Origin of the sequence: Stenotrophomonas forensis, assembly GCF_028752115.1 — a bacterium.
GTDB classification, from domain to species: Bacteria; Pseudomonadota; Gammaproteobacteria; order Xanthomonadales; family Xanthomonadaceae; genus Stenotrophomonas; species Stenotrophomonas forensis.
In genome coordinates this window covers 4,425,237-4,760,000 of the sequence record NZ_CP082270.1, presented here as the reverse complement: position 1 = coordinate 4,760,000, position 334,764 = coordinate 4,425,237, and the positions used below count along the sequence as shown (strand labels likewise).

The window sequence follows — 334,764 nt, the reverse complement described above, 5'->3', positions numbered from 1 at the left end:
CAGCCAGGAGGTTGGCTTAGAAGCAGCCACCCTTTAAAGAAAGCGTAATAGCTCACTGGTCGAGTCGGTCTGCGGGGAAGATTTAACGGGGCTAAGCAGTGAACCGAAGCTTGGGGTGCATACTTTGTATGCGCGGTAGAGGAGCGTTCCGTAAGCCGTTGAAGGTGGATTGAGAAGTCTGCTGGAGGTATCGGAAGTGCGAATGCTGACATGAGTAACGATAATGCGGGTGAAAAACCCGCACGCCGAAAGCCCAAGGTTTCCTTGCGCAACGTTAATCGGCGCAGGGTGAGTCGGCCCCTAAGGCGAGGACGAAAGTCGTAGTCGATGGGAAGCAGGTTAATATTCCTGCACCTCGCGTAAGTGCGATGGAGGGACGGAGAAGGTTAGGTGTACCAGGCGTTGGTTGTCCTGGGGAAAGGCGGTAGGTTTGGATCTTTGGCAAATCCGGGATCCTTTAAGACCGAGCACCGAGACGAGCCTTTAAGGCGAAGTCACTGATACCACGCTTCCAGGAAAAGCTCCTAAGCTTCAGCTTACGCAGACCGTACCGTAAACCGACACAGGTGGGTAGGATGAGAATTCTCAGGCGCTTGAGAGAACTCGGGTGAAGGAACTAGGCAACATGGCACCGTAACTTCGGGAGAAGGTGCACCCTTTTTGGTGGCTCGTGCGAGCTATAGCTGAAGAGGGTCGCAGTAACCAGGCCGCTGCGACTGTTTATCAAAAACACAGCACTCTGCAAACACGAAAGTGGACGTATAGGGTGTGACGCCTGCCCGGTGCTGGAAGGTTAATTGATGGGGTCAGCCGCAAGGCGAAGCTCTTGATCGAAGCCCCAGTAAACGGCGGCCGTAACTATAACGGTCCTAAGGTAGCGAAATTCCTTGTCGGGTAAGTTCCGACCTGCACGAATGGCGTAACGACAGCGGCGCTGTCTCCACCCGAGACTCAGTGAAATTGAAATCGCTGTGAAGATGCAGCGTTCCCGTGGCAAGACGGAAAGACCCCGTGAACCTTTACTATAGCTTTACACTGAACGTTGAGTTCGTCTGTGTAGGATAGGTGGGAGGCTATGAAACTGTGGCGCTAGCTGCAGCGGAGCCATCCTTGAAATACCACCCTGTCGTGCTTGACGTTCTAACCTGGGCCCATTATCTGGGTCGGGGACCGTGTATGGTGGGTAGTTTGACTGGGGCGGTCTCCTCCTAAAGAGTAACGGAGGAGCTCGAAGGTACGCTCAGCGCGGTCGGACATCGCGCACTGTGTGCAAAGGCATAAGCGTGCTTGACTGCAAGATCGACGGATCAAGCAGGTAGGAAACTAGGACTTAGTGATCCGGTGGTTCTGTATGGAAGGGCCATCGCTCAACGGATAAAAGGTACTCCGGGGATAACAGGCTGATACCGCCCAAGAGTTCATATCGACGGCGGTGTTTGGCACCTCGATGTCGGCTCATCACATCCTGGGGCTGTAGTCGGTCCCAAGGGTATGGCTGTTCGCCATTTAAAGTGGTACGCGAGCTGGGTTCAGAACGTCGTGAGACAGTTCGGTCCCTATCTGCCATGGGCGTTGGAGATTTGAGAGGGGCTGCTCCTAGTACGAGAGGACCGGAGTGGACGAACCTCTGGTGTTCCGGTTGTCACGCCAGTGGCATTGCCGGGTAGCTATGTTCGGAAGCGATAACCGCTGAAAGCATCTAAGCGGGAAGCGCGCCTCAAGATGAGATCTCCCGGGGCACAAGCCCCCTGAAGGAACCATGTAGACTACGTGGTTGATAGGTCAGGTGTGTAAGTACAGCAATGTATTGAGCTAACTGATACTAATGATCCGTGCGGCTTGACCATATAACCTCAAGTTGCCTTGGCTTTACGACAACGTCGTAAGAGCATCCAAGTGCACGCTACGTCACAAGAACTATGCGAGGCTGGCGCCTTGTCCCTAAGGGACGAGTGCGACTCTCCAAAAGCCTCCCTGGTGAAATTAGCGCTGTGGAACCACCCGATCCCATCCCGAACTCGGAAGTGAAACGCAGCTGCGCCGATGGTAGTGTGGCTCAAGCCATGCGAGAGTAGGTCATCGCCAGGGTTTACACCCGAAAACCCCGCTGCTTGCGCAGCGGGGTTTTCCTTTTTTTGCAGGCACCCGGTTTCGACCTGGACTTGCCGCAACAACTTCACGAAGAGCTTCAAGTTCATTCAACAAGTTGTTGACAAAGCTGAAAGGCCTGCCATAATAGGCGGCTCGCAACGACGAAAGACCTTCGGGTCCAACGACGAAGCAGCATCGGCAACAACGTCCACTCCGGTGAGACGGCCTTGAAAAAAGGTGTTGACGAAGCGGAAAAGCCGGCTATAATGGGCGGCTCGCTACGAAGGAAACTTCGCAGCACACGGGAGCGGCGCTGAGGCCACTTCCCAAGATCTTTGAAAGTATGCGCAGGTATCTTGTGAAGGCGCCTGCAGGAAGGATGATTGTCCATCTTGCAGACGTTTGATCAAGCAACTATTAATTGTTTTAAAGCAAGCGATACGTTGCCAGCATCAATCATCTGCAGCTTTAAATTTTGATCTTCGGATCATGTAGTTTTAAGTGAAGAGTTTGATCCTGGCTCAGAGTGAACGCTGGCGGTAGGCCTAACACATGCAAGTCGAACGGCAGCACAGAGGAGCTTGCTCCTTGGGTGGCGAGTGGCGGACGGGTGAGGAATACATCGGAATCTACTTTTTCGTGGGGGATAACGTAGGGAAACTTACGCTAATACCGCATACGACCTACGGGTGAAAGCAGGGGATCTTCGGACCTTGCGCGATTGAATGAGCCGATGTCGGATTAGCTAGTTGGCGGGGTAAAGGCCCACCAAGGCGACGATCCGTAGCTGGTCTGAGAGGATGATCAGCCACACTGGAACTGAGACACGGTCCAGACTCCTACGGGAGGCAGCAGTGGGGAATATTGGACAATGGGCGCAAGCCTGATCCAGCCATACCGCGTGGGTGAAGAAGGCCTTCGGGTTGTAAAGCCCTTTTGTTGGGAAAGAAATCCAGCCGGCTAATACCTGGTTGGGATGACGGTACCCAAAGAATAAGCACCGGCTAACTTCGTGCCAGCAGCCGCGGTAATACGAAGGGTGCAAGCGTTACTCGGAATTACTGGGCGTAAAGCGTGCGTAGGTGGTTATTTAAGTCCGTTGTGAAAGCCCTGGGCTCAACCTGGGAACTGCAGTGGATACTGGATGACTAGAATGTGGTAGAGGGTAGCGGAATTCCTGGTGTAGCAGTGAAATGCGTAGAGATCAGGAGGAACATCCATGGCGAAGGCAGCTACCTGGACCAACATTGACACTGAGGCACGAAAGCGTGGGGAGCAAACAGGATTAGATACCCTGGTAGTCCACGCCCTAAACGATGCGAACTGGATGTTGGGTGCAATTTGGCACGCAGTATCGAAGCTAACGCGTTAAGTTCGCCGCCTGGGGAGTACGGTCGCAAGACTGAAACTCAAAGGAATTGACGGGGGCCCGCACAAGCGGTGGAGTATGTGGTTTAATTCGATGCAACGCGAAGAACCTTACCTGGCCTTGACATGTCGAGAACTTTCCAGAGATGGATTGGTGCCTTCGGGAACTCGAACACAGGTGCTGCATGGCTGTCGTCAAGCTCGTGTCGTGAGATGTTGGGTTAAGTCCCGCAACGAGCGCAACCCTTGTCCTTAGTTGCCAGCACGTAATGGTGGGAACTCTAAGGAGACCGCCGGTGACAAACCGGAGGAAGGTGGGGATGACGTCAAGTCATCATGGCCCTTACGGCCAGGGCTACACACGTACTACAATGGTAGGGACAGAGGGCTGCAAGCCGGCGACGGTAAGCCAATCCCAGAAACCCTATCTCAGTCCGGATTGGAGTCTGCAACTCGACTCCATGAAGTCGGAATCGCTAGTAATCGCAGATCAGCATTGCTGCGGTGAATACGTTCCCGGGCCTTGTACACACCGCCCGTCACACCATGGGAGTTTGTTGCACCAGAAGCAGGTAGCTTAACCTTCGGGAGGGCGCTTGCCACGGTGTGGCCGATGACTGGGGTGAAGTCGTAACAAGGTAGCCGTATCGGAAGGTGCGGCTGGATCACCTCCTTTTGAGCAAAGACAGCATCGTCCTGTCGGGCGTCTTCACAAAGTACCTGCATTCAGAGAATCACGTCGGCCAGGCCGATGTGAGAGTCCCTTTTGGGGCCTTAGCTCAGCTGGGAGAGCACCTGCTTTGCAAGCAGGGGGTCGTCGGTTCGATCCCGACAGGCTCCACCATGTTCGAGTTTGTTCCGGAGTAACTTCCGGGTCTGTAGCTCAGGTGGTTAGAGCGCACCCCTGATAAGGGTGAGGTCGGTAGTTCGAGTCTACCCAGACCCACCATTCTCTGAATGACGCATACGTTCGATCTTATATACGCATCAGCACTGTGGCTGGTACGTGTTCTTTTAAAACTTGTGACGTAGCGAGCGTTTGAGATGTTCTATCAGACGTGTCGTGAGGCTAAGGCGAGAGACGGAAGTCTCTTTATTGATTGAGTCGTTATATTCGTATCCGGGCTTTGTACCCCCGGGTCACATATATAACCCAAGGCAACTTGCGGTTATATGGTCAAGCGAATAAGCGCACACGGTGGATGCCTTGGCGGTCAGAGGCGATGAAGGACGTGGCAGCCTGCGAAAAGTATCGGGGAGCTGGCAACAAGCTTTGATCCGGTAATGTCCGAATGGGGAAACCCACCCGCTTGCGGGTATCCTGCAGTGAATACATAGCTGCTGGAAGCGAACCTGGTGAACTGAAATATCTAAGTAACCAGAGGAAAAGAAATCAACCGAGATTCCGTAAGTAGCGACGAGCGAACGCGGACTAGCCCTTAAGCTGATTTGGTTCTAGGAAAACACTCTGGAAAGAGTGGTATAGAAGGTGATAGCCCTGTATCTGAAAGGGCCATTTCAGTGAAGACGAGTAGGGCGGGGCACGTGAAACCCTGTCTGAACATGGGGGGACCATCCTCCAAGGCTAAATACTACTGACCGACCGATAGTGAACCAGTACCGTGAGGGAAAGGCGAAAAGAACCCCGGAGAGGGGAGTGAAATAGAACCTGAAACCGTGTGCGTACAAGCAGTAGGAGCTCCGCAAGGAGTGACTGCGTACCTTTTGTATAATGGGTCAGCGACTTACTGTTCGTGGCAAGCTTAACCGTATAGGGGAGGCGAAGGGAAACCGAGTCTGATAAGGGCGCATAGTCGCGGGCAGTAGACCCGAAACCGGGTGATCTAGTCATGCCCAGGGTGAAGGTGCGGTAACACGCACTGGAGGCCCGAACCCACTCCCGTTGCAAAGGTAGGGGATGAGGTGTGATTAGGAGTGAAAAGCTAATCGAACCCGGAGATAGCTGGTTCTCCTCGAAAGCTATTTAGGTAGCGCCTCATATGTATCCTCTCGGGGGTAGAGCACTGTTATGGCTAGGGGGTCATCGCGACTTACCAAACCATTGCAAACTCCGAATACCGAGACGGACTGTATGGGAGACACACGGCGGGTGCTAACGTCCGTCGTGAAAAGGGAAACAACCCAGACCCACAGCTAAGGTCCCAAATTCACTGCTAAGTGGAAAACCATGTGGAAAGGCACAGACAGCCAGGAGGTTGGCTTAGAAGCAGCCACCCTTTAAAGAAAGCGTAATAGCTCACTGGTCGAGTCGGTCTGCGGGGAAGATTTAACGGGGCTAAGCAGTGAACCGAAGCTTGGGGTGCATACTTTGTATGCGCGGTAGAGGAGCGTTCCGTAAGCCGTTGAAGGTGGATTGAGAAGTCTGCTGGAGGTATCGGAAGTGCGAATGCTGACATGAGTAACGATAATGCGGGTGAAAAACCCGCACGCCGAAAGCCCAAGGTTTCCTTGCGCAACGTTAATCGGCGCAGGGTGAGTCGGCCCCTAAGGCGAGGACGAAAGTCGTAGTCGATGGGAAGCAGGTTAATATTCCTGCACCTCGCGTAAGTGCGATGGAGGGACGGAGAAGGTTAGGTGTACCAGGCGTTGGTTGTCCTGGGGAAAGGCGGTAGGTTTGGATCTTTGGCAAATCCGGGATCCTTTAAGACCGACACCGAGACGAGCCTTTAAGGCGAAGTCACTGATACCACGCTTCCAGGAAAAGCTCCTAAGCTTCAGCTTACGCAGACCGTACCGTAAACCGACACAGGTGGGTAGGATGAGAATTCTCAGGCGCTTGAGAGAACTCGGGTGAAGGAACTAGGCAACATGGCACCGTAACTTCGGGAGAAGGTGCACCCTTTTTGGTGGCTCGTGCGAGCTATAGCTGAAGAGGGTCGCAGTAACCAGGCCGCTGCGACTGTTTATCAAAAACACAGCACTCTGCAAACACGAAAGTGGACGTATAGGGTGTGACGCCTGCCCGGTGCTGGAAGGTTAATTGATGGGGTCAGCCGCAAGGCGAAGCTCTTGATCGAAGCCCCAGTAAACGGCGGCCGTAACTATAACGGTCCTAAGGTAGCGAAATTCCTTGTCGGGTAAGTTCCGACCTGCACGAATGGCGTAACGACAGCGGCGCTGTCTCCACCCGAGACTCAGTGAAATTGAAATCGCTGTGAAGATGCAGCGTTCCCGTGGCAAGACGGAAAGACCCCGTGAACCTTTACTATAGCTTTACACTGAACGTTGAGTTCGTCTGTGTAGGATAGGTGGGAGGCTATGAAACTGTGGCGCTAGCTGCAGCGGAGCCATCCTTGAAATACCACCCTGTCGTGCTTGACGTTCTAACCTGGGCCCATTATCTGGGTCGGGGACCGTGTATGGTGGGTAGTTTGACTGGGGCGGTCTCCTCCTAAAGAGTAACGGAGGAGCTCGAAGGTACGCTCAGCGCGGTCGGACATCGCGCACTGTGTGCAAAGGCATAAGCGTGCTTGACTGCAAGATCGACGGATCAAGCAGGTAGGAAACTAGGACTTAGTGATCCGGTGGTTCTGTATGGAAGGGCCATCGCTCAACGGATAAAAGGTACTCCGGGGATAACAGGCTGATACCGCCCAAGAGTTCATATCGACGGCGGTGTTTGGCACCTCGATGTCGGCTCATCACATCCTGGGGCTGTAGTCGGTCCCAAGGGTATGGCTGTTCGCCATTTAAAGTGGTACGCGAGCTGGGTTCAGAACGTCGTGAGACAGTTCGGTCCCTATCTGCCATGGGCGTTGGAGATTTGAGAGGGGCTGCTCCTAGTACGAGAGGACCGGAGTGGACGAACCTCTGGTGTTCCGGTTGTCACGCCAGTGGCATTGCCGGGTAGCTATGTTCGGAAGCGATAACCGCTGAAAGCATCTAAGCGGGAAGCGCGCCTCAAGATGAGATCTCCCGGGGCACAAGCCCCCTGAAGGAACCATGTAGACTACGTGGTTGATAGGTCAGGTGTGTAAGTACAGCAATGTATTGAGCTAACTGATACTAATGATCCGTGCGGCTTGACCATATAACCTCAAGTTGCCTTGGCTTTACGACAACGTCGTAAGAGCATCCAAGTGCACGCTACGTCACAAGAACTATGCGAGGCTGGCGCCTTGTCCCTAAGGGACGAGTGCGACTCTCCAAAAGCCTCCCTGGTGAAATTAGCGCTGTGGAACCACCCGATCCCATCCCGAACTCGGAAGTGAAACGCAGCTGCGCCGATGGTAGTGTGGCTCAAGCCATGCGAGAGTAGGTCATCGCCAGGGTTTACACCCAAAACCCCGCTGCTCACGCAGCGGGGTTTTTCTTTGTGCGCAGGAAAATGCATTGGCCGGAATGCACCGGTAGATCCACGCCACATGTGGAGTGCTGCCGACCATGGTTGGCGGCTACCGATGAGATGGTCCGTGCGGGGTACCTCGTGGTGGCTGTCGGTAGACCCACGCCATGCGTGGCTGTGTGACGTGGGCCTGCGCAATGCGCATGCCGTGGTTGCCGGCCAGCGGCCGGTACTACCGATGGATCGATGCCGTCCTGCGACGCCCATCGAACGGGCCCTTCCCGTGATCCGTCACGCAGAGCACTTAAAAAAAAGACGGCGCCCTGCGGGCGCCGTCTCCAATCGATCCGGTTGCACGTTCCTATCAGGCGACCAGAGCGACCTCGCGCGCTTCCTGCTGGCGGAACACCGAGACCGCCTCAGTCAGCGTTCCCGCCTGTGACTGCAGTTCACGCGCGGCAGCAGTGGCTTCCTCCACCAGTGCCGCGTTCTGCTGCGTGGCCTGGTCCATCTGCACCACGGTCTGGTTGATCTGCTCGATGCCGATCGACTGTTCCTGCGAAGCGGCTGATATCTCCCGCATCAGGTGGCTGACGTTCTCCACGCCACCGACGATGCCCTGCATGTGCTCGCCAGCATCGGCCACCAGCTGTGCACCTTCACCCACCTGGCGGCCGGCTTCGTCGATCAGCTTCTTGATCTCCTGCGCAGCTGCGGCGGAACGCTGGGCCAGCACGCGCACCTCGCTGGCCACCACCGCGAATCCGCGGCCCTGCTCGCCGGCCCGCGCAGCTTCCACCGCTGCGTTCAATGCCAGGATGTTGGTCTGGAACGCGATGCCATCGATGACGCCGGTGATATCGCCGATCCGCTTCGACGCGCCCTCGATCGCCTGCATGGTGTCGACCACCCGCTGCATGGCGGTGTTGCCGTCACTGGCGGCATTCTGCGTGGAGGCGGCCAGCTCACTGGCCTGGCGGGCATGGGCCGCGTTCTGGCGAACGGTGGCAGTCAGTTCCTCCATGGATGCTGCAGTTTCCTGCAGGTGCGCGGCCTGGCGCTCACTGCGTTCGGACAGCGCGCCATTGCCGGCGGCGATCTCGCTGGCGGCGGTACTGATCGAGATGGAGCACTGCTGGATGCGGCCGACCATGCGCGCCAGTTGCCCGGCGGTGGCGTTGGCATCACGCTGGATCGCGGCGAAGGCGCCTTGGTATTCGCCGTGCATGCGCCGGTCCAGATCGCCATTGGCCAGCGCAGAAAGCATCTGTCGCACTTCGTCGACGGTGCTGCCCAACGTATCGAGCAGCTGGTTGATGCCGCCGGTCAGACCCTCCAGGAAGCTGGCACCTTCGCCCGCTTGCAGACGCTGGTCGAGATCGCCTGCTGCGGCCGCGGCAACAATGCCGGCGACTGCGTTCTCAAGCGACAGTTCGTGCGTACGGTCATGCCACTCCACGGCGAAACCGAGGCGCACGCCCTGTGCATCGAACACCGGCGTGACCACCTGGGCGAAATGCACCGGGCCGATCTGCACCTTGCCGTTGTGCGTGACCTGCAGGCCATTGAGGATCGCGCGGATGCGGTCCGGATTGGCGTGGAAACGATGGATGCTGCTACCAACGAGGCGTTCGGCGTCGAAGTCAGGGAAGGCCTGGCGCAGCGTCGCCTGCTGGTTGCGCAGCAGGGCCACCACCGAACGGTTCACGTAGCGGATCACGTGGTCGTTGTCGGCAATCATCATCGCGGTGCGCGAGGCGTCCAGGGCCTGGCGGATCTGTGCGTTCTCGGCATGCGCTTCAGCCTCGCGCCCACGCTGGGCCTGCACGTGGCGCGCGGTATCGGCCAGCGCGTGGGCCAGCGAACCGGATGCATAGGCCGTGGTATCCGCATGCGCGCCAAGATCGGCACCGGTGGCGATGTCGCGGGCCAATGCTGCGAGGCGGCGTGGGCCGTGGCCGAGCGCCTCGGTCTGCTGGCGCAGGCGCAACGCGACCTGGCCGAGGAACAGGGTCAGGCCGGCAAACAGCGTTGCCTGCAGCAGCGTTGGCCCGGCCGCGGCACCTTCCAGCAGCGGCTGCAACAGCGCGAGCGTGCCAACGCCACCGGCCAGCCATACCGGCAGGCGATCACGGTGGCTGAGCAGCACGCCCAGCAGTACCGCGATCGGCAATGCCGGCGACAGGCCGACCATCGCGCACAGCAATGCCAGTTGCAGCGACAACAGCAACGCCAGGCCATTGCGCGCGAGGCTGTGACCCGCCTGTGGGCCGGCCAGCCAGATGGCCGGCAGCACGGCGGCCGCAGCCAACGCGGCACCCGGCACGTGGGGCCCACGCAGGGCCAGAACCAGGCCAGCCACGGCCAGCGCTGCGCTGCCGATCAGCAGTCGGCGATCAGCACGGCGGGCGAGCTGCTGCAGATGCGGCAGGCGGGCGGTATCGGGGGGGCGGGAGGATGCAGCGGACATCGGCGACTCCTGGATCAACAGACGGCAGCGGCCCCGCCGCGACGCACGCATGAGCGCGTGGCCTGGGCGTGGACCGGGAATTCGGGGAATGCGACGTCATCAACGCCGCGGAGACAGCGCGCCGTGACCCCATCCTGTGGGTGACGGTGCAGTAGAGCGGGCATGCGGACTTCCTTGCAGAACCAGACACACGCCGCAGGCCCGACCGGGCCCGCGTGCTGCGGACGCAGGGGCCCGCAACTGATGTATCGGCCGCAAACGCGCGGAGTGAAGCGCGCGGAGGCGCGGACTCAGTCGGCGTTGTCGTTGCTGAAGAAGTGCAGGATCACGTCGGCAACCTGTGCCGGGTCTTCCATGTGCAGGTGATGGTTGCCGGGAAACACTGCCAGCCGTCCATCGCGCAGGTGCCGCAGGCGATCGCTGCGCATGGGCTCGGGGTAATAGGACTGCGCTGGCGTGGCGTAGATCACCTGCGTGGGGCAGGCGATGGCCTGCAGCAGATTGTCGATCTGGCCTTCGCTGAGGCGGATCGCGGTGGGCAGCATCAGCCGTGGATCGCTGCACCAGCGATAGCCGCCTTCGACTGGTTCCACGCCACGTTCGACCAGCAGTCGTGCGCAGCGTTCGCTGAGCTGGTTGGTCATCATCCGTGCGCGGATCGGCGCAGCCAGGTCGGGGAACACGCGTAGCTGCTTGCGTGCGAGCGCACGCGTGGCATTCACATGCTCGCGCAGGCGATGCGCGGTTTCTTCCTCCGGCCCGCGCAGGCCGCCGAGTGCTTCGATCGCCACCAGCCGTTCGATGCGGTCGCTGACCGAGGCGGTGAGGCTGGCGATGCCGGCGCCCATCGAATGGCCGAGCAGGCTGAAACGGTCCCAGCCCAGTGCATCGGCCACATCAAGCACGTGGCAGATCGCGGCGGGCGTGGTGTAGCTGGCGCCGGCCGGCAGATGCGCGCTGTGGCCATGGCCGGGCAGATCGATGGCGACCAGCTGCAGCGAGGACAGGTGCGGGGCGAGTGGCACGAAGCTGGCGGCGTTGTCGAGCCAGCCGTGCAGGGCCAGCACGCGCGGACCCTCGCCGTGGTTGCGCAGGCCGGCGACGCGTGCGCCACCGACCTCGAGTTCAAACGGATGCAGGCTCATGCCAGTGAGGCCACGGCCAGCCGCGCCAGGGCGCGTGCGTGTTCCGGTTCGGCGTTGAGGCAGGGGATGTAGCGCATCGTCGCGCCGCGTTCGGCCAGCGTTTCGGTAAAGCCCATTGCCACTTCCTCCAGCGTTTCCAGGCAGTCGGTGGCGAAGCCGGGGCAGACCACGTCGATCTGCCTGACGCCGGATTCGGCCAGCGCCCACAGGCTGGGCTCGGCGTACGGCTGCAGCCAGCGCTCGCGGCCGAAGCGCGATTGATAGCCCATCTGCCATTCGTCCCTGCCCAGGCCCAGCGCGTTGGCAATGGCCTGCGCGCTGGCCTCGCACCGCTGCGGATACGGATCGCCGCCATCGGCCAGGCGTTGCGGGATGCCGTGGAAGGAGAACATCAGCTTCTGGCCACGGCCGTGCTGTTCCCAGTAACGCTGGATGGAACCGGCAACGGCCTCGACCCAGCCCGGGTCGACCGAATAGTCGCGCACCAGGCTGACCGTCACGCCGGGGTTGCGGCGCTGCCAGGCATCGACGCGGTCTTCGACCGAGGCGGTGGTGGTGGTCGAATACTGCGGATACAGCGGCAGCACCACGATGCGACGTGCGCCTTCGGCGGCCAGGCGGTCGAGCTCGCCAGCCAGCGCCGGTTCACCGTAGCGCATCGCATGGCGAACCCTGAGCGTCGGCAGCAGTGCCTGCATGGCCTGCGCCAGTTGGCGCGTATGCACCATCAACGGAGATCCGTCGGGCAGCCAGACCTGGGCGTACTTGGCCGCCGAACGGCTGCTGCGCAGTGGCAGGATCAGCCCGCGCAGCAGTGGCTGCCACAGCAGTGCCGGAATCGAGACCACGCGGGGGTCGGACAGGAATTCAGCCAGGTAACGGCGTACGGCGGGGGCCGTCGGCGTCTCGGGCGTGCCTAGGTTGACCGCCAGCACGGCGGTATCGGGTGCGTCGAGCATGGGATGTATTGTCGCCGATCCGGTGCCGCGCCGGCATGCAGGGTTCGGATCGCGGGCATAGCGGGCATCTATATGAGCAGGCAACGCTCATTGGCGATTCATGGCAACACTACTAATTTCAGTCACTTGCTATATCTTTCTATGGACTGACTTCTGGAGCCCGCCATGCGTCGCCCGATCCAAGCCCTGCTGATCGCCGCCAGTCTGCTGTCCAGCCAGGCCATGGCCGGACCGCAGGAAGACCAGCGCGCCCGCAACGCCGTGCGTGTGCTGGCCGAAATCCAGGGAATCCCTGAACAGGGCATTCCGGACAAATTGCTCGACGAAGGCCGCGCGGTCATCGTCATTCCCGACACGATCAAGGCCGGCCTGGTCATCGGTGGTCGTCGCGGCCATGGCCTGATGTCGGTGCGCATGGCCAATGGCGCCTGGTCCAACCCGGTGTTCGTCAAGCTCACCGGTGGCAGCATCGGCTTCCAGGCCGGTGTGCAGTCCTCGGACGTGGTGCTGGTGTTCCGCAACGACCGCAGCCTGGACAACCTGGTCAACGGCAAGTTCACGCTCGGCGCCGATGCCGGCGTTGCCGCCGGCCCGGTCGGTCGCAATGCCGCCGCCGCCACCGATGGCCAGCTGAAGGCCGAGATCTGGTCGTGGTCGCGTGCCCGTGGCCTGTTCGCCGGCGTCGCCCTGGACGGTGCGGTGCTGCAGATCGACGATGCCGCCAATCTGGACGCCTACGGCAGCAACACCACGCCGCGCATGATCTTCGAAGGTCGCGCCGGTGGTTCGCCGTCGATGGATGTGGTCGCGTTCCGTGATCGCCTGGAAGAGGCCACCTACGCCGCGCGCAACAACCGCAACGGCAACGGCGGCAATGCGCCGCGTCCGGCAGCCGCCCCGGCGGTCGCCCCGGCGCCTGTTCAGGCAGCGCCGGCCCCGGCAGAGGCCACCACTGCGCCGCTGCAGAACGTGCCGCAGACCCCGCCGCCGCAGCAGCAGGGCTTCCAGCCGGTCAACGACGGCGAGATCCGCACAGAAACGCTGGGCGGAAACTGACTTTCGTCACGCGCGCCGGCTAACAGCCGGTGCGCTATGCTCGACAGCCTGATCACTAACGTAACGAGCGTCTTTATGGGCAGTTTCAGCATCTGGCATTGGTTGGTCGTGCTGGCCATCGTCCTGCTGGTGTTCGGCACCAAGCGCCTGACCAGTGGCGCCAAGGACCTCGGTTCGGCGGTCAAGGAATTCAAGAAGGGCATGCGCGACGAGGACAAGCCGAACGCGCAGCTGGGCGACGAGTCGCGCAGCCAGGACGCCTCGCGCACCGCGCAGGACGAGCACGACCGTAACGCTCGCTGATCCGGAGCGGTTGCGGTGTTTGATATCGGCTTCAGCGAACTGCTGGTGATTGCGGTGGTCGCCCTGGTGGTGCTCGGTCCCGAGCGCCTGCCCAAGGCGGCCCGCTTCGCCGGCCTGTGGGTGCGTCGTGCCCGCAATCAGTGGGATTCGGTGAAACAGGAGCTGGAGCGCGAACTGCAGGCCGAGGAGATCAAGCGGCAGATGCAGGACGTGCGCCAGGGCATGCAGGACACCGAGAACCAGCTGCGTGCCAGCGGCGAAGCGATCCGTCGCGAAGCCCAGCAGGCGCAGCAGCAGGGCGACGATCTGGCGCAGGAAGTCCGCGCGCCGGCACCGGCCGACCTGCCGCCGCACCTGGGCCAGCCGGTTGCCGCGGACCAGGCACCGGCACAGGACGTCGCTGCGGTAGCGCCCAGCGCCGCCACGGCCACTGAAACCACTGCGACGCCGCCGGCGCAGAACACGGAGCGCCCCTCATGAGCGAGCAGGATTTCGGCGAAAGCTCGCTGGTTGAACATCTGGTGGAACTGCGCGGCCGCCTGGTGCGCGCATTGCTGGGCCTGGGCGTGGCGCTGCTGGCGTTGCTGCCATTCACCCAGAAGCTGTACAACGCGCTGGCCGAGCCGCTGGTCTCGCAGCTGCCCAACGGGCAGACGATGATTGCGACCAACCCGGCCGGTGCCTTCTTCGCGCCGTTGAAGCTGACCTTTTTCGTCGCCCTGTTCGTGGCGGTGCCGTGGCTGCTGTACCAGCTGTGGGCGTTCGTTGCGCCGGGCCTGTACGCGCGCGAAAAGCGCCTGGCGGTACCGCTGCTGGTGTCGTCGGTGGTGCTGTTCTACACCGGCTGTGCCTTCGCCTACTTCCTGGTGCTGCCGGCGGTGTTCCACTTCCTCACCACCTTCAGCCCGGACGTGATTGCGATCACCCCGGATGCGAACGCCTACCTGGACTTCGTGCTGGCGATCTTCTTTGCCTTCGGCGGCAGTTTCGAACTGCCGGTGGCGATGGTGATCCTGGTGCTGCTGGGCTGGGTGACGCCGCAGCAGTTCAAGGAAGGCCGCGGTTACGCGATCGTCGGCATCTTCGTGGTGGCCGCCGTGTTGACCCCGCCGGACGTGGTCTCGCAGCTGATGCTGGCCATCCCGATGTGCCTGCTCTACGAGCTGGGCATCCACGCCGCACGCTGGCTGGTGCCGTCGTCGGTAGTGAAGAAACCCGCCGCCTGAAAGAAAAAAGGGGACGGAGGGGATTAAGTCGTTAAAGGCACAAACGACTTAATCCCCTCCGTCCCCTTTTTCCGTCAGGCGTGGAAGATGTCGCTGGAGGTCGGGGTGGTCGGGATCGGCGGTGCGGCGCGGCTGCCGCGGTGCACGAACATCTGCTTCCACGCGGCATAGACCGCGCCGACGTACAGCGGCATCAGTACCGTGGTCAGTACCAGCTGGGCGATGAAGGCCGCGGCCAGCGGGCCGCCGATCAGCATCGCGATCTGGATCACGATCACGAACAGGATGTACATGCAGAACGCGGCGATCAGGCCGAGCACGGCGAACACGATCATCGCGCCGATGTTCTCGATGCAGCCCTGCAGGCTCAGGCGCAGCGCGTGCATGCCGCTCTGCTTGTCGAACACCACCAGCGCCGGCTGGGTGAACATCGCCAGTGACAGCGCGACCGCACTCAGGAACACCAGCAGCATCCACAGCGCGATGCGCTTGGCCGGCAGGTTGGCGACCAGTGCGGCGGCATCGTCCGGCTTGATCTGCTGGCCGCTGCGGCTGATTTCTTCCATCTTGGTCATGACTTCGCTGAAGGCGGTGAAGCCTTCGCGGCCGATCATCATGAACAGCAGCGCTCCCAGCAGCAGCACCGCCAGCACCTGGATCGCCAGCGGCACCAGCAGGTGGCTGACGCGGTGGTCGCGGATCGGCTGCAGCAGGTGCGAGGCCAGGCCCGGGCGGCCTTCGTCGATCTCGCCCACGGCATACAGCATGCCGCCGAACATGATCGGCGAAATGGCCAGGGTCATCAGCTGCACGGCCATGCCGGCAGCGCCGGGAATCAGCGTCGACAGCAGGGTCACCACCCAGCTCACCAGCAGCCAGGTCAGGCCGATCCGGGCCAGCTGCAGCGGCGCACGCCGGTACAGGGAGAACGTATCCAGCAACCACTGGGCGCCCGCCGAAGCCGGCAGCTTGCGAATCTCTTTCATGGACATCCGGGAAGGGACAGGAGGGGCCGGGCGGCTGCCCGTGGCGCCGATTATCCCTGTTTTGCCACCGGCTGGGCTGAAGACAGCCGCGCCTGGCGGACGAAGCGGCGCAACAGCTGGCGGGCCAGCGGTGCGGCGCTGACCGCGCGCTCGATGCTGCGGGCACAGCCGCCGTGGCGGCCGATGCAGTCGGCGCGGGCACGCACGTAGCCACGCATGTGGTGGGTGGCGAATTCCGGATGGAACTGCACGCCCCATGCCTGGCGCCCCCAGCGGAAGGCGTGGCAGCCATCCAGCGGCGAACGCGCCAGCACTTCGGCACCGTCCGGTGCGCGCAGCACGGTCTGCAGGTGGGTGGCGTGGGCGGCGAAATGCTGTGGCAACCCCTGGAACAGCGGGTCCTGCGCGGCCTGTGGCTGCAGTTCCAGCTCGATCGTGCCGGACTCGCGGCCCGCTGGGTTGTAGGCCACCTCGCCCCCGAGCGCGTGCGCCAGCAGCTGATGGCCGTAGCAGATGCCGAACACCGGCAGGTCGTCGTGGGCGGTCTGGCGCAGCCACGCCGCGCTGCGCTCGCTCCACTCGGCGTGGTCGGTGACGAAGGCGGCCGAGCCGGTCACCAGCACGCCGGCGAAGCCGTGCGGATCGGGCAGGGCGCCACCGTGTTCGACATCGACCACCACTGTCTCGTGTTCTTCCAGCCCGGCGGCAACACGGATCCAGTGCGGGAAGCGCCCGTAGCGGCGCAGCGACGGCACCGGGCGGCCGGTTTCAAGGATCAGGAACGGAGCTGGGTTCATCCGGGGGCGGCAGCACTGACAGGACTTCCTCGATTGTAGTCAGCCCCTGCGCCACCTTTTCAAGCCCGGCCTGGCGCAGGGTTCGCAGCCCTTCAGCCCGCGCGGCGCGGGTGAAACCGGCCAGGTCCATGTCGGCGCGGATCTGCCCGCGCAGCCGCGAGCCCAATGGCAGCAGCTCATACAGGCCGATGCGGCCGAGAAATCCGGTGCGCCGGCACTCCAGGCAACCGACCGGCCGACAGGGCGTGGCGGCATCTGGATATGCAGCATGGCTATCAGCCAGCACCGCCCAGTCGGCGGCGCCAAGGCTGTGCGGCTGCTTGCAGTGCGGGCACAGGGTGCGCACCAGGCGTTGGGCGAGGATGCCATTGAGGGTGCTGGCCAGCAGGTAATGCGGCACGCCCAGGTCGAGCAGGCGGGTGACTGCCGAGGGCGCATCGTTGGTGTGCAGGGTGGACAGCACCAGGTGGCCGGTCAGCGAGGCCTGCACCGCCATCTGCGCGGTTTCCAGGTCGCGGATCTCGCCGATCATGATGATGTCCGGGTCCTGCCGCAGCAGGGTGCGCACGCCACTGGCGAAGTCCAGGTCGATGTTGGTCTGCACCTGCATCTGGTTGAACTCGGGCGCGATCATCTCGATCGGGTCTTCCACCGTGCACACGTTCACGTCCGGTGTGGCCAGCCGCTTCAGCGTGGAATACAGGGTGGTGGTCTTGCCCGAGCCGGTCGGGCCGGTGACCAGCACGATGCCGTGCGGGCGCTCGACCAGTGCATTCCAGCCGGCGGCCTCCTGCGGGCTGAAACCGAGCTGGTCGATGCTCTTGAACGCGGCATCCGGGTCGAAGATGCGCATCACGCACTTCTCGCCGAAGGCGGTGGGCATGGTCGACAGGCGCATCTCGACCTCGCGGCCGCCCGGCGAGCGGGTCTTGATGCGACCATCCTGCGGGCGCCGGCGCTCGGCCAGGTCCATGCGGCCCAGCACCTTGATGCGGCTGACCACGGCGGTCATCACCGCCGGCGGCACCTCGAACACCTTGTGCAGCACGCCGTCGATGCGGAAGCGCATGCGTCCCATCTCGCGGCGCGGCTCCAGGTGGATGTCCGAGGCGCGCTGCTCGTAGGCGTACTGCAGCAGCCAGTCGACGATGTGCACGATGTGCTGGTCGTCGGCGTTGACGTCGCCGGCACGGCCCAGCTCGACCAGCTGTTCGAAGCTGGGCAGGGTGGTGCTGGCTTCGCCGCGCGCATCGCTGCGGGCGCCACGCACCGAACGGGTTACCCCGTAGAACTCCATGGTGTAGCGATGCAGGTCCAGCGGGTTGACCACCGCCAGCTCGATGCGGCGCCGGGTCAGGTGCTGCAGGTCGCGGCGCCATTCCTGCACCAGCGGCTCGCTGGTGGCCACCAGCACGCGCTCGGCATCCACCGCCAGCGGCAGGAAGCGGTGGCGGCGGGCATAGGCATGCGACACCAGGGCCGTGACCGCGGCGACGTCGACCCGGGTCGGGTCGATGCGCAGGTAGCGGCAGCCGGTACGCTGCGCCAGCCATTCGCTGAGGCGTTCCAGGGTCAGTTCGCCGCCGCCGGTGGCCGCCAGCTTGAGGTTGGACAGCAGCACCAGCGGATGCACTTCGCTGGCGTTGCGCGCCCCCTGCGCGGAGAACCGCATGCGCTCGCGGTCCTGCTCGGCCACCAGGCCATCGGCGATCAGCGCCGCGGCGATCTGCTCGAAATGCAGGCGGCCCCAGGGCAGCGGAACGCCGCCCGACTCGCCGGGCGTGCCCACCGGCAGCCGATGTTCCATCTGCCTGCTCCTCCCGGGTACGGAATGCCCCGCAGGTCGGCCGTTATACTAGCGCACCCCCCTTGCCGGCCAAGAATCGTCCGCATGTCCGCGACCCCGACCGTTCCGATCACCTTCCAGGGCCTGATCCAGACCCTGAACCAGTTCTGGGCCCAGCAGGGCTGCGTGCTCATCCAGCCGCTCGACCTGGAGGTGGGCGCCGGTACCTTCCACCCGGCCACCTTCCTGCGTGCGATCGGTCCGGAAGGCTGGAACGCGGCCTACGTGCAGCCCTCGCGCCGCCCGACCGACGGCCGCTACGGCGAGAACCCGAACCGCCTGCAGCGCTACTACCAGTACCAGGTGGCGATGAAGCCGGCACCGGACAACATCCAGCAGCTGTACCTGGATTCGCTGAAGGCGCTGGGCATCGATCCGCTGGTGCACGACCTGCGCTTCGTCGAGGACAACTGGGAATCGCCGACGCTGGGTGCCTGGGGCCTGGGCTGGGAAGTCTGGCTCAACGGCATGGAAGTGACCCAGTTCACCTACTTCCAGCAGGCCGGTGGCCTGGAATGCCGCCCGGTGCTGGGCGAGATCACCTATGGTCTCGAGCGCCTGTGCATGTACCTGCAGAACTGCGACAACGTCTACGACCTGGTCTGGACCTACGGCCCGGACGGCCAGCCGGTGACCTACGGTGACGTCTACCACCAGAACGAGGTGGAGCAGAGCACCTACAACTTCGAATATGCCGACGTGGACGAACTGTTCCACCGCTTCGATGCCTGCGAGCGCGAAGCGCAGAAGCTGGTGGAAGTGAACCTGCCGCTGCCGGCCTACGAGCAGGTGATGAAGGCCAGCCACACCTTCAACCTGCTCGATGCGCGCCGCGCGATCAGCGTGACCGAGCGCCAGCGCTACATCCTGCGCGTGCGCGCGCTGGCCCAGGCGGTGGCCAAGGCCTACTACGAGCAGCGCGAGAAGCTGGGCTTCCCGGGCGCCAAGAAGGCCTGACCGCCGCTCTCCCCCTTACTCCGGGGCGCCGGACGCGTCGCGCGCTGCGCCCCCACCACAGGATTGAAACGATGAGCCAACTGTCCCCCCTGCTGATCGAACTGGGCACCGAGGAGCTGCCGGTCAAGGCGCTGCCGGGCCTGGCCCAGGCCTTCTTCGATGGCGTTGTCGACGGCCTGCGCAAGCGCGGCGTCGCGCTGGAGCTGGGCGATGCACGCCCGTTGTCGACCCCGCGCCGGTTGGCCGTGCTGCTGCCGGGCGTTGGCCTGGAACAGCCGGAACAGCACAGCGAAGTGCTGGGCCCGTACCTGAACATCGCGCTGGACGCCGAAGGCCAGCCGACCAAGGCCCTGCAGGGCTTCGCCGCCAAGGCCGGGATCGACTGGACCGCGCTGGAGAAGACCACCGACAACAAGGGTGAGCGCTTCGTGCACCGTGCGGTGACGCCGGGCGCGAGCACCGCCAGCCTGCTGCCGGAGATCCTGCGCGAGGCGATCGCGGCGATGCCGATTCCCAAGCCGATGCGCTGGGGCGACCACGCCTGGGGCTTTGCGCGCCCGGCGCATTGGCTGGTGCTGCTGCACGGTGGCAACGTGGTGGAGGCCGAACTGTTCGGCCTGCAGGCCGGCCGTGTCAGCCGTGGCCATCGTTTCCACCACGACCAGGCCGTGTCGCTGGCACAGCCGCAGGATTACGTGGAAGCCCTGCGCGCCGCGTTCGTGCTGGTCGACCCGAGCGAGCGCCGCGCGCGCATCGTCGCCGAGGTCGAAGCCGCTGCGGCCAAGGCCGGCGGCAGCGCCCGCATCACCGAGGACAACCTGGAGCAGGTGGTGAACCTGGTCGAGTGGCCGTCGGCGGTGCTGTGCAGCTTCGAGCCGGCGTTCCTGGCGGTGCCGCAGGAAGCGCTGATCGAGACGATGGAGATCAACCAGAAGTTCTTCCCGGTGCTGGATGACAGCGGCACGCTGACCGAGAAGTTCATCGGCATCGCCAACATCGAATCGAAGGACGTGGCCGAAGTGGCCAGGGGCTACGAGCGCGTGATCCGCCCGCGCTTCGCCGATGCCAAGTTCTTCTTCGACGAAGACCTGAAGCAGGGCCTGGTGTCGATGGGCGAGGGCCTGAAGACGGTGACCTACCAGGCCAAGCTGGGCAGCGTGGCCGACAAGGTCGCCCGCGTGGCCGCCCTGGCCGAGGTGATCGCGCCGCAGGTTGGCGCCGACGCTGCGCAGGCACGGCGTGCCGCCGAACTGGCGAAGAACGACCTGCAATCGCGCATGGTCAACGAATTCCCGGAACTGCAGGGCATCGCCGGCCGCCACTACGCCGTGGCCGGTGGCGAATCGGCCGAGGTCGCGCTGGCCATCGACGAGGCCTACCAGCCGCGCTTCGGTGGCGACGACATCGCGTTGTCGGCGCTGGGCAAGGTGCTGGCGATTGCTGAACGCGTGGACACGCTGGCCGGTGGTTTCGCCGCGGGCCTGAAGCCGACCGGCAACAAGGACCCGTTTGCCCTGCGCCGCAACGCGCTGGGCCTGGCCCGCACGATCATTGAAAGCGGCTTCGAGCTGGACCTGCGCGCGCTGCTGGCCAGCGCCAACGCCGGCCTGGCCGCGCGCAACGTGCAGGCCGACGTCGGCGAGCTGTACGACTTCATCCTCGACCGCCTGAAGGGCTACTACGCCGACACGGGCGTGCCGGCCACGCACTTCAATGCGGTGGCCGAGCTGAAGCCGGCCTCGTTGTATGACTTCGACCGGCGCCTGGATGCGATCGGCACCTTCGCCGCGCTGCCGGAAGCCGAGGCACTGGCTGCGGCCAACAAGCGCATCCGCAACATCCTGCGCAAGGCCGAGGGCGACATTCCGGCCCAGATCGACCCGGCGCTGCTGCAGGAAGACGCCGAGCGCGCGCTGGCTGAAGCCGTCACCGCGGCCATCGACGACACCGGCGCCAGCCTGCAGCACAAGGACTACGTGGCCGTGCTGGCCCGCCTGGCCCGGCTGCGCCCGCAGGTCGATGCCTTCTTCGATGGCGTGATGGTCAATGCCGAGGATCCGGCGCTGCGTGGCAACCGCCTGGCGCTGCTGACGATGCTGGGTGAGCGCCTGGGCAAGGTCGCGGCGATCGAGCATCTGTCGAGCTGATGCCCGTATCGGTAGTGCCGGCCGCTGGCCGGCATTGCCCCCGCGCATCGGATCGATCTGTGGGTTGCCGGCCAGCGGCCGGCACTACCGGATCACCGCCGGCGGATGTCCATCGGGGTCATTGCCGGCATCGCGGACGATGCCGGCTTCCTCATCGGCATTCACGATGATCGCCACAAAGGCGCGTATTTTGACCGCCACTTAACAACCGATCCCGAATGACGTGATGCATTTCGCATCGTCACCTCCGGTCGGTATGCTGTGCCGCATGCAGCCAAAGAAATACGCCCTGCCGCTGATGGTCCTGTCGTTGGCCGCCACTTCCGTGGCCCACGCGCGCGGCACCATCGACAAGGTGGACATCAAGGGATTGGACAAGGGCGACGACGCCGCAATCATCGAGAACATCCAGGAATCGCTGTCGCTGTACGACACGATCGGCAAGGAGCAGGGCGAGTCGCGCCTGGAGTACCTGTTGTCGCAGGCCGAGCGGCAGACCCGCCAGGCACTGGAACCGTTCGGGTACTACAACCCGGTGATCAAGGTCGAGGCGCCGCGCGTGGACGAGCACGTGCGCGTGCTGATCCATGTCGACAAGGGTGCGCCGGTCACCGTGCGCCGCGAGCACATCGACATCACCGGCCCGGCGATCTACGACCAGTACCTGCAGGACGACCTGGCTGCGTTCAAGCCGCGCAAGGGCCAGCGCTTCGTGCATACCCAGTACGAAGCCAGCAAGATCACCATCACCCGCCGCCTGGCCGAACGTGGCTACTTCGACGCCGACTACACCCAGCGCCAGGTGCAGATCACCCGCGCCGACAATGCTGCAGACATCGACCTGACCTGGGACAGTGGCCGCCGCTACAACATGGGCCCGGTGCGTTTCGAACAGGACTACTTCGTCGACAAGCTGTTCGACCCGCTGGTGTACTGGGACCAGGGCAGCTACTACCACGAGGGCAAGCTGGATCGCCTGCGGCAGTCGTTGACCAAGCTGGACTATTTCAGCGTGATCGACATCCAGCCGCGTCCGGACCAGGCCGACGCGAACGGCGACGTGCCGGTGGACGTGAAGCTGACCCGCGCCAAGCGCACCATCTACACCGCCGGCCTGAGCTACGGCAGCGAGAGTGGCCCGGGTGTGCGCGGTGGCATCGAGCGGCGGTTCCTGAACAACCGCGGCCACAAGATGAACACGCAGCTGGACTATGCGCAGAAGCGCAAGAGCCTGGTCACCAGCTACCGCATCCCGGCGTTCAACTGGCTCGACGGCTGGTACACCTTCGCCGCCAGCGCGTATGACGAACAGACCGATTACATCGACCTGCGCAACTTCAAGCTGATCGCCAGCCGCAGCGGCGAGATCAACGAGCACTGGACCGCGATCGCCTCGGTCAACGCGCTGCGCGAGCGCTGGCGCTACGCCTCCGGCACCGAATTCACCGATGCGGTCTACAACACCTCGACGCTGGTGTACCCGCAGATGGTGGCCGACTACGTCAACGTCGACGACCAGATGTTCCCGCGCAAGGGCATCAGCGGCACCGCGACGCTACGGACCGGCATCGAGGGCGTCGGTTCGGATACCAGCTTCGTGCAGGCCAATGCCGTGCTGCGCTGGTACATCCCGGTGGGCGAAAGCAACCGCCTGATCCTGCGCGGCGAGGGCGGCACCACCTGGACCAGCGACCTGGTGGCGATGCCACCGAGCCTGCGCTACTTCGCCGGCGGCGACCGCAGCATCCGCGGCTACGCCTACCGCGAGGTCGGCCCGCGTACGCCGGCGCCGGACAAGTACGCACTGGGCGCCAAGAACCTGGTGATCGGCTCGGCCGAGTACGAGCACTACTTCAATGGTGGCCCATGGGGCGCGGCGGTGTTCGTCGATACCGGCAGCGCCTTCGACAACACCATCGATCTGCACACTGGCGTCGGCTTCGGCGTGCGCTGGAAATCGCCGGTCGGCCCGGTACGCATCGACGTGGCGCACGGCCTGAACAACCCGGATTCGCAGTTCCAGCTGTACCTGAACATCGGAGCGGACCTGTGAGCACGCCCACACCCACGCCGACCCCGAACACGCCGCCGCGCGTGCGCTTCTACCGCCGGCGCCGCTTCTGGGCATGGTCCGGCGCCGGCGTGATCGGCCTGGTGCTGCTGGCCCTGCTGGCGGTGTACTGGCTGCTGCAGACCGTGGCCGGCCGCGATGTGCTGCTGGCGCAGGTGGTGGCACGGCTGCCGGTCGGCGCCAGCTTCACCTGGGACAAGGTGGACGGCCCGGTGGCCGGTCCGCTGACCCTGTACAACGTCGACTTCCGCTATGACGACATCCATTTCCACGCCGAGCGCGCGCACCTGGAGCCGGACCTGCGCCCGTTGCTGGGCCGCAAGCTGCTGCTGGACAAGCTGGAACTGACCAACGCGACGTTGAACCTGGCCAAGAGTGACGAGCCGTTCAAGCTGCCGTCGTGGCCGGATTCGCTGCCGCAGATCGAGATGCCGCTGGCGATCCAGGCCGACGCCATTGCCATCGATGGCTTCCGCATCAGCCAGGCCAACGAGCCGGTGATCGACATCAGCCGCGTGCGCGGTGGCATCGAAATCGCCAACGGCGAATTCCAGGCGCACAAGCTGGTCGTGGACAGCGACATGGGCAATTTCACCGCCCAGGGCCGCTACATCCCGGCCAAGGACTACGACACCGACGTGACGGTCACGGCGGTGCTGCCGGCCCCGCGTGGGCGCACTGCGGCGACGGTGGGGCTGGTGGCACGCGGCGACCTTGCGCACATGGAGGTGGCGGTGGCCGGGCGTGCACCGAAGCCGCTGCACGCGATGCTGGTGTTCGACGGGCGGACCGATCCGAGCTGGAATGCCAGCATCCGCAGTGACGAACTGGATCTGGCGCTGTTGTCGCCGGCATTGGCCAGCTCGGCGATCGCGCCGCTGGCACTGGACTTCACTGCCGCCGGCAAGGGCGGCAACGCCAACCTGCGCGGCAAGGTGAAGCAGGGCGACCAGGAACTGGAACTGGCACCGTCGGTGGTGTCGCTGCAGGACCAGGTGCTGAAGGTCTCGCCGCTGCTGGTGAAGGGCCTGGGGGGCGAAGCCCGGCTGGAGGGCACCGCCGATTTCAGCCAGGAAGACCAGCAGAAGCTCAATTTCTCGGTGGTCGCGCGGAACCTGACCTATGTGCCGGCCGCGGACCCGAACACCGCCGGCAGCGCGCCGGTACCGGTGACGCTGAAGGAAGCGCGCTTCGGCCTGGCCGGCACGCTGAAGGCGTGGGCGGCGATTGGCCGCGCCGAGGTCGAACGCGAAAAGCAGAAGGCGCAGCTGCGCTTCGACGTGCGTGGCAATGACCAGGCCGCGTCGATCCACCAGCTGCAGGCGCAGACCCCGGGTGGCCAGCTGCAGGTGGAAGGCCAGGTCGCTTGGGCGCCACAGCTGGACTGGGACGCCAAGGCCACGCTGAAGGACTTCGACCCCGGCTATTTCGTGCCGGGCTGGAATGGCCGCCTGTCCGGCAACCTGGCCTCCAAGGGCCACCAGCTGCCGCCGCCGGCCAATGCCGCACCGGGCACGGCCGGCACGCTGGAAGCCACGGTGGATCTGCCGTCGCTGAAGGGCATCCTGCGCCAGCGCAACCTCGACGCACAGGGCAAGTTCGCGCTGCAGGGCGAGCAGGGCCAGGGCGATCTGAAGCTGGCGCTGGGCAGCAGCCGGGTCACCGCTTCGGGCAAGGTCGGTGATCGTCTCGACATCGATGCACGCTTCGAACCTTTGCAGCTGAGCGATCTGCTGCCGGGCGCCGATGGTGGCCTGCGTGGCCAGGTGCAGGTGAAGGGACCGCGCGATGCGCCGGACATCACCGCCGACCTGATCGGCAACAACCTCAACTGGGATGGCTACGGCGCCGAGAGCGTAAGCATCAAGGGCCACCTGCCGTGGCGCGGCGACAGCGGCACGCTGGCGGTGCAGGGCCAACAGGTCAACGCCGGCATGCTGCTGGAACGGCTGAACATCGACGCGCAGGGCAGTGTGTCCAATCTGCGGCTGGCCGCGCAGACCCGCAACGACATGGGCGCGATCGAGCTGCAGGGCAGCGTGCGCCAGCAGGGCGCGCAGTGGCGTGGTGAGCTGGCATCGCTGCGCATCGCACCGGTGAAGGGCGATGCCTGGTCGCTGCGTGCACCGGCCGCGTTCGCGATCAACGGCAGCACCTACACCCTGTCTGAAGCCTGCCTGGCCGCCGCCAGCAGTGGCGCGTTGTGCGCGCAGGTGAACTGGCCGCGCGAGGGCCTGGTGGTGCGCAGTGATGCGCTGCCGCTGGCGCTGGTGCAGCCATGGCTGCCGCCGCAGTCCGGCCGTCGCATCTACCTGCGCGGCGATGTCAGCCTGGACGCGCAGATCCGCCCGCGCGGCAATGCCTGGGAAGGCCATGTGGAAGTGCGCTCGAAGGAAGGCGGTGTGCGCCTGGGCGAGAACCGCACCACGGTGGGCGATGCCTCCCGTGGCGAGCTGGTGCGCTATGACCAGTTCTCGCTGAAACTGGACATGACCCCGGCCAGCATCAAGGGCTACCTGGGCATGGGCTTCCAGGGCAACGGCTTCGTCGATGCCAAGATGCAGACCGGCTGGGAAGCCAGTGCGCCGTTGAACGGCGAGCTCTACCTCAACATGTCGCGGCTGTACTGGCTGGAGCTGTTCTCGCCGGACATCGTGCGCCCGACCGGCCTGATCGAAGGCCACGTCAGCCTGCGCGGCACCCGTGGCCAGCCATCGCTGGGCGGTGACGCGCAGCTGAGCAACTTCAAGGGTGAATTCCCGGCGCTGGGCCTGACCTTCGACCAGGGCAAGGGCAGCTTCGTGGCCCAGCCTGATGGCTCGGCCAGGATCACCGCGCAGGCCAATTCCGGCCAGGGCACGCTGTACGTGGATGGCGGCCTGTCGTGGTTCGGTGATGCACAGCCGCTGCAGCTGAAGATCCACGGTGACAACGTGCTGCTGTCCAACACCAGCGAACTGCGCATCGTCGCCAATCCCAACCTCGATTTCACCCTGGCCAAGGCGGCAATGGAGCTGCGTGGCACCGTGCATGTGCCCGAGGCCGATATCGACCTCGAACGCCTGGACCGCGGCACCTCGGTGTCCGAAGACGTGGTGGTGCTCGATCCGGTCGATCCGGAAGAGTCGCGCACCTCGCCACTGGACATGGACCTGACGGTCAGCCTCGGCGACAAGGTGAAGATGACCGGCTTCGGCCTGAAGGGCGCGCTGACCGGCAAGATGCAGGTCTGGGCCAAGCCCGGCCGCGAGATGACCGCCAACGGTGGCCTGGAAGTGAGCGGGCGCTACAAGGCATATGGGCAGGACCTGACCATCACCCGCGGCAACCTGACCTGGAACTACAACGCGGTCTCCGATCCGCGCATCAACATCCGTGCCGAGCGCCGGGTCGGTGATGTCACGGCCGGCATCGACGTCACCGGGCGTGCGCAGCAACCGCGTGCGGACGTGTGGTCCGAGCCGGCGATGTCGCAGTCCGAGGCGCTGGCCTACCTGGTGCTGGGCCGCAGCCTGACCGGCGCCAGCAGCGACCAGACCCAGCAGGTCAACGCGGCCTCGGCGGCACTCTCTGCAGGCAGTGGCCTGCTGGCCTCGCAGCTGGGCGCCAAGCTGGGCCTGGACGATGCCGGCGTGAGCCAGTCGCGCGCGCTGGGTGGCTCGGTGATCGGCGTCGGCAAGTACATCTCGCCCAAGCTGTACGTCGGCTACGGCGTGTCGCTGGTCGGTGCCGGTTCGGTGATCACGCTGAAGTACCTGCTGCGCCGCGGTTTCGACGTGGAAGTGGAATCGAGCACGGTGGAAAACCGTGGGTCGATCAACTGGCGCAGGGAAAAGTAAGGATGCGGTAGTGCCGGCCGCTGGCCGGCAGCTGCACCGTAGCTCCCGGGTTGCGAGGGTTGCCGGCCAGCGGCCGGCACGACCGTGCACGTCGACCCAACCATCGGCCGTTGCCCCGGCCGCCCCCAGCGGCTATGGTCCCGGGCTGTTCTGTCGTACCGGATTGCCTCATGTCACCACGCAAAGCCCTTCCCACCGCCCTGGCCCTGGGCCTGACCCTCGCCGCCGGCGCCCACGCCGATGAAGGCATGTGGATGCCGACCCAGCTGCCGGAACTGGCCAAGCCGCTGCAGGCCGCAGGCTTCAAGGGCAATCCGGCCGACCTGGCCAACGTCACCGCGCCGCCGCTGAGCGCCGTCGTGCGTGCCGGTGGCGGCACCGGCTCGTTCGTGTCCGCCGACGGCCTGCTGCTGACCAACCACCACGTGGCGATGGGCGTAATCCAGTACAACAGCTCGCCCGAGCACAACCTGATCGACAACGGCTTCATCGCCAACGGCCGCGCCGATGAGCGCCCGGCCAACCCGGACTTTCGCGTGCTGGTCACCGTCGGCTTCGACAAGGTGACCGACCAGGTGCTGGCGCAGGCGCGCGGCAAGACCGGCCGTGCCTACTTCGATGCGGTGGATGCGGCCAGCAAGCAGATCGTGGCCGAGTGCGAGAAGGACGGCAGCGTGCGTTGCTCGGTGGCCAACATGTACTACGGCACCGACTTCTACCGCATCGCCCAGCTGGAACTGAGCGACGTGCGATTGGTCTACGCGCCGCCGCGTGCGATCGGCAACTACGGCGACGAGATCGACAACTTCATGTGGCCGCGCCACACCGGCGACTTCACCCTGCTGCGTGCCTACGTCGGCAAGGACGGCAAGCCGGCCGCCTACAGCAAGGACAACGTGCCCTACCAGGCACCGGCACACCTGCAGATGTCGGTGGAAGGCCCGAAGGAAGGCGACTACGCGATGCTGGCCGGTTACCCGGGCATCACCTACCGCCACCGCACCGCCGCCGAATTCGCCGGCCAGATCGATGCCGTGCTGCCGCGCCGCGTGTCGGTGTTCCAGCAGATGATCGACACCATCGAAGCCGCCAGCGCCAAGGATGCACAGGCGCGTACCCGCTACGCCTCGCAGCTGCAGTCGCTGAAGAACAACCGCAAGCGCGCCGCCGGTGAACTGGAAGGCCTGCTGCGCAGCGATGCCAAGGCCCAGCGTGCCGCCGACGAAAGCGCGATGCTGGCCGCCACCGACCGCAGGTACCAGGGTGATATCAAGGCGCTGCTGGCCAACCTGTCGCAGGGTGCGGCGGTGGGCGAGCGTGACCTGCTGCTGGACCAGATGGCGATGCAGAGCCAGCTGCTGCGCTCGGCATTGCTGCTGGAGCGCCTGCGCATTGAGTCGGCCAAGCCCGACGCGCAGCGCGAGAGCGGCTACCAGCAGCGCGACCAGGCGATGATCGAAGGCGTGCTCAAGCAGGTGCAGCGCCGCTATGCGCCGGAGGTCGAGAAGGCGCTGCTGACCACCCTGCTGACCCGCTACCAGCAGCTGCCGGATGCGCAGCGCGTGGCCGAGTTCGACGCCGCCTTCGGTCGTACCCCGCAGCAGCTGGCCAAGGCATTGGACACCCTGTACGCCGGCACCCAGCTGGGCGACGAGGCGCAGCGCCTGTCGCGCTTTGCTGCCGCCCGCGAAGGCAAGGCGCTGGCCGCCGATCCACTGATCGCCGTGGCCGGCCCGCTGGTGGCCGCGCAGCTGCGCATCGAGAACGAGAGCAAGACCCGCGAAGGCGAGCAGCTGCGCCTGCGCCCGGCCTACATGCAGGCGCTGTTCGCGTGGCGTGCCAAGCAGGGCCGTGCGGTGTACCCGGATGCCAACCGCACCCTGCGGATCAGCTACGGCAAGGTGGAAGCATTGCATCCGCGCGATGGCGTGACCTACTCGCCGGTGACCACCGTGGCCGGCATCGTCGAGAAGAACACCAACGCCTATCCGTTCGATGCACCCAAGCCGTTGCTGGCGGCGATCGCCAAGGGTGACTTCGGCAGCACCGCCGATCCGGCGCTGAAGACCCAGACGGTCAACTTCCTGACCAACCTGGACACCACCGGTGGCAATTCCGGCTCGCCGGTGCTCAACGCCAAGGGTGAACTGATCGGCCTGAACTTCGACAGCAACTGGGAGTCGGTCAGCGCCAGCTGGTGGTTCGACCCGCGCTACAAGCGTGCCGTGCACGTGGACATGCGCTACCTGCGCTGGCTGCTGGCCAAGGTCTACCCGGCGCCCGAGCTGCTGAAGGAAATGGGCGTGCCGGCCCAGTAAGAAGCCGGCCACGACCAACGGTCGTGGCCCGCACCGCGTAGGCCCCCACCTTGGTGGGGGTGGTTGTCCCCAACGAGCCCGTGCACCCGGCCATGCCTGGCCTACACTGCGGGTTCCTCCGACGGAAACACGCGCGTGGTCTCCAGCTGGATCCTGCTGCTGGTCTCGGTTGCCTATGCCGCGCTGCTGTTCGGCGTGGCGTGGTGGGGTGACCGCCGGCCGATGTATCCCGACCGGCCATGGCTGCGGCCGGTGGTCTACAGCCTGGCGCTGGCGGTGTACTGCTCGTCGTGGACCTTCTACGGCGCGGTGGGCACCGCCGTGCGCAATGGCGTGGGCTACCTGCCGATCTATATCGGCCCCTTGCTGCTGCTACTGTTCGGCTGGCGCATCATCGAGCGCCTGGCGCTGATCGCGCGCAGCCAGAACGTGGTCTCCATCGCCGATTTCATCTCTTCGCGTTTCGGCCGCTCGCGGCGGCTGGCAGCGCTGGTGGCGATCATCGCGCTGATCGGCATCATTCCGTACCTGGCCCTGCAGTACAAAGCGGTGGCGATGAGCCTGCAGGTGCTGACCGGCAACACCGGCCCGACCGGCTTCTTCAGCGACCCGGCGTTGTACGTGGCCCTGTTGATGGCGCTGTTCGCCACCCTGTTCGGTACCCGCCAGGTCGATGCCACCGAGCATCACCACGGCATGATGCTGGCCATTGCGCTGGAGTCCGTGATCAAGCTGGTGGCGATGGTGGCGGTGGGCGTGTTCGCCTACGTCTGGCTTAGCGACCGCAACGAAGCGGTGGTGGAGTCGGTGCATACGCTGTTCACCGGGCTGCCTCCGGTGGGCTTCCTGTCGCAGACGCTGCTCAGCTTCCTTGCCATCATCTGCCTGCCGCGCCAGTTCCACGTGGCGGTGGTCGAGTGCGGGGATGTACGCGATGTACGCCGTGCGCGCTGGATGTTCGGCGGCTACCTGGTGCTCATCTCGGCGATGGTGCTGCCGATCGCCACCGCCGGTGTCAGCCTGTTCGGTACCGGCAGTGGCGTGGCCGATGACTCGATGGTGCTGGCCCTGCCGCTGGCGGAAGGGCGCAACACACTGGCGTTGATTGCTTACATCGGGGGCTTCTCCGCGGCGACCGGCATGGTGATCGTGTCCTCGATCGCGCTGGCCACCATGGTCAGCAACGATCTGGTGATGCCGGTACTGCTGCGCCGAAGTGGTGATCACCAGGAAGCCGCCGACGTCGCCTCGCGCGTTCTGTGGATCCGCCGGCTGGCGATCCTGCTGCTGGCGTTGATGGCCTACAGCTACTACCGCAGCAGCAGCAATGACAGCACCCTGGCCAGCTACGGCCTGATGGCGTTCGCTGCCGTGGCGCAGTTCGCACCGGGGCTGATCGGCGGCCTGTACTGGCGTGGCGCCAGCCGCCGCGGCGTCGAGGCGGGCATGCTGCTGGGCTTCGGCACGTGGTTGTACACGCTGCTGCTGCCGGCGATGACGATGGCCGGCTGGATGGACGCCGGCTGGGTGCAGAATGGCCCGTTCGGCATCACCTGGTTGCGCCCGCAGCAGTTGTTCGGCATGACCGGTTGGGACCCGCTGACCCATGGCACGTTCTGGTCACTGCTGGTCAATGCGGCGACGATGATGCTGGTGTCCGCGCGCTGGCGACCGGGCGTGGACGAGCGGCTGCGCGCCGCGCCATTCCTCGATCCGTATGCCGAGCGCCCCTCGGTGGCCGGTGGCTGGCCCGGTCATGTGCACGTGGGCGACCTGCTGGCACTGGCCTCGCGTGTGGTCGGTGAACGCCACGCGCGGCGCGCATTCTTCGAGCAGGCGCAGTCGCTGGGGCGCGAGCTGCAGTCCTCGGCACCGGCCGACCGGCCCTGGGTGCAGTTCACCGAGCGCCTGCTGGCCGCATCGATCGGCGCGGCGTCCGCGCGCCTGCTGCTGACCAGCCTGCTGCGCGGCTCGGGCATGGACCTGGGCGAAGTGGTGGCGGTGCTGGATGAAGCCGGGCAGGAGCTGCGCTTCAATCGCGAGATCCTGTCGACCACGCTGGAGAACATCAGCGCCGGGGTCAGCGTGGTCGATCCGGACATGCGCCTGACCGCCTGGAACCGTCGTTACCAGGACATGTTCGGTTACCCCGACGGCATGCTTTACGTGGGGCGCCCGGTGGCGGACCTGATCCGCTACAACGCCGAGCGTGGCGAGCTTGGCGAGGGCGACATCGAGATCCAGATCAACCGCCGCATCGGCTACATGCGCGCCGGTTCACCACACGTGTTCGAGCGTACCCGCAGCGACGGCAAGGTGATCGAGATGCGTGGCCAGGCGCTGCCCGGTGGCGGCTACGTCACCAGCTACAACGACATCACCGATTACAAGCACGCGGAAAAAGCCCTGCTGGAAGCCAACGAGACGCTGGAACAGCGCGTGGCCGAGCGCTCGCACGAGGCCGAGGTCGCGCAGCAGTCGAAGACCCGCTTCCTGGCGGCGATCAGCCACGACGTGCTGCAACCGCTGAATGCCGCGCGCCTGTTTGCTTCCGCGCTGCGTGACAGTGACCACGTCAGTGACGAGCAGAAGCATCTGGCCGAACGCGTGGATGCCTCGCTGCGTGCCGCCGAGGAACTGCTCGATGGTCTGCTGGATGTATCGCGGCTGGATGCTGGCGGCCTGCACCCGGTGATCGGCGAGTTCGACGTGAGCGCGCTGATGCGCGAACTGGCTGCGCAATACACCCCGGTCGCCGCTGGCCGTGGCCTGCGCCTGGACCTGTTCGCGCGCCCGGCGTGGGTACGCAGCGACCGCCGCCTGTTGCGCCGCGTGCTGCAGAACTTCCTGGCCAACGCGCTGCGCTATACCCGCCAGGGCCGCATCGTGCTGGCAGTACGCCACCGTGGTGACGAAGTGGAGTTGCAGGTGTGGGATACCGGCCCCGGCATTCCCGAGCACCACATGCGGCAGATCTTCGACGAATTCCACCGCTACCAGCAGCCGTTCGACTGGGGCGAGCAGGGCCTCGGCCTGGGCCTGTCGATCTGCCAGCGCATCTCGCGCCTGCTCGACCATCGGTTGAACGCACGCAGCCGGGTCGGCAAGGGCTCGATGTTCTCGATCATCCTGCCGCGGGTGGCGCCACTGCCCGGATACACCGAGTTGGCCACGCCGGCACAGGCCGTGGCCGCACCGGTACGCAGCGATTCGCTGGCCGGGCTGCGCGTGCTGTGCGTGGACAACGACGAGGAAATCCTCGACGGCATGCGCGCGTTGCTTGGCCGCTGGCAGGTGCAGGTGATCACCGCCGCGACCGTCGACCAGGCGCTGGAGAAGATCGCCGAGCGTCCGCAGGTGATGCTGGTGGACTATCACCTGCACGACCGCATGGACGGCCTGGATGCACTGGTGGCCCTGCGCGATGCGGCGGGCTACCCACTGCCCGGTGCGCTGCTGACCGCCGACGGCCGCGATGAACTGAAGCGCATGGCGCGCGAGCGCGGCTACCGCGTGCTGACCAAACCGATCAAGCCGGCCTCGCTGCGCGCCTTCCTGGGCGCGCTGCGCGATGCGCAGTAGTGCCGGCCGCCCGGCAGTAGATCCACGCCATGCGTGGATGTGACGTCTGGTAGTGCCGGCCGCTGGCCGGCAACCACGCAATCGCGGGCGCGTTACCCCACGCCATGCAGGTGTTCGTACAGGATCGTCGCACCGATGATCACCAGGATCACGCCGCCGATGATCTCGGCGCGCTTGCCGACCATGCTGCCCAGCACGCGGCCGAGCATGATGCCGGCAGTGACCATGGTCAGCGTGCACAGGCCGATCACCGCAGCCATCACGCCGATATGCACGTCCATGAAGGCCAGGCCGATGCCCACTGCCATCGCGTCGATGCTGGTGGCAAAGCCGGTCAGCGCAAGCTTCCAGAAGCCGTGGTGCTGCGAAGGATCTTCTTCTTCCTCGGCACTGTCCGGGCGCAGGCCGTTGTAGATCATGTGGATGCCCAGCGCGCCGAGCAGACCGAAGGCGATCCAGTGGTCGAAGGCTTCGACGTACTGCAGGGCGGCACGGCCGAGCAGCCAGCCGATGATGGGCGTGATCGCTTCGATGACGCCGAAGATGATGCCGGCGCGCAGCGCATCGCGGAACACCGGCTTGCGCATGGCGGCACCCTTGCCGATCGCCGCAGCGAAGGCATCGGTGGACATGGCGAAGCCGATCAGGAGGATCGAAACAGGAGACATGGCGGCAGCGGAAGGTCGGGCTAGGACGGACGCACGGCCTGCGCTCGCGCCCAACCTGGTGTTGCGCGCGCGGGCCGCTGGTCTCGCCAACCATCATGGTTGTCCACGCCACGGCGCACTGGCCGAGTATGTTGACGTGGACGATTCCTGCGAAGGAATCCGGCTACTCCCCAAGGGGACGCGAAGCTTAGCACCGCGATCCGCGCGTGGCGCGTTTCCAACGAAACGCGCAGGCAGGGCTGGTTTGTATAGCGATGGCTATACCGCGAGCACAGCGGTGCCTGGTAGTGCCGGCCGCTGGCCGGCAGGTGCAACGTCAAAAGCGTGCCAAGCAAGCTTGGCACCTACCGGAGCGGTTTCATGCGTCTCGCGCGTTTCAGGGAATTGCCGGCCAGCGGCCGGCACGACCGTCAATCCTCTTCCGGCGGCAGCACGATGGCGTCGTCGTCGATCGCCAGCTTGCCGGCCATCAGCACCGCCTGGGTGCGGTTGGTCACGCCCAGCTTGCGCAGGATCGCAGTGACGTGCGCCTTGATCGTTGCTTCGGAGACGTTGAGGTCGTACGCGATCTGCTTGTTCAAGCGGCCGGCGCCGAGCATCTGCAGCACGCGGAACTGCTGCGGGGTCAGCTCGCGCAGGCGCTGGCCCACCTCGCGTTCCTCGCTGCCGGTGGGCGGCACGTTGTGCGCTTCCGGCGGTGCCCAGGTCTCGCCATCGAGAATGGTGCCCAGTGCATGGCCGATGGTGTCCGAGTCGGCCGACTTTGGAATGAAGCCGAGCGCGCCGTGGTCGAGCGCGCGGCGCATCACCGTGGCTTCCTCGCGCGCGGACACCACCACCACCGGCAGGTGCGGGTGCAGCGAGCGCATGTGCACCAGCGCGTTGAAACCCTGCGCACCGGGCATGTTGAGATCCATCAGGACCAGGTCGGCGTCGTTGTGCTGGTCGGCCAGCGCGTACAGCGCTTCCACGCTGTCGGCTTCGAACAACTGCACGCCCGGGATGACCCGCTGCACCGCCCCACGCAGGGCTTCGCGGAACAGCGGGTGGTCATCGGCAATCAGGAGGGTGGTCATGGGTCGAGCTTATCGATCAGGAAAGGGAGCGACGTGATGGCAGGTGCAGGACGGGTCGGACACGGCCGGGTCCCTCCTCCCGGCCACGTCCCTGGCGCGTCCTGCGCCTGCAGTCACGCCATCAGCGCACCTTGCGCTCGTCCACCAGCGACGCCACCACCGACGGATCGGCCAGGGTCGAGGTGTCACCGAGCTGGTCCGGCGCGTTCTCGGCGATCTTGCGCAGGATGCGGCGCATGATCTTGCCCGAGCGAGTCTTCGGCAGGCCCGGCGCCCACTGCAGGTGGTCCGGCGTGGCGATCGGTCCGATCTCCTTGCGCACCCAGGCGACCAGTTCCTTCTGCAGTTCGTCGCTCGGTGCCTCTTCGGCCACCAGGGTCACGTAGGCGTAGATGCCCTGGCCCTTCACGTCGTGCGGGAAACCGACCACGGCCGCTTCGGCCACCTTCGGGTGCGAGACCAGCGCGCTTTCCACTTCGGCGGTGCCGATGCGGTGGCCGGACACGTTGATCACATCGTCGACGCGGCCGGTGATCCAGTAGTAGCCGTCCTCGTCGCGGCGGCAACCGTCACCGGTGAAATAGCTGCCGGGGTAGGTGCGGAAATAGGTGTCGATGAAACGCTGGTGGTCGCCGTACACCGTGCGCATCTGGCCCGGCCAGGAATCACGGATGATCAGGTTGCCCTCGGTCGGGCCGTCCTGGATCTCGCCATCGGCATTGACCAGCGCCGGCTGCACGCCGAAGAAGGGCAGGGTGGCCGAGCCCGGCTTGAGGTCCATCGCACCGGCCAGCGGCGAGATCAGGATGCCGCCGGTTTCGGTCTGCCACCAGGTATCGACGATCGGGCAGCGGCTGTCGCCGACCACCTCGTAGTACCAGCGCCAGGCTTCCGGATTGATCGGCTCGCCGACGCTGCCGAGCAGGCGCAGCGAGGCGCGCGACGTCTTCTTCACCGGCTCCTCGCCCTCGCGCATCAGCGCACGGATGGCGGTCGGAGCGGTGTAGAAGATGCTCACCTTGTGCTTGTCGATCACGTTCCAGAAGCGCGAGGTATCCGGATAGTTCGGCACGCCTTCGAACATCAGCGAGGTCGCGCCGTTGGCCAGCGGCCCGTACACGATGTAGCTGTGCCCGGTGACCCAGCCGACGTCGGCGGTGCACCAGTAGATGTCGTCCTCGCGCAGGTCGAACACCGCTTCATGGGTGTAGGCCGCGTACAGCAGGTAGCCGCCGGTGGTGTGCAGCACGCCCTTCGGCTTGCCGGTGGAACCGGAGGTGTAGAGGATGAACAGCGGGTCTTCCGCGTTCATGCGCTCGGGTTCGCAGGTGGCCGGCTGGCTGTCCACCACGTCGTGGAACCAGCGGTCGCGCGGCGCCTGCATGTCCACCGCGCCGCCGGTGTGGCGCACCACCAGCACGGTTTCCACGGTATTGGTGCCGGGCAGCTTCAGCGCGGCATCGACGTTGGCCTTCAGCGGAATCTTCCGGCCGCCGCGCAGGCCTTCGTCGGCGGTGATGATCAGCTTGCTCTGGCAGTCGCTGACGCGGTCGGCGATCGAGTTCGGCGCGAAGCCACCGAACACCACCGAGTGGATCGCGCCGATGCGCGCGCAGGCCAGCATGGCCACTGCAGCGTCGACGATCATCGGCAGGTAGATGGTGACCCGGTCGCCCTTCTTGACGCCCAGGTTGCGCAGCGCGTTGCCGAGGCGGCAGGTGCGCTCGTACAGCTCGCGATAGGTCACGTGCTGGGCCGGCGCGTCGGGACCATCCGGTTCGAACAGCAGCGCGGTCTTGTTGCCGCGCGTGTCCAGCTGGCGGTCCAGGCAGTTCACGCTGGCATTGAGCTCGCCATCCTCGAACCACTTGATGTGGAAATCGGACAGGTCGTAGCTGACGTTCTTGATCTTCGTCGGCTTGCGCATCCATTGCAGGCGCTCGGCGGCCTTGCCCCAGAAACCATCCGGGTCGGTCACCGAAGCCTGGTACTGCTGTTCGTACGACGTCTTGTCGATGCGTGCCTTGGCGGCGAACTGCGGATCGACGGGGTAGATATCAGCCATGGCACCCTCACTTGCACGTTGACTTTGTATGTGCGGTCGCAGCATCGCGGCGACCGATTCCCCTCAGTTTGCCCCATCCACCCCCGGCCGCGTCACCACCCTGGTTAGACCATGGTCGAAAGTGAGCGCCCAGCAGGGCCGGGTTCGACCAATGGCGAATAGCCGCTGTGCGCGAACGCCCCGCAGTCTCGGCTCGACCGTGCCCCACGCGCGGCATCACCTTGCCACTTGGGAGAGAGGGCAACATGAGCCACCGTACGTTGAAAGCCGTGCGCACACCTTTGGCGGCCTGCCTGTTGGTCGCCCTGGTCGCACCGGGCATGGCGTTCGCAGAGACCGCCAAAGAGAAGGCACTGGAAGCACGCGTTGCCGAACTGGAACGCCAGGTCCAGCTGCTGCTGTCTTCGCAGCAACAACAACAGACCCAGATCAGCCAGACCCAGCAGGCGGTGACCGAAGTCCGCACGGTGCAGGCCGGGCAGAAGCCGGTCGCACAGGTGCCGGCCGGCAAGCAGCCGATCCAGGTCACCACCATCACCCCGGGCGCGGCGCCGGGCACTACGGTCAAGATCGGCGGCTTCATCAAGGCCGACTTCCTGGCCACCCAGACCAGCGATGGCCAGCTGGCCGACGATGCCACCGGCCGCTCGCTGTACCTGCCGGGCCAGACCCCGGTGGAAGGCGCTGGCGGCAGCGGCAAGCGTTCGGGCACCGACTTCAATGCTCATGCCAAGTTCTCGCGCTTCAACCTGGGCATCGACAACGTGAGCGAATCGGGCAACAAGGCCGGTGCGTTCTTCGAGATGGACTTCTTCGGCAACTCGCTGGGCAACCAGACCGCCACCAACACCTATGGCGTGACCCTGCGCCACGCCTACATGTACTGGAACAACTGGCTGGCCGGCCAGACCTGGTCCAACTTCATGGACGCGGCCGCGCTGCCGGAAGCGGTCGACTTCGTCGGCCCCACCGACGGCGTGATCTTCGTGCGCCAGGCCCAGGTGCGCTACACCCAGGGCGGCTTCAGCGTCGCGCTGGAAAACCCGGAGACCACCACCCTCACCGGTACCCGCAACCCGGTCACCGGCGCCTGGACCAACACCAGTGCCAACTCCGATCGCGGCAGCCTGCCTGATCTGACCCTGCGTTATGGCTGGAAGGGCGACTGGGGCACCTTCGGTGTCGGTGGCATCGTCCGCCAGCTGAAGGTCGACAACCAGGCCACCGGCGCCAAGGCCGACAAGGTGGCCGGTGGCCTGACCATGGGCGGCAAGTGGGTGATGGGTGACAGCGATTCGCTGCACTACCAGCTGACCGGCGGCGAAGGTATCGCCCGCTACATCGGCCTGGGCATCACTGCCGACAGCGCCTACGACGTGGCCCGCGACGAGCTCAACCCGACCGGCGTGCTTGCCGGTTATGTGGGCTGGCGGCATGCGTTCTCGCCGAAGCTGCGTACCAACCTGATCTACGCGCGCAGCGACTACGACAACGACAGCGTGCTGGGCCCGCTGGTGACCAAGAGCGTGCAGAGCGTGCGCGGCAACATCTTCTACTCGCCGCTGCCCAAGGTCGATATCGGCGCCGAGCTGATGTACGGCCGCCGCGAGATCGAGAACGGCAACAAGGGTGACATCACCCGATTGCAGTTCACCACCAAGTACAGCTTCTAAGAGCGTGCCGGCCAGCGGCCGGCACCTACCGAGATGGGGTGCCGGTCATGGCCGGCACCTACCGAGATTGAGTGCCGACCAAGGTCGGCACCCACCGAGATTGAATGCCGGCCAAGGCCGGCACCCACCGAGATTGAATGCCGGCCAAGGCCGGCATCTACAGAGGGAAAACGTCCCATGTCCAGCACTGCATCAAGCCCGCACAATCCAGCGGGTACCCTGACCCAGGGCCACAAGAAGGTCATCTTCGCATCGAGCCTCGGCACGGTGTTCGAGTGGTACGACTTCTTCCTGTACGGCTCGCTCGCCGCCATCATCGCCAAGCAGTTCTTCAGTGGCGTCAATGAAACCACGGGCATGATCTTCGCCCTGCTGGCGTTCGCTGCCGGCTTCTTCGTGCGTCCGTTCGGCGCGGCCTTCTTCGGCAGCCTCGGCGACCGCATCGGCCGCAAGTACACCTTCCTGGTCACCATCCTGATCATGGGCATCTCGACCTTCCTGGTCGGCGTGCTGCCCAACTACGCCACGATCGGCTTTGCTGCCCCGGTCATCCTGATCGTGCTGCGCCTGGCCCAGGGCCTGGCGATGGGCGGTGAGTACGGCGGTGCTGCCACCTACGTGGCCGAGCACGCGCCGGACGACAAGCGTGGCCTGTACACCAGCTTCATCCAGTGCACCGCCACGCTCGGCCTGTTCATGTCGCTGCTGATCATCCTGGCCTGCCGCTATTTCCTCGGCAATGAAGCCTTTGAGGCCTGGGGCTGGCGCATCCCGTTCCTGGTCTCGATCCTGCTGCTGGGCATTTCGGTGTGGATCCGCCTGCAGCTGAGCGAGTCGCCGCTGTTCCAGCAGATGAAGGCAGAGGGCAAGGGCTCCAAGACGCCGTTCCGCGACAGCCTGAAGGGCGGCAACCTGAAGCTGATGCTGCTGGTCCTGCTCGGCGCTGCTGCCGGCCAGGCCGTGGTCTGGTACGGCGGCCAGTTCTACGCGCTGTTCTTCCTCAGCAGCATGCTGAAGGTCGATGCCACCACCTCCTACCTGCTGATCGCTGCCGCGCTGGCGCTGGGCGTGCCGTTCTTCATCTTCTTCGGCTGGCTGTCCGATCGTATCGGCCGCAAGAAGATCATCCTGGCCGGCTGCCTGCTGGCTGCCGTCACCTACATCCCGATCTTCAAGGGCCTGACCCACTTCGCCAACCCGGCCATCGAAGAAGCCCGGACCAACTCGCCGGCACTGGTCATTGCCGATCCGAATACCTGTTCCTTCCAGTTCGACCCGGTCGCCGTACGCAAGTTCACCAGCTCCTGTGACATCGCCACCGCCGCGCTGACCAAGGCCGGCGTGCCGTACGACGTGCAGCCTGCCGCTGCCGGCTCGCTGGCGATGGTGAGCGTGGGCAGCAGCCAGGTCACCTCGTATGAAGGCGCTGGCCTGAGCAAGGAAGACGGCAAGGCAAAGGCCGATGCGTTTGGTGCGGAGCTGAAGACCGCCCTGACCACGGCGGGTTACCCGGCCAAGGCCGATGGTGCACGCATCAACATCGCCGGCACGATCTTCATGCTGTGGCTGCTGGTGCTGTACGTGACCATGGTCTACGGCCCGATCGCCGCCTACCTGGTCGAACTGTTCCCGACCCGCATCCGTTACACCTCGATGTCGCTGCCGTACCACATCGGCAACGGCTGGTTCGGTGGCTTCCTGCCGGCGATCTCGTTCGCGCTGGTGGCCGGTACCGGCAACCTGTACTACGGCCTGTGGTACCCGATCGGCATCGCGCTGATGTCGGTGGTGGTGGGTGGCCTGTTCCTGCGTGAGACCAAGAACGTGGACATCACCAAGTAGGAATGATGGTCATCGGATGAAGGAGAGGCCGTGGTGCAGACCGCGGCCTTTCTGTTTATGTGCCGGCGATCGGGGTCGGATCCCTTTCGCATGCGAAAGGGCTCTGACCCAACCGCAGGACGCGCTACTCCGGGCATCCATGGCTGGGCTCAAACTGCCGCATTGAAAACGCTTCGATGCAGAACCGACGCTGCGCGCTCTCATCGCCTGCCTGGCGGATCTGCCTGCGCAACTGGTCGGCTCCCGGGCAACGCGCAGCGCGGACGACAACGAGGTTGCACACAGGAACAAACGGGAAGTGCACCTCATTGCGAGGGATGTTCAGCCTCTCGTTCCAGGCTTCGAACGGAAAGAGCAAGTACAACAGCCCGTCCACCGCTTCATCCTCGCACTACACCCTGCTCTTCAGCGCGTCAGACGCATACATTGGTGGACCTGGAGCCGCTCGGCCATGAAATATGTACGAATTTGCACATCTTCCCATCGCTCTGGAACGAGATGACGTGATTGGCGAGGAGTGGGAGGGCGTTCCTGGTCGAATTCGACAATCTGTGGCGCGTATGGCCCGAATCCGGGCAATGCGTCCACGCGCCAACTAGCATGAAGAAGCCATCCAACCAGAGCAGATCATGTTCGGCCTTCTTCTAGTTGCAGTGTCCGTCGTGGCGGCGTCATCACCGGCGACGCCCGCGAAGCGTGCAGCAGCCGACAAGGTTACTGGTGTGCGAGAAGGCATGGAGTACACACAGGTACGCAGGCTGCTGCTTGACGCAGGGTGGGTCCCGCTGGACGCAGAGTACCTGCGGCCTTGGCCGGCTTATCCGGACTATCCGGAGGTCAATTGTGGCACCGGGTGGCAAGCAACCTGCTCCGCATTCTTCTTTCGCGGTGACTATTACTTCGGGGTGGGGCTGAACCCCAAGGAGTCCCGACGCCATCTGCCCGTGGAGTGGACGTGGAGGTCGCGTGATCCGGCAGGGTTGGCACGCGACCACCGTGTTGTGAAAGCGGTCATCAGCGCGACGCGCCAGGGCAACGTGCAGATCGAGGAAAGGTCACCTGTGATCAAAGCGGCGTGCGGAACGAACAAGGTCTGGCTGTCCTGGAACAACGCAGTACCAAACGCAACATTGGTGACCTGCGACTACGGCGGTACGGCGCATGACAATTGGGGTTGGCTGGTCGAGACCGGATTGGAAGACGATGAGACGCGGGTGCGCCGTTTCTCTCTGGGCAAGGTGACCAGCGTCGCGGAGTTCAAGCGGTTTGGCGCACAGGTGCGGGATGCTTTCAGCTCGCATCCCTGGTGCTCAGGCGCCAAGCCGAAGGTGCCGCTGAATGCGGTCTTTGCAACGTTGGTGAAGACGCCCAGCCAGAGTGGAGATGTGCCGTACTGTTTCATGCCTCACTTCTTCACAGGGAACACTGGCACTCCTTTGCGGAGCATTCCGGCGGTGGACGATGTATCGCCGGACGTTCCGTGGGCAGAGGCCGGCCTGCTCGCGAGGGAGGTCGAGATCCTGCGTGACTGGAGGCGGGAGTTTGCGCCTGAGTAGCGAATCGACGCCCTCGGACACGATATTTGGGCTACACATTCTGGGGTTTCAGTGATGTTTGTTCTGAAGCGCGTGGTGCTGGCATTTCTTGTTGGCCCACCTCTGCTCTCATCTGCTGACGCTGTGGATGCCAGTGCGATCTACGGCGTCAACCACACCCACTGGGCGATCAACCGTTTCAGTGTCGATGGTCGTTCGGCCGTTGACATCATTGGCCCGTATCAAGGCGGGGCTGGAGCCTGCTGCTACGGCGCACCAGAACACTGGTATCCGGGGCTGACGGTGCGGGTTGACTGGGAAACGGGTGCCGGAAGTGCAATGGATTTTCCTGGGACAGAGGATTGGTCAAAAGTTCTGGCTTGGAGAGAAAAAATCCTGGCGCAGAAGCGCAGTCACAGCAAAGTCGTCCCCGTCCCGGATTACACCGGCCAGGAAGTCTGCGGCATCACCGTGCATTTCCTGCCCTGTGATGAGATTCAGGCCACTACCTCCTGTTACGCCTACGGCAGCCCCGAGTACCCGATCAAGATTCCGCTTGAGTTGCCAGAACCGCAGTCATGCCCGGCGGAACGTACCGACCGGCAGAAGGCCCAGTGATGGGCGCGTTCATTGGGAAGGGTGCACGCATGCACGTTGGTGCCGAGGTTCCCGAATGAGGCCATGCGCCACCGCGTGAAGGTTGGCATGCGAGCCAAGCACGGCTCGACCCTACAATCGGCCCATGACCACCCTTACTCCGGCCGATCTCCCCGCCATCATGCACACCCTGCGCAGCGCATGGCAGGCGCAGCGCCCCACGCTCGACCAGCGCGAGAATGACCTGCGCCGCCTGCGCGAGGCGCTGAAGCTGCGCCTGGACGAGATGACGCAGGCCATCGCCGAGGACTTCGGCCACCGCGCCCATGTTGAATCGAAACTGGCCGACGGCATGAGCGTGCTGTCGGCCATCGACCATCTGCGCCGCCACCTGCGGCGCTGGTCGAAGCCGCAGCGGGTCGGTGCCGGTTGGCGACTGTGGCCGGCGCGCGCGCAGCTGCGGCCGACGCCGCTGGGCGTGGTCGGGGTGATCTCGCCCTGGAACTACCCGGTCACGCTGGCACTGGTGCCGCTGGCCACCGCCATCGCCGCCGGCAACCACGTGCTGCTGAAGCCTTCGGAACACACCCCGCGCACCAGTGCATTCCTGGCCGATCTGCTGGCCAGCGTGTTCCCGCCCGATCGGGTGGCGGTGGTGCAGGGTGGGGCGGACGTGGCCGCGGCGGTGTCCTCGCTGCCGCTGGACCATCTGCTGTTCACCGGCTCGACGGCGGTGGGCCGCAAGGTGATGGCTGCTGCCGCCGAGCATCTGGTACCGGTCACGCTGGAGCTGGGCGGCAAATCCCCGGCCATCGTCTGCCGCGATTTCCCTCTGGATAAGGCTGCTGCGCGGCTGGCCACCGGCAAGTGGTTCAACGCCGGCCAGACCTGCATCGCGCCGGACTACGTGCTGATCGACACCGCACGCCAGCGCGAGTTCGTGCAGGCGCTGCAGCAGCAGGTACGCGAGCGCTACGGCGACTTCAGCGATGCCGACGATTACACACGCATCATCAACGAAGGACAGTACCGGCGCCTGCAGGGTTATCTGGCGCAGGCGCGCGAACGCGGCGTGCCGGTCATTCCGCTGGCGCAGGTGGATGAGGCGCGCGCCGACCGCGAGCGCCTGCTGGTGCCGACCGTGGTGCTGGACCCGCCGGACGACCTGGAGCTGATGCGCGAGGAGATCTTTGGCCCGATCCTGCCGGTACGGGCCTACCCGGATCTGGATGCCGCGTTGACCGACGTGCTGTCCCGCGATCGGCCGCTGGCGCTGTATCCCTTCAGCCATGACAAAGCGACGGTGGAGCGCATCCTCGGCCAGGTGGTGGCCGGTGGGGTGACGGTCAACGACACGCTGCTGCATTTCGCGGCCGATGGCCTGCCGTTCGGCGGGGTAGGGGCAAGCGGCATGGGCGCGTACCACGGCCGGGCCGGGTTCGATGCGATGAGCAAGCGGCTGCCGGTGCTGTGGCAGTCGCGCTGGGCGGCCAGCGATCGGTTGCGGCCGCCGTACTCGAAGATTGCCGGGTTGTTGAAGTTCCTCGTGCGGTAGTGCCGGCGGGGGTCATGGGGTTGCCGGCCAGCGGCCGGCACTACCGGTAGGTGCCAACCCGCGCGGCCCCTTCCGGTAGGTGCCAACCTTGGTTGGCACGCGTGAACCCCAAGCGCCAACCAGGGTTGGCGTCTACCAAACCCGGGCCGGGTAGAATGCCCACATGAAGATCGCCTCGTGGAACGTCAATTCGCTCAATGTCCGCCTGCCGCACCTGGAGCAGTGGCTCAAGGCGTTCGGCCCGGACATCGTCGGTATCCAGGAAACCAAGCTGGAGGACCACAAGTTCCCCGATTCGGCGCTGATCGCCGCCGGCTACCGCAGCGTGTTCGCCGGCCAGAAGACCTACAACGGCGTGGCGCTGCTGTCGCGTGAGCCGGCGCAGGACGTGCAGATCGGCATTCCCGGCTTCGAGGACGAGCAGAAGCGTGTCATCGCCGGCACCTTCGGCGACCTGCGGGTGATCAACCTGTACGTGGTCAACGGCCAGGACATCGGTACCGACAAGTACGAGTACAAGCTGCGCTGGCTGGAGGCGGTGCATGCCTGGATCGCCGAAGAACTGCAGCGGCACCCGAAGCTGATCGTGATGGGCGACTTCAACATCGCCCCGGACGCGCGCGACGTGCACGACCCGGAGGTGTGGAACGAAAACCACATCCTGACCTCCACCGCCGAGCGCGGCGCGCTGAACAAGCTGCTGCAGCTGGGCCTGCACGATGGCTTCCGCCTGCACAACGACGAGGCGGGCACCTTCAGCTGGTGGGACTACCGTGCCGCCGGCTTCCGCCGCAACCTCGGCCTGCGCATCGACCTGACCCTGGTCTCCGACGCGCTGAAGCGCAGTGCGGTGGCCTCGGGCATCGACCGCGAGCCGCGTACCTGGGAACGCCCGAGCGACCATGCGCCGGCATGGGTGGAAGTAGCGTCGAGCTTGCTCGACTGATCTCCCATGCAGTCGAGCAAGCTCGACTCCACAGAACGGGGGCCCGACGATTGCCGGGCCCCTTGTGATGCGTCTGCCGGCCAGCGACCGGCACGACCGCCGCGTCAGCGTATGCTCTTGCGGGTGAACAGGTTGACGATCGCCAGCAGGATCACCGCACCGATCAGCGAGAACAGGAAGGTGCGGATGGTGATCGCTTCGTTGATGCCGCCGCCGAACAGCCAGCCGGAAATCAGCGCGCCGACGATGCCGACCACGATGTTGAGGATGATGCCCTGCTGGGCGTCGCGCTTCATGATGATGCTGGCCAGCCAGCCTACGATGCCGCCGACGATCAGCCAGATGATGATGCCCATGATCGAACCTCCGGTGGGAAACTGTGACCAGTTGACGCGCATGGCTGTGAACCCGTCGTGCAATTGCGTGATGGGCGCGTGCGGATGAGCCTGCCAGCCACCCTCGACGGCCCGTGGCGCTTCGGCCCGGTGACGGTCTGGCGGCGCACCCACGTGCCCGGCCACCGCGGTGAACCGCAGGCGCGGCAGGTGCTGGCGCAGGCGCTGGGGGCCGAACCGGAGGCGCTGCCGCTGGTGCGCGACGGCAAGGGGCGGCCTGAACTGACCGGCGCACTGGCCCATTACGGCACCGGCTGGAGCCACAGCGGCGAGGTGCTGCTGGTGGCGCTGGGCGAGGGCGTGCGGCTGGGCGTGGACCTTGAGCTGCTGCGGCCGCGACCACGCCTGCTGGAGATCGTGCGGCGCTTCTTCCATCCCGAGGAAGTGGCCTGGCTGGAACACCTGGACGAGGCCGGGCGCGAGCACTGGTTCTTCCGCGTGTGGTGCGCCAAGGAAGCGATGCTGAAAGCCCACGGCCAAGGCATCTCGTTCGGCCTGCACCGGCTGCAGCTGGCCCCCGGCAATGACGGCGCCCTGCACCTGCGTTGGTGCGACCCGGAACTGGGCGAGGCCGCGCGCTGGCACCTGCACGAATGGCAGGCCAGCGGGCAGTTTCGCGCGGCATTGGCCTGGTATCCGCACTGAAGCGGCGAATCAGCGCGCAAAACCGGCGATAATGCCGGCATGAGCGAACACCCACTTCCCGCCAGCGTGACTGCCACGCTGGAACAGGGCCTGGCCAGCATGGGCCTGGATGCCGCGCTGGCACCGCCGCTGCTGCGCTACCTGGCCCTGCTGCACCGCTGGAACGGCACCTACAACCTCACCGCCATCCGCGACCCGCAGGAGATGGTCACCCGCCACCTGCTCGACTCGCTGGCGATGCAGCCGTTCGTGGCTGATGGCAGCCTGGCCGACCTCGGCACCGGCCCCGGGCTGCCCGGCATCCCGCTGGCCATCGCCTGCCCGGGCCTGCAGGTGACCCTGGTCGAGAGCAACGGCAAGAAGGCGCGCTTCATGCGCGAGGCGGTGCGCCAGCTCGGCCTGGGCAACGCCCGCGTGGCCGAATCGCGCGCCGAGGCACTGGACGAGGCCGGCCGTTACGACCAGCTGACCGCGCGCGCGATGGACACCCTGGCCGGCATCGTCCGCGTTGGCGGCCACCTGCTGCGCCCCGGTGGCGTGTTGCTGGCCATGAAGGGCGTCTATCCCCATGAAGAGATCGCGGACCTGCCGGAAGGCTGGCAGGTGCGTGAGGTGACCCCGCTGAGCGTTCCCGGCCTGGCCGGCGAACGCCACCTGGTCACGGTTACAGGCCCCTGATTACCGCCGCCTGCCCCTTGTGGAACAACGGGTTGGCGATTCACGATTTCCGCAAGGGGCCGGTTGTACGCATAATGACCGGTCCCAGCACACGTCGACGAGGCACACCCGCATGGCCCGCATCATCGCCATCGCCAACCAGAAGGGTGGCGTCGGCAAGACCACGACCGCCGTCAACCTGGCCGCTTCCCTGGCCAACGCACCCAAGCGCGTGCTGTTGGTCGACCTGGATTCGCAGGGCAACGCGACCATGGGCAGTGGCGTGGACAAGCGCGAGCTGGCTGCCTCCACCTGCGATCTGCTGCTTGGCGAGAACAGTGCTGCCGACGTGCGCGTGCAGGCCGCCGAGGGCTATGACCTGCTGCCCGGCAACATCGACCTGACCGCTGCCGAGATCCAGCTGATGGGTGAGAGCGAGCGCGAGCAGCGCCTGAAGCGCGCGCTGGCGCCGATCCGCGACGAGTACGACTACATCCTGATCGACTGCCCGCCGGCGCTGTCGCTGCTGACGCTCAACGCGCTGGCCGCCGCCGATTCGGTGATCGTGCCGATGCAGTGCGAGTACTACGCGCTGGAAGGCCTGAGCGCGCTGGTGGAAACCATCGAAGCGCTGCGCACCAGCCTGAACCCGGCGCTGGAGATCGAAGGCGTGCTGCGCACCATGTTCGATGTGCGCAACAACCTGGCCAACGCGGTCTCGGCCGAGCTCACCGAGCACTTCGGCGACCGCGTGTTCCGCACCATCGTGCCGCGCAACGTGCGCCTGGCCGAGGCGCCCAGCCATGGCCAGAGCATCGTCGGCTACGACCGCGCCTCGCGCGGTGGCGTGGCCTACCTGGGCCTGGCCGGCGAGATCATCCGCCGCAACAACGAACGCAACAAGGCCGCCAAGGCCGTGGAGACCGTCTGATGACCAGCAGCAAGCCGGCAGCCAAGAAGCGAGGCCTCGGCCGTGGCCTGGATGCGCTGCTCGGTCCCAAGGGCGCGGTCAGCCAGGTGCAGGCCACCACCGCGGTGATCGAGCCGCTGCCGGGCGAAGTGCTGCGCAAGCTGGCCGTCGGCCAGCTGCAGCCGGGCAAGTACCAGCCGCGCCGCGAGATGGACGAGGGCAAGCTGTCCGAGCTGGCCGATTCGATCAAGTCGCAGGGCGTGATCCAGCCGATCCTGGTGCGCCAGCTGCCGGCGGGCAACTACGAAATCGTTGCCGGTGAACGCCGCTGGCGCGCCTCGCAGCTGGCCGGGCTGGACGAAGTGCCGGTGGTGGTGCGCGAGCTGGAAGACCGCACCGTCATCGCGATGGCGCTGATCGAGAACATCCAGCGTGAAGACCTCAATCCGCTGGAAGAAGCCGAAGCGCTGCAACGCCTCATCAGCGAATTCACCCTGACCCATGCCGAGGCCGCCGAGGCCGTCGGCCGCTCGCGCGCGGCGGTGTCCAACCTGCTGCGCCTGCTGGAGCTGCCGGTGGCAATCCGCCTGCTGCTGGAAACCCGCCGCCTGGAAATGGGCCATGCCCGCGCGCTGCTGACCCTGGCCCCCGAGCTGGCCGGCAAGCTGGCGCAGGAAGCGGCCGACGAAGGCTGGTCGGTGCGCGAGGTCGAGCGCCGTGCGCAGGCCTTCGCCGCTGGCAAGGTGCCGAGCAACCGCCCGGTGGCCACGCCGAAGGTGCAGCAGGCCGACATCGCCTCGCTGGAAACCGAGCTGTCCGAAGCGCTGGGTGCCAAGGTGGCGATCAACCACGGCCGCGGCGGCAAGGGCAAGCTGATCATCCATTACACCGATCTGGACACGCTCGACGGCGTGCTGGAAAAGCTGCGTACGCGCCAGGGCTGAGCCCGGTGCAGCAACGGGGGACGCGGCCCGTTCCTGCCGTGTCCCGCGAATGACAGGGAACGTACCGCCGCGCGCGCCGTGGGATGTACTGCCTTCCGGCCCGTGGCCTCATCCAGGGAGCAGGACATGAGCAACGCATTCGACGACGTCAGCCCGGGCGGCAGCCCGATCATGGTGCACAGTCGCCAGAAGGACTTCACGCCGGCGCAGGGCGAAGAGCACATCGAGGCCATCGGCGCGCACATCGAGCGCCATCTCGGCCCAGTGTCCGGCGTCTTCCACGAGATCATCTCCGACCTGGTGCACATCGACGTGCACGTGGTGCCGGCCAATGAGCAGTTCCCGTACCTGCGGCTGGTGACCTCCGGCATGAGCGACCTGCCGATGACCGTGCCCGCCGAGGTGGATGCGGACGTGCCGCGCTACATGGAGCTGATGGTGACCCTGCCGGCCGACTGGCCGATCTCGCAGGACGCCTTCGAGGATGAACGCAATTACTGGCCGGTGCGTCTGCTGAAGGGCATGGCGCGGCTGCCGCACGAGTACGACACCTGGCTGGGCTTCGGCCACACCATCCCCAACGGCCACCCCAGCGAGCCCTATGCGCCGGGCGTGGGTTTCGACGGTGCCATCGTGCTGCCGCCGGTGACCACCCCGGAAGACTTCGCCGAACTGGTGCTCGAGGACGGCAAGACCATCGCCTTCATGGCCCTCATGCCGCTGTACCCGGAAGAGATGGACCTGAAGCTGAAAAAGGGCGCCGAAGCACTGCTCGACCGCTTCGATGCGAAGAACATCCAGGACGTGATCGAACCCGGCCGCAGCAATGTGGCCAAGAAGCGTTTCGGGCTGTTCTGAGCCCGCAGCGTATCCTCTGCATCTGTACTCATTGATTTCCAGGCAACTGCAATGACCCTCCTGCTCACCGGCGCTGCCGGCTTCATCGGTGCCTACACCGCCCGCGCGCTGCTGGAGGCTGGCCAGCCGGTGGTCGGCCTGGACAACTTCAACGACTACTACGACCCGCAGATCAAGCGCGACCGCGTGGCCGCGCTGTGCCCGACGCTGGACCTGCGCACGCTGGACCTGACCGACCGCGATGGCCTGGCCGCGCTGTTCGACGAGGTGCAGCCGACCGCGGTGATCCACCTGGCCGCGCAGGCCGGCGTGCGCTATTCGCTGGAAAACCCGCACGCCTACGTAGACAGCAACCTGGTCGGCTTCGTCAACATGCTCGAACTGTGCCGCCACCGTGGCGTGCAGCACCTGGTGTATGCGTCGAGCAGCTCGGTCTATGGCGACTCGGCCACGCCGCCGTTCTCCGAAGACCAGCGCGTGGACCAGCCACGCTCGCTGTACGCGGCGACCAAGGCCGCCAACGAGCTGATGGCCTACACCTACGCTCAGCTGTACGGCCTGCATGCCACCGGCCTGCGCTTCTTCACCGTGTATGGCCCGTGGGGCCGGCCGGACATGGCGCCGCTGCTGTTCTCGCGCGCAGTGCTGGCCGGTCGGTCGATCGATGTGTTCAACGAAGGCCGCATGCAGCGCGATTTCACACATGTCTCCGACATCGTGTCCGGTATCCTTGGCGCCCTCGCGCATCCGGCCGACGGTCCGGTGCCGCACCGGGTGTTCAACCTCGGCAACCATACGCCGGTCGAGCTGGAGCGCTTCATCGGCGTGATCGAGCAGGCTGCCGGCCGCCCCGCGCAGAAGGTCTACAAGCCCATGCAGCCCGGCGACATGGTGCGCACGATGGCCGATACCCGGCGCGCCCATGATGCCTTCGGCTTCGACGCGGTGACCCCGATCGAAGTGGGATTGCCACCCGTCGTGGAATGGTGCCGCGAGTACTTTGGTGATCGCGCCTGAGGACGGATCCTCACGCCGCCGGGTTCATCTTCGGATAACCTCGGTTTCGGAGAATGCGCGGTCTTTGTCCCCCTTTGGCCGAGTGCCTTATGAGCCAACCCGAGCTTTCCGTTGTCGTCCCCGTGTTCAACGAGCGCGACAATGTCACCCCGCTGGTCACCGAAATCACCGCGGCGCTGCGTGGCCGGGTACCGTTCGAGATCGTCTACATCGATGACCACTCGCGCGATGACACCCTGGCCGTCCTGCAGGGCCTGAAGGCGACCACGCCGGAACTGCGGGTGCTGCACCACGTGAACCAGAGCGGGCAGAGCACCGCCGTGCGCACCGGCGTCAAGCATGCGCGGGCGCCGTGGATCGCCACCCTGGATGGCGATGGCCAGAACGATCCGGCCGACATTCCCAAGCTGCTGGCCGCGCGCGATGCGGCCGAGGCGCAGGTGAAGCTGTTTGCCGGCTGGCGCGTCAACCGCCAGGACAGCGGCAGCAAGCGCTGGGCCAGCCGCTGGGCCAATGCGATCCGCGCGCGCATGCTGCGCGATGACACGCCCGACACCGGCTGCGGCATCAAGCTGTTCGAGCGCAGCGCCTTCCTCGACCTGCCGTACTTCGACCACATGCACCGCTACCTGCCGGCGCTGATGCAGCGTGCTGGCTGGAAGACCACCAGCGTGCCGGTCAACCACCGCCACCGTACCGCCGGCGTGTCCAAGTACAACAACCTGGGCCGCGCGCTGGTCGGCATCCGCGACCTTCGCGGCGTGGCCTGGCTGATCACCCGCAGCAAGCGCACCGCGGTGGAAGAGCGGTGATGGGCCTGGCACTGCACTGGCTCGACCAGCCGCTGACCTGGCTGTACTGGACCGGCCTGCACGTGACCGGCTGGAAGCTGATCGGCTATACCGGCGCGCTGATGTTCGGCGGCCGCTGGCTGGTCCAGTTCATCGCCTCCAAGCGCGCCGGCAAGCCGGTCATCCCGCGCCTGTTCTGGTACATGAGCGTGGTCGGCAGCCTGATGACGCTGAGCTACTTCCTGTTCTCGGCCAAGCAGGACTCGGTGGGCGTGCTGCAGAACCTGTTCCCGGCGTTCACCGCGCTGTACAGCCTGCAGCTGGACATCAAGCACCGGGGCTGGAAGCGGGACAGGGCCAGCCACTGAGGCCCCCGGGGCCCCCATCCGGCAGGTGCCGACCCTGGTCGGCACATGTGCATCCGGGCCCGGCGCATCCACGCATGGCGTGGATCTACCACATGCCCGGCAGCCTTGCCGGGTAGCTGCCAACCTTGGTTGGCACACGGGGAAAGCCAGCGCCGACCAAGGTCGGCAGCTACCAGGCACGGCCCAGGCAGGACCTTCGTCCCATGCCACGGGCGGTGGGCGGTGCCATGATCGGGGTCTGCCTTCCCGGGAACCTGTGCTCGTGAAAACCCGTCTTGCCGTTGCCCTGCTGATTGCCCTGTCCGCCCCCGCCGTGGCCCTGGCCGCGCCGCCCGCCACCGCTGCACCTGCCAGCGTGGCCACCGAATCGCCCGCCGACGCCGCCTTCCGTGCGGTGTACGAGAAGGAATGGAAGTGGCGCCAGGACGGCGGCGGTGAGGCCAGTGAGGACGAAGATGCCCCGGCCAATGCCACCCGCATGCCCGACGTCGGCCCGGCCGCGCAGCAGGCACGCCTGAAGGTGTGGGACGAGACCCTGGCCGCGCTGAAGAAGATCGACCCGAAGACCCTGTCGGCCGACAACCAGGTCAACTACGCGATCTACCGCGACCAGGTGTTCAACCTGGCCGAAGAGGTGCGCCTGCGCGGCTACGAGATGCCGTTCAACGCCGACTCCTCGTTCTGGTCGAACCTGTCCTTCATGGCCCGGCGCGAGATGAAGACCGTGCAGGACTACCAGAACTACATCGCACGCCTGAATGACGTGCCGCGCTACTTCGGCCAGCAGACCGAGAACATGCGCGTCGGCCTGAAGCGAGGTTTCAGCGTGCCGCGTGCCGTGCTCGATGGTCGCGAGGTGTCCATCGCCACCGTTGCCGAACTGAAGGACCCGACCGAATCGCCGCTGTACGCGCCGTTCAAGAAGCTGCCCAACGGCATTCCGGCCGCCGAGCAGGCCAGGCTGCAGGCGCAGGCGCGCGAAGCGATCAGTGCCAAGGTAGTGCCGGCGTTCCAGCAGCTGCGCACCTTCTTCGTCAGCGAGTACGTGCCGCAGGCGCGCACCACCCTGGCCGCCGAAGCGATGCCGGACGGCAAGGCGTACTACAAGCAGCAGATCCACGAATACACCACGCTGGACCTGTCGCCGGACGAGATCCACCGCATCGGCCTGGGTGAAGTCGAGCGCATCCAGGGCGAGATGAACGACATCATCAAGCAGGTGAAGTTCAAGGGCAGCTTCGCCGAGTTCCTGACCTTCCTGCGTACCGATCCGCAGTTCTATGCGAAGACGCCGGAAGAGCTGCTGTCGCGCGCGGCGTGGATCTCCAAGCGGGCAGACGGCCAGCTGGGCAAGTACATGACGCTGCCGCGCGCGCGCTTCACCATCGTGCCGGTGCCGCCGGACATCGCACCGTTCTGGACCGCCGGGCGTGGTGGCATGGGCACCTACTGGCTCAACACCTACAACCTGCCATCGCGCCCGCTGTACAACCTGCCGGCGCTGACCCTGCATGAATCCGATCCGGGCCACGCGCTGCAGGGCGCCATCGCCGCCGAGCAGAAGAACCTGCCCGAGTTCCGCCGCAACGCCTACATCTCCGCCTATGGCGAAGGCTGGGCGCTGTACTGCGAGAAGCTGGGCGTGGAGATGGGCATCTACGAATCCCCGTACGAGGATTTTGGCCGCCTGACCTACGAAATGTGGCGCGCCGCGCGCCTGGTGATCGACACCGGCGTGCACAGCAAGGGCTGGACCCGCGAGCAGGCACTGGCCTACCTGCGTGACCACACCGCGCTGAGCGAGCATGAAGTGACCACCGAAGTGGACCGCTACATCTCCTGGCCGGGCCAGGCGCTGAGCTACAAGCTGGGCGAGATCGCCATCGTGCGCCTGCGCGCGCAGGCCGAGAAGGAACTGGGCGACAAGTTCGACATCAAGGGCTTCCACGACACCCTGCTCAAGCAGGGCTCGGTGCCGCTGCCGGTGCTGGAACAGCAGATCCAGGCCTACATCGCCGAACGCAAGAAGGCCTGACCGCTCCAAGGTAGTGCCGGCCGCTGGCCGGCAACCTGCACGCACTGCAATCGTTCGACATTGCCGGCCAGCGGCCGGCACTACCGCGGATCGGAGAACGGGGTCGGATCGCAGGATCCGACCCCGTCATGTTTCACCCCACCGCCCTTGGCTTGGCCACCCGTGCCGCGAAGGTCGGCAGCACCAGCAGGGTCAGCACGGTGGCGGTGATCAGGCCACCGATCACCACCGTCGCCAGCGGCTTCTGCACCTCGGCACCCGAACCACTGGCGATCGCCATCGGAATGAAGCCGACGATCGCCACCAGCGCCGTGGTCAGCACCGCACGGATACGGCTCGATGCACCGTTGATCGCCGCCTGCAGCGGCAGGTCGCCGGCATCCAGGCGCTCGCGGATCGCCTGCATCAGCACCAGACCGTTCAAGGTGGCCACGCCGGAGACGGCGATGAAGCCGACCGCCGCCGACACCGAGAACGGCATGCCACGCAGCAGCAGCGCGAGAATGCCGCCGACCAGCGCCAACGGCACGCAGCTGAATACCAGAATGGCTTCCTTGCCGCTGCGCAGGGCCATGAACAGCAGGCTGCCGATCAGCAGGAACACCACCGGCACCACCGTTGCCAGCCGCTTTTCCGCGCGCTGCAGGTTCTCGAACTGGCCACCCCAGGTCAGGTAGGCGCCCGGCGGCAGTGCCACGTCGGCCACCGCCGCCTGTGCTTCACCCACGAATCCGCCCAGGTCACGCCCGCGCACGTTGGCCTGCACCACCACGCGGCGGCTGCCGTTGTTGCGGCTGATCTGGTTCGGCCCTTCGCTCACCGTGATGCGCGCGACCGACGACAGCGGAATCACCAGTCCCGACGGCGTAGCGATCGGCAACGAAGCCAGCTGGTCCGGATCGTTGCGCGAGGCATCGTCCAGGCGCACCACCACGTTGAAGCGGCGATCACCTTCGAAGATCTTGCCGGCTGCCGTACCGCCAATGCCGGTGGATAGCGCATCACTCACATCCGCCGCGGTCAGCCCGTACTGCGCCGCCGCCACGTGGTCGATGGCCACGTTGAGCGTGGGCAGGCCGGAGATCTGCTCCACCCGCACGTCAGCCGCGCCCTCCACCGCACGCAGCTTCAGTGCCACCTGGTCGGCCACCTTCTGCAGCTGGCTGAAGTCATCGCCGAAGATCATCACCGCCAGGTCGGTACGCACGCCGGAAATCAGCTCGTTGAAGCGCAGCTCGATCGGCTGGCTGAACTCGAAGCTGTTGCCCAGCTGCTGCCCGGCCAGCGTTTCGAAGCGTGCCACCAGCGCGTCCTTGCCCAGCTTCGGATCCGGCCAGTCCTTGCGTGGCTTCAGCACGATCACGCTGTCGGAGATGTTGGTCGGCATCGGGTCGATCGCCGCCTCGGCGGTACCGGTGCGCGAGAACACGGTTTCTACTTCCGGCTGCTTGGCAATCGCCTTTTCCAGTGCCAGCTGCATCGCCAGCGACTGCTCCAGCGAGGTCGACGGCACGCGCAGGGCCTGCATCGCCACGTTGCCTTCGTCCAGCGTCGGCATGAACTCGCGGCCCAGCAGCGAGAACGAACCGATGCCCACCACCACCATCATCACCGCACCGGCCAGCACCGTGCGCGGATGCGCCACGGCCTTGCGCACCACCGGCTCGATGCGTGCGCGCAGCACGCGGATCAGCTTGGTCTCGTGCTCGCCATCATCGGCATGCGCATCGCCGTCCTTCACCTTCGGCTCGCGCACCAGCAGCGCGGCCATCGCCGGCACGAAGGTGAAGGAGAAGATGAAGGCACCGACCAGGGCCAGCATGAAGGTGGCCGCCATCGGGTGGAAGGTCTTGCCCTCCACGCCTTCCAGGGTGAGGATCGGCGCGAACACCAGCAGGATGATCAACTGGCCGAAGGCCGCAGGGCGCGCCATCTTCATGGCCGAATCGGCGGCCACGCGCAGCCGTTCCATCGCGGTCAGCGCACGGCCCAGTTCGGCGCGGCGCTGGCCCAGCATCAGCAGGGTCGACTCGACCACGATGACCGCACCGTCCACCAGGATGCCGAAGTCCAGTGCGCCCAGGCTCATCAGGTTGCCGCTGATGCCGAAGCGGTTCATGCCGATCACCGCGAACAGGAACGACAGCGGAATCACCAGCGCGGTGATCGTCGCCGCACGCAGGTTGCCCAGCAGCAGGAACAGCACCACCACCACCAGCAGCGCGCCCTCGGTGAGGTTCTTGGCCACGGTCTTGATGGTGGAATTGACCAGCACGCTGCGGTCCAGCACCGGTGCCGCCACGATGTCGGCCGGCAGCGATGTGTTCACCTGTTCAAGGCGTGCGGCAGCGGCCTGCGCCACGGTGCGGCTGTTGCCGCCGGCAATCATCAGCGCGGTACCCAGCACGGCTTCATGGCCATTGCGGCTGGCTGCGCCCAGGCGTGGTGCGCGGCTCAGTTCGACTTCGGCCACATCGGCCACGCGCACCACCACGCCATTGCGGGTGGCCACCGGGGCCTGTGCCAGGTCCTCGGTGGTCAGCGCCAGGCCATCGGCACGCACCACCAGGCCTTCGCCGGCACGCTGCACGAAACCGGCACCGGCCTGCACGTTGGAACGCTGCAGCGCGGTGACCAGGTCGGCCAGGCCGAGGCCATGTGCGGCCAGCCGCGCGCTGTCCGGATGCACGCCGTACTCCTTGACGTAGCCGCCGACCGTATCGACGCCGGCCAGCCCCGGGCTGGAACGCATCTGCGGCGCGATGATCCAGTCCTGCACGGTGCGCAGGTAGGTGGCACGTTCTTCCGGCGTGCGCAACAGGTTGCCTTCCGGCGTGCGGTAGACCTCACCGGCCTGCCAGCCGGCTTCACCGGGCTTGGCCAGCCTGGCTGGATCGAACGTGGTGAAGTCCACCGTCCACATCAGCACTTCGCCGAGGCCGGTGGTGACCGGCGACAGCATCGGCGACGCGCCATCGGGCAGGTCTTCCGAAGCCTCGCGCATGCGCTCGGCCACCTGCTGGCGGGCGAAGTAGATGTCGGTGGCATCGGTGAAGATCGCGGTGACCTGCGAGAAGCCATTGCGCGACAGCGAGCGCGTGGTGGTCAGGCCGGGAATGCCGGCCAGCGCGGTTTCCAGCGGGTAGGTCACCTGCCGTTCGATCTGTTCCGGTGTCAGCGCCGGTGCCACCGTGTTGATCTGCACCTGGCGGTTGGTGATGTCCGGCACCGCGTCGATCGGCAGCTTGCCCAGCTGGAACAGGCCCACGGCAGCGATCAGCGCCGCCATGAACACCACCAGCCAGCGGTGGCGCACCGCTGTTTCAATGATCAGCTTGAACATGGTCGCCTCCTCAGTGGCCGTGCTCGGCTTCGCCCTTGGCCAGTTCGGCCTTGAGCAGGAAGGCATTGGCGCCGACGATGCGCTCGCTGCCGGTCAGCCCGCCGAGGATCTCGATGCGGTCGCCAGCACGGCGCCCGGCCAGCACCGGCTGCGCCTTGAAGCCGCCGTCGACGGCGACGAACACCGCGCTGCTGCCATCAACGTTCTGCACCGCATCGGCGGGCACGCTGAGCGAACCGTCCTGGCCCTCGGTAACCACCACCGCCGAGACCGGCGAACCAGCCGGCGGCAGCGCGGCATTCACCGGCGTGGCACGGATCACCGCCACACCGCCCTGCTGGCGCACATCGGCGGCCGAACCGGTGACGGTGGCGGTGAAGCTGCCGCCCGGCACGCTCACTTCCAGCGTCATGCCCGGCGTGACCTGTGCGGCCAGCGCCGGCGGCGCGGTGAACACCAGCTCGTTCATCGCCGGATCGGCGACGTCGGCCACTGCGCTGCCGGCGGCGACCACGCCACCCGGGGTGACCTGCACGTTGCCGACGATGCCGGCCACCGGGCTGGTGATGCGCACGCGGCCACTGGCATCGGGCGCACCGTTGGCGGCGGCCTGGGCCTGCGCGGCGGCGGCCTGGGCCTGTGCTGCCAGCGAGCGGGCGCGCGAGGCTTCCAGCTCCTGGCGGGCGACCACGCCCTGGTCGACCAGTGCCTTGTCGCGGCCATAGGCCAGGCGCGCGGCCTCGGCTTCGGCCGACGCAGCCAGCGCATTGGCGCGGAACACCGCAGCTTCGCCACTGACCACGATGGCCAGCGCCTGGTTCTGCTTCACCGCCGTGCCCGGCGCGACCAGCACGCGTTCGACGCGGCCGGTCACCGTGGAGGCGACCGAGGCACGTGCGCCTACCGACGGTTCGACCCGGCCGGACAGGCGGGTCGAACCGCCACCGCCGCGGCCGACGGCGACCACTTCAATACCGGACGCCTTGATCTGTTCCGGGGTCAGCTGCACCACGCCTTCATCGGCGTCGGCGGGGGCCTTGGCGCTTTCCGCCTTGGCCTCCTTGCTGTCGGCGGCATGGCCGTGGCCATCGTCGGTACCGGCCTTGGCGGCGGTGGCGTCGGCCGCTTCGGGCGTCTGCGCATTGCCGGCGCAGCCGGCCAGGAACACGGTCAGCAGGAGGCCGCCGATCAGGGGGAAGGAACGGGAGAGAGTCATGGGGCCTCCACAAAGGGTGCGCGCCCTTCCAGGCGGGCAAGATCGATTTCGGCGCCGACGCGCGACAGGCGCGCGTCCACGGCGGTGCCGCGGGCGGCGATGAGAGCGCTGCGCGTGCTGCGCAGTTCCAGCTGCGAGATGCGTCCGGCGTCGAAGCCGACGCGTGCGAGGCGATACGCCTCTTCGGCGGCGACCACGCTTTCATCGGCGGCGCGGGTACGGCTGCCGGCCGCCTTCAGCCCGGCCACGGCGGACAGGCGTTCGGCCTCGCTGTCGCGGCGCTGCTGGTCCAGGCGTGCCTCGGCCGCGCGCTGGTCGGCATTGGCGGCGCGGATGCCACCGCGGTTGCGGTCGAACAGCGGGATGCTGAGGCTGACCCCGAGGTTGTAGGCACGCTCGCCACCTTCGCGGAAGCGGGTCTGCGCTGCAGTGACGCTGAGGTCGGGCAGGGCGCGCTTGCGCTCCACCTCGACCAGCTTGCCGGCTGCATCGGCTTCCGCTTCTGCGATACGCACCGCCAGTGCGGCGTCGGTGGCACCGCGCGGCAGCGGCGGGGCACGGTCGAGCAGGCTGTTGTCGATCGACTGCACCGGCGTATCCAGCAACGCGGCACCGGCCAGCCGCGCCAGCGCGGCGTCGCGGAACGCCTGTGCTTCATCCAGCGACGCCGTGGCATTGGCCACTTCGCTCTGCGCCTGCACCGCGCGCAGCTGCGGTTCGCGGCCCTGCTTGACCATCGCGTTGACGGCGGCCGCATCATCGCGGGTCAGGGCGAGCGCTTCGCTGGCGAGGGTGTAACGACGCAATGCACTTTCCGCCTGTGCGTAGACCACCGCCAGTTGACTGGCGACATCACTGCGGCTCTGCGAACCACGCAGGGCAGCGGCTTGTGCCTCGGCCCGGGCGGCACGGACGCGCGCGCCACGCTGGCCCCAGACCTCCAGCGGCTGGGACAGGGTGAGCACGGTGTCGGCCTTGCCCATGCCACGGTAGGTGCCAGAGCCCCAGGCGTTTTCGGCCGAGTAGGAAAGGGAGGGGTTGGGTAGCGCACGGGCCTGGTCGGCGCGCGCATCGGCGGCCTCGGCCAGTGCCGTGCCCACACGGGTGCCGGGCAGCTGGTCCAGGCGTTCAAGCAGGGTGTCGTAGGAGGGGGCGGCTTGCGCCATCACCGATGCGGCCGGGGCCAGGCCCAGCAGCACAGCGACGACCAGCCCGGCCGCGCGCGGCGACCGAGGTGTCAGGATCGACATAGGGGGATTCCGGTTGTGAGTGAAACGGGAGCCCGCAATCGCGGGACGCGCTCAACTCACGCCCGGGGAGGACGCGTCAATTCATCCTGGGCGACCGCATAGGTCGCCGCATCGCCTGCATTCATCCAGCGCGCCGGCAGTGGCGCGCCGAAGGCGGCAAGCGTGTGTGCCGGCAGGCTCAGGTTGGAGTGGTGGCAGTGGTTGTGGCCACAGGCACCGACATGCTTGCCATCGGAATCGCCATCGGCATCCGGCGCGGATTCCACGTGCACCGTGCTGGCGTGCGGTTCCACCGTGCACGCCAGCGCGTCGGCCACCGGCACGACCACGAACGCCGCCATCAGCAGCATCAGCAGGTACGAGCGAAGGTGGCGGGAGATCCGGCGCATGAAGGGGAGGCTAGCAAGCGGTTTTCGCCGGATACAATATCAATGGCCGCTTCGGGAATTCGTCGGAATCTCCCGTTCAGGTGGGCGGCAGGGGGGCCTCCTGCCCTGGTGGGTGCCGACCTCCTGCCCCGGTGGGTGTCGACTTCCTGCCCTGGTGGGTGTCGACCTTGGTCGACACGCCTTTCGATGCTGCCGGCCAGCGGCCGGCACTACCGGTCTGCAGGCAGCTTCGCGATCACCTTGATCTCGAACTGGAACCCGTACAGCCAGGTCACGCCGATGCCGGTCAGGGTCGGGTGTGGCGCCTCGCCCCAGTACTCGGGCACGATCGCCCACGCCTTCTCGAAGTTCTTCTCGGGGTCGACCAGGAACACGGTCACGTCGATCACGTCATCGAACGTGCAGCCCGCGGCAGCCAACACCGCGTTGAGATTCTCGAAGGCGCGGCGCACCTGCGCTTCGAAGTCCGGCTCGGGCGAGCCGTCCTCGCGGCTGCCGACCTGGCCGGAGACGAACAGGAAGCCATTGGAACGGATCGCCGGCGAGTAGCGGTTGCGCTCGTACAGGGCCTGGCGGCCGGTGGGGAAAACGACATCACGCTGTGACATGGGAAGGAATCGGTTGGGAAGAACGCCATCGTCCGCCCCTTCGCTGTCTGGATAAACCGCGATGATCGGCCTAGATTGGTTGCCAATCCCAAACAATAACGGCCTGTCATGGACCGCTTCGAGGCGATGCGGGCGTTTGCCCGGGTGGTGGAGACCGGCAGCTTCACCCGTGCCGCGCTCACGCTTCAGGTCAGCCGCACCACGGTCACCCAGCTGGTACAGCAGCTGGAGGCGCACCTGCGGCTGCGCCTGCTTAACCGCACCACGCGCCGGGTCAGTGTCACCGCCGACGGGGCGGCCTATTACCCGCGCATCGCCCGCCTGCTGGCCGAGCTGGAAGAGGTGGAGGGCGGGCTGGGCGATGCGGCCACCCAGCCGCGTGGGCGCCTGCGCGTGGACGTGCCCGGGCCTTACGCGCGGTTGCGGCTGGTGCCGGCGCTGCCGGATTTCCAGGCGCGCTACCCGGAGATTCAGCTGGATATCGGCGTGAGTGATCGCGAAGTGGATGTCATCGCCGACAACGTGGATTGCGTGATCCGTGGCGGCACCCCGGCCGACCCGGCGCTGGTGGCGCGGCCGCTCGGCGCGCTGCCGATCGGCTTCCACGCCAGCCCGGGCTATGTGCAGCGCTTTGGCCTGCCGGCCGACCCGCGCGCGCTGGAAGGGCCCGATCACCACATGGTCGGCTTCCTCAGCCCGCGCAGTGGCCGGGCGAGAGTGTTCAGCGCGCAGCGCGGCGATGAGCGCGTCGAAGTGCAGGGCCGCTACACGGTCGGCTTCGACGACGGCAACGCCTATCTGGCGGCTGCGTTGGCGGGCCTGGGCGTGGTGGCGCTGCCCAGCTACATGGCCGCGCCGCACGTGGCGCATGGCGAGCTGCTGCCGGTGCTGCAGGACTGGCAGCTGCCACCGATGCCGATGCATGTGATGTTCCCGCCGAACCGGCACATGAGCCAGCGGCTGCGGGTGTTCATTGATTGGGTGGTGGAGGTGCTGGGGTGAGCATCTGCAACGTTTCCGAATCCACTCACGCTGCGGCACGTGCGAAAATCGCCACGGCACGCAACAGGAAACTTCATCACGCATGAGCCGCATCGTCGCACTGGATACCGAAACCACCGGCATCTCCCATCGGCTCGGCCATCGCGTGATCGAAATCGGTGCCGTTGAACTGATCGATGGCCAGCTCACCGGCCGCCAGTTCCACACCTACCTGCAGCCGCAGCGCAAGGTCGACTGGGGCGCACAGCGTGTGCATGGCATCAGCGATGCGATGCTGGTGGGCAAGCCGCTGTTCTCCAGCAAGGCCGCCGAACTGCTGGCGTTCCTGCGCGGCAGCGAAATGGTCGCGCACAACGCCACCTTCGACGTGGGTTTCCTGGACAACGAGCTGCGCCTGTCCGGCATTCCCGGCACGCTGGCCCAGCACTGCCGCATCACCTGCAGCCTGAAGCTGGCGCGCGGGCGCTGGCCCGGCCAGGGCAACAAGCTGGACGATGTACTGCAGCGCCTGCGCATTCCGGGCAACCGCGGCCTGCATGGCGCGTTGAAGGATGCCCATCTGCTGGCGCAGGTGATTCCGCACCTGCGTTGAGGCCCCGCCGGGCGTGTTCAGCTGCGGCCTGTGGGTAACTTGCGCAAGTGCTTGAACCCGTGCATAATGCGCGGCTCGCTGTGTCCGGTTTTCTACCGGGCGGCGCCCCCGGGAGCATGTCCCCGGCCGCCCAACGCCAGCGTAACCCTTTGATTCTCTTGACGTGTGGTGGGCAACCACCGAGGCCGCCGTCTCCCGGGCTACGGGCTGACACAACTTACTATCGAGGTGCGCCATGTCCCGCGTATGCCAGGTTTCCGGCAAGCGAGTGCAGACCGGTAACAACGTCTCGCACGCCAACAACAAGACCCGTCGTCGTTTCCTGCCCAACCTGCACGAGCGCCGCTTCTGGGTTGCCAGCGAGAACCGCTGGGTGAAGCTTCGTGTTTCCGCGCATGCACTGCGCACCATCGACAAGAACGGCATTGATTCCGTTCTGGCTGAGCTGCGTGCGCGCGGCGAAAAGGTCTGAGGAGTAGACGATCATGGCAGGCAAGCGCGATAAGGTCCGTATGATTTCGACCGCCGGTACCGGTCACTTCTACACGACTGACAAGAACAAGAAGAACACCCCGGGGAAGATGGAATTCTCCAAGTACGATCCGGTCGTGCGCAAGCACGTCCCGTACAAGGAAGGCAAGATCAAGTAATCCGCAAGGATTGCTGGTCCCCGCGAAGAAACCCGCCCTTGTGGCGGGTTTTTTCATGCCTGGCATCCAGGTGGTGGGTACTTCCTGCATTGCCGTGGTGGGTGCCGACCTTGGTCGGCACGCTGTCCCCACACCCGGTAGGTGTCGACCTTGGTCGGCACACTGTCCCCCACACCCGGTAGGTGTCGACCTTGGTCGGCACGCTGGTTCAAAGCAGTCGAGCAAGCTCGACTCTACACACCCTGCTGGGCAGAATGGCCCATCACCTCCCGACGGGCGACGCGATGCTGTTCGAGTGGTTGCTGGGTTCGTACCTGCTGCTGATCGACTGGCTGATCCGGCTGGTCGCGCTGTGCTGGATCCCCACCCGCACCACACCGGGGGCGGCGCGCAGCTGGCTGCTGCTGGTCGGCTTCGTGCCGCTGCTGGGCCTGCCGCTGTACCTGCTGTTCGGCCACCCGTGGCTGTCGCGCGAGCGCATCCGCCGCCAGGCCGAGGCCTCGCAGGTGATCCGCGAGGAGCAGGCGCTGCAGCACCGCCTGCGCTGGACCCCGCAACCGGACACCGCCTGCGCCGAGATCGTGCCGCTGGTGCAGCGCCAGGGCGATTTCATGCCGGTGCACGGCAACGCGGTGGACCTGCTGACCGACTACGACGAATCGTTGCACACGCTGATCGCCGACATCGACCAGGCCGAAGATCGCGTGCACCTGCTGTACTACCTGATGTTCGACGACGCGGTGGGCGAGGCGGTGGTCGAGGCGCTGCAGCGTGCGGCCGCGCGCGGCGTGCAGTGCCGCGTGCTGCTCGATGCGGTGGGCGCCAAGCGCGGCCTGCGCGCCTACCGCAAGCGCCTGCAAGCGCGCGACATCGAAGTGCGCGCGATGCTGCCCGGTGGCCTGCGCTGGCGGCGCAGCGGGCGCATGGACCTGCGCAACCACCGCAAGATCGCAGTGATCGACAACGAGGTGGCCTACGTTGGTTCGCAGAACCTGGCCGGCCCCGGGTTCGTGCCCGGCCACCCGAACCGCGAGCTGGTGGCGCGCGTGCGTGGCCCGGCGGTGGCGCACCTGGAAGCGGTGTTCGCCAGCGACTGGTACATGGAAACCGGCCAGCGCCTGGATGTGATCGCCGATGTGCCCGAGTGCAGCGATGACATCGCCACCCAGCTGCTGCCCAGCGGCCCGGCCTATCCGTACAGCAACGCGCGCGATGCGGTGGCAGCACTGATCCACCTGGCGCGGCGCCGGCTGGTGATGGTCACCCCGTACTTCGTGCCCGACGAAGCCACGCTGAGCGCGCTGCGCATCGCGGCGTTGTCCGGCGTGCAGGTGCAGCTGATCCTGTCGGCCAGCAACAACCAGCGGCTGACCTCGTGGGCGCAGGAGGCGTACTACGACGAGCTGCTGCGCTGTGGCGTGCGCATCGCCCTGTACGAACCGCAGTTCCTGCACGCCAAGCACATGAGCGTGGACGAGGACATCGCCGTGCTTGGCTCGATCAACATGGATATCCGCTCGTTCGCGCTGAATGCCGAAATCGGCCTGATCTGCTACGACCGCGCGCTGGTCCAGCAGCTGTGCGCGATCGAGGACGGCTACCTGCGGGAGTCGCGGCAGCTGGACCTGCAGCAGTGGCGCAGCCGCCCGACGTGGCGGCGCAGCCGCGAAGGCATCGCACGCCTGGCCGATGCGTTGATGTGAGGCCGCAGTAACCGCCCGCTTCGGCACGCCGGCCTGTCATCGCCGATGGCCTACAATCGGCCCATGACTGATTCACCGCGTAATGGCGAACTGGACCTGGCGATCATCGGTGGTGGTGCGGCCGGGGTGCTGGTGGCGATCCAGGTATTGCGCCAGGCCCGTGCGCCGCTGGCGCTGGCCATCTTCGAGCCGGCCTCGCAGCTGGCGCAAGGCATCGCCTATGCCACGCCGTGGCCGGAGCATCTGCTGAACGTGCCGGCGGCGAAGATGAGCGCGTTTGCCGACGCGCCCGGCGATTTCCTCGACTACCTGATGGCCGCCAACGCCTACCCGGGCGAGGCGCGCGAGGTGCTGGGCGAGCGCTACGTGTGCCGCCACTACTTCGCCGCCTACCTGCAGCAGCGCCTGCAGGATGCCGCCGCGGCAAGCCCGGCGCAGCTGCAGGTGATCGCGCAGCCGGTGCTGGGCCTGCAGCCGGATGACCATGGTTACCAACTGCAGCTGGGCGATGGCCAGACGCTGCACGCCGCACAGGCGGTGCTGGCCACCGGTAACAGCATGCGCCCGATGCCGGTGACCGGCGCCGATGCGCTGCCTGCCGATGACGTGATCGAGGCCTGGGACTACGACGGCGTACGCACCCTGGCCGGCGAGCAGGCCGTGGCTATTGTCGGGTCTGGCCTGAGCATGGCCGACACCGTGCTGGCGCTGGTCGCCGCTGGCCACAGCGGACCGCTGCACGTGATCTCGCGCCATGGCCTGCTGCCGTTGCCGCACGCGCACGGCGGCATGCCGAGCTTCGACCCGGCCACGCTGCTGCCGATGAACCTGCGCCAGCGCCTGCGTGCGTTGCGCCAGTTTGCCGGGCAGGCACAGGCCGAAGGCATGCCGTGGCAGGGCGTGATGGACCGCATCCGTCCGCACGGGCAGGCACTGTGGTGCAGCCTCGATGAGGCCGACCAGCGCCGCTTCCTGCGCCATGTGGTGCGCTATTGGGACGTGCATCGCCATCGCATCGCCGAAGAAGTGGATTCGCAGTTGCAGGCGCTGCAGGACAGCGGCCAGCTGCGCATTCACCGCAGCCGCCTGCAACGCGTCTGGCGCGAGGGCGGCGCGGTGCAGCTGTCCGGCCGCGATGCCTCGGGCAATGAACAGCAGTGGACGATCGGCGGGGTGATCAACGCCACCGGCGTGGAAACCCGTGCCAGCGCGCTGCGCAATCCGTTGCTGCAGCAGCTGCAGGCCGATGGGCTGGCCCGCCCTGGCCCGCACGGGCTGGGCCTGGACAGCACGGTGCCGGGTGATCGCCTGTGTGCCACCGGCGGCCAGCCACAGGCACGATTGGGCGTGCTCGGCAGCCTGCGCATCGGCAGCTTGTGGGAAAGCCTGGCCGTGCCTGAACTGCGTCAGCAGGCGCACGCACTGGCCACCCAGGTGGTCGCAGGAGCCGCGACGGCGATGCCGTAAAATGGGGGCATGGATGTCTCCCACCTGCTTGATGGCCTGAACCCGGCCCAGCGCGAAGCCGTCTCCGCTCCCCCCGGCCACCACCTGGTGCTGGCCGGTGCCGGTTCCGGCAAGACCCGCGTACTCACCCACCGCATCGCCTGGCTGCATGAAGTCGATGGCGTGCCGACCCACGGCATTTTCGCGGTGACCTTCACCAACAAGGCGGCCGGCGAAATGCGCCACCGCATCGACGCGCAGCTGCCCAACGGCAGCCGCGGCATGTGGATCGGCACCTTCCACGGCCTGGCCAACCGCCTGCTGCGCCTGCACTGGCAGGACGCGAAGCTGCCCGAAGGCTTCCAGGTGATGGATTCGGACGACCAGCTGCGGCTGGTCAAGCGCGTGGTGCAGGCGCTGGAACTGGACGACGGCAAGTATCCGGCCAAGCAGATCGCGTGGTGGATCAACGCGCAGAAGGACGAAGGCCGCCGCCCGCAGCACATCCAGCCCGAACCGAACGACGCGTGGCTGGAAACCATGCGCCAGGCATATATCGAGTACCAGGCACGCTGCGACCGCGCCGGCCTGGTCGACTTCGCCGAGCTGCTGCTGCGCGCGCATGAGCTGCTGCGCGACAACCCGGCGTTGCTGTCGCATTACCGTGCCCGCTTCCGCGAGATCCTGGTGGACGAGTTCCAGGACACCAACGCCATCCAGTACGCCTTCGTGCGCGTGCTGGCCGGTGATTCCGGCCACGTGTTCGTGGTCGGTGACGACGACCAGGCCATCTATGGCTGGCGCGGTGCCAAGGTGGAGAACGTGCAGGGCTTCCTGCGTGACTTCCCGGGCGCGCAGACCATCCGCCTGGAACAGAACTACCGCTCCACCGCCAACATCCTCGGCGCCGCCAACGCGGTGATCGCGCACAACCCCGACCGCATCGGCAAGCAGCTGTGGACCGACAGCGGCGACGGCGAGCCGATCGACCTGTATGCCGCGTACAACGAGATGGACGAAGCGCGCTATATCGTCGAGCGCGCGCGCCAGTGGGTGCGCGACGGTGGCAGCTATACCGAAGTGGCCGTGCTCTACCGCAGCAACGCGCAGTCGCGCGCGCTGGAAGAAGCGCTGCTGAGCGAACAGGTGCCGTACCGCGTGTACGGCGGCATGCGCTTCTTCGAGCGTGCCGAAATCAAGGACGCACTGGCCTACCTGCGCCTGCTGTCCAACCGCAACGATGACGCGGCGTTCGAGCGCGCGGTCAACACGCCCACCCGTGGCATCGGCGACCGCACGCTGGACGAAGTGCGCCGCGAGGCGCGCGCGCAGGGTATCTCGCTGTGGGAAGCGACCATGCTGGTCACCCAGGGCAGCGCGCTGGCCGCACGTGCGCGCAATGCGCTGGCCGGCTTCCTGGTGCTGGTCAACGAGCTACAGGCGCAGACCCTGCACATGACCCTGGCCGAGCGCGTGGACCACGTGCTGGCCCGCTCGCAGCTGCGCGAGCACTGGAGCAAGGAAAGCCGCAACGCGCTGGATTCGGAATCGCGCACCGACAACCTCGACGAACTGGTCTCGGTGGCCTCGCGCTTCGTGCGCCGCGCCGACGACATCGAGGAAGTGGGCGAGGACATGGACGAGCTGGTCGCGTTCCTGGCCTATGCCGCGCTGGAGGCCGGTGAGGGCCAGGCGCAGGCGGGCGAGGACGGCGTGCAGCTGATGACCCTGCACTCGGCCAAGGGCCTGGAATTCCCGCTGGTGTTCCTGGCCGGCCTGGAAGAAGGCCTGTTCCCCAGTGCACGCTCGCTGGAGGAAAGCGGTCGGCTGGAAGAAGAGCGCCGCCTGGCCTACGTGGGCATCACCCGTGCGCGCCAGAAGCTGGTGCTGAGCTACGCCGAATCGCGCCGCATCCACGGCCAGGACAACTACAGCCTGCCCTCGCGCTTCCTGCGCGAGATCCCACGCGAGCTGCTGCACGAAGTCCGCCCGAAGGTGCAGGTCTCGCGGCCGGCCTCGTTGGGCAGCAGCCGGGTGATGGGCCATGCTTCGATCGAGGCACCGCCGCTCAAGCTCGGCGCACTGGTCACCCATCCCAAGTTCGGCGAAGGCATGGTGACCGACTACGAAGGCAGCGGCGCCCACGCGCGCGTTCAGGTCGAATTCGCCGACGCCGGCAGCAAGTGGCTGGTGATGGCGTATGCCAACCTGACGGTGATCTGATCACCGTCAGGGGGCGGGAAGCCTGTAGAGCCGAGCCATGCTCGGCTGCTTCTGGCGGGAAGGCAGTCGAGCAAGCTATGCCGGTCGTCCTGACCGGCACCCTTCGGGCCGTCGCAAGCGACGTTGGCAGCGGCTCCTGCCGCTACCTTGGACTCTACAATGGGGCCTGACATCTTCCAGGAACGCCCCCATGACCGAACCCACGCTGCACGTCACCGTGAAGTTGAACGCCCGGCTGCAGCCGGAGCACCGCCATGAACTGTTCGAGGATCCGCTCGATGCGCTGCTGCAGGCGGCCCAGGTGGGCGAGCTGACCGGCGGCGGGACCGCGATGTCCGACCTGGGTGAGGTCGAGTACGGCGATATCGAAGTGGCGCTGGTCGATGCAGCCGGTGTACCGAAGCTGATCGATCTGCTGGAGCAGCTGGGTGCACCGAAGGGTTCGCAGCTGCAGGGCGCAGGCGAGGCTGACCGCAGCTTCGGCGTGACCGAAGGCCTGGGCATCTACCTGGACGGGCTGACCCTGCCGGACGAAGTCTACGAGCAGTGCGATTCCAACCACGTGTTCGAACAGCTGTCGGAGAGCATCGACGGCCTGGGCGAGATCTGCAGCTGGTGGCAGGGCCCGACCGAGACCGCGCTGTACATGTATGGCGAATCGTTCGAGGCAATGCGTGACGCGATCGCTGGATTCGTGGCCAGCTACCCGCTGTGCCAGAACGCACGCGTGGTGCAGATCGCCTGAACAAAGCAACGGTAGAGTCGAGCTTGCTCGACTGCTTCTACCCGCAAAGAAAGCAGTCGAGCAAGCTCGACTCTACGGCAGCCCGTTAGCGGCCGGCCGCCTGCCGCGCGTTGTCGCGCAGCGCCATGTCCTTGCCGATCTGGTAGCCGCCGAACAGCACCGCCAAGGCGATGATCGCGGCGACCAGGATGGACTTCTGGGAACTCCAGGCGGGCGGTTTGTTGTCCTGCATGTCGGTCGTCCTTGAGCGCGGCAGTGCGCCGCCCGCCGAGCATGCGCCGCACTGACCGGCGCGTGCAAGCGGGCGATGCGCACACGCCGCTGCGCGGCGCCGGATTGATCCTGCTCAAGGCGCGGCCTGCACATCCGGTGTGCAATGGTGTCGTTCCCATCTGGCAGATCGCTACGGAGCCCCACCATGTACAAGCGCATCCTGATTGCCACCGACGGGTCCGAGCTGGCCGACAAGGGCCTGGCCAAGGGCCTGGAGCTGGCCAAGGACCTCAATGCCGAGGTCGATATCGTGACCGTTTCCGAGCCGTGGGCCGTCGGCATGTACGACGCCATGGGCTGGAGCGTGGGCTATATGAACAGCCCCGAGTACAAGGCCGACCGCGAGGAAGGCGCACAGAAGGTGCTGCAGCCGGCGCTGGCCAAGGCGGCCGAGCAGGGCATCACCGCCAACCCGGTGCACGTATTGGACCGCTACGCCGCCGACGGCATCATCGAGACGGCGGGCGAGCGCAACAGCGACCTGATCGTGATGACCTCGCATGGCCGCCGTGGCGTCACCCGCGTGCTGCTGGGCAGCCAGACCGCCGAAGTGCTGGCACGCAGCACGCTGCCGGTGCTGGTCATCCGCTGATCCACACACGCTGATTCAAGCGTTCCCGGGGAGGGGACCCGACGCCGGCCGCAGGATGCGCGCCGGCGTCATCTTTTGTGGGCCCTGAGTGGCGCACGAGCATTCAGATCGATCCATGTGCCGTCGACATCGGCCCTGCAGGGGCGTGTCCGACGAACGGTTACGAACGGCACGCGTCGCCGTTCATTCTTTGTGGCATCCTCCGCGCGGGGTTGTTGAGGTGCATGCATGTCTGGGCCGTGGGCGGATCGCCTGCTGGCTGCCAGCGCGTTCTGCTGCGCCTGTCTTTTTCATGCACTCCGCCCGGGGACTGGCGGAGCGTTGTCCGTTGCCTTGGACATCTGCCGTCATTGGAGGACATCTTGATGCCGTTGAAGCGTTCGTCGTTCGCGTTGCTGCTGTCTGCAGCATTGCCTGTTGCGGCGGCGGCCCCGCCGGCCGACGGGCCAGCGGACACCCGGTTGCCCGACATGGCCGCGCGTACCGGCAGCCAGACTCTGCAGGTGCGCGGTTTCCGCGCCAGCGACGTCGGTGAGCATCCACAACGAGGCATCACGCCCGCCCACGTCCAGGCTGTGCTGGATGCGTACTTCGCGCGTATTGCGCAGGGCGCCGACGTGGCGGTGCTGGACTTCGCCCAGTTGCAGGGGGCGGCGGACGCGGTGACGGCGGCCTATCGCAAGGCGGGTTTCCTGGTCAGCGTCGCTTACCTGCCGCCGCAGAAGCTCGATGCCGAAGGCCGCATCGAAGTGCGCGTGCTGGAAGGCCGCATCGGCAAGGTGGTGGTGCAGGGCAACCAGCGTTACCGCAGCCATACGCTCAGCAACGTGGCCGAACGCCTGCGTGGGCAGCCGTTGCGCCAGGCCGACATCGACAGCGCGTTGCTGTACGCGCGTGACCTGCCGGGGGTTTCCGTTTCCTCGGTGCTGCAACCTGGCGAGAACGTCGGTGAAACCGACCTGGTGCTGGTCGCGCGTGAAAGCGGCCGGCCCTACGAGATCAGCACCAGCGTGGACAACCATGGCACCGCGTTGACCGGGCGCGGCCGTGCCCAGCTGGGTGTGACCTGGAACAGCCCACTGGGCCTGGGCGATGTGTTCGCCGCCAGTGGCACGTATGCATTCGATCCACAGGCCAGCCGTGCCGGCGCACTGTCCTACAGCGTGCCATTGCAGGCGGTGCAGGGACTGTCGGTGCTGGTCGGTGCCAACCGCAGCGAGCTGGAGGTGGACGACGGCATCCTGCGCGGCTTCAAGCTCAAGGGACCGGCGTCGCAGGCCTATGCAGGTGCCGACTGGAAGTTCATCAACCGGCCCGATCTGCAGGTGACCAGCTCGGCGCGCTACATCCGCGAAAGCTCGCGCTTTGAAGCGCTGGGGCTGGTTCTTTCCAAGCAGAAATACGATGTGGCCGAGGTGGGGGCCAGCGTGCGCCACAACGATGCACGCTGGCATGGCATCAACCTGGCGCAGTTGAGCGTGCGCCAGTCGCTGCGCGATCGCTCGGCCGACTTCGATGCGATCAACCCGACCCGTGACAGCCGGTTCAACGTGGTGCGTCTGGGCCTGCTGCGGCTGCAGTACCTCAGCCGCAGCCAGCGCCTGCTGTTCAAGTTCAATGGCCAGTACAGCAACAACTCGTTGCCGGCACTGGAGCAGTTCCAGGTCGGTGGCAACGACAGCGTGCGGGGATACGCGCAGGGCGAGACCCTGGGCGATCGTGGCTGGTACGGGGCGCTGGAGTACCACGTCGACGCGCCGGGATTCGGCGATGTGGCCTCGCCGTTCCGCGGCGTGCCATGGCGCGAAGTGCTGGAGCTGGATGTGTTCGCCGACCAGGCACGGGTGTTCGATGTTGATGGGCTGGAGGCACCGGCCGACCTGGCATCGGTGGGAATGGGCGCGACCTTCCGCCTGCGCCAGTGGAAGAACCTGGAACTGCGCGTGGCGGCGGCCAAGCCGACCAGCGCCCTGCGACCGGGTGACGGCCGCGATGTCCGCGTGTATGCGCGGCTTGGCCTGACCTTCTGAGGAGCGACCATGAACCGTATCTACCGACTCGTCTTCAATCCTTCGCTGGGCCAGGTGCAGGTCGCTGCGGAGCTCGCGCGCGGGCCACGTCGTTGCGTCCCGGAGCGATCACGCACTCCCCTTTGGCTGGCACCGTTGACCGCGGCGCTGCTGCTGACCGGCAGCCTGCAGGCCACCGCGCAGACGCTGCCGCAGAATGGCAGCATCGTCGCGGGCTCGGGAACGATCAACGTCAATGGCAGCACCATGACGGTCACCCAGTTCACACAGTCTGCGCTGTTCCAGTGGAGCAGCTTCAACATCGGCTCAAGCAACACGGTCAGGTTCGATCAGGCGGCGGGCTCGAGGTCGACGGCCATCAACCTGGTGACCGGCTCGTCGGCGAGCATCATCAGCGGCCAGCTGCTGTCCAACGGGCAGGTATTCCTGCTCAATCCGGCGGGCATCACCTTCACCGGCACTGCCAGCGTCAACGTGGGCGGGTTGCTGGCCAGCACTCTGACGCCCGGCGCACAGGGGATTCCGCTGGATGGTGGTGGGTTGCCGCCCAGTTTCGAATTGGGCGGCGCAGGGGCCGGTGCCGCGGTCAGCAACCTGGGAGGTACGCTGACGGCTACGGCCGGCGGGATCAGCCTGGTCGGTGGCTCGGTGTTCAACAACGGTTACATCGCCGCACCGCTGGGCAACATCGATCTGGTGGCGGCCGGTGCGGTGACCGCGGTGACCGGTGTGTCATCGGCCGGCATGCCAAGCCTGGCGTTCGTCACCACCGCAGCGAGTGGCATCGCAGGAACCGGCATCAGCAACGTCGGCACCCTCAGTGCACGCAACATCAGCATGACGGCATTGATGGGACCGGGTCTGTCCGCTACCGGCATCAACGCGGGCGGCACGATCATCGCCAACGCCATCGATGCCAGCGACGGCAGCCTGACCATCCGCAGTTCTGCACCGGTGGCGATCAACAACGCCATCGTTACGGCCACGGCGATGTCCACGGTGGGATCGGCTGTCATGGGGGGGCCGGTCGCCGTCCAGATGACCGGCGGCAGCATCGACGCCACGACCGTGAACTTGAATGGCGGCATCAACGGCGACGTGGTGCTGTCAGGCTCGATCAAGGCAGACTCGATCGGAATCGACGCGAACAACATCACCCAGACCGCGGGTTCGCTGGAGGGCGCGCTGCAACTGGATACGCAGGGCCGAGTGACCCTGGGACAGGCGAGCAATGCCATCAGCCGCGTTGGTGGCCATGTCGGTACCGACCTGACCCTGGCCACCTCGACCAGCCTGGCGAACAGCGGGGCGCTGTCGGTAGGTGGCAATACCACGCTCGACGCAGCTACGGGCAATATCACCCTGACCCATGCCGGCAACAGTTTCGGCAACCGGGTCAGCGCGAAAGGAGCCGATGTCAGTCTGGTCGGCATCGGTGCACTGAACCTGGGCGATATCGACGCGCGCAGCCTGGATGCGCAGGGCGGCAGCCTTGGCCTGAGCGGTACGATCACCACGTCCGGTGACCAGGCCTATCGGTCGGCGGTGACACTGCAGGGCAACGCGACGCTGCAGGGCGGGACGATCCTGTTCGACGGCACCGTCGATGGCAGCTACCAGCTGGGCGTCGACGCCAGCGGAATGGCCACGTTCTCCGGTGCCATTGGTGGCAGCACCGCGCTGCAGGGTCTCAATGTCAGCGCCGGTAGCGGTGCGCGCCTGTTCGGCGATGTCAGCACGCTGGGCACGCTCGGGTTCTCTGGCCCGGTGCGCGTGTACGGTGAGCGCAGCCTGACCTCGCTCATCGGGAGCCTCACACTCGGCGGAACGGTCGACGGTGACGGTGGCGGTCTGAATCTGAGTGCACGCCAGCTCACGATCGGCGGCGAGGTGGGAGGAGCCGGGGTGGTGGGTCGCCTGCACGGTCGCGCCGATACCATCGTGCTGGGCAGCCGCCTCACCAGCACCGGCGATATCCTGCTGCAGGGCAACGTGGTGCTGGACGGCAACACGCAGCTGATCAGCACTGGCGGCGGCGCCCTCACCACCGACGGCATCTCCAGCAACACCGCCGGTGGTTACAACCTGGCACTGACTACTGGCGGCCAGATCCAGGTCAACGGCAACATCAATGCCGCCGATGTCAGCATCACCGGGCTTCTGTTCAACGGTCGAGGCATCGTCAGCAAGCGCAACCTCAGCATCGACTCCGCGATCAGCCTGGTCCAGGCCGGCAGCTACCAGGTCGATGGCCGGGCCTGGTTCCGGAGTGCGGGGAACATCAATCTGATCGATGCAGGCAATCGCTTCGGTGGCGAGGTCGCCCTGGCGGGCAGAAGTGCCCAACTACGCGCGGGCGATCTGCTGTTGGGCAACAGCACGCTGACGGAGAACCTGCGGCTGGATCTCACCGGCGGGCTGCAGCAGGCCGCGGGCAGCATGCTGGACGTCGGCGGCACCACCCATATCGATGCCGGCGGCGCCGTCAACCTCGACAGGACCGACGGCATGGGCCGGCCGGTGAACCGGTTTGGCGACACGGTGTCACTGAAGGGCCGCGGCAGCTACATCTCTGCTGCCGGCACGCTGGCGTTCTCCGATTTCGATGTGGACAGCCTGATTGCGACGGCTGATGTCGTGCAGCTTCCCGCCAGCGGCAGGAGCATCGGCCTGCAGTACTTCCAGGGCGATGTGGCGCTGACCCGCGACAGCGTGCTGGACAGCCAGCTTGGCCAGATCAGTTTTCGGGGGCGCATCGATGGTGGATACGCACTGACGCTCACAAGCGGGCTCAACGTAGTGTTTGCCGGTGACGTGGGCGGCAATCAGGCGCTCGCCAGCCTCGACAGCCGTGGTGCGGGTCCGCTCCAGCTCGGCGGCAACATCACCGCCGACGGCGCGATCCGCCTGGGCAACGTCAACCTGGTGGCGAACACCCCCCGGGTGTTCAGCATCCGCAGCAACAACGGCAACCTGTTGGCCGGTCGTATCGACGGCAGCAGCGATGGCCGCAGCAGCCTGGCGCTCAATGCGCACGGCGCGCTTGAACTGCAGTCCGGTGCGGGTACCACGCCCGGCGCGGGGCTGGCCAATCTCGAACTCAAGGGGTCAAGCGTGATCGCGCAGGCGCTCCGCACCAGTGGCCGGCTTGGCGTCAGCAGCGGCACCGGGTTCACCCAGGGCGGTACGCTCACCGTCGGTGGCGATGCCAGCTTCAGCGCCGGCAGCGGTGGCGACCTGATGCTGGATACAACGGCCAACACCTTTGCCGGTAAGGTCGCGTTGAGCGGCAACCAGGTGCGGATCCGCGCGCAGCCGGGCCTGGCACTGGATGGCGTGACGGCCGCCGCGCTGGATGCCAGCAGCACGGGCGCGCTGTCGTTGGCCAATGCCAATGTTGCGGGCGCTGCGATCGTTGACGGTACGTCCCTGCTGTTCGACCAGGTGAGCATCGGCGGCGCGCTGCTGGCTACCGCGAGTGCCGGCGACATCCGCCAGGGAAGTGGCAGCGTGGCGATCGGCAACAACAGCCAGCTGACCGCCAGCACCGATATCGGGCTGGGCGGAACCGGCAATCAACTGGGCAGCGCACTGCAGGTGCAGGGCCGCGACATCACCCTGTCCAGCAGCACGGCCCTGGACCTGCAGAACCTGCAGGCCACGCGTGACGTGCTGCTCAGCGGCAACGGCGTGCGGTTCGGTGCAACCTCGGTGCAGGGAACACTGCAGGTGAACAGCGCCGCTGCGATCACCCAGTCCGACGCGCTGCAGGTGACGGGCAACAGCCGCTTCCAGGCCGGTTCGGACATCAGCCTTGACCAGGCCGGCAATCGCTTCGATGGCAGCGTCGCCCTGCAGGGCGGCAACATTGCCATCACCGCCCGTGACGGCCTGCTGCTCGACAGCGTGTCCGCCCGCGGCAACCTGGATGCGCGCGCGGGCCTGGGCGGTGTCTCCCAGCAGGCGGCGCTCGAAGTCGGCGGACGCAGCGACGTGCGCACGCAGGGCGCCATTGCACTGGACCGTGCCGACAACCGTTTCACGGGTGCGGTCGGGCTGGACGGCAACGGTGTCGATCTACGCACAGCGGGCGATCTGCAGGTCGACCGCCTCAACAACGGCGGCCCGTCTGATGTGCGCCTGCACGCCGGGGGAGGCCTGCAGCTGCCGGCCATCGATGCCGGTGCCGGCAACCTGACCCTGCTCGCCGATGGCGGTGCGTTGCAGGCCAATGCGCTGCTGGCCGGCAACAACGTGAGCGTGTTCGGCCGCGATGGCGTGCGCCTGGGGGCCGATCTGCGCAGCAGCGGTTCGCTGACCCTGGCCAGCAGCAACGCGGACATCGTGCAGGTCGCCGTGCCCAATGGCGTGGGTGGCAGCGTGCAGTCGGTCGGCGCAGTGCAGGTTGATGCAGGCAGCGGGCGCATCGCGCTGGGCAATGCCGGCAACCGTTTCGGCGGCGCGCTCAACCTGTCCGGCGGTGACATCAACGTAACTGGCGATACGCTGCTGCTGGGCAATGTGGCCGCGAGCGGCCAGCTGTCGCTGGCCAGTGCCGGCGACATCCGCCAGCAGGGTGCTGCGCAGGTAGGAGGCACGACCCGGCTGAGCGCTGGCGGTGACATCGACCTGCAGGCCGCGGGCAACCGTTTCGGTGATGCCGTGGCCGTGCAGGGCCGGCAGGTGGCATTGGCCAGCACCGACCCCCTTCAGCTGCACGGGGTGACGGCGGACAGCCTGATCGCGCGTAGCGGTGGCCACTTGAGCCTGGGTGCCGCCGGCATCGCGGGCAATGCCACGATCGAAGGGGCCTCCCTGCTGCTGGATGGAGCCAGCATCGGCGGCACGCTGTTGGCGACCGCACACGCGGGTGCGATCCGCCAGGGAAGTGGGAGCCTGGCGATCGGCAACAACAGCCAGCTGACGGCCAGCACCGATATCGTGCTGGGCGGAACCGGCAATCAACTGGGCAGCGCACTGCAGGTACAGGGCCGTGACATCACCCTGTCCAGCAGCACGGCACTGGATATCCAGCAGCTGCAGGCTGCGCGCGATGCCGTGCTGGTCGGTAACGGCGTGCGGCTCGGGGCCACCTCCGTGCAGGGAACACTGCAGGTCAACAGCGCCGCTGCGATCACCCAGTCCGACGCGCTGCAGGTGACGGGCAACAGCCGCTTCCAGGCCGGTTCGGACATCAGCCTGGATCAGGCCGGCAATCGTTTCGATGGCAGCGTCGCCCTGCAGGGCGGCAACATTGCCATCACCACCGGTGATGGCCTGCTGCTCGACAGCGTGTCCGCCAGCGGCAACCTGGATGCACGCGCGGGCCTGGGCGGTGTTTCCCAGCAGGCGGCGCTCCAGGTCGGCGGCCGCAGCGACGTGCGCACGCAGGGCGCCATTGCACTGGACCGTGCCGACAACCGTTTCACGGGTGCGGTCGGGCTGGACGGCAACGGTGTCGATCTACGCACAGCGGGCGATCTGCAGGTCGACCGCCTCAACAACGGCGGCCCGTCCGATGTGCGCCTGCACGCCGGGGGAGGCCTGCAGCTGCCGGCCATCGATGCCGGCGCCGGCAACCTGACCCTGCTCGCCGATGGCGGTGCGTTGCAGGCCAATGCGCTGCTGGCCGGCAACAACGTGAGCGTGTTCGGCCGCGATGGCGTGCGCCTGGGGGCCGATCTGCGCAGCAGCGGTTCGCTGACCCTGGCCAGCAGCAACGCGGACATCGTGCAGGTCGCCGTGCCCAATGGCGTGGGTGGCAGCGTGCAGTCGGTCGGCGCAGTGCAGGTTGATGCAGGCAGCGGGCGCATCGCGCTGGGCAATGCCGGCAACCGTTTCGGCGGCGCGCTCAACCTGTCCGGCGGTGACATCAACGTAACCGGCGATACGCTGCTGCTGGGCAATGTGGCCGCGAGCGGCCAGCTGTCGCTGGCCAGTGCCGGCGACATCCGCCAGCAGGGTGCTGCGCAGGTAGGAGGCACGACCCGGCTGAGCGCTGGCGGTGACATCGACCTGCAGGCCGGTGGCAACCGCTTCGGAGATGCTTTGGAAGTGCAGGGCCGGCAGGTGGCACTGGCCAGCGATGGCCCGCTGCACCTGCAGGGCGTGACGGCGAACAGCCTGGTTACACGCAGTGCGCAACGCCTGACCCTGTCGGCGGCCGATGTCACCGGCAATGTGGTACTGCAGAGCCAGCAGCTGCACTTCGGCACGACCCGCGTGGGCGGTAACCTGCAGGCGGTGGGCAGCAACGGCATCGATCAGGACGGCACGCTGCGCGTGGATGGCAGCACCGACCTGCGCAGCAATGCATCGATTGCACTGGGATTGGCTGGCAACGATCTGCGCGGTGCGGTGTCGCTGGCGGGCGCGGGCATCGATCTGACCAGTGCGGGCGACCTGCGCATCGGTTCGCTCGACAGCCACAGCGCAGCGGTTCGCCTGCAGGCCGGGGGCGCACTGGATCTGCCCAGCGGCACAATCGATACCGGCAACGGTGACCTGCAGCTGCAGGCCGGCGGCGCATTGCGGTTGCCGGCGGCGCTGCGCGGCAACAACATCACTCTGCGCAGCGGCCAGGACCTGCAGCTCGGCCAGGATGTACTGGCTGCGGGGGTACTGCAGCTCGCAAGTGGTGGCACGCTGACCCAGACCGGGGGTGTGCTGGCCGCACAACGCCTGCAGGGCAGTGCCGGCGGCAAGGCCAGCCTGCGCGGCGACAACCGTATCGCCACGCTCGGTGACTTCGGCAGCCAGGGCCTGGAGTTGAAAACCATGCAGGGGCTGCAGGTGACCGGCAACGTGCAGGCCGGCGCACAGGGCCTGCTCGACGTGCGCGGTGGTGATCTGCTGCTCGATGGCAGTGTGCAGGCGGGCGGGCTGCGGCTGCAGTCGTCCGGTGCGATCCGCGCCGGTGCCGGTGGCCGCCTGCTGGCTGACCAGCTCAGTGGACGCGCGGCCGGCCCGACGATGCTGGGCGATGCCTCACTGTTCGTGGCCAATGCCATCGGCACCCTCGGTGATTTCCAGTCGCCGGCAGGCTTCAGCCTGACCAACGCCGGTACCCTGACCCTCGCCTCGCTCAACGGCAGCGCATTCAGCGTCGATGCCGGCAACAACGGGTTCCACCTGAAGGTGCAGGGCGGTGACATCCGCCAGCTGGGTACCGCGCCGGTGCTGGCCGGTGCCAGCCATTGGTGGTCCAGCGGTGGCATCGGCACCCAGCCCCTGCCGATCTATCTGACCAGCGCCGGTAGAACGCACACCATCGATTTCATCGGACGCCCGCCGGCCTATTTCCATGCCGTAGGCACGGATGGCCGCCCTCTCGTGGTGGGCGATGGACCTGATCCCGAAGCGATGCGTCCTGGAGTGCTCGCACAGGGCGCGGTGCTGCCGCGGGCCGTCTATGTCGATGCGGCGGCGGCAGCCGTTGAGCAGCGTGCGATCGGCATCACGTACCCTGGAATCCGGCTGCCGGCGGGGACGGCGCGGGCCTGCGACGGTGACGCGGCGGGTTGCGTGCAGTAACCCGTTGAACATGGGCGGAGTGCTGCCACTCCGCCCGGTTCGATGCCGGTCACATCACCAGCTGTACAGCTTCCAGTACACCGGCGACACGCCGTCCTTGTCGTTGTCGAAACGGCCGTCGCCATTCTTGTCGTACATGTAGTACGGCGCGCCGCGCGACGGGGTCACCTTGACCATGCGCAGCTGGCCGGACACGCGGTATTCCTCGATGGTGTCACCGTTGTCCATGGTGCGCTTGGAGACATCGGCGCCCTTGACGTCCACCGGGGGAGCACCTGCGCCACCCATGCTGGCGCAACCAGCGAGCAGGAGCACGGAAGCCAGCATCAGGGTTTTCATCGGCGGGGGCCTTTGCCTGGATAGAGCCCTGATTATGCCCCATCGCCGGGTGCGTGCCGTGTCGTCGCGGTGCAGGCACGGGCGCGTAGAATCGGCGCATGAGCAGATTAGTCCTGATCGACGGGTCCAGTTACCTGTACCGCGCGTTCCACGCGCTGCCGCCCCTGTCCAATGCACAGGGTGAACCCACCGGCGCGCTGTTCGGCGTGGTCAACATGCTGCGCTCGACGCTGAAGGAACGCCCGGCCTACGTTGCGTTCGTGGTCGATGCGCCCGGCAAGACCTTCCGTGACGACCTGTACGACCAGTACAAGGCCAACCGGCCGCCGATGCCCGACGAGCTGCGCAGCCAGGTCGAACCGATGTGCCGCATCGTCGAGGCGCTGGGCATCAGCATCCTGCGCATCCCTGGCGTGGAAGCCGACGATGTGATCGGCACGCTGGCCCTGCAGGGCCTGGCACAGGACCTGAAAGTGACCATCTCCACCGGCGACAAGGACTTCGCCCAGCTGGTGCGTCCGGGCATCGAGCTGGTCAACACCATGACCGGCAGCCGCATGGATTCGGACGCGGCGGTGATGGACAAGTTCGGCGTGCGTGCCGACCAGATCATCGACCTGCTGGCGCTGATGGGTGACACCGTCGACAACGTGCCGGGCGTGGAGAAGTGCGGGCCGAAGACCGCTGCCAAGTGGCTGGCCGAGTACCAGCACCTGGACGGGGTGATGGCGGCAGCGCCGACCATGAAGGGCAAGATCGGCGAGAACCTGCGCGCCGCACTGGAGCGGCTGCCGCTGAACCGCGAGCTGGTGACCATCCGCACCGATGTGGCACTGGACGCCAGCCCGACCACGCTGGCCCTGCGCGAGCAGGACGTGCCGGAGCTGACCGAGCTGTATACGCGCTACGGCTTCACCCAGGCGCTGAAGGAACTGGGAGCACCGCTGCCGGCGCCCACCGCTGCCAGTGAGGCCACCCCGAGCCTGCGCGGTACCGCCGCCGGCTTCGCCCGTGGCAGCGCCGAAGCGCCGGCCGCCGGTACGCTGGACCCGGCGCTGGCCGCGCCCGGTGAATACGAGACGGTGCTGACCAGCGAACAGCTGCAGGCCTGGGTCGAGCGCCTGCAGCAGGCCGACCTGATCAGTTTCGATACCGAGACCGATGCGCTGGACGCGATGCGTGCGCGCCTGGTCGGCGTCAGCCTGGCCGTCGAGCCGGGCAGGGCCGCCTACATTCCGGTCGGCCACGACTACCCGGGTGCGCCGGCCCAGCTGCCGATGCAGCAGGTGCTGGACGCGCTGCGCCCGGTGCTGCAGGACCCGGCGAAGAAGAAGCTGGGCCAGCACGGCAAGTACGACCTGCATGTGCTGCGCCGCCACGGCGTGGACGTGCAGGGCTACCACGACGACACCATGCTCGAGAGCTTCGTGCTCAACTCCACCGCCACCCGCCACGACATGGACTCGCTGGCCCTGCGCTACCTGGGCTACAGCACCATCAAGTTCGAGGACGTGGCCGGCAAGGGCGCCAAGCAGATTCCGTTCTCGCAGGTGGGCATCGACGAAGCCAGCCGCTATGCGGCCGAGGACGCCGACATCACCCTGCGCCTGCACCACGCGCTGCAGCCGCAGCTGCTGGCCGAGCCGGCGCTGGACAGCGTGTACCGCGACATCGAGATGCCGCTGGTGCCGGTGCTGGCCAGCATCGAAGCCAATGGCGTGCGGATCGACACCGACGAACTGCGCCGGCAGAGCCAGGACCTGTCCTCGCGCATGCTGGCCGCGCAGCAGAAGGCCACCGAGCTGGCCGGGCGCAGCTTCAACCTGGATTCGCCCAAGCAGTTGCAGGCGGTGCTGTTCGATGAGCTGAAGCTGCCGGCGGTGGTGAAGACCCCCAAGGGCCAGCCCAGCACCAATGAAGAGGCGCTGGAGGCGATTGCCGAGCAGCACGAGCTGCCGCGGGTGATCCTGGAGTACCGCGGCCTGGCCAAGCTGCGCAGCACCTACACCGACAAGCTGCCGGAGATGGTCAACCCGGACACCGGCCGCGTGCACACCAGCTACCACCAGTCCGGTGCCGCCACCGGCCGCCTGTCCTCATCGGACCCGAACCTGCAGAACATCCCGATCCGCACCGAGGACGGCCGCCGCATCCGCCGCGCGTTCGTGGCGCCGGAGGGCTGCCAGCTGCTGGCGGCCGACTATTCGCAGATCGAGCTGCGGATCATGGCCCACCTGTCCGAGGACCCGGGCCTGGTGCGCGCCTTCGAACAGGGCGCCGACGTGCACCGTGCCACCGCTGCCGAGGTGTTCGGGCGCACGCTGGAGGAGGTGACCCCGAACGAGCGCCGTGCCGCCAAGGCCATCAACTTCGGCCTGATGTACGGCATGAGCGCGTTCGGCCTGGCCCGCAACCTGGGCATCGACCGTGGCCAGGCGCAGGACTACGTGGCGCTGTACTTCAGCCGCTACCCGGGCGTGCGCGACTTCATGGAGCGGATGCGCCAGCAGGCCCGCGACCAGGGCTACGTGGAAACCCTGTTCGGCCGCCGCCTGTACCTGAACGACATTCATGCCCGCAACCAGGGCCTGCGCGCGGGGGCTGAACGCGCGGCGATCAACGCGCCGATGCAGGGCACCGCCGCCGACATCATCAAGCGCGCGATGGTGGACGTGGACCAGTGGCTGCGTGACAGCGGCGCACCGGCACGGATGATCCTGCAGGTGCACGATGAACTGGTGTTCGAAACCGAAAGCAGTTTCGTTGAAGACTTGCGTTTGCAGGTGGTGGAACGCATGTCGCAAGCGGCCAAACTGCGGGTGCCGCTGGTGGTCGATACCGGTATCGGCAGCAACTGGGACGAGGCGCACTGACGGCGTTTCAGGCCGAAAACGACGTGAATTTGTTCATCAGTCGGAGGTTTCTGACTCGATCATGAATGTTCCCCCGATTGAAGTTCATTAAATTGGGCCCCTTCACGAACCGTTAGTGTTCGGAGTGCTTCTATAACTCTCGACAGGCGCAATGCCTGTTGTGGATCTCTCCCATCCCCTGGAGCAGATCTCGGAACGGGGACTCCTCCCCAAGTGCCCGTTCCCCGGCCCCGTTGACCTCCCCCTGGTCAGCGGGGCTTTTTATTTGTGCCGTTGCCAGACGCAATCGTCTGCGCCACGCTGGGCCACCGCTCCGCAGGGAAAGACGATGCCCGATCTGTTCGCGCTGGCAATGCCGTGGTGGGAGTTCATCCTGCGCGCGGTGGTGGTTTACGTCGTGGTGCTGGGCATGGTCCGGCTCAGCGGCAAGCGCGCGCTGGGGCAGATCACCCCGTTCGACGTGCTGCTGATCGTGCTGCTGGGCAATGCCGTACAGAACGCCCTGCTGGGCACCGACACCTCGCTGGGCGGCGGCCTGCTGCTGGCGGCGACCCTGATCCTGCTCAACTACGGGGTGGGCTGGGTCAGTACCCGCAACCGGCGGATCGAGCGCCTGGTGGAGGGAGAGCCGGTGGTGATCGCGCGCGATGGCCGCCTGTTCGACACCGTGCTGCGTCGCGAGCAGGTCACCCGCGCTGATTTCGAGGCTGCCATGCGCCAGCAGGGCTGCCTGGGCGTGGAGGATGTCGAGCTGGCCCTGCTGGAGATCAACGGGCACATCACCATCATCCCCAGGAAGAGCCCCTGACCTGGTAGCGCCGAGCCTGGGCCCGGGTGCACGGTGCATCAGCCGGGCGGGGGACCGCAGCCCCGGTCAAGGCGTGCAGCGGTCGTTGCCCGCCGCAGGCTTGCGCTCGTAGTAGGCGAAGTGGTTGCCACCGTCGATACCAACCAGGTTGCCGTTCTGCAGCAGCTGCAGCACGAAGTCGCTGCCGAGTTCGCGATGGATGAGGATGCGGCCGTCGCGCAGGCTGGCGCGCAGTGGCTGCTCGCGGCCACCGGCTTCGACCACGCCGCCCTGCAGGAAGCGCAGCTGCGACAGCACGCTGCGTTCGGCTTCAAAGCTGCCGCAGGGCAGCGCGCTGGCCGTGACCGGTGCCAGCGCCGTGCCGGGAGCGCTGGCCAGCACGCCGAGGTCCTTGGCCGTACCGCAGGCCGGGGCATCCGCGCGCTGCGCACACGACAGCTGCAGCGCCTCGCGGGCCTGCTGCAGGCGGCCACTGCTCCACAAGGTCTCGGCGGTGTCGGCGCAGAACGTTTCGCCCTGCTGCACGCGGCACAGGGCGATCAGTTCATCCAGCTGTGCCGGCGGCAGCGGCGCATCCACCGAATGCTGCAGGCCGAGCAGGGCCTTGCCCATCATTTCCGACGCGACCTGCCTGGCCACCGCCGTGCAGCCCTCGGCGTCGAACGACGGTGACTCCTCCTTGCAGATCTCGGGCATCGGCGGCTCCGCTGTGCTCGGCGAAGCGTCCTTGGCCTGCTGCTGGTAGGTTTCCAGCAGGCGCATGCAGGCGGCGCCCACGCCCTCGGCGCACCAGGCATGCAGCTTCTGCGGCTCGGCTTCCGGCAAGGCCTCCAGGCACTCGGAGGTGTTCATCACGCAACCGTCTTCGATGGGCTCCGGCATCACCTTGCATGCGGCGGAGCGCTCACGGGTGAACTCGCGGTAGGGCGTGCTGAGGGTGCGGTCGTTGTCGGAGAAGTACCAGTTCTCCAGGCGGCCCGTGGACAGGTTGCCGGTGCCGAGCACGTCGTCCTGGCGGGCGATGCGCAGTTCCTCGGTGGCCTGGTACGGGCCGGACAGGAAGCCGTGGCCCTCGCTTTCAAGGGTCAGCGTGGTGCTGCCGCTGCTGTCCTTGTAGGTGCCACAGGCCATCGATTGCGCGGCGGCCGGCAGGCTGGCCGAGGCCAGCACGAGCAGCAGGGAGCGCCAACCCGCAGCGCGGGGACGAAGGGAAACAGACGCGGGCATGACATCATCCTTGAAGAAAAAAGATGACCTGTCCGGTGCACGACGCACCGCAGGCGTGGTGCCGGAAGATCAGAGCCAGTCGCGCGGCACCAGGTAGTCGGCCAGGCGTGCCTCGGCACTGCCGGCGTCCGGGTTGAAGCCGTATTCCCAGCGCACCCGCGGCGGCAGGCTCATCAGGATGCTTTCGCTGCGGCCACCGCTTTGCAGGCCGAACAGCGTACCGCGGTCGTAGACCAGGTTGAATTCCACGTAGCGGCCACGGCGGTACAGCTGGAACTCGCGTTCGCGCTCGCCATGGGGCGTGTCCTTGCGCTGCTGCACGATCGGCAGGTACGCCTCCAGGAAGCCATCGCCGACCGCGCGCAGATAGTCGAAATCGCGCTCGAAATCGCCATGCAGGTCATCGAAGAACAGGCCGCCGACGCCGCGTGTTTCGTTGCGGTGGCGCAGGAAGAAGTACTCATCGCACCAACGCTTGTGCGCGGCGTAGCGTTCCTCGCCGAAGGGTGTGCACAGGTCGCGCGCGACCCGGTGCCAGTGCTGCACGTCCTCGTCGAACGGATAGAACGGGGTCAGGTCGAAGCCGCCGCCGAACCAGCTGGCCACCACTTCGCCGTCGCGCTGCGCCTGGAAGAAGCGCACGTTGGCGTGGGTGGTCGGCACGTAGGGATTGAGCGGGTGGAACACCAGCGACACGCCGGTGGCGCGCCAGGAGGCGCCAGCCAGTTCCGGGCGGTTGGCCGAGGCCGACGGCGGCAGGCGGCTGCCAGCCACGTCGGAGAAGCCGATGCCGGCCTGTTCGAACACCGCACCATCGCGCAGCACGCGGGTACGCCCACCGCCGCCCTCGGTCCGCTGCCACAGGTCTTCCTGGAAGCGGGCCTGGCCATCGACGGCCTCGATCGCCGCGCAGATGCGGTCCTGCAGGTCGGTGAGGTAGGCGCGCACGCGCTCGAAGTCGTTCATGGCGCGTACTTTACCGCAGGGCCCGGCCGGGCCGTGCGATGCAGGGCGGTCAGCGCCGTGGTGGGCGGCACCGGCCCGCGTCGGTCACTGGCCGGTAACGCTCGTAGGCGGTCTGAATGTCCATGCCGAGCAGGTCGCCATTGCCCAGCTGGCGCAGCACGAACGTTTCGCCGTTCTGCTGCAGCTGGACGGCACCTTCGTGCAGCCGGGCCTGCCTGCCATCACCGAAGTCGAAACTGTCGAACTGGCCACCGTCGGCCTGGTAGCGGCCACACGGCACCCGCTGCAGCGGCACCAGGCGCAGATCGGTACCGAGTTCACGCAGCGGCGCGGTACGTTCGCAGGCACTGACGCGGCCGCCATCGCAGGTGACCTGCAGGGCCTGCACCGCCAATGCGGGCTCCAGCGCGATCAGCTGCTGCGCGGCTACTTCGACGCAGAAGCGGCCACCCCGGTGCTGCAGGCACAACTGCTGCAGGCGATCGCGTGCAGCGGCTGGAAGCGGCGAATCCAGCGTGTCTTCGTCTTCCTGTGCCAGCCGTTGATCCACCCGCCGCATGGCGGTGGCCAGTGCATCGTCGGTCATGGCTTCGCAGGCCTGCCGATCGTGCCCGCCGGTGTGTTCACGGCACGGCGGCGGGCGCTCGAAAACGGCCGGGGCTGCATCATCGGCTGCATTCGCCGCACCACCCTCACGCATCAGCCGCAGCAGCGTCGAGCAGCCCGCACCCACGCCCTCGTCGCAGGCGCGCCGGGCCTGGCCGGGCGAGGCCGTTGGCAGCTGCACCATGCAGTAGCTGCCAGCAGCGCGGCAGCTGCCGGCCACCGCGCTGGGTTCGGCGGTGCAGGCCCGGGACTGGCGCAGGGTGTAGATCACCGTCACGCTGTCCTCGATGCGCTGCCCATCGGCGCTGATCCGGATCGGTTCCGCCACGCCATCATCGAGCATGACCAGGCGGGTCTGTTCCGCACTGCGATCGACCCACAGCGGCTCCGGCTCACCGATGCCGTTGTGGCGGTAGCCGCTGCTGGGGCTGGTGAACACCAGTGCCATGCCGTCATCGAGGCTGCGATACTCGCCGCAGCGCAGGGCATCGGCGCTGGCAGGCAGCGCGGCGAGCAGCAGCAGGGCAGGGAAAAGAGCCAGCAAGCGCATGCGACGGTCCTTGTCGTGCGAGAAGGGGGTGGGGCTCAGCGGAAGCGCGAGCGGATATCGGGCCGCAACAAACGCCAGGCCAGCCAACCCTGCGCAACGAGTATGGCCACGGCACCTCCGAACAAGGTCAGTGATGCCAGGATTCGTTGGACCTGGGCTTCGCGCAGCGTCTGTGGATCGACGATATGCGTCATGAGGTCAGCGAAGATGCTGTCCAGCCACCAGACGACCGCGAAATTCGCCACGGCAGACAACCACAGCAATGCCACATAGCTCCAGAGGCCCCAGCGACGCTGCCGGTAGAAGCCCCAGCTTGAAAGCACGGCAGGTATGCCGGGTAGCGCCAGCCATAATGTGGCGGCGACCGGGCCCTTCAATATCCACTGCACGCTCTGTGGAAACCCCTGCTCAGTGGCCGTCATGATCATCCTCTGCCAGAGCGGACTGTCAGCCAGCTGCGAAAGCAACACCGCTTGAAGTGCAATGAGTACGACGAACCCTGCGCAGACCAGCAGGGAAGCCAAGCCCAGCGGTCGGATGAAATCCTGGGCGGCGACTGCGCTGGGAGGACGGCCTTGGGGCGATTGAAGCGACATCCGATGTCCTGGGCAGCAGTAGGGTAATCAGCGGGCCGTCACCCGGGTGGCGACGGCCGGCAGGATATGGTGTTCGCTCAGCGGTGCCAAGGGCAGGCCGTGTGGCGGCTGCAGCGGCACCCAGGCCAGTTCGGCAATCTCGGCGCGCGCCTGCGGTGTACCGTCCACCTGCACCCACCACGCCTGCGCCCGCACGCGATGGCCGGGCTCGTTCACCGCCCAGTCTTCGAAGGCGCCCAGCGCGAGGGTGGCGTCGGCGCGCAGCTGCACGCCCAGTTCCTCGTCCAGTTCGCGGGCCAGCGCCTGCAGTGGCACTTCGCCGGGTTCGGGCTTGCCGCCCGGCTGGATGAAGCGGTGGGCGCCGTGCTTGCGCACCACCAGCGCCCGGCCACGGTCATCCAGGATGACCGCGGCCACGATCTCTATCGCGGCCGCGGCAGTGCTCACTTCAGGTTCTGCTCGAACAGCTTGAGGATGCGCTTGTACTGGTCCAGCCAGGAATCGGCGCGGACATAGCCGTGGCGCTCCAGCGGGTACGGCGCGATCGACCAGTTGTCCTTGTGCAGTTCGATCAGGCGCTGGGTGAGGTTCACCGAGTCCTGGAAGAACACGTTGTCATCCATCATGCCGTGGGCGATCAGCAGGTTGTCCTGCAGGTTCTGCGCGTACTCGATGGGCGAGGACACGCGGTACGCCTCCGGATCGATGTCCGGGGTGTTGAGGATGTTGCTGGTGTAGCCGTGGTTGTACTGGTGCCAGTCGACCACCGGACGCAGCGCGGCGCCGGCCTTGAAGGTGCCCGGCGAGCGGAACAGCGCCATGAAGGTCATGAAGCCGCCGTAGGAACCGCCGTAGATGCCGGCGTGGTCGCGGTCACCCTGCTGGGTGTCGACCAGCCAGTCCAGGCCGTCCTTGTAGTCTTCCAGTTCCGGGTGGCCCATGTTGCGGTAGATCGCCGTACGCCAGTCGCGGCCGTAGCCCTCGCTGCCGCGGTAATCCATGTCCAGCACGATGTAGCCCTTCTGCACCAGCAGGTTGTGGAACATCTGCTCGCGGAAGTAGGCCGGGTAGCGCTGGTGCACGTTCTGCAGGTAGCCGGCGCCGTGCACGAACATCACGATCGGGTACTTGCGGCCCGGCTCCTTGTTTTCCGGTTCGTAGTACTTGGCCCAGACCACGCCGGCGCCATGCTTGGATGGCACTGCCACCAGCTTCGGCTGGATCCATTGGCGCGCCTTGTAGTCGGCGGTGCGGGTGTCGGTCAGCACGCGTGCCTGGCCACCGGCACTGGGCAGCACCGCCAGCTGCGGCGGCAGGTAGGCGCCGGAGTAGCGCACCAGCAGCTGCTGGCCATCCGGCGACAGCGAGAAGTCTTCCACGCCGTTGAGGCTGGTCAGCTCGCGCACCTGGCGGCTGCCGGTGTCGACCGCGCAGACTTCGTAGTCATGCGGGGCCTGCTGGTTGCACAGGAAGTAGAAGCCCTTGCCATCGGCCGACGGCACCGGCGCCGAGGTTTCCCACTTGCCGCTGGTCAGCGCCTGCGGCTTGGCGGTGCCGGCCTGGGTGTACAGGTGCGAGAAGCCCGATTCCTCGGACAGCAGCCACAGCGTGCGGCCGTCGGCCATCCAGCCGAAATCGTTGAAGCCCCAGTTGATCCAGGCGTTGTCGGTCAGCCGGTGGCGGTTCTGCACGCGGCCGTCGGCGGCGTTGACGCTGATGATCCAGCGGTCCTTGTTGTCGTTGGCACGCAGCATTACTGCAGCCTGCTGGCCGTCGGCGCTCCAGCGGATGCCACCGCCCATGAAATCGCTCATCACCTGCAGGCTGCGCTCGCCCTTCAGTGCGTCCTTGCCGGCCTTGCGGCGCAGTTCGGCCAGCGGATCGGTGCCGATGCCCGGCAGGCCCGACAGCGAGAGCTTCTCGGCCTTGCCGGTGCGCACGTCGACGTACCACAGGGTGTGCGGCTCGAAGCCGTTGCGGCCAACGCGGGTGCGGGTGTCCTCGGTTTCCTCGTAGCCTGATTCGGTCACGTACAGCGGCATCTTGCCGCCGCGACCGTCATCGAAGTCCTTCGGCTTGGTCACCACGATCAGGTGGCCCAGGTCCGGCGACAGCACGCTGTCGGCAATCTCCACATCGGTGCCCAGGTACACCGGGCCGGGCGCGCGGGTCGGGTCGGCCTGGCGCCAGCGCTGGTCCTGGTCCTTCAGCGCCTCGCGCTGGTCGCGGTCGCGGCGCAGTGTTTCCAGCGTACGCAGCTGCTGGTCGCGCAGCACGTCGGCCTTCGGCGGCGTACGCGGGTCCTTCTCGGCCTTCAGGCTGGCCACCTGCTGCACGCCGCTGGCGGCAGTCCAGTGGAACCAGCTCTGGCCGACGCGCCAGATCACACCGTTGTCGGCCGCGAAGTCCACGTTGCCCGCGCGCTCGTTGCTGCGGGTCAGCTGGGTCAGCGCGCCGCTGCGCAGGTCGCGCACGAACACGTCGCCATTGCGGACGAACGCACTGCGGCTGCGGCTGCGGTCGTAGACCGGCTCGGCCACGTCCAGGGTGCCGCGCTGGTCATCGGCCACCTGCGCGGCCACGCCACCGGCCACCGGCTGGCGGAAGGTGTCGCGCACCGGGCTGCCGTTGCGCTTGAGCTGGTACTCCACCTGCTGGCTGTTCCACGACCACCAGGCCTTTTCGACCGGCGGCCCGATCCAGTCCGGGTCGGCCATGGCCTGTTCGATGGTGATCGGCGTCGGCGCGGCATGCGCGGCCGGTGCGGCCAGCACGGCCGACAGCAGGAGGGACAGGGGCAGCACTCGGGACATGGGCGGACGGCACCGGAAGAGGAAACCGGGCAAGGGTAGCAGCCGCCCCGGCCGCGGGCAGGGGCCACAGGTCATGGCAGCGGAATCGGCAAACTGCTGCAACCGGTTGCCGGGCTCGCGCATCCATTGTCCTGAACCCGCATCATCCACCGAACAGGAGCCCGACCATGCAGGAACTGATCCCGATCACCCTCTTCATCTGCATCGCCTATGCGATCCATGCCATTGCCGATGCCCGCGCCCGCAGCAAGCTGGTGGCCCCACACGTGCCGGAGGAAGTGATCCGCTCGCTGGCCGTGCTGGAAGAGGAGCGCCGCCGCCAGGGCGCGCTGCGCTGGGGCATCAGCCTGGTCTGCCTGTCGCTGGCAATGGCTCTGCTGGAAGTCATCGGCGCCCGTGACCTGACCTTCGGTGCCGCCGCCGCGCTGGTTGGCAGCGCCGGCCTGGGCCAGCTGCTGGCCTGGCACTTCACCCGCCCCGCCGCACGCAAGGGCTGAGCCGCCGCATGCCACGGGCACAGGGGGCGCCCCGCAGATGAGCCTGCTCGGCGAAGCATTGTCGGCACTGCGGGGCCGTCGCCGCCACGATGCAGCGGCGACGGTGACGGCGGCACCGGCACCGGCACCGGCACCGGCTGCACCGCTGGATACGGACCAGGCCCTGGTACGGGCCATCATCGACGGCTCGCAGGCGGCGTTTTCGCAGTTGGTCGAGACCCATCAACGCACCTGCGCGCATGTGATCGGGCGCATGGTGGGCGACCGCGACCAGGTGGCCGACCTGCTGCAGGAGACCTTCCTGGCGGTGTTCCGCCAGCTGCACCGGTTCCGCTTTGAATCCTCGCTACGCACCTGGGTTTCGCGGGTGGCCTACACCACTGCGTTGCAGCACCTGCGTCGGCGGCGGCTGGAGGCGCAATGGATGGTGGCGGTGGAGGTGCCCGAGGAGCTGGGCATCGGCGATGAAGGCCCCGGGCCGGCTGAATTCAGCGAATCGCTGCAGGCTGGTCGCCAGCTGGGCGCGGCACTGGAGCGATTGAGTGCGCCGCAGCGATTGATTGTGGGCCTGCACTATCTGGAGGACTTCGATCTGGCCGAGATCGAGCAGGTCACCGGGCTGGCGCGCGGTACCATCAAGAGCCACCTGTACCGCGCGCGGCAGATCCTGAAGCAGGAGCTGACGCGGCACGCCACCGCCGGAGAACTGCTGTGAGCCAATCGACCGACCCTCGCGATGCGGACGAGCGCGCGCTGGCACAGGCGTTGCGTGAACAGGCGCAGCAGGAACAGACGCCGGATGTGAGCGAGGCACTGCAGAAGCGCATCGGAGCCGAATCGCGCGATAGCGGTGTGCTTTACGTGGTGGTGCAGGTGCTGTTGTTTGGCGCGCTGCTGGCTGCCGCGGCCTGGTATTTCTGGCACTGAGGCGCCCTCCGGGCGGTGGGCCTGGTAGATGCCGACTTTGGTCGGCGTTTGGGCGTGTGTGCCAACCAAGGTTGGCAGCTACCAGAGCGGTTGACCCCTGCGACAAAGTGAAGCAGCGCGTCACCCGGTCGCATCCCGGCTTAACCAAATCCTCCTAAAGTGGTCCGGTATCCCACCGGTCGCAGGCAGGAGGCGTCCCTTGGACGCGTTGTTGTTGTCCCGGATCCAGTTCGGATTCGTCATCAGTTTCCACGTGCTGTTCCCGGCCTTCACCATCGGCACGGCCAGCTGGCTGGCCTTCATTGAATGGCGCTGGCTGCGCACGAAACTGCCCGTGTGGCGCGAGCTGTATTTCTTCTGGCAGAAGATCTTCGCCGTGTCATTCGGCATGGGCGTGGTCAGCGGCATCGTCATGGCCTTCCAGTTCGGTACCAACTGGCCGCGGCTGAGCGAGGTGGCCGGCACGGTCATCGGCCCGCTGCTGACCTATGAAGTGCTGACCGCCTTCTTCCTGGAAGCCAGCTTCCTCGGCGTGATGATGTTCGGCTGGGGCCGGGTCTCGCCGCGCCTGCATTTCTTGTCCACCTGCATGGTGGCGCTGGGCACGCTGTTTTCCACGTTCTGGATCCTGTCGTCCAACAGCTGGCTGCACACGCCGGCCGGCTACGAGATGGTCAATGGCATCGTGCACCCGGTGGACTGGTGGCAGGTGGTGTTCAACCCCTCGTTCCCGTACCGACTGGCGCACATGGCGCTGGGTTCGTTCATCACCACCTGTTTCGTGATCGGTGGCGTCGGCGCGTGGTACCTGCGCAAGGGCACGCACGTGGAAGCCGGCCGGCGCATGCTGGTCGCGGCAGTAGCGTTCGCGGCGCTGACGGTGCCGGTGCAGATCTTCGTCGGCGACATGCATGGCCTGAACACGCTCAAGCACCAGCCGATGAAGATCGCGGCGATGGAAGCGCACTGGCATGAAACCAAGGAAGGCGAGGGCGTGCCGCTGGTGGTGTTCGCGCTGCCCAACGAAAAGGAAGAGCGCAACGATTTCGAAGTGGCGATCCCGAAGCTGGGCAGCGTGATCCTCACCCATTCGCTGGACGGCAGCTTCGATCCGCTCACGTCGGTACCGGCCAGCGAACGGCCGCCGGTGACGCCGGTGTTCTTCGCCTTCCGCATCATGGTCGGGCTGGGCACGCTGATGCTGCTGCTGGCCTGGGTCTCGGCATTCCAGCTGTGGCGCCGGAAGCTGCTGGATTCGCCGTGGCTGCTGCGCGGCTGGAACTGGATGTTGCCGAGTGGCTTCATCGCACTGCTGTCCGGCTGGTTCGTCACCGAAATGGGGCGCCAGCCGTGGGTGGTGTATGGCGTGCTGCGCACCGCCGATGCGGTCGGCCCACAGAGCGCGTGGATGACCGCGCTGTCGCTGGGTGTCTACGTGGTCGGTTATGCCTTCGTGTTCGGCTGGGGCATCTGGTACCTGGTGAAGATCCTGCGCCATGGGCCGCAGCCGTATGCCGAGGGGCCGTCGCTGGACCACGGCAGCCATACCCCGGCGCGCCCGCTGTCGGCAGCCGACGAACCGCTGGAGGATCGCTGACATGGACCTGATGACCTGGCTGCCGGTGGCGTGGTTCGCGGTGATCGGTTTCGGTGTGCTGATGTACGTGGTGCTGGATGGCTTCGTGCTCGGCATCGGCATCCTCGCGCCGTTCGCCGAAGACGAGGAACAGCTGGACCTGATGATGAACACCGCCGCGCCGATCTGGGACGGCAACGAAACCTGGCTGGTGCTGGGTGGCGCCGGCCTGCTGGCGGCGTTCCCGAAGGCGTACGCGGTGCTGCTGTCGGCGCTGTACCTGCCGGTGCTGCTGCTGGTGGTGGCGCTGGTGTTCCGTGGCGTGGCCTTCGAGTTCCGCTTCAAGGCGCACCGCTCACGCCGGTTGTGGAGCGTGGCTTTCGCGCTGGGCTCGCTGCTGGCCACCTTCGCCCAGGGCGTGATCCTGGGCACGCTGGTGCAGGGCCTGCCCCTGCAGGACGGCGTCTATCACGGTGGCCCGTTCGCTTGGTTCAGTCCGTTCGCGATGTTGACCGGCGCCGCGCTGGTGGCCGGCTACGCGCTGCTGGGCAGTACCTGGCTGATCCTGAAGACCGAAGGCCGGGTGCAGGCGCTGGCGCGGCAGATGACCCGGCCGCTGGTGGTGGCGGTGATCGCGGCGATGGGCCTGGTCAGCAGCTGGCTGCCGTTCCTGCAGTCGCGCCTGATGGACCGCTGGTTCAGCGATGGCAACTTCTGGTGGCTGTCGCCGGTACCGCTGCTGACCCTGGCGGTGGCGGCCGCGTTGTGGCGCAGCGCCACCCATCCGCGCCGTGACCTGCCGCCGTTCCTGCTCAGCCTTGCCCTGTTCGTGCTCGGCTTCCTCGGCCTGGTGCTGGGCATGTGGCCGTACCTGCTGCCGCCATCGATGACCCTGTGGCAGGCCGCTGCGCCGGCATCATCGCTGGGCTTCACCCTGGTCGGGCTGGTGATCCTTCTGCCGGTCATCCTCGGCTACACGGCGTGGTCCTACCGGGTGTTCCGCGGCAAGGTGCACGCCGACGCCGGCTATCACTGAGCATCGGGCCAAGGCTGAACGCCGTCGCCACATTGCTGAACCTCGTCGGGGAAACACCGTCGATCACGCCGCCATCGTCGGCTGACGGCTTTCCCCGGTGTCGGCTTTCCGACACAATCATGGCTCTTCCCGGGTTATTGTCCCGCGGACATGCACGCCTACGTCTATAAAAGCCAACTCAAGCCGGACACCTACGTCTACGTTCCCCGACGCGAAGATTTCAGCGCGCTGCCTGCGCCGCTGCTCAAATCGCTGGGGACGCTCACTTTCGTGCTGGACGTTGCCCTGGATGCCCAGCGCCGCCTGGCGCAGGCCGACCCGGACAAGGTCCGCAGCGAAATGAGCGAACGCGGCTTCTACCTGCAGGTGCCGCCTTCGGTGGCCAGCCTGATGCCGCGGCACTATGACTGATCCCTCCCGTCCGCGCGCGCTGTCGATCGCCTTCACTGTTGGCGCCGTGCTGGCGCTGGGCGCTGCCGTGGGCGGCGTCCCGGGCGCCCTGCTTGCCGCACTGGCGCAGCCTGCGTTCGCGCTGGGCGTGTCGTGGTGGCGGCGCAGCCGCGCGCTGCTGCCGTTGAAGGTGGTTGCGCGCCAGGATTTGCCCGCGCTGCTGGCGCTGTGGGCGGCCGCACCGGTCCTGCTGGCGCTGCTGCTGGCCTGGCCGCTGGCGGCGCTGCGCGATAGCGGCAGCCTGGCCGCGGTGCTGGGCCTGAGCGTGCTGGTCAGTGCCGGCCTGCTGGCGGCCTGGCGCACCTGGCCGTTGTGGAACGATGTCGAACGCCTGGATGGCAGCCTGGCCCAACACTGGCAGGCGCTGGCCGGGCGCGACCTGACCGCCTGGCGCGGCCTCGGTGTGGCCGCGCTGGTGATCGCGCTGGCGGCACTGGTGGTGCTGCCGGCCTGGCCCGACCTGCTGCCTGAAAGTGCACGATGGCCGGCCGCGCTGGCGGTGGTGGTGCTGTCGCCGCTGCTGCACCTGCTGCTGCAGCGGGTGGCGCCCGCACCGCTGGCGTCGTTGCGTACTGGCGCGTTGAACGCGACCAGCCACGAACACGAACCGATGTTCGCCGCCGCGGCCGAGACCGCGCCGCTGGAGGCGATGGCGCCGCAGGAACTGACCCCGGCCCTGTACGAAGCCGCCCGCCATGGCCGCATCGACCGCGGCCTGCAGCTGCTGCAGGCCGGTGCCGATCCCTATGCATTGCCGGACCCGAACTGGCGCGACCAGCGCAGCCTGGCGGTACTGGCCGCGGTGCTGCCGGACCTGCGCCTGCTACGTGAGCTGATCGCCCGCGGCGTCGACGTGAACGCGCCGCACCGCGGCATGACCCCGCTGCTGGCGGCGACCCGTGACAGCTGGCATGGCCGCCCCGAAGCGGTGATGACCCTGCTCGCCAACGGCGCCGATTCGCGCGCCACCGACAGCGACGGCAACACGCCGCTGCACCATGCTGCGCGCAGTTCCGACCCGGGCGTGGCGGCGCTGCTGCGCGATGCCGCGGCCGAAGTCGATGCGCTGAACAGTGATGGCTGGTCGCCGCTGGCAGTGGCCTGCCAGGTCGGCAACTGGCGCCTGGCGCGTTTCCTGCTCGAACGCGGTGCCCGCAGCGAGCCGGCCGAAGGCACTCCGGTGCTGCTGGCTGCCGCCGCCACCGAAGACGACGATCCGGCCGGCGTGCAGCTGCTGCTCAAGCACAAGGCACGCGCCGACGCGCGTGATCGCCAACGCCGCAGTGCGCTGCACGAGGCGGCATTGGCCGGCCACGTGGAGATCATCGGCGTGCTGCTCGGTGCCGGCGCCAACCTGGAAGCGCGCGATGCGCTGGGCCGTACGCCGTGGCTGGAAGCGGCCCGTGCCGGTCGCGCTGCGGTGATCGAGCACCTGCTGCCACACAAGCCGGACCTGGTCGCCGTGGACGGCGAAGGCCGCAACGCGGTGCAGCTGGCGGTGATGGCCGAGGATGTCTCGCCGCTGCTGATCAAGCGCCTGGTTGAGCTGGGCATCGCCGCCGATGCCGCCGATCCGGTCGGCCGCCGCGCGGTGGACTACGCCGCCGAAGCGGGCCGCTGGGCGATCGTGGCCCTGCTGGACCCGTCCTATCCGTTGCCGGCCGCCGTCAGTGATGGGCTGGCCGAGCGCGGCGAAGCGGCCATGGCCAGCGGCCTGCTGCCGGACCGTCCGCCGCTGACCCTGCTGCGTGAAGCGTTGGGCTTCGGCAACACCGAAGGCATGGCCGCGCTGGCCAGGCTGTGCCAGCCGGAAGAACTGGGTGGCCTGCTGCTCGATCCGGAGCTGGCGCTGGAACCACGTGCGGTCGACTGGCTGCTGGGCCACGGCGCCGATCCCTATGTGCGTGACGCCTGCGCCGACACGCCGATGTTCGCTTTGCTGTCGCGCGGCATTGATGCGGTGCCTGCACTGCAGGTGATGCTGCAGCGTGGCCTGTCGCCGGCCGGACGCGGTGGCCTCGCGCGCTTCCTCGCCGCCTGCGCCCAGCACGACCAGGCCGCCCGAGGGCTGGAACAGCTGGCGCTGGAATTGCTGGAACGTGGCGCCGATCCGTTTGCGGCCTCGCCGGCCGGTGATCCGCCGCTGTCGCTGGCGGTACGCCTGGGTTGGCTGCGCCTGCAGCAGGCCCTGTTGAAGGCTGGCGTCGATCGCGAAGCGCGCGACAGCCACGGCATGACCGCCCTGCATCTGGCCACCGCGCTGGCCCGAGAGGGTGCACTGAAGCTGCTGGTGCAGCACGGTGCCTCGCCAGAGGCACGCGCCGCCGATGGCCAGACACCGCTGGGTGTGGCGCTGTCGATTGGTCGCCGTGACCTGGCCGACTGGCTGGACTGGCGGGTGTGGCCGTTGCCACGGCGCACCCTGCGCGAGGCCGATCTGCCGGCCGCCGCGATGGCCGGTGACGTCGATGCAGTGCGCCGCCTGATCGATCTGGGATTCGCCGTCGACGCCGTCGATGCACAGGGCTGCACCGCGCTGCTGCGTGCGGCCGGTGGCGGCCATCTGGCAGTGACCGACCTGCTGCTGGCGCGTGGCGCCGATCCGCAGCACGCGGCGGCCAGTGGTGCCACGCCGTTGTCGGCGGCGGTCAGCATGCGCCAGGTGGACATCGTCTCGGCCCTGCTCGATGCCGGTGCCAAGCTGGAACATCGCCTGCCGGGCGGAGTGACGGTGCTGATGCTGGCCTCGGCGCTGGGCCTGCCGGACATCGTCGCGCGCCTGCTCACCGCCGGTGCCGACGTGCACGCCGGTGACGCGCAGCAGCTGGGTCCGCTGCACTGTGCCGCGCTGTATGGCTTCAGTGCCCGCGACCGCTCGCGCCTGCTGGCCCTGCTCGACACCCTGCTGCTGGCCGGTGCGGAACCGGACCAGGCTGCTGCCGGTTCGGTTACGCCGTTGCTGCTGCTGCTGGGCGCACGCGCCGAGCCGGGTACCGCCTGCGACGAGCAGGTGGTGATGGCCGCGGTGGAGCGCCTGCTGGACGAGGACGTGAGCCTGGACGTGCGTGACCCGCGCGGTTTCGGCCCGCTGCACCTGGCCGCCCTGCACGGTTTGCCGCTGCTGGTGCAGCGCCTGCTGCGTGCCGGTGCCGATCCGGAAGTGCGCGACAGCCTCAACCGCAGCCCACGCGAGATCGCGGTGATGCGCGGCTTCATCGACGTGGCCGGTGAGTTCGAGCCGCGCGTGCCGGGTGTTTCCTCGATGGCCCGGTTCCTGCGCGACAACGGCTGATCCCAGCGGCCGGCACGACCGGGTTCGCGAACCATCGGGTGGGTGCCGACCTTGGTCGGCACGCCTACGTGTCGTCGCTTTCCGCGTCGGCCTCGAACAGGTGCATCAGGTCGTTGCGCGCATCGCGCGAGGTCTGGATCACCGCGGCCTCGTCGTCGTAGACCAGGTATTGGTCGCGCAGCAACTGCTCGTCGTGTTCGCGGAAGCGCTGCACATGGCGTTCGGCCACGTTCGGGGCCACGCCCAGCGCGGTCAGCACGCGCCCGCTCATTTCCAGGCTGGTGCCGAACACTTCGCGGAACGGCTCGGCCGACATGTCCATCAGCCGCCACGCATGCTGGCGGTTGCGCGCTCGCGCCAGCACCATCGCATCCGGGTACAGCCGGCGCACCATGCGCACCGCGCGCAGGTTGGTCTCCGGGTCATCCACGGTGATCACGAACACATCGATGTGCTCGCCACCGGCCGCGCGCAGCATTTCGGGCCGGGTCGGGTCGCCGTAGTACAGCTGGTTGCCGAAGCGGCGCAGGTCGGCCACGGTGTCCGGGTTCGCCTCCAGCGCCACGAACGGCACCTTCTGCGCGGTCAGCAGGCGCGCGATCACCTGGCCGAAGCGGCCCATGCCGGCGATCAGCACCTTCGGCCGGTTGTCCGGTGCCACCTTGTCAGCCTCGGCGGCCTGGCGCGGTGCGGCCTTTTCCTGGCCGAGCAGCCTGAGCAGCGCGATCATCAGCAGCGGCGTGATCGCCATCGACAGGCCGACGATGGCCACCAGCCGGTCATGGTTGGCGTTGCCCAGCAGGTGCGCGCGCTGCGCTTCGTTGAACACCACGAAGGCGAATTCACCGCCCAGCCACAGCACGCTGCCCAGCAGCAGCGACTGTCGCGAACTGAGCCTTGCAATACGCCCGATCACGTACAGCAGGCCGAACTTGACCACCAGCAGGATGCCGACGCCGGCGGCGATCAGCCACGGCTCGGACGCGATGCGGTCGAGGTCGATGCCCATGCCCACCGCAATGAAGAACAGGCCCAGCAGCAGCCCCTTGAACGGCTCGATCTGTGCTTCCAGTTCGTGCCGGAATTCCGAGTCGGACAACAGCACGCCGGCCAGGAATGCACCCAGGCTGGGGCTGAGGCCGGCTTCCTGCATGAACCAGGCGGTGCCCAGCACCACCAGCAGGGCGGTGGCGGTGAACACTTCCGGGCTGCGGGTGCGCGCGATGATGCTGAACACCTTGCGCAGCACCGGTCGCCCGCACAGGATCACCACCGCCAGCGCGCCCAGCGCCACGGCGGCATCCTCCCAGCGCAGCGTCTCGTTCTTGACCCCGCCCAGCAGCGGAATGGCCGCCAGCAACGGGATCGCGATCAGATCCTGGAACAGCAGGATCGCAAAGCCCAGCCGGCCATGGTCGCTGTTGATCGCCTTGTGCTCGGACAGCAGCTGCAGGCCCACCGCGGTGGACGACAGCGCCAGCGCCACACCCACCACCAGCGCGCTTTTCCACTGGAAATGGTCGAGCAGCAACAGGCCGCCCAGCACCAGCCCGGACAGCGCCACCTGCGCCGCACCGGCACCGAACACCGAGCGCCGCATCACCTTCAGGCGTGCCGGCGACAGTTCCAGGCCGATCACGAACAGCAGCATCACCACACCGATCTCGGCGGCGCCGAGGATGCGGTCGGCGTCCTGCACGAAGCCCAGCCCGTCCGGGCCCAGCACCACGCCGGCCGCCAGGTAGCCCAGCACCGCGCCGAAGCCGAACTTCTTGAACACCGGCACGGCGATGACCGCCGCCAGCAGCAGTACCAGCGCCAGTTCCAGACCGCCGCTATGCATGGGAATACCTGGTCATCGGGGAAACCGGCCGCGCGTCCGTTCGGAGGAGGAAAGACATGGCGAACGCCACCGCGACATTATGCGCGCCGGTGCGTGTACGCACGAGGACACGCGTGCGGGCAACGCTGTCGGCTGGCCCTGGGTTGACCTGCATGCCCGGCAGGTCCAGACTCCCCGCCGCTGGCGGCGCGTCCGCCGGCACACGCATCCCGGAGTCCCCAACCCATGTCCAGCGACAGTAGAAGTCGACCTCGTTCGACGCCAGCGATGGCCACCGCCTGACATCGGGACGGTTTGCCTGCGTTGGCGTTGCGCGAGGTCGCACCCCCACAAGGCAGAACCGATGAACCAGAAGCAATTGCTGCGCGCAGGGGCCGATGCTGCTGCCCTGGCCGCACCCCTGGCGAACTACAACACCGCCGACGCGGTGGAGTTCCTCAATACGCTGGAGCTGACGCGCGCCGCGGACACGCTGGCGGCGCTGCCGTTGCCGCGTGCAGTGAAGATGCTCGAAGCGCCGGAGCTGCACCGCAGCGGTGAGCTGGTGGCCGCGTTGCCGCCGGCGCGCGCCGCCGCCCTGCTCGGGCTGATGGCCGATGACCGCGCCACCGACATCGTGCACGAGCTGGACGAGGACGAGCGCGCGCGGTTGATCCCGCTGCTGGGCACCGATGCCCGCCAGGCCATCCAGAAGCTGCTGAGCTACCCGCCCAACACCGCCGGCGCGCTGATGACCACCGAGTACGTGGCGGTGCCCGCCAGCTGGACCGTGGCGCAGACCCTGCAGCACATCCGCCAGGTCGAGCGCACCCGCGAAACGGTGTACGCGATCTACGTGCTGGACCCGGCCAGCCAGCACCTCCAGCAGGTGGTGACCATGCGCCGGCTGATCACCGGGTTGCCGGAGGAATCGATCCTGGACGTGGCCCAGGTCAACCCGCCGGTGACCGTTGACGCGCTGATGGACCAGGAGGAAGTGGCGCGGCTGATCCGCCGCCACGACCTGCTGGCGATCCCGGTGGTCGATGCGCAGCAGCAGATGCTTGGCATCGTCACCGTCGATGACGTGCTGGATGCGCTGATCGAGGAATCCACCGAGGATGCGCACAAGTTCGGCGGCATGGAAGCGCTGGACAAGCCGTACATGCAGATCGGCTTCCTTGAGATGCTGCGCAAGCGTGCTGGCTGGCTGAGCGTGCTGTTTCTGGGCGAGATGCTGACCGCCAGCGCCATGCAGCACTACGAGGACGAACTGGCGCGCGCGGTGGTGCTGACCCTGTTCATTCCACTGATCATGAGTTCGGGTGGCAACTCCGGCTCGCAGGCCACCTCGCTGCTGATCCGCAGCCTGGCGCTGCGCGAACTGCGCCTGCGCGACTGGTGGAAGGTGGCCCTGCGCGAGATCCCGACCGGCATGGTGCTCGGCGCCATCCTCGGTTGCCTGGCCATCGTGCGCATCGTGATCTGGCAGCTGGGCGGCCTGCACGACTACGGCGAGCACTGGATCCTGCTGGCGATCACCATCGGTGCGGCGCTGGTCGGCATCGTCACCTTCGGCTCGCTGTCCGGCTCGATGTTGCCGTTCATCCTGAAGCGCCTCGGCTTCGACCCGGCCAGCGCCTCGGCCCCGTTCGTGGCCACGCTGGTGGATGTCACCGGCCTGGTGATCTATTTCAGCATCGCCGCGATGATCCTGCACGGCACGCTGCTGTAAGCCGGAACCCCGCGCTGCGGTAGGTGCCGACCTTGGTCGGCACGCAGAACAAAAAGGGGACGGAGGGGATTAAGTCGTTTGTGCCACAAACGACTTAATCCCCTCCGTCCCCTTTTTGGGTACCGTAGGCGCATGAGTACCTACCATCTGCAGTCTGTGTTCCGTCCGCAGTCGGTCGCGGTGATCGGTGGCAGCCCGCGCGAGCGCTCGGCCGGCCGTGCGGTGATGCGCAACCTGCGTGGTACCGGCTTTCCCGGCAAGGTGGCCTGGATCAACCCGCGGCATGCCGAGATCGATGGCATCCGCACGGTCAAACGGCTGAAGGACCTGGACTGGGTGCCTGACCTGGTGGTGATCACCGCGCCGGCGACGATCGTGCCGCAGGTGGTGCGCACCGCGGCCGAACGTGGCGTGCAGGCGGCGATCATCCTCACCGCGCACCTGGGCGAAGGCCCCGGCTCGCTGTCGGCGCAGGTGGAGGCGGTGGCGCGCACGCATGGCCTGCGCATCCTTGGCCCGCACTGCCTGGGCGTGATCGCGCCGCATGCACGGCTCAACGCCAGCATCGCCGCGCATTTCCCGCAGGCCGGCGACCTCGCGCTGATCTCCGAATCCTCGGCCATTGCCGCCGCACTGGTGGAATGGGGCGTGGCGCGCTCGGTCGGATTCTCTGCCGTGGTCTCGCTGGGCGACACGATGGATGTCGACTTCGGCGATCTGCTCGATTACTTCGCCACCGACTACCGCACTCGCGCCATCCTGCTCTATGTCGAGCAGATCAAGGACGCGCGCAAGTTCATGTCGGCCGCGCGTGCTGCCGCGCGTGCCAAGCCGGTGGTGGTGGTGAAGTCGGGCCGCGCCGAACGCGTGCAGCCGGGCAGCCGCGATACCCACGTGCAGGCACTTGCGCGCGCCGACGATGTCTACGGCGCGGCGTTCAACCGCGCCGGCCTGCTGCGCGTCGGTGCGCTGGACGAACTGTTCACCGCCGCCGAGTCGCTGGGCCGGCTGGGCACCTTCCCCGGCCGCCGCCTGGCCATCCTCAGCAACGGCGGCGGTGTCGGCCGCCTCGCGGTGGACCAGCTGATCGCACTGCGGGGCACGCTGGCCAACCTGTCCGACAGCACCATCGAAAAGCTCGACGCGGTGCTGCCGCAGGGCTGGTCGCGCAGCAATCCGGTCGACATCGTGGTCGATGCCGACGGTGACCGCTACGCCTCGGCGATCGAAGCGCTGCTGGCCGACAACGAGAACGACGCGGTGATGGTGGTCAACGTGCCGACCGCGTTCACCTCGTCCGCCGATGCGGCACAGGCGCTGACCCGCACGCTCGGCCTGCGCCCGCGCCATCACCGCGACAAGCCGGTATTCGCGGTGTGGCTGGGCAACGATGACCAGGCCACCGCCACGCTCAACGCGGCGCGGGTGCCGACCTATCCGACCGAGGCCGAAGCCGTGCGTGGCTTCCAGCATCTGGTGCGTTACCGCGAAGCGCAGAACGCGCTGATGGAAACGCCGCCCAGCCTGCCACAGGATTTCAATGTCGATGCGGCGGCTGCGCGCGCGCTGGTCGATGCCGCGCTGGCCAACGGCCAGCAGTGGCTGGACCCGCTGGCCACCCACGAACTGCTCAAGGCCTATGGCATTCCGTCCGCGCCGGTGATGCACGCGCGCGATGCGCATGAGGCGATGGACCTGGCGCAACCGCTGCTGGAGCGCGGCGCCAGCGTGGCGTTGAAGATCCTGTCGCCGGACATTCCGCACAAGTCGGAAGTGGATGGCGTGCGCCTCAACCTGGGCACGCTGCCGGCGGTGCAGAGCGCGGCCAATGCGATCCTGTCGCGGGCCCGCCAGCTGCGGCCGGACGCACGCATCGATGGCCTGCTGGTACAGCCGACCATCGTCCGCCCGAAAGCGCGCGAGCTGATCGTCGGCATCGCCGACGATGCCACGTTCGGCCCGGTGATCGTGGTCGGCCGTGGCGGTACTGCGGTGGAAGTGATCAACGACAAGGCACTGGCACTGCCGCCGCTGGACCTGCGCCTGGCCCACGAACTGATCGGCCAGACCCGTGCCTCGCGCATCCTCAAGGCCTACGGTGACGTGCCGGCCGCCGACGAGCGTGCACTGGCGCTGGCATTGGTGAAGCTGGCCCAGCTGGCCGCCGACATTCCCGAAGTGCGCACGCTGGACATCAATCCACTGCTGGTCGATGGCAAGGGCATCCTCGCCCTGGATGCGCGCGTCGCCATTGCGCCCTCGCGCATCCTGCACAAGGGCCGCGGCCATCCGCGCTTCTCGGTGTTCCCGTACCCGAAGGAGTGGGAGCGCACCATCGAACTGTCCGACGGCGGCCGTGCCTTCGTGCGGCCGGTGCGGCCGGAAGACGACGCGCTGTTCCGCGCGTTCTTCGCCCGGGTCAGCGACGAGGACCTGCGCCTGCGCTTCTTCCAGTCGGTGAAGCACTTCAGCCACGAATTCATCGCGCGCCTGACCCAGCTCGACTACGCGCGCTCGATCGCACTGGTGGCGATTGAACCGCGCAGCGGCGAAATGCTCGGCGCGGTGCGCCTGCACGCCGACGCCGATTACCACCGTGGCGAGTACGGCATCCTGATCCGGTCGGACCTGAAGGGCCACGGCATCGGCTGGCGGTTGATGGCGATCATGATCGAGTACGCCAAGTGGCTGGGCCTGGACGTGGTCGAGGGCCAGGTGCTGCGCGAGAACAGCACCATGCTGGCGATGTGCCAGAGCCTGGGCTTCAAGACGAAGCTGGACCCGGACGACCCGACGGTGATGATGGTGACCCTGCCGGTGCAGCAGGTCGAGGTGCCGGAGGTGCCCCCGGTGGCGTGAATCACGCCCGGCGGCACACCGGCCTCAGCGCAGGGGTTCCACCACCACCGCCGTGCCGTAGCACAGCACCTCGGTCAGCCCGGTCATCACGTCGGTGGCGTCGTAGCGCATGCCGATGATCGCGTTGGCGCCCAGTTGCCGCGCGTGCTTGACCATGTCGCGGTAGGTTTCCTCGCGGGCCTGTTCGCACAGTTCGGTGTAGATGGTGATGTTGCCGCCGAACAGGGTCTGGATGCCGCCCAGGAAGTTGCCGACGATCGAGCGCGAGCGCACGGTGATGCCACGCACCACGCCCAGGTTGCGCGCCACGCGGTGGCCGGGCAGCTCGAAGGCGGTGGTGACCAGCGAATCGTCGAAGCGCAGCGCCGGAGGGGAGGGGATGCCGCTGTTGTAGGGGTCTGCCATGGTCGCGTCCGTGTCGTAGAGTCGAGCTTGCTCGACTGCCAGCCAGACAGTCGAGCAAGCTCGACTCTACGGCGGGAAGCAGTCGAGCAAGCTCGACTCTACAACCCAATGACCCGATGCGGCATGGCTCCGTCACCGTACTGGCGCGACAATACCGCCATGACCGACCGCATTCCCTTGCTGCTGCTACCCGGCCTGCTCAACGATGCCGAGCTGTGGCGCGCCCAGCTGGCCGACCTGGCCGATATCGCCGACTGCACGGTGGGCGACCAGACCCGTGGCGAAACCCTGCAGGCGGTTGCCGAAGACGTGCTGGCGCAGGCACCGGAGCGGTTTGCGCTGGCCGGCTTCTCACTGGGTGGTTTCGTCGCCCAGCAGATCCTGCGTATCGCTCCGGAGCGGGTACTGCAGCTGGCATTGATCGACACCTCGATCCATGCCGATTCGCCCGAGCGCGCCGAACAGCGCCGCAGCCAACGTGCCAGCGTGCGCCTACCGGGGAAATTCCATGGCTTCGGTGACGTACTGATGCGCAGCTATATCGATGCCTCCCGGCTGGACGACTATGTGCTGGTTCAGCGCGTGCGCGACATGACCGCACGGCTGGGCGCCGAAGTGTTCCTGCGCCAGAGCGCGCTGGAGCGCCGCGATGGGCATGACGTGCTGGCGGGTTATCGCGACCCGCTGCTGATCGTGTGCGGTGCCAACGACCGCATCACGCCGCTGGCAGTGAGCGAGGAAATGCACGCGCTGGTGCCGCACTCGCAGCTGGTGGTGGTGCCCGATTGCGGGCACCTGGCGCCGATGGAAAAGCCGGATGAAGTGAGCGCCGCCATGCGTGGCTGGTTGCTGCAGGACGAGGAATAACCCCTGCACTTGGTAGGTGCCGACCTTGGTCGGCACGCTGTGTCATCGACCGATCAGAGGCCAGCGCCGACCAGGGGCGGCCTCTGCCGGATCCGCGCCATGCGTGGCTGGTTGCTGCAGGACGAGGAATAACCCCTGCACTTGGTAGGTGCCGACCTTGGTCGGCACGCTGTGTCATCGACCGATCAGAGCCCAGCGCCGACCAGGGGCGGCCTCTGCCGGATCCGCGCCATGCGTGGCTGGTTGCTGCAGGACGAGGAATAACCCCTGCACTTGGTAGGTGCCGACCTTGGTCGGCACGCTGTGTCATCGACCGATCAGAGCCCAGCGCCGACCAAGGTCGGCCTCTACCAAAGCAACTCCGCGCCCGCCGCTGGGATCAATCCCAGGCCGGGGCGATGCCTTCCGGGTTGGCCAGGCGATGGCCGCGGTCGAGCTTGGCGATCTGCGCCATGTCTTCGTCGGTCAGGCGCACGGCCGCCGCTTCAAGGTTGGCCGCCAGGTTGTCGCGCTTGGTCGACGACGGAATGACCGAGAAGCCCTGCTGCAGCGCCCAGGCCAGCGCAACCTGCGCCGGGGTGGCCTGGTGGCGGCCGGCAATGGCCTGGATCACCGGGTCCTTCAGCACTTCGCCATAGGCCAGGCTCATGTAGGCGGTGATGTGGATGCCATTGTCCTGCAGGAACTTCACCAGCAGGCGGTTCTGCAGGTACGGATGGATCTCGACCTGGTTGGTGGCGATCGCCTCGGCACCGAGGATCTCGATCGCCTTGCGGGTCTGCGCGATGGTGAAGTTGGAGATGCCGATCTCCCGGGCCAGTCCCTGCGCCCTGGCTTCGGCCAGTGCCGGCAGGTATTCCTCCATCGGCACGTCGACCTTGTCGTTCGGCGACGGCCAGTGGATCAGCGCCAGGTCGACGCGGTCGGTGCGCAGTTTTTCCAGGCTGGTGCGCAGGCTGGCCAGCAACGCATCGTGCTTGAACTCGGTGATCCACACCTTGGTGGTCAGGTACAGATCGTCGCGCGGCACACCGGATTCGGCGATGGCCTGGCCGACTTCGGCTTCATTGCCGTAGATCTGCGCGGTATCAACGGCGCGGTAGCCGACCTCCAGCGCGTTGCGCACCGAGTCGATCACGGTCTGGTCTTTGAGGCGGAAGGTGCCGAGGCCAAAAGCGGGGACAGTCATGGAAAGCTCCAAGGGGGGGAGGGACCAGCAGAGGAAAGAGGGTAGGCCACGTGCCGTATGCATGCCGGCAACGGTGCATTGCATGGATCAATGCGCGGTGGCGGCAATGCCGTCGGCGCGCGGGTCGATACCATCGTGACGGTCCAGGCGACCACTGAGCGCGGTCAGCGCGTAGGCGCCAACCACCACCAGCGCACCCATCCACGGCGTATGCATCAGGCCGATGTGCTCCACCACCAGGCCACCCAGCGAGGCGCCCAGGGCGATGCCGATGTTGAATGCGGCGATGTTCAGGCCCGAGGCCACATCGGTGGCCTGCGGCGCATAGCGCTGCGCCTGCTTGACCACGTAGACCTGCAGGCCCGGCACGTTGCCGAAGGCCACGGCCCCCAGCGCCAGCACCGTCAGCAGCATCAGCACGCTGTTGGAGGCGGTGAAGGTGAGCACGAACAGCACGATGGCCAGCAGCGCGAAGATGCGCTTCAACGCCGGCACCGGGCCCAGGCGGTCGGCCAGTCGACCGCCCCACAGGTTGCCGATTGCCACCGACACGCCGTACACCAGCAACACCAGGCTGACCGCATTGGCCGAGAAGCCGGTGACGTCCTGCAGGATCGGCGCCAGATAGGTGAAGGCCAGGAAGGTGCCGCCGTAACCCAGTGCGGTCATTGCATAGACCAGCAACAGGCGCGGCTGGCCCAGCACCGCCAACTGCTGGCGGAAGCTGGCCGGTGCGCTCTGCGGCAGGTTGCGCGGAACGAACAGCAGTGCGCCCAGCAGGGCGATCACGCCGAGGCCGGCCACGGCCAGGAAGGTGGCGCGCCAACCCAGATGCTGTCCGATGAAGGTACCCAGCGGCACACCGGTCACCAGCGCCACGGTGAGCCCGGTGAACATGATGGCGATGGCACTGGCGGCCTTCTCCTTCGGCACCACCGCGGTGGCGATGATCGCGCCGATCGAGAAGAACACGCCATGCGCCAGGCCGGTGAGGATGCGTGCGGCGATCAGTGAGCTGTAGCCCGGCGCCATGAAGGCGATGACGTTGCCGAGGGTGAACAGCACCATCAGCGCCACCAGCAGGGTCTTGCGCGGCACGCGGCCGGTCAGCGCGGTCAGCACCGGCGCACCGATGGCCACGCCCAGTGCATACAGGGAAACCAGCAGGCCGGCCGAGGGCAGGCTGACCTGCAGGTCGGCGGCAATGGTCGGGATCAGGCCGACAATGACGAATTCGGTGGTGCCGATGGCGAACGCGCCGAGGGTCAACGCCAGCAGGGCGAGGGGAATGCCACGGATCATGACAGGGTCCAGCAGGGGAAGAGGCTGCGCAGTCTGCGCCGCCATCTCTGGCCGAAAAACCGGTCTTCACGCCAATCACTCTTGCCGTGCAGTCAATAATGGCGGCATGAAGACGACGCTTGATGAAATGCAGGCCTTCCTGGCGGTGATCGACAGCGGTTCGATCAGCGCCGCCGCCGAGCAGCTGGGGCAGACGCCGTCGGGCGTGAGCCGCGCGCTGGGGCGGCTGGAGGACAAGCTGGGCACCACGCTGCTGACCCGCACCACCCGCCGCCTGCACCTGACCGCCGAGGGCGAGGCGTACCGGCGCCATGCGCGCGCGATCATCGACGCGGTGGAATCGGCCGAGGAACAGATGGCGGCGCGCCGCGAGCGCCCGGCCGGGCGCCTGCGCGTGGACGCGGCAATGCCGTTCGTGCTGCACGTGATCGCGCCACTGGTGGCCGGCTATCGGGAGCGCTACCCGGACGTGCAGCTGGAGTTGAACAGTTCCGACCGCTACATCGACCTGCTGGAGAGACGCACCGACCTGGCGATCCGGATCGGGCCGCTGGCCGACTCCACACTGCATGCACGGCCGCTGGGCCGCTGCAGGCTGCGGCTGGTGGCCAGCCCGGCCTATCTGGACAGGCTGGGCGAGCCGAGAACGGTCGCCGCGCTGGGCCAGCACACCCTGCTTGGTTTCAACGAGCCGGAATCGCTGAACCGCTGGCCGCTGCCCGGGGAGTCGGAGGGATTGCTGCTGGTGCGACCGGACATCGCCGTGTCCAGTGGCGAGACGCTGCGCCGGCTGGCGGTGGAAGGGGTGGGGATCACCTGCCTGTCCGACTTCGTCACCGATCGCGACCGCGCCGCCGGCACGCTGGTGCCGGTGCTGGCCGCGCAGACGCTGGAGGTGTACCAGCCGATCCATGCGGTGTACTACCGCAACACGGCGGTGTCTGCGCGGATCAGCTCGTTCCTGGATTATCTGGCCGCGGCGATGACGCAGAGCGATTACCTGCGCTGAGCGTTGCCGCCGGGTTGCCGGCCAGCGGCCGGCGCTACCGCAGGCTCCGGTGGGTGCGGACCGTGGGTCCGCACCGATCCTGCCGTCGCCCGACCCACGGTCGGCCGACACCCATGTCCGCGTTCCACGGTAGTGCCGGCCGCTGGCCGGCAGCCGGATCAATCAGGCCGCGCGTTGCAGCGCATCCTTCGCCGCCGCCGTGGTCGACAGGTCAAATACATCCACAGCGTCGATCAGGCGGTTCGCCTGCTGCTCCAGGCTGCGTGCAGCGGCGCTGGCCTCTTCCACCAGCGCAGCGTTCTGCTGGGTGGTGCCATCCATCTGGATCACGGTCTGGCTGACCTGCTCGATGCCAGCGCTCTGCTCCTGCGACGCGGCGGAGATCTCGGCCATGATGTCGGTCACGCGCTGCACCGAGGCCACGATCTCGGCCATGGTGTCGCCGGCCTCGCGCACGCGCTGCGCACCGTGCCCGACCTGTTCCACCGAGGCCTCGATCAATGACTTGATCTCCTTCGCCGCAGCGGCCGAACGCTGTGCCAGCGTGCGCACCTCGCTGGCGACCACGGCGAAGCCACGGCCCTGTTCGCCGGCACGCGCGGCTTCCACCGCAGCGTTCAACGCCAGGATGTTGGTCTGGAACGCGATGCCATCGATCACGCTGATGATCTCGGCGATCTGCCGCGACGAGGTCTCGATCGCGCCCATCGTCGCCACCACCTGGCCGACCACGCTGCCGCCCTGCGAGGCGACGCTGTGCGCGCCGATCGCCAGCTGGTTGGCCTGGCGCGCGTGCTCGGCATTCTGCCGAACGGTGGAGGTCAGTTCCTCCATCGACGCGGCGGTCTCTTCCAGGTTGGCGGCCTGCTGCTCGGTACGACGCGACAGGTCGTTGTTGCCGGCGGCAATCTCCGCCGCAGCCGTGTGGATGTTGCCGGAAGCGTGCTTGATGTCGGTGACGATGGTCGCCAACTGCGCGGCGGTGGTGTTGACGTCGCCGGCGATGCGGGCGAACACGCCCTGGAAATCGCCGTGCATGCGTGCGCCGAGGCGGCCATCGGCAATCGCGCGCAGCATGCCGGAGACCTCACCGAGGTTCAGTTCGGTGGCCTGCATCAGGCGGTTCAGGCCGTCGACCATCGCGCGGAAGTCATGTTCGAAGCGCGCGCTGTCGCCGCGCTGGCTGAAGTCGCCGGCGGCGGCGGCTTCGGCCAGGCGGCGGATCTCGCCATTGATGGTGCCCAGATTGGCCTTGGCGGTATCCAGCGCTTCGGTGATCACCGCCTTCTCGCCGGGCAGGCGTTCCATGTCCTGGCTGAGGTCGCCGATGGCATAGCGGCCCATGATCGCGATCGCGCGCATCTTCACCTGGATGTGCGCATCCACCAGTGCATTGCTGTCGGCCACCATTTCGCCGAACGCGCCGGGGAAGGCGCTGGCATCCATGCGATGGCTGATGGTGCCGGCTTCGTGCGCCTGCGCCATCGCGCCCTGTGCATCCAGTACACCGCGCAGCGTCGATTGCACCGCCTGCATCGCCTGCGCGAGGCGGCCGATCTCATCGCGGCTGCTCACCCGCACCACGTGCTGCAGGTCGCCGGCGGCGACCGCGCGTGCGGCAGTTTCCACCGCCAGCACCGGCTGCACCACGGCACGCCGCAACCACCAGGCCAGGCCCATCAGCAGCAGCACCGCAGCCAGCACGGTCAGTGCGGCGCACAGCAGCAGGGTCTGCCGCGCCTGCTGCGAACGCGCCGCCAGTGCCGCTTCGGCCACCTGCGTGGCCTGCGTGCTCAGCGCATCCAGTGCGGTGGCCACCGGACGATCCTTGCCACGCACCAGGGTGTCGCCAGCGGCGGGATCGTAGCCGGCGGCGGCGAAGGCCTGCAGCGCGGCGTGATAGTCCTTCTGCAGCTGCGCATGCAGTCCGATGAAGGCCTGCGCCTGCTCGCGCGTGCGCGCATCCGGGCTGCTGGCGAGGCCCTTGGCCAGTTGTTCGACCAGACGGCCTTCGCTGTCGAAGGCCTCCAGGTGATGCTGACGCAGCGCGTCGTCATGCCCGCGCAGCAGTACGTTCTTCCATTCCTGCACCTGGCCGCGGAACTCGCGCTGCAGGCGCTCGGCATCGCGGCTGTGCGCGACTTCGGGCGGGACATCGGTGGACAGCTTCAACCAGGCGGAAGCAAGACCTGCCAAGGCGCACAACAGGACTACGGCCAGGCCAACGGAAACCGCGCCCAGCAGCTTGGACTGCAGGCGGGGTGCACGGACAGACGCATTCATCGGAAGGGGCTCTCGGGAAGGGGCGATGCGGTATCGACCGGTTTCGATCACCTCTGAAGTGCGACGTTGATCACATTCGCGTTTCGTTTAGCGAAGTGAAGGAAACATTTCATAGGACAAATGTGTCCATATGGAACGAAAGCAGACCCTGGACAGGGGATTTAAATGTAACTATTGTTGTTACATGAAATCCGCGAACCCACTTTCCGATGCCCTGCACGTGATGGCGCACCTGGTCGGCCAGAGCGCACCGCGCACCTCCGAACAGCTGGCGTCGTGCCTGCCGACCCATCCGGTGGTGATCCGGCGCCTGCTGGCGCAGCTGCACAAGGCCGGCCTGGTGCACACCGCACGCGGCCACGGCGGCGGCAGCCAGCTGGCCCGCGACGCCGCCACCATCACCCTGCACGACATCTATCTGGCCGTAGGCGCGCCGCCGCTGGTACAGGTCGGTGCCCGCGATTCCGGCGGCGGTTGCCCGATCCAGCACCTGGTCAACAGCGCCCTGCTGGAGGGCGCGCGCGAGGCCCAGCGGCTGCTCGAACAGCGCCTGCAGGCAGCCACGCTGGACCAGCTCGGTGCCGAATTCGCCCGCCATCTCGCCCATCACCGCTCCCTGGAAGGTCACCATGAATCCTGATGTGCTCATCGTCGGCGGCAGCTATGCCGGCATCGCCGCCGGCCTGATCCTGGCCCGCGCCCGTCGCCCGGTCACCGTCATCGACGCCGGTTCGCCGCGCAACCGCTTCGCCAGCCATTCGCATGGCGTGCTGGGGCTGGATGGTGTCAGCGGCGCCGAGCTGCTCAAGACCGCCCGCCAGCAGCTGCTGGACTATCCCAGCGTGCGCTGGGTGCATGCCGATGCGGTGCATGCCCGCAGCACCCGCGATGGGGTTGAAGTGGAGACCGCCGACGGCCAGGTGCTGGCCGCGCGCAAGCTGCTGTTGGCCAGCGGCATCGCCGACCAGCTGCCGGAGCTGCCGGGCCTGGCCGAGCGCTGGGGCAGCACCGTGCTGCACTGCCCCTACTGCCATGGTTATGAAGTCGGTGGCGGTGCGATCGGCCTGCTCGGCGGCCACCCGATGTCGGCCGCCAAGGCGCCGCTGTTCGCCGACTGGGGCAATGTCACCTTCTTCAGCCAGGGCCTGCCGATCACCGATGACGAACGCGCCGCCATGCAGCAGCGCGGCGTGCAGATCGAGACCTCGCCGGTACTGGGCGTGCAGGGCGACCAGCCGAGCTGGCTGGAAGTGGAACTGGCCGACGGCCGTCGCGTCGCGCAGCGTGCGCTGTTCGTGCCGGCCACCCAGGCGATGGCCACGCCGCTGGTGCAGCGGCTGGGCTGCACGCTGGCCGAGAGCCCGCTGGGCGTGTTGATCGAGGTCGATGCGATGAAGCAGACCTCGGTGCCGAACGTGTATGCCGCAGGCGATGCGACCACGGTCGGCAACATCACCCTGGCCACCGCCGAAGGGGTGCGCGCGGGCATCGGCATGCATCATGCGCTGGTGAGCGAAGACAGCGTGCCGCGCTGATCGGGCTTGTTCTGTAGAGGCCGACCCTGGTCGGCGCCGCTGCATCCACGCATGGCGTGGATCTACTGCAGGGTGGTCGGGCACCATTGAGGCACGGTGGGTGCCGGCCTTGGCCGGCACCGTTCCCTCATCCCTTCACGCACAGCACCTGGCGCAGGGTGTGCACCACGTCGACAAGGTCCAGCTGTGCCGCCATCACGTCATCGATCGACTTGTACGCCGCCGGTGACTCGTCCAGCACGCCACTGTCCTTGCGGCATTCCACGTGCGCGGTGGCCTCGCGGTGCTGGGCCAGGGTGATCTGCTGGCGTGCGCTGCCACGGCTCATCACCCGGCCGGCGCCGTGGCTGCAGCTGTGGAAGCTGTCCGCGTTGCCCTTGCCACGCACGATGTAGCTGCGCGTGCCCATGCTGCCGGGAATGATGCCCAGCTCGCCTTCGCGGGCACTGACCGCGCCCTTGCGCGTCACCAGCAGCTCCTGCCCGTTGTGCGTCTCCTTCTGCACGTAGTTGTGGTGGCAGTTCACCGCCATCGCCGCCAGCTGGAACTTCGGCAGCCGGTGGCGCATCTCGGCCAGCACCCGCGACATCATCGCCTCGCGGTTCTGCCGGGCGTAGTCCTGCGCCCACGACACCGCCTCGACGTAGTCGTCGAACAGCGGCTCGCCTTCCATGAAGAACGCCAGGTCCTTGTCCGGCAGGTGGAAGCCGAGCACGCGCCGGGCCAGCTCCTCGCGCGCCTTCTCGATGAAGTAGGTACCGATCAGGTTGCCGGTGCCACGCGAGCCGCTGTGCAGCATCACCCACACCGTGTCCGTCTCGTCCAGGCACAGTTCGATGAAGTGATTGCCGCCACCCAGCGTACCCAACTGGCGGTCAAGCTTGTCGGTGCGGATCCGGCGGTGCTTGTCCTTGATCTTCTCCAGGCCGGCGGCCAGCCCGGACTGCAGCAGCCGGGTGTGGATGCTGTCGGGCATGCGCTGGTGCTCGCCACCGCGGCCGTTGCCGACCGGGATGCTGCGCTCGATGCTGTTGCGCAGCTGCCGCAGGTCATCGGGCAGGTCGTTGGCGCGCAGCGTGGTACGCACGGCGGCCATGCCGCAGCCGATGTCGACGCCGACCGCGGCCGGGATGATCGCACCACGGGTCGGGATCACCGAGCCCACGGTCGCGCCCTTGCCCAGGTGCACGTCCGGCATCACCGCCACCCACGGCCCGACGAACGGGATCGCGGCGATGTTGCGCAGCTGCTCATGCGCCTGCGCTTCCAGCGGCACCCCGTTGACCCAGCCCTTGATCGGCGTGGTGCCCTCGGCGTGCAGCCATTGATAGTTGTGTTGAGTGTCCATGTCTTCGTGTATGTCCTTGATGGGCCGGTGGCGCGTCCTTGCGCCACCGCTACCCCCTACCTGATCGTCACCAGCTGCTTCAGCACGCCGTCCAGGCCGCCGAACACGGTGAGCGTGTCGATCTTCTCGGTGACCTTCTCCAGCGCCTCCAGCTCCTTCAAGCGCATCAGCACCGGGTTGTCCTCGATCAGCTTTGCGGTATTGAGCTGCGAACGCGTGGCATTGGCCTCCTCGCGGCGACGGATCACGCTGGCCTGGGCCTGCTTCTCGGCCAGCACCACGCCATTGAGGATCTCCTTCATCTCGCCCGGCAGGATCACGTCCTTGATGCCGACGCCGAGCAACCGCACGCCGTGGCCCTCGATCGCCGCCTGCACATGCGCGGCGATCTCGCCGTCCAGTGCCGCCTTGTCGCCCAGCAGCTCGTCCAGGCTGCGCGCGGCGATCGCCTGGCGCAGGCCGAACTGCAGTTGCCGGTAGACGAACTCGTCGGCATTGCTGAGCGTGCGGTGTGCGCGCACCGGGTCAACCACCTGCACGGTCGCGGCCAGGTTCACCCGCAGGGTCACCTTGTCGCGGCTCAGCAGTTCCTGGCCGGACACGTCCAGCGAACGCGCACGCAGCTCCACGCGCTCCACCGACACATTGCCGTTGAAGTTCCAGAACGCGTGCAGGCCGGCGTCCAGCGTCTGCCGCAGCGTGCCATCGATGAACAGCAGGCCGACCGACTCGCTCGGCACGGTACTGATCACCGCTACACGCGGCAGCACGCCCAGCTGGCCCAGGCGCTGCTGCACGTCCGCCGCAATGCGCGGCTCGTCACCCAGCGCCATCACCCGCACCTGGGTGTCGACCGAACCCCGCCAGTACAGGCGGCGGCTGCCCGGCGGCAGGACTTCATCGATGCGGCCATTGCGCAGCAACAGGCCGACCTCGGCAGCACCGACGTTGGCCAGCACGAAGTGCGTGTCCAGCCGTGCGCCCAGTGCCTCGATCAGGCTGTCCTGGTCGCTGCCGGTGTAGGCCGCGCCCTTCGATGCGGTGTGGATGTCCACCTGCGGGCGGCCGCCGAAGGGCGACAGGCGGTGCACGCCCGGCAGCAGGATCTGCTGGAAACGACGGTTGCGATACACCAGGCCGCGCTCGCCGTCGCCGATCACGACCTTGATGGTCCAGAACATGGGAGTCTCTCCTTGTATGGCTCTGGTGGTTCGACCCGATGGGATGAAACGCCATGACCCGGGCCGATCAGGTCGTGGCGTGGCCGGCTGCACAGCGTGTGCAGCCCGCGGAAGAGGGCGGCCATCGCCGGACGGTCCGCACGCGGAGCCTGCGGCGCGTCATCACCCGTGCCATCGTCGTTGCCGGCAGGCAGCACCGGTGCGGAGCGGGGCAATGGGTGGCGACGGGCCAGGGCCCGGCGTGTGGTCCGTTGCCTTCCTGGCCGCGCCCGAAGGCGGTGGCAGGGAAGGCGGCGATGGCCGCTGGGGCTTGCGCCCCGGGTGTTGCTTCAAGTCATGACGTGACAGGTCATGTGGTTGGAGTGGGAATCGAACCCACGACAGACGGAATCAGGATCCGTTGCTCTGACCAAGCTGAGCTATCCAGTTGGGAACCGCGCGGAATCGAACCGCGTACCGGCGAACCGGTGCCTGCGTCCAGCAGGCGATCCAGGCGATGGCCTGTCCGCGACCTCCGGCATACGCCACGGCAACGCCGCGCGCACCAGCCCGTGGTTGAAACGGGACCGTTGGAGAATCGGGGGTGCAGGCCACCGACATTATCGACGAGCGATAATGTTTTGATGCGATGCAGATAATGTCCAGGCGTCGCCGTTCGCGCGAAGTAAATCCTTCGGCGGGGCGGAAAAACCTGGGTCAGTGAGCGGCGGGTTGCCGCGCGGGGTGCAGTTCTGGCATCGCGGGTCCTTGTGCCGACGCAAACGAAAACGCCCCCGGGCCTTGCGTTCCGAGGGCGTCGTCAGGCCTCGGAGATCGGGGTGGCCGATCTCCGCAGGGCGGGTATCAGGCCGTTGTCAGCTGGACTTCCTTGCCGAACGCGCGCGCCAGCACGTCCATGCGCAGGCATGGCAGCAGTTTGGCGGTGGCGACGGAATGCGCGTTCAAGGGAAGTTTCCAGTGGTTGTTGAAACGAGGTGCGCACGATAAACCACGATTTAGTCGTGCGCAACCATTTTGTTCAATTATTTTCTTCGCTGTTGTGCGATGCCGGCCAGCGGCCGGCACTACACCTCAGCCCTCTTTGCTGGCGGCATCGAGTTGCGCGACATCCTGCACGCTCAGTGACACGTTGGCCGCCGCCAGCAGGTCGTGCAGCTGCTCGACGCTGGTGGCGCTGACGATCGGTGCGGTGATCGACGGCCGCGCGATCTGCCAGGCCAGCGCGATCTGCGCGGCGCTGGCGTTGTGCTTGCTGGCCACGTCATCCAGCGCTTCCAGGATGCGCAGGCCGCGCGGGTTGAGGTAACGCTTCACCACGTTCTCGCCCCGCGCCGGGCTCTTGGCCGCGTCGGCCGCGGTGCGGTACTTGCCGCTGAGGAAGCCACTGGCCAGCGCGTAGTAACCGATCACGCCGATCTGCTCGCGCTGCACCAACGGTTCCAGCTCCTTCTCGTAGCCGGCGCGGTCGTACAGGTTGTACTCCGGCTGCAGGGTTTCGTAGCGCGGCAGCTTGTAGTCGGTGGACACCTTCAGCGCATCGGCCAGGCGCGTGGCGCTGTAGTTGGAGGCACCGATGGCGCGCACCTTGCCGGCTTCGATCAGGCGGCCGAACGCGGCCAGCGTGGCTTCCAGCGGCGTCGACTCGTCATCCTCGTGGGCCTGGTACAGATCGATCACGTCGGTCTGCAGGCGGCGCAGCGAATCCTCGACGGCGGCATTGATGTTGTCCGGGGTCAGGCCGGGGCGCTCGGCCCACTTGGCCACCTTGGTCGCCAGCACCACCTTGTCGCGCTTGCCGCTACGGGCAAACCATTTGCCGATCAGCGTTTCCGATTCGCCGCCGGCATTGCCCGGCACCCACGCCGAGTACACGTCGGCGGTGTCGACCAGGTTGAAGCCGGCGTCGACGAAGGCATCGAGCAGGGCGAAGCTGGCCTTCTCATCGGCGCTCCAGCCGAACACGTTGCCACCGAAGGCGAGCGGACGTACATGCAGGCCGGAACGGCCCAGTTCGCGGGTTGCCGTCATGGGCACGGACTCCTTGGGGAAGTGCTCCAGAATAGAACGCGTTGTGTGACCGCGCTGCGGCGGCGACCACAAAACAGTGTTCCGCCGCGCGCCTCCGGCTAACGTTTTGTGAACACCTGGGACGCCGCGACTGCTAGTCTCGCCGCATCTTCCGCTGGAGTCGCCCCGATGATGCCTGCTTCGTCCCTGCGTGGTTGCCGCCTGCTGCTTGCCTGGGCCCTGCTCGCCGCTGTTCCCGCATTTGCCGCACCGGCCACGGTGGCACCGGCGAAGATCCAGGTCTCGCCGGCCATCGATGCGGCGGTGAAGGCGCCCACCCGCGATGCCAACAACGTCAAGCGCGACACCTATCGCCACCCGGCGCAGACGCTGTCGTTCTTCAAGGTCGCGCCTGAAAAGACCGTCATCGAGATCACCCCCGGCAATGGCTGGTACTCGGAAATCCTGGCGCCGCTGCTGCATGGCAAGGGCCACTACGTCGCCGCCGTGGTCGATCCGATGGCGGTGCCCGAAGGCCGTGGCCGGGATTACCAGCAGCGCAGCCGCGACAGCCTGGAAAAGAAGTACGCCGCTGCACCGGCACAGTTCGGCAAGACCGCCGTGGTCGCCTACGATCCGGCCAAGCCGGTGTTCGGTCCGGCCGGTTCAGCCGACGTGGTGCTGACCTTCCGCAACGTGCACAACTGGCGCAAGGCCGGCCAGGCGCAGGGCATGTTCCAGGGCTTCTTCAACGTGCTCAAGCCGGGTGGCGTGCTGGGCGTGGTCGAGCATCGCGCCAAGGCCGATGTGGCCGACGACGATGACACCGGCTACGTCGGCCAGCAGCAGGTGATTGCGATGGCCGAGGCGGCCGGCTTCAAGCTGGATGCACGCAGCGAGGTCAACGCCAACCCGCGCGACACCAAGGACCACCCGAACGGCGTATGGACGCTGCCGCCGACCAACCAGCATGACAAGGCCGACGACGCGAAGTACCAGGCGATCGGCGAAAGCGACCGCATGACCCTGCGCTTCATCAAGCCGTAAGGCGGCACGCCGCATTGCCCGCGCGGAGTGCCCACCATGGAGCCGGGCCCATGCCCGGCTCACCGCGCGCGCCGGGGTTCAATCGTATTCAAGGACATGGACTGTTGAAGAAGATCCTTTACATCGCCGTCGCGGTACTGGTGCTGACGCGGCTGATCGATTTCGTGTTCTACGGCGGCCACGCCCACGACCTGGTCGGGGCCGCTGGTTTCGGAGTGCTGTTCGCCGGCGTCCTGCTGGAGGATCGTGCACGCAGCGCCCGCCCGCCCTCCGCACGCCTGCGGCGCCGCGCCAATATCATCGCGGCGTGCGGCATCGCGCTGGTGCTGGGATCGTTCCTGCTGGAATGGAAGGTGTTCGGCTGAGCCGGCGATGATCGCGGCGGCGGCGCGGGAATGGGACAATGCCGTACCCACCGCCTGCCGCATCCGCGATGCTGATTGCCTTCAACAAGCCCTTCAACGTGCTCTGCCAGTTCACCGACCGCAGCGTGCCGCCGCGGCCGACCCTGGCGGGATTCGGCCTGCCGCCGCGGGTGTACGCCGCCGGCCGCCTGGACCACGACAGCGAAGGCCTGCTGCTGCTGACCGACAACGGCACGCTGGCACACAAACTCACCGACCCGAAGCACAAGGCCGACAAGACCTACTGGGTGCAGGTGGAGGGAACGCCCAGCGACGAGCAGCTGCAGCAGCTGCGCGACGGCGTGCTGCTCAATGACGGGCCGACCCTTCCGGCGAAGATCGAACGCCTCGATCCAGCACCTTCGCTGTGGACACGTGATCCGCCCGTGCGCTTCCGCAAGACCGTGCCCGATGCGTGGCTGGCGATCACGATCCGCGAGGGCCGCAATCGCCAGGTGCGGCGGATGACCGCGGCGGTGAACCTGCCGACACTACGGCTGGTGCGGATGGCGATGGGGCCGTACCGGCTGGACGACCTGCAACCGGGGCAGTGGCGGCAGATCGGCTGAACACACCCGCAGAAACGGAAAGGGCCGGAGCGCCTCCCGTGGAAGCGGTCCGGCCCTGGCAACGCGCAATGCCTCAGGCGTCGCTGCCGATGTCGCTATGCTCGTCAACCACGGTGGCATTGCGGCGGTCACGTGCGCTGATGCGTTGCGCCTGCCCATTCACCACGTGGCCATTGGCGGCCTTCTTCTTCTGCTGCTTGCGGTACAGCGCATAGCCCAGCAGGCCGACACCCACCGCGGCTGCGGCCACGGCCACCGCCGGGTTGCGGCGCACGAACTTGGTGGCGGCCTTGCCGCCAGTCTTCACTGCGCCGATGGCGGCACCGGTCTTGATCCAGTCCGCATTGCGCAGGCTGCCACCGGCGCTCTTCAGGCCATCGCCGGCGGTGTGGGCCAGCTCCAGGGCGCGCTCCAGGGCGCGGTCGGTGATTACAGTCAGCTTGCTCATGCGGGGGTCCTTTGCCTCGGGTCGAAGTCCAGTGTCGCGTGTTGTCCGTAAACGGTATGTCAGGCGGGGCCGTGCGTGGCGTGACCCCAGCGCAGCCATTCAGGATCAGGCAGGGTCTGCAGCCGGCACGACCAGTCAGGTCCCGCGCGGCTTGGCGCGGTGCGTCGCGGTGGCCGTCCATGGATCATCCGGCCACGGATGGCGCGGGTAACGGCCCTTCATTTCCTTCTTCACCTCGGCGTAGGTGTTTTCCCAGAAATTGCGCAGGTCCTGGGTGACCTGCAGTGGGCGGCCGCCAGGCGAGAGCAGGTGCAGGGTCAACGGCACGCGGCCATCGGCGATGCGTGGGGTGTCGGCCAGGCCGAACAGTTCCTGCAGTTTCACCGCCAGCACCGGCGGCAAAGGTTCGCCGCTCTCGCTGTCCAATGCGTAGGTGATCGGCCGCTCCAGTCCGGACGGCACGGTGATGCGGGTCGGCGCATGGCGCTCCACCAGCTGCCGCTGCGACCACTCCAGCGGCGACTTCAGCGCTTCGCCGAAGCTGGCTTCGTCCAGCGCATCCAGGCGGGTCTTGCCGGCAAATGCCGGCTGCAGCCACTGCGCGCGCGTGGCCAGCAGCGCATCATCGCTGCAGTCGGGCAGGCCGAGCTCGGGCATCCAGCGGCGCAGTGATTCCACCCGGGCCTGCCACTGGCGCAGGCCCTCCGTCCACGGCAGCGCGGACAGGCCCAGCTCGGCCACCGCATCGGTCAACGCCTGCGCGGCCTGCTGCGGATCGACCCGGCCGGCCGAGCGGCTGTCCAGCACGATGCGATCAAAGCGGGTTTCGCGCAGGGCCATCAGGGCGCGGCGTTCGCTGTCCCAGCGCACGGCGTCTTCGGTCACGAAGCGCTCCGGCCACGCCTTGCGCAGGCCATTCTCATCCACCGGCGCAGCGCGCAGCAGCAGCGCGTCGCGTGCCTCGAAGCGCAGTTCGCTGGCCACCAGCCAGGGTTCGCCGCGCAGATCGCTCAGTTCGTGCAGGCGCGCGCTGCGGCCATTGGCCAGCAGGTAGCGCAGCGGGTCGCTGGGGTGCTGGAAGGCGATGCGGTCGGGGAAGGCGTGCGCCAGCAGGTCGCCCAGCTCATGCGCCTCGATGCTGGCCGGTGGCGTGGAATCACAGCGCAGGCGTCGGCGCCATTGCCTGGCAGCCGCATCGATGGCGGCCAGGCCGCTGCGGTTGGCATCGGACGGTGCGCGGCCATTGCGGAAGGCGGCCAGCGCACGCCAACGCGCCGCCAGTGCATCGCCGCCCTGGCGCAGCGGATCGCGTGCCTCCAGCAGCGCGGCCAGATCGGCGGCCAGCGCCTGCGCGCGTGCATCGGGTGCGGCCAGCAGCATCGCCGCCATGCGCGGGTGGGTGCCCAGCGCCAGCACGCGACGGCCCAGCGCGGTGATTGCGCCGGTGTCCGACAGCGCGCCCAGCCGCTGCAGCAGCTCGCGTGCGGCAGCCATCGGGCCGGAGGGCGGCGGGTCGAGGAAACGCAGATCACTGCTGCCCCATGCGGCCAGTTCCAGCGCCAGCCCGGCCAGTTCCACCTGGTCGATCTCGGCGCGGCGCTGTGGCTCCAGCCGCTGCGACTGCGGCCACAGCCGCCACGCTACGCCCTCGGCCACGCGACCGGCGCGTCCAGCGCGCTGGTCGGCCGACGCCTGCGCGATGGCCACCACGTCCAGCCGGGTGAAGCCACTGTTGGGATCGTAGCGCGGCTCGCGCGCCTGGCCGCTGTCGATCACCACGCGCACGCCGGGTAACGTCACCGAAGATTCGGCCACGTTGGTGGCCAGCACCACGCGGCGGCGGCCATCGCTGGCGGCCTGCAGCACGCGTGCCTGCTGTTCCACCGGCAGCTCGCCGTGCAGGGCGAGTACTTCGACACCGCCATCGAGCGATTCCTGCAGGCCCGCCTGCACCCGCGCGATCTCGCGCTGGCCGGGCAGGAACACCAGCAGGTCGCCGGGATGGTCGGCCAGGGCCTGCTGCACGGCACGGCGCACCTGCAGTTCCAGTGCTTCATCGCGGCGTGCCGGGAAGTGGCTGATCGCCACCGGGTAACTGCGCCCTTCGCTGCTGAGGCGCGGCGCATCGAGGAAACGCGCCAGCCGCTCGCCATCCAGCGTGGCCGACATCACCACCAGGCGCAGGTCGTCGCGCAGCTGCGCCTGCACGTCCAGCGCCAGGGCCAAGCCAAGGTCGCCGCTGAGATGGCGCTCGTGGAATTCATCGAACAGGATCGCGCCGACCGTTTCCAGCATCGGGTCGTCCTGCAGCATGCGGGTCAGGATGCCCTCGGTGACGACTTCAATCCGCGTGCGCGCCGAGACCTTGTTCTCGAAGCGGATGCGGTAACCGACGGTGCCGCCCACGTCCTCGCCCAGCTGCCGCGCCATGAACAGCGCGGCACTGCGCGCGGCCACCCGGCGCGGTTCCAGCAGGATGATCTTCCGGTCCTGCAGCCACGGTGCATCGAGCAGGGCCAGTGGCACCTGGGTGGTCTTGCCGGCACCGGGCGGTGCTTCCAGCACCAGGCGCGGCTGCGCGGCCAGGTGCTGCTGGATCTGCGGCAGCAGCGGGGAAATCGGGAAGAGCGGGGCGTTCATGTGCAAAGGATAAGGGGCCACGGCGGGCGCAGGTACAATGCGCGGGCACTTTTCCCCCGCGATGACCATGCACCTGATCGATATCGGCGCCAACCTGACCCACGATTCCTTCGACCGCGATCGCGATGCCGTACTGGACCGCGCGCGCCAGGCCGGCGTGGTGCAAATGGTGATCACCGGCGCCAGCCGCGAGCACTCGCCGCTGGCCCTGCAGCTGGCGCAGCAGCATCCGGGTTTTATGTATGCCACCGCCGGCGTGCACCCGCATCATGCGGTGGAGTACACCGAAGAGTGCGACGCCGAGATGCGCGCGCTGCATGCCCACCCGGAAGTAGTGGCGGTGGGCGAGTGCGGGCTGGACTACTTCCGTGATTTCTCGCCGCGCCCGGCCCAGCACCGCGCGTTCGAACGCCAGCTGCAGCTGGCCGCAGACAATGGCAAGCCGCTGTTCCTGCACCAGCGCGACGCGCACGCGGATTTCATGGCGCAGATGAAGAACTTCGAGGGGCGCATCGGCCCCGCGGTGGTGCATTGCTTCACTGGCGAACGCGATGAACTGTTCGATTACCTGGACCAGGACTGGTACATCGGCATCACCGGCTGGTTGTGCGATGAGCGCCGGGGCGCGCACCTGCGCGAGCTGGTGAAGAACATCCCGGCCAACCGCCTGATGATCGAAACCGATGCACCATACCTGCTGCCGCGCACGCTGAAGCCGCTGCCCAAGGACCGCCGCAACGAACCGATGTTCCTCTCGCACATCGTGGAAGAACTGGCACGCGACCGAGGCGAAGACGTGGTGGTGACCGCCGCAAATGCCACCGCCGCCACGCGGGCTTTCTTCCGCCTGCCCGACGCCGGTTGATCGGGTGGTGCCGGCCGCTGGCCGGCAGCAGCATGAACGCCGCAAACATCGCGCGATTGCCGGCCAGCGGCCGGCACTACCGGAGCAGGTCGCGCAGGCCCTCACGGTAGCTGGGGAAGCGCGGCTCCCAGCCCAGCGCTTCGCGCGTGCGACGGCTGTCGATGCGCTTGTTGCTTTCATAGAAGCGCCGCAAGGTCGGGCTCAGCGCTGGGTCGTCCCACGCCACGGCAGGCGGCATCGCAAACCCGCCCAGCTGCGCGGCGAAGGCCAGCACGTCCTGCGGCGGTGCCGGCTCATCATCGGCCGGCAGGTACACCGCATGAGGTGTGGGCCACCGCATCGCAGCGATGACCACCGCCGCCAGGTCCTGCACGTGCAGCCGGTTGAACACCAGGCCAGGCCGCACCACATGGCGGGCACGCCCTTGCGCCAGCTGCAGCAGCGCATTGCGACCGGGCCCATACAGGCCGGGCAGGCGCATCACCGCCGAGGCGATGCCGCGTTCCTCCGCAAGTGCACGCCATTGCGCTTCGGCCTGCCTGCGTTGCAGGCCGGCGACTTCGGTGGCGTCCGCCACGCTGGTTTCGTCGATCCAGCCGCCGGCCCGGTCGGCATACACCGAGGTCGACGACAGATAGCCGACCCAGCGCAGCGCAGGGCTGGCCTGCAGTGCAGGCAGCAACAGGCGCAGTGCAGGATCGCCTTCAGTGTCGGGTGGCACGCTGCACAGCACGGCGTCGGCCTGCGCTACATCGTCGAGCAGAGCCGGTGACAGTGTCGCGTCTGTGCGCAGTTGATGGCGCCGCACGCCGTCGTGCGGCGCCGACGCCGGATCGCGCACCGTGCCGGCCACGTGCACGCCCCGCGCCTGCAGCTGCGCGGCCAGCACGCGCCCGCTCCAGCCCAGCCCGAGGATCAGCACCCTGGTGGGCAAGGCACCCGCAGGCGAGGCGAGGCTCACGCGCTGCGCAGCGCCTGGTAGGCCTGCAGGCTGCTGTAGGCGACCTGCAGCAGCAGGGCTTCCTGGTCGGCCTTGCGCGCGCGCGCCAGCATGTCGCCGACGATCTGTTCGGCCTCCACCTGCTGGCCGGCTTCCAGGTCGCGCAGCATCGATGCCTTCAGCGCTGAACCGGCCTGGGTCAAGGTGCCGCGCGCTGTCTCCTGCGCAGCATCGGGAACCGGCTCACCGGCCGCTTCGGCCACCGCCAGGCATTCGTCGTACAGGCCACGCACGATGGCCTGCCCATCATCGGTGGCGACGATGCTGCCGATATCCGCGCGCAGCAGGCAGGTGGCCGCGGCCAACGCGGTCAGGAAGGTGTACTTGATCCACTGCTCCTGGCCGATGTGCTCGCTGGCCAGATGCTCGAGGCTGGCCTGCGCACAGGCGGCGGCGAAGGCCTGCACGCGCGCGGAGATTGCGCCGCCATCACGCTCGCCAAAGGTGAGCTTGGCCGGCTTGCCCAGGTGCAGCACCGCGCCATCGGGCGCCTTGGTCGCGCTGATGAAGCACAGGCCACCGAGCACGGCGTCGCGGCCGAAGCGCGCGTCCAGCACGTTGTAGTGATGCAGCCCGTTCAGGATCGGCAGCACGGTGGTGTCTGCGCCCACCGCAGGGGCGATGGCGTCAATCGAGCTGTCCAGGTCGTAGGCTTTGCAGCTGAGGATGACCAGGTCGAACGGCTTCTCCGCAGCCAGTGCGGGCAGGGCGTCGGCAGTGACATGCTGCACCGGGAAGCTGGCATCGCCCAGCGGGCTGCGGATGACCAGACCGTCGCGGTCCAGCTGGGCGGCGCGTGCAGGGCGGACCAGGAAGGTGACGTCCACGCCGGCCTGGGCCAGCCGACCGCCGAAGTAACCGCCGGTACCACCGGCGCCGAGAATCAGGATGCGCATTGCACGTTCACCGTTTCTGGGGGAATCAGGCCCGCGATTGTGCCGGAGATTGCAGGCAAAAAAGAGCCGAGCATGGGCTCGGCTCTACGCGCACTACCTTAACCACGCCTGGCGTGGATCCATCGTGTCGACCAAGGTCGACACCCACCAAGAGCGGATCATGCCATCCAGACAGGTTGCGGAGTCATGCCATCCAGACAGATCGCAGAGAACTGTTGAAGGCGGGGTGGGTCCGGTTGCGGGGGTGTCCGCGGCATGGATGCCGCGGCCGGCCCCCATGGATGGGTTTACGGCGTCCCCCGTAACCGGACCCACCCTGCCATCCCGCGGAATGCATGCTGTTGCTTTTGCCGTTGCCGTTGAAGTTGAAGTTGATTCGGCGGGTGCAGGGCCGCAGGCCCTGCGCGCAGAACTCAACTACGCATGCCCACGCCACGGCGCAGCAGCCACAGCGCCAGCGCCGTCAGCACCACCACGAAACCGATCATCAGCCCGTAGGCCATCGGCAGAGGAACGTCGCTGCTGCCCAGCAGGCCATAGCGGAACGCATTGACCATGTAGAAGATCGGGTTCGCGTGCGTGGCCGCCTCGGCCCAGCCCGGCAGCAGTTTCACCGAATAGAACACGCCGCCCAGATAGGTCAGCGGGGTCAGGATGAAGGTCGGCACGATCGCCACGTCATCGAACTTCTTCGCGTATACCGCGTTGATGAAGCCGGCCAGCGAGAAGATCGTCGCGCCCAGGATCACCGTGGTCAGCATCACGATCGGGTGCGGGATGCGCACCGGGGTGAAGAACATCGCGATGATCAGCACGATCACGCCCACCATCAGGCCACGCAGCACGGCACCGGCCACGTAACCCCACAGGATCACCCAGTTCGGCATCGGGCTGACCAGCAGTTCCTCCACGTGGCGGCCGAACTTGGCGCCGAAGAACGAGGAGCTGATGTTGCCGTAGCTGTTCTGGATCACGCTCATCATCACCAGGCCCGGCACGATGAACTGCATGTAGGTGTAGCCGCCCATGTCACCCACGCGCGACCCGATCAGGTTGCCGAAGATCAGGAAGTACAGGGTCATGGTGATCGCCGGCGGCACCAGGGTCTGGCCCCAGATGCGCATGATGCGGGCGACTTCGCGGCGCACGATGGTCATCAGCGCGACGCGGTTGCGCTGGCCGTCGGTCAGCTCGGTGGTGCTCATGCGGAGGTCTCCAGGTTGCCGGTGAGGCGCACGAACAGCTCCTCCAGGCGATTGCTCTTGGTACGCATCGAACGCACGCGGATGCCGGCCTCGTTGAGCGTGGCGAACACGCGGTTGAGATCCATCGCGCGCGGCATGTCGATGTCCAGCGTATGCGGGTCCGGTGCGGTCAGGATGGCACCCTCGATCACCGGCAGCTGCGCGGGCAGCTCACCGTCGATGTCCAGCAGGAAGCCTTCCACGTCCAGCTTGGCCAGCAGGGCGCGCATCGGGCCCTGCTCGACGATCTGGCCGTGGTTGATGATCGCCAGGTGGCGGCACAGGTACTCGGCTTCTTCCAGGTAATGCGTGGTGAGGATGATCGTGGTGCCGGCCGCGTTGATCTCCTTGAGCACGCGCCACATGTCGCGGCGGATCTCGATGTCCACGCCGGCGGTCGGCTCGTCCAGGATCAGCAGGCGCGGGCGGGTCATCATCGCGCGCGCGATCATCAGCCGGCGCTTCATGCCGCCGGACAGCGTGCGGCTCATCACCTGGGCCTTCTCCCACAGGTGCGCCCGCTTCAGTTCCTCTTCGGCGCGCTGCTCCGCTTCCTCGCGCGGCACGCCGTAGAAGCCGGCGTAGTTCACCAGGATGTCGAAGGGCTTCTCGAACAGGTTGAAGTTGATTTCCTGCGGTACCAGCCCGATCAGGCGCATGGTGGCGCTGCGGTTGCGCACCAGGTCGCTGCCGAACACCTCCACCTGGCCCTCGCTGAGGTTGACCAGGGAGCTGATGATGCCGATCAGGGTCGACTTGCCGGCGCCGTTGGGGCCGAGCAGGGCGAAGAAGTCGCCCGGGGCCACTTCCAGGGAAACCCCCTTCAGGGCCTGGGTGCCGTTGTCGTAGGTCTTGCGCAGGTCGCGCACGCGCAGGGCGGGCGCCATATCGTTCTGGGATGCCAAGCTCGAAGCCTTCGCGCCCATGGGCTGGCGCTGGAGAGGGGGCGGGGAGGGGCTATTATAGAAGACCCCGAGGGCTTGCCCCGGCTACACACTGTCCCGAAAAGTCGTGCCTGTTCAATTCCCCCTCAAGCTGGTCGGCCGCCGCATGCTGGCCCCGACCGTCGGCCACTACCAGTTCGTGCGTGATGACGGACAGCCGCTGGATTTTCAGCCCGGCCAGTTCATCCAGGTCCATTTCAGCTACGCCGACGGCACCGAGACCAAGCGCAGTTATTCGCTGGCGACCATCCACGACCACGCGTTGGGCCCGGGCGAGGCGGTGGATATCGCGGTCAGCTTCGTGCCCGGCGGCGCCGCCACGGCCCTGTTCGAGGCACTGGAGCACGGTGGCCAGGTCAGCGCGTCCGGCCCCTACGGCCGCTTCTGCCTGAATCCCGGTGACCACAACGGCCGCTACCTGCTGATCGCCACCGGCACCGGCGTCACCCCGTACCGCTCGATGCTGCCGCTGCTGGAAACGGCCATGGCCGAGCGCGGCGTGCAGATCGTGCTGCTGCAGGGCGCGCGCAGCCCCGGCGAACTGCTGTACAGCGAAGATTTCTACAGCTTCGCCGAAAAGCACCCGAACTTCCGTTATGTTCCGTGCCTGTCGCGCGAACTGCCGGCCGATCCGCATCCGGACGTGCAGCACGGTTACGTGCAGCAGGCGCTGGCTGGCTTCACCCCGGACCCGGCCACCGACATCGCCTACCTGTGCGGCAACCCGGACATGGTCGATGCCTGTGCCGAGCTGCTCAAGGCCGCCGGCCTGGGCAACCCGCAGATCCGCCGCGAGAAGTACGTCAGCAGCAAGTAAGCCAGGTAATGCCGGCCGCTGGCCGGCAACCTCATGGCGCCTTGAAATGCCCACCGGAGGCGGCATCACGCCGCCCCCGGTGCCGTGACTCAGTACTCGATCCAGGCATCACGCCAGGCAGAGCCGGTGCCCGGGCGGTAGGCCTCTGCATTGACGTTGCACCAGGCGCCTTCCGGGAACGGGCGGCAGGCGTACAGCTTGCCGTCGGTGCCCTTCACCACGGTCTGGCCGGGGATGTAGCTGCCAATGCCCGCCGGGTACACGAAGTCGTAGTCGCCCGGCGGCGGATCGACCGGATCGACCGGACCCGGCACCTGGGTCTCGAGCTGGAAGCGGTTGCCCGGCTTCAGGTAGACGCGGTTGTCGCTGGCCGAAGCGACCGGGGTGATCACACCGTTCTTCATCACGCCGACGCGGGCGTGCTGCGCGCTGGCATTGACCTTGCGGGCCAGGGCCAGCGGCCACTGCGTCGCGCCGGTCTGGCCGGCAGCCAGGGTGATTTCCGGGCGTTCGAGGTCGTTGCCGTTGCCATTGAACACGCGCAGGGTCAGGGTGGTGCCCACTTCCAGCGCGCCACGGGCGGTGACCGGGCCGGCGTCCTGCCACTGCGGGGGCGGGGTGACGCCGCCACCGTCTTCAAAGCGCACATCCATGCAGGTGTAGAACGCTTCGGTCGAATCCGAGCGCTGCCAGGTGTTGTAGATCACGTGCTGGCCGCTGCGCTTGGGCAGCGGGCAGTCCAGCTTGTAGACGTCGCCGGAAAGCGGCACGTTGCCCAGCGTGCAGAACTCCTGCAGGTCGGCCCAGCGCAGCGGGCTGCCCGGTTGCCAGCCTTCGCGGGTGACGTAGAACTTCCAGTCGCGGGTGGCGTGGGGGGCCGGCGCCTTGAATTCGAAGGTGTAGCGACCGCGTGCGTCGGCACGGATCGGTGAGGTCTGCCAGTCAGTGCGGTTCAGATCCAGCCCGCGGTACTTGCTGTTGCCACCACTGCACAGCTCGCCATCGGGCACCACGGCCTGGTGGTTGCCGTTGGCGTTGGCCTGGTTGATGCCGGCCCAGTCGTAGAACGGCTGCGCACCCCCGATGGCCTTGGCCGCCGCACAGGCCGGATTGGTCGGGTTTTCGGGGTTGCCCTGGTAACAGGAATAGACGCGGCTGGAGGGTTTGGACATGGTGCCGTGGGCGACCGCGCTGCCTGAAGCGGCTACGCCGGCGATCACGGACAGCGCGAGGACGGCCCGGTGGGACAGATGCATGGAGATCTCCTGTGGGTGGTGGAACCCGCTGAAGTCTCGGTATGCCGACTGCCTGTATCCATCGGATTACTTTGAAAAAAAAACTTCGTGATCTCGAGTGGGAACGACTTCACGCTTGCAAGCCAGTGCATTTCACGATTTGCAGGGAACGGTGCGTCGCCACCGTTCCCTGCATCCGGTCTCAGTATGCGATCCAGGCATCGCGCCAGGCCGCGCCCACGCCCGGCCGGTACGCGTCGGCATTGACGTTGCACCAGGCGCCTTCCGGGAACGGGCGGCAGGCATACAGCTTGCCGTCGCTGCCCTTCACCACGGTCTGGCCGGGCACGTAGCTGCCGATGCCGGCGGGGTACACGTGATCGAAATCGCCGCCCGGCGAGGGCGTGCCCGGGTCCGGTAGCTGGGTGTCGAGCTGGAAGCGGTTGCCGTTCTTCAGGTACACCCGGTTGCCGGTGGCCGAGGCGGCGGGTGTGATCACACCGTTGCTGAGCACGCCCACGCGCGCATGCTGCGCGCTGGCATTGACCTTGCGCGCCAGCGCCAATGGCCATTGCGCGGGCGCGGTCTGGCCACTGGCCAGCGTCGCCTCCACGCGCTCCACATCGTTGCCGTTGGCGTTGAACACCCGCAGGGCCAGGGTGGTTCCGACCGGCAGTTCGCCACGTGCGGTCACCGGGCCGGCATCCTGCCATTGCGGCACCGGCGTGGTGCCGCCGCCGTTGCCTTCAAAGCGCACGTCCATGCAGGTGTAGAACGCTTCGGTCGAATCCGAGCGCTGCCAGGTGTTGTAGATCACGTGCTGGCCGCTGCGCTGCGGCAGCGTGCACTGCAGCTTGTAGGTGCCATCGGCCGACAGCGGCGTGTTGCCCAGCGTGCAGAACTCCTGCAGGTCGGCCCAGCGCAGCGGGCTGCCCGGCTGCCAGCCGTCGCGGGTGACGAAGAAGCGCCAGTCACGCGTGGCGTGCGGCGCGGTCGCCTTGAAGACGAAGGTGAACTTGCCGTTGGCATCGGGCTGGATCGGCGTGGTCTGCCAGTCGCTGCGGTCCAGATCCAGGCCGCGGAAGGTCGGGTTGTTGCCGCTGCACAGCTTGCCGTCGGGGACCACGGCCTGGTGGTTGCCGTTGGCACTGGCCTGGTTGATGCCGTTCCAGTCGTAGAACGCCTGCGAACCGCCCACTGCCTTTGCGGCGGCGCAGGCCGGGTTGGTCGGGTTCTCCGGGTTGCCCTGGAAACAGGCATAGACGCGGCTGACCGGCGTGGTCATGGTGCCATGGGCGAACGCGGTGCCGGCCAGGGCCAGGCCTGCGGCAGCGAATGAGGTGGTCAGCAACAGCGGTGTGGATCGGAATGACATGGCGCATCCTTGTGGTCGTCGAAAGGGAGCGGTGACCGCAGGAACTGCGCTGCGCGGCGGACTTCCGGCGCCACCCCGGCGAGTATCGAGTCGCACTGCAGGGTGTGGAACCGTGGACGTTCCGATCCGTGACTGCGCATGTGAAGCCCTTCCCACCGGCTTCACGTGGGGCTGAACGGATGCGCTGGGCGTCACGCGATCGGCGTGGCGTCGATCACGTCATGTAGGCCACGCTACGCGGCCTGTGCATCGACCCTGTCGGCCTGGCACGAGAAGCAGCCATGCGCGGCGTTGTGCAACTGCACGAACGCCACCGCCGCGTTGGCGAACAGCGCATCCAGCTGCGCGGCGACGTCGCTGCCCGCACAGACCTGGGCACCCAGCATCAGCGCAGACCGGTCGTAGGCACGCACCGAGATCATCCGCCGCTGCACATAGGGAGGCACCACGCCGGGTGGCAGCACGCACCGGGTCACGCCACGCTGTACGAAGATCGGGCCGGACGCGTGATAGGGCGAGTGCAGGGGCAGATGGACATGGGACAGCAGGAGTAGTTCGCTGCCACTGGGCGGGTCGCTCAGGCTGATCCGGCAGGGATGGCCGCCGCCGTCGCCCGCCCAGCGGCGCTGGATGCCCAGCGTGGCAAGCGCAGTGTCGTTCTTCTCGAACAGGTGCTGGAAAGGGCGGTGGTCGAGGCCACCGAGGTACCACGCGTGCATGGGCAGCTCCTTGGTTTTGCGAGGATTCTGCGTGTGCATCGGTGGCATTGCTCGCCGTTTTCCGACCTCGCATCCACGCCAGGCCAAGCAACACCGCAGGCATCGCGCGGCAAGGCGCTAAGATGCGCGCGCTTGCCCCGGCCGACGAGCGCCGCATGTCCCTGGATTTTCCCACCATCACCGTGCTTGGCTTCCTGCTCTGCATCGGCATCGCCGTGGGCTTCTCGCTGCTGCTGGTGGTGCTGCGCGGGCAACCGGTACTGCGGCAGTGGACCATCAGCCTGTGGCTGCTGACGCTGGGGGTGACCCTGCTGGCACTGCGGCCCTACCTGCCGCTGGCGCCTGCCGTGCTGGCCGGCAATGCAGCGATGGCCGGCTGTGGCCTGATGATGCTGCGCGGGGTGGCGCTGCATCTGCAGCAGCCACTGCCGCTGTGGCGGCCGCTGCTGATGGCGGCGGCATTCATGGCCTGCATTTTCGCGTTCCTGGTGCTCTGGCCGGACCTGCACATGCGCCTGCAGGTGTTCAGTGTGTTCGCACTGATCGTCGATGGCTGGATTGCCTGGCTGCTGCTGCGCCATGCGCCCGCGCAGCAACGCACCAGCTGCCGGCTGGCGGCGGTGGTGTTCCTGGCCGAAGCCACGCTGTATGCCGTGCGCCTGTTCCTGCCGGTGGCGCCCGACGCCGGCGAGGACATCATGCGCACCGGCTCGCCGATGTTCGTCACCTACATTGCCGGGGTGATGCTGGAGCTGGCGCGCTGCTTCGCCATGGTGCTGCTGCTGGTCGAGCGCATGCTGGTCGACCTGCGGCACGCGGCGCGTACCGATGGCCTGACCGGCCTGCTCAACCGCAGCGCGGTACTGGCCGATGGCCAGGCGCAGTTGCAGCGCGTCCGTCAGCAGGGCCGCCCATTGGCGCTGTTGCTGGTCGATGTCGACCACTTCAAGCAGATCAACGACCGTTGGGGACACCTGGCCGGTGACCAGGTGCTGCGCCACTTCTCTGCCGTGCTGCAGCACTGCACGCAGGGAAAGACGCACCTGCTGGGCCGCTATGGGGGAGAGGAATTCGTGCTGGTGCTGGCGGGCAGCACGTCGAGCGACGCCGCCACGCTGGCGGCAATGATCCGTACCCGCCTGCAGCGGCACCCGGCGGTGCTGGCGACGGGGCCGGTTGCGGTCACTGCCAGCGTGGGGCTGGCCATGGACGAAGGCCAGGGAGACCTGTCCACGCTGCTGGCCGCCGCCGATGCGGCGCTGTACCAGGCCAAGGCCGCCGGGCGCGATCAGCTGGCCTGCGCACCGGCAGCGGCGATTTCGCCGTTTCCCATCGCCGCCGAGGCCGTGCCCGTGTAAGTTGGGTCACATCTTCCGCGGCAGCCCGTCGTGGTCGACAGGAACGTCCTCCAGGGGAAACGAGCACGATGCAAAGACACCACCTCGCGCTGGCCGGAATGCTGGCCAGCCTGATGCTTGCCGGTTGCAGCCAGCCGCCGTCAGCCGACACCCAGGGCGCCAGCGACGCCCCGAGCCGCCGCTTCGGCGCCATCGATTTCCAGCCCTGCACGCTGTCCACCGAAGGTGCCAGCGCCAATGTCGAGGCCCAGTGCGCCACCCTGCAGGTGCCGGAGGACCGCGCCCATCCCGGCGGCCGCCAGATCGACCTGCGCATCGCCTGGCTGGAATCGGGCAGCAGCGGAGCCGGCCAGCCTGATCCGGTGTTCTTCCTGGCCGGTGGCCCCGGGCAGGCCGCCAGCGAAGTGGCGGTCATCGTCGACAGCGCGCTGCGCCAGGTGCGCAAGCAGCGCGACGTGTTCCTGATCGACCAGCGCGGCACCGGCGGTTCCAACCCGCTCAGCTGCCTCGGCGCGGATGGCAAGGAACTGCAGATGGACGAGGACGCGGCCCCCACCGAGGCCTCGCTGCGCGATTACGCGCAGCGCTGCGCAGCCTCGCTGCAGGGGCGCGCCGATGCACGCTTCTACACCACCGCCGAGGCCATCGCCGATCTGAACGCCGTACGCCAGGCGCTGGGCGTGGACAGGCTGAACCTGGTCGGTGGTTCCTACGGCACGCGCGTCGCCCAGCGCTACGCGATCGCCTATCCGCAGCACACCCGCAGCCTGGTCATCGATGGCGTGGTGCCCAACGACCTGGTGGTCGGCGGCGAGTTCGCCCGCACGTTCGACAACGCGATCACCCTGCAGTCGGCGCAGTGCCGCAAGGATGCCGTCTGCAGCAAGCGGTTCCCGGTCGATACCCGGGAACAGCTGCGCGCCGTGGCCGAGACCCTGCGGCGTGCGCCGGTCACGGTCGATTACCGCGATCCCGGCACCAATGCGCCCCGCCAGGACGTGCTGACTCCGGACAGCGTGGTTGGTCTGGCCTTCGCATTCTCCTACGTGCCCGAATATTCTTCGCTGCTGCCGCTGGTGCTGGATGAAGCGGCGCAGGGCCGATACGCACCGCTGGCCTCGCTGGTGCGCGGCGCGACCCGCAGCATGGATTTCCAGATCAACCGTGGCATGCAGTGGTCGGTGATCTGCAGCGAGGATGCGCCGCGCTTCCAGGCCCCGGCAGAGAGCGATGACGCCCTGTTCGGTGCCGAAGCGGCACGTGCGTTCTTCGCGGCCTGCCCGGTGTGGCCGCACCAGCCGGCACCGGCCGCGCTGACCGCGCCGCTGAAGTCGGACCTGCCGGTGCTGCTGCTCTCCGGTGAACTGGATCCGGTCACCCCGCCGCGCTATGCCGAACAGGTGCTCAAGGGCCTGCCCAATGGCCGTGCGCTGGTCGCCCGCGGGCAGGGCCATGGCACGCTCAACGCCGGCTGCATGCCGCGGCTGCTTGGCCAGTTCATCGATACCACCGATGCCAAGGCGCTCGATGCCAGCTGCCTGGATACGCTGAGCTACGTGCCGGCGTTCACCTCGTTCAACGGATGGACCCCATGATCGTCGCCGACAACCTGCACAAGGCCTTCGACACCCGTACCGGCCGCATCCAGGCGGTGTCCAACGTCGGTTTCCGTGCCGCCGATGGCCAGATCACCGGCCTGCTCGGCCCCAATGGTGCCGGCAAGACCACCACCATGCGCATGCTGTACACGCTGATGACACCCGACCAGGGCAGCATCAGCGTCGACGGCATCGACGCCGCCCGCGACCCGGTGGAAGTGCGGCGCCATCTTGGCGTGCTGCCCGATGCGCGCGGCGTCTACAAGCGCCTGACCGCGCGCGAGAACATCGCCTACTTCGGCGAGCTGCACGGCCTGTCCGCGCAGCGCATCCGCGAACGCATCGAAGTGCTGTCGCATGCACTGGACATGGGTGACATCCTCGACCGCCAGACCGATGGCTTCTCGCAGGGCCAGCGCACCAAGACCGCCATCGCCCGCGCGCTGGTGCACGACCCGCGCAACGTGATCCTCGATGAACCCACCAACGGCCTGGACGTGATGACCACGCGCGCGCTGCGCCGCTTCCTGCTGGGCCTGCGCGAGGAGGGCCGCTGCGTGATCCTGTCCAGCCACATCATGCAGGAGGTGGGCGCGCTGTGCGACCACATCGTGATCATCGCCAAGGGCACGGTGATGGCCGCCGGCAGCGCCGATGAACTGCGCGCGCAGTCCGGCGAATCCAACCTGGAAGACGCGTTCGTGAAACTGATCGGCAGCGAAGAGGGCCTGCACGCATGAGCATGATGTCGACCCTGATGACGGTGATGCGCAAGGAGCTGCGTGACCTGTCGCGCGACCGCCGCACACTGGCGCTGACCCTGCTGTTCGGCCCGCTGCTGTACCCGCTGCTGATCCTGGGCATGGGCAAGCTGTCTGAAAGCCGCGTGCGCACCCAGATCGAGCAGCCGCTGCAGATTCCCACCATCGGTGCTGAACACGCGCCGAACCTGGTCCGCTTCCTGGCCGCCCAGGGCCTGAATGCCACTGCCGCGCCGAAGGATCTGGCCGAGGCCATCCGCTCGCAGGAGATCGACGTGGCGCTGCGCATCAGCCCGGAGTTCGGCAGCAACTGGGCCGACGGCAAGCCGGCGCTGGTGGAGGTGATCCGTGACAGCACGCGGCGTGCCGCGGAGGTGCCCACTGCGCGCCTGCAGGCGGCATTGGCCACCTACAACGGCCAGGTCGGTGCGTTGCGGCTGATGGCGCGTGGCATCGACGCCCAGGTTGCACGGCCACTGGACATGGCCAGCCAGGACATGGCCAGTGCCGAAGCCAAGCGCGGCCTGATGCTGTCGGCACTGCTGCCGATCCTGCTGACTTTGACCTCGTTCCTGGGCGGTGCCTATCTGGTGATGGACACCACCGCCGGCGAGCGCGAGCGGCAGTCACTCGAACCGCTGCTGGCCACGCCGGGATCGCGCAGCGCCATCGTCAGCGGCAAGATCGCCGCCGCCTGCATGGTCGGCTTCGCGTCGCTGCTGCTGACCCTGATCGCGTTCAAGGTCAGTGCCCAGATCGCGCCGGGCAACATCGGCCGCCAGCTCAACATGAACATCATGGCGATGGTGCAGATGCTGCTGGTGATGCTGCCGATGCTGCTGATCGGCACCTCGCTGCTGACCTTCCTGGCCGCTGCGGCCAAGAGCATGAAGGAAGCCCAGAGCCACATGACCTGGCTGATGCTGTTGCCGATGCTGCCGGGTTACGCGCTGATCGCCTATCCGGTGAAAAGCCAGCTGTGGCAGTACGCGGTGCCGTTCCTGTCGCAGAACCAGATGTTGCTGAAGGTGATCCGCCACGAGACCATCACCCCCTCGGTGTGGGCGATCTACCTCGGCGCCAGCCTGGGCCTGGCCGCCGTGCTGTGGTTCGCCGCGGTTCGCCGCTACCACAACGAACGCCTGGCCATCTCCGGCTGACTAGCGACCGAACTGTACCGCGATGCCCTAAAATGACAGGTACAACTGAGGCTGTGAGAACGCTATGGAGTTTCACGACATCCTACATGGTCACATTCAGGTGGATGACCGTGAAATGGCAAGATTTCTCGGAGATCTTCTTGAGAGCCCTGAGGTGCATCGCCTTCGCAACATGAGGCAAATGAACTTTGATGTACCTCTGATTCAGGAGCTCGGTCGGTCAAGGCGTCTTCCCCATTCGATAGGGGTTGCGCATCTTGCTTACCGCCTAACTGTTGGAAAGATGCTTCACCACGGAACGATAAAGTCTCTGGTCGCTGCAGCGTTGCTGCACGATGCGGCCATACCGCCCTTTGGGCATCTTGTCGAGTCGGAGCTGAAAGCAAAAGATCCGACATTTTCCCACGAGCATCGCCTCAAAAATCTCATGTTTGGACTTGATGGAAAGTCCAACAAGTACGGAGACGTTGTTCATGGAAAATCGGCCGGATTGGTCGACATAATGCGCAGGCATGGAGTTGATCCATTGGATGTGCTGAGGGCTGTCTGTCCTGAGCCAGGTGTTGGAAATTTCATTTCTGCAGGCGTTGATATTGATAATATCGACAACGTGCATAGAATGGCTTGCATGCTTGGGTGGAAGGGGGCCGCGCAAAATGTCGACAACATTATGAATGTGTCCCGGGTTCGAGACGATCTTCAGCTAGAATTCGGGCGAGGTTGGCAAGATTATCTTGGGCGGTGGGCTGATTTTAGAAATCGAATTTATACAATGATAATTGCACACCCGCAGTGCATCCCGCACAATGCGCTACAGGCGGATTTATCCAGGGCTGCAGTCGAAGAGGGGATCATAACTTCCGAGGACTGGAGAATGACTGAGCCAGAGTTTGAAGAGGCGCTTCGTAACCACCCGAAAACGAAACGCCTTGCCTGGCAGCTGATATCTGGATGTGAATATGTTCTGGAGGATTACGTGTGGGCCAAGGAGTTGACCAATCCTATCGGGAAAAGCAATAGTGCTATTTTGGAGGAAATGACAGCTATGGGGGTGGCTGTTGATCCTCTTCATAGCCTGTTTATTTGGAACGAGAATGGCTTGATATCTCGCTGCGTTGATATTCACCTGGCTAATGGTGAGAGGGTGAGTTTTGGAGAAAGATCAAGAAGCTGTATGGTCGCATTGATTAAGACTCGGCGGGCTGGGCGAGGTATGACTAAGCGCGACCGTGAGTTGTGGCGCCAAAAGACCATCGATGCTGTGGCAACGATGTCGGGCAGTGATGATTTTTCCGTCTCGTTCCCTGAAGGCTACTCGGGGCGGTATAAATCTCAGGAGCTGGGGTTGGAGCTTGGATATCATTAAAGACTTGCATGGTGTGGACTGGTCATTCCCCGCAGTAGGAAATACCGGTATCCACGCTATGCACTGGTACCCCGCCACCTACGTGTCTGCGATTCCTGGCACCTTGATCGGTCACTTGACTTCTCCAGGTGACACGGTGTTGGACCCCTTCTGTGGGTCTGGTACAAGTGGAGTTGAGGCAATTCGACTGGGGCGAAAGTATGTTGGGATTGATAATAACCCTGTTGCTTGTCTGATATCCTCGGCAAAGCTCTATTTTCCAGCTGTTAGAGCATTCGAGGTGGAGATTAATAAAATCCAGCTAGATGCTACCGCTCTATTGATGGGGGGGCGCGATAAAGATCATCCCCGCATTGATGAACTAATCAAGTGGTATCATCCTGAGACACTGCAGGAAATTCTGGCGGTGCTGTCTTCGGTCGTTGATCGTCCGGATGGACATATCAAGGACTGCCTTCTTGCTGTGCTCTCGAGTGTTCTAAAGAGTACATCTTCTCAAGGTAGGCACTGGGGCTGGGTGTGTGACAATGTTCGCCCAAAATCAGAAGAGATTGTGTATCGTCCTGCGCTGACAAATTTTATAAATTCCTGCAATCAGTATCTGCGCAACTCTATTTCGGCATTTGGCGAGGCCTGCGCGAATGACTCGAGCGTGACTAGGGTTTTGGTGCGCCGTCGGTCAAGAGTGCTGAATGGGGACTCGGTCGAGTTAATGCGAAAGCGTGCAGCAGATAGTGTGAATTTAATTGTCACTTCTCCGCCGTATTTCGGTGTCGCGGACTACGTTAAGTCCCAAAGGCTTACATATCTGTGGTTTGACATACCGGAGCTTGCAGGGAGAAAGCTTGGCTTTACTGACTTCGAAGCGCTGCGGGCGAGAGAGTCAGGCGCAAGATCAAATAGATCTCGCAGTAGTAGCTACTCTAGTTACATTGATTACATGAAGAGTTTTTTTCTGTCCTCTAGCCGAATTCTCCGCGATGATGGTTATCTTGCATTGGTTGTAGGGGAGTCTGCATCTCGACCAAGAACTACGGAGCAGTTGCTTGCGCTTGCGGGTGATGCAGGATTATCACTAAAAATGAGAAAAGAGCGCGATATCCTCAGTCATAGACGTAGATTGATGGCGAAGGTTGCCAGTGAGGATATTTTGATCTTCAGTCTTTCGAACTAAGGATGGGTGCGTGAATTGTAATAACGAAGATGGATGTTCGTCTTACTATTTGTTTGAAGGAAGAATTCCTGTATGGATTGGCGAAGAAGGGGAGCCGCCGGAGGTTAAAGAGTTTTCGGGCGTTCCTTATTACCGCTTCATGAACAAATTCTATGTCTCAAACAAAGAGCTAGATCGCCTGTCGATGGACGAGGTGATCTGTCTCTGCCGCGCCAGGGATAAGCACAGTTCGTCAATTGACACACCGAATGGCAGGGTGAAGCAGGTATTTCGTGCCGTTACGATGAATCTTTCGCCTCGTGCTGTAGTGGAGATCGGTGCGGGATCGCGCCCACTCTATCGCGCTGAAGAGGCTCCTTTTAAATATGCGGTGCTTGACGCAGACTTGGAAGCCCTGGCCACATGCGAGGGAAGTAAGGCGGAGTTTTCAAACGAGATCTTTAGGATCGACGCTTCAGACAGATCCATCGATCTTATCCTCGCTGTCTTCGTATTCCAGTTTGAGATCTACAGGAGTCAGGTTGAAGAGGTGGCGCGAATTCTTTCTGACAATGGCGTGCTTCTCGTCAACATCTATCGTCGAAGTCAGGAATCTAGGCGCGGACTTGAAGCCCTTTTTCAGGAGAGTGGTCTCATCGTAAATGCCCTGGTTGATCCTGAGGGTCTATGCAAAGACCATGAGTACTGGGTTGTTTCGAAGGCCGCCGAGACTGGGGGGCGCGTTATGAACATTATAATAGAGGTGATCGGCCAGCATTGATCACCTTGGTGGGGCTCGCGGCTTCATGATTTCATGAACATTAGCGCGCAGGGCTGCCAAGTTGCCGTTGTTCTGTATTCTGACATGTGCCATTTCCATCAGAAGAGGAACTTGGACTTCACTTCTGGCCCCATCCATTCTCCTTAACGCTTGGAGATTGGTGTGGCCCGGGTCTTTGTCTTCGCCTGACTTCGCATTGATCCTTTGCAGGCGGTCGGCTGGGTGTGACTCCACTGCGATAAGTAGAAAGCCGGGAATAGATGAGTAGGCTTTTATCTCATCCTCGTAACGGATGCCATCAATCACGACTTTGCTGTCTCCGAGCGTTCTAATCCTGTAATGAGCTAAAACATCGTTGCCAAGAACCTCGAAGAGTGCATTTCCCAGCGCTCCCAAGTTTGAGCGGTTTTTCTCTATCTGCATGCCTTCCAGGATTGATCCAAGTAGGGCTGAGTTTGATGCAGCAGAGTAGCCAAAGTCATCTACAAGTATTTGACTAATAGTACTCTTTCCTGCCCGGATGGGGCCTACCAATCCAACTATCCGAGTAAACATGGGGAATGCTTCGTCATGACCACGCAGGCGAGAGTTAAGAAAAGAAGTATCCAGAACCTTCGTTTCTGGTTTGATGTCGGTTGCTGTCGGACGGTTACCCCGCCAATCATCTCACTCGTCATTCCACGCGCAAGAAAGTGCTCAAATGGCTTGGCTGCAATGAAAAGAAAAACCGCGAGAATAAGTGCGGTATCGCCAAAAATAATCTGAGATGGGCTGCCGCCAATAGCTGGCGTCGCTGCTGAAATCAGATATGCAATCGACGCACAGAATAGGGAAACTCCACAGAACGCCAGTACACGACGAAGGTGAAGGAATGGAGTAGAGAATTTCAACTTCTTCCAGTTGAAAGGCCTCAGTACATCCACTAGGTAGTCCCACGCCGCAAAGACCATGAAGACCCAAAGTAGCTGGAGTGCTTCTGGTCTGGCAGACGGGTTTTTGACAAAGGAAGTTGTCAATCCATCTTTCAGATAGGCAGCATAATCAGTTTCGGCTGACTTTGAGATCGAAAAATAGAGCGTAACCAAGAAGATCTCAATCAGGAAAATTATAAACTTCCTGGAGAAGACGGTGTCGATGTCGCTTTTGTGCATGGCGGCTTGCGATCGAGACCATGAGAACCAGCTGACTGTAACCATCGTCAACGCAAGCAAGGCGTGGGTAGTCGCGACAATAAGCAGCCAGCTATCTCCGCGTGCAGCGATCAGCATTTCAGGCGCGCTATTTGCAAGCTTCCAAGCCTTGGTGGCTACGACCAATATTTCACCGAGCTGCTGTGCGACTGTTGCCGCGACAAACGCAAAAAGCATGGCAACAAAGGTCTTCTGAAGCTCCACTCTATAGGTCGGTGGCGGCTCAGCATGCTCGTTATTCACGTTACTCATATACTCTCCTTGTACTTGGCCGAATTAGAAGCGCCAAAACAGCCCAATCAGCCGCCCGGCGCGAACACCAGCGTACGGCGGGTGGTGACCGGGGCGCTGACCGGCTCGAAGCGCCAGCGCTTCACTGCGTTGAGGGCTTCGCGGTCGAACACGCGGCCCGGCGTTGCGCGCAGCACGCGTGCGTTCACCACCGAGCCGTCGGTGCCGACGGTGATCTCCACCAGCACTTCGCCCGAGGTGCCCGAGCGCAGGGCCTCGCCCGGATAACGCGGCGCCGGCGTGCTGACCGGGCGCAGGGTCGGTGCAGCCGGGGCCGCAGCCTGGCGTGCGGCGCTCGCCTGCTGCGCGGCGGCCTGCTGCTGCTTCTGCTCGGCTTCACGACGGGCGGCGGCCTGGCGCTCGGCCTCCTGCCGTTCGTTGTCGCGGCGTGCGGCATCCTGCTGCGCGGCAATCTGCTTGGCGGCATCGGCTTCCTTGGCGCGTTGCTCGGTCAGACGCTGCTGCTCGGTCTGCTGCTTGCTGCGGTCCTCGGCGTCCTTCTTCGCCTTTTCGGCTTCCGCTTCGGTGCGCTTGGCGGCGTTCTGCACGCCCTTGGCCAGGCCTTCCTTCAGGCGCGGCAGGGCCGGCGCGGACGCATCCACTTTCTCGATCAATGCCACCAGGCGCTGCGCCTCGGTGTAATCCTCGCGCGCCAGATGCTGCTCGGCGGCGATCAGGGTGTAGGGCAGCAGGTCGGTCAGCGCACTCTTCACCGAGGCGTCGTCTGGCGTCTTGTCACGCAGGGCGAGGTAGTACTCGATGGCGTTGTCACCGGCCGGCGCGTACATGCGGTTCTCGCGCAGCGCCTGGCTGGCCGATTCGCGCAGCTGTTCGGTACCCATCGACTGCACCTTGGCAGCGACCACCGGAGCGGCCGGTGCAGCAGCGGCCGGTGCCTTGTCCGGCGCGGAAGCCGGAGCTTCCTCCTTGCCCGAGCAGGCGGCCAGCGCCAGTGCCAGGGCAACCGGCAGCCACCGGCGCGCGGCGGTGATCATTGAGACGTGCGACATCCTGCTCCCCTCTAGAAGACGACGTGACGTAAATCATTGATATGCATGGCCGGGACCTGCGGTCCGGGCGCGGCTGGGTGACGTTTCCCGACGCCACCGCCGGCAACGGCGAGGGTGCAATCTAGCATTCCGGCCACCGCCGCGTACAAGGGGCGGTGGCCGGGACAGGCAACGGCGGTCAGGCCGCTGCCGGCGCCGACCTCAGTGGTCGTGCGCCTTGTCGTGTGGCTTGCTGTGGCTGTTGGACATCAGCTTGTCGGTCCAGGCGATGCCGATCGCCGACAGGATGAACACGCAGTGGATGATGGTCTGCCAGAGCACGCCTTCCTGGGTCATCGTCGTGCAGGTCTCGACGCCAGCGCTGTAGAAGCTGGTCGAAGCCGACGACACCGCGGCGGCCCATTGTTCCGGCTTGCACAGCGGCAGGCCCTTCAGCGCGCTGGTGGCGATGAAGGTCTTCAGCAGGTGGATCGAGGAGATGCCGATGATCGCCATCGCCAGCTTCACCTTCAGCACGCTGGCGTTGACGTGGCTCAGCCACTCCGGCTGGTCCGGGTGGCCTTCCAGGCGCAGCCGCGAAACGAAGGTCTCGTAGCCGCCAACGATCACCATCACCAGCAGGTTGGAGATCATCACCACGTCGATCAGGCCCAGCACGATCAGCATGATCTGCTGTTCGCCCATCGAGACGGAGTGGGACAGCAGGTGCCAGAGCTCCTTGCCGAACAGGAATACGTAGACGCACTGGGCAAGGATCAGGCCCAGGTACAGCGGCAGCTGCAGCCAGCGCGAGGCGAAGATCAGCGAGGACAACGGGGACAGGGGACGAGGACTGTGGCTCATGCAGGACAGTGCGTTTCGGGGGAGCCGCGAGGTTACCGACCCGCCATGACGGTGCCAACCCAACTCTCGCACTAGACTCCAGGTTCCTTTCCGCACCCCGAGCCGCCGCCATGATCGACCTGTATTACTGGCCAACCCCGAACGGCCACAAAGTGACCCTGCTGCTGGAGGAAACCGGCCTGCAGTACCGCATCCACCCGGTCAACATCGGCTCGGGCGACCAGTTCAAGCCGGAATTCCTCGCCATTTCGCCCAACAACAAGATGCCGGCCATCGTCGACCAGGCCCCAGCCGATGGCGGTGCCCCGCAGAGCGTGTTCGAGTCCGGCGCAATCCTGCTGTACCTGGCCGAGAAGACCGGCCAGTTCCTGCCCAGCGACCCGCGCGGCCGCGTCACCACCCTGGAATGGCTGTTCTGGCAGATGGCCGGGCTGGGCCCGATGAGCGGCCAGATGGGTCACTTCAATGTGTACGCGCCGGAGAAGATCCCGTATGCCATCGAGCGCTATGACAACGAAGTGCGCCGCCTGCACGGGGTGATGGACAAGCGCCTGGCCCAGCACGCCTTCCTGGCCGGTGATGAGTACACCATCGCCGACATGGCCAGCTACCCGTGGATCGGCGCCTACGACAGGATCCCGGTCGATTTTGCCGCGTTCCCGAACCTGAAGCGCTGGCATGAGGCCATCGCTGCGCGACCGGCCACCCAGCGCGCCTACGCCCTGCGCCAGCAGGTGAACCCGAACGTCGGCAAGCCGCTCAGCGACGAAGAGCGCAGGCACCTGTTCGGCCAGCGTTGACCCGGGACGGCGTCATCCACGCATGGCGTGGATCTACTGGTGGTGGGTGCCGACCGTTGGTCGGCACTCGTCGGCACTCCGTATGGGCAAAAGGTCATGCTGTCTTCCTGCACGGGCTTGGTTAGGATGGGGGACGACCGCCGCGTGCCCACCGCGCGCAGCGGACCTGTCGTTTGCCGGGATACTCCATGCGCCACCTGTTCGCTTCGCTCGCCCTCATGCTCGCCACCAGTACCGCCGCCCACGCTGAAAAGCTGACCCTGGAAGCCATCACCGGCCCGCTGCCGTTGTCCGGCCCGACCCTGATGAAGCCCAAGGTGGCGCCGGACGGGTCGCAGGTCAGCTTCCTGCGCGGCAAGGACAGCGACCGCAACCAGCTGGACCTGTGGACCTACGACATCGGCAGCGGCCAGACCCGCCTGCTGGTCGACTCCAAGGTGGTGCTGCCCGGCACCGAGACCCTCAGCGATGAGGAGAAGGCCCGCCGCGAGCGCCAGCGCATCGCCGCGATGACCGGCATCGTCGATTACCAGTGGTCGCCGGACGCGCAGCGCCTGCTGTTCCCGCTCGGCGGCGAACTGTATCTCTATGACCTGAAGCAGCAGGGCCAGGCCGCGGTTCGCCAGCTGACCCACGGCGAGGGCTTCGCCACCGACGCCAAGCTGTCGCCCAAGGGCGGTTTCGTCAGCTTCATCCGCGGCCGCAACCTGTGGGTGATCGACCTGGCCAGCGGCAAGCAGCTGCAGCTGACCCGCGACGGCAGCACCACGATCGGCAACGGCGTGGCCGAATTCGTCGCTGATGAAGAGATGGACCGCCACACCGGTTACTGGTGGGCGCCGGACGATTCGGCCATCGCCTTCGCGCGCATCGACGAGTCGCCGGTACCGGTGCAGAAGCGCTACGAGGTCTATGCCGACCGTACCGACGTGATCGAGCAGCGCTATCCGGCCGCGGGCGACGCGAACGTGCGCGTGCAGCTGGGCGTGATCGCGCCGGCCGCCGACGCACAACCGCGCTGGGTCGACCTGGGCAAGGAACAGGACATCTACCTGGCCCGCGTCGACTGGCGCAATGCGCAGCACCTGAGCTTCCAGCGCCAGTCGCGTGACCAGAAGCAGCTGGACCTGGTGGAAGTGGCACTCGATTCCAACCGCCAGCGCGTGCTCGCCCACGAGACCAGCCCGACCTGGGTGCCGCTGCACAACAGCCTGCGCTTCCTGGAAGACGGCAGCCTGCTGTGGTCGTCCGAACGCACCGGCTTCCAGCACCTGTACCGCATCGACAGCAAGGGCAAAGCCACCGCGCTGACCCGTGGCAACTGGCCGGTGGACGAACTGCTGGCGGTCGATGAGAAAGCCGGCAAGGCCTACTTCCGCGCCGGCATCGAGACCTCGCGCGAAAGCCAGATCTACGCGGTGTCGCTGCAGGGCGGCGAGCCGCAGCGGCTGTCGAAGGCGCCGGGCATGCACAGTGCGAGCTTCGCCCGCAACGCCAGTGTCTATGTCGACAGCTGGTCCAACAGCAGCACGCCACCGCAGATCGAGCTGTTCCGTGCCAATGGCGAGAAGATCGCCACCCTGCTCGAGAACGACCTGGCCGATCCCAAGCACCCGTATGCGCGTTACCGTGACGCGCAGCGCCCGATCGAGTTCGGCACGCTCACCGCCGCTGATGGCAAGACGCCGCTCAACTACAGCCTGATCAAGCCGGCCGGTTTCGATCCGTCCAAGCGCTACCCGGTGGCGGTGTACGTCTATGGTGGCCCGGCCAGCCAGACCGTCACCGACAGCTGGCCCGGCCGCGGTGATCACCTGTTCAACCAGTATCTGGCCCAGCAGGGCTACGTGGTGTTCTCGCTGGACAACCGCGGCACCCCGCGTCGTGGCCGTGACTTCGGCGGCGCGCTGTACGGCAAGCAGGGCACGGTGGAAGTGACCGACCAGCTGCGCGGCGTGGCGTGGCTGAAGCAGCAGCCGTGGGTCGACCCGGCACGCATCGGCGTGCAGGGCTGGTCCAACGGCGGCTACATGACCCTGATGCTGCTGGCCAAGGCATCGAACCAGTACGCCTGCGGCGTGGCCGGTGCGCCGGTCACCGATTGGGGCCTGTACGACAGCCACTACACCGAACGCTACATGGACCTGCCGGCGCGCAATGAAGCGGGCTACCGCGAAGCGCGCGTACTGACCCATATCGAGGGCCTGCGTTCGCCGCTGCTGCTGATCCACGGCATGGCGGACGACAACGTGCTGTTCACCAACTCGACCAGCCTGATGAGCGCGCTGCAGAAGCGTGCCCAGCCGTTCGAACTGATGACCTACCCGGGCGCCAAGCATGGCCTGTCCGGTGCCGATGCGCTGCATCGCTACCGCGTGGCCGAAGCCTTCCTGGGACGTTGCCTGAAACCCTGAACCACAGCCGGGAAGGAGCCCGCCGATGACCCTGCCACCGCCGATTCCCGCTCATCAGCAGCGATCTGCTGGCTGGTGGTGCCGCCACTGGCGCTGGGCGATGCCGTTGACCGTGGTGCTGGTGCTGGGCACGGTCGGTGGCGTGGTGGCCTGGAGCGTGCTGGGTTGGAGCGAGGCGGCGCGCGAGAGCCCGCCGATGCGCGAAGCACTGCGCCGCGCCGGCTGCAGCATCGAGCTGGTGGACGCGTTCGGCGAGCCGCTGCGTGCCGGGTCGATGCCGCTGGGCAGCATGCAGACCGCGATCAACGGCCAGCGTGATGTCGGCCTGACCGTCTCGCTGGAAGGGCCGCACGCGCACGGCCGGTTGTTCGTGAAGGGCACCCGCAGCGATGACGTGTGGGATTACCCGGTGATGTACGTGCTGGCCGAGGACAAGCAGACCTTCGACCTGACCGCGCTGGATGATGATGAAGCCGCGCACGAATGCGAGCTGCAGGCCTGCCGTGATCGTGGCGAGTGCCCGCTGACCGCCGCATTGTGACCTCCGGCCGATTGTCGCCATGGCCCTGAACGCGTAGGGTGCGGGCAACCCTGTCCTGGAGTGCACCATGAAGCCGATCGCGTTGGCCGTTGCCCTGGCCCTGACTGCCGCCCCGCTGCTGTCCGCACCGCCGGCCTTGGCCGCACCCGCCGCCAAGGCCACCACCCCGGCCAGCCCGGCCTGGGTCGCCCGCAGCAATGCGCTGGCGCAGATCCTGCTGGATGCGCAGGGGCCGTTCCAGCCGGAAGAAACCGGCTTCTTCGGCGTGCCCGGCTACGACGACAAGGTGGCCGACCTGGGCCCCGACAACGGCAAGCGCTACCGCGCCGCGATGGCCAAGGCACGCGACGAACTGAAGGCGAAGCTGGCCACCGAGCAGGATCCCAACGTCCGCCAGGACCTGGAGATCATGATCCATGCCGCCAGCCAGAACATCGAAGGCAGCGAGCTCAACGAGAAGTACCTGCTGCCGTGGAGTGATGCGCCGCAGACGGTGTTCAGCGGCCTCAACCTGCTGTTGTCCGACCAGGTGCCGGCCGAGCGCCGGGCCAAGGCGGTCGACCGCCTCAAGGCCTATGCCGGCCTGCAGCCGGGTGGCACCGCCTTCACTACGCTGGCGCGCCAGCGCTACGAAGAGCGGCTGAAGGACAGCACGCTGCTGCAGCCGACGAAGATCGAAGTGCAGCAGTCGCTGGACAACGTCGAGACCTACATCACCGGCATCGAGTCGCTGCTGAAGAAGTACCAGATCGCCGGTGCCGACGAGGCGATGAAGACCCTGGCCGGGCAGATGAAGGACTATGCGGCCTGGACCCGCACCGAGGTGCTGCCGAAGGCACGTGCCGACGCGCGCCTGCCGGCGCCGCTGTACGCCTACCAGCTCAAGCAGGTCGGCATCGACATCGACCCGAAGCTGCTGATGCAGCGTGCGCAGCTGGAGTTCATGGAAACCCGCTCGGCGATGCAGCAGCTGGCGCCGCTGGTGGTGAAGGACAAGGGCCTGAAGGTGGCCGATCCGAGTGACCCGGTGGCGGTGATCCGCGCGCTGAAGGCCGACAAGATCGCTGACGATCATCTGGAAGGCCATTACCGCAAGGTGATCGATGCGATCGATCCGCTGATCCGCGAGCACGCCATCGTCGACGTGCCCAAGCGCGCGATGCAGATGCGCCTGGGCTCGGCCGCCGAGAGCGCGGCCAGCCCGGCCCCGCACTTCCTGCCGGCACCGCTGGTCAACAACACCGGGCAGCAGGGCACCTTCGTGCTGCCGCTGGGCAACCCGGCCGCGGGCCCGGGCGCGCAGTACGACGACTTCAACTTCGGGGCAGCGGCATGGACGCTGAGTGCGCATGAAGGCCGCCCGGGCCACGAGCTGCAGTTCACCGCGATGGTCGAGCGCGGCATCTCGCTGGCGCGCACCATGTTCGCGTTCAATTCGGTGAACGTGGAAGGCTGGGCGCTGTACGCGGAAGCCGAGATGGTGCCGTACGAGCCGCTGGACGGGCAGATGATCGCGCTGCAGTTCCGCCTGCTGCGCGCCGCACGCGCGATGCTTGACCCGATGCTCAACCTCGGCCTGACCGACCGTGCCAACGGCGAGCGCGTGCTGATGGAGCAGGTCGGCCTATCCAAGGCGATGGCCACCCAGGAACTGGATCGCTACATGGTGCGCATGCCGGGCCAGGCCGGCAGCTATTTCTATGGATATACCCGGATCCTGGAGCTGCGCATGCAGACCGAACTGGCGCTGGGCGCGAAGTTCGACCGCCTGGCGTTCAACAACTTCCTGCTCGACCAGGGCCTGCTGCCGCCGGACCAGCTGGCCGACGCGGTGAACAAGGTGTTCGTGCCGAAGTACAAGCGCTGAGCATCGCCGGGTAATGCCGGCCACTGCCCGGCAATCGCCGTCTGTAGATGCCGACCTTGGTCGGCGCCGTGGGTTTCGTGCCAACCAAGGTTGGCACCTACCAGAACGATGCGTCGTCTGTTGCAGGGGTAGTGCCGGCCGCTGGCCGGCATTCCCTTGGCGCAGGAAGCATTCCTGAGGTTGCCGGCCAGCGGCCGGCACTACCGGCGCTGACCCGGGAAGGTCACCGCTGCGGCGGCGGAGGCGTGATCACCTGCGTCGGCAGCCGTGCCGGCGGCTGCGGATTCGGTACCCAGATCGCGACACCGGCGGCGCGCTTCTGCGTGGTCGGAATGCCGATGCCGACGCCGCCACCGACATGCGAGCCGAACGTACCGGCGCCCACCGACATGCCCACCGGCGAACCGCTGCTGCCCACGCCCACCAGCACCACACCATTGGCACCCAGCGCCGCAGCCTCGCGCTTCAGGCGTGCCACGGCGGCATCGGTCTGGCCCTGGGTGCCGAAGCCCACCGCGGATGCCGATTCCAGCTGCGCGATTTCCTGGGAGCCGGCCGGCGGCGTCGAATAGATCTGCACCTGGGCCGGGTCGATCGGCGCGCGGGCACGGCCCAGCATCACCTTGGACGTACTGGCACAACCGGCGGCGGCCAGCAGCATGGCCGCCAACGCGGCCCAACGAATGTTCATGGCATCACCCCTGCAGGACTGGTTGCGATCATCGGCGGGCCACTCTGAATCGGGGCCAACACCCGGGCCAGGGCACGCTCCACCGAACGCTAGCACGGCCCTGGTGACAGCCCCGCCAATGGCAGTAGGCGGCAGCGGCGGGAACGTCTATGGTGGGCCCAGGAACCAACGGCGGGAGAGCGGCATGGGTGTGATCAGTCTGTTGTGGGGCGTACTGGCGCTGTTGTGGATGATCCTGGCGCTGATTCCGCTGCTGGGCTGGGGCAACTGGTTCCTGATCCCGTTCGCTGCCGTCGGCGCGGTGATCGCCGCGCTGGGCATCCTGTTCACCCACCCGAGCAAGCGCGGCCGGGCCTGGGCCGGACTGGTCCTGAACGGCATCGTGGTGGTGGTCGGCATCCTGCGCCTCGGCCTGGGCGGCGGCGTGATCTGAGCCCGTCCCCGGGTGCGACAGGGCGTCGCAGGCACACGGCCCACAGCCGGGCAGGGGCGTACAATGAATGGCTGCGCGAGCCCCCCGCGTGCCTGTGAATCCGCGCCCGGCGCGGCTGCCCCATGATCATCCGACCCCGTCCCCACGGCTGGCAACTGCTCTACATCCTGCGCGGTTCGATCGTCAAAGCGATCGCCCCCAAAGTGCTGGCCATCCTGGTTCTGTCCATTGCCGTGGCCGCGGTGGTGGAACTGGCGCCACCGACCGGCATCGAGCGCGTTTCGGTCACGCCGTTCACCCTGCTCGGCCTGGTGCTGTCGATCTTCCTCAGCTTCCGCAACAGCGCCTGCTATGACCGCTGGTGGGAAGGCCGCAAGCTGTGGGGCCAGCTGGTCTTTGAATCGCGTTCGCTGGCCCGCCAGGTCAATCTGCTGCTGGCCGATGACCATGGCCGTCGCCGCCGCATCGCCTATGTCACCACGGCCTTCGCCCATGCCCTGGCCGGGCGCCTGCGCGGGCGCATCGTGGCCCTGATGGCCCTGCCGTGGCTGGACAAGCGCCAGCGTGAACAGCTCGGCCAGCGTGAGAACGTGCCTGACGCGCTGCTGTCGATGATCGCCGCCGAACTGGCCCAGGCCCTGCGCGCCGGTGACCTCGACCCGATCCTCTACGCCCAGCTGGAGGAGCGCCTGCACGCGATGTCGTCGATCCAGGCCGGCTGCGAGCGCATCCTCACCACACCACTGCCGTTCGCCTACACCCTGCTGCTGCACCGCTGCGCGTGGATGTTCTGCGTGCTGCTGCCGTTCGGCCTGGCCAGTTCGCTGGGCTGGGGTACGCCAGTATTGTCGGCGGTGCTGGCTTACGCCTTCTTCGGCCTGGACCAGCTGGGCGAGGAAATGGAAGACCCGTTCGGCCTGGAGCCGAACGACCTGCCGCTGGACGCGCTGGTGCGCACGATCGAGATCGACCAGCTCGACGCGCTCGGCGAACGCCCCTTGCCCGAACCCCTGCTGCCGCAGGGCTACCTGTTGCAATAGCCACTCCTCGGAGCCTGCCATGTCCCACCCGCTTTACCGCCCGCGCCGCATGCGCCATGACGAGTTCTCGCGCCGCCTGATGCGCGAGAACACGCTGACCACCGACGACCTGATCTACCCGGTGTTCGTGCACGAGCTTGCCGGCCGCACTGCGGTGCCGTCGATGCCGGGCGTGGAGCGGCTGTCGATCGAAGAACTGCTGAAGGTGGCCGAGGAAGCGCTGGAACTGGGCATTCCGGTGATCGACCTGTTCCCGGTGATCGACCCGTCGCTGAAGTCGCTGGACGCGTCGGCGGCGTGGGCCGAGGACGGCCTGGCGCAGCGGGCGATCCGCGCGCTGAAGTCGCGTTTCCCGGAACTGGGGGTGATGACCGACGTGGCGCTGGACCCGTACACCACGCATGGCCAGGACGGCATCATCGATGACAAGGGCTATGTGCTGAACGACATCACCGTCGACGCACTGGTCAAGCAGTCGGTGTCGCATGCCGAGGCCGGTGCGGACATCGTCTCGCCGTCGGACATGATGGACGGCCGCATCGGTGCGATCCGCCGCGGGCTGGATGCCAGCAACCACATCAACGTGCGCATCATGGCCTATTCGGCCAAGTATGCTTCGGCGTTCTACGGCCCGTTCCGTGATGCGGTGGGCAGCGCGGCCAGCCTCGGCAAGGCCGACAAGAAGACCTACCAGATGGACCCGGCCAACGGCGACGAAGCCCTGCGCGAAATCGCGCTGGACCTGGAAGAGGGCGCCGACATGGTGATGGTCAAGCCGGGCATGCCCTACCTGGACCTGGTACGCCGGGTCAAAGAGACGTTCGGCGTGCCGACCTTCGCTTACCAGGTCAGCGGCGAGTACGCGATGATGAAGGCCGCCTTCGCCAACGGCTGGCTGGACGAGCGCGCCTGCGTGATGGAATCGCTGCTGGGCTTCAAGCGGGCCGGTGCCGATGGTGTGCTGACCTATTTCGCGCCGCAGGTGGCGCGATGGCTGCGCGAGCGCTGACAATGGCGCGACGATAGACGGAGGAAAGCGCGATGGGACCCGAACTGGGATGGATGCAATGGCTGATCTGGGGCATCGGTACGCTGGTGTTCGGCGCCATCATTGTCGGTGTCTTCATCGCGGCCTGGCGGGCTGGCAAGCGCCCGCCGGAGCAGCTGTCGGCTGCCCGCCACGTGGCCCGTGAGCAGGCCCTGCCGGACAGCGTGCAGGCCGAACTGGCCGCGTTGAACCAGCGCAAGGACAACGGCCAGCTGAGCGAGGTCGAGTACGAGCAGCAGCGCGCCAGGGTGTTGTCGCGCTGACGGCGATGCTCTGGTAGTGGCCAACCTTGGTTGGCGGTTTTGCTTCTGTGCCGACCAAGGTCGGCACCTACCAATCGATCATCCACGCTGGGTGCCAACCTTGGTTGGCACCTTCCTGCATGCCAACCAAGGTTGGCATCTACCAGACGGCCATCCACGCATGGCGTGGATCTACTGCACGCACCCGGGCACCGCCGCCACCTTCGGCACCGCCAACCGGTATACATCCACGCCGCCGGCACGCGGCGCCTTGGCCGCGCTGCTGGCGACCAGCATCTCGCCCGGCTTGGCGTTGTCGATCACTGGCGCGCCGGTCCAGCCGCCGGGCTGGTTGAACGACAGTCCGAGCGGCTGCAGCGCCACGCCGCTCCACGCGCAGCCGCTGCTCCAGACCTGCGCGGTCGCGCCGCTGCCACGGCTGAACACCACCGCGCCGTCATGGCCCAGCCAGTCACCATCGGTCTCGTCCTCGGCGCTGTTCAATGCGTCCAGCGCGGTGGCCCGGCCACGCACACCCTGCGCATCCAGCGGCGCCACGAACAGGTCCCAGCCTGCGCCACGTCCCTGCTGGCGGGCAAACAGCAGGCGCTGGCCATCCGCGCTCAGGGCCGGCCCGCGCTCTTCCTGGCGCCCGCCGTCACCGGCCAGCGGCTGCGCCGGGCCCAGCTGGCCGTCGGCGGCCAACGCGGCGCGGTACAGCGCCAGCTTGCCGTCGCGGCCGGCCGCGAACAGCAGCCAGCGCCCATCGCGGCTGAAGTAGGGATCGCGGGCCTCACCGGCCACGCCCACCGGCAGGGGCTGCGCCTGCTGCCAGCGGCCATCGGCCACGCGCGCCTCCCACAAGCCCCAGCCGGACTCGCTGCGGCGGGCGAAAACGATGCGCTGGCCATCGGCACTGATCGTGGCGCGGCCCTCGTCGGCGCGGGTCGAGACCACGCCCATGCCTTCGATGCCGTACTCGTTCAACGCCATCGCCACGGGGGCAGAGAGTAGACTGGCGGCGAGCACCAGCAGGGGCGGGGTGATGCGCATCATCCGGGTCCGTGCACGAAAGAGCATCAGTCTAGCCAGCTTGAGGATTCCATGACCGACCGTTACGCCGTCTTCGGACACCCCGTTGCCCACTCGAAGTCGCCGCAGATCCATGCGACGTTCGGTCGCCAGGAAGGCATCGCGGTGGATTACCGCGCGATCGACCTGGCCCCGGATGCGTTCCTGGCCGGCCTGGAGGCGTTTGCCGCGGAAGGCGGTGTCGGCGCCAATGTCACCCTGCCGCACAAGGAAACCGCGTTCTCGGTGTGCACCACGCTGACCGCACGGGCGCGCCGCGCCGGCTCGGTCAACACCCTGCTGCGCAAGGGCGACCGCTGGCACGGTGACACCACCGATGGCATCGGCCTGGTGCGCGACCTGACCGACCGCCACGGCCTGGACCTGCGTGGCCGCCGCATGCTGCTGATCGGTGCCGGTGGCTCCGCACGCAGCGTCGCCCCGGCGCTGCTCGATGCCGGCATCACCGAGCTGGTGGTGGTCAACCGCACGCCGGAACGCGCCGATGAACTGATCGATGCGATGGGCGAACCGGGCCGCGCGATCAGCCGCTACTGGGAAGACCTGCGCGACCTCGGCGACTTCGAGCTGATCGTCAACGCCACCTCGGCCGGTCGCGACCGCAATGTCGAGTTCAAGCTGCCGCTGTCGCTGGTTAATTCGATGACGACGGCCGTCGACCTGAACTACGGCGAGGCCGCCATCGCCTTCCTGGCCTGGGCGCGCGCGGCGAACTGCCGCAATACCGTCGATGGCCTCGGCATGCTGGTCGAACAGGCCGCCGAGAGCTTCCTGCAGTGGCACGGCGTGCGCCCGCAGACCGACGAGGTCTACCAGTCGCTGCGTCAGGGTGCCGCCGTGCTGGCCGGCGAGGACTGAACCATGGACAGCACCGCCTTGCTGGTGACCGTACTGAGCATGGTCGGCGTACGCCTGCCGGTGCTGATCGCACTGTGCGTGGGCCTGGTCTGGGTGGTCGGCGCGCCGCGCGATGCCACCCGTACCGGCGCGCTGGTCGGCCTGCTGCTGTTGCTGCTGTCCTGCCTGGGCGGCCTGGCCGCCGGCATCCTGCCGATGTGGCTGGTCAGCAGTGGCAACTTTGGTGCCGTGTCGGGCATGGGCGCCGTGCTCGGCGTGCTGCACTTCGCGCTGGCGTTGGTCGAGGCCATCGGCGTGGTGCTGCTGGTATGGGCGCTGGTGCGCCTGCTGCGGCTGCGCGGCAACCCGGTGCAGTGACACCCCGGTGACGGCCCTGGGCCGTCGCCTGTAGCGCCCGGCGTGTTCATCCCGCTGCCCGGCGTCGTCGCTGCCCCGTTCAGGGTGCCAGCGGCGGCGGACGTGGCCGGCCATGCGACAATGACCGGCCTGATCCAGCCACGGTACTTCCCGGCGTGACCGAAACCGTCGCCGCTCCGCGCACGCTCGATGACCCCTTGAAGGACGCGATCCGCAAGGCGTACACGACGCTGCAGGCCAATACCCCCGGCTTCTCCACCCGCCGCTCGCAGAGCCAGATGATCGGCGTGGTGTCGCGTGCGCTGTCGAAAAGCGGTGGCGTCGGCGTGGTCGAGGCGCCGACCGGCGTCGGCAAGAGCCTGGGCTACCTCACCGCGGGCGTGCCGATCGCGCTGGCCAGCAAGAAGAAGCTGGTGATCAGCACCGGCACCGTGGCCCTGCAGTCGCAGCTGGTCGAGCGTGATATCCCGAATTTCCTCAAGGCCACCGGCCTGGAAGCGACGGTGGCGCTGGCCAAGGGCCGTACCCGCTACCTGTGCACGCGCAATGCCGCCGAGGCACAGGGCGAGGGCTCGCAGGGCGGCATGTTCGAGGATGACGCGCCGCTGTTCGACCGGCCGCTGGCGCCGATCGAGATGGACATCGCCAAGCGCCTGACCGATGCCTTCACCGGCGGCAGCTGGGATGGCGACATCGACAACGCGCCGGAAACCATCAGCCCCGGCCTGCGCAGCCGCATCACCACGCCGGCCTCGGGCTGCGCCGGGCGCCGCTGCGCCTATTCGGCGCAGTGCGCGGTGCTGCGTTCGCGCAATACGGTGCGCGACGCACAGATCGTGGTGACCAATCACGCGCTGCTGCTGTCGGCGTTGTCGATTGGCGACAGCGACAATGGCCAACCGCTGATCGCGGCGCCGTCGGACATGCTGCTGGTGCTGGACGAAGGCCATCACATCGGCAACGTGGCGATCGACCAGGGCGCGGCCAGCCTGGCGCTGGACGAGATGGCCAAGCGCACCGGCCGCCTGCAGATCCTGATTGCCGGCGCCTACCGCGCGGTCGACAAGGACCGCCTCGGCAACCTGCTGCCCAACGAAGCGATCGAGGTGGCCAGCAACGTGGCCAAGCAGCTGCGTGCCTTCCGTGACCACATCGAACGGGTGTGGATGCCGGCGCCGGCCGACGAGGAACCGATGTGGCGCGCCGCCAACGGTCGCCTGCCCGAGGCCTGGCGCGAGCCGATCGAAGCGCTGGCCGACGATACCCGCAGCCTCTACAACTGGGCGCATGCGGCCACCGCGCAGGTGGCCAAGGGCAAGCCGGACGATGCCGCGCGCGAGCGCCTGCAGCGCAACCTGGGCATGGCGCTGGAAATGATCGAGCAGCAGTACAACCTCTGGCAGGCGTGGCGCCGCGAGGACAAGGACGGCGCGCCGCCGATGGCGCGCTGGGTCACCGCCACCCGCGACGGCGACCTGGTGCTGCACGGCTCGCCGGTGTCGGCCGCGCACGTGCTGCGCAAGCTGCTGTGGGACGAAGTGGATTCGGTGGTGATGACCTCGGCGACGCTGACCGGCGGCGGCGATTTCCAGTCGCTGGCGATCGACAACGGTATTCCCGAAGAGGCCGAGATGGTCTCGCTGTCCTCGCCGTTCGACCTGCCCAACCAGGCCGAGCTGATCGTGCCCAGGTTCCCGGTCACGCCGGACGACCGCGAGGGCCACCCGCGCGAAGTGGCGCGTTACCTCGACACCGAGCTGGACTGGGCCAAGGGCTCGATGGTGCTGTTCACCTCGCGCTGGAAGATGGAGAAGGTGGCCGGCCTGATGCCGGCCGCGCGCCGCAAGCAGGTGCTGGTGCAGGGCGATATGTCCAAGACCCGGCTGATCGACGAACACCTGCGCCGCGTCGCGGCGGGCGAGGGCTCGGTGCTGTTCGGCCTGAACTCGTTCGGCGAGGGCCTCGACCTGCCCGGCGAAGCCTGTACCACGGTGGTGATCACCCAGGTGCCGTTCGCGGTGCCGACCGACCCGCAGACCGCCACGCTCAGCGAGTGGTTCGAAGGGCGTGGGCTCAACGCGTTCAACCTGATCGCGATTCCGCACGCGCTGCGCACGCTGACCCAGTTCGCCGGCCGCCTGATCCGCACTTCCACCGACACCGGCCGCGTGGTCATTCTCGATTCGCGGCTGCTGACCCGCCGCTACGGCAAACGCATCATCGACGCGCTGCCGCCGTTCAAGCGCGTGATCGGCTGACCGGTAGTGCCGGCCGCTGGCCGGCAAAACGGGGACGGAGGGGATTAAGACGCAAATGGCACAAACGACCTGATCCGTTCCGTCTCCGATGGCTAGCGCCGCAGTGGCAGCCATTGTCCTTCGCTGGCGCTGCGCCACAGCCATTCCACCGGCCCGAAGCGATGGTCGCGCAGCCACCACGCACTCGCCCACAGCTGCAGCGGGAACACCACCGCTGCCACCAGCAGCACCGGCCACAGCCCGTGCTGCGGGCCGATACCCCACCCGAAGCCGGCAAACAACGGCACGCAGATGGCGCTTTGCAGCAGGTAGTTGCTCAGTGCCATGCGCCCGGCCGGGACGAACACGCGCAGCACGCGTTCGGCCCATGGGCGCAGATAGAGCAGGGCGAAGATGGCGGCCGCCGCGATGCCCAAGGCCAGTGGCGCAACGCGGTACGACACGCGCAGCAGGTAGCCGGGAACGCCCGCACGCAGCGCCGGCCATGCCTGCTTGAGCGCATCGGCGTGGGCATCGATCCACAGGAACGCGGCCGTCAACAGCAGCCCACCAAGGGCAATCGAGCGCAGCAGCGGCCGGTGTGCCTGCGGCTGCTGAAGCAGGCCGCGACGGCCGGCCCAGTAGCCCAGCAGGAAGCGGCCGAGCACGAAGAACAGCAGTGCCCAGTTGCTCAGCTTCAGCCATGCCGCCAGCTGCAGGTTGTGCCACCACGCCTGGGCCAGGTTGCCGTGCGCCAGTGCCTCGAGCGCTGTGGCGTTCATCTGCGCGCGCGGTGTGAGCAGGGCCACCCATTCGCGGATCCACGGCGACAGCAGCGGCGGCAGCAGCAGGGCGATGAACAGGCCACTGCACAGCAGGGCACGATCGCCCAGGTGCCGGAACAACGGCAGCAGCAGGCCGACCAGTGCGTACACCAGCAGGATGTCACCCCACCACAGCAGCACCGAATGCAGCAGGCCGATCACCAGCAGCACCGCCATCCGCCGCAGGTGCGCGGCCATGCTGCCGGGCGCATGGCCGTCCATCTGCATCGCCACGCCCATGCCGAACAACAGCGAGAACAGGGTGATTGCCTTCATGTCCACCAGCCATTCCATGCCGGTGCGGATGGCCTGGTCGAGTGCCGCGCTGGGCAGCGCCTGCTGCGCGGCCTCGGTCATCAGCGCATCGAGCGAGAAGAAGCGCAGGTTGACCAGGAACACGCCGAGCAGCGCGAATCCACGCAGGGCATCGATGAGGGGCTGTCGCGGCGGGCGGTGGGTCATGCCCTGCAGCGTAACGGATCGGTAGTGCCGGCCGCTGGCCGGCATGCGCCTCCAAGCACGCGGCAGATGCCGGCCAGCGGCCGGCACTACCAAACAGAGGTCAATCGCCGAGCAGGGCGGTGTTGCGCACGGCGCCCTTGTCGGCGCTGGTGGCGAGCAGGGCGTAGGCCTTCAACGCGCTGGTGACCTTGCGCGGGCGCGGCGCGCGTGGCTTCCAGCCACGCGCGTCGGCGTCGGTGCGGCGCTGGGCCAGGGTGGCGTCATCCAGCAGCAGATCGATGCGACGGGCCGGGATGTCGATGCGGATGCGGTCGCCGTCTTCGACCAGGCCGATGACCCCGCCGCTGGCCGCTTCCGGCGAGACGTGGCCGATCGACAGGCCCGAGGTGCCACCGGAGAAGCGCCCATCGGTCAGCAGTGCGCACTGCTTGCCCAGCCCCTTCGACTTCAGGTAACTGGTCGGATACAGCATCTCCTGCATGCCCGGGCCACCCTTCGGGCCTTCGTAGCGGATCACCACCACCTCGCCCGGCTGCACTTCGTCGGCGAGGATGCCGGCGACGGCAGCGTCCTGGCTTTCGTAGACGCGTGCCGGGCCCTCGAACACGTGGATCGACTCATCCACGCCGGCGGTCTTCACCACGCAGCCATCCACGGCCAGGTTGCCGCGCAGCACGGCCAGCCCGCCTTCCAGCGAATAGGCGTGCTGCAGCGAGCGGATGCAGCCCTCGGCGCGGTCCACGTCCAGCGTTGGCCAGCGCGTGGCCTGGCTGAAGGCCTCCTGGGTAGGAATGCCGGCCGGGCCGGCCTTGAAGAAGGTATGCAGGGTGTCGTTGTCGCTGCGCACCACGTCCCAGCGCTCCAGCGCGTCGGCGAGGCTGGCGCTGTGCACGGTCGGCACGCCGGTATCGAGCAGGCCCGCGCGGTCCAGTTCACCGAGGATGCCGAACACGCCGCCGGCGCGGTGCACGTCCTCGATGTGGTACTTCGGCGTGTTGGGTGCCACCTTGCACAGCTGCGGTACGCGCCGCGACAAGGCATCGATATGGGTCAGGTCGAAGTCGACCTCCGCTTCCTGCGCAGCGGCCAGCAGGTGCAGGATGGTGTTGGTCGATCCGCCCATGGCGATGTCCAGGGTCATCGCATTGGCGAACGCGGCCTGGGTGGCGATGCCGCGCGGCAGCGCGCTCGGGTCTTCGCCGCCATACCAGCGGTGGCAGAGTTCGACGATCAGGCGGCCTGCGCGGCGGAACAGCGCCTCGCGATCGGCGTGGGTGGCCAGCGTGGTGCCGTTGCCGGGCAGCGACAGGCCCAGCGCTTCGGTCAGGCAGTTCATCGAGTTGGCGGTGAACATGCCCGAGCACGAACCACAGGTGGGGCAGGCACTGCGCTCGAAGGCCGCCACCTTCTCGTCGGAGGCGCTGTCATCGGCGGCCACCACCATCGCGTCGACCAGGTCCAGCTTGTGCTCGGACAGCTTGGTCTTGCCCGCTTCCATCGGTCCGCCGGAGACGAACACCACCGGGATGTTCAGGCGCAGTGCGGCCATCAGCATGCCGGGAGTGATCTTGTCGCAGTTGCTGATGCACACCAGCGCGTCGGCGCAGTGCGCGTTGACCATGTACTCCACGGCGTCGGCGATGATCTCGCGGCTGGGCAGCGAATACAGCATGCCGTCATGGCCCATCGCGATGCCGTCGTCCACGGCGATGGTGTTGAATTCCTTGGCGACACCGCCAACCTGCTCGATCTCGCGTGCGACCAGCTGGCCGAGGTCCTTCAGGTGCACGTGGCCGGGCACGAACTGGGTGAAGGAGTTGGCGATGGCGATGATCGGCTTGTGGAAGTCGCCGTCCTTCATGCCGGTGGCACGCCACAGGGCGCGGGCGCCGGCCATGTTGCGGCCGGCGGTGGAGGTGCGGGAGCGGTATTCAGGCATGGCTGGCGGAACGGGCGGGCCGTACAACGTGGGGGTCGCCCGATCATGGACAATTTTTTCGGTTGCTGCTGCAACCACCTTCACCGCTTGCAGCGGCTTGGTGGTCCACGCATTTCCCCTTATCCCCGCGCCTTCGGCGCGCCCCCTTGAACAACAAGGGGGCTTCTCGCCGGAGACTTGGCTGTGCGCGCTGGGCATCGCCGGGCGCCGCCGGGTGTGTGCCAACCCAGGTTGGCACCTACCAGAGCGGTGCGCCGTCCGGAGTCGGATCCCATCGTGGCGCGATGGCCTCTGACCCCAATGCCCGACGAAAATGAAAGTCCGTTCATCTTTCGGACTTTGCCGATTCCGGTTGTTGGCCAGGATTTGGCATCATTGGGGCATTGATCCGTCGACAGGGCATGAGGCCATGAAACGTTCCCGCACCACCGCGCTGCTGCTGATGAGCGCCGCGCCGCTGCTGTTCACCGCCTGCCAGAAGGAGCCGGAGGTGAAGGTGCAGGAAGGCCTGTATACCTCGGTGGAGGCCTGCACCGAGGCCACCGGCGATCCATCCTCGTGCCGCAACGCCTTCGCCGAAGCGCAGAAGCAGGCCGCCGATGCGGCGCCGAAGTACGCCAGCAAGGAAGCCTGCGAGAAGGACTACAAGCCGGAACAGTGCGTGCAGCAGCACACTTCGGCGGGTACCTCGTTCATCGGCCCGATGATGATGGGCTTCTTCATGTCGCAGATGCTGAGCAACCGCGGCGGCCTGCCCCCGCAGGCGCCGGCGGCGTCGCCGGCCTACCAGGACAAGAGCGCTGGTTGGGCGCGCCCGGCCCCGGGCGGTAGCGGTGGCCTGAACACCGCCAGTGGCATCGGCGCGGGCAAGGCCGGCCTGGCCCCGGTCACCAGCGAACCGAACCGTGCGGTCACTGCCAGCCGTGGTGGCTTCGGCAACACCAGCGCGCGCCGCAGCACCAGCGGCAGCTACGGCGGCTGATCGACCCATGCAGCGCATCCGGATTGCCGAGCGTGCCCAGTGGCGGGCACGCGCGGAAGAGGCGGGTTTCCGCTTCCACACCATCGATGGCCAGCCGTACTGGGATGAAAGCGCGTACTACGCCTTCACCCTGCGCCAGATCGAACAGGACATCGAAGACCCCAGCGCCGAGCTGCACCAGATGGCGCTGGACCTGGTCGGCGATGTCATCGCCAGCGAGCGATTGATGGACCAGCTGGCGATTCCGTCGCACTACCGCGACTGGATCGCTGACAGCTGGCGCCAGCGCCAGCCGCATCTGTACGGGCGCCTGGACCTGGCCTACGACGGCACCGGTCCGGCCAAGCTGTACGAACTGAACTACGACACGCCGACCTCGCTGTTCGAGGCCAGCTTCTTCCAGTGGCAGTGGCTGGAAGACCAGCGCAACGCTGGTCGCCTGCCGCAGCACGCCGACCAGTTCAACGCCATCCACGAGGCGCTGGTCGAACGCTTCGGCGAACTGGCCGCGCAGCTGCCACCGCCGCTGTACTTCAGCGCCGTGGGCAGCTCGGATGAAGACCGCGGCACTGTCGACTATCTGCGTGATTGCGCCTCGCAGGCCGGCCTGCATGGCCAGGCCATCGCCATCGAGGACATCGGCCTGTCCGAAGACGGCCGTTTCACCGCGCTGGATGATTCGGTGATCGGCACGCTGTTCAAGCTGTACCCGCTGGAAGACCTGATGGCCGAGGAATTCGGCCGCGCGCTGCCCGGCTCGGGCGTACAGCTGCTGGAGCCGGCGTGGAAGGCGGTGCTGAGCAACAAGGGCATCCTGCCGTTGCTGTGGCAGCGCAATGTCGGTCATCCGAACCTGCTGGAAGCGCACTTCGACGATGGCAGCACGCTGGCCTCGGGCTGGGTGCGCAAGCCGCTGTTCTCGCGCGAAGGCGCCAACATCGAGATGCACCTGGCTGACGGCAGCACGCAGCGCAGTGACGGTCCCTACGATGGCCCGGCGATCATCCAGCGTGCGCATCCGCTCACCCGCTTCGAAGGCGGTTACCCGCTGATCGGCAGCTGGGTGGTGGGTGATCACGCCTGCGGCATCGGCATCCGCGAGGACGACAGCGCGATCACCCGCGACAGTGCGCGCTTCGTGCCGCACGCAATCGTGGACGAGGCGCCGACGCGGATCTACGTTTGAGAGTGCACAGCAGGTGTCATTCGTCCGGGATCACGAGTGGCACCCCTGGAGAACCTGCGTAGAAGACCAGTAGTCGCGCGCCATCGGGACCTGTATGCCCTCGATGAGGAACATTCATTGCCTCAGCTACGGCCTCGCCTTGGCTGAAGTGCTGTTGCAGGCCATCAACACGGCGTTCCACCGTGATCGAACCGTGTTCGACAAAGGCTACGTTGAGCATGGGGTGCTGGTGCCAGCCCAACGTTGTGTATGGGGGGATGTGAAGCCGCAACAGCGTCACCTGTGGCGGTGCGGGCAGGTACGTCCACTCTGAGCCCTCCCAGGCCCGTTCGGCTTCAAGCAGGACTTCCTGCCTGATCTCCGCATGGGCTGGAACGGCGATCAGAGCCAGACATCCCAGAAGGCCGAGATGCAGGAAACGCATGGGCCAAGCTCCTGTCAGCGTAGGAGCGAGAATCATCGTCCGCTCAGTGGGTCATGCACCGTGCAGCGGATCACACTGCAGCTTCGAGATTGTTCGAATGGTCGATCGCAAGCTCGGCGGCGTGGATAGTGCTATGCGTTGAGCGGTCAGGCGATGTGGCGGTTGTTGCAGGGGTAGTGCCGGCCGCTGGCCGGCACCGTTGTTGGTAGATGCCGACCTTGATCGGCGCTGTGGGTTCGTGCCAACCAAGGTTGGCACCCACCAGAGCGATGTGCCGGTAGTGCTGGCCGCTGGCCGGCACCGTTGTTGGTAGATGCCGACCTTGGTCGGCGCTGTGGGTTCGTGCCAACCAAGGTTGGCACCTACCAGAGCGATGCGTCCGTCGCTGGCCGTCAACCGTCATTGGCATCAGAGCAACCCTTCGCGCTTCACCGCCAGGTAGCGCTCCACCAGCGCAGCGGGCAGCGCGTCGGCGGTCACGTCCAGCACCATCACCTTCTCGCTGCGCAGCGCTTCGTGTGCCTTCGCGCGCTGCTGCAGGTACAACGCAGCGGCGCCAGCCTGGGCGGCGTCCTCCAGCGTCTGCACCTCGTCCTCCAGCGCAGCGTCCAGCTCGCGCTCGCGCAGGCTGGCCACGCACACCAGGTGGCGTTGCTGCAGCAGGCGAACGGCTGCCAGCAGGTCCTCGATGTCCTCGTCGCGCACGTTGCTGACCAGCATCACCAGGGCGCGCCGACGCTGGCGCAGTGATACCTCGGTGGCGGCAGCCAGGTAGTCGGTGGCCACCGCGCGCGGCTGCAGGTCGTAGCTGGCGCGCAGCAGGTGCTCGACCGTGCCCATCCCGCGCTGCGGCGCCACCCAGCGGCGCTCGCCACCAGCGGCGAACAGGCCGGCGGCATCGCCCTGGCGCAGGGCCAGGTAGGCCACCACCAGCGAGGCGTTCAATGCATGGTCGAAGTGCGAGAGCCCGCCTTCGCTGGCCAGCATGCGCCGGCCACTGTCGAGCATCAGCAACAGCTGTTGGTTCTTTTCGTCCTGGTATTCGCGCGAGATCAACTTGCGCGCACGCGCGGTAGCCTTCCAGTCGAGCTGGCGCAGGCTGTCACCGACGCGGTACTCGCGCATCTGGTGGAAATCGGTGCCTTCACCGCGGCGGCGTTTGACGTGCGCACCGACCAGCCGCGAGGCCTGGTCGGCACTGAACAACGCAAACCGGGTGAGCGGCACGAAGTTCGGATAGACGCGCACGTCCAATGCCGGTGGCACGGTGCGCTGCTGCCACCACAGCCGCCACGGCGAGCGCATGCGCAGGTGCACGCCTTCGAAGCGGAAGAGCCCGCGCTGCAGCGGTTGCAGGTGGTAGTGCAGGGTGGAGGCGCTGCCGGCCTGCAGCTGCACACGCTGTGGCAGCGATTCCAGCGGCCAGCCACCGGGCACCAGGTCGAACACCTGCACCGTCATCGATGCGTCCGCCTGCAACCGCAGTGCGGCGTCGCGACGTACGCCCAGCGCCAGCGCCTCGGGCAGCTCGCGCTGCACCTGCGGCGAAGGTCGTCGCGCCTGCCGCCACAGGTCCCACAGCGCCGGCAGGGCGATGGCCAGTGCGGCCAGCGCCCAGCCCCCGCGCGGCAGCAGGCCGCCCAGCACCAGGCCGCCCAGCACGGCCCAGGCCAGCAGCAGCACCAGCAGCAGCGGGGACGGCCTCATCGGCGCGGTGCTTCCACCTTGGCCAGCAGTGCACCCAGCACATCGTCGGCGTCCTGGCCTTCGATCTGCAGTTCCGGGGCCAGCGCGATGCGGTGTCGCAGCGCCGGGCGAGCAATGTCGCGCACATCATCCGGAGTGACGAAATCACGACCGGCCAGCACCGCCTGCGCGCGAGACGCACGTACCAGTGCGATGCTGCCGCGCGGCCCGGCACCGACGGCGATCCCCGGCCACTGCCGGGTGGCCGCCACGATCCGCACCGCATAATCGATCACTTCATCATCGACGGTGATCGCGGCAGTGGCGCGCTGCAGTTCCAGCAACTCGCCGGCACCAAGTACGCGCGGCACCTGGCTCAGGTCGAAATCGCTGGCGGCGCGGCCGCTGGTGATCGCAGTCACCATGCGCTTCTCGTCTTCCAGCTGCGGGTAGTCGATCAGCACCTTCAACAGGAAGCGGTCCAGCTGTGCTTCCGGCAGCGGATAGGTCCCTTCCTGCTCCAGCGGGTTCTGCGTGGCCAACGCCATGAACGGCGGCGCCAGGGTGAACGCCTTGCCTTCGATGGTCACCTGGCCTTCCTGCATCACTTCCAGCAGCGCCGACTGGGTCTTGGCCGGTGCGCGGTTGATCTCATCGGCCAGCAGCAGGTTGGTGAACACCGGGCCGCGGCGGATCTTGAAGCTCTCGCTCTTCGGGTCGTACACCGCGTGGCCGCTGACGTCGCTGGGCATCAGGTCGGGGGTGAACTGCACGCGGCCGTAATCCAGTTCCAGGGCCTGTGCCAGCGCACGCACCAGCAGGGTCTTGCCCAGCCCGGGGACGCCCTCGATCAGTACATGGCCACCGGCAAGCAGCGCCACCAGGATCTGGTCCAGCACATCGGCCTGGCCGATGAAGGCATGGCCAACGGCATCGCGGATGGCATCGACGCGTTCGATCAGGCGGGCGTTGGCGGCCGCCGGCAGCTCGGGCACTTCGGTCATAGCAGGGATCTCATCTGGAGCAGCAAGCGGATGCGCTCGCGCAGGGCGGAGGAATCGTGCGGCGGTGGGGGTGTGAGCGCGCTGGCGACGTGGCCCTGCGGCCACTTCAGCAGCTCGGCGATGGCCTGCTCGCGCGGTGCGCCATCGAGTGCGGCGGCGACCGGCGCGCGCAGGCGCAGGCGGTGCAGGAACAGGGCGAGCACGGCGTCGTACAGGCGCGCGCCGTGGCCGAAGCGCAGCAGCAGTTCGCCGCTGGCACGCACATGCTCCAGCAGCGAGCGGCGTTCCAGCAGCGGAGACGGCTGCAGGCTGCCGAAGCGCTGCGAGCGGCCCCACAGCCAACCCAGCAGGGCCAGCAGCAGCGGCACCCACAGCGGCCAGCCATGGTAGAACAGGCGTGCCCACAGCGACGGCGGGCGTCCGGCGTAGACCAGCCAGACCGCACCCCTGCCGTAGTTCGGATCGAGCAGATAGCGGGTCAGGTCGCGGTGGGCCGGATCGTGCAGGCCATCGCTGGGCCTGCCCGCAGCGGCGCCCAGCCGTGCGGCGGGTGTGTCGACCTCGCCACGCATGAACTCCATGTCGGCCAGTACGCTCACCTTGCCCTGGCCATGGCGCAGGCGCGCGAACACCAGGTCGCGGTCACCGCCCCAGCGGCGTTCGGCCTGTGTGCGCGCGGCAAACCCGAGCGTGAAGCGGCGGCCTCCACAGAACTCGCTGTGACCGCTGTCGTCGTCGATATGGAACGGCTGGCAGTCGCTGCGCTGGAACAGGCTGTCCACCCCCAACTGGTCCAGCAAGGGTCCCTGCGTGCTGCCGGTATCGTCCTCCGCCGGGGGCGGTGTGCGCACCAGCAGGTGCCCGCCGCGGTCGACCCAGTCCAGCAGCGGTTTCACGCTCGGTGCCGGCAGTTCGCTGCTGTCCTGCAGCAGCACCACCGTGTCGTGCGGCCCCAGCGTCATCTGCTGCAGGTCCAGCCGTGGTCGTGAATGCACCTCGATGCCGTCGGCGCGCAGGGCCTGGCCGAGCACGTACAGCGGGTTGTAACTGGCCTCGCCCTGCGGCGGCAGGGTGAGCGTCTCGGTCACCCGTTCGTGCGTGCGCAGGTAGAGGATTGTCAGTGGCACGCCGATCAGCACCAGCAGGCCCAGCAGCAACGACCAGAACAGGCGCGGGCTCATGCCTGCCATCCGTACTGCTGGCGCAGCGTGTCGGCCAGCGCGTCGAAGTCGCTGCGGCTGGGCAGGCGGCCACCATAGGCGGCGTACTGCCACATGCGCACGATGCGCGCGAACAGGTCACGGTCGGCGGCCTCCGGCATGCGCCGTGAGGCACGCAGGCACTGCGCCTCGGTGGCGCCGGGGGGCAGCGCGATGCCGCTGCGCTCGCCAACGGTGCGTACGCTGGCGCGGTAGAGCAGGGCCAGCGCCTGCCGTGGCCGGCCCTGGTCCCATAGCAGGCCGGCCTGGGTGGCCACGTCCGGCGGCAGCACCGCGGGCAGTTCCACCGCCTCTTCAACCACCGGCGGCGCGGTACCGGCCTTGCGCCGGCCACTGCCACGCAGCCAGGGCAGCCACATCCGCGCGGTCAGCAGCAGCACCAGCAACAGGATGCCCAGCAGGCCCCACAGGCCCCACTCGGCCAGTCGCGCCAGCCAGGCAATGCCGTCCTTGCGTGCCTTGCGCTCGCCCTTGTTGCCGCTGTCGCCTTGCAGCGGCTTGTCTTCCTTCTTCTTTTCCTCGGCCTGCTCGATCGGCTTCCAGTGCGTGACCTGTCGGGTCGGGTGCTGCAGCGGGTCTTCGTAGGCACGGTTCACCGCCTGGCGGAAACCGGCGGTATCCACCGGTGTGTCGCCGAAGATCATTGCCGGCGTGTTGGCGGGGTCGTTTGCGGCGGTGGCCGGTTCCTCCGCGCTGTCTTCGTCCTCGCCGGCATTGTCGGCGTCGTCGGTGATCGACGGCGCGTCCTGCGCGTCCTGCGCGTGCACCGGTGCGCAGGCCAGTGGCAGCGCCAGGCACAGCAGCAGGGCCAGTGTCGACGCCGCCGGCAGCAGGCGATCGCGCAGGCGGCGCAGGGCGATTTCCACATCCCAGGCTTCCATCTGCGTACGCCGGTTCAAGTACAGGCCGAAGCCGGCACCGACGAAGAACGGACCGATCACTACAGAGGCCAGCCAGCACGCCAGGTTGAAGCCGAAGCGTGCCCACGCCGGCGTGTCCCGGCCGATCATGTCCCAGGCCGCACGCCACGATTCGGACATCAGGTCCAGCGGCATGAACATGAACACCGCACCGATCGCACCGGACACCAGCACCGCTTCGAATGACAGGCAGGTCACCGTCAGCACCGTCGCTGCACCTGCGGCGCCGGCCGCGACCGCGCGACGGCGCGGGCCGCGCTGGTCCGGTGCGTTGCCTTCCAGCAGGTTCACCGGCAGGCACAGGCTGCGCAGCACGCTGAAGCGGCGCCAGCCCAGGTAGCCCCAGAAGCCGGTACCGCCCCAGTGGCGCTGCGCGCGCAGCGCCGCCAGCGTGCCCACCGGTTCTCCAAAGATGCCGCGTGACAACACGTACAACGGCGCGCGTTCGAACAGCGGCTTGCACCACCACATCGCCAGCCACGCCCAGCCGAACGCATCCAGCCACCAACCCAGTGCGTTGAAGACCACGAACAGCGGCACGCTGGCCAGCAGCCAGCTGCCCCACACCGCACGCGCGTGACGGCGGGCGAGGGCGCTGCCCAGCTCCATGGCTTCCCAGCTGCTGCGTGCGCGCAGCACCACGTCCAGGTGGTCAATGCGCATCGCCGGCTCCGCGTCCGCCACGCCACAGCCACAGCAGTACGCCAGCCCACAGCACGCCGGCCACGCTGAACTTGCCCCATGCCGGCACTTCGGCGATCGATGACCAGAACGCTTCGATGAAGGCGGCGACCAGCAGCATGAAGGCTACGCCGAGGCACAGCCGTGCACCGATGCGGCCGCCGTCGACCAGCGCATCCAGCCGGCTGCGCCGGCCCGGTGCCAGCAGCTTCATGCCCAGCTGCAGTCCGGCGCCACCGGCAATAACGATGGCGGTCAGCTCGAACGCGCCATGCCCGGCCACGAAGCGCCAGAACGGGCCGCCGTAGCCGATGTGCTGCAGGTGGCCCGCCACCGCACCGATGGTGACGCCATTGAAGGACAGCACCAGCAGCGTGCCCAGCCCGGCCAGCAGGCCACTGGCGAAGGTGCGCAGGGCGATGCTGATGTTGTTCATGACGTAGTGGCCGAACATCATCCAGTCGGTACCGCTGTCGCGGCCCAGGCGCTCGGCGGCGGGGTCGTACATGCGCTCCATCGCGGCGATCTGGCGGTTGTCCATCAGCATGTGGATCAGGTCCGGATAGACCTGGGCCAGCACGAAGCAGGCCAGTGCCGGCAGCGCGAACATCGCCAGCGCCACCCACATGCTGCGCGCCTGGCTGCGGACCAGCAGCGGGAAGTCGGCCACCAGGAATTCCAGCGCGGCGCGCCAGCGCGTTGGACGCGTGCGGTACAGCACGCTGTGGCCCTGCTGCATCAGCTGCTGCAGGCGCTGCACCAGCTGTGGGCTGTAGCCGCGCTCGCGGGCCAGCGCCAGCTGCTGGCACAGGCGCCGGTAACGCTGCGGGAAGGCAGTGTCATCCAGTGCCAGGCCGCTGGCCTTGCGGCGGGCGCGGCGCGAGGCACCGGCACGCAGCAGCAGCCACTGCTCCAGGTCCTGCCATTCCTGCTGGTAGCGGGCGACGAACTGTTCCTGCTTCATCGCCGCCCCAGCAGCCAATTGGCCATGGCATACAGGCGCAGCACGCCGATCTGGCCCTGCGCACCGGTCAGCGGCTCGGCGATTCCGGCCAGTTCCTGCTGGCGCGCCGCCGACAGCCGCGGCGCGCGTTCGGCGAAGGCCATCAACGCCGCCTGTTCATCCGGGCGCAGCGGCTGCGGCGGGGCCAGCACGCTGTCGATGGTCGGCGGCGGCGGCAGGTACAGCGCCGGCGCATGCACCACCACCGTGCCGGCGACCAGGTCGCCGAGGCGGCGGCCATGGGGGTCGAACAGGCTGCTGACCAGGCCCAGTGCATAGCCGAACGGCAGCATGTCCACGGTACGCAGCAGGTTGCGGGTGATCGATGCCATCCAGCCGACCGGCGCGCCATCGCGCGACAGCACGCGCAGCCCCAGCGCGCGCTTGCCGAGGGTGCGGCCCCACAGCGCCTCGCAGACGATCGGGTAGGCCCAGTAGACCAGGAACATCAGCACCAGGTAGAGGCCGGAACCGAACGTGTCCAGCAGCGCCAGCGGAATCGACATCAGCACCAGCACGGCGACGCGCACGCCAAGATCGACCAGCCAGGCCATCGCCCGCGGCAGCGGGCCGGCCGCCGGCAACTGCAGCAGCACGCCCTCCGGCGTCACCACCTCGCGGTAGGTGTCGAGCATCGGTGCGGCCATCAGCGCGATGGCCTTCGATGTGGGCGCCGGAGTCCTCTCCGGCAGGCAGCCACAGGCATGGGGGTCTCGACAGATCCTGGTCGGGCCCAGACTTTAGCAGAGCCGCATGGCGGCGTTGGCCGCTCAGCCCAGGTATTCGTCCTTCAGCCGCACGTAATGGTCGGCCGAGTAATGCAGCGATTCGATCTCCTTGTCGCTCAGCGTGCGCGCCGGCCGCGCCGGGTTGCCGACCCACAGTTCGCCCTCGCCGACCACCTTGCCCGGGCCGATCACGGCACCGGCACCGACGAAGCCGTGGCGCTCCACGCGGGCTCCGTCGAGGATGCAGGCGCCCATGCCGATCAGGCTGTAATCACCGATCGTGCAGGCATGGATGATGCAGCCATGGCCGACGGTGACGCCCTCGCCGATCAGCGTCGGGTAGCCGGCCTTGTTGTAGGGGCTGTGGTGGCTGACGTGGATGATGGTGCCGTCCTGCACGTTGGTGCGCGCACCGATGCGCACGTAGTTGACGTCGCCCCGGATGACCGTGCCCGGCCAGATCGACACGTCGTCGGCCAGCTCCACGTCACCGATGACGGTGCAGGCCGGATCGATGTACACGCGCTCGCCGAGGACGGGCATCTTGTCGCGGAAGGGGCGCAGCGGGTTCATCGGTGTCTCCGAAAATCAGGGCATTCGCGACGATGATACGCGCGTGGTCCGCACGCCGCGTGCCTGCCACGGGGTAGTGCCGGCCGCTGGCCGGCAACCTCATGGGCGCACCTGGATTTCCGTGGTTGCCGGCCAGCGGCCGGCACTACCCGTTTGCTAGGGTTCGTAGCTGTAACCCATCCCGTACACCGATCGGATCGGCTCGCCTTCCATGCCGGCATCGGCCAGCTTGCGGCGCAGGTTGCGCACATGGCTGTCGACGGTGCGGTCGACCACCACGCGGTGGTCCAGATAGAGGCGGTCAAGCAGTTCATCGCGTGCCCAGATCCGGCCGGGCGTGGCCAGCAGGGTGCGCAGCAGGCGGTACTCCACCGGGGTCAGGTCCAGGCCCTTGCCGTTCCAGGTGGCACGCGCGGCCGGTTCGTCGATGTGCAGGCCGCTGTTGGTGCGCGCGGCCGGGTCCGGCCTGTAGCGGCGCAGCACCGCCACCACCCGCGCCACCACTTCGCGCGGACTGAACGGCTTGCAGATGTAGTCGTCGGCGCCGATCTCCAGTCCCAGCAGGCGGTCGATCTCCTCCACCCGCGCGGTGACCATGATCACCGGCACGTTGCTGCTGGCGCGCAGCTCGCGGCACAGATCCACGCCATCGCGCTGCGGCAGCATCAGGTCCAGCAGCACCAGATCGGGCTGGTAGCGCGCGAAGGCCTCGATCACCTGGCCGCCATCATCCACCCATTCGCTGACCATGCCCGCCGCGGCCAGGTAGTCGCGCAGCACGGCGGCCAGGCGCGGTTCGTCCTCAACGATGAGAATCTTCGCCGGTGCGGCGGGCGATGTGCTGGCGGGGGAGGTGCTCATGCAGGCTCCGGCAGGGTGATGACCACGCGCAGCCCACCCAGCGGCGAGGGTTCGGCGTGGATCTGGCCGTGGTGGGCAAGAACGATGTTGTGGCTGATGGCCAGGCCCAGTCCGCTGCCACCGCTGGCACGATTGCGCGAGCTTTCCACCCGGTAGAAGCGCTCGAACAGCAGCGCACATTTTTCCGCCGGCACGCCCGGTGCGGTGTCTTCCACGATCAGCTGTACGCCGGCAGGCACCCGTGCGGCCTGCACGAGTACGCGGCCGCCGGCATGGGTGTAGCGCAGCGCGTTCTCCAGCAGGTTGGCCAGCACCTGCTGCAGGCGCCGCTCATCGCCGGAGACAGGCAGCGGGCCGGCCGGCAGGTCTTCTTCCAGCGCCAGGCCCGCATTGGCGAAGCGCACGCGCATGCCATTGAGTTCACTGCGCAGCAGCGCCACCAGGTCCAGCGGGGCGAAACGGTAGGCCAGGCCGCCGGACTGGGTCATCGACAGGTCGTGCAGGTCGTCGATCAGCTTGCCAAGCTGGCGGATCTCGCCCTGCAGGGCACCAAGATTGGCGCGGTCCAGCGGGCGGATGCCGTCCTCGATCGCCTCCAGCTCGGCACGCACCACCGCCAGCGGCGTACGCAGCTCGTGCGAGATGTCGGCGATGAAGGCACGGCGGTTGCGCTCGGTGTCGTCCAACGCCTGCGCCATCCGGTTGAAGTCGTTGACCAGTGCATCCAGCTCGTCGTCGCTGGTGCGCTCGATGCGGGTGGCATAGTCGCCGGCGGCGAGCCGGTGGGTGGCCGCCGCGAGCTTGGCCAGACGCTGGCGCAGCGCGCGTGACACCAGCCAGGCCAGCAGCACCGTCACCAGCAGCAGCGAGATGCCGATCACCCACCAGGCGCGCATCTGGGTGTTGTAGAAGTTCAGGTCGTTGGTGGCGATGACGGTCTGGAACGGCACCATGCCCAGCCAGCCCACCGTGTGCCCGTCCACCTGCACCGCGTGCGGCTCGTCATCGCTGGTCGCGTCGGGATTGCCTGCCACGTAGCGGTGCCGTGCATCGAACAGGCCCAGCCGCGACGGAACGCCAGTCTGGTCGGACAGTGGTGGCACCGGCCCTTCATGCCCATGCGCCAGGTCCGGGCGCAGCATCCGCGCCCAGCGATCGCTGTCACCGCGCAGGTGGTCCCAGCCGTCGTGCTCGCGGAATTCGCGCTGCAGGTGCGGCATCAGGCGCTGCATGCGCAGGTCGCCCTGGTCGTTGAGGTAGTCCAGGAAGCCGGTCTGGAACGCCACGCGGCTGGCAATGCCGTTCACTGCCAGCACCAGCAGGCAGGCAGTGAAGATCGCGAGGAAAGTCTTCGCGGTCAGGCCGAATTTGAGTCGAATCTTCGCCATCGCGGGGGCCATTAGCAGCGCATGCGGCGCCGAAAGCAAGCGCCAGCTGAGCCGGTCGCACAATCTCCATATTCTCTGCACAGTTCCACGGCAGCGTGCCCGGGTCAACGCAAGGCCCCCACGCCCCCCATGTCACTCCCGCGCCCGCTGTCCCGTTCTTCCCATCCCCTGCTGCTGCCGCTGCTGCTGGCCCTGGCCGCCTGTTCCGCCGGCAGGACCGAAGCGCCGGCCGCGCCTGAAGTGGGCATCATCACCGCCAGCGCGCAGCCGCTGGCGCTGCAGCAGACCCTGCCCGGCCGCGCAGTGCCGTTCGAAGTGTCCGAGGTGCGGCCGCAGATCGGTGGACTGATCCGCCAGCGGCTGTTCACCGAAGGCCAGCAGGTCAAGGCCGGCCAGCTGTTGTACCAGGTCGACCCGGCGCCGTACCAGGCGGCCTTCGACACCGCCCGTGGCCAGCTGGCCCAGGCCGAGGCCACCGTGCTGTCGGCGCAACCGAAGGCCGAGCGCACCCGCGCGCTGGTGAGCATGGACGCGGCCAGCAAGCAGGATGCCGACGATGCCACCTCGGCGCTGAAGCAGGCCCAGGCCAACGTGATTGCCGCGCGCGCTGCGCTGCAGGCCGCCCGCATCAACCTCGGCTACACGCGGGTAACCGCACCGATCGACGGCCGTATCGGCACCTCCAGCGTCACTGCCGGCGCGCTGGTCGCCGCGGGCCAGGACGCCGCGCTGACCACCATCCAGCGGCTGGACCCGGTGTACCTGGATGTCACCCAGTCCAGCACGCAGATGCTGGCGTTGCGCAAGCAGCTCGATGCCGGCCTGGTGAAGGCCATTGATGGCAAGGCACAGGTGAAGGTCGTGCTGGAGGACGGCAGCACCTATGCCCATGAAGGCACGCTGGAATTCGTCGGCAGTGCGGTCGATCCGGGTACCGGCAACGTGGTGCTGCGCGCGGTCATTCCGAACCCGGACGGCCTGCTGCTGCCGGGCATGTACCTGAAGGCGGTGCTGCCGATGGCCACCGATGCGCGCGCGCTGCTGGTGCCGCAGAAGGCGGTGGTGCGCAATGAGCGCGGCGAGCCGCTGCTGCGCCTGCTCGACGCCAAGGACCACGTCATCGAGCGCCGGGTCAGCACCGGCCAGGTGGTGGGCAACCAGTGGCAGATCACGCAGGGCCTGAAGGCCGGCGAGCGGGTGATCGTCAGCAACGGCAGCGCGGTAGCGCTGGGCCAGCAGGTGAAGGCGGTGGCGGCCACCACCGCGCAGCTGGCAGCAATGCCGGCGATCGACCCGAACGGCAACACCGACGAAAAGTCGCACTGAGGTTGCCGCGCATGGTTCGTTTCTTCATCGACCGGCCGATCTTCGCCTGGGTGATCGCCATCGCGGTCAGCCTGCTCGGCCTGCTTGCGATCCTGATCCTGCCGGTGGACCGCTACCCGCAGATCGCCCCGCCCACCATCACCATCCGCGCCACCTACACCGGCGCTTCGTCGCAGACCGTGGAAAACGCGGTCACCCAGGTCATCGAGCAGTCCCAGCAGAGCCTGGACCACCTGATGTACATGACCTCCACCAGTGCTTCCGATGGCTCGGCGCAGGTCAACCTGGTGTTCGCCACCGGCACCAATCCGGATACGGCGCAGGTGCAGGTGCAGAACCAGCTGCAGGCCGCGATGGCCACGCTGCCGCAAGCGGTGCAGCAGAACGGCCTGACCATCACCAAGTCCAGTGGTTCGATCTTCGAGGTGCTGTCGTTCACCAGCGAAGACGGCAGCATGGACAACTTCGATGTCGCCAACTTCATGGAAGCGCGCATCGATGACCAGATCAGCCGCGTCAGTGGTGTTGGCAACATCCAGCCGATCGGCCAGGAATACGCCATGCGTATCTGGCTGGACCCGGAAAAGATGCGCCAGTACGCACTGATGCCGTCGGATGTCGAGACCGCACTGCAGGCGCAGAACACCGACGTGTCGGCCGGTGAGCTGGGGGGCCAGCCGGCACTGAAGGGCCAGCAGCTGGACGCGACCGTGACCGCGCGCAGCCGCCTGCACACCCCCGAGCAGTTCGCGCAGGTGGTGCTCAAGGCCGATGCCAACGGCAGCGTCGTGCACCTGGGCGACGTGGCAACGATCGGCCTGGGGCCGGAGAGCTACGACAGCATCAGTACCTTCAACGGCAAGCCGTCAGCCTCGCTGGGCATCGAGCTCAATGCCGGTGCCAATGCCATCGCCGTCTCCAAGGCCATCGATGCACGGCTTCAGCAGCTGCAGAAGTACTGGCCGCATGGCTACACCGCCCACGTGGCCTTCACCACCACCCCGTTCGTGACCATCTCGCTGAAGGAAGTGGTGATCACCCTGATCGAGGCGATCATCCTGGTAGTGCTGGTGATGTACCTGTTCCTGCAGAACTGGCGGGCCACGCTGATCCCGACCATCGCGGTGCCGGTGGTGCTGCTGGGTACGTTCGGCGTGCTGGCCGCGTTCGGCTATTCCATCAACACCCTGACCATGTTCGCGCTGGTGCTGGCCATCGGCCTGCTGGTGGACGATGCCATCGTGGTGGTGGAGAACGTGGAGCGGGTGATGACCTTCGAAGGGCTGGCCCCGAAGCCGGCCACGCTGAAGGCCATGGGCCAGATTACCGGCGCGCTGGTCGGCATCGTGCTGGTGTTGACTGCAGTGTTCCTGCCGATGGCGTTCTTCAGCGGTGTCACCGGCGTGATCTATCGGCAGTTCTCGGTGACGATTGCTGCGGCGATGATCCTGTCGGTGCTGGTGGCGATGACCATTACGCCGGCCCTGTGCGGCAGCATCCTGCACCAGATTCCCAAGGGCGGGCATCCGCACGGCGACCACGGCGGCGAACCGAGCCTGCTGGGCAAGTTCTTCATCTGGTTCAATCATCGTTTCGAGCGCACGTCGAATGGGCTGCGTCGTCGTGTGGATGGTTTTCTTGGCCGGCGCGCGCTGGGCATGCTGTTCTACCTGGTGCTGAGCGTAGGCACCGGCCTGCTGCTGTGGCACCTGCCAGGTGCGTTCCTGCCCGATGAAGACCAGGGCATGCTCAATGCGCTGGTGAAGCTGCCGGCCGGCTCCACCCTGGAGCAGACCCGTGCGGTGATGGACCGCCTCAGTGCCGCCGCGGTGAAGGACGACAGCGTGCTCTCGATCCAGGCCACCGCCGGCTTCAGCGTCACCGGCAGCGGCCAGAATGTCGGCCAGGCCTTCATCCGCCTGAAGGACTGGGACGACCGCAAGGACGATGCCGATACCATCGCCGCGCGGCTGACCCGGGCGATGTCCAGCGTGCCCGACGCGCAGGTGTTCATCACTTCGCCACCGGCCATCCTCGGCCTCGGCGATGCCGGCGGCTTCACCCTGGAACTTCAGGACGAGGGCGGTGCCGGCCATGCCGCCGCCGTGGCCGCGCGCAACACGCTGCTGAAGGAGGCTGCCAGGGATCCGAAGCTGGTCAACGTGCGCTACGCCAGCCTGGAGGACGCGCCGGTGTACGCGGTGAAGGTGGACGATGCCAAGGCACAGGCCATGGGCGTGAATCCGCAGGACGTCAATGACACCTTGAATGCCGCGCTGGGCGGCGATTTCGTCAACAACTTCATCTACAAGGGTCGCATCAAGAAGGTGTTCATCCAGGGCACGGCGGAAGCGCGCATGCAGCCGCAGGACATCGAGCGCTGGAGCGTGCGCAACCAGGCAGGGCAGATGGTGCCGCTGTCGTCGCTGATCAGCACGCATTGGACCAGCGCACCGGCTGCACTGCAGCGCTACAACGGTGTGTCGGCGATGGAAATCACCGGCCAGCCAGCGCCGGGTGTCAGCTCCGGCGAGGCGATGGCCGAGATCGCGCGCCTGGCCGACACCTTGCCGGAAGGCTTCAGCCACGCGTGGTCGGACATGGCCTATCAGGAACAGCTGTCGGGCAACCAGGCGCCGATGCTGTACGCCATCTCGCTGCTGTTCGTGTTCCTGTGCCTGGCCGCGCTGTATGAAAGCTGGGCGGTACCGTTCGCGGTGATGCTGGCGGTACCGGTGGGCGTGTTCGGTGCGGTACTGATGATGAACCTGCGCGGCCTCAACAATGACGTGTACTTCCAGGTCGGCCTGCTGACCACGATTGGGTTGGCGGCCAAGAACGGCATCCTGATCGTCGAGTTCGCGCGCATCCTCGAGCAGCAGGGCAAGACCACCCGCGAGGCGATCCTGCAGGCGGTCTACCTGCGGCTGCGGCCGATCGTGATGACCTCGCTGGCGTTCCTGATGGGCGTGCTGCCGCTGGTGTTCGCCACCGGTGCCGGCTCGGCCGCGCGCCGTTCGCTGGGTACCGGCGTGGCCGGCGGTACGGTCGCCTCGATGGTGCTGGGCATGTTCTTCGTGCCGTTGTTCTACCTGCTGGTGCGCCGCCTGTTCCCGGGCCGCGCGCCGGCCGAAGCCACTGCCCCGGAGGCAAGCCCATGAAGCCGATGCTGCTGCGCGCCCTGGCGGCCGCCACCATGACCACAGTGCTGGGAGGCTGCGTGAGCATGGCGCCGCGCTACCAGCGCCCCGAGGCGCCGGTGCCGGCGCAGTTCGGCAATGCTGCAACAGGCGAGGCCGATTCGGGGTTGGCGATGCCGGCCTGGCGCGAGGTGTTCGTGGAGCCGCGCCTGCAGCAGGTGATCGCGCTGGCGCTGCAGAACAACCGCGACCTGCGCGTGGCGGTGCTGCAGGTCGAAAAAGAGCGGGCGCAGTACCGTATCCAGCGTGCGGCATGGCTGCCGTCGGTGGACGCCAGTGGCAGCGTCACCCGCTCGCGCGTGAGCGATGCCAACAGTGAGACCGGGGCCACCCAGATAACCGAAGCCGATGCCGTGCAGGTCGGCATCAGCAGCTGGGAGCTGGACCTGTTCGGGCGCATCCGCAGCTTGAACAACGAAGCGCTGCAGAACTGGCTGGCCAGCGCCGAGAACCAGCGTGCAGCGCGTACCAGCCTGGTGGCCGAAGTGGCGACGGCCTGGCTGGCATTGGCCGCCGATGAGCAGTCGCTGGCATTCACGCAACAGACCCTGGACAGCCAGCAGCAGACCCTGCAGCGCACCGAGGCCCGTCATGCACAGGGGCTGGCCTCGGGCCTGGACCTGTCGCAGGTGCAGACCAGCGTGGAGGCCGCGCGCGGTGCGCTGGCCAGGCTGCAGACCCAGCAGGCGCAGGATCGTGATGCGCTGCAGTTGCTGGTGGGGGCACCGCTGGATGCCGCGCTGCTGCCCAGCGCGCACGTACTGGATGGCAGCGTGGCACTGGCACCGTTGCCGGCCAACCTGCCGTCGGGCGTGCTGCTGCAGCGCCCGGACGTGCTCTCAGCCGAGCACGCGCTGCAGGCGGCCAATGCCGATATCGGTGCCGCGCGCGCGGCGTTCTTCCCGACGCTGACCCTCACCGCCAACTACGGCCACAGCTCCACCGCGTTGTCGACGCTGTTCTCGGCCGGCACCCGTGGCTGGTCGTTTGCACCCAGCATCACCGCACCGATCTTCCACGCGGGCGCATTGAAGGCTTCGCTGGATGCCTCGAAGATCGGCAAGGACATCGGCATCGCGCAGTACGAGAAGGCGATCCAGCAGGCCTTCAGTGAAGTGGCCGATGCGCTGGCCGTGCGCGATCACCTGGCCACGCAGATGGACGCGCAGCGGGCGCTGGTGGCCGCCAGCCAGCGCAGCTACACGCTGGCCGATGCGCGCTACCGCACCGGGTTGGACGGCTACCTTCAGGCACTGGATGCGCAGCGCAGCCTGTATGCGGCGCAGCAGGACCTGATCGCCCTGCAGCAGCAGGAGGCAGGCAACCGGGTGACGTTGTTCAAGGTGCTGGGCGGGGGCGCCGACGCGCGATAACGCGCTAGCGCGGGTGTGTGCGTCTTCCGCTCCGGTGGGTGCCGACCTTGGTCGGCACGAATGCCTTCATCCACGCATGGCGTGGATCTACCGGGGCGGGAGGCCTTGGTAGGTGCCGACCTTGGTCGGCACAAAGGCATGCAGCATCGCGATCAGATGATTCGTGCCGACCAAGGTCGGCACCCACCAGAAGCGGAGGGTGCTGCCTACGCCACCCGGCCGCGGCGGGCGCGTTCCAGGTGCACCAGCAGCAGCGAGATCGCCGCTGGGGTCATGCCCGGGATGCGCTGCGCCTGGCCGATGGTCTGCGGCCGCACGCGCTCCAGCTTCTGCAGTGCTTCGGCTGACAGCCCACGCACCGTGGCGTAATCGAAGGCTTCGGCAATCGGCGTGGCTTCATGCCGCTGCTGGCGCTCGATCTCCTCGCGCTGGCGGTCCAGGTAGCCGGCGTACTTCACGCCGATCTCCACCTGCTCGGCCACCTTGCCGTCGGCCACGGCCGGGCCCAGCGACGGCACCTGCATCAGCTGCGCGTAGTCCAGCTCCGGGCGCTTGATCAGGTCCAGCACGTTGGTTTCGCGGCTGACCGCCACGCCAAGCGTGTCCTGCACTTCGCGGCCCAGCGCATTGGCCGGGGTCGCCCACAGTGCGCCCAGGCGTGCGCGCTCGGCGGCAACCGCGGCCTGCTTGGTCTCGAACGCGTTCCAGCGGCGGTCGTCGACCAGCCCCATCTCGCGGCCGGCCGGCGTCAGGCGCTGGTCGGCGTTGTCCTCGCGCAGCTGCAGGCGGTACTCGGCGCGGCTGGTGAACATGCGGTACGGCTCGTTGGTGCCGTGGGTGATCAGGTCATCCACCAGCACGCCCAGGTAGGCCTCGTCGCGGCGCGGGCACCAGCCGTCCAGCCCGCGCACCTGGCGTGCGGCGTTGAGGCCGGCCAGCAGGCCCTGCGCGGCCGCTTCTTCATAGCCGGTGGTGCCGTTGATCTGGCCGGCGAAGAACAGCCCGTTCACCAGCTTGGTTTCCAGCGAGGCCTTCAGGCCGCGCGGATCGAAGAAGTCGTACTCGATCGCGTAGCCGGGGCGGGTGATGTGCGCGTTGCTGAAGCCGCGGATGCTGCGCACCATCTCCAGCTGCACGTCGAACGGCAGCGAGGTGGAGATACCGTTGGGGTAGATCTCGACGATGCCCAGGCCTTCGGGTTCGACGAAGATCTGGTGGCTGGCCTTCTCGGCAAAGCGCACCACCTTGTCCTCGATGGAGGGGCAGTAGCGCGGGCCGATGCCCTCGATCTGGCCGCTGTACAGCGGCGAGCGGTGCAGCGCGTCGCGGATGATCTGGTGGGTCTGTTCGGTGGTGTGGGTGATCCAGCAGCTGACCTGCTGCGGATGCTCGTCCACTGAGCCGAGGAAGGACATCACCGGGCGCGGCGTGTCGCCGGGCTGCTCGTCCATCACGCTGTAGTCCAGCGAGCGGCCGTCGATGCGTGGCGGCGTGCCGGTCTTCAGGCGGTCCACCTGGAACGGGCGCTCGCGCAGGCGCGCGGCCAGCGTGGTGGCCGGCGGGTCGCCCATGCGGCCGGCGGCGTACTGGGTCGGGCCGACATGGATCTTGCCGGCCAGGAAGGTGCCGGCGGTCAGCACTACGGCCTCGGCGTCGAAGCGCAGCCCGGTCTGGGTGATGACCCCGCGCACGGCGTCGCCTTCGATGACCAGGTCATCGACGGCGGCCTGGAACACGGTCAGGTTGGCCTGGCCTTCGACGATGGCGCGGATCGCCATGCGGTACAGGTTACGGTCGGCCTGGCAGCGGGTGGCGCGCACGGCCGGGCCCTTGGAGGCGTTGAGCGTGCGCCACTGGATGCCGGCGCGGTCGGCGGCATGCGCCATCGCGCCGCCGAGGGCGTCGATCTCCTTGACCAGGTGGCCCTTGCCGATGCCGCCGATGGCCGGGTTGCAGCTCATCGCTCCCACCGTTTCGATGTTGTGGGTCAGCAGCAGGGTGCGCACGCCGGTACGGGCTGCGGCCAGCGCGGCTTCGGTGCCGGCGTGGCCACCGCCGATGACGATGACGTCGTAACGATGGAAGGACGGGTTCATGGGGGGCTGTTCAGCTGGGGGCGGGCGCGGCCGGGGCGGCGCCGGGGTGGCGATTTTAGCGCCATTCGGGGCCGCGGCGCCGGCGCCGGCCGGCCGGCGTCGAAATCAGCCCTAAAGTTGGCAGGATTTTTGCAGATAACCCAATAGCACCCACCGTGGCTGGCGCCGCAGGCGCCGGTGACCGGAATTGGAACAGGGGCCGGTACAGGCGCACGGTGGGGAAGCAGGGGGCCGGCAGTCGGGGGACTGTCCGGCCCTGTTTTTTTGCGGCTGCCGGGAAAGCTCCATCCACGCATGGCGTGGATCTACGGATGCCTCCCCTCCACAAAACAGACGGCCCCGCATTGCGGGGCCGTCTGCCTTCAGAGGTGCCGACATCCGACAGGGCCGGAACAGGGGGGATCCAGATGTTCCTGTCGGATATCGACGTAGAGCTTTTTGCGGCGGCGCGTGTCGTTTTTGTCACATTGTGACGCGGGCCGTCACTGCCCGCGTAGAGTGCGGCTTGGACCGTGTGAAATGCAAGATGGTTCAGCGCTCAACTGTGCGCTGCGTCGCACGATCCATGTTGCGCCAAGGGGAGCCGTTCATCCTCGGCGCACTTGGCGCCGGGGCTGGCCGGGCCTGCGGCGCGGGCGCCGACGGCTGCACGCTGGACTGCGGCGGGCGACGCATCGAGTCCATGTTCCGCCACGGCGAGCCACCGTTGTACGACGGACGCGACGGCGGCGGCGGGCGGTTCTCGCCACCGTTGCCAGGCGGGCGCGGCGGCGGCCGATGGTTGTGCGGCGGCCGGTAGATCGGGCGTGAGTAGTACGGATTGCCATAGCCGCCGTAATAGCCGCCGTAGCCGCCGTAGTACGGGTAACCATAGTTGTAGGGATAGCCGGCCGGGTAGCGGTACTCCACCGACGGCGCACCGTGGTAGTAGCCGCCGCCGCGGCCACCGCCGACATAGTCGTAGGTGGCGCAGCCGGTCAGGGCCAGCATCAGGCCACCGGCAAGCATCAAGCGCATTTTCATGGTGGGTCCCCCCAGAGGACGGGTGTGCAGTCAGCTTCGTGCGCGGGCATTGAATCGGCCCTTAATTCCGCTGGCCAGGATGAATGGAGGTGAAGGGCTGCATGCTGGCATGACGTGTGCCCCGGTCGCCAGCGAGGGGGCATACGTTAATCTTGCGTCATGAGCGATTCACTGTTGCCCCGCGCCGACGATGTCCTGCTTGCTGCCGCGAGGATCGCCCCGCATGCCAGCGTGACCCCGGTGCTGCGCTCGCACACGCTTGACGCGATGGCCGGCGCACCGCTGGCGTTCAAGGCCGAGCACCTGCAGCGTGGCGGCGCATTCAAGTTCCGCGGCGCCTGCAACGCGGTGTGGTCGCTCGATGCCGATCGCGCCCGTGCCGGCGTGGTCACCCATTCCTCCGGCAATCATGGCGCCGCGCTGGCCCTGGCCGCGCGCACCCGCGGCATTCCCTGCCACGTGGTGGTGCCCGAAGGTGCAGTGGCGGCCAAGCTGGCCAACATCGCCCGGCACGGTGCCACGCTCTGGCGCTGCCCGCCGACCATCGCCGACCGTGAGGCCACCTGCGCCAAGGTGCAGGCCGATACCGGCGCAACCCTGGTCCACCCCTATGCAGATCCGGCAGTGATGGCGGGGCAGGGCACTGCGGCCCTGGAACTGCTGCACAGCGATGGCCCGTTCGATGTGTTGGTGGTACCGGTGGGCGGCGGTGGCCTGGCCAGCGGTACCGCGCTGGCGCTGCAGCATGCCAGCCCGCAGACCCGGCTGGTGCTGGCCGAACCGGCCGGCGCCGATGACACCGCACGCTCGCTGGCCGCAGGCGAGCGCCAGGCGGCTTTCACCCCGGACACGATCTGCGATGGCCTGCGCACCCTGATCGGCGCACCCAACTTCGCGCTGCTGCGCGAGGCGGGTGCGGAAGTGATCGTGGTCGATGACGCGGCCACGCTGGCGGCGATGCGCCTGCTGTGGGACGTGCTCAAGCAGGTGGTCGAGCCTTCCTCGGCGACCGTGCTGGCCGCGGTGCTGGCGCAGCCGCAGCGGTTTGCCGGGCTGCGCGTGGGCCTGGTGTTGTCCGGCGGCAATGTCGACCTGCCAGCGCTGCGCTGGGGGACGCCTTGAGCCGTGACCGGCAGCGGCATCGCACCGGCCTGCTGGGCTGGTTGTGGCGGCTGTTCGTGGTGCTGGTGATCTGGCTGCTCGGTGTCACCGCCTGGATCGTCTGGGTGGGTGAGCGCGACCAGGCGGCCAAGGCCGATGCCATCATCGTGCTCGGTGCAGCGGCCTATGACGCCAAGCCGTCGCCGGTGTTCGAAGAACGCATCCGCCATGGCCTGGATCTCTATGAGGCCCAGTACGCGCCACTGCTGATCTTCACTGGTGGCTATGGCGGCACCGGCGCGCGCTTTTCCGAATCGCAGGTGGCGCGGCGTTATGCGCTCAAGCACGGGGTGCCGGACGACGCGATCCTGATCGAGACCGCCTCGCGCAACACCGTGCAGAACCTGGTCGAAGCCAAGCGGCTGATGGACCAGCGCGACCTGCACCGGGTGATCATCGTCAGTGACCCGCTGCACATGGCGCGCGCGCTGCGCCTGAGCAAGGCGCTGGGTATCGATGCACTGGCCTCGTCCACGCCCAGCACGCGCTTCCGCAGCTTCCATACCAGCTGGCGTTTCCTGGTGCAGGAGATCTATTTCTTCCACCGCGACCTGGTGCGCCCGCCGCTGAGTTCGCCGGCCAATACCTGAGCGGCTGCCTGCTTCTGGTGGGTGCCGACCTTGGTCGGCACACGGCCGGCGGCACCGCGATCTGACGGGTTATGCCAACCAAGGTTGGCACCTACCAAAAAGCAGATTCGCGGTCGCGTGATCAGGTCTGCTTGCGCCGGATTGGAATCGCCGACACCGGTACCGAAGCCACGTCATGCCCGCCTTCGCGGATCGGGGCACCCGGGTCCGGCGCCCAGGCGTGGGCATAGATCACTTCCCAGCTGCTCGGCAGCTTGCCGTCGGCGCGGCGCATGGGCTCGTACGCGGCGGCGGCCGCAGCGAAACGGCCACGCCCGGTCAGCGTGTGGCGACGGTCCGTCCGCGCGTTGGTGGCACCCATCGCGCGCAGTTCGCGCATCAGCGAGGGCAAATCGTCGTAGGTCAGGGTGAACAGGTCGCGGTCCAGCACCGGGTCGCGGAAGCCGGCCATCATCAGCGCATCGCCGAACTGGGCGATCTGCGCGAAGCGGCTGACGTGCGGGCGATCATCGGCGGCGGCAAAGGCTTCGTTGAGTTCGACCAGCGTCTCCGGGCCGAAGGTCGAGCACAGCAGCAGGCCACCGGGCTTGAGCACGCGGCGGAACCCGGCGAACACCGCGGGCAGGTCGTCCACCCACTGCAGGCACAGATTGCTGAAGATCACGTCCACGCTGTTGTCGGCCAGCGGCAGCGCGGCCGCATCGCCGCACAGGCGCTGGAACGGCTTCCACCAGCCGGCCTGGCGCTTGGCCTGGTCCAGCATCGGCAATGCCACGTCCAGCGCGATCACCTGCGCCTTCGGCCAGCGCTTCTTCATCAGTGCACTGGCGTGGCCGGTACCGGCGCCGATGTCCAGCACCACCTCGGGCTTGCGCGCCTCCAGGTAGTCCAGCGACTCGATCAGCCGCGACTGCACCTCGCGCTGCAGGGCGGCGGCGGCGTCGTAGCTGTTGGCAGCGCGGGCGAACGCGCGGCGGACGTGGCGGGCATCGAAGTGGGACGGCATTGCGAAAGTCTCTTAGAACGTACCGGGGTAGGCGCCGCCGTCGATCAGCAGGTTCTGCCCGGTGAGGTAACCGGCCTGTGCGCTGCACAGGAAGGCGCAGGCGGCGCCGAATTCATCCGGCGTGCCGAAGCGGCCGGCGGGAATCTGCTGGCGGCGGCGCTCGGCCACTTCGCCGGCGTCGCCATCCTTGCCCGCACTGTGGGCGAAGTTGGCGCGCAGGCGGTTGGTGTCGAACTGGCCGGGCAGCAGGTTGTTGATGGTGACGTTGTGGGCCACGGTGCGGCGCGACAGGCCGGCGACGAAGCCGGTCAGGCCACTGCGCGCGCCGTTGGACAGCGCCAGGATGTCGATCGGGGCCTTCACCGCCGAGGAGGTGATGTTGACGATGCGGCCGAAGCCGCGATCGATCATCGCGTCCACGGTGGCGCGGATCAGTGCGATCGGCGCCAGCATGTTGGCGTCCAGCGCGGCGATCCAGTCATCGCGCTCGAAGCTGCGGAAATCGCCCGGCGGCGGGCCACCGGCGTTGGTGACCAGGATGTCCACCTGCGGGCACGCGGCCAGTGCCGCAGCGCGACCGGCCTCGGTGGTGACATCGGCGGCGACCGCGCGGACATCCGCAGCGCCGGGCAGGGCACGCAGTTCCTGGGCCGCGTGCTGCAGCGCCGCCTCGCCACGGGCCACGATCACCACGTTGACGCCCTCGCGCACCAGCGCACGCGCGCAGCCCAGGCCCAACCCCTTGCTTGCGCCGCAGACCAGTGCCCAGCGGCCGTTGATACCCAGATCCATGCGTCAGTCCTGCGCGGTTCGGAAGGCGCTCATTGTCCGCCATCGGCCGGTGACAGGCCGGCAACGAAGTGTTGCAGGGCAGCGGCGACCTCATCGGCATGGCCGAGGAACGGCGCATGGCCGCCATGGGCAACGGTCAACGCCTGACTCTGCGGGGCCAGCGCCGCAGCGGCCTGCATCGCGGCCGGCGACACCAGGCGGTCGCGCTGGCCGGCGATCCACAGGCTGGGTTTGCCCAGGGTCGGCAGTGCGCCGCGCAGGTCGGTGTTTTCCAGCAGGCGCAGGCCTTCCAGCAGCGCACGTTCGGTGGGCGCACCGCGCTCGACCAGGCGCTGGCGCAGCGTGCGCAGCTCCTCGCGGGCGTGCGCCGAGCCCATCACGTCCAGTGCCAGGAAGCGTTCCAGGGTGCCGCCGAAGTCGGTGGCCAGCTCACGCCCGAACTGCTCGAACACTGTCGGTTCCACTGCATGCGGCCAATCCTCGCCACGCACGAAACGCGGCGTGGCCGCGATCATCGCCAGCCCGCGCACCTTCGGCAGCGTCGCTGCCGCATGCAGTGCGAACAGCCCGCCCAGCGACCAGCCGCACCACACCGCCGGCGGCGTGGCCGCGGCAATGGCGTTGACCACGAACGGCAGGCGCAGCGGCGTGGTGTCGTCGCGGCTATGGCCGTGGCCGGGCAGATCGACCCGATGCAGGGTGAACCGGTCCGCCAGGCGCTGCACCAGCGGTGCGAACACACCGCCCTGCAGGGTCCAGCCATGGATCAGAACCAGGTCCGGCCCACGGCCGGTCACTTCAATATGCATGGGCAACGACGCGGAACTCAGGCAAAGGCGGGCAGCGGTGGCGGGGCGCTCTCACGTGCGGACAGGGCGACGTGGTCACGCGCGCTGGCGATGGCGTCGACCAGGCCGCGCACCTGGTCCGGCGAGTGCAGCGCGGACAGGGTGACGCGCAGCCGCGCCTTGCCTTCCGGTACCGTCGGCGGTCGGATCGCGCCGACCAGCCAGCCGGCCTGTTCCAGCGCCCGCGACATCGCCACGGCCGAGTGGTCGTCGCCACACAGCAACGGTTGGATCGGGGTCTCCGAGGCCATCAGGTCCAGTCCGTGGCGACGCGCTTCGCTGCGGAACAGCGCGATCAGATCAGCCAGTTTGGAGCGGCGCCAGTGGTCGCGGCGCGCCAGGCGCACCGCTTCCAGTGCCGCCGCCGCCATCGCCGGTGGTACGGCGGTGGTGTAGATATAGGGGCGTGCGGTTTCGGCCAGATGCTCGATCAGGTCGTCGCGGCCCAGCACCAGGGCGCCGGAACCACCCAGCGCCTTGCCCAGCGTGACCAGCTGCAGCGGCACATCATCCACGCCCAGTCCGGCTGCCGCGACCGCGCCACGGCCATCACCGACCACGCCTACGCCGTGCGCGTCATCGACGTAGAACAGCGCCTGCTGCAGTCGTGCCACCAGCGACAGTGCACGCAATGGGGCGATGTCGCCATCCATGCTGAAGACGCCGTCGCTGGCCAGCATCGCCGCGCCATCAGGCGCATGCTTGAGTTGGCGCATCGCGCCCTCCGCATCCAGGTGCGGATAGCGGCGCAGGCGCGCACCGGCCAGACGCGTGGCGTCGAGCAGACTGGCGTGGTTGAGCCTGTCCTGCACGCACACATCGTTCTCTTCGCTCAGCAGCGCCTGCTGCACCGCCAGGTTGGCGGCGAAGCCACTGCCGAACAGCAGTGCACGCGGGTAGCCGAGCCAGTCGGCCACCTCGCGCTCCAGCGCATCGTGCATTGCGTGGTGGCCGCACACCAGGTGCGAGGCACCGGCGCCAGCGCCCTCGCGCGCGGCGGCATCCTGCAGCGCGTTGACCACGCTGAACTGCTGGGCCAGGCCGAGGTAGTCGTTGCTGCAGAAGCCGGTCAGCCACTGGCCGTCCACTTCCAGGCGCACACCATCACGACGGCTGACCGTGCGTCGCGGGCGGCGACGCCCCTGGGCATCGCGCAGGGCGCGCTGGGCATGAAGGCGAGCGGTCAGGTCGGGGCGGGCCATGGCGGCTGAATGCGGCGACGGGGCGGCTAGGGTAGCGCGTTGCCGCGACGCCTGCCTGCATCCCGTCTCAGGCCGCGTGAGCGCAGCCGCAGCCGGCCGCATCGGCGCTGATGTCGGCGTGCACGGTGCCACCGTGGTCGTGGCCCTCGGCATCCACCTGCACCGCCATCGGCTGCAGCCCCAGCCGCGCGAACAGGGCCAGGTCGCGCTCGCTCTCCGGGTTGCCGGTGGTCAGCAGCTTGTCGCCGTAGAAGATCGAATTGGCACCGGCAATGAAGCACAGCGCCTGCAGTTCGTCGCTCATGGCCTCACGCCCGGCCGACAGCCGCACCATCGAGCGCGGCATGGCGATGCGCGCCACGGCGATCATGCGCACGAACTCGAACGGGTCCAGCTCGGCACTGCCGTGCAGCGGTGTACCCGCCACCTGCACCAGCTTGTTGATCGGCACTGAATCGGGATGGGCCGGCAGCGTGGCCAGCGCCAGCAGCAGGCCGACCCGCTGCGCGCGCGTCTCGCCCATGCCGACGATGCCGCCGCAGCAGGTTTTCAGGCCGGCGTCGCGCACATGTTCCAGCGTATCCAGGCGGTCCTGGTACTGGCGCGTTTGGATGATCGAATCGTAGTAGTCCGGCGCGGTGTCGAGGTTGTGGTTGTAGTAGTCCAGGCCGGCATCCTTCAGCGCACGCGCCTGCTCGCCACTGAGCATGCCCAGCGTGGCGCAGGTCTCCAGGCCCAATGCCTTCACCCCGGCGATCATCGCCGCCACCTTCGGGATGTCGCGGTCCTTCGGCGAACGCCATGCGGCGCCCATGCAGAAACGCGACGCACCGGCGGCCTTGGCCTGGCGTGCCTTGGCCAGCACCGCGTCGGTGTCCATCAACTTCTGTGCGTTCACCCCGGTGCTGTAGCGCTGCGCCTGCGGGCAGTACGCGCAGTCCTCCGGGCACCCGCCGGTCTTCACCGACAGCAGCGTGGAAACCTGTACCTGCGATGGGTCGAAATGGTCGCGGTGGACCGCTGCGGCGCGGAACAGCAGCTCAGGGAACGGCAGATCGAACAGCGCCTGCAGTTCGTCGTGTTGCCAGTCGTGGCGGATGGCAGCAGCCATGGCGGGACCTTGGGTACGAATGGAGCGAGGGCGGCAGTGTGGGTGGGCGCACCGGGACTGTCAACCGAAATGTATTCAATATAGTTTACAGTGGCCGGTACGCGCAGCTGGGACACGCGTTGAAACTGATCCGGAAGGAGGCGGTGCGCGCTGCGCCGGCGATACACTCAGGCGTGCACATTCAATCGGGCCGCGTTGCAATGGACTCTCTCGACAGCTGGTTGCCGATCACCCGCGAAGAGCTGGAAGCTCTGATCGCGCGGCAATTGCAGGACTGCTCACCGGGGCACCGAGCCATCTTCGAAACGCTGCGTGTGCCATTGCGTGCAATGCCACTGCACAGGCTGGGCACCATCGAGTCGGTGTGGGTGGTCGCACAACTGCCTGGCGGGTTGCTGTACTACGAGGATGTCGAGGAGGGGTTCGAGGTGGGTGCGCCCGGCGAGGACGGGGTACTGCCGGACCGGGGCTGTTCCCAGCTGGCGCTGACCCACGTTCTCCATCGTCTGGCGATCTGAACATCGGCGTTGCAGATCGTTGCATCTATCCGGGTTTCGGGTGCGTTTCCCCGCAGTACCAGTGCATTTCACCGCATCCTGCAAGGCCATCAGCCACAGTAGCCGCTGTCCGCCAGCGTTCGCAGCGTCCAGACTGCCCTGCATGATTGATCTTTACCGCCTTCGCGGCCGTATCACTGCGCTGGTCCTGAGCGAGGCCTGGCGCCGCCGCGCCGCGCTGTGGGGCGGTGCCGTGGCCGTAGCACTGGTGGCGATCCTGTTCGCCAAGGCCAGCGACGCCGCCTTCCACCTGTTCCAGCGCATCACCTCGCACTCGCCGTGGTGGGCCCTGCTGCTCACGCCGGGCATCTTCGCGTTGCTGGCCTGGCTGACCAGTGGTGTGCTGAAGCCCACGCGCGGCAGCGGCATTCCGCAGGTCATTGCTGCCCTGGACAAGCCGGACGCGTCGTTCCGGGAGGCCAACCTTTCGCCCGCCGTTTCGGCTGGAAAGCTGCTGCTGACATCGCTGTCGCTGCTGGGTGGCGCGTCAGTGGGGCGCGAAGGCCCCACCGTGCATGTGGGCGCCAGCCTGATGTACCTGTTCGGCCGATGGTTCGGCTTCAAGGACCCACGCGAGCTCTCGCACTTCCTGCTGGCCGGTGGTGCTGCCGGCATCGCGGCGGCGTTCAACACGCCGCTGGCCGGTATCGTTTTCGCCATCGAGGAGCTCAGCGGCCGTTTCGAGCATCGGTTCTCCGGCACGCTGCTGACCGCCGTGATTGTCGGCGGCGTGGTGTCGCTGGGCCTGCTGGGCAACTACACCTACTTCGGCCATGTAAGTGCGCGGTTGCCGCTGGGCCAGGGCTGGCTGGCGATCCTGCTGTGTGGCGTGGTGGCCGGGTTGCTGGGCGGAGTGTTCGCGCGTGCTGTGCTGGCCAGTGCGGCGGGGCGTCCACGTTGGCTGGGCCAGCTGCGGCAACGGCATCCGGTGCTGCTGGCCGCCGGATGCGGCCTGGTGGTGGTGCTGCTGGCGCTGGTGTTCGGTGAAGGTGCGTTCGGTACCGGTTATGAGCAGGCGCGCAGCCTGGTGCAGGGCCAGGCGCTGGTGGGCCACGAATTCGGGCTGATGAAGCTGCTGGCCAATCTGGCGTCCTATGTGGCGGGCATCCCCGGTGGCCTGTTCTCGCCGGCGCTGGCGGTCGGTGCCGGGCTGGGCCACAACCTGGCGGTACTGATGCCGGGCGTGGACCCGCGTGCGTTCGTGCTGCTGGGCATGTGCGCCTACCTGACCGGCGTGACCCAGGCACCGCTGACCTCGGCGGTGATCTCGCTGGAGCTGACCGACAGCGGCGATCTGCTGCTGCCGATCCTGGCCACGGTGTTGATCGCGCGTGGCGTGTCCGGGTTGGTGTGCCGGGTGCCGATCTATCGCGGGCTGGCGGAGTTGTTGATGGTGCCGAAGACGGTTGGAGATGTGGCTGTCGAGGCGCCCGCTGTGCGATCCTCCCACTCGCGTGAAAATGGAGATGAGTAGGAGCAATGCAGCCAGGAGTCGCAATGTTCCTCCCGCAGGAGGTGTTGGCGCCGTTACGGTGCTACTTCGTCACCGATGATGGTTCGCTCCCGGAAGTGGAGCTCACGTGCTGTGAAGCCGCCGGGACGGCTGATGCGTTCGCCTATCTGTTTGCCTGCGGTGCCCGCGTCGCGGCTTCTGGAAGCGTGCAGCTCTGGCTCGGTGCGGAAGATCGTGGTCAGCCGTTCATGGGGCCGGGCGACGCGCGGCGTGTTCTCCAGGACGAAGTAGAGCCTTTCCATATCAGTCTTGCAGACATCGCCTGCGACGGCGTTCTTCTGCCAGAACTGGGTGTGCTCGTCATGCGCCATGGGTTGACGCTTGACTACCGCATGGGACCGTCGTGGGGCGAGCGGGAGGTACAAGCCTTCCTGCTTCTTCTGCACCAGTTGCAGCAGCGGGGTGCTGTGATGACCGTTCCCTGGTGGGGTGAAGAAGGCCAGCACAGGTTCGAGACCGCGTTGGCAGCCATTGAGATGTGTTGAGCGGGTTCGCCACAAGGCAGGCACGCAACTGATAGACGATATTCATTGCTTCGATCAACGCGATCAATCTTCCTTTCATCTTCACTCCTGCAGTGAAGATGATTCCCCGTTGCACCGTCTACCCGATGCCAGGTGCGCCGCTGAAGATGCACCCACGCCGGGGCTGCACCCGGACCTGCATCGAGAGCAACCATGATCAACTGCAGTATCCGCCGCCTGGCGGCTGCCGTGCTGGCCCTGGCCAGTTCCCCCGCGCTGGCGCTGGCAGGAACGCCTGTGCTGCCCAGCGATCGTAGCATCGGCATCATCGAGCCGGTGGCGCGTTTCGAGGGCGCCATGCCCACCAGCGTGGCGGTGTCCGAGACCGGGAGGATCTTTGTCAACTTCCCGCGCTGGGGCGATGAGGTGCCTTACAGCGTGGCCGAATGGCGCGACGGCCGCGCCGTGCCCTATCCGGATGCGCGCATCAACCGCAAGGACGGTCCCGATCCGGCGGCCCACTTCATCAGCGTGCAGAGTGTGGTGGCCGATGGCCAGGGTCGGTTGTGGGTGCTGGACACCGCCGCGCCCGGGTTCTCTGCACCTCAGGCCGGCGGCGCCAAGCTGGTGGCGATCGATCTGGCCACCAATACCGTGGCCAGAACGCTGGTGTTCCCGGCCAACGTCATCGACGCGCGCACCTACGTCAACGATGTGCGCTTCGATTTCCGTGTCGGTCGCGAGGGCGTGGCCTACGTGACCGACTCGTCGCTGAGCGGCATCGGCGGCATCATCGTGATCGACCTCGCTACCGGCGCCGCGTCCAAGCGCCTGATCGGCCATGTGTCCACATCGGCCGATCAGGCATTCGTACCGATCGTGGAAGGACAGCAGATGCGGCTGCGCAACGCGGATGGTTCCACGCAGCCGTTCACCGTGGCTGCCGATGGCATTGCGTTGTCGCCGGATGGCGCGACGCTGTTCTATACCCCGTTGTCCAGTCGCCATCTGTACAGCGTGCCCACCGCCTTGCTGCGCGACCCCAAGGTAAGTGAGGCGGCGCTGGCTGCGGCCGTGGTCGACCTCGGCGACAAGGGCGCGTCCGATGGTATGGAGATGGACGCCAACGGCCGGCTGTATGCGAGCGACTACGAGCACAACGCCATCCATGCCCGCGATGCGCAGGGGCGCTGGACGACTGTGGTGCACGACCCGCGCATCCTGTGGCCGGATACCTTGTCGATGGGGCCCGATGGCTATCTGTACTTCACCGCCAACCAGCTGCATCGGCAAGCCGGATTCAATGGCGGCGCGGATCGGCGGCAGACGCCGTACATGGTGTATCGCACTCGGGTGGATGCGAAGCCTGCGCCAACGCGGTGAAGTGATCGGGGCAGAATGTGGACGATGAAAATGCCTACGGGTCGTTGAGGGCGCCCCCGATGGCAACGCGCTGACGGCGGCGACATGCTGAAGTGCATGTCTGCCTTCTTCAACCCAGTCCGCCACGTGCAGGCTGCACTTCGTGTGCTGCTACCGCTCCGCTGCCTGGTCTGCGGTGACCCGGGCCACGATGGGCTGGACCTCTGCGCTGCATGCCTGGCCGAACTTCCGTGGTCCGGCCGCGCCTGCCTGCGCTGCGCATTGCCGCTGCCCGACAACGCGTTGATCGTCTGCGGAACCTGCCGCGAGGAGGTACCGCCACAGGCCGCCACGCATGCCAGCCTGCTGTACCTGCCGCCTGTGGATCAGCTGCTGGTGCGCTACAAATTTCATCAGGATCTCGCAGCCGGACGCCTGCTCGCGCAACTGATGCAGCGCGCGCCGCCGCCCTGGTGGTGTCCGCCACTGGTGCCGGTTCCGTTGCACAATCGCCGGTTGCGCCAGCGCGGCTACAACCAGGCGGGCGAGCTATGCCGGTTGCTGCCGATGCCGGTCTGGCAAGGGCTGTACCGGCGCCGCCACACCGCACCGCAGTCCGAACGCACGGCCGAACAACGCAGGGAAAATCTGTTCGATGCGTTTGCTATCCGTGGTCCGGTGCCCACGCGGCTGACCGTGGTCGATGACGTGATGACCACCGGCAGCACGGTGATGGAGGTCGCCGAGACGCTGCGCCTGGTCGGCGCTGCGGAGGTGCGCGTGTGGGTATGCGCGCGGGTGCCGTGATCGCTCCCTTCATCGACAGGGGCTAGGATGCGTCAGGTTCCGGATCGAAGGAGTGGCCATGAATTCCCCCTTGTCTCCCTTGTTGTCGGCGGTCGGCCGTAGCTGGTGGATCCTGCTGTTGTATGGGCTGGTCGCGCTGGGCTTCGGCATTGTCGCCATCGGCTGGCCGCTGTCGGCGGCGATGGCACTGGCGTGGACGCTGGGTGTAGTCGCCATCGTTGAGGGCGTCATCAGTCTATTCGCACTGATCAGCGGCGGCAGTGGCGCTTCCCGTGGCTGGCTGGCGCTGTATGCCATCGCTTCGCTGGGTTTCGGCATCCTGGCGGTGATCAATCCGCTGGCCACCGCCAGCGTGCTGGTGCTGTTCCTGGCGGCGTGGCTGCTGGTGGCCGGCATCTATCGCATCGTGTTCGCGATCCGCGTGCGCAAGCAGATTCAGGGCGAGTGGCTGCTGATTCTTAGTGGCGTGCTGGCAGTGGTGCTGGGCCTGCTGTTTGCGGCCAACCCCTATGCGGGCGTGGCGGTGACCACGCTGTGGATCGGCATCGGCAGCCTGCTGTATGGGCTGCTGCAGGTGCTGGTGGCGTTCAAGCTGCGGAAGCTGAAGTGAGGGCTCTGCTTGCGCTGGTGTTGGGGGCGGCGACGGCCCTGGCAGGCTGCATGCCCAGCGCGATGCCCGCCATGCGGGTGGGAGCGGACCGCCCGCCACTGCCCGGCGTGGATGTGCGCCTGAGCGCGGTCGATGCGGCCGGCAAGGGCGTGCCGGTACAGTGGCAGGACGAGAAGCTGACGCTGCGCGAGCCTCCACTTGCCAGCAGTGCGGACATCGCTGACGTGCGCGCCGTGCAGGATGAGTACGGCCAGACGGCGCTGCAGATCCGCTATCGGCCCGAGGCGCACCAGCGCATCCACGATGGCACAGCGGCGATGGTCGGCCAGCGCATGGCGATCAGCGTGGATGGCCGGGTGCTGATGGTGGCGACGGTGCAGGGACCGTTTGCTGAATCGATGAACCTGAGTGGGTTGACCGGTAGTGATGCCGAGGCACTGGAGAAACACATCACCGGGTCTGTGCCGGTGAAGCCGTAGCAGCGGGTAGGTGCGTGCATGCGCCGTGCGCGTGGGACAGCGTGCTGCCTTGGGGAAGGGCCGCCATTGATACAACCCTCAACCAGTGATGGGCTCAGCGCTTTGGCGGCGGCGCCTGGTCTGCAGCCCAGATCCAGAAGGTGTCACCCCAGTCGCTGTTGATGGCGGGGAACACATCGCCTTGCTTGAAGAAGCGCCGACCACCTTGCGCGGGCGTGTACCACCAGCCGGCCACAGGCACCCGCTTGCCGGCGGCGACTCGGTCCGGTCGGAGATCCGGCTGATCGGTGCCGGTGTAGCTGCCGTCGATTTCCTCGAATTCATCGGCAATGGGTTCGACAAAATACCAGTCGCAATCCTTCAGATCGAAGGCCGAACCGGCGATCACTGACGGAGCCACCTTCACCAGATCGGCCTGAATGTCTGACCATCCATAGGGATCCAGATGCCGGTTTGCATCGAGGAAGCGATACAGGCCTTCTGCATCGCCCCACAGTCGCTCTCGACCGAACTGCCGCAGTACGGCTCGTCCAACATCATTGGGGGCCATGGCTGGGCAAAGGTGTCCGTACCCACCAGTCCATGCAAACTGAAGTGAAGCTATGGGGTCATCTTTGGCAACGTAGATACCAGTGCGCGGAGGAACCTGATTGGTTCGCACGACAAAATCTGTGCGGACACGGAATTTTGGGATTCGATGTGAGTCGATCACGCCCTTGTTCCAGAGCAGCCAGAATGAGAAGTCATTCTTGACGGGGGGGCGTGCGACTATGCCGGAGAGCTCCCGTGCATATCTGAAGACGCTTTCGGTGGTGTCACGGAACAGCTTTTCCTGCTCCGGCGTCGCCCAGGTCATCTGGTAGGCGTACTCCTCCAGCATGCGAGCACATTGGTGTTCACCTGCTCCTCGATACCGCTCGATTGAGCGCAGTGCTATGTCTTCAACCACACATTCCCGGAACTCCATCAGTGCAGGATAGGCATACGTCGAAAAATGCGATGCCGTATCTTGTGATTCCCAACCCGCCAAGGCTCTGCCAGCTGTATCCAGATGCGAGCGCTCATCAAGTATCTGGTCGGTCATGGCTAGCAGGCTGTCGATCTGCGGCAACAATCCCTTCAGATAATCCATCGAGGTGAAATGATGGATGAGGGCGGCTTGGCGCTTGTGCCAGGGCGTCAATTCCATGGGGCGGGCATGCTTCTGATGGTGCAACTCCGGAAAGGGCAGGTCATGAAATGCTCTTCAACCCAATGCCGGCGGCGTCTGGTCTGGCGCCCAGATCCAGAAGGTGTCACCCCAGTCGCTGTTGATGGCGGGGAACACATCGCCTTGCTTGAAGAAGCGCCGACCACCTTGCGCGGGCGTGTACCACCAGCCGGCCACAGGCACCCGCTTGCCGGCGGCGACTCGGTCCGGTCGGAGATCCGGCTGATCGGTGCCGGTGTAGCTGCCGTCGATTTCCTCGAATTCATCGGCAATGGGTTCGACAAAATACCAGTCGCAATCCTTCAGATCGAAGGCCGAACCGGCGATCACTGACGGAGCCACCTTCACCAGATCGGCCTGAATGTCTGACCATCCATAGGGATCCAGATGCCGGTTTGCATCGAGGAAGCGATACAGGCCTTCTGCATCGCCCCACAGTCGCTCTCGACCGAACTGCCGCAGTACGGCTCGTCCAACATCATTGGGGGCCATGGCTGGGCAAAGGTGTCCGTACCCACCAGTCCATGCAAACTGAAGTGAAGCTATGGGGTCATCTTTGGCAACGTAGATACCAGTGCGCGGAGGAACCTGATTGGTTCGCACGACAAAATCTGTGCGGACACGGAATTTTGGGATTCGATGTGAGTCGATCACGCCCTTGTTCCAGAGCAGCCAGAATGAGAAGTCATTCTTGACGGGGGGGCGTGCGACTATGCCGGAGAGCTCCCGTGCATATCTGAAGACGCTTTCGGTGGTGTCACGGAACAGCTTTTCCTGCTCCGGCGTCGCCCAGGCCATCTGGTAGGCGTACTCCTCCAGCATGCGAGCACATTGGTGCTCGCCTGCGACACTGTATTGCTCGATTGAGCGCAGTGCTATGTCCTTGACGATGCCTTCACGAAACTCCATGAGCGCCGGAAAAGCGTACGTCGCGAAGTGTGATGCCGTATTTTGGGAGCTCCAACCTGCCAAGGCTCTGCCCGCCGTATCCAGATGCGATCGCTCATTGAGCATCTGGTCGGTCAGCGCCAGCAGGCTGTCGATCTGCGGCAACAATCCCTTCAGATAATCCATCGAGGTGAAATGATGGATGAGGGCGGCTTGGCGCTTGTGCCAGGGATTGAGTTCCAGGTATTGGTTGCTCATGTTCAGCGATTGAGTTTCTGGCCGGAGATGTTTGGCAGCCCTAGCTTCACATCGTTCATCTGGGTGCCAAAATCAGTTGTGCCCCAGCCTGTGTCAAGAGGGCCGAGAATGCGCGGATTGTTGATCTCCGTCCGGAGGCCTACGTACTTTACCTGCTCGTGCGGAGGCAGCAGCTTCCACTTGTCATAGGTCATGCTGCTCTTGGTCATGGCGCCGGTGGTTTCATTGACCGCGTAGTACTCCGAACTATCGGCCAACGTCCTCTTCCCCGGCATGCCGGAAGCGTCATATTCAAAGGCCGCATCGAATTTGATCTGCTCGTAGCCGCCTTCAAGGTGGTGATCCTTCAGCTCTTTCTTGATTTGCGCAGATGCCGGGCCGCGCCACACCTTCAGTTCTTCTCCTGCCTTGAGCTCATAGACGACGAACTGTCCATTGGGGTTCCAGTCTGGCCAGACGGCCAGGTGCTTTCGCCAGGTGGCCCTCGGGTCGGCTGACTTCATGATCGTATTGAAGACTTCTTCGGTAACCCAGTCCGCACCGGCACTGAAGTTCGCTGGTGAGACCACGCGATACAGCTTTGCAGGTCCCTTGATCGTATCGGCGCACATGCCTTTGGCAAAACTCTTGATCTGGTCATCGGTCAATTTCGGGAAGCCCTTGTCCGCCATCTTGTCGACACGTGCACGATAGTCGGACGGATCGAGCGGCATATTCTTGGTTGGCTCTCCTTTACCAAGCCACGAAGGCGGCGGATCAACCCGCCGCATCAACGTGACGGCATGTGCCTCGGGCAGCGTTCCGGTGAAATGGAAATTGCCGGCGTTGACGATGCCGCGTCGCTGCACCATGTCTTCGAATTCAAGGCGCTTGATGATCGTGTCAAGGATGCGCTGTACGGGCGCCAGTACTTTTCCGATGTAGTTGTCTGCGATCTTCCGGATGCCAACGACGAGGTCGATGGTCTCCTGGGCACGGCGCCCCACCATCGGGATGTCGGCCACCTTGCCCAGCAGGCTACGCATCAGCAGCACGGCGCGATCGAAGGCTTTCAACAGCTGTGCCTGGGTCACCCGTGCACGCACGATGCGGGTCTGCTTGGCCAGCTCATGGAACACGCGGTCCCAGCGCAGTGCTTTCCAGTATTGGGCGACCTCACGTCGGCGCAGGAGCGTGATGACCCAGCTCATGGCCTCATCCACAGCGCGCACAAGATGGTTCAAGCCGAAGCGGCGGATGAAGAGGAAGAAGATCTTCAATACACCCTTCAGCAGCGAGCCCAGCGTGGGGATCAGGCCGATCAGGGTCAGGACCAGCGCGATCCAGGCCCAGGAATTGCTCTTGTCGTCGTTGATCTGCTTGCAGTTGGCAATGATGTCTCGGACGTCGCAGACCTGGTCCACGCCGGGGATCATTGAAATGGCGGTGTCGAATACGACCTGCCCGGTGCTGCGCTCCTGGTTGAAGTCCCCCTGGATCGACTCCCACAGCCATGCGAAGACGTTCTTGCCGCCGTCGACAGCACTCCTGTACTGCTCGCTGATGAAGGCGAGCGCTTCGCGAAGCTGCTGCAGGGTGACGGGGGCTGCCTGATTGGGGAGATCGGTGCGCGAATCACCCACGGCCCGCACCCTGTTGAGGGTTGGCGATCAGTTCGAGGTCGGGCCAGTTGTCTTCCGTATCAGCGCTGCGGGGTTCATAGACGACCTTCTCTACCTCCTGCTTCGGGATGGGCTCATGGTGGGCCTTGCCGGCAACATCCAGCTTTCCCTTGATGACCGAGCCGTTCCTGAAGTGGATTTCGTAAGGAGTGCCTGCCATGGCCTGTTGTGTTTCCACATCGCGGTAGTCCAACGCGATCCAGTCGGGAATGCGCTGAAGCCCTCCAGGAAGCGGAGGGATGAACGGGACAGCGTGCTCCCCGCCCATGAACGGATGCTCGCCGGCCTTGACCTTGAACTCGCCGGGGCAGCTGAAGGTGATGTTGCCGCCCTCCAGCGTGATCGCACTGCTGCCGGCCTGCAGCACCACCTTGGTCTGCGCCAGCACGTCGATGCGCTCGTCGGTGGCGGTGATGGTCAGCGCCTGCTCGCTCAGCAGTTCCAGCTCGCCATCGTTGGCCTGCAGGCTGACCGGCCCCTGTGCGGCGATCACCCGCAGCGGGCCGCTCTGCGCGAACAGCGAGACGTGCTCGCCGGACACGGTGGCGAGGGTCTCGCCGGCGCTGACGTGCAGGTCCTGCTGCACGGTCATCTGCAGGTTCTGCCCGGCATAGGCCACGGCGCTGGCCGCGGTGGTCCAGGCCACGTGGTGCGGCGCTTCGGCCACCAGCAGCGGCGTGCCCAGCCGTTCCACCGGCTGCTCGCCAGGGCTGCGGCCGTCGCTGCCGGGCTTCATCGCGCTCTGCCCGTTCACGTCGCCGGTATAGCGGCCCTGTGCCTTCGGGTCGATCTGCTCGCGCAGCTGCTGGGTGCGCTGGTACTCGGCCAGGCCCGGCACCTGCTGCTCGGCCAGGGTCTGCTGCATCTGTTCCAGGCTGCGTTCGGCGCCTTTGAGCTGCGCCACCACGCTGGCGTTGTCCATCACCGTGGATGCGGCGCGCTCCTGCAGGCTGGCCGACAGCAGCAGGCCTTCGCTGGCATGCACGTTGCCCCAGCCCTGCGTGGCCAGCTCGAAACCTTCGCCGCGCAGCGCGCCGCGGGCGGTGTCCTGATGGGCGATCAGGTAGCCCAGTTCCAGCCGGCTGTCGGCCAGCGAGCTGTGCAGGCGGGTGCGCAGCTGGCCGGGGGTGTCATCCATCAGCCACTGCTGGGTGCCGCTGCCGTCGTGGGCCTGGGTATGCAGGCCACTGAGCACGCCGGGATGGCGCGCGTTCTCGTCGATGCCACCACCGAAGGGCGGGGCGACCTCGCCGTTGTACAGCTGGCCGGTGATGCGCGGCTGGTCGATGTCGCCGTGCAGGAATTCCACCAGCACCTCGCTGCCCACGCGGGGCAGGAAGCTGGTGCCCCAGTTGGGGCCGGCCACCCATTCGGCCACGGCCACCCAGCTGCCGCTGGTGTGGTCGCCGGGGGCATGGCCGGGCTGGGCACTGCCGGTGTCGGTCAGGCCACCGGGGTTGGGCGTACTGCCGCGTTGCCAGCCAAACTGGATGCGCACCTGGTGCTCGCGGTTGGGGGTCACCGCCGCGTTGGCGATGCCGACCACGCGCGCGGTCTGCGGGCCGTGCAGGGTGGGGCGGTCCTGCGGCAGGGCACGCAGCGGCACGCCACTGCCGGTGGCGATGAAGCTGTTGCGGTAGGCACCGCGCTCCAGTGCCGGGCTGCCCAGCAGGTCGGCAATGCCCTGGTCCAGGTTGTTCAGGGCCACGTGCTGCACCGCCAGCAGCTGGAAGGCCTGGCCTTCGTGCTGCGGATGCTGGGCCAGGCTGAAGGTGCTGCCGGCGGCCAGCTGGCGCTCGCTGCCGCTGCCGCTGTAGAGCACCTGGCCGACGCGCAGCGCATCCAGCCGCGCCTGCGCTTCGGCATCGGCCCAGCCGGACTGCGCGAAACGGCCGGCGCGCGGCTGCACATAGACCTCCAGCGCCGGCAGGCTGCCAGCGTCGGCACTGGACTGCGCGGCCACGGCACCGACCTGCTCGCTGTGCCAGCTGGCCACGGTGCTGGCGTTGGGCACCAGCTGCTGGCGCTCGGCGAAGGCGGTGATGCCATCGCGCGCCTCGGCCATGTCGGCGCGATGGAAGCGCAACGTGCCGCGGTCAGGCAGCTCGGCCCCCGGCTCGAACACCACCAGCGTGTGCGCGGCCTCATCGCCCTGTGCCTGCTCGATGCGCCAGGCCAGGCCGGCTTCGGCCAGCAGGCGGGTGACGAAGGCCCAGTCGGTCTCGCGGTACTGGGTGGTGATCGCACGGACCGGCAGTTCGGCCTGCACGTCGAAGCGGAACACTGCCTGCGGGTAGTCGGTGAAGATCTGCTCGCAGATGGCGCGGGTGTCCTGGTCCTGGAAGATCACCGCGTTGCGGCGTAGCCGCAGCAGCGCCGTCCAGGGTTCAAGGATCAGGCGGTAGCGGGCCAGGCCGCCATCGCTGCCCAGCTGTGCCGCCTCGGTGCACAGGCCATGCCACTGCCGCAGCGAGCCGTCGGCCTGGCGCAGCTGCAGGGTCAGCGGCTGCTCCAGCCAGGATTCCAGTTCCAGGAAGGCGTCGGTGGCCAGGCAGTCGATCTGCAGGCGGTTGTCGCCGCAGACCGATTCGGTGCCTTCGAAGCGTTCGACGACCCACGCTTCATGCAGCCCCTGCAAGCGCAGCAGGCGTGGTTGCCGGGCGTCGAGCGTGATTGCCCGGACCAGTGCGACACCAGCGGCATCCATGCCCATGCAGAATCTCCCTTTGTAGTGGGAGAACTGTTGGGGCAGGACGCCGCCGGCTGCCGCGAGCTACGCCATTCCTGCGGGATGCATCACGCTTGCCGGCCCCGGATCGGGCTGTTCACGACAGGATTACGGAAGACGGGCTGTGCAATCGCGACGCCGCGATCAGCCCCGCTTGCCGGCAAACCGTGCTTCGATCTCTTCCAGCGACTTGCCCTTGGTCTCGGGCAGCCATAGCGCGGCCACCAGGAAGAACACGAAGGTGCACGCCGCCCAGAACACGAACATGCTGGCGTAGCCGTAGTGGCCCACGGTGGGCAGGAAGATCGCGGCGATGGTAGTGGACACGAACTGGTTGATCAGCAGCGCGATGCTCATGCCGTTGGAACGGATGCGGTTGGGCATCAGTTCGGACAGCGCCAGCCACACGCAGACGCCGGGGCCGACTGCGAAGAACGCGACGAATACCAGGATGCAGGCGGCCACGGCCCAGCCGTGTGCCGGCGGCGGCACCGGGCCGATGCGGGCCTGCTCGATGCGCAACGGTGCCTGCGCGGCCTTGGCCGGGTCGGCGAACGGGTTCAGGTGGAGCGTGCGGAAGAACGCGCCGATCACGCTGTCCGGCTGCACGGTGCCGGCACGCTCGATGCGCAGCTCGCGATCGGTCAGGTTGTCGCTGCGCAGGGCGCGCACATTGGTGAAATCGCCGTAGGCGTACGACACGGTCAGCTGCAGTGGCCGGCCTTCGCTGTCGATGCCTCCGCCCAGGCGCTGCCACTGCGTTTCATCCAGCACCAGCTGCAGGCCATCGCCGCTGACGGCGGCCTGCAGCTGCGATTGCACGTCTGCGCGGCCACGCTCGGCCTGGAAGAACAGGGTCGCGGCGGCCAGCAGGGCCACGCAGATACCGCCGCTGCCGAGCATCAGCAGGAACTTTCGGCCCTTGCGATCGACCAGCAGCAGCGCGACCACGGTCATCACCGCATTGAGCAGCTTGATCGCCACGTCGGCGCTGTTGGCCACCGAGCCGGACAGGCCGGCCTGGTTGAGGATGTTCACCGCGTACGCCAGCACCGAATTGATGCCGGTGGCCTGGGTGCAGGCCAGTACCACGCAGGCGAGCAGGAACGGCACCACGTAGCGGCGGCTGAGCAGCGGGTCGCGCTTGCCGCTGCTGCTGCTCGATTCCGGTGCCTGGATCTGTGCAAGCGTCGGCTCCACCTCCGAAGCGGGCAGCACGCGCTGCAGGCTGCGGCGCGCGTCATCGATGCGGCCGCGACGCACCAGCCAGCGCGGCGACTCGGACAGCCAGAAGATGCCGGCGCAGAACAGCAGGCCCGGCGCCAGGCAGGTCCAGAAGATGGTGCGCCAGGCGTGGTCCTTCACCGTGAACAGTTCCTGCGCCTGTTGCGCGACCGGCAGTGAGCGCACGGCTTCAGCGGCGGCGTCGACTGCATGTGCGTGGTACAGGCCGATCAGCGCCGCCAGTACCAGGCCGATGGTCAGCAGCAGCTGGAACATGGCCGCACCGCGCCCGCGTCGTTCGGGGCTGAGCACTTCGGCCAGGTACAGCGGAATCACCACACCGATCAGGCCGCCACTGATGCCCTGCAGCAGGCGGCCTAGCAGCAACGGCGTGTAACCCGAGGCCAGCGCCATGATCGGAATCGACGCGGTGAACAGCAGGCCGGCCAGCAGCATCGCGCCGCGGCGGCCGATCAGGTCGGCCACCATGCCGGCGAACAGCGAGGACAGCACGCTGCCCAGCAGCACCGCCGCCACGACGAAGCCGAGCTGCTGGCTGCTGAGTTGCCACGCGTGGCTGGCGGTGGCTTCAAGATAGGGCAGGGCACCAGCGATGATGCCGATATCGATGCCGTACAGAAGGCCGCCGAGGCCGCCGATGAAGAGCAGGTAGCGTACGGGCCAGCGCGGGGCGGTGGGTGCAGTCATCGGCATATTCCCAGGAGGCGTTTCGGTGCGGATTGCTTTCGTAGAGTCGAGCTTGCTCGACTGACCGCGCAGGGCGCGGCAGAGCAGTCGAGCAAGCTCGACTCTACAAAGGCGGTGCGTCAGGCATTTCCGGCGTCAAGGAGCGGTGGTACGTCAGGTGTTCCAGGCGTCAGGACGGGCGGCACGTCAGGCGTTTGCAGCGTTCAAATCAACCACGTGCCCGCCGACCACCACCTGCTGCAGGCGCAGTTCGGCGTCCAGCACCACCAGGTCGGCGCGGGCGTCGGGCGCGATGCGGCCGCGATCGCCCAGGCCAAGGTAGTCGGCAGGGAAGGTGGAAACGCGTTGCGAGGCGTCAGCCAGGTCCAGCCCGACCCGCACCAGGTTGCGCAACGCCTGGTCCATGGTCAGCGCGCTGCCGGCCAGCGAACCGGTCGCCAGTCGCACGCAGCCGCCGCACTTGTGCACGCGTTGCTCGCCCAGGGCGTATTCGCCATCGGGCATGCCGGTGGCCGCAGTGGCGTCGGTCACTGCGTACAGGCGCGGGATCGCGCGCGCGGCCAGCCGGATCACGCCGGGGTGGATGTGCTGCAGGTCGGGAATGATCTCGGCGTACTGCGCATGCGCCAGCGCCGCCGCGGCAATGCCCGGGCGATAGTGATCGACGCCGGTCATGCCGTTGAACAGGTGGGTGAAGCCGGAGGCTCCGGCCTGCAGCGCGGCCACGCCTTCCTCGTAGGTACCTGCGCTGTGGCCGAGCTGCACACGGATGCCCATCGCTGCAAGCGCGGGAATCAACGCGGTGTGCTCGCCGATCTCCGGCGCCAGCGTCATCACCCGGATCGGGGCGAGTGCGTGCAGCTGCTGCACCAGGGCCAGCGTCGCTTCGATCGTGCGGTTGGGCTGCGCGCCCAGCCGTTGCGGGCTGATGAAGGGGCCCTCCAGATGCACGCCGACAATGCTCGCGGCCTCTGCATCTGGTGCCGCTATCGCAGCGGCCACGCCCTGCAGCGCCTGCTCGATTTCGTCCAGGCCAGCGGTCATGGTGGTGGCCAGCAGCGTGGTGGTACCAAAGCGCAGATGGGTGCGGGCAATGGTGCGCGCCACGTCGCCGCCCTGCATCAGGTCCACGCCGGCTGCGCCATGCACATGCAGGTCGATGAAGCCGGGCAGGATCACCGGCAGCTGCAGATCGTCAGCGCCGCTGTGGTCGTCCACCTGCAGCTGACGCACGTGCGAATCGAAGTGGACATGGCCACGCCGCCAACCCAGTGGGGTGAGGATGCGGCCCTGCAGGGAGCGGGTGTCGGTCATGTGGTGGGCTCGGCGATGATCACTTCGATGCCCAGCCGTTGCAGTCCCTCGCGGGTGGCGTCGTCGATGCCGGCGTCGGTGATGATGGTGTGGATCTGGTCGAGGCGCGCAATGCGGTGCAGGCTGACGCGGCCGAACTTGGAGGCATCGGTCAGCACCACGATGCGGCGCGCGCGCTCGACCATGCGGTGGTTGAGGCGGGCTTCGGCTTCGTCGTGGGTGGTCAGGCCGAACTGCAGGTCCAGGCCATCCACGCCCAGGAACAGGGTGTCGAAGCTGTACGAGTTGAGGCTGGCTTCGGCCTGGCTTCCCTGCAGCGACAGCGACTGCTGGCGCAGCAGGCCGCCGGTCAGCAGCACGTTGATGCCCGTTGCATTGGCCAGCTCCCAGGCGATGTTCAGGCCGTTGGTCATCACCGTGACGTCGCGATGCGCGCGCAGATGGCGGGCCAGGGTCATCGTGGTCGAGCCGGAATCGATGATGATGTTGTCGCCCGGCTGCACCAGGCGCGCGGCGCGCGCACCGATCGACTCCTTCAGCGGCAGGTTCAGCGCATCCTTCTCGTGGATGTCCTGTTCCTGCGGCGGCGTGCGCACCAGGGTGGCGCCGCCGTGAGTGCGGTTGGCCAGGCCCTGCGACTCGAAGTGGGTCAGGTCGGCCCGGATGGTCACCGCCGACACGCCGAAGCGCTCGACCAGATCGGCTACCTGCACCGAGCCGTGCTCGATCAGCAGCTGCAGGATCTGTTGCCGGCGGGAGCGGGTGTTGCGCATGGCCATTCTCGGTTTCGCGGGGAAAGGTAGAGATTAGCCGTTCGCAGTAACGGCGGCAGCCGAGGCTGCGGTCCGCGTGCGGATGCCGGCCTGGTTGGCACTGCAGGCGCGGGCGTACTCGCCCAGGCACAGGCCGATACGGTGCTGCACCAGTGCGGTGGGCGTGTTGGCCAGAGCGCCCTCGCGCACGGCACGGTACTGCTCCGGCAGGTACTGGCTGAGCAGCACCAGTGGCGGTGCGTGCTGTTCCAGGTTGGCGAACAGGGTCTGCACCGCCTGCACCAGTGCCGGCTCGCCCCAGTAGTAGCGGCAGCGGTCGCTGAAGGAGTAGCTGCGCAGCAGGCGCAGTGCGGCGTCATCGCCCTGGTAGTAGGACTGCCAGTACTTCGGCTGCGCCACCATCACCTCGTCCAGCACCTGCGGCAGGCGCGAGCATTGCGCGGCCGGCAGCAGTTCCGCTTCGATCGCAGCCAGCGCGAACAGCGCTTCACGGTAGGCGAAGGTGGCGGCCGGGCCGACCTTGAGGATGGCGAAGTGGTCGCGCACCAGCGTGTGCAGGCCGCTTTCGCGCTGGTAGTCGGTGGAGTGCGCTTCGAACACGATGCGCGGCTGCTGTTCGAGGAAATCGGCCAGCGTGCCAGCGGCGGCGGCATCGTACTCGTGCACGCTGCTGTGGTCGAAGTCCACGCCCGGCTGCACCACCATCGCGATCACGCGCTGCCAGGCATCGCGCAGCTGCGGCGTATCGAATGCCTGCTGGTGGATGGCCAGGGTCTGCGCGGCGGCCGCGGGCGTGGTCACCTGCAGGCCTTCGGCCAGCGAGGCTTCGCCTCCGGGAATCGGCACTTCGGTACCGATCACGTAGACCGGCGGTGGCAGGCCATGCTCGGCGGCGGTGCGCTCGGCGATCCCGGCCAGCTCGGCCGAGCGCGCGGCGACGATGGCATCGGGCAACGGCACCGGGTCGTCGGCACAGGACATGCTGCAGTCCAGATGGATCTTGTGGAAGCCGGCGGCGACGTAGGCCTCGATCAGCACGCGGGCGTGGGTCATCGCTTCGGCGGCCGGGCGCTTCTGCCAGGCATTCGGGCCAAGATGATCACCGCCCAGGATCAGCCGCTCGCGCGGGAACCCTTCTTCATCTGCCAGGGTGCCGACGTAATCGCGGTACTGCGGCGGGGTCATGCCGGTGTAGCCGCCGAACTGGTCGACCTGGTTGGAGGTGGCCTCGACCAGCAGCACGGTGCCGTGCGCCAGCGCCACGTGCATGGCGGCGCGCAGCACCTGCTCGTTGCTGCAGCAGACGCTGTACAGGCCGACGTTGGCACCGGCGCGGTGGGAGGCAAGCAGGGTCTGCAACGGGGACATGGTCAGGCTCCGGACATCAGGAAAACGAGGGGTGGCAGGCGAGCAGGGCAGCACCACGTGCGCCGCCGGCATCGCCGAAGCGGGGCGGCACGATCGGCGGTACCTGCACGCCGTTGAACAGATGGGCGGCGATGGCCGCTGGCAGCTGCTGGTACAGCGGCGCGTACTGCGAGAGGCCACCGCCAAGCACGATCACATGCGGGTCCAGCGCCAGCACGAGTGCGGCCAGGCTGTGGCCGAGCAGGTCGCGGTGGATGTCCAGCGCCTTGCGCGCGCGGGTATCGCCGGCTTCGGCGAGTGCGATCACCGCGCTGGCGTCGGCGGCACTGCCGCCCAGATGGCGTTCGATCATCGCCAGTCCACTGCCGGAGACGTAACGCTCGACGCAGCCCTGCAGGCCGCAGGCGCAGTCGATCAGCGGCAGGCCGTGGCGCTGCAGCAGGTGGCCGGGCACGCTCCAGTGGCCCCATTCGCCGGCCAGGCCGTTGAAGCCGGACAGCAGGCGGCCGTGCAGGCAGAAACCACCGCCTGCACCGGTGCCGAGGATGGCGCCAAACATGCTGGGGTAGCCGTCGGCGGCACCGCCATGTGCTTCCGACAGGGCGAAGCACTGCAGGTCGTTGCCGAAGTGCAGCGGGCGCTGCAGGCGGGCCTGCAGATCCGACGCCACGCTGTGGCCGGTCAGTGCCGGCACGTTCGCGCTGAGCTGGCGACCCGTGCGGCGATCACGCACGCCGGGCAGCGCGATGCCGATGGCGGCGTCGTTGCGGCCCAGTGCGGCATCTGCATCGGCCACCAGCCCCAGCATCGCCTGCAGGAAGCCTTCATAGTCGCCCTGCGGCGTGCTGACGCGGCGGCGCCAGGTGACCTGCATCGCCGCATCGCACGCCACCAGCTCGATCTTGGTGCCGCCGATGTCGATGCCGTAGCCGGCGTGGGCGATCAGCTCAGCCATGGTGGATGGTGACGCCCTTGACGACGCGGTTGACGGTGCCGTCCGGGAACGGGTTGTCCGGGGTCAGGCCCAACGCGGCCGAGCGTTGCAGCGCGAACAGCTGCGCAAAGCCCAGCCACACCGGCGCCAGCCACGGGTCATCCAGTGCCGGCACGGTGAGGGTGTATTCGTCTTCGGCACCGATATCCGAATGCGGGCCGATCGCCAGCACCTGGCCGGCCACGCCGTCGCGGCGCAGTTCTTCCAGCAGGTCCTGCTCGTAGCGGCGCGCCAGCGGCTGCACGCTGCGCAGCACCACCACCAGCGTGTTGCCGTCCAGCGTCGACTTCGGGCCGTGGCGGAAACCCAGTGGCGTATTGGCCAGCGCCAGCACGCGGCCGGCGGTCAGCTCCAGCACCTTCAGCGCGCACTCGCGGGCCAGCGCTTCCAGCGGGCCGCTGCCGAGATAGATGATGCGGTTGAACGGGCGCTGCGCCAGCGCGGCGACCGGCGCATCCCACTGCGCCTGGCCTTCGCGGGCCAGCGCGGCGATCTGCTTCAGGCGCGCGATGCGCGCGTCCCACGGCGAGCGGTCGAATACGGTCAGCGCGGCCAGCAGCATGCAGGTCAGGCTGCTGGTCATGGCGAAGGCGCGGTCGCAGCTGGCCGACGGCATCAGCAGGGTGCAGGTATCGGCACGGCCGGCACCGCGGCGGGCCAGCTCGCCATCGGCGTTGCAGGTGATGTCGAGGAAGCGTGCGTCATCCACGTCGCCGCGCACGCGGTCCACTGCCGCCACGCTTTCCGGGCTGGAGCCACTGCGGCCGAACGAGACCAGCAGGGTCGGGCGGTCGCGCTGCAGGTACAGCGCCGGGTGGGTCAGCAGGCTGGTGGTATGCACCACGCGCACGTCGGCCGGCCACTGCGCGTTGATCGCGTCGGCCACCATCTCGGCGATGAAGCCGGAGCTGCCGGCGCCGGTGAACAGCACGCGCTGGTGGGGATCGTTGAGGCTGTCGCCGAGGAAGGCCTGCAGGCGGTCGCGGGCACGCGACAGATCCTGCGCAAGGGCTTCCCACAGCGCAGGCTGCTGGGCGATTTCGGTAGCGGTATCGGCTCCGCCCAGGCGCTGCCAGGCGGACACATCGGAAAGCAGGGTGACGTCCATTCGGAGGTTCCAGTTGGGCCAGCGCACCATCTGTGTTTTCTTTCGAAATGTCAAATACCGAAAGCAAAAAGAAAGAAAATGTGATGCCGTGTTTGCCTTGAGCTGGACGTGCGGGAGAACGAAAGAAGAGGCTGGATGCCGTATCGCACAATGATTAACAGGCGCCTGCAAGCGCTTACACAAAGTATTGCGACGCAGCAACTTTCGTTTCAAAGGAATATATCTTCCTTTTTCCTTTCAATTTGTTGACATCTTTCGAATCGCTGCCCTAGAGTCGGCCCAACCGCTTTCGAAACGCCCGGTGAACGGGTTGGGAGTCCGCGTGGAAAACTGCGTTCGTCGCTCGCCGCTGATGCTGGCCCTGTTGCCGGCGCTGATGCTGGCGTCCCTGCCGGCCCGGGCAGAGCCGGTCGGCAACCTGCGTTCGGTGGCCGCCAGCGACAGCCGCGACGGCGTGCAGGGCTGGGACCTGCAGACCGACAAGGGCGCGCGCATCCGCATCGAACTGCCGGCGACCGACATCATCCGCGTGCAGGCCGGCCGCAATGGCACGCTGACCGGCGCGGGCGACAAGGCCGCGCCGATCGTACTGCCGCAACCGCAGGCGAACGTAAAGGCGCAGCTGGAAGAAGACGCGCAGGAAATCCGCGTGCGTACCGATGCGCTGGTGCTGCATGTGCAGCGGCAGCCGTTGCGCCTGCGCCTGGAGCGCCTGGACAACGGCCAGCCCACCGCGCTGTGGCAGGAACTGCAGCCGCTGGACCTGGATGCCACGCAGAGCGTGCAGGTGCTGTCCTCGCAGGCTGACGAAGGCTACTTCGGTGGTGGCCAGCAGAACGGCCGTTACCAGTTCAAGGGCCGCGAGCTGGAGGTGTCCTATTCCGGTGGCTGGGAAGAGGGCGACCGCCCGAGCCCGGCACCCATGCTGCTCAGCAGCCGCGGCTGGGGCATGCTGCGCAACACCTGGAGCGATGGCAGCTACGACCTGCGCCAGCCCGACCAGGCCACGCTGCTGCATCGCGAAGATCGGTTTGATGCGTACTACTTCGTCGGCGCCGACCTGCCGAAGCTGATCGAACGCTACACCCAGCTGACCGGCCGCCCGAACATGGTCGCGCGCTGGGCGCTGTCCTATGGCGATGCCGATTGCTACAACGACGGCGACAATGCGAAGAAGCCGGGTACCGTGCCCGAGGGCTGGAGCGACGGCCCGACCGGCACCACCCCCGACGTGATCGACAGCGTGGCCAAGCAGTACCGCGCGCACGACATGCCCGGTGGCTGGATCCTGCCCAACGATGGGTATGGCTGCGGTTACAAGCAGTTGCCGGAAACGGTGAAGGGCCTGGCCGGCTACGGCTTCCGCACCGGCCTGTGGACCGAGAACGGCGTCGACAAGATCGCCTGGGAAGTGGGCAAGGCCGGCAGCCGCGTGCAGAAGCTGGACGTGGCCTGGACCGGCAAGGGCTACCAGTTCGCGATGGACGCCAACCGCCAGGCGTTCAACGGCATCCTCGACAATTCCGATTCGCGCCCGTTCCTGTGGACGGTGATGGGCTGGGCCGGCATCCAGCGCTACGCAGTGGCCTGGACCGGCGACCAGAGCAGCAGTTGGGACTACATCCGCTGGCACGTGCCGACCCTGGTCGGTTCGGGCCTGTCCGGCATGGCCTACGCCAGCGGTGACGTCGACGCGATTTTCGGCGGCAGCGCCGAAACCTTCACCCGTGATCTGCAGTGGAAGGCGTTCACCCCGGTGCTGATGGGCATGAGCGGCTGGTCGTCGAACGCGCGCAAGCACCCGTGGTGGTACGACGAGCCCTACCGCAGCATCAACCGCGATTACCTGAAGTTGAAGATGCGCCTGACCCCGTACATGTACGGGCTGGTGCACGAGGCCGCGCAGACCGGCGCGCCGCCGGTGCGTGGCCTGATGTGGGACAACCCGCGCGATCCGCACGCGCAGGATGAAACCTACAAGTACCAGTTCCTGCTCGGCCGCGACCTGCTGGTGGCGCCGGTGTATCGCAGCCAGGCGGCCAGCCGTGGCTGGCGCCGCGACATCCACCTGCCGGCCGGCGGCTGGATCGACTACTGGGATGGCCGTCGCGTGCAGGCCGCTGCCGAGGGACGCCAGCTGGATCGCCAGGTCGACCTGGCCACGCTGCCGGTATTCGTACGTGCCGGTGCGATCCTGCCGATGTACCCGTCGATGCTGTTCGACGGTGAAAAGCCGCTGGATGAGGTGACGTTCGACCTGTACCCGCAGGGTGATTCGCAGTACACGCTGTACGAAGACGATGGCAACACCCGCCGTTACCAGCAAGGCGAGTCGAGCACGCAGGTGATCCGCGTGCAGGCACCGGCGCAGGGTAGTGGCCCGGTGCAGGTGCAGATCGATGCGGTGCAGGGCCAGTACAACGGCCAGCTGGCGCAGCGTCGCTATGGCCTGCGCGTACTCAGCCGGCAGGCGCCGCGTGCGGTGCAGGCCGGCGGCCGCGCGCTGCCTGCATTGGCTGACGCCGCCGCCTTCAACACTGCGGCCGAAGGCTGGTACTTCGATGCCCAGGAGCGCCGCGGCACCCTGCATGTGCGTACCGCCGCGCAGGACATCCGCCAGCCGCTGCAGTTGCAGCTGGACTTTGCGGTGGCCGCTGCCGTGGCCGATGATGCCTACCCCGCCGCGCCCGTGCTCGGCCGCGAACTGCCGGCCGACAGCCTGCTGGTGGTCAACCGCCCGGCCGAAGAGCCCGGCCATGCGCTGGAAAACGCCTTCGACGACGATCCCGGCACCTGGTTCCGCAGCGTGCGCAACCAGGCGGTGCGCACCGGGGCACACGAGTGGGTGATCGGCTTTGGCGAGCGCAGGATGATCGATGGCATCGACATCGCCCCGCGCAACGACAAGAACTGGAAGCACGGCCAGGTGCGCGATTACGAGGTGTACCTGGGCGACAGCAATGGCGAGTGGGGCGAGCCGATTGCCCGTGGCCGCCTGCAGCTGAAGGAAGGCGTGCAGCGCATCGACTTCCCGGCGCATGCAGGCCGCCTGCTGCGGTTCCGCGTGCTGAGCGTGCAGAACCCGGAGGGCGACGGCGCCAGCAGCACCGACCCGATGGTCACCGCAGCGCAGGGCAGTGCCCGCGCCTTCGATGCGCTGCAGCCGCGCGACGTCGGCCCGATCGCGCTGTCCACCTTCCACATCCTTGAGCACCAGGAACCGGAGCGACCGGCCCGGCAGCGCTATCTCTCCGAGCTGCCGGTGCCGGCCGCGCTGGCCAGCCAGGTGCGCGCCGACCAGTCGTTCCGTGGCGATGCCGGCATGCGCATGAACGGCCTGCAGTTCCGCCGTGGCCTGGGCGTGGCCGCCAACAGCCGCATCGACCTGCGCCTGCAGGGCGGCTGGCGCCTGCTGCGCGCCGACCTCGGCATCGACGACGCGTGCCGCAGTGCCGGTGGCCTGCAGTTCCAGGTCTGGGGCGACAACCGCCTGCTGTACGACAGCGGCCTGGTGAAGGCGCCCGGCGTGGTCAAGCCGGAGCTGGACATCCGTGGCCTTTCCACCCTGAGCCTGCGCACGCTGGGTGCGCAGGGCAGCCAACCCGCCCAGGTCTGTGCCAACTGGGCCAACGCCGTGCTGATCGGCCAGGAGGGCGACTCCGCCAGCATCGTCGCCCCATGACCCCCTCGTAACACCGCTCCTCCCCCCGCCCATACCGACTACGGCCCTGCTGGCCGTGGCCCGGGAGCGTTTTGCCCGCCGATCCACCATTCGCGCCGCACCCCTGCCAGGAGAGAACCCCGATGTTGCCCGCACGCCACCACCGCCCCCCCTGTCGCTCGATCGCTCCGCTGACGCTGGCCATTGCCGGCGTGCTGCTCTCGGTCGCCGTTCCTGCCGTTGCACAAGAGAGCAAGGACAAGGCCACCGACCTGGCCCGCATCGAGGTGACCGGCTCCAACATCCGCCGCACCGACGTTGAAACCGCCTCGCCGGTGCAGGTGATCAGCAAGCAGGACATCCAGAACATGGGTGCGCGCACGCTGCTGCAGGTGCTGGACAACCTGCCGGCGGCTCGCCCGGCACAGCAGGACGCGCGTTCGCTGTTCACCGGTTCCGACGGTGCTTCGCAGGCCAACCTGCGCGGGCTGGGTGCACAGGGCACGCTGGTGCTGCTGAACGGTCGTCGCCTTTCGTACTACGGCGCACCGGCCGGCTTCCAGACCCAGTTCGTCAACATCGATGCGATTCCGGCCGCGGCCATCGAGCGCATGGAAGTGCTGACCGACGGCGCCTCGGCGGTGTACGGCACCGACGCGGTGGCCGGCGTGATCAACGTGATCACCAAGCGCAACTTCCAGGGTGCCGAAGTCAGCTTCACCAACGACACCTCCTCGCGCATCGACTCCTACGGCGAACGCCAGGCCAGCATCACCGCCGGCTTCGGCGACCTGGCCGAGAACCGCTTCAACATCTACGGCGCGGTGAACATGTACCGCCGCGACGCGATTCCGCTGAGCGACTTCTACGACAAGCGGCCCGACCAGTACTACGTCAACAACCCGAACTACCTCAACAACCTGCGCCTGGGCGTGGGCAGCAAGCCGGGCGAGTTCAACCCGGGCAGCTACTTCGCGTTTGATCCGGTGACCGGCCGCCGCGTGCAGGAGGCAGCACCGGGCTGCAAGAACGTGCTGACCAGTGAAGCGGCCGGCCCGCGTTGCGTCTGGGAAACCTGGATGAACAACGAGATCGATGCCGGCGCCAAGTCCGAGCGCAACACCGCCTACCTCAACGGCACTTTCCTGGTGGGCGAGAGCACCGAGATCTTCGCCGAGGCGACCTACACCGACATCGACCTGCGCGCCAACGGTGGCACCCCGCGCACCTACGGCACCACCACCGGCAACCCGACCAGCTGGTTCTCGCGCAACACCGGCAACAACGTCAACCAGTTCCTGTATCCGTTCCTGGGCCCGAACAACGAGTACAACCACGCCAGCCCGGAAATGAAGGCGATGATGGGCGGCGTGGTCGGCCTGCAGTACCTGCTGCAGGATGCCGGCGCCAACTACTTCGGCCAGCGCAACACCGACAAGAGCTACCGTGTGCTGGCCGGCGCGCGCGGCAACGTGGGCGACTGGAACTGGGAAACCGCGTTCGCCAGCGCCGGCACCCACTCCACCACCTACCAGACCATCAACGTCAACACCAAGGGCTTCGAGAAGGCCTTCGGCCCGTACACGATCGATCCGGGCACTGGCCGCGTGATCATTTCCGATCATCCGGCCTACAAGTTCGGCGAGATCAGCGAAGCCAACGCCGCACTCATCCGTGAAGCCTTCCCGACCTTCGACATCCAGTCGTGGACCCGCCTGCATACCCTGGACGGCAAGATCGAAGGACCGCTGTTCCAGCTGCCGGCCGGCGAGATGCGTGCAGCGTTCGGCTTCAACGCCAGCCGCGAAACCTTCTACACCCCGGGCAACGCCGATGCGGCCAACGGCCTGATAACCCAGCAGGGCGGCTCGTGGTTCGATGGCAAGCGCAATACCTATGCGCTGTTCGCCGAGACCGTGGCGCCGATCACCGACAAGCTGGAGCTGGATGCGGCGGTGCGCGTGGACAAGTACCCGAACTTCAGCGCCAACATCGCACCGAAGATCGGCTTCAAGTACCAGGCCTTCGATCAGCTGATGCTGCGTGGTACCTACTCCACCGGCTTCCGCGCACCGAGCCTGGCCGAGTCCGGCAACGGCGGCGTGTTCGCACAGCTGGGCGGCTTCCGCGACGAGCTGCGCTGCAACGAGACCAACGCCATCGCCAACCTGCTGCTGAAGTCGCAGCGGCCGGGTGATGTCGACCTCGGCAAGACCCTGCTGAACGTGGATTGCAGCCGTACCGTGGCGCGCATGACCCAGCCGAACAAGGACCTGAAGCCGGAGAAGGCGAAGATCGCCACCCTCGGCTTCGTCTACGAGCCGGCGAGCTGGCTGTCGGTGTCGGCCGACTACTGGTTCATCTACCGAAACAACGAGATCGTCGCGCCGGACTACCGCCGCATGGAAGACATCATCTCGATGTCGCGTTCGCCGATCACCGACAGCGACCGGGCCAACCTGGCGCAGCTGGCGGCGATGTGCGCCGATCCGGCCAGCGGCGTGAGCTGCCCGGCGAACCTGCCGGGCTACTCGGCGGGCAACGTGGCCAGCGTGGTCGGCCAGTACAAGAACCGTGGCAAGACCCTGATCGACGGCTTCGACATCGATGCGCGCAGCCGCTTCTCGCTGGGTGACTGGGGCAACCTGAACATCGGCCTGGCCGCCACCATCGCCAACCGCAACCGCTTCTACATGGATGCGGAGAACGGCTGGTACTACGGCGATGTGGTGGGCTACTACAACAACCCGCGCCTGCGTGCCACGCTCAATGCCGACTGGACCTACAAGCAGGTCACCACCAGCATGTTCGTCAACTATGTGGGCGGCACCAAGTGGGCCACCGACCAGGTCGACGAAGTGAGCAACAACAAGGAAACCTGCACCGGCGGTTACCTGGCACTGCAGAAGAGCAAGTGTGACGGTGCACCGTCGTGGTGGACCGCCAACATGAGCGTCACCTGGCGCCCGGATGATGCTTGGAACCTGAGCTTCACCGTCAAGAACCTGTTCAACCGCCTGCCGTTCTATGACCCGAACAGCTTCCTGGGTGACTCCAGTGACTACGCGACCATCTTCGGTCGTGGTTACAGTGTGACCATCGGCTACCGGTTCAAGTAATTCCGTTTGCGTGACCTGGCGTGCCGGCTGCGGCCGGCACGCTGCCTAGAGGAGAGATGTTTGCCATGAAGCGTAGGGAATTCATCGCGGCCAGCGCCGCTGTCGCCGCCAGCAGCCTGCTGCCGCAGACCCCGGCATGGGCACGCGGGCGCAAGGTGCGCCTGGCCATGATCGGTACCGGCATGCGTGGCCTGGTGCTGCTGAAGGAACTGGTGCGCCGCGACGATGTCGAAGTGGTCGCGCTGTGCGACATCGAGCCGATCATGCTCGGCCGCGCCGTGGACATGGTCAGCAAGGCCGGCAAGCCGGCGCCGAAGACCTATGGCCAGGACCGTGACACCAACGCCTGGAAGCGCCTGCTGGAACAGAAGGGCATCGATGGCGTGATCATCGCCACGCCGTGGGAATACCACGCACCGATGGCGATTGCCGCGATGCAGGCCGGCGTGGCCGTGGGCTGCGAAGTGGTGGCCGGCATCACCCTGCAGGACCACTGGGACGTGCTGAAGACCCAGCTGAGCACCGGCACCCCGTACATGCTGCTGGAGAACGTCTGCTACCGCCGTGACGTGATGGCCGCACTGCAGATGGTGCGCCAGGGCCTGTTCGGCGAGCTGGTGCATCTGCAGGCCGGCTACCAGCACGACCTGCGCGGCGTGAAGTTCAACTCCGGCGATCCGAGCCAGCCGTACGACAGCGGCGTGGAATTCGGCCCCAAGGGCTGGAGCGAAGCGCGCTGGCGCACCGAGCATTCGGTCGAGCGCAACGGTGAGCTGTACCCCAGCCACGGCATCGGCCCCTGCGCGATGTACACCGGCATCAACCGCGGCAACCGCTTCACCCACATCAATGCGTTCGCGACCAAGGCGCGCGGCCTGCACGAATACACCGTGGCCAAGAGTGGCGGCACCACCCATCCCAGCACCAGGGTCAAGTTCAAGCTGGGCGACATCGTGACCACCACGCTGGCCTGCGAGAACGGCGAAACCATCCTGCTGCAGCACGACACCTCGCTGCCGCGCCCGTATTCGATGGGCTTCCGCGTGCAGGGCACCAAGGGCCTGTGGATGGATGTCAACCATTCGATCCACATCGAAGGCCGCAGCCCGCCGCACCAGTGGGAAGAGTTCAAGAAGTACCAGGACGAGTACGAGCATCCGCTGTGGAAGCAGAACGCGGACACCGCCGCCAGCGCCGGCCACGGTGGCATGGACTGGTTCGTCATCCATGCCTTCGTGGAAGCGCTGAAGGCCAAGGCGCCGATGCCGATCGACATCTACGACGCGGTGACCTGGAGTGCGATCACGCCGTTGAGCGAGCAGTCGATCGCCAACAGCTTCCAGACGCTGGAGTTCCCGGACTTCACCGCGGGCGCGTGGAAGCAGCGCAAGCCGATCTTCGCGTTTGACGGCAGGTACTGAGTTCTGCCCCTTCCATGCGGTGACAGCAACGCCGGGCATTGTCCGGCGTTGCTGTTTTTCCTGCCTCACTGCGCAGGCCAGCGCTCTGCTACCCGATCGGCCAGCACCAGCCGGGTATCCATCTGCCGGCCATCGCGCAGATAACGGACGCCCAGGCCGGTTCCCATTGGGCGCTCGCGCAGCTGCGCGCGCCAGTCGCCCAGCTTCCGCGTGGCCACCGGCTCGCCATCGATCATGACAATGCGGTCATCCCTTCGCAGCCCGGCGCGTGCCCCGGCACTGGTTGGCGCCACATCGGCCACACGCAGTGCAGCGTCCTCGGCCTGAAGCCACAACCCACTGCGATCGAAGGCATCGGGCTGCGTGCTTTCAGCGTTGGGCACCAGGTACAGGCGCTTGGCATCGTAGTCGATGCCCATGGAGAAGCGCCGCAGCACGCCGCCACCGAGAATCGCGCCATAGTCGGCCAGGGCGAGCGCACCCTTGTCCGTGCTGGACAGATCACCGACCAGGCCATTGACCTCGACACTGCCCATGCGCAGCACACCCAGCCGTGCCGGTCGCGCGCGCCCCGGGCCACCGAGGCCCCAGCCAAGCACTGCTTCCTCGCTGGCGTGGTACTTCTCCAGCAGCCCATGCGTGCGCACGAACGGGCTGCTCAGGCTCAGCGAATTGCGTGACCCGGTGTCCAGCCACAGACGCAGCGGGATACCGTCCAGCTCGCCATTCAGTACCGGTGCGCGATCGTCCTGTTCGAACGGCAGCATCACGGCGTTGGCGGGCGGCTGGTAGTGGCCCGGCCGGGTGAAGCTGAGCACGCGCGCGCCATAGTCGAAGGTGGTGACAAAGCGCAGGAAGGTCTCATAGCCGATGAAGCCATCGTGTGGCACGCCCATCGAGTTGATCTGCTGGCCCAGGTCGATGATGTGGAACACCGGGTTTGCAAGGTGCGCGCCACCGATGCGCAGGTGGCGGGCCTGTGCCAGGCCCAGGTCGCTGGCGTTGTCGCCGGCGCCGTGCACGCTCAGGCGCCCCGTGGCGGTCAGGCCCAGGCGCTTGGCCGCCGTAGGGGTCAGCAGGTTGATGGCGCCGGTGTCGACCAGGAAGCGCGCCGGCTGGCCATCCACCTCGGCCTCGATATAGACATGGTTGTTGATCAGGTCGAACGGAACGCGGGTGGTGCCGCTGGCATCCTCGATGTAGCTGTCGGCGGCCATCGCCGGTGGCGCATACCGTGCGTCCGGCATCGGGCTGTTCACCCGATAGCGCTGCACCCGCACGTCGCTGCGCAATCGTGGATCGGCACGGCCCTGGGCATCGAGGGTGTCGGTGATGATGCGGTGGGGCAGCATCAGACCTTCCACGGCCCGGTAGTCTTCCAGCGTGGTGGCGGTGGGTGTGCGCGCGGAGGCAATGACCACCCGGCCGAGCAGGCCGCTGCGGGTGTCGAACCAGAGCTCGATCGGGTCCGCTCCCTCCGGCGTGGTTGACAGCACGTCATAGCGCTGTCCGTTGTGAATCCCGCCACGCGGGCCTGCAAAGCGTGAGGCCGGGTAGGCGCTGGACCAGTAGCCGCGGGTGGTCAGCCAGGACTGCGTGCGCGCGGTGCGGCGTGGCACGGTGCCATCCAGCAGGCCGACTTCGCCGCCGTAGTCGCGCCGCCAGGACAGTTGCCCATCAAACCCCTGCGCGACGATGAAGTCCCCCAGCTGCGCCTGTTCGACATAGCGCCCGGCGCGCAGATCCTGGTTGAGCTCCCACCGCCCATGCAGACCACCCAGCGACTGCTCGCCCTCAGCCTGCAGGTGCTGTGTAGCCTGCCAGCGCTCGCCGCCACTGGCTGCGCGGGCCCTGGCCAGCACATCGGCAGCATCCACCGCTGCGGCGTGTAAAGGAACCGCCAGCATCCACAGCAGGCCACACAGCATCCGTCGCAAACGCATCGCTTCACCTCCTTCATTGGGTCAGAAGGTGATGGCAGCGCAGGGACGGGAGATATTCGACCGGGCGTGAAGGATTGGACGTTCAGTCGGACGTGGTGCGACGGCGCCGGTACTCGCTGGGCGTCTGCCCGGTGGCGCGCTTGAACGCGCTGTTGAAGGTGGACTTGCTGCCGAAGCCGGCGGCAAGGCCGATGTCCAGCACGCTGCGGAGGTCGGACGGATCGGACAGGCACGTTCTCGCTGCAGCCACACGGAAGCCGGTCACGAACTCGGAAAAGTTCTGGCCGAGGCCCTGGTTGAGGGCCTGCGAGACCTGGTTGGATGACCAGCCGCTGCGCTGGCTGAGGGACTGGAGATCCAGTCCGGGCGCTTCATGCAGGCGTTCGTCCTGCATCAATGCGGTCAGCGCGCTGGCAATGGCCGCGCACTGCGTTGCATCGATGCCCGAGCGTTCGTAGCGTGCGCGGGGCGTGTCCTCGGTGGATGCGGGCATGTCCATCAGGACGGGTGCCGAAGTGACCACACGTGCACGCAGCTGCTGGCGTACGACCTGGCACGCCAGCAGGTACATACCTGCCGTGGTTAACAGGCTGAGCCCGATACTGGCCAGAAGCGGAGCGGCGTCCGGCGGCCACCGGTTCATCGCGCTGGCCAGCCAGCAGCCCGCCATCACGATTGCCAGCCCGCGTAGTCCGCTGCGTTGGATGGCAGTTCCGCGCGGAGCCGAAGGCGTGCGCAGTGACAGCCACAGCGTGGCCAGCAGGTAGGGCGTGCCCTGCAGCAGCCAGCCATGGAAGCTGAGCTGGAACAGCACCTTGCCCAGCAGCGAGGCTTCGAAAGGCGCAGCAGCATTCAACAGGGAAATGACGAACGCGAGCATGGCCGGCAGCAGATGCGCGAGCGGCAGCAACGAAGTGTGGTCCGGCGCAGGGGACAGCAGCGCACGTGCATGGCGGTACAGCAGCGGACCCAGCAGAAAGACCAGTGGCACCTCGATGACCCGCAGCCAGCGCACGGCGTCGGCCGACAGCCAGGCCTGGCCACCCAGCAGCACCAGTCCGAACAGGTTGGCGGCGGCGAAACAGGCGAAGAAGGTGGTGAGCAGGTGGCTGCCATGCCGGGCGCGGCCGAAGCTCACTCCGGTGGACAAGGCGGCCAGGCCGAGAATCGCGGCGCCTGCCGCCAGCTGCAGCAGATCCGATGGCGTCATGCCTGCAGTGTTGATGAAGCACGCAGCAACGTCCAGCACCGGGAGCGGTGTGCAGGCAACAAGGGGAAGATGGCGCGCCCGGAGGGATTCGAACCCCCGACCAATGGCTTCGGAAGCCACTACTCTATCCGGCTGAGCTACGGGCGCGTTGTAGAACCGCCGCGCCGTCGGCCAATGCCGGGGCGGGCATCGCAGCGCCATGAAGCGGTGCGGGACCGGCATTCTATCCAGTTTCGCCGAACAAATCTCCCCCCACGGGCAAAGCCCTGCCAGAGGGGCAGGAGTATCCTATCGGCATGGCTGATACCCCCCTCACTTCGCCGCAGTCGCCGGCGACGCCGCGTTGGCGGCATTACTGGAGTCTGATGCGCGCTGATCGTCCGATCGGCACGCTGCTACTGCTGTGGCCCACCTGGTGGGCGCTGTGGCTGGCCGCCGGCGGCCTGCCGCCGTTGTGGACGCTGTTCGTGTTCACCGCGGGCGTGTGGCTGACCCGCTCGGCCGGTTGCGTCATCAACGACTACGCCGACCGCTGGCTCGACCCGCATGTGGAACGCACCAAGGCGCGTCCGCTGGCCACCGGCGCGATCAGTGGCCGCGCTGCGCTGGTGTTGTTCGCGGTGCTGATGCTGGTGGCGTTCGGCCTGGTGCTGACCCTGAACGGCCTGACCATCGGCCTGAGCTTCATCGGCGTGTTCCTGGCCGCCAGCTACCCCTACCTGAAGCGCTATACCCATCTGCCGCAGGTCTACCTGGGCATGTCGTTCGGCTGGGGCATCCCGATGGCATTCGCCGCCGTACAGGGCGAGGTGCCGATGCTGGGCTGGCTGCTGTACGCCGGCAACATCCTGTGGTCCACCGCCTACGACACCTGGTACGCCATGGTCGACCGCGAGGACGACCTGAAGATGGGCTCGCACTCCACCGCAATCCTGTTCGGTGATCTCGACCTGGTCATCCAGGGCGTGCTGTATGCGCTGTTCCTGGCCACCATGGCGCTGGTCGGCGTGCGCGGCGGGCTGGGCGGGTACTACCTGGCCGGCGTGGCCGTGGCCACCGTGCTGGTGGTGTACGAGTTCTGGATCTGCCGCAACCGCGAACGCGGCCCGTGCTTCAAGGCGTTCCTGCACAACAACTGGGTCGGTGCCGCGCTGTTTGCCGGCATCGCCGTGGACCTGGCGCTGCGCTGACGCCAGGGTGAGGTGAGCCGGCCGCTGGCCGGCTGTGCACGTGTGCGATCCCGAGGTTGCCGGCCAGCGGCCGGCACTACCAGCCTCCGCCACCTACGACAATTCCTGGGTTTGGTAGAGCCGGCCGCTGGCCGGCTGCACACGTGTGCGATCGCGAGGTTGCCGGCCAGCGGCCGGCACTACCAGCCTCCGGCACCTACGACGATCCCTGAGTCTGGTAGAGCCGGCCGCTGGCCGGCTGCACACGTGCACGATCCCGAGGTTGCCGGCCAGCGGCCGGCACTACCAGCCTCCGCCACCTACGACAATTCCTGGGTTTGGTAGAGCCGGCCGCTGGCCGGCTGCACACGTGTGCGATCCCGAGGTTGCCGGCCAGCGGCCGGCACGACCAGCCTCCGCCACCTACGACAATTCCTGGGATTGGTAGAGCCGGCCGCTGGCCGGCTGCACACGTGCACGATCCCGAGGTTGCCGGCCAGCGGCCGGCACGACCAGCCTCCGCCACCTACGACAATTCCTGGGTTTGGTAGAGCCGGCCGCTGGCCGGCTGCACACGTGAGCGATCCCCAGGTTGCCGGCCAGCGGCCGGCACGACCAGCCTCCCGCCTACGACCAATAGGTGGCTGACAGCCCGCACCCCACCGCCCAGAATCGGTCCATCGAACCTGGGAGGGTAGGCGATGGCCTCGACGGCAGCAGTACAGGACGGCTGGATGGCGCGCGCTGCATTGCGCTCGGCCGCCTGGGCGGAAAAGTGGTTCCCCGATGCGTATGTGTTCGCGGTGCTGGGCGTGGTCATCGTTGCGCTGGCCGCGATGGGCTTCGGCTCGACCCCGCAGGCTACCGCCAGCGCCTTCGGTGACGGCTTCTGGAGCCTGATTCCCTTCACCATGCAGATGGCCTTCGTGGTCATCGGTGGCTATGCCGTGGCCACTGCGCCGGTGGTCGCGCGCTTCATCGACTTCCTCGCCCGGGTGCCACGCACCGGCCGTGGCGCGGTGGTGTACGTGGGCCTGGTCAGCATGCTGGCCTCGCTGCTCAGCTGGGGCTTCTCGCTGGTGTTCGGCGGCCTGCTGGTGCGGGCGCTGGCGCGCCGTACCGAGCTGCGCATGGACTACCGCGCGGCCGGTGCGTCGGCCTATCTCGGCCTGGGGGCGGTGTGGGCGATGGGGCTGAGTTCGTCGGCCGCGCAGCTGCAGGCCAACCCGGCCAGCATGCCGCCGGGGCTGGTGGAGATCACCGGCGTATTGCCGTTCACCGAAACCATCTTCCTGTGGCAGTCGATCGCGCTGACCGCGGTGCTGATCCTGGTCTCGCTGCTGATCGCCTGGTTGACCGCGCCGGCCGCCAGCAGCGCCCGCACCGCCGAGGATTTCCCTGGTGCCGCGCAGGCCGAGCCGGAACCGCTGCAGCGACGCACGCGCCCAGGCGAATGGCTGGAGTACAGCCCGCTGCTGACCGTGCTGCTCTCGCTGCTGGCGTTCGGCTGGCTGTTCAACGAGTTCGCCAACAAGCCGGTGGTCACCGCCATCGCCAACCTCAACACCTACAACTTCCTGTTCATCTCGCTGGGCCTGCTGCTGCACTGGCGGCCGCGCAGCTTCCTCAACGCGGTGGCCAAGGCGGTGCCAAGTACCACCGGCGTACTGATCCAGTTCCCGCTGTACGGCGGCATCGCCATGATCCTGACCCACGCTGCCGGCGGTGACGGGCAGACGCTGGCGCACCGGTTGTCGAGCCTGTTCGTGCACGTGGCCAGCACCGATACCTTCGCCCTGGTGATGGGCGTCTACTCGGCGGTGCTCGGCTTCTTCGTGCCGTCCGGTGGTGGCAAGTGGATCATCGAGGCGCCGTACGTGATGCAGGCCGCCAACGAACTGAAGGCGCACCTGGGCTGGGCGGTGCAGGTCTACAACGCGGCCGAAGCGCTGCCGAACCTGATCAATCCGTTCTGGATGCTGCCGCTGCTGGGCGTGCTCGGCCTGAAAGCACGCGACATCGTCGGCTTCACCTTCATCCAGCTGCTGGTGCACATCCCGCTGGTGCTGGGCCTGCTGTGGCTGCTGGGCATGACCCTGGCGTATGTGCCGCCGGTGATGCCTTGAATCCAGTGCAGGTGTTCCTGCAGCAGGGCACAGCCGCCACGTTCAGCGCGCGTTCCCGGCCGCGGCAGCCATGAATGCGCGTTGCCCCGACGCGGGCATGAGCACATGCCGAACCCGCATGAATCCTTCATGGGCTTGTGCTGCAAGGGGCTTGGCGTGTTCATTCACGCGCGTACACACAGATGTAGCCGCCCACGCACGCGTGATTAACCAATCGCTGCAGACGATGGCCCCGTCCACCGCATTTCGCGCGTGGCTTTCGGAGAACGGACATGGCACAGCAGAACCAGAACCCGAACCAGAAGCAGCCGGGCCAGCAGAACCAGCAGGATCAGCAGCAGGGTCGTCGTGACCAGCAGCAACAGCAGCAACAGGATCAGCAGCGCAAAGAGCGCAACCAGCAGCAGGGCGGCCACGACGAAGAAGAATGACCACGCGCGGTACGCGGCGTGACCGGTGAAGCCCCGCCTGGTGCGGGGCTTCGCTTATTCCAGCACGCCGATACGCTGCAGCACCGGCGCGGCCGACATGTCGTTGGGGTTGGTGCCGGGCTGATCCTGCGGAACCTCCATGCCCATGCCGTGGTACAGGTCCACCCAGTGCTGGGCGATCTGCCCGGTCTGCGGATTGCGGAAGTTCATCGGCTGCAGCGCGAACACGTGATGCGCGCGGAAGGCGCGTTCGATGAAGTCCGAGCAGTAGTAGCTGTCCTCGTTCAACACGTATGACGTGTTGTACGGCTTGCCGAGCATGGTGCGTGCGGTGGCGACCGCATCCTTGATGGTCGCCTGCTGCGGCGCACGCAGGCGATAGACCACGATCTGCCGATGCTTGGCACGAGCGTCCTGGCGGAACGCGGACAGCGACTGCCGGCGCGAGCCCTTCTCGTCGGCGTGCAGTACTTCCCAGCCCTTCGGCGCGGAAGCGACCAGCGCGACGTGATCGAAGCTGGGCGCGCCCTGCTTGCCGGTGGCATCGTCGATGGCCGCGCTGAGGCCGCTGCGGCCGGCGGTCACGAACAGCAGGTCGCCTTCGCGGACATCGACGGCCATCGCCACGGCCGGCCATAGGGCGGGCAGCAGCAGGCCGATCATGAGCAGGAAGCGATGCATGGAATTCTCGGACGGGCGGAATACGGGAAGTGTAGGGTGCGCGGTAGCATGGGGCGACCCAACCGGATTCAGGATGAGCCCATGCGTCGATACCGTTCTGCCGCAGTGCTGGCGCTGGCCTGTGGCGTGGCGCTGGTTGCCTGCACGCCCGAGCCGCCGCCAACGCCCACGGAAACCGCACCGGCCGCCCCCGCGCCGGCATCCACGGCCGCAGCAGTTCAACCTGCGCCGGCGCCGGCCAGTGCTGAATGCCCTTATCCGCAGTTCGATGCGTTCCTGAAGCACTTCGGCCACGAGATCGCGCTGCAGGAAAAGGCCACCGCCGACTCATTGCTGGACAGCTACATCGATGCCGAGGCCGAGCCGGAACCGCGCAAGGTCGAAAGCCGGCTGGCACTGGCCGACGTCGAATGGCCGGTGATGCCTGATCCCGCCGCGCTGGCCGGGCAGGGGCGCGAGATGCAGGTCAGTGCGCTGGCCGATGGCCAGCGCCAGGTGCAGATCCGCACGCCGGACAGCAGCGACCAGCAGACCTACACCTTCGCGCAGGCGCCGTGCTGGACGCTGGTCAAGCGCGAGGACGAGTCGATCTGAAGGACGCCTGATCCGGCACAGGCGCGGGGCGGCAGCGGCTGCTAGGCTCAAGGCCTGGTCCAGGCAGGGAGACGCCGATGCAGGCTCGCAGGATGCGCACTACCGCAGTCGTTGCCGTGATTCTGGCGATGGCCCCTCTTGCCGGTATCCGGGCGGAATCGCTGCAGGCCGATGATCGTGCCTACTTCGCCGATGCGGCGGCCGAGCAGCGCGCGCGTGATGCGCTGGAGAAGCAGCTGGAGGCCCTGCAGCATGCGGCCGGCATTGCGCCCGCGCAACGTTTCCAGCAGGCCGAGGCCATGCAGGCACAGTGCCTGCGCCATCATGCCTACCTGCACCTGCAGGCCGCCCGCAACGCGCGCGACCACCGACCGGCACAGGCGCTGGACCAGGTGATGGGGCTGTGCAGCCGCATCGCCCGAACTGCTCGCGCTGCACTGCGTGAGGCGCCCGTTGACGCCGAGTGGACAGCACCGTATGCGTTCCTGCGCGCGCGTGCACTGAAGGAAGCCGCCGTCCCGGCCGATGCCGCGCTGGATGAGGCGGTGGACGCCCTGGCGGATCCGGCGCTGGACAGCTTCGCGCGCCTGCGTGGGCAGATCCTGCGCAGCGCCGAGTACCCGCAGATCGAGCGCGATGGACGGCACTGGGATACCGGGCACGACAAGCAGGCGCTGGCCCGGCATCCGGACCGCGCGCTGCGCGAGGCCGGTTGGAAGGGCTACTGGCAAGGTCTTCAATCACGCCGGGAGCCGATGGCCTCGGTACTGCTGGGGCTGGTGCAGGTGAACGATGCCGCCGCACGCCTGCAGGGCGATGGCTCGGCCCCGGCGCGTGGTTACCAGCGCATGGGCCTGGATACATCGGCGGTGGATGCGACGTTGCTGGCAATCGAACATCATGCTGGCGATCGGCGTGGCTACCAGAACATGCTGCTGCGCCACGCCGCGCGCTCGGGCATCGATGCGCCGCAGCTCTGGGATACCACGGTGCCCGATGCCGGATACACCCCGCCGGTGCTGGCGCTGCCGCAGCTGCGCGACACCGCCGCCGATGCCATGCAGCACCTGGGCCCGGCGTATGTTGGCGAGCTGCGCGCGCTGCTCGATCCGGCCAACCGGCGCATGGACCTGGCCACCGAGCGCGGTGACCGCAGCCTGGATGCCTTCCCGGTGAGCGCACCTGGCGCACCGGCAATGCTGTTCGTCGGCGTGCGCAGCGGCGAGCTGGAGAGCGATGTCGAGATCGCGCACGAAGCCGGTCACGCGCTGCATGGCGAGTGGATGCAGCGTGGCCATGCGTCGCCGCTGCAGCGCAATGGCAGCCCATGGCTGACCGAGGCGTTCGCCATCTACAACGAACTGCGCTTCCGCGACCAGCTGTACCAGCAGGCGCAGGACCCGCGGGCCAAGGCCTACTACCTGAAGTCGCTGCTGGACGACATGGTGCTGCAGCTGTTCACCTCGTCCGAGGAGGCGCAGCTGGAGCAGTCGATCTACCGGGGCGTGGCCGACAACACGCTGGGTACCGCCGATGACCTGGATGCGCTGACCGGCCAGGTGCTGGCGCGCTTCGGCCAGGATCCGGAGCACTATCCGCAGCTGCGCAACAGCTGGATCGGCAAGCGCCTGATGTATGACGACCCGAACTATCTGGTGAACTACCTGTATGCAGGGCTGTTGGCCGTGCAGCTCTACGTGCAGGACCAGCGCGACCCTGAGCGGTTCCGTCAGCGCTATCTGGCCGTGCTGGGCGAAGGCTTTGATCGCGCGCCGAACGAGCAGGTGGCACAGCTGCTGGGGCAGGCGCCGGATTGGCCGGCCCTGGTGGATGCCGATCTGCAGGTGTTCAACCAGTTGGCCGCACAGCTGCGGGCATTGCATGCGCGGATCGAGCAGGGGCAGGGAGCATGAGCGGGCTGCGCGCGGTCAGGCGGAGCTGGGCCACGGTAGGGCTGTTGCTGCTGTGCCTGTTGCCGATGATGGCGATGGCCGCCGTGGCGGTGCCGGCGCTGGATGATCCGGTCGTGGACACCGCCCATGCGCTGTCGGTGGACACCCGCAACGCGCTGCGCACGCAGGCGCTACAGCTGCAGGCGCGTACCGGCGCGCAGTTGCAGGTGCTGGTGGTCGACCAGGTTGGCGACGAGGGCATCGAAGCCTATGCACAGCGGGTGTTCGAGCAATGGCAGCTGGGCCGCGCCGGTGTCGATGATGGCGTGCTGCTGCTGGTGGCCGTGCAGGACCGCCGCGTGCGCCTCCAGACCGGCTATGGCCTGGAAGGTGCGATTCCCGATGCCTATGCCGCACGCATCATCGACAAGGCGATCGTGCCGCGCTTCCGCGAGGGCGACCTCGACCAGGGGCTGCTGGATGGAACGAAGGTCGTGGTCGCGCTGATTGATGGCGAGGCGTTGCCGGGCTGGGAAGACCCGTCGGCACGCAACGTGCTGCCGCCGGACTGGCGCAGCGCGGATTCGGTGGTTGCCCTGTCGCTGCTGGCCGGCTTCCTCGCCGGGCTGTGGCGGTCGCCGCCCTCGCGGCCCGAGGCAAGGACGCCGGACGACTTCGCGCGCAGGCATCGCCAGCGCCGGCGCGGAACATCGCGTGCGGCCGCCACGCCGCAGACACGACCGAAGCGGTTACCGGCCTGGGGCCGCCCGGTGCTGGTGACTGCGGTGATCGCCGCCGGTGTGCTGGCGGCGGCGCTGTGGGCACCCCGCCAGGCAATGGCGGCGCTCTGCTTCGTGCTGGCGCTGTGCGTACCCGTGGCGAGCCTGCTCGGCTGGTGCTGGCGCCGCAGCCGGGGCCTGCGCGTTGTATTGCTGGGCCTGCTCGGGGCCAATGGGGTGTTTTTCGGGGTGATGCTGCTGCGGGGCCAGTTGCCGCCCAGCCTGGCCCTGCACGTGTTGCTGGACCTGGCCGTGGGCATTGCCGCGATGCTGGTGTTTTTCATCGTACAGGCCGGCCGCGCGCGCTGGCACAAGGATCGCGGCAGCTTCGCGGTACGGTTCACGGTGTTGTTGCTGCTGAGCGCCGGCTACGCACTCTTCGCACTGCTGGCCATCGATCGGGCCGAGCCGGCGGCGCGCCTTGCGGCGACGATCGGGTGGAGTGCGGGCACGCTGGTGCTGTATTTCGTGTGGATCTTCACCCTGCTGCCGGCTGACAGGGCACGCGGCGGCCTGCGCTCATCCGGTGGCTCTCGCAGCGCGTCCAGCAGTGCGTCGTCACGTTCATCCTCGAGCAGTTCCAGCGATTGGTCCGGTGGCGGCGGGCGCAGCGGCGGCGGTGGCGCGTCGGGCAGCTGGTAGTTCAGGCAGCCTGCACCCGCCACCCCAGCGAAGCGTCTTCCACAACACCCGCGCCGCCTACATCGCCGACCTGCAGCTGCAGGCCCTGCGCGTTGGGCAGATCCTTCTGCTCGGGGAACCAGCGGCGATCGGCCGCCACCACGATCAGCAGGCCCTCGTCGTCGCCCATCGGCGCGAACTGCGGCGACGGCGGGCTGATCGGCTGCAGGCCGAAGCGCTGGCTGGCCTGCTCGCGCACGCTGTCGACATCGTGGCTGGGCAGGCCGACTTCGCTGAGGCAGGTCAGCTCGCCGCCGTGGAAAGCGCCTTGGCGCGTGCTGCCCGGCAGGCGGCGGCGTCCGATCAGTTCCAGGATCAGGCCATCGGGACCGGTGAAGTACACCGACTGCGATTGCCAGCTGCTTTCCAGCGCGAAGTAGTCCAGTCCGACTGGATTGCGTTGCAAGGCGGTGCGCTCGCGCAGCCAGGCCATCGCCTCGCCGAAGCGGTTGTCGGGCACGTTGAAGGCCAGGTGCACGCCGCCGACCGGATGATCAGCGGCGGGCTGCAGTTCGATCGTGCTCCAGCCGACGTGCACGTGGTTGCCGACCACGCGCTGCTGCAGCACGTCGTGGAAGTACGCGGCGACGGTGGCCACGTCGGACACCGGCAGGGTCAGGTGGAGCAGGCGCATGATCGATCCTCGGTGGAGCGCATGCGCCGAGTTTAATCCTGCGGGGATTGCGCACGCGTCACCGTAGGTGCAACGGTTCGTTATCGTGCGGCTCACCCAGCGCAGCGTCGAAGAACCCCGTCGCTGCATCCACCGTCCGCCGGTGGGTTCCCGCCGTTGACGTCGCAGCGGTGCACAGGTCCGGTAGCCGCTGCACGCCGGCAGCCGTACAGGTGGACAGGAAATCGTAGTGGCCGACATCCGCCAGGCGCAGCAACGTCGCACCCGGAATCAATGCCTGTGCGGCTTCGCCATTGCTCGTCGGCGGGGCAACCTTGTCAGCATCGCCCAGCACGATCGACACCGGCAGCTGCAACGAGGACAGCTGCCCGGGCGCGAACGCCTGCACGATCGCGGGCGCCAGCAGGAACACCGCGCGCACGCCGGGAAGGGCGCGCGCGTCGTCAGAGTGGGAGATCCAGGGGGCCAGTGCAGGGGAGGTCGCGGCGGCCAGGCGCGCTTCCATGGTGTGCGTGGCGGCCTCCTGCTGGGGCCGGCAGACGCCGTCATCCGGATGTGCACGGCAGAACGCCAGCAGCCGTTGCAGGTCGGGTCGTGCACCGGCGGCCAGCAGCGCGGTGTAGCCACCGGCCGAGAACCCGACCACCCCCAATCGACCGCGATCGACGTGTGCACCGAGCACCGGATCGGCCTGTACCGCCGCCAGCGCAGCGCGTAGATCATCGGCACGCAACCAGCTCAGCACGCTGCCCGGCAGGGTCATCGGATCGGCACCGTTGTTGCCCGGATGATCGACCGCGATCACCAGATACCCGGCGCGCGCCAGCGCCGTGCCCAGCCAGCCCATCATGCGCGCGCTGCCGCCATTGCCATGCGAGAACAGCAGGGTTGGCAGGCGCGTGCCCGCAACCGGTGCATCCAGCGCTGCACGTCCGACGTCGAACAGGGGCGCATCGGGCGGGCCGATGGTCAGCGCGGTTTCGCGGCTGCCGGCCTGTGCCGGATACCAGACCGTGTAGCGCAGCGCGTCGCGGTGCTGCACATCGCGCACCGCGGCGCTGTCCACCGTCGTGGTGCCGTGGCGCTCGCCGGCCAACCCGGTTTCGTCGGCGGCGGCGACAGTTGCCAGGCCCGTCAGGATCATTCCCAGCACAGTGGCCTTCATGCGCATCTTCAACTCCATGTCAGCGAGGGCGTTGGTCCACCGGCAACCAGATTTCCACGCCACCATGGCCGGTGTGCTCATCGAAGCGGGCGTCGTAGCGTTCCAGGTCCGGCGCATCGGCCAGGCTCAGGCCCGAGTGGGGAAGGTAGTGGTCCAGCAGCCAGAACCAGGTGGAGCGGATGCTGGAGATGTGCCCGCCGTGCCAGGCCACCAGATAGCGACGCGCGGGCACCGTGACCCGTTGCCAATGCGCGGGTACCGTCGATCGCGCGCTGGCCGGCAGTGCCGCGATGTAGTCGAAGCCGCCGTCGTCATCGCTGTTGCAGCACACGCCGAAGCTGATCGGCGCCGGCGTTGGCCATTCGCGGTTGAGCTGCGCCCACTGCCCGGGAATCGCACCGCTGCTGTCACGGGTGTGGCGCATGCCGATGCCAGCGACCTGGAAGGCGGGCGTGTCGAGCAGGCGCGGGGCTTCCGTGCAGGCGGCCGGCGCTTCATCCACGCGTATTGCCTGCACCAGTGCCAATCCAGCGATGCCGTTCTCGCGTACCCGCTCCGGCGTCTGCCCGAACTGTTCGCAGAAGGCGCGGGTGAACGCGGCATGGGTGGTGTAGCCCGCCGCCAGTGCCACCGACAGGATGTCACCCGCACCCTCGGCCAGTCGCTGCGCGGCGGCGCTCAGGCGCCGCCCCCGCAGGTAGCGCACCACCGAGGTGCCGGTGCGGGCCTGGAACAGGCGTGACAGGTGGAACGGCGAAAGCCCGGCCGCCGCTGCGATATCGGCCAGTGCCAGCGGTGAATCCGCATGCGTTTCGATGTACCACAATGCCTTGCCTGCCGCGCTCATCCGCCGTTCCCTGAAGCCGATGCCAGGCACAGTAGCGGATCGCGTGGCGCTTCGTTTAGCAGTTCTTGCGCCGCCGGGGCTTTGCCTCTTCCAGCACACCAGCAACAATGTGCGCTTCATGGACGAGATCAGGAGCAGGAAGATGCGAACGACGGCGTGGGATGCCCGGCCAGTGGAGCCCGGCCGATGATCGAGATGATCCAGATGCTGCTCATGCTCTGGGTACTGCCCAGTCTGCTGACCCTGGCGCTGCTGCTGCTGATGTTGTTCGGCGCACCACGGTGGCGCGGCAATCCCTGGGTGTACCGCGCCGGCTTCGCGTTGCTGGGCGCGTGCCTGACACCGACGTTGTTTGCGGCTGGTCACGGTGGATTGCCGTGCGCGACCATCGGCGGGCTGGTGATGATACTGACGCAGCTGCAGTGGATCGGCGATCTGCAGGCCGACGTCATGGGCATCGGGATTCGCAACAGGGGCATCTGGATCATGTCCACCCCCGCCCTGGTGGTGTTCGCCGCCCTGATGTTCGTTCCGCTGCGAACGGCGCGGCCGGCCCGCTTCGGCTTTGGCGACGACGGCAACGGCTAGCCCCAGTACGCGGGAATGGGGCCTGGGGTGGCGTTCGCCATCCACGCATGGCGTGGATCTGCTGATGGGTTCTGGTAGGGCCAACCTGGGTTGGCGCATCAAGCTGTCGTACTCACGTCATGGCTCCTTCACAGATCGCGCCGAGACTGCGCGCCTTGTCCAGCCCTGTTGTGCCTGCGCAGGTGCTGGCCCTGTCGTGCCTTTCCGGAGCCCTGCCGTGCATCGTTCGAAGCTTTCGCGTTCCATCCTCCTTGCCCTTTCCATGGCCAGCGCAGGAGGCGCGATCGCAGCGGAGGCCGATGCGGTCGATGCCTCGGCAGGCAGCCGCGCGGCGCCCACCCAGCTCGATGCGATGCTGGTCACCGGCACCCGCGCCTCCAACCGCACCCAGTTCGAAACGCTGGCGCCGGTGGATGTGTTCACCAAGGAAGACATCAAGTCGGTTGAATCCACCGACCTGAAGGACGTGCTGGCCCAGCTGGTGCCGTCGTTCGTGGTGCAGCGCCTGCCGATGGCCGATGGCCAGGTGTTTGTGCGCCCGGCTACCCTGCGTGGCCTGTCGCCAGACCAGACGCTGGTGCTGGTCAACGGCCGCCGTTTCCACCGCAGCGCGTTGCTGGGCAACCGCGGTGCGCAGGCGGCCGACCTGGCGCAGATTCCGACCAGTGCGATCAAGCGCATCGAAGTGCTGCGTGATGGTGCCTCGGCGCAGTACGGCTCGGACGCCATCGCCGGCGTCATCAACATCATTCTCGAGGATGGCCCCGGTACCGAGATCACCGCCGGCTATTCGCAGTATGCGCAGGGCGACGGTGCCTCGCGCGACTTCAGTGCGCGCACCGGCTGGTCGCTGGGTGACTACGGCAGCCTGGTGCTGTTCGCCGAATCGTCCAATTCCGATGCCACCTCGCGCACCCGCCAGCGCCCGGATGCCATCGCCTTCCAGGCCGCACATCCGGACCTGGACGTGCCCAATCCGGTGCAGCGCTGGGGCCAGCCGGATCTTGAAAGCCGCCGTGTCGGCTTCAACGTGAAGGCCAACGCCAGCGACACGCTGGAGCTCTATGCCTTCGGCCTGTACAGCCACAGCGATGGCGTCAGCGATTTCAACTGGCGCAACCCCGATACCACCACCGGCGCCTACCGTACGACCACGATCTTCCCCGGCTGGAACCTGCGCTCGATCTATCCGGTGGGCTTCAGCCCGCAGTACGGCAACACGCAGAACGACCTGCAGCTGGTCGGTGGCCTGCGTGGCGAGATCACGCCCAAGCTGCGTTGGGATGTGAGCGCCTCGTACGGTCGCAACGCCATCGACTACAGCCTGAAGAACTCGATCAATGCCTCGCTCGGCCCGGCCAGCCCGACCGCGTTCGATCTCGGTCGCCTGACCCAGACCGAGAAGAACGCCAACGCCGACTTCAACTACGAGTGGGACGTGGCCGCGCTGGCCAAGCCGATCAACGTCGCCTTCGGTGGCGAGTTCCGCCAGGAGACCTACCAGGTGCGCGCAGGTGATCCAGCGTCGTACGCGGTCGGCCCGGGTGCAGCTGCTGGCCTGGAAGCCAATTCCAACGGCGCGCCGGGCTTCTCGGCCAGTCAGGCCGGGCAGTGGAGCCAGCGCAGCAAGGCGGCCTATGTGGATATGGAGGTGCCGCTGGGCGAGCGCTGGAGCATCGGCGCGGCCAGCCGCTATGAAGACTTCTCCAGCTTCGGCAGTACGCTGGACGGCAAGCTCTCGGCGCGCTTTGCGATCACCCCGGACGTGGCCTTGCGCGGTACCGTGTCCACCGGCTTCCGTGCACCGACCCCGGCGCAGCTCAGCACCACCAGCACCACGCAGGGCCTGGACACGCGCACGCTGCAGATCTTCACCAGCGGCCGCCTGTCGCCGAATGATCCGCTGGCCCAGCTGCTCGGTGCCAAGCCGCTCAAGCCGGAGGAATCGCGTACCGCCTCGCTGGGCCTGACCTGGCGCACCGACCTGGGCCTGTCCGGCTCGGTGGATGTGTACCAGATCAAGCTCACCGACCGCTTCAGCCAGTCGGCCAGCTTCGCCATTCCGGCCGGCACGCCCAATCCGCTGGGTTATACCTCGGTGAACTATTTCACCAACGACTTCGACACCACCACCACCGGCGTGGACGTGGTCGGCAACTACCTGCGCGACCTCGGCGCGGGCCGCATGACGCTGACCCTGGCCTACAACTACAACCGCACACGCGTGGACAACGGCAGCACCTCGGTGGCCACCAACGAGACCCAGCGCGTGCTGTTCGAAGACCGCCTGCCCGAGCACAAGGGCAGCCTGACCGGCAGCTGGGACATCGGCGCGTGGTCGCTGATGGCGCGCATGCGCTACTACGGCGCCTGGACCGACTCCAGCGGCAACGCAGTGGGCGACATCTACCAGCGTTTCGGCGCGATGAGCTTCCTCGACCTGGCCGTGGGCTATCGCATCAACGAGCACCACAGCCTGCGCGTGGGCGCCGACAACGTGTTCGACCGCTACCCGGATGAGGCCACCTTCCAGGCCAGCCGTGGCCTGGTCTATTCGCGCAACGCGCCGTACGACACCGATGGCGCCAACCTCTACGCACAGTACCGGTTGAGCTTCTGATGGACCGTACCCGTCGTTCCCTGCTGCGTGCCGGCACCTTGCTGCCGGCCGCCGCCGTGCTGCCTTCACTGCCTGCCCAAGCGGCCGCGCGCTACGCTGGGCCGATGGAGATTCCTGCGAAGACCGTGGCACCGGAAGAGCTGGCCCACGATGAAACCTACTGGTCCGCGGTGGCCAGTCACTTCGACATCACCGACGAAGTGAACCACCTGGAGAACGGCTACTGGGGTGCGATGGGGCGCGAGACGCTGGCCAGCTACCAGCGCCACACCGCCGAGGTGAACCGTGGCAATGCGTGGTATGGCCGCCGTGAATTCCCGGCGCAGTACATGGCGGTGCAGCGGCAGGTGGCCGAAATGCTGGGCGTGGCGGCCGACGAGATCGCGCTGACCCGCGGCGCCACCGAGGCGATGCTGGCCCTGATCGGCGGCTACAACCGCCTGCAGCCCGGTGACCAGGTGCTGTACGCCGACATCGACTACGACAGCATGATCGGCGCGATGCGCTGGCTGCAGCAGCGTCGCGGCGCGCAGGTGGAGCGCATCGCACTGCCGGCAGTGCCAGACCACGCGCAGATCCTGCAGGTCTACGAGGCCGCGTTCGCGCGCCTGCCGCGGCTGAAGCTGGTGCTGCTGACCCAGGTCAGCCATCGCCACGGGCTGGTGCTGCCGGTGGCGGAGATCGCCGAGCGTGCGCAGGCGCGCGGCATCGATGTGATCGTCGATGCGGCACATGGCTTCGGCCAGATCGACTATGCGGTGCCAGACCTGAAAGCCGACTTCGTTGGCATCAACCTGCACAAATGGATCGGTGCACCGGTCGGCGTTGGCGCGATGTACGTGCGCAAGGGCCGCGTGGCGGATCTGGACCCGTACATGGGCGAGACCGACGATGGCCGCGTGGGCAGCCGGGTGCACACCGGCACGGTCAACTTCGCCGCCTACCTGGCACTGCCGGAAGCGATCGCATTGCACCAGCGCATCGGTGCGGCCAACAAGCAGGCGCGCCTGCGCTACCTGCGCGAGCGCTGGACAGAGCCGGCACGGCAGATGGCACATATCGAAGTGCTGTCCTCGCCGGACCCGGCGCTGGCCAGTGCGCTGGCCAGCTTCCGCCTGCGCGGGCGCACCAGCACGGCCGACAACATCGCGCTGCAGAAGCGCCTGCTGGACGAGCATCGGGTGTTCACCACGCACCGCGACGGGCTTGATTCCGGCGCCTGCGTACGGGTGACGCCGTCAGTGTTCACCCGGCCGGAGCAGATGGATGCATTGGTGAAGGCTTTGGCGGCATTGGGGTAGTGCCGGCCGCTGGCCGGCAACCTCATGATCCGTGCACGCCGTTGCCGGCCAGCGGCCGGCACTACCAGGCCTACCGCTCGATTGCCGGCAACGCATCGGACAACAGCAAGCGGTCAATCCGCCGCAGCGCACTTTCCAGTTGCCGGCGGTCCGCCGCCAGCCCCAGTGACAGCCGCACGCCGTTCTGATGCAGCACCCCGGGCGGGCAGAACGCCGATGAGGGCGCAATGGCCAGCCCCTGCAGCTGCGCGGTGCGTACCAAGGTGGCATCGGTCCAGGGCGCCGGAACCCGGCACCAGGCATGCAGGCCTTCGGCGCGCTGCAGCAGCGACGGTGCCAGCAGATAGCGCGCCATGCGCATGCGCTCGCGCGCCTCGCTGCGTACCTGCGCCAGCAACGATTGCGCCGAGCCATCCAGCAGCAACTGGCTGGCCAGCGCCGACACCAGCGGATGACCCATCAAGCGGGTCGCCCGCAGCGCGGCCGTCATCGACTCGGCATGCGCCGCATCCGGGCATTGCACGAAGGCCGTGCGCAAGCCTGGGCTGATCACTTTCGACAGCGTGGCCACGTAGAACACGTGGCGTGGGGCCAGGGTTGCCAGCGCTGTCGGCGCGTCCTCGGCGAGGTGCCAGTACGGATCGTCTTCGATCGCCAGCAGGCCTTCGCTTTCCAGTACGCGCGCCAACGCTTCGCGCCGCTGCAGTGGCAGGGTCAGCGCCGTCGGGTTCTGGCAGGTCGGATTGAGATAGACCAGCCGCGCGCCGCTTTCGCGAGCCTGCCGGGCCAGTGCCTCGGGGCACATGCCGTGTTCGTCGCTGTCCACTGGCAGCAGGCGCCGGCCCAGTGCGGCCGCTGCCTGCAGCAACCCCGGGTAGACCAGCGTGTCGCACAGGATCGCATCGCCATCGCGGCTCTGGCTGAGCAGGATCGCCGCCAGCGCGACCTGGGCGCCTTCGGTCAGCAGCAGGCAGGCGTCGTCCACGGTGCCCAGCATCGGCCGCAGCCAGCGCGCCGCCGCATGGCGATCGGTCGGGTTGCCGCCGCCCAGGTGGTAGGTCATCAGGTTGGGCGCGTTGCTGCGCGCAAGTACGGCGGCGGCGCCACGGCGCAGCGTCTCGGCCAGTGCATCGGCATCGGGCACCGGCGGCACGTTCATGCTCAGGTCCACCACCTGCTCGAAGCCGGCCTTGGGCGGTGCGATGAAACTGCCCTGCGGACCGCGCGCCTCGATCAGGCCACGCTTGCGTGCTTCATCGAAGGCACGGGTGACCGTGGTCAGGTCGACGCCGAGCTGCAGCGCCAGTGCGCGCTGCGAAGGCAGGCGTTGTCCTGGTGCAAGGCCGCCGCGACGCACCGTGCGTTCCAGCGAATTGACGATGCGCAGGTAGATCGGCCCAGTGTGCGCGAGCACGTCCTGCACCCATTCGCGGGCTGCGACATCCGGTCGCGGCATGTAGGGAGCATGTCGGGGCGTATCGTTGCTTCCAACGGCGGGAGCCTGTCCATAACCATCGGTCGGTTCGGGCAGGTGACCGCCGTTGTTGTTTACGGCGGTCGCGCCGGCCAGTCTCGGTGAAGTCATTGCGCGTCCTCAGCGCGGGGCGTGCCAGGGGCAGTAACAGCCCACGGCAAGCAGTCCTTTCGGGCGTACGGTTTCGCCGCGCACCAGTTTGTCCAGCAGCGGTTCGACGAAGCTGTTGGCCGAGTTGCAGACCATGCCGATGCTGTACGGGCCGGCATACGCCAGGTGGCCCTGCCGGTCCCAGATCGCCACCGCAGGGCTGGCCGGAATGTGTTCGATGCCGTCGATGGTCGGCAGCTGGATCACCTTGCTGCGCAGCGGCTCGGGCAGTTCGCCCTCGGTACCGGGGCGGCGGATCGCATAGAAGTCGATGCCGGCGCGGCGGTACATGCTGATCAGGTAGCTCAGGTGTGCGCCGGTTTCGCGGTTGCAGACCGCGCAGGCCGGGTCCCAGAAATGCACCACGCGGATGCGGCCGGTATCGCCGGCCAGATTGGCCGGCAGGCGCAGCTGCGAGTCGTCGAAGACGATGGCCTGTTCGGTGAAGGTGGATTGCGCGCCGTAGCCGAAGTACTGCCACAACGCCGCCGCCACGCCGGCCATGAACAGGCAGGCGAGGGCGATCATCGTCGGCAGCAGCCAGCGGCGCGCGCGCGGCGCGGCTGCGCCCATCAGGACGCGTCTCCGCCGAACTTGTGCACGTACTGCTTGCGCATCTCGCGGCAGGAGTCGGCCTGCGCGCGGCGCTGGATCTCGCTACGCGCCGGATCCTCGCTGCGCTGCACGCACTGCTCGATGGCGTGGCGCTCGGCGGCCTGCACATCCACGGTCTGCGGCTGCAGGCAGACCCAGGCCAGCGCGGCCAGCATCAGCACCACAAAGCCACCGCACCCGGCCATCACCAGGTGGAACTTCAGTTTCTCGGCGCGCATCGACGCTCGTCCCTTCATCCATACATTGCATACAAAATATCATCTTGTATGGATGGCGCGCCATGCGCACGGTTCAGACGATGGCGCTGTGCCGCGCTTCGGGGGCTTCGGACAGGATCTCATTCAGCTTGGCCAGCGCCCCGGCCAGCGCGCCCTGGTCAACCGCGCCGCCCAGCGACAGGCGGATCGCGTTGCCCGGTGGCGGTTCCTCCACGCTGAAGGCATCGGAGCTGGCGATGCCCAGGCCTTGTTCCTGCGCGGCCTGGATCAGCCGGTACTGGTCCAGCCGTGGCGGCAGCGGCAACCAGACATGCAGGCCGGCCGGATGGGCGCGGGCACGCGACGGCAGGTACTGCGCGGCAATCGCCTGGCGTTCGCGCAGTTCCTGCTGGAAGCGCTGCACCATGTCCTGGGCCTGGCCGCTGCGGATCCATTGCGAGGCCACGGCCACCATCGACTGGGTCGGCATCAGCGCGATCGCGCGCAGCGCATCCAGCACCGGTTCCATCGGCTCGCCGGCCGGCACCACCAGATAGGCGGTGCGCAGGCCCGGCGCCAGGCACTTGGACAGGGTGGAGATGTAATAGACCGGGCAGCCGGCGTCGCGGTGGGCGGCCAGCGGCGGGGCGGCGTCCCCGGCCAGCAACCAGTAGGGATCGTCTTCGATCACGGTCAGATCGTGGCGCTTTGCCACCGCCAGCAGCGCCTGCCGGCGCTGTGCCGACATCGTCGCCGTGGTCGGGTTCTGGATGGTCGGCACCAGGTACAGCAGGCGCGGGCGGCGCAGCTGGCAGGCTTCTTCCAGCGCGTCCGGCAGCATGCCTTCGGCGTCCATCGCCACCGGCACCACGCCCCGCTGCAGCACGCGCGCGGCGGCCAGCAGCCCGGGGTAGGTCAGCTGTTCGGCGGCGATCAGCTCGCCCGGCTGGGTACGGGCCAGGATCAGTGCACATAGCGCGGTCTGCGCACCGGGGCAGATCACCACCTGGTCGGCCCCCACGGTGCCCAGCATGGGCGCCAGCCACTGCACGGCGGCGGCGCGGTCCTCACGGGTGCCGGCACCGACGTGGTAACTCATCAGCTCGCCCTGGCCCAGCTGCTGGCCCACGTGCTGGAAGCCGGCTTCCATGCCCTGCGCGAACGGGGCGCTGCCCAGCAGCGGCGGGATGTTCATGCTCAGGTCGACCGAGGTGCTGCGGTTGCCGGCCGACAGTGCAATGAAGGTGCCGCCAGCGCCCTGCGCATCGAGCAGGCCGGCCTGGCGAAGTTCGGCAAAGGCGCGGGTGACGGTGGTCAGGTCCACGCCCACCTGTTGGGCCAGGTCGCGCTGCGGCGGCAGGCGGTCGCCGGGGCGCAGCACGCCGTCATCCACCGCCTCGCGCACCTGCTGGGCAATCTGCAGGTACAGCGGTCCGGCGCCCTCGCGGAAGGGGCGAACCCAGGTGCGGTTGGGATGTTTCAGGCGGCGGCCGGCGGCAGGAGGCGTCATCGGTCAGATTTTTCCATACGTGCAGATGCACAAGTCCATACAATCATGTATCTTGTATGGGCTTGATTGGAGTGGATCGCCTCCTTGTAGGCGATCTCGTACCCACAGTGTAGCCGCTCCACGCCCGGGCGCTGCGCGCAGGCGAGCCGGTCAAGCGCGCTTCTTCAACAGGGTTGACCTCCAATGAATATCTGCTGGAACCGCATCCGCCTGGCGCTGGTCGCCCTGGCCTGCGTCGGCCTGTCGGGCTGTGACTGGGTGCTGCTGGATTCGAAGGGCATGGTCGGGCTCGCCCAGCGCGACCTGATCCTGATCTGCATCGGCCTGATGCTGATCGTGGTGATACCGGCCATCGTGCTGACCTTTGTGTTCGCCTGGCGTTTCCGCGCCGGCAACACCAAGGCGAAATACACGCCGGACTGGTCGCACTCCACCAAGGTGGAGATCGTGGTCTGGGGCGTGCCGCTGGTCATCATCGCGGTGTTGGCGGTGATCGTCTGGCAGTCCACCCACGAACTGGACCCGTACAAGCCGCTGGACGTGGCTGGCGAACCGCTGCACGTGGACGTGATCGCCACCGACTGGAAGTGGGTGTTCGTATACCCGGACCTGGGCATCGCCACGGTCAACCAGCTCAACTTCCCGGCCAACCGCCCGCTGGCGTTCAGCATCACCTCCAACTCGACGATGAACACCTTCTTCATCCCGCAGCTGGGTGGGCAGATCTATGCGATGGCCGGCATGCGCACGCAGCTGCACCTGATCGCCAACGAGCCGGGCCAGTTCCGCGGCATGTCCGGCAACTACAGCGGGCATGGCTTCTCGAACATGAAGTTCATCGCCACCGCCAGCAGCAACGAAGACTTCGAGCGCTGGGTGGCCGAGGTGCGCAGCGCGCCGCAGGCACTGGATTTCAACCAGTTCAAGGCGCTGGCCGCGCCGTCGAAGAATGCACCGGTACAGCACTTCTCCAGTGTCGAGCCGCTGCTGTTCAAGAAGGTCATCGACCAGTTCATCGGCGTGGGTGAGAACACCGCTGCCGCCACCCCGGCGGGCGCTGCCGGTGGTGCCCAGGTTTCCCAGGAGTAACGAACATGTTGGGTAAATTGACGTGGGAGGCCGTGCCGCTGCACGAGCCGATCGTGGTGGTCACATTGGCGGCCATGGTGCTGGGTGGCCTCGCGCTGCTCGGCGCGGTGACGTACTTCAAGCTGTGGGGCCCGCTGTGGCGTGACTGGTTCACCACCGTGGACCACAAGAAGATCGGCATCATGTACGTGGTGGTGGCGCTGGTCATGCTGGTGCGTGGCTTCGCCGATGCGCTGATGATGCGCGCGCAGCTGGCCGCGGCCGGCCCGGGCAGTGACGGCTTCCTGCCACCGGAACACTACGACCAGATCTTCACCGCGCACGGCGTGATCATGATCTTCTTCGTGGCCACCCCGTTCGTGGTCGGCCTGATGAACATCATCGTGCCGCTGCAGATCGGCGCGCGCGACATGGCGTTCCCGTTCCTCAACGCCTTCAGCTTCTGGATCTTCGTGGTCGGCGCCGCGCTGATGATGATCTCGCTGGGTGTTGGCGAATTCGCCATGACCGGCTGGGTCGCCTATCCGCCGCTGTCGGGTATCGAGTTCAGTCCAGGGGTGGGTGTCGACTACTACATCTGGGCGTTGCAGGCCTCCGGTATCGGAACATTGCTGACCGGCGTCAACCTGTTCATCACCATCCTGCGCATGCGTGCGCCGGGCATGACCCTGATGAAGATGCCGGTGTTCACCTGGACGGTACTGGTCACCAGCGTGATCATCATCGCCGCCTTCCCGATCCTCACCGTGGCGCTGGGCGCGCTCACCCTGGACCGCTACCTGGACTTCAACTTCTACACCAACACGTTGGGTGGCAACCCGATGATGTACGTGAACCTGGTGTGGGCCTGGGGCCATCCGGAGGTGTACATCCTGGTGCTGCCGGCGTTCGGCATCTTCTCTGAAGTCACCGCCACGTTCGCGCGCAAGAAGCTGTTCGGCTACAAGTCGATGGTGGGCGCCACGCTGGCGATCGGCATCCTGTCGTTCATCGTCTGGCTGCACCACTTCTTCACCATGGGCTCCGGTGCCAGCGTCAATGCCTTCTTCGGCATCATGACGATGATCATCGCCATTCCCACCGGCGTGAAGATCTTCACCTGGTTGTTCACCATGTACGGCGGCCGCGTCGAGTTCAGCGTGCCGATGCTGTGGACCATCGCGTTCCTGGTCACCTTCACCATCGGTGGCATGACCGGCGTGCTGCTGGCCATCCCGGGCGCGGACTTCCTGCTGCACAACAGCCTGTTCCTGGTCGCACACTTCCACAACACCATCATCGGCGGCGCGTTGTTCGGCTACCTGGCCGGCTTTGCCTACTGGTTCCCGAAGGTGTTCGGCTTCACCCTCAACGAGCGCCTGGGCAAGTGGTCCTTCGCCTGCTGGGTGATCGGCTTCTACCTGGCCTTCATGCCGCTGTACATGCTCGGCTTCATGGGCATGACCCGGCGCATGAACCAGTACGACAACCCGGCGTGGACGCCGTACCTGATCGCCGCCTTCATCGGTGCACTGTTCGTGTTCGCCGGCATCATCCTGATGCTGGTGCAGATCTACGTGAGCGTGCGCGACCGCAAGCGCAACCTGGACCTGACCGGCGACCCGTGGAATGCACGCACGCTGGAATGGGCCACGCCGTCGCCGCCGCCGTTCTACAACTTTGCCGTGGTGCCCAAGGCCGATGAGCTGGACGCCTTCCACGAAGCGAAGAAGCGCGGCCTGCCGCCGCCGCCGAAGAAGTACGCGCCGATCCACATGCCGAAGAACACCGGCGTGCCGCTGATCCTCAACATCTGGATCCTGGTGCTGTGCTTCGCGCTGGTCTGGCACATCTGGTGGATGGCCGCCGCGAGCTTCATCGCCATGATCGTGACCCTGATCGTGCGCTCCTACGACGAGGACGTGGACTACTACGTCAGTTCCGAAGAGGTGGCGCGCACCGAGGCGGCCAACCTGGCCAAGCTGAAGGAGGTACGCGCATGAACCTGTTGACCCGCCCGGAGCTGGCCAGCGATACGCCGGCGCACGAGGACCACCACGCACACGACCACAGCCATGAGCAGGGCGGCATGAAGGTGTTCGGCATGTGGGTCTACCTCATGTCCGACCTGGTGCTGTTCGGTTCGCTGTTCGCCTCGTACGCGGTGCTCAGCACCGCCTACGCAGGCGGCCCCACCGGCAAGGACCTGTTCTCGCTGCCGTTCGTGATGGCCGAAACCTTCCTGCTGCTGGTCTCCAGCATCACCTACGGCCAGGCCGTGCTGGCAATGCACCGCCATGACGCTTCGGCAGTGCTGCGCTGGCTGGGCGTGACCTTCGTGCTCGGCGCCTCGTTCATCGGCATGGAGATCTACGAGTTCTCGCACCTGATCCACGAAGGCGCGGGCCCCAGCACCAGTGCCTACCTGTCAGCGTTCTTCGCGCTTGTGGCCACCCACGGCCTGCACGTGGCCAGTGGCCTGATCTGGATGGCAGTGGTGATGCACCAGGTCTACCGCCGTGGCCTGACCCCGACCAACATCACCCGCGTTTCGTGCCTGAGCCTGTTCTGGCACTTCCTGGACCTGGTGTGGATCTGCGTCTTCACCTTCGTCTACCTGATCGGAGCCTTCTGACATGGCCCACGTCGAAACCTCGCGCGCCGGCAATGCGCACGGCTCCACCACGTCCTACCTGATCGGCTTCGTGCTGTGCGCGCTGCTCACCGTGGTGCCGTTCGCACTGGTGATGAACCCGGTGCTGTCGCGGCCGCTCACGCTGTTCCTGCTGGTCGGCTTCGCGGTGGCGCAGATCCTGGTGCAGCTGGTCTTTTTCCTGCACATGGACCGCAAGTCCGAAGGTGGCTGGAACCTGGCCAGCTTCGTGTTCACCCTGGTGATCCTGTTCATCGTCGTCGCACTGTCGGTCTGGATCATCTGGAGCATGCACTACCACATGATGATCAACTGAGCCTGCGCACCGTGAAAGGCATTGCGTTCCCCCATCGTGGCCTGCGCCTGGCCGCAGGCCTGCTGCTCGGACTGCTGGCCGGCTGCAGCGCGCAGTCGCGCATGGACTTCTACTCCAAGGACATCGCCTGCGAAGAACTCGGCCAGCACTGGTCGATGCCCGACAGCCACGGAACCGTGCGTGGCCCGGCGGATCTGCAGGGGCAGGTGACCTACCTGTTCTTCGGCTTCACCAGCTGCCCGGACGTGTGCCCAACCACGATGGTCGAGTTGAGCCAGGTCAAGCACCTGATGGGCAAGGACGCCGACCAGCTGCAGGTGGTGTTCGTCAGCGTCGATCCGGCACGTGATACGCCCGAGGTCGCCCGCACCTATGTGGAAGCGTTCGACCGCAAGGCGGTGGCGCTGGTCGGCAACGAGGCACAGTTGGCCGCCATGGCCAGCGACTTCAAGGCGTTCTATGAAAAGGAACCCGGCCCGATTCCGCAGACCTACACGATGAGCCACATTGCCGGTGGCTACGTGTTCGATCGCCAGGGCCGGCTGCGGCTGTTCGCCCCGTATGGCATGCCGGTGGAGAAGCTGTTCTCCGACGTGCAGCGCCTGCTGCTCGAGCCGGCCCACCCGGCGGCCGGCAGCGACCCGCTGGCCAGCTGCAGCCTGACCCACAACGGCACACTCGCCGCCCGCTGACGCTGGTGGGTGCCAACCTTGGTTGGCACACTCCTGATCCCCCGGCCGGCCAGGAGAGCCAACCGGCCGGGGGCACCACTCAACGCCTTACTTGGTTTCTTCCCACTGCACCACGTCCGGCTCGGTGGCGCGGATGCCGGCGGTGGACAGCAGCTTGGTGGTCGCATCCAGCGCCGCGTTCACCGACGGGTACTCCACGATGGCCTGGCCCGACGCCTTCGACACCTTCACCACGCTGCCGCCCGTGGCGCTTGCTGCGCGCTGGGCAGCGGCTGCATCGGTGAAGAACACCTTGACCCGCGACGTCGCCACCACCGGCGCTCCGTCGTGGGATACCGCCGCGGCGAACTTGCCGGCGCCGGCATCGGCAGGCGCGGCCGCTGCGCCGTCCAGCGAACGCTTGGTACGCGTGCTGGTGGCCGCCGCCTGCGAGGTGATCGTGAACCGACCGCCGCTGACCTGCTTCACCGTGGTCGTGGGAGACAGCTGGAAACGCGTGCCACCCACATCGAACGAGCGGCCGGTAGCGGACGCCTTCAGTTCCTGCGCATCCACGGTTGACGGGGTCCTGGCCGGAGGTGTCTGCCCCGAGCTCTGTGCCCAGGCAGGGGAGGTCATCGCCGCGAAGGCGAGCGTGCTCAACAGAATGGTCTTTTTCATCATCAGTGCCCCAGAACGCGGATCTTGAAGGATTCGAGGTTGCCACGCGATGCAGCAGTCGCGGCCTGCCCCATGTCGGTCACTTCCAGCGTCCAGGTGCCGGTGGCATTCTCATCCAGGAAGGCATTGCTGGACAGCAGGTCCCAGCTGGTGAAATTGCTCTGCGCGTTCCCCGTGCCCGAACCGATCGCGGTGAACGCCGGTTGCACCACGCTGCGGGTGCCGCTGGGCGAAACCAGCACGAACTGCAGCTGGCGCGTATTGCGGTGGTTGACCCGGAAGCCGAGCTGCACGCTTTCGATGTTGCGCGCGCCGTTGGCCAGCTGGAAGGTCAGGCGTGCCGCGGCAGCCGAGGTGTTGCCGATGGCCACGGTGCGCGTGGTGGTGCGCCAGCCGCTGTCGACCAGCGGTCCCAGCGACTGGAAGTTCTCGGCGACCTCTACTGCACGCGCAGCATTGACCACGCCGAAGCCATACCAGTTGCTGTAGGCACGGTTGGCAGCGTTCACCGTCCAGCCCGGCACCAGCGTGCGCCCGTCGGCCAGTGTCACCGCCGGCTGGTTCGGGTGGTTGCGGGTGGCGGTGGTGGCCAGGATGTACTTCACATCGCGATAGGACAGGTTCGGATTGGCTTCCAGCACCAGCGCAGCCACGCCCGATACCATCGGTGCCGACGCTGACGTGCCGTTCATCTTGGCGGTGTAGTTGCAGGTGCTGTCGATGGCCGACTGGTTGCTGTCCAGCGTGTTCTCGCGGTTGGTGTTCTTGTTGCTGCCCTGCGCGCACCCGGTCACGTCGGTGGTGACGATGGCCGGGTCGTACGCGCGTGCCACCAGGCCCGGTGCGTACTGGGCCTGCAGGCCGTACTCACCGCCAAAGGCCGAGACCCACAGGGCCGAGCCGGTGGAGGAGTACGACGAGCGCACGCCATCGGCGCGCACGGCGGCAACGGTGATCACGTTGAACAGGTTGTTGCGCGGATCGCGGCCAGCCGGCACGCAGCCGGTGTTGCGGTTCTTGGTGTCATTGGTGCAGACATCGAAGGTGTTGCCGAGGTTGTCCTGCCAGTACCCGTTGTTGAAGTTGTTGCCGGCCGACTTCACGTAGATGCCGCCGCGGCCACCGCGCGTACCCGACAGCGCCTGCTCATACGAACGTATCGTGTTCTCGCTGTACGCCAACGGCAGGTTCGGATTGCCCGGGCCGGCGCCCCAGCTGTTGTTGAACACCTGCACGTCGGCCGATTCCGCGCCATCCCACCAGGCGTACTCGATGTTGCTCTGCTGGTTGCCCTGGGCGGAGCGCGAAATGGGGTTGAAGCCCTTCAGCGTTGCCGCCGGAGCCACACCACGCACGCCCAGGTTGTTGGCGCCCACCGCGCCGGCGATGCCACCGACCATGGTGCCGTGGTTGTCGGCGTCCGGATTGGACGGGCTGGGATTGTTCGAACCATTGGCGAAGTTCTTGCCGGCCACGGCCGCCACGTTGGCGGCCAGGTCCGGATGCGCGATCTGCAGGCCGTCATCGACGATGGCGATGGTGACGCCCTGGCCGCGGATGCCGTTGCGGTACAGGCCATCCACGTTCAGATCGTTGCCGGCTACCGGCAGCGTGTCGGCCGGTACCGTCTGCCCGGTATTGCGCAGGTGCCACTGGATGCCCGCCAGCGGATCGGCCTGCTGGGCCTGTGCGGTGACGGCCAGGCTGCCCAGCACCAGGGCAGTGGCAAGGGCCAGCCGCGCGGAGCGCGGTGGCGCGGAGCGTTGCGTGTGTCGCTTCATACACGAATCCTTCTGTTGTGAATCGGCATGGCAGGACGGCGGGGCGGAACTGCCCCATCGCAACGAGCCAAACGCGAGACAACGAAGAACCCCCTACCTCTTCACAGCAGCAATCTGCGGATGTGCCAATTCCGTCACAAACACTTATGCCCGCCGGTAATGACGACGGCGTTGGCTCGCATCTGGGGGATGCCAACCCTGGCTGGCACCCGCACCCACGCATGGCGAGGATCTACCCGACGTCATCGCGCGCCCTCACATCCGCCTGTGCTACTACGGCCCTCGCACACATCCGTACCGGAGCACCCAGATGGTCAACCCCCTCGCCCAGGCCCATCGCGGCCCAGGCACTACGCTGTTCAGCCTGTTGAACCCGATACCGTTCGGCTTCTTCGTCGGCGCCCTGATCTTCGACGCGATCTATCTCAACAGCGCCGAGGTGATGTGGGGCAAGGCCGCCGCCTGGCTGATCACCTTCGGCCTGCTGATCGCCATCCTTCCGCGGCTGATCAACCTGTTCGCAGTCTGGCGCCGCAACGGCACGGCCACCCGCATCGACCGCATCGACTTCTTCCTCAACCTGGTGGCCGTGCTGCTGGCGATCTGGAACGCCTTCGTGCACAGCCGTGATGCCTATGCCGTCGCGGTGCCGGGCACGATCCTGTCGGCGCTGACCGTGGCCCTGATCGCACTGGGCCTGATCCTGCTGTCATTGCAGCCGCCGGTGCTGCAGGGAGGCCGTCATGGCTAAGCACATCCTGCCCACCGTGGCCGCCCTGGCACTGGCCGTCACCCTGTCGGCCTGTGCAGGCAAGGCCGAGTACCACCCCGCCGACCAGTCCGGCACGAAGCCGCCGCTGCCGGCGCCGAAGAACTTCCTGATGCCGCCAATGCAGGTGCCCAAGGGCGTCGGCTGGGCCGAAGGCCAGTCACCGACGGTGGCCGACGGCCTGAAGATCGAGCGCATCGCCGCCAACCTGATGCACCCGCGGCGCCTGCTGACCCTGCCCAATGGCGACGTGCTGGTGGTGGAAGGCAACGGCCCCGGCGAAGAGCCGGTCACCACGCCCAAGCAGTGGATTGCCGGCAAGGTGAAGGCCCGTTCGGGCAAGGCCGGCAAGGGCGGCAACCGGGTCACCCTGCTGCGCCGCACGCCGGGAACCACCACCTGGACCCAGCACGTCTACATCGAGGGCCTGCATTCGCCGTTCGGCATCCAGCTGATCGGTGACACGCTGTACGTGGCCAACACCGGCAACATCATGCAGTACCACTACGTGCCGGGCGAAACCCGCATGTCCGACAAGGGCCGCGAGTTCACCGACCTGCCCAGCACCATCAACCACCACTGGACCAAGGAACTGCTGGCCAGCCGTGACGGCAGCAAGCTGTACGTGGGCGTGGGCTCCAACAGCAACATCACCGAGAACGGCCTGGCCGTGGAATACCGCCGCGCGGTGGTGCTGGAAGTGGACGTGGCCACCCGTGGCAGCCGCATCTTTGCATCGGGCATCCGCAACCCGACCGGCCTGGACTGGGAGCCGAGTACCGGCAAGCTGTGGGCGGTGGCCAACGAGCGCGACGAGATCGGCGCCGACCTGGTGCCCGATTACCTGACCTCGGTGAAGGAAGATGGCTTCTACGGCTGGCCCTACAGCTACTACGGCCAGCATGTGGATGAGCGCGTGCAGCCGCAGCGGCCGGACCTGGTGGCCAAGGCGATCGTGCCCGACTACGCCATCGGCTCGCACGTGGCACCGCTGGGGCTGCTGTTCTACACCGGGCAGGCGCTGCCGGCGCAGTACCACGGCGGCGCCTTCATCGGCGAGCACGGCAGCTGGGACCGCTCGCCGCTGAGCGGCTACGAAGTGGTGTACGTGCCGTTCAAGGACGGCAAGCCGACCGGGCGGCCGCAGACCGTGGTCGGTGGCTTCACCTCCAAGGACGAGAAGACGCTGATGGGCGCACCGGTGGGCATGGCGATGGATGCCGAGGGCGCACTCCTGGTGGCCGACGACGTGGGCGACGTCGTGTGGCGGGTGTCGGCCAAGTAGCCTTGTAGAGTCGAGCTTGCTCGACTGCTTTGGATCTGGCCCTTGTAGAGTCGAGCTTGCTCGACTGCTGTTGGAAGGTGCAGTCGAGCATGGCTCGACTCTACAAAAAGCCGGAATCAGCCGAGCATGGGCTCGGCTCTACAGTTCCGACGGCCCGCTGCGCAACCCGCTGAACACCGATTCGGCAGCAAACCCCACGCCACCCAGCAGCACGCCGAAGTACACCACCGTGGCCACCACGAAGGCGTAGCCGGCCGCCACCGCCGCGCCATCACGCTGGATGAAGCCGATCGCAAACGACATCAGCGCCAGCGCCGGCAGCGTGTTGCTGAACGGAATCGGCCCGGCCGGCGCCATCAGCAGCAGGGTCGCGAACACCAGCATCAGGTTGTTCAGGCGCATCATCTTCTTCGAGCGCACCATCACCGCCAGCCGCATCGGCCGCGACAACCGCTCCATGCGGTGCACCCACTTCAGCGCTCGGCCCAGGTTGGCCTTCAGCTTGTCGGTGGCGATCTCGCGGCGCGCCAGCTTCTGCGGCACCCACAACGGGCGGTTGCGCACCCGGCTCAGGCCGATCAGCAGGATCGAGGCGCCAAACACCGTACTCAGCCCGGGAATCGACACTGGAATGATGAAGATGGCCGAGAGCAGGATCACGATCAGCAGCAGGCCCTCATCGCCCAGCGCGCTGAGCAGGGTGCCGACGCTGACCTGTTCGCCGGGCAGCTCGTCGATCATCTGCTCGATCTGCTGGGCCAGCGGCGCGCTGTCGTTGGTTTCGGGGGCACGGTAGGTCATGCGTCGCAAGGTTCTCCAGGGAAGGGCGGTCAGCGGGCCGTCCTGCGGTGGGGGACGCACAGGGTCCTGCAGTATCCCGGCCAACGTGGGCAAAGAGGTGAACCGGGCATGAGGGGGTAAACTGGCGTGCCCCGCACGAGTTGAACGCAATGGACATGGGCCGCAGGCAATCGACCATCGAACTGGTCGCCATCGACATGGATGGCACCCTGCTGGATCCAGCCCACCAGCTCACCGCCCGGGCCAGGCAGGCCATCGCGCAGGCGCGCGCGCTGGGCGTGCACATCGTGCTGACCAGCGGCCGCCCGGTTCCCGGCCTGGCGCCGTTCCTGCAGGAGCTGGGCATCGACGGCGACGATGACTACTGCATCGCCTGCAATGGTGGGCTGGTGCAGCGCATCGGCACGCGCGAAACCGTGGTCGAGTATCCGCTCAGCTTCGACGACTTCCTGTTCTGCGAGCAGGTGGCCCGCGAACTCGGCGTGCACTTCCAGGCGCTGGACAGCCAGCGCATGTACACGCCCAACCAGGACATCAGCTACTACACCGTGGCCGACTCGCATCTTTCGCGGATGCCGCTGTCGTACCGCCGCGTGGCCGACATGGACCCGTCCATGTCCTTCATCAAGCTGATGATGATCGATGCGCCCGACGTGCTGGATGCCGCCATCGCGCGCCTGCCCACCGAACTGACCGAGCGCTTCGCGGTGCTGAAGAGCGCGCCGTTCTTCCTGGAAGTGTTCGACCATCGCGCCGGCAAGGGGCCAAGCCTGCAGAAGCTGGCCGAGCACCTGGGCATCGACCGCGCCAACGTGATGGCCATAGGTGACCAGGAGAACGACCTGACCATGCTGCAGTACGCCGGCACCAGCGTGGCGATGGGCAACGCCATCGATGCGGTGAAGGCCGTGGCGCGGTTTGAAACCACCAGCAACGCCGACGAAGGCGTCGCGCGCGCGATCGAGCGTTTCGTCCTGCAGTAACCGCGCGGCCATCCGCCCTGGTAGGTGCCAACCTTGGTTGGCACACATGAAGGGCACGCACCGACCTATACCCACGTATAACCCACCCATCCCCACCGCCATTGCCGCTGTACCAAGGCGCAATGGCGGATGCGGCAGTGCGATGCAAGAATTTCGCACGTCGAAATCACCCCACCGAATCCCACGGCAGATGATCGCTTTCGTTTGCTGACCGGCGCGCGCTGCGCCGTCTTTCCTCAACGCAATCGCATCGCCAGCCAGGGCACCGACACACCGGTGCTGCAACGCGCTGGGCGTGCGCCTGCGCCGCTCTCTCCCTGCACCTGGATCTGCCCATGAACACCCCACCCACGACGCGCCTCGCACTGGCCATCATCGCGGCCATCACCGCACCTGCGTATGCCGCCGAATCGGCCGACACCGCGCACGACACGCCCACCACCTTGAACGCCCTGCAGGTCATCGCCACGCCGCGCGGTGCGGCCGTTGCGCCCACCCAGGTGGTCGGCCCCAACCGCTACATCATCAAGGCCGAAGACCTCGACGCCATGGTCACCGGCAGCAACGGCCTGGCCATGCTGAAGCAGGTACCTGGCGCCAGCTACACCGCCACCGACGGCCTGGGCCTGGACATCTCGGCCACCAGCCTGTTCGTGCGCGGCTTCCGCATGAATGAAATGGGCATCACCTTCGAAGGCGTGCCGCTGAACGACAACGGCTTCCTCTCGCTCACCGGCACCAGCGTGGTGAATGTGGGCGTGCCCGATGGCATCGGCGCGATCACGGTCAGCCCCGGTGGCGCACCGGTCAGTGTGTTCTCCAGCAGCGTCAATGGCGGCAGCCTGGAATACCGCCTGCGCGAGCTGCAGGAAACACCCAGCCTGCGTGTGAAGCAGGGCGTGGGCAGCAACAGCACAGTGGTCACCACTGTGTCCGGGCAGAGCGGCCAGCTCGGCGAGCACGGCCCGAAAGTGTTGGTCGACCTGCAACGCGTGTCGGCCGACAAGTACCAGGGCGAGGGCACCCAGAACTTCCTGCGCGGCGATCTGAAGCTGCGGCAGGACGTGGCCTGGGGTGACTTCACCGTGTTCCTGTCCGACAGCAAGGCCAAGGTCTGGGGCTACAACAACATCTCCTTCGACATGATCCGCAAGCTGGGCTGGAAGGCCGATATCTTCTATCCAGATTATGCGTGGGCGTGGTACGTGGCTTCGCCGGAAAACGCAGACAAATCCTGTGGCGCCTACACCTGCGGTGAGCTGTCCGAACTGATCCCGTACGACACCGGCCAGACCACCCGCGACCGCGTGTCCTCGATCAATCACCGGTTCCAGATCACCCCGGCGCTGAGTGGCAACGTGCAGCTGTACAACGCCAACAGCCACACCCAGGCCACGCTCACCGACCCGACCGTGCCATCGCCGAACGGTGCACCGTTCTCCGAACAGGTGCAGACGCCGCGCGTGAATCGGCTGGGCGGCATGCTCAACCTGCAGTTCGAGGCCGGTGCGCACACCTTCACTGCTGGCGTCTGGCAGGAGAAGAGCAAGGCCGCGGCCAAGACCGAGTGGTACCAGCAGCCGCTGCTGGGCGAGGGCCCGCCGCTGAAGGCCACCGGTCCGTTCGATGTGTATGGCCCGGCGTTCAAGACCGACAACGCATCGAGCTGGGTAACCCGCTCGCGCCAGTTTTACCTGCAGGACGACATCGTGTTGAACGACACGCTGAAGCTGGGTGTCGGCTTCAAGGCCGTGGACTTCCGCACCAGCGGTGGCGGCCTGGGTGATGCCAAGGACCGGCCGGTGAACGGCACGCTGCGCGCGAAGAGCAACTTCCTGCCGCATGTCTCGCTGTTCTGGAGCCCGACCGAATCCACCGATGCCTTCATCGATCTGGCCAACACCATGAACGGCTACCGCGTGGCCCAGCGCGGCAACATCGGCTACACCGCCTCGGCGTGGACGATCACCGACCAGGAAGAGTTCGACCGCGTAGCGGGCACGCTGCGCCCGGAGAAGAACTGGAACCTGACCCTCGGTGCCTCGCATCGTTTCGACCGGCTGACGATTACCGGCGATGTGTTCTACAACGACATCCGCAACCGCCTGCTGTCGGCCGCCATCGGCACCCAGTTCGCGCAGATCAACACCGTGCGGCTGATGCCGAAGATGCACGTGATCGGCGCTGACCTCGGCATCACCGCCGACCTGACCGACCACCTGCAGTTCTACCAGGGCGTGGCCGTGGCGCGTTCGTACTACGAAAGCGATTTCGTGGTGGGCGACACGGTGTACCCGATCAAGGGCAATGCGCAGCCGGGCTACCCGCAGATCTCGCTGGTGAGCGATCTTTCCGCACACTTCGGCGACTGGCGTTTCGGTGCAACCAGCACCTCGTACCTGCGCCAGCCTTTCACCTACGAGAACGACATCCGCGTGCCGACCTTCTGGCAGGTCAACACCTATGCCGCCTACCGCTTCGGTGCGGACAGCGTGGTGCCGGGACTGGAGCTGCGGCTGGACGTGAGCAACCTGTTCAACCGCCACAACATCGGTACCGCCACCATCGCCGGCTCGTCGTTCTCGGGGGATTACCAGACCCTGCAGCGCAGCGCGCCCCGGCAGCTGATGTTCAGTACCTCGATGACGTTCTGAGGCAACAAGGAGTGTGGGGGTCAGATCCCTTTGCACCGCAAAGGGATCTGACTCCCATAACCCGCCGAGCTGCCATGACCTGTTCTTGGTAGAGTCGACTGCCAGTCGACTGCTCTGCGCATTCACCCGGCAGAAAACCGCGAGTCGACTAACAGTCGACTCTACCAACGCCCGATCCCAACGGAGTTTCTAGGGCTTTCCCCGATCCAACTGCCGGTACCCGATTGCTTCAGCCAGATGCGCGGTCTGGATCGCTTCACAACCCGCCAGATCCGCAATCGTGCGCGCCACCCGCAGGATTCGATGCATCGCCCGTGCCGAAAGCTGCAGGCGCTCGATGGCCTGCTCCAGCACATCCTGATCGGCTTCGCTCAGTCTCGTGCACGCCCGCAGTGCCGCCGGTGGCAGATGGGCATTCAGCCCGCCACGCGCCTGTTGCCGGGCATGCGCGGCTTCCACCCGCTCACGCACCGATGCGCTGGGTTCCCCCAGCGGCGTGCTCTCCCGCAGCTCTACAGCGTCCATCCTGGCCACACTGATATGCAGGTCGATGCGGTCCAGCAGCGGCCCTGACACGCGCGCGCGATAGCGGGTGATGCGCTCATCCGTGCACAGGCAGCGGTTGCTGCGGTCACCGGCCCAGCCACACGGGCAGGGGTTCATCGCGGCCACCAGTTGGAAGCGTGCGGGGTACTGCACGCTACGCGCCGCGCGCGCGATACGGATATGCCCGGATTCCAACGGCTCACGCAGAGTCTCCAGTGCGCTGCGGTTCCATTCCGGAAGCTCATCCAGGAACAGCACCCCATGATGCGCCAGCGAAATCTCGCCGGGGCAGGGTGGGTTGCCGCCACCTACCAGCGCCGCTGCACTCGCACTGTGGTGCGGTGCCCGAAACGGCCGCTGCCGCCAGCGGCGTGGGTCCAGCCCTTCACCACTCACCGAGGCGATCGCGGCCAGCTGCAGTGCTTCGGCTTCCTCGGTCTCCGGCAACAGACTGGGCAGACGCGAGGCCAACAGCGTCTTGCCGCAGCCAGGGCTGCCGATCAGCAGCAGATGATGCCCTCCGGCTGCGGCCACTTCCAGTGCGCGCCGTGCATGCGCCTGCCCGCGCACGTCGGCCAGATCGGGCAGCGGCAGGGGCGTGGTGTCCACACGCTCTACCGGTGGCAGCAGGCGTGGATTGCCCAATCCGGCGCAGCACTCCAGTAGCGTGCGGGCTACGCGCACCTCGGCATGCTGGGCCAACGCAGCCTCGGCGGCATTGCCCGGTGGTACCACCAGGATGCGCCCGGCTTCAGCGGCCGCAATCGCCGCGGGCAGCGCACCGGCCACCGGCCGCAGCTCGCCGGTCAGGCCCAGCTCGCCCAGGAACTCGTACTGAAGCAGCGCCTGCGGATCGACCTGGCCACTGGCCGCAAGGATGCCCAGCGCAATCGCCAGATCGTAGCGGCCACCCTCCTTGGGCAGATCGGCGGGTGCAAGGTTCAAGGTGATGCGCCGTTGTGGAAAGTCGAAGCGTGCGCAGAGCAGTGCCGCACGCACGCGTTCGCGTGATTCGCGCACGCTGGTCTCGGCCAGGCCGACAATCTGGGTGGCGGGCAGGCCACCGGAGAGATGCACTTCCACCCGCACCAGCGGGGCATCGACCCCGGCGCGGGCGCGGCTATGGACCAGCGCCAGGCTCATGTGTGGTTTCCTGCGGAGGGGACGCTCGATGGTGCGGCAGGCACTTCGCAGGGAGCTATCGGGGAATGCTGGCAAAGCGGCTAGGAGGATTCCGGCAGCCGGCTTTCGAGAGTGGTCGCTCGCCATCCGGTTCCTCCACAGGTTTATTAAAGCCTCTGTCATTCTTTCAGACCAGGATCTACCTGACGCCATGGAAGGAGGCTCCTGGCGATCGCGCGCAATCAGCAGATGCCTCGTTTGCCCTTCAATGACGAAGCAAACCTCTCAGGAGATGCACATGTACGTGCCAAAGACTCTGGTGGCCTTGATCGTGGCCGCCGCACTCGCCCCTGTTGATTCGGCATCTGCGCAGGCCCTGGTGCAGGGAGGAGGCGCCTCAATGCCCGCGTCCCTGTACAAGGGAGCGACGGACAACATCCTGCCGGCAGAATTCAGCTATGTCGTGCTGGGTTCCGGCAATGGGAAGCGTGCGTTCCTCAACAATGAGCCCGCGCTGCTGCAGACGACCGGAACGGTCCATTACGCAGGCAGTGACGCGGTGCTGACCAGCACCGAACTGGCGGCGTACAACAGCACCTACAATTCCTACGGGTCCGGCAACGCCTATGGGCCGCTGATACAGATCCCCGTTGCGCTGGCTCCCATCATTGTTCCGTTCAACAAGCCTGGTGGCGTGCTGGACCTGACGGTTTCCCAGCTCTGCGGAGTGTTCTCCGGCAGGATCACCCGCTGGGATCAACTGTCGGCTGGAGGTCGGACGGGGCAGATCACGGTCATCTATCGGGCGGAGAGCAGCGGCAGCAGCGAGATCCTCACCCGTTTCCTCACCGCCGCCTGCCAAGCGAGCGACGTCTCGGGCACAACACTGAAATCCAGTGGCTGGGGTCTGGTGCCTTCGTTTTCGGTGCAGCCCACGTTCGCCAACCTGTTCGTTGGCAACACGGTACCGTCCAACTTCATGGCTGCACCAGGGCCGGGGGATGTTGCGCTCTACAACGCCGTCCTGGTTGGAGATGGTCGCATTGGCTATACCGGGCCGGATGTCGTTGCAAACCTCAACGATGCGACCAAGGTTGCAACCGTGAAGGGATACTCGCCTGCCGAAGTCAGCCTGCAGGCGACCATCGAAACCGTCTCGCCGCCGACCGGAGCGGCCGCCAATGATCCAGCCAACTGGGTGCCTGTGTTCGGCAACCCCTCGGCGGGTTATCCCATCGTTGGGCTCACGAACCTGATCATCGGCCAGTGCTACCAGAACCGGATGGTCGGCAACAGCCTGCGCAGTTTCCTGCTCACGCACTATGGAAGTGCCCAGGTCGGAGGGGTTGAGCAGGGTCGAAACGATGTTGCCGTTCGAAGCCACGGCTTCTACCCGTTGCCCAACAGTTGGCGAAATGCGATTCGCACGCGCTTCGCACTGGCTGGCAACGCGGCTGGCCTGAACAATCCGGCGGTCTGCAACGGCATCGGGCGTCCGCTCTAGTGAGCGTGCGGGACGTGGAAGGCGCAAGTGCCGGCGGCGAGGTCGGCACTTGCTGTTCCGCGGCATGCGTTACCCAAACAGATGGACGAGGCCTGGCAGTTGGGCGCTCGATCCGTCGCGCACTCACTCTCTGGGCCGCATCCGCTCGTGGATGAAAGCAGTAAGTGCAATATCGGCCATCACCAGCCCCTCCATCACCCGGTCGCCCACGTACTGCTCGGGCTCACCGTTCTGGCGCGTGCGTTCGGCCGCCAGCAGGATCTCCTGCACGATGCGTTGGCCGGTCGCTGCGCAGTCGGCGTCGGACAGTGCGATCTGCCGGCTGCGCAGCTGATGGCGCTCGGGCCAGGGTTGGCCGTCGGCCGCAGCGCCCGCGCCAATGGCGTGCAGGACGGCGATGAGGCTGGTGGGGTCCAGGGCAGGGCCGGGTGATGGCGGCTGCTGGATGGGGCGAGGGGGAGGGGAGTGCGGCTTGGTCATGTCAGGCTCCGTGCATGTAGGCAGAAGCCGCCACCGATAAGGGTGGCGGACGGGGCATGGCTCGAAAACCGGATGTTGGGAACCGGCGGGTACAAGACCCCCACGCCCCGCCCGCCATAGCTGGCAGACGGATTGCCAGCCGGCACCACGCAGGGTGATGCCGGCTGGCAAGCGCAAACTACTTCCCAACGACGGGTTTTCGAGGCCCGACCACCGATGCACGGTGGCGGGGTAACGATTACCTGCTGTTGGGAGGATTGCCAAGGGGTGGGGGCCAATGCCGCCAAAACCCGAGACGTTTTTGGCATTGTCGCATAGCGCGAAAAGGGGCGAGAGCCTTGGCGTGCTTGGGAGACGGAACTTCTGGAACGGAGTCGTCAGAACCTTCCGTCAGAGATGCAAGGCGCGGCAAATGCGACAGCATTTGGTAGGCGACAGCGTATGGCGGCCACCGCCAGCAGAGCTGGTCAGCCTGTCGACTCAGGCCGCTCGCGAAACCACGCCCCACGTTGGCCGTTGTGCGCGAAGTTGCGCAGCTCGAACTGACGGGATTCATGGATGACGTGGCGCCATCGGGCGCAGCCATACTTCCTGGGGGTTTGTTCCGGATGATGCTCTGCCATCCACAGAGCGGCTGTGTCCAGATTCACCCAACCGTCGATCGCCCGTTCTCGGAAAGCCTGTCTCAGCGCACTGACAATGCCGGCGATCGGCCAATGGATCTGCCCATCAGGCGCGATGCCGTTGACCAGAAAGTCATGGAACTCTGGGCTCTGCATCAGTTCAGCAAAGGCTGTCATGCCCTGCGCCATATCTGCGGCGAGCGTACGCAGTTGTTCAAATTGTCGATCGATGTCGGTGCAAGCGTGCCTGAGCGCATCCTGGGCCTTGACGCATTCATCGATAGTCCGGATGTCGTACTGCTCGAAGAAGTGGTGAACGAGCGTATTCCTGAGGTTCACCAGCGCGCGCAGATCCGTTCGCAGGGCCGCATGGGATTCCCCTGGCAGATTGATCCCTATGTGCAGGCCAAAAAGGCTTGAATCATGGTCGAGACCTGATGGGACGTCGGGAACTTCGCCGCCTTCCTTCAGCATGCATTCGGTAGTCAGGCGACCCACCAAAGCGCCCATGGTGCTACCGCTGAGCTCAGTCCTGCGGTTGTTCAAACTCTTTGGGAGCGTTTCCGGTGTGCCGGACAACTTCTGAAAGGCCAGCATGGACTTCATCAGTTGCTCGCACTGTTGAAGCCGAAGAATGCAACGACCGATAAGCCGTTGCACTTCGTGCTGCGCACCGACAATGTCATTCGGGTCGATTAGGGACATGGCAAATCTGAGCATGGGTCTGGCCAACTGTACCGCTTCGGCGGAGAGAAGCGCAGGCCGGGCCGCGAGCCGGCCGAGGCTGTTGTCCGCTTCACTTCTAGGCGTGAGTGGAGCACCCAGCCATTCGCTCTCGGCGGCGCCGGATCCAGCGATGGTCCGCTGATCCTTCTCGTTGACAGAGAAGGGCGGATGTCAGCTCTTGGCCGAAGCGAACGTAGGGCTAGAGGGATTGCCACACTGTACCGCGACTGTGTACGCACGAGTACCAGCCCCGAATCTCAGTAGGCGGCCGCCTTTGCCCTTCGGCTGACGGACCCATCTGGATGCACACGCAGCAGACAATCCGCAGCATCTATTGTCTCGAATCGATGTGCAATCTGAATGACAGTGAGTGACATCTGCCTGAGGTGAGCATTGATACTCTGCTCAGTTTCTGCATCCAGATGGCTGGTCGCTTCGTCTAGAAGGAGGGCTTGGGGCTGTTGGTAGAGGGCCCGGGCCAGCATGATTCGCTGGCGCTGTCCTCCTGACAAGGTCGATCCCATGTCACCAACCGATGTTCGATAGCCCATCGGCATTCTTGAAATGTCATCGTGAATGCAAGCGGCTTGGGCTGAGTGCTCGATCTGCTGCTGCGGAGCCCCTTCCTGGAACAGGGCGATGTTCTCAGCCAGACTCCCGTGGAAAAGCGCGTCATCCTGCATGACGCATCCAAACATGCGCCGGGCCTGGGTCGGACCAAGATGGCTCAAAGGAATGCCATTCAATAGGATTTCCCCACTGTTGACGGTCAGCAGTCCGACAAGGAGCTTGGCGATCGTGCTCTTGCCTGTACCCGACGCACCGGTGATAGCAGTCATCTGGCCCGCTGGGATAATGGCGCTGGCGTTGTTCAACACCCATGGCTGATTGTCTGCATATCTGAAGCAGACGTTGCGGAGCTCAACCTCAACGGGTTGAACGCGCGCGCTCAAAGGTGCAGCGGGCTCCTTCTCAACGGGTGCAAGAGCAATGTCAGCAACTCTTTCCGCATGTGAACCGAGCAACGCGAGTTGGATTGCGTACTCGGAAAGCGCACTCAGACGCGAGATGAACTGCTCTGAGTACGAGGCGTACGCAATCAGCATCCCGGCAGTGAACCGTCCCTCCATCACCAGTGATGCGCCGATTGCGAGAGCACCAAGCCTACCTACAGACAGCAGGACGCCACCCCAGGATGCGTAGGACAAGCTCGTACGCTGAACGGCAATGGATGCTGCGATTGCTGCTGCGCTTCGGTTCGCAAAGCGGGACGATTGCCAGCCAGTCTTCCCGAAAAGCTTCAAAGTCTGCGCACCGCGGATGGATTCAAGCAGCATGGACTGCCGGCGCGCGTCCTCGGTCAAGGAGGAAACCGTTGCGTGTTGCAGTCGCTTCACGTAGATGGCCCTGACGCCTACATAAGCCAGCGCTGTGAGGCTTGTAAATGCGCCTAGAAGTGGGCTGTAGACAAACAGCATGGCTCCTGTTGCAAGGGCCATGACACCATCTAGTATCCCAGCGACCAACTGCGTGCTTATGGCCTGCTGTATTGTGTTTAGTGACGTGAATCGCGATGTTATGTCACCCAGGCTGCGACTTTGGAAGTACTGGGTAGGTAGGCGCAGCAGCCTAGCGAACACGCCCGAGCTCCATCCAATATTGATCTGGCTGCTCAGCCAAACAATTGCCCAGGACCGCAGCCAACCCAGCAGCAGCTGAAGAAGGGCGAGAAGGCTCAGTCCCACTATGACAACCGGAAGAAGGGCACGGTCCCCATCGGCGAGTACACGGTCGATGACTATCTGGAAGCCTTGGGGTGAAGCGAGCGCCATGAGTTCCAACGCAACTGAAAGAAGCCCCAGGTTGACCAGCGCTGGTCGGAGACCAGAGATCGGCCCAATGAGTGACCTCAGACGAAGACTACTGCGCGCTTGAGCCTTCTTGAGATCGGGTCCCTTCAAGAGCTCGATTGCCACCCCTGTGAAGTGCCGGCCAAGCGCCGCCCAGGAGATCTCCATGCGGCCTTGGGATGGATCCAGAATCACGACTTTCCTCGCCTTCACCTTTTCCAGGACAACGAAGTGGTCCATGTTCCAATGCAGAACTGCGGGCAGTACGAGCTGATCCAGTTCATCTGGCTCAGCCCGAAGAGGGCGCGCCACAAGGCCTTTCCGCTCCGCAACATCGCTGATATCAGATACCGACATTCCTTGCGGATAGGATCCGGCGAATGCCCTGAGCTGTTCCAGAGAAAGCCGATGGCCATGGTGATCAAGTATCATGGCCAAGCAGGCCAGGCCGCACTCGTTGGCTTCACTCTGGTAGAAGATCTTGACCGGACGCTTCATCCATTGACGCAATAGATCGCCGGGTTTTGGGCTGACTGCTGTGGAGTTGGCGACTTGCATGATCAGTCCTGTATAGACGCTCGAAATGCGGTGATCGGCTCAAGTAGCCAAGCGATGATTGAGCGATCCTCCAACAGAAGCGCAGCTTCCAACTGCATCCCGGGAACCAGCGCTCGCTGCTGGCCATCAGTCACGATCTGCTGCCTTTCCAACGACGCGATGGCTCTGTACATTGGCTGGACTGGCGGCTGCTGGCCAAGCAGGGCTGACAGCTGTGCAGGTTGAGTCGGGGTTTCGGAAACCTGTTCGACAACCCCGTATTGAACCCCATATTTCTGATAGGGGAATGCCGCATAGTGCATGGCAACCTTGGTGCCTCGATGAACAAAGCCGATTGCCGTGCTGGGAATGAAAATTTCCGCTTTCAGCGTCGTAGGTGTCGGAATGAGAGAGGCAATAGGTTGCCCAGGCTCAACATAGTTCTCTGGCTGAACAAGAACGGAGCTGACTAGCGCGTCTGATTGAGCCCTCACCACCAGCTCAAGCTCGCTCTGATCCTGGGCGAGGCTGGTGCGTAATCTCGCTTGCTCTCGCCGAAGATCGTTCAACTTGAGTTCCGAATCGATCTCCAGACTCGTCAACTTGCGGCTTGTTTCGCGTTGCTGTTGAGAGATATCTTCAAGCTGCCGATGCAGGCCTGATGTCTGCGCCCGGGTATCCAGAAGCGCACTTTCGAGGTCCTGGACTTGATACTCAGCCACAAATCCATCCTTCAAAAGCGGACGCAGCTTCGTCAGTGTCCGCTGCTTCTGCTCAGCGGCCTGCTGCTGATAGCCAATCTGCTGACGAAGATCCGATGCCTGGGCGAGAAGAGATTTGACGCGCTCCCTCAACTGATGCTGCTCACTGATCAGCGCTGCCTCGGTAGCTGCGACGCTCGCGTGGACCGAGGTGATTTGATTCTCAATGTCCTCCTCGACTCTGGCATGCACGGCACCCCCGCGGGTGTGCATTTCGCTGGATAGCCGCAGGATCGGATCTCCCTTTCGAACGTGTTGGTGCTCTCTGACGTACACCTCTGAGACGGTTGCAGATCGACGCGCTAGAATCCGGCTCTCGCCCGTATCAGTAACTAGATGACCAGATACCTGTTCCCGGCGAGCATAGTGGGCATGGAATGAGAGAACGAGTGCGGCCAAGCACAGTGCAGTGGCGCTAACACCAGCTGCGAAGTGAGCCTTTGGCGTTGAAACGATGACGGCGCCAAACTGGTCTGCATGAGCAGTCTCGGCTTCCTTGCGAAACAGTTCCATTGATCAGTTCTGCTGGGCGTGATGGCAGTGCCGGTTAGAGGGAGGGAGGTCGCCCCCCTCCCTTAAAGCCTAGCGACAGCTGATTCGATTGAAGATGCCTTGAGTCAGGGGGAACGGCTGCTCAATGCCATGTGACACGACTTCCGCGAGGTCCGGAACAAATAGAAACTGCGGGGCACTCTTGAGGTTCCTTAGATCTTCATTCACATGCAGGGACTGATCCCAACCGAAGATGGGCATGTCCCGAATGGCCCGGGGAGCATCCGGATCGGGCTGGTGCCATGACGGCTGCGTAAAGTCATCTACGTAGATAAGGGACGAGTACGAACCGCTGCCCTTGTCGGCGATGAACCAAGCCTTGAAGCCCCGGGATCGGTCTTCCAGAGTGACTCCAAGTGTGTTCCCTGTTCCAGGCATTGCTAGCGGCTGGATTCGAGCGTGCAGTGCAGGGTTGCCGGAGTAAACGTACTCCGCTACCGCGCTTCCACACTCCGCAGCTGAGGCGCCGGTCGACATCAGCACCCCTGCGAGTACGCAAGTGGCTAGCTTGGCTTTCATGGAATTTCTCCTGTGACTTCTGAGTGGGCTCAAGGCTGACGCTGCGGAGGGCCAACGATGACCGTACCGCCGGTGCCGCCGCTTGAACCCCCGCCACCTCCTCCAGAGTGGCCACCACTGCCGGCGCCCCCCGTACTTCCATCAGGCGGTGCCGTTGTTCCGGCGGAAACGCTGGTGAAGCCGAGCACCGTAACCTTGCCGTTGTAGTCGGAAACAACCGGAGACGACCATTGCGTGCTGTTGGGCCCGAGATGGTGCTTGATCTCCACGTAGTCGTCGATCAGAAGGGTAGTCGGAATCGTTCCGGCTTGGCGGCCCGCAGCCCATCGAGATTCGAAGTTGCGAATGTCGTCGTACATCGCTGCGATCTGATCGTTCGTGCTCGATCGATCGAGCGCTCCATGACCCAGATAGTCCCAAGTACTAGCGTCGTACTGGTACAGGCCTTGAACGTTGGAGTTGGTAGGATTGCTGGTCATCGAACCCAGGGAACTTTCATAAAACGCCTGGTTGACTGCCATTCGAATCTCTGGAGCCAGCATGTTGTGCGCTTTCCCATAGTCCACGATCTGTCCCAGTGTCGCTGCCTGAGCGTCGGAAAGGCTGGCATTGAACTTGACTGTGTTGCCTGCCGGAGTTTTGTAGGTACGACCTCCGGAAACGCTTGCTTCTTCTTCCTTGCTAAGCGGACGCATGTTTGTATCTCAAAGGTTGGTTGAATGCCCGGGGGAGCGATGGCCAGCCGGTGTTGAGATTGGCGGCTCCCTGCGAGCTCGGGCCTTCGGTCCTTCTGAAGGTGCGACTCGGACAGCTCGGCGAGTGTAAAAGTTCGTCGAATAATCGATGTGCCAAGGTCGGCAAAGTCCTGTGTTGCTTTGCAGATGCGTCAAGCTAGGCCCCGTGATGGCAAGGTTGCAGTGACGACGCGTGTCGGCCGGAGTCGGCGAGGGAAGCTCTCGTGGCGGCATCGATGCTCGACTGGCCGCGGGTTCGATCACGCAGATTCAACATCTGTCGCAAGTCGTCGCGCCCACCAACGCCATATGGTCAGTGCAGATCGGTTGATCGTGGCCGGCATGCGCTTTGGGGGAGCTGGGGTTTGCTCGCATCCAGCGCATCGGTAGCGGTTATGCCCTCACCTACGCCGGATGAAGAAGGACTGATCGTTCTGAAGGCGGCGTCTGCTTCTGGCCGGAAGCGGACCTGCCGGCGCCAGACAACGCAATCAAGAATGCTAGAGTCCGCTCTCGAACCGAAGCGGACGTTCGCCTCCTTCAGACATGGGCGACACCCGAAGGTCCAGTGGTTCAACTACCTGGTGTTCTTGGGTCTCAATGATCGATCTGCCTTGTCCATCATGTGGCTTCCTGACCCTGGAGGACTGCTACGGATCATTTGCCATATGTCCGATCTGCGACTGGGAGGATGACGGAGTGCAGCTTGCCAACCCAACATCCGCCGGCGGAGCCAACGGCGAGTCTCTGGCGCAAGCCCAGCAGAATGTTGTTTCCAGGTTCCCTCTTGGCGTCCAGGTTGCAAGCGGCTTTCGCCGCGGAACCAGCTGGCGCCCCTTGTCCAGCGCGGAAATTGGGCGCTACGAAGCCTTGAGGGGAGGCAAACACTGGCACAGCAAGGCTGTCTCGCACGAGGGGGAGGCTTACTGGTCGAGCTTGGGCGTTCTCTCGATCTAAGGCCACTTTGCGGTTCATCTCATGACGTTTACGCATGTCCGCTACTGGCCGAAAGCGGACATCGTTCGACGACCTGCTGCATTGATCTTCCGTCAGCCAAAGCACGGGTCTCTCCTTCCATCAGTTGATGATTTCCCCACTCCCCGAAGCAACAAACGCCCTCAACTGCCGAACGAACTCCGCGTCGTAGAGCTCCCACTCCACAATCTCCCCCACAATCCGCAACGGCTGCGCACTCCGATACGAACGCGTCGGGTTCCCGGGAAACTTCTTGTTGGTCACATTCGGGTCGTCTTCAAACGGCCCGGTCGGCTCCACCACATACACGCGCGGCCGCCCCTCGCCCCGGGCCATCTCCGCAGCCAGCCCAGCGCCCTTGGCAATCGTGGTGAAGTAGATGTGGTTCATCACCACACTGTCGCGATAGTTGGAGCGGAAGCCCGCGCTCAGCAGTTCGCCCACCGCCAGGTCAGCGCGGGTGCCGTGATAGAACGGCCCGGCGACCTGGTCGCAGGTGTCATGCGAAATGGGTGTCCATTCGGTGTCCTGCGCCATCGGCACTGCCCCTCGCTGTCCTGTCGGATCGACAGGCCGGCGAGTCTAGGGCGCCCGGTGGGCCTTGCGGCAAGGCCCCATCCGCGAAATACTCTGTAAGTGGGAGGCGCGGTGCGCCTCCTTTTTTCATTCTGCGGCGCCGCGCCCTTCCAGCTCGCGCACGGCCGTTTCCAGCGCATCCAGCTTCTCGCGTGTCTTCAGAAGTACGGCGCGCTGCACTTCGAACTCCTCGCGGGTGACCAGGTCGAGCTTGGCCAGGCCGGCCTGCAGTGCGCTCTTGAAGGTGGCCTGCAGTTCCTCGCGCGATTCGCGCAGGCCCGGCGGCACCAGGTCGCTGAGGCGACGGGCGAGGTCATCGATGTGGTTCAGGTCGATCATGGGGTGCTCCGTGGGGGGGGGGCCCGTGCATCCGGCGCGGGCAGGCCAATCGGCACAAGGATACTGCCGGCACCCACTGCCCGGACAGGCCGCAGCGGCTTCGCACGGGCCGCGTTCAGGCGCTATCCTCCACGCCGGAAGACAGGAGATAGACGATGAAGATGGTCATGGCGGTGATCAAGCCGTTCAAGCTCGACGACGTGCGCGAAGCGCTGGCCGAGCGTGGGGTTACCGGGATCACGGTGACGGAAGTGAAAGGCTTTGGGCGCCAGAAGGGCCATACCGAGCTGTACCGTGGTGCGGAGTACGTGGTCGATTTCCTGCCGAAGGTGAAGCTGGAAGTGGCGGTGACCGACGACCAGGTGGAGGCGGTGGTTGAGGCCATCGTGAAAGCTGCCGGCACCGGCAAGATTGGTGACGGCAAGGTGTTTGTCTACGACCTGGGCAGCGTGGTGCGTATTCGTACCGGTGAGTTGGACGCGGACGCGTTGTAACCTGGTTTTGTGCGTATTCGGGCTGTAAAGCGGCTTTTGTAGAGTCGAGCTTGCTCGACTGAAGCGCAGAGCAGTCGAGCAAGCTCGACTCTACAAAGAGCGGTAGAGCGGTCGAGCAAGCTCGACCCCTACCAAAGAAAAGCATTCAGGGGCGCTTGGCCCACCTGTAGAACCGCTTCCAGCCCTGACGCACCGCCGCTACCCAGCCCGGGTCGGCCACCAGCGCGGCCTGCGCGGCACTCGGCGCCTGGCCGGTCACGCGCTGGCGGATCTTCAGCAGGTTCTTCATGTCGCTGCGGCGCATCTGCCGGCTCAGCGGGCCGCGGCGCAGCCAGCGGGGTACGCTCCAGGCCGAGGTGAAGTCCAGCAGCACGGGCACGCCGCCGCTGACCACCACGTTGGTGCCATGCAGGTCGTTGTGGGTGATGCCGGCCGCGTGCAGGCGGCTGAGCGCGTGCTGCAGCTGCTCGAACACGTCGTTGCCGACGGCCTGGGCGGTGCTGAGGGTCTGGCCGGGAATGAATTCCATGCCCAGTGCCAGGCCACCGAGGGTGCCAAGCAGGGCCGGGGCGTGTTTCCAGCCGCCGAGGCGCTGCAGCATGCGCGCTTCACGGCGAACCATCAGCCGGGCGATCAGTGAAACCGGGGTGCCGCGGTAGCGGGAGTAGTCCTTGATGACCGCTTCGCGCCCGTCCAGGCAGGTGCGGTAGACGTCGGGGGCGAGGAAGCGTTTGCCGCGCTTGAGCAGCAGCGGCGCCGCGGCGTCATCGCCGCAGGAGGAGGGGGGCAGTGCAGGGAGATACATGTCGGGGTCTCGGTCGACCCGGTGGGTGGCGCAAAGCGTCAAGCGAACCGGTGTTACAGGAAGTTACTAAGCTTTCGTTAATTTTAGTACTCGCCAGTTCGCTAATCGACGATTTGTCGGAGAAATGTCGGGGGCGTGGCTGGAACAGTTCGTCACATCAAATCGGACATTTCTGTCTCACTTTGTGTGATGTTCTTTATGCATCAACAGGTTGGGCGCTCTTTCGGCCCCTTCCACCGCGTTCAGCTGAACGCGGCGCACGCCCGGCTTGACCCCGGCGCACGGCCTGCCGACCATAAGCTGTTAACCCGCGACATCGGCGGCCGCCCCCTCCGGCACGTCCCCGTCCCCTGCCGCGCTTCCCACCGGTGCTGGCCGCCAGGCCGTGCATCGCCCCGTTTCCCGTTCCGGCCGCGGCTGGAGGAAAGTGCTTTGATCATCAAAATCGTCATTGCAGCGCTGTTCGTGGCCTGCGTGCTGTACATCCACTTCCGTGGCAAGGTCCGCGCGCGCTGGTCGCGCCAGTTGCTGGACCACTCCAGTTTCATGGCCCCCATCAACGTGGTCATGTACATGTTCTCGAAGGTGCCGACCACGCCGTTCCTGGACCCGGCCAAGGAGTTCCCGCAGCTGGAGCCGCTGCGCCAGAACTGGCAGATGATCCGCGACGAGGCATTGGCGCTGCGCGATGCGCAGAAGATCGCCGCCTCCAGCACGTTCAACGACGCTGGCTTCAACTCGTTCTTCCGTCGTGGCTGGAAGCGCTTCTACCTGAAGTGGTACGGCCCGTCGCACCCGTCGGCGAAGGCGATGTGCCCGAAGACCACGGCGTTGCTGGAGTCGCTGCCGGACGTGCGCGCGGCGATGTTCGCGCAGCTGCCGTCGGGCAGTGAACTTCGCCCGCACCGCGATCCGTTCGCCGGTTCGCTGCGCCTGCACCTGGGCCTGGCCACGCCCAACAACGACGGCTGCTACATCGAAGTGGACGGCATCAAGAAGAGCTGGCGCGATGGCGAGTGGATGATGTTCGACGAGACCTACATCCACCATGCGCACAACGAGACGCCGGATGACCGCGTGATCCTGTTCTGCGATATCGCCCGCCCGCTGCACTTCGGCCTGCCGGGCCTGTTCAACCGCGCGGTGGCGGCCACGCTGCTGGCCGGTGGTGCCTCGCCGAACCTGCCGGGTGACCCGACCGGCGGCGTCAACAAGGCGTTCGGCAGCGTGTACAAGGTGCGGCTGAAGGCCAAGGCACTGCGCGAGCGCAGCGTGGTGGCCTACCAGCTGATCAAGTGGGGCCTGGTGGTGGCGGTGATTGCCGGTATCTGGGCGCTCTGAATTGTAGAGTCGAGCCATGCTCGACTGCATTTCAGTCAGATTGCAGTAGCCCCGCAGAAGAGCAGTCGAGCATGGCTCGACTCTACAGAAGGCAGAAACCCGCGCTGTTGCCAGCGCGGGTTTTTTGTTGGATCAACCCTTCAGCGCCGCCTGCACGAACGGCGGGGTCACCAGCACGCCGGTGTGCAGCGCGGCGGTGTAGTAGAGGGTGTTGAAGGTCTTGGCGGCCGAGTCGGCCTGGCGGAAGTCGAAGCTGCTGTCGCCCTTGCGCGCCATGGTCACGCTCCACCAGCCGGTGGGGTAGCACGGCTGCGGGAACGGCAGGGTCTTGAACGAGCCGAAGCCGGCCTTGCCCATCTCGGTGCGCATTTCGTTGATCAGGTCCAGCTGCATCAGCGGCGACTCGGACTGCTGCACCAGGATGCCGTCGTCCTTCAGGGCCTTGAAGCAGCTCTCGTAGAAGGCCTTGTTGAACAGGCCTTCGCCCGGGCCGACCGGATCGGTCGAGTCCACGATCACCACGTCCACGCTGCCGGCCGGGCAGTTGGCCATGTAGGCCACGCCGTCGTCGAACAGCAGCTCGGCGCGGGCGTCGTCGTTGGAATCGCACAGTTCCGGGAAGTGCTTGCGCGCCATCACCGTGACCTGCTCGTCGATATCGCACTGGGTCACGCTCTCCACGCCCTTGTGCTTGAGCACTTCGCGCAGGGTGCCGCAGTCGCCGCCACCGATGATCACCACGCGCTTGGGCGCGGCGTGGGTGAACAGCACCGGGTGGCTGATCATCTCGTGGTAGAAGAAGTTGTCCTTGCTGGTCAGCATGATGGCCCCGTCGATGGTCATCAGGTTGCCCCAGTCGGTGGTCTGGAAGATCTCGATCTTCTGGAACGGCGACTGCACCTCGTCCAGCTTGCCGGTGATGCGATAGCCGATGGCCGAGCCGGTGCGCTCGAAGTGTTCGATGTACCAGTTGTTGCTGTCAGTCATTGGAAAACAGTCCTGTTCGGAGGGGTGAAGCCGGGCTGGCGGGCGGGGCCGCGTGGCACAGATGCCACATCCGGACGGATCGGCCCGTTCAGGTTGGAACCTGTCACGGGCGCGGGCGCGCATGATAACGAACCTGTGGGCATATAGGCGTTATCATGCCCCCCCTTTTATTGCCAACAAGGCCGACTGAAATGACCGATTGGTCCCTCGACCAAGCCCGCAAGACCTACTCGATCCCGCATTGGGCGGACGGTTACTTCGACGTGGATCAGGCCGGGCACATGGTGGTGAGACCGACCGGGGCGGACGGCCCGGTGGTGTCGCTGCCCAAGGTGGTCGATGCGGCGCGTGCGGCCGGTGCCAAGCTGCCGCTGCTGGTGCGCTTCCCGGACATCCTCGGCCAGCGCCTGGGCAAGCTGCAGGCGGCCTTCGGCCAGGCCCAGCAGGACTGGGAATACAGTGGCGGCTACACCGCCGTGTACCCGATCAAGGTCAACCAGACCCGTGGCGTGGCCGGCACCCTGGCCAGCCACCATGGCGAGGGTTTCGGCCTGGAAGCGGGCAGCAAGCCCGAGCTGATGGCCGTGCTGGCGCTGTCGCGCCCGGGTGGCCTGATCGTCTGCAACGGTTACAAGGACCGCGAGTACATCCGCCTGGCCCTGATCGGCCGCAAGCTGGGCCTGCAGACTTTCATCGTCATCGAGAAGCCGTCCGAGCTGAAGCTGGTGCTGGAAGAGTCCAAGGCGCTGGACGTGAAGCCGGGCCTGGGCGTGCGCATGCGCCTGGCCTCGCTGGGCGCCGGCAAGTGGCAGAACAGCGGTGGCGACAAGGCCAAGTTCGGCCTGTCGCCGCGCCAGCTGCTGGACCTGTGGAAGTCGCTGCGTGACACCGAGTACGCCGACTGCCTGAACCTGCTGCACTTCCACATGGGCTCGCAGATCTCCAACGTGCGCGACATCGCCAACGGCATGCGCGAAGCCACCCGCTACTTCGTGGAGCTGTCGCGCCTGGGCGCGAAGATCACCCACGTCGACGTGGGCGGTGGCCTGGGCGTGGATTACGAAGGCACCCGTTCGCGCAGCTTCTGCTCGATCAACTACGGCCTGCATTCCTACGCCAGCAACATCGTGCAGCCGCTGGCCAATGCCTGCGAAGAGTTCGGCCTGACCCCGCCGCGCATCGTCACCGAGTGCGGCCGCGCGATGACCGCGCACCACGCGGTGCTGATCGCCAACGTCTCGGAAGTGGAAGAGGCGCAGGAAGGCCGCGTGCCGGACCAGCACGACGACGAGCCGGCGGCGATCCGCCACCTGCGCGAGATCCACGACGAGCTGGACGTGCGCCCGGCGGTGGAACTGTTCCAGGAAGCACAGCACTTCCACGCCGAAGGCCTGGCCAGCTACGCGCTGGGCCAGATCGACCTGCCGCAGCGTGCGCGCATCGACGATCTGTTCTACGCCATCGCCCACGGCGTGCGTGCGCGCCTGAGCTATGACGAGAAGAGCCACCGCCCGGTGCTGGATGAGTTGAACGAGCGGCTGGTCGACAAGTACTTCGTCAACTTCAGCGTGTTCGAATCGATCCCGGACGTGTGGGCGATCGACCAGGTGTTCCCGATCGTGCCGATCGAGCGCCTGGACGAAACCCCGGACCGTCGCGGCATCATCGCCGACATGACCTGCGACTCGGACGGCATGGTGGAAACCTACGTCGAGAACGAGAGCCTGGACAGCTCGCTGCCGCTGCACAAGATGAAGCCGGGCGAGAGCTATCGCATCGGTTTCTTCATGGTCGGCGCCTACCAGGAAATCCTGGGCGACATCCACAACCTGTTCGGCGATACCGACGCGGTGGAAGTGCTGGCCGATGCCGATGGCTATGCCATCACCCAGCAGCGCCGTGGCGATACCACCGACGTGATGCTGGACTACGTGGGCTACCGCCTGGACGAACTGCGTGCCACCTACGCACAGCGCGTGGCCGAGGCCCAGCTGTCGCCGGAACGTGCGCAGGAACTGTCGGACGCGCTGGAAGCCGGCCTGACCGGTTACACCTACCTGTCCGACGAACCGCTGGTCTGACGTCGAAGGAAACGCCGGGCATGGCCCGGCGCTGCCGGCCCTGATGAGCGCACGCGCGATCTTCCATCTGTTCCTGCATGCCGCCGTGCCAGCCCTGCTGGCATGGCTGTTCTGGCGCAAGCGTTTCGCTTCGGCGTGGCTGCTGATGCTGCTGGGCTGGATCATCGATCTGGACCACCTGCTGGCCGATCCGATCTATGCGCCGAACCGCTGCAGCATCGGCTTCCACCCGTTGCACACCGCGCCGGCCATCGCGGTCTATGCCGGTCTGTGCGTGCCGAAGAAGACGCGGTTGTTCGGCATCGGGTTGATGATCCACATCGTGCTGGACGCGATCGATTGCTGGTGGATGCACCACCGCTGATGAGTGACGTGCTGAGCCGAGCCCACGCTCGGCTGCGCCTGGGTCCGTCCCGCCTCGACCTAGTCAGCCGGCGCCAGCGGCAGTTCCAGCCGCGCGCGCAATCCGGGGTTTTCGTTCGACAGGCGCAGTGAGCCGCCGTGGCTGGCGGCGATGTCGGCTGCGATGGCCAGCCCCAGGCCGCTGCCTTCCACCCGTTCGTCCAGGCGTACGCCACGCTGCAACACGCTCTCCAGCTTCGCCTCGTCCAGGCCGGGGCCGTCGTCGCGCACTTCAATGTGCAGCCGGTCCTGCTGGGCCAGGGCGCGCAGCCGCACATCGTGGCGGGCCCACTTGCCGGCGTTGTCCAGCAGGTTGCCCAGCATTTCTTCCAGATCGGTCACGGCACCGGCGAAGGCCAGCCCGGGGGCCACGTCCACCCGGAAGTGGATGCCACGGCCGGCGTGCACGCGGGTCATCAGCCGGCACAGCGCTTCGGCGGCGGGGGCCACCTCGCTGCGCTGCCGGTGGTCCACCGCCAGGCCGGCGGCCAGATAGCGGTCGATGCTGGCGCGCATGCGCGCACCCTGTTCGTGCAGCGTACGCCGCCAGTCGCGGCCGTCGCCCTGTGTCTCGGCGGCCAGCACGCTCAGGGGCGTCTTCAGTGCATGGGCGAGATCTTCCGCACTGCTGCGCGCACGCGCCACCATGCGCTGGTGGTGGTCGAGCAGGGCGTCCAGTTCATCGGCCAGCGGTGCGATTTCCAGATCGAGCTGGCGGCGGTCGATACGTTCGGCTTCGCCACGCCGGATGCGCTCAAGCTGCTGGCGCAATCCGCGCAGCGGGCGCAGCCCGAAATGGACCTGGCTGGCCAGCACCGCCAGCCACGCGGCCACCAGCACCGCCAGCGCAATCGCGGTGCGTTGGCGGAACGCGGCAACATCGGCATCCAGTGCGCTGCGGTCGTTGGCCACCACGGCGACATAGGCCTGTGCCGCACGGGGCAGGCGCACCTGCTGCACGCGGGCGCGCAGTGATTGCTGCATCGGCCCGGGCAGGTTGCGCTGGGTCGGGCCGTCGGCGGTGGCGGCCAGGGTCTGGTCCCACAGCGAGCGCGACTGCAGCAGCACCTTGCCCTGCTGGTCCGCGATCTGCCAGTACGCACCGGAGAACACCCGCTGGAAGCGGGCGTCGTTCGGTTCCTGGCGCAGGCGCAGCTGCCCTTCCGGGTCCACTTCGGCCTGCGCCAGCAGGGTCAGCATGTCCTGCTGCAGCTCGTGGTCGAGGCGGTCACGCGCGCTGCGCTTGAACAGCTCGCCCAGCAGGACGCTGGCCAGTACCGAGACCAGCACCAGACCGATGCCGGCGACCAGCAGCAGCCGGCGGCGCAGCGAAGGCTGGCGCGCGCTCATGCCTCGGCCAGCCGCCAACCCTGGCCACGCACGGTATGGATGAGGTCGGTGCCCAGCTTGCGGCGCACCCGCCCGAGCAGGACGTCCAGCGCGTTGGAATCGGGATCGTAGCCGCCTTCGAAAACCTGCTCGCCAAGGCGGTCGCGGCTGATCACGCTGCCGCTGTGGTGGATGAAGTAGCTCAACACGCGGAACTCCTGCGGACTCAGCGCCAGCGCCTGCCCATCCAGCTCGAAGCGCCCAGCATTGACGTCCAGCTGCAACGGGCCGCACTGCAGGCGCGGGCTGGCATGGCCATGGCTGCGGCGGATCAGCGCCCGCAGGCGCAGCACCAGTTCGTCGGCCTGGAAGGGCTTGGTGAGGTAGTCGTCGGCGCCGGCATCGAAGCCGGCCAGTTTGTCGTGCCAGCGACCGCGTGCGGTCAGCACCAGCACCGGGAAGCTGCGGCCATTGCCACGCCAGCGCTCGATCACGCTCAGCCCGTCCAGGCCGGGCAGGCCCAGATCGACGATCGCGGCCTGCAGGTCCTCGACCTGCCCGATCTCCTCGGCCTGGCGCCCGTCGGCCACCGTGTGCACGACGTAGCCGGCCTGTTCCAGCAACGGCACCAGCCGTTGAACCAGCGCCGCATCGTCTTCGGCCAGCAGGATACGCATCAGTCGTCCAGCTCCGTCTTCAACAGCTTTCCATTGCGCGCATCATAATCCAGCTCCACCACCACGCCGTCGGTGCGCAGGATCTCCACCTCGTAGACGCCGTCGTCCAGCTCCACTTCCAGCAGCTGGCCCGGATAGCGCCGGAGCGCATCACGCACCACGCCTTCCAGCGGCACATAGCGGCCCTGCTGCACGGCACGGCGCGCAACCTGCTGCGCCGGGTCCTGCGTCGGAGCGGCAGCGTTCGGGGCGCTGGCCAGGGCCAGCAGCAGGGCGAGGGTGGGGAGCATCGTGACTGCGCCAGGAAGGGGAACCGGCGCGAGTATGCCGATGGCGACTAACCGTTGCCTAACAGCCGCGGCTAAGGCGCTGTTAACCGGGGCATGCATCGTGGCGGTGCCGGGATGATCCGGCCACGAACAGGAGAACCCCCATGTTGAAGTCGTTCACTCTCGCCACCGTTGCTGCGCTGGCCATCGCACCGGCCGCGCAGGCCGCACCGCTGGGCATGGCCCAGGTCGAACAGACCCTGCGCAAGGCCGGCTATACCCAGATTCACGAGATCGAGCGCGATGACGGCCTGTGGGAAGCCGACGTGAGCCGTGCCGATGGCCGCTTCAGCGAGGTCTATGTGGATCCGAAGACCGGCGAGATCTTTGATGAACACAGCAGCCGCGCGATGTTGACCACCGAGCAGGTGCTGGCACGGGCGCAGGCGCATGGCCTGCGCGAGATCCATTCGCTGGAACGCGATGGTGCGACCTGGTCGCTGGAAGCGCGCAATGCCCGCAACCAGAAGGTGGAGGTGCGCCTGAGCGGATATGACGGCCGCATCCTGCACAGCGAGCGCGATGGTTGGCTGGATTGACCTGCTGGTAGTGCCGGCCGCTGGCCGGCAACCCATGATCGTTTCCAACCCCGCGAGTCGCCGGCCAGCGGCCGGCGCTACCGTGCGACTACCAGCCGAGCATGGGCTCGGCTCTAGAGGGTCGGCGTTACCAGCCGTACGGCGGCGGGTAATCCCAGCCCGGGCCGCGGCCGTAGTAGCCGCCGTACGGGCCGAAGAAGCCCGGGCCCTTGCCTTCGCTCACGTGGATGTTGACGTTGACCCCGTGGGTCTTGCCCTCATCGGTGGTGTAGTTCTTGCTGAGGTTCAGCGTGGCGGCGTTGTAGTGGCTGTTGCCACCGTTCTTGGAATAGCCGATGCCGGTGGTGAAGCTGCCGGACACCTTGACCTTGTCGTCGGTCACGTCGGCGATCCTGGCATCGTCGTGCACGCGTGGGCCGCTCTTGTCGCCGTAGTAGGTGCCGGGCGGGTCCTGCTGCAGGGCGGGGTCGTTGAGGTAGCGCATCGGCGCCTGCGGCAGCGACAGGTCCAGGCCGGCCGCCTGCGGCGCGGTGGCGCCGGCAGCGGACTGGGCCAGCACGGTTCCCGGCAGGGCCAGGCACAGCAGCAGGGTCAGGGGGCGGATCATGACGGCGCTCCAGCGGACAGGTGGCCACGCAACACGCGGCGGTACAGGCCGACGCTAGCAGGGGTTGCTTGAATGATGCCTGTCGGCGGCCGCTTGCGGTAGATCCGGGCCTGCTCGATTGCGGCCTCTGTAGAGTCGAGCCATGCTCGACTGCTCATGCCGACAGCAGTCGAGCATGGCTCGACTCTACAAAAGGCGGGCGCTACGGCAACCGTTCAAAGCTGAACAGCCCTTCCAGCGCGTGCTTCCGCCGCTCGATCCGGGCCCGCAGCAGCTGCGCGCCGATCATCGAGTAGGTGATGCCATTGCCGCCGTAGGCCATGGCGAAATGAACCCGGGGCCCCCACTGCGCATGCGGGCCGAAGAACGGCAGGCCATCGGCCGTTTCAGCGAAGGTGCCGGCCCAGGAGAAGGCCGGCACCGGATCCAGCCGTGGGAACCAGTGCAGCAGCTGTTTCATCAGTTTGTCGGCCTTGCGCTCTACGCGCCGGTCGCGGCGGGCGGGGATGTCGATGGCATCGTCCAGCCCGCCCACCAGCAGGCGGCGGTCGCCAGTGGCGCGCAGGTACAGATAGGGGCGGGCGCTCTCCCACACCATCGTGTTGCGCAGCCGGCCCAGCACGTCGGCATCGATCGGATCGGTGATGAAGGCGTAGCTGCTGCGGTTGCGTGCGACCCGCTGTTCAAGCCAGCGCTGGTTGGCATAGCCCATGGCCAGCACCACGTGGCGGGCGTGGACGGTGGCGCCGGCCTCGGTCAGCGCACGCACGCCTCGCGGGCCCGGCGTGAGCGTGTGCAGCACGGTACGGTCATGCACGTGGCCGCCACGTCGGCGCATGCGCTGCAGCAGCGCATAGGTCAGCCGGTAAGGGTCGACCCGTGCCGCCTGGCGGGTCAGCAGCGCACCACCGGCGTCCACGTCGAAGCGTTCCCGCAGCGCCTCCGGGCCCAGCCAGCGCGCATCCAGGCCGATGCCCCGCCGCGCGGCACCCTCGGCCATCAGGCGTGGCACGTCGCGATGGCGGCTGGCCAGGTACAGGCTGTCCATGCGCTGGAAGTCCACGTCCTTCAGGCCGCGGGCCACCTCGCCCAGCGCCGGGATTGCCTCGGCACAGGCGAGGTAGGCCCGTGCGGCGGCGTCCTGCCCGTAGCGCTGGGCCAGCTCCAGCAGATGTGTGTCGATCTCGTACTGCAGCAGCGCGGTGCTGGCGGCGGTGCTGCCCCAGCCGATGTCGCGCTGTTCGATCACCGCCACATCGTGGCCATGGTGGGACAGCTCGTCGGCGATCAGCGCGCCGGTAATGCCGCCGCCGACCACCAGCACGTCGCAGCGCAGGTCCTGCTGCAACGGCGGGAAGGCGTGGATCAGGCCGTTGCGTACTGCCCACCACGGGTAGCCACTCTTCAGGTCCATGCGCGACGAAGCTCAGGCAGTGGGGTGGCCGGTGTGCGGGGTCTGGATCAGTTCGGACAGATCGAAGCCCTGCAGGCGAGCCGCCGCCAGATAATGGTCCTGCACGGTCGCGTCCAGCCGCGGCTCGCGCGCCAGCAGCCACAGGTACCTGCGGTCCGGGCTGCCGACCAGCGACACGCTGTAGTCCGGGGCGATCTGGATCACCCAGTAGTCGCCCTTGGCAAACGGCAGCCAGCGCAGGCCCTTGGGCAGGAAGCTCACTTCCAGGCGCGCGCTGTCGTTGTCGACGGCACAGGCCTCGCCACTGGCCTCTTCGATCTCGCCGTCCATGCGGCAGCGGTTGGTGACGCCGACGTTGCCGTTGTCGAGCAGGGTGTAGTGCGCCGACACGTCGGTGCACCCCTCCGGCTCGTGGCGCATCGGCAGGCGCGCGATCTCGTACCAGGTGCCCAGGTAGCGGGGCAGCTTGAGGTCGGCGACGGTCTTCAGCGGTGGGTGGTCGGTCATCGGCGGTGGTGGCAGGGGAGGGCCTCCACGATGCCGATGGCCTTGCCATGGGCGGGTGAAGCCGGGGCGATGGCCGTGTCCAGAACGTTCCGTCGCCCCGGCGGAGTGCACGTTGTCATCGGCGTGGCGGTATCCTGCCGCCAGCGCCGTGTTTTCCTGATCCAACCGAGGTGGAGGTGCCGATGTACCAGGTGATCCTGTTGAAGAGTGAATCCGCGTTCGCGCGCGAACAGTGGCCGCAGGTCGATGATCTGGTCGACTACGAAGGCGTCAGCTACAGCCTGCGCGCCGGCCCGCGCCAGCCGTTGCCGACCGACCACGACTGGCACCCGGTGGCGGTGTATGCGCCCGACGAGATCACCGAGGAAGAGTTCCAGGACTGGTACGCGCTGCAGCAGCCCACGGTGGAAGAGCTGCGCCTGAAGTACTGACGCTCGACGCTGCCGGGGCTGCCCACCCGCCCTTTATCGGCGGTGCCGTATAGTCGCGCGCAGGCGCGGTGGTCCGCGCGAACCGGTGTGGCTGGCGTGTCTTCTTTCCTGCGATCGATCCGTGCACGGGGCCCTTGGCTGGCCCTGCTGCTGTGCAGCGTCTTCCTGCTGTCCGCGCCGGTGCTGGCGCAGGACGAGGACCCCACGCCGAAGCAGCAGCTGGCGGATATCGACTCCAGCCTGAAGGAGATCGACCGCAAGCGTGGCGATGCGGAAGCCATCGAGACGCTGGCGATGCTGTCCGAGAATGCCTCGCAGGCACGGCGCGATGCCGAGGCGCTGGAGAAGTCGCTGCAGCCGCAGCTGGACCGCCTCGACGAGCAGCTGGCGCAGCTGGGCACGCCGGCCGAGGGCGCCATCGAGCCGCCCGAACTGGCGGCGCAACGGCGCACCCTCAACAAGCAGCGCGACGGCTTGGCCGCATCGGTGGCCCAGGCCAAGGCCAGTGCCGTGCGCGCCCAGCAGCTGGCGACCGACATCGACCAGCAACGCGCCGCACAACGCACCGAGGAGCTGGGGAAGAAGGTCGCCTCGCCGCTGTCGCCTGCGCTGTGGAGCAAGGTGGCCGAGCGCCTGCCGATCGATATCGCACGGGTTGCGCCGTTGGCAGAGCAGGGACGCGATGCGTTCGTCGCCGGTATCCGCGCCAATGGTTGGGGCACGCCGTTGCTGGGCCTGGTGGCCGCGCTGGTGATGATGTTCCCGCTGCGGTTGTGGCTACGCCGCCTGGGGCGGCAGTTCGCTGCGTCCGACCGTGCGCCCGATGGCCGTCTGCGCCGTTCCGGGCTGGCCATGTGGTTGTTGCTGGTGGGCACGCTGCTGCCCGGCTATGCGGTGGTGGTGTTCATCGCCTCGCTCAACGCCATCGGTGCGATTGCGCCGCGCCTGCAGAACGTGGCCGACGGCGTGCAGCAGGCCACCTTCGCCGCCGCGTTCATCGCCGCGCTCAGTGCCTGCCTGCTGGTGCCGTCGCGGCCCTCGTGGCGGTTGCTGAACCTGGATGACACCGCCGCGCTGAAGTTGCGCAAGTACGCCTGGGGCGCGGCGGCGCTGGCCTGGCTGAGCACGGTGCTGGTGGCCATCGACCAGGCCACGCGCACCAGCGATGTCACCACGGTGGCGCTGGACGGTGTGATCGCGCTGACCTACCTGGGCCTGATCATGGCCATGCTGGTGACCCTGGCGCGCCTGCATCGGCGGCAGACCGCCGAGGCCGAAGCCAAACTGGAAGCGCAGGCCGAAGGTGTGGGCGCGAGCACGCCGGTGCGCCGCAGCAGCTGGCTGGTGCTGGCGCGCGTGGCAGGCAACATCGCGGTGGTGGCGGCCATCATCGCCACGTTGCTGGGCTATCTGAATTTCGCCAAGTTCGTGAACCAGCAGCTGATCGGCGGCAGCATCGTGGTGCTGGCGGCAACCCTGTTGTTCAAGTTCGTTGATGACCTGAGCACCTGGATGCTCAATGCCGACAGCAAGGTCGGCCAGACCATCCTGCTCAGCACCGGCCTGAGCGTGTCGCGGCTTGAGCAGGCCGGCGTGCTGCTGTCGGCGGCGCTGCGCACGATTGTCGTGCTGCTGGCATTGCTGGCGCTGGTGGCGCCGTTCGGAAACATCGGCGCGGTGGTGGAGCGCTTCTCCTCGCTGTTCACCTCAGGATTCGACGTCGGTGGAACCAAGCTGGAACCAGTGAGGATCGTGCTGGCGGTGCTGGTGCTGCTGGCCGGCCTGGCAATCACCCAGCTGGTGCAGCGCTGGCTGACCGACACCTACCTGCCCAAGACCGAGTTGGACCTGGGCGCACGCAACTCGGTCAGTACCGTCGCCCGTTACGTGGGCATCATCATCGCGGTGATCTGGGCGCTGTCGGCCATGGGCCTGCAGCTGAGCAAGCTGGCGTTGCTGGTCAGCGCGCTGTCGGTAGGTATCGGCTTCGGCCTGCAGGTGATCACACAGAACTTCGTGTCCGGCCTGATCCTGCTGGCCGAGCGCCCGGTGAAGATCGGCGACTGGGTGAAGCTGGGCGACCAGGAAGGCGACATCCGCCGCATCAGCCTGCGCTCGACCGAGATCCAGGTGGGCGACAAGTCGACGTTGATCGTGCCCAACTCCGAGCTGGTCACCAAGACCGTGCGCAACATGACGATGGGCAACAACCAGGGCCGCATCCAGATCCAGTTCGCGGTGCCGCCCAGCACCGATGTCGGCAATCTGCGCCAGGCGCTGCTGGATGCGTACACCGCGCATACCAACGTGCTGAAGCAGCCGGCGCCGACGGTCTACATCGACAGCATTGCCGGTGGCCAGATCACGATGAACAGTTTCGCCTACGTGGCCAGTCCGCGGCAGGTTTATGCCACCCGCAGCGATCTGTACTTCAGCCTGTTGCAGATCCTGGCGGAGCGGAACATTCCGCTGTCGACCCCGACCGACATCCACATCACCCGCGATCCGCAGGAGTAGGGGTTTCTTTGCAGGGCTGCGCCCTGCACCCGCTACGGGCTAGAGCAAACGCAACAGCAACAGCAACAGCGTGCATTCCGTGGGATGGCGGGGTGGGTCCGGTTGCGGGGGACGCCGTAAACCCGTCCATGGGGGCTTGGCCGCGGCATCCATGCCGCGGACACCCCCGCAACCGGACCCACCCCGCCTTCGACAGTTGGCCGCGATCTGTCGGAACGGCGTTCTGCTCTGGTGGGTGTCGACCTTGGTCGACACGGTAGATCTGATCCGAATTTGATTATCGATATCTGAGAGACGTGTCGACCAAGGTCGACACCCACCGACAGCCGCAGGAATCCGTCAGAGGTGGGGCGGTGTCGGAGTGCGGGGTGTCAGCCGCATGGATGCGGCTGCCAAGCCTACAAGGATGTACTTGCGGCGTCCCCGCACTCCGACACCGCCCCGCCATCCCAGGGAACGCTCGCTGTTGCTGTTGCTCGTGATTCGGCAGGTGCAGGGCGCAGCCCTGCAAAGAAACCCTACCCCCGCGGGCGGCTGCGCGAGGGCACCAGTGCGAACGTGTCCACCGCCAGCTTCTCGGCATGGTTCAACCACGCACGGATCTCCAGATCATCCACTTCGTGGTCCAGCCCGAAGGACACGTTGATCTTGCCGTTGGCATCAGGCTGTACCCACTGCTGCGCCAATACCACCTTGCGCTGCGAGGACACCGCCTCGATCCAGAAACCGCGATCCGGGCGCGTGCTCGCCACCAGCTGCAGCATGTACTGGCCGGCACGGGTGCGGCGGCCCTTCTGGGTGATCATGTGCGCCTGGCGCACGCTCGGGCGCGGGCCCTGGAAGGCGTCCAGTGGTGCATCCACCGCGATGCCGCCGCGCAGGTCATTGTCACGGTAGAGCTTGATGCCGTTGTCGCGGTTGACCAGCAGGGCGCACCAGTCGCCGTCGGCCGAGCCGTCCTCGAACGCGGTGCAGCGGTCGACGTAGGCCAGGGTATTGTCCGGGTTCGCGTCATCGAACTGGCGCGAGGTGTTTTCCAGATACACCGACTTCAGGCCCCAGTCCTTGTCGTACTCCAGCAGCACCGGTGGCTGCACGTGCTGCAGGCCGACCACTACCTGGTCATCGCCATCGATCTTCAGTTCGCGGGTCGGTTCGCCCAGCCACAGTGAACGCGCGAAGGCGAGGTACTGCGGATAGTCCCGGCCCCCCTCGCGGCGTGCGGCCACGCTGGCACTCGGTGCGCGCTTTTCATCCAGCAGCGAACGGCCGAAGCCCATGGTCTGCAGCTCCGGGTCGAGCAGGCTGAGCAGGGTGGCGCCGGAATCGAGCGTCGAACCGTCCTCCACCGCCAGCTGGCGCGGTGCCACGCCGTTGCCGAGGAACAGCAGCAGGTTCTCGCGCTTCTGCTGGGTCAGGATGTGGGTCAGATCGTTGGGCATCGCCAGGTGGTCGGAGGCGATCACGATCAGCGTGTCCTTGCCGTACGGGCTGGCCTGGATGCGCTGCACCAGCTGCGAGATCAGCCGGTCGCTGCACTTGAGCGCGTTGAGCATGTTGATGTTGCCGTACTGGCTCTGGTAACGCTCGCCCTTGCACGACACCGGCAGGTGGCCGGCGGGATGATGGGTGTCCATCGTAAGCGTGGTCAGCATGAACGGTGAGCCCGCACGCGAGAGCTGTTCGAAGCGCTGGTAGGCGGTATCCAGCAATACGTCGTCATGCACGCCCCAGGCCGAGTAGTGGATGCGGCCGATCTTCTTCTGCTGCTTGAACCACGCCAGGTCGTGCACTTCATCGAAGCCGTGGCTGGCCAGGAACTGGCCCTTGCCGGCGAACTGGCCGTTGGCGCCGCCCAGGTAATGATTGGTGTAGCCCTGCTGCTTCAGGTAGTCGCCTAGGCACACGGCCTTGGGCAGGAAGCTGCCCATGCGGTCCATGCTGTTCTCGTCGCCCTGCGAGGTGGTCAGCGGCACGCCGCACATCGACGACACCAGGCCGGCGATGGTCCAGCCGCTGCCCTCGGCCGAGGCCAGCCCACGCACGTCCAGCGACTCGGAGGCCAGGCGGTTGAGGTTGGGCATCAGGCCCGGAAACACGTTCTCGTCCAGGTAGGTGCGCTCCAGGCTTTCGCCGTAGATCCAGACGATGTTGCGCGGGCGCTGCAATGGCTGCGTCGGCACCTGGTACTCGGGTGCGATGCGGGCGAAATCGACCGGGCGCAGCTGCTGGTACAGGCGCTGGCCGTCGCGCGCCAGCGGGCTGATCATGATCGTGGCCACCCACACTGCCGCGAAGCCTGCAAACCAGGCAGCACCGTGGCCGGGCCGGCGCCAGCGCTTCACCCGCGTGGCAATCAGCGGCAGCAGCGAGACCAGCGCCAGCACGATGAAACCGGCGATATAGCCCTTGAAGTCGGCAACGCCGGCACCTTCCATGTCGGCGCCCAGGTGGTACAGGGTGGCGGCATTGAGCCCATCACCGGACAGCTTGTCGATCAACCACCACGCACTGAGTGCAAGCAGCAGCAGCGAGAACGCACCGGCCTTCCACCACACCCACTTGTCGGACGCGAGGAACAACCAGCACAGCAGCAACAACGACAGCAGCAGTATCCAGAGCATAGGCAGCTTCGGCAGTGACGGGGTGGTGGTGATGGACGTCGTACCGACGCGTGTCCATCCGACCGGCGCTGCCGCAAGCACATTCACATGACAGGCCGATGACCCGATAGTGCATGCACGAACCTGACTGAAATGTTTGTTGAAATGACGCGCGCGCAATCACGCCCGGAAGGTAAAACGAGCGTGAAAGGCTTCGTTGGATTGCATTAAAAACCGCATGAATACGGCGGTTTCAGTGGATGCGCTAACGGTGGCCGCGTTCCTCGCGTGCCCGCGCGCGACGATCGAACAGCAGTGCGCTGGTCACGATGCCCAGTCCGAGCACCACGCCGATCAACAGCAGGATCAGCGCGATGAGCGGGTAGCCGAACAGGTGCCAGCCGGTGTCGATCTTCATCATCATCGCGGCGGCCATGATCAGCGCCGCGCTGATGATGCCGGCCGCCACGCGGTTGGCGATCTTCTGCAGGTTCTCCATCAACCGTGATTCTTCCAGCCCGGTCACCTTCATCTGCAGGCGGTTCTCGGCAAGCAGCGCCATGATGTCCGACAGCTTGCGCGGCCCATCGCGCAGCAGCTGCTGCAGCTCCATTGCTTCGCTGGCGATGTTGGCGGCCGACAGCGATTTCTTCAGGCGCGCGCGCATGACGTGCTGCAGCTGGCGCTCGACGATGCGGCGGGTTTCCAGCTCGGGTGCCAGCAGCCGGCACACGGTTTCCAGGTTGAGCAGCGCCTTGCCCAGCAGGCTCAGCTCCGGCGGCGTGCGCAGGCCGCAGGCGGTGGCGATGCGCACCATGTCCAGCACCACGCGGCCCTCGGAGAAGCTGCCGCTGGCGGCGTAGCGCGCAATCAACTGGCCGGTCTCGCGCAGGTAGCGCTCCTCGTCGAACGCCTCCAGCCGGGTGCTGATGCTGATCAGGTCGTCGGCCACTTCTTCGCCGCGGCCATCCACGGCGGCGAACAGGATCTTCAGCAGCCGCTCGCGCAGGCGCGGCGGCATGTGCGCGACCATGCCCAGGTCGAAGATCGCCAGCCGCCCGTCGGGCATCACCCGCAGGTTGCCCGGGTGCGGATCGGCATGGATCTCGCCGTGCACGAAGATCTGGTCCAGGTAGCCACGGATCAGCGCCGCGGCCAGCGGGTCCATCGATTGCTCGGTGCGGCGCACATCGGGAATCGCGTCCACGCGCACGCCGGTAGCCAGTTCCATGGTCAGCACGCGCTGGCTGCTGTAATCCCACAGCGGCTGCGGAATCCACAGCCGGCGGAACGGCTTCAGGTGCCGGCCGAAGCGCGCCAGGTTCTCGGCCTCGGCGTGGTAGTCCAACTCCTGCATCAGGGTCTTGGCGAACTCGTTGAGCCAGTCGCGCAGGCGCACGCGGCGGCCCACCTGGGTCAGGTGGTCGGCGGCCAGCGCGAAGCTGCGCAGCGCCTCCAGGTCCGAACGCAGCTGCGCGGCCACCTCGGGCTTCTGTACCTTCACCGCCACCTGCCGGCCATCGTGCAGCACCGCGCGGTGCACCTGCGCGATCGACGCGCAGCCCAGCGGCTCGGGATCGAACGAAGCGAACAGCTTGTTCACCGGCGCACCCAGTTCCTGCTCGACGATGGCATGGATGCGCTCGACCGGGATCTCGGCCACCTTTTCCTGCATGCGCTCCAGCGCGGTGACGAATTCCACAGGCACCATGTCCGGGCGGGTGGACAGCATCTGGCCCAGTTTGACGAAGGTCGGCCCCAGGGCTTCCAGGTCGCTGACGAACTGTTCCGGGTTGCCGTCGGCGGGGACGTCGGCCTGGTGGCTGGCGGCGTCCAGGTTCATGCCCGAGAACACCCCCGAATGGCGGTAGCGCATCAGCAGGCGCAGGATCTGGCTGCGCCGGTTCATGCCCTTGACCAGCGGGGGATTGCCATTGGCGGTGGGCGGATTGCTCAAGCGACACTCCCATGCGACAAAGTTGGTAGTGCCGGCCGCTGGCCGGCAATGTCCGGATTCCGCAGTGTCGCCGGGGGGCGGTAGGCACGCGGTGAATCCGACCGCTTCCGCAGCGGCCCCGGTATCGGTCAGAATCCGTTCATTCCCTCACTTGGATGCCCCATGGCCGGTGCCAGCCTGTTCGCCCTGCTCGACGATATCGCCTCCCTGCTTGACGATGTCTCGGTGCTGACCAAGGTCGCGGCGAAGAAAACCGCCGGCGTACTGGGCGACGACCTGGCGCTGAACGCGCAGCAGGTGACCGGGGTCAACGCCAACCGCGAGCTGCCGGTGGTGTGGGCGGTGGCCAAGGGCTCGCTGGTCAACAAGGTGATCCTGGTACCGGCTGCGCTGGCGATCAGTGCACTGGAGGCGTGGCTGCACAGCCGTGGCTGGAATGTGCCGTTGATCGTGCCGTTGATGATGATCGGTGGCGCCTTCCTGTGCTTTGAAGGCGTGGAGAAACTGGCACACCGCTTCCTGCACTCATCCGATGACGACGCCGAGCGCCAGGCCGAGCGGCGCAAGGCGCTGGCCGACGCACAGGTGGACATGGTGGCGTGGGAGAAGGACAAGGTGAAGGGCGCGATCCGCACCGACTTCATCCTCTCGGCCGAGATCATCGTGTTGACCCTGGGCGTGGTGGCCACCGCGACCTTCACCAACCAGCTGCTGACGCTGGCGGTGGTCGCACTGGCAATGACGATATTCGTCTACGGACTGGTGGCGGGCATCGTCAAGCTCGATGACGTGGGCCTGTACCTGTCGCGCAAGGGCGGCGCAATTGCGGCGTTCGGTCGCGGCCTGGTCGCCTCTGCACCGTGGCTGATGAAGTTCCTGTCGGTGGCCGGCACCATCGCCATGTTCCTGGTCGGCGGCGGCATCCTGGTGCACAACGTGCCGGCACTGCATCACGCGGTGCAGGCACTTGGCGGCGAGGGCCAGTGGGGCTGGTTGATCAGTGCGGTCGGCAACATGGTGGTCGGCATCATCGCCGGTGCCATCGTGCTGGCTGCGGTGAGCGGCTTCCAGAAGCTGCGCGGGAAATAAGCGGCGACGGATTCCCCGGTAGGGGCCGACCTTGGTCGGTGCTTTGTTTCCCGCACGTGCCAACCAAGGTTGGCACCTACCGAAGCGGTTCACGGGCGCCGGGCGCTATCCCGCCTGCACCCGGTTCTTGCCCTGTCGCTTGGCCGCGTACAGGGCATCATCGGCGCGCCGCAGCAGCGCCTCGGCGTCGTCGCCGGGCTGCCATTGGGCCAACCCCGCACTGAAATGCACCGGCACACGCTTCTCCTGCACGGTCAGCACACGGTGCGCCAGCGAACGTTGCAGCCGCTGTACCGTGGCCATGCTGTCAGCGCCCTGGGTTTCGGGCAGCACCAGCACGAACTCGTCTCCGCCCAGCCGCGCGATGCCATCGGTGGCGCGCAGCAGCAGCTTGCATACGGACACCAGGTGCTGCAGCAGCGCATCGCCACCGGCATGGCCGTGCGCGTCGTTGGTCTGGTGGAAGTCGTCCAGATCGATCATCGCCACACCCAGCGGCGAGTTGTTGCGCGCGGCACGCGCCAGCTCGCGTTGCAGCAGCTCTTCCAGCCCACGGCGGTTCAGTGCCTGGGTCAGTGGGTCGATGCGGGCCAGATCGCCGGCCGCGCGCAGTTCCTGCTCCAGCTGGGCGATGCGTTGCTCGGCAAGCTCCACTTCCTGACGCGCATTGGCCAGATGGTCGCGCGCCTGTGCCGCTTGCTGCTGCACCTTGCCGGTGTCGCGCATCACGTCCTGCAGCAGCTGGTTGAGGTCGGCGATGCTGCGCGCTTCGCGCAGCTGCAACGCGTAGCTGCCGATGCGATCGTGGTACTCGCCGGTGCTGGCGGCCATGCCATCCATGCGCTCGATGAACTCGCCCATCAGCCCGCGCATCGCTGCCTTTGAATCATCGATGCCCTGGCGCAGCAGGCCCTGCTTGTAGATCACTTCGCGCAGCTCGGCGCGGGTGCGCTCCACCGCTTCGGCTTCCAGCGGCCCGTCCAGCAGCTGGCGCACCGCAGCGATCTGGCCCTGCAGCCAGCTGCGGTCGTCCAGCAGTTCGCTCACGTTCTCCAGCAGCAGCGCGAACAGCTCCAGCAACAGCGCCTGCTGCTCCTGCCAGCTCTCCGCGCGCACGCCGACCTGGTGGCCGAGTTCGCGCACGCCTTGTTCGATCGGTTCCAGGGCCGTGCCGGGCTGCCACTGCCGCAGGCGCGTGGCCAGCGCCTGCGCCTGCTCGCGCAGGTCCGGGTCATGCTGCAGCAGCGCGACCACTGCGCCGCCCAGCAGCAGCCGCAGCTGCTCGGACAAGCGCAGGCTTTCGGGTTGCCCGTCCGGTGAATGCTGCTCGATGGTGCGGATGTACTTGTCGATCAACTGCCGCATCGCACGCCCGTAGCGCGGCCAATCAGCACTGGCCTGCGCCGATTGCAGGCGGTCGCCCATGTCGCCCAGCTCGCCGGGCAGGGTGGCCATGCCGTTGGCGAACGCGGCCAGCAGCGGTTCCGGCGCATCGGCGCCGGCAAACAGCTGCTGCAGGGCCACGCCGCCGCCGCCCTGCAGCACCACGCGGTCGCCCAGCCCGTCATCCACCACCGCGCGCACGCGTGCCGGCGGCCCAAGGGCAGTACCGGGGGCGGGGCGGTGGTCGGGCTGGTCCGTCATGGAGCAAATCCTGGGGCTGGCAGGGACTGGTTCCAGCATATCGGCGCGGCCGCCGACGGCTTGAACGGCTAGGATGGGCGACAGGATGCCGCAGTGGAGGTAGTGATGCGCGTGATGCTGCTGGGGGCAACCGGCCTGGTCGGTGGGCTGGCCCTGCCGATGCTGCTGGACGACCCGCGCTGCCGTGCCGTGGTGGCCCCGACCCGGCGGGCGCTGACCCTGGCCCACCCGAAGCTGTACGCCCCGGTGCTGGAGTTCGACGCCCTGCCGGAGGCGCCCGACTGGGCGCAGGTGGATGCGGTGATCTGCGCGCTGGGCAGCACGATGGCCCAGGCGGGGAGCCGTGAGGCCTTCCATCGCATCGACCATGACTACCCGCTGGCGTTTGCGCAGCTGGCCCGCGGCCAGGGCGCGCGTGCTTTCGTACTGAATTCGGCAGCGGGGGCCAATGCAGGCTCCGCGATTTTCTACAACCGGGTGAAGGGTGAGCTGGAGCGCGACCTGCGCGCGCTCGAGTTTGCGTCGCTCACCCTGGTGCGGCCCGGCCTGATTGGCGGGCAGCGGCAGCAGGTGCGCCGTGGGGAACACTTCGCCCTGCGGGTGCTGGGCGTGTTGGGGCCGGTGTTGCCGCGGGCGTGGCGGATCAATCCGGCCGAACGGATTGCCAGGGCGCTGGTGGATGCCGCGCTGGCGCCGCCGCCGGGCGAGCACGTGGTGGCATCCAGCGCACTGGTCGGCTGATGTCGCGTGCGCTGCGCCTGACCCAGCTGCTGCAGCTGCTGCGCCGCCATCGGCGGCCGGTGGCCGGGCAGACGTTGGCCGACGCGCTGGGCATCAGCCTGCGCACGCTGTACCGCGATATCGAGACCCTGCGCGAGCAGGGTGCCGACCTGCGCGGGGAAGCCGGCATCGGCTACCAGCTGGTGCCGAGTGACACCCTGCCGCCAATGACCCTGCCACCGGCCGAGGTCGACGCGCTGGTGTTGGGCTTGCGCTGGGTTGCGGCGCGCACCGAGCCTGCGCTGGCCGAAGCCGCACGCGATGCCCTGGCGCGTATCGCGCATGTGTTGCCTGCAGCGCGGCGCGAGGCATTGCGTGACAGTGGCCTGCGCGTTGGCCCTTCGCGAACGACGGCCAAGGTGCCCGCCGCGCGGCTGCAGGCCGTGCGCGAGGCGGTCAGTGCGCAGCAGCGCCTCAGGTTTGGTTATGAGGATGCGCACGGCCAGCGCAGCGAACGCATCGTCTGGCCGTTCGCACTGGCTTACTTCGATGAAGTGCCGATGCTGGCGGCCTGGTGCGAGAGCCGCGAAGACTTCCGCCATTTCCGCCTGGACCGCATCCGCCAGGTGCGCGCGCTGGAGGACCGCTACCCCGTGCCGCACGCGACCCTGCTGCGGCGCTGGCAGAAGGCGCAGGGCATCGCACCGGACTGGCTGGACCGCTCGTAGCGTCGAGCTTGCTCGACTGCTTCTGTGCTTCGCTTCCTGCTTCGGGGGGAGGGCGGCCTTCGCTCTTCGCTCTTGGTAGAGGTCGAGCTTGCTCGACCGCCCTTGATCTTCGCGAACAGCCGTCGAGCAAGCTCGACATCTACCAGAGCAACGGCAACAGCAGTCTTTCGCGCTTCGTTTCCTGCTCTCTGGGGGGAGGGCGGCCTTCGCTCTTTGCTCCCGGTAGAGGTCGAGCTTGCTCGACCGCCTTTGATCTTCGCGAACGGCCGTCGAGCAAGCTCGACGCTACTGACAGAATCTGTCAGCAGGCCGGTACCACCATGAACGCTCCCAACAACGGAGGTTACCCATGTTCACGCCCAGCACCCTGCTGCAGTACGTGCGCGACGTCGCCACCAGCGCAACTTTCTACAGCGGCATTCTCGGCAAACCACCGGTCGAACAGTCGCCCGGCTTCGCCCTGTTCCTGCTCGGCGATGGCGCCGCACTCGGCCTGTGGCAGCGCGATGACGTGCAGCCCCCCGTGTCTGCACAGGCCGGTGCCGCCGAACTGGCGATGGTGGTGGCCAACCCGGAGACCGTGCAGCAGATGCACGATGCGTGGCGCGCGCTCGGCGTGCAGATCCTGCAGGCGCCGGTGACACTGGAATTCGGCCACACCTTCGTCGGCGCCGATCCTGATGGCCACCGCCTGCGTGTCTACAGCCGCGCCGAGGGCATGGTCGCGCGCGATTGATCGCCCGCATTGTGTAGATCCACGCCATGCGTGGATACGGGCACAAAAAAACGCCGGGCAGTGCCCGGCGTTTTTCCAGATCGTGTGCCAACCAAGGTTGGCACGCACCGGTCAGGTGGCCGATCAGCTGGCCAGCGCCAGGTCGTCCATCATCGCGCGCAGGAAGCGGGCCGCTTCACCACCGGTGGCCGCGCGGTGGTCGAAGGTGACCGACAGCGGGATCACCTTGTGCGCTTCCACGCCGCCCATCACCGGAGTCATCTGGTGGCGGGCACGGCCGGCACCGACGATGGCCACGCACGGCGGCACCACGACCGGGGTCGCGTAGCGGCCGGCGAACATGCCGAAGTTGGACAGCGAGATGGTGTAGCCGCTCAGTTCCGAGGCGGCGATCGAACGCGATTCCACCTGCTCGCGCAGGCGGTTGACGCCTTCGCGGATGCCACGTGCATCGAGCATGTCGGCATTGCGCAGCGCCGGCACGAACAGGCCGTCGTCGGTGTCCACGGCAATGCCGATGTCCACCTGCGCGTGCAGGGTGCGGGTCAGCGCTTCACCGTCGAACCAGGCGTTCATCGCCGGCACCTTCTGCGCGGCCACCACGATCGAGCGCACCAGGCGCGCGGTGACGTCGTTGCCCGGCAGCCAGGCGTGGATGTCCGCGTCGTCGTTCAGCGTGGTCGGCACGACCTTGCTGTGCGCATCGGCCATCACGCGGGCCATGTTGCGGCGCACGCCCTTCAGCGGTTCCGGCTGGCCCTTGGCCACCACGCCCGGCGGCTGGGTGCGCATCGGCTTGCCGGCGGCAGACAGCGGGGTGCGCGCTTCGCTCTGCACCGGGGCCGACACCTGCGCCGGGGCCGGCGCGGCATAGGCAGCCGCGGCAACCGGTGCCGGCGCGGCGCCGAGCTTGGCGCTGCCATCTGCGGCGGCCTGCTTGACGTCGGCCATGGTCACTGCGCCATCGGCGCCGGTGGCACGCACGCGGGACAGATCCACGCCCAGCTTGCGCGCGGTGGCACGCACGGCCGGAACGGCCTTGACGCCACCGACGGCCAGCGCCTGCTCGGCGTGCACGGCGTTGGAGCTCTGCATCGCACCGACCACGGTACCGGCGTCATCACGCTCGGCGGCGGCGGGCTTGGCGGTTTCGGTGGCCACCGGTGCGGCAGCGGCCGGCAGCGGCGGTGGGGTCGGTGCGGCAGCCGGTGCGGCATGGCCATGGCTGTGGCCGGTGTCCTGGCCATCGGCACGCTGCGGCAGGTTCGGGTCCAGCTCGAAGCTGGCCAGCACCGAACCGGTCGGGATGATGTCGCCGGCGGCGCCGGACAGCTTCAGCACCTTGCCGGAGAACGGCGAGGGCACTTCGACGACGGCCTTGGCGGTCTCCATCGAGACCAGCGGCTCGTCCAGCTTGATCACATCGCCTTCCTTGACGAACCACTCGACGATGGTCGCGTCCGGCAGGCCTTCGCCCAGGTCGGGCAGGTTGAAGTTCTTGGTCTGGCTCATGTGCAGTTCTCTTCCAGCAGTTCCAGTTCGCGGGCCGGCAGCCAGCCCGTCGCGCCATTGGCGCGCTCGGACCACCACCACCCACCGTGTTCGTGATGAAGCTTCACCATCTCGCCGCTTTCCACATCCAGCTCGCGGGCGTCGTAGTCGCACAGCGCTTCGGCGCGACCCTCGTCCAGCAGCTGCAGCCACGCGACGGGCGCCCATCCAGCGCGCCCATCGTTGGTGCGTACCCAGGCAAACGCCGGCCATTCCTCGTCACGAACACCTACTTCGACGATCTGGCCGGTGTGGAACCGGAGCGGGTTGGGATACTGGCTGCGGTAAGCCCCCAGAAGGCGGGCCCGCATGTCAGCCGGCCGCCACCGCGCGCTTGGCCGCAGCCACGATCCGCTCAACGCTCGGCAGGTACTTCATTTCCAGGCGGAACAGCGGAATGTGGGTGTCGTAGCCAGTGACGCGCTCGACCGGAGCCAGCAGGTCGTAGATCGATTCCTCGGCCAGGCGCGCGGCGATCTCGGCGCCGAAGCCTGCGGTCTTCGGGGCCTCCTGCACGATCACGCAGCGGCCGGTCTTGGCCACCGACTCGGCAATGGTGGCGAAGTCCAGCGGACGCAGCGTGGCCACGTCGATCACTTCGGCGCTGATGCCTTCGCCGGCCAGCTTGTCGGCCGCTTCCAGCGCTTCCTTCACCTGCGCGCCCCAGGTCACCAGGGTCACGTCGGTGCCGTCGCGCAGCACGAAGCAGACATCCAGCGGCAAGGCTTCGCCGTCGTTGACGACCACTTCCTTGTACTGGCGGTAGATGCGCTTGGGTTCCATGTAGATCACCGGATCCGGTTCGCGGATCGCGGCCAGCAGCAGGCCGTAGGCGCGCTGCGGGCTGGACGGCAGCACCACGCGCAGGCCCGGCACGTTGGTGAAGATCGCCTCGTTGGCTTCGCTGTGGTGTTCCGGCGCACGGATGCCGCCGCCCCACGGCACGCGCAGCACCATCGGGCAGTGCAGGCGGCCACGGGTGCGGTAACGCAGTCGCGCGGCGTGGCAGACGATATGGTCGACCATCGGGTACATGAAACCGTCGAACTGGGCCTCGGCCACCGGCTTCATGCCCTGTGCGGCCAGGCCGATGGTCAGGCCGGCGATGGTGGTTTCATCCAGCGGGGTGTCGAGGATGCGCTCGGAGCCGAAGCGCTGCTGCAGGCCGGCGGTGGCGCGGAACACGCCGCCGTTGACGCCCACGTCCTCGCCCAGCACCAGCACCGACGGGTCGTGCTCAAGCTCCCAGGCCAGTGCCTGGGTGATGGCTTCGATCAGGGTGATGGGGGTGGTGGTCATGCTCTGTTCTCCGCGCGCGACGGCGGCGCTGTCGGCGGCGTTGGTGTGCGCGCCGGGCGCGCCGTTCTTGATCTCATCCATGGCGCTGCTCCAGGGCGATCGCCTGGGCACGCTGGGCCAGCAGGTCCTGCGGCGGATCGGCGTAGAGGAAATCGAACATCGCCTCGACCGGCTGCACCGGCGTATTGAGGTACAGGTTCACTTCCTCGTCCACGCGCGTGCCGCACTCGGCGACCCAAGCGGCTTCTTCTTCCTCGCTCCAGACGCCGGCGTTGATCAGGTACTTGCGCAGGCGCAGCATCGGCTCGCGCTGCCAGGCATCCTTCACCTCGGCATCGTCGCGGTAGCGGCGCGCGTCATCGGCGGTGGTGTGGTCGGACAGGCGATAGGTCATCAGTTCCAGCACGGTGCCACCGTCGCCGGCCAGCGCACGTTCGCGCGCCTGCTCCATGGCCGCCAGCACTGCAATCAAGTCGTTGCCGTCCACCTGCAGGCAATGCAGGCCGCCGGCCAGGCCCTTCTGCGCCAGCGTCTCGGCACCGGTCTGGGCCGAACGCGGAACCGAGATGGCCCAGCCGTTGTTGACGATGCACAGGATCAGCGGCAGCTTGTAGGCGCCGGCCGAATTCAGTGCCGCGTAGAAGTCGGTCTTGGAGCTGCCGCCGTCGCCGCACACGGCCACCGCGATCTGCGGTTCCTTGTTGAGCTTGAACTTCAGCGCGGCACCCGCAGCGTGCAGGCACTGGGTGGAGATCGGCACGCAGAACGGGAAGTCCTTGGCCGCGTTGCCGCCGTAGTCGTTGCCGCGCTCGTCGCCGCCCCAGTACATCAGCACGTCGTGCGGACGCACGCCACGCATGAACATCGCGCCATACTCGCGGTACGAAGGCGCGAACACGTCGTCCTTCTGCATCGCGGCACCGATGCCCACGTGCGCGGCTTCATGGCCCAGGCAGGCGGCGTAGGTGCCGAGCTTGCCGGTGCGCTGCAGCGCGATGGATTTGCTGTCGAACGTACGTACGAACAGCATCTGCTTGAACAGCGGTACCAGGACCTTGGGGTCGCGCAGCGACGCGGGCAGGTCATCGCGGACGAGCTTGCCGTCCGCGTCCAGGTACTGCAGGTATTCGATCTTGAATTCAGCGGCAACCGTCATTGCGTACTGCACCTTCGACAGAGAAGTTACAAATGATATGAATCGCCATGTTAAGGAACGCGTACGGAATAGCCTTCCTGCGCCGCAACACGGCGATGCCCTGTTTTACCCCTGCCGGCGGGTGGGGGGCCAATAACAACAACGTATTCAGTCGTTGCTGCAAAGCATCAGAATACGCCTCTGGCTGACTGGCTGCGCAACGGCGTGATCGGTTCCACGCGCAGCCCCGGCATCGGCCGATGCTCCACGGCCAACCGCACGGCCCGGTATGGACCCGGCGGCTGCCAGCGCGGCGGCAACGCGCTACCCTTGCCGCCCCCGATCTGGTCCCGCCCATGTCCGTCGACAACAACCAACGCGATCTCGAAGCCGGCATCCACACCGATCTGCAGGGGCGCCTGACCTATGGCGGCTACCTGCGGCTGGACCAGCTGCTCAGCGCGCAGCAGCCGCTGTCCAGCCCGCCGCACCACGACGAGATGCTCTTCATCATCCAGCACCAGACCTCGGAGCTGTGGCTGAAGCTGCTCGGCCACGAGCTGCGCGCGGCGATCGGCTTCCTGCAGCGCGATGAAGTCTGGCAGTGCCGCAAGGTGCTGGCGCGCAGCAAGCAGGTGCTGCGCCAGCTTACCGAGCAGTGGTCGGTGCTGGAAACGCTGACCCCGTCCGAGTACATGGGTTTCCGCGATGTGCTGGGCCCGTCCTCGGGCTTCCAGTCGCTGCAGTATCGCTACATCGAGTTCCTGCTGGGCAACAAGAACGCGCAGATGCTGCAGGTGTTCGAGCACGACCCGGCCGGGCAGGCGCAGCTGCGCACCGTGCTGGAGGCGCCGAGCCTGTACGAGGAATTCCTGAAGTACCTGGCCCGCTTCGGGCACGCCGTGCCGGCGGTGTACGAAACCCACGACTGGACCCAGCCGCACGTGGCCGACGACGCACTGCAGCCGGTGTTCGAGCGCATCTACCAGGACACCGACCGCTACTGGCGCGAGTACTCGCTGTGCGAGGACCTGGTGGACCTGGAGACTGCCTTCCAGCTGTGGCGATTCCGTCACATGCGCACCGTGATGCGGGTGATCGGCTTCAAGCGCGGCACCGGCGGCTCGTCCGGGGTCGGCTTCCTGGCCAAGGCGCTGGAGCTGACCTTCTTCCCCGAGTTGTTCCAGGTACGCACCAGCCTGCAGGCGGCGCCCCCGGCCGCATTGGGCTGATCCCCATTCAGCTTGAATCCCGGCCGGCGGCTGGATCGTTTCAGATGCAAGTTCAGCGAGCAGGCGGTGACCTGCCTCAAACGGCGTGTATTTGACGTGAACGCCAGAAGTCGGTGATCCTCGCGCGTTGCTCCACTGCACATCGGACGTGCTCGTCATCCACCGAACCAGGAAACCCGCATGAGCGTAAACGCCACTGCGAACACCCCAGAGCCGGCCCTGCCGGACTTCAAGACCACGCTGGGCCATCCGCGCCCGCTGTGGATGCTGTTCATGACCGAGTTCTGGGAACGCTTTGCGTTCTACGGCATCCGCTGGGCCTTGGTGCTGTACATCGTCTCCCAGTTCTACAACGGCAACGCTGCCGGTGAAGGCGACGCCAGCCGCATCTACGGTGCCTACCTGGCCCTGGTGTACGCCGCGGCGATCTTCGGTGGCTACGTGGCCGACCGGGTACTGGGCTACCAGCGCTCGATCCTGACCGGCGCGATCATCATGGCCGCCGGCCTGTTCATGATCTCGCTGCCGCAGGAGCACATCTTCAAGCTCGGCCTGGCCACCATCATCGTTGGCAACGGCCTGTTCAAGCCGAACATCTCGACCATGGTCGGCAAGCTGTATGGCCTGAAGGACGAGCGTCGCGATTCGGGCTTCACCATCTTCTACATGGGTATCAACATCGGCGCGATGATCGCCCCGGTGCTGACCGAGTACCTGGCCCGCAAGGTCTTCGGTACCTCGGAAATGCCGTCGTACAAGGTCGTGTTCATCGCCTCGGGCGTGGGTATGCTGATCTCGCTGGTGTGGTTCTACATCGGCCGCGCCGGCCTGAAGGGCATCGGTGCACCGCCGGCCGGCGCTGAAGGTTTCGGCCGCATCATCATGGTGCTGGTCGGTGCCGTGGTCGCGATCCCGGTGGCCTACTTCCTGCTGGCCACCGGCGCCACCGCGCTGGCCTGGATCCTGGGCGCGATGTTCACCGCGCTGGCCGTGCTGCTGCTGGTTGAGGGCATCCGCGAGGGCAAGGTGCAGCGCGACCGCGTGATCGCCATGCTGATCATCTTCGCCTTCAACGTGATGTTCTGGATGTTCTTCGAACAGGCCGGCAGCTCGTTCACCTTCCTGGCCGAGAACATCGTCAACCGCCAGATGGGTGACTGGACCTTCCCGACGGCCTGGTTCCAGTCGGTCAACTCGGTGGCCATCATCACCCTGGCGCCGATCATCGCCTGGATCTGGGTGGCCCTGGGTCGCGCCAATCCGTCGATTCCGCGCAAGTTCGGCCTCGGCCTGCTGTTCAATGGCGCCGCCTTCGCCCTGCTGATGTATGCGCTGTCGCAGATGGTCGTGGACGGCAAGATCCCGTTCTGGACCCTGTTCATGGTCTACGTCATCCAGTCCGTGGGTGAGCTGTGCCTGTCGCCGATCGGCCTGTCGATGGTGACCAAGCTGGCTCCGGTGCGCCTGGTCGGCTTCGGCATGGGTGGCTGGTTCCTGTCCACCGGCATCGGCAACAACCTGTCGGGCATCTTCGCTGGTGTGGTCAGTGGTGAAGGCGGCATGACGGTCGAGTCGGCCCTGAAGGGGTATACCTTCGGGTTCTGGGCCCTGATCGGCTCCGGCGTGGTGCTGTTCCTGATCGCCCCGCTGATCAACAAGCTGATGCACGGCGTCAAGTGATGAAGAGAGGGTAGCTGGCATGCGTATGAAGCTCGGTGGTGCAGTGGTGGTGGTCTGTGCGGCGCTGATCGGCGCCTGTTCCCAACCGCAACCGCCTGCCGCCGCCGAGCCGACGCAGCCGCTGGACACCCGGCCCACCGAGCCACCGGTCGCTGACCCCAGCGAACCGGTGGCTTCGGGCAACACCCCGGTGGCGGCGGACATCGCCGCCATCGCCGGGCTCGGCGCGCAGTTCGACCCGGCCCGCGACCCTGCCGACGATCTGGCCACCGCCAAGGTGGAAGCCCAGCGCGGCAAGAAGCGCATCCTGCTCGAGGTCGGCAACGCGGCCTGCGATCGCTGCCAGGCGCTGGACGAGCTGGTGGAAGGCAACGGCGACCTGCGCCGCTTCCGCGACGCCCACTTCGTGTGGGTGAAGGTCAATGCCAGCGACGAACAGCCCAACACCGCCTTCCTCGCCCAGTTCCCGGAAATGGAGCGCGACTACCCGCACCTGCTGGTGCTGGACGCCGACGGCAGCCTGCTGGTGTCGCAGGCCACCGGCGAGCTGCGCCGGGGCGAAGCGTTCCAGCCTGTGCGTGTGAGCGCCTTCCTTAAACAATGGGCGCCTGACAAACCGGAATGAGGTCGTGCCGGCCGTCGGCCGGCATGCCCGGTGGATACCGACCGTTGGCCGTGGTGCCCGGTGGGTGCCGACCGTTGGTCGGCACTGATCCTGGCTCGCATCCACGCCCCGCGCCGATCTACTGCGCGCGCCGTCACACTCTCCGAATTGGCGTCTCAACTTCACCGCACGGACGCCGTTACCGGCAAGGACTTCAGTCGACGCGCCGTCGACGCAACCTACCGGAACGCCCCATGCACAGCGACCACGCCGAACGATTGCCCGAAGCTGCCAGCGACCTGGCCGACGCTGGGGCAGGCGACGGCGTGACCCTGCCGCCGCAGGAAGCGCTGCTGGATGACGCGGGCACCGGCCAGGACACCGTCGAACTGGCCCCCCCGCGCCACCGCCTGCCGCAGATCGCGCTGCCCGACAACGTGGTGCTGAAGGGTGCGGTGCAGAAGCTGGTCGAGCAGAAATCGCGGCTCGACGCGCTGGCCGCGGAGGGCCAGCTGGCCGGGTTGCTGCCGCCGGAATGGCAGGGACACGGCGTGCGCGCGATCGAGCTGTCCACCTTCATCCAGGGCGTGCTGCCGTTCCTGCAGCCGGGCGAGCGGGGCGAAACCGCGCCAGCGCGGCTGCCGGTGCGCCACGTGCTCGGCGATGACAGCCGCTGGGGGCTGGACGATGTGTCCGAACCGAAGTCACTGGCCTGGTACCTGGCCAGTGACGAGCGCGCCACCGCCGGCAGCAAGGACGTGGCCGAGGCCTACCTGGTGGGGGCGCTGGGCCTGGCGTGGATGCAGGAAGGGCGCAGCCGCCCGGGTTTCCTGCGTGCGATGGGCCAGGACAGCCTGGCGGCACGGGTGACCATGCTGGGCTACCCGCCGGCCAACGAGCTGGCGCTGTACAGCGTCACTGCGCACGGCCAGCCGCAGATCTGGTGCGTGCATGGCCGCCGCCGCATGCGCCCGCTGGTGGCACCGTGGCTGAGCGTACCGCTGCTGACCGCCTACGGCGTGCCGGCGCCGGTGGCGTGGCCGACCAGCTTCCCGCCGGTGGAGGCGGTTGCCGAAGTGCTGGCCACCGCCCGGCTCGGCCGCGCGCTGCCCGAAGTGGACCTGGGCAAGGTGGTGGCGAAGATCGCCGAAGACGCCGCATCCGAAGCCTGGCAGCCGGTCAGCCTGCTGCAGCTCAACACCTGGTCGCCGCGCTGGCACTTCTTCCTGGGTACCTTCGTCGGCTTGCCGTCACTGCTGCTGGTGGCCGCGGCGCTGGCACTGCCGGGGGCGGTAGAAGCGGCCACCGTCGCCGCCTCGCTCGGCTTCGCCGGCGGCGCCATCGCGGCGTTGGCAGTGCCGTGGATACACGCGCGGCGCAAGCACCTGAGCTGAGGCATGCGTCTACCGGGGGCTTGGGGGCGCGGTCTGAAGCTGTTGCCGGGCCCGCTCCATGGCGGTCTGCAATCTTTGCTTGAGGACCTCACGAGAGGGCAGAGTGGTCAGGTATTCCGCAACATGGATGCCCGAGCGGTCCAGCTCCAGCAATTCGATCTGGCCGGCTTTCTTCCCTGTGCAGAGGATGATGCCCAACGGCTCCTGCTCGCCGTCCTCACGTTCGTAGCGGTCCAGCCATCGAAGATAGAGTTCCATCTGCCCCTTGTAGGCGGGCTTGAACTCGCCGATCTTCAGTTCGATGGCGATCAGCCTGCGTAGGCGCCGGTTGTAGAACAGAAGGTCCAGGTGGAAGTCATCGCCGTCGATCTGGATGCGTTTCTGGCGGGCGACGAAACTGAAGCCCGTGCCAAGTTCGAGCAGGAAACCCTGCATCTCGCGAAGGATCGCGCTTTCAAGGTCCTGCTCGTCCCAGCTGTCCTTCAGACCAAGAAAATCTAGTACGTAGGGATCACGCAGTACCAGCCCCGGAGACAGCGGCTGGTTGCTGCGCAGTGCCGCCAACTCATCGGCGATGGTCTGCTCGGGTTGGCTGGATAGCGCTGTGCGCTCATACAGCATCGAATCGATGCGCTGGCGCAACGTGCGTACACTCCAGCCCTCGGTGGCGGCCATCTGCGCATAGAAGTCGCGCTTGAGAGGATCCGCCAGTGGGATCAGCGCGATGAAGTGCGTCCAGCTCAATTGTCGTATCAGCGATACGACAATCTGCTCGTCTGCAAATGCGGTTGAGAACTGCACCATCCTGCGCAGGCTCTTCTCACCGAAGGATGTGCCGAATTCGGCAGACAGCGCCTTGGCGATCCGGATGAAGGCAAGCTCTCCGTAGCGCGCCCGCTGCCCAGCCATCTGGTCCACATGGATGCGACGCCCGATTCGCCAATACAGCAGGGTCAGTCCGGCGTTGATGGACCTGTGCATCCTACTGCGTGCCTCGCAGATCAGGTCTCTGAGATCGGCCAGCAATTCCTGGCCATGCGGCAGCGTTGAACACGTGTCATCCATGAGGGAGTCCGTGCGATGTGGATCCGTGGCCGGGCTGATACCCGTTGAACGCTTACCGTCAGGCCGCACACACGGATAGTCCAATAGGAGAACTCACTGGACCAGCCCGTTTCGATACACCAGCCTCGCGGAAACGGGCCGTATCGGGCCAATGCGGAAATGCTGGCGGGCGAGGGCGACACTTCAGGACGGGATCTGCGGGAAGTGAATGCGTTCGACGGCCTCGTTTGCAGTCGGCCCGCCGCCCGCTAGAGAGCGGGTCCCGTCAGATCAAAGGGGGAGGACGACAATCGCCCAGCCACTGTTCCGCTACCGGACAGGGCCGGCACCCGTGACTTGGGGCCCAAAACGACTTAATCCCCTCCGTCCCCTTTTTCTTTCACACCCCTTCGCCCATCCGCTCCAGGCCGTCGCCGGCCAGGCGCAGGATCAGCTTCTCCAGCACCTGCTCTTCCTCGTCGCTCAGTACCGACATCAGCTTGCGGGTGATCTCGATCACCATCGGCGCGATGGTCTCGTACACCTCGAAGCCGGCCGCCGACAGGGCCAGCACCGAGCGACGGCGGTCGTCGCCATGGGTCTCGCGCTTGATGAAGCCACGCTCCAGCAGGCGGGCCACGGCGCGGCTGACTGCCACCTTGTCCATCGCCGTGCGGTCAGAGACCTCGCTGGCCGACGAGCCCGGGTACAGCGCCAGGATGGTGATGACCCGCCACTCGGGAATCGCCAGGCCGTAACGATCGCCGTATAGCTTGGCGATGTTGCCACTGACCCGGTTGGACAGCACGCTCAGCCGGTAGGGCAGGAACTGTTCCAGGTCGAGCAGGACGTGCGAGGCACGCAGGCGGGTCGAGGCGGGTTCGGGGCTCATGTTGCGGTGCACCTTGCTGGTGGTTTCAAGTGTAACTATAAGGGGTAGGTCCAGACCCTGCATTCTCGCCGGGTCCCTACCTGCCCGCACCTGGTTTGTACCGATGCGGTACCGATTCGGAGCCACGCCATGAATACCGCAGTCCCGACCGCCTCGCACCCCAACCCCGGCATGCAGGTCACCACCTTCGAGAACCCGATGGGCATCGACGGCTTCGAGTTCGTCGAATTCGCCGCCCCGGCCGGCCGTGGCCAGGAGCTGCACGAGTACTTCCGGAAGATGGGCTTCAGCGCGGTGCTCAAGCACAAGCAGCGTCCGATTACCGTCTATCGCCAGGGCGACGTCAACTTCCTGGTCAATGAAGACCCCGATTCGTTCGCTGCCGACTTCGCCGAAAAGCATGGTCCGTGCGCCTGCGGCTTCGCCATCCGCTTCAAGAAGCCGGGCCAGGAGGTCTACCAGACCGCGTTGGGCAACGGCGCCGAAGCCATCGCCTTCAAGCCGGACAGCAAGGCCGTCAACGCGCCGGTCATCAAGGGCATCGGCGACTGTATGCTGTACCTGGTCGACCGCTATGGCAGCGCCGGCAGCATCTTCGACGGCGACTACGAGCAGATCGCCGGCACCGACCTGCACCCGGTCGGCTTCGGCCTGACCTTCATCGACCACCTGACCCACAACCTGTACTTCGGCAACATGCAGCAGTGGTCGGACTACTACGAGCGCCTGTTCAACTTCCGCGAGATCCGCTACTTCGACATCAAGGGCCTGAAGACCGGCCTGGTGTCCAAGGCGATGACCGCGCCGGACGGCATCGTGCGCATCCCGCTGAACGAATCGTCCGACCCGAAGAGCCAGATCAATGAATACCTGGACGCGTACAAGGGCGAGGGCATCCAGCACATCGCCTGCTTCACCGAGAACATCTACGAAACCGTCGAAGCGATGCGCGCGCAGGGCGTGGACTTCCTCGACACGCCGGAGACCTACTTCGACGTGATCGACCAGCGCGTGCCGAACCACGGTGAAGACGTCGCGCGCCTGGCGAAGAACAAGATCCTGATCGACGCCGATCCGGAAACCCACCAGCGCAAGCTGCTGCAGATCTTCACCCAGAACTGCATCGGCCCGATCTTCTTCGAGATCATCCAGCGCAAGGGCAACGAAGGCTTCGGCGAAGGCAACTTCACCGCGCTGTTCGAGAGCATCGAGCGCGACCAGATCCGCCGCGGCGTGCTGTAAGGTCTGCAGGCAATGTCGGCCTCCCGCCGGCATTGCCTGTCCACATGGTAGTGCCGGCCGCTGGCCGGCAATCTCTGGAGTTTCCATGTCCACCGCCCTCACCGCCCGCGGCTACCAGTCCGGTTTCGGCAACGAATTCGCCACCGAGGCCGTGGCCGGTGCACTGCCGGTCGGGCAGAACTCGCCGCAGAAGGTGGCCCACGGCCTGTACGCCGAACAGCTGACCGGCACCGCGTTTACCGCGCCGCGCGGCAGCAATCGCCGCAGCTGGCTGTACCGGATACGCCCGGCGGTCACCCACGGCGAGTTCACCCCGTTCGCGCAGTCGCAGCTGCAGTGTGATTTCGGCGCACAGCCGGCCTCGCCGAACCAGCTGCGCTGGAGCCCGCTGCCGTTGCCGGAGCTGCCGACCGACTTCGTCGAAGGCCTGTACACCATGGGTGGCAACGGTTCGCCCGATGCGCACGCGGGTGTGGGCATCCATCTGTACGCGGCCAACCGCGACATGGTCGGCCGCTATTTCTACGACGCCGATGGCGAGCTGCTGATCGTGCCCCAGCTGGGCGCGCTGCGCCTGCTGACCGAGATGGGCGTGATCGAGATCGAGCCGCAGCAGATCGCGGTGATCCCGCGTGGCGTGCGCTTCCGGGTGGAACTGCCCGACGGCCCGAGCCGCGGCTACATCTGCGAGAACTACGGCGCGCTGCTGAAGCTGCCCGACCTCGGCCCGATCGGCTCCAACGGCCTGGCCAACCCACGCGACTTCGAGACCCCGCATGCGGCATTCGAGGACGTGGACGGTGACTTCGAGCTGATCGCCAAGTTCGAAGGCCGCCTGTGGCGCGCACCGATCGACCATTCGCCGCTGGACGTGGTGGCCTGGCACGGCAACTACGCGCCGTACCGCTACGATCTGCGCCGCTTCAACACCATCGGCTCGATCAGTTACGACCACCCGGACCCGTCGATCTTCCTGGTGCTGCATTCGCCCAGCGACACACCGGGCACCAGCAACATGGACTTCGCGATCTTCCCGCCGCGCTGGCTGGTGGCACAGAACACGTTCCGCCCGCCGTGGTTCCACCGCAACATCGCCAGCGAGTTCATGGGCCTGGTGCATGGTGCCTACGACGCCAAGGCCGAAGGCTTCGTGCCGGGCGGGGCGTCGCTGCACAACTGCATGAGCGGCCACGGCCCGGATGCACCGACCTTCGACAAGGCCTCCAATGCCGATCTGTCGAAGGCGGACGTGATCAAGGACACAATGGCCTTCATGTTCGAGACCCGCGCGGTGATCCGGCCGACCGCGCAGGCGCTGGCCGCCGGCCATCGCCAGGGCGATTATCAGCAGTGCTGGAACGGCCTGCGCAACAATTTCCGGCCGTCCCGCTAGCTTGGTAGGTGCCGACCTTGGTCGGCATGGATCCTGACCGTGTCCACGCATGGCGTGGATGATTCCCGACGGAACTGCGCTTACGCGGCTTCGGCGAAGGCGTCGCAATGCTCCAGCGGCAGTGCCTCCAGCAGGCGCTGCCGCACGCGCTGGCAATAGCCGTCCGAGGTCAGGCCGGGCAGCATCTGCATCGCCGACTGCAGCCGCTGCAGCACTTCGTCTTCCGCACGCGCCTGCTGCAGGTCGCGGAACAGCGCCGCCGCCTGCGGGTGGCGCTGCATTTCCAGGATGCCCAGTACATAGATGCGCGCGGCCACCAGCGAGCGGCGGCGTTCGACCGGCGCGGTGGGCGCTGGTGCGGGCGCCCTGGCCGTGACGGGCGTCGGGGCCGGTGGCGCAGCGGGTCGTGCGGCCGGTGCGGCGGGCGCCGGCAGCGGTGCTGTGGTCGGCCCGGTGTCCAGGTAACCGCTCTGCACCAGCTGGATCACCATGGCGGGCGCTTCCTGGCCGAGCAGGTCGGTCAGCTCGGCGACAGTGCGCTGGCCGTCGCACAGGATCAGCAGCCGGCGCTGGCGCATGTCCAGCGGCGCGCGGTGGGCCTGCAGCGCGGTTCGGGCGAGATCGGTCTTGCGCGGTTGCATGGAAGGGACTGGCGAGTCGGTGCAGGCCGAGCCTGAACGAAGGCGATGAAACCGCGATGACAATGCAGCGCCTGCACGCGCATTGCGCTAGCGTGCAGCCACCTTCGTGCCAGGGAACCGCACTGATGAAACACCTTCCGATTGCTGGTCTGATGCTCCTTTCGCTTACCGCCTGCAACGGTGGCTCCGACAAACAGGGCGCCGCGGGCAGCGGCAGTGACACGCCGGCGGAAACCGCTTCGGCAACCGGGCCGGCACAGTCGGCGGATCCGGATCTGGCCGCCCGCCCCGCCAATGACCTCCGGGCTGACAGCCCAGCGCGCCTGGACGGCTTCGCAGGCGCCAAGCTGGGCGCCAGCATCGCCGAGGTCCGCACGGGATTTGGAACGCCGCTGCAGGGGCTCGGCACCGATGCGGCCGGCAAGCCGCTGCCGGCCGACGACAGCAACGATGGCTGCTACTTCCTGCGTCCGCAGGACGCCGAGGATCCGCGCCTGATGATCGAAGGCCGCAAGCTGGTGCGCTATGACGTGCGCAGCGCCGCGATCATCGCACCGGGCGGCGGCAAGGTCGGCATGACCCTGGGCGAGCTGCAGGTGCTGTACCCCGAGCGCGCCGATGTCGGCCCTGACAAGTACGACGAGAAGGCCCAGCACCTGCGCGTGCGCCCGGTGCAGGAAGGCGATGCGGTGATCGACTTCGCGCTGGGTGCCGACGGCAAGGTCGGCGCATGGCGGGTCGGCAAGACTCCGCAGGTCGATTACGTGGAAGGCTGTGGCTGATCCTTGATCCACGGCCCAGCCACGCGCGCGGGGCCAGCGTAGAATCGCGCCACGACCGCTGGGGGAGTGCTCGATGATCGCCATTGCCATTGCCTGGTTCCTGCTCGGCCTGCTGTTGCTGGCGCTGGGCGGGGACTCCATCGTCAAGGCCGTGTCCGGCCTGGCCCAGCGCTTCGGGGCCAGCCCGTTCACCGCCGGCCTGCTGCTGCTTGGGGTGACCACCTCGTTGCCGGAACTGGCGGTCAACGCGCGGGCGTTGGCGGTCGGCCAACCGGAGCTGGCATTGGGTAATGCGGTGGGCAGCAGCATCGCCAACCTGGGCTTGACCCTGGCCCTGGCGGCGATCGCCGCACCGTTGCTGCTGCGCGCGCGCCTGCAGACGGTGCTGTGGTGGTCGCTGCTGGCGGCCGCTGCGCTGCTGATCCTGTTCGGCCTCGACGGCCGGCTGGTGCGCTGGGAAGGCGGCGTGCTGGTCGCCGGCTTCATCGTCATGCAGGTCGTGCTGCTGCGCCGGGGCGGCCGCGAGAGCGCCGAGGTGCAGGCAGCCATCGCCGAATCCGCGCTGAGCCGCACCAGCCTGCCGTTGAACATCCTGCGCGTGCTGATTGCCGCATTGACGCTGTACTGGGGCGCACGCCTGGTGGTCGGTGCGGCGGCTGATTTCGGAACCGCGCTGGGCTGGACGCCGTTGCTGGTCGGCCTGCTGCCGGTGGCCATCGGCACCGCATTGCCGGAGGTCGCCGCCGCCATCGCCGCCGCGCGTCGCGGTCATGGCGACATGGTGCTGGGGCATGTGCTGGGGTCCAGCGCGGTCAACCTGCTGCTGGTGATCGGCGCGATGGCCATGCTGCAGCCGCTGGCGCTGCCGGCCTCGTTCGTGCGCCTGGAACTGCCGGCGCTGCTGGCGTTCGCGCTGGTGCTGTACCCGATGCTGCGTGGTGACCTGAAGATCAACCGCGGCGAAGGCGCGATCCTGCTGGTCGCGTTCGTGGGCTGGCTGGCGCTGGAAGTGCTGCTGGTGGGCGCACCGGCCCTGTAGATCCACGCCATGCGTGGATGCGGTTGATTGTCTGTGCCGACCAACGGTCGGCACCCACCGGGCGTCACCCTGCCGGCCAGCGGCCGGCACTACCGTTTCTGTGTGGTTTCTTCTTCCCGCACCGGTTCCGGCGGCGGCAGCTGTTCCTCGGCGGCCGGTTCGTTGCCCGGCAGGCTGGGACGCTTCTCCATCAGCAGCGACAGCGCGGCCTTGGCCATCATGTGCGCGCTGATCGGCGCGGTGATGAACAGGAACACGGTGATCAGCAGCTCACGTGGCTGCGGGTCCTGGCCGAGGAAGATGTGGTAGCACACCGAACACACCAGCACGCAGCCCACGCCCAGCGTGCTGGCCTTGGTGGGGGCATGCAGGCGCTTGAAGAACGTGGACAGCTTCACCAGGCCCAGTGCCCCGACCAGGATGAAGAAGCAGCCGAACAGCAGCAGGATCGACAGGCCGATCTGGATCGCGGTGATCATTCGACGATGTCCCGGCGCAGCACGAACTTGCTCAGCACCACGGTGCTGCCGAAGCCGAGCATGGCGATGACCAGCGCGGCTTCGAAGTAGATCGCGGAGTTCAGGTACATGCCGAACAGCATCAGTTCGGCGATGGCGGTCACCGACAGGGTGTCCAGCGCCAGGATGCGGTCGGGCACGGTCGGGCCGCGCAGCAGGCGCCAGGTGGCCAGCAGCATGGCCAGGCCGACCACGTGCATGCACACCACCAGCGTGGTCTGGATGATCTGGAATCCAGTCATGGGAAGATCTCCATCAACGGGGCTTCGTAACGTCGCTTGATCGTATCGATCAGGTCCTGCGGATCCTCCAGGTGCAGCACATGCACCATCAGGAACCTGCGGTCGTCGCTGAGCACGGCCGAGACCGTGCCCGGGGTCAGCGTGATCATGCTGGTCAGTGCGGCGATCCCGTGGATGTTGGCGATGTCCAGCGGCAGCCAGATGAAGCCCGGGTGGATGTTCTTCTCCGGGCCCAGCACCTGGATCGCCACGCGGATGTTGGACATCAGGATGTCCCACAGGGTCACGCACAGCAGTTTCGGCAGCGGCCGCAACGTGCCGATGCGGGCGAACTCGCGGTCCAGGCGTGCGGCGAACAGGGGCACCACCACGCCCAGCACCAGCCCCAGCACGATCTGGCCGAGGGTGAAGCTGTCGGACATCAGCAGCCAGAACGCCACCACCATGATGCTGAGCATCGGCGAGGGAATGATGCGGCGGAACAGGGAGCGCTGGGCGGTCATGGCTGGCGGATCTCCGGCGTGGTCGCGCGCAGCTGCTGCACGTACTCGCTGGGGTGCAGCAGCTGTGCGGCGGTGGCGTCGGTGTAGCGCATCAACGGCGCGGCGGCCAGGGTCATGCCGATGCCGTAGGCCAGCAGGATGCAGGCGGCATACAGCTCGACCCGGCGCAGGCGTGCCTTGCGTGGCGGCGGCGCCTCCGGATCGACCGGCGGCACGCGCCAGAACAGGCGGATGCCGCCACGGGTCAGGCCCATGATCACCAGCAGGCTGCTGACCAGCACCGCGGTCCACACCGGGCCGGTGTACTGCGCCGGCATGCCGGCCAGCAGCGCCGCCTTGGCCAGGAAGCCGGACAGTGGCGGTAGGCCGGCCACCGACACCGCGCCGATCAGGAACAGCACCGCTGGCGTTTCCTTGCCCGGCATCGGCGCGACCACTTCCTTGCGGTCGCTGGCGCCACCGCGGCGGCGGCGGATCAGGTCGGCAATCAGGAACAGCGCGGCGGCGACGAAGCTGCTGTGCGGCAGGTAGTACAGGCCAGCGGAGAGCACCTGTGGCGTACCCACGGCGAAGGCGATGAACAGCGTGGCCGCCGAGACGATCACCAGGTACGAAATCAACACGCGCAGTCGGGTCGCGGCCAATGCACCCAGGCCACCCAGCACCAGCGTCGCCACACCGGCCCACAGCAGCCAGTCGCGGCCGTAGCCGGCCATCGCACCGGCGTCGTCGCCGAACCACAGCATCTGGATGCGCAGCACCGCGTACAGGCCGACCTTGGTCATGATCGCGAACAGCGCGGCCACCGCCGCTGGTGCACGCGAATAGGCTTCCGGCAGCCACAGATAGAGCGGCATCAGCGCGGCCTTGGCGCAGAACACCAGCAGCAACAGGCCCATCGTCGCCTTGACCAGGGTCAGCTGGGCTGGCGGCACCTCGGCGATGCGCTGCGACAGCTCGGCCATGTTCAGCGAGCCCAGCGAGGCATACAGCAGGCCCAGCGCGATCAGGAACAGGGTCGAGGCGGTGACGTTGAACACCACGTAGTGCAGGCCGATGCGCATGCGCAGGCCGCGGCCGCCGCTGAGCAGCAGGCCATAGGAGGCGATCAGCATCACCTCGAAGAACACGAACAGGTTGAAGATGTCGCCGGTCAGGAAGGCGCCGTTGAGGCCGACCAGCTGGAACTGGAACAGCGCATGGAAGTGCGGCGCGCGGCGGTCCCAGCCCGAGCAGGCATGCAGCAGGCAGGGGATGGCCAGCAGCAGGGTGGTCAACAGCATCCACGCCGACAGCCGGTCGGCCACCAGCGCGATGCCCAGCCGCGACGGCCAGTCGCCCAGCAGGTAGACGTTGATCTCACCGCTGCCGGTGGTGGCGAACAGCAGGCCCACCGCCAGGGCCAGCGCCGACAGCGAGGTCCAGGCCACCGCGCGCTGCACCCTGGGGCCATAGCGGCGGTGTTCGACGAACAGCGACAGCGCAGCACCCAACAGCGGAATCAGGATCGGCAGGATCACCAGATGGTTCATGCGCGGTCCTCGCCCTGGCGCGGCGAAATGCCCTCATCCTGCAGGTCGTCATCCGGCTCGTGGGCGTCCACGTGGTCGCTGTGGTTGTCGCTGCGGCTGCGCATGGCCAGCACGATGCTCACCGCGGTCATCGCAAACGCGATGACAATGGCAGTGAGCACCAGTGCCTGCGGCAGCGGGTCGGTGTAGTTGCCGAGGTGGCTGTCCACACCCTCCTGCAGTACCGGCGCCTTGCCCAGCACCACGCGGCCACCGGCGAAGATCAGCAGGTTGGTCGCATAGGACAGGAAGGTCATGCCGAGGATCACATCGAAGCTGCGCGCACGCAGCAGCAGGTAGATGCCGATGGCGGTCAGCACGCCGATCGCGGTGGCCAGGGCCAGTTCCATCAGTGCATCTCCCCGGTGCGTGCCGAACGGCGTTGCAGGTCGATCTCGCCCTTGCGGGCGATACGGGTGCGCGATGGCTTGATCGTGCCCATCATCGACAGCATCAGCATGGCGCCGCCGAACACCACCAGGTAGACGCCGATGTCGAAGCCGATCGCGCTGGCCAGCGGTACGTCGCCGATCAGCGGCAGGTGCAGATCGAGGTGGCCGCTGGTCAGGAACGGCACGCCGAACAGCATCGAGGCACTGCCACTGAGCAGGGCGATCAGCAGGCCCATGCCGATGCAGCGGATGTAGTCGAAGCCGAAGCGTGATTCCACCGACGCGGTGCCCTGGATCACGTACTGGATCAGCAGCGGCACTGCCAGCACCAGGCCGGCGATGAAGCCACCGCCCGGCGCGTTGTGGCCGCGCAGGAACAGGAAGATCGACACGGTCAGGGTCAGCGGGAACATGATCTGGGCCAGGTCGGCCGGCACCGGCAGCTTGATCGGCGGGCCGGGCATGATCTGCTCCGGTGCCATCCGCGTACGCCGCAGCAGCGCATGCACCACCAGCGCGGCGATGCCGAACACGGTGATCTCGCCGAAGGTATCGAAGCCGCGGAAGTCGACCAGGATCACGTTGACCACGTTCTGCCCATACGCCTCGGGCAGCGCCCGGCCCAGCAGTTCGCCGGCCATGGTGTTCGGCGGCAGGGTCATCGCCGAATAGGCCAGCGCGCCGAGGCCGCCACCGGCGAGGATCGCGATCACCGCATCGCGGCGCTTGCGCCAGCGCGGCCGCTCCGGCCCGGATTGCGCGGGCAGGTAGTTCATGCCCAGCAGCATCAGCACCAGGGTGACCATCTCCACCAGCAGCTGGGTCAGGGCCAGGTCGGGCGCGGACAGGAACACGAAGGTCAGCGCCACCATCAGGCCGACGCCGCCGACCAGCAGCACCGCCAGCAGGCGCTGCTTGTAGACGCGCAGGGTGGCCACTGCACAGGCCATCATCACCAGCCACAGCGCCCAGCCCAGCAGCGGGATCGGCTGCGGTGCGGTCCAGTTCGGCGAGGCCGGATTGGCCACGAACGGCGCCGCAGCGACCACGATCGCCACCAGCACCAGGCCCAGCAGCATGCGCTGCAGGCTGCCGTTGGCGATGCCGTTGGTCAGGCGCATGGCCAGCGCGGACACCGCATCCAGCTGTGCATGGAACACGTTGCGACCGGTGCTGACGTTGGTCACGCCGTGCAGGTTGATCAGCTTGCGCAGGCCGAAGTACAGCGCCACGCCACCGACCACGCCGATCGCGCTCATCGCCAGCGGCAGGTTGAAGCCGTGCCACACCGCCAGGCTGTACTCGGGCATGGCCGGGCCGAGAATCGAGGCAGCGGCGGCGTGCAGCACCGGTGCCACGGTCAGCGCCGGAGCCACGCCCACCGCGATGCAGATCACCACCAGCAGCTCCACCGGCACCTTCATCCAGCGCGGCGGCTCGTGCGGCACGCGATCCAGGTCGTGCGGGCCGGGGCCGAAGAAGGTGTCGTGCACGAAGCGCAGGCTGTAGGCCACGCCGAACACGCCGGCCAGCAGCGCGGCGATCGACACCGCCGTACGCATGATGCCCGGGCCGCCCGCGGTGATCGCTTCGGCGAACAGCATTTCCTTGGACAGGAAGCCGTTGAGCAGCGGAATGCCGGCCATCGCCAGCGAGGCGATGATCGCCAGCGCACTGGTGAACGGCATCAGCCTGCGCAGCCCGCCCAGCTTGCGCATGTCACGGGTGCCGGTCTCGTGGTCGATGATGCCGGCGGCCATGAACAGCGAGGCCTTGAAGGTGGCGTGGTTGAGGATGTGGAACACGCCGGCGACCACCGCCATCGGCGTGGACAGGCCGAACAGCAGGGTGATCAGGCCCAGGTGCGAGATCGTCGAATAGGCCAGCAGGCCCTTCAGGTCGTGCTGGAAGATCGCGTTCCAGGCACCGATCAGCAGGGTCAGCGCGCCGATGCCGCTGACCGTGTAGAAGAACAGGTCGCTGCCGGCCAGCGCCGGGTGCAGGCGCGCCAGCAGGAACACGCCGGCCTTCACCATGGTGGCCGAGTGCAGGTAGGCCGAGACCGGGGTCGGTGCCGCCATCGCGTGCGGCAGCCAGAAGTGGAACGGGAACTGCGCACTCTTGGTGAAGATGCCGGCCAGCACCAGGAACAGCGCGTAGGGGTACAGCGCGCTGGCGCGGATCTGCTCGCCGGCAGCCAGCACCACGTCCAGGTCGAAGCTGCCGACGATGCGGCCGATCAGCAGCACGCCACCGAGCAGGGCCAGGCCACCGCCGCCGGTGATCACCAGCGCCATGCGCGCGCCCTCGCGGGCGTCCTGGCGGTGCGACCAGAAGCCGATCAGCAGGAACGAGCTGATGCTGGTCATTTCCCAGAAGATCATCAGCAACAGCAGGTTGCCCGACAGCACCATGCCCAGCATGGCGCCCATGAACAGCAGCAGGTAGCAGTAGAAGCGGTGCGCGCTGTCCTGCTGGCTCAGGTAGTAGCGCGCATACAGCACCACCAGCGCGCCGATGCCCAGCACCAGCCCGGCGAACATCCAGGCCAGCCCATCCAGGCGCAGGGTGAAGTCCAGGCCGATCTGCGGCAGCCAGGGCACCATCGTGCGCACCAGCTGGCCATCGAGCACGGACGGGGTCAGCCAGCCGAGGATGGCCAGCCCGCCCAACGGCGCCAGCGCCGCCAGCCAGGCAGCAGTCGAGCGCGAACTACGGGGGAAGGCCGCAACGGCCGCTGCCATCAGGAAGGGCAGGGCCAGCAGCAGGGGCAGGCTGGGGAGCATGCAGGGAATCCATGATTCACGAGCAGGTCAGGGAGGATAACAGGCTGCGAAATGTCGCCGAAACCCATCGAACAGCGATCAATTGCATGTAACGTCCGCTGATTCATCTTTTTTGCGGCGCAGCATCACGTTCCTGCATCACCTCCCCGGTTGCCCTCGGGGGACACCCTACGCCCGCGCAGGGAGACCGCAGGCCCTGTCGCACAGGGGCTGCCGTCGACGGGCGGGACGTGGGGAGCGGTTCACCGGCGCAGGCTGGCAGGGCCGCCGTCGAGTGCGGGTGACGGAACCCGCCCGTTCAGGAAACGACGACCGCCGCCGGCCACCGGCCCCTCAGTAGCGCCAGTCGAGCCTGCGGTAGAACTTGGCCATCACCCAGGCCGGGCCGATCAGCAGGTAGGTCAGGTCGGTCAGGAAGCTGGGCTTGCGGCCCTCGAACTTGTGGCCGATGAACTGCGCGATCCAGGCCACCACGAACACGCCCACCGCCAGCCAGAACAGGTTGTGCAGGCCGATCTCGGCCTCCAGCAGGCGGCACAGGCAGCCGAACACGAAGAACTGGATGAGCATGCCGATGCCCAGCGGGCGCGACAGCTTGTTGTAGAAGCACCAGGCGCTGAACATCGCGAACGCCGACCAGATGCCGTACTGGAACCAGGTGATCAGCGGCGGCAGGCACCACAGCAGGGCCACTACCGACCAGAGGATGGCGGGCACCGCCACCACATGGATGCGCTGGTTGATCACATTGCGGTGGTCGTCGGAGTAGCTGGCGAAGTAGCGGTCGATCGGCCGCGCAAGCTGGGTGGTGGTCTGCATGCTGCGTTGCTTCCTCGGACAACGGTAGTGCCGGCCGCTGGCCGGCAATCCAGAGCATAGCCGAGTTCGCGAGGTTGCCGGCCAGCGGCCGGCACTACCCCAGGCAACCGGCAGTAGAGCCAGGCCATGCCTGGCTGCAGGCTTGCGAGGTTGCCGGCCAGCGGCCGGCCCTACCGCATTCAGAACGCCCCCCGGCCTTTCCGGCCGGGGGCGCGGGGGGATCAGTCGACGCTGATCCCGGCCAGGCGCTGCAGCGCCTCGGCGTACTTGGCGCGGGTGCGCTCGATGATCCCGGCCGGGATGCTCGGGCCCGGGGCGGTCTTGCCCCAGTCCAGCGTCTCCAGGTAATCGCGCACGAACTGCTTGTCGTAGCTCGGCGGGCTGGTGCCCACTTCGTACTCGTCGGCCGGCCAGTAACGCGAGGAATCCGGGGTCAGCATCTCGTCCATGATGTACAGGCGGCCATCGGCATCGGTGCCGAATTCGAACTTGGTGTCGGCCAGGATGATGCCGCGCTCGCGGGCGTAATCGGCGGCGAACTTGTAGATGCGCAGGGTGGCATCACGCACGCGCTCGGCCAGGTCCGCACCCACCTGTTTCACCATCGCATCGAAATCGATGTTCTCGTCATGGTCGCCGACGGCGGCCTTGGTCGAGGGGGTGAAGATCGGCTCGGGCAGCTGCTCGGCCTGGCGCAGGCCGTCGGGCAGGTCGATGCCGCTGACCTTGCCGGTGCGCTGGTAGTCCTTCCAGCCGCTGCCGATCAGGTAGCCGCGGGCGATGGCTTCCACCGGCACCGGCTTCAGCTTGCGGGTGACCACCGCGCGCTTGGCATACAGGGCCGGGTCCACGCCCTCGGGCAGCACGCTGGCCACGTCGATGCCGGTCAGGTGGTTGGGCATCAGGTGCGCGGTCTTGGCGAACCAGAAGTTGGAGACCTGGCAGAGCATCTCGCCCTTGCCCGGGATCGGGTCGGGCAGCACCACGTCGAACGCCGACAGGCGATCGGTGGCCACCATCAGCAGGTACTCGCCCGGCGGGGTTCCGGCTGGCAGCCGCTCGCGCGGGATATCGAACACATCACGCACCTTGCCGCGATGGCGCAAGGGCAGGCCGGGGAGATCGGATTGCAACAGCGTGGTTGGCACGGGCACTCCTGGGGCGTTGTCGATACGGCTGCTGCCCAACGGACCCGGCGGGCCCGCTGACCAGCGGGCGGCCTAGTGTAAAGCGGTCCGGGCCCGCTGTGACGTAAAATGAGCGTCCATTTCGTCGGTCGACCCCGGAGCGCCATGCGCTGGTACGGAAAACTGCTCGGATTCATCGCCGGCGCCCTGCTGTTCCGGCCCAATCCGCTGTTTGGCGCGGTGGTCGGCCTGTTGATCGGCCACGCCTTCGATTCGGACTGGTTCCGCCTGAACAAGGAGAACCCGTACCGGGAGCTGGGGCTGACCTCGGAGGCCACCGATGCCGAGGTCGAGCGCGCCTATCGCAAGCTGATCTCCCAGTACCACCCCGACAAGCTTGGCGGCGCCGCCCCCGAGCTGCAGCAGCAGGCCGAGCAGAAGTCGCGGCGGATCAATGCCGCGTACGACCGCATCAAGACCCTGCGCAAGCGCTGACCCTCTTTCCCCTCGTTGCAAGGCCCGGCCATGTCCAACTGCCTCATTGCCCCGTCCATCCTGTCCGCCAACTTCGCTCGCCTCGGCGAGGAAGTCGACAACGTCCTCGCCGCCGGCGCCGACTGGGTCCACTTCGACGTGATGGACAACCACTACGTGCCGAACCTGACCATCGGCCCGATGGTCTGCCAGGCCCTGCGCAAGCACGGCGTGACCGCGCCGATCGACGTGCACCTGATGGTCGAGCCGGTGGACCGCATCATTCCGGATTTCGCCGAGGCCGGTGCCACCTACATCAGCTTCCACCCGGAGGCCAGCCGCCACGTGCATCGCACCATCCAGCTCATCCGCTCGCTGGGCTGCAAGCCGGGCATCGTGCTCAATCCGGCCACGCCGGTGGACATCCTCGACTGGGTGCTGGATGACCTGGACCTGGTGCTGCTGATGTCGGTCAACCCGGGCTTCGGCGGCCAGGCCTTCATCCCCTCGGCGCTGGACAAGCTGCGCGTGGTGCGCAAGATGATCGATGCCAGTGGCAAGGACATCCGCCTGGAGATCGACGGCGGCGTGAAGGCCGACAACATCGGCGAGATCGCCGCCGCCGGCGCCGACACCTTCGTCGCCGGTTCGGCCATCTTCAATGCCAAGACCAGTTACCAGGATGTGATCGCGCAGATGCGCGCGAATGTCGCTGCAGCGCGCTGACAAAAAGGGGACGGAGGGGATTAAGCTCGCTTAATTCCCTCCGTCCCCTTTTTCCGCTCATGGCACTGTTGAACATCCGCCCGGCCACCGTGGCCGATGCCGGCCTGATCCTGCATTTCATCCGCGAACTGGCGATCTACGAGAAGGCCGAGCATTCGGTGCAGACCGATGAGATCGGCATCGCCGAGAGCCTGTTCGGTGCCGACGCTACGGCACGCGCGCTGATCTGCGAAGCCGACGGCGAAGCGATCGGCTACGCGGTGTATTTCTACAACTACTCCACCTGGCTGGGCCGCAAGGGCATCTACTTGGAAGACCTGTACGTCAGCCAGGAAAAGCGCGGCGCAGGCGCGGGCAAGGCGCTGCTGAAGTACATCGCGCGCCAGGCCGTGTCCGAAGGCTGCGGTCGCTTCGAATGGTCGGTGTTGGACTGGAATACCCCGGCCATCGAGTTCTACACCGCTGCCGGTGCGAAACCGCAGGACGAGTGGACCGTGTACCGGCTGCAGGGCCAGGCGCTGCACGATTTCGCCAACGGTTGAGGCTCGTGGGGGCAAACCCCAGTTGGGTGGGCGCGGACCCCAGTTGGGTGGGTGCGAACCGCAACCCGGTGGGTGCGAACCTTGGTTCGCACTCCCTGTGAACTCCAAAAAAAAAGACCACGCCAATCACTGGCGTGGCCCTGCTGCATGCGTGGGAGGCTGATCCTGCCTCCATCCATCGTCCCTGCTATGGCCTTCCATTCTCCGGTAGCTGAATGACATCTGCGTGACATTCACTGGGGACAAACAGCGCATTGCTAGCCTGTGCCACCCCCGCACCGGAAGCACTGCATGACCATCCCGCGCTGGCGCCTGATCCTCAACGGAAAATCCGCGGGCAACGACGCGCTGCGCGACGCCGTCGGCCATTGGCGCAGACAGGGCGTGCAGCTGGACGTGCGGGTGACCTGGGAAGAGGGGGATGCCGAACGCTACGTGGCCGAAGCAATCGACCACGGCGTGGACGTGATCGTTGCCGCCGGTGGCGACGGCACGCTCAGCGCGGTGGCGGAAACGCTGGCGCATCGTGAGGAACCTGCCGATGCGCTGCCCTCGCTGGCGCTGATCCCGATGGGGACGGCCAACGATTTCGCCACCTCGGCCGGAATCCCGACCGAACCGAAGGACGCCTTCGCGCTGATCGGGCAGGCGCGGCCGCACGCCATCGATCTGCTGCGCGTGGACGCCGATGGCACGCCCTGGTGGTGCGCCAATCTCGCCAGCGGGGGCTTCGGTACGCAGGTCACCGTGGAGACCGATGCTGGCCTGAAGAAGATGCTGGGTGGGCTGGCCTATGTGATCACCGGCATCGCCAAGCTCGGGCGGATCGAGCCGATCAGTGCGCGCCTGTCGGGCCCCGATTTCGCCTGGGAAGGCGATTTCATCGCACTGGGCATTGGCAACGGTCGCCAGGCCGGTGGCGGCCAGCAGCTGTGCCCGCAGGCACTGATCGACGACGGGTTGCTGGATGTGACGGTACTGCCGGAGCTGGAAGGCGAGGTGACCGCCACGCTGGGCCAGATGCTGAAGTCGGGCACCCAGGCCGCGCTGGAACAGCTGGCCACGCGCGCGCGGCTGCCGTGGCTGCAGATCGCATCCGAGCGTCCGTTGACGCTCAATCTGGATGGCGAACCGGTTCAGGCCCGCCAGTTCCGCATCGAGTGCGTGCCGGGCAGGGTGCGGATGCATCTGCCGGCCGGCTGCCCGTTGCTGGCCGGGCAGGGCTAGAGCCGGCGGGTAGAGTCGACTGTTAGTCGACTTGCGCGCGCAGCGCGGGTTCTTACGCCGTCGGAACGAAGAGCAGTCGGCTGACAGTCGACGCTAACGGTCGCCGTTGCTGGTCCCCGTGAACGGCCCCGGGCTTCGCGCGGTTCAGTTTCACAGGGTTCCCCTCCCGCCTTTGCTGCGATACAGTCAGCGGGTGTCCAGCCTGACGACCCCGCATACCCTTTCTTCCGCACGCCGTTGGTGGCGATGGTGGCCCGTTGCCGTCGTCCGCCCCCATAACGCTGTGTCCCGGAAGGAAAGTCGTCTTGAACTCGCACGCCCAGTTTCTGCAGCAGGCCGCTGAAGGCCACACCCACATTCCCGTTGTCCGCGAAGTGCTGTCCGACCTGGACACGCCGCTTTCGGTCTATCTGAAGCTCGCCGACGGCCCCAATACCTACCTGTTTGAATCCGTCGAAGGCGGCGAGCGCTTTGGTCGTTACTCGATCATCGGCCTGCCGGCGCGCCGCGTGTACGCCTTCCACGGCCACACGCTGACCGTGCGCGAGGACGGCCAGGTGGTGGAAACCCGCGAAGTGGCCGACCCGTTCGCCGAGGTCGAGGCGCTGCGCAGCGCCCACTCGGTGCCCAAGCTGGACGGCCTGCCGGGCTTCACCGGTGGCCTGGTCGGCTGGTTCGGCTTCGAGTGCATCGGCTACATCGAACCGCGCCTGGCACCGCCGGCCGGCCGCGATGAACTGGGTACCCCGGACATCCTGCTGCTCGATTCCAATGAGCTGGCGGTGTTCGACAACCTCAAGGGCCGCCTGTACCTGATCGTGCATGCCGACCCGCGTGTCGACGGCGCCTTCGAGCAGGCCCAGGCCCGTTTGGATGCACTGACCGCCAAGCTGCGGGCGCCGGGCGCGGGCTATCCGGCGCCGCTCAACAGCGACGTGCTGGACGAATCCGATTTCGTCTCGGGGTTCACCCGCGAAGGCTTCGTCGATGCGGTCCAGCGCAGCAAGGAATACATCCGCGCCGGTGACATCTTCCAGGTGGTGCTCAGCCAGCGCCTGAGCGTGCCGTTCAAGGCGCGTCCGGTGGATGTGTACCGCGCGCTGCGTGCACTGAATCCTTCGCCGTACATGTATTTCCTCGATGTCGGCGACCTGCAGGTGGTCGGTTCCTCGCCGGAAATCCTGGTACGCCTGCAGGACGGCGAAGTCACCGTGCGTCCGATCGCCGGTACCCGTCCGCGCGGCGCCACCGTCGAGCAGGACCTGGCGCTGGAAGCCGAGCTGCTGGCCGATCCGAAGGAGCGCGCCGAGCACCTGATGCTGATCGACCTCGGCCGCAACGACGCCGGCCGCGTCTCCAAGGCCGGTACCGTGGAAGTGGGCGAGCAGTTCGTGATCGAGCGTTACAGCCACGTCATGCACATCGTCAGCGAAGTGACCGGGCAGCTGCAGCCGGGCCTGAGCTATGCCGACGTGCTGCGCGCCACCTTCCCGGCCGGTACGGTCAGCGGCGCGCCGAAGATCCGTGCGCTGGAAGTGATCCGCGAGCTGGAACCGATCAAGCGCAATGTCTACGCCGGCAGCATCGGCTACATCGGCTGGCACGGTGATGCCGATACCGCGATTGCAATCCGCACCGCGGTGATCAAGGACGGCCGCCTGTACGTGCAGGCCGGCGCCGGCATCGTCTACGACTCGGACCCGGACAAGGAATGGGACGAGACGATGAACAAGGGCCGCGCGCTGTTCCGCGCCGTCGCCCAGGCTGCCAAGGGCCTGTAAGCCTTCCCGTGCCATGGCCTGCGCCGCGGCACCTTCCGCTGTTCCCATTCAGGACAAGGAGTACCGCATGAAGCTGCTGAGCGCATTGCTGTGGTCGTCACTGCTGACCACGATGGCCCCGTCTGCGTGGGCGCAGGCCAACACCATTCCCTCGCAGCCGCACCTGCTGGTGAAGGGCGAGGCGCGCCGCGTGGTGATGCCGGACCGGTTCGGCCTGCAGCTGAACATCGAAGAGACCGACATGGATGCCGATGCCGCGCGGCGCCGCGTGCAGGACAACGTCGCCCGCGTGCTGGCGCTGTTCAAGCAGTACAAGGCGGAGGAAGGCAGCGTGCGTGCGGACAACCTGCGCATTGGTCCTGCGACGCGCTATGAGCAGAGCCGGCAGGTTTTCATCGGTACCCGCGTGTCGCGCCAGCTGCGCGCCAGCTTCGCCAGCGTGAAGGCGATGCAGGATGTGCTGGGTGCGCTGAAGGCCAACGAGAACGTGCAGGTCAGCAGCGTGGCTCCAACCTATTCGGGCGAAGTGGCGCTGCGGCGCGAACTCAAGGGCGAGGCGGCGGCACAGACGCGCGAATCCGCGCAGGGCCTGGCCAAGGCTTACGGCACGAAGCTGCGCGGCCTGTACAGCATCTCCGATGTGGCGCCGAACTTTGCCTATGGCGTGCAGGCGGGGAATTGGCCTCGCGTCGACGACACGTTCGCGCCGCCCGCGCCGCCCGCGCCGCAGAACAGCATCGAGGCTACCGGTTCGAACATACGCGAGTCGATCGAAGCCGGCCCCATCACCTACACCGAAAACGTGTACGCCATTTTCCTGATAAGCGACGGAACCTGACCATGTTGTGGATGATCGACAACTACGACAGCTTCACCTACAACCTCGTGCAGTACCTGCAGACGCTTGGCGCCGAGGTGAAGGTGGTGCGCAACGATGCGATGAGCGTGGACGAGATTGCCGCGCAGAAACCCGAGCGCATCGTCATCTCGCCCGGCCCGTGCACGCCCAACGAAGCGGGCGTGTCGCTGGAACTGATCCAGCGCCTGGGCCCGAGCACGCCGATCCTCGGTGTGTGCCTGGGCCACCAGGGCATCGGCCAGGTCTACGGCGGCACGGTCATCCGCGCCGGCAACATCATGCACGGCAAGACCTCGCCGATCCGCCACGAGGGCAAGGGCGTGTTCGCCGGCCTGCCGGACCGCTACCAGGCCACCCGCTACCACTCGCTGGTGGTGGACAAGAACCGCCTGCCGGACTGCCTGGAAGTGACCGCCTGGACAGAGAACGACGACGGCTCGATCGAAGAGATCATGGGCCTGCGCCACCGCCAGTTCCCGGTGGAAGGCGTGCAGTTCCACCCCGAATCCATCCTCACCGAACACGGTCACGCCCTGCTGCGCAATTTCCTGCAGCGGCCGGCGGCCTGATCCAAGGAGCATTCCCATGAGCTTCTCCCCCCAGGAAGCCCTGCAGCGCACCATCGAACACCGCGAAATCTTCTTCGACGAAATGGTCGACCTGATGCGGCAGATCATGCGCGGCGATGTCTCGCCGATGATGACCGCCGCCATCCTCACCGGCCTGCGGGTGAAGAAGGAAACCATCGACGAGATCGCTGCAGCGGCCACCGTGATGCGCGAGTTCGCGCTGGCGGTGCCGGTGGCCGATCCCACCCACCTGGTCGACATCGTCGGCACCGGTGGCGACGGTTCGCACACCTTCAACATCTCCACCTGCGCGATGTTCGTCGCCGCCGCCGCCGGTGCGCGCGTGGCCAAGCACGGCAACCGCAGCGTGTCGTCCAAATCCGGCAGCGCCGATGCGGTGGAAGCGCTGGGCGCGGCCATCGAGCTGCAGCCGGCGCAGGTGGCCGCCGCGATCGAGCAGACCGGCATCGGCTTCATGTTCGCGCCGATCCATCATCCGTCGATGAAGGTGGTCGCGCCGGTACGCCGCGAGATGGGCGTGCGCACCATCTTCAACATCCTCGGCCCGCTGACCAACCCGGCCAGCGCACCGTCGGTGCTGATGGGCGTGTTCCATCCTGACCTGGTGGGCATCCAGGCGCGCGTGCTGCGCGAACTGGGCACCGAGCGCGCGATGGTGGTCTGGGGCCGCGACAACATGGACGAGATCTCGCTGGGTGCCGGCACCCTGGTCGGCGAGCTGCGCGACGGCAAGGTGCGTGAGTACGAGATCCACCCGGAGGACTTCGGCATCGCCATGTCGGCCAGCCGCAACCTGCGCGTGGACAGCCCGGAGCAGTCCATCGCGATGCTGCGCGCGGTACTGGACAACACCCCGGGCCCGGCGCTGGACATCGTCGCCCTGAACGCCGGTGCCGCCCTGTACGTGGCCGGCGTGGCCAGCGACATCGGCGACGGCCTGGCCCGCGCCCGTGCCGCCATCGCCAATGGCAGCGCCCGCCAGCGCCTGCAGCAGTACGTTGACACCACCCGCGCGCTGGTTGCCTGAGCGCGCGGTTCAGCCTGATCCCCTCGATGGCCGATAATGGCCGTCCTCACCGCCCCCGCATTGAACCGACGACGATGAGCGACATCCTGCAGACGATCCTGGCCCGCAAGGCCGAAGAAGTGGCCCAACGCCGCGCCCAGCGCCCGCTCGAGGAGCTGCAGGCCGCCCTGGCCAGCGCCCCGCCGGTACGTGGCTTCGTGCGCGCGCTGCAGGCTGCGGTGGCCAACGGCGACCCGGCGGTGATCGCCGAGGTGAAGAAGGCCAGCCCGTCCAAGGGCGTGATCCGCCCGGACTTCCGCCCGGCCGACATCGCCGTCAGTTACGAGTTTGGTGGCGCCAGCTGCCTGTCGGTGCTGACCGACGTGGACTTCTTCCAGGGCGCCGACGCCTACCTGCAGCAGGCCCGAGAGGCCTGCACGCTGCCGGTGCTGCGCAAGGACTTCGTGATCGACGCCTACCAGGTGTACGAGGCACGCGTGCTGGGCGCCGACTGCATCCTGCTGATCGTTGCCGCGCTGGACGACACCCAGCTGGCCACCCTGTCCGAACTGGCGCTGTCGCTGGGCATGGACGTGCTGGTGGAAGTGCACGACATCGACGAACTGGAGCGCGCGCTGCAGGTGCCGGCGCCGATGATCGGCATCAACAACCGCAACCTGCGCACCTTCGAGGTCTCGCTGCAGACCACGCTGGACATGCAGAACGCCGTGCCGCGCGACCGCCTGCTGGTGACCGAGAGCGGCATCCTCGGCCCGCAGGACGTGGCGCTGATGCGTGACGCCGGCATCCACGCGTTCCTGGTCGGCGAGGCCTTCATGCGCGTGGAAGAGCCGGGCGAGGGCCTGCGTCAGCTATTCTTCGCGGCATGACAACGCACTATCCAACGCCGCGCGGGGATGCGCCGCTGGTGGTCTTCGACTTCGACCACACCCTCTACGACGGCGATTCGGGCACCCACCTGTTCGCCTCGCTGATCAAGCGCAATCCGCTGCGCATGCTGGCCGCGCTGCTGGTCACGCCGATCGCCGGGCCGATGGTGGCGATGCTGCCGACCCGTCGTGCCGGCATTTCGGTCTATGTGTGGATCGGCAGTTTCGGCCTGCACCGGGCGCGCGACTTCAACAAGGTGATTGACGCCTACGTGCTGCGCAATGAGGCGCAGATGCGCGCCAAGCTGTTGCCGCAGGCGCTGGAGGTATTTGCCGCGCACCGCGCCAAGGGCGACCGCGTGGTGGTTGCCACGGGTGCGCCACCCGAGCTGGCGCGCGCGATCCTGGCCTTTGTCGCCCACCAGGACGTGCCGGTGATCGGCACCGAGGTCGGCCCGCGACTGGGCGGGGTCGGCCCGACCCGGCACTGCCACAACGAAGAGAAGATGCGCATGCTGCGCGAGCGCGGCTACGGCGACATCGACATTGCCTATTCCGACAGTACTGCCGACCTGCCGCTGTTGCTGGCCGCCAGGGCGCCGGTGGTGGTGAACCCGAAGCCGGGCAAGGTGGACTTCTTCCGCCGCGTGCTGCCGGCCGGCACCCGCATCCTCAACTGGGGTTGCGTCGACCGCGGCGGCGACAAGGCGTAATGCGGTAGTGCCGGCCGCTGGCCGGCAACTCGGCACGCCCCTCCGCAGATCATGAGGTTGCCGGCCAGCGGCCGGCACTACCGAACGCCGTGCATGCATCGCAGGGCCATGCCCGGCGAGCGCTCAGCGCGCCAGGTACCCGCTCAGCGCGTGGCCGATCTGGAACAGGCTGATGCCAAGCACCAGCACGCCGACGGCCACCAGCACCCAGCGCTCCTTCAGCCGCTTGACCAGCAGCGCCGCCACCGGGGCGGCCATCATGCCGCCGATCAGCAGGCCGGCCACGATCTGCAGGTGATGCAGCCCCATCGACAGCAGGAACGTTGCTGAAACCGTCAGGGTAACCACGAACTCGGCGGCGTTTACGGTGCCGATGGTGGTGCGCGCCTGGCCGCCGCGGGCGAGCAGGGTGGAGGTGGCCACCGGCCCCCAGCCGCCACCGCCGCTGGCATCCAGGAAGCCGGCCACGAAGCCCAGCACGGGTACCCGCTTGACCTCGCCCTTGGGCATCAGGCGGCCGGCGGCGCGGGCCAGGATGATGATGGCCAGCACCAGCAGGTAGAGATAGATGAGCGGGCGGATCACCTCGCCGGGCAGCTGGGTCAGCCCGTAGGCACCGACTGCGCCGCCTACCGCGCCGGGCAGGGCGAGGCGCAGGAACAAGCGCTTATCGACATTGCCGGCGACCAGATGCGACACACCGGAGGCGCCAGTGGTGAACACCTCGGCGGTGTGGATGGCGGCGCTGGCCTGCGCGGGCGGGATGCCCATGGCCAGCATCACCGACGACGACACCAGGCCGAACGCCATGCCCAGCGCGCCGTCGACCAGCTGGGCGCCGAGGCCGATGAGGATGAACCACCAGAATGCGCTGCTCAGTTCCATGCACCGAGCCTAACGCGCGAAGGAGTGCGGACCAAGGTCCGCACCCACCGGGTGCTCAACGGTCAACGGGTGCCGTACAGCACCACGGTCTTGCCGCGTGCGTGCAGCAGGCCGTCGGTCTGCAGCTTCTTCAGCACGCGGCCGGCCATTTCGCGCGAGCAGCCGACCAGGCGGGCCAGTTCCTGGCGCGAGACGCGCAACTGGCTGCCCTGCGGATGGCTCATCGCCTCCGGCTCCTGCGCCAGGTCGTGCAGGGTGCGCACGATCCGGTCGGTAACGTCCAGGAACGCCAGGCGGCTGGCCTTGCGGCTGGTGTCGAGCAGGCGCTTGGAGATCTGCTGGCCCAGCGCATACAGCAGGCGCGGGGCGTCGGCCGACAGCGGGCCGAGGAACAGCTGGTGCAGGCGTTCGTAGCTGATCTCGGCCAGTTCGCAGGCGGTACGGGTCCGCAGGATCACCTCGCGGCGGTCCGATTCGACGAACAGGCCCATCTCGCCCACGAACTCGCCGGCACCGAAGTAGCCCAGCACAAGCTCGCGATCGTCATCTTCCTCGGCCATGATCGAAACCGAACCGCTGATGACGTAATACAGGGTTCCCGCCGGGTCACCGGGTCGGAAGACGTCGGTACGGGTGGGATATCGCCGCCTGTGGCTGTGCGCCAGGAAACGATCAATGGTGGCGATATCCAGGGCCAGTGGACTGCTAGCTAGGCGCACGGTTGACACGATAGGGGCGCTCCCTCTGCGCATGAACGGATTCACGGGGTCGATAGCGGAGCTTAACCAGCGCAATTGTTAAGGGCAAACAGTGTGCCAGAACTCTTGCGTCTTCACGTTCCCCCCGGGGGCAGTTTGCCCCATAATTCCCCCTTTCCCTTCTTACACAGGAATCGACCGCCGTGGTCAAGCCGTTGCCTCGCCTGAGGCTGCAGGGTTTCAACAACCTCACCAAGGCGCTGAGCTTCAACATCTATGACGTGTGTTACGCGCGCACCGAAGAGGAGCGTCAGCGTTACATTGAATACATCGATGAAGAGTACAACGCCGACAGGCTGACTCAAATCTTGACCGATGTCGCCGAGATCATCGGCGCCAACATCCTGAACGTGGCCCGCCAGGACTACGACCCGCAGGGTGCCTCGGTGACCATCCTGATCTCCGAAGAGCCGGTGATCGACAAGAAGCAGGCCGGCAAGGAGCTGATCTCCGACGCCGTGGTCGCGCACATGGACAAGAGCCACATCACCGTCCATACCTACCCGGAAACCCATCCGCAGGAAGGTATCGCGACGTTCCGCGCGGACATCGACGTGGCCACCTGTGGCGTCATTTCCCCGCTGAAGGCCCTGAACTACCTGATCGAAAGCCTTGAGTCGGACATCGTGATCATGGACTACCGCGTCCGTGGCTTCACCCGCGATGTGAAGGGCAAGAAGCACTACATCGACCACAAGATCAACTCGATCCAGAACTTCCTGGCCAAGAACATCAAGTCGCGCTACGAGATGTTCGACGTCAACGTCTACCAGGAAAACATCTTCCACACCAAGATGCACCTGAAGGACTTCGACCTGGACCAGTACCTGTTCGAGGAAAAGGCCAAGAACCTGTCGTTCAAGGAGCGCATGAAGATCGAAGCGCTGCTCAAGCGCGAGATCGAAGAGCTGTTCCACGGCCGCAACCTGTCCGAGTAAGCCCCACGCGCGATGCCCGCAGGCATCGCCACCCAGGCGGGACGACCCGCCCTGTGGAACCCCTGTACTGCGCAAGCGTCATGGCTCCACGGTGATGTACCGACCCACGGCCCGGTGTGAAAACACCGGGCCGTTTCGTTTTTTCAAAAAAAGGTAAGGAGCCCCCACCCATGCCCTGGATCTACCTGCTGCTGGCCGGCCTGTTCGAGATCGGTTTCGCCCTTGGAATGAAGTACTCCGAAGGTTTCAGCAAACCCCTGCCCACCGCTGCCACGGTGGTGTCGGCGCTGATCAGCCTGTACCTGATGAGCCAGGCGATGAAGAGCATCCCGGTCGGCACGGCCTATGCGATCTGGACCGGCATCGGCGCCATGGGCGTGGCGGTGCTGGGCATCTACCTGTTCAACGACAGCGCATCGCCGGCCCGCCTGGCCTGCGTCGGCCTGATCGTGGCCGGGGTGATCGGCCTGAAGCTGGTCTCGCCCAATTGATCGGTAGTGCCGGCCGCTGGCCGGCAACCCCGTAGGCACCGCCGAAGATCAGGAGGTTGCCGGCCAGCGGCCGGCACTACCTGGGGCTTACAGCCGGTACGCGATGGTCTTCATCACCCTGGAGGCCAGCGCCATTGCCCCCGGAATCGGGAACGGCAGGCGGCGGGCGCCGGCCTGTTCGGCGTGTTCCGCATGGCGGGCCTCGTCATCCTTCATCACCTGGATGACGGCGCGGCTGCGCAGGTCACCGGCCGGCAGATCGACCAGATGCTCGTCCAGATGGGCCTCCACCTGGCGCTCGGTTTCGACCACGAAGCCCAGGTTCCAGCCGTCGCCGCGCAGCCCGGCCAGGGTGCCGATGGTGTAGCTGCCGGCGTACCACAGCGGGTTGAACAGGCTGGGACGGCTGTCCAGCTCGCCCAGCCGGGTGGCGCACCAGGCCAGGTGGTCGGTCTCTTCCTGGGCGGCTTCCAGCAGGTGTTCCCGCGTGGCCGGGTCGCGGGCCACCGCCGCCTGGCCGAAATACAGGCCCTGCGCGCAGACCTCGCCGACGTGGTTGATCCGCATCAGGCCCGCCGCGTGGCGGCGCTCGGTGCTGTCCATGCCCGGCTCGTCGGTATCCGCGGCCGGGTAGGGGCGGGCCGCCGGCGGGTTGCCGAACACCGTGTCCAGGGCGCGCTGCGCCTCGGTCAGCAGGTGGTCCAGCGGGGTGGTCTGGCGGAGTGCGGTCATGGCGGTACGGGTGGGGCGGGGAGGGCCCGATTCTCGCCCGGCCCTGCCGCCCTGCCAACCCGGGGGCAGGGGCGACTTGCGCCCGGCGGCCAGGGTGCGTACAATCCCGCCCCTTACGCTTCACCTTTTCACAACGCGTGGCAGAGTTCCGGCGAGCCTTTCGCCGCAATGAGCCCGACCTAACCTAGAGTTCTTCATGAGCACTTTCACTGCCAAGAACGAGACCGTCCAGCGCGACTGGTACCTCGTCGACGCCGAGGGCAAGACCCTGGGCCGTCTCGCCACCGAGCTGGCCCGCCGTCTGCGTGGCAAGCACAAGCCGGTCTACACCCCGCACGTTGATACCGGCGACTACCTGGTCGTCATCAATGCAGAAAAGATTGCCGTCACCGGCAAGAAGCTGCAGGACAAGATGTATCACCGTTTCACCGGTTACATCGGCAACCTGAAGACCGAATCCCTGGCCCAGGCGCTGGAGCGCCACCCGGAGCGCGTGATCGAGATCGCCGTGAAGGGCATGCTGCCGAAGGGCCCGCTGGGTCGCCAGATGTACCGCAAGCTCAAGGTCTACGCCGGCACTGAGCATCCGCACGCCGCACAGCAGCCGCAGGTTCTGGATATCTAATCATGGCTATCACTCAAAACTACGGCACTGGCCGCCGCAAGTCCTCCACCGCTCGCGTGTTCCTGCGCAAGGGTTCGGGCAACATCACCGTCAATGGCCGTCCGCTGGACGAGTTCTTCGGTCGTGAGACCGCGCGCATGATCGTGCGCCAGCCGCTCGAGCTGACCAAGAACACCGAAAGCTTCGACATCCTGGTCACCGCCGCTGGCGGCGGCACCACCGGCCAGGCCGGTGCGATCCGTCTGGGCATCGCCCGTGCTCTGGTCGAGTACGACGAAACCCTGAAGTCCGAGCTGCGCAAGGCCGGCTTCATGACCCGTGACGCCCGTGAAGTCGAGCGTAAGAAGGTCGGTCTGCACAAGGCCCGCCGCGCCACCCAGTTCTCCAAGCGCTGATTTACCGCGCCTGGTTGGGCTCCCTCGGGAGCCCGCTGGCTGGAAAAGCAAAAGCCCGGCTTCGGCCGGGCTTTTGTCGTTCTGGGGTCATGCATTTCCAGGTTGCCGGCCAGCGGCCGGCACTACCCGTGGTTTCGAAGGATCCGACCCCGGATCTCTCTCTGGAGGAGGGCCCCCTTGTTGTTCAAGGGCGCGCGCCGACAGGCGCGGGGATAAGGTGGGATGCGTGACCAAACAAAAAAGAAAAAAGCCTGATCTTTCGATCAGGCTTTTTTCTTTTTTGTTTGGCTGCCCCGGATGGATTCGAACCACCGAATGCCTGAGTCAGAGTCAGGTGCCTTACCGCTTGGCGACGGGGCAAAACGTGCAACTATTTTCTCACTTTTCACACTGGAAAACAACTTGATTTTCAGTGTGGTGGCTATGGGTGGACTCGAACCACCGACCCCAGCATTATGAGTGCTGTGCTCTAACCGGCTGAGCTACATAGCCTTGGTGAGCCCGCTATTCTGCGGATGTGTATCGCCCCTGTCAACACTTTTGTATCGCGCTTGTGGGGCGGCAGAGGGCATGGGATAGTCCCGACCAGTAGATTTTTTAGGAGTCCGCATCGTGATCGATCCGGACGGCTATCGACCGAACGTCGGCATCGTGCTGATGCGGCAGGATGGTCAGGTGTTCTGGGCACGACGTGTGCGCCGGGACGGCTGGCAGTTCCCGCAGGGTGGCATGAATACCGACGAGACGCCTGTCGAGGCCATGTATCGTGAACTGCAGGAAGAGACCGGCCTGCTGCCTGAGCATGTGGAAGTGCTCGGCGCGACACCCGGCTGGCTGCGCTACAAGCTGCCGGCGCGGGCCATCCGCCGCAACGAGCGGCAGGTCTGCATCGGCCAGAAGCAGGTCTGGTTCCTGCTGCGCCTGACCGGCGACGAATCCCATGTGAAGCTGGACCACACCGACTCGCCCGAGTTCGACCATTGGCGCTGGGTGGACTTCTGGTACCCGGTGGAGCATGTGGTGATGTTCAAGCGCGGCGTCTATGCGCGTGCCCTGCGACACCTGGCGCCGTTGGCGCGCGGCGTGGCCGGGCAGGGCGTCACCGCCATGCCCAAGAGCGCCGCCGAGGCCTGGATGCCAGGCCATACGGCCGGGCACGAGCGCCCCCGCAAGCGCCCGCGGACCCGGGGCTATTGGCCCAAGAAGGCACAGGGCGACGGCCCGGCCAGCTGACGGGCTGAACGGTATCGAGAATGGTTCAGGTCTCTGATTGACAACCATTCTCGTTTCCATTGGAATAGCCAACAGGCCGCTTCTGGCCTGTCAGCCCGGTTCCCGCCTGTGTACGTCTGCATCTGCAACGGAGTCACCGACCACCAGATCCGCGAAGCCGCCGGCAATGGCGTCAGCACGGTGGCCGAACTGACCATGCGTACCGGCTGTGGTGCCACCTGCGGTTCCTGCCTGGACATGGCCGGCGAGCTGCTGGCCAAGGCGCGCGCCACCCACGATCTGCCGCTGCCGGTATTGGGCCTGGCCCAGGTCGCCTGACCGTTTATTTCGCGGCGCGTTGACGCCGCGCTTTCGCATCCTTCACTGCTGGCCGCACAGGCCAATGCGCACGATTCGCGTTCCTTCACGAGGCTGCGCAAGGCGCTAAAGTGCCTGCGTTTTCAGCGTGCAGGAGCATCCCCATGAAGGGCGACACCAAGGTCATCGAATTCCTCAACAAGGTCCTCTACAACGAGCTGACCGCGATCAACCAGTACTTCCTGCACGCCAAGATGCTGAAGAACTGGGGCATCAAGGAACTGGCCGAACACGAGTACAAGGAATCGATCGACGAGATGAAGCATGCCGACATGCTCGCCGACCGCATCCTGTTCCTCGAAGGCCTGCCGAACTTCCAGGCGCTGGGCAAGCTGCGCATCGGCGAGAACCCGACCGAGATCCTGCAGTGCGATCTGTCGCTGGAACGCGACGGCGTGGTCACCCTGCGCGAGGCCGTGGCCTATTCCGATTCGGTTGGCGACTACGTCAGCCGCCAGCTGTTCGTGAAGATCCTCGACTCGGAAGAAGAGCACATCGACTGGCTGGAAACCCAGCTGGACCTGATCGAGCGCATCGGCGAGCCGAAGTACCTGCTGAGCAAGCTGGAAGAGTGACGTAGTGTCGAGCTTGCTCGACGCTAGCGATGCTGTGCCAGGTAACCCGTCAGCGCGACGCGCGCGCGGGCGAATTCGGCCACCAGCAGCGCCACTGCCACGGCAGGGCGCTGCAGGCTGTCACTGCGGGCTTCATGCTCGATCCGCTGCGCCACCGCAGACAGCGACAACGCGCCGACATTCGCGCTTGATGACTTGAGGCTGTGCGCGATCGCCTGCAGGCGCGTCGCGTCGCCGTTCTGTGCGGCCTGCTGCAGTTGCTGCACCATTGCCGGAGCATCGTCCAGGAACACCGAGACGATCTGGATGGCGCTCTCGCCGATCACCGCCTGCAGTTCGTCCAGTACATCGCGATCCAGCACCGGTTGCGGCGCCGCCTGGCGCTTCGTACCTGATACGGCCGCGCCATGTTCGGCCGGCAGGATTCGACCGATGGCAGGCGCATCGCCGCCGAGCAGGTTCGACGCGGCCGCATTGCCCGGGCGCTGCCCCCAGCGCTTCAACAGCGCATGCAGCGTGGCGCGTGCGATCGGTTTGGACAGGTAGTCGTCCATGCCGGCCTGCAGGCAGCGTTCGCGGTCACCGGCCATCGCATTGGCCGTCATCGCGATGATTGGCAGTCGCTGCCGCCCGGATGCCGTTTCCTCGGCGCGCCAATGACGGGTGGCGGCGTAGCCATCCAGCACCGGCATCTGGCAGTCCATCAACACCACGTCCATGCCGCCTTCGCGCAGGGTGAGCAATGCCTGCTCGCCATCGGCGGCATTGCGCACCTCGCACTGGAACACGCGCAGCAGCTGCTCGGCCACCATCCGGTTGACCGTGTTGTCTTCCACCAGCAGCACGCGTAGATGCAACGGCGGCAACGTCGGCGCGGGCAATCCGTCTTCAGCATTGGCCAGCAATGCGGCGGGCCGCGCGTGCGCGGCCGGCACCGCCAGCAGCACATGCAGGGCGGCATCATCGAAACGTGCGGGCAGCCGTTGCTGCCGCGGGCGCGCCGCAACGGCGTCGTCCTGCAGCCACAGCACCTGCAGCATGTCTTCCTCACCCCGTTCGGCCAGGGCCTGCTGCAGCGTGGCTTCACCCGCGCGGCGTGCATGCGCGTCGACCAGCAGCCAGGCCGGCGCCGGCTGCCCGGGGCGTGGCGGCGCGCGCAGGCGCTCGACCACCGCACCGGGCTGTGCCAGCACCTGCACCTGCAGCCCATGGTGGGCAGCGATGCGTTCGACGCGCGCCTGCAGGATCGCATCGGCGCTGCACAGCAGCAGTGCAGCGGGCGGACGTGCCATGGCCGGCAGGTCGCCGGGCACCTTCAGCAGCGGAATCTCGAACCAGAACGTGGCGCCCTGGCCGGGCGTGGACTGCACGCCGATGCGGCCCTGCATGAGGTCGATGATGCGCTTGCAGATGGCCAGGCCCAGGCCGGTACCCCCGTAGATGCGGGTGGTGGAGGCGTCGGCCTGGCTGAAGGACTGGAACAACCGCGCCTGCAGCACCTCGTCGATGCCGATGCCGGTGTCGATGATCTCGAAGCGCAGCTGGTGCTGCGCTGCGCCTTCGCCCAACCGCTGTACCCGCAGCAGCACCTGGCCGCGTGCCGTGAACTTGATCGCGTTGGCCAGCAGGTTGCTCAACACCTGGCGCAGGCGTACCGGGTCGCCGCGTACCGGCAGGCGCACCGCTGGGTCCAGCTGCAACGCCAGCGACAGGCCCTTGGCGTCGGCGGCGCGCTGCATCAGCTGCACCACGCCATCGAGCAGGTCACGCAGGTTGAAGCTGGTGATCTCCAGTTCCAGCGCCTGTGCTTCCAGCCGTGAATAGTCGAGGATGTCGTCGACGATGCGCAGCAGCTGCTGCGAACTGGCCGAGGCGGTGGCCAGCATCTGTCGCTGGTCCTCGCCCAGGGGGCCGCGCGCGATCAGCTCCAGCATCGGCAGGATGCCGTTGAGCGGGGTGCGGATCTCATGGCTCATCGTGGCCAGGAACTCGCCCTTGGCCAGCACCGCGGCCTCGGCGGCCTGCTTGGCCTGCAGCAGCTGCTGCTCCAGCTGCCCCTGGCGTTCGGTGGTGCGGCGCAGCTGGTCGCGTTCGGCGGCCAGTACGCTGCGTTCGCGCTGCAGCTGGGCCAACGCAAGGTTGCGCGCGCGCAGGCGCAGGCCAAACAGCAGCAGCGCGATGGCGGCCACGGCGAGGGCAACCAGCAGCACGCCCCACAGCGGCACGTCAGAGCACCGCGTTGTGGAAGTCGAAGTTCAGGTCGCTGCCGGCCGACTGCACCATGTTGCCCTGGATGTAGTCGACGCCGCCCACCCACATCGCGGCCGCCGCCTGCGGATCTTCGATCTGCTGGCCGATGATCTGCAGCCCGGCTGCATGGGCCTGCTCGATCGCCCTGCGCAGTTCCTCGCGGGTGGCAGGGTTGGCGTGGCTGCTGGAGAAGCGTGCTGCCATGCGCACGAACGACAGCGGGAGGTGGGTCAGCAACGCATCGGCTTCTCCACCCGGTTCGAACTGGCTGAGGCAGAAGCGCACGCCGGCACCGGCCATGCGCTGGCAGAACTGCAGCAGCGGCACGGTGTGGATCAGTGCGTCGGGCAGGCGCACATCGATGACCAGCGCGCTGCCGGGCAGGTCGCGCTGGTGCAGCGACTCCAGCAGCCAGTCGGCGAAGGCATCGCGCTGCAGGGTACGCAGCGACTGCGAGACGAACAGGTTCAGCGGCTGGGTCGCGTGCCGGTACAGGTCCAGCAGGCCCAGCGCATGGTCCATCACCTGCTGGTCGAGGTCGGCGATGCGCCCGGCGGCTTCCGCGGCAGGAATCACCTGGCCGGCCGCCAGCACCGTGCCATCGGCCTGGCGCAGGCGCAGCAGCAGCTGGTACTGCGCGGTGTTGCCGCCGGCGACGGCGACGATCGGCTGATAGGCCAGCTCCAGCTGGCCTTCCAGCAACGCCAGATGCTCCTGTTCGCTGATCGCCTCGCGGTGCACGTGGCCGGCCACGCCGGCGCTCAGCAGGCGCGCCTGCAGGGTGGTGCGTTCGACGGCTTCCAGGGCACTGTTGGCATCGTCGAATCCGGAAGACAGCGGGGCATAGCCGACCACGCCGCGCAGATGCACGGATTCGTCGTCGCGGATCACGAACGCGCGCGCCGACAGCTGTTCACGCAGGGCCGCGGCGATGCCTTCCAGGCTGTCCTCATCGGCGGTGCGCGCCAGCAGCAGGAAGCTGTTGTCGTTCAGGCGTGCCAGCAGGTGCGGGTGGCCCGCCTCGGCCAGGCGCTGGCCGGCCTGCACCATCAGGCGTTCGAAGGCGGCATACCCATAGCGCTCGCGCAGGCCCAGCGCGCTGGAGACTTCGACGAACAACACGCCACCCGGGTCGCGGTGGGCTAGCGCGGCGTTGAGCTGCTGCAATACGTGGTGGCGTGTCGGCAGGCCGGTTTCCGGATTGCTGGTGGCCGGCGCACCGGAGGCGCCTGGCAGGGTCGCGGCCTGCGCACGCGCGCGCCGGATGCGGTTGGCCACGGCGGCGATCAGGTGGCGCGGGCGGATCGGCTTGCTCAGGTAGTCATCGGCGCCACTGTCGAGCACTTCGAACTGGCGCTCCGGGTCCGGGTCGCCGCTGAGGAATACGATCGGCAGCAGCTGCAGGCCGGGTTGCTGGCGGATCAGCGCGGTCAGGCGCATGCCGTCCAGCCCAGGCAGGTGCAGGTCCATCAGGATCAGGTCCGGGCGGTGGTCCTTGATCGCCTGCAGCGCACCGTCGGCATCGCTGTGCACGATCGCCTGCATGCCGGCACCGTGCAGCACGCTCTGCGCGAACAGTGCCTGGGCGCGATCGTCCTCGACGATCAGCACGCGATAGGGCGAATCGGATGCGGGCGGCGCCTGGTCGTTGTTGCCGGCTTCTGCCAGCGCTGAAGGGCCGGGAAGCGGTGGCGGTGCGCTGTTGATCGACGGTGCATCGGCCGTGCCGCCCTGTGCCGTGACCGCTGCCGGTGCGGCGGGAGCGTGGGTGACCGCCTCGACGGCCCAGCGTTGCCAATGATCGGCCGGAGGGGTTTCAGCGCGTCCCGGGCGGGCGCCCGCGGGGGATTCGATTGCGGCCATCGGTGCTCCTGGTGTTCGCCTTCATTATGCGGCAAGCCCGGCGATCAACCGGTGCCGGGCTGCCGCGGGCTGTTCGTCGCTGCGCCGCGCGCCAGCCAACGCACGCCTTTCCACAAGGTGCGCCAGACCAGCCAGACCAGCAGCGCGCCAGCGAGGCTGCAGGCCAGCACCACCACCAGCGCGATCCAGGGATGGGCCAGGGCCAGCGCCAGGCCGCCGATCACCACGGTGTCCTCGGCGGCCGACGCCACCCAGTTGCTGGCCGGTTCCGGTGAGGTATTGAGCAGGGCGCGGGTGCCGGCCTTCAGGCCATGGCTGGCCAGCGCGACACCGGCACCGGCGGCGAGTGCGCCGGTCCCCAGCTGGCCGTCCGGCGACAACGTGGCGGCGGCAAGGAAGGCACCGGCGGGCACGCGTGCCAGGGTCTGCACCAGATCCCACGCCGAGTCCACGCCGGGGATCTTGTCGGCGAAGAATTCGGTCACTGCCAGCGCCGCCGAGGTACCCAGCACCCACCACGATTCGGTGGCCTGCAGGGCCGGTGGCAGGTCGACCCAGCCGAGCAGGCCGGCCAGGCCGACGCCGAACACGGTGAGGTAGACGCGGATGCCGGCCAGCCAGGCCAGCAGGATGCCGATCACGAACAGGTGGGCTTCGGTCATGGCGATGCTCCGGCGACGGAACTGTGCGGGGGGCCTCACTATCGGCGATGGCGTGCCTGAACGCCACAGACCGTGGCCGGCCACTGCGCAGGAAACCCACCCGTCCTGTCATACACTAGCCCGTCGTTTGCCACAGGGGCCGTACCGGTGTCGCTCTTGCGATGCCCTGGAAACCACCCATGAACAACCGCCCTCCCATGCGCGTGCAGGTGCGCCTGCCCGGCGCGCCGCAATCGCCGGTCGATCGTCGCCGCCTTCTGGTGATCGGCGGCATCTGGCTGCTCAGCCTGGTGCTGGCGGTGCTTGGCGGCTGCTGGATGGCGACCCCGCGCGATGCGCAGGGCCAACGCCTGCAGGCCGCCGAGAAGCATGCCGAGACGCTGCAGGCGCAGCTGACCGAGCTGCGCCAGAAGCAGGCCACGCTGGAAGCCTCCGACCGCATCAGCCGCGCCGCCAACACCGAGGTGCAGTCCTCGCTGGCCGAGCGCGATGAGGAGATCGCCGGCCTGCGCGCCGACGTCGCCTTCTATGAGCGCCTGGTCGGTTCAACCAGCCAGCGCAAGGGCCTGAACACCCATTCGATCGAGTTCAGCCCGGAAGCGGCCGGCACCTGGCAGTACACCGCCGTGCTGACCCAGAACCTCAACCGCGGTGCCATCAGCCAGGGGCAGATGCGTTTCACCGTGGAAGGCGTGAAGAACGGCAAGCTGGCCACGATCAGCTGGGATGATCTGCACCAGCGCAGCAAGGTGCCGGGACAGGATTACTCGTTCCGGTACTTCCAGCAGATCACCGGCAGCGTGATGCTGCCGGCTGACTTCACCCCGCAACGCGTGCGGGTGACATTGGGCAGTGGTACGGGGGGTACCACCCAGGTATTCGACTGGAAACAGGCCGGCGCGCCGGCCAGCAAAGGGGAGTAGGCAGATGTTCGGAAACAGCAAATCCAACCGTGACGGCCAGCTGGTGGTGGATGCCCTGATCGGCAACCAGGTGGTGATCCGCGGTGATGTGGAATTCAGTGGTGGCCTGTACGTGGAAGGCCGCATCCACGGCAAGGTGATTGCCGCCGAAGGCGCCAGTGGTGCCACCCTGACGGTCGCCGAGCATGGCGTGATCGAGGGTGAGATCCGTGCCCAGGTGGTGGTCATCAGCGGCCGCCTGGACGGCGACGTGCACGCCACCGAGAAGGTCGAACTGACCCCGAGCGCGCGGGTCAATGGCAATGTCCATTACCAGGTGGTGGAGATGAATGCGGGCGCCCAGCTGAACGGCCGCCTGATCCATGCCAGCGCCCCGATGGCGGCCCTGCCGGCCCCGGAGGCCGACGATGCCAATGGCGGCAAGGG

Annotated in this window: 277 protein-coding genes, 6 tRNA genes, 5 rRNA genes, 1 pseudogene and 1 riboswitch (2 of these 290 running past the window's edge); of the genes and pseudogenes, 156 read left to right on the top strand and 133 right to left on the bottom strand. The window is 66.7% G+C overall.

Annotated elements, in window-relative coordinates:
- The 7 genes from K5L94_RS21680 to rrf (K5L94_RS21650) form a co-directional block, all read left to right on the top strand.
- Window positions 1-1,847 (top strand): 23S ribosomal RNA (locus tag K5L94_RS21680); it begins 1,031 nt to the left of the window's first position.
- A 126-nt stretch (window positions 1,848-1,973) separates the two neighbouring features.
- A 5S ribosomal RNA gene (gene rrf / locus K5L94_RS21675) occupies window positions 1,974-2,088 on the top strand.
- A 501-nt stretch (window positions 2,089-2,589) separates the two neighbouring features.
- A 16S ribosomal RNA gene (locus K5L94_RS21670) occupies window positions 2,590-4,135 on the top strand.
- Window positions 4,136-4,227: 92 nt separating this feature from the next.
- A tRNA-Ala gene (locus K5L94_RS21665) sits at window positions 4,228-4,303 on the top strand.
- A 28-nt stretch (window positions 4,304-4,331) separates the two neighbouring features.
- A tRNA-Ile gene (locus tag K5L94_RS21660) sits at window positions 4,332-4,408 on the top strand.
- Window positions 4,409-4,634: 226 nt separating this feature from the next.
- Window positions 4,635-7,510: ribosomal RNA gene (locus K5L94_RS21655) — 23S ribosomal RNA — on the top strand.
- A gap of 126 nt (window positions 7,511-7,636) precedes the next feature.
- Window positions 7,637-7,751 (top strand): 5S ribosomal RNA (rrf, locus tag K5L94_RS21650).
- Together the 16S, 23S and 5S rRNA genes with 2 tRNA genes alongside form the textbook arrangement of a ribosomal RNA operon.
- A 378-nt stretch (window positions 7,752-8,129) precedes the next feature.
- Here rrf (K5L94_RS21650) and K5L94_RS21645 read toward each other — a convergent pair.
- From K5L94_RS21645 to hemH, 3 genes are all read right to left on the bottom strand, one after another.
- Complete coding sequence (locus tag K5L94_RS21645) at window positions 8,130-10,235, bottom strand: methyl-accepting chemotaxis protein (protein ID WP_274511374.1); 2,106 nt, start codon at window positions 10,233-10,235, stop codon at window positions 8,130-8,132.
- A gap of 290 nt (window positions 10,236-10,525) precedes the next feature.
- Complete coding sequence (locus K5L94_RS21640) at window positions 10,526-11,380, bottom strand: alpha/beta fold hydrolase (protein WP_274511372.1); 855 nt, start codon at window positions 11,378-11,380, stop codon at window positions 10,526-10,528.
- Window positions 11,377-12,339 (bottom strand): ferrochelatase, encoded by a 963-nt coding sequence (gene hemH / locus K5L94_RS21635; protein ID WP_006477610.1) that lies wholly within the window; start codon window positions 12,337-12,339, stop codon window positions 11,377-11,379. Before hemH ends, K5L94_RS21640 begins: the two co-directional genes overlap by 4 nt.
- A 165-nt stretch (window positions 12,340-12,504) precedes the next feature.
- Between hemH and K5L94_RS21630 the strand changes: the two genes are divergently transcribed.
- From K5L94_RS21630 to tatC, 4 genes are all read left to right on the top strand, one after another.
- Window positions 12,505-13,395, top strand: a complete 891-nt coding sequence (locus K5L94_RS21630) for a lipid-binding SYLF domain-containing protein (protein ID WP_053451183.1) — start codon at window positions 12,505-12,507, stop codon at window positions 13,393-13,395.
- A 75-nt stretch (window positions 13,396-13,470) separates the two neighbouring features.
- Complete coding sequence (gene tatA / locus K5L94_RS21625; protein WP_005420453.1) at window positions 13,471-13,698, top strand: Sec-independent protein translocase subunit TatA; 228 nt, start codon at window positions 13,471-13,473, stop codon at window positions 13,696-13,698.
- A 15-nt stretch (window positions 13,699-13,713) separates the two neighbouring features.
- Complete coding sequence (tatB, locus tag K5L94_RS21620; RefSeq protein WP_164087133.1) at window positions 13,714-14,178, top strand: Sec-independent protein translocase protein TatB; 465 nt, start codon at window positions 13,714-13,716, stop codon at window positions 14,176-14,178.
- Entirely contained in the window at window positions 14,175-14,924 is a 750-nt protein-coding gene (gene tatC / locus K5L94_RS21615) for a twin-arginine translocase subunit TatC (protein ID WP_008267959.1), read from the top strand. The genes tatB and tatC overlap by 4 nt, the downstream gene beginning before the upstream one ends.
- 74 nt (window positions 14,925-14,998) lie before the next feature.
- Here the strand turns inward: tatC and K5L94_RS21610 are convergent, their stop codons facing one another.
- Genes K5L94_RS21610 through K5L94_RS21600 form a run of 3 tightly spaced genes read right to left on the bottom strand, consistent with a single transcriptional unit; the run spans window position 14,999 to window position 18,514 of the window.
- Window positions 14,999-15,910 (bottom strand): BPSS1780 family membrane protein, encoded by a 912-nt coding sequence (locus tag K5L94_RS21610; RefSeq protein ID WP_049455838.1) that lies wholly within the window; start codon window positions 15,908-15,910, stop codon window positions 14,999-15,001.
- A 50-nt stretch (window positions 15,911-15,960) separates the two neighbouring features.
- The gene (locus tag K5L94_RS21605) at window positions 15,961-16,707 is read right to left on the bottom strand and encodes a glutamine amidotransferase (RefSeq protein ID WP_008268322.1); all 747 of its coding nucleotides are present in this window, start codon (window positions 16,705-16,707) and stop codon (window positions 15,961-15,963) included.
- A complete protein-coding gene (locus K5L94_RS21600) occupies window positions 16,679-18,514 on the bottom strand; it encodes a GspE/PulE family protein (RefSeq protein ID WP_274511359.1) in 1,836 nt (611 codons plus the stop codon). The genes K5L94_RS21605 and K5L94_RS21600 overlap by 29 nt, the downstream gene beginning before the upstream one ends.
- An 84-nt stretch (window positions 18,515-18,598) precedes the next feature.
- Between K5L94_RS21600 and glyQ the strand changes: the two genes are divergently transcribed.
- The 6 genes from glyQ (at window position 18,599) to K5L94_RS21570 (ending at window position 33,467) form a co-directional block, all read left to right on the top strand.
- Entirely contained in the window at window positions 18,599-19,510 is a 912-nt protein-coding gene (gene glyQ / locus K5L94_RS21595; RefSeq protein ID WP_053451179.1) for a glycine--tRNA ligase subunit alpha, read from the top strand.
- Window positions 19,511-19,581: 71 nt separating this feature from the next.
- Complete coding sequence (gene glyS / locus K5L94_RS21590) at window positions 19,582-21,657, top strand: glycine--tRNA ligase subunit beta (RefSeq protein ID WP_274511357.1); 2,076 nt, start codon at window positions 19,582-19,584, stop codon at window positions 21,655-21,657.
- A 256-nt stretch (window positions 21,658-21,913) separates the two neighbouring features.
- Window positions 21,914-23,710 carry an autotransporter assembly complex protein TamA gene (locus tag K5L94_RS21585; protein ID WP_080374988.1) on the top strand — a complete coding sequence of 599 codons (1,797 nt, stop codon included), beginning with the start codon at window positions 21,914-21,916 and terminating at the stop codon, window positions 23,708-23,710.
- A complete protein-coding gene (locus K5L94_RS21580) occupies window positions 23,707-27,567 on the top strand; it encodes a translocation/assembly module TamB domain-containing protein (RefSeq protein WP_274511354.1) in 3,861 nt (1,286 codons plus the stop codon). Before K5L94_RS21585 ends, K5L94_RS21580 begins: the two co-directional genes overlap by 4 nt.
- Window positions 27,568-27,737: 170 nt before the next feature.
- The gene (locus K5L94_RS21575) at window positions 27,738-29,885 is read left to right on the top strand and encodes a S46 family peptidase (RefSeq protein WP_164087127.1); all 2,148 of its coding nucleotides are present in this window, start codon (window positions 27,738-27,740) and stop codon (window positions 29,883-29,885) included.
- A 135-nt stretch (window positions 29,886-30,020) separates the two neighbouring features.
- Entirely contained in the window at window positions 30,021-33,467 is a 3,447-nt protein-coding gene (locus K5L94_RS21570; protein ID WP_053510498.1) for a hybrid sensor histidine kinase/response regulator, read from the top strand.
- Window positions 33,468-33,559: 92 nt separating this feature from the next.
- Here the strand turns inward: K5L94_RS21570 and K5L94_RS21565 are convergent, their stop codons facing one another.
- The 3 genes from K5L94_RS21565 to acs all read right to left on the bottom strand — a co-directional run bounded on the left by K5L94_RS21565 (window position 33,560) and on the right by acs (window position 37,276).
- Window positions 33,560-34,135, bottom strand: a complete 576-nt coding sequence (locus K5L94_RS21565; protein ID WP_008264753.1) for a manganese efflux pump MntP — start codon at window positions 34,133-34,135, stop codon at window positions 33,560-33,562.
- A gap of 88 nt (window positions 34,136-34,223) precedes the next feature.
- Window positions 34,224-34,313: riboswitch (yybP-ykoY riboswitch) on the bottom strand.
- A 232-nt stretch (window positions 34,314-34,545) separates the two neighbouring features.
- Window positions 34,546-35,211, bottom strand: a complete 666-nt coding sequence (locus K5L94_RS21560) for a response regulator transcription factor (protein ID WP_006477308.1) — start codon at window positions 35,209-35,211, stop codon at window positions 34,546-34,548.
- 121 nt (window positions 35,212-35,332) lie between these two features.
- A complete protein-coding gene (acs, locus tag K5L94_RS21555; protein ID WP_053451174.1) occupies window positions 35,333-37,276 on the bottom strand; it encodes an acetate--CoA ligase in 1,944 nt (647 codons plus the stop codon).
- 245 nt (window positions 37,277-37,521) lie between these two features.
- On the opposite strand from acs, the gene K5L94_RS21550 reads away from it, so the two are divergent.
- The 6 genes from K5L94_RS21550 (at window position 37,522) to xth (ending at window position 45,424) form a co-directional block, all read left to right on the top strand.
- A complete protein-coding gene (locus tag K5L94_RS21550) occupies window positions 37,522-38,949 on the top strand; it encodes a DcaP family trimeric outer membrane transporter (protein WP_274511350.1) in 1,428 nt (475 codons plus the stop codon).
- Window positions 38,950-39,126: 177 nt separating this feature from the next.
- Window positions 39,127-40,791 carry an MFS transporter gene (locus K5L94_RS21545; RefSeq protein WP_053451172.1) on the top strand — a complete coding sequence of 555 codons (1,665 nt, stop codon included), beginning with the start codon at window positions 39,127-39,129 and terminating at the stop codon, window positions 40,789-40,791.
- A gap of 629 nt (window positions 40,792-41,420) precedes the next feature.
- Entirely contained in the window at window positions 41,421-42,347 is a 927-nt protein-coding gene (locus K5L94_RS21540; protein WP_148565004.1) for a hypothetical protein, read from the top strand.
- A 54-nt stretch (window positions 42,348-42,401) separates the two neighbouring features.
- Window positions 42,402-42,944 carry a Tli1a family immunity protein gene (gene tli1a, locus K5L94_RS21535; protein WP_080374987.1) on the top strand — a complete coding sequence of 181 codons (543 nt, stop codon included), beginning with the start codon at window positions 42,402-42,404 and terminating at the stop codon, window positions 42,942-42,944.
- A 124-nt stretch (window positions 42,945-43,068) separates the two neighbouring features.
- Window positions 43,069-44,478 (top strand): coniferyl aldehyde dehydrogenase, encoded by a 1,410-nt coding sequence (locus K5L94_RS21530; RefSeq protein ID WP_053451169.1) that lies wholly within the window; start codon window positions 43,069-43,071, stop codon window positions 44,476-44,478.
- A gap of 163 nt (window positions 44,479-44,641) precedes the next feature.
- Entirely contained in the window at window positions 44,642-45,424 is a 783-nt protein-coding gene (gene xth, locus K5L94_RS21525) for an exodeoxyribonuclease III (protein ID WP_197586630.1), read from the top strand.
- A gap of 104 nt (window positions 45,425-45,528) precedes the next feature.
- Here the strand turns inward: xth and K5L94_RS21520 are convergent, their stop codons facing one another.
- On the bottom strand, window positions 45,529-45,780 hold the full coding sequence (locus tag K5L94_RS21520) for a GlsB/YeaQ/YmgE family stress response membrane protein (RefSeq protein ID WP_005411656.1): 252 nt from the start codon (window positions 45,778-45,780) through the stop codon (window positions 45,529-45,531).
- Window positions 45,781-45,864: 84 nt separating this feature from the next.
- Between K5L94_RS21520 and K5L94_RS21515 the strand changes: the two genes are divergently transcribed.
- The 9 genes from K5L94_RS21515 to K5L94_RS21475 all read left to right on the top strand — a co-directional run bounded on the left by K5L94_RS21515 (window position 45,865) and on the right by K5L94_RS21475 (window position 54,044).
- Window positions 45,865-46,464: a 4'-phosphopantetheinyl transferase family protein gene (locus tag K5L94_RS21515; RefSeq protein WP_180880046.1), complete on the top strand. Its 600-nt coding sequence runs from the start codon at window positions 45,865-45,867 to the stop codon at window positions 46,462-46,464.
- A gap of 39 nt (window positions 46,465-46,503) precedes the next feature.
- Entirely contained in the window at window positions 46,504-47,142 is a 639-nt protein-coding gene (gene rsmG, locus K5L94_RS21510; protein ID WP_008267674.1) for a 16S rRNA (guanine(527)-N(7))-methyltransferase RsmG, read from the top strand.
- Between the two features lie 112 nt (window positions 47,143-47,254).
- Window positions 47,255-48,052, top strand: a complete 798-nt coding sequence (locus K5L94_RS21505; RefSeq protein WP_006476989.1) for a ParA family protein — start codon at window positions 47,255-47,257, stop codon at window positions 48,050-48,052.
- Window positions 48,052-48,975 (top strand): ParB/RepB/Spo0J family partition protein, encoded by a 924-nt coding sequence (locus tag K5L94_RS21500; protein WP_008267278.1) that lies wholly within the window; start codon window positions 48,052-48,054, stop codon window positions 48,973-48,975. Before K5L94_RS21505 ends, K5L94_RS21500 begins: the two co-directional genes overlap by 1 nt.
- A 126-nt stretch (window positions 48,976-49,101) precedes the next feature.
- On the top strand, window positions 49,102-49,833 hold the full coding sequence (locus K5L94_RS21495) for a suppressor of fused domain protein (RefSeq protein ID WP_133935922.1): 732 nt from the start codon (window positions 49,102-49,104) through the stop codon (window positions 49,831-49,833).
- Between the two features lie 51 nt (window positions 49,834-49,884).
- A complete protein-coding gene (locus K5L94_RS21490; RefSeq protein ID WP_053451166.1) occupies window positions 49,885-50,850 on the top strand; it encodes an NAD-dependent epimerase/dehydratase family protein in 966 nt (321 codons plus the stop codon).
- A gap of 89 nt (window positions 50,851-50,939) precedes the next feature.
- Window positions 50,940-51,662, top strand: coding sequence for a glycosyltransferase family 2 protein (locus K5L94_RS21485; protein ID WP_274511342.1), 723 nt, complete (start codon window positions 50,940-50,942; stop codon window positions 51,660-51,662).
- Window positions 51,662-52,009 carry a lipid-A-disaccharide synthase N-terminal domain-containing protein gene (locus tag K5L94_RS21480; protein WP_006476984.1) on the top strand — a complete coding sequence of 116 codons (348 nt, stop codon included), beginning with the start codon at window positions 51,662-51,664 and terminating at the stop codon, window positions 52,007-52,009. The genes K5L94_RS21485 and K5L94_RS21480 overlap by 1 nt, the downstream gene beginning before the upstream one ends.
- A gap of 262 nt (window positions 52,010-52,271) precedes the next feature.
- Window positions 52,272-54,044, top strand: a complete 1,773-nt coding sequence (locus tag K5L94_RS21475; protein ID WP_274511341.1) for a DUF885 domain-containing protein — start codon at window positions 52,272-52,274, stop codon at window positions 54,042-54,044.
- A 133-nt stretch (window positions 54,045-54,177) separates the two neighbouring features.
- Here K5L94_RS21475 and K5L94_RS21470 read toward each other — a convergent pair whose 3' ends face one another.
- The 5 genes from K5L94_RS21470 to K5L94_RS21450 all read right to left on the bottom strand — a co-directional run bounded on the left by K5L94_RS21470 (window position 54,178) and on the right by K5L94_RS21450 (window position 60,850).
- A complete protein-coding gene (locus K5L94_RS21470) occupies window positions 54,178-57,387 on the bottom strand; it encodes an efflux RND transporter permease subunit (RefSeq protein WP_271261423.1) in 3,210 nt (1,069 codons plus the stop codon).
- A 10-nt stretch (window positions 57,388-57,397) separates the two neighbouring features.
- A complete protein-coding gene (locus K5L94_RS21465) occupies window positions 57,398-58,603 on the bottom strand; it encodes an efflux RND transporter periplasmic adaptor subunit (protein WP_271261422.1) in 1,206 nt (401 codons plus the stop codon).
- The gene (locus K5L94_RS21460) at window positions 58,600-59,853 is read right to left on the bottom strand and encodes a TolC family protein (protein ID WP_274511340.1); all 1,254 of its coding nucleotides are present in this window, start codon (window positions 59,851-59,853) and stop codon (window positions 58,600-58,602) included. Before K5L94_RS21460 ends, K5L94_RS21465 begins: the two co-directional genes overlap by 4 nt.
- Before the next feature lie 56 nt (window positions 59,854-59,909).
- Window positions 59,910-60,242, bottom strand: coding sequence for a hypothetical protein (locus tag K5L94_RS21455; RefSeq protein ID WP_180880059.1), 333 nt, complete (start codon window positions 60,240-60,242; stop codon window positions 59,910-59,912).
- Window positions 60,243-60,451: 209 nt separating this feature from the next.
- Window positions 60,452-60,850 (bottom strand): RidA family protein, encoded by a 399-nt coding sequence (locus K5L94_RS21450; protein WP_021203524.1) that lies wholly within the window; start codon window positions 60,848-60,850, stop codon window positions 60,452-60,454.
- A 108-nt stretch (window positions 60,851-60,958) separates the two neighbouring features.
- On the opposite strand from K5L94_RS21450, the gene K5L94_RS21445 reads away from it, so the two are divergent.
- The 8 genes from K5L94_RS21445 (at window position 60,959) to K5L94_RS21410 (ending at window position 69,211) form a co-directional block, all read left to right on the top strand.
- On the top strand, window positions 60,959-61,852 hold the full coding sequence (locus K5L94_RS21445; protein ID WP_274511339.1) for a LysR family transcriptional regulator: 894 nt from the start codon (window positions 60,959-60,961) through the stop codon (window positions 61,850-61,852).
- An 82-nt stretch (window positions 61,853-61,934) separates the two neighbouring features.
- Window positions 61,935-62,444, top strand: a complete 510-nt coding sequence (gene dnaQ / locus K5L94_RS21440) for a DNA polymerase III subunit epsilon (RefSeq protein ID WP_049456343.1) — start codon at window positions 61,935-61,937, stop codon at window positions 62,442-62,444.
- A gap of 235 nt (window positions 62,445-62,679) precedes the next feature.
- Window positions 62,680-62,916 carry a 50S ribosomal protein L28 gene (gene rpmB, locus K5L94_RS21435; protein ID WP_005411638.1) on the top strand — a complete coding sequence of 79 codons (237 nt, stop codon included), beginning with the start codon at window positions 62,680-62,682 and terminating at the stop codon, window positions 62,914-62,916.
- A gap of 10 nt (window positions 62,917-62,926) precedes the next feature.
- Complete coding sequence (rpmG, locus tag K5L94_RS21430; RefSeq protein ID WP_170272460.1) at window positions 62,927-63,094, top strand: 50S ribosomal protein L33; 168 nt, start codon at window positions 62,927-62,929, stop codon at window positions 63,092-63,094.
- 284 nt (window positions 63,095-63,378) lie between these two features.
- Window positions 63,379-64,797: a cardiolipin synthase gene (gene cls / locus K5L94_RS21425; protein ID WP_053451157.1), complete on the top strand. Its 1,419-nt coding sequence runs from the start codon at window positions 63,379-63,381 to the stop codon at window positions 64,795-64,797.
- Between the two features lie 45 nt (window positions 64,798-64,842).
- Complete coding sequence (locus tag K5L94_RS21420; protein ID WP_274511338.1) at window positions 64,843-66,264, top strand: FAD/NAD(P)-binding protein; 1,422 nt, start codon at window positions 64,843-64,845, stop codon at window positions 66,262-66,264.
- A 9-nt stretch (window positions 66,265-66,273) separates the two neighbouring features.
- On the top strand, window positions 66,274-68,466 hold the full coding sequence (gene uvrD, locus K5L94_RS21415) for a DNA helicase II (RefSeq protein WP_053451155.1): 2,193 nt from the start codon (window positions 66,274-66,276) through the stop codon (window positions 68,464-68,466).
- Window positions 68,467-68,656: 190 nt separating this feature from the next.
- A complete protein-coding gene (locus tag K5L94_RS21410; RefSeq protein WP_274511337.1) occupies window positions 68,657-69,211 on the top strand; it encodes a hypothetical protein in 555 nt (184 codons plus the stop codon).
- An 85-nt stretch (window positions 69,212-69,296) separates the two neighbouring features.
- Here K5L94_RS21410 and K5L94_RS21405 read toward each other — a convergent pair whose 3' ends face one another.
- Window positions 69,297-69,443, bottom strand: a complete 147-nt coding sequence (locus tag K5L94_RS21405) for a hypothetical protein (RefSeq protein WP_166671571.1) — start codon at window positions 69,441-69,443, stop codon at window positions 69,297-69,299.
- A gap of 186 nt (window positions 69,444-69,629) precedes the next feature.
- Between K5L94_RS21405 and K5L94_RS21400 the strand changes: the two genes are divergently transcribed.
- The 3 genes from K5L94_RS21400 (at window position 69,630) to K5L94_RS21390 (ending at window position 79,639) form a co-directional block, all read left to right on the top strand.
- Window positions 69,630-70,076 carry a universal stress protein gene (locus K5L94_RS21400; protein WP_005411629.1) on the top strand — a complete coding sequence of 149 codons (447 nt, stop codon included), beginning with the start codon at window positions 69,630-69,632 and terminating at the stop codon, window positions 70,074-70,076.
- A 365-nt stretch (window positions 70,077-70,441) separates the two neighbouring features.
- The gene (locus tag K5L94_RS21395; RefSeq protein WP_425507573.1) at window positions 70,442-72,106 is read left to right on the top strand and encodes a ShlB/FhaC/HecB family hemolysin secretion/activation protein; all 1,665 of its coding nucleotides are present in this window, start codon (window positions 70,442-70,444) and stop codon (window positions 72,104-72,106) included.
- 9 nt (window positions 72,107-72,115) lie between these two features.
- Window positions 72,116-79,639, top strand: coding sequence for a two-partner secretion domain-containing protein (locus tag K5L94_RS21390; protein ID WP_274511336.1), 7,524 nt, complete (start codon window positions 72,116-72,118; stop codon window positions 79,637-79,639).
- Between the two features lie 54 nt (window positions 79,640-79,693).
- Here K5L94_RS21390 and K5L94_RS21385 read toward each other — a convergent pair whose 3' ends face one another.
- A complete protein-coding gene (locus tag K5L94_RS21385) occupies window positions 79,694-79,978 on the bottom strand; it encodes a DUF2782 domain-containing protein (protein WP_040006855.1) in 285 nt (94 codons plus the stop codon).
- Between the two features lie 98 nt (window positions 79,979-80,076).
- Between K5L94_RS21385 and polA the strand changes: the two genes are divergently transcribed.
- Together polA and K5L94_RS21375 are read left to right on the top strand one after the other, a co-directional pair.
- Window positions 80,077-82,851: a DNA polymerase I gene (gene polA, locus K5L94_RS21380; protein ID WP_164086420.1), complete on the top strand. Its 2,775-nt coding sequence runs from the start codon at window positions 80,077-80,079 to the stop codon at window positions 82,849-82,851.
- A gap of 328 nt (window positions 82,852-83,179) precedes the next feature.
- On the top strand, window positions 83,180-83,659 hold the full coding sequence (locus K5L94_RS21375; RefSeq protein ID WP_271262232.1) for a DUF421 domain-containing protein: 480 nt from the start codon (window positions 83,180-83,182) through the stop codon (window positions 83,657-83,659).
- Window positions 83,660-83,725: 66 nt separating this feature from the next.
- Here the strand turns inward: K5L94_RS21375 and K5L94_RS21370 are convergent, their stop codons facing one another.
- The 6 genes from K5L94_RS21370 to K5L94_RS21345 form a co-directional block, all read right to left on the bottom strand.
- Window positions 83,726-84,886, bottom strand: coding sequence for a hypothetical protein (locus K5L94_RS21370; RefSeq protein ID WP_274511335.1), 1,161 nt, complete (start codon window positions 84,884-84,886; stop codon window positions 83,726-83,728).
- A 69-nt stretch (window positions 84,887-84,955) separates the two neighbouring features.
- Window positions 84,956-85,852, bottom strand: coding sequence for an oxygen-dependent coproporphyrinogen oxidase (gene hemF, locus K5L94_RS21365; RefSeq protein ID WP_274511334.1), 897 nt, complete (start codon window positions 85,850-85,852; stop codon window positions 84,956-84,958).
- A gap of 49 nt (window positions 85,853-85,901) precedes the next feature.
- Entirely contained in the window at window positions 85,902-87,008 is a 1,107-nt protein-coding gene (locus K5L94_RS21360) for a hypothetical protein (protein WP_274511333.1), read from the bottom strand.
- A 35-nt stretch (window positions 87,009-87,043) separates the two neighbouring features.
- Complete coding sequence (locus K5L94_RS21355; RefSeq protein ID WP_274511332.1) at window positions 87,044-87,604, bottom strand: hypothetical protein; 561 nt, start codon at window positions 87,602-87,604, stop codon at window positions 87,044-87,046.
- 27 nt (window positions 87,605-87,631) lie between these two features.
- Window positions 87,632-88,051, bottom strand: a complete 420-nt coding sequence (locus tag K5L94_RS21350; RefSeq protein ID WP_274511331.1) for an NUDIX hydrolase — start codon at window positions 88,049-88,051, stop codon at window positions 87,632-87,634.
- Window positions 88,048-90,417 carry a S9 family peptidase gene (locus K5L94_RS21345; RefSeq protein ID WP_274511330.1) on the bottom strand — a complete coding sequence of 790 codons (2,370 nt, stop codon included), beginning with the start codon at window positions 90,415-90,417 and terminating at the stop codon, window positions 88,048-88,050. The genes K5L94_RS21350 and K5L94_RS21345 overlap by 4 nt, the downstream gene beginning before the upstream one ends.
- Before the next feature lie 167 nt (window positions 90,418-90,584).
- On the opposite strand from K5L94_RS21345, the gene K5L94_RS21340 reads away from it, so the two are divergent.
- The 7 genes from K5L94_RS21340 (at window position 90,585) to K5L94_RS21310 (ending at window position 98,195) form a co-directional block, all read left to right on the top strand.
- On the top strand, window positions 90,585-90,914 hold the full coding sequence (locus K5L94_RS21340; protein WP_274511329.1) for a hypothetical protein: 330 nt from the start codon (window positions 90,585-90,587) through the stop codon (window positions 90,912-90,914).
- A gap of 37 nt (window positions 90,915-90,951) precedes the next feature.
- On the top strand, window positions 90,952-91,629 hold the full coding sequence (locus K5L94_RS21335; protein WP_274511328.1) for an RNA polymerase sigma factor: 678 nt from the start codon (window positions 90,952-90,954) through the stop codon (window positions 91,627-91,629).
- Window positions 91,626-91,841 carry a hypothetical protein gene (locus K5L94_RS21330; protein ID WP_164086427.1) on the top strand — a complete coding sequence of 72 codons (216 nt, stop codon included), beginning with the start codon at window positions 91,626-91,628 and terminating at the stop codon, window positions 91,839-91,841. The genes K5L94_RS21335 and K5L94_RS21330 overlap by 4 nt, the downstream gene beginning before the upstream one ends.
- A 199-nt stretch (window positions 91,842-92,040) precedes the next feature.
- Window positions 92,041-93,438 (top strand): cytochrome ubiquinol oxidase subunit I, encoded by a 1,398-nt coding sequence (locus K5L94_RS21325; protein WP_008266442.1) that lies wholly within the window; start codon window positions 92,041-92,043, stop codon window positions 93,436-93,438.
- Between the two features lies 1 nt (window position 93,439).
- Window positions 93,440-94,453, top strand: coding sequence for a cytochrome d ubiquinol oxidase subunit II (cydB, locus tag K5L94_RS21320; RefSeq protein ID WP_006476247.1), 1,014 nt, complete (start codon window positions 93,440-93,442; stop codon window positions 94,451-94,453).
- Window positions 94,454-94,603: 150 nt separating this feature from the next.
- A complete protein-coding gene (locus tag K5L94_RS21315; RefSeq protein ID WP_006476245.1) occupies window positions 94,604-94,864 on the top strand; it encodes a YcgL domain-containing protein in 261 nt (86 codons plus the stop codon).
- Window positions 94,857-98,195, top strand: coding sequence for an ankyrin repeat domain-containing protein (locus K5L94_RS21310; protein ID WP_274511327.1), 3,339 nt, complete (start codon window positions 94,857-94,859; stop codon window positions 98,193-98,195). The genes K5L94_RS21315 and K5L94_RS21310 overlap by 8 nt, the downstream gene beginning before the upstream one ends.
- A gap of 64 nt (window positions 98,196-98,259) precedes the next feature.
- Here the strand turns inward: K5L94_RS21310 and K5L94_RS21305 are convergent, their stop codons facing one another.
- Window positions 98,260-100,038 carry a monovalent cation:proton antiporter-2 (CPA2) family protein gene (locus K5L94_RS21305; protein WP_274511326.1) on the bottom strand — a complete coding sequence of 593 codons (1,779 nt, stop codon included), beginning with the start codon at window positions 100,036-100,038 and terminating at the stop codon, window positions 98,260-98,262.
- 343 nt (window positions 100,039-100,381) lie between these two features.
- Here K5L94_RS21305 and mgtE point away from each other — a divergent pair, with 343 nt between their 5' ends.
- Window positions 100,382-101,752: a magnesium transporter gene (gene mgtE, locus K5L94_RS21300; RefSeq protein ID WP_053451136.1), complete on the top strand. Its 1,371-nt coding sequence runs from the start codon at window positions 100,382-100,384 to the stop codon at window positions 101,750-101,752.
- Window positions 101,753-101,884: 132 nt separating this feature from the next.
- A complete protein-coding gene (locus tag K5L94_RS21295; RefSeq protein WP_053451135.1) occupies window positions 101,885-104,611 on the top strand; it encodes a bifunctional acetate--CoA ligase family protein/GNAT family N-acetyltransferase in 2,727 nt (908 codons plus the stop codon).
- Between the two features lie 24 nt (window positions 104,612-104,635).
- On the opposite strand, the gene K5L94_RS21290 is transcribed toward K5L94_RS21295, so the two are convergent.
- Entirely contained in the window at window positions 104,636-105,016 is a 381-nt protein-coding gene (locus K5L94_RS21290; RefSeq protein WP_053451134.1) for a YbjQ family protein, read from the bottom strand.
- Between the two features lie 159 nt (window positions 105,017-105,175).
- On the opposite strand from K5L94_RS21290, the gene K5L94_RS21285 reads away from it, so the two are divergent.
- The gene (locus tag K5L94_RS21285; protein WP_274512647.1) at window positions 105,176-105,883 is read left to right on the top strand and encodes an alpha/beta fold hydrolase; all 708 of its coding nucleotides are present in this window, start codon (window positions 105,176-105,178) and stop codon (window positions 105,881-105,883) included.
- Between the two features lie 379 nt (window positions 105,884-106,262).
- Here the strand turns inward: K5L94_RS21285 and dkgB are convergent, their stop codons facing one another.
- Together dkgB and K5L94_RS21275 are read right to left on the bottom strand one after the other, a co-directional pair.
- Window positions 106,263-107,072 (bottom strand): 2,5-didehydrogluconate reductase DkgB, encoded by an 810-nt coding sequence (gene dkgB / locus K5L94_RS21280; protein WP_274511325.1) that lies wholly within the window; start codon window positions 107,070-107,072, stop codon window positions 106,263-106,265.
- Between the two features lie 87 nt (window positions 107,073-107,159).
- Complete coding sequence (locus tag K5L94_RS21275; protein WP_274511324.1) at window positions 107,160-108,374, bottom strand: MFS transporter; 1,215 nt, start codon at window positions 108,372-108,374, stop codon at window positions 107,160-107,162.
- Between the two features lie 106 nt (window positions 108,375-108,480).
- On the opposite strand from K5L94_RS21275, the gene K5L94_RS21270 reads away from it, so the two are divergent.
- Complete coding sequence (locus tag K5L94_RS21270) at window positions 108,481-109,383, top strand: LysR family transcriptional regulator (protein WP_274511323.1); 903 nt, start codon at window positions 108,481-108,483, stop codon at window positions 109,381-109,383.
- Window positions 109,384-109,545: 162 nt separating this feature from the next.
- Here the strand turns inward: K5L94_RS21270 and K5L94_RS21265 are convergent, their stop codons facing one another.
- Entirely contained in the window at window positions 109,546-111,666 is a 2,121-nt protein-coding gene (locus tag K5L94_RS21265) for a methyl-accepting chemotaxis protein (protein ID WP_274511322.1), read from the bottom strand.
- A 184-nt stretch (window positions 111,667-111,850) separates the two neighbouring features.
- Here K5L94_RS21265 and K5L94_RS21260 point away from each other — a divergent pair, with 184 nt between their 5' ends.
- Together K5L94_RS21260 and K5L94_RS21255 are read left to right on the top strand one after the other, a co-directional pair.
- Window positions 111,851-112,306, top strand: a complete 456-nt coding sequence (locus tag K5L94_RS21260; protein WP_274511321.1) for an Rrf2 family transcriptional regulator — start codon at window positions 111,851-111,853, stop codon at window positions 112,304-112,306.
- A complete protein-coding gene (locus K5L94_RS21255; protein ID WP_053451129.1) occupies window positions 112,296-113,201 on the top strand; it encodes an NAD(P)/FAD-dependent oxidoreductase in 906 nt (301 codons plus the stop codon). Before K5L94_RS21260 ends, K5L94_RS21255 begins: the two co-directional genes overlap by 11 nt.
- Before the next feature lie 127 nt (window positions 113,202-113,328).
- Here the strand turns inward: K5L94_RS21255 and K5L94_RS21250 are convergent, their stop codons facing one another.
- The 4 genes from K5L94_RS21250 to K5L94_RS21235 all read right to left on the bottom strand — a co-directional run bounded on the left by K5L94_RS21250 (window position 113,329) and on the right by K5L94_RS21235 (window position 117,758).
- Window positions 113,329-114,549: an RtcB family protein gene (locus tag K5L94_RS21250; RefSeq protein ID WP_053451128.1), complete on the bottom strand. Its 1,221-nt coding sequence runs from the start codon at window positions 114,547-114,549 to the stop codon at window positions 113,329-113,331.
- A 56-nt stretch (window positions 114,550-114,605) separates the two neighbouring features.
- Window positions 114,606-115,730, bottom strand: coding sequence for a slipin family protein (locus K5L94_RS21245; protein WP_053451127.1), 1,125 nt, complete (start codon window positions 115,728-115,730; stop codon window positions 114,606-114,608).
- Window positions 115,731-116,084: 354 nt separating this feature from the next.
- Window positions 116,085-116,156 (bottom strand) — tRNA-Gln (locus K5L94_RS21240).
- Window positions 116,157-116,801: 645 nt separating this feature from the next.
- Complete coding sequence (locus tag K5L94_RS21235; RefSeq protein ID WP_053451126.1) at window positions 116,802-117,758, bottom strand: aldo/keto reductase; 957 nt, start codon at window positions 117,756-117,758, stop codon at window positions 116,802-116,804.
- A 168-nt stretch (window positions 117,759-117,926) separates the two neighbouring features.
- On the opposite strand from K5L94_RS21235, the gene K5L94_RS21230 reads away from it, so the two are divergent.
- From K5L94_RS21230 to K5L94_RS21220, 3 genes are all read left to right on the top strand, one after another.
- Window positions 117,927-118,784, top strand: coding sequence for a class I SAM-dependent methyltransferase (locus K5L94_RS21230; protein ID WP_053451125.1), 858 nt, complete (start codon window positions 117,927-117,929; stop codon window positions 118,782-118,784).
- Window positions 118,785-118,834: 50 nt separating this feature from the next.
- The gene (locus tag K5L94_RS21225) at window positions 118,835-119,149 is read left to right on the top strand and encodes a hypothetical protein (RefSeq protein ID WP_238581836.1); all 315 of its coding nucleotides are present in this window, start codon (window positions 118,835-118,837) and stop codon (window positions 119,147-119,149) included.
- Between the two features lie 68 nt (window positions 119,150-119,217).
- Complete coding sequence (locus K5L94_RS21220) at window positions 119,218-119,757, top strand: pseudouridine synthase (protein WP_053451402.1); 540 nt, start codon at window positions 119,218-119,220, stop codon at window positions 119,755-119,757.
- Window positions 119,758-119,830: 73 nt separating this feature from the next.
- Here K5L94_RS21220 and K5L94_RS21215 read toward each other — a convergent pair whose 3' ends face one another.
- Together K5L94_RS21215 and hrpB are read right to left on the bottom strand one after the other, a co-directional pair.
- On the bottom strand, window positions 119,831-120,205 hold the full coding sequence (locus K5L94_RS21215; protein WP_008266133.1) for a hypothetical protein: 375 nt from the start codon (window positions 120,203-120,205) through the stop codon (window positions 119,831-119,833).
- A 135-nt stretch (window positions 120,206-120,340) separates the two neighbouring features.
- A complete protein-coding gene (gene hrpB, locus K5L94_RS21210) occupies window positions 120,341-122,845 on the bottom strand; it encodes an ATP-dependent helicase HrpB (protein WP_053451123.1) in 2,505 nt (834 codons plus the stop codon).
- Window positions 122,846-122,912: 67 nt separating this feature from the next.
- Here hrpB and K5L94_RS21205 point away from each other — a divergent pair, with 67 nt between their 5' ends.
- On the top strand, window positions 122,913-123,710 hold the full coding sequence (locus tag K5L94_RS21205; RefSeq protein WP_053451401.1) for a TatD family hydrolase: 798 nt from the start codon (window positions 122,913-122,915) through the stop codon (window positions 123,708-123,710).
- A 76-nt stretch (window positions 123,711-123,786) separates the two neighbouring features.
- On the opposite strand, the gene K5L94_RS21200 is transcribed toward K5L94_RS21205, so the two are convergent.
- The 4 genes from K5L94_RS21200 to K5L94_RS21185 all read right to left on the bottom strand — a co-directional run bounded on the left by K5L94_RS21200 (window position 123,787) and on the right by K5L94_RS21185 (window position 127,776).
- Entirely contained in the window at window positions 123,787-124,671 is an 885-nt protein-coding gene (locus K5L94_RS21200) for an NAD-dependent epimerase/dehydratase family protein (RefSeq protein WP_053451122.1), read from the bottom strand.
- On the bottom strand, window positions 124,668-125,606 hold the full coding sequence (gene panE, locus K5L94_RS21195; protein ID WP_274511320.1) for a 2-dehydropantoate 2-reductase: 939 nt from the start codon (window positions 125,604-125,606) through the stop codon (window positions 124,668-124,670). Before panE ends, K5L94_RS21200 begins: the two co-directional genes overlap by 4 nt.
- A 413-nt stretch (window positions 125,607-126,019) precedes the next feature.
- Window positions 126,020-126,811 (bottom strand): ABC transporter permease, encoded by a 792-nt coding sequence (locus tag K5L94_RS21190; protein WP_008267475.1) that lies wholly within the window; start codon window positions 126,809-126,811, stop codon window positions 126,020-126,022.
- Window positions 126,808-127,776 (bottom strand): ABC transporter ATP-binding protein, encoded by a 969-nt coding sequence (locus tag K5L94_RS21185; protein WP_274511319.1) that lies wholly within the window; start codon window positions 127,774-127,776, stop codon window positions 126,808-126,810. The genes K5L94_RS21190 and K5L94_RS21185 overlap by 4 nt, the downstream gene beginning before the upstream one ends.
- Before the next feature lie 85 nt (window positions 127,777-127,861).
- Here K5L94_RS21185 and K5L94_RS21180 point away from each other — a divergent pair, with 85 nt between their 5' ends.
- Window positions 127,862-128,611 (top strand): ferredoxin--NADP reductase, encoded by a 750-nt coding sequence (locus K5L94_RS21180; RefSeq protein WP_197586633.1) that lies wholly within the window; start codon window positions 127,862-127,864, stop codon window positions 128,609-128,611.
- A gap of 89 nt (window positions 128,612-128,700) precedes the next feature.
- On the opposite strand, the gene K5L94_RS21175 is transcribed toward K5L94_RS21180, so the two are convergent.
- The 3 genes from K5L94_RS21175 to K5L94_RS21165 form a co-directional block, all read right to left on the bottom strand.
- The gene (locus K5L94_RS21175) at window positions 128,701-129,867 is read right to left on the bottom strand and encodes a lytic polysaccharide monooxygenase (RefSeq protein WP_274511318.1); all 1,167 of its coding nucleotides are present in this window, start codon (window positions 129,865-129,867) and stop codon (window positions 128,701-128,703) included.
- 181 nt (window positions 129,868-130,048) lie between these two features.
- Window positions 130,049-131,221: a lytic polysaccharide monooxygenase gene (locus K5L94_RS21170; RefSeq protein WP_274511317.1), complete on the bottom strand. Its 1,173-nt coding sequence runs from the start codon at window positions 131,219-131,221 to the stop codon at window positions 130,049-130,051.
- 233 nt (window positions 131,222-131,454) lie between these two features.
- Entirely contained in the window at window positions 131,455-131,940 is a 486-nt protein-coding gene (locus tag K5L94_RS21165) for a DUF1203 domain-containing protein (protein ID WP_180879439.1), read from the bottom strand.
- 155 nt (window positions 131,941-132,095) lie between these two features.
- Here K5L94_RS21165 and K5L94_RS21160 point away from each other — a divergent pair, with 155 nt between their 5' ends.
- From K5L94_RS21160 to K5L94_RS21130, 7 genes are all read left to right on the top strand, one after another.
- Window positions 132,096-133,298, top strand: a complete 1,203-nt coding sequence (locus tag K5L94_RS21160) for a GGDEF domain-containing protein (protein WP_337999996.1) — start codon at window positions 132,096-132,098, stop codon at window positions 133,296-133,298.
- Between the two features lie 68 nt (window positions 133,299-133,366).
- Window positions 133,367-134,893 (top strand): alpha/beta hydrolase, encoded by a 1,527-nt coding sequence (locus K5L94_RS21155; protein ID WP_274511315.1) that lies wholly within the window; start codon window positions 133,367-133,369, stop codon window positions 134,891-134,893.
- Window positions 134,890-135,636 (top strand): ABC transporter ATP-binding protein, encoded by a 747-nt coding sequence (locus tag K5L94_RS21150; RefSeq protein WP_040006902.1) that lies wholly within the window; start codon window positions 134,890-134,892, stop codon window positions 135,634-135,636. Before K5L94_RS21155 ends, K5L94_RS21150 begins: the two co-directional genes overlap by 4 nt.
- On the top strand, window positions 135,633-136,817 hold the full coding sequence (locus tag K5L94_RS21145) for an ABC transporter permease (protein WP_053451114.1): 1,185 nt from the start codon (window positions 135,633-135,635) through the stop codon (window positions 136,815-136,817). Before K5L94_RS21150 ends, K5L94_RS21145 begins: the two co-directional genes overlap by 4 nt.
- Before the next feature lie 100 nt (window positions 136,818-136,917).
- Window positions 136,918-138,183 carry an HD domain-containing protein gene (locus K5L94_RS21140; protein ID WP_274511314.1) on the top strand — a complete coding sequence of 422 codons (1,266 nt, stop codon included), beginning with the start codon at window positions 136,918-136,920 and terminating at the stop codon, window positions 138,181-138,183.
- The gene (locus tag K5L94_RS21135) at window positions 138,170-139,357 is read left to right on the top strand and encodes a DNA methyltransferase (RefSeq protein WP_274511313.1); all 1,188 of its coding nucleotides are present in this window, start codon (window positions 138,170-138,172) and stop codon (window positions 139,355-139,357) included. The genes K5L94_RS21140 and K5L94_RS21135 overlap by 14 nt, the downstream gene beginning before the upstream one ends.
- Window positions 139,358-139,367: 10 nt before the next feature.
- Window positions 139,368-140,117, top strand: coding sequence for a class I SAM-dependent methyltransferase (locus tag K5L94_RS21130; protein WP_274511312.1), 750 nt, complete (start codon window positions 139,368-139,370; stop codon window positions 140,115-140,117).
- On the opposite strand, the gene K5L94_RS21125 is transcribed toward K5L94_RS21130, so the two are convergent.
- The 4 genes from K5L94_RS21125 to K5L94_RS21110 all read right to left on the bottom strand — a co-directional run bounded on the left by K5L94_RS21125 (window position 140,118) and on the right by K5L94_RS21110 (window position 143,451).
- On the bottom strand, window positions 140,118-140,540 hold the full coding sequence (locus K5L94_RS21125; protein ID WP_274511311.1) for a nucleoside/nucleotide kinase family protein: 423 nt from the start codon (window positions 140,538-140,540) through the stop codon (window positions 140,118-140,120).
- A 116-nt stretch (window positions 140,541-140,656) separates the two neighbouring features.
- A complete protein-coding gene (locus K5L94_RS21120; RefSeq protein ID WP_274511310.1) occupies window positions 140,657-141,559 on the bottom strand; it encodes a hypothetical protein in 903 nt (300 codons plus the stop codon).
- A 47-nt stretch (window positions 141,560-141,606) separates the two neighbouring features.
- The gene (locus K5L94_RS21115; RefSeq protein WP_006475839.1) at window positions 141,607-142,608 is read right to left on the bottom strand and encodes an energy transducer TonB; all 1,002 of its coding nucleotides are present in this window, start codon (window positions 142,606-142,608) and stop codon (window positions 141,607-141,609) included.
- A gap of 201 nt (window positions 142,609-142,809) precedes the next feature.
- The gene (locus K5L94_RS21110) at window positions 142,810-143,451 is read right to left on the bottom strand and encodes a TIGR00645 family protein (protein ID WP_053451107.1); all 642 of its coding nucleotides are present in this window, start codon (window positions 143,449-143,451) and stop codon (window positions 142,810-142,812) included.
- A 110-nt stretch (window positions 143,452-143,561) separates the two neighbouring features.
- Here K5L94_RS21110 and K5L94_RS21105 point away from each other — a divergent pair, with 110 nt between their 5' ends.
- The 4 genes from K5L94_RS21105 (at window position 143,562) to K5L94_RS21090 (ending at window position 149,073) form a co-directional block, all read left to right on the top strand.
- The gene (locus K5L94_RS21105; protein ID WP_274511309.1) at window positions 143,562-144,251 is read left to right on the top strand and encodes a glutathione binding-like protein; all 690 of its coding nucleotides are present in this window, start codon (window positions 143,562-143,564) and stop codon (window positions 144,249-144,251) included.
- A gap of 188 nt (window positions 144,252-144,439) precedes the next feature.
- The gene (locus K5L94_RS21100) at window positions 144,440-146,665 is read left to right on the top strand and encodes a S9 family peptidase (protein WP_274511308.1); all 2,226 of its coding nucleotides are present in this window, start codon (window positions 144,440-144,442) and stop codon (window positions 146,663-146,665) included.
- 25 nt (window positions 146,666-146,690) lie between these two features.
- On the top strand, window positions 146,691-147,206 hold the full coding sequence (locus K5L94_RS21095; protein WP_049455984.1) for a cytochrome c oxidase assembly factor Coa1 family protein: 516 nt from the start codon (window positions 146,691-146,693) through the stop codon (window positions 147,204-147,206).
- Between the two features lie 67 nt (window positions 147,207-147,273).
- A complete protein-coding gene (locus K5L94_RS21090) occupies window positions 147,274-149,073 on the top strand; it encodes a DUF885 domain-containing protein (protein WP_049455985.1) in 1,800 nt (599 codons plus the stop codon).
- 223 nt (window positions 149,074-149,296) lie between these two features.
- On the opposite strand, the gene K5L94_RS21085 is transcribed toward K5L94_RS21090, so the two are convergent.
- A complete protein-coding gene (locus K5L94_RS21085) occupies window positions 149,297-149,764 on the bottom strand; it encodes a hypothetical protein (RefSeq protein ID WP_053451104.1) in 468 nt (155 codons plus the stop codon).
- A 184-nt stretch (window positions 149,765-149,948) separates the two neighbouring features.
- Here K5L94_RS21085 and K5L94_RS21080 point away from each other — a divergent pair, with 184 nt between their 5' ends.
- The 4 genes from K5L94_RS21080 (at window position 149,949) to K5L94_RS21065 (ending at window position 152,548) form a co-directional block, all read left to right on the top strand.
- Complete coding sequence (locus K5L94_RS21080; RefSeq protein ID WP_006475755.1) at window positions 149,949-150,197, top strand: hypothetical protein; 249 nt, start codon at window positions 149,949-149,951, stop codon at window positions 150,195-150,197.
- A gap of 122 nt (window positions 150,198-150,319) precedes the next feature.
- Window positions 150,320-151,237 carry a bestrophin family protein gene (locus K5L94_RS21075; RefSeq protein ID WP_053451103.1) on the top strand — a complete coding sequence of 306 codons (918 nt, stop codon included), beginning with the start codon at window positions 150,320-150,322 and terminating at the stop codon, window positions 151,235-151,237.
- Between the two features lie 19 nt (window positions 151,238-151,256).
- Window positions 151,257-152,246, top strand: a complete 990-nt coding sequence (gene hemB / locus K5L94_RS21070; RefSeq protein ID WP_133935866.1) for a porphobilinogen synthase — start codon at window positions 151,257-151,259, stop codon at window positions 152,244-152,246.
- Window positions 152,247-152,278: 32 nt separating this feature from the next.
- The gene (locus K5L94_RS21065; RefSeq protein ID WP_040006915.1) at window positions 152,279-152,548 is read left to right on the top strand and encodes a gas vesicle protein GvpG; all 270 of its coding nucleotides are present in this window, start codon (window positions 152,279-152,281) and stop codon (window positions 152,546-152,548) included.
- A gap of 171 nt (window positions 152,549-152,719) precedes the next feature.
- Here the strand turns inward: K5L94_RS21065 and K5L94_RS21060 are convergent, their stop codons facing one another.
- Window positions 152,720-153,583, bottom strand: a complete 864-nt coding sequence (locus K5L94_RS21060; RefSeq protein WP_274511307.1) for a TolB family protein — start codon at window positions 153,581-153,583, stop codon at window positions 152,720-152,722.
- A gap of 48 nt (window positions 153,584-153,631) precedes the next feature.
- Between K5L94_RS21060 and aroE the strand changes: the two genes are divergently transcribed.
- The 3 genes from aroE to dinG all read left to right on the top strand — a co-directional run bounded on the left by aroE (window position 153,632) and on the right by dinG (window position 157,092).
- Window positions 153,632-154,477 (top strand): shikimate dehydrogenase, encoded by an 846-nt coding sequence (gene aroE / locus K5L94_RS21055; protein WP_164086454.1) that lies wholly within the window; start codon window positions 153,632-153,634, stop codon window positions 154,475-154,477.
- Window positions 154,478-154,480: 3 nt separating this feature from the next.
- Window positions 154,481-154,834: a hypothetical protein gene (locus tag K5L94_RS21050; protein WP_053451099.1), complete on the top strand. Its 354-nt coding sequence runs from the start codon at window positions 154,481-154,483 to the stop codon at window positions 154,832-154,834.
- 155 nt (window positions 154,835-154,989) lie between these two features.
- Window positions 154,990-157,092, top strand: coding sequence for an ATP-dependent DNA helicase DinG (gene dinG, locus K5L94_RS21045; RefSeq protein WP_164242653.1), 2,103 nt, complete (start codon window positions 154,990-154,992; stop codon window positions 157,090-157,092).
- 92 nt (window positions 157,093-157,184) lie between these two features.
- Here dinG and K5L94_RS21040 read toward each other — a convergent pair whose 3' ends face one another.
- Both K5L94_RS21040 and ilvD read right to left on the bottom strand, forming a co-directional pair.
- Window positions 157,185-158,357, bottom strand: a complete 1,173-nt coding sequence (locus tag K5L94_RS21040) for a DUF418 domain-containing protein (RefSeq protein WP_053512154.1) — start codon at window positions 158,355-158,357, stop codon at window positions 157,185-157,187.
- Between the two features lie 100 nt (window positions 158,358-158,457).
- Window positions 158,458-160,296: a dihydroxy-acid dehydratase gene (gene ilvD, locus K5L94_RS21035; RefSeq protein WP_164086457.1), complete on the bottom strand. Its 1,839-nt coding sequence runs from the start codon at window positions 160,294-160,296 to the stop codon at window positions 158,458-158,460.
- A 409-nt stretch (window positions 160,297-160,705) separates the two neighbouring features.
- Between ilvD and K5L94_RS21030 the strand changes: the two genes are divergently transcribed.
- Window positions 160,706-161,278 (top strand): DUF1190 domain-containing protein, encoded by a 573-nt coding sequence (locus K5L94_RS21030; RefSeq protein WP_180879466.1) that lies wholly within the window; start codon window positions 160,706-160,708, stop codon window positions 161,276-161,278.
- A 7-nt stretch (window positions 161,279-161,285) separates the two neighbouring features.
- Window positions 161,286-162,464 carry a glutathionylspermidine synthase family protein gene (locus K5L94_RS21025; RefSeq protein WP_053451095.1) on the top strand — a complete coding sequence of 393 codons (1,179 nt, stop codon included), beginning with the start codon at window positions 161,286-161,288 and terminating at the stop codon, window positions 162,462-162,464.
- A gap of 16 nt (window positions 162,465-162,480) precedes the next feature.
- On the opposite strand, the gene K5L94_RS21020 is transcribed toward K5L94_RS21025, so the two are convergent.
- The 10 genes from K5L94_RS21020 to baeS all read right to left on the bottom strand — a co-directional run bounded on the left by K5L94_RS21020 (window position 162,481) and on the right by baeS (window position 172,964).
- Window positions 162,481-162,888, bottom strand: a complete 408-nt coding sequence (locus K5L94_RS21020; protein WP_274511306.1) for a cupin domain-containing protein — start codon at window positions 162,886-162,888, stop codon at window positions 162,481-162,483.
- Window positions 162,889-163,296: 408 nt separating this feature from the next.
- Window positions 163,297-164,595, bottom strand: a complete 1,299-nt coding sequence (locus tag K5L94_RS21015; RefSeq protein WP_053451094.1) for a DUF58 domain-containing protein — start codon at window positions 164,593-164,595, stop codon at window positions 163,297-163,299.
- The gene (locus K5L94_RS21010; protein ID WP_005411535.1) at window positions 164,592-165,578 is read right to left on the bottom strand and encodes an AAA family ATPase; all 987 of its coding nucleotides are present in this window, start codon (window positions 165,576-165,578) and stop codon (window positions 164,592-164,594) included. Before K5L94_RS21010 ends, K5L94_RS21015 begins: the two co-directional genes overlap by 4 nt.
- The gene (locus K5L94_RS21005) at window positions 165,575-166,759 is read right to left on the bottom strand and encodes a DUF4350 domain-containing protein (protein WP_180879470.1); all 1,185 of its coding nucleotides are present in this window, start codon (window positions 166,757-166,759) and stop codon (window positions 165,575-165,577) included. The genes K5L94_RS21010 and K5L94_RS21005 overlap by 4 nt, the downstream gene beginning before the upstream one ends.
- Complete coding sequence (locus K5L94_RS21000; protein ID WP_274511305.1) at window positions 166,756-168,381, bottom strand: DUF4129 domain-containing protein; 1,626 nt, start codon at window positions 168,379-168,381, stop codon at window positions 166,756-166,758. Before K5L94_RS21000 ends, K5L94_RS21005 begins: the two co-directional genes overlap by 4 nt.
- Complete coding sequence (locus tag K5L94_RS20995) at window positions 168,371-169,363, bottom strand: stage II sporulation protein M (RefSeq protein ID WP_053451092.1); 993 nt, start codon at window positions 169,361-169,363, stop codon at window positions 168,371-168,373. The genes K5L94_RS21000 and K5L94_RS20995 overlap by 11 nt, the downstream gene beginning before the upstream one ends.
- The gene (locus K5L94_RS20990) at window positions 169,360-170,049 is read right to left on the bottom strand and encodes an RDD family protein (RefSeq protein ID WP_006475444.1); all 690 of its coding nucleotides are present in this window, start codon (window positions 170,047-170,049) and stop codon (window positions 169,360-169,362) included. Before K5L94_RS20990 ends, K5L94_RS20995 begins: the two co-directional genes overlap by 4 nt.
- Window positions 170,050-170,172: 123 nt before the next feature.
- Window positions 170,173-170,703, bottom strand: coding sequence for a gamma carbonic anhydrase family protein (locus K5L94_RS20985; protein WP_006475442.1), 531 nt, complete (start codon window positions 170,701-170,703; stop codon window positions 170,173-170,175).
- Window positions 170,704-170,859: 156 nt separating this feature from the next.
- Window positions 170,860-171,564 (bottom strand): response regulator, encoded by a 705-nt coding sequence (locus K5L94_RS20980; RefSeq protein WP_008266010.1) that lies wholly within the window; start codon window positions 171,562-171,564, stop codon window positions 170,860-170,862.
- The gene (gene baeS / locus K5L94_RS20975; protein ID WP_274511304.1) at window positions 171,561-172,964 is read right to left on the bottom strand and encodes a sensor histidine kinase efflux regulator BaeS; all 1,404 of its coding nucleotides are present in this window, start codon (window positions 172,962-172,964) and stop codon (window positions 171,561-171,563) included. Before baeS ends, K5L94_RS20980 begins: the two co-directional genes overlap by 4 nt.
- Window positions 172,965-173,081: 117 nt before the next feature.
- Between baeS and smeA the strand changes: the two genes are divergently transcribed.
- From smeA to smeC, 3 genes are read left to right on the top strand one after another with little or no spacing between them, the layout of a single operon-like run.
- Window positions 173,082-174,278, top strand: coding sequence for a multidrug efflux RND transporter periplasmic adaptor subunit SmeA (gene smeA, locus K5L94_RS20970; RefSeq protein WP_274511303.1), 1,197 nt, complete (start codon window positions 173,082-173,084; stop codon window positions 174,276-174,278).
- Between the two features lie 11 nt (window positions 174,279-174,289).
- The gene (gene smeB / locus K5L94_RS20965) at window positions 174,290-177,439 is read left to right on the top strand and encodes a multidrug efflux RND transporter permease subunit SmeB (protein ID WP_274511302.1); all 3,150 of its coding nucleotides are present in this window, start codon (window positions 174,290-174,292) and stop codon (window positions 177,437-177,439) included.
- Complete coding sequence (gene smeC / locus K5L94_RS20960; RefSeq protein ID WP_180881017.1) at window positions 177,436-178,851, top strand: multidrug efflux transporter outer membrane subunit SmeC; 1,416 nt, start codon at window positions 177,436-177,438, stop codon at window positions 178,849-178,851. The genes smeB and smeC overlap by 4 nt, the downstream gene beginning before the upstream one ends.
- Window positions 178,852-179,057: 206 nt before the next feature.
- Here the strand turns inward: smeC and mnmG are convergent, their stop codons facing one another.
- Both mnmG and K5L94_RS20950 read right to left on the bottom strand, forming a co-directional pair.
- Window positions 179,058-180,947 carry a tRNA uridine-5-carboxymethylaminomethyl(34) synthesis enzyme MnmG gene (mnmG, locus tag K5L94_RS20955; protein WP_053451085.1) on the bottom strand — a complete coding sequence of 630 codons (1,890 nt, stop codon included), beginning with the start codon at window positions 180,945-180,947 and terminating at the stop codon, window positions 179,058-179,060.
- A gap of 531 nt (window positions 180,948-181,478) precedes the next feature.
- A complete protein-coding gene (locus K5L94_RS20950) occupies window positions 181,479-181,970 on the bottom strand; it encodes a hypothetical protein (RefSeq protein ID WP_053451084.1) in 492 nt (163 codons plus the stop codon).
- Window positions 181,971-182,129: 159 nt separating this feature from the next.
- Here K5L94_RS20950 and K5L94_RS20945 point away from each other — a divergent pair, with 159 nt between their 5' ends.
- Window positions 182,130-183,092 (top strand): pyridoxal-phosphate dependent enzyme, encoded by a 963-nt coding sequence (locus K5L94_RS20945; protein WP_271262136.1) that lies wholly within the window; start codon window positions 182,130-182,132, stop codon window positions 183,090-183,092.
- Complete coding sequence (locus tag K5L94_RS20940) at window positions 183,089-183,721, top strand: YdcF family protein (RefSeq protein ID WP_271262137.1); 633 nt, start codon at window positions 183,089-183,091, stop codon at window positions 183,719-183,721. Before K5L94_RS20945 ends, K5L94_RS20940 begins: the two co-directional genes overlap by 4 nt.
- A gap of 121 nt (window positions 183,722-183,842) precedes the next feature.
- Here K5L94_RS20940 and bioC read toward each other — a convergent pair whose 3' ends face one another.
- The 5 genes from bioC to bioB all read right to left on the bottom strand — a co-directional run bounded on the left by bioC (window position 183,843) and on the right by bioB (window position 188,680).
- Window positions 183,843-184,727: a malonyl-ACP O-methyltransferase BioC gene (gene bioC, locus K5L94_RS20935; RefSeq protein WP_053451082.1), complete on the bottom strand. Its 885-nt coding sequence runs from the start codon at window positions 184,725-184,727 to the stop codon at window positions 183,843-183,845.
- Window positions 184,728-184,739: 12 nt separating this feature from the next.
- On the bottom strand, window positions 184,740-185,519 hold the full coding sequence (locus K5L94_RS20930) for an SDR family oxidoreductase (protein WP_274511301.1): 780 nt from the start codon (window positions 185,517-185,519) through the stop codon (window positions 184,740-184,742).
- 29 nt (window positions 185,520-185,548) lie between these two features.
- Window positions 185,549-186,328, bottom strand: a complete 780-nt coding sequence (gene bioH / locus K5L94_RS20925) for a pimeloyl-ACP methyl ester esterase BioH (protein WP_274511300.1) — start codon at window positions 186,326-186,328, stop codon at window positions 185,549-185,551.
- Between the two features lie 17 nt (window positions 186,329-186,345).
- On the bottom strand, window positions 186,346-187,569 hold the full coding sequence (bioF, locus tag K5L94_RS20920) for an 8-amino-7-oxononanoate synthase (protein ID WP_274511299.1): 1,224 nt from the start codon (window positions 187,567-187,569) through the stop codon (window positions 186,346-186,348).
- A 67-nt stretch (window positions 187,570-187,636) separates the two neighbouring features.
- A complete protein-coding gene (bioB, locus tag K5L94_RS20915; protein ID WP_274511298.1) occupies window positions 187,637-188,680 on the bottom strand; it encodes a biotin synthase BioB in 1,044 nt (347 codons plus the stop codon).
- 119 nt (window positions 188,681-188,799) lie between these two features.
- On the opposite strand from bioB, the gene K5L94_RS20910 reads away from it, so the two are divergent.
- From K5L94_RS20910 to K5L94_RS20880, 7 genes are all read left to right on the top strand, one after another.
- The gene (locus K5L94_RS20910) at window positions 188,800-189,198 is read left to right on the top strand and encodes a hypothetical protein (RefSeq protein ID WP_258011049.1); all 399 of its coding nucleotides are present in this window, start codon (window positions 188,800-188,802) and stop codon (window positions 189,196-189,198) included.
- A gap of 142 nt (window positions 189,199-189,340) precedes the next feature.
- Entirely contained in the window at window positions 189,341-190,711 is a 1,371-nt protein-coding gene (locus K5L94_RS20905; RefSeq protein ID WP_053511793.1) for a chloride channel protein, read from the top strand.
- 23 nt (window positions 190,712-190,734) lie between these two features.
- A complete protein-coding gene (locus K5L94_RS20900; protein ID WP_053451075.1) occupies window positions 190,735-191,235 on the top strand; it encodes a hypothetical protein in 501 nt (166 codons plus the stop codon).
- A 192-nt stretch (window positions 191,236-191,427) separates the two neighbouring features.
- Entirely contained in the window at window positions 191,428-192,597 is a 1,170-nt protein-coding gene (locus tag K5L94_RS20895) for an L-dopachrome tautomerase-related protein (protein WP_053451074.1), read from the top strand.
- 96 nt (window positions 192,598-192,693) lie between these two features.
- The gene (locus K5L94_RS20890; protein ID WP_053451396.1) at window positions 192,694-193,383 is read left to right on the top strand and encodes a ComF family protein; all 690 of its coding nucleotides are present in this window, start codon (window positions 192,694-192,696) and stop codon (window positions 193,381-193,383) included.
- Between the two features lie 58 nt (window positions 193,384-193,441).
- Window positions 193,442-193,993: an HdeD family acid-resistance protein gene (locus K5L94_RS20885; RefSeq protein WP_053451073.1), complete on the top strand. Its 552-nt coding sequence runs from the start codon at window positions 193,442-193,444 to the stop codon at window positions 193,991-193,993.
- A 50-nt stretch (window positions 193,994-194,043) separates the two neighbouring features.
- Window positions 194,044-194,472 (top strand): SecDF P1 head subdomain-containing protein, encoded by a 429-nt coding sequence (locus tag K5L94_RS20880; RefSeq protein ID WP_053451072.1) that lies wholly within the window; start codon window positions 194,044-194,046, stop codon window positions 194,470-194,472.
- Window positions 194,473-194,566: 94 nt separating this feature from the next.
- Here the strand turns inward: K5L94_RS20880 and K5L94_RS20875 are convergent, their stop codons facing one another.
- From K5L94_RS20875 to K5L94_RS20830, 10 genes are all read right to left on the bottom strand, one after another.
- Window positions 194,567-195,661 carry a hypothetical protein gene (locus tag K5L94_RS20875; RefSeq protein WP_053451071.1) on the bottom strand — a complete coding sequence of 365 codons (1,095 nt, stop codon included), beginning with the start codon at window positions 195,659-195,661 and terminating at the stop codon, window positions 194,567-194,569.
- Window positions 195,662-195,718: 57 nt separating this feature from the next.
- The gene (locus tag K5L94_RS20870) at window positions 195,719-196,828 is read right to left on the bottom strand and encodes a hypothetical protein (RefSeq protein ID WP_053451070.1); all 1,110 of its coding nucleotides are present in this window, start codon (window positions 196,826-196,828) and stop codon (window positions 195,719-195,721) included.
- 2 nt (window positions 196,829-196,830) lie between these two features.
- The gene (locus K5L94_RS20865; RefSeq protein ID WP_053451069.1) at window positions 196,831-198,450 is read right to left on the bottom strand and encodes a hypothetical protein; all 1,620 of its coding nucleotides are present in this window, start codon (window positions 198,448-198,450) and stop codon (window positions 196,831-196,833) included.
- Window positions 198,443-201,196 carry a type VI secretion system Vgr family protein gene (locus K5L94_RS20860; protein WP_425507588.1) on the bottom strand — a complete coding sequence of 918 codons (2,754 nt, stop codon included), beginning with the start codon at window positions 201,194-201,196 and terminating at the stop codon, window positions 198,443-198,445. The genes K5L94_RS20865 and K5L94_RS20860 overlap by 8 nt, the downstream gene beginning before the upstream one ends.
- Window positions 201,197-201,361: 165 nt before the next feature.
- Window positions 201,362-203,149: an MFS transporter gene (locus tag K5L94_RS20855; RefSeq protein WP_274511296.1), complete on the bottom strand. Its 1,788-nt coding sequence runs from the start codon at window positions 203,147-203,149 to the stop codon at window positions 201,362-201,364.
- Window positions 203,150-203,335: 186 nt separating this feature from the next.
- Complete coding sequence (nagA, locus tag K5L94_RS20850; protein WP_274511295.1) at window positions 203,336-204,463, bottom strand: N-acetylglucosamine-6-phosphate deacetylase; 1,128 nt, start codon at window positions 204,461-204,463, stop codon at window positions 203,336-203,338.
- A complete protein-coding gene (locus tag K5L94_RS20845) occupies window positions 204,460-205,236 on the bottom strand; it encodes a DeoR family transcriptional regulator (RefSeq protein ID WP_274511294.1) in 777 nt (258 codons plus the stop codon). The genes nagA and K5L94_RS20845 overlap by 4 nt, the downstream gene beginning before the upstream one ends.
- Window positions 205,237-205,269: 33 nt before the next feature.
- The gene (locus tag K5L94_RS20840) at window positions 205,270-206,604 is read right to left on the bottom strand and encodes a D-tagatose-bisphosphate aldolase, class II, non-catalytic subunit (RefSeq protein ID WP_274511293.1); all 1,335 of its coding nucleotides are present in this window, start codon (window positions 206,602-206,604) and stop codon (window positions 205,270-205,272) included.
- 16 nt (window positions 206,605-206,620) lie between these two features.
- The gene (locus K5L94_RS20835) at window positions 206,621-207,559 is read right to left on the bottom strand and encodes an ROK family protein (RefSeq protein WP_053451065.1); all 939 of its coding nucleotides are present in this window, start codon (window positions 207,557-207,559) and stop codon (window positions 206,621-206,623) included.
- Complete coding sequence (locus K5L94_RS20830; protein WP_053451064.1) at window positions 207,552-208,706, bottom strand: SIS domain-containing protein; 1,155 nt, start codon at window positions 208,704-208,706, stop codon at window positions 207,552-207,554. Before K5L94_RS20830 ends, K5L94_RS20835 begins: the two co-directional genes overlap by 8 nt.
- A gap of 322 nt (window positions 208,707-209,028) precedes the next feature.
- On the opposite strand from K5L94_RS20830, the gene K5L94_RS20825 reads away from it, so the two are divergent.
- The 3 genes from K5L94_RS20825 (at window position 209,029) to K5L94_RS20815 (ending at window position 216,907) form a co-directional block, all read left to right on the top strand.
- On the top strand, window positions 209,029-212,388 hold the full coding sequence (locus tag K5L94_RS20825) for a TIM-barrel domain-containing protein (protein WP_274511292.1): 3,360 nt from the start codon (window positions 209,029-209,031) through the stop codon (window positions 212,386-212,388).
- 122 nt (window positions 212,389-212,510) lie between these two features.
- Window positions 212,511-215,486: a TonB-dependent receptor gene (locus K5L94_RS20820; protein ID WP_164241624.1), complete on the top strand. Its 2,976-nt coding sequence runs from the start codon at window positions 212,511-212,513 to the stop codon at window positions 215,484-215,486.
- 65 nt (window positions 215,487-215,551) lie between these two features.
- On the top strand, window positions 215,552-216,907 hold the full coding sequence (locus K5L94_RS20815) for a Gfo/Idh/MocA family protein (protein WP_274511291.1): 1,356 nt from the start codon (window positions 215,552-215,554) through the stop codon (window positions 216,905-216,907).
- A 65-nt stretch (window positions 216,908-216,972) separates the two neighbouring features.
- On the opposite strand, the gene K5L94_RS20810 is transcribed toward K5L94_RS20815, so the two are convergent.
- From K5L94_RS20810 to K5L94_RS20800, 3 genes are all read right to left on the bottom strand, one after another.
- Window positions 216,973-218,850 (bottom strand): aspartyl protease family protein, encoded by a 1,878-nt coding sequence (locus K5L94_RS20810; protein WP_274511290.1) that lies wholly within the window; start codon window positions 218,848-218,850, stop codon window positions 216,973-216,975.
- Between the two features lie 82 nt (window positions 218,851-218,932).
- A complete protein-coding gene (locus K5L94_RS20805; RefSeq protein ID WP_053451060.1) occupies window positions 218,933-220,060 on the bottom strand; it encodes a helix-turn-helix domain-containing protein in 1,128 nt (375 codons plus the stop codon).
- A 70-nt stretch (window positions 220,061-220,130) separates the two neighbouring features.
- A tRNA-Arg gene (locus K5L94_RS20800) sits at window positions 220,131-220,207 on the bottom strand.
- 149 nt (window positions 220,208-220,356) lie between these two features.
- Here K5L94_RS20800 and ubiA point away from each other — a divergent pair.
- The 3 genes from ubiA to K5L94_RS20785 all read left to right on the top strand — a co-directional run bounded on the left by ubiA (window position 220,357) and on the right by K5L94_RS20785 (window position 223,786).
- Window positions 220,357-221,250, top strand: a complete 894-nt coding sequence (gene ubiA, locus K5L94_RS20795; protein WP_053451059.1) for a 4-hydroxybenzoate octaprenyltransferase — start codon at window positions 220,357-220,359, stop codon at window positions 221,248-221,250.
- A gap of 680 nt (window positions 221,251-221,930) precedes the next feature.
- The gene (locus K5L94_RS20790; RefSeq protein WP_274511289.1) at window positions 221,931-223,355 is read left to right on the top strand and encodes a short-chain fatty acid transporter; all 1,425 of its coding nucleotides are present in this window, start codon (window positions 221,931-221,933) and stop codon (window positions 223,353-223,355) included.
- 272 nt (window positions 223,356-223,627) lie between these two features.
- Window positions 223,628-223,786, top strand: a complete 159-nt coding sequence (locus tag K5L94_RS20785; protein WP_014038817.1) for a hypothetical protein — start codon at window positions 223,628-223,630, stop codon at window positions 223,784-223,786.
- A gap of 54 nt (window positions 223,787-223,840) precedes the next feature.
- Here the strand turns inward: K5L94_RS20785 and K5L94_RS20780 are convergent, their stop codons facing one another.
- Window positions 223,841-224,467 carry a YiiX/YebB-like N1pC/P60 family cysteine hydrolase gene (locus tag K5L94_RS20780; RefSeq protein WP_164087528.1) on the bottom strand — a complete coding sequence of 209 codons (627 nt, stop codon included), beginning with the start codon at window positions 224,465-224,467 and terminating at the stop codon, window positions 223,841-223,843.
- Window positions 224,468-224,548: 81 nt separating this feature from the next.
- Between K5L94_RS20780 and K5L94_RS20775 the strand changes: the two genes are divergently transcribed.
- From K5L94_RS20775 to K5L94_RS20765, 3 genes are all read left to right on the top strand, one after another.
- A complete protein-coding gene (locus K5L94_RS20775) occupies window positions 224,549-225,061 on the top strand; it encodes a hypothetical protein (protein WP_274511288.1) in 513 nt (170 codons plus the stop codon).
- A 77-nt stretch (window positions 225,062-225,138) separates the two neighbouring features.
- A complete protein-coding gene (locus tag K5L94_RS20770; protein WP_053451055.1) occupies window positions 225,139-226,974 on the top strand; it encodes a M3 family metallopeptidase in 1,836 nt (611 codons plus the stop codon).
- On the top strand, window positions 226,971-228,374 hold the full coding sequence (locus K5L94_RS20765; RefSeq protein WP_180878843.1) for a TPM domain-containing protein: 1,404 nt from the start codon (window positions 226,971-226,973) through the stop codon (window positions 228,372-228,374). The genes K5L94_RS20770 and K5L94_RS20765 overlap by 4 nt, the downstream gene beginning before the upstream one ends.
- Before the next feature lies 1 nt (window position 228,375).
- Here K5L94_RS20765 and K5L94_RS20760 read toward each other — a convergent pair whose 3' ends face one another.
- The 3 genes from K5L94_RS20760 to K5L94_RS20750 are packed head-to-tail and all read right to left on the bottom strand — an operon-like array spanning window position 228,376 to window position 231,059.
- On the bottom strand, window positions 228,376-229,047 hold the full coding sequence (locus tag K5L94_RS20760) for a VOC family protein (RefSeq protein ID WP_274511287.1): 672 nt from the start codon (window positions 229,045-229,047) through the stop codon (window positions 228,376-228,378).
- Between the two features lie 58 nt (window positions 229,048-229,105).
- Complete coding sequence (locus K5L94_RS20755; protein WP_274511286.1) at window positions 229,106-230,218, bottom strand: alpha/beta hydrolase family protein; 1,113 nt, start codon at window positions 230,216-230,218, stop codon at window positions 229,106-229,108.
- Between the two features lie 13 nt (window positions 230,219-230,231).
- Window positions 230,232-231,059 carry an AraC family transcriptional regulator gene (locus K5L94_RS20750; RefSeq protein ID WP_274511285.1) on the bottom strand — a complete coding sequence of 276 codons (828 nt, stop codon included), beginning with the start codon at window positions 231,057-231,059 and terminating at the stop codon, window positions 230,232-230,234.
- Window positions 231,060-231,245: 186 nt separating this feature from the next.
- Between K5L94_RS20750 and K5L94_RS20745 the strand changes: the two genes are divergently transcribed.
- From K5L94_RS20745 to K5L94_RS20735, 3 genes are all read left to right on the top strand, one after another.
- Window positions 231,246-231,647, top strand: a complete 402-nt coding sequence (locus K5L94_RS20745) for a hypothetical protein (protein WP_274511284.1) — start codon at window positions 231,246-231,248, stop codon at window positions 231,645-231,647.
- 217 nt (window positions 231,648-231,864) lie between these two features.
- Window positions 231,865-234,267, top strand: coding sequence for a TonB-dependent receptor plug domain-containing protein (locus tag K5L94_RS20740; protein ID WP_274511283.1), 2,403 nt, complete (start codon window positions 231,865-231,867; stop codon window positions 234,265-234,267).
- A complete protein-coding gene (locus tag K5L94_RS20735; RefSeq protein WP_274511282.1) occupies window positions 234,267-235,568 on the top strand; it encodes an aminotransferase class V-fold PLP-dependent enzyme in 1,302 nt (433 codons plus the stop codon). Before K5L94_RS20740 ends, K5L94_RS20735 begins: the two co-directional genes overlap by 1 nt.
- Before the next feature lie 70 nt (window positions 235,569-235,638).
- Here K5L94_RS20735 and K5L94_RS20730 read toward each other — a convergent pair whose 3' ends face one another.
- From K5L94_RS20730 to K5L94_RS20715, 4 genes are read right to left on the bottom strand one after another with little or no spacing between them, the layout of a single operon-like run.
- The gene (locus K5L94_RS20730) at window positions 235,639-237,153 is read right to left on the bottom strand and encodes an aminotransferase-like domain-containing protein (protein WP_053451048.1); all 1,515 of its coding nucleotides are present in this window, start codon (window positions 237,151-237,153) and stop codon (window positions 235,639-235,641) included.
- 9 nt (window positions 237,154-237,162) lie between these two features.
- Window positions 237,163-237,765, bottom strand: coding sequence for a DUF6436 domain-containing protein (locus K5L94_RS20725; RefSeq protein ID WP_053451047.1), 603 nt, complete (start codon window positions 237,763-237,765; stop codon window positions 237,163-237,165).
- Window positions 237,765-238,043 carry a hypothetical protein gene (locus K5L94_RS20720; protein WP_232281358.1) on the bottom strand — a complete coding sequence of 93 codons (279 nt, stop codon included), beginning with the start codon at window positions 238,041-238,043 and terminating at the stop codon, window positions 237,765-237,767. The genes K5L94_RS20725 and K5L94_RS20720 overlap by 1 nt, the downstream gene beginning before the upstream one ends.
- A 55-nt stretch (window positions 238,044-238,098) precedes the next feature.
- Window positions 238,099-239,514, bottom strand: a complete 1,416-nt coding sequence (locus tag K5L94_RS20715) for an aminotransferase-like domain-containing protein (protein WP_274511281.1) — start codon at window positions 239,512-239,514, stop codon at window positions 238,099-238,101.
- Between the two features lie 183 nt (window positions 239,515-239,697).
- On the opposite strand from K5L94_RS20715, the gene cyoA reads away from it, so the two are divergent.
- From cyoA to K5L94_RS20690, 5 genes are read left to right on the top strand one after another with little or no spacing between them, the layout of a single operon-like run.
- On the top strand, window positions 239,698-240,603 hold the full coding sequence (cyoA, locus tag K5L94_RS20710) for a ubiquinol oxidase subunit II (RefSeq protein WP_053451044.1): 906 nt from the start codon (window positions 239,698-239,700) through the stop codon (window positions 240,601-240,603).
- 5 nt (window positions 240,604-240,608) lie between these two features.
- Window positions 240,609-242,585: a cytochrome o ubiquinol oxidase subunit I gene (gene cyoB / locus K5L94_RS20705; protein WP_006474876.1), complete on the top strand. Its 1,977-nt coding sequence runs from the start codon at window positions 240,609-240,611 to the stop codon at window positions 242,583-242,585.
- Window positions 242,582-243,217 carry a cytochrome o ubiquinol oxidase subunit III gene (gene cyoC / locus K5L94_RS20700; protein ID WP_274511280.1) on the top strand — a complete coding sequence of 212 codons (636 nt, stop codon included), beginning with the start codon at window positions 242,582-242,584 and terminating at the stop codon, window positions 243,215-243,217. The genes cyoB and cyoC overlap by 4 nt, the downstream gene beginning before the upstream one ends.
- Before the next feature lies 1 nt (window position 243,218).
- Window positions 243,219-243,551: a cytochrome o ubiquinol oxidase subunit IV gene (cyoD, locus tag K5L94_RS20695; protein WP_053510762.1), complete on the top strand. Its 333-nt coding sequence runs from the start codon at window positions 243,219-243,221 to the stop codon at window positions 243,549-243,551.
- Window positions 243,552-243,562: 11 nt separating this feature from the next.
- On the top strand, window positions 243,563-244,243 hold the full coding sequence (locus K5L94_RS20690; protein ID WP_053451043.1) for an SCO family protein: 681 nt from the start codon (window positions 243,563-243,565) through the stop codon (window positions 244,241-244,243).
- Window positions 244,244-244,330: 87 nt separating this feature from the next.
- Here K5L94_RS20690 and K5L94_RS20685 read toward each other — a convergent pair whose 3' ends face one another.
- Window positions 244,331-244,906, bottom strand: coding sequence for a hypothetical protein (locus K5L94_RS20685; protein WP_053451042.1), 576 nt, complete (start codon window positions 244,904-244,906; stop codon window positions 244,331-244,333).
- Window positions 244,906-246,684 (bottom strand): S8 family serine peptidase, encoded by a 1,779-nt coding sequence (locus K5L94_RS20680; RefSeq protein ID WP_180878860.1) that lies wholly within the window; start codon window positions 246,682-246,684, stop codon window positions 244,906-244,908. Before K5L94_RS20680 ends, K5L94_RS20685 begins: the two co-directional genes overlap by 1 nt.
- Window positions 246,685-246,994: 310 nt before the next feature.
- Between K5L94_RS20680 and K5L94_RS20675 the strand changes: the two genes are divergently transcribed.
- Window positions 246,995-247,435, top strand: a complete 441-nt coding sequence (locus K5L94_RS20675; RefSeq protein ID WP_164241604.1) for a DUF2231 domain-containing protein — start codon at window positions 246,995-246,997, stop codon at window positions 247,433-247,435.
- Entirely contained in the window at window positions 247,428-248,738 is a 1,311-nt protein-coding gene (locus K5L94_RS20670; RefSeq protein WP_053451039.1) for a PQQ-dependent sugar dehydrogenase, read from the top strand. Before K5L94_RS20675 ends, K5L94_RS20670 begins: the two co-directional genes overlap by 8 nt.
- 138 nt (window positions 248,739-248,876) lie before the next feature.
- On the opposite strand, the gene K5L94_RS20665 is transcribed toward K5L94_RS20670, so the two are convergent.
- Window positions 248,877-249,539 carry an exopolysaccharide biosynthesis protein gene (locus tag K5L94_RS20665; RefSeq protein WP_164087597.1) on the bottom strand — a complete coding sequence of 221 codons (663 nt, stop codon included), beginning with the start codon at window positions 249,537-249,539 and terminating at the stop codon, window positions 248,877-248,879.
- A 149-nt stretch (window positions 249,540-249,688) separates the two neighbouring features.
- Here K5L94_RS20665 and yidA point away from each other — a divergent pair, with 149 nt between their 5' ends.
- Window positions 249,689-250,522 carry a sugar-phosphatase gene (yidA, locus tag K5L94_RS20660; RefSeq protein ID WP_274511279.1) on the top strand — a complete coding sequence of 278 codons (834 nt, stop codon included), beginning with the start codon at window positions 249,689-249,691 and terminating at the stop codon, window positions 250,520-250,522.
- 335 nt (window positions 250,523-250,857) lie between these two features.
- Window positions 250,858-253,176, top strand: coding sequence for a TonB-dependent receptor (locus tag K5L94_RS20655; RefSeq protein WP_274511278.1), 2,319 nt, complete (start codon window positions 250,858-250,860; stop codon window positions 253,174-253,176).
- Window positions 253,177-253,365: 189 nt separating this feature from the next.
- On the opposite strand, the gene K5L94_RS20650 is transcribed toward K5L94_RS20655, so the two are convergent.
- Window positions 253,366-254,865, bottom strand: a complete 1,500-nt coding sequence (locus K5L94_RS20650) for a YifB family Mg chelatase-like AAA ATPase (RefSeq protein ID WP_274511277.1) — start codon at window positions 254,863-254,865, stop codon at window positions 253,366-253,368.
- A 277-nt stretch (window positions 254,866-255,142) separates the two neighbouring features.
- Between K5L94_RS20650 and K5L94_RS20645 the strand changes: the two genes are divergently transcribed.
- Complete coding sequence (locus tag K5L94_RS20645) at window positions 255,143-256,348, top strand: substrate-binding domain-containing protein (protein ID WP_425507572.1); 1,206 nt, start codon at window positions 255,143-255,145, stop codon at window positions 256,346-256,348.
- Between the two features lie 123 nt (window positions 256,349-256,471).
- Here K5L94_RS20645 and K5L94_RS20640 read toward each other — a convergent pair whose 3' ends face one another.
- From K5L94_RS20640 to K5L94_RS20615, 6 genes are all read right to left on the bottom strand, one after another.
- Window positions 256,472-256,828, bottom strand: coding sequence for a hypothetical protein (locus tag K5L94_RS20640; protein WP_274511276.1), 357 nt, complete (start codon window positions 256,826-256,828; stop codon window positions 256,472-256,474).
- Window positions 256,829-257,295: 467 nt separating this feature from the next.
- A complete protein-coding gene (locus K5L94_RS20635; RefSeq protein WP_274511275.1) occupies window positions 257,296-258,156 on the bottom strand; it encodes an OST-HTH/LOTUS domain-containing protein in 861 nt (286 codons plus the stop codon).
- Window positions 258,157-258,434: 278 nt separating this feature from the next.
- Window positions 258,435-260,585: a peptidase domain-containing ABC transporter gene (locus K5L94_RS20630; RefSeq protein WP_274511274.1), complete on the bottom strand. Its 2,151-nt coding sequence runs from the start codon at window positions 260,583-260,585 to the stop codon at window positions 258,435-258,437.
- Window positions 260,586-260,587: 2 nt separating this feature from the next.
- The gene (locus K5L94_RS20625; protein WP_274511273.1) at window positions 260,588-261,838 is read right to left on the bottom strand and encodes an HlyD family secretion protein; all 1,251 of its coding nucleotides are present in this window, start codon (window positions 261,836-261,838) and stop codon (window positions 260,588-260,590) included.
- A 69-nt stretch (window positions 261,839-261,907) separates the two neighbouring features.
- The gene (locus tag K5L94_RS20620; RefSeq protein WP_274511272.1) at window positions 261,908-262,396 is read right to left on the bottom strand and encodes a hypothetical protein; all 489 of its coding nucleotides are present in this window, start codon (window positions 262,394-262,396) and stop codon (window positions 261,908-261,910) included.
- A gap of 29 nt (window positions 262,397-262,425) precedes the next feature.
- A complete protein-coding gene (locus K5L94_RS20615; RefSeq protein ID WP_187299782.1) occupies window positions 262,426-263,091 on the bottom strand; it encodes a hypothetical protein in 666 nt (221 codons plus the stop codon).
- A 585-nt stretch (window positions 263,092-263,676) separates the two neighbouring features.
- Between K5L94_RS20615 and K5L94_RS20610 the strand changes: the two genes are divergently transcribed.
- A complete protein-coding gene (locus K5L94_RS20610) occupies window positions 263,677-264,087 on the top strand; it encodes a CPCC family cysteine-rich protein (protein WP_337999988.1) in 411 nt (136 codons plus the stop codon).
- 120 nt (window positions 264,088-264,207) lie between these two features.
- Here K5L94_RS20610 and arr read toward each other — a convergent pair whose 3' ends face one another.
- Window positions 264,208-264,642: an NAD(+)--rifampin ADP-ribosyltransferase gene (gene arr / locus K5L94_RS20605; protein ID WP_274511270.1), complete on the bottom strand. Its 435-nt coding sequence runs from the start codon at window positions 264,640-264,642 to the stop codon at window positions 264,208-264,210.
- A gap of 126 nt (window positions 264,643-264,768) precedes the next feature.
- Window positions 264,769-265,020 (bottom strand): ubiquinone biosynthesis accessory factor UbiK, encoded by a 252-nt coding sequence (gene ubiK / locus K5L94_RS20600; RefSeq protein WP_049456468.1) that lies wholly within the window; start codon window positions 265,018-265,020, stop codon window positions 264,769-264,771.
- Window positions 265,021-265,175: 155 nt separating this feature from the next.
- On the opposite strand from ubiK, the gene K5L94_RS20595 reads away from it, so the two are divergent.
- On the top strand, window positions 265,176-265,514 hold the full coding sequence (locus tag K5L94_RS20595; protein WP_005411374.1) for a P-II family nitrogen regulator: 339 nt from the start codon (window positions 265,176-265,178) through the stop codon (window positions 265,512-265,514).
- Window positions 265,515-265,659: 145 nt separating this feature from the next.
- Here the strand turns inward: K5L94_RS20595 and K5L94_RS20590 are convergent, their stop codons facing one another.
- On the bottom strand, window positions 265,660-266,319 hold the full coding sequence (locus K5L94_RS20590) for an RIO1 family regulatory kinase/ATPase domain-containing protein (protein ID WP_274511269.1): 660 nt from the start codon (window positions 266,317-266,319) through the stop codon (window positions 265,660-265,662).
- Window positions 266,320-266,754: 435 nt separating this feature from the next.
- Between K5L94_RS20590 and K5L94_RS20585 the strand changes: the two genes are divergently transcribed.
- A complete protein-coding gene (locus tag K5L94_RS20585; protein ID WP_040009311.1) occupies window positions 266,755-267,660 on the top strand; it encodes an aspartyl/asparaginyl beta-hydroxylase domain-containing protein in 906 nt (301 codons plus the stop codon).
- 132 nt (window positions 267,661-267,792) lie between these two features.
- On the opposite strand, the gene speE is transcribed toward K5L94_RS20585, so the two are convergent.
- Window positions 267,793-268,647, bottom strand: a complete 855-nt coding sequence (gene speE / locus K5L94_RS20580; RefSeq protein WP_008268330.1) for a polyamine aminopropyltransferase — start codon at window positions 268,645-268,647, stop codon at window positions 267,793-267,795.
- Window positions 268,648-268,838: 191 nt separating this feature from the next.
- Between speE and speA the strand changes: the two genes are divergently transcribed.
- Window positions 268,839-270,728 (top strand): arginine decarboxylase, encoded by a 1,890-nt coding sequence (gene speA / locus K5L94_RS20575; protein WP_133935788.1) that lies wholly within the window; start codon window positions 268,839-268,841, stop codon window positions 270,726-270,728.
- A gap of 43 nt (window positions 270,729-270,771) precedes the next feature.
- Window positions 270,772-271,092, top strand: coding sequence for a DUF6122 family protein (locus K5L94_RS20570; RefSeq protein WP_006474656.1), 321 nt, complete (start codon window positions 270,772-270,774; stop codon window positions 271,090-271,092).
- 59 nt (window positions 271,093-271,151) lie between these two features.
- On the opposite strand, the gene K5L94_RS20565 is transcribed toward K5L94_RS20570, so the two are convergent.
- From K5L94_RS20565 to K5L94_RS20555, 3 genes are read right to left on the bottom strand one after another with little or no spacing between them, the layout of a single operon-like run.
- The gene (locus tag K5L94_RS20565) at window positions 271,152-272,480 is read right to left on the bottom strand and encodes an ATP-binding protein (protein WP_053451025.1); all 1,329 of its coding nucleotides are present in this window, start codon (window positions 272,478-272,480) and stop codon (window positions 271,152-271,154) included.
- Window positions 272,477-273,136 (bottom strand): response regulator transcription factor, encoded by a 660-nt coding sequence (locus K5L94_RS20560; protein WP_053451024.1) that lies wholly within the window; start codon window positions 273,134-273,136, stop codon window positions 272,477-272,479. Before K5L94_RS20560 ends, K5L94_RS20565 begins: the two co-directional genes overlap by 4 nt.
- A complete protein-coding gene (locus tag K5L94_RS20555) occupies window positions 273,136-273,426 on the bottom strand; it encodes a PepSY domain-containing protein (RefSeq protein ID WP_274511268.1) in 291 nt (96 codons plus the stop codon). The genes K5L94_RS20560 and K5L94_RS20555 overlap by 1 nt, the downstream gene beginning before the upstream one ends.
- 143 nt (window positions 273,427-273,569) lie before the next feature.
- On the opposite strand from K5L94_RS20555, the gene K5L94_RS20550 reads away from it, so the two are divergent.
- Window positions 273,570-274,004, top strand: a complete 435-nt coding sequence (locus tag K5L94_RS20550) for a PepSY domain-containing protein (protein WP_274511267.1) — start codon at window positions 273,570-273,572, stop codon at window positions 274,002-274,004.
- Between the two features lie 127 nt (window positions 274,005-274,131).
- On the opposite strand, the gene K5L94_RS20545 is transcribed toward K5L94_RS20550, so the two are convergent.
- The 3 genes from K5L94_RS20545 to K5L94_RS20535 form a co-directional block, all read right to left on the bottom strand.
- Window positions 274,132-274,611, bottom strand: a complete 480-nt coding sequence (locus tag K5L94_RS20545) for a hypothetical protein (protein WP_053451023.1) — start codon at window positions 274,609-274,611, stop codon at window positions 274,132-274,134.
- 202 nt (window positions 274,612-274,813) lie between these two features.
- The gene (locus tag K5L94_RS20540; RefSeq protein WP_274511266.1) at window positions 274,814-276,025 is read right to left on the bottom strand and encodes an NAD(P)/FAD-dependent oxidoreductase; all 1,212 of its coding nucleotides are present in this window, start codon (window positions 276,023-276,025) and stop codon (window positions 274,814-274,816) included.
- Window positions 276,026-276,037: 12 nt separating this feature from the next.
- A complete protein-coding gene (locus K5L94_RS20535) occupies window positions 276,038-276,532 on the bottom strand; it encodes a lipocalin family protein (RefSeq protein WP_053511756.1) in 495 nt (164 codons plus the stop codon).
- Window positions 276,533-276,714: 182 nt separating this feature from the next.
- On the opposite strand from K5L94_RS20535, the gene K5L94_RS20530 reads away from it, so the two are divergent.
- On the top strand, window positions 276,715-276,963 hold the full coding sequence (locus K5L94_RS20530) for a hypothetical protein (RefSeq protein WP_006474562.1): 249 nt from the start codon (window positions 276,715-276,717) through the stop codon (window positions 276,961-276,963).
- 87 nt (window positions 276,964-277,050) lie between these two features.
- The gene (locus K5L94_RS20525; protein ID WP_274511265.1) at window positions 277,051-279,480 is read left to right on the top strand and encodes a DUF3772 domain-containing protein; all 2,430 of its coding nucleotides are present in this window, start codon (window positions 277,051-277,053) and stop codon (window positions 279,478-279,480) included.
- 518 nt (window positions 279,481-279,998) lie between these two features.
- Here the strand turns inward: K5L94_RS20525 and K5L94_RS20520 are convergent.
- Window positions 279,999-282,104, bottom strand: a complete 2,106-nt coding sequence (locus tag K5L94_RS20520) for a phosphoglycerol transferase I (protein WP_274511264.1) — start codon at window positions 282,102-282,104, stop codon at window positions 279,999-280,001.
- Window positions 282,105-282,348: 244 nt separating this feature from the next.
- A pseudogene (locus tag K5L94_RS20515) lies at window positions 282,349-283,995 on the bottom strand (ABC1 kinase family protein); the annotation flags it as partial.
- A 207-nt stretch (window positions 283,996-284,202) separates the two neighbouring features.
- Between K5L94_RS20515 and K5L94_RS20510 the strand changes: the two are divergent.
- On the top strand, window positions 284,203-285,129 hold the full coding sequence (locus K5L94_RS20510) for a DUF808 domain-containing protein (RefSeq protein WP_053451018.1): 927 nt from the start codon (window positions 284,203-284,205) through the stop codon (window positions 285,127-285,129).
- A gap of 105 nt (window positions 285,130-285,234) precedes the next feature.
- Here K5L94_RS20510 and K5L94_RS20505 read toward each other — a convergent pair whose 3' ends face one another.
- Window positions 285,235-286,773 (bottom strand): GGDEF domain-containing protein, encoded by a 1,539-nt coding sequence (locus tag K5L94_RS20505; protein ID WP_274511263.1) that lies wholly within the window; start codon window positions 286,771-286,773, stop codon window positions 285,235-285,237.
- Window positions 286,774-286,878: 105 nt separating this feature from the next.
- On the opposite strand from K5L94_RS20505, the gene K5L94_RS20500 reads away from it, so the two are divergent.
- From K5L94_RS20500 to K5L94_RS20490, 3 genes are all read left to right on the top strand, one after another.
- Window positions 286,879-287,514: a Rossmann-fold NAD(P)-binding domain-containing protein gene (locus K5L94_RS20500; protein ID WP_274511262.1), complete on the top strand. Its 636-nt coding sequence runs from the start codon at window positions 286,879-286,881 to the stop codon at window positions 287,512-287,514.
- The gene (locus K5L94_RS20495) at window positions 287,514-288,221 is read left to right on the top strand and encodes a helix-turn-helix transcriptional regulator (RefSeq protein WP_274511261.1); all 708 of its coding nucleotides are present in this window, start codon (window positions 287,514-287,516) and stop codon (window positions 288,219-288,221) included. Before K5L94_RS20500 ends, K5L94_RS20495 begins: the two co-directional genes overlap by 1 nt.
- 349 nt (window positions 288,222-288,570) lie before the next feature.
- Complete coding sequence (locus K5L94_RS20490; RefSeq protein WP_053451014.1) at window positions 288,571-288,957, top strand: VOC family protein; 387 nt, start codon at window positions 288,571-288,573, stop codon at window positions 288,955-288,957.
- Between the two features lie 123 nt (window positions 288,958-289,080).
- Here the strand turns inward: K5L94_RS20490 and K5L94_RS20485 are convergent, their stop codons facing one another.
- From K5L94_RS20485 to pdhA, 4 genes are read right to left on the bottom strand one after another with little or no spacing between them, the layout of a single operon-like run.
- Window positions 289,081-290,469 (bottom strand): dihydrolipoamide acetyltransferase family protein, encoded by a 1,389-nt coding sequence (locus K5L94_RS20485; RefSeq protein WP_274511260.1) that lies wholly within the window; start codon window positions 290,467-290,469, stop codon window positions 289,081-289,083.
- Window positions 290,466-290,819 carry an SH3 domain-containing protein gene (locus K5L94_RS20480; RefSeq protein WP_053451012.1) on the bottom strand — a complete coding sequence of 118 codons (354 nt, stop codon included), beginning with the start codon at window positions 290,817-290,819 and terminating at the stop codon, window positions 290,466-290,468. Before K5L94_RS20480 ends, K5L94_RS20485 begins: the two co-directional genes overlap by 4 nt.
- A gap of 1 nt (window position 290,820) precedes the next feature.
- The gene (locus K5L94_RS20475; protein WP_006474353.1) at window positions 290,821-291,888 is read right to left on the bottom strand and encodes an alpha-ketoacid dehydrogenase subunit beta; all 1,068 of its coding nucleotides are present in this window, start codon (window positions 291,886-291,888) and stop codon (window positions 290,821-290,823) included.
- Window positions 291,881-292,963 carry a pyruvate dehydrogenase (acetyl-transferring) E1 component subunit alpha gene (gene pdhA / locus K5L94_RS20470; protein WP_180878892.1) on the bottom strand — a complete coding sequence of 361 codons (1,083 nt, stop codon included), beginning with the start codon at window positions 292,961-292,963 and terminating at the stop codon, window positions 291,881-291,883. Before pdhA ends, K5L94_RS20475 begins: the two co-directional genes overlap by 8 nt.
- A 335-nt stretch (window positions 292,964-293,298) precedes the next feature.
- On the opposite strand from pdhA, the gene K5L94_RS20465 reads away from it, so the two are divergent.
- The 4 genes from K5L94_RS20465 (at window position 293,299) to K5L94_RS20450 (ending at window position 297,852) form a co-directional block, all read left to right on the top strand.
- On the top strand, window positions 293,299-294,174 hold the full coding sequence (locus K5L94_RS20465) for a tryptophan 2,3-dioxygenase (RefSeq protein ID WP_008265566.1): 876 nt from the start codon (window positions 293,299-293,301) through the stop codon (window positions 294,172-294,174).
- 180 nt (window positions 294,175-294,354) lie between these two features.
- Window positions 294,355-295,854, top strand: coding sequence for a peptide MFS transporter (locus K5L94_RS20460; RefSeq protein ID WP_164241295.1), 1,500 nt, complete (start codon window positions 294,355-294,357; stop codon window positions 295,852-295,854).
- A gap of 19 nt (window positions 295,855-295,873) precedes the next feature.
- On the top strand, window positions 295,874-296,479 hold the full coding sequence (locus K5L94_RS20455; RefSeq protein WP_164087724.1) for a thioredoxin family protein: 606 nt from the start codon (window positions 295,874-295,876) through the stop codon (window positions 296,477-296,479).
- Window positions 296,480-296,712: 233 nt separating this feature from the next.
- Complete coding sequence (locus K5L94_RS20450) at window positions 296,713-297,852, top strand: hypothetical protein (protein WP_274511259.1); 1,140 nt, start codon at window positions 296,713-296,715, stop codon at window positions 297,850-297,852.
- 9 nt (window positions 297,853-297,861) lie between these two features.
- Here the strand turns inward: K5L94_RS20450 and K5L94_RS20445 are convergent, their stop codons facing one another.
- Both K5L94_RS20445 and K5L94_RS20440 read right to left on the bottom strand, forming a co-directional pair.
- Complete coding sequence (locus tag K5L94_RS20445; protein ID WP_274511258.1) at window positions 297,862-298,917, bottom strand: PDDEXK nuclease domain-containing protein; 1,056 nt, start codon at window positions 298,915-298,917, stop codon at window positions 297,862-297,864.
- A gap of 379 nt (window positions 298,918-299,296) precedes the next feature.
- Complete coding sequence (locus K5L94_RS20440; protein ID WP_053451008.1) at window positions 299,297-299,788, bottom strand: MarR family winged helix-turn-helix transcriptional regulator; 492 nt, start codon at window positions 299,786-299,788, stop codon at window positions 299,297-299,299.
- A 129-nt stretch (window positions 299,789-299,917) separates the two neighbouring features.
- Between K5L94_RS20440 and hppD the strand changes: the two genes are divergently transcribed.
- Together hppD and hmgA are read left to right on the top strand one after the other, a co-directional pair.
- Window positions 299,918-301,030, top strand: coding sequence for a 4-hydroxyphenylpyruvate dioxygenase (gene hppD / locus K5L94_RS20435; RefSeq protein WP_008264994.1), 1,113 nt, complete (start codon window positions 299,918-299,920; stop codon window positions 301,028-301,030).
- 85 nt (window positions 301,031-301,115) lie between these two features.
- Window positions 301,116-302,423 (top strand): homogentisate 1,2-dioxygenase, encoded by a 1,308-nt coding sequence (hmgA, locus tag K5L94_RS20430; protein WP_274511257.1) that lies wholly within the window; start codon window positions 301,116-301,118, stop codon window positions 302,421-302,423.
- An 80-nt stretch (window positions 302,424-302,503) separates the two neighbouring features.
- Here hmgA and K5L94_RS20425 read toward each other — a convergent pair whose 3' ends face one another.
- Window positions 302,504-303,064, bottom strand: a complete 561-nt coding sequence (locus tag K5L94_RS20425) for a hypothetical protein (protein WP_053451006.1) — start codon at window positions 303,062-303,064, stop codon at window positions 302,504-302,506.
- Between the two features lie 125 nt (window positions 303,065-303,189).
- On the opposite strand from K5L94_RS20425, the gene K5L94_RS20420 reads away from it, so the two are divergent.
- Both K5L94_RS20420 and K5L94_RS20415 read left to right on the top strand, forming a co-directional pair.
- Window positions 303,190-303,846, top strand: a complete 657-nt coding sequence (locus K5L94_RS20420; protein ID WP_274511256.1) for a hypothetical protein — start codon at window positions 303,190-303,192, stop codon at window positions 303,844-303,846.
- 73 nt (window positions 303,847-303,919) lie between these two features.
- Complete coding sequence (locus K5L94_RS20415; protein ID WP_274511255.1) at window positions 303,920-304,885, top strand: sodium:calcium antiporter; 966 nt, start codon at window positions 303,920-303,922, stop codon at window positions 304,883-304,885.
- An 89-nt stretch (window positions 304,886-304,974) separates the two neighbouring features.
- Here the strand turns inward: K5L94_RS20415 and K5L94_RS20410 are convergent, their stop codons facing one another.
- The 8 genes from K5L94_RS20410 to K5L94_RS20375 form a co-directional block, all read right to left on the bottom strand.
- The gene (locus tag K5L94_RS20410) at window positions 304,975-305,364 is read right to left on the bottom strand and encodes a Na+/H+ antiporter subunit G (RefSeq protein ID WP_008266226.1); all 390 of its coding nucleotides are present in this window, start codon (window positions 305,362-305,364) and stop codon (window positions 304,975-304,977) included.
- Window positions 305,361-305,645: a K+/H+ antiporter subunit F gene (locus tag K5L94_RS20405; protein ID WP_006399171.1), complete on the bottom strand. Its 285-nt coding sequence runs from the start codon at window positions 305,643-305,645 to the stop codon at window positions 305,361-305,363. The genes K5L94_RS20410 and K5L94_RS20405 overlap by 4 nt, the downstream gene beginning before the upstream one ends.
- On the bottom strand, window positions 305,642-306,148 hold the full coding sequence (locus tag K5L94_RS20400) for a Na+/H+ antiporter subunit E (RefSeq protein ID WP_274511254.1): 507 nt from the start codon (window positions 306,146-306,148) through the stop codon (window positions 305,642-305,644). The genes K5L94_RS20405 and K5L94_RS20400 overlap by 4 nt, the downstream gene beginning before the upstream one ends.
- The gene (locus K5L94_RS20395; protein ID WP_274511253.1) at window positions 306,145-307,680 is read right to left on the bottom strand and encodes a monovalent cation/H+ antiporter subunit D; all 1,536 of its coding nucleotides are present in this window, start codon (window positions 307,678-307,680) and stop codon (window positions 306,145-306,147) included. The genes K5L94_RS20400 and K5L94_RS20395 overlap by 4 nt, the downstream gene beginning before the upstream one ends.
- The gene (locus tag K5L94_RS20390; protein WP_006474204.1) at window positions 307,677-308,069 is read right to left on the bottom strand and encodes a Na+/H+ antiporter subunit C; all 393 of its coding nucleotides are present in this window, start codon (window positions 308,067-308,069) and stop codon (window positions 307,677-307,679) included. Before K5L94_RS20390 ends, K5L94_RS20395 begins: the two co-directional genes overlap by 4 nt.
- Window positions 308,069-310,897, bottom strand: coding sequence for a monovalent cation/H+ antiporter subunit A (locus tag K5L94_RS20385; protein ID WP_053451000.1), 2,829 nt, complete (start codon window positions 310,895-310,897; stop codon window positions 308,069-308,071). Before K5L94_RS20385 ends, K5L94_RS20390 begins: the two co-directional genes overlap by 1 nt.
- A 333-nt stretch (window positions 310,898-311,230) precedes the next feature.
- Window positions 311,231-311,716 (bottom strand): Mpo1 family 2-hydroxy fatty acid dioxygenase, encoded by a 486-nt coding sequence (locus tag K5L94_RS20380; protein ID WP_053450999.1) that lies wholly within the window; start codon window positions 311,714-311,716, stop codon window positions 311,231-311,233.
- Window positions 311,717-311,937: 221 nt separating this feature from the next.
- Complete coding sequence (locus K5L94_RS20375) at window positions 311,938-312,864, bottom strand: phosphoribosylaminoimidazolesuccinocarboxamide synthase (protein ID WP_164241292.1); 927 nt, start codon at window positions 312,862-312,864, stop codon at window positions 311,938-311,940.
- Between the two features lie 144 nt (window positions 312,865-313,008).
- On the opposite strand from K5L94_RS20375, the gene K5L94_RS20370 reads away from it, so the two are divergent.
- From K5L94_RS20370 to K5L94_RS20325, 10 genes are all read left to right on the top strand, one after another.
- Entirely contained in the window at window positions 313,009-313,338 is a 330-nt protein-coding gene (locus K5L94_RS20370; RefSeq protein ID WP_005411327.1) for a J domain-containing protein, read from the top strand.
- Window positions 313,339-313,368: 30 nt separating this feature from the next.
- Window positions 313,369-314,043 (top strand): ribulose-phosphate 3-epimerase, encoded by a 675-nt coding sequence (gene rpe, locus K5L94_RS20365; RefSeq protein WP_032127160.1) that lies wholly within the window; start codon window positions 313,369-313,371, stop codon window positions 314,041-314,043.
- Window positions 314,044-314,102: 59 nt separating this feature from the next.
- A complete protein-coding gene (locus K5L94_RS20360; protein WP_053450997.1) occupies window positions 314,103-314,585 on the top strand; it encodes a GNAT family N-acetyltransferase in 483 nt (160 codons plus the stop codon).
- A gap of 291 nt (window positions 314,586-314,876) precedes the next feature.
- Complete coding sequence (gene yegS / locus K5L94_RS20355) at window positions 314,877-315,812, top strand: lipid kinase YegS (protein ID WP_180878906.1); 936 nt, start codon at window positions 314,877-314,879, stop codon at window positions 315,810-315,812.
- A gap of 305 nt (window positions 315,813-316,117) precedes the next feature.
- Complete coding sequence (trpE, locus tag K5L94_RS20350; protein WP_164088036.1) at window positions 316,118-317,593, top strand: anthranilate synthase component I; 1,476 nt, start codon at window positions 316,118-316,120, stop codon at window positions 317,591-317,593.
- A gap of 67 nt (window positions 317,594-317,660) precedes the next feature.
- The gene (locus K5L94_RS20345; RefSeq protein WP_274511252.1) at window positions 317,661-318,431 is read left to right on the top strand and encodes an SIMPL domain-containing protein; all 771 of its coding nucleotides are present in this window, start codon (window positions 317,661-317,663) and stop codon (window positions 318,429-318,431) included.
- A 2-nt stretch (window positions 318,432-318,433) separates the two neighbouring features.
- Window positions 318,434-319,021 (top strand): anthranilate synthase component II, encoded by a 588-nt coding sequence (locus K5L94_RS20340; RefSeq protein ID WP_274511251.1) that lies wholly within the window; start codon window positions 318,434-318,436, stop codon window positions 319,019-319,021.
- Window positions 319,022-319,037: 16 nt separating this feature from the next.
- Window positions 319,038-320,069: an anthranilate phosphoribosyltransferase gene (trpD, locus tag K5L94_RS20335; protein ID WP_006474036.1), complete on the top strand. Its 1,032-nt coding sequence runs from the start codon at window positions 319,038-319,040 to the stop codon at window positions 320,067-320,069.
- A gap of 74 nt (window positions 320,070-320,143) precedes the next feature.
- Window positions 320,144-320,938 (top strand): indole-3-glycerol phosphate synthase TrpC, encoded by a 795-nt coding sequence (gene trpC / locus K5L94_RS20330; protein ID WP_014038737.1) that lies wholly within the window; start codon window positions 320,144-320,146, stop codon window positions 320,936-320,938.
- Window positions 320,935-321,651, top strand: a complete 717-nt coding sequence (locus tag K5L94_RS20325; protein WP_053450993.1) for a haloacid dehalogenase-like hydrolase — start codon at window positions 320,935-320,937, stop codon at window positions 321,649-321,651. Before trpC ends, K5L94_RS20325 begins: the two co-directional genes overlap by 4 nt.
- A 123-nt stretch (window positions 321,652-321,774) precedes the next feature.
- Here K5L94_RS20325 and K5L94_RS20320 read toward each other — a convergent pair whose 3' ends face one another.
- Both K5L94_RS20320 and crp read right to left on the bottom strand, forming a co-directional pair.
- Window positions 321,775-322,536 (bottom strand): sulfite exporter TauE/SafE family protein, encoded by a 762-nt coding sequence (locus K5L94_RS20320; RefSeq protein ID WP_006473912.1) that lies wholly within the window; start codon window positions 322,534-322,536, stop codon window positions 321,775-321,777.
- Between the two features lie 62 nt (window positions 322,537-322,598).
- A complete protein-coding gene (crp, locus tag K5L94_RS20315) occupies window positions 322,599-323,288 on the bottom strand; it encodes a cAMP-activated global transcriptional regulator CRP (RefSeq protein ID WP_010482649.1) in 690 nt (229 codons plus the stop codon).
- 149 nt (window positions 323,289-323,437) lie between these two features.
- On the opposite strand from crp, the gene speD reads away from it, so the two are divergent.
- Both speD and K5L94_RS20305 read left to right on the top strand, forming a co-directional pair.
- Window positions 323,438-324,232 (top strand): adenosylmethionine decarboxylase, encoded by a 795-nt coding sequence (gene speD / locus K5L94_RS20310; protein WP_006473908.1) that lies wholly within the window; start codon window positions 323,438-323,440, stop codon window positions 324,230-324,232.
- Window positions 324,233-324,402: 170 nt separating this feature from the next.
- On the top strand, window positions 324,403-324,723 hold the full coding sequence (locus K5L94_RS20305) for a DMT family transporter (protein ID WP_005411314.1): 321 nt from the start codon (window positions 324,403-324,405) through the stop codon (window positions 324,721-324,723).
- An 87-nt stretch (window positions 324,724-324,810) separates the two neighbouring features.
- On the opposite strand, the gene coq7 is transcribed toward K5L94_RS20305, so the two are convergent.
- Window positions 324,811-325,455 (bottom strand): 2-polyprenyl-3-methyl-6-methoxy-1,4-benzoquinone monooxygenase, encoded by a 645-nt coding sequence (gene coq7, locus K5L94_RS20300; RefSeq protein ID WP_053509146.1) that lies wholly within the window; start codon window positions 325,453-325,455, stop codon window positions 324,811-324,813.
- Window positions 325,456-325,651: 196 nt separating this feature from the next.
- Here coq7 and rplM point away from each other — a divergent pair, with 196 nt between their 5' ends.
- Window positions 325,652-326,080 (top strand): 50S ribosomal protein L13, encoded by a 429-nt coding sequence (gene rplM / locus K5L94_RS20295; protein ID WP_005414692.1) that lies wholly within the window; start codon window positions 325,652-325,654, stop codon window positions 326,078-326,080.
- Window positions 326,081-326,082: 2 nt separating this feature from the next.
- Window positions 326,083-326,475: a 30S ribosomal protein S9 gene (gene rpsI, locus K5L94_RS20290; protein ID WP_005411311.1), complete on the top strand. Its 393-nt coding sequence runs from the start codon at window positions 326,083-326,085 to the stop codon at window positions 326,473-326,475.
- A 285-nt stretch (window positions 326,476-326,760) separates the two neighbouring features.
- On the opposite strand, the gene K5L94_RS20285 is transcribed toward rpsI, so the two are convergent.
- Window positions 326,761-326,835, bottom strand: a tRNA-Gln gene (locus K5L94_RS20285).
- A 55-nt stretch (window positions 326,836-326,890) separates the two neighbouring features.
- A tRNA-Met gene (locus K5L94_RS20280) sits at window positions 326,891-326,967 on the bottom strand.
- A gap of 120 nt (window positions 326,968-327,087) precedes the next feature.
- Here K5L94_RS20280 and K5L94_RS20275 point away from each other — a divergent pair.
- From K5L94_RS20275 to bfr, 3 genes are all read left to right on the top strand, one after another.
- Window positions 327,088-327,708, top strand: a complete 621-nt coding sequence (locus tag K5L94_RS20275; RefSeq protein WP_008265361.1) for an RNA pyrophosphohydrolase — start codon at window positions 327,088-327,090, stop codon at window positions 327,706-327,708.
- Between the two features lie 108 nt (window positions 327,709-327,816).
- Complete coding sequence (locus tag K5L94_RS20270) at window positions 327,817-328,026, top strand: (2Fe-2S)-binding protein (RefSeq protein WP_006473776.1); 210 nt, start codon at window positions 327,817-327,819, stop codon at window positions 328,024-328,026.
- Window positions 328,027-328,169: 143 nt separating this feature from the next.
- Window positions 328,170-328,640 carry a bacterioferritin gene (gene bfr / locus K5L94_RS20265; protein ID WP_005419804.1) on the top strand — a complete coding sequence of 157 codons (471 nt, stop codon included), beginning with the start codon at window positions 328,170-328,172 and terminating at the stop codon, window positions 328,638-328,640.
- Window positions 328,641-328,663: 23 nt separating this feature from the next.
- On the opposite strand, the gene K5L94_RS20260 is transcribed toward bfr, so the two are convergent.
- The 3 genes from K5L94_RS20260 to K5L94_RS20250 are packed head-to-tail and all read right to left on the bottom strand — an operon-like array spanning window position 328,664 to window position 333,415.
- Window positions 328,664-330,865 carry an ATP-binding protein gene (locus K5L94_RS20260; protein ID WP_274511250.1) on the bottom strand — a complete coding sequence of 734 codons (2,202 nt, stop codon included), beginning with the start codon at window positions 330,863-330,865 and terminating at the stop codon, window positions 328,664-328,666.
- 1 nt (window position 330,866) lies between these two features.
- A complete protein-coding gene (locus K5L94_RS20255) occupies window positions 330,867-332,753 on the bottom strand; it encodes an EAL domain-containing protein (RefSeq protein ID WP_006473693.1) in 1,887 nt (628 codons plus the stop codon).
- A gap of 44 nt (window positions 332,754-332,797) precedes the next feature.
- A complete protein-coding gene (locus K5L94_RS20250; protein WP_274511249.1) occupies window positions 332,798-333,415 on the bottom strand; it encodes a DUF4126 domain-containing protein in 618 nt (205 codons plus the stop codon).
- Between the two features lie 179 nt (window positions 333,416-333,594).
- Between K5L94_RS20250 and K5L94_RS20245 the strand changes: the two genes are divergently transcribed.
- Together K5L94_RS20245 and K5L94_RS20240 are read left to right on the top strand one after the other, a co-directional pair.
- Window positions 333,595-334,338: a DUF6776 family protein gene (locus tag K5L94_RS20245; RefSeq protein ID WP_164088052.1), complete on the top strand. Its 744-nt coding sequence runs from the start codon at window positions 333,595-333,597 to the stop codon at window positions 334,336-334,338.
- A 4-nt stretch (window positions 334,339-334,342) separates the two neighbouring features.
- A protein-coding gene (locus K5L94_RS20240) for a bactofilin family protein (RefSeq protein ID WP_008268410.1) crosses the window boundary here: on the top strand, window positions 334,343-334,764 show its 5' portion. Its footprint extends 43 nt past the window's final position; the window shows 422 of its 465 coding nt (coding positions 1-422); it begins with the start codon at window positions 334,343-334,345; the stop codon falls past the right edge of the window.

Coding starts and splice junctions, on each gene's coding strand:
- K5L94_RS21645 (WP_274511374.1), bottom strand. CDS start 10,235: ATGTCCGCTGCATCCTCCCGCCCCCCCGATACCGCCCGCCTGCCGCAT.
- K5L94_RS21640 (WP_274511372.1), bottom strand. CDS start 11,380: ATGAGCCTGCATCCGTTTGAACTCGAGGTCGGTGGCGCACGCGTCGCC.
- hemH (WP_006477610.1), bottom strand. CDS start 12,339: ATGCTCGACGCACCCGATACCGCCGTGCTGGCGGTCAACCTAGGCACG.
- K5L94_RS21630 (WP_053451183.1), top strand. CDS start 12,505: ATGCGTCGCCCGATCCAAGCCCTGCTGATCGCCGCCAGTCTGCTGTCC.
- tatA (WP_005420453.1), top strand. CDS start 13,471: ATGGGCAGTTTCAGCATCTGGCATTGGTTGGTCGTGCTGGCCATCGTC.
- tatC (WP_008267959.1), top strand. CDS start 14,175: ATGAGCGAGCAGGATTTCGGCGAAAGCTCGCTGGTTGAACATCTGGTG.
- K5L94_RS21610 (WP_049455838.1), bottom strand. CDS start 15,910: ATGAAAGAGATTCGCAAGCTGCCGGCTTCGGCGGGCGCCCAGTGGTTG.
- K5L94_RS21605 (WP_008268322.1), bottom strand. CDS start 16,707: ATGAACCCAGCTCCGTTCCTGATCCTTGAAACCGGCCGCCCGGTGCCG.
- K5L94_RS21600 (WP_274511359.1), bottom strand. CDS start 18,514: ATGGAACATCGGCTGCCGGTGGGCACGCCCGGCGAGTCGGGCGGCGTT.
- glyQ (WP_053451179.1), top strand. CDS start 18,599: ATGTCCGCGACCCCGACCGTTCCGATCACCTTCCAGGGCCTGATCCAG.
- glyS (WP_274511357.1), top strand. CDS start 19,582: ATGAGCCAACTGTCCCCCCTGCTGATCGAACTGGGCACCGAGGAGCTG.
- K5L94_RS21585 (WP_080374988.1), top strand. CDS start 21,914: ATGCTGTGCCGCATGCAGCCAAAGAAATACGCCCTGCCGCTGATGGTC.
- K5L94_RS21575 (WP_164087127.1), top strand. CDS start 27,738: ATGTCACCACGCAAAGCCCTTCCCACCGCCCTGGCCCTGGGCCTGACC.
- K5L94_RS21565 (WP_008264753.1), bottom strand. CDS start 34,135: ATGTCTCCTGTTTCGATCCTCCTGATCGGCTTCGCCATGTCCACCGAT.
- K5L94_RS21560 (WP_006477308.1), bottom strand. CDS start 35,211: ATGACCACCCTCCTGATTGCCGATGACCACCCGCTGTTCCGCGAAGCC.
- acs (WP_053451174.1), bottom strand. CDS start 37,276: ATGGCTGATATCTACCCCGTCGATCCGCAGTTCGCCGCCAAGGCACGC.
- K5L94_RS21550 (WP_274511350.1), top strand. CDS start 37,522: ATGAGCCACCGTACGTTGAAAGCCGTGCGCACACCTTTGGCGGCCTGC.
- K5L94_RS21545 (WP_053451172.1), top strand. CDS start 39,127: ATGTCCAGCACTGCATCAAGCCCGCACAATCCAGCGGGTACCCTGACC.
- K5L94_RS21540 (WP_148565004.1), top strand. CDS start 41,421: ATGTTCGGCCTTCTTCTAGTTGCAGTGTCCGTCGTGGCGGCGTCATCA.
- tli1a (WP_080374987.1), top strand. CDS start 42,402: ATGTTTGTTCTGAAGCGCGTGGTGCTGGCATTTCTTGTTGGCCCACCT.
- K5L94_RS21530 (WP_053451169.1), top strand. CDS start 43,069: ATGACCACCCTTACTCCGGCCGATCTCCCCGCCATCATGCACACCCTG.
- xth (WP_197586630.1), top strand. CDS start 44,642: ATGAAGATCGCCTCGTGGAACGTCAATTCGCTCAATGTCCGCCTGCCG.
- K5L94_RS21520 (WP_005411656.1), bottom strand. CDS start 45,780: ATGGGCATCATCATCTGGCTGATCGTCGGCGGCATCGTAGGCTGGCTG.
- K5L94_RS21515 (WP_180880046.1), top strand. CDS start 45,865: ATGAGCCTGCCAGCCACCCTCGACGGCCCGTGGCGCTTCGGCCCGGTG.
- rsmG (WP_008267674.1), top strand. CDS start 46,504: ATGAGCGAACACCCACTTCCCGCCAGCGTGACTGCCACGCTGGAACAG.
- K5L94_RS21505 (WP_006476989.1), top strand. CDS start 47,255: ATGGCCCGCATCATCGCCATCGCCAACCAGAAGGGTGGCGTCGGCAAG.
- K5L94_RS21500 (WP_008267278.1), top strand. CDS start 48,052: ATGACCAGCAGCAAGCCGGCAGCCAAGAAGCGAGGCCTCGGCCGTGGC.
- K5L94_RS21495 (WP_133935922.1), top strand. CDS start 49,102: ATGAGCAACGCATTCGACGACGTCAGCCCGGGCGGCAGCCCGATCATG.
- K5L94_RS21490 (WP_053451166.1), top strand. CDS start 49,885: ATGACCCTCCTGCTCACCGGCGCTGCCGGCTTCATCGGTGCCTACACC.
- K5L94_RS21485 (WP_274511342.1), top strand. CDS start 50,940: ATGAGCCAACCCGAGCTTTCCGTTGTCGTCCCCGTGTTCAACGAGCGC.
- K5L94_RS21480 (WP_006476984.1), top strand. CDS start 51,662: ATGGGCCTGGCACTGCACTGGCTCGACCAGCCGCTGACCTGGCTGTAC.
- K5L94_RS21470 (WP_271261423.1), bottom strand. CDS start 57,387: ATGTTCAAGCTGATCATTGAAACAGCGGTGCGCCACCGCTGGCTGGTG.
- K5L94_RS21465 (WP_271261422.1), bottom strand. CDS start 58,603: ATGACTCTCTCCCGTTCCTTCCCCCTGATCGGCGGCCTCCTGCTGACC.
- K5L94_RS21460 (WP_274511340.1), bottom strand. CDS start 59,853: ATGTCGATCCTGACACCTCGGTCGCCGCGCGCGGCCGGGCTGGTCGTC.
- K5L94_RS21455 (WP_180880059.1), bottom strand. CDS start 60,242: ATGCGCCGGATCTCCCGCCACCTTCGCTCGTACCTGCTGATGCTGCTG.
- K5L94_RS21450 (WP_021203524.1), bottom strand. CDS start 60,850: ATGTCACAGCGTGATGTCGTTTTCCCCACCGGCCGCCAGGCCCTGTAC.
- K5L94_RS21445 (WP_274511339.1), top strand. CDS start 60,959: ATGGACCGCTTCGAGGCGATGCGGGCGTTTGCCCGGGTGGTGGAGACC.
- dnaQ (WP_049456343.1), top strand. CDS start 61,935: ATGAGCCGCATCGTCGCACTGGATACCGAAACCACCGGCATCTCCCAT.
- rpmB (WP_005411638.1), top strand. CDS start 62,680: ATGTCCCGCGTATGCCAGGTTTCCGGCAAGCGAGTGCAGACCGGTAAC.
- cls (WP_053451157.1), top strand. CDS start 63,379: ATGCTGTTCGAGTGGTTGCTGGGTTCGTACCTGCTGCTGATCGACTGG.
- K5L94_RS21420 (WP_274511338.1), top strand. CDS start 64,843: ATGGCCTACAATCGGCCCATGACTGATTCACCGCGTAATGGCGAACTG.
- uvrD (WP_053451155.1), top strand. CDS start 66,274: ATGGATGTCTCCCACCTGCTTGATGGCCTGAACCCGGCCCAGCGCGAA.
- K5L94_RS21410 (WP_274511337.1), top strand. CDS start 68,657: ATGACCGAACCCACGCTGCACGTCACCGTGAAGTTGAACGCCCGGCTG.
- K5L94_RS21405 (WP_166671571.1), bottom strand. CDS start 69,443: ATGCAGGACAACAAACCGCCCGCCTGGAGTTCCCAGAAGTCCATCCTG.
- K5L94_RS21400 (WP_005411629.1), top strand. CDS start 69,630: ATGTACAAGCGCATCCTGATTGCCACCGACGGGTCCGAGCTGGCCGAC.
- K5L94_RS21395 (WP_425507573.1), top strand. CDS start 70,442: ATGCCGTTGAAGCGTTCGTCGTTCGCGTTGCTGCTGTCTGCAGCATTG.
- K5L94_RS21390 (WP_274511336.1), top strand. CDS start 72,116: ATGAACCGTATCTACCGACTCGTCTTCAATCCTTCGCTGGGCCAGGTG.
- K5L94_RS21385 (WP_040006855.1), bottom strand. CDS start 79,978: ATGAAAACCCTGATGCTGGCTTCCGTGCTCCTGCTCGCTGGTTGCGCC.
- polA (WP_164086420.1), top strand. CDS start 80,077: ATGAGCAGATTAGTCCTGATCGACGGGTCCAGTTACCTGTACCGCGCG.
- K5L94_RS21375 (WP_271262232.1), top strand. CDS start 83,180: ATGCCCGATCTGTTCGCGCTGGCAATGCCGTGGTGGGAGTTCATCCTG.
- K5L94_RS21370 (WP_274511335.1), bottom strand. CDS start 84,886: ATGCCCGCGTCTGTTTCCCTTCGTCCCCGCGCTGCGGGTTGGCGCTCC.
- hemF (WP_274511334.1), bottom strand. CDS start 85,852: ATGAACGACTTCGAGCGCGTGCGCGCCTACCTCACCGACCTGCAGGAC.
- K5L94_RS21360 (WP_274511333.1), bottom strand. CDS start 87,008: ATGCGCTTGCTGGCTCTTTTCCCTGCCCTGCTGCTGCTCGCCGCGCTG.
- K5L94_RS21355 (WP_274511332.1), bottom strand. CDS start 87,604: ATGTCGCTTCAATCGCCCCAAGGCCGTCCTCCCAGCGCAGTCGCCGCC.
- K5L94_RS21345 (WP_274511330.1), bottom strand. CDS start 90,417: ATGTCCCGAGTGCTGCCCCTGTCCCTCCTGCTGTCGGCCGTGCTGGCC.
- K5L94_RS21340 (WP_274511329.1), top strand. CDS start 90,585: ATGCAGGAACTGATCCCGATCACCCTCTTCATCTGCATCGCCTATGCG.
- K5L94_RS21335 (WP_274511328.1), top strand. CDS start 90,952: ATGAGCCTGCTCGGCGAAGCATTGTCGGCACTGCGGGGCCGTCGCCGC.
- cydB (WP_006476247.1), top strand. CDS start 93,440: ATGGACCTGATGACCTGGCTGCCGGTGGCGTGGTTCGCGGTGATCGGT.
- K5L94_RS21315 (WP_006476245.1), top strand. CDS start 94,604: ATGCACGCCTACGTCTATAAAAGCCAACTCAAGCCGGACACCTACGTC.
- K5L94_RS21310 (WP_274511327.1), top strand. CDS start 94,857: ATGACTGATCCCTCCCGTCCGCGCGCGCTGTCGATCGCCTTCACTGTT.
- K5L94_RS21305 (WP_274511326.1), bottom strand. CDS start 100,038: ATGCATAGCGGCGGTCTGGAACTGGCGCTGGTACTGCTGCTGGCGGCG.
- mgtE (WP_053451136.1), top strand. CDS start 100,382: ATGAACCAGAAGCAATTGCTGCGCGCAGGGGCCGATGCTGCTGCCCTG.
- K5L94_RS21295 (WP_053451135.1), top strand. CDS start 101,885: ATGAGTACCTACCATCTGCAGTCTGTGTTCCGTCCGCAGTCGGTCGCG.
- K5L94_RS21290 (WP_053451134.1), bottom strand. CDS start 105,016: ATGGCAGACCCCTACAACAGCGGCATCCCCTCCCCTCCGGCGCTGCGC.
- K5L94_RS21285 (WP_274512647.1), top strand. CDS start 105,176: ATGACCGACCGCATTCCCTTGCTGCTGCTACCCGGCCTGCTCAACGAT.
- dkgB (WP_274511325.1), bottom strand. CDS start 107,072: ATGACTGTCCCCGCTTTTGGCCTCGGCACCTTCCGCCTCAAAGACCAG.
- K5L94_RS21275 (WP_274511324.1), bottom strand. CDS start 108,374: ATGATCCGTGGCATTCCCCTCGCCCTGCTGGCGTTGACCCTCGGCGCG.
- K5L94_RS21270 (WP_274511323.1), top strand. CDS start 108,481: ATGAAGACGACGCTTGATGAAATGCAGGCCTTCCTGGCGGTGATCGAC.
- K5L94_RS21265 (WP_274511322.1), bottom strand. CDS start 111,666: ATGAATGCGTCTGTCCGTGCACCCCGCCTGCAGTCCAAGCTGCTGGGC.
- K5L94_RS21260 (WP_274511321.1), top strand. CDS start 111,851: ATGAAATCCGCGAACCCACTTTCCGATGCCCTGCACGTGATGGCGCAC.
- K5L94_RS21255 (WP_053451129.1), top strand. CDS start 112,296: ATGAATCCTGATGTGCTCATCGTCGGCGGCAGCTATGCCGGCATCGCC.
- K5L94_RS21250 (WP_053451128.1), bottom strand. CDS start 114,549: ATGGACACTCAACACAACTATCAATGGCTGCACGCCGAGGGCACCACG.
- K5L94_RS21245 (WP_053451127.1), bottom strand. CDS start 115,730: ATGTTCTGGACCATCAAGGTCGTGATCGGCGACGGCGAGCGCGGCCTG.
- K5L94_RS21235 (WP_053451126.1), bottom strand. CDS start 117,758: ATGACGGCAACCCGCGAACTGGGCCGTTCCGGCCTGCATGTACGTCCG.
- K5L94_RS21230 (WP_053451125.1), top strand. CDS start 117,927: ATGATGCCTGCTTCGTCCCTGCGTGGTTGCCGCCTGCTGCTTGCCTGG.
- K5L94_RS21225 (WP_238581836.1), top strand. CDS start 118,835: ATGCCCGGCTCACCGCGCGCGCCGGGGTTCAATCGTATTCAAGGACAT.
- K5L94_RS21220 (WP_053451402.1), top strand. CDS start 119,218: ATGCTGATTGCCTTCAACAAGCCCTTCAACGTGCTCTGCCAGTTCACC.
- K5L94_RS21215 (WP_008266133.1), bottom strand. CDS start 120,205: ATGAGCAAGCTGACTGTAATCACCGACCGCGCCCTGGAGCGCGCCCTG.
- hrpB (WP_053451123.1), bottom strand. CDS start 122,845: ATGAACGCCCCGCTCTTCCCGATTTCCCCGCTGCTGCCGCAGATCCAG.
- K5L94_RS21205 (WP_053451401.1), top strand. CDS start 122,913: ATGCACCTGATCGATATCGGCGCCAACCTGACCCACGATTCCTTCGAC.
- panE (WP_274511320.1), bottom strand. CDS start 125,606: ATGCGCATCCTGATTCTCGGCGCCGGTGGTACCGGCGGTTACTTCGGC.
- K5L94_RS21190 (WP_008267475.1), bottom strand. CDS start 126,811: ATGAGCACCACCGAGCTGACCGACGGCCAGCGCAACCGCGTCGCGCTG.
- K5L94_RS21185 (WP_274511319.1), bottom strand. CDS start 127,776: ATGGGCGCGAAGGCTTCGAGCTTGGCATCCCAGAACGATATGGCGCCC.
- K5L94_RS21175 (WP_274511318.1), bottom strand. CDS start 129,867: ATGCATCTGTCCCACCGGGCCGTCCTCGCGCTGTCCGTGATCGCCGGC.
- K5L94_RS21170 (WP_274511317.1), bottom strand. CDS start 131,221: ATGTCATTCCGATCCACACCGCTGTTGCTGACCACCTCATTCGCTGCC.
- K5L94_RS21165 (WP_180879439.1), bottom strand. CDS start 131,940: ATGCACGCGTGGTACCTCGGTGGCCTCGACCACCGCCCTTTCCAGCAC.
- K5L94_RS21160 (WP_337999996.1), top strand. CDS start 132,096: ATGTCCCTGGATTTTCCCACCATCACCGTGCTTGGCTTCCTGCTCTGC.
- K5L94_RS21155 (WP_274511315.1), top strand. CDS start 133,367: ATGCAAAGACACCACCTCGCGCTGGCCGGAATGCTGGCCAGCCTGATG.
- K5L94_RS21150 (WP_040006902.1), top strand. CDS start 134,890: ATGATCGTCGCCGACAACCTGCACAAGGCCTTCGACACCCGTACCGGC.
- K5L94_RS21145 (WP_053451114.1), top strand. CDS start 135,633: ATGAGCATGATGTCGACCCTGATGACGGTGATGCGCAAGGAGCTGCGT.
- K5L94_RS21125 (WP_274511311.1), bottom strand. CDS start 140,540: ATGCAGATAGAGAAAAACCGCTCAAACTTGGGAGCGCTGGGAAATGCA.
- K5L94_RS21120 (WP_274511310.1), bottom strand. CDS start 141,559: ATGAGTAACGTGAATAACGAGCATGCTGAGCCGCCACCGACCTATAGA.
- K5L94_RS21115 (WP_006475839.1), bottom strand. CDS start 142,608: ATGTCGCACGTCTCAATGATCACCGCCGCGCGCCGGTGGCTGCCGGTT.
- K5L94_RS21110 (WP_053451107.1), bottom strand. CDS start 143,451: ATGAGCCACAGTCCTCGTCCCCTGTCCCCGTTGTCCTCGCTGATCTTC.
- K5L94_RS21105 (WP_274511309.1), top strand. CDS start 143,562: ATGATCGACCTGTATTACTGGCCAACCCCGAACGGCCACAAAGTGACC.
- K5L94_RS21100 (WP_274511308.1), top strand. CDS start 144,440: ATGCGCCACCTGTTCGCTTCGCTCGCCCTCATGCTCGCCACCAGTACC.
- K5L94_RS21095 (WP_049455984.1), top strand. CDS start 146,691: ATGACCCTGCCACCGCCGATTCCCGCTCATCAGCAGCGATCTGCTGGC.
- K5L94_RS21090 (WP_049455985.1), top strand. CDS start 147,274: ATGAAGCCGATCGCGTTGGCCGTTGCCCTGGCCCTGACTGCCGCCCCG.
- K5L94_RS21085 (WP_053451104.1), bottom strand. CDS start 149,764: ATGAACATTCGTTGGGCCGCGTTGGCGGCCATGCTGCTGGCCGCCGCC.
- K5L94_RS21080 (WP_006475755.1), top strand. CDS start 149,949: ATGGGTGTGATCAGTCTGTTGTGGGGCGTACTGGCGCTGTTGTGGATG.
- K5L94_RS21075 (WP_053451103.1), top strand. CDS start 150,320: ATGATCATCCGACCCCGTCCCCACGGCTGGCAACTGCTCTACATCCTG.
- hemB (WP_133935866.1), top strand. CDS start 151,257: ATGTCCCACCCGCTTTACCGCCCGCGCCGCATGCGCCATGACGAGTTC.
- K5L94_RS21065 (WP_040006915.1), top strand. CDS start 152,279: ATGGGACCCGAACTGGGATGGATGCAATGGCTGATCTGGGGCATCGGT.
- K5L94_RS21060 (WP_274511307.1), bottom strand. CDS start 153,583: ATGATGCGCATCACCCCGCCCCTGCTGGTGCTCGCCGCCAGTCTACTC.
- aroE (WP_164086454.1), top strand. CDS start 153,632: ATGACCGACCGTTACGCCGTCTTCGGACACCCCGTTGCCCACTCGAAG.
- K5L94_RS21050 (WP_053451099.1), top strand. CDS start 154,481: ATGGACAGCACCGCCTTGCTGGTGACCGTACTGAGCATGGTCGGCGTA.
- K5L94_RS21040 (WP_053512154.1), bottom strand. CDS start 158,357: ATGACCCACCGCCCGCCGCGACAGCCCCTCATCGATGCCCTGCGTGGA.
- ilvD (WP_164086457.1), bottom strand. CDS start 160,296: ATGCCTGAATACCGCTCCCGCACCTCCACCGCCGGCCGCAACATGGCC.
- K5L94_RS21030 (WP_180879466.1), top strand. CDS start 160,706: ATGAAACGTTCCCGCACCACCGCGCTGCTGCTGATGAGCGCCGCGCCG.
- K5L94_RS21025 (WP_053451095.1), top strand. CDS start 161,286: ATGCAGCGCATCCGGATTGCCGAGCGTGCCCAGTGGCGGGCACGCGCG.
- K5L94_RS21020 (WP_274511306.1), bottom strand. CDS start 162,888: ATGCGTTTCCTGCATCTCGGCCTTCTGGGATGTCTGGCTCTGATCGCC.
- K5L94_RS21015 (WP_053451094.1), bottom strand. CDS start 164,595: ATGAGGCCGTCCCCGCTGCTGCTGGTGCTGCTGCTGGCCTGGGCCGTG.
- K5L94_RS21010 (WP_005411535.1), bottom strand. CDS start 165,578: ATGACCGAAGTGCCCGAGCTGCCGGCGGCCGCCAACGCCCGCCTGATC.
- K5L94_RS21005 (WP_180879470.1), bottom strand. CDS start 166,759: ATGAGCCCGCGCCTGTTCTGGTCGTTGCTGCTGGGCCTGCTGGTGCTG.
- K5L94_RS21000 (WP_274511305.1), bottom strand. CDS start 168,381: ATGCGCATTGACCACCTGGACGTGGTGCTGCGCGCACGCAGCAGCTGG.
- K5L94_RS20995 (WP_053451092.1), bottom strand. CDS start 169,363: ATGAAGCAGGAACAGTTCGTCGCCCGCTACCAGCAGGAATGGCAGGAC.
- K5L94_RS20990 (WP_006475444.1), bottom strand. CDS start 170,049: ATGGCCGCACCGATGCTCGACACCTACCGCGAGGTGGTGACGCCGGAG.
- K5L94_RS20985 (WP_006475442.1), bottom strand. CDS start 170,703: ATGAACCCGCTGCGCCCCTTCCGCGACAAGATGCCCGTCCTCGGCGAG.
- K5L94_RS20980 (WP_008266010.1), bottom strand. CDS start 171,564: ATGAGCACCTCCCCCGCCAGCACATCGCCCGCCGCACCGGCGAAGATT.
- baeS (WP_274511304.1), bottom strand. CDS start 172,964: ATGGCCCCCGCGATGGCGAAGATTCGACTCAAATTCGGCCTGACCGCG.
- smeA (WP_274511303.1), top strand. CDS start 173,082: ATGTCACTCCCGCGCCCGCTGTCCCGTTCTTCCCATCCCCTGCTGCTG.
- smeB (WP_274511302.1), top strand. CDS start 174,290: ATGGTTCGTTTCTTCATCGACCGGCCGATCTTCGCCTGGGTGATCGCC.
- smeC (WP_180881017.1), top strand. CDS start 177,436: ATGAAGCCGATGCTGCTGCGCGCCCTGGCGGCCGCCACCATGACCACA.
- mnmG (WP_053451085.1), bottom strand. CDS start 180,947: ATGAACCCGTCCTTCCATCGTTACGACGTCATCGTCATCGGCGGTGGC.
- K5L94_RS20950 (WP_053451084.1), bottom strand. CDS start 181,970: ATGAAAATGCGCTTGATGCTTGCCGGTGGCCTGATGCTGGCCCTGACC.
- K5L94_RS20945 (WP_271262136.1), top strand. CDS start 182,130: ATGAGCGATTCACTGTTGCCCCGCGCCGACGATGTCCTGCTTGCTGCC.
- bioC (WP_053451082.1), bottom strand. CDS start 184,727: ATGCCGTCCCACTTCGATGCCCGCCACGTCCGCCGCGCGTTCGCCCGC.
- K5L94_RS20930 (WP_274511301.1), bottom strand. CDS start 185,519: ATGGATCTGGGTATCAACGGCCGCTGGGCACTGGTCTGCGGCGCAAGC.
- bioH (WP_274511300.1), bottom strand. CDS start 186,328: ATGCATATTGAAGTGACCGGCCGTGGGCCGGACCTGGTTCTGATCCAT.
- bioF (WP_274511299.1), bottom strand. CDS start 187,569: ATGGCCCGCCCCGACCTGACCGCTCGCCTTCATGCCCAGCGCGCCCTG.
- bioB (WP_274511298.1), bottom strand. CDS start 188,680: ATGGCTGCTGCCATCCGCCACGACTGGCAACACGACGAACTGCAGGCG.
- K5L94_RS20905 (WP_053511793.1), top strand. CDS start 189,341: ATGATTGATCTTTACCGCCTTCGCGGCCGTATCACTGCGCTGGTCCTG.
- K5L94_RS20900 (WP_053451075.1), top strand. CDS start 190,735: ATGTTCCTCCCGCAGGAGGTGTTGGCGCCGTTACGGTGCTACTTCGTC.
- K5L94_RS20895 (WP_053451074.1), top strand. CDS start 191,428: ATGATCAACTGCAGTATCCGCCGCCTGGCGGCTGCCGTGCTGGCCCTG.
- K5L94_RS20890 (WP_053451396.1), top strand. CDS start 192,694: ATGTCTGCCTTCTTCAACCCAGTCCGCCACGTGCAGGCTGCACTTCGT.
- K5L94_RS20885 (WP_053451073.1), top strand. CDS start 193,442: ATGAATTCCCCCTTGTCTCCCTTGTTGTCGGCGGTCGGCCGTAGCTGG.
- K5L94_RS20880 (WP_053451072.1), top strand. CDS start 194,044: ATGCCCAGCGCGATGCCCGCCATGCGGGTGGGAGCGGACCGCCCGCCA.
- K5L94_RS20875 (WP_053451071.1), bottom strand. CDS start 195,661: ATGGAATTGACGCCCTGGCACAAGCGCCAAGCCGCCCTCATCCATCAT.
- K5L94_RS20870 (WP_053451070.1), bottom strand. CDS start 196,828: ATGAGCAACCAATACCTGGAACTCAATCCCTGGCACAAGCGCCAAGCC.
- K5L94_RS20860 (WP_425507588.1), bottom strand. CDS start 201,196: ATGGATGCCGCTGGTGTCGCACTGGTCCGGGCAATCACGCTCGACGCC.
- K5L94_RS20855 (WP_274511296.1), bottom strand. CDS start 203,149: ATGACTGCACCCACCGCCCCGCGCTGGCCCGTACGCTACCTGCTCTTC.
- nagA (WP_274511295.1), bottom strand. CDS start 204,463: ATGACCGACACCCGCTCCCTGCAGGGCCGCATCCTCACCCCACTGGGT.
- K5L94_RS20845 (WP_274511294.1), bottom strand. CDS start 205,236: ATGCGCAACACCCGCTCCCGCCGGCAACAGATCCTGCAGCTGCTGATC.
- K5L94_RS20840 (WP_274511293.1), bottom strand. CDS start 206,604: ATGTCCCCGTTGCAGACCCTGCTTGCCTCCCACCGCGCCGGTGCCAAC.
- K5L94_RS20835 (WP_053451065.1), bottom strand. CDS start 207,559: ATGGCTGAGCTGATCGCCCACGCCGGCTACGGCATCGACATCGGCGGC.
- K5L94_RS20830 (WP_053451064.1), bottom strand. CDS start 208,706: ATGGACGTCACCCTGCTTTCCGATGTGTCCGCCTGGCAGCGCCTGGGC.
- K5L94_RS20820 (WP_164241624.1), top strand. CDS start 212,511: ATGTTGCCCGCACGCCACCACCGCCCCCCCTGTCGCTCGATCGCTCCG.
- K5L94_RS20815 (WP_274511291.1), top strand. CDS start 215,552: ATGAAGCGTAGGGAATTCATCGCGGCCAGCGCCGCTGTCGCCGCCAGC.
- K5L94_RS20810 (WP_274511290.1), bottom strand. CDS start 218,850: ATGCGTTTGCGACGGATGCTGTGTGGCCTGCTGTGGATGCTGGCGGTT.
- K5L94_RS20805 (WP_053451060.1), bottom strand. CDS start 220,060: ATGACGCCATCGGATCTGCTGCAGCTGGCGGCAGGCGCCGCGATTCTC.
- ubiA (WP_053451059.1), top strand. CDS start 220,357: ATGGCTGATACCCCCCTCACTTCGCCGCAGTCGCCGGCGACGCCGCGT.
- K5L94_RS20790 (WP_274511289.1), top strand. CDS start 221,931: ATGGCCTCGACGGCAGCAGTACAGGACGGCTGGATGGCGCGCGCTGCA.
- K5L94_RS20785 (WP_014038817.1), top strand. CDS start 223,628: ATGGCACAGCAGAACCAGAACCCGAACCAGAAGCAGCCGGGCCAGCAG.
- K5L94_RS20780 (WP_164087528.1), bottom strand. CDS start 224,467: ATGCATCGCTTCCTGCTCATGATCGGCCTGCTGCTGCCCGCCCTATGG.
- K5L94_RS20775 (WP_274511288.1), top strand. CDS start 224,549: ATGCGTCGATACCGTTCTGCCGCAGTGCTGGCGCTGGCCTGTGGCGTG.
- K5L94_RS20770 (WP_053451055.1), top strand. CDS start 225,139: ATGCAGGCTCGCAGGATGCGCACTACCGCAGTCGTTGCCGTGATTCTG.
- K5L94_RS20765 (WP_180878843.1), top strand. CDS start 226,971: ATGAGCGGGCTGCGCGCGGTCAGGCGGAGCTGGGCCACGGTAGGGCTG.
- K5L94_RS20760 (WP_274511287.1), bottom strand. CDS start 229,047: ATGCGCCTGCTCCACCTGACCCTGCCGGTGTCCGACGTGGCCACCGTC.
- K5L94_RS20755 (WP_274511286.1), bottom strand. CDS start 230,218: ATGCGCATGAAGGCCACTGTGCTGGGAATGATCCTGACGGGCCTGGCA.
- K5L94_RS20750 (WP_274511285.1), bottom strand. CDS start 231,059: ATGAGCGCGGCAGGCAAGGCATTGTGGTACATCGAAACGCATGCGGAT.
- K5L94_RS20745 (WP_274511284.1), top strand. CDS start 231,246: ATGATCGAGATGATCCAGATGCTGCTCATGCTCTGGGTACTGCCCAGT.
- K5L94_RS20735 (WP_274511282.1), top strand. CDS start 234,267: ATGGACCGTACCCGTCGTTCCCTGCTGCGTGCCGGCACCTTGCTGCCG.
- K5L94_RS20730 (WP_053451048.1), bottom strand. CDS start 237,153: ATGACTTCACCGAGACTGGCCGGCGCGACCGCCGTAAACAACAACGGC.
- K5L94_RS20725 (WP_053451047.1), bottom strand. CDS start 237,765: ATGGGCGCAGCCGCGCCGCGCGCGCGCCGCTGGCTGCTGCCGACGATG.
- K5L94_RS20720 (WP_232281358.1), bottom strand. CDS start 238,043: ATGAAGGGACGAGCGTCGATGCGCGCCGAGAAACTGAAGTTCCACCTG.
- K5L94_RS20715 (WP_274511281.1), bottom strand. CDS start 239,514: ATGACGCCTCCTGCCGCCGGCCGCCGCCTGAAACATCCCAACCGCACC.
- cyoA (WP_053451044.1), top strand. CDS start 239,698: ATGAATATCTGCTGGAACCGCATCCGCCTGGCGCTGGTCGCCCTGGCC.
- cyoB (WP_006474876.1), top strand. CDS start 240,609: ATGTTGGGTAAATTGACGTGGGAGGCCGTGCCGCTGCACGAGCCGATC.
- cyoC (WP_274511280.1), top strand. CDS start 242,582: ATGAACCTGTTGACCCGCCCGGAGCTGGCCAGCGATACGCCGGCGCAC.
- cyoD (WP_053510762.1), top strand. CDS start 243,219: ATGGCCCACGTCGAAACCTCGCGCGCCGGCAATGCGCACGGCTCCACC.
- K5L94_RS20685 (WP_053451042.1), bottom strand. CDS start 244,906: ATGATGAAAAAGACCATTCTGTTGAGCACGCTCGCCTTCGCGGCGATG.
- K5L94_RS20680 (WP_180878860.1), bottom strand. CDS start 246,684: ATGAAGCGACACACGCAACGCTCCGCGCCACCGCGCTCCGCGCGGCTG.
- K5L94_RS20675 (WP_164241604.1), top strand. CDS start 246,995: ATGGTCAACCCCCTCGCCCAGGCCCATCGCGGCCCAGGCACTACGCTG.
- K5L94_RS20670 (WP_053451039.1), top strand. CDS start 247,428: ATGGCTAAGCACATCCTGCCCACCGTGGCCGCCCTGGCACTGGCCGTC.
- K5L94_RS20665 (WP_164087597.1), bottom strand. CDS start 249,539: ATGACCTACCGTGCCCCCGAAACCAACGACAGCGCGCCGCTGGCCCAG.
- yidA (WP_274511279.1), top strand. CDS start 249,689: ATGGACATGGGCCGCAGGCAATCGACCATCGAACTGGTCGCCATCGAC.
- K5L94_RS20655 (WP_274511278.1), top strand. CDS start 250,858: ATGAACACCCCACCCACGACGCGCCTCGCACTGGCCATCATCGCGGCC.
- K5L94_RS20650 (WP_274511277.1), bottom strand. CDS start 254,865: ATGAGCCTGGCGCTGGTCCATAGCCGCGCCCGCGCCGGGGTCGATGCC.
- K5L94_RS20645 (WP_425507572.1), top strand. CDS start 255,143: ATGTACGTGCCAAAGACTCTGGTGGCCTTGATCGTGGCCGCCGCACTC.
- K5L94_RS20640 (WP_274511276.1), bottom strand. CDS start 256,828: ATGACCAAGCCGCACTCCCCTCCCCCTCGCCCCATCCAGCAGCCGCCA.
- K5L94_RS20635 (WP_274511275.1), bottom strand. CDS start 258,156: ATGTCCCTAATCGACCCGAATGACATTGTCGGTGCGCAGCACGAAGTG.
- K5L94_RS20630 (WP_274511274.1), bottom strand. CDS start 260,585: ATGCAAGTCGCCAACTCCACAGCAGTCAGCCCAAAACCCGGCGATCTA.
- K5L94_RS20625 (WP_274511273.1), bottom strand. CDS start 261,838: ATGGAACTGTTTCGCAAGGAAGCCGAGACTGCTCATGCAGACCAGTTT.
- K5L94_RS20620 (WP_274511272.1), bottom strand. CDS start 262,396: ATGAAAGCCAAGCTAGCCACTTGCGTACTCGCAGGGGTGCTGATGTCG.
- K5L94_RS20615 (WP_187299782.1), bottom strand. CDS start 263,091: ATGCGTCCGCTTAGCAAGGAAGAAGAAGCAAGCGTTTCCGGAGGTCGT.
- K5L94_RS20610 (WP_337999988.1), top strand. CDS start 263,677: ATGGGCGACACCCGAAGGTCCAGTGGTTCAACTACCTGGTGTTCTTGG.
- arr (WP_274511270.1), bottom strand. CDS start 264,642: ATGGCGCAGGACACCGAATGGACACCCATTTCGCATGACACCTGCGAC.
- ubiK (WP_049456468.1), bottom strand. CDS start 265,020: ATGATCGACCTGAACCACATCGATGACCTCGCCCGTCGCCTCAGCGAC.
- K5L94_RS20595 (WP_005411374.1), top strand. CDS start 265,176: ATGAAGATGGTCATGGCGGTGATCAAGCCGTTCAAGCTCGACGACGTG.
- K5L94_RS20590 (WP_274511269.1), bottom strand. CDS start 266,319: ATGTATCTCCCTGCACTGCCCCCCTCCTCCTGCGGCGATGACGCCGCG.
- speE (WP_008268330.1), bottom strand. CDS start 268,647: ATGACTGACAGCAACAACTGGTACATCGAACACTTCGAGCGCACCGGC.
- speA (WP_133935788.1), top strand. CDS start 268,839: ATGACCGATTGGTCCCTCGACCAAGCCCGCAAGACCTACTCGATCCCG.
- K5L94_RS20570 (WP_006474656.1), top strand. CDS start 270,772: ATGAGCGCACGCGCGATCTTCCATCTGTTCCTGCATGCCGCCGTGCCA.
- K5L94_RS20565 (WP_053451025.1), bottom strand. CDS start 272,480: ATGAGCGCGCGCCAGCCTTCGCTGCGCCGCCGGCTGCTGCTGGTCGCC.
- K5L94_RS20560 (WP_053451024.1), bottom strand. CDS start 273,136: ATGCGTATCCTGCTGGCCGAAGACGATGCGGCGCTGGTTCAACGGCTG.
- K5L94_RS20555 (WP_274511268.1), bottom strand. CDS start 273,426: ATGCTCCCCACCCTCGCCCTGCTGCTGGCCCTGGCCAGCGCCCCGAAC.
- K5L94_RS20550 (WP_274511267.1), top strand. CDS start 273,570: ATGTTGAAGTCGTTCACTCTCGCCACCGTTGCTGCGCTGGCCATCGCA.
- K5L94_RS20545 (WP_053451023.1), bottom strand. CDS start 274,611: ATGATCCGCCCCCTGACCCTGCTGCTGTGCCTGGCCCTGCCGGGAACC.
- K5L94_RS20540 (WP_274511266.1), bottom strand. CDS start 276,025: ATGGACCTGAAGAGTGGCTACCCGTGGTGGGCAGTACGCAACGGCCTG.
- K5L94_RS20535 (WP_053511756.1), bottom strand. CDS start 276,532: ATGACCGACCACCCACCGCTGAAGACCGTCGCCGACCTCAAGCTGCCC.
- K5L94_RS20530 (WP_006474562.1), top strand. CDS start 276,715: ATGTACCAGGTGATCCTGTTGAAGAGTGAATCCGCGTTCGCGCGCGAA.
- K5L94_RS20520 (WP_274511264.1), bottom strand. CDS start 282,104: ATGCTCTGGATACTGCTGCTGTCGTTGTTGCTGCTGTGCTGGTTGTTC.
- K5L94_RS20510 (WP_053451018.1), top strand. CDS start 284,203: ATGGCCGGTGCCAGCCTGTTCGCCCTGCTCGACGATATCGCCTCCCTG.
- K5L94_RS20505 (WP_274511263.1), bottom strand. CDS start 286,773: ATGACGGACCAGCCCGACCACCGCCCCGCCCCCGGTACTGCCCTTGGG.
- K5L94_RS20500 (WP_274511262.1), top strand. CDS start 286,879: ATGCGCGTGATGCTGCTGGGGGCAACCGGCCTGGTCGGTGGGCTGGCC.
- K5L94_RS20495 (WP_274511261.1), top strand. CDS start 287,514: ATGTCGCGTGCGCTGCGCCTGACCCAGCTGCTGCAGCTGCTGCGCCGC.
- K5L94_RS20490 (WP_053451014.1), top strand. CDS start 288,571: ATGTTCACGCCCAGCACCCTGCTGCAGTACGTGCGCGACGTCGCCACC.
- K5L94_RS20485 (WP_274511260.1), bottom strand. CDS start 290,469: ATGAGCCAGACCAAGAACTTCAACCTGCCCGACCTGGGCGAAGGCCTG.
- K5L94_RS20480 (WP_053451012.1), bottom strand. CDS start 290,819: ATGCGGGCCCGCCTTCTGGGGGCTTACCGCAGCCAGTATCCCAACCCG.
- K5L94_RS20475 (WP_006474353.1), bottom strand. CDS start 291,888: ATGGATGAGATCAAGAACGGCGCGCCCGGCGCGCACACCAACGCCGCC.
- pdhA (WP_180878892.1), bottom strand. CDS start 292,963: ATGACGGTTGCCGCTGAATTCAAGATCGAATACCTGCAGTACCTGGAC.
- K5L94_RS20465 (WP_008265566.1), top strand. CDS start 293,299: ATGTCCGTCGACAACAACCAACGCGATCTCGAAGCCGGCATCCACACC.
- K5L94_RS20460 (WP_164241295.1), top strand. CDS start 294,355: ATGAGCGTAAACGCCACTGCGAACACCCCAGAGCCGGCCCTGCCGGAC.
- K5L94_RS20455 (WP_164087724.1), top strand. CDS start 295,874: ATGCGTATGAAGCTCGGTGGTGCAGTGGTGGTGGTCTGTGCGGCGCTG.
- K5L94_RS20450 (WP_274511259.1), top strand. CDS start 296,713: ATGCACAGCGACCACGCCGAACGATTGCCCGAAGCTGCCAGCGACCTG.
- K5L94_RS20445 (WP_274511258.1), bottom strand. CDS start 298,917: ATGGATGACACGTGTTCAACGCTGCCGCATGGCCAGGAATTGCTGGCC.
- K5L94_RS20440 (WP_053451008.1), bottom strand. CDS start 299,788: ATGAGCCCCGAACCCGCCTCGACCCGCCTGCGTGCCTCGCACGTCCTG.
- hppD (WP_008264994.1), top strand. CDS start 299,918: ATGAATACCGCAGTCCCGACCGCCTCGCACCCCAACCCCGGCATGCAG.
- hmgA (WP_274511257.1), top strand. CDS start 301,116: ATGTCCACCGCCCTCACCGCCCGCGGCTACCAGTCCGGTTTCGGCAAC.
- K5L94_RS20425 (WP_053451006.1), bottom strand. CDS start 303,064: ATGCAACCGCGCAAGACCGATCTCGCCCGAACCGCGCTGCAGGCCCAC.
- K5L94_RS20420 (WP_274511256.1), top strand. CDS start 303,190: ATGAAACACCTTCCGATTGCTGGTCTGATGCTCCTTTCGCTTACCGCC.
- K5L94_RS20415 (WP_274511255.1), top strand. CDS start 303,920: ATGATCGCCATTGCCATTGCCTGGTTCCTGCTCGGCCTGCTGTTGCTG.
- K5L94_RS20410 (WP_008266226.1), bottom strand. CDS start 305,364: ATGATCACCGCGATCCAGATCGGCCTGTCGATCCTGCTGCTGTTCGGC.
- K5L94_RS20405 (WP_006399171.1), bottom strand. CDS start 305,645: ATGACTGGATTCCAGATCATCCAGACCACGCTGGTGGTGTGCATGCAC.
- K5L94_RS20400 (WP_274511254.1), bottom strand. CDS start 306,148: ATGACCGCCCAGCGCTCCCTGTTCCGCCGCATCATTCCCTCGCCGATG.
- K5L94_RS20395 (WP_274511253.1), bottom strand. CDS start 307,680: ATGAACCATCTGGTGATCCTGCCGATCCTGATTCCGCTGTTGGGTGCT.
- K5L94_RS20390 (WP_006474204.1), bottom strand. CDS start 308,069: ATGGAACTGGCCCTGGCCACCGCGATCGGCGTGCTGACCGCCATCGGC.
- K5L94_RS20385 (WP_053451000.1), bottom strand. CDS start 310,897: ATGCTCCCCAGCCTGCCCCTGCTGCTGGCCCTGCCCTTCCTGATGGCA.
- K5L94_RS20380 (WP_053450999.1), bottom strand. CDS start 311,716: ATGCAGACCACCACCCAGCTTGCGCGGCCGATCGACCGCTACTTCGCC.
- K5L94_RS20370 (WP_005411327.1), top strand. CDS start 313,009: ATGCGCTGGTACGGAAAACTGCTCGGATTCATCGCCGGCGCCCTGCTG.
- rpe (WP_032127160.1), top strand. CDS start 313,369: ATGTCCAACTGCCTCATTGCCCCGTCCATCCTGTCCGCCAACTTCGCT.
- K5L94_RS20360 (WP_053450997.1), top strand. CDS start 314,103: ATGGCACTGTTGAACATCCGCCCGGCCACCGTGGCCGATGCCGGCCTG.
- yegS (WP_180878906.1), top strand. CDS start 314,877: ATGACCATCCCGCGCTGGCGCCTGATCCTCAACGGAAAATCCGCGGGC.
- K5L94_RS20345 (WP_274511252.1), top strand. CDS start 317,661: ATGAAGCTGCTGAGCGCATTGCTGTGGTCGTCACTGCTGACCACGATG.
- K5L94_RS20340 (WP_274511251.1), top strand. CDS start 318,434: ATGTTGTGGATGATCGACAACTACGACAGCTTCACCTACAACCTCGTG.
- trpD (WP_006474036.1), top strand. CDS start 319,038: ATGAGCTTCTCCCCCCAGGAAGCCCTGCAGCGCACCATCGAACACCGC.
- trpC (WP_014038737.1), top strand. CDS start 320,144: ATGAGCGACATCCTGCAGACGATCCTGGCCCGCAAGGCCGAAGAAGTG.
- K5L94_RS20325 (WP_053450993.1), top strand. CDS start 320,935: ATGACAACGCACTATCCAACGCCGCGCGGGGATGCGCCGCTGGTGGTC.
- K5L94_RS20320 (WP_006473912.1), bottom strand. CDS start 322,536: ATGGAACTGAGCAGCGCATTCTGGTGGTTCATCCTCATCGGCCTCGGC.
- crp (WP_010482649.1), bottom strand. CDS start 323,288: ATGCGCAGAGGGAGCGCCCCTATCGTGTCAACCGTGCGCCTAGCTAGC.
- K5L94_RS20305 (WP_005411314.1), top strand. CDS start 324,403: ATGCCCTGGATCTACCTGCTGCTGGCCGGCCTGTTCGAGATCGGTTTC.
- coq7 (WP_053509146.1), bottom strand. CDS start 325,455: ATGACCGCACTCCGCCAGACCACCCCGCTGGACCACCTGCTGACCGAG.
- rplM (WP_005414692.1), top strand. CDS start 325,652: ATGAGCACTTTCACTGCCAAGAACGAGACCGTCCAGCGCGACTGGTAC.
- rpsI (WP_005411311.1), top strand. CDS start 326,083: ATGGCTATCACTCAAAACTACGGCACTGGCCGCCGCAAGTCCTCCACC.
- bfr (WP_005419804.1), top strand. CDS start 328,170: ATGAAGGGCGACACCAAGGTCATCGAATTCCTCAACAAGGTCCTCTAC.
- K5L94_RS20255 (WP_006473693.1), bottom strand. CDS start 332,753: ATGGCCGCAATCGAATCCCCCGCGGGCGCCCGCCCGGGACGCGCTGAA.
- K5L94_RS20250 (WP_274511249.1), bottom strand. CDS start 333,415: ATGACCGAAGCCCACCTGTTCGTGATCGGCATCCTGCTGGCCTGGCTG.
- K5L94_RS20245 (WP_164088052.1), top strand. CDS start 333,595: ATGAACAACCGCCCTCCCATGCGCGTGCAGGTGCGCCTGCCCGGCGCG.